This window comes from Sphingomonas sp. SP4 (genome assembly GCF_058313375.1).
Genome location: NZ_JBZFLE010000001.1, coordinates 111172 through 563065, shown reverse-complemented (window position 1 = coordinate 563065; position 451894 = coordinate 111172). Strand labels below are relative to the sequence as shown.

The window sequence follows — 451894 nt, the reverse complement described above, 5'->3', positions numbered from 1 at the left end:
AGCGCTTTCCGGTTCCACTTTCACTAGGACCTGGCCCTCTGTCACCTGTGTTCCGGCAATCGCGCTGAGCTCCGATACAGTGCCATCGAACGGAGCAGTCAGCGCATGCTCCATCTTCATTGCTTCCAGCGTGAGCAAGCGTTGCCCTTTGGCAACCTTTTCCCCCCGCGAAACCTCGACCGCGGTCACCTTCCCGGGCATCGGCGCTTCGATCTCGCCGTCATGAAGGCCATGCGACGTGCCGGTGCCGCGCGCGTCCGTCGTGAACAGGAAGGGCTGTGCGTCCTTGTACACCAAAGCGCCGCCCGCCAAGGGCATGCTGAAACCCGACGCCGCTGTGCAGCTTTCAAGATCGAGCACACGCCGCTCATGCCCAAGTTGAAGCGCGATGATGGCCTTGTCGGGCGCATTCAACCTGAAGCCGAAATTGCTCGCCCACGGATCCGCGACGCTATTCTCGCCCGCCTGGAAATAAGGGGCGAACGACTGCATCGCCGCGACCATCCACTCGTTGTCGCCAGCCTCAGGCGCGGCGGCGAGCGCATCGCCTCGGTCCGCGATCAGCGACGTCGTGACTTTGCCCGCCTGGAAGTCCGCATCGTTCAAGCACGCAAGCAGGAAGGCAGCATTCGTCTTCACCGGCCATATGCGCAGCGCGTAGAGCGAAGCGGCGAGGTTCATCATCGCCTCCGTCCGGTCATCGCCGCTCGCCACGAGCTTCGCGATCATCGGATCATAGTATGGACTGATTTCGTCGCCCTGCTCGACGCCAGTCTCGACGCGCACCACTTCGTCTGGGAACTCGGCGACCTCCAGTCGGCCGATGCTGGGCAAAAAGCCCTTCGAAGGATCCTCGGCATACAGCCGCGCTTCCATCGCCCAACCGTCGATCGAGAGCTCGTCTTGCTGCAGCGGCAGCGGCTCGCCTGAAGCGACCCGGAGCTGCCATTCGACGAGATCCTGGCCGGTAATTTCCTCGGTCACCGGGTGTTCGACCTGCAGCCGCGTGTTCATCTCCATGAACCAGATGCGGTCCGCCTTCAGGCCGTCGCTGGCGTCAGCGATGAACTCGATTGTGCCGGCGCCCTCGTAGTTGACCGCCTGCGCGGCGCATACCGCGGCGCCGCACACCGCCTCACGCGTTTCGGCGTCCATGCCCGGCGCCGGCGCTTCCTCGATCACCTTCTGGTGGCGGCGCTGGAGCGAACAGTCGCGCTCGAACAAATGCACGACGTTGCCGTGGCTGTCGCCGAACACCTGCACCTCGATGTGGCGCGGCGAGAGGATGTATTTTTCGATGAGCACGCGGTCGTCGCCGAATGCGCTTGCCGCCTCGCGCTTGGCGCTGTCGAGCGCGTCGTCGAACTGGCCGGCTTCGTCGACGCGGCGCATGCCCTTGCCGCCGCCGCCCGCGACTGCCTTGATCAGCACCGGATAGCCGATGGCGTCTGCTTCCGACTTGAGGTGCGCCGGATCCTGGTTCTCGCCGAGATAGCCGGGCGTCACGGGCACGCCAGCGTCCGCCATGAGCTTCTTCGCAGCATCCTTGAGACCCATCGCGCGGATGCTGTCCGGCTTCGGCCCGACCCAGATCAGCCCAGCATCGATCACCGCCTGCGCGAAGTCCGCATTCTCGGAGAGGAAGCCGTAGCCCGGGTGAATCGCCTCCGCGCCGGTCTCCTTCGCTGCCGCGATGATCTTGTCGCCGATCAGATAGCTCTCACGCGCGGGGCTTGGCCCGATGTGCACCGCCTCGTCCGCCATGCGCACGTGCAGAGCCTTCGCATCGGCGTCCGAGTAGACCGCGACCGTGCGAATGCCGAGGCTTCGCGCGGTGCGGATCACACGACACGCGATCTCGCCCCGATTGGCGATCAGCAACGATTTCATCAGTCCGGCAGGCAGCGTCCGCTCTCCTCTTGTTCCTTGGCCGACGCGCCGTGGGCCGCGCAGTAAATCGCCTCGAGAAGGCGCGCCAGGCTCGGCACTTCCGTCTTCCCGCCCGCGGAAACGAACGGATATTCGAGCACCATGCGCCCCGAATCCAGATAGATCGACGGAACATTCGCCTCGGGCGCGTTGGTCAGGAACAGGCGCTTGTCCTTCGCGCTCGCGTCGATCAGCGGCTTCTTGAGGTAATGTTGCTTGCAGGCCTGCGCATAAGCGGCGTCGAAGTTCTTCGCGGTGCGCTCGACGAGCTCCGTCGTGAAGATCTTAGGCATGCTTTCCGCCGCGGAGATGTGCACGGGTGGGCACTGGGCCGAAGCCGCAAGAGCGAGCGCTGTCATCACGGCCGGTAGATCTTGTAGACGAACAAGCCGAGACCGAGGCAAATCGCGGCGAGCCACATGATCCCGCGCGGCACGCTCTGCCCTGTCGCCGACGTCGGCAGATGCATGTCTTCCCAATACGCCTGACCGCTGCGGCCACGCAGCGGGAAATAGGCTTGGATGAGGCTGAGCGCTTCATCCCGTGACCAACGGTCAAAGCGCTGATCGGGCGGATGCGTCCGACGCACGGCACGGAACATCGTCGCAGTTGCGCCGTCGCGCATCTCGACGATGTAACCGCCTTCGTCGATCGCCGACTGCACGAAGTCCGCATCGCCGGATTCAAGGATGGCAAAGTCACCGTCGCCGCGTCCCCAAGTCGCGAGAGCGCTCGCGAGCTCTTCGGCACTCGTGATTGCGATCGCTTGGGCGCCGTTGAGGATTAAGTTCATGCTCACATCCGGAACACGCCGAACTGCGGCCGGTCGGGGATCGGTGCGTTCAGCGTTGCGGCGAAGGCCAGACCGAGCACGTCGCGTGTTTGCGCGGGGTCGATGATGCCGTCGTCCCACAGCCGCGCGGTCGCGTGCCACGGATTGCCCTGCGCCTCGTAATCGTCGCGGATCGGCTGCTTGAAAGCTGCGGCCTGCTCAGGCGTCCACTTGTCAGCGTCGCGGTGGACGGTCGCGAGCACGCTCGCCGCCTGCTCACCGCCCATGACGCTGATGCGCGAGTTGGGCCAGGTAAACAGGAAGCGCGGCGAGTAGGCGCGACCGGACATGCCGTAGTTGCCCGCGCCGAAGCTGCCGCCGATCAGCACGGTGATCTTGGGCACGCTCGCAGTAGCAACCGCGGTGACGAGCTTGGCGCCATGTTTGGCGATGCCTTCGGACTCGTACTTCCCACCGACCATGAAGCCGCTGATGTTCTGCAGGAACAGAAGCGGCGTGCGGCGCTGGCAGGCCAGCTCGATGAAGTGCGCCCCTTTGACGGCGCTCTCGCTGAACAACACCCCGTTATTGGCAAGGATCGCGACCGGGATGCCCCAGATGTGCGCGAACCCGCACACGAGCGTCGACCCGTATAGCGGCTTGAACTCGTGAAATTCGGAGCCGTCGACGATGCGCGCGATGATCTCGTGCACATCGTAAGGCGCGCGAACATCTTCCGGGATGATGCCGTAGAGGTCCTCGGCATCGAACAAAGGCGGACGCGGTTCGCGCAGCTCTATCGCCGCCCCCGCACCCGGCTGAAGCGTCGAGACGATGTCGCGCACGATGGTCAGCGCATGCTCGTCATTTTCGGCAAGATGGTCGACCACGCCCGACTTGCGCGCGTGCAGATCGCCGCCGCCAAGGTCCTCGGCGCTGATCTCCTCGCCCGTCGCGGCCTTCACCAATGGCGGACCGCCAAGGAAGATCGTGCCCTGGTTGCGGACGATCACGCTCTCGTCGCTCATCGCTGGAACGTAGGCGCCGCCCGCGGTGCAGCTGCCCATCACGCAGGCGATCTGCGCGATGCCCTTCGACGACATCTGCGCCTGGTTGAAGAAGATGCGGCCGAAGTGATCGCGGTCCGGAAAGACTTCCGCCTGGTGCGGCAGGTTCGCGCCGCCGCTGTCGACGAGATACACGCACGGTAGACGGTTCTGCTCGGCAATCTCCTGCGCGCGGAGATGCTTCTTCACCGTCATCGGATAGTAAGTGCCGCCTTTGACCGTCGCATCGTTGCAGACGATCATCACCTGCTGCCCAGACACGCGCCCGATGCCGGCGATCAGGCCTGCACCAGGCACCTCGCCATCATACATGTCGCACGCGGCGAGCTGGCCGATCTCGAGGAATGGTGAGCCGGGATCGAGCAGCCGCTCGACGCGGTCGCGGGGAAGCAGCTTGCCGCGCGACACGTGTCGTTCGCGGCTCTTTTCGTTCCCTCCGAGCGCCGCTTCGGCGACGTCGGCACGCAGCTTCTCTGCCAGCGAGCGGTTGTGCGCCGCCCGAGCGCGGAACTCGTCGCCGTCCGTAGCGATTTTGCTCTCGATGCGCGGCGCGCTCATGCCCCTCTGTCGTCCGTTGGTCGAAAAACCTTTTGCGGTTCGCCTAGCGGTTGCTTGAGCCATTGCAAAGCGCCGCTGTGGACGCGATGCGCTCACGCAACGATCACGAGTCTCTGGGGAGAGGTCAGTAAATGAAACGCTCCGTAATGTTCATTGTCGCCGCGTCGGCGCTCGCGCTCACTGCCTGCAACACACAGACCACGGGCGGTAACGCTAGCGCGGTCGCGGAAGGCACCGGCCTCGGCATCACCCCGGCGTGGATGGACAAGTCGGTGAAGCCGGGTGACGACTTCTTCAGCTACGCCGACGGCAGCTGGGTGAAGAACACGGAAATCCCGGCAGACCGTTCGCGCATCGGCGGTTTCTACATCGCAGACCAGGAGCGCGAGAAGAACACGCGCACACTCTTCGACGAGATCATGAAGTCGAACCCGACCAGCGGTCCGAACGCGATGATCGCGAATTACTACAATGCGTATGTAAACACCGACGCGATCGACAAGGCGGGTATCGCGCCTGCGAAGGCAGACCTCGACGCGATCAACGCAATCGCCGACAAGCGCGGGCTGAGCGCCGCGATCGGCGGCACGCTCCGTGCCGACACGGATCCGCTCAACGCGACCAATTACTCGACGGAGAATCTGTTCGGAATCTTCGTGTCGCAGGGCCTTGCGACCCCAGGCGAGCAGCTGCCCTATCTGATGCAGGGCGGCCTCGGCCTTCCGGAGCGTGACTATTACCTGTCGGGCGACGCCAAGATGGTCGACACGCGCAACAAGTACAAAGCGTACGTCCAGCAAATGCTCCAGCTGGCCGGCTATTCGGACCCGGCAGGCGCCGCGAACCGGATCCTGGATCTCGAAACCAAGATCGCGAAGGCGCACGAAACCCGCGAAGAGAGCGAGAATTTCGGAAACGGCGCGCAGGTGTGGACCCGCGCGCAGCTCGAGCAAAAGGCGCCGGGCATCGACTGGGCGGCGCTGCTCGATGCAGCGCAGCTCGGCAGCGCTCCGAAGTTCGACGCTTATCATTATGCGTCGATCCCCAAGCTCTCGGCGCTGGTTGCCTCCGAGCCGCTGCAGAACTGGAAGGACTGGCTCGCCTTCCACACGATCAACAAGCAGGCGAACGTCCTGCCCAAGCCTTTCCGCGATGCGAGCTTCGCGTTCAACGGCACCGTGCTGAGCGGCACGCCCCAGCAGCGTCCGCGCGACATGCAGGCGCTCAACGCGACCAGCAACGCGCTGCAGGACGCGGTCGGCAAGGCTTACGTCGACAAGTACTTCCCCGCCTCGTCAAAGGCCGAGATCCAGAAGATGGTCGACAACATCAAGGCCGCGTTCGCCAAGCGCGTCCAGGCGATCGACTGGATGGCGCCATCCACCAAGGCGGAGGCGCTGAAGAAGGTCCAGAACATCGTGGTCGGCATCGGCTATCCCGACACCTGGCGCGATTATGCGGGCCTGCAGATCGTCGGCGACAATGCCTACGCCAACCAGAAGAACGTCGGCCTGTACGAATACAAGCACCAGATCTCGAAGATCGGCAAGCCGATGGACCGCAAGGAATGGTGGATGCCGCCGCAGCTGGTCAACGCGGTGAACCTGCCGGTGCAGAATGCGCTGAACTTCCCGGCAGCCATCCTGGTGCGGCCGTTCTACGACCCGAACGCGGACGCCGCGTTCAACTATGGCGGCATCGGCGCGACCATCGGTCACGAGATCAGCCACAGCTTCGACAATGGCGGAGCCTTGTTCGACGCCAGCGGCGCGCTGCGCAACTGGTGGACCCCCGCGGACTTCAAGAAGTTCCAAGCCGCCGGCGACGCGCTCGCAGCTCAGTTCGATCAATATGAGGCGCTTCCGGGCCTGCATGTGAACGGCAAGCTGACGCTCAGCGAGAATATCGCCGACGTCGCCGGCCTCGCCGCAGCGTACGATGCTTACAAGGCGTCGCTGAACGGCAAGCAGGCGCCGGTGATCGACGGCTACACCGGCGACCAGCGCTTCTTCCTCGCCTACGGCCAGTCCTGGGCAGTGAAGACCCGGCCGGAAACGCTGCGCCGCATCGTGCTCACCAACGGCCACGCGCCCGAGCAATTCCGTGCACAGACGGTCCGCAACATCGACGCCTGGTACCCGGCGTTCAACGTGCAGCCGGGGCAGAAGCTGTACCTCACGCCCGAAAAGCGGGTGAAGATCTGGGGGTAAGCAACGGTGCCAAGACTAAGCGAGGGTTTGCGACGCAAACTCTCGCTTAGGCGAAGAGACGGCGAACGCCGGCCAGACGAGATCGCGCGCCCGAGTATACGTATGCAGCTTCATTGACCGGCGACTGCCCAATTCTACGCTCCGCCAACTCAAAGGGGAGGAGAGTTGGGTGGCTGGGGCTGAACGCATTGATCATTCGCGTCGGGGTATATGGCGGTGTGCGCTCGTACTGATCACGGCGCTGAGCACGACCAGCCATTCAGCTCCGGCACCGCAACGAGCGGTCACCAACGTTTGGGATCGTCCCCCAGAGGATGACATCATCTATCTCATCATGCCGGACCGCTTTGCGAACGGCGATCCAACCAACGATCGTGGCGGGCTTGCCGGGGACAGGATGCAGACCGGCTATGATCCCACGGACAAGGCCTTCTGGCACGGCGGCGATCTAAAGGGCGTACTTTCGAAGCTTGATTACATTCAGGGACTGGGCGCGAACGCCATTTGGCTCACTCCAGTTTTCGGAAACCAAATCGTGCACGGAGAGGGTAGTCGCGCGAGTGCCGGCTATCACGGCTACTGGGGCCTGAACTTCACCGACATCGATCCCCACCTCGGCACAAGGGCGGATTACAAGGCCTTGGTCGATGCGGCGCACGCGCGCGGGATCAAGGTCTACTTCGACATCGTCATCAATCACACCGGCGACATCATCAAGTACCGCGAATGCCCGAAGTCATTCTGCCCGTACGGCGGCAAGGCCGACTACCCATACACGCTGCAGGGTGGAGACAAAGCTCGGCAGATCAACCCCGGTTTTCGGGGCGACGCACCTGATGACCAGAAATCAGCCAACTTCGAGCGGCTCACCAATCTGAACTACGCGTACACGCCCTACATTCCCGCTGGAGCTGAGCACGCCAAGACGCCCGCTTGGCTCAACGATCCCAAGATGTACCACAATCGGGGTGAGTCCACCTTTCGTGGCGAGAGCTCACAGTATGGCGATTTCATCAGGCTCGACGACGTGTTTACGGAGAATCCGCGCGTACTAGCGGGGATGATCGACATCTATGGTCGTTGGATCGACGAGTTCGGCGTCGATGGATTTCGCATCGATACTGCCCGTCACGTCAATTCCGAATTTTGGCAGGCCTTCGTTCCTGCTATGCAGGCTCGGGCGCGGGCGCGAGGCATTCCCAACTTTCACATCTTCGGCGAAGTGATGGAGTTCTCGCCAGGCGAGCTGGCGCGCTTCACCCGGGTCGACAAGCTGCCGGCCGTCAACGACTTCGCTCTTCAGGGCGCCCTAGTCGAGGCGATTGCCAAGAATGGCCCCACTGACGCGATCACGAACATCTTTCGCGGTGACGTCTTGTATGAAGGTGGTGAGGCCACCGCTCGGCGATTGGCCACTCTGACCGGGAATCACGACGTCTACCGTTTCGCTCGCGCAGTCATGCTCGCTCGCCCCAATGCTTCTCTTGACGAGGTCCAAAAGCGGGTTCGACTGGCTTATGCGGTGATCCTTCTGTCGAGGGGCATTCCCACGATCTACTACGGTGACGAGCAAGGCTTCACTGGCCTGCCGGAGGTAGCAGCTCCCGTGGATCAAAACTCCCGCGAGGACATGTTCGCGACGCGCACCGCGGCGTATGCAATGGCCCGCCGGCTGGGATCATCCAATGTGACGGGCGCGGGTGATCATTTCGATATCACGCATCCGCTATACCGCGACCTCGCCCAACTCGCGCGCATACGCTCATCAGATCCGGCGCTGCGTCGTGGTGCTCAGATCTCGCGCAGCTCTGGCGATCAACCCGGGCTGCTTGCATTCTCGCGTTTGGACGGCGGTCATGAAACCCTCGCCGTATTCAACACCAGCACGAAGCCGCTCGATGCGCAGGTTGTTGTCGATCCGAGTTCCAGTCGTTGGATGAGCGTTGCAGGTGCATGCGCCCAATCCGTGGCGGCGACGGGAAGCTATCGCGTTCGGGTGCCACCGTTGGACTATTTAGTCTGCCGCTCAGTGAGCAGCCATCACAACTAACGTCCGCTTTCCCTAATTGCAGAGACCAGCCGGATTTAAGTCACTCAGCCGGTCACAAACTCGATGCCGTGCTGCCGCCCAATCTCGGGGATCTTCGCGAGATCGTCGGGCATCCTCCGAACCTGTTTACTGATCTCGTGGAAGAACTCGGAACCGTGCGCTGGCGCCGCGAAAATAAGAACGCGGGCGGGCAACTCTGATCCGCCCTTAAACCCGTGAATTGTGCCGCGAGGCAGATAGTTGAAATCACCGGGTGTCGACGTCACCGGCTCGTCATCGATTACGAAATTCACTTGGCCTTCGAGTATGTAGTAGGCCTCGTCCCAATCATGGCGATGAGGCGGCGGGCCCATCCCAAGCGGCACCTGCTCTTCGAACAGCGACCAATTGCCGTTCGTCTCGGTTGCCTCGCACAGCATCGTTAGCGGCATACCCAGAACATTGAGTGGCGCTCGTTCGCGGGCTTTGACGATTGTTGCAGCCATGACTCACCTCCTGGCGAGCCGGTGCAATACGCTCTCATCGTACGATTGACGAATTTCGAGTGTACGTGACTCAGGCCCCGATCAGCTCCCGCCCAATCAGCATGCGCCGGATCTCATTCGTCCCCGCGCCAATGTCGAGCAGCTTGGCGTCGCGATAGTAGCGCTCCACGGGCCAGTCCTTGGTGTAGCCGGCGCCGCCCAAAGCCTGAACCGCTTCATTGGCGACCTTCACGGCATTTTCTGAGGCCAGCAGGATCGCGCCCGCTGCATCGTGGCGGGTCGTCTTGCCAGCGTCGCAGGCTTTGGCGACCTGATAGACGTAGGCACGTGCCGAGTTTAGCGCGACGTACATGTCGGCGATCTTGGCCTGCATCAGCTGGAAGCTCCCGATCGGCTTGCCGAACTGCTTGCGCTCGCGGACGTAGGGCAGGACGACGTCTAGGCAGGCTTGCATGATGCCGATCTGCATTCCAGCCAGCACCGTCCGCTCGTAGTCGAGGCCGCTCATCAGCACTTCGACGCCCTTATTTTCCTCGCCGAGGATATTCTCGGGCGGGACGAAGCAGTCGTCGAACACCAGCTCAGCGGTCGGCGAGCCGCGGATGCCGAGCTTGTCGACCTTCTGGCCGATCGAGAAGCCTTCCATGTCCTTTTCGATCAGGAAGGCGGTGATGCCGCGGCTCCCCTCGCCCGTCTTCGCGTAAACGACGAGCGTGTTGGCTTCGGAACCGTTGGTGATCCAGAATTTGGTGCCGTTGAGGCGATAGCCGTTGCCGCTCTTTTCGGCCTTCAACTTCATGCCGACGACGTCGCTGCCCGCGCCAGCCTCGCTCATCGCGAGCGCACCAACATGCTCGCCGCTGATCAGCTTGGGCAGATACTTCTGCTTCTGCTCGGGGTTTGCCCAGCGACGGATCTGGTTGACGCACAGGTTCGAATGGGCGCCGTAGCTGAGGCCCACCGACGCCGACGCACGCGCAACCTCTTCCTGCGCAACGACATGCTCGAGATAGCCGAGGCCGAGACCGCCCCATTCCTCTTCCACGGTGATCCCGTGGATTCCGAGCTCGCCCATTTGCGGCCAGAGATGGCGTGGGAATTCGTCGGTTTCGTCGATCTCGGCGGCGATCGGGGCGATCTTGTCGGCGGCGAAGCGCTGCGTGCTTTCGCGGATGGTGTCGGCCATCTCGCCCAGCTGAAAGTCGAAGGGAATGTCAGACATCTCGGGACCTCTTGAGTTGGCGGTGCCGCTAGCAGAGGCGGAAGCGTTTGAACACGGCAACGGCCGTGCCTATGTGCAGCGCAACAATCCGACTCCGGAGCAAATCGATGGCCACCACCGCTGAAGATCCTACCGTCATCCTTTCGATCGCCCGCACGCCCATGGGCGCTATGCAAGGCGCTCTCGCCGAAGTGTCCGCAACGGACCTTGGCGCTACGGCGGTGAAGGCTGCAGTGGAGCGCGCCGGCGTGTCCGGCGATGACATCGACCGGATCTACATGGGCTGCGTGCTCCCCGCCGGCCTCGGCCAGGCCCCTGCCCGCCAAGCCGCGATCAAGGCAGGCCTCCCGAAGTCAGTGCAGGCGACGACCGTCAACAAGGTTTGCGGTTCCGGCATGCAGACGGTGATCATGGGCGACGAGGCGATCCGCACGGGCAACGCCGACGTGATCGTAGCGGGCGGCATGGAGTCGATGACCAACGCGCCCTACCTCCTCAAGAAGCACCGCTCGGGCGCGCGCATCGGCCACGACACGGCCTACGACCATATGTTCCTCGACGGCCTCGAGGATGCCTATGAGGAAGGCCGCGCCATGGGCAGCTTCGCCCAGTGCACCGCCGACGAATATCAGCTGACCCGTGAGTCGATGGACGAATACGCCATCGAAAGCCTCAATCGGGCCAAGGCGGCGATCGACAATGGCGGCTTCAAGGATGAAATCACGCCGGTCACGATCAAGACCCGCACCGGCGAGACGGTCGTCGACACTGACGAAGCGCCGGGCCGCGGCCGGCCGGACAAGATCCCGCAGCTGAAGCCGGCTTTCGCCAAGGAAGGCACCATCACTGCTGCCACCAGCTCCTCGATCTCCGACGGCGCTGCCGCGGTCGTCCTGACCAGCGAATCCAAGGCCAACGAGAAGGGTCTGAAGCCGGTGGCGCGCATCGTCGCGACTGCTGCCCATGCTCAGGAGCCGGCGCAGTTCACCGTCGCCCCCATCGGCGCGATCGAGAAGGTGCTCGAAAAGGCCGGCTGGAAGGCCGCCGACGTCGACCTGTGGGAAGTGAACGAGGCGTTCGCCTGTGTCGCCATGTTCGCGATGAAGGACCTCGGCATCCCGCATGAGAAGATCAACGTCCACGGCGGCGCCACCGCGCTCGGTCACCCGATCGGCGCCAGCGGCACCCGCATCATCGTCACGTTGATCAATGCGTTGAAGCAGAAGGGCGCCAAGCGCGGCGTCGCGTCGCTCTGCATCGGCGGCGGCGAGGCCACGGCGGTAGCGGTCGAACTCGTCTAACGAGTTCCACCCGAAACATCATGGTGGTAAGGGCGGCTCTCTCTAACGGGGAGATGAGCCCATGCGCTTTGCAACCTTCCTTACCGCCACCGTTGCGTTCTGTGCCTGCTCCGCCAGCGCTGTGGCGGCTCCGCCTGCTGGAACGTTCCAACTCAACGAGACTTCGTGGACCTTCACCGACAAGGACGGCACGAAAGTCATGGAGTCGATCGACTCCCACGGCAATTTCGTCGCGACGTCGGCGGCTGGGAAGCACCTCGATCACGGCACGTCGCGGATGAACGGCGACAAGGCCTGCTTCACCAGCGCGATGGATAAGAAGGGCGAGATCTGCTGGACGACCAAGCCGGTCGAGATCGGCCAGTCCATGGATACGGTGAGCGACAAGGGCGAGAAGTTGACCGTCACGCGCGTCGCCTTCGTACCGGCCGCGACGCCGAAATAAGCGCCTAAGCGCTTCGCTTTTCCAGAAAGACGGCCGACGTCAGGTGCAATTCCTGGCGAAGGACGCGCCATGGCACTCGAACCCTGCCGGTCGTCGACCTGTAGGAGTAACCGGAGGGCGTATAGGGATCGGCGCCGGCGTCGTAGGGATATGGGTCGGTCAGCACGACCCACGCCTCGCCCCTGCCCCGATAATTATCGTCGTAGCCGGTGATCAGGACCGTGTGCTGCGATTGCGCCGGATCAGCGGGACTGCCGTCAGGGGATATCCCCGCGATCACGGGATATGAATGGTCGAGGCTGCGCTTGATCCGGTCCCAACCGGGATGTTCCACATATGCGGGACTGATCGACTTCCCGGGCTTCGAACCGTCCTGGACCGAAAGTGCCTTGTAGCGATCGAGCACGCCGACGAGCTTATCCATCGACCCAAGCGACGTGATGCATTGCGAGCAATCGTCGCCACACTGCGGAAACGCAGCAGCGACGACTCCGCACTGGTAGTTCTTTCCCGGATTGATGTCGTGAAAGCCGAGCAATTCCAGCGCCATGCTTGCAGTCGCCGCCCAGCACCAGACGGGCGTTTGTTGCGTGATGAAGGCAACCTTCAGCTCGGCATGTTCGGCGACCGCTGGAGATGGCAATAGGCTGGCACTCGCTGCGGCCAGGAGCAGTAGTCGTCTACGCACCTCATACTCCACAACGCGTCCCGCCGCTTGGGCTGGATGCGTCGCGGCCTAAGTGGTTCCTTCGTTGTCCGCGCTCTGTGCTTAGATGTCGGCCAACCGACAAAGTCGACTCGGCTCTCCGGCTCTTCAAGCCGCCGAATTGTCATGTTTGCGACAGCTGGGATTCAGCTTTGGCGAGGCAAGGAGCGGGCGTTCGTCACGCCTCGTATGCGTTTCCGATTCGCAAAAAGGGAGAGGCCAAGATGAAGCCGATCACTGCCATGATCGCAGCGACGCTGGCCGGCGTCGCGACCTTCGTTACCCAGAATGACCTGTTCCCGCCGCGGCTTCATGCGGCCCCGTTCGTTGTCCCCAATACGGCCGACTGGCGGCAGCAGATGATCGACCATTATCCTGGCGGCGCGAAGGTGGATCACGTGGTTGCACGGCTGACCGAGAGGTTGGAGCTAAGCCCCGATCAGGCCCGGAAGTTCAGGCCTTTACTCGAGCATCAGCATGAGCGCGTGCTGGCGCTGCTGCTGACGGCGCCGCCATCGCTGACCCGCGACCAGTTCGTGCTGAAGCAGCACAGCATGTGGGAGAGCACTCGCAAACAATTGGATGCGATCCTGACGCCGGAACAACTCGAGCTGGTGCGGGAGCTGCCCCCGCCGCCAGGAAAGGCCTAGTTCCGTCCGACGCTGAAGCAGACGAACTGGGCGACGCTCGAAGCGCTCTGATCGGAATCGTACTTGGTCTTGCGAACGAAGTCCGTCCCGTCTTCGGAGGTCGCGATCCAATAGCCGTTGCGGGCAAAATCCTGCGAGCAGTCGGTCTGGACCCAGACTGCGTCTTCCGATCCGCAGACGGCTTGGCGCCATGCAAGCAGGGACCCGACGCCCCAGCGTGAGTCCATGTCCACGCAGTCGGTGCCGTCAGTCGTCGGGACCACTACGAAACGCACTGCCGAGGACCTCGGCGATTCCGCTGGGATCAGGCTCATGCCGACCAGGAGCGTCGCGCTGACGAGGAGACGTATCATGCTAACCTCCGCCGCGCGGAGGCTGATCATTGAGCTCTCAGGAGGAAATCAGGGCTTTCCCTGAGACTATCTCTTGCCGGCGTAGGCCTGGCACTCGAGCTCGATCAACCCGCCGAGGGCAAGCCCGCTGGCGCCGAAAGCACTCCGCGCCGGCCGCTTTCCCTCGGGAAAGTAGGTCACATAGACTCTGTTGAAGTCCGGCCAGAGCTTCATGTCGCTCAGCATTGCGGTACAGTGGAAGACGTCTTGATAGCCGAGGCCCGCGCGTTTCAGGATCGCGCCCACATTTTCCAGCGCTTGCTTGGTTTGCGCTTCGATGCCCTCGGGAAGCTTACCGTCAGCGCCGATCCCAAGCTGCCCGGACAGGTAGAGCGTGTCGCCAACGCGGACGGCGTCCGAGAAAGGCAGCGCCTGACCGTTAAGCGTCGGGCGACCGTAATGTTCGACAGCGGACGGAGGTGCGGCCTCAACACCATTGGACATGATCAGAGCTCCGGTTGCGATTGCGGCAATGACCTTCATGTGTACCCCCTGCTGAGTTAGTCGACGACTTCCCCTTCGCTGACGCCCCAGATGTCGGACGTCCGGATATAGCCGTCGCGCTTACCGAACTCGATATGGCACCAGCCGTCGTGGCACTTGCTGATGCGGCCGACGGCGCCCTGCTGGGCCTGATAGTGAACCTTCGACCCCTCGCTCGGGTCAGTTCGGACCGGCCGCGGCTCACCCTGCTTGACGATTGCCGTACGTCGGTCGCTCAGCAGGGTTACCAGCATCCAGCCCTGCGCACCGTCAGGATCCTGGATCAGCCGCCAATTCTCATATTTCTTGATCACGCGGATCGGCAGGTCGCGGCGCTGGTAGAGCCAGACTCCGGGATAGTTCTTCCCCGGCCCCGTGCGGGTCATCGCCTGACCAGACGCGATCGAAGCCCAGTAAGGCGGCTGCTTATCCTGAGCCGCTGCCGGCGCAGCGACCGAAAGAGCCAGCAACGCGAACAACGCCCCCCGAAATCGCATCAGGCGCCCGTGCGGATCCGGTCGACCAATTGCTTCACCGTCGGGATGAAGCCGTTCGAATAGAATGGGTCGCTCTTGAAGCGGAACGCAGCATGACCCGCAAACATGAGGTTCTGCTCGACGGGACCGCCGTGCGCGATGTCCTGCAGTGTCTTCTGGATGCAGAAGCTGCGGGGGTCTGCGAGGCGTCCGGTCGAGTTCTTCTCATTATCCGCCCAGGACGAGAAGGCGCACTGGCTGAGGCAGCCCATGCATTCCGCCTGATCGACGCGGATCTGCTTTTCTTCCTCCGGCGTTACGAAGATGAGCGTGTCGTCCGGCGTCTTCATCGCATTGGTGTAGCCGCGAGCATACCATTCGCGCGCATGCTGCAGGTCGCCCTTGGTCACCCAGTAATTCTTCTTGGTGCCGATGCCGACGTCGAGCTGAAAGTGGTGATCGCCGATCGAATCCTTGGTGTAGGCGATCTGCCGCTCGCTGCGCGCTTCGAGGTTGCGCAGGAACGGGTTGCGGACGGCTGAAGAATAGAAACCGGTCGGCGAGAAGCGGTGCAGCAGCACATCGCCTTCCTCGAGCGTCAGCAGCCGCGCCTTCCACTCGGGCGGGATCGGGCTTTCCTGCGTCAGCAGCGGCCGGGTGCCGAACTGGAAGACGATCTGGCCGAGTTCCGGATTGTCGATCCAATGCTCCCACTCGTCGAGACGCCATACGCCGCCCGCCATGACGATCGGGACGCTGTCGGCAATGCCCTGCTCGCGCATCGTCGCGCGAAGGGCTGCGACGCGGGGGTAAGGATCCTGCGGCGCTCGCGGGTCTTCAGCATTCGAGAGGCCGTTGTGACCGCCTGCCAGCCACGGATCTTCGTAAACAACTGCCGCTAGCCATTCGGCCGCCTTGTGATAAGCGCGCTTCCATAGCGCGCTGAAAGCGCGAGCCGAGCTGATGATCGGAAGATAGCTGACGCCATAGGAAGCTGCGATCTCGCTCAGCTTGTAGGGCATGCCTGCGCCGCAGGTGACGCCGGTCACGAGCCCCTTGGTGCGCTCGAGAACGCCATGCAGCACGCGCTGCGCGCCGCCCATTTCCCACAGGACGTTGATGTTGATCGCGCCCTTGCCGGACGCCATTTCGTATGCGCGCTGCACCTGTGCGACAGCGCCGTCGATCGCGTATTTGATCAGCTCTTCGTGACGATCGCGGCGCGTGAGCGCTTCGTAGACCTGCGGGATGATGCGGCCTTCGGCGTCATAGCTGTCGGCATTGACCGCGCTGACTGTGCCGATGCCGCCGGCCGCCGCCCAGGCGCCCGAGCTTGCGTGATTGGTCGCGCTGACGCCCTTTCCGCCTTCGATGAGCGGCCAGACCTCGCGTCCACCATAGAGAATGGGCTGCAGCCCCTTGAACAAGCTCTTTCTCCCTCAGCGCACCTGCGCTCGTTTGCGCCATATAAGGGCGCTTCGTTAGCATTGCGCGAAAAAAGTGAGCGAGGCCCCGGGTGGTTCCGAGGCCTCGCTTTCAAATGCCTGTTCGGCTTCGGTTGCTTAGCAGTAGCTGGAAGCGATCGCTCCGCCGGCAACCGCGCCAATGACGCCGCCAATCGCTGCAGCCGCACCGCGGTTTCCGCTGTTGTAGCGACGGTAGCCGTAACGGTTGGTGTAATGGTGACCGTCGCTGCCAACTGCCGCGCCAATAGCGGCACCGGCAACGCCACCTACCACTGCACCGGCAGCAGGGTTGCCGCACTGATAGCCGTTGTAGCCATAGCCGTTGTACCCGTAGCCACCGTAATAAGCCGGCGAGTAGCCGTACGCGTAGCCCGGAGCGGCGTAGCCATAGCCGTAGGCCGGGTACCCACCATAACCATAGGGAGCGTAGCCGTACGACGGATAGCCATAGCCGTACCCGCCATAACTGTAGCCCGGATAGCCGACCGAAATGACGGTGCGAGTGCGCGGGTACGAACGATACGCATAATTGCGGTACCGGTAATTGTTGTAGTTGTAGTTCCGGCCCGAATAGTTGCTGTAACGGTAGCTGCTGTAATGACGGCCGTCGCGATCGTGATTACGCGCTTCCGCAGCAGTCGGCAGGACAGCCATGCTCGCGGCGGTTGCCGCAAGCAACATCGTCTTACTGAACATCGAAAAACTCCTCGATCTCACTTCTTGACCACTCAACGACGCGTGGCCCTTGAGTTTCCGTTGCTCCTTGCAACCTGTCGAGGATGTGAATGCCTTCGTCGTTTTGCGACGAGTGCCGCTAGCAATAGCCACTCGCTGCAGCTGCGCCCGTGACAGCACCGATCGCTCCGCCGATCGCCGCACCTGCTCCGACGTTCCCGTGTCCGGCGACCGCACTGCCGATCGCCGCGCCGGCGACCCCACCTGCTACCGCACCGGCGCCCGGGTTGCCGCATTGATAGCCATAACCATAGCCGGGATAACCGTAATAACCGCCCGAATAGGCGTACCCCGGATAATAGTATCGGCCATAGCCATAGCCATATCCATAGCCGGGATAGGGATAGCCGACGTACGGATACGGGTAGCCGTACGGGTATCCGGGATATCCGACGTAACCTGGGTAACCGTAATAGCCGCCGTACGGATAGCCCGCGTAAGAGCGATAGTAGCCACCGCCGTAGTACGGATAGGCGCCGATCCCAATGAAAGTGCCGCCCCAACCGCCATACCACCTGCCACCGCCATGCGAGTGATGGCCGTGCCAACCGCCGCCTCCGCCGCCTCCGCCGCCTCCGCCGCCTCCGCCGTGCCAGCCGCCGCCACCGTGCCAACCGCCACCGCCGCCATGCCAGCCGCCTCCGCCGCCGCCGTGACGTTGTGCTTGAATGCTTGTTGAGTTGAGCAGCGCCGCGGCTGCCACTGCGATCGTGAATGCCCTCATCGGAAGACTCCTCGACCCCCTGCGCCAGCGCATGTGGGCGCGTGCGGGGACGTCTTCCATCAGTATTGTTTCGTAGGCGTTACTGCCGATCCGACAGAGAATAATCGAGACCGATGTCAACGGCTGGCGCCGATTGCGTGATCCGGCCGACTGAAATGAAGTCGACACCCGTTTCCGCAATGGCTCGAATGGTCTCGAGAGTGACGCCGCCAGAGGCCTCAAGCGGGACTCGCTTCGCCACCAGCGCGACGGCTTCCCGCAGGACGTGCGGAGGCATGTTGTCGAGGAGCAGGCGGTCCGCTCCCGCGGCGAGAGCAGGTTCGATCTGATCGACGCGATCGACCTCGACCTGAACCTGCAAGCCGGTGTTCGCGGCCTTTGCTCGACGCACTGCTTCGGCAACACCGCCGCAGACTGCAACATGATTGTCCTTGATGAGCACACCATCATCGAGACGCATGCGATGGTTCTGCGCGCCGCCCATCCGCGTGGCATATTTGTCGAGAACGCGCAGGCCAGGAAGGGTCTTGCGCGTGTCGATTAGAATGGCGCCGGTACCCGAAATAGCGTCGACATATTGCCTGGTCAGCGTGGCAATTCCCGAGAGGTGCTGAAGCGTGTTCAAGCCGGAGCGTTCGGCGGTCAGCATTGCGCGTGCATTGCCTTCCAGCCGCAGCAGCGCCGTCTGGTGCTCGACCGCGTCACCGTCGTTTGCGAGTTGCTCGATACGAACCTCGGGGTCGAGCTGGCGGAAGAAGGCGGCTGCAATCTCGAGTCCTGCGACAACCATCGACTGGCGCGCATTCATCTCGGCCGTGAAGCGCGCATCCTCTGGGATGGTGGCACGGGACGTTACGTCTCCCCCCTCGCCTAAGTCCTCAGCAAGGACTCGGGTTACAAAATCGTCGAGGTCGAAATTTTCAGGAAGTCCCATGCCGCGCGTCTAGTGCGCGTGCTGCTCGGATTTCAATATTCGCCAGTTCCCTTCCCGATATTCGTAGGGCTGCGAATCCGCAGCTTCGAACTGCTCGCCGGTCCAATTGTTGACGGTCACGGTCACGCAGGCGGGCTCGATGTCGATCGTGTTGAAACTCTGCTCTTGCTCGCGCACTCGGGTCGATGTCGCGGTGCCCGCCTGTACAACCAGCACGCCGCCCGACCGGGCTACGAGGTCTCTGGCCTCCGTCGATGCGTGATGAGCATGGCCCGCAAGCAGGAGATCGACGCCCGCCTTCTCGATCGCATCCAACGCCAGCTCATTCCGACCGACGGCGCGTTCGACTTCCTCGCCCACGGGCACGGCGTAGAGCGGGTGATGAGTCACCAGGACCCGAACCGCCTCCGAATCTGTGCGAGCAAAGGTCTCACCGATGAAGGCGACCTGTTCCTCGCTGATGCGGCCGTCCTTGAACGTCAGCGACCGCGCTGTGTTGATCCCTAGTACCGACACGCCCGGCATCTCGAAGAAAGGACAAAGCGTTTCGTCGATGAAGCGGCGATATCGCGCCAGCGGGGACAGGAAGCGGCGCAGCACGTCGTAGAGCGGCACGTCGTGATTGCCGGGAACGCCGAGCACCTCGTGTCCAGCGTCTCGCAGTCGCCCGAGGAACTCGCATGCATCCCGAAACTGTTCGGTCCGGGCGCGCTGGGTGAAATCGCCACTGACGACGACTAGGTCCGGCTTGAGCTCGTTGACGCTCTGCTCGACGCCCGCGACCAATCTGTCGTCGTGGGCGCCAAAGTGCAGGTCCGAGAGATGGACGATGCGAGCCATGGGACCTGAACGCACCTCGTACGAGACGGTTCAGCAATTGGTCGCGGCTGAGGCTCCGCTCAGAAATTCAGGAAGAGAAGCAATTTCACGTCGACGCCGAAGCCTTCCGCCCGCTTTTGCTCGATGAAGTTCGGGATTTCGTCGCGCGGAACGAGGTGGACGTTGATGTCTTCACTATCGTCGCCCCCGCCATCGCCAATCCTCCGGACGCCATGGGCACGGACCAAGTTGAAGCTTTCCGACAACATGCCCGGCGAGGCATAGAATTCTCCCAGCCGCTCCACGCGATCGGCCGTGAATCCCGTCTCCTCCTCCAGCTCCTTTACTGCCGTGGACTCGACCGTGGCGCCGGGGTCGGTGTCCCCGACCAAACCCGCGGGAAGCTCTATGCAGCGGCAATCCGGAGGCACCCGCGGCTGATCGACCAGGATTACCTTGCCCTCATATTCGGCGAGGATGACGACCGCGGTGATGTTGTTCGTGCGGCTAGCATATTCCCATTTGTCGCGTTTGAGCGCGCGCACGAACTTGCCCGCCCACATCACTTCGGGTGGCGGTAAATCGTCGAGGTTCATAGTTCGATCAGCTTGTCCGGAATCTCGTTGGTATCCCCGGCTGAACGCGGGAAATGCTCGGCCAGCACCACGCCGACCCGTTCGATGGCCGCGCATATGCCCTCGGCGGGCCGTCCCTCACGAACCTCGGCGATAAGTGCCGTCATGGCTTCACCCCAGGTGTGCGCGTCAGTCACCTTTAGGATCGCCTCGTCCGCAACGATTTCCGCACGCCGTTCCGCCATCGACAGGTAGATCAGGATGCCCGTGCGTCCGACCGTCCGCCGCTCTGCCGCCGCCTTGAAGATGGTGACGGCGCGCCGGCGAACGCGCCGTTGCTTGGTCGACCCGGGCGTCAGCGCGAGCCGGAGCGGCATGTACTTCAGGATCAAGAGCGCGACGGTGAACTTCAGCGCCGCGAAGAACATCAGCAGCGTCAGCAGTTGGCTCATCGTCGGATCGGTGTTCCACCCGCCGATCAGGAAATTGTACCACCATTCAAGCGCCGTCGGCCGCCACGCTGCCCATGCGAGCACCGCAAACAAGGGGATCAGCGCCCAGTGCAGCGCGACATCGTGATAGGGATCACTCAGCGGCGTCGCGACCGCGACGATCTCGCCATTGCTCTTGGCCTCCGCCGCAGCAATCGCAGCCGAGACCTTGTCGTGATCGGCGTCGGAGAGCTCCAGCACTACCAGCTTCCGCCTGCGCCGCCGCCGCCGAACGAGCCGCCGCCGCCGGAGAAACCGCCGCCGCCTCCCCAGCCGCCGCCACCGCCCCAGCCGGACCCGCCACCCCAGCCACTTCCGCGTGAGCCACGGCTCAGTTCGTTGAGGCCCCAGAGGACAACCCATGGACTGATCCCACCGTCACGCCGCCGGTAACGACGTCCTCGCGATCGCCGGAATACCGACAGGAGGATGAAGCCGATGATCATGAACCAGAATATGCCTGGGAGGACGTTACCGCTTGAGCGCTCACGCTGCTGCTGAGCCTGCGTGGCGGCGGTGACGTTTTTTTGCGCTTCCTCGGGTGGCAGCGTCATCTGCTTGATGATCGCGTCGGTGCCCGCTTCGATGCCGCCCCCATAATCAGGCGGGTTCTGTTTAAAATGCGGGAGGATCGCTTGACGAGTGATCAGCCCAGCCATGGCATCGGTCATGAACCCGCCGGCGCCGTAACCCGTGGCGATCCACACCTTGCGCTCGTTCGGCGCCACCAGGAGCAGCACACCATCATTGTTCTTGGCGCTTCCAAGCTTCCAGGCACGTCCGAGGCGATAGGCATAATCCTCGATCGGATAGCCTTCGAGGCTGTTGACGGTTGCGACGACGAACTGGCGTCCACTTTGCGCCTCGAGTGCCGCGGATTTGCTGCTGATGTCGGCAACCTGCTCTGGCGAGAGAAGGTGAGCCTGATCCACGACACGGCCTGTCAGCTGCGGAAACGTCTGCGCCGCAGCAGGCGCTGCCAGCGCGAAAAACGCCAGCAGCAGCGCAGCGAGGAATTGTTTCACGTCAGCTCGCGTTGAAGTTCACGCTCGGCGCAGTCTGGGCGCCTGACGCAGCTTCGAACGGAACCTTCGGCTTGGCTCCATAGAAGATCTTGGCACCAACAGCGTCGGGGAAGGTCCGGATCGTCGTGTTATAAGCCTGCACGGCAGTATTATAGTCGCGACGCGATGCATTGATCCGGTTTTCCGTCCCCTCAAGCTGGTCCTGAAGAGCCAGGAAGTTCTGGTTGGACTTGAGGTCGGGATAGGCCTCCTGAAGCCGCTGAAGCGGGATGATCGCCTGGGTCAAACGGCTCTGAGCGTCGTTGAAGGCCTTCACCTTCGCCGGATCGCTGAGGTCATCAGCGCTGAGTTGGACGCGCCCAGCATTAGCACGAGCCTCGGTCACTTCCGTGAGGACGGTCTTTTCCTGCTGCGCATAACCTTTGACCGTGTTCACGAGGTTGGGGATCAGGTCAGCGCGGCGCTGATAGTCAGCCTGAAGATTGCCCCAGGCTGCGTTGACCTTCTCTTCCTCGGTCGGAACGCTGTTAAGGCCGCATCCCGACAGAGTGATAGCCAAGGCGGGTGCCAAAATTCCAAAGCGGCGAAGTGCGGTCATTCCAGGTCCCCTCTAAACGTCGCGTGGGGCGCATAAGTAGATGCGCTACTGTTCCAGTTCAATATGCTGTCATAGGGCAGCAACACACGGCCGACAGCTGTTCACTTTCAAATGCGTGGATCAACGCTAGTGTCCCAAAGAAGACGCATCGAGAAAGGGGTCGCTCATGCTTCAGGACTTCAAAGCCTTCATTGCCAAGGGAAATGTGCTCGATCTTGCCGTGGCCGTGATCATCGGCGCAGCCTTCGCCAAGATCGCGACGAGCCTCACCGAAGACGTGATCATGCCGGTAATCGGCGCAATTTTCGGCGGTCTCGATTTCTCGAGCTACTTCACTCTGCTTGGGCCGGTGCCGGCCGGATACCACGGCAGCCTGAAGGACTATGCGGCGCTCAAGGCAGCCGGCGCGCCAGTCCTCGGCTGGGGCCAGTTCATCACCGTCGTAATCAACTTTCTGATCCTGGCCTTCATTATCTTCCTGCTGGTCCGCGCCGCCAACAAGGCGATGCGCAAGCGCGAGGAAGCGGGCGGGCCGAGCGAGGTCGAGCTGTTGACGGAGATCCGAGACGAGCTTCGGAAGCGCTAAGGTCTACTTCGGCCTGCCGCTGTAGCCGGCTTCCTTTCGAAGGGCATCGCCGTCCATCAGCACGCCGTCGCTCATGACCTGATCGACGTGGCGTAGATCGCCGATGTTCTTCTCCGGATCGCCGTCTACGAGGAGCAGGTCGGCTTCCTTCCCCACCGCGATCGACCCGGTGCGCTTATCGACCTTGACGTTGCGCGCAGGAATGATCGTCGCCGTGGCCAATGCCTCGGATGTCGTCATCCCGCCGTCGACGTAGAGCTCAAGCTCGCGAACCAGCTCCATGCCTTGCCCGTCGGTCCCGGCGACGATGGGAACGCCCGCACGGAACAGCTTGGTCACATATTCGCCCATATGGTGGACGCTCTTCACCGCATCGTCCCGGGTCATCCCCGGCAGGTAGGGGATCGAGCCTGACTTGAAGCCGCGCTCCGTCGCTGCTGGCAGCGTCCCAACATAAGGCGCATAGGCCGGAGCCACCGTCCCCGCCTTGGCGAGCAGCACACCCTCCACGACTACCAGCGTCGGGTCGAGGGTGATCTTCTTCTCGGCCATGGTCCGGATCACCGTCTTGGTCGGCTCTGCGTCCAGATCGACGTCTTTGAAGTACTTGCCCGGACCGAGCATCCGCATCGTCGTGTTCGACTTGTCGACGACTTCCTGCGGCATCGCCTGCATGGTTGCAAAATAGATGTGCGTGATTTCGTCGTAGCCGGCGTTGATCGCGTCGAGCGTACGCATCCCTGCAGGGATGTGTCCATGGACATGCAAACCGAGTTGATGTGCCAAGGCTGCGCCGGGAGCGATCCATTCCGGCTTCATCGACGTATAGAATTTCACGGCGGTCAGATTGTGGGCCTTGATCTTGCGTACCGCGGCGAGCGTGTCCTCAAGGCTCGACACCGCCAGGCTGCCCTGAGCAACCAGTGGCCCCTTCTGATCGACAATCACGGAATTGAAGCACTCCGGCGCGAGCAGCGTTCCATTCGCCCGTCGCTCGCGCTGCGAGACTTCGAGGTCGATCGGCCCGCCCGGGTTTCGGCACGACGTCACACCGAGCGCAAGTTCGTTCACCACCCCGAAGTCGTCGCCTATGTGCATGTGGCTGTCCCACAGGCCCGGAACGAGCGTCTTGCCCGTGCCGTCGATCACCCGAGCGCCCGCGGGTAATTTCGGCAGGGCGGTGCCCACCATGACGATCTTGCCGTCGGCGGTGACGACATTCTGTCCGGGCACGAAGCGCTGGTGGTCGGCGTCGTAGATTTTGACGTTCCTGAACAACACCGGCTGGCGCGCAGCCGCCGTCAGGAACTTCTTCGCCGTCGCCGGTGCGAGAGCAGCGATGGCCTTGTCCTGCGCTGCCTGAAGCTTGTCGAGATTGCCTTCGTAGCCCGCAGGCAAGAGCGCAAGCGATCCGACCGATCCGAAGAATTTGCCGTTCTCCACCCACAGCGGCTGCGGCGACTGCCCAGTGCCGCGCAGGAAGATGAGATCGACGTGCTTTGTGCCCTGCGGCCCGGCGACGTCGGCCGACGCGGCCTTCTCGAACGTTGCGTTGCCGCTCGGCAGCAGAGTCAGCCCCGCACGGCCCGCCGACAACAGCGCATCGACTTCAGCCGAGGCGGCAATGAAGGGCCCGCCCTGGGGGAGGTAATAAGCCGGCCGGCTGTAGGCTTCATCGCCTTCGTCGACCGGGCTCTTCCACGTCGCCTTGCCACCACTGATAGCGAAATTCTCGGCAGCGTCGCCGCTCGGCGTGACGCCACGCACGACGATCTCCGCCGGCATTCCGTCGGATCCGTAGCGGATCGTCTGATCCGTCTCGAAGATCAGGCCGCGCAGCAGGATCGACTCGCGCATCGCGAGCCGGCCGTCTGCCTGCTTCCAGACATATTCGTCCCCGTGCTTGCCCGCAGTCGAGACCACGACATAGTGAGCGGCGTTCGCAGGTGGGACGAGGAGCTGTTCCTTCGGCGTCGGTTCAGCGAAGGCGGCAGACGCACAGGCAGTCAGCAAAACGGCGATGATGGTGCGGCGCATGATATCCCCCTTGGATGTCGACGCACCGTGGCAACAGCATTGGCGATAGGCAATCGGCAGTTCGACCAGCCGACAGGCGTCAAAGAAATGTAATGTGGGGGAAAGTGGGGGGCTTCTGTTGCCCGGTGCCCCCCGTACCGCTGGAATCCCCTTCTGTTGCCCGGTGGGGTCCAACCGCGCTTAGCGTTGTAACGTCAGTCCGTTAGGACGTCAGTTACGCAGCAATAGCGAGCGCCTCGTTATCGTTGGCACTTGTGTGAATGAACCGTCGCGGTGGCTCAATCCGATCGGCAATCGGGCCTTTATTGCACTCGTCGATCCTATTTCGCCCCCATCAACATCCGCGAGGCTTCGCGGTTGATGGTGGAGGCGCCGGGGTACTGCCCCCCGGGTCCGAGATGCCTATTCCACCCAACAGTCTACCGACATAGCCGGTTGCCCGGCACCGTTGAGATAGGGATTTTGCTCTCGAAACTCAAGGATTGCCCTGTTATTGGCGCTGTCAGCGTAATGCTCAAATGGGGAACGTAAACACATGAAAATCCGTCTTTTTGCAGTAGCCGCAATGGCCGCCCTCGGCCTCGCGGCGTGCAACAGCAGCAATCAGGATGCGGTGAACAACGCTGAGATGAACCAGCCGGCGTCCGATCTGAACGAGCTTTCCACCGATGCAGCCAACGATGCCGCCAACAGCGAAGCGGCTGCCCTCGGTGACCAGCAAAACCAGCTGAACCAGGAAAATGCCGCCGTCGAAGAAAACGTCACCAACCCGGACGACGCGCAGGAGCAGAACGTCGACGCGATGTAAGTCGCGCCGCGTGAGATAGATGAGCCGCCTGGGCCGCGCCCAGGCGGCTTTTTCTTTGCCCTCGTGACGCCTAGGTGCCGCGCATGTCCGACGACGCCATTCCTGCATCGACCTTGATCCTTGTGCGCGACCGACCGGGCAGCGAGCCAGAGCTGCTGATGGTCGAGCGAGCGGAAGGCATGGCATTTGCTGCGGGTGCGCTTGTATTTCCGGGCGGGCGGATCGACGAGGCTGACCGCGCTCTCGCAAGCGAAATCGGCGTCGAGGCGGCTGCAATTGCGGCAATCCGCGAGACGATCGAGGAAACCGCCATCCCAGTCGGCATCGAGCCGCAGCGTGATCAGGCGACAATTTCGCAACTTCAGCACGAACTGGTCGGGGACAAACCGCTATCCGCCGCTCTGGCGGATGTCGCTTGCCGTCTAGACGCTTCGGTACTGACTCCCTTCGCGCGGTGGGTGCCGAAGTTCCACGCGGTGCGCCGCTTCGACACGCTCTTCTTCATCGCGGAAGCGCCGCGCGAGAATTGGGAACCGCGCGTGATCGAAGGAGAATGCGCCGGTGCATTCTGGCTATCGGCGGCCGAAGTCCTCGAGCGGGAGAAGCACGGTCAGGCGCGGCTAATCTTTCCGACGCGACGCACGCTGGAGCGGCTGGCCCAACACCAAAGCTACGAAGAAATCCGCGCCGACGCGCTGGCTCATCCGATCGAGCCGGTGACCCCTTGGGTCGAGGAAAAGGACGGCGAACGCTTCATTACGATCCCCTCCCATCTCGGTTTTCCGGTGACGCAGGAGCGTCTCGACGGTCTCTGGAGAGGCTGAACGCCAACCGAGTCGTAGTTTGCCCCAATAAGAAAGGGGACCCGCCGCAGCGGATCCCCCTCCCCATAGAAAGCCTTCTGGAACCTACTTGAGGTGGTTCGACAGATGCTTGTTCATCTCGAACATGCTGACGCGGTCCTTACCCCCAAAGACCTTCTTCAGCTTGTCGTCGGCAACGATTTCCCTCTTGTTCTGAGGGTTTTGCAGGTTGTTCTTGCGAATGTGATCCCACACCTTCGAAACCACCTGGCTGCGCGGCAGCGGATCGCTGCCGGTGATCTGCGCGAGATCAGCCGAAGGAGTTACCGGGCGAGCGAGTCCGCCCCCTGCTTTACGTGCGCCTTGTGCCATTCTGGCCCTCCTGTTGTTCCTGACTGAGGATAGAGCGCAAAGCAGCAGTCTTTGCAACGGTATTACAGAGAGAATTCAGCGATTTTGGCTCGTGAACGGAACGACCTTGTTCAAGGCGTCGTGACCGATGTCCGCGCGGCCGCCGTAAGCGATGCCTGAACGGGCGCACCAATCCTCGACGATCGCGACCTCGTCAGTCCCGAATTCCACGTCGTTGGGCAGTATATCGGCGACCCGCCCCAGCCTGATCCGCGCTGCTCTTCGGACATTCGCGGACGAGGTTAGGTGGAACATCGTCCGGTCCATTGCATAGAGATGCTCGCTGAGTTCCTCGATGAGCAGGTCGACGCCGGTAAAGTCGGGCTCAAGCGGCGTCCCGAGCAGGTTTGAGAGGACGGTCAGGTTGAACGCTACCGCCGGCTCCTGAATGCGAGGCTCTAGGCTGGACGCGTCGCGTCTCACGAACCAGTCGAGAGCGCGCTGCACGGCTGCTTCGCCGCCCCGACGTGCAACGTCCTGAGGCATCGGCCCCCAGGCGACCTCCAGCCCAGCCTTGTGCATCCCCGCCAGCAAGAAGCCCGCGTCGCTGTAGCCCATATATGTCTTGGAGCGAGCGGCATCGGGTAAATCAGCAAGCGCCGCCTCAGCGATGCGATTGGAGCCATATCCACCGCGCGCAAACCACAAGGCATCCACCGACGGATCGGCCATTACGTCGCGCAAAGCCGAGAGCCTCGCCTCGTCAGGTCCCGCGAAATGCCCGTCGGTCAGGAAGCTCTGCGGGTGGATCGCAAGCTCGCAGTCTCCGCGCTCCCGCACGATCGCCTGCACGGCCTCCGCCGCGTCGCGCTTCAACGTACAGCTCGGAGCGACAACCGCGATCTTCATCCTGCCCCCAATAGATGTGGCGCCGGTCGGATTGATAGTGCAGCTTCGCCTTTCTTGTGGAGGGGGAGCCATGAAGAAAAGAATTTCGATCGCGATTGCCGTCGCCGGACTCTTCGCGAGCTCCGCAGCGCCGCCCGCCGAGTACAGCGTGATCATCCGCGGTGGCACGATTTACGACGGATCCGGAGACAATCCTTACGTCGGCGATGTGGCTCTCAAAGGTGACAAGATCGTCTACGTCGGTCCGCACGCTCCGGGTCGAGCCGGGCGCGTCATCGATGCGTCAGGCAAAGCCGTCTCTCCCGGCTTCATCAACATGCTGAGCTGGGCGGTCGAAAGCCTGATCCAGGACGGACGCGGGATGAGCGACACCTATCAAGGCGTCACCCTCGAAGTGTTCGGCGAGGGTGACTCGATGGGGCCGCTGACGCCGAAGATGAAGCAGCTCGCCGTCAAGCGGCAGGGCGACATCAAATATCGGATCAAATGGACGACGCTCGGCGAGTATCTCGAATATCTGCAGCGCAAAGGCGTTACCCCCAACGTCGCGTCATTCGTCGGCGCAACCACCGTGCGCGTTCATGAGCTTGGCGAGAAGGATGTCGATCCGACGCCCGCGCAGCTGCTGCGGATGCGCGCACTAGTCAGGCAGTCAATGAAAGATGGTGCGCTGGGCGTCGGCTCGGCGCTGATCTATTCGCCAGCAACCTATGCGGAGACGCCCGAGCTAACCGCGCTCGTCAGCGAAGCCGGGAAGTGCGGCGGAATGTACATCAGCCACATGCGTTCCGAAGGGAACAAGCTCCTCGAAGCGATCGACGAGCTCGTCGCCATCAGCCGCGATTCTGGCGCACCGGCCGAAATCTATCACTTCAAACAGGCGGGTAAGCCGAACTGGAGCAAGCTCGATGCTGCGATCGCCCGGGTCGAGGCGGCTCGCGCGAAGGGCCAGCGGATCACCGCGAATATGTATACCTACACTGCGGGCGCGACGGGGCTCGATGCAGCCATGCCGCCGTGGGTCCAGTCGGGCGGCCTCGAAGCCTGGATCGAGCGCCTTAAGGACCCCGCCAACCGCCAACGCCTGCTGAAGGAAATGCGCACCCCGCGCAACGATTGGGAGAATTTGCTTCTGCTGTCGGGCAGCCCTGACAATGTGCTGCTGGTCAGCTTTAAGAACCCGAAGCTGAAGCCGCTGACCGGCAAGACGCTCGCGGAAGTCGCCAAGATGCGCCGCAAGAGCCCAGAAGAAACGGCGATGGACCTGGTGGTCGAAGACGGAAGCCGGGTCGGCACCGTCTACTTCATCATGTCCGAGGACAATCTGAAGCGCGAAGTTGCACTTCCCTGGATGAGCTTCGGATCCGATGAAGCCTCTCCAGCGCCCGAAGGCGTGTTTCTGAAATCACAATCGCATCCTCGCGCTTACGGCAATTTCGCGAGGGTCTTGGGCCATTATGTGCGCGACGAACATTCGACCACACTGCAGGACGCGGTCCGGCGCCTGACGTCTCTCCCGGCCACGAATATTGGGATCACGCAACGCGGGTGGCTTAAGCCCAGCTATTACGCCGACGTTGTGGTGTTCGATCCCGCGACGATCGCCGATCATGCGACCTTTCCGAAGCCGGACCAACTCGCGAGGGGGGTCGACGACGTGTTCGTCAATGGAGTGCAGGTTCTCCGCAACGGCAAGCATACTGGCGCGAAGCCCGGGCGAGTCGTCCGTGGTCCGGGGTGGACTGGATGGCCCGGCGGAGGTGCGTGCAAGTAAACGACGTTCCGACCCCCGGAATCGGAGAACTTCCTTAGTCCAGGCCGCCCGCGCTCAGGAGTTCGTTTATCTCGCGCAGCTCTTGCTGGAGCTGGGCGTAAACATCGCGGGTATCCGGCGTTGCGCCCGAGTAGTTGTCCTGGGCCGCGCCTTCGATCTGTGCGAGCTGTGCCATGATCTTCTCACGTGCGGCGACAAGTTGACTTCTGAGCGCTGCGTCCTGGGTCAAAGCTGCCCTCCACATAAAGTGTGCCGCACGATGATGTAGGCTGCGGCTCAGATCTGCAATGGTGAAGCCGCTTCGAAGCGGCTTCCACCGACCGCGCTGGCATTCAGCCGCGACGCATTCTAGGCCGCAACGATGATTGATTCGCCCGTCTTTTTCAGCGGTATTGGGGGGAGCGGTATGCTTCCGCTGGCGAGCATCGTGCGCGCTGGCGGTGCGCGCGTCGCCGGCTCGGACCGGTCGCTCGACGCCGGCCGCACGCCGCACAAGTTCGACTATCTGCGCTCGCTCGGAATCCAGCTGTTTCCGCAGGACGGATCGGGATTGCAGGAAGGCATGACGTTGGTCACGTCCGCGGCGGTTGAGCCAACCGTGCCGGATGTCGTCCGCGCGAAGGACCTGGGCCTACCTCATCTCACTCGCCCCGAATTCCTGGCGCAGCTGCTCAACGCCGCGCACCACAGCGTCGCCGTCGGTGGCACGAGCGGCAAGTCGACCGTCACGGGCATGATCGGGTGGATCCTGCACGCATGCCATCGCCAGCCGACCGTGATGAACGGCGCCGTGATGAAGAATTTCGTTACCCCATCCGCGCCGTTCGCGAGTGCGCTGGTGGGCGATCCGGAATTGTTCGTCAGCGAGGTTGACGAGAGCGATGGTTCGATCTCGCTCTATCGACCGGAGATCGCCGTGCTGACCAACATCAGCCTCGACCACAAGGAAATGGACGAGCTCCGTCAGTTGTTCGCCGGTTTCCTGCTTTCGTCGCGTAAGGCAATCCTCAATCTCGACGATCCCGAGACGCGTGCCTTGGCCGAAGCGGTTCCGGAAAAAGTGATCAGCTACGGGCTCGATGCGCCCAACGCGGAATATATGGGCAAGGATCTTCAGCTTCTGGAGGGCGGAGTCACCTTCGCGTTGCAGGCCGAGGGCCAGCGGCACGAGGTGCGGCTCGCGGTCCCGGGCCGCCACAACGCCTCCAACGCTTTGGCGGCGATCGCGGCGACGCGCGCGCTCGGCGTCCGCCTTGAGGACGCCGTCAGCGCGCTGGCCCGGTTCGAAGGTCTGAAGCGGCGGCTGGAAGTCGTGGGTGAGGCAAATGGCGTAACCGTCATCGACGACTTCGCGCACAATCCCGACAAGATCGAAGCGACGCTGGCCACACTTCGCGCGCACCCGGGGCGCCTGCTGATCATGTTCCAGCCGCACGGCTACGGGCCGCTCAGCAAAATGGGCGAGGAACTTGCCGAGAGCATCGCGGGCGGGATGGCCGATGGTGACCGCCTCTACCTCCCCGACCCCGTCTACCAAGGAGGGACCGTCGAGCGAACGCGCGGATCGGATTGGTTGGCGGAGCAGGTCTCTGCGCGGCAGGGTCGAGCGGAGCACATCCCGGAGCGCGCCAGAATCGGCGACGCACTCCTTGCCGAAGCGAAGCCCGGCGACCGCATCGTGATCATGGGCGCGCGCGACGACACATTGATCGATTTTGCTCAATCCTTGGTCGAGCGTCTCGCAGTCCGGAACTGATCGTGGGCTTCTTCGTCGATCGGTCATGGCGAAACCAGGGACCGTGACAGGCTGGAAGCTGCCGCAGGACGAGCGAGAGCGGCTGCTGAGCGAATTCCCGCCGAAGTACGAAAATGTCATCGCAGACCATGTGACCCTTCGCGTCGGCGCAACGCCCAAGACACCCCTGCCTCGCAAGCCTCACGCGAGGCTTGTCGGGCGCGCGGACGATGGCGAGAGCCTGGAGTGCCTGGTCGCCGAATTGGACGGCACGACCGACCGGCCGGACGGATCGACTTACCACATCACCTGGTCGCTCGGGGAAGGACGTAGCGCGCGAGAGAGCAACGACGTGCTTCGCGATCAAGGGTGGAAGCCGCTCGCCGCGCCACTGGACGTCGAGCTCGAGCCCGCGCGCTTCTGATGGACGAGCCGCGACTTTTCCTCGATGCCGACGGCGTGCTCGCGGACTTCGACCTGGGCGCGCGCCGCCTACTCGGAGCGCGGCCGAAGGAATTCATCGCTAAGCATGGGCGCGGGGCTTTCTGGAAGCGTTTGGCGAAGGACCCGAACTTCTATGGCAGCCTGCCCGAAATGGCTGACGCGCGAGTCCTGTTCGACGCAGTGAAGCATTTAAAGCCTACCATCCTGACGGGCCTTCCGATTGGCAGCTGGGCCGCGCCGCAGAAGGTCGAGTGGCGGCCGAACACTTTCCCGGGGTGCCGATCATCACCTGCATGGCACGGGACAAGCACAAGCATATGAAGCCCGGCGACGTCCTGGTCGACGATCGAGAGAAGCACCGCGCTGCTTACGAAGAAGGCGGCGTGGTGTTCATCCACCACAAGAATGCCGAGGACAGCCTCAGGCAGCTCGCGCAGATATTCCCATCAGTGAAGGCGCCGGAAAGCGCCTGAGGCCTGAGCTTACGCGGCAGCCTTCAGGTCGACTTTCTCAACCCACTCCGGCCAGAACACCGGCTCACGGCTCGACCAGCCTGGCGCAGTCGCTGCGCTCTCGCTGATCGACTGAAGCAGGACGCGGCGCCGATCGGGGTGCAAGTGCGGCAAGGCAGACGCGGAGCAGAATGCAGACGGCAGCCACGGACGCGCCGCAGCACCGATCAGGCGCTCGTACAGGAAGCGGTACGAAGCGAAATTCTGCAGGCGATCCTGACCGAGATCGAAAGCCGAGAGCGTGATCAGCATGCCGATGAAGGGCTCGATCATGTCGAGACCGCTGTCGTCCGGCACCTGGAGGCGCAGATGATCAAGCTGCTTGTAGAGGCGAGCCTGAGCGCGGATCGAAGCACCTTCGCCTTCGTCGCGGGCCCAGCATTCAATGGGATCCCGTCGCGAATATGCCACATCGAGCGACCGGCGGATGTAGCGCTGCGTAGCTTTCGGAAAGCTCGCAAACTCCTTCATCTCCGAGATCAGCATCGCGCCGCTTGCCGGCTGGCTGGTCCGCGTAATCATGAACCCGACTCCTCAGTTCCCGAGTAGGATCATGCGGTTGATTTGGTTGCGTATTGCTTAACCACAGTCCCACCCCCCGTTCATATTGAATCAGAGGGGAGTCAGTGCGTCTAGGCTAGAAATTGACCCGCAGCGTCAAAACTGTGGATTGTTGATTTGTTGCAACGGCGGTGCGTTTTTGTGACGCTGCCGTAACCTATTCGGGAAAACCAGATGACGGAACCGGCTCGTCTTTCTGCCCCGGCTGGACGGCCGCGGGCGGATCTGAGGCGTCCATGGATTCATCGCTTCCGACATCGACCTTGGCGTCGTCGTCTTCCGGGTTGCGCTTGAGCTTGCGCTCGAGTTCCGCGTCAGGGTCGGCCGACCCCACTGCCGGCGGCGGCCGATCCCGTTTAACGTCGTCGTTCACAATCGCCTCTCCGTGGCCTACCATTGCAAAGGTGAAACGAGAGGGAGGCCGTAGCGTTCCGGCGATCTTTCGACCGGACGCGGCACGGTTTCTGCCAATGGGCAGGGGGCGGTATGCGCGACGACGGTTTTGGGACATGAGGGTGACAACATGCTCATGACTCCACGACCCGCGGTGCAGACGCGTTTCCGCGACTGGCCGCTCGCAGTAAAATCAATCCTGGGTTTCTGGTTCTTCTACGCCCTGACCGTCGTTGCCAGGGCGTTTTTGGGTACCGATCCGTGGACCACACTCGAGAACAAGCTGATCGTGATCTCGATCGGCATCGTCCTCACCTTCTGCATCTATTTTGCAATTGCGTCGCTCGGCGAAGCGAGCATTCGGCGCAAGGCAGTGGTTGCGGCCGTCGCCTCGACGGTCGGTGCCATGCTCATGGCCGGGACGCTCAACATGCTCGAAGACGTGTTCCGTCAGAGCAAGGAGGAGTTCCGCTTCCAGGCGCGAGAGGGTTTTACCGTCATCGAGCAGGGCCAGCAGATCAGGATCGAGCGAACGGCTCAGGAACCGCTCGTGCTAACCTATCCAAAGCCAAACCAGCTCGATCCGATGAAGCGCCTCCGTTACGCCCTCGATGCGTCGGTCGTCTGGCTCTTCTTCTTTATCGCATGGAGCGCCTTCTACCTCGCCAATCAGGCGCAGGCTGAGGCACTGGGTGCGCAACGCCGATTGGCTGATGCGGAAAGCGCGGCACAGGCCGCTCAGGTGCGAGCGCTGCGCTACCAGGTCAACCCGCACTTCCTCTTCAACACGCTGAACTCGCTGTCGTCGCTGGTGATGACCGGCCGCACCGACCGTGCAGAGACGATGCTTCTGGCGCTATCGACCTTCTTCCGCACGAGCCTCTCACTCGATCCGAGCGCGGACGTGACGCTCGCCGAGGAGATCGACCTGCAGCGCCTGTACCTTGATATCGAAATGGCCCGCTTCCCGGATCGCCTGCACGTCGAGATCGACGTTCCTCAGGATCTGGAGCAGGCGCGGATGCCCGCCCTCCTTCTTCAGCCGATCGTCGAGAATGCGATCAAATACGGCGTGTCCAAGAGTCGCAAGGCGGTCGTCATCCGCATCGAAGCGCGGACGATGCTCGACGGGCGCATGTGTCTGGAGATCAGCAACCGCCTGAAGAATGGTGGCAAGGAAGACCTGCCCGCCGCGACGCACGAAGGTACTGGCCTCGGCCTGTCCAACGTTTGCCAGCGGCTCGAAGCGCGCTGGGGCAGCCGCGCGAGCTGCCGCTTCGGCGCAATGACCGCCGGCGGATACAAGGTTTCGCTAACAATGCCGGTGGAAACGAATGGTCGAGAATAAGCCGCTGCGAGTCCTCATTGCGGACGACGAACCGCTGGCCACCGAGCGGCTGCAGCTGCTGCTCGCAAGAGCAGAGGGTGCGCAGCTGGTCGGAGCGGCGAGCGACGGCGAATCCGCCATCAATCTGACTGAAGCCTTGAACCCGGATCTCCTGTTGCTTGACATCGCCATGCCCGGCCTGGACGGGATCGGCGTGGCGCGTGCGCTCACGGAGCAGAACCCCTCCCCCGCGGTCGTCTTCGTAACGGCCTTCGACCAGTTCGCCGTTGCTGCGTTCGAAGTCGAGGCTGTCGACTATTTGATGAAGCCCGTTGATCCGAACCGGCTTCAGCGCGCTCTCGATCGCACCCGCTCCTATCTGGAACAAAGATCGACCCAGCCCGCACCCGGCAAGCCGTCGCAATGGCTTGAAGAGTTTTGGGCTTCGGACATTTCGGGCCTCGTCCGGATCGCTTCGCGCGATGTCGACAGAGTCTCGGCCGAACGCGATTACATGAGGCTTCACGTCGGCCGGCGCAGCTGGCTGATCCATCACTCGATGGCTGCCCTGGAAGAAGGGCTGGATCCGGAGCTGTTCGTCCGGCTCCACCGCTCCGCGATCGTGCGCAAGGATTTTATCTCGGGCTTCACACGGAACCCGTCAGGGCGCTGGATCGCGCGCTTGGCGGACGGTTCCGAGCAGCCGGTCGGCCGGCTCTATTCAGATCGCGTCCGCGCAATCGCCGGACGCTAGAGAATCGAAAGGTCGTCGTGCAGAGCATCGCTCCGGCACGACGACCTTATCCATTCACCACTTCGGGGCAGTCACGGTGAGCGCCGCTCCGTAAGTTATGCCTACGGTTCCGTTGCGCGCTGCCGCCACGGCGGCATCGAAAGCGGGCTGAGCGGACGCGACGGCGCTGTTGATGCAGATCTTTCGTTCGGGATTGACGAAGGTCTCTTGCATGAATGGCCTTCCGCAGACCTCATGAGCGGCCACGCCCACCCGGCGCTGGAGCACGCTCACGTCTGTGTTGATGGCGAGATTGAGGTCTGCATAGGTCACGGTAGCACTCATGGTGCCATCGTCGTTAATCGTAGGATCGGCCATGGACGCGGTCGGAAGCAGCAGCAACGTCGCTGCGGTTGTTCCCAGTGCAAGAAGAGACTTCAGCATGGGGGTCCTCCCTTTTTCGCGGTCAAGAATTAGCCGCCGTGAGGAATGTTAGTCCCGCACGGCGGCCCTAAACGTTCACCGCCGCGGAGCGGTCATGATCAATGACGCGCCATAGGTGACTGTGACTGTACCGGTCCGAGCTGCCTGAATCGCCGCATCGATAGCCGGCTGCGCCGAGGCCACGGCCCCATTGATGCAGTTTCTCGGTGCCGTGTTGAACTGTATCGACTGGGATCGGGGCGAACCGCAAAGCGATTCAGCAGTGTAGCTGACCCGCCGATGCAGCCTGTACGCACCCTGGGGCTGGGCGAGGTTGAGGTCGCCGTACTGAACCGTTGCGCTAACCAGCTGCGCATCCTCATTATCGCTCGAGGGGCTTGCGAGGACAGCGGTCGGAATGAGCAAGATGGACGCCGCTGCAACTGCTCCGAGCGCTACAAGAGCCTTAAGCATTGCGAATCTCCCTTTAGCTGCGGCGCGAGACGCTGGGGAAGCGAGAGGGGAATGTCCCGCGCCGCACAATCAAACTGCGCTTTGCCGATGGTGAAGTCGCCCGCCGCTCGACGGGCCGGGCTCAGTTTGTCGGTGCGCCGACAAAAGCCGTTTGTGGTTCGTCGAACAGACGAACGGCGGTCATCTGGCGTTCAGCTTGATTAACAAGCTTGCAGAAAAACCCGCAGAAAATGGCTTATTTCCGCGACTCAGCCGGTTCATCGACGATGGCAGCGAGTGCAACGTCCATGTTCACGTTGCCGACGGTTCGGAAGATATCGGGGATCATCTCAACCGCGACTAACAGTCCAAGCGGAGCGATCGGAACGCCGAGCGCGAGGGCAATTGGAGCGATTGAGCTGATGAAGCTGACCTCGCCAGGAAGGCTTACGGCGCCGTAGCTCATCACCGCTCCTACGGCAGTCGCGGCGATCATCTGGCCGATGCTCGGCTCAAGTCCGAGCCAGTGAGCAACATAGAAGGCCACCGCGACGTTCATTGCGGGCCCGGTGGCGCGGAACAGCGCAACGGCAATCGGCAGGCTTACATCGGCGACTGGCGCGGACACGCCCACCTGCCGTGCAGCTGTTAACATGGCCGGCAACGACGCGAGCGACGAGCGAGTGGAGATCGCCACGGCATTCGGCGCAATCATCCCGCGCACGAACCGCCCAAGTGGAATCCGTCCTAGGAACACCGCCATCGGATAAGCGGCAAGCGTGACCAGAATCCCCACGATCGAGATCATCACGACATAGTGACCCAGACCGGTGAAGGCGGCGCCGCCAGCGGCCGACCCGACGGTGAAGGCCAATGCCAACACGCCGAGGGGCGCGACCCACAAGACCCAATTGATAAGGACGAGCAGCGCGTCCGCGACCGCCTCGAAGAAGGTAACGACCGTCTTGCGACCCGTCTCGCTGATCGACCCCAAAGCGAGCGCGAACAGCAATGAGAACACCACCAGCGGCAGCACGTCGCCGTTGGTCGCCGCAGTGAAGACGTTGTCTGGGATCACGCCTTTGAAGAAGTCCGCGATACCCGGAAGCTCACCCGAACTCTTCTGACCGACGCCCGCTAGCGCGCCTTGCAGCGCTTGGGCCGTATCTCTCGACAACGGCACTGCTCGCGTGAGCAGTGTGATAGTCACCGCGCCAAACACCGCCGACGCCGTGCAGATGATCACGATCCACAGGACCGACCTGCCAGCGATGCGCCCACCGAGTGCCGCTTCCCGGCTCTTGGCGATGCCGACGACCAGCAGCGCCACGACGAGCGGGATGACGGTCATCTTCAGGGCATTGAGCCAAAGCGTGCCGATGAACCCCGCGATGCTGAGTGCGCCCGAACGAACCTCCTCGCTCAGTTCTCCGGAGAAAGCTCCAAGAGCAATGCCGATGATGAGTGCAGCAAGCGCGTAGTAAGCGCGAAAGCCGCCGCCGGACTGACTCTCGGCTGCCTCGGCGGATTTCGTCAACGGGGCTTCTTAAACAGGTAGATGAAACGGTCGGTCTTCCCGCGAACCTTCGGATCGAACACCAGCAAGGTGTGATCGTCTGCCGGGTTGCGCAGCAAGTCGCTAGAACCGACGTAGACAAAGCCAGCGCGCTCGAAGTCCGCCTTCACGACCGCGGGATCGATGCGATGCAGCTTGTCAGCCGTCGCGCGCGTATCAGCTCCCGCGTTGGCCGCGTGGTCGATGACTCCAATGACTGCTCCAGGCTTCATGGCGGCGTACACAACCTTCAGGAAGGCAGCCGGGTCCATCTTCGGAATCTTGTACTTCTCGCTCGACCAATAAGTGTCGTGATAATTGTTGTTGAGCATCACGAAGTCGGCCGAGTTCGGCGGCAGTGAAATCGCTTCGAAGGGCGTCGAGACGATCTTCACGTTGGGGTTCTTGGCTGCGAACGCAGCGAAGCTCTTCTCCGCATCGGCGTCGTAGAATTGCTTCGGTTCCCAGACGAGGACGTGGCCCTTCGGACCCACAACCGGAGCGATGATCTCCGTCCAATATCTATTGCTGCCGAACAGATCGATGACGCTCATGCCCGGCTTAAGGCCGAGATATTTCAGCACCTCCGCAGGCTTGCGACCCTCGTCCATCTTCACATTGTCAGCGGACCGCGTCGGCGAAGCGACGGCAGCAGCGATCGTGGTCGGCGCGGCAACCGCCTGAACGGCGATCGGTGCCGTCGTAAGCGCGAGAGCAACAGCAATCGATTTCAAGGCACGCATGAGTGCACCCCCTTGGTTGGACGGAAACACATATGGTTGCCGGAACGATTGCGCCAGCGTCACTCGAACATCGTTGATCGGCGTCCGATTTTCGATCAAGGTCCGCGCTTCAATAGCCATTTACCGCGGGGGTGAGGAATGGCCACGATTGCGATGCCGCCGGCAGACCGCAAGGCGTCTGAACGCAAATTCTATTCACGCATGGCCTTGTTCCTGGTCGTGCTCGTTCTTCTAGGCTTCGGCCCGAGCTTTTATCTGCGCGGTGTGGTGCCGTCCTACCCGCGGCCGAACCCGACATTGCCGCCGGGCGTGCTCCTTCACGGAACGGTGTTCACGCTGTGGATGCTCGCGGTGGTGGCGCAGACTCAACTCATCTCCGCGAACAAGCATCAGGTCCACATGCGGCTCGGCAAGGCGACCGTGCTGCTCGCCGTGCTGATGATCCCCGTCATGTGCATCACATCGGTCTGGCAGGTCGCACGCGCCAACCAACCGCCCTTCACCGATCCGCTGACCTGGACGATCGTGCCACTCGCGGTGATCATTCCGTTCGCGATCATGGTCTGGAACGGCTGGTCCAAACGCCGCGACGTTCAGTGGCACAAAAGATCGATGATGAGCGCAGCGATCCTCGTCGTGATGGGACCGGCCGTCGGCCGCCTTCCTATCGCTCCGCCGACCATCGTCGGGTTCACGATCATCTTCCTTTTGGGCCTCGGACTTTTCATTCCGATGTTCGTGCACGATCGGAAAATGCTCGGCCACGTTCATCCGGCAACGAAGCTCGGCTTCGGGATGGCGCTGGCTTCGACGCTCATACCGCTCGCAATATTCTGGGGCCACTTGCCTTGGGCCCAAGTTGCCGCGCAATTGCCGGGAGTGGGCGGTTAGTCCTCAAGCCTCCAGGTTATGGTCTGAACCATGGACGTCTTCGCGGGCTTCCCGTCGATCCCGACAGCAGGAGTGAAACGGGCACGCTGCTTCACGATCGCGCAGCTTTGCGTATCCAGGGAGGCCATCCCGCTCGTCTGGACCACGGAGCAATCCGCGACCTTTCCGCCCTCGTCGATGAGCAGCGCGAAACTTACCCCTCCTGACTCGTTGTGATCCATCGACACACCGGGGTAGTCATCAGGTGAGAATATGCCTGCCAACGTGCCGCCGGCATTTTGCCGAAGTTTCGGGTTTTGAACTCCGCTTTGAGAGACATTCCAGACTTGCCGCAGGTTTGTGACGCAGTCGTCCAGCACTTTCATCAACTCCGGCACCGAGCTTAGCTTGAATGTTTCGTCGAGCCGATAGCCCGCAAACACTCGGATCGTCTGCGAAGCAGCTACTCTGTTGACCAGCGAACGAGGCATGTTCGTGCTGAGCGATCGCGTACGAGTTTCCTTCACTGTGCTGTAAAGCATGCTCGTCGCAATTGATGGTCCTCCATCCAGAGACAGCGACCCGAGCACTTCTCCGGGCGGCTCCTGCGTACTGACCACCTTCACAGCGAAGAGCTGGATGACGTCTCCCAGCACCGGCTCCTTGAGCACCAGGAAAAGCGGCTCTTCCTTCGTGCCATAGTTGCGGGAGGCGACGCACTGGGAGTCTGCGAAGTTCACGACCCATTTCTCGGTCGGAACTCTGACGGGCTTGCCCGCGGCATTCCCCGACGAGCACAACAGCGCGCACTCCAGCGCGAAAGCTAATCCACGATACATTCTCGCCCCTTCCCCAAGATCCGAGCGAGCAAAGACTAATCAGGCCCCGGAAGTTGTGCCAGTCCTCTCCTTGGCCATGGCAGCCACCAGCTTCAGCGCTTCGTGCGCCGACATTGCCGCCCCTTCCTGCCAAGTCGGCTGGTAGCTCAAATGTTCGCCGGCAAAGACGATCGGGCCTTCGGGCTTTAGCATCTCGAGATACCGCGCCCCTCGTGCAGGACCCCCGTCACCGGGACGAGGATCGAAGTCAGGCCAGAGCGCGCCCACGCCTTCCGAATAAGGCGTCAGGCCCCACGCCACAGTCACCGGCTTGGTAAGCAGGTGCGATCTACCGGGGTGCAGCGCCTCGATCGACTCCCGACCGATCCGCGCGCGCTCCTCATGAGAGAGCTTGGCGAATGAGTCCGGCGTGTCTTGGTGGGTCCAGCCCGCGCAGTAGGAACCCACGATGACGCCTCGGGGGGCACCATAATTGTTCGAGGGATAGATCACATTCTCATTGAGCCGATCGGTCCATGCGAGACCGCCGAAGATGAAATCGTCTTGCTCCCAAAAACGCGGCGCCTCGAAGGCCAGCTTGACGCTGTGCAGATAGGCTGGAGCACTGGCGATCGCCGCTTTCTTCGCGGGTGAGAAGTCGCTCGGGATACGGGCGAGGACTGGCAACGGAATGGTGCAGATACAAAAGTCTGCTTCCGTCATTTCATTGCCGGGGCCGTGCTCGATGCGAACGCGGTTCCCCGTTCGTCTGATCGCGCTGATCTTGCTGTTGAGCCGGACCGTCGGCTTCACCTGGTCATAGATGGCGTATGCAATGCGATCCATGCCGCCGACCGGCTGGAGCATCGTCGCCTGCATGTCCCAGATATGCTCGAACAGGTACGGCAGGACCGCGCTGCGAGAAGGAACCAGCTCCTTGAAGCTAAGTGGCGGCAACGACACCGGCGCCTGCGAATAGCCGCCGCCCTGGACCGAATAGCCAGACGATCCACCCGGAGCATATTTCCCTTTTTCGTCGAGCTGAGCGTAGGCGGCCAGGAACTGCCGGATCATCTCCAGCTCGCCCTTCGGCACTTCGTTGTCGAGCGCGTGCTGGTCGATCGCCTTGGCCAGCAGTTCACCCAACTGGCCGCGCATGTCGTTGACCATGCGGCGTTCCGGCTGGACCTTGCCGCCGAAGTCCCAGCCCGCATTCCGGTTGACGTTCACGAAGGTTTCCAGCGGCACGCCGAACCGCCGCGCGTAGCCCAAGATCACTCGATGCGTGGACGGAAGGCGTGCTGGCCCCGCGTTGAAATAGAGTCCCTGCGCAAAGTTGGCGTGCTGGTCGGGGCGGCCAATCTGCTCGATCTTGTCACCGCCGCGGATGGTCCAGGCCCGCCCTCCGATCCGATCGCGCGCTTCGAGAACCTTCACACGGTAGCCGGCACGTTGCAGCTCATAGGCCGAGACCAGTCCGGCAATGCCCGCACCGAGTATGACGACCGACCGTCCGTTGCCGCTTGCTTTTGGAAGCTCGAAATTCTCGGCGCCTGCGGGCGTGGGAAACGCGAGGCCCATCGCTTCCATCGCCATATAGGCTGCGCCCGCGCCGCCGATCGCCCCGATCTGCTCGAGTAACGTACGCCGAGTGAGTGCCATGCGAATCGCCCCCGCTGATCGCTGTCCAGCGGCAGACTGACAGCAATTCGCGGCCAAAGCGTCCAAAATTTAGCGGCCAACCCGGCATCGGCGTGGCCGTTCGCGCGTTGTCCAGGCGATCCACTTCAATTTGCGGGAGTATTTTGCATGGCTGAACACAGTGAAACGATCAGCACCCTCAACACACTCATTGCGACGACCATCGACAGCGTCACGGGCTATGAGGATTCAGCGCAGAACATCCATGATGAAAGGCTGCGCGAAATTTTCCGTAGCCGCGCCGACGAGCGCCAGAAGGTCGTGGAAGAACTGCGGGCCGAAGTCCGCCGTCTTGGCGGCGATCCTGAAGACGGCGGCTCCTTCCTGGGCAAGGCGCATCAGCGTTTCGAGGACCTGAAGGCTGCGATCACGGGCCGCGACGAAAAAGCGATCGTGAACGAGGTCGAGCGCGGCGAGGATTATCTAAAGGAGAAATGGCAGGCGGCGCTGCAAAGCGGCGATCTGAAAGGCGAAAGCCACGACCTGGTCGAGCGTTGCTATCAGTCCGTGAAATCCGGCCACGACCAGATCAGCCAGCTGAAGCATGCTTTAGAAGGCCAAGCGCACGCCTAACCTTTAGAACCACCTCGGTTCGAGGTGGGAACCGGGGCGGCTCCCAAGGCCAGCGGAGCCGCCCTTTTTTTTGATCAGTAGCCCATGAGTGCGAGCACTTCGCGGCGGCTTCGCTCGTCCTCGCGGAAGGTACCCATCATTCGGCTGGTCGTCATCAAGACCCCCGGCGTTTGAACGCCGCGAGCGGTCATACAGGCATGGCTCGCTTCGATGACCACCGCGACGCCTTTCGGCTCCAGATGCTTCCATATTGCGTCAGCGACTTGTGCTGTCAGCCGCTCCTGAACCTGCAGGCGGCGCGCGAAGCCATGGAGCACACGCGCCAGCTTGCTGATCCCGACGACCTTGTCGCCAGGCAAATAAGCGATCGCGGCTTTGCCGATGATCGGCGCAAGGTGATGTTCGCAATGCGACTGGAAGGGAATGTCCTTCAGAAGTACGATCTCGTCATAGCCGCCGACTTCCTCGAAGGTGCGCGACAAGTGGACCGCGGGGTCCTCCTCATAGCCGCGCGCATATTCCTTCCATGCGCAGGCGACGCGCCGCGGCGTGTCCAGCAACCCCTCGCGGTCGGGATCGTCGCCCGCCCAGCGGATCAGCGTACGGATCGCTTCCTTTACGTCCGCAGGAATCGCGGTCGTCGGCGTATCGTCGACCAGATCGCCGTCTTCCGGATCGCCGTGATTCATCCCTTCAGCTCCCGCGCAATGTCATCGGCGACTTCCGCCGCCTGCTCGCGAATATCGGGGACCGCGATGATTTCCCAATAGCGACCCTTGGTTAGAGGTCCGAGCGCCCACAAACGTTCCCCTCCGGCCGCGTGGCAATTGTCGTCCACTTCCAGGCCGATGCCGAGATGATCCGGCCTGACCGCGCCCTCATCGAGAAGGCTGCGAAGCAGCGGGTCCTTGGTGTGGGACATGTTGTGCAAGGGTCCCGTGCAATTGAATGCATAGTCGAAGCGCATCGCCTGCATTGAAGACGCACGGCGCCTGCGGATTTCGACTTGCAGCTCATCGCCCGTGCGGGCCGCCGAAACGATGCGGCCGGCCATGATCTCCAGCTGTCCATCGCTGATCATCCCTGCAACCGTCTGCGCGACCTGCGGCGCGATGCGGTGGCGATGGACGTCCCAATATGGCCTGACATGCCGAAGGAAACGGCGCTGCTCCTTTTCGTCAAGGCTTTGCCAGAGGGGGTGGCTGTGCGGACGCAGGCTGTCGACCGCCGCGCGCCATCCGACCTTGCCGCTTCGGCGGCGCAGCCACCGCCACAACTCGCCCAAACTTCCTCTTGGCACATCGTCCAGTTCGACCGGAGCAGGATCGAAGTCGGCGTGACCGCGCGGGATTTGCCCGCGGCGGGATAGCGCGACGATGCGTCCGCTGTGGCCGGCGGCATTGAGCGACAGCACGACGTCCACCATTGTCAGGCCAGTGCCGACCAGCAGTGCCGAGCCGCCGCTCTCGGCAAGCTCGCGGATCGCGGCCTGGGCGTCGTCACCCCACGGATTGCGGATGAATCGGTCCCCAACGTCAGCGAAGGCGCGCAGCGGCTCCGGCTCCTGATTGCCGATAGCGAGGACAAGAGCGTCCGCGGCAATATCTTCGCCATTGTCCAGTTGCACTGACCAGCGGCCGGTGCGTTTCGCTGCGGTCGCCGAGGCAGCAATCGTTTCGACTTTTCCGCTCCGAGCGGCATCGTTGAGGATTTCGCCCAGATAGCGGCCGAACAGCCGGCGCTCCGCGAAGCCGCGCCTATCTCCGCCTTCGGCTTCAAAGCGCCTGACAAAATGATCGGGCTCGCCCGCCAAGGCGCTCATGCCCTCGGCCCGGACATTGAGGAGATGGGCCGGCTCGTTTGTAGAGTACGCGACGCCCTTGCCGATCCGTCCGCTGCCCTCGATCAGAACCGACGCAACCCCGCGCTTGGCCAGCTGAGCCGCCAAAATCGTCCCCGAGGCGCCACCACCGATGATTGCGACCGGGTAGTCCCGGTCAGATTTCATAGTCGGGCCAGTTGTCCGGGTTCGACGCGCCTGCCTTCCGCTGCGCCATATGGACGTACATGCGCGTCACCGTCTTGCCGGCGGTCTGCGTAAACCACCCGGGCACTGCTGCGTGGATCAAGCATGCGCACCCGGCGCCGATCAGCTCGGCAGCAATCTTCACGGCCCCCGCGCCATGGCTCGCCCAGCTCATTCCGAGCGATTGCGGGTGCTCCGTGAAGAGCCGCTGGACCATCCCCGAACGGTCCTCTCTGTCCAACTGGTTGCTCGCCATGACCTCGTCCTCAAGGTTGGCGACCCCGACAGGATTCGAACCTGTGGCCCTCAGATTAGGAATCTGATGCTCTATCCTGCTGAGCTACGGGGTCGGCCCGGGCCACGAATAGGGGCTGAAGGCCTACCGATCAATTGACCTGGTTCGGTGGCGTGATCGGCAACGGAAGTGGCGCGACCGGCACGCCTTCTTCGACCAGCGCCTTCGCCTGCTCGAGCGTGGCGCTACCGTGGACCTGTTCCGGCTCATGATCGCCCGAGTGGATGGCTCGGGCGGTGTCGGCGAACTTGTCGCCCACCCAGCGCGACTTCTTGAGCATTTCGGCCTGCATCGCGGCCAGCTTCACAAGTGGATCGCTCGACCCCTTCCTTGGCACGCGCGGTGCCATCGGTGCCTTCGCGACGTTCGCCGATTGGCAATAAGGGCATTCGACGAGTCCGCCGGCGCGCTGCTCGTCATAGTCCGCGCCCGACCGGAACCAGGCTTCGAAAGTCTCGCCCCCATCGAGGCACTGAAGATCGTAGACGATCATAGCGTCACCGCCTCAGGGATGGGGCGGCGGTGGTTAAGCGCCGGTATGCGTGACCGCACCTCGGAAATGCGTTTGAGGTCGATGTCCGCAAAGCCGATGCCGGGCTCCTCTCCCATATCGAGCAGGACCTCGCCCCACGGATCGATCACCAGCGAATGGCCAAAGGTCTGTCGACCGTCCTGGTGCTGGCCGCTCTGGGCTGCAGCGACGACGAACAGACCCGCTTCGATGGCCCGGGCGCGGAGCAGCACATGCCAATGCGCCTTGCCGGTTGGGACGGTGAAGGCGGCCGGGACCGAAATCACGTCCGCATCGGACTCCGCCAGCCGGGCAAAAAGCATCGGAAAGCGGAGGTCATAACAGATCGTCAGGCCCAGCTTGCCGACGGGGGTGCCGTTCACGAGCACCGCGCCCTGCCCCGCTGAATAAGTGTTCGACTCGCGCCAGCTCTCACCCGTTGGGAGGTCGACGTCGAACAAGTGCATCTTGTCGTACCGCGCGCGAATTCGTCCTTCACGGTCGATCACGAAAGCGCGGTTGGCGACCTTGCCGCCTTCCGTAAGGACCGCGAGCGAACCCACGGAGACCCAGATTTGCCGGTCCTTTGCAGCCTGCTGGGTAGCCGCGAGGACAGGATCGTTCTCTTCGCGCCGCAAGCTTTTTCCCGCCCTCGCGCTGTCCCGGTCGAGAAGACCGGACATTTCCGGCGTAAACAGGATTTCCGCACCGCCATCGGCAGCTTGGCCGATCGCGTCGACAAGGGCGCGCGCGCTCTCGTCCGGGTCGATGCCCGTGTTCGACTGGAAGAGCGCGACCTTGGTCATCAGGCTGTCAGAAGTTGATCCAGCTTGCCGGCGCGATCAAGCGCCATCAGGTCGTCGCATCCGCCGACATGCGTCTCGCCGATGAAAATCTGCGGAACCGTCGTGCGTCCGCTCGCGCGCTGAACCATCAACTTCTTGGGCTCGCCGCCGAAATCGACGGCGATTTCCGTGTAGGCTACGCCTTTGGATTCGAGCAGCGCTTTCGCGCGCCAACAATATGGACAGAAAGTCTTGGTGTAGATCTCGATAGCGGGCACGAATAACTCCTTCGCACCGATACTTAGGCACTAGCGTCAACGCATCAACTGCGAAGGTTTCACCACACGCGCCCACGTGATCAGTTCGACACGCACCGCCCCAGCGCGCTGCAGCGTGCGGGCGCAGGCCTCCGCGGTGCTGCCCGTGGTCAGCACGTCGTCGATCAGGATCACGGTCTTGCCGGCAACCACGTCCTTGTCCGTCACCTTGAAAGCGCCCGCAACGGTCTTCCGTCGCTGAACCGGACTCATGCCCTTGAGGGGCGGGGTGCGCTTCAGGCGTCGAAGCGCGAACGGATGAGCCTGCAACCTCAGCCTGCGCGAAAGTTCTCGAGCCACGAGCGCCGATTGATTGAACCCCCTCTGCCACAAGCGGCTCCGGTGCAGCGGCACAGGCACCAGGATTGGGTCCGAAGAGCCATCCAATAGCGGTGCCATGTAGCGGGCCATCGTCCGTGCGACCGCAACCTTGCGTCCGTACTTCAGTCGGATCGCCAGGCTTCGGGAGAGATCGTCATAGGCGACTGCAGCCCGTGTCCGTGCGATGCGGGGGGGCGCAGCCAGACAGACACCGCAGCTCACTGCCTCGGTCGCCTCCAGCGGCAAACCGCACGTCGTGCAGCCCGTCTCTCCGAGGAAATGGATCTGCGTCCAGCAGTCAGTGCAGAAGCTGTGCACATCGGCCACAATAGTTCCGCACCCGGCGCAGCGCGGCGGAAGAGCGAAGTCCAGTACCCACCGACCAATGTTACGCAACACGGTGATCACACGGCGCTTGTCGCGTGCGCCGGGTCATCGCACAAGCACCCGCGTGTCCATCCTCTTCGATATGGAATTGCGCGCGCTTCGTCGCGATCGAGCGGCGCGCACTGGTCCGGAGCTGTTCCTGCTCGAGCGGGCTTTCGACGACTGCCTCGACCGGATCTCGCTGGTCCAGCGCACCTTCGAGCGCGCTCTACTGATCGGTTGTCCGGATCCACGCTGGCCCGAGCGCCTCAGCCGGTTCGCGCCGGATGTCGATGTTCGAGATCCGGGACTTCTGTTCGCGGGGACGGCAGGCGGTCACCAGCTGATCGAGGATGCTTGGGAGCCCGAACCTCAGGCATATGACTTGGTCGTAGCCGTTGGGACGCTCGACACGGTCAATGATCTGCCGAGAGCGCTGCTGACAATCCGCTGGGCAATGAAGCCTGAGGGCCTGCTCATCGGGGCTGTGTCCGGGGGTGAAACGCTCCCTCGCCTGCGTGCCGCGATGCGCGCAGCCGATGCGGTTACGGGCACCGCATCACCCCATGTCCATCCCCGTATCGAAGCATCCGCCTTGGCGCCGCTGCTCGGACAAGCAGGTTTCGCCAACCCGGTTGTCGACATCGATCGGGCTGCCGTCTCCTATCTATCGCTCGACAGGCTGATTATAGATTTACGTCGGATGGCGGCGACAAACGTCCTCATCCAACGATCTCGCCAGCCGCTTTCAAAGAGGGCTTATCTGGCGGCGGCCGAAAGTTTTTCCGGAGCGGCCGAGGGCGACCGGACGACGGAAATCTTTGAAAGCCTTCACTTTGCCTGCTGGTTGCCCACGGAATAGCGCACCGCAAACCAGGATTACGCGCCATTAACTCTGTTGGCGGGAAAGTTGTTAACCCTGGAGCGAGTAAACGAGGCATCGTGGACGTGGACCAGAGGAGGGTGGCGTGATCGCTATCCGAACGATGTTGCGCAAGCTGCGCGCTGACAAGCGCGGAGCGACTGCGATTGAATATGGATTGATTTGCGCGCTCATCGTCGTTGCGGCGATGGGCGGTATGTCTGCTTTGGGTGGCGGCTCAGCGTCGGGCTGGGGTAACCTCCAAAGCAATCTCGCATCACATATGTAATTGAAACGGTCGCGGCAGCTTAGGCGCGCCGCGCTCCGTAGATTACGAGCTTCACCTTCTGGCCGGGCGTCAACCGACTGCCGGCCTGAAGGCCGTTTAGCGACAAGAATCGCTCCAGCTTGAAGTCACGATAGGCCATTCGCCCCGCGAGCGATTGAACTGTGTCCCCGGGAGCGACCGTCTGCACGTGAATGACCCGCGGCCGGATTGCCGCGGCTTCTGCCGGGCTGATCTTCCGCAGCGAGTTTATCATCGGGACGAACGGGCCGACGCCATAGCCTCCCGGCGTCAGCACGACGAAATAATAGACCGTCTGAGCATCCCACTGATACGCCGCGACGCTTAGATCGATGGGCCCGGATGAGCCGTTGACGCGGGTCGTTGTCACAGAGGCGGGGAGGCCGTTGATCGTAACATGTTGTGGCGGAGCGATCGGCGTTCCCATTCGGCCGCCCGTCAGCTGCCGCATCGCGAGACTCACAGCAGTGTCGATGTTGCCGCTGAACCTGCCCCCTCGGAACTGCGCCTTACCAGCCGACCCGGAAATGGTGACTGCATCCGTCGCGTTGGACATCAAATAGCCAGTTGGGACCGTGAACTGGATCCGAAGGTCCGGGTGAGTGAAGGTCGGACCGTCGATCACGCCCTGCTGCGGATCGTCGTCGACGTACACACCCTCCAACTGACTGAGAAAGCCGTCGCGGTTCCGGACGCCTTTGCCCAGCCGGCCGGTGGATCGTGCCTCGATGAGCTCGCGCTGCATCCGGTTTTCGCTCAGGGGATGCGTGCTCGCCCATTCCGGCGTCTGGCGATTAGCTCGCCCCTGGACGCGAGCCTGAAGCGCCGTTTGCCGACTTAGCGCCGAAAGCATTTCCGAAGCGCCGACCGGGTCGTACCCCGCTGCAATCATGTAGCGCATCCCGAGCGAATCAGCCTGATACTCCTGTTCCCGCGAGAAGCTCAGGGTGTCCATCTTCGCGCGGGCCTGGATCACTTGGCCAATCCCGCCACCGAAGATCGATCCGATGATCTGGCCTAGCACACCGTAGGTGTTTTGGCGGGCATATTGCTCGCGGATGTGCGCATGGTTGGCGGCCACGTGACCCACCTCATGCCCGATCGCGAACGCGAGTTCGGACTCGTCGTCCATGAGCGTGAGAAGCTGCCGGGTAACGTAGATATAGCCTCCCGGGACCGAGAAGGCGTTTTCGACGGCCGAGTTGAGCGTTGTGAAATGAAGCGCCTGACCGGGATTGGCGACCCCCGAATAAGCACCGACGCGCCTACCCACGGAAGCTACATAGGCTGCACGCGGTCCAGCTTCGGCGCCACCGAGCGCCTGCAGCAGTTGCGAATGCTCGCGTTGCGCTTCCGCGACGTCGCGCGGGTCGAGATAACGAACTTGCTGAGCGGCGGCTGGCGCGAGCGCCAGGACGGCCGTGGCAAGCAACAGGACGCTCTTTGGCATCGGCACCCTCCGTTACACGCGCCTAATCAAGCGCGGTAATTTTGAACGGAGAATGACTAAGGCTGTTCCGAACCGCTCCGAAGCGGGTCAGCCGATGGCCAGGAACTTCGACCGGCGCTGGTTGCGTAGCTCCTTGGAACCGAGGTTCGAGCAACCGTCCAGCTCCTCGACAATTGCCCCCTTCAGCGAACCGATCGCAGCATCCGGATCGCGATGAGCGCCACCGAGCGGTTCGGGAACGATTCGGTCGATCACGCCAAGGGCCTGCTGGTCTTGAGCGGTGATCTTCATGGCCTCGGCCGCTTCAGGGGCCTTGTCGGCGGTTCGCCAGAGGATCGAAGCGCAGCCTTCGGGCGAAATGACCGAGTAAACCGCGTGCTCGAACATCAGGACGCGATTGGCCGTAGCGATCGCGACCGCGCCGCCCGAGCCGCCCTCGCCAACGATCACCGCGATCATCGGCACGCCGAGCGCCAGGCATTCTTCGGTCGAGCGGGCGATAGCTTCCGCCTGTCCCCTTTCCTCCGCCTGCACGCCGGGAAATGCGCCGGGCGTATCGACGAGCGTGACGACCGGAATGCCGAACTGGTCGGCAAGCCGCATCAGGCGGATGGCTTTGCGATAGCCCTCAGGCTTGGCCATTCCGAAATTGTGCTTCAGGCGCGAGGCTGTGTCGTCGCCCTTCTCGTGACCGATCAGCATCACGCGCCGCCCATCGATCCGCGCGAGACCGCCGATGATTGCGGGATCGTCGGCGAACGCGCGGTCTCCGGCGAGCGGCAGGAAATCGTCGGCGAGGCCTGCTACATAGTCCTTGAAGTGAGGGCGCTCCGGGTGGCGAGCGACCTGCGCTTTCTGCCAAGGTGTCAGCTTCGCGTAGGTGTCGCGAAGCAGCTTGTTTGACTTGGCCTCCAACCGGCCGATTTCGGCATCGATATCGATCGGGCCGCTATTCGCCGTTTCACGAAGCTCGGCGACGCGGGTCTCGAGCTCGGCGATCGGCTTTTCAAAATCCAGATACGTCAGCATTCGACGGCGCGCCTAGGCGGAACGGTCGCGCGTCGCAAGCGGATGGCGGCTGTTGACCAGCTCGACCAGCCGCGCGCTGTCGACGTGTGTGTAGATCTGGGTAGTCGCGATATCGGCGTGTCCAAGGAGCGACTGAAGGACGCGAAGGTCCGCTCCGCCCGAGAGCAAGTGCGTCGCAAAGGCGTGACGAAGCACGTGCGGGCTAACCCGCTCGGGTGAAATACCTGCGTCGGCCGCCATCGCGCGGACGATCTGGAATAGGCGTACTCGGCTGATGTGCGATTTCCCGCTCGGAAAGAGCCAGAGCACGCCGCCTGGAGCCATCTCCAGCCATTTCCGAACCGCAGCGTCTGCGCGCGACGAGATCGGCACCAGCCGCTCCTTGCTCCCCTTCCCTCGCAAGATCAGGAACGGCTGACCAGGGCGCATCGCTCCTCGCGGCAAGCTCACCAGCTCGCTCGCCCGGAGGCCGGATCCGTATAGAAGCTCCAGCAGCGCAAGGTTGCGGACCGCCGTGGTCTCTCCGCTCGAAGCGCGGGCCTCCGCCGCTTCGAACATTCGGCCGATTTCCACTTCGTCTAGGATTCGCGGAAGCGGGCGCTCAAGCTTGGGTCTCGGCAAAGCTTCCGATGGATCGTCCTTCCTCAAGCCGTCATCGACCAGGAAGGCATAGAAGCGCCGGAGAGCGGCTGAGCGACGAGCGACGGTGGACGGCGCCAGATCACCCCATTTGGCGCCAAGGCTCGAGAGATCGTCCACGCTTGCAAAAGAGAGTTGACCAGCGACCCCCTCGGCCGCGCGCTCGAGATCGTTTCGATAGGCGGCGAGCGTGTGGCGGGAAGCGCCAGCTTCAGCGGCCATCATGTCGAGGAACCGGTCGACGAGCGCCGTGTCCTCGGGCGTCACGTGCGGGACAGCGCCTCGGCCGCGATCATCCGCGCGGTGAAGTCCTGGCCGGTCCGCTTCAGGCCGGTGATCGCGTGATACATATGGGTCCCGGGTAATTGCCGGACGTCGGTCGTCTGGAAGCCCGTTCCAGTGAGCACCAGCACCGTGCCGGATTGTCCGCGGCCTGCCGCGGCATCGATCATCCGTGTCCAGCTAGATTGGCGGTTGAGCCCGAGGCCGTAACGGCGATTGAGCGAATTGGCCGTGTCGGCATCGATGCGGCCAAGACCTGCAAGGCCTGCGACCAGCAGGGAGCTACGCACCCGATCCTCGCTCTTGTCCCGCTTGATGAAGGCGTTGAGGCGGCCCGTTCCGACATTGGCGATATCCGGCGCAGCAAGCGCAATCATGGCCCAGGCGCGGTCGCCTTCCGCATCGTCCATCTTGTTGATGATCGGGATCCAGCGCGCCGCGGCTTCGTCATAGCCGGCGGCCAGCATGGCAGAGATAAGATCCGGCGCATCCTTTGCCCATTTCGCGTCAGGGGTGACTAGGCTCGCGGCACGCGCGGCAAGTGCCCGCGCCGCCTCCTTCTGAAGCCCGTCCTTGCCGATCGCGAGCAACTTCCGGATGGCGGCCATGCGTGTGTCGGCGTCCCTGCCCACGAACGCCTGCCGCACCTGCCATGCATCGGTTCCAGGCAAATCGCCGGGATCGGTCGAATCGTAAATGGCCGAGTAGAGATCCATCAGCGATTGCGACGAGAAAACGCCAAGGCCGGCGGCGATCATCGCCGAGCTCAGACGCTGCTGCGGCGTCAGCAAGGGTGAACGAGCCGCAAATGCTCGGAGCTGCGTCGAGCTGGCATTGATCAGCCGGTCCGGGGGAAGCATCCCGGTCCCCACCGAAAGCCCGAAGCGCCACGCCGTGAGGCTGTCGACCGGGTCCCATTCGATCGTCGCAGCCCGGCCGCTGCCCGCAGCGCCGACGACCTTCTGCGCCAGCATGAGGTCGACGCCACCAATGCGCCCGCGCCGCCTCGCGTCGTCGATCTGACCCGAGGCAGTCTCCGGCTCGCCCGCAAGCGCGGAACACATCGCCTGCACGAGCGGGCGGATGTTTGAGTCATACTGACCGATGCCCTCCTGGATCGGACAAAGCGCCGGCGGATCGCCGGTGGCCAGCGCGCTCTGCACCGCGACCTGCAACATCTTCGGCGTGAAGCGATCGGTGTCCACGCCGGCAACGAGCATCCGGGCCGCGTCCGCCTCACCCATCCGCAGTAGAAGCCACGAGCGCTCAGCAACCCAATCGACTGGATTGACGTACGCCGGTGCAGGTGTCTTCGCGAGCAACGCATCGCGGATCGCGATGTGAGCCCAGCGCGAGGCTAGCGGCGTGTTCATCCGCCGCATCAGGCTCGACAGGAACGTGCCGTTCGCGGTGCCCCAAGGGTCGGCGCCAAGCCCGATCTCTTCCGGATTGAGCTGCCCGACGCTGCGCGGATCGCGGCGTGCCCAACCGGGATATTCTACCGGAGGCGGCGGCGGTTCGAGGCTGAGGCCGCCGACCTCCTCGATCGCGCTTTCGTCCGAAGGCCCGGCGTCACTTCCCAAATCGATAGCACGGCTCGGCTCGGGAGAGCTCGTGACGACGTTGGAGGGGGCCGAGGTCGCCGGCGTGGGCGTAGTCGACGGCTGAGTCTGCGCGACCTGCTGCGCAACAGCCGGCAGCGCCAGCGCAAGCGCAGCGCCGACAAAAAGCAACGACTTAATGCGCATTGCCCTGCTGCTGAACCTCAACCTCGACCGTCTTCGTCGGCTGCTGCTTCGGAACGGTCGACAGAAAAAAGAGTGCCCCGACGATAAGGGCGAGAATGATGATCAAGACTGCAATTCGGGGCATGGCATCCGCTTGCGAAACGATTGTGTCGAGAGGGCTTTTGGCGTCCTTGAAAGCCGCTGTATAGCCCTGTGAAGAATGGATTTGGCGAAGCGTCTTGATCGTCCCGTGGTTCTCGTCGGTTTGATGGGCGTAGGGAAATCGACCGTGGGCCGCCGCCTCGCGCGGCGCCTGGGCCTGCCTTTCGTGGATAGCGATTCCGCCATTCAGGATGCGGCTGGCTACTCCCCGGCCGAGATGTTCGAGCGCTTCGGCGAGCAGGATTTCCGCGATGGCGAGCGGCGACTGGTCGCGCGTTTGATCGAGGGAGAGATCCGGGTCATCGCGACTGGGGGCGGCGCCTATGTCGATCCCCGAACGCGGCAGCTGCTGAATGAGCGGGCGATCACCGTCTGGCTCGATGCGCCGGTCGATGTGCTCACCGAACGCACGTCACGCCGCGACACCCGCGCCCAGTTGAGACAAGGCGATCCCAAGCAGACGCTGGAACGCCTCTCGGAGGAGCGACGCCCGTCCTACGAAGAAGCCCACATCCACGTGAAAAGCGGGGATGGAGCCCACCGCGAGGTGGTTGACGCTATTGTCGACGCGTTGGAGGAGCACCTGGCTCGACGCTCTTCCGCTTAGGAGGGAGAAGCGACCTTCTCTTCATCATCCGGCAGCGGGCGGTCAGGAGCGAAGATGCGGTCGGCGTCCACGCGAATGTCGCCCGTCTCCACCTGCCGCTCCAACCGTTCGCAGTCTCGCATCCGATAAGCACGGTCGACGCGATTAATCTCGGCGTCGGGGATTCCGCTCGCCTTCAGTGCTGCCCTGCCCATGGCAACTGCACCTTCGAACAGCTCACGCTCGGCGAACGTAAGGTCCAGGCCCTCAAGCTCGATCAGATGGAGCCGGTCGTAGGCGCGGACCATCACTGACGCTTGGGGGAAAGCCCTCAAGACAGCTTCGACCGCGCCACGGTTCAGCTCGCCATCGACGTTGTCATTGCAGAAGGCGATGACCTTGGCGGTCTCCGCTCCTGCCGTTCGAAGCAGATCGACCCGTACGCCATCGCCGTAATAGACCTTCGTGCCGAAGCTTTCGGACAGCTCGATCTGTGCGGGCTTCTTGTCGATGATCGTGACGCCTATCCCCTTGGCCATCATCATCTGGGCCACCGTTTGGCCGAAACGGCCATAGCCGACCACGATCGCGCTGGTCTCCGGCGACAGCTCGGGCCCATCGAGGTCGTCGCGCTTCACATCCTTCCGCTCCAGGAAGTCGATGAACTTCATCAGGAACGGCGTCGTGACCATCGAAAGCGTGACGACAGCGCTGAACAGAGAGGCCGCTTGAGGCGAGATCAGCTGCGCGGCCGTGGCCTGAGCGAAGAGCACGAAGCCGAATTCACCGGCCTGGCTCAGAAGGAGGCCGAGGCGGATGGCCAGCTTCCAGTTGCAGCCGAAAATCCGGCTGAGCGTGCTGATCAGGACCGTCTTGGTGATGATCACGCCTGCGGCCAAGCCGACGACGAGCAGCGGCCGTTGAGCGATCAAATTGAGATCGAGCAGCATCCCGACCGAGAGGAAGAACAGGCCGAGCAGGATCGAGCGGAACGGTTCGACGTCGCTTTCCAGCTCGTGGCGATAGGGGGACTCGGCCAGCACGACGCCCGCAACGAAGGCGCCCAACGCGGTCGACAGGCCGAAGTGCCTCATCAACGCAGCTGCGCCGATCACGGTGAACAGTCCCGCGACGACGAACAGCTCACGCTCGCCGAGGCGGCCGATGAAGCGGAAGAGCGGATTGAGAACCAGCCTGCCGAACAGGACCAGGCCGATGACGGCGAGCACTGTGTAAAGCGCGAGCATCCAGCCGACCGGCGCGCTTGGGTCCGGCGTGCCGCGGGACATTGCTGCGATGATCGTAATGAGCGGGACGATCGACAGGTCCTGGAAAAGCAGGACGGAGAAGGCGCGCTCGCCCTGCGGCGTGTTCAGCTCATTCTCCGAACGGAGCATCGGCAGAACCTGCGCGGTTGATGACAGGGCCAGTGGCAAGCCGATTGCGAGCGACGCCGCAGGGGAGAAGCCCGGCCCGAAGTACAGGATCGCGGCGATGGCGAACCCGCACAACGTAACCTGGGCCAGCCCAAGCCCGAATATGTCGGTGCGCAACCGCCACAACCGGCTCGGCTGAAGCTCGAGGCCGACGATGAAGAGCAGCAGCGCAATGCCGATTTCGGATACGCTCTGGATCGTTTCCGGCTCGCGGAACAGGCCTAGGACCGATGGCCCGATCAATGCGCCAGCGACGATGTAACCTAGGGTCGCACCCAGCCCGAGCCTTCGGAAGACGGTAACGAAGACGAGCGCCACGCCGAGCATGAGCGCGGCATCGCGGAGCAGGTCCTGCACCACTGCTGTCGCGCCATGATCCACCTAGGCAGCGTCCATCGCCGCTAGAAGCGCGCGGAACGGGAGGAGAATCGCGCCGTGACGCGCTGCTCGCTCCCTGGCAGGAGCCAATGCGACAATCCCCGGCCACCCCTTGGGTTCGTCGTGCTCATGAGCCAGCCAGCGGCTGAGCTCGAGCATGGCTTCCGAGACCTCATGATGATTCCGGCCGCGGCAGTGCCGTTCCACCAGCGCGGCCGACGCCTGCCCGAAGGCGCATGCGTGAACCTTCATCGACAGGCGTTCGACCCTCCGCTCCTCGTCGAGCTGGACCGCGAGGATCACCCGGCTGCCGCAAGTCGGCGCCCGCAGCTCGGCCTTGCCGTCTTCACGGTCGAGATCGTGCGGGTCGCTGAGCGATGCCGCCAGCCGCAGGATCTCGGTCGTGTAGAGCGGGTCCGTCATTCCTTACGCCATGTAGTGCCGGAAGGGCCGTCCTCCAAAACCACGCCTTCCGCCTTGAGCTCATCGCGGATTCTATCGGCGGTCGCGAAGTCGCGGTTCTTCTTGGCTGCCGTTCGCTCGGCAATGCGGGCTTCAATGGCACCGGCGTCCCCGCCGCCCTGAAACCATTCATCGGCAGAGGACTGAAGAAGGCCTAGCAGCTGTGCACTCGCCTTTAGCGCGCCGCCTTCGAGCGCCGATAGCCGCGACAGTGCCAGCGGCGTGTTCAGGTCGTCGCGCAATGCTTCCAGCACGCCCTGGTCGATCTCGCCCTCCTCTGCATCGCCGGCAGCGCGATAGAGCCGGTCGATCGTTGCTTTCGCCTGAGCGATCAGACTGTCCGTCCAAGGCAGCGGTTGACGATAATGCGCGCTCAGCAACGCGAGCCTGAGAGTCTCGCCGCGATGGCCTTGGGCCAGCAACTGCGCCGGGGTGATTATGTTGCCGAGCGACTTGGACATCTTCTCGGCGCCCATGTCGACGAAGCCGTTGTGGACCCAGAAGCGTGCGAGCGGCTGCCCGTCATGCGCGCAGCGGCTCTGCGCGATCTCATTCTCGTGATGAGGGAAAATCAGGTCGAGACCGCCGCCGTGAATGTCGATCGTCTCGCCCAGATGCGCCCGGATCATGGCCGAGCATTCGATGTGCCAACCGGGTCGCCCACGACCCCAAGGCGACTCCCAGCCAATCACGCCGTGGACGCTCGGCTTCCACAAGACGAAATCAGCCGGATCGCGCTTGTAGGGCGCAACCTCGACGCGGGCGCCCGCAATCATCGAATCCCTGTCGCGCTTGCTCAGCGCTCCGTAGTCAGGATCGCTCGGAACCGAGAAAAGCACATGCCCCTGCGCCTCATAGGCATGGCCCTGCCCGATCAGCCGCGCGATCATCGCGACCATCGGCGCGATCTCCTGCGTTGCGTGCGGCGCAATATCCGGATCGCGCACGCCCAGCGCCCGCATGTCCTCGAGGTAAAGCTGCTCGTAGCGTTCGGTGATGATCGATGGATCGACACCTTCGCTCTCGGCCGACGCGATGATCTTGTCGTCAACGTCGGTGACGTTGCGCGCATAGATCAGACTGTTCTCGCCAAACTCGTTGCGGATCAGGCGCGCGAGCGTGTCGAAGATCACCGGCGGTCGCGCATTGCCGATGTGCGCCCGGCCGTAAACCGTGGGCCCGCACACGTACATCGTGATGCGCTCGGGGTCAGCCGGAACGAACTCCCGCTTCTCGCGGGACATGGTGTCATGAAGTCGGATCATGCGGTCTGCCTAGGATGCCGCCGCGCCTCGACCCAGTCGACGATGCCGCGGCCGCTGGCGTTCAGGAGCGGGAAGGTGCGCGACTTGGTCATCCACTCGGGCCGCGCCGCCTCGGGGCCATAGACCATGTCCGTCGCTAGGTTCGCGAGCAGGAAGAACAAGGTCACGCCAAGGAGGCCCTTCAGCGCGCCGAAGCCACCTCCCAGAACCCGGTCGAACGGCCCGAGCACCATCGAGCGCCGGGTCCGCCCGCCGATCGACCTCGCGAGCAGCTTCACCAGGATGAAGCTAGGCAGAAAGAGGATCGCGAAAGCGAGCACGGCACCTGCCGCGGGGTTGAAGTGAAAGCTGTTATCGATGCCCGTCCACAACTGCGTGTGGAACAGCTTGAGCATCGCAATCGCGACGACCCAGGCGAACAGCGAGATCACTTCGTGCACGAACCCGCGCACGAAACCGACGGCAGCGCCGCCGATCAGCAGGAGGAAAACAAAGACGTCGAGCACGGTCATTACTGCGGCGCTAGCGAAGTCTTTTCGTCATTGCGAGCGGTTGGAACATGGGTCATCCATGGCCGATGGCAGCTGAACGGCCACTGTTGCTCGTCTTCGGAAGCGGCGACGATGCGGACAGGGTGAGCCAGAATGGCTTTCGGACCTATGTTAGGGGCAGCTCGGACCTGGGCCGACTCCTTCCGAACCGGGACACGCTCCATCGGGTGATCGTCACCCCGGACTCGACCCACGACTTCACCGCCTATCCAGTGATCGTGAACATGATCACCGAGGCTGAGAATAGCGCGAAGGTCCTGGCGAACCTGGAGAAGCAGCTCAACGGCACACAGGCGCGGGTGATCAACCCGCCGGCAAAGGTCATGCGCACCACACGTGACCAGGTCGCAAAGCTGCTTGACGGCATCCCAGGCCTGATCGCTCCGAGGTCGCTGAGGCTTTCAGGCGATCGGCCCGACGAGGCCTCGGAGGCGATCTCCGCCGCGGGGATCGTGCCGCCGTTCATCCTTCGTGAGGCCGGGACGCACACCGGGCAGACGGCCCATGTGCATTCGTCCATCGAGGAGGCCGTTGCGAGGCTTGAAAACGGCAAGGAATATATCGCGACCCAGTTCGTCGATTTCGTCAGCGAGGACGGCATCTATCGGAAATGCCGAGTCTTCTTCATCGGGCAGCAGGCGGTGCTGCGGCATGTCTACGCGTCTGATCACTGGAACGTGCACAGCGCCGATCGCACGCGTTTCATGGCGCCCCGTCCGGAGATCGTCGCGGCAGAACGCGCCCTTATTGGCAACCCCCGTCCCTTCAGTCCGGAAGTGCATGACGTGCTTGATGCCGTCCGAGCGCGCATGCCTCTGGACTTCTTTGGGATCGATTTCAGTATCTTGCCGAACGGCGAAGTGGTGCTGTTCGAAGCCAACGCCACGATGAGCTTCTTCCCGCTGTGGCGCGATGAAAACCCGCAGTTCCAATATATGTTGAAGTGCGTTCCGCCCGCCCAGGCCGCCTTCATGGAGCTGGTCGGTCAGCGCCACTAGTTGCCCGAGACCTGATGGTCGGCCAATGCAATTTCGAGCAGGAGGAACGACGAGTGGACGGGCCGATTCTATTCATCATCGGCAGTGGCGATGAACTGGACCGGGTCTCCAGCCGCAGCGGCCGCCTCAACGTCAGTGGATCGTCCGACCTCAACAAGCTGCTGCTGGACCGGGAGCCCTACAGCTTGCTTCACGTGGGCCGGAAGCCCGTAGCGGACCTCAAGGAAACGCAGGCGCAACTCGCGAGCTATAGGGTGCTCGTGAATCTGATCACCGAGGCGGAGAAGAACAGCCGCACCCTGGACAATCTATGCCAATTGCTTCGAGGCGCCACGCGTCCGGTGATCAATCCGCCCGAAAACGTCCTTCGCTCGACGCGGGATCAGGTCGCAGAGCGTCTTGCGGGAACGGAAGGGCTGATCGTTCCGGAGGCGGTGCGGCTTCGGGGCGGTAACTGGTCCGCTGCATTGCAGAGCCTCGCCGAATTCGGAGCGCCCATCATCCTGCGCCAGGCCGGCACGCACGGGGGCAAGATCATCGGCCGATTCGACAGAGCGGAAGACGCGGTCATGGCGCTCGAAGCCGATGATGACCATTTAGCAACGCAATTTGTCGACTTCCGAAGCGCGGACGGCCTTTATCGGAAGTATCGCATCTTCTTCATCGGCCCGCGGACGATTCTTCGTCACATGCTCGTGTCCGATCAATGGAACGTGCACGCTGCCGACCGCGCCCGCTTAATGGCCGAGCGCCCCGAGTTAATCGCGGAAGAGCGCGCCCTGTTCGAGCGCGATGGCGGCCGGCTACCCGAAGCGGTGCTGCGGACGCTCGAAGCCGTTCGGCGGAAAATGGAGCTGGACTTCTTCGGATTGGATTTCGGCCTGACCGAGGATGGGCAAGTGGTCCTGTTCGAAGGCAATGCGACGATGAGCTTCTTTCCGTATCCGGCCGATCCGAAATTCGAGTATCTGCTGCGATCGTTCGAGCCGGCGCAGCTTGCCTTCCGCGAGCTGCTCGGTCTTCCGCTCAAGGCGTACGAAGCGCCGCCATTCCTTGAAACGGCCTGAACGATGTACGACAGCTATGCCGAGATCTTCGCGGAGCGAGGCTTCTCTTACCACCGCGCGATGGCTGAGTGCCCGCGAGCCCGGGACTCTGAGTTTCATGCGGTCCTCGAGCCGCTCCGTGACCGGCCAGAGGGGTTGCTCTGCGACCTGCCGTCAGGTGGCGGCTATCTGGCGGAATTTCTTTCGCCGGAGATGAGATACATCGGGGTCGATCCGTCCGACGACTTCATCGACGCCTGCCCGCCGGGGCTCGACCGGATCCAGGCCAATGTGACCGGCGTTCCGCTCGGCGATGGGTCGTGCGATTATATCGTCAGCCTTGCCGCCCTTCACCATGAGCCCGACCTTTCGGCGGTCTTCCGCGAAATGCGGCGCCTGCTAAAGCCGGGCGGAAGAGCGGTGATCGCCGACGTCGCGGTGAATACGCGGCCGGCGGTCTTCCTCAATGGCTTCGTCGACCAGAACAATCCGATGGGCCACGAAGGCCGCTTCCTGGATGAGAATTTGAAGGGCCTGCTTGAGGGCGCGGGTTTCGCTGTGGCCGACGATCGGCTGATGGAGACGCCGTGGCAGTTCGACACGTTGGAGGCCGCTGGCGGGTTTTGCCGCAACCTTTTCTACATGCCGGGGCTCGACGAAATGGCTGTCGCCCAGGCCATGGGCAGTGAGATCGGTATCGAAGTTGTCGACGGTCGCCCGCGCGTTCAGTGGGTGCTGCGACGCATCGTGTGCGACGCGATCTAGCGTCACCTTCCGAGAATCTGCTCGACCATTTCCCGAAGATTGCCGAACTGAGCGAGCTTCAGACCTTCGCCGCCTTTGACGCCTTTCGGCACCCAGGCAGCTTCGAACCCCAGCTTGGCAGCCTCTTTCAGCCGCAGCCCGGCATGAGCGACTGGCCGGATCTCGCCTGACAGCGCAACTTCGCCGAGGATCACGCCATCACTTGGCACGGGCCGTTCGGAAAGCGCCGACACCAATGCAGCAGCAACGGCCAGGTCAGCCGCCGGATCGTTGAGACGATAACCGCCTGCCACGTTGAGATAGACCTCCGCCGTCGCGAAGCTGATCCCGCACCGTGCCTCGAGCACGGCCAGGATCATCGCAAGGCGCCCGCTGTCCCAGCCCACCGCAGCGCGCCTCGGCGTCGCACCGGTCGCCAGCCTCACCGTTAGCGCCTGAATCTCGACGAGCACCGGCCGCGATCCCTCGATCGCCGGGAAGACGCTGGTGCCGCTGACCGGTTCGCCGCGATTGGTGAGGAATAGGGCCGAGGGATTCGGAACCTCGGTCAGCCCCTGCCCTTCCATCGCGAACACGCCGATCTCGTCTGTGCCGCCGAAGCGGTTCTTCATCGCTCGCAGGATGCGATACTGGTGGCTTCGCTCACCTTCGAAGCTCAGCACCGTGTCCACCATATGCTCGAGCACGCGTGGCCCGGCGATGGTGCCGTCCTTCGTGACGTGTCCAACGAGGATCAGCGCCGTCCCGCGCTCCTTGGCGAAGCGCACAAGTTCCTGCGCGGAGGCGCGGACCTGGCTCACGGTGCCCGGAGCGCCTTCCATCAGGTCCGAGTGCATCGTCTGGATGGAGTCGATGATGAGCAGCGCCGGCGGCTCACCGTCCCCGACCGTCGTCAGGATGTCCCGAACGGAGGTCGCGGCCGCCAGCTGCACCGGAGCGCCGCCAAGGCCAAGCCGCACCGCCCGAAGCCGCACCTGCTCGGCCGACTCCTCACCAGAGACGTAAATGACCCGCCGGCCGTCGCTCGCCAGCCGTGCGGCAACCTGAAGCAACAGCGTCGACTTGCCGATGCCGGGATCGCCGCCAACCAGCATCGCCGAGCCCGCGACGATGCCGCCGCCGATGGCCCGGTCGAACTCGGCCAACCCACTCGGCAGGCGCTCCGGCAAAGCAGCCGGAGTCTCCAGACCGACAAGCTGAATCAACCTCCCGCCGCCCTGAAGATTATGCTTCGCCGCGAAAATGCTCGAGACCTCCGAGGCCTCCTGAACCAGCGTATTCCATTCCGCACAGTCGGAGCACTGTCCTTGCCACCGGCTCGAGACCGATCCGCAAGCCTGACAAACGTAACGCGATTTCACTTTGGCCATGTTGACGGCGTAACCGATCCCGTTCTGTTCTCCTAGCCCAGGAGCAGCAGCGGCAGGGCAGACCTCGGGGAAGTCGCCTGATATGGCCAGTGAATGACCAGTCTCTCCCTTGCGCCGATCGGACTACTCCTTCTGGTTGCCTGCCTCATCGCGATCGTCTCGCGGCGGCTGGGATTGCCCTATATCGTCGGTCTCGTCGTCGCGGGCTTCCTGATCGCGCTTCTGCCCAACAGCCCGTACCTGCCGCTTTCGCGTGAGCTGATCTTCAACATCTTCCTGCCGCCGCTCGTGTTTGAGGCTGCGCTGCAGCTCGACTGGCGGCGATTCCGCTACGAATTGCCGCTGACGCTCACCCTGGCATTCGTCGGTGTGGGCATCGCAGCAGCAGTGGTGGCGGCGGGAATGCATGGGATCGCGGGCTGGAGTTGGATTGGCGCAGCGCTGTTCGGAGTCCTGATCGCGGCGACAGACCCCGTTTCCGTCATCGCCTCCTTTCGGGAAATGGGTGCCCAGCCGCGCGTGTCGATGGTGGTCGAGTCCGAAAGTTTACTCAACGATGGCGTTGCCGCAGTCGGATTCGCCTTACTCTCGGCGATCGCAGCCGGAGCATCGCCGGATGCTCCCAGTGTCATTCCATCGTTCCTTTGGACCCTCGGCGGAGGCGTTCTCGTGGGCCTGGGCGTTGCCGGCGCCATTCTCTTCATCGTTGGTCGAACCGACGATCCATTGGTCGAGATCACCCTGACGACGATCGCCGCTTATGGGTCATTCCTCGTCGCAGAATATTTTCATGCTTCCGGAATCATCAGCGCGCTTGCGGCGGGCCTGATGATCGGCAGTGGCGGTACTCGCTTCCTGACTCGCGAAGGCCGAGACCGCGTGCGTGGCGCGTGGGAATTTTTCGCGTTCCTGGCCAATAGCTTCGTGTTCATCCTGATCGGAATGACCGAGGCGAACCAGCCGCTGCGGGATCTCAACGCAGTCGCCATCACCACCGCTATAGTGCTCGTGCTGGCAGGTCGCGCCGTGTCGATCTATCCTATCGCCGCTCTCTTCGGCCGGTCTCGGTGGCGGCTGCCTGCGAGCTACCAGCACACTCTATTCTGGGGCGGTCTTCGTGGCGCGCTCGCGCTGGCCCTGGCGTTGGCGGTGCCGAGTACCGTGCCCGAACGGAACGCGATCATCGTGACGGCCTTCATCGTTGTCGCCTTCTCGATCCTGGTCCAGGGCCTGACCATGCCGATGCTGATCAAGCGGCTCGGCCTGACCAAGAGAGCGCCCAGTGAGCCCGTTGCCGCCCCTGCCGCCGCCAGCTAGGCCGCCCGGGTGAGTCTCGTCCCCGAACCGCTTCGAATCCCCGGTTTCCGTTATTTCTGGTTAGCCCGCCTCGCGACGACGATCGCGCAGATGGCGATGGTCATCGTCATCGGCTGGCAGGTCTACGACATCGCCCGAGAGACGATGAGCATCCGCGAGGCGGCGTTCCGGCTCGGACTGATCGGCCTTGTCCAATTCGTGCCTTTGTTCGTGCTCACTCCAATCAGTGGCTGGACCGCCGACCGGCTCGATAGGCGGCACATTGCCCGCGCCGTCGTGTTCCTTGAGTTCCTCTGCGCAGGCACTTTGTTCGTGGCCACTTGGGGAGGTTTCATCAGCCTCCCGATTCTGTTCGGCGTTGCCGCGCTTCTCGGCGTCGCGCGTGCCTTTGCCGGACCGGCGCTAGGCGCACTGGCACCGAACCTGGTCCCCCGCGATCTACTTCCCAACGCAATCGCGCTCAGCTCGGCCGCCTGGCAAACGGGCGCGATCCTGGGACCGGCGCTCGGCGGCATCCTGTATGACGTTACGCCGCAGCTGCCCTACGGGCTGAGCGCGATCCTGTTCGCCTTCTCGGTGCTCTGCCTGTTCACCATCCCTCCGGTGGCACGCCCAGCGCTCAGGCCCGGTACGCCGTGGCAGCAGATGGTGGATGGTCTCTCCTACGTCCGCCGCAATCGCCTCGTACTTGGCGCAATCACCCTCGACCTGTTCGCCGTGCTCCTCGGTGGCGTGACTGCCATGCTTCCCGTTTACGCCCGCGACATCCTGCAGGTCGGCCCGGATGGCCTCGGACCCCTCCGAGCGGCTCCGGCAGCAGGCGCCACGCTCACGGCGATCTTCTTCTCGATCCGACCGCTCAAGACCAGCGTCGGCGTGAAGATGTTCACCGCAGTCGTGATCTTCGGGGCGGCAACGGCCATCTTCGGGCTGTCTCGCTCTTTCCCGCTCTCGCTGGCATGCCTTGCGGTTCTGGGTGCCGCGGACATGTTCTCGGTCTACATCCGGCAATCGCTGATCCAGCTTTACACACCAGACGAGATGCGGGGACGTGTCTCGGCCGTTTCGACCCTGGCCATTTCCGCCTCCAACGAGCTTGGCGAAACGCGCAGCGGCTTCAGCGCGGCCCTTCTTGGACCGGTAGTGGCCACCGTCGGCGGAGGCGTTGCAGCCATCGCCGTAACACTGCTGTGGGCAGGCATTTTCCCCGAGCTTCGGCGCGCTCGAGACTTCCAACCTCCGGAGCCTCCACCGGAGGAAGCCGACGTCGTGGCTAGCGGCGTTTAACAACCCGCTTGCAAAAAGCCTCCGCTCGCACGATTTGCGCAACGCACAATCAGAGGAGCTTCCGCACATGAAGGCCGCCACTATCCTCGAAACGATCGGCAACACCCCACATGTGCGAGTTAACCGGCTCTTCGGACCCAATGCCGAAGTGTGGATCAAGCAAGAGCGCGCCAATCCCGGCGGCTCGATCAAGGACCGTATCGCCCTGGCGATGGTCGAGGATGCGGAGCGCAGCGGTAAGCTGAAGCCCGGCGGAACGATCGTCGAGCCGACGTCAGGCAACACAGGCATTGGCCTCGCGATGGTCGCCGCCGTCAAAGGCTACAAGCTGATCCTGGTCATGCCCGACAGCATGAGCATCGAACGGCGCCGTTTGATGCTGGCTTATGGAGCCACCTTCGACCTGACCCCGCGCGAAAAGGGGATGAAGGGCTCGATCGCCCGCGCTGAGGAGATCGTCGCCCAGACCGACGGCGCCTGGATGCCTCAGCAGTTCGAGAACCCGGCGAACCTCGAAGTTCACCGCCGTACGACGGCGCAGGAAATCCTTCGCGACTTCGCTGATAGTCCGCTGGATGCAATCATCACTGGCGTTGGCACCGGCGGCCACATCACGGCCTGCGCCGAAGTGCTGAAGCCGCAATGGCCCGGCCTGAAGGTATTCGCTGTTGAGCCAACGCTTTCGCCCGTCCTTTCGGGCGGCCAGCCGGGTCCGCACCCGATCCAGGGCATCGGCGCCGGCTTCGTGCCGGCGATCATGGACACCAGCTTGCTCGACGGCGTGATCCAGGTAGATCCGAACGACGCCAAGGAAATGGCTCGCCGCGCTGCTCGCGAGGAGGGAATGCTGGTCGGAATTTCGTCAGGTGCGACACTCGCTGCGATCAAGCAGAAGCTGCCGGAGCTTGGCGAAAACGCCCGCGTCCTCGGCTTCAATTACGACACCGGCGAACGCTATCTGTCGGTTGCGGATTTCCTCCCCGAGGAAGCTTAAAGCCGCGCTAACCGCGTTCCTTTGACTTGCCGTTAACTCCGGCAGGTTTAAGTCTGCCTCACAGGCGCGTAGGCCTTCGTGTGCACGAGGGCTGCCTCCGGGGAAGACGAATGCGTAGATCGCGTTTCGCGAGAGCCATCGAAGTGAGTGAAGTGCGCGAGCGGGCCTCGGTCCGCGACGCCCTGCGCTTCGACATCACGACTCCGGAGACGAGCGACGAAGATTCGCTTTGCGAATGGCGGCTGTCGGCGATGCAGCAGGCGCCGCTGGTCCTTGGAATCACGCACCTGATCATCGGGCTGACCTGCATCCTTCTGGCATCGAGCCACAGCTATTCCAGCGTAGGCGATAATCCGATCATTCCAGGCTCGCTGGCCGTGATGCTTGACGCGGCGGCGGCAGCGCTGCTCGTCACGCGTCAGCGATTTTCTCTGGCACCAAGCACCATCTTCCGGCTGCTCTGCGCCTATCTCGCTTTGTCCGGCCTGCTGTGGACCTGGTTCGGATTTGCCGTCGCCGACGACACGTTCGTGACGCCTCTGGCCGCAGGGCCCATTGCCATGACCGCCGGGATCGCAATGAGGACGATCGTCGCGATCAACTCGCCGCCGCTAGCGATTACGAACCTTGTCGTTTCCACGATCGCCGCCATCCTGCTTGCGGGTTCGGCACTGGTTCCAGCTGGCGTCTTCGTTCTCTCGCTCGTGCTGGTCACTTACAGCATCACCGCTGCGCGGAGCTTCATCGCTACCGGGCGCAAGCGACTCCGCCTCGAAGCGCAGGCGCGCAAGGCCCAGCATTTCGTCGACGAGTTCGAGAACAGCGGGCGAGGCTGGTTTTGGGAAACCGACTCCACGAGCACTCTGTCCTACGTTTCCGGCCAGCTTGCGGAGGACTTCAAATGCGAACCTGAAGAGCTTCTTGGGAAGCGCTTCACGGACTTGCTGTCGGTCGATGCGGCAGATGGGTTCGGCGCGGTCGAGGAGCGCAAGACGCTCGGCTTTCACCTTTCGGCCCGGTTTCCGTTCTCGGACGTCGTCGTTCGGCCGGCGAGCGAAGAAGACGTCCATTGGTCGCTATCGGGCAACCCAATCTTCGACGAGCGTGGGCGTTTCCTGGGTTTCCGCGGGATCGGCACGGACCTGACCGAGCAGCGCCGGTCGGAGCAGGAGATCACCCGCCTCGCCCGCTTCGACTCGCTGACCGGTTTGCCGAACCGCGCCATGATGCGTCAGACGCTCGACGAGGCGCTGCGGAACGCTGCGCATCGGCAGAAGGGCTGCGCGCTCTTCATGATCGATCTGGATCGGTTCAAGAACGTCAACGATACGCTTGGTCACCCGGTCGGGGACGCGCTGCTTCGCCAAGTCGCGGACCGCCTGAAATCAGTCATGGGCAATCATGGCCAGGTCGGACGCCTCGGCGGCGACGAGTTCCAAGCGGTATTCCCAGGAACCGTCGACATCGGACTGCTCGAATCCATCTCGCGTACTTTGATCGAGCAAGTCTCGCGGCCCTACAGCATCGAAGGTCACAAGGTGACGATCGGTGCTTCCGTCGGCATCGTCATTGGCGATCCCGGCCGTACCAGCGCCGATGCACTCGTGCGCAACGCCGATCTCGCGCTTTACGCCGCAAAAGCCGCAGGGCGCGGCAAGCACCGGCTGTACGAGCCATCGATGCATAGCGAGGCGGCCGAGCGGCAGCTGCTCGAAAACGACCTGCGCCAGGCAATCGAGCGCGGCGAGCTCGCAGTTCATTATCAACCGATCGTCCGTGCGGCCGGCGAGGAGATATCCGGTTTTGAATCGCTCGTCCGCTGGCAGCATCCGACCCGCGGCCCGATTTCACCGGCGAAGTTCATCCCCCTGGCGGAAGAAGCGGGCCTGATTGGCAAGATCGGCGAGTGGGTCCTCCGCACAGCGCTCGAGGAAGCGGCGCACTGGCCCGATCACGTGCGCGTTGCCGTCAACCTCTCGCCGCTGCAGTTCAACGATCCTGGCGTCGTCGCGATGGTGTCGAACCACCTCCGCGAGACGCAGGTTCGTGCAGAGCGCCTAGAGCTGGAAATCACTGAGGGCGTGTTCCTTGCAGACAGCGATTCAACCGATGAGACCTTCGCAAATCTCAAAGCGCTCGGGGTTCGCCTTGCACTGGACGACTTCGGTACCGGCTACAGCTCGCTCGGCTATTTGAAGAAAGCGCCGTTCGACAAGATCAAAATCGACCAGAGCTTCGTGCGCGGCGCGGCATCGACGACCCAGCGCAACGCCGCGATTATTCGCGCGATCGTCACGCTCGCCGACACACTCGGCATGGATACATGCGCCGAAGGTGTTGAGACCCATGACGACCTTCATCTGATCCGAGAGCTCGGCGTCAGCATGGTCCAGGGCTATATCTTCGGACGTCCGTCCGAAGGCGCAAAAGCGCGGGAGCTGGCCAACCGCGTCACGGTCGAAGCCGACGGCTTCCAGTGCATTCGCGAACCGCGCCATCGTCTCATGCGCCGCGCGATAACTGCGATCGACGGCGAGCGCGTCGAGGTTCGGCTTCGCAACATCTCGTCCATGGGCGCGCTCGTGGACTGCGACATCGCCGTCTCGCCGGGGTCCGAGCTGGCGATCGACATCGTCGGCGTGGGGCCAGTCAGCGGCGTTGTGCGCTGGGCGCACGCGGGCAAGTTCGGTGTCCAATTCACCGCCGGCTTCGACTTAAGCCGCCTCGCCCCGAAGCAAGCGCCTAGCGGCCCCAAGACGGCTCCGTCCTGGCACGCCACCCAACGCCAGGTGAGCTAGAAGATCCCGGCGATCCGCCGCGTCGCCATCCGATCGCGGCCGTAGAAATCGTCGAAGTAAGTGATCGACGTCCCGCTCGGGACGGCCGTCAGATATGTGATGTAGATCGGCACCATCTCCGGCAGGTTCACCTTCTGCTCCGGCCGAGCGCCTTGCGCCTTCGGCGCGCGCCCGTTGAACAGCCAGCGAGAGAAGCGGGGCGCGTCCTCAAGGCGAACGCAGCCATTGCTCTGCAGACGAGCGGCTTCCTCGATCTTCTCCTTCTCGGGTGTGTCGTGAAGCCAGATCCCCTGCGGGTTGGGGAACATGAACTTCATGCGGCCCATCGAGTTTGCCGGCCCCGGCTTCTGGCGCAGGTGAGCCTGGACTCGGCCAGCCACGACTGCGTGCCAGTCGATCGACATCGGATTGAGGACATGCGCGTTTTCGCCGAACTGGTCGACCAGCTCATATCCTTTCTCGTTGAGATATTTGCGCCCACCGGCGACGACCTTCGGCGCAAGACGCCGCGCCGTAATGTCGGGCGGTGAGTTCCAGTAGGGATTGAGCGCAACGTAGCGGATGAACGCGTTCATCATCGGCGTCTGGGCGATCGGATCTGGACGGCCCGCGACAACACGCATCGAGTCCACGACCTGGCCGTTCTCGTACATGTAGAGCCGCGCCGCGGGCGGATTGACGATCACGTACCGCCCGTTCCCCGACGGCAGCACTCGCGCACGCTCGAGGTTCGCGGTGAGCAGGCGGCGCTCAGCCTCGTTGCGGTAGATGCGGCTCGCCAGAGCTTGGCGAAGTCGCGCGTAAATCGGGTTCATCCAGCCCATCTGGCTGACATATTCGGACAGGTTCGGCGCCTGCGCTGCTTGGGTGAGCAGGCTCATTGCCGAAGGCGGCTCCGGCTTCAATTCACGGTCGACGTAGATCACGCCGATGTTCGGATCATGCTTCTGGTCGCGTGCGTACGCCACGAAGGCGGCGCTCAGCATCGCCTCGGCGCGCTGGACGGCCGCCGGATTACCGGTCTGTGCGTCCTGCACTGCACGAGCGAGTCCCCGCACGTTGTAGCGGCGCGGGTTCAGGTTATCGGCCTGCGACGTCGCGATCAGCTGGACGAGCTGCTGAGCCGCTGCGCCCGAACGCGGCGCGAACCAGAGCGGTGCCCCGCCACGAGCACGGTAGAAAGCGGCGATTTCGCCGTCGCCAACGGATTGAGCCGCAGCTGGCGAAACGTGCGTCGCCATAGGGACCGCGATAGCAACCGCCGCCAACGCCAGACCGAGCGAAACCTTTTTCATATTGTCCTTTCGTTCGAGGACTTTGGGTCCCCCTGCCCAGACTATTCCGGGATGTGCCTGAACCTCAAGTGACGCCGGCCTGCTAAGTTCCACGAGGAAAGAGCGCCGGGGCTGGCCCGGCGCTCCTCCTCTCGTTCAACCTGTCCGCAGGTTAGCGGCGATTGATGTCTACGTTGTAGATCGCACCATTGGGGGCGACGTCACAGCGGAAGCTCAGGTCGGCGGCGTTGTTGTAGCCGTAACCCAGCGCGCCGTAGGCGCCCACGCCGTACGGGCCGTAGCCGTTCATGGCGTAGCGGCCGCTGCTGGCGAGACCGCGCACCCGGATCATGCCGTTCGAACGCGGGTTCACCTGCGTCACCGAAAGGACTCGACCAGTCGTATTGGCGCCAAGCACTGCGCCCAGGATGCCGCCAATGCTGTTGCGGTTATACAGCCGCTGCTGGACGGCAGCACTGCACTGCTGGGCGGCAGCGTTGGTATTCACCGCACCGTAGGCACGATAGCCGTACCCGTTTCCGTATCCATAGCCATTGGCGTAAGGATTGGGATTGTACCCATAAGGGTTGCCGTAATATTGGGCGGACGCCGGCGCGGCGGCCGCAAGTGCTGCCAGCCCGGCGGTCCCGGCGAATAGCTTCTTCATAAAGGTCATGGCTCTATACTCCTTTCACTCGATTGGAGCCTTTGAGCCCTAAAACGCTTGGCAAGTCTTACGGTTCAGCATTCATCGTTGTTGTAACTCGACTCGCCGCGCAATGCTGAACGCTGGATAAACAAGTGCTTCCGACGGATATCTCAACTCCTTCTTTACCGAATTGGCTTACTCCGTTTTGCATGGATCAGAGTTCTTTGAGCCAGAATCGGCGTTCATCGCGCTCACCCGTACTGCTGAGCGCCAAGGTCGAAGTGAACGGCGCCGCGTCGCCCGTGATCCTGCGCAACCTCTCTGCGGAAGGCGCTTTGGTAGAGGGCTCGTCTCTCCCGGAGGAAGGATCGACGACCGTCTTCGAGCGCAACGACCTGCGGATCAACAGCCGCGTGGTGTGGGTCGAAGGCCGCTATGCCGGCGTCGCTTTCGACCGGAAGCTCGATCGTGAAGAGTTACTCCGCCAAGTGCCGCAGCCCCGCCAAAAGTTCGAGCCGCAATATCGCCGACCTGGACTTACCTGCCGCTCGCTGAGCGAGTCCGAACGCAGGATGATCGAAATGTGGGCTACGCCCGGGGCTCTGCGCGGCGAATAAAATCAGCTTCGGCCCGCAGACGAGCGGCCCCAGGTTCCTCACCGCTGTTGCCATTCAGCCGCTTGCCCAGTTCCACCTGGGCCAGGAAATCTTCCATCATCTGCGCGACTTCGTCTTCCGGTCCCAGTCGGACGTGAGACGGTCCGTCGTACCAGCTGGCGAGTGCTTGCCCGCCGAGTGAGCTGAAAACGATGCCCTTCCAGGCTTCCCCTGTTCCGATCCGCGCCTTGTTCGCAGCGAACTCTCGCCTAACCTCCCAAACCAAGAGGATCGTCAACGCCGAGCAAAACAGGAGCACCGCTGCTCCAACCAAGCTCGCCGAGTGGAGCGCGAAGCTGAACTTCGGATCGAGGAAGAAGTAGTTCGCAACGAATATCGACGAAATCGCAACCAGAGCAGCAAGCCACGGTCTGAGCAGCACCGCCGCGAACAGAGCGAACGGAAAATAGCCCGCGAACGCATAGCCCGGCATCGAGCCCGTCACCGCGAACCGGAGGACCGTAGGCAGGACGACGGCCGCGACGGCAACCGATACAGCCCGCCAACCTTTCAAAGGTGGACCAACGAGCCACCTCGCCAAGAAGCCACGTCTTCTCACGGCAAAATCTTCCCGCCTGATGTGCTCCTACCATGCTGCCGCACGGTGCGCACCCTCGATCAAGACGGGTGAATAATTAACGGCCGCGCAGGAACTTCGCTTCGTAAATCGAAGCGACCGGCTCCTAGAGCAGCCTTAAAACACCTCCGCTGGAATCTTCATCAAGGTCTCCGCGCCCGCCTCGATCTTCTTCCGAAGTCCCGTCGACAGCGGCAGCTCGCGCTGTGCGTAAAAGCGGGCAGTGATGAGCTTGGCATCATGAAACGGCTCGTCGCCGGTGCCGCCGTCGATCGCGCGCTGCGATGCCGCCGCCATCTTGAGCCACATCCAGCCGAGGCTGACGAGACCCATCAGGTTCATATAGGCGTAAGCGCCTGCCCCGGCATTATCCGGGTCCGCCATGCCGTTCTGCGCGAGCCACATGGTCGCGGCCTGCAGATCCTGCAGCGCCGGCTCCAGCGCAGCCGCGACGCCCGCCGGATCGCCGGCCTGCTTGGCGTCGGCAATCTCGCGACCGACGACCTCGAAGAATGTCCGCACAGCGCGGCCGCCGTCCTTCGGCAACTTGCGACCGACGAGGTCCATCGCCTGAATGCCGTTGGTGCCCTCGTAGATCTGCGTGATGCGAGCATCGCGCACGAACTGCTCCATGCCATGCTCGCGGATGTAGCCGTGGCCGCCAAGCACCTGCTGCCCATAGACGGCAGCCTCGAAACCCTTGTCGGTCAGATAGCCCTTGATCACCGGCGTGATGAGCCCGAGCAGATCGTCGGCCTGCTGACGCTCCGCTTCGTCCTGCGAGCGGCGCGCAAGATCTACGAGAAGCGCGCCCCAGAGGACGAGAGCGCGACCGCCCTCATTCCAAGCGCGCGATTCCATCAGCATCCGCCGCACGTCGGGATGAACGATGATCGGATCCGCCTTGGCGTTGGGATCGCGTTCGTCCTGCTTGAGGGCGCGGCTCTGGCGGCGCTCACGAGCGTAGCTCGCCGCATTCTGGTAGGAGACCTCGCCTTGAGCTAGCCCCTGCAGGCCAACGCCAAGGCGCGCGGCGTTCATCATGATGAACATCGCCTGGAGGCCCTTCTCCGGCTCGCCGACGATCCAGCCCTTCGCGCCGTCATAGTTCATGACGCAGGTCGCGTTGCCGTGGATGCCCATCTTCTTTTCTAGCGCGCCGCAGGAGAGCGAATTGCGCTCACCGAGCGAACCGTCTTCGTTCACCAGGAACTTTGGCACGACGAACAGCGAAATGCCTTTCACATTGTCCGGCGCGCCAGCGATCTTCGCCAGGACAAGATGGATGATGTTGTCGCTTAGGTCGTGCTCGCCGGACGAGATGAATATCTTGGTGCCGGTGATCGAATAACTGCCGTCCGGGTTCGGCTCTGCGCGCGTCTTGAGAAGGCCAAGATCGGTGCCGCAATGCGGCTCCGTCAGGTTCATGGTGCCGGTCCATTTGCCGGTCGCCATATTGGGCACATACTTCTGCTTCAGCTCGTCGCTGCCCTTCACGAGCAGCGATGCGATCGCACCCGAGGTGAGGCCCTGGTACATTTCGAAGCTGTGGTTGGCTGAAAGAATGTACTCGCTGACCGCAGTGCCCACGACCTGGGGCAGCCCCTGCCCGCCATATTCCTCAGGAACCGTCAGCGTGGGCCAGCCGGCCTCGCAGAATCGCTGATAAGCTTCCTTGAAGCCCGGAGGCGTGATCACCGATCCGTCATCATTGCGCTTGCACCCAACCTCATCGCCGATGCGGTTGAGGGGCTGGAGCACCTCGGCGCAGAACTTGCCGGCTTCCTCTAGGATCGCCTCGACTAAATCGGGCGAGGCATTCGCGAAGCCTGGAAGGTTCGAATAGCGGCCAATGTCGAGAACGTCGTTGAGAACGAAAAGCGTGTCGCGCACCGGCGCGGTATAGGTGGGCATTAGCTTACCTCCGTGTCAGTATCGTCCTATTGCTCAACTGAACGTCCGTCCAGCATCTGTAAAACACTGTCGCGAACACTTAAATTGCTGGCATGAAACATGCTGCCCTCGCCGGCCTGTTGGCCGCACTAGCCCTACCCGCTTCCGCAGCGCCACACACCGAAACAGCCGTCCTCGCAGGCGGCTGCTTCTGGGGCATGGAATCGGTTTTCGAACATGTGAAGGGCGTCACCGACGTCGTGTCCGGCTACGCGGGCGGTTCGGCGAAGAACGCCAATTACGACGCCGTGAGCTCCGAGCAGACGCCCCATGCCGAGGCGGTGCGAATCACCTACGATCCGTCGCAGATCAGCTACGCGCGGCTTCTGCAGGTCTTCTTCGCGGTTGCGCACGATCCGACGCAGGTGAATCGCCAGGATCCCGACGTTGGCCCAAGCTACCGTTCCGCGATTTTCCCGCAATCGGCCTCGCAAGCAGCGCAGGCACGCGAGTTCATTGCACGGCTGAATGCCTCGCATGCTTTCAAGGCCCCGATCGCCACGAAGATCGAAAGCGGTGGCTTCTATCCTGCGGAGGCCTATCACCAGGATTTCGCGCGCAAGCACCCCTTCTACCCGTATATCGTGGTGAACGATCGGCCGAAGGTTTCTGCGCTGAAGGCCAAGTATCCCAATCTTTTCAAGGCGTAGCAGCAGCTAAGCCGTTAGGATTTCACGCCTTATTCAGGCTGGGGGCGACAAAGGGCGCCCCTCATCCTATATGACGCGCGCATCACGAAGCGCAGGCTCGGGGAACTTCACGAATGCTGACGACCAATCCGTTCGACGACGACAAGCTGCGCGAGGAGTGCGGCGTCTTCGGCATCTGGGGCGCCGACAATGCGGCCAGCTTCGTGGCTTTGGGCCTCCACGCTCTCCAGCATCGGGGCCAGGAAGCGGCGGGCATCACAACCTTCGACGGCCGTCACTTCCACTCGCATCGTGCGATGGGGCATGTCGCCGGCAACTTTGACCGCGACGACATCATCCGCAAGCTCGCGGGCCGCAGCGGCATTGGTCACGTCCGTTATTCCACGACTGGCGAGACTGCGCTGCGCAACGTCCAGCCGCTCTTTGCCGAGCTCGCTGAGGGCGGCTTCGCTGTTGCGCACAACGGCAACCTCTCCAACGCGATGAAGCTACGGCGGACGCTGAACCGCCGCGGATCGATCTTCCAGTCGACCAGCGACACGGAGGTGATCATTCACCTCGTCGCTACGTCCGACCGTTCCGGCATGCTCGACCGGCTGACCGATGCGCTGAAGCAGGTCGAAGGCGCTTATTCGCTCGTCGTCCTGACGGAGGAAGGCCTGGTCGCGTGCCGCGATCCACTGGGCATCCGTCCGCTGGTGATGGGCAAGCTCGGTGAAGCTACGATCTTCGCTTCGGAGACGGTGGCACTAGACGTGATCGGCGCAAGCTACCTTCGCGACGTCGAGCCGGGCGAGATGGTCCTCGTCAACGACAGTGGCATCCGGTCGTTCAAGCCGTTCCAGCAGCAATCGCCGCGCCCCTGCATCTTCGAGCATGTCTATTTCTCGCGCCCAGACTCGATCGCCGAGGGCATCTCGGTCTACGAAGTGCGCAAGAATATCGGTGCATGGCTTGCACGGGAGGCCCCGGTCCAAGCCGACTATGTCGTGCCGGTGCCGGACAGCGGTGTCCCGGCGGCGATCGGATACAGTCAAGAATCAGGCATCCCGTTCGAGCTCGGAATTATCCGCTCGCACTATGTGGGCCGCACTTTCATCCAGCCGAGCCAGGAAGTCCGGCACCTCGGCGTGAAGCTCAAGCACAACGCCAACAGCGCTCTGGTCGACGGCAAGAGCATCGTGCTCGTCGACGATTCCATCGTTCGCGGCACCACGTCAGTGAAGCTCGTGCAGATGATGCGAGACGCGGGTGCGCGCGAAGTTCACATGCGCATCGCCTCGCCGCCGACCAAGCACAGCTGCTTCTACGGTGTCGACACGCCCGAACGCGCCAAGCTTCTCGCGGCCCAGATGAGCGTTGAGCAGATGCGCGATTACATCAACGCTGACAGTCTCGCCTTCATCTCGATCGAGGGTCTTTATCGCGCGCTTGGCGAAGAGCGTGACGGCGTCCAGCCGCAGCGCTGCGACGCCTGCTTCACGGGTGCCTATCCGACCACGCTCACCGATTTGACCGACAAGGAACGCGCGGCCTCGCTTTCGCTGGTCGCCAGCCGCTAAACGCGGCTCCATGACCGATTCGAAACCCCTTTCCGGCAAGCTTGCGCTCGTCACCGGCGCGTCGCGCGGCATCGGCGCAGCGACCGCCGAAGCGCTGGCTGAAGCCGGTGCGCACGTGATCCTCGTCGCGCGCTCCGCCCCCGCACTTGAGGAGGTAGAGGAGCGCATCCACGCAGGCGGTGGAAGCGCGACCATCGCTCCGCTCGACCTCACCGACGGGGAGTCGATCGGGAAGCTGGCTGTGGCAGTCGCAGAACGCTGGCAAAAGCTCGACGTGCTCGTGATGAATGCGGCGATGCTGGGCTCGCTGACGCCGGTTCAGGACATCGATCCCAAGGAATATTCACGGTTGCTGAGCCTCAACCTGCTCGCCAACCAGGCACTAATTGCAGCGTTCGACCCCCTTCTGCGCCGAGGTGATCGTTCGGATATCGTTGCACTGACCTCGTCGGTTGGCGGCGAGCCGCGCGCCTTCTGGGGAGCTTATGGCTCGTCGAAGGCGGCGCTGGAAATCCTGCTCGGCGCCTATGCCGACGAAACGGCGTTCACCAACAAGATCCGCGTCCACATCGTCGATCCGGGCGCGACCCGCACCCGCATGCGCGCCCTCGCCTTCCCAGGCGAGGAGCCGGAATCGGTAAAGGCGCCGGAGGTCCCAGCGCGCACGATCGTTGAGCGGGTGATTGCCGATACGCCGACGGGCGAAAGAATTCGGGTCGAAGCCTGAGCGCCTGCACGCTCTATGGTGCAGAGCAAACTAATGCATGTTAGCTTGGTTCCGTGAACGACCAGGAAAACACGCGCCGACCACCCGGCTTCATCAAACGCGCACCTCGCATCGACTTTGCGCGGCCCGCAATCCTGGTCGATTCCGAAGGCGTGGAGCAGAATGTGACGATGCTTGATGTGTCGAGTAGCGGGTTCAAACTGCAAGTGTCCCAATTACCGACCATCGGCGACGTGGTGACTCTGCGCGTGGACAAGTCGGGGCCGGTGCAGGCGCAGATTAGGTGGGCTGTGGGCGACCAGGCTGGTGGGATCTTCCTCTCGCCGGTCGACGCTTCGCTGATGCCCTGATCAGGCCTTCACGAGCGTAACTTGGGCGACGTCGATGGCGCCGCCGCGGAAACCGCCTTCGCAATACATTAGATAGTAGCGCCAAAGCTGGTGGAACGGCTCCGCGAAGTCCTTAAGCAATCCGTTCGCGACGGCAACGTTATAGCGGTCGCGCCAGCGTCTTAGCGTCTCTGCATAGTCCAAACGGAAGCCTTCGCGGCCCTGCCACTGCAGGCCCCGATCCTTCGCGAGCGCTTCGAACCGCGGCTCGTCGAGCAGGCAGCCACCGGGGAAGATATAGGCCTGGATGAAGTCGGGATTGCGAACGTAGCCGTCGAAGATCTGGTCATCGATGCTGATGAACTGCAGCGCCGCGCGGCCGCCAGGCTTCAAGTTGCGAGCGATGCAGTCGAGGTAGGTCGGCCACCAGCGCTGGCCGACAGCCTCGACCATCTCGACCGACGCGACGGCATCGAATTGCTCGGCGGTGTCGCGATAGTCCTGAAGCCGGATTTCGATAAGATCGCTCAGTCCTTCGGCGGAGATCCGTTCTTCGGCCCAGGCCTTCTGCTCAGTGGATAGAGTCAGGCCCACGACCTTCACGCCGCGCTTGGCCGCTTCGATTGCGAGCGTGCCCCAGCCGCAACCTATCTCGAGGAGGCGTTGGCCGGGTTTGAGTTCGAGGCGGTCGAGCAATGTGTGCACCTTGCGGAGCTGCGCCGCTTCCAGGCTGTCGTCCGCACCCTCGAACCGGGCGGAGCTGTAGGTCATCGTGCGGTCGAGCCAGGCGGCGTAGAAATCGTTGCCGAGGTCATAGTGAGCCGCGATGTTTTCCCGGGCATGGTGCCGGTCGTTGTCGCGGCGTCGGTGCTTGAGGAGATTGAAGACCCTTGCAACGCCCTTGGCGCGACCCGTGTCGCCAAGGCTCCGGGCATTCGCTGTGAACAAAGCGAAAAGCGGGACCGGGTCGGGTGAGGTCCATTCGCCGTTTGCCCAGGCTCGGTACCAGCCGATCGAACCGGAGGTGACGAGACGAACCAGCGAATACCAGCTGTGCAGACGGACGATGGCTTCCGGCCCGTCGGCCTTGAAGCCGATCCGACGGCGGGTGCCATCCGGAAGTGTTACATCGAGCCCGCCGACCTCCAGCCGCTCCTCGATCTGGTCGAGGACGGCGGAGAAGCTGCGCGCGAATATGCGTCCGAGGAGGCCGCTGCCGTTGGCGAACAGCAGCCCGCCGCGCACCAGATGATCGCCGCGCGTGCTCATGCCGGCGCAGTTATGAATTCGCTTACCTGTTGTCGAGGGGGACGAGGAAAGAATGACCGCGGAAAAATCGGCGGATTCCCGCGGGAACTGAGCGCGACCGTAGTGCGCCGTAGAACCGTTGGTCGGACAGATAGAGGCGGCCATCGACCTTCACGACGATGGGCATCCGCGACCAGACAAGGAAGGAACGAACATAACGTTCGTTGCGGGCGGCGAGCTGAAGTTGCGGGTTATCGAGGCCGATCCGCTCCGCGGCGGGGTCCAGCTTCACGCCGCTCCCCGGACTGAACTGTCCGCTTCCGAAGCGATCGGCGCTGCGCCACTCGATCGTGCGCTCCCAGAAGGCGAGCGGCGGCGGTCCCGCGACGACCAGTGCAGGCTCGATGCCTCGCTTACGCAGGGCGGCTTCGGTTGCTCGCTCCGCCCACGCGCTCTCCGCCAGGTTCAGGCCGATGTAGCCGAGCATGATCATGGCCGCGATCTGCGCCGGACGTCCGGGCCGCGGAAGGTGTTTGCGCCAGCGCCACGCCGACCAGCTGACGCCGCCGATCATCAGGATCCAGTAGACCCAGTCGATGATGAAGATCGCATTGCCTGAGTACCAGCGCCAGCTCGCCGGGGCGAAGATGGCAATGGCGTAAGTGGTCAGCCAATCGAGGAATGGATGCGTGAGCACTGCCAGCAAGGCGACGACGAACAGCGGCCCTGTCCGAAAGGGCAAAGAGTTTTCTCGCCGCGGCAGGAGCCGATCGACCATCCACAATATTGCGACGATGCCGGCCGCCAGGATGGGCCAGGCGAACACCGCATGCAGCGGCCCCCGATGGAATTCGATTCCGTCGACCGGAAGGATCAACGGCGCGAAAACGTCGATGTCCGGCGCGTTCGCTCCGAGCAGGCACGCCGCCATGGCGAAGCGCGATTGGCGCTTAAGCCCCATTTGGCCGATGAGAGCACCGGCCAATGTGTGCGTGATATTGTCCAAGCTAAGCCGCGCGGATCAAAGCTTGTGCGGCTCCTTTTCGACCTGCCAGGTCTGGCCCTTCGACACGAGGGCCTGAAGGTCGGCCTTCTTGCCGGACGCGGCGGCCTTGTTCTGCTCGAGGACCGCGCTTTCGAACGTCGGCGCGGGATCTTCGTAGATAACGCCCAATGCGATCGGGAAACCCTCGTGCGGCATCAGGATCAGCATGGCAGCGAGCTGGCGGTTCCTGGGATCGTGCACGAGCACTGACGGATCGTCGCCATCGACGACCTTGAGCGCTAGCCGCTCGGCGTCGAGAGCGATGCCCTTTGCACCGCCCGCGAACAGCATCTTCTCGCCCGCCTTGAGCCACAGCTGCTTGTCCGCGGCGACCGAGCGTTCCGTGAAACCGGCGAAGACGTCGTCATTATAGACGACGCAATTCTGGTAGATCTCGACGAAGCTCGCGCCCCTGTGTGCGTGCGCGGCCTTGAGCACATCGGGCAGGTTCTTGTGGACGTCGATGCCGCGCGCAACGAAACGGCCGCCGGATCCCAGAGCGAACATGCACGGCGTCACCGGCCGGTCCACTGATCCGAACGGCGTCGAAGGAGAGCGCGTGCCGACACGGCTCGTCGGCGAATATTGCCCCTTCGTCAGCCCGTAGATCTCGTTGTTGAAGAGCAGGATCTGGCAATCGAGATTGCGGCGCAGCACGTGCATCGTGTGATTGCCGCCAATGCTGAGTGCGTCGCCGTCGCCGGTGATGATCCAGACATCGAGCTCCGGGTTGGCGAGCTTGATACCCGTAGCGAAGGCGGGTGCGCGTCCGTGGATCGTGTGAAAGCCGTAGCTCGCCATGTAATAAGGGAAGCGGCTCGAGCAGCCAATGCCGCTCACGAAGACCGTCTTCTCACGCGCGACGCCGAGATCGGGCATCGTTCGCTGGACAGCCTTCAACACCGCATAGTCGCCGCAACCGGGACACCAGCGGACCTCCTGGTCGCTGGCCCAATCCTTGGCGGTGGTGACGGGGGTCATGTCATTCATCAGTGGGGCCTCAGCCAAATTACGATAAACAATACTGCGATCAGCAGGATCAAAAGCGGCCAGACGTTGATCTGCTTCATTCGTATCTTCACCAATCTTCGCAGTGACGACGAGAATTCACTGGCGTTCTCCCGAGAGCGCCGCGTCGATCGCGGCCTCAATCTCGGCAATGCGGAACGGATGGCCGCTGACCTTCGTCAACGATTTCGCGTCGACGAGGAACTGGTCGCGCAGCACCGTTTTGAACTGGCCCATGTTCATCTCGGGCACGAGGATATGTTTGAAGCCCTTGAGTAGGACAGACATATTCTTTGGCATCGGCGAGATGTGACGAACGTGGACGTGAGCGACGTCCTGACCCTTGGCGATCGCGCGGCGAACGGCTTGGTGGATTGGGCCGAAAGTCGAGCCCCAGCCGACCACCGCTAGCTCGGCGCCTTCGCGGCCGAGGCACACATCCTGATCGGGAATCGAGTTGGCGACCCCCTGCACCTTCGCGAAGCGCGTGTCGGTCATCTCCTGGTGCGCGGCCGGCGAGTAGTCGATGTTGCCGGTGCCGGGCTGTTTCTCGATTCCGCCAATCCGGTGCTCGAGACCCGGCGTCCCGGGCTTGATCCACGGACGCGCGAGACCGTCACCGCGAGCGAACGGCATGACCGGTTCGCCTTCCGCGGGTGCGGTGTCGAAGAAGGTGACCGGGAAGGGTTCGTAGCCGCTCATGTCCGGCACGCGCCACGGCTCCGCCGCGTTCGCGATATAGCCGTCGGTGAGGAGCATGACGGGCGTCATGTACTTGGTGGCGATGCGGCATGCCTCGATCGCGCAGTCGAACGCGTCGGCGGGCGATCGTGCGGCGATGACCGGCAGCGGCGCATCGGCATTGCGGCCGTAGACAGCCTGATACAGGTCGGACTGCTCCGTCTTCGTCGGCAGGCCGGTGGACGGCCCCCCGCGCTGCGAGTTGACGACGATCAGCGGAAGCTCGGTCATGATCGCGAGGCCGAGCGCCTCCGTCTTGAGCGCGATCCCCGGACCCGACGATGAGGTAATGCCGAGCTGGCCGGCATAGCTGGCGCCGATGGCCGCGCAGATCGCCGCGATCTCGTCTTCCGCCTGAAAGGTCGTGATCCCAAACTCCTTCAGGCGCGCGAGATGGTGAAGCAGCGGGCTGGCCGGCGTGATCGGGTAGGAGCCGAAGAACATCGGCAGGTTCGCGAGCTGACAGCCGGCGACCAGTCCGAGGGCCAAAGCCTCGGCGCCGGTGACCGTGCGGTAGAGGCCCGGCTCCGCGGGCGCGGGCGCGATGTGGTGCTGCTTGAACGGCGCCCCCATCTCGACCGTCTCGCCATAAGCGTGACCGGCGTTGAGCGCGGCGATGTTCGCCTCGGCAAGCTCCGGCGCCTTGGCGAACTTCTGCTTAAGCCAGTCGACGATCGGCTGGCGGTCGCGGTCGAACATCCAGAGCGCGAGCCCCAGCGTCCACATGTTCTTGCAGCGCAAAGCTTCCTTGTTGCCGAGGCCGAACGGCTTCACGGCGTCGAGCGTCAGCTGCGAGATGTTGAAGTGGACGAGCTGCCATTTGGCGAGGCTGCCGTCTTCGAGCGGACTCTGCTCGTAGCCGGCCTTGGCGAGGTTGCGCGCGGTGAACTCGCCTTCGTCGGCAATGATCAGCCCGCCGTCGCGCAGCGCCTCGGCATTCACCTTCAGCGCCGCCGGGTTCATCGCGATCAACACGTCCGGCTGGTCGCCCGCGGTCTCGATAGCGGTGGAGCCGAAATTGATCTGGAAGGCGCTGACGCCGAATGTCGTGCCCTGCGGTGCGCGGATCTCGGCCGGGAAATCCGGGAAGGTCGCAAGGTCGTTGCCAGCGAGCGCAGTCGAAAGGGTGAATTGGCCGCCGGTCAGCTGCATGCCGTCGCCGCTGTCGCCGGCAAAGCGGACGACTACCGCTTCCTGCGGCGGATGGGCCGTGGCTTCTTTTTCGGTGAGTAGATGAGTGGCTGTCGCCACGGAACGAGTCCTTCACAAACGCGTGTTTTGGTGTTGGCCTTCTTTAGGCCCGTAATGCTGGTTCCGCCACCTTTGATCGGTTCAGGCGGCGGGACTTCTCATCAGCGCCTTGAGCAGGCAGTATCGCCCCGGGGGAGATCGCGATGATCCTGCGCCGCCTGACGGAAAACTTTCGCGCACAAAATTGGACGGCCATTTCCATCGAGTTCGTGATCGTCGTGCTCGGCGTCTTCATCGGAACGCAGGTCGCAAACTGGAACCAGGCCCGGCTCGAAAAGCAGGCGACCAACAAGATGCTGGATCAGCTGCGGCCCGAGCTCAAGAACCAACTGGATTTCTTCAACTCTGCACGGAACTACTACAAGATTACGCGCCGCTATGCCGCGCAGGCGCTCGCCGGGTGGAATGGCGATCCGCACGTCAGCGACAATCAGTTCGTCATCGCGGCTTATCAGGCGAGTCAGATCTACGGCATCGGAATCAACGCTCAGAATTGGGCGCTAACCTTCGGCGGCGCGCAGATGCGGGAAATCGACAACCCCAGGATTCGTAGCGATCTGGCGGTGATTCTGACGGCGGACTACGAGCCCGTGGGTTTCAACGCCATGGCGACGCCTTACCGCCAGCATGTCCGCCAGGTCCTTCCCGACGTGGTCCAGGATCAAATCAGGAAACGCTGCGGGGATCGGAACATCACCCGGGAAGGCGCGCAATTCTTCGTCGCTCTGCCGCCAACCTGCGACCTGCAACTCGATCCCGCGCAGGCAGCCCAGGCGGCGCGACTGCTTCGTGCGCACCCGGAACTTGTAAACGAGCTGAACTGGCACCTCGCCGCAACGGCCAATTATCTGACCAATATCGATGGGCTCGAAAGCCAGTTCGTCGCTTTGGATCGGAGCTTCGACAAGACGTCGTGAAGCTGGCGGGATAGGGCCACTTTCGCTAGTCAGCGCGGCATGAGCAAAGGCAAGAACGGGTACCGCCGAGGGGTGGGCGTGATGCTCCTGAACCGCGAGGGCAAGGTCTTCGTCGGCGCGCGGATCGATAATACGGACGAGGCCTGGCAGATGCCGCAGGGCGGGATGGACGAGGGCGAGAAGCCCTGGGCGACCGCTCTGCGTGAGTTGGAGGAAGAGACGGGAATTCCGCCGCACCTCGTGGAGCGAATTTCGAAGACCCCCGAGCGCCTGAAGTACGACTTGCCGGAGGAGCTCCAGGGGAAGTTATGGGGCGGCAAGTGGAAGGGGCAGGATCAAACCTGGTTCCTTGCGCGCTTCCTCGGTGACGACAGCGATGTGAACATCGCGACCGAGGACCCCGAGTTCCGCGAGTGGAAGTGGATCGAGCCGGCGCAGCTGCCCGAGCTGATCGTGCCGTTCAAGCGGGATCTATATCGCCAGCTGCTGCGGGAGTTCGCCGAGCATCTTTGACGCAATGTCTGCTCTCGACCCGTTGCGGACGTTGGACCAGCACCACGCGGATTAAGATGTGCGATCGGAAGATGAAATGCGGTTCTCGCTGGTAATGAGTTCAAGGCGAATGACGCGCCCGTCCTTACGGAAGAACTGGACGCGGTCGCCGGTCGCCGGAATCTCAAACAGATCGCCGCCGAGGTAGGTCAGCCCGTAGGATGGACGGCCGTCACGCTGGTAGATCAGCGTGCCGTTCTCAAGGCGGATGGCGCGTTGCCCGAAGCGGCCTGTAAAATCCGACCACGTAGGCTTCTCTTTTGCAGGATCTAGGACCCAGGTGAGTTTGTTGGCCGGGTCGAGGACGATCGTAAGCTTGCGGATCACGGGGAAGCCGACATTGATCACTGTATCGAAGAATGCGACCGCCGGGTCCTTCACGCTATAGGGCCCGATATCAACCGAACCCGCGAGATCACCTCCAAGCACATCTTGCTCGGCAAGCGCCGAGATCGCCTTTCCGACAACCTTCGGTGGCGCTTTCAACGGAAAGGATTTCACGGCATCCGCGGGAAGAGAGAGGGCGGCGTCATGGCCGGTGTCGAACACCGCATCGTAGGATTTGCCGCCGATGCGGATCTCGCCTGCCGGGATGTCTTCCTTGTAGGCATGGCCCGGCCCCGGTGGAAGGAAACCGCTGTCCTTTGCGATGATCCTGAGGCGGTTCAGTCCGGCCTCGACGACCACGTACCGGTTCCCGAAGCTATATGGGCCGAAAACACCCGCTTCGTCCCCTGAACGAGAGTCGGACAGTCGAACGATCTTGCTGTCGAGGGGCACCCCGCTGAGTCGTGCGTCGGGCATCGCTGCCGTTGGCACTTCCACCGATTTTTTGCTCGCGTCATCAACCAGGTTGAAGCGCCCCACGACCTTGAGTCCGACGAGCTTGCCCAACCCGGCATCCAGAATGTTCTCCGTCGTTCCGGTGTCGAAGACCACCGGCATCGGCGCGCTGGCGCCGATCTTCAGCATTACGAGGGGCCGGTTCGTCGCAATGTACAGCGGTACAATTTCGCTCGGCTTGGGAGCGGCCGATGCTGGCATTGCATTCGCGGCAGCGAAAATTGAAAGATAAAACCATAGTCGAAGAACCATCACCCGCTCCCCGCAATTATGATACGATTCGTACCAAACATGCAGGACTTGGACAATGGTCGCTGAGCGCGAGTTGACCGAACTCGAGGGAGCCATTCTCACTGAGATCGCACATCGCGGCGCCGATACCGCCTACAAGGTACGGCGGGCATTCCAGCTTTCCGTGAACGTGCACTGGCGAGGAAGCGCCGGAGCTGTCTCGCCCGCGATCAGACGCATGAAATCCGCGGAATTGATCGCCGCCGCGCCGCATCCCAACCGAGCGGGCCAGGTGCTCTCGCTAACGATCACCGGAAAAACTGCGCTGGAGCGGTGGGCGACCTCGATTGAAGGCGCAACCAGTCTTGGACTAGACCCCTTCAGGCTGCGCTCCGTCGCGTGGGACTTCCTCAGCCCGGCAAAGCGGCGCGCGTTATTCGCAAAGCTCTACGACGCATCCCTCGCGGATCTTGCCGCGCTTCGCGACCGTGTCGAGTCCGATCCTGTCGGCCGCCGCCAGACGGAATTGGCCATTGCAGTAATCGAAGCACGCCTCGCGTGGCTGAAAGCTCGTGGGGAAGAGGGAAATTAAACCGTGACGCTATGTCCCGCTTTCCACCCGAAGCAGACACAATGAGGTAGCTCTATTCCGGCCGCTTGAACACCGGCATCTTCACGGTGAGATGCTGCAGCACGTCCCCATCCTCGTCGCGGGTTTCGCTGCGCATGGTGACGATCGCCATATTGGGCTTCGAGCGTGACGGGACGATATCGAGGATCTCGCTGAACACCTGAAGCTGCATGCCGGGACGCGTCGGTCTGGGCCAGCTGAGCTGAAGCTCAGCGCCGATGAGGCCGTCGGCGAGCGGGACGCTCTCAACGAGCATGCGCATCGTCATGGCCGCGGTGTGCCAGCCGCTCGCGGCGAGCGTGCCGAACAGAGTGCCTGCCGCACCTTCCTCGCTCAGGTGGAAGGGCTGCGGATCGTAGTCGGCGGCGAACGCCTTGATCTGCTCCGCATCGAGCGCGTGAGGGACACTTTCGAAGCGCTGCCCGACGTGCAGATCGTCGAGGTAAAGCCGTTCCTTGTCAGGCGTCATCCGCGCCCTCCAGCGAAATGCCTACAGCGAGAAGCTGATATTGAGCGACGCGATGTTGTCCATCGTGTCCGGCCCACCGCGGACGGGCGTATATTGGTTGAGGTAGCCGAACTCGGCGGTCACTTTTTTGCCCAGCGGAGTCGAGATCGCGATTAGGTTCCGCATTCGGTCGAAACCCTCCTGCTTCTGAAAGCTCGTAGTGTTCAAGTCCCAGAAGCCCTCGTGACTGATCACAAGCGAGGTCTTACTGCCCTTCTTCAATGGCAGTCTGTATCTGACGAAGGGCCGGACGCGCCAACCCGTGCCATCGGCATTGTCCCGCCAGCGCTGCTCGAACCGGAGACGCGCGTCGATCGTGCCACGGCCAATTTTTGCAAGATCCGCGAAGGTGACCTGCTCGCGGAAGCGATGTTCCATCACCGTGAACTCGCCGCCGGAAAATTGCGGGTCGTGAACATAGCCCGCCCAAAGGCCAACCTTCTTGTTAAGCTGATATCCGAGCAGGAGGTCGTCCTCGAGGTCGTAGAGACCATTACGGTTCGCGCTGAGCCGGGACGTGAGCTCGTTCTGGAGACGCCATTTGTCCGACAGCTTCCAGTTGAACACGAGCGTGGTCCATTGCTGCGAGTCAGGGGTGACCGCGAGCGCGGGGCTTGAAAGCGGCAGCAGGGCGAGAAGAAGGAATGGAGATGCGAAACGCATCGGCTTTGCTTAGCCGCTCGTCACGAAACTGCAACGAAAGTGGGCGGCGCGGAGTCAGACCTCGAGGAGGAGTGTCTTTGGCGCAACTACGGTCCGAAGCTCTCCGCTAGCGAAAGGCTTGCGCAACACGCGAGCGCCCTCAGGGACTTCGGATTGAGCCGGCTGCCTTCCGCCCGACGTAACGACGAGTTGCACGTTCGGACGTTCCTCGGACACACGGCGGCAAAGTTCCAGGCCGGTCACCTCGCCCGGAAGCTCCGCTTCGGTGACGATCACTTCGATCTCGGGATGCTCCTGGAGCACGGCGGTGGCGTCGCTCGCATCATAAGCATGGAAGGTGTCGAAGCCCGATTCACGAAGGATATCGGAAGCGACCATGCCGACGAACGGCTGGTCTTCGACAATCAAAACAGCGGGCCGACTCGGAGGCATTGGAGGGTAACCCAAGTTAGGGTGTGGATAATCCACGGCCGTTGAACGGAGTCAATTCGGCTTTGCCGCAGTGGTGCCCCGCTTTGGCTTCTTCGCTGCTTTCACAGGTTTGGCGGGCTTTGCTGCCTTGACGGGCTTGGCGGGCTTTGGCGCCTTTGCAGGCTTCGCGGGCTTGGCCGGAACGTCGCCGGTCAGCGTGTCCACCGCGCGGCGTCCCACCTCCAGCGCCAACTGCCACATGGCATTGCCTTTTTCGGCACCTTCCTTGGCGAGCGCGCTGAGTTCGTCACCCGCCTGCTCGGCGAGCTGGCGCGCCTTGCGATTGTCCTTGATGGCTGCGGCAGTTGCGACCAGCGCGGCGGCGACGACGTCGGCTACCAGCGGGTTTTGGGCGATCGACTTCAGGCCCGCTTTAGCCTTGTTCGGCCCGTCCGACTTTCTGCCGCTCTTCTTCTTTTTCTTATCTTTGGCCACGGTCGAAGCTCCCTACAGGAAGTGGAACCCAGCTACTCCACGCGGAATTCCGTCACAAGAATGTAACCCGCGTTGTGTTTCAGTTCTGCGACATGCTGTGCTTCCGACCCGCCGTCCATTATGATTCCTACTGAGCAATGACCGACAGCCAACCTCAAGCTGCCGCTCCGATCGAGCCTGCCGTCGCTGTTGCGGCCCAAATGGCTGCGACCACGGGTCCGACGCAAAAGGACGCGGCCGAGTCCCGCTACTTCAACCGGGAGCTAAGCTGGCTCGCCTTCAACCGGCGGGTGCTGGAGGAAGCCTCCAATCCCAAGCATCCGCTGCTTGAGCGGGTACGATTCCTCTCTATCTCCGCAAACAATCTCGACGAATTCTTCATGGTCCGCGTGGCGGGCCTGAAAGCGCATCAGGCTCTCGGCGTCGAAGAACTTTCGCCCGAGGGCATGACCGTCGCTCAGCAGCTTTCGGCAATCACCGTCGAGGCGGATCGGCTAATCAACAGTCAGCACGAGGTCTGGGGCCAGTTACAGGCCGACTTCGATAAAGCCGGCATGCACGTGATCGGCTTTGAACCGCTCGAGCCGGAAGCGGAGACCTGGCTCGACCAGCACTTTCGTGAGCAAATCTTCCCGGTCCTGACCCCGCAGGCGATCGATCCCGCGCACCCCTTCCCTTTCATCCCGAACAAGGGACTGAGCCTTATCTTCGAGTTGAAGAAGGGTCGGAACAGCGTGCGCGAGCTGATCATGGCGCCGCGCACCCTGCCTCGCTTCATCCGAATTCCAGGCGAGGCTGGCCGCTATATTGCGCTGGAAACGCTGATCCGGCGCAAGACGGATTATCTGTTCCCGAAGTATCAGGTGCTGCGCGGCGGCGCGTTCCGGATCATTCGCGACAGCGACATCGAGGTTGAGGAAGAGGCCGAAGACCTGGTTCGCTTCTTCCGCACCGCCATCAAGCGGCGGCGGCGCGGGCGCGTGGTTCGCCTCGAGCTCGAGCCCGACATGCCCGACAGCCTCGTCGCGGCGGTGCAGGAAGGATTGGATGCCAAGAGCGCGATCGTCGACGAGACCCGCGGCTTCCTCGGCATGGACGACCTTGCGCAGCTGGTCGACGAGGATCGGCCGGACCTGAAGTTTCCGCCCTTCAATCCGCGCTTTCCGGAACGCATCCGAGAGCATGGCGGAGACTGCTTCGCGGCGATCAAGGAAAAGGACCTCCTGGTCCACCACCCTTACGAAAGCTTCGAGGTGGTGGTCGCGTTCATCCAGCAGGCAGCGGCGGATCCGGATGTCATTGCAATCAAGCAAACCCTTTATCGGGCCGGCAAACAGTCGGCTATTATCAAGGCCCTGATCGATGCCGCCGAAGCGGGCAAATCCGTCACAGCCGTCATCGAGCTGAAGGCTCGGTTCGACGAGGAGCAGAACCTCGCCTGGGCCAATGCCCTTGAGCGCGCCGGCGTGCAGGTCGTCTATGGTTTCATCGAGTGGAAGACCCACGCGAAGGTCTCGATGGTCATCCGGCGCGAGGAGAAGGGCTTCCGTACCTACTGCCACTTCGGGACCGGCAATTATCATCCGGTAACCGCGAAGATTTACACCGACCTCAGCTATTTCACCGCGAACCCGGTCACCGGCCGCGATGCAGCGAAGCTGTTCAACTACATCACGGGATATCTCGAGCCGCGGAACCTCAGGCAGCTCGTGATCTCGCCGCAGAACATGCGGACCGAGCTGATCAAGCTGGTCGACGCCGAGATCGCCGCAGCCAAGGCCGGCAAGCCGTCGGGTGTCTGGGCGAAGATGAACTCGCTGGTTGACCCGATCATGATCGAGAAGCTCTACGAAGCGAGCGCCGCTGGCGTGTCGATCGATCTCGTCATTCGCGGCATCTGCTGCTTGCGGCCGGGTGTCCCGGGATTATCCGAAAACATATACGTGAAGTCGATCGTCGGGCGCTTCCTGGAGCATGCGCGCATGTGGGCATTCGCCAACGGGCACGAGCTGCCGAACCCGGAGACCAAAGTCTACATCAGCTCGGCCGACTGGATGCCGCGCAACTTCGACCGGCGCATCGAATATATGCTTCCGATCGAGAACAAGACGGTGCACGCGCAGCTGCTTGACCAGGTGATGGTCGCGAACCTGATCGACAATGAGCAGAGCTGGCGCCTCAATGCTGACGGCACCTACACGCGGCTGCAGCCCAAGGCTGGGCAGGAGTTCAACCTGCACAGCTATTTCATGTCCAACCCAAGCTTGTCCGGACGCGGGCAGGCCCTAAAGAAGGGCCGGAAAGTACCCAAGCTGCGTTTCAACCGCGGCCGGTAAACAGGGATCTGGACAGGAAGGTCTGTGGCGACAGCCGACCCCGCTGCCATCATCGACATCGGGTCGAACTCGGTCCGCCTGGTCGTCTATGCCGGCCCGGCGCGGGTCCCCACTCCCATTTTCAACGAGAAGGTCCTCGCAGGCCTCGGTTCGGGCGAAGACCCGTCCGGGCCATTGCCCGCTGAACCGCGCGACAAGACGCTGGCGGCCCTCCGCCGGTTCCGGCTGCTGATCAATCATATGAAGGTGAAGCAGACGCGGGTCGTCGCGACTGCTGCCATTCGCGACGCCGAGGACGGCGAAGAGTTCGTCCGTGAAGTCGATCGCATCGGTTTCGACTGCGAGGTCCTGAGCGCGGAAGAGGAAGCGCATTTCGCGGGCGAAGGCGTGCTGTCGGGCATTCCCGAAGCGAACGGCATTGTTGGTGATCTTGGCGGCGGAAGTCTCGAGCTCGTCGACGTGGCGGACGGGCGAACCACCGGTGGAATTTCGATGCCGTTGGGCGTGCTGCGGCTCGATGCCACGCCGGATGGGGAAAGGGCTGCCCGGAAGACTCTCCGTTCTACGCTCAAGACCACCGACCTTCGGGAGCGGGCACGGGGCCGTCGCTTTTACATGGTCGGCGGATCGTGGCGCGCCCTGGCCCGGATCGACATGTTCGCGACCGATTTCCCGCTGCCGATCACCCACCAGTACCGCATGAAGCCAGCCCGGGCGCGCGAACTTCGCAAGATCGTGAAATCGATCGATCCACGTTTCGCGACGGCCGCCGCGCCGCAGCGGCTGGCGACATCGCCGGTCGCCGCGATGCTGCTCGAGCTTTTGGTCGAGGAGCTGGAGCCGTCGCAGCTGGTCGTGTCCACTTATGGGATCCGCGAAGGCCTGTTGTTCGACCGGTTGAAGCCGGCCGTTCGGCGACAAGACCCGTTGATTGAGGAGGCGCGCGACGCGGGCGGAGGGGAACATCGCTTCGGCCAGCACGGCGACTTGCTCGACGACTGGATCGCGCCGGTCTTCGACGACGAACCGGGGATGGAGCGCCTTCGCCACGCATCCTGCCTGCTGGCGGACGTGGCATGGCAAGCCAACCCTGGCTTCCGCGCGGACCGCGGCATCGAGATGGCGCTCCATGGAAACTGGGTCGCCGTGAACCCGGCCGGCCGCGTGATCATGGCGCAGGCGCTCACCGCCAACTTCGGCCGCGATCAGTTGCCGGATCCGCGGCTGGTCGAGCTCCCGAAAGAAGCGCAGCTCAAGCGGGCACATTGCTGGGGCTTGGCGATGCGTCTTGGCCAACGGCTATCGGGCGGCGTTGGATCGGTGCTGAAGCGAACTCGCCTAAGCTCCCAAAATGGCGCCATACAACTGCATGTCAGGCGCGGCGACGAGGCGCTGATCGGCGACTCCGTCGAGCGCAGGCTGGCGCGCCTTGCCGAAACTCTTGGGAAAGAGGCGGTGGTCGTCAGCGAATAGCTGGTGTGGCGTTCCAACGGCCGTGCGGCTAGGAGCCGGTCGCATGGGGGAACTGTCTTCCACTGAACGCAACATCGTCGAACGCGCTGCGGCCGAGCCCATGCTCGACCAAGTCCTCGCATGGTCGGCGGTCAACAGCGGATCGCGCAACCTTGGCGGGCTTGAGCGGATGGCCGATTTGCTGGCCGACGCTTTTTCGGCGCTTCCGGGCGTGCTCCGGCTGGAGAATCCAGCGCCTGTCGAGAGCGTTGATAACGCGGGGCGAACGCTCGACATCAAGCATGGTCGGCACCTGCATCTGAGCGTCCGGCCAACAGCGCCGGTGCAGCTGCTCTTCACCGGCCACATGGACACGGTCTTCGGTGAGGATCACGCCTTTCAGGAGACGCGCTGGCTCGAAGACGGCGTTCTCAACGGACCGGGCGTCGCCGACATGAAGGGCGGAATCGCGGTGCTGCTCGCCGCGCTGAAGGCGGTCGAAAGCAGCGGATCAGACCGCATCGGCTACGAGGTCGTCATCAACAGCGACGAGGAAGTCGGCTCGCCTGCATCGGCGCCGTTGCTCTCGCGGGCGGCCACCGGCAAGCGCGCGGCCCTGACATACGAGCCTGCCGCGCTGCCCGACGGCACGCTGGCGGGAGCGCGCCCCGGAAGCGGCAATTTCTCCATCGTTATCCATGGGCGCTCAGCCCACGCGGGGCGCAATCCCGAGGACGGGCGGAATGCAGTCATCGCGGCAGCGGACCTCGCGTTGCGGTTGGCCAAGGCGAAGGGGCCGGAGCTCAGCATCAATCCCTCGCGGATCGACGGCGGTGGCCCGACCAACGTCGTTCCTGACCTCGCAATCTTGCGCGTCAATCTGCGGCCGAGGACTCCGGAAGAGGAAGCGCGGGCGCGGCTTGTTATCGAGAACAATGTCGCTGCAATCGCTTCCGATCATGACGTGAAGGTGGAAGTTCACGGCGGCTTCGGCCGCCCGCCCAAGCCGCTTACGCCGGACGCGGAAGCCCTGTTCAATCTCGTCAAACAGGCCGGCGCGGACCTCGGCCAGCCGATCGGATGGCAGTCCACCGGCGGCGTCTGTGACGGCAACAATATCGCCGCCTGCGGCGTGCCCGTGGTCGACACGATGGGTGTGCGCGGTGGCAAGATCCACAGCATGGAGGAATTTCTGATCGTCGACAGCTTGAAGGAGCGCGCGGCATTGTCGGCGCTCACCATCCTGCGTCTGGCTTCGGAGGCCGCATGAGGTTCCGCGTAAGGCCAGCCACCGGCGAAGATTTCCGCGCGATCTATCAGATGGCCAAGCTGACTGGTGGCGGGTTCACCAACCTTCCGGCGGACCGCGGGACCTTGGTCGCGAAGCTCGCGCGCTCCGACAAATCTTTCTCGCGCACAGAGGACGATCAGGACGCCGACCTTTATGTGTTCGTGCTCGAAGATCCGAAGGCCCACAAGATCCGCGGGACCTGTCAGGTGTTCGGGCAGGTCGGTGTAGTTCAGCCCTTCTATAGCTATCATTTAAGCACGCTGACGCAGACGAGCCCCGAGCTGGGCAAGACCTTCCGCAACCAGATGCTCAGCCTGACAACCGACCTTGAAGGATCGTCGGAAGTGGGCGGCCTGTTCCTACATCCGGAGATGCGCGCGGGCGGCTGGGGCGCGCTGCTGGCGCGCAGCCGTTACCTCTTCATTCGGGAACATCGCGCGCGCTTTGGCGACCGCACGTTGGCCGAGCTTCGTGGCGTGATGGACGAGGCAGGCAACGCGCCTTTCTGGGATGCCCTCGCCGGCCGCTTCTTCGGGATGACCTTTCCTGAGGCGGACGAGTTCAATGCGGTGCACGGCACCAAATTCATCGCGGACCTGATGCCTAAGACTCCGATCTACGTCTCGCTGCTGGCCGAGACGGGGCGCGCCGTCATGGGCCAGCCGCATCCGACCGGACGCGCCGCGCTTCGCATGCTCGAACAGGAAGGCTTCGTGTTCGATCGCTACGTCGACATCTTCGATGGCGGACCGACCGTAACCGCTCGGACTGACGACATTCGGACTATCCGCGAAGCGCGCACCGAAAAGGTCTGCGCGATCGAAGATGGCGGACCGAACAAGATGATGGTGTCGGCTGGAACCTTGAAGGACTTCCGGGCTTGCTTCGCATCGGTGAAGAAGCTTGCGCGCCAAGGCGTTCAAATTGATCGCGAAGCGGCCGAACTACTCGAGGTCGAGGTAGGCGATTCGATTCAGCTGGTCGGGCGATGAGTCTTCGTGAGATCAACTTCGACGGCATCGTCGGGCCCAGCCACAATTATGCAGGCCTGAGCTTCGGCAATGTCGCGTCGATGAGCCACGCGGGAGCGGTGTCGCAGCCGCGAGCTGCGGCGCTGCAGGGTATCGACAAGATGCGCGCGAACCTCGCGCTTGGCCTCAGCCAGGGCATCTTCCTTCCAGCGCCGCGGCCGGACCGCGAATGGCTGGCGGAACTGGGCACGGACGTCGACCATGCCGAGCCGGCGCTATTCGCCGCGGCGACCTCAGCTTCTTCGATGTGGGCGGCGAATGCGGCGACGGTCTCCCCTGCCCCCGATACCGCCGACGGACGCTGTCACCTGACAGTCGCGAACCTGCGCACCATGCCCCATCGCAGCCACGAGTGGCCCTCGACCCTGGCACAGCTGGAGATCGCGTTCGCGAGCCATGCTTTCGCGGTTCACGGTCCGGTTCCGCCGGCCTTTGGCGACGAGGGTGCAGCGAACCACATGCGGCTGGCCGGCTCGCAGGGCGAACCAGGCGTCGAAGTTTTCGTCTATGGCGTCTCGGGCGGCGCCTTTCCGGCGCGCCAGCATGTCGAAGCATCCAAGGCGATTGCGCGGCTACACGGCCTCAACCCCGATCGCGTGATCTTCGCGGCACAGTCTGAAGAGGCGATTGCTGCGGGCGCCTTCCACAACGACGTAGTTGCAGTCGCCAACGAGCGCGTACTCTTCGCCCATGAGAAGGCGTTCGGCGACAAAACGGCGCTGATTGAGCGATGCGAGCAGCTGGTGCCCGGCTTCGAATATGTCGAGGTTCCGGACGCTGAGGTGCGGCTCGCGGATGCAGTGAAGTCATATCTCTTCAACGCTCAGCTCGTGACGCCGCCTGACGGACAGCCGACGCTGATCGTACCGACAGAAGCCCGCGAGACGCCTTCCGTGTGGCGCTGGATAGAACGGCACGTCTCCGGCAACGGGCCGATCCGCCGCGTTGAAGTTGTCGACGTGCGTCAATCGATGGCGAACGGCGGCGGTCCGGCCTGCCTTCGCCTGCGCGTCGTCGCAGACCCCGCAAGCGTCGATCCGCGCTTCATGGTCGACGACGGGAAGCTCGATCTGGTCGCCGACGTGATCCGTCGTCACTGGCCCGAACAGATCCATTCGGCCGAGCTCCAACAGCCCGCGCTCATCGCCGAAATCGAGCGAGCGCGGACCGCTTTGCTACAGACTCTCGATTTGGGACGATTGTCCGCTCGTTAACATTCTATTTACCATTCCCATTAAGGGGCATATGGCTCAAATCCGCCGTTGAGACGTTGCGTTCTTAACGTTTTGGGATCTGAGATGCTTCGAAAAGTCGGTCGCCTGTTCACGATCAAGACGCGCTGGGAAGCCTGGCTCGTCATCTACGCCATCGCGCTCGGCGCAGTGGAGCGCGGCCAACATTATCTGGCGGCTTATCCCGGTTTCGGCGGCTGGATGCTGGCGCTCGCCTGCACGGGCGTGGTGTTCGTTGCCGGTGGAAAGCTGCTCGACTCGGTGCGTCCGCAAGAACCGGCGATCAGCGTCGGGCCTTATGCTGCGCCCGTGCGGCGGCGGTCACCTACTGGTCGTAATCGACCCACGCTCCCGCGCTATCATCCTTCTTCAGAGTCACGCTCTTCGCACCGCATAGATTGACGCCTGCCCAGGTGACCGGCTTGCCGTCCGCGTCACCACGAATGTCGAATGCGCAGTCCTGGTTCTTAAAGGCAACCTGACCGCTGGCTCCCGGCGAACGCGCCGTGTTCAGCGGCTTCCAGTCGTTAGCGCCGGCACGGCTGATGGAGATATTGCCGACAGCGCCAGACGTGCCGTTCACCAGGTTGAAGTCAGACGCCCCCGGGCCCGCAAACGCGGGCGAGGCACAGATCACCAAAAGCGAAAGTGGGACCTTCTTCATACGTTCGGGCATATACGCCCGAACGTATTGAGCAGAAAGTAAAATCGCTGAGGCTTATGCTGCGTTGAGCTCAGCGTAATCAGGCCGACGACCACTCCAGAACACCGGCGTCGGTGCAGGACCCAGGTTTGCGGCTTCCTTCAGCGGCAAAGCCGTCGAGCAGAAGGCACACTCGGCCGACAGGCGGCCGATCAACCAATGGGTCCGGCCACAACCGGGACAGTGATTGACCTCGCCGTCGTGATAGACCGCGTGATACCCCCGCGCATTGGGATTGAACGGAGCGCGGCGGTTCTCAATCGAACTCAGCATAGTGCCTTCCTTCGAAACCATTTCAGACTGCAACGAGCGTTGAGTCGTTAGGTTTCGAGGATGATCCGTGATTAACCTGGCTGTGTCACTCTAGGGCAACTCTGCTGTTCCGGCATGATACAATGTTTGTTATGCATCCGAATCGGTCGGGGAAATAATCCACAGGGCTGTGGATATTCACCATGTCTTAAACAATTCCGCGTGATGGTCCCTTGTGGGTTGTCCAGGCGTGGAGGGGGGACCGGTGGAGTCGAACGAGCGTTATTATCGTCGCCGTGCGGTTGAGGAGCGGATGGCAGCACAACGGGCTGTGACGGAACAGGCCCGCGCGTGGCACGCCAAGCTTGCCGAAGATTTCGCTGCACGCGCTGGCACTATTACGACCGCAGTCGTAGCCTGATCGTTTCGGGGATCGAGCGCGCCTATTTGGCAGCGCCCTCCTCGATCGCATCCAACACTGCTTCGGGCGCGACCCGCCGCTTCATCTCTTCAAGTTCGTGATGTTCGGCAGCCGGGATGTTCATTCGTTCGGCGATTTCCGAGACCAGCTCCACCAGTTTAGTGATCTCCGCTTCCGCAAGCAGGCTGATCTGCACGTCTAGCTCCGCGCGCTGATCGGCCGCCGCAGCCATCCGGTTCTGCGTGATCAGGATGAAAGTTGAGAGGAAGATCGCCTCGACCGACGCTATCATGGCCAGAACCACGAACGTCGGATCCCATGGCTTGATGCCCGGCACGACGCCGAGATTGGCGAAAATCCAGCAGCCGTAGATCAAGGCATGGGCGTAGACGAAGCGCATACTCCCGCTGAATCGCGTGATCGCGGCTGCCAGCCGCTCCTGCAGACCGGCCGACGCTACCTCTTCTTCGCGGCGGCGGCGAAGCACTTCGATATTGCGCCGGAGCGACGAGTTCAGGGAATCTGGAGGCGGCGCAATTGTCGGGTTGTCACGCATACGCTCAGCAAACGAGCCGCTTCGAAGCGCCGTTCCTACAGCCGTTTGCGATGGAGAAAATGGCGCGCCCGAAAGGATTCGAACCTCTGACCCCCAGATTCGTAGTCTGGTGCTCTATCCAGCTGAGCTACGGGCGCGCTGCAATCGAAGCGGTGCTCCGACGCGGAGGCCGCGACATAGTGGGACGAACCGGCAGACGCAACCCTTCGCGATTGCGGGTTCCTCCCCTCGCTTTTAAGGCTGGGCGCATGCGTGCGATCATCGGGTCCTGTCTGACAATCCTAGTATTGAGCGCCTGCTCGACACCGGGGGGCCCCTATCCTTCCCTTCAGCCGCGCGCGGGGGAGGCCGTCGATCCTCGCGTTCCGATCAATCGGCCACTGAACGATCGGCCGGTCACGCCGGCACTTGCGAGCCGACTGTCCGAACTGGTCGCTCAGGCGCACAGCGGCGATGCTTCGTTCCAGCCGGCGCTCGATCAGGCTCAGCGCCTCGCAAATGCTGCGGGGAGTTCGCAAAGCGAAAGCTGGGTTGCAGCGCAGGTGGCGCTCACTGCAGCGATTGCCGCGCGGGGGCCTACGAGCAGCGCGCTTGCCGACATCGATGCGCTTGGCGGAACCAAGTTGCAGGCGCAGGCCGGACTGGCGCCGAACGATCTCGCGGCGATCAGGCGCGCTGGCGAAGAAGTTGGAGCGATCGATCAGCGTCAGGCCGACGCGATCAAGCTTATCCAGCAGCGCCTGGGGCTCTAGCGAGCGCGGCTGCGCGTGCCGCCGGCCATTCATCGGCATCAATGCGGTAGACCATGTTCGGATGGAGCTCCGGCCCGTAGCGCGAGTCTTCGAAGTCGAGGTCCTGGCGGCGCTTCATGCCCAGCCGATGCATCAGGCCCCAACTCGCTTCGTTCTGCATGACCGTCAGGGCAATGACGTGCGGCGCTTCGAAGCGGCCGAACGCCAAATCCAGGCTGGCGATCGCCGCTTCCTTGGCGATGCCCTTGCCCCAGGCTTCCGGGCGCAGGCGCCAGCCGATTTCGTGCTGGCCTGTCAGGTCCGTGCCGGGGCTGTTGACGCGCTTGATGCCGCAGAAGCCGAGGATGTCGCCGTTGGCGCGGTCCTCGACGATCCAGAAGGCGTGGCCATATTCGGCCTGGCAGCCGCGGACCCGATTATATGCGGCACGCCACTGCTCGGGCAGTTGCATGCCGCCGAGATGTTCCATGACCTCGGGCCGGTTCATGACCTCGTAGAAGCGGACCTCATCCTCATCGTCCCACTCACGCAGGCGCAAGCGGTCGGTCTCGGCAACGACCTTAGCCACCGAGCGCCTCCACGCCGCGGACGACTGCATCTATTGCATCGTCGACATGTTCGATGTGCGTCCGGAAGCAGAGGATCGCACAACGGAGACGATAGCCGCCGTCGATTTTGGTGCCGCTCATCATCACTCGGCCTTCTTGCTGGATGTGGACCATCAGTCGTTCGTTGAAGTCGTCGACGTCACCTTTCCTCGACAAATAGCGGAAGGCGACGACGGAGAGATCCGGGGCTGGGCCAGGATCGAAGCCGTCGATCTCGGACAGGCGCGCATGGAAGTAGCGGGCGAGCGCGAGCTTCTCGGACTGAGCGGCGCGAAACGCGGCGACTCCGGCCATCTGCAGCGGCAACCAGAGGCGCAGTGCGCGGAAGTGGCGCGTAAGCTCGGGCGAGAGGTCGGCGGGCGACGGCCCGACTTCGGACTCGCCGAGGGGACGGATGTATTCGCCGCTGGCGCTGAAAGCTTCCTGCAGCAGCCGGCCGTCGCGAACGAGCGCGGCGCCGGTGCCATAGGGCAGGAACAGAGTCTTGTGGGGATCGAGCGCGACGCTGTCGGCAAGCTCGATACCGCGAAGGAGCGACTTGCCTTCATCGCAAAGAGCGAAAAGGCCGCCATATGCACCATCGACGTGGAGCCAAGCTCCGTACTTGCGGCACAGCGCGGCGATCTCGGACAGCGGGTCGATCGCGCCGGTGTCGACCGTGCCAGCAGAAGCGATAACGATCCAAGGCTTCACGCCGTTAAGGCGATCTGCCTCTAGCGCCTGTTCAAGCGCTTCGACCGACATGCGGTAGCTGTCGTCGGTAGCGATGACCCGCTTGGGCGAACGGCCGCGGCCGGCAATGTGGAGCGCCTTGTCGACGCAATAATGAGCGAAACGCGTGACGTAGACCGCGCCGCCGCCGTCGGGGTCTCGCGCCTCACGAGCGGCGACGATGCAGGTGAGGTTTGCAATGCTTCCGCCCGAGGTCAGCGTGCCGGCAGAATCGTGCGGGAAGCCGATGACGCTCGCGAGCCACGCGACGCAGGCATTTTCGATTCGGACTGCGCCGGGGCTGGCCGAGGCAAACCCGGAATATTTGTTCGATGTCGCCGCTAGCAGGTCACCGAAAGCGGAGAATGGGACGCCCCCGCCCGGGATATAGGCCATGAAGCGAGGGCTGGTGGTCGCGAAGCCCGGTGCGTCGATGCACGCGCCTACGTAATCCAGCACCTGCTGTGGATCGCGAGCTTCCTCGGCGAACTCGGGATCGAGGCGCTGACTGAACACTTCCGACCAGGGGCGATTGCTCGGCGCCGCCTCGACCTGGTCCCAATAAGCGAGCGCGTGATCGAGAGCTTGAGTGCCCAGTTCACGGCGGCGTTCGCCGTCCGGTTCCAGGGGCGCAGCCTCATCGCGAAGGCGCCCGATCTCCGCGCGAAGCTGTTCGATCACGCGATCAGGCGCGCGGCATCCACCGCGTGATAGGTCAGGACGCCGGACGCTCCGGCGCGCTTGAACGCCACCAGGGTCTCGAGGATCAGCGCGTTGCGGTCGCCTGCCCCCGCGGCCGCTGCCGCCTCGATCATCGCATACTCCCCACTCACCTGATAGGCGAAGGTCGGGACGCCGAACGCATCCTTCACGCGGGCGATCACGTCGAGGTACGGCAGGCCTGGTTTCACCATCACGAAGTCAGCGCCTTCGGACAGGTCCAGCTCGACCTCGCGCAGCGCTTCCTCGATATTCGCGGGGTCCATTTGGTAGCCGCGCTTGTCGCCCTTCAGGCGGCCGAGCGAGCCGACCGCCTCGCGGAACGGGCCGTAGAAGGCAGACGCATATTTGGCGGCGTAGGCCATGATCGCGACATTCTGGTGCCCGGCGTCTTCGAGCGCAGCGCGGATCGCGGCGACGCGGCCGTCCATCATATCTGACGGCGCCACGATGTCCGCGCCAGCCTCGGCCTGCACCAGCGCCTGATCTACCAGGATGCTGACGGTATCGTCATTGATGACGTTGCCGAGCTCGTCGATCATGCCGTCGTGGCCGTGGCTTGTGTAGGGATCCAGAGCCACGTCGGTGAGGAGGCCAATCTCCGGCGCCGCATCCTTGATCGCCTTGATCGCTTGGCAGATCAGATTGTCGCGGTTTAGCGCCTCGCGAGCATCGTCGGTGCGAAGCTCCTCCGGCGTATTGGGGAAGAGTGCGACGCACGGGATGCCGAGCTCGGCAGCCTCGCGGGCCTTCGCCCCGAGGCGGTCGACGCTCCAGCGGCTGACGCCGGGAAGTGCACCGATCGGCTCTTCGCAATCGCGGCCGTCGCAGACGAACAGCGGCCAGATGAAGTCGGAAGCGTGAAGCCGGTGCTCGGCGAGCATCGAACGCATCCAAGCGCTCGATCGGCCGCGGCGCATGCGCAGTGCAGGAAATGATGCGGACATGGCCGCGCCTCTAGCGCCATTCGCCCGATATCGGGAACCCAAATTGCCGTAGCGCCGCTTTGGCTCACATGGGGAACGAGCGCGTCCTGCCAAAGCAGGCAATACTGATCGTCAACACCGCTAGCCGGAACGGAGCGGCGTCGTTCGAGCCCGCACGAGAGAAGCTGGTCTCAGCCGGTGTCGAATTGATCGATGCCCGCCCGGTCGATGAACCCGAAAAGCTGCCAGGCGAAGTGCAGGCCGCGATCCACCGGGCGCCGATGGTGATTGTTGGTGGCGGCGACGGAACCCTGTCGGAAACGGTCGACCATTTTCTGGGCAGCGACACGGTCTTCGCGTTGCTCCCGCTGGGGACGGCGAACAGCTTTGCGCGGACGCTCGGCATGCCCTTGGACCTGGATGGAGCGGTGGACACGATCGCGAACGGCGAGGCACGGCGCATCGATCTGGCAGCCATTGATGGCGACTATTTCCTCAACAACGCAGCGCTCGGCCTCGCGCCCGTCGTCGCGGAAACCGTGCCGCACGGACTGAAGAAGAGCCTTGGCCGGCTGGGCTACCTGCTCTGGGCCGGCTGGTCAGCGGCGAGCTTCAAGGCTTTCCGCCTGTCGATCGATGACGGAACGCGAACCCACTCGCTCTGGGCGACCGAGGCGAGGATTGCGAACGGGCGCTTCCATGGCGGGGTCGAGCTGATCGAAAGTGCCGAGCTCGAAAGCGGCGAGATCGTTGTGCAGGCGGTCCAGGGCCGTAGCGTCGCCAAGCTCGGTTGGAGCTATCTGGCGAGTGCCCTGAAGCACCCTGCCCGTCAGCGAGCCGTCCGCGAGTTAAGGGGCCAACGGATGCGGATCGACACCAGGCCGCGGATGCGAGTGTCGATCGACGGGGAGCTAGGGCCCGAGACACCGTTTGAAGCGTCGGTCGTGCCGCAAGCGATTTACGTCGCAGCCCCTAGCCGGCGGGATTGAGCGCACCGCCAGGCTCACGCGTGGCCTCGGCCTGCTCGATGCAGTCGTCATCGCAGGGCAGCTCTTCAAGACCCATGCGCGCCTTCTTCCAGCTGCCGTTGAGATAATAAGCCGAAGCTAGGGCGAGATTGGCGAGCGCGCTGATCGGGAAGCTGGTCCAGAGCGCGTCGGTGCCGAGCCAGCCGCTGGTCGCAAAAATCCAGCCGAAGCGGACGGGGACGAGGCCGATGGCGAGGATGACCAGCGGCGCCCACACCGCACCGTTGGCGCGAACGGTTCCGAACAATACCATCGTGATGCCGAACAGAACGAAGTTCCATGTCGCGAGGATATGGATGTGGCGCGCGATCGGCAGCGCTGGGCTCTCGGTGCCCATGAACAGGCCGAGCACCGGGCGGTCGGCGATGGTGAGGAGCACGACGAGCGCAGCCGTGATCAGCACCGTGTACCCAATGCCCGACCGTGTGATGGCGCTGACGCGATCCCATTTCCCGGCGCCGATGTTCTGCGCGACCATCGCGCTGACGGCAGCGCCCAGTGCCATCGCGGGCATCTGAACGTAGGTCCAAAGCTGCATCGCGACGCCAAACGCTGCGGTCGTGTCGACGCCGTGGCGGTTGACCAGCCCGACCAGCGCAAGCGCGGACATCGAGATGACGATCATCTGGATGCCCATCGGGAAGCCCTTCACGACGATGGTACGAAGGATCGGCCATCGCGGGATGAGGCACAGCAGCTCGCGGCCGCGCAGGCGGAGCGGCAGATCGCGGAAGTACATGCAGGCGAGCAAGCCGATCAGCGCCGTATAGTTGGCGATGAGCGTTGCCACCGCAGAACCGCTTATGCCGAGCTTCGGTGCGGGGCCCAATCCAAGGATGAAAACGGGGTTGAGGCCGCTGTCGAGCAGTACCGCAACGATCATGAACCAAAGGGGAGTCAGTGCGTCTCCGGACCCCCGCAGCGCCATCATCAGCAAGGTCAGGAGCAGGAGCGCCGGCATGGCCAGGAAGATCACGCGCAAATACTCGAGCGCTAGGGGTGCGGCGTCGGCCGGCGTCGCAAGCAGCTTCAGTATTCCGGGCGCGAGGAAATAGCCGACCACGGCGATTACGATCGTGATGAGTGCGAACGAGCCGCCCGCGGTGCCAAAGATCTGGCGCGCCTCGCCGATCTCGCGCTTGCCCCAGGCCTGACCAATGAGGATGGTCGAGGCCATTCCGAAGCCGAACACGAACGCGGTCAGCAGGAACATGACCATGTTCGCATTGGACGTCGCAGCGAGCGCGTCCTCGCCGAGGAAGCGGCCGACCCAGATGGCGTTGACGGTGCCGTTGAGCGACTGGAGGATGGATGAAGCGAGTGTCGGAAGCGCGAACCTCAGCAACGTCGGGCCGATACTGCCCTGCGTCAGATCGCCGCGTCTTGCCGTCCCTGCGTCCGCCACTCGTTACTCCGCTTAGCCGAGCCTCTCCAACGCGGCGCGTAGCCGTTCGGCCTCAGCGGCCTTCGCATCATGGTCGGACCGTGCCTTTTCCACGGCCTCGGGCTTGGCGCGCTCGGTGAAGTTCGAGTTGGCGAGGCGAGCGGAGAGGCTGTCGCGTTCTTTCTCGGCGGACGCTGCGGCCTTGGACAGGCGGTCGCGCTCGGACTCAATGTCGATCACGCCTTCGAGCGGCAGAGCGAATGTCGCTTCGTCGACGACGACCTGTGCCGCGCCCTTGCCTGGGAATGTCGAGAGCTGGATGGATTCAATCCGCGCAAGACGGGAGATCATCCCATAGTTGCGGTCGAGACGCCCCTCGGTCGTGCCGGAGGCGTCGGCGGCGAACAGTTGCAGCTTGGCCGAAGGAGGCACGTTCAGTTCGGTGCGGGCAGAACGAACCTCGCTGACGAGGCGGACGAGCCAGTCGAGCTCCGCCTTCGCATGCGGATCGACCTGCGCCTGCGGATCGGGCCACTTCGCGACGATCAGCTCGTAAGGCCGCTCACCCATTGCGTTCCACAGCTCTTCGGTGATGAAGGGCATGAGCGGGTGGAGCATGACGAGGATCTGGTCGAACGCCCAGGCGGCAACGCGCTTGGTCTCTTCGCCGAACGCGCCTTTGATCAGCTCGACGTACCAGTCGCAGAAGGTGCCCCAGACGAAGTGATAGATGGCGTCGGCCATCTCGTCGTAGCGCAGCTCATCGAACGCGCGGTCCAGCTTGGCGAGGGTCTCGATCACCTCGCCGATGATCCAGCGATTGACCGGAAGCTCTGCGGCGGCCGCGGCAATGCTCTCGCTCGCGCCGACGCCGTTCATCTGCAGGAAGCGCGCGGCGTTCCACAGCTTGGTCGCGAAGTTGCGGTACCCCTCGACGCGCTTCTCATCGAGCTTGATGTCTCGGCCCTGGCTTTCCATCGCCGCCAGCGTGAAGCGCAAAGCGTCGGCGCCGTACTTCTCGATCAGGCCGAGCGGATCGACGGTGTTGCCCTTCGACTTGGACATCTTCGCGCCCTGCCCATCGCGGACGAGGCCGTGGAGGTAGAGAGTCTTCCACGGCGCCTCGCCCATGAACTCGATGCCCTGCATCGCCATGCGCGCATCCCAGAAGAACAGGATGTCGAAGCCGGAGATGAGCACGTCGTTGGGGTAGTGCCGGCGGAGGTCTTCGGTCTCTTCCGGCCAGCCGAGCGTGGCGAACGGCCAGAGCGCTGACGAAAACCAGGTGTCGAGGACGTCGTCGTCCTGGCGCAGCGGCTGGTCACCGGCTTCCTTTCGAGCCTCTTCCTCCGTCTCGGCAACGAACACGTGGCCGTCCTCGGCATACCAGGCGGGGATGCGGTGGCCCCACCAGAGCTGGCGCGAGACGCACCAGGGCTGGATGTTCTCGAGCCAGTTGAACCAGGTCTTCGCCCAGGTTTCCGGCACGATCTTGATGTCGCCCTTCTTCACCGCCTGCAGCGCAGGCAGCGCGAGCTTGGCAGCATCGACGTACCATTGGTCGGTCAGCCACGGCTCGATGACGACGCCGGAGCGGTCGCCGAACGGCGTCGGGATGACGCGATCCTCGACGCGAACCAAAGCGCCTTCATCTTCGAGCTTGGCGACGACGGCCTTGCGCGCTTCCTCGCGAGTCAGGCCGAGCAGGTACTGCGGGATCAGGCCGTCCTGCGTCTGTACGACGTAGGCCTGCGCGTCGAACATGTTGAGCATGTCGGCGGGCCTGAAGCCCGCGCGCTTGCCGACCTCATAGTCGTTGAAGTCGTGGCCCGGCGTGATCTTCACCGCGCCTGACCCAAGCTCCGGATCGGCATGCTCGTCTCCGATGATCGGGATCAGACGGCCGGTGATCGGATGCTTGATCTGCTTGCCGATTAGCGCCTTGTACCGCTCGTCCTCGGGATGGACGGCAACGGCCATGTCCGCGAGCATCGTTTCGGGCCGCGTCGTCGCGACTTGGATCGCCCCAGTGTTGTCGGCGAGCGGGTAGCTCAGGTGCCAGAACTTGCCCTGCACGTCGCGTGTCTCGACTTCGAGGTCGCTGATCGCCGTCTGGAACTTCGGGTCCCAATTGACGAGGCGCTTGTCGCGATAGGCGAGGCCGCGCTTGTAGAGCTCGACGAAGACGTGGGTGACGGCCTTCGAGAAACCCTCGTCCATGGTGAAGCGCTCGTGCGCCCAGTCGCAGCTGGCACCGAGGCGACGAAGCTGGCGAGTGATCGCGCCGCCCGACTCCGCCTTCCACTCCCAGACATGCTCGAGGAACGCCTCACGGCCGATCTCGGCGCGCTTGATCCCCTGCCCTTCGAGGTTCCGCTCGACGACCATCTGCGTGGCGATGCCCGCATGGTCGGTGCCCACGACCCACAACGCATCCTTGCCGCGCATCCGCTCACGGCGGGTCAGGACGTCCTGAAGCGTATTGTCGAGCGCATGGCCGATGTGCAGCGATCCCGTGACATTGGGCGGCGGCATGACGATCGTCCATGGCGTCTCATTGGGACGGTGAGGCCGGAACAGCCCGTTCGTTTCCCAGTGCGTATACCAGCGCTCCTCAATGGCGCCGGGTTCGAAGGTCTTGGGGAGGTCAGTCATGGAGTGCGCCGCCTAGCGGGCGCGGCGCACCGGTTCAACCGCACCTACTTCGCAGGTTGACCCGTCCACTTGCCCAGCCAGCCGAAGACCTCGTCGTACCACTGCACCGAGTTCTTCGGCTTCAGCACCCAATGGTTCTCGTCCGGAAAGACCAACAGGCGTGACGGGATGTTGCGGCGCTGGAGGGCGGTGAAGGCGGCAATCCCCTGCGTGTAGGGGATACGGAAATCCTTCTCGCTGGTGATGACCAATTGCGGCGTCCGCCAGTTGGTCACGTGATTGACGGGGTTCCATTTCTCGAACTCGGCGGGGGCCTCGTAATAAGGATGGCCGCCGTGTTCCCATTCGTCGAACCACAGCTCTTCCGTTTCATAGGCCATGGCGCGGGCGTCGAAGACACCGTCGTGCTGGACGATGCACTTGAACCGGTCGGGCCAATTCCCTTCGATCCAGTTCATCATATAGCCACCGTACGAGGCGCCGAGCGCGCAGGCGTTGTCGGCCTGGAGCTGCGGGTCGTTGGCTGTCGCGTAGGCGAGACCGGCCTTCAGGTCCTCGAGCGGCTTGCCGCCCCAATCGCGATTGATGCTGTCGGTGAAAGCCTGGCCGTAGCCGGGCGAGCCATGGAAATCGACGGTGACGACGCCGTAGCCGCCGGACGCGAGCACTCGCGAATTCCAGCGGAAGGACCAGGCGTTGCCGAAGCTTGACTGCGGTCCGCCGTGGACGACGAAGGCGATCGGCAACGTGCTGTTGCGAACCGGCTTGATCTTCATGCCCCAGACCTTGTCGCCGTTCGCTCCGGCGAAGCTGTACTTGTCGAGCGTGACCGGATCGAACTCGGCGAGCATGTCGCGGTTCACGTCGGTGAGCTTGGCAACGCGGCCTCGGCGGTCGATGCGGTAGAGATCGTCGGGGGCCATGATGCTGTTCATGGTCGCGATCGCGCCGCCGTTTGCGAGGGCGTGCACGTTTCCGAAATGGCCGTCCTTGGTAAGACGAGTGACCTTGCCGCTGCGCACATCGACTCGGAACACAGGATGCTCCAGCGTGTCGTCGGCGGTGACGAGCAGGCTGCGGCCGTCCTTCGACCATTCGACGCCGTCGACCGAGCGATCCCATGCCTGAGTGAGCGGCCGTACCGTTCCCGTCGCGAGATCGCGCAGCATCAATACTTGGCGGTCGGCTTCGTAGCCTGGCCGAGCCATGGCGACGTAGACAAGCGTGCGGCCGTCCGGTGATGCTGCGGGCAGCGTGTCGGTAGCGTCGTTGGCGTCGGTCAGGTTCACCGGTGCAGCCGAGCCGTCGCTGGGTGCAGAGAAGATATCGAGGTTGGTCGAGAGAGATTCGATCCGCCCTGCTTCGCGAAGAGCAAAGAAAACGGTTCGGCCGTCGGGTGAGAAGGAAATCTCTTCGCCGCCGCCGAACGGCTTGGACGGTGTGTCGCCGACCAGCGCACCGGTCAGCGGCGCTCCTCCACCGGCCAGTTTCCCGCCCTGAACAGCGAAGCCGAACAGGCGCGATCGCACGCCCGGATCAGCCCACGTGTCCCAATGACGAATGAACAACCGATCGAAAACGCGGCCACTGCCGGTCGCGGGCTTCGGCGGAAGACCGTCGCAATTAAGGTCTGCGCAGCGCAGGTCCCGGTCTGCCCAGACGACGACGCGGTCGCCGGAAGGCGCCAGCTTGAAGCCGCCGATGTCGCCCTTGAAGTCGCTTACCCGGATCGGTGCACCACCGACGCTCATGCGGAACAGCTGATCCTGGTCGCCGACCGGCATCAGGAACCACAGGCTTCCGTCCGGGCCGAACGTGGCATCGTGCCCCTGCTCCGCGCCGGCAATCGGCTGCGGGGTCGCGCCGGCCTTGCTCAGGTCGAAAAGGTAAAGTGTGTTCGCGCGCTTGTTCTTGTCCCAATTGGTTTCGGAGACCGTGAACACCGCATAATGTCCATCGGGGGACACCTCCGGCGCGCCGAGGCGATGCAGCGACTGCATGTCCTTCGCCGTCATCGGGCGGGCTGAAACAGATGTGGCGGTTAGCGCCGCGGTAGCGGCAGCGAGCAAGAGCGCGGTTCGGATCATGACGCAGGCGTAGCAAAGCCGCGCCGGTGCGCAAGTTCTAGAGCGGGCGCCCAGTGATGCGGGTGATTTCGCGCTTCACATGCTCTTCGACCATCTGCGGCAGATGCTCGTCGAGCCATTGCTTCAGCATCGGCCGAAGCATTTCGCGGACCATCTCCTCAAGCGGATTGACCTGCGGAGCAGCAGGAACCGTGGCAGCGACCGTCTGCAGTTGCTCAAGTGCCTGGCGGCTCTGACTGGTGACGGTCTCGTCGAGCAGCGGCGGGCCGAGATCGGCGGGCGGCGCGAGGGGCTCGTCGAGCTCGAGAATGTCGACTTCGGAACTCTCTTCCTCTTCGGGAAGCACTTCCTCCTCGACCGTCTCGGCGGGACGGCCGGACGTGCGAATTTCCTTCTCCTCGGCGATCACTTTCTTGATCGACGCGAGGATGTCTTCCATCGAGGGTTCGCGACCGGGCGACTGCATTCGAAAAGCTATCGCTTATTGAGCGGGCTGAGTCACCCCTGTGGTGATGACCGGCGCCGTACCGGGGGCGACCTGCTGGGTGACGATCGGATTGGCCGGAAGCTCTTGAGGCGACACGGTACGAGTCGCTGCGGTGCGATGGCGCGGATCGCTAGCCCAGTCGAACCAGTTGCCGGCGACCCGGCGATAGTTGCCGAGCGGATCATAAAGCGGACCGCCGTCGAGACCGAGGGTCTCCGCCTGGGCTTGGCCCATTGCGTTGAGCAACTGGAAACCCGCGACATAAGCGTCGCGCTTCGCGGTCACCAAGGCGACCTGCGAATTCAGCAATTCCTGCTCGGCGTTGAGGACGTCAAGGACCGTGCGGGTACCGACGCTCTGTTCGGCCCGGGCGCCTTCCAGCGCCAGCTCGTTCGCTTGCACCGCAACGGTATTGGACTGGATGGCCTTTTGCGCCGCGTCGTACGTCGCGAACGCAGAGCGGGTGGACTGGACCACGGCCCGTTCGGTTCCGACGACCTGCTCCTGAACCTGTCCCTGTTGCGCCTGCGCCTGCCGGATGCGCGCTGCGGGAAGGCCGCCCTGGAAGATCGGAATGTTGGAGCTCAGGCCGATAGTCGTCTGAGTGCCGGTATTCGGCGTCGGCCCGTGGGTGGTGCCAAGCTCATTCGCATAAGTGGCCGACGAAACAGCTGACAAAGTCGGAAGGCGGCCGGCCCTGGCGACATTCACGTCATAGCCCGCGGCAATAGCCTGCCGGCTGATCGCGACAAGGTCAGGATTGCCGGAGAGCGCGATCCGAACCGCTTCGTCCGAGGTCGTCGGAAGCGGTGGAAGCGGTGGCGGCGGTGCCAGTTGACCGGGCGGATGACCGATGACCTGGCGGTAAGTCGCCTCGCTCGAGGTGAGCTGTCCCTGCGCTCGCGACAGGTCCGACCTACCCAATTGCAGGCGCGCCTCGGATTGAGCCACGTCGGTGCGCGTAAGGTCGCCGATCTGAAATCGGTCGCGCGTCGCCTCGAGGTTGGTGGTCAGAACCCTAACGTTGTTCTGGTTGAGTTCCACGACCGAGCGGTCGCGGATCACGTCCATGTAAGCGGCTACGGCCTGGGTAAAGACGTCGCCTTCGACAGCACTAAGCGTCGCTCGTCCGGCGAGTACCCGCGTCTCGGCAGCCCGGACCGAATTTTTGACCGCGCCTCCGGAGTAGATCGGCACGCTAAGCTGGGCGGTGGCCGAAAGGTTCTGGCTTAGGACGCCGATTTCGTAAATGCCGGAGCGGCTAAGGTCGCGGTTCAGGCCGACATTGACGCCGACTTGCGGGCGGCCCGCTGCCCTGGCGATCGCGACCTGGGCATCGGTACCCTTCAGATTTTCCCGCTGACCCGTAAGCGTTGGGTTGGTCTGGTACGCCGAGACCAGGGCCTCGCGGAGCGTATCGGCCGAGGCGGTACCCGCCATGAGTGCAGCAACCAGCGTTGCGGAAATGAGCTTACGAACCACTGGGGACCCCTAAAAGGTGAATTCTTTCGGACGGCTGAAGCCGGGGAGCACGGGCACACCCGCGTCGCCGACGGATAGATAACCGAATGCCCCACCCGCCTTGCGGCCGACGATCAGGCGCGTGATCCCGCGGTCGATCAGAGCCGCGCCGAGACGTCCGCCATCGGCGAGCTGCGCGATGATCGTATCAGGAATATATTCGACGGCACCGTCGATCAGGATCTGATCAAAGCTGCCGCCGTTGGGATCGCCACCCTCTAGCGAACCTTTCACGATGCGAATGCCGAGCTCATCTGCGCGCGCCGCAAGCTCGGAATCGCTTTCGACTGCCGTCACATCGAGGCCCATCGCCGCGAGTACGGCTGCGGAATAGCCCGTACCAGCGCCCACGACGAGCGCGCGCTGCCCGGGTTCGGGCATCATTTGGGTCAGCAACGATCCAAGCGCAGCCGGAGCCGACAGGTAGCGGCCGCCGCCGAGCGGAAGCGCGCGGTCGACGTAAGCCAACGGCCGCACATGCTCGGGCACGAACTTCTCGCGCGGGATGGAGCCCATCGCTTCGATGACGGCAGGATCGGCAACGCCCTCTGGGCGCAACTGGCTCTCGACCATGGCCAGGCGCGCGGTCTCATAATCGGGGATCGGGGTCTGGATGGTCATGTGCGTGTTATATTATGCTAATACACCTAAATTTCAAGGCTTGGCTGGACGAAGCGCAGGCGAAGCCAAGCGGCGCTCATATCGGCACGTTCGCCCCTCGCCAACCGCCCTTCATCGAAAGATGCACGGTTGTTGCTGCACTGCACCTTGGGGTTGACCCGGGCGGGACGCTCGCGGCAAAGGCGTCGCTCTCCCCCGAGGCCCGATGGCGGAGTGGTTACGCAGAGGACTGCAAATCCTTGCACGCCGGTTCGATTCCGGCTCGGGCCTCCACTTTCCCTGCGAGCGCAGGTTGAATTCGCCGACATCGCCTGACCTCACTCGTACCTGAGGGCGTGGATGGGGTTCGCCCGGGCGACCTTCACGGCGTGGCCAATCACCGTCGCGATGGCGATGCCAAGCGCGATGGCCGCAGCCATCAGGAAGGGTGTGACGCCAAGCGTGATGCGCTCGTCGAATTTGTTCAGCCAGTCTCGCATCAGCCACCAGGCAACAGGCCACGCGATGATGTTTGCGAAGATCACCGGCCGGCTGAACTGCCACACTAGCAGCTGCACGATGTCGCGGGTGCTCGCGCCGAGCACCTTGCGGATGCCGATTTCCTTCGTCCGCCGTTCGGCCGTGAATGCCGCGAGTCCGAACAGGCCGAGGCAACCGATAATGACGGTCAGCAGCGAGAAGCCGGCGAACAGCTCTCCGCGGGCGGTTTCGACTTCATATTGCTCTCTGACCAAGTCATCGGCGAAGTCGGCCTGGAAAGGCACGAGCGGTATCAGCTGGTGCCAAATGCTCTCGATCTCGCCGCGAACGGTGGCAGGTGAAACCCCCGCGTAACGCACAGCAACCTGCGAGAAAAAGGTCTTCTGCATGACATAGACCGTCGGTTGGATGGGTTCGCGGACCGACCGGAACCGAGTGTCCGCTACCACGCCGACGATGGTGCACGGGACGAGCCCGGCATCCCCAGCGGCCAGAGGGCCCCTTATCTCCTTCCCAATCGCTTCCTGCGGGGTCCAGCCGAGGCGCTTGGCCGCGGCTTCGGTGATCACGACGTTGATGCCGCGCGCGGCGAGCGCGCGTTCTGCTGCCGGGTCCACCGGGAACGGCGTCGTCGCATCGTCCTTGCCCTGCGATTCTGAGAAGAAGCGGCCAGCGAGGAGGCGCATGCCCATCGCCTCGAAAAAGCCGGACTCGATCCCGTAAACTCCGAGCGAGACGGAGCTCGGATTTCCGGGCACGAAGAAGTCGTTCATCGAATTACCGCTTGGCGACACGCCGATCTGGGTACCGGCCGCCCCCTGCACACCCGGGATTCGGCGCACGCGCTCGACGAAGGATCGCGCCTGATCGTTCGAGACGCCGCGGAATGACAGGTTGGAAACCTGCAATAGGCCTTCGCGCTGGTAGCCCGCGTCAAGCGTTTGGGCGAAGACGGTTTGGGCGTAGATGACGGCGGTGCACGCGATCAGTCCGATCGAGATCGCGAACTGGGTCACGACGAGCAGGTTTCGCAGGCGTCCGGAGCCTTCCGCGTCGGCGGCCGACTTGTTCGCCTTGAGGATCTTCGCAGGCTGGAAGCGCGACAGATAGAAAGCGGGATAAAGACCGCCGGCAATCCCAACCAGAAGCACGAGCAGGACGATAGGAAGCCAAAGCCCGTCCGAACCGAAATAGTTCAAATGGATGTCGGCCTTGAGGAACGCGTTGAAGGCGGGAAGCACGAGCTCGACCAGAGCAAGCGCAACGATCATCGCGATCACGGCGAGCAGAACCGACTCTCCCAGGAACTGCGCGATCAGCTGCTTGCGGCTGGCACCGAGAACCTTGCGCAGCGCGACTTCCCGCGCCCTCTGCGAGGCACGCGCAGTCGCAAGGTTGGTGAAGTTGATCGCGGCCATACCGAGCACCAGCATCGCGATCACCGCGAAGGTGGCGACCGTTCCACGATCATTCCCCTGCGTCATGCCGAATTCCTGGGCCTTGCCGAGATGAACGTCGGCGACATTCACCAAACGAAGGTCCATGTCGTCGCCGACATTATGCCGCTCGCCGTTGACAACCTCGTCGGGGATGTTGCGCTTTTCCCACGCAGGAAGCTGCGCATTGATCGCTGCTGCATCGGTGCCTTTGCGGAGCCTGACGAAATTCCATCCCTGCTGACTGCCCCAGCGCGAGAGCTGCTCTTGCCGATCGGCGAACTGCGTTCCGAGATCGAAGCGCGCGACCATGGCCGCCGAAATGGTGCTGTTCTTCGGAATGTCCTTGTAGACGGCCGTGACGCGGTAATCGACGTCGCCCGTGTTATCGACGATCGTCAGCGACTTGCCGATCGGGTCGGCCGTTCCAAACCGCCGGCGCGCTTCGCTTTCGCTCAACGCGACGGAGTGAGCGTCAGGTAATGCAGTGCGGAAGTTGCCCCGCACGAATGGCACTTGGAACACTTCGAAGAGGTTGCTGTCCGCCATGCGTAGCGTCTCGACCTCGGTCGGTTGGCCGTCCTGGATGACGATCGGTGAGAAGGAGCGCACCCACACGAGCTTCTCGACCTGCGGGAAGTCTTTGGCGAGGGCGCGTCCGGATACGATCGCGCTGAGCTGAAGCGCTTTCGCTTCGCCCATCCGGCTGTCCGGCGAATAAAAGGTTTGGAGCTGATAGACCTGGTCTGCGTTCGGCAGCCAGTCGTCGTAGCTCTCCTCATATTTCACGTAGAGCAGGATCAGCAGGCAGGCGGCGAGACCGATGGCCAGGCCGAAGATGTTGATGAACGCGTAGACCTTGTTCTTGGCGAGGGCGCGAAGCCCGACGGTCACATAGTTACGCCACATAGCCTGAGATCCTCTTGTATCCGATCGGTGATGCGGTTGACTTCACGCGGCGCGACGCCGTTCCTGCAGGATGCGACCGTCGAGCATGTTGACGACGCGGCTGGCGAAATCGGCGTGCACCGGCGAGTGCGTGACCATCACGATCGTCGAACCCTCCTGGTTGAGCTGACGAAGCATGCGCATGACCTCCTCGCCGTGATGGGTGTCGAGGTTGCCGGTCGGCTCGTCGGCAAGGATCAGCTTGGGCGATGCAACGAGCGCGCGGGCGACCGCGACGCGTTGCTGCTGCCCTCCTGAAAGCTGGCTCGGGCGGTGCTTCGCGCGGTGCGCGATACCAACCTTGTCCATGACTTCGTCGACGCGCCGCTTGCGCTCCGCAGCCGGGACGTCGTGATAGAGCAAAGCAAGCTCAACATTCTCGCGAACGCTGAGCTCGTCGACCAGATTGAAGCTCTGGAAGATGAAGCCGATGTTCTCCTTCCGAACATCGGCAAGCTTGCTTTCAGACAGCGGCGCGACCTCGAGGCCGTTGAAAATGTAGCTACCGGACGTCGGGCTATCGAGCATGCCAAGCATGTTGAGCAGCGTCGATTTGCCGCAGCCCGATGGACCCATGATCGCGACGAACTCGCCCTCGTCGATCGCAAGGTCGATCGCGTCGAGCGCGACCGTCTCGACGGTCTCGGTGCGGTAGCTTTTGGTGAGGCCAGTCATCGTCAACACGATTGAAGTCCTTTCTATTTGCCGGAGAAGCTCAGCTCGCTCTTGTCGAGCAGGCCGCTGTAGGATGAGGTGATCACGCGTTCGCCAGGGGACAGGCCGCTCAGGACCTCAACATAGCTGCTGTTGCGGCGGCCGAGCGTGACCGGACGCTTTGTTGCGCCGTTGCCGTCCTTGTCGACGACGAAGATCCAGTTGCCGCCTGTGTCGTTGAAGAAGGCACCAGTAGGAATGAGGAGCGCGCGCTTCGAATCGCCCAGCGTCAGCTTCGCCTGAACCGTCTGGCCGCGCTGCATCGACGCCGGCTCGCCATTGGTGAAGAGCAAATCGATCTGGAACTGTCCGTTCCGCACCTGCGGATAAACCTTCGAGACTTTGAGGTTGTAAGTCTTGCCGTCGATGTCGGCTGTCGCAGTTTGCCCCACCTGCACACGCCCGAGGTAGAATTCGTCGACGTCCGCCTGCAGCTTGTCATCGCCGGCGCTATCGATCTGGCCGATCCGTTGGCCCTGCTGCAGCGACTGGCCGAGCTGGATCTCAAAGCCGCTGAGCTGCCCCGTGACGGGCGCTCGAATGTTGAGCTGCCCAAGGCTGCTCTGCGCCACGCCCATGCTGCTGTTGAGCGAGCTTGAAGCGGCGCGAAGCTGGGCAAGCTGGCTGGTCTGCAACGACTCCGTCTGTGCGATGCTTTGCTTGAGGATTGCCAGCCGCTTCGCCTGATAGTCCAGGTCGTCCTTCGTATCGTTCAAGGCCTTCTTCGAGATGAAGCCCCGATCGGCGAGCGGCTTGTAAAGGTCGTACTGACGCCGCGCCTTGGCGAGATCGGTCTCTGCCTGGTTGAGGTCGCGAAGATTGGTGTTGCGGGTCTGGGTCAGCGCCAGCTCCTGGCTACGCATATTGTTGAGCTGCTGCTCGACCTCCGCCTGCTTTTCGAGCGTCGAGAGTTGGAGCTCGGCGTTGGACAGGACCGCGAGCAATTGCCCTTGCGTGACTTGCGCGCCGTCCTCGACAAGTTTCTTCTCCACCCGGCCACCCTCCACCGCATCCAGATAGACCGTCACGAGCGGCGTCACTCGTGCGCGGAGCGGCATGAAGTCCTCGAAGACGCCGGACTGGACGGTGCCGAACGCGAGCCGGTCACGCTCCACCGATTGCGAGTCCGCCTTAGGCGCGAAGAACCAGAAGAGGAGGACCAGGAGGAGGACGGCTGCTCCGCCGCCAGCAATTAGCAGCCGTTTGTCGATCCGGCGGCTTTCGATCACGCGGTCCATGGCCCCGCCGGAAGAGGCTTCTGATGCCTGCGGCTGACGGATTTCGACCAGGCTCATTGTCCGGCTTCGAACAGCTGGTGTCCGGATTCGGACAGCTGCACGCTCCTTTTGCCCTCTGAGCCGGATTCGAACTTGCTGAATGGTCGCGATGTCATGGCCTAATCTTTGCAAACCGCGTGCCAACCGGGCTTCAGCGAGGTTCAGGCGCTCCTCACTGTTCGTTTTCGGACAATCGCATTAGGCTGCTGGTGCATGGGCAAGCCGTTCAACCTGGCCGTCGTCGTCGATGACGACCCTGATGTCGCACTCGCGGCGAGGCTTGCTTTGCGCGATTTGTTTGATCGGATCGAGACACTGTCCTCGCCGTCCGAGCTTCTGGCCTTTATTGAAAGCGAAGGCCCCGATGCCATCCTGCTCGACCTAAATTTCGAGCGTTCCGCAACCGACGGCCGCGAAGGTCTGGACTATCTGGCACGGATCATGACCGTGGACCCAGATTCCGCAGTCGTGATCATCACGGCGCACGGTGCGGTCTCGATCGCGGTGGAAGCCATCAAGCGCGGTGCCAGCGATTTCGTCGCGAAGCCATGGAGCAACGAGCGGTTAGCATCGACCGTCCGCAGCGCCGCTGCACTTCGCCAAAGCCGGATCGAGGCGCGCCAAGAGCGCTGCCGATCTGCCGAAATCTCACAAGGGTCTGAGACGCCCTTGCTCGGGCAATCGGACGCAATGAAGCGCGTGCGCGAAGTCATCGCCCGAGCCGCGCCTACCGAAGCCAATGTGCTGATCCTCGGCGAGAACGGAACCGGCAAGGAAATCGTCGCGAGGGAGGTTCATCGGCAGTCGCGGAGATCCGAACATCCACTGGTTTCCATCGATCTCGGCGCCACGACGGAGAGCCTGTTCGAATCAGAACTGTTCGGGCACGTCAAAGGCGCATTCACTGGCGCCGCAGGCGAGCGCATCGGCAGGCTCAAGGCGGCCGACCGCAGCACGTTGTTCCTCGATGAGATCGGCAATTTGCCGCTGCATCTCCAGCCGAAGCTTCTGACTGCCCTCGAGCAACGGCAGGTCGTGCCGGTAGGATCAAACCGCAGCGTGCCGATCGACGTCCGCGTGATTGCAGCAACCAACGTTTCGCCGGATCTGCTCAGCGACGAGAAGCGCTTCCGTCAGGACCTGCTCTTTCGGCTGAACACGATCGAGATAGAGTTGCCCCCGTTGCGTGCGCGGCGCGACGATATCCCTCTACTGCTGGAGCATTATCTCGGCCTTTACAGCCGCAAGTATGACCGGCCTGACCGGCGGATCCCCGACGAGGTTCTCGAGGCCCTGATACAGCAGGAGTGGCGCGGCAATGTCCGTGCGCTCCGGCACGCGACCGAGCGCGCGGTGATCATGGCGGAAGGTGAATCCTACCGCATCGAGGACTTCCCGCTTCCGAGCCGCGCCAACGACCCGTCCGTGCCTCTCCCGAGCCAGAGCCTGAACCTGGAGCATGTCGAGAAGCAGATGATCGAACGCGCGTTGAAGACGCACCACTTCAACATCTCGCTTGCTGCCGCCGAACTCGGCCTGAGCCGCGGCGCGCTCTACCGGCGCATGGAAAAGCATGGACTTTAGGCGGAAGTTCGAATTCGGGCTCGCCTGGCGAACCCTCTTCCTCATCGGCGCGATCTGGCTCTTCGCGAAAGCGATCGAAGCACCGGATATTCGTGCGGGCCGCGTCATCGCAGGAGGCATCGCGATCGCTGCGATCGTGAGCCTGTGGAATTTCATTCGCCGGACCAATCTGACCGTGTCCCGGTTCGTCGAGTCCGTTCAGTTCCAGGATTTTTCGCAGCGCTTCTCAAGCCCTGCGGGAGGCGGATTCGACGTCCTCGGCGATACGCTCGATCGCGCTCTGAAAACGCTTCAAGCTAAACAGATGAAGCAGGCCGCGGAGGTCCGTTATCTCTCCGCGATCGTCGACGATGCTCCGAGCGCGCTGCTCACCATCGATCGTGACGGCAAGGTCGAGATGCTCAACAAGGCCGCGCGTGTGCTGTTCGCGAACCATCATCTTACGAGGGTCGCGGATCTCGAGAAGCTCGGACCGGAGCTTGCCGCCGCGGCCGCACTGCCGCCCGGCGCCCGCAAGATCACCCGCCTGATACTCGAAGGCGTTCCGCAGCGGGCGACGTTCGCTTCGGCTCAGGTTGCGCGGCTGGATGAGCCGGTCACGATCATCTCCATACTTCCCGTGCAAGGTGAGATCGGCGCTCTTGAGGTGGCGGCTCAGGCGGACCTCGTTCGTGTACTCACGCACGAAATCATGAACTCCCTCACGCCAGTGACTTCACTGGCGCGTTCCGCCGCCGATCTGGTCGAGGCGGCCGACCTCCCGCCTCCACTTGTGGATGCCAAGGTTGCGACGGCGACCGTGGCGCGCAGGGCCGAAGGGATCCTCCGGTTCGTGGAAAGCTACAGGGAATTTGCACAGTCGCCGGAGATCCGAAGGCAGAGTTTTCGAGTCGAGCCCTGGGCGGATGAGATCATGCGGTTGGCCGCAGCGAACCCTGCCCCCCGGCCGATCGACTGGCACCTTGAGATCCAGCCGGAGGGCATGAGCCTCGACGCAGATCCGGAGCTGCTTGCACAGGCTATCCTGAACTTGCTGCGAAACGCGGTGCGAGCGACGAGCGACATCGAGCGGCCAGTCATTGTCCTGTCGTTCGTTCGAGAAGCGAAAGCGCAGTGCCAAATCGAGGTCCGCGACAATGGTCCGGGCATCCCCGAAAGCCGGCGGGAAGACGTATTCCTTCCCTTCTACACCACGCACATGGGAGGAAGCGGCGTCGGGCTTAGCTTCGCCCGACAGGTCGCTCTCGCGCACGGCGGCTCGGTGGCGGCACTTGCTGCCCCCGAAGGCGGCGCCGCTATCCGATTGCTGATCTAGTCCTAGGGAAGTGACTTAAGGGGAAATACGGATGCAAGGTCGGGATTCGTCGAGACTAGGCCCGATGTCTGCACCCGAATTGGAGAGCTAACGGCCGGTCATCCCTCCCGCAGGAGAGCCCTGATGACCGGCCCGACCGATGTTCCTCGCTACGACCTTCCGATCGACAATACGTTGCACGTCGGGTTCACCACCTACGACGCCAAGGATCCGGAGACCGTCACTCCGAAAATTCCTCAGCTACGGCCGCCGGAGGGCGCCCCTAACGTTCTCGTGATTCTGATCGACGACGCGGGTTTCGGCTCGACGAGCGCGTTCGGCGGACCCTGTGCCACTCCGAATTTCGAGAAGCTTGCCGCCGGCGGGCTGAAGTATCTGCGTTTCCATACGACAGCTTTGTGCTCACCTTCGCGGCAAGCCTTGCTGACTGGCCGCAATCACCATTCTGTCGGGATGGGCTGCATCACGGAGACGGCAACCGGCCAGCCGGGCTACACGTCCGTCCTTCGCAAGACCGCGGCTCCCCTTGCCAAGACGCTCAAGTACAACGGCTACAACACGGCCCAGTTCGGGAAGTGTCACGAGGTGCCGGTCTGGGAGACGAGTCCGGTCGGCCCGTTCGACCAATGGCCCACGGGCGGCGGCGGCTTCGAATACTTCTACGGCTTCATCGGAGGCGAGGCGAACCAATGGTACCCCTCGCTCTTCGAGGGAACAGTGCCCGTGGATCCGGGCAAGACTCCCGAGCAAGGTTACAATCTCGTCGAAGACATGGCTGACAAGGCGATTGCTTGGATCGGCCAGCAGAAGATGCTCGCGCCAGACAAGCCCTTCTTCGTCTACTTCGCGCCGGGAGCCACCCACGCGCCGCACCACGTCCCGAAGGAATGGGCTGACAAGTACAAGGGCAAGTTCGATCAGGGCTGGGACAAGCTCCGCGAGGAGACCTTCGCCCGGCAGAAAAAGCTCGGCGTCATTCCGCCGGACTGCAAGCTGACAGCTCGGCACAAGGAAATTCCCGCGTGGGATGACACCGATCCAGAGATGCGCCCCGTCCTGGCGCGCGAGATGGAAGTCTACGCCGGGTTCATGGAATATACCGATCATCACGTGGGCCGGTTGATCGATAGTCTCGGAAAGCTCGGTTTGCTCGAGGATACGCTGATCTACTGCATCATCGGCGACAATGGTGCGTCAGCGGAAGGGACCCTTCAGGGCACCTTCAACGAGATGCTCAACTTCAACGGGCTCGCGGAGCTGGAGACGCCTGAATATCTGAAGAGCCGCCTCGACGAATTCGGCGGACCAAATTCCTATAATCATTATGCCGTCGGCTGGGCGCACGCGATGAACACGCCCTATCAGTGGACCAAGCAAGTCGCCTCCCACTGGGGCGGCACCCGCAACGGAACCATCGTTCACTGGCCGAAGGGGATCGTCGGCAAGGGAGAAGTGCGCAATCAGTTCCATCACGTGATCGATGTTGCGCCGACGATCCTGGAGGCTGCAGGCCTGCCTCAGCCCATATCCGTCGATGGTGTCCAACAAACGCCCATCGAGGGCGTCAGCATGCTTTATTCCTTCAACGAACCGCAGGCGGCGGAGCGCCACGAGACGCAATATTTCGAGATGTTTGGAAATCGCGGCATCTATCACAAAGGATGGACTGCCGTGACGAAGCATAAGACGCCATGGCTGCTGATTGGCGAGGTCACGCCGCCGTTCGATGACGACGTGTGGGAGTTGTACGACGGCGCGGACTGGAGTCAGGCGCGCGATCTGTCGAAGCAGAATCCCGAGAAGCTCCACGATCTGCAACGGCTGTGGCTGATCGAAGCCGTCAAGTACAACGTTCTGCCTCTGGACGACGATATCGCCAAAAAGATGGACCCGGACAGGGCAGGAAGACCGATCCTCATCAAAGGCAATACGCAGATTTTATTCAGCGGAATGGGTCGGCTCAGCGAGAACTGCGTGCTCAACATCAAGAACAAGTCTCACTCTATCACTGCGGAAATCGACGTCGGTGATGATCCGGCGAACGGCGTCATCGTGGCGCAGGGAGCAAATATCGGCGGATGGTCGCTCTATGCGAAGGATGGGAAGCTCAAATATTGCTACAATCTGGGTGGCGTGAAGCTGTTCACGGCTGAAAGCGATACGACGCTGGCGTCGGGCACAAGGCAAGTGCGCATGGAGTTCGCCTATGACGGCGGCGGCCTTGGGAAAGGCGGAACAGCAACGCTTTTCGTCGACGGCAAGAAAGTCGGCGAGACGCGGGTCGATGTCACCCAGGCAATGGTCTTTTCCGCCGATGACGGTTGCGACGTGGGGCACGATTCCGGCGCCCCCGTCAGCCCCGATTATCCGCCTGGCCAGAACGCGTTCAACGGCTCAATCAGAGGCGTCCAGCTGTCGATCGACCCGAACGCGCCGCCGGATCACCTGGTGAACGCGGAGCAGGCGCTCGCACTGGCGATGGCTCGGCAGTAGCCTGAGGCGAGATCAGCCGACTGGCTGCAATTCGTCATTCTTGGCCAGCAGCGATGTGAAGACCAAGAGCTTTTCAGTGGTGGGACGATAGATCTTGCGAAACCTGCCCGCGTCCCACCCGCAGGCGCCGCAAACACAGGTCCCGCCCTGATAGCAGGTCGGATCCAGCTCCTTCAGGCGGACGCTGAATCCGTCACCAACCGGTCGCACGGATTCGATGGTGTACAGCCTGTCGAGGTCGGGCATCGTCGTGCTCTCGCTCCGTATCGGCCTGTTATCGACGCATTCGACTAGATCGTTCGCAACAAAGTCACACATAGACTCAACACACTCTCTGTCCGCCTTCAGCGAGGATGGCGGAAACGTCTTCACAACTCTCTAAGGCGATCATCGTGCCGAACTTCGGCATGGAGCGCCATCGCTGCGTCGAATTGACCACCGCGAGAGCGCATGTCACTCGCCTCGTCATGAGCGAGAAGCCACCTGCACAACGCACCTGGGGAGGTCGGTTCGAGGCCAAGCCGGCCGAGCTGATGACCCGGATCAACGCGTCGATCCGCTTCGACAAGAAGCTGTGGCGTGAAGATATCGCAGCGTCGAAAGCACATGCAGCAATGCTGCGCGATACCGGCATCGTGAGCGAGGAAGACGCGGCGGCGATCCTCGAGGGGCTGAACCAGATTGCAGCAGAGTATAAGCGCGATGGCGTGCCGGAGCGGGCAGAGCTCGAAGATATTCACATGACCGTGGAGCATCGACTCGGTGAGCTGATCGGCGCAGCTGCCGGTCGGCTGCACACCGCGAGGTCGCGCAACGACCAGGTAGCGACAGACTTCCGGCTTTGGGTGCGCAACGCGTGCGATGAGGCGGTGGACGCGATCCGTGGGCTGCAGAGAGTGCTCGTCGAACGCGCTGACGAGCATGCCGAAACAGTGATGCCGGGGTTCACGCACCTCCAGGCCGCGCAGCCGGTGACGCTCGGCCATCATCTGATGGCTTATTACGAGATGCTGCGGCGGGATGTGTCGCGCCTTGCCGACGCGCGAGCGCGCATGAATGAAAGCCCGCTGGGAAGTGCAGCGTTGGCCGGCACCGGCTTTCCAGTGGATCGCCATGCAACCGCCGACAAGCTCGGCTTCGAGCGCGCCACCGCGAATAGCCTCGACAGCGTTTCCGACCGTGACTTCGCCCTCGATTATCTGACCGCTGCGGCCCAGTGCAGCCTGCATTTGTCGCGTCTCGCCGAAGAGCTGATCATCTGGGCGACGAGCGCGTTCGGCTTTGTGAAGCTGTCGGACGATTTCTCTACCGGTTCATCGATCATGCCGCAGAAGCGTAACCCGGACGCGGCCGAGCTGGTCCGCGGCCACAGCGGGCGGATCCTGGGCGCCATGACCTCGCTGATGGTGACGATGAAGGGCCTGCCCCTCGCTTATTCAAAGGACATGCAGGACGACAAGGAGCCCGTATTCGAGGCCTACGACCTGCTGATGCTGTCGTTGCAGGCGCTTGCAGGCATGGTGGAAACGGTGGAGTTCGTGCCCGAGCGGATGCGCGCCGCCGCGGCAGAAGGATTTTCGACTGCCACCGATCTTGCGGACTGGCTGGTGCGCGAGGCCGACGTGCCTTTCCGCGAGGCACATCACATCACCGGCCGTGCCGTGAAGACAGCCGAAGATCGCAATTGCGACCTGGCGGAACTCCCCCTGGATGCGCTGCAGGCTATCGACGACCGGATCGACCAGCGTGTCTACGACGTGCTGACCGTCGATGCGTCCGTTCGCAGCCGCACCAGCTACGGCGGCACGGCCCCTGCCCGCGTGCGCGAGCAGATCGCGGCGGCAAAGGAAGCGCTAAGCCTTTAGCCGTCGATCGCGCTGAGCAATGGTGCGGAGCCGCAGCGCGTTGAGGCGGATGAAACCCGCTGCATCGCGGTGGTCGTAGCTGCCGCTGCCTTCCTCGAACGTGACAAGTTCCTGGTCGTAAAGCGACTGCGCGCTCTCGCGGCCGATGACCGTGGCGTTACCCTTGTAGAGCTTCATCGTGACGCGGCCGCTCACGTGCTCTTGGCTCTTGTCGATCGCCGCCTGCAGCATCTCCCGCTCCGGCGCGAACCAGAAGCCATTGTAAATCAGGCTCGCATAGCGCGGCATCAGCTCGTCCTTGAGGTGCATCGCGCCGCCATCGAGCGTGATGCTCTCTATGCCACGATGCGCTGCGAGCAGGATCGTGCCTCCAGGCGTTTCGTACACACCGCGCGACTTCATGCCGACGAACCGATTTTCGACGAGGTCGAGACGGCCGATACCGTTGTCGTGACCGAGCTGATTGAGCTTGGTCAGGACCTCCGCGGGTGACAGTTTCTTGCCATTGACCGCGACGGGATCACCCTTCTCGAAATCGATGGTGACGGTCGTCGGCTGATCCGGAGCGTCTTCGGGCGAGATGGTGCGCTGGTGAACATATTCGGGCGCATCGGTGGCCGGGTCTTCGAGCACCTTTCCTTCCGACGACGAATGCAGAAGGTTCGCATCGACGGAGAACGGAGCATCGCCGCGCTTGTCTTTCGCGATCGGAATCTGATGCTTCTCGGCGAAGTCTAGCAGCGCCTCCCGACTCTGGAACTCCCATTCGCGCCATGGAGCAATCACCTTGATGTCGGGCTCAAGCGCATAATAGCCCAGCTCGAAGCGCACCTGGTCGTTGCCCTTGCCAGTCGCGCCGTGACAAACCGCGTCGGCACCAACCATGCGCGCTATCTCGATCTGGCGTTTGGCGATCAGCGGCCGGGCGATCGACGTGCCGAGCAGATAGTCGCCCTCGTACTGCGTGTTCGCGCGGAACATCGGGAAGACGAAATCGCGCACGAACTCTTCGCGCAGGTCGTCGATGAAGATGTTCTCCGGCTTCACGCCCAGCATCTCCGCCTTGCGCCGCGCCGGCTCGACTTCCTCGCCCTGGCCGAGATCGGCGGTGAAGGTCACGACCTCCGCGTCGTATTCGGTCTGCAGCCACTTGAGGATGATCGAGGTGTCGAGCCCGCCGGAGTAAGCGAGCACAACCTTCATCTTTTTCGCCATGATCAGTTTTCTTCTATGGTTGGGATGTTGAGCAGCCAGAGCATCGCGCCGCGCGCCGTATGCATCCGGTTTTCAGCCTGGCGCCAGACCGCCGAGCGCGGACCGTCGATGACGCCTGCAGTCACTTCTTCGCCGCGCCGCGCCGGCAAGCAGTGCATGAACGAAGCGTCTGGCGCCTTGGCCATGAGCGCCTCGTTGACTTGATAGGGTTCAAGCACAGCCCGACGGGCCAGAGCCTCGGCGTCCTGCCCCATTGAGACCCAGACGTCGGTGCAGACGATGTCCGCGCCAGTCACCGCTTCAACCGGATCTTCGGTTTGGATGACGCCATCGGGCGCATCTTCAAGGCCGTAACCCGATGGCGCCGCAATGGTCAGCTCGGCGCCGAGCATCACGCAGCCTTGTGCAAGGGAGCGCGCGACATTGTTGTTGCCGTCGCCGACGAAGGCGATCTTCACGCCTTCGATGCGGCCACACACCTGCTCGATCGTCTTCAGATCGGCCAGCGCCTGCAGCGGGTGATCGGTGCTCGAGAGCATATTCAGCACCGGCGCGACGTTCACTGCAGCCATCTGCTGGAGCAACGCATGATCGAACACGCGCGCGGCGATGATGCGGTGATAGCAGGCGAGCGTGCGTGTCACATCCTCGACGCTCTCGCGAGTACCGATGCCGAGCTCGTTTGCTTGCAGATAGACCGGGTGCAGGCCGAGCTGTGCTGCCGCGACCTCCATCGAGTTGCGCGTGCGGGCGCTCGGCTTTTCGAAATAGAGCGCAACACCGTTGAACGTGGCGATGACGCCGGCCTGCGAGCCCTCGTTCGAAAGCTCGAGAATCCGCTTTAGCTCGTCAGGCGACAGGTCCGTGATGGAGAGAAGATGCTTCACCAGCTCTTCTCCCGCTTGATCATCGTGCCCACGCCATGGTCGGTCAGAAGCTCGATTAGCAGCGAATGCTTCACGCGGCCGTCGATGATGTGGGCGAAGTTGACGCCTTGATCGACCGCATCGGCGCAGGCCTTCAGCTTCGGGATCATCCCCTTGCCAACGGTGTCCGATTTCAGCCGCTCGCGGAGTTCCGCGGATGTCAGCCGCGGGATAAGGCTGCGCTCGTCATTGACGTCTGCGAGCAGGCCAGGCGCTGCGGTGAGATAGACGATCTTCTCCGCATTCATCGCGACGGCGATCGCGCGCGCTGCCTCGTCGGCGTTGACGTTATAGGGCTGACCCTCTGCATTCGCGCCGACGGTCGAGATGACCGGCGTGAGGCCATCGTCAAGCAAGCGATGAATGAGCTCAGCTCGGACGTCGGTGACGTTTCCGACGAACCCTAGCGAGGGATCAGCGGGAGTCACCGTCAGCAAACCGGCATCCTCGCCGGAAACGCCGACCGCGACCGGCTCATCACCGGCCTGGCTGTTGATTGTGGCAACAAGGTCGCGGTTGATCTTTCCGACGAGCACCATGCGGACGATCTCGAGCGTCTCGGCGTCCGTCACGCGAAGCCCGTCCTTGAACTCCGGCTCCTTGCCGACGCGCCGCAGCATCGCATCGACCTGCGGACCGCCACCGTGAACGAGGACGCATCTCACGCCGACGCTTCGAAGCAGCAGCACGTCCTGCGCAAGCGCAAGGTCGGACTCGCGGTCGATTGCCGCGCCGCCGAGCTTAACGACCACCGACTTGCCCGCGAACTGACGGATGTAGGGAAGTGCCTCGACGAGGACCGTCGCAATCTCCGACGGCAGAAGAACGATCTTCATGACGTCTTGCTGTTCTCTTTGATGTAGCCGGGCCCGAGGTCGATGCCGATCATCTTGGCCGATGCCTTGCCGGCGCCGAGATGGACCTCGATCTCGACCTCGTCACCCATCATGTGCTGGGCGAGCGCGATCCCATCGTGCTCGACACCTGCGCCGCCCTTGGCGACGACGATCCCGCCGTATGCAACGCGCGAGTTGCCGACATCGAGCTCGACGCCGGCCGAGCCGGCAGCGGCCATGAGACGCCCCCAATAGGGATCGCCGCCGTACCAGCTGCACTTCACGAGATTGTTCTCGACGATGTTCTTCGCAGCGATCTTCGCTTCATTGTCGTTGGAAGCGCCTGTGACCGTCAGCCGCGCGATGCGCGTCATGCCCTCGGCGTCGCGCGCCATCTTCATCGTCAGCTCTTCGCAAGCGGCGAGCACGACGTTCGCGAACTCGTCCGGATCGGCTGGACCGCGCTTGCCGGATGCGAACAGCATTGCGGTGTCGTTGGTCGACGTCGCGCCGTCGACGTTGAGCGTATTGAAGGTCGCGTTCGATGCTTCGCGGAGAACCTTTTGCATAAGCTCGCGAGGCACATCCGCATCGGTCGTCAGGAAGGCGAGCATCGTCGCCATGTTCGGCGCGATCATGCCGCAGCCCTTGGCCATGCCGCCGAGCGTGAAGGTCGAGCCCTTGATCACCACCTGCTTGGGCGTGTGATCGGTGGTGAGGATGCCACGAGCCGCGTCGTCGCCGCCTTCCACGGACAGCTTCCTCGCGAGCTTCGGCGTAGCATTGAGGATCGGCTCCATAGGAAGCGGCGTGCCGATGATGCCGGTCGAGCAGACCAGCACGTCGGCGACATCGACGCCAAGCGTATGAGCCGCCACCGTCCCCATCGCCCGAGCATCCCGCAGGCCGTCCTTGCCGGTACCCGCGTTGGCGTTGCCGGAATTGACGACCACCGCCGACGCGCGGCCGCCATTCTTGCGCAGGAGTTCGCGGTCGAGCTCGACCGGCGGCGCTGCGAACTTGTTCTGCGTGAAGACGGCAGCGCACGGGACCGGCTGCCGGTCCTCGGTCGCCACCAGCGCCATGTCGAAACGACGCCGCTTAATGCCCGCGTGGCACCCGGACGCGACGAAGCCTTCTGCGGCGGTAACACTCATGGAAACACTCCGATTGACGTAAGCCCGGCCGTCTCATCGAGGCCGAGCATGAGATTGGCGCATTGAATCATCTGGCCGGCCGCGCCCTTTCCGAGATTGTCGATGGCGGAGAGCGCCAGCACGCGGCTGGTCCGTTCGTCGTAACGGGCCGTAAGCTGAACGCCGTTCGAGCCGCTGACCCACTTGGTCGCGGGCGGGTCCGCGGTGACATGGACGAATGGCTCTGCATCATAAGCCGCGTGAAGGGCCGCGAGCGGATCGCTCGAGCTCGTCGCGGTTCCGTAGCAGGTAGCGAGGATGCCTCGCGTCATGGGCACGAGATGGGGCGTGAACAGCACCGTCACTCCCAACGCCATTTCCATTTCCGCCGTGTGACGGTGCGATAGCAATCCGTAGGCGGAGAAACTTCCGTCCACCGTACTGAAGCCGGTGGCCTCCTTGGCCTCGCGGCCGGCGCCGCTAACGCCGGATGCCGCGTCGACAATCAGGCTGTCAGCTTCGACCAGACCAGCATCGACCAGCGGCTTGAGAGCGAGGATGGCTGCGGTCGCGTAGCAGCCTGCCGCTGCGACGGCCTTGGCATTGCAGATAGCGTCGCGGTTCAGTTCAGGGATGCCATAGACGAAGGTGTCGAGCAGTGCGGGCGCTTCGTGCGCGTGACCGTACCATTGTGTGTAGGTCTCCGCGTCGTTCAGCCGGAAGTCCGCTCCGAGATCGACAAAAGGAATGCCGCGGTCGAGAATCGTAGCCGCCAGCCTTTGGCTATGCCCGTGCGGAAGCGCCGCGAAGACAAGGTCGACGTCATCAAGGGCCGACTCATCGAATTTTTCGACGATCGCGTTGGGGTAAGCGACGGCAAGGTGCGGGTGGACGGCGCCGAGCTTCTGTCCTGCCTTGCTCTCGCCGAACAGCTTTGCGGGCGCGAACTGCGGATGCGCAGCAATGAGCCGCAGCAGCTCGCCGCCGACATAGCCTGAGGCTCCCAAGATGGCCGTCCGAATCATGAGGAGCGCGCCTATCGACGCATTTGCATATTTATGCAAGTGAATGCATAATAATGCGCATGACAGAATTGAAAGAAAGAAGGCAGCGAACGATCGCGGACCTGATCCGCTCCCAGGCGCTCGCCAGTCAGGAGGAGCTCGCGGAGAGACTCGGATCGATGGGATATGCGGTGACCCAGGCAACGATCTCGCGCGACCTCGAGCAGCTTGGCGCGGTGAAAGTGCGGCGTGACGGACAGCTTGGTTATGCGCTGCCAGAGCAAGTGCGCGAGGCCCCTTCCCCGCGATTGGCAGCGATACTGAGCGATTGGGTGCGGTCGGTCGAACCGGCGGCTAACCTCGTCGTGCTCAAGACCCCGCCAGGGTCAGCGCACCTCGTCGGTGTGGCCTTGGATCAATCGGAATTGCCGGAAATCGTCGGAACGATCTGCGGCGATGACACCATCTTCGTTGCTACGCGATCGGATGCGGATGCGGATGCGGTTGCGGCGAGGTTTCAGTCGGCGATTGGTTAGAAGTGGCGAAGCGCTCCCCACTGATCGGGCGCTAGCATCCACCACAACGATGCTCACCGCTCGTACCAGACCAGCAGTCTGCCGCCCTCGGAAAGATGTTCCCGGGCAATTATGTTTCCGCGCCTCTCCACGCTGCTGAGAAATGCCTCCTCGCAATAATCGAGGAAGATATCTTCGCGTTGTGAGAGCAAGATCTGGACCATTGGATCGGATTTTGATGGGAACTCGATCACACCAGTGGGGGCCAGCGACATGATCCAGTCCACCGCCATATCAAGTGGAACGTTCCGCCCAATAGCGATGTGATGGATGAAGGCGAGTGCAACTAAGGCATCTGCGGACGACCGTTCTGAGAAACCCTTTCGCTCGGCCTGGGCCCAGCCTTGAGACGGGCTTGGGTTTGCCGCGTCGAGCCACAATGGCAGGAAGGAATTGGAGCCGGCAAATCGCTGGTAAGCGTGTTCCAGTGCGCCGGGATCAAAATCGAAGCCGACTACTCGTCGAGCACCCGCTTCGAGTGCGGTGCGCGAATAGTCGCCGGAATTGCACCCGAGGTCGAACATTACGCCAGGCTTCGTAGCTTCGACCATTGCTCGAACAAATTGATGCTTAGCCGCCTGCTCGGCGTTCGCGTAGCTCGTGTTCTCAGCGTAATTGCCCCACACGGTCGACTTGGTCGGAAGCCTTAGTTTGTCGATGTAGTTGCGCAGGCCCTGGAGCATCCCAACGAGCGCTGTTTTCGAGAGCTTACGTTCGCTCGGCTTGCCGGCGGTAGTGCCCCTGCGGAGCGCGCGAGTTTGCAGCGCGGCATGGCTCGTGACGTGCGTCAGGATCGTCCAGGACAGGTTATCCCGCCAAGACAGCAGTGGCGACAGGTCCTCCGGCGCAATCCCTTCCAAGCTGCCACGGAACCAATGGTTCGGCTGAACGCCAAGGACCGCCCAGAATATGAGCGGGTTCAGGAATTGCATGCAGAATTGACGATGCCCGAGCCAGATATCCCCGTCGCGATATGGGATCAGGGAAAGATGATCGATGAAGATCGGCCGAGTGCCTTCAAACTGTATGTTATAGGCAGTCGCGTCCGAGAGCGTGAAGCCCTCCTCGAGAACTTCCAGATGAAGATCGAGATGATGAAGGGCCGCCTGCCGATGCAGTGAGAAGCCCCACTCGTACGGGTGGCTGATGAAGGCTAGGCGAGGATGCTCAAGCACATAAGCTGGCTTAGGCGATATAGCTGGCAGCGAGGCCGGTTCTACTTCCTCAGACGATAGCAGCAATCCACGCTCCGCCAGCCGCGAATACAAGCCGGCATCGCGTGCAGCCTTGTAGCCGGCTTCGCTCGAAGGCATCACAGCCCTCAAAATTCTACCGTCAAAAGAGTAGATGCGACCACCCGGGTCGCGAAACGAGCCGCCGTCGGCGACCGCGTCATTCATCCGCGAAGCGAAGCTATTTCGGTTTGTGGTGGAACAGCTGCTTGACCTTGGCAATGTAGTTGCGGCCAACCACCATCACCGTGGCAGTCCCGCCTATGAGCGCTTGCAAGATCATGCTGCCGGTCGCGCCGTCAAGATACGCGAAGGCCGGACTGCTCAAGGACATATAGACAGCGCCAAGAGCAACATAAGGTGCAACTGCGTGCTTCATGTGTCACCCCACCGACTCTGGAATGCAACAATTTCGTCACATACATGGTTAACCGGTTGTATAGCAATGCCTTACGCCGCACTGTCGATGCCACTGGCCGCAGAAGCAGTTAGATGGCAGGCTGAAGCACTAGTCCAACTCTAGTTTTCGCACGGCGCAGATGAGCGGGGGGTAATCGCAAAACATTTGGTGTGTTGGCGTTGCAAAGTCTGAGCCGTTCGTGCGAGTCGATCGGAGGAGTAGTGGCTGCATCGATTGATGAAGAAGGTCGCGGTATTCCCGTCGGTGCTGCTGCGGCATTAGCCTCCTTCTGCGTATATGTGGCGCTTCTAAATAACCTGCTTCGATTTCAGCAGTATCCGATCCTTCGTCCAGAGGTTCTCTACGCTGCTCTTGCCGGGATTGTCGTCGCCGCGCTTTTCGGTGGAATTTTCCAGCTCGCGTCAGGTTTGCCGAACTGGCCGCGCCGATTGCTGCAAGCGGTCATGATTGCCGCTCTGATTGCTTATGCTGTCGGGCTAATCAGCAAATTCAGCTACGCGATGGCATTGGCTGCTGGTGGGGCACCCTTGTTCCTAGTCTTCGACGCACAGATCCTACTACCCATAGCACTGATGGCATTGCTGACCCTGCTGACGGCCAGTTTCGGCGTGGGGCAGGAAACCGAAGCGCAATTCGTGCGGCACGGTGCAGAGCGTCCCAGCCGCATCGTCAGACCGCCTATCCTGCATATCATTTTGGACGAGCATATCGGCGTGGAAGGTATGCCGGAAACGGACGCAATCAATCGACACACCGGACAAGAACTTGCGGCTTTCTACCTTAAGCGACACTTCAAAGTGTTCGGCGGAGCGTACAGCCGAGATTTCAAAACAGTCCGCTCAATTCCTTACATTCTGAACCTCGGTACTACGACATTATCGAGCACCAACGACGCCAAGCAAAACGCTTACTTCAAGCTCCTGAACAAGACTGGGTATCGGGTCAACGTGATCGAGTCGGAATACATCGACTACTGCTCCGACCTCGTGGCGCGATGCACGATCTATCATTCACAGAACCTCGCGCCGATCGCCGATTCAGCATTATCCGCCTCCGACAAGACCAGATTGATCCTGCGAAAGATGGTGCCGAGCAAGGCACTCGATGCCCTCCTACAAGTGTTCCTTCGGTTGGACGGTCTAGGGATCCCAGTGCCGGTGCCGAGCATGCTGATGGATCTCAATCCCACTCCCCTGAACGGCCTCGCTGCACTCCGAATGCTTCGCAGGGATCTCGATCACATGCAGCCGGGCCAGGTATATTTCGCACACATCTTGCTGCCGCATAATCCGTACGTCCTTCGCCCCGATTGTTCCGTTTCAAAAGTCTCGGAGTGGCGGCAAGGAGGCCCTGGGCAGCCCCTGGTTGAGCGGCAGGACGCTTACGCGCGCCAAGTTTCCTGCACCATGGTCGCCGTCGGGCAGGTTCTGGATACCGTCGATCGCTCGCAAGCGGGTCGTGACGCGATCATCATTGTCCACGGAGACCATGGGTCTCGGATTTCCGATGTTGAGCCGTCGGCCAAAACCATGGGCAAGTTCGGCGACGACACGCTCGTTGCCGGGTTCTCAACATTGTTTGCTGCTCGATCCCCGGGCAGTCACGGGAGCTACGATTCACGTCATTTCGCCGCTTCGGATCTGCTGCGCGAACTGGCGATGAGCGACTTCCGTCAGACGGGATCCAATCCGGAGCCTAGTCCTGAAGTGATCTTGCTCGACGATAAGAACGTGCCGAGGCGTCTCGTGCATATGCCGAAAAAGTGGTGATGCGGAGCCGCTGCTTAACGGCTCACTTGCCTCCGTCGCGTCGGCTCTGCCGGCTTCACGGCCGAAGAAGCCTCGGCGAGGTAACCCAGGCGAGAGTGATCGGCGGCCGTCCCTACCAGCTCTTGCACGATATAAAGTGGGCGGTGCTTAACCTCGTTGTAGAGGCGGCCGATATATTCGCCCATCAGCGCGAGCACGAACATCTGCACAGCGCCTAGAACCACCACGACCAGCATCAAGGAGGTCCAACCGGCGACGTTGCGGCCCGCGAGCCAGGCGTAGGCGATATAGAGGATCAAGAGCAGCGAGCCGATCGAGAGTGCGAGGCCGGCAAGGCTCGCCAGCTTAAGCGGCGCCGACGAAAAACCAGTCAGTGCGTCCAGGGCGAAGCGTACCATCTTCTTCAGCGGATATTTGGTTTCGCCGGCGAAGCGCTCGTCCCGGTCGTAAGCGAAAGGCACCTGCTTGAACCCGATCCAAGCGACCATTCCACGGATGAATCGAGACTGCTCGGGCATGGCTAGCAAAGCATCGAGCGCCCTCCGGCTCATCAACCGGAAGTCGCCTGCGTCGAGCGGGATATCGACGTCGGTGGCGCGCGAAAGCAGTCGGTAAAAGCCGTGCGCCGTTGCACGCTTGAATGCCGTTTCCCCGCTCCTGCTCTTGCGAACGCCGTAAACCACGTCGGCCTCTTCCGAACGCATTAGGTTCACCATATCCGCGAGAAGCTCGGGCGGATCCTGAAGGTCGGCGTCGATGATCAGAATCTTATCGCCGCGGCAGAGATCGAGGCCGGCGGTCAGCGCAAGTTGGTGGCCATGGTTGCGAGAGAGGTTGACCGCAACGACGTGCGGATCCTCCGCTGCCAGTTCGCGCATCATCGGCCAACTGCGGTCACGCGAACCGTCGTTGACCAGCACGATCTCATAATCGGAGCCTACGGCCTTTCGCGCAGCACCGATCAGTCGCTCGTATAGAGCGCGCAGGCATGCTTCCTCATTGAAGCAGGGGACAACAATTGAAAGCGCGGGCATCTCGCAGTTCGATATAGTCCTTACTGGTCATTTGCCAGTGGACGAACGTCACCTTCTCCCTTTGCGCTGCCCGAGAGCGGCCGCGTTAATAACCATCCACATTGACGAGCGAAAACGTCCCAATTCGATACGGAAATTAACGATTTTGCTTCAGAATCAGTGCCATTCCTGTTAACAGCATTTTAACGCCGGCGACTCGCGGCCGGCGGGTGGGGCGACAGATCCACGGCTAGGGGCCGCGCCTGTGCGCCGCGAAAGGAGGCACTATGCGCAAGCTAGGATTGCTCGCGGCCAGTGTGTTCGCCGCTACTGCATTCACCGGAATTGCTAACGCACAGCCGATCTACCTCGATTGTGGTGGGAATCCCTGCGGGTTCTCGGGGCTGACGGATAACGTGATCATCGAGAGCGGCGGCAGCCAAGGACACATGAACAATGATCATTCCATCCTCGTCCTCTTCTCGAGCACGACGGACGACCTTGACTCACAGGGCGTTGGCCAAGCTTACTTGGTATCCCCTGGCGCCGACAATGATGTGCTGATCAACAACTTCACATTCACCATGGCGCCTGGTTATGCCTTCGATCTGGCCGATCTTAACCTGAATGATCCAGACGACAATGGTGCCCACCCGGCCGCGTCTATTTCAAACCTCATCATCACAACGGTGGGCGGAAGCAGCATTTCATTTCCCATCGACAACCTCAATGGGGTGAACAGGTTCGGAATCGACTCCAGGCTATACGGCCCGTTGGTTTCCGCCTCATTCGATTCGGACAATGGCTTCGAAGTCATGCGCCAGCTTCGACTCAGGATTACGGATGCAAACGGTAATCCTGTTCCGGAGCCGGGGACGTGGGCGATGATGTTGTTCGGCTTTAGCGCGGCAGGCATCGCAATGCGGCGCTCGCGGCGAAAAGTTCTTACGCAGCTCGCCTGATCAATTCTCAGGAGACAAGGCAGGAAATGCCGTCGCTCACGCGGCGGCATTTTCTTTTTGGCTGGCTCCAATCGCCCCTAAAATCGTGCCAAACTGGGACATTAACGAAATTAGGCACTTTTCAGAACAAACGCCGCAGGTTAACGAACATTTAATGCCAGCGAATCGGTTTCGTGGGCATCAGGGGCGACAAGGAAACGGCTTCGTACGAAGCCCGGGGGATCCGCCGCGAATTTGAGGAGGTACTTATGCGTAAGTTAGCTTTGCTCGCGGCAGCTGCATCCGCCGCACTTTCGACGGCCGCATTCGCGGCGAAACCGCCGCCACCGCCGCCCACGCCGACGCTGCATGGTTTCTGCGCCATCGGGGATATGTGCGTCGACAATGGGACGAACACGCCTACCGACGTGAATCCCCCGGTTTTCAGCTTCGCGACCAGCGGGCAGAGCGCAACCGGCAACTTGGTCATCGACATTCTTGTTCCGAACAACGTTTCGTTGCCGGCGAACTACACGATCTCCGGCGCTCTGTTGGGGGCCAACACCTTCACGGCTAATCTGTTTAGCCCGACGGCGTGGACTTCTGGCCAGCTGGATGCCTACCTCGGCATCTCTGCCAGCCCGACTAACCCGATCGGTGCATTCTTACCGGGCGCGCAGACCTACCAGCCGTCTGCTACCGGCTTCTACGTCTTCCAGGCCAACCTAGGGACTCAGACCTTGCTCGGCACGAGCGGGGTCGGCGGTGCCACGAACGATGACTTCCTGATGCAACTCGGAGAGGCCGTAGCTCAGGGAACTTATATCGTTGGCTTCTTCAATACGGCAGGCGCGACCGCCAACAGCGGCGCCATTTTGGTGACCGACCCCCCGCCTCCCGCCCTTCCTGAGCCAGGCACCTGGGCGATGATGCTGGCGGGCTTCGGCGCCACCGGCTTTGCGATCCGCCGTGCACGCCGCAAGAACGTCGTGCTCGCGCAGCTCGCCTAAGACATTACTTCTTCAAGACAGGGAAATGCCGTCGCTTATCAGCGGCGGCATTTTTCTTTTAGGCAATCACTCTTGCAAGGATGCGAGGCGAGCTAGCTCGCTCGGCCGTATTCGTCGTCCAAGCGGACGATATCGTCTTCGCCTAGATACGGCCCGCACTGCACTTCGATCAGGTGCAATGGCACCTTCCCTGGATTGGCCAACCGGTGGGCCGTCCCGGCCGGGATATAGAGCGACTCATTCTCCTGAAGCAGCTTGACCTCTTCGCCCACGGTGACCTCGGCGGTGCCATTCACCACGATCCAATGCTCGGAACGATGGTGGTGCTTCTGCAGCGATAGCTTGGCGCCGGGCTTCACGATGATCCGCTTCGTCTGAAAGCGCTCGCCGCGATCCATGGTCTGATACGTACCCCAGGGCCGATGGACCTGCGCCGGCTCGTCGGCACGCGGATGATGGCGCGCGCGCAGCTCCTCGACGACCTTTTTGACCTCTTCGGCACGATCGACTGGAGCGATGAAAGCCGCGTCCTGCGTGACGATGCACAGAATGCCGTCCAGCCCGATCGCGGCCACGGTGACATCGGCGTCGCTGCGGATCAACGAGTTGCTGACATCCAGAGCAAGGACGTCGCCTTTCAGGACATTCCCCTGTTCGTCTGGTTGAAGGAGCTCGAGAACGGCGTCCCAGCTTCCAACATCGGACCAGCCGAAATTGACCGGAACCACAAGTACATCGCTGGAATGCTCCATCACGGCATAGTCGATTGAGATGTTGTCGGCGCCTGCGAAGGCATCCGCATCGGGTCGCACGAACTGCCGGTCATTGGTCGAGTCGGCCATCGCTTTCTCGACTTCGGACGCGATCTGCGGCGCATAACGCTCAAGCTCACGAACGAATGCGCTCGGCCTGAACAGGAAAATGCCGCTGTTCCAAAAGTAAGTTCCGTCGGCAACAAACTCGGCCGCACGCTCAGCATTAGGTTTCTCGACGAAGCGCTCGACCTTGCGGACGACGTCGGCAGACGCGGCGGCCTGAATATAGCCGTAGCCAGTGTGAGCTCGCGTCGGTTGGATCCCGAAGGTCAGCAACTTCCCGTCGAGCGCCGAAGGAAGCGCAGCCTCAATAACCGCGGCGAACCCTAGCTTGTCCTCGATCAGATGATCTGAAGGCATAACCAGCAATGGATCGTCCTCGCCACGCGCAAGTGACCAGTAGGCAGCAGCGGCTATCGCGGGCGCGGTGTTGCGGGGCAGCGGCTCAAGCAGCACTGCCGCCGGTTCGACGCCTGCACTCTCAAGCTGGTCGATTACGAAGAAGCGCTGCTCCTCACCCGTGGAAATCAGCGGCGGAAGGAATTGCGCTCCCTGACATCGCTGAGCGGTTGCCTGCAGAAGCGACTGGTCGCCAACCAGCTTGTGGAACTGCTTCGGATTACCGCTTCGCGATAGCGGCCACAGACGTGTGCCGCCGCCGCCTGAGAGGATTACCGGCCGGATCATTTCAACGCGGACCGTACAGCCGAATCATGCTCCGGCTCCAGCCTTCAAGCAGCCTTCATGTTCCGGAAGTAGTCGACAGTTTTGCTGAGGCCCTCGTCCAGCAGGATTTTAGGCTCCCAGTTGAGCTTCTGCTTGGCCCGCGTGATGTCGGGCTGGCGCTGCTTTGGATCATCCGTGGGCAACGGGTGCTGGACCAACTCGGACTTGGAGCCGGTCAGTGTGATCACCTTCTCCGCAAGTTCTCGGATCGTGAATTCGTTGGGGTTGCCGATGTTGATGGGTCCCGTAACGTCCGGCCCCGACTCCATCAGCGCGATCATGCCGGCGATCAGATCGTCGACGTAGCAGAATGAACGGGTCTGAGTGCCATCGCCGTAGATGCTGATCGGTTCACCTTTGAGCGCCTGAACGATGAAGTTGGAGACGACGCGCCCGTCGGCCGGATGCATGCGCGGTCCATAGGTGTTGAAGATGCGCATGACCTTGATCGGCAGCTTGTGCTGACGGTGATAGTCAAAGAACAGGGTTTCTGCGCACCGCTTGCCCTCGTCGTAGCAGGATCGCGGACCGATCGGGTTCACGTGGCCCCAATAGTCTTCCGTCTGGGGATGGACGGATGGATCGCCGTAAACCTCGCTGGTAGAGGCCTGGAGGATCTTTACGCCGAGCCGCTTGGCGAGCCCAAGCATGTTGATAGCGCCATGGACCGAGGTCTTCGTCGTCTGCACGGGATCGTGCTGGTAGTGGATCGGCGACGCCGGACAGGCGAGATTGTAGATCTCGTCCACTTCCAGGAAGAGCGGAAACGTGACGTCGTGCCGAATAAATTCAAAGCGCGGATGATCACGCAGATGCGCGATGTTATCCTTGCTGCCGGTGAAGAGGTTGTCGACGCAAATGACCTCGCAACCCTTCTCGAGAAGGCGGTCGATTAGGTGCGACCCAAGGAAGCCGGCGCCGCCGGTGACCATCACGCGTTTGCGGGCATTATAAGTACGAGCCAAGTCGAGGCTTCCTTTTTACTCGATATCAGCACGTTGAAGTGGCGGAATTCTGTCCGGAAATCCAGCTAAGCGTTGTCTGTGCATGATTTTGACACATGCTCCACCCTCTCGAGGTCGTACGGATTGCTGCCGACTTCGCCTCACTTTAGACTTCAAAGCATGGGTCGTTTTATAAGATGGGCTTTAAGGGCCGTTCCGGCTCCTGTGCGGTCCAACGTACTGCAAGAGTCGAGCGCTTTGGTCGATGAGGATACGAAGTTCCGGGTAGGACAGCCGACGATGTTTGGCAGCCTCCGCAACCTCGCCCGTATCGGTTTCAGACCGGGGGGCATTGTCGACATTGGCGCAAATATCGGGGATTGGGCACGGGAGGCTACGAGCATTTTCCCCGGATGTCCGATCCACATGATCGAAGGGCAGGCCTCGCTAGAACCACAGCTAAGTGCCACGGGGTTTCCATATACCTTGACGTTGGTGGGGCCTGAGAATGTCGATGCTGCTCCCTTCTATTTAGCAGGAACAGGATCGTCTTTACTCGAGGAGGTAACGACATTCGAGAAGGAGCGGGTTGAGCTTCCAGTTCGAAGGCTTGATGACTTAGAGCCTATTCGCGCGCTCCCCTCCCCACTGCTCCTGAAGCTCGATGTTCAAGGCTACGAACTGCAGGTACTTGCCGGCGCATCAGAGACTCTCCGTCGAACTGAAGTACTGCTCGCTGAGGTCTCATTGCTCGAGTACAACAAGGGCTCGCCGCTCATGCATGAGGTCATCGGATGGCTCGCGGAGCGCGACTTCCTGCCCTACGATATTTGCGGTGGCCTCCGGCGCAGTTCTGACAAGGCCCTATTTCAAACCGACATGATCTTCGTGAGGCGCGACAGCGAACTGAGAGCCAAGCGCAAGTTTTGGGAACATGAATCGGACTAAAGTCGCCTCCCCGCCACTGGTAAGCATTTGCTAACCATAGCGGACCTATTTTTGCCTATGCTCGAGAAACTCGCGATCGCTGGTACGGTCGGCGCTGGCCTCGCGATTGGGCTGCTCTGGCCAACTTCACATAAACCGCTGAACGCCGCGTCCGGCGGCGCGGACGTCGCGATCGCCCGTAGTTCAGACAGTCATTATTATGCCGACGCGAAGGTGAATGGCCGACCGGTCCGATTCATGATCGACACCGGTGCGAGTGAGACTGCGCTCACCGTTGAGGATGCCCAGCAGATCGGGCTCACCGTAGATCCCGCGAAGTATGAAGTCTTGGGAGATGGCGCGTCGGGAATAGTTCGCGGGCAGCACGTTTCGCTCGACAGCATCCAGGTCAGCGGCATCCGTCAGCAGAACGCGAAAGCTGTAGTTGTCCAGGGCGCGAGTGTGTCGCTCCTCGGCCAGCCATTCCTTGAGAAGGTCGACGAGATCGTCATCCGGAATGGCGAGATGCACCTCAGGACAGACGCCAAGCTGCAAAGCTGAGGCTGTGTCCTCTCAGGACACGGGCATTTCCTGCGTTGACAGTCAGATGCGCGATTTTAACTTCGCGCAACGTCTGACTGCAGGTACGTCTGAGCCGGCAGATCGAAGCGCGTCGAGCGAGTACCGGGGGGCATAGTGCTATTTAACTCGCTCGAATTTCTCGTCTTTCTTGCGATTGTTTACGCGCTCTACCGGGTGCTGCCCTTCCGCAAGCAGAACTACATGCTGCTTGGCGCAAGCTATATTTTCTACGGCTGGTGGGATTGGCGCTTTCTCTTCCTCACCGCGTTTTCGACCACGATCGACTACTGGGTCGGCCTTACGATGCAGAACCGCCTCGGCAGGCGGGAGAAGATCGTGCCTGCGATCTTCATCGTGTGCTCCGCGATCCTCTTCCTCGGCATGCATCCTGGCGCAATCGCCCGAGCAGCCGTGGGCGATCCAACGCACGCGGCGATCATCAAGCCTATTCTACCCTGGGTGGTGCTGGGCATTCTGGCGGTGCTCGCCATGGCGGCCGGCTGGTATCATGTGGTAACGCGTCTCTCGGAGCATGGGCGGCGGAAGGCAGCTCTGCTCACCAGTGTCGTCTGTCAGCTTACGCTTCTCGGCGTCTTCAAATATTTCAACTTCTTCGCCGAAAGCGTGGTCTCAGGTCTAGATGAGTTCGGCATCCATGCCGATCCCGTTTTGATTAACGTCATCCTGCCAGTCGGCATTTCTTTCTACACATTCCAGTCGCTTAGTTACGCCATCGATATCTATCGCGGGCAGTTCGAGCCGACCGATCGGTTCTTCGATTTTGCGCTGTTCGTAGCCTATTTCCCGCAAATGGTGGCCGGGCCGATCGAGCGCGCTCGTCACCTGCTTCCCGAATTCCAGAAGCCGCGTGTCCTGACGCTCGAGCAGAGTGCCCGCGGTGTCTATTTGATCATGCTTGGCATGTTCAAAAAGGTCGCGATTGCAGACGGCGTCGCACCCTCGGTGAACCAGGTATTCGGTAGCTCCGGCGTGGTTACGTCGACCGATGTGATCGTCGGAACGCTGCTTTTCGCGGTTCAGATCTATTGCGACTTTTCCGGCTACACCGACATCGCGCGGGGTGTTTCGAAGCTCTTCGGCATAGACCTGATGCTGAACTTCAACCTGCCTTACTTCGCCAAGAGTCCGCGCGAGTTCTGGCGGCGATGGCATATCAGCCTATCCACCTGGCTCAGCGACTATTTGTACAAGACGCTGGGTGGCAACCGGGGGACTCTGGCATTCGTCTGCCGGAACCTGATGATCACAATGTTGCTGGGAGGCCTGTGGCACGGTGCTGCGTGGAACTACGTGCTCTGGGGCTTCTATCACGGGACTTTACTGTCTGTGCATCGGGTGTGGACGAGCCTTCGCGGCGAAGCCGTGCAGGGCCGCAACATTCTGATCGGGGCGGCGAAGATCGGCTTTTTCTTCCTGTTCACGCTCTATGGCTGGCTCTTGTTCAGGGCCAATTCGCTCGAGCAGGTCGTCGACTTCACCCGCCTGATCTTCAGCGGGACGGGCGGCCTCGACTTTGGCGCCTCCCTCCCCCGCCTTTCGGCCCTCGCAGGCATCCCGGTTCTGATCGTCATGGAATTCATCGAATATAACCGGGACGACCGCTTCTGGTACCGCAAGGTCCGCTTGCCGCTATTCGGCCTGCTCTGCGCAATCCTTCTGTTCCTCACCCTTATGGGGACGAGCAATGAACCAGCTCAGTTCATCTACTTCCAATTCTGAGGCCCCGCTCACGTGGCGCCGCGCAGGGCTGGTCGTCCTATGGACGCTGGTCGGCCTCGCGCTGATTGACGTTGGAGTAAACTATGCCTTCGCTTATCCCACGGATCCCAAGGTGACGAGCGTCGGACAACTCCCCGCTTATTTCGAATATGGTCGCTCGATCGAAGGCAAGCTCGACCGCATTGTCCGGCCCGATCCGAACCAGACCGCTCCGATCACTCTTGCCGGATGGTATCAGCCGTTGAAGGCCGAAACGATCGGAGGCGTGGCGGGCGGTCCGCTCGTCAGCTTCTATGGCATGTCGCATTCGGTCCGCATGGCCCAAGCGCTTGCGCGCACGACGCACGTCTATGAAAGCCGCAGCGTTGGCGCCCCAGGAGCCACCGCCAACTGGGCATTCGGTGCCTTTCTGAGGGACGGAGATCGGAAGCGAAGCAAAGTCGCAGTCCTTTCCGTAATGTCTTTGAATACGCCGATGGTCACGACAATGACCGCCATGACATGGAACTCGGCCTTTCCAATGCCCTACACCGCCGATCGATTTGAACTCGCGGCGAGCGGCTTGAAGACCGTCCCGCTGCCTTACGAATCCTTCAGCGGATTTACGCGAGCATTCTACGATCCGCGTGCCTGGGCTCAGACGCGAGCACAATTTGCGCGCCATGATGATTACTACAATAGCTTCCTGTTCCGCCGCTCAGTCTTAGACAATTCCGCGAGCGTACGGCTTGTAAGACGCGCATACGGCTTGCACTTAGAGCGGGCAGCTCGGGCGCGAGTAATGGACGATCACGGCTTCCATGCTGGAACGGAAGAAATCAGAATCCTGAACGGGATTGTTCGCGCCTTCGCCCAGCAAGCGCGCAAAGATGGAATTGTGCCCGTGATCTTCGTCATCAACAACTATGGCTACGGGACCAACCTATACGATGCATTGAAGGATACTCTTGTCGCGTGCGACATTCCCTATCTAAGCTCGCACACGATCGTTTCTCCGCGAGATCCGCGAGGTTATTTGCCCGACAGCCATTTTACGGACGCAAACGATAATCGGCTGTCGATCGCGTTAGAGGGCGTGATCAGTGCTCAACTGAGTGGCGGGGCTGACCACGAACTTCCTGCTCGTTGTCCACCTAGCGCAGTCAGCTCAGTTCACGGCTGAGAATCGACGTCGACGGCTCTTGCTCGAGGATGCTAGTGCCGGTCGTCGAATACGCCTGCGAAAAGCGGCGCGATCTTCTGAGATCCGCGAATCGAAAGGTGGTTGTGATCGAAGAACAGCGGCCGACCTTCATCGACTATCGGACATTTGTCTGCCTGACAAAGGGCGTCCGCGGGCCATATGAATGTGACCTTTTCGTTCCGTCCAAAGCTGCTGAAGAAGTCGAGAATGGCCTCGTGACGATGGAGGTAGTCGTCATCTTTGGAGAGCGCAGTCGCGGGCTCGGAGAGGCCGAATCGTTGGACAAACAAGCGATGAGGAACGTTGAATGACGGTTCCGGGACGGGACCAACGATTACAACCTGTTTCCCGGCGCTCGCAATACGATCGATCAGCGCCGTGAAACTCAGCTCCCAAAGTGGTTTGTTCTCTGCCACGGACAGAGCTTGCCCGATGCCATAACGCAGTAACGGCGGCTTGAATGGGAAATCGGCCGGATTGGCCGGCTCGCCCATGTTCCACTTCGTCCAACGAGACGAGAGAACTACCGTTCGAATATTCGGAGACGTAAGCGCGAGTTGAAGCATCTCGCGGTTATATTGCTCACAGTAGGCATAGTCGGCAGCCGCTATCTCCAAATTAAGCCCTATGGGGCAGTCGGCATCAGCCGCAAACAGGAATGATCGGCCTTTCCCTTTGGCCACGAGTTCCATGGACGTAGCAGTCACCATCGCGTGAGAGTCACCCCAGAGTAGCACGGTGGGCTCCGCGTCGGCTCCGAGACGGCATGCCTTAGCTGGAGGGACAACGCGCTCGCCCATCGTCATGCAGTTTGAGTGATGGCGCTTCTCGTCGTCAGCCACCGCCACTATCCTGGCGGCCTCCGGACTGAGACGCGCGGGGACTCCTTGTGACGCAATGATCGCCAACGACGCTGCGGCAATCACCACCATGCCCGCCGCAGCGATCAGTGCATTCCGGTTGCGGTCCGGCCCTTTGGCACGGAACGGACGTTCGATTAAGTACAGGCTGACAAAGCCGAGAGCTACCGAGGCGATGCAGAGAGACAGTGCGGCAGGTGTGTCGAGATTACCTGCGACGAGATAGGTACCGAATGCCAGAAGCGGCAGATGCCAAAGATAGATTGAATAGGATGCTTGCCCAACAGCAACCAGAGGCGCCGCAGATAGCCAGCGTCCAGCCAGAGCATCGCGGCCCGCCCAGATGACCAGCGAAGTCCCTGCTACCGGCGGGACCGCCGCCAAGCCTGGAAACGGTGTCACCTCGGTGTAGGTGAACATCGGAACCGCGATTAAGAGCAGACCAACAATGGAAAGCGGCGTCGCAAGGCGTTGAGGTTTGGGAAAGACGCCTACTGCGAGCAAGCCGCCGATCATCAGTTCCCATGCGCGGGAAGGCAATAAGTAGAACGCCGCGTTCGGTTTCCAACTGACCAACAAAACTGACACGGCCAGAGAAAGGGCCGCGATGGTCCAGAGCGCAGGCGAAAAGCTCTTTCGATATCTATGCAGCATCCAGAGCAATGGCGGGAACAAGACATAATATTGTTCCTCCACGGCAAGCGACCATGTGTGCAACAACGGTCGGATTTCGGCGGTGGTCTGGAAGTAAGAAACGGAACGCCAGAAGTAAAAGTTAGAGCCGAACACAGACATGTAAGCCGAACTCTCGGCCACGCCGGTCAATTCTCGAGGCGATAGGAATAGAAGCCCCGCAGCTAGCGTGGCTAATGTCACGATGGTGAGAGCCGGGAAGATCCTGAGTGCGCGACGGCGATAGAATTCGAGAATGGAAAAACGGCTACTCTCAATTTCGCGGGCGATGATCCCCGTAATCAGAAATCCGGAGATAACAAAGAAGACGTCGACGCCAACATAGCCGCCTGAAACGCCTGAAAATCCAGCATGGAAGAGGACTACTGGGATGACTGCGATCGCTCGCAGGCCGTCAACGTCCCCGCGATAGTGCGCGTCGGCGCGGCGCTCAACTACCCGCTCTTGAAACACGCAGCAGTGTATCTTTCCTCAGAACGAAAAGTAAACGAGAAAGCCCCCCTGGAAAACGAGGTGGAGGGCCATGTTTCGTCTCAGGACGACGCATCCTCAGCCGTTGACAGCCAGTTGGACCGTCCTAACAACGGCGAACGTTCGGAGGCGCATTTGGCTGGAATTCCAAAAGGTAAGAGCTGGCTGGATGCCATGCAGGGCTACGACGATGCTCTGAGATCCATCGTTGCGCGCTATCCTGACGCCGATATCCTCGAGCTTGGAGGAGGCCGCCGCCCTTCATTCCAGCTCTCGGACATGCCGGACAATCTGAAGAGCTATACGGTCAACGATATCAGCGAGGATGAGCTTGCGCTCGTGCCTGAGGGCTACAAGACCGCTTGCTTCGACGTCTCCGGCGACGCTTCAGGCTTCGAGGGCCGATACGATGTCGTCTTCTCGCGGTTCCTGGCGGAGCACGTGAAAGACGGGGCCGCGATGCACCGGAATATCCACAAGGTGCTGAAGCCGGGCGGGGTGGCGTTTCACCTAATTCCGACGATGTACGCCCTGCCGTTCGTGATCAATCGCATCTTGCCGGAGCGCCTCGCCGAGCAAGTGCTTCTCCTAAACCGGCGTCGCGAGATTTCGCCGAAGTTCCCGGCTTTCTATTCATGGTGTCGAGGCGATACGCCCGCTATGCGCGCGCTCTTCGATAAGATCGGATATGAGAAGGTGGATATCCGGAACTTCTTCGGTCACTTTTATTATGAATCGATCCCAATCTTGCGGAACATCGAAGCGCGCTTTGCGGAGCTCGCGTGCCGCAACGACTGGTCGTACTGTAGCTCGTACGCTTACGTGACCGCCTACAAGTAGGGGTAGGCTGCTGGTGACAGCATGCCCGGCCGCATGGGTGACGGAGCAGTCTTCTTTGCGGGCATCTTCGTGCGAGCCACGATGCCGACCAGCATCCCGGCGCAGGTCGCGAAGAGGTAGTGGAGGACTGCGTCGAAAAAGGCGAACTCATACGAGATATGAATCGCCACGATAATGACGGCTGCCAAAAGGCCGGGGATGAGCTCACCTGCTTCGTCTTGAGTAGGAAGCTTCAAATTCTTGAAGCCGAGCACGATCACTGAGCCAAAGAGTGAAAACAGGCCGATCAACCCCAAGAAGCCGAACTCGGCGGTGACCAGGTAGTAAGTGTCGTGAACAGGCGCCCGACGAGTTGTTCCGCTCCATCCCACGCCTGCCCTTCCCATGTAACCACCGACATTAGCGACCACTACATACTGGTTGGCACCGACGCCCAGCGGATGGTCGGCTATCATCATCCTAGCGGCATCTTTCATGGCGGCGCGCTGGAAATCGCTCGACGCAATGTCTTCATCTGACCTCTGCCCGGCTGCCCAAATCCCGACCGGTACCGCAACCGTGCACAAGAGCGCGATTGCTCCTGCAAACGCAAACTTGCGAGACGTTCTCCTGCGCATAAGGGAAAGGATCAACGTCAAGGCTATTCCGACCCCGAACAGTCCCATGGAAGCCCGAGATCCGCCCAAAACGACGCAGACACCACCGGCAGCAATCGCAAGCGCGAGCCACATTCTGCGGGAACTCCCCAGCATCAGCGACATGGCGGGCAGAACGATGAAATCGAGAGCAATGCCCAGGATGTTCGCGTAACCGAGCGATCCTCCCGGTCTGTCGGAGCCCTGAAGCGGGACCCAGATCGCTTCGCCGATTACTGCTGCCGCAAGCCCCGAGACGATCGCGATCGGAGCACGCGGCTCAGCGGCTGAAACTCGGGCGATCGCTAGGAAAAGGAGCGTGGTTCGCAGGAACTCCCATACGTAGAATATCGCCGCGATCGTATTGATTGCCACGATGGTCGACACGACCAGCGCAGCCCAGATGATCGCATAGCTTAGCTTTATGGAAGCCGGTACTCGTACTCCTGGCGATGCCATAAAAAGGGCGATTGAGAAGGCATCGACGAACGAAACCTCCATACCCCGGACGGGCGACGGCCAGAGCGGCCAGCCATAAGGCGCAGCCCACATCGTCGGCGCTAGGAGCAACATCGTAACTCCGAGCCAAAAGCAGACGGGGATGATGTACTTACGATTAGATCGCAGCAGCCCGATGAGGGTGGGCGTGAGAATCGCGATGCCGAGGAGATAAATCCACTTCAACTACGTTCATCCTGACTTCTAGCTCTAACGCCTGCTATCCGTTCTACGTGCCGAAACGATATTCTCACTTGATCTGTGCTACTTCGCCTCCCCATGCTGGGTCCAGCCGCATTTGAGGCGACCGGCTGCGTCGGGTCCCGCCATGATACGTTGGCCTGAAGGGGAGCAGTAAGCCGGATGTTCTTGGGCGTGCCGAAATCCATAATCATCCGATTGGGTTGGACGACCTTCGGCTATGGGGCCGTTCAAGCGATCCGACTGCTTAACAACGTCGTCTTGGCACGCCTACTCTCGCCACCGATTTTCGGCCTTATGGCGCTGGTCAATACGATACGGACCGGCGTGGAACTTTTGTCAGATCTGGGCATCCGACAGAATATCGTAAGTAGTCCTGACGGCGGTAAACCCCAGTTTTATAATACAGCGTGGACTCTGCAGGCCGTCAGGGGTCTATTTCTCGGGATAGTTTGCTTACTTGTTTCGGTACCTACAGCGCGTTTTTTTGAGCGACCCGAGCTTGCTAGCGTCCTAGCGGCCGCTTCTCTCTTCTTTGTCTTCACTGGATTTGAGTCCGCCGGGCGCTCGCTTCTTCAGAAGCAACTCAAGGTCGCTAAACTTAGTCTATTTGAGATTATAACGACGTTTATCGCCTTCGCAGCCCAAGTTGTGATCGCGCTAATCACGCCTAGCATCTGGGCACTCGTTTTGGGCGGCGTCATAGGTGCGGCCGCAAGCTTAATAGCCAGCTACCTGTTGATACCGGGGCTTCGCCATCAAATCCTGGTAGATCCCGAGAGTGCAAAGCGCTTGGTCACGTTCGGGAAGTGGGTCTTCTTTTCATCGATTATTTATTTCTTCGCGATGAATTTCGATAGGCTTTACTTCGCCAAACAGATCACATTGTCGCAGCTCGGCGTTTACGGCATCGCTCGAAGCTTGGCCGATATGGTGTCGATATTCGTGCAGCGCGCGAGCACGACCGTCCTATTTCCGACGATCGCCGCGGCCAAGCTGGCTCCGATCGATTTACGGCGAAGACTTCTGAGAGGCCGCCGGACGCTGTTATTGGCCGCAGCTATTGGAATGGGTCTGTTCGCTGGCCTCTCCGGCACGATTGTAAGGATACTTTATGATCCCCGCTACCACGACGCCGCTTCGATCCTGCCGATCCTCTGCATCGGAGTTTGGTTTGGAATTCTGACTGCCACCAACGACTCGATCCTAATGGGTCTTTCCCGGCCGGCATATCCGGCGCTTTCCAATGCGGCCAAACTGATGACTTATGTGGTCGGGGTTCCCATCGCCTTTTACTTCTATGGATTTATTGCAGCCGTCGCAGTGATTAGCGCGGGTGAACTGGTGAAATATATCGCGTTATGGATCTTAAGTCGCAAAGAGCACATGCACTTCGGGCGCGATGATCTAGTACTGACTTTGGTTTTCGCTGGCACTTTCCTGACAATCCGGGCGCTCTTCGGAGGACTAACCAACGGACTCGTTCCATTTCCTTCGATCTGACGTTGGATTAGCTTGGGGATTAACCGGACGCTTCGTACGATTCTGAGACAGGCCAATGCTTTAACCACGGTTCGAAGTGGCGGAAGTCAGGCGGGGCCGCTAGATCGGAGCAGCAGTTAGCAAGAGGGGTGTTTGAATGCCTGAGGCCATGACCGCGGCACCGGCCAGGACCCGGATCGCTGTCGCGATCTGTACCTACAAGCGGAACGACTTCCTGACGCGGCTGCTTGATGCGCTGCTGGTCTGCGCCGAGCGTGTGAAGGATCGAGCCGCCGTTGGCGTCGCGATTTGTGACGACACAGCTGAGGGCCAAGCCCGCGTAGTTGCCGATGCCTTCGCTCCAAAGTTCGAACTGGGGCTCCAGTACAAGATCTCCGGCAAACAGAACATTTCCCTGGCCCGCAACACCGTCATCGAGACCGCCATGGAAATGGGCGACTGGACGGTCATGACGGACGATGATTGCGAGCCGCCGCCAGAGTGGCTTGAGGCGCTCCTCGACCTTCAACAAAAGACGGGGGCGGACGCGGTGACGGGCAGGATCGTTCGGCGGGTTCCGGAAGGCTCGCCGCGTTGGATCACCGAACAGCCCTTCCTCGAACTAGGTCAGGAAGGCCTTCCCGATGGTACCGAAATGACGGCGGCGGCGACCTTCAACTCGATGATGCCGAGCGCCTTCCTCAAGGAACATCCGGAAATCCGCTTCAAGCCGGAACTGGGGGTCATCAGCGGCGAGGACATGGTTTTCTTCCGGACATGTCGCGAAGCGGGGCTCAAGATCCGTTTCTCGGAAAAAGGCTACGTCTACGAAAACGAGCCTGCGGATCGCGCCACCTTTGGATATCAGCTCTATGCCTACCTCTGGCACGGCAACAGCTCTTATGTGGCCAGCGTCATGACGGGCGTTCCTCGCTGGCGGATGTTCGTTCACGGTTGCGGTTCCCTGGCCCGATCGATTGCACGGCCCTTCGGACGCATCGCTCGCGGCAAATCGCCCCAACTGCGCTATACTCTTGCCCTCTCGCTGCATGCGGCCGGCAAGATGCTTGGTCCGCTGGGAGTGCGGATCGACCATAAATAGCCGATGCGGATATTGTTCGCCCTTCCTGGCCTCCACCGCGTTGGTCGCGGGGCGGAGGTGGTATTCGAGTCCGTCGCTCAGCAAATCGCTGCGCGCGGCGAACATCATGTGACGCTCGTTGGGTCAGGGCAGGCGCGAGCCGATTGCGCCTACGACTTCATCCAAGTGCCGTCCGCTTCGCGTGAGCGGTTCGAGCGTTGGCCCAAGATCCCGTTCTTAAGGCATGAGTTCATGTACGAGGAACTCACCTTCGCTGCCTCGCTGACCGCGCTCCCTGCCGTCGGCAAGGCCGACGTGACGATGACTTGCAGTTACCCGTACACGAATTGGGCCCTGCGCCGGCCGCGACTGGGCAAGCGCCCGCAGCATGTGTTCGTGACTCAGAACGGCGATTGGCCAGCGGCGGAACGCGGAGCCGAAGCACGGTTCTTCGGCTGCGACGGCCTGATCTGCACCAATCCGCTGTATTACGAGCGCAACCGCAAGAATTGGCCTTCAACGCTGATCCCCAACGGCGTCGATCCTGGCCGTTTTTATCCCGGACCCGAGCGCAAGGCCGAACTGGGCCTGCCCACCGACCGCCCTGTGATCCTGATGGTGAGCGCGCTCGAAGCCGGCAAAAGGGTTTTGGAGGCAATGCGAGCCGTCGCCGCTGTTCGCAACGCCTATCTGCTCGTCGCCGGCGACGGAGCGCTCCGCGACGAAGTTGACCGGCTCGCAGCCGACTTGCTGCCGGGGCGGTTCAGACGCGCGACCTTCACGCACGAGCAAATGCCGGACCTGTACCGGAGCGCTGACCTGTTCCTGCACACGAAGATCCGCGAATCCTTCGGCAACGTCTATGTCGAGGCACTAAGCAGCGGCACCCCGATCGTCGCTCACGATGATGAGGTGACGCGGTGGATCCTCGGCGATCACGCAACCTTGGTCGACACAACGTCGGAGGCGGCGCTCACAAGAGCGATCGCGGACACATTGGCCAAGCCGAAGGCGCCGGCCGAAGCAGCCGCATGGGCGCAGGCGCGCTACTCGTGGGACGTGATCGCCGGAAAATACGTTGATTTCTTTACGGACGTTCTGGAGAAGGCGCGTCCGTCCAGGGCTCCACAGCCTATACCGCGCACCAGTCAGGGGGCCCAGTCTTGAACGCGCCCAGCGTCGTCACCAGCACGCCAATCCGGGCCGCCATCGTCGGAACCGGCTATATCGCCGACTTCCATGCTCGCGGTATCCAGAATGCGGAAGGCGTCGAGCTCGTTGCTGTCTGCGACGCCAATGACACTGTCGCGAAGGCGTTCGCTGCCGGTTGGGGCGTCGCGGCCTACCATTCGCTCGAGACCATGCTCACCGAGCAGCGCATCGATGCCTTGCACGTGCTGGTGCCGCCCAATCTACATCACGGGCTCGCGAAGACTGCTCTGGAGGCAGGGGTCAACGTGCTCCTCGAGAAGCCGATGTGCATCTCGACCGAGCAAACAAGCGAACTGCTCGCCATCGCAACGGCTAAGGGCCTCAAAGTGGGCGTCAACCACAGCATGCTCTACGAGGGTGCGTTCCGCCGGCTGCGAGAGCAGGTCCGCAGCGGGGCGCTGGGACCGCTCGACCATGTGACATTCAACTATTTCCTGGAACTCGCCTTCATCCGATTTGGGCCGTTCAACAATTGGATGCTGCGAGAGCCCGGCAATGTGCTGCTCGAAATCGGACCGCACCCGATCTCCGGCCTCGTCGACCTCGTCGGCGTCCCTGACGAGATCGAAGTTACTGCCGACCGCGACATCGTTCTGCCGGGCGGTGCGCGGGTCTACCGGCGCTGGCGCATTCACGCTCGCGCAGGACGGATGGCCGCCGACGTGAACATGGAGCTTGGTCCCGGATTCCCGCAGCGGACGGTCGCGGTTCGCGGCCTGCTTGGAACGGCATTCGCCGACTTGGATGCGAATACTTGCACCATCGATAAGCGGACCACTGCGGCCCTAGATTTCGACCGCAATCGGCGCAGCGTTTCGACTGCATCCCAGATCCGCGATCAGGCTCGCGCCACGCTGACCGACTATATCCTTTCCAAGGCCAAGCTTCGGAAGCGCGGCAACCCGTATCAGGCATCCCTCCTCGACAGCGTCGCAAGTTTCTACGAGGGCCTGCGCTCGCCCGCTGGGCTCGATGATCGCGTGAGTGGCACCTTCGGCCGGGAGGTGATCGAGACGTGCGAGAAGATCATCGCCAAGGCGAAGCTGAAAGGCCGCGTCGAACAGGCGCCTCGTCCAGCGATCACGGGACTGAAGCCAACCGTGCTCGTTCTTGGCGGCACCGGCTTCATCGGTCGTCAGCTGATTAAGCAGCTGCTCGACAAGGGCTATTCAGTACGGGCAGCAGCCCGCGGATCGAGCCTGCAGTTGGAGGAGCTCGGTAGCGACCGTCTCGAGATCGTCCGAGCCGACATGCGTTCACCGGCTGATCTCGATCGCATTCTCGACGGCATCGAAACCGTGTTCCACCTCGCGACGTCGGACGCCAAATCGTGGCCCGAGTTCATGGAGAAGGAAGTCGAACCAGCGGGCGCTCTCGCTCGCGCATGCCTGGATCGCGGGATCAAGAGGCTGATCTACACCGGGACGATCGATTCATACTACGCGGGCGGCCGAGCTGGCACGATCACGGAATCGACGCCGCTCGATCCAAAGATCAAGCGCCGCAACAATTACGCGCGGGCAAAGGCGGCTGTCGAAGACCTGCTGACCGAAATGCACCGGAAGGAAGGCCTACCGCTGGTGATCCTTCGGCCCGGCATCGTGATCGGCCGCGGTGGCAATCCTTTCCATTGGGGTGTCGGCAAATGGTCGTCCGAAGGCGTCGTCGAGACATGGGGCGACGGCACGAACAAGCTTCCCCTGGTCCTCGTAGATGATGTCGCTGCGGGCCTCGTCCGCGCGATGGAAGTGCCGGGCATCGAAGGCCGGTCCTACAATCTGATCGACAAGCCGATGCTTTCGGCTCGCGATTATATCGCCGGCGTAGAGCGGCTTGGCGGCTTCAAGATCGACGTCCACTCGGGATCGATCGGGCGCTTCTATCTTAGCGATCTGATGAAATGGCCGATCAAACGTGCCGTCGGCCATCCGGACGGCGTGCGCGTGCCGAGCTACGCCGACTGGGAATCGCGAACGCAAAAGGCCGTGTTCGACTGCACGCGCACGCGGCAAGAGCTTGGTTGGGAGCCCATCTCCGACCCGGAGCGCATGGTCAGTGAGGGTATCGCCGGCTCAATGGCCGTCTGGCTCGCTGCGCGAGGCTGAGTGCTCGAGGCCAGTCATTCGATGGTACCGCTTCAGGTCGCCTACGTAATGACGCATTACCCGCGCGTCGCCCTCACCTACATCGCGGGCGAGGTTGACGAGGTGGAGCGGGGTGGCGGCCGGATTTTTCCGATCGTCATGAACCGGCCCGGACCGGAAGATCTGACTACCGATGAGGCGAAGGAGCGCGAGCGTAAGAGCCTCTATCTCAAAGCGTCGCCCGGCCGCATCGCCGGGGATCTATTTGCCTGCTTGATGGCGCACCCCATCAAGACGGCCAAGCTCACGCTAAAGGCGCTGAAGTCGGCTCGTTCGGACGTCGGATTGATGGTTAAGCGCTTTGGGCACCTTTGCTATGCGGCGACCGCGGCCCGCCATTGCCGGGAAAATGGGATTCGGCATCTCCACGCACAGTTCGGACTGTCACCCGCTACGATCGCTTGGTTCGCGTCCGAGATACTCAATTTCGATCCGCGCACTCGCTCCACCTGGAGCTTCACGATTCATGGTTTCCATGACTTCGTCGATGAAAACGTCGCGCGGCTAGACCTCAAGGCGGCCTCGGCCAGCTTTGTGATCTGCGTCAGCGACTTCACGAAATCGCAGCTCTGCCGCGTCAGCGATCCCCGACACTGGGACCGCTTCCACGTGGTTCGCTGCGGCATCGACTTAGCCGCCTTCCCTCAGCGCACGCCCCGGCCAATGCGCGCGGTTCCCCGCGTCGTCATCGTGGGCCGACTCTCACCGGAGAAGGGCCACGCAATCCTTCTCGAAGCCGTGCGAAAGCTTGCGGACGACGACATCGTGGTCGAGGTCGAGATCATCGGCGACGGCCCCTTCGCTGACGCCATCCGCAGTCGAGCGGAGACCCTCGGCATTGCTGAGCAGCTAATCTTCACGGGCGAGCTGTTGCCTGACGAAGTGTCTAAGCGTCTCGCGGACGCCGACATTTTCTGCATGGCGTCCTTCGCCGAAGGCCTGCCGATCTCCATCATGGAGGCGATGGCGGTGGGAGTGCCTGTCGTCAGCACTTGGATCGGCGGTATTCCGGAGCTCGCGATGAACGAAGTCACGGCCATGACTGTGCCGCCGGGCAACAGCGATGCTCTAGCGACAGCAATCAAGCGACTCACTAGCGACCCAGCTCTTTGCGAGCGGCTTACCGCCGCGGGCCGGGGAGCAGTCGAGCACATGCACTCCCGCACCACGAACGGAGCGGAGCTGACGGCGATCTATCGGTCGTTGCTCGCGAAGGTTCCTGCATGACCGACCGACCTTTTCGTACAGGCGTGATAGGTTGCGGCGCCATCGCGCACGAACATCTCGCTTATCTGGGATCGTCGCCGCGAGTTGACCTCGTCGCTGTTTGCGATGCCTCCAAGGCAACAGCATCGTTCATGCGCGAGCGCTTCCGAGCCAAGGCTTGGTTCACCGACGCGGATTCAATGCTGAAGGAAGTGCGTCCCGAGGTCGTCCATGTGCTGACCCCACCCCAAACGCATGACTCACTGGTTCGGATGAGCCTTGAGGCCGGCGCGCATGTCATCTGCGAGAAGCCGATGAGCGGCACGTCGGCCGAAACGGAGGCCTTGCTAGCTGAAGCTCGACGGCTCGGTCGAACGCTGATCGAGAGCCGCAACTTGCTGTTCAACGATGTGACGATCGCGATCGATCGCATGGTGGCCGATGGCCAACTCGGATCCGTCCGGGAAGTCGATGTGCTCCTGTCCCTGGATCTTACCGCCGGCCCGTTCGGCGATCTCAACCTTAGCGGACCAGGTGTGGCGCTCCCCGGCGGCGCGGTTCACGACTTCCTGCCGCACCTCGCTTATCTGTTCCTCCATTTCGCGGCTAACCAAGCCGACGCAGGCAAGGTCACGGGTTTCCTCGAAAACCGCAGCGGGAATCTTCGAGTTGGCTACGATCACCTCGATGCATTGATCGAGGCCGGAGATGTGCGCGGCCGACTCCGGATCGCGTCGGACGTAGCCCCGCCTGCCTTTCGGTTGATCGTGCGCGGGACGGAACGATCGGCCGAGTCAGATCTCTACAACCCTTTCCTGCGGGTCGAGGGCGGTGCGAACACCGGCAAGCGAGCACCCCTTGAGCAGATCAGTTCCGGTATGAAGCTCGCCCGGTCCGGCGTCCGGAATTTCTTGGACAAGGTCCGTCAGCATGGGACCTATCATGGAATGCCGCGCATGCTCGACGCCATCTACGGCGCCTTACAAAGCGGTGAAACGCCTCCGATCAATGAAGCTGAGATGATCGCAACAGCGCGTCTCGTAGATCGCATCGTTGGGCTTGGAAAAGCCCAATGAAGGTTCTGGTCACTGGCGCATCCGGCTTTCTTGGCCGCGAAGTTGTTCGGGCAGCCAGCGCCGCTGGCCATGATGTGCTGGCGCTTGTCAGGCCCACAGCCAACGTCGATGCACTCGACTGGCCCAACGACGTTCGCGTGCTCAGGGGCGACCTCCGGCAGGTGGGCGATTGGTCGACGCAACTTGACGGTGTGGAAGCGGTCGCTCACCTCGCTGCGGCGCCAAGTGGCGATTTGCCCACGCAGTTCTCGGGAACGGTCGTAGCGACCGAGAACTTGCTTCGATTCCTGCCAATGAGCTCGCTCCACCGCTTCGTCCACGTCAGCTCGTTCTCAGTCTACGATTACGAGTCAGTCGGATGGAGCGGCACATTGAGCGAAGCGACGCCGGTGGACCCTGTTCCCGAGAAGAGGGACGCCTACACCATCACGAAGATTGAGCAGGAGCGCCTGGTCCGGCAAGCGTGCAAGGTCGCAGGCACGCCACTCGTGGTCATCCGTCCCGGCGCGATCATTGGGCCCGGGAAAGACTGGGGCTTCGGTCGCGTAATCTCTCTCGGGCGATTCGATGTGCTCTTCTCGCCTTGGGCGAAGTTCCCGCTGACCTATGTCTCCAATTGCGCCGAAGCGATCGTCAAAGCGCTCGACGCGGACGTTAAGTCCGGCAGCATCTTCAACATCGTAGACGACCAACTACCAACCTATGGCGCCTATCACCGCATGGGCCGACAAATCCCCGGCGCGAGCGTAGGGCCTGCGATTTACGTGCCGTGGATCGGAGTCATCCTTCTTGGCGGAGCGGTGTCTCTGGTAAATCGGATGGCGTTCCGCGGCCGAGCGAAGGTTCCTGAGTTTCTGGACAGCCGGAAGCAGCGAGTCCGCTGGCGCCCGATGTCTTACAGTAATCGCGCCGCGAAACAGGATCTCGGCTGGTCACCAACCGTTCCGCTACAAGCAGCTCTGCTGAATACCATTGGCCGCGAGGGTGCCGCATGAATGTTCTCCAACGCATCTTGAGCGGCCTGAGTCGGCGCCTGGAGAAAACCAATTTGACCTTCGGACTTCGGGAAGCAGCGATCGTGTCCATCGTTGGCATCGCGATTGCCACCGCCGTCGCTTGTCATTTCGCAGCCTGATCAGCGGCCCGTCCGCAGCCACTCCTTCGGCGCGCCGCTGCGCACAAGGCCTAGGTACATCGGGATTTTCCAGAGCACGTAAAGCGGCAGCCGCAGGAGCGTCGACCCGGACGCGAAACGGCGTCCCTCCCTCGCCCAGGCCAGGACCAGCAACCCGAAGGCAAGCAGCCCGACAACGAACTGGGTGAGAAGCGGCCATGCCGCAGCCCCGAACGCGAGGCCAAGGGCGCCCGCTAGGAAGGCCATTGCGTTCAGAACGAAGAGTAAGGCCAGAGGCGGGATGCAAAGGTCGAGAGCCGCGAAGACTCCCCGCATGTCCAGACGCGCCAGGCTTCTGCCGAGCGCGCGTGGCGCTGTCTTCAGCGCCGTAGCCATAAAGCCACCTTCCCAGCGACGACGCTGAACTAGTGTGCCCGCTGCGGATGCCGATGGGCTCCAAACGGTCGCACCCTCCACTAACAATGGCGGCGCCGATCTTTCCGCGAGCTCGAGGCCAAGCGCCAGATCCTCGACAATGTTCGAGCCTCCCAGATCGGCGGTTTCGAAGATCGCCCACGGAAGCGCCATGCCGGTTCCTGTGAGGTGAGCCCTTCCCGCGAGGCGCTGCAAGGCGCGCTGCCGGATGAGGTTTTTGATCACGAAGGCGAACGTCGAGATCTGCACCATCGCGGGCGCGGACAGGTCCGGCATGAGCAGGTTCACTGCCTGGCAGGCACGGCCAGCAACGCCGGTCGCCGCAAGGGCACGAAGGCTCGTGGCGTCGATGCGGCAATCGGCATCGAGCACGATCACGACATCCGGCGGGCCGCCACGCAAATGATCGCGCGCAGCCGCGAGTGCAAAGCCTTTTCCCCGGTGTTCCGGGTCATTGCGAACGATGACATTGGCCCCCGCAGATCGAGCAGCTGCGGCGGTATTGTCCGAGCAATTGTCAGCGACGAGCATGATGTGGAAATCGTCGCCAGCCTCTCGCTTGAGGTCCGATACCGTGCGGCCGATCACGGCTCCTTCATCGTGTGCCGGTATGAGGATAGTCGCCGTCCTAGCCCCCGCTGACACTAAGGGGGACTTCAGGGTTTTGATGCCAATGGCCAGTTCCAGCGAAAAAAAAGCCGTGACTACAACCACGGGCGCAAGAACGACTGCAACGATTAGGGTTACTAAGCTCAAGGTCTGTCCGCTGCTTGGCTGTGGCATCCGATCATATGCACGGACGCTTACCCAAAAGCGAATGGTCTGATTTTGGGTCATTAGGATGGCTCAGGGCCCTCATTGACTGCTTGCAGGCCAACCGCTGCCAGTTTAGCGTATTAGAGACTTGGGAGAGGTTAGCGGTTTGATAATGCGTGGGTTCTGCCTTGCTCCTCGTTAAGACGGAGCCGCCCAGCGCGCTGCAGCGCAACGCCCGTTGGCCTCAGCTCGTATTTCTTGTCGGGCTGGCAGCAATCCTGCTGCCCACGATGTACGATGTGGCCCGGCTCACCTGGACGACGGAACAGGGTGGCCACGCGCCGATCATCGTCGCGACGGGCCTATGGCTGCTCTGGCGTGAGCTCAAAAGCACAACAGTCAAGGCTCGCCCCGGGAACATCTGGCTGGGCTCAATCGCCTTAGTCGGCCTGCTCCTGCTTTACGCGGCCGCGCGCATTACCGGCATCCTCGAGATCGAGGGCGTCGTCATGTACGCCTCGATCATTGCCGCCTTCTATCTTCTGGTGGGCGGGCCGCTCCTTCGAGCTCTCTGGTTTCCGATCGTCTATTTGGCCGTCGCCCTACCACCACCCGACACCTTGGTCAGCCTGATCACGCAGCCGCTTAAGATCGGGATTTCGGAGTCGGCCGTCTCGCTGCTTCACGCGCTGGGATATCCAATCGCCAGTTCGGGCGTCACAATCCAGATCGCGAATTATCAACTGCTGGTTGCGGCCGCCTGCGCGGGCCTGAACTCGATCATCACGCTTTCGGCGATCTGCCTCTTTTACGTCTACCTTCGCCACCGGTCGGACCTCGCGTCCTTCCTGATCGTCGGACTGCTGATTGTGCCCGTCGCCATTTTCTCGAACTTCATGCGGGTGATGATCCTTGTCCTCATCACTTATTATATGGGTGAAGCAGCAGCTCAGGGCTTCCTTCACGAGTTCGCGGGCCTGACAGTTTTCATGGTCGCCCTCCTGTCGATCATCGGCGTAGACGCTCTGTTCACGAGTCTCCGGGCTCGCCGGAAAGTCGCCATCGCATGAGCGCTGAATTCCCACCCGTCCCTACGCCGCAGCTGTCGAGGCGCGAGGTCGTTGCCGGGCTTGCAATGCTTTCCGCTGCCGGGCTCGCTGCCGCGCGCAAACCGGACATCAAGGTCGATTATTTGGGCAATCATAAGCTCGAAGACATAGTCCCAAAGCAGATCGGTCGATGGAAGTTCGAGACAACTAGCGGACTGGTGATCCCGCCGGAGGACCAGCTCTCCCTCGCGCTTTACAGCCAACTGCTGACCCGCGTGTATGATGACGGCAACGGCCCAATCATGCTGCTTATCGCCTATAGCGCCAGCCAGAACGGCTTCTTGCAGGTGCACCGTCCGGAGTTCTGTTACACGGCCGGGGGCTTCACCTTGTCCGACTTCGCGCACCACGAGGTTCAGCTAAGTTCGGAAAAAATTCTCAAAACAAACACCCTGACGGCGACGCGCGACGGCGGCGGAGAGAAGCTGCTCTACTGGGTGCGGATCGGCAACCACATCCCGTTGAGCTGGGCCAGGCAGAAGCTCGTCTTCGCCGAAGACAATCTTCGCAAACTGGTTCCCGACTCCGCCTTGATCCGCGTCTCAACGCCGCTCGGTCGTGAACGGGCCATTGAGAATATCGACGAGTTCATCCGCGAAATGGTGGCATCCATCGCGCCGCCACTCAGGCGGGTCCTGGTAGCCTGAGGCTCAGGTCCGCGGCCAGATCTTGAAGGGCCGCAGAAAATACAAAATGAAAAGGATGGTCGCGGCGATCAATGGAATCGCCAGCAGGTGCATGCCCTTGTTGCCCAGCCAGTTCGAGACTGCGCATCCTAAGCCTGCACCCAAGTAGAGCAGCAATGAATCATGCTGCGGTGCGGTCTGCTCTTCGGAAGTCGAACGCTGCACAAACAGCACGACGAGTCCCGCAAAAATGGCGACGGTGACCCAATCGTAGACGGTCTCCACTGCAGCTTCTCCCCTTCTGTTGTTTCTTTATCTGCCATGCTATGCCGATGATTGTCTAATTCTTAAGCGGGGCGTTCACGTGAAGTATGGGATTCTCGCCGCTGTTGCGGTCACCCTTTTGGTCTCGGGTTGCCAGCGTAAGCCCGAAGGTCAAACAGTCGCCGTTGTAAACGGCAAAGAGATCACCGTCCCCGACCTGAACTTCGCGCTCGATCTTGCGAAGGTTCCCGAAGGAGCCGACCGCAACAAGGCTCGCGTACAGGTCCTTCAACAATTGGTGGACCGCCGCCTCCTCGCGGAGCAGGCGAGCAAGGAAGGCATCGACAAGTCGCCTGAATATCTGAACCGCGAACGTCGCGCTGATGAGGATTTGCTCATCTCGATGCTAGCCGACCGTCGCTTGAACACGGCGCAGCTGCCCTCGGATCGCGAAATTCAGTCATTCATAGCGACGCATCCGGAGATGTTCGCCAATCGTGAGACCTGGGACCTCGACCAGATTCGCTTCAACAAGCCGACGGACGCGAGCGCCCTTGCTGCAATCAAGGATGCTAAGACAATGGATGCGCTGCTTGCAGCGCTACAGAGTCACAAGATCGCCTTCCAAAGGCAAAAGAACCGGCTCGATACGGCCATAGTGCCGCCTGAGCTCTATTCGAAGCTCAAGAGCCTGCCCCCAAGCGAGCCATTCTCGATCCAGCTCGGAAATGTGGTCGTGGTAAATGCAATCACAGGCCGAGAGCCGCACCCGATTACCGGGGATCAGGCCAAGCCCGTCGCCGTTCAGGCAATCCGCAAGGCGCAGACGGCCAAGGCACTGCAGGGAACACTCAAGTCGCTCAGGGACTCGGCCAAGATTGAATATCAGCCGGGTTATGCACCGCCGCCGCCTGCAGCAGCCAAGAAAGGCTAAGGCGGCACTTCATGACGGAGGAGGTTCGGTGAGCCTCCTCTGACACCATATTTAGAACTGCGCGAAAGCCCCTCTAGTCCTCGCGGCGCTCTCTGCCGTAACCTGAATAATAGCCGGCGGCGTAATAGTCATCGACGCCGTAGCCCTCGCTCATCAGGCCACCCTTGTACTTGTTGAGGATCACGCCGGCGAGCTTTTGAACGCCCATCAGGGCGATCACGTCCTTGACCTCTCGGGTCGTTGTTCTGCCTTCCTCGGCGACCACAATATATCCGTCCAGCCGCGCCATGGTGGTCACTGCATCGTCGTTGGCGAACACAGGCGGAAGATCGACTACGTAGAGGCTGTTGTCCGGTGCATTCCGCATTGTGCGAAGCAGCGTTTGGGCGCGTTCGCCAGCAAGCAGTTCGGCAGAACGGATGGGACCGGGCGTTGTCGGAAGGATCATCAAGCGCTCGCCCTCAAGGGCGTAAGCAGATGGGACATCTGCGCCGGGCTCGCGCTGCAGATATGAGCGGATGCTCACTTTGGGCTCGATGTTGAACAGGCCTGTCAGCGAAGCCCTGCGAAGGTCCAGGTCCACCACCGTTGTATCGAACCGAGGGTCCCTGCTGAGCGCCGCTGCCACGTTCGCAGAAATGAACGACTTGCCGACTTTCGGGGTAGCGGAAAGCACGCCGAACAGCCGCCAGCCACGCTGCGAGCGAAGCTCGTGCATCTTGGCGCGGATCATGTTGAATGGCCGGGACCGGGCATCGAGGCTGTCGAAGCCGTAGATCCCCCGTGCCTCGGCGATCGCTGAGTCCCACGGAAGAGCTTGAGCGCCCTTGAGCGTTGGCAACGTCAGAACCGGGAGTGAATTTCCTTCCACGCCCCCGTTCCCCTGATCCGTCGTTTCGTAAGACAATGGGCTACGCAAGCTCCGCCTCCGGGCGGCGAAACCAGGGCCACCGCCGCCGTTTTGGCCCACGTTCAATGATTGGAACGATTCCGACGACCGGGACACCGAGGCCCTCGATTTGGATCGGACTGCGCACCGGACGCTTGAGCAGCTCAACGATCAGCGCCAGCAAAAGGCCGAGGAAAGCGCCAGCAAGAGCTCCCCCGCCGATCACCAATGGGCGGTTTGGCCAATGCGGATGGTCAGGAAGGTTAGCAGGCTCCACAAGCGAAAGGCGCTCGGCCCGCTGTTCTCCAGCCATACGGGCGCTGTTCTGCGCCTTGAGAAGATCGTCCGAGACCTTCTTATATTGATCGCGCAACTGGGTGGCCCGACCCTCGAGCTGCGACGCCTGCTCGAGGATCGCGGGAGCGCGTGACAGCCCAGCGGCGTTCGCATTAACCCTCGCAATCGCGGCGTCGCGTTGCCCGCGTAGGATACCGATCGCCTGGTTATTCGCCGCGATCTGCTCGCGGATCACATCATTACCGGACGAAACGGGATTCTGCGCAGCTTGTGCCCGAAGCGTTTGGAGTCTTTCACGGGCCGCAATCACATCCGGATGTGAGTCGGAATATTGTGCGCGAGCTGCCGTAAGCGCCGCCTCGGCAGCCGCTACGGCTCCGTCTTTCCCGCCACCGGTGCGACTTTGCACCATGAGCTGGCGGTTCTGGTTCTCGAGATCGACGATTTGAGCGCTATAGCTTCCGGTATCAATCATCGAAGGCATCCCGCCCTGCACGAGCGAAGATCCATTCCGAGCCTTCAACGACGTAATCTCGTTCTCGATTTGCCCAATCTGGCTCGCAAGCTTTTGAGCCTGATCTTGCAGGAAGCGAACCGTCAACGTCGCTTGATCTTCGACGTCGTCACTGTCCATTCGAAGGAAGCTCTGGACATAGCTTTGGAGCACTTCTTGAGCTTTGACGGGGTCTGGATACTCAAAAGTCATGTTGATCGCGACTAGATTGCTTTGGCCCGCCGAAGTGGGAGCCTTGCCAATATCGCCTTCGAGCGCCCCAACGCTCGTGGCCTTCCGCATTTTCTCGATGACTTCCGATAGAGGCTTCGATCGGCGTTCAGACGGGTATAGATCGTATTGCTCGATCAGTGCGATCAAATCGCCCCGACTCAAAACTCGCTCTCGTATTTTCGCGATTCGCTGCTCGATCATTGCCGTAGCCGGGCTCTCGGCGACGTCCGTTGGCAGTTCTTGGGACTCGATCAGCAAGGACGCAGAGGAGCGATACAAGGTTGGCAACGCGAACGCGGCGGCCGTCGACACGATCAAAAACGCAGCGAACACCGTGAAGAAGTAATATCGACGCTGCCAAATGATCGTGGGCAGGTGATTGATCATCCACCCAATGGAGGCTTCACGCGGTTCGAAGTTATGTGATTCGATCATAATAGGTCACCGAGCCGGTAACGCACGTAGACGCTGGCGTTAAAGTCGACTTTCGGGTCTGGCCCGCTTTGGAACAGTTTACGCGCTCCGCCCTGGACACCGGCATACACGCGATTCCCGATGTGTCGATCATACCCCAGCACGCCTGAGAAATAGGTGCTCTTGAAAGACTCGCCGTCGACCGAAGACGGACTGTCATAGTGAGTTGCAGATAAACTGGCCTGAATCGTTCCCTCCGGCCCCAATCGATGGAAGTAGGCGACAGAGGCATCTGTAGCGATCGAAGAGACTCTCTGCCCGCTCAGAATCCCGCTGCTGAGACCGGTTTGGGCATTGCGCGAAATCTTTCCGCATAGGCGGCTGACGGTCGTCTCATTGCACAGGGAACCCGAGAAAGACGGAGATACCGAGCTATCATTCCCCTCTTGAGTTCTCTCCTTCAGCGCGATGACGCCAACTGACGCAGCGGCGTGAAGGCTCTCGGAGAAGCGAGTATCCAGTGTGACAGCAGGATTGATGCTGTTCGACCAATCGCCGCCGGTGAAGTCCTGTCGGGCAACACCGACGTTGACGCCCACGTGGGTGCGCTCGGAGACTAAGGACGAGTAGCCGGCGCTTCCGAAGTACGAAGTGTAATTTGCATCACTGCTTTGCCCAGGAAACCAGGAATGCTGAAGCCCGGCAGCTAGGGAGACGGTACCCCTGGCGCCCGTACGGATCGAAGCGCCAACATTCCCGCTTGCCCGATACTGCCGACCGGAAAGACCGTAGAGGTCAGGATAATCCTGCGGCGGCGGAAGCGGATCACTCGGATCGATAGGCGGCGGTTGGGTGGGATAGGAGGTCAGCCGGTTCGACAATTGACCAGCATAATCACCAGAGAAAGTCGCATTTCCGTAAAGGCCAACTGTTTCACTAACGTGCTGGCTCGTGGTGGCGCCCACGATGAAGTTTTGCCGTGAGCCATATCCGCCGCTCACATAGGTGGTGTTTTCGACATAGCCGTGGATCGACGTGCTGCCAGTCTCGCTGTTCCACTGATGTGTGCCGGACGCTGAAACGCGACCGAAGATGCTGGAGCTGGAACTATACTGCGAGTTCGGGTTAGCTGAGAAACCGAGGCTAGCTGAAAGATCCAGCCAGTCGACCGTCTTGCGCGTTTCCCCACCGGTCTGACCTGTCTTCTCGTCGGTCTGACCCTGGGGAGGAGCCACTTGAGCAGCCACTGGGCCGCTCAACAGAACGGATCCCACGAGAGATGCCAGGAAGCGAGCGCAGCCGTTCGTCACGGTACCACCATCGTGTCGCCGCTCTGCATCTCAGGAATCTCAGACGAGTTCACGTGGCTGAAATCCCCCTTGAGGGCAGCGCCGACTTCCACCGGAATTGTCCGAATTTGCGGACCCACCTTTCGAATGATCCGTATCTTGCCGACCGAGGCGAACTCAGTCGGACCGCCCGCGATGCCAATGGCCTCAAGCGCGTTCACGTATCTACCGGGAGTGAAGGTGCCAGGGCTCCTGACCTTGCCGATCACCGAGAACTGATAACCGTTGGGATTCTTGATTGTCACGGTGACCTGCGGGACCGTGTCGCGGTACTGGGGTCGAAGACCCGCCGTGATCACCCGTTCGAGGTCCGACGGGAGCAAACCGGCCGCCATCACCTGCCCGACCAGCGGAAAGCTGAACGTTCCGTCGGGCAAGACCCGAACGACCTTCTGGAGCCGTTCATCGCCCCAGACCATGATCTCCAGATCGTCACCCGGGTTAACGCGGTAGGCGGGGCCCGCATTATTCGCTGGGCGAGGCGTCTGAGCCTGCGCTGAAGCAGGGGCCCACGCCCACAGAGCGAGCGCAAAGAAAACTGCTACAAACTTCTTCATGTCGAAGGACCACCCCTCCCTGGCGTGCCGAAGCGGCACAGCCGTGCCTTCTTTACGCAGTGCACCGTTACAAACCTCTAATATTCAGTAGTATATACAAATCGTGAAGAACCGAACCTTCTTTTTCCGGCTGTGTGTGCTCGCCTTGCCACTGGGAACGGTCCCTCTGTCCGGGTGCAGTTACTGGAAAGCCTACCAGGCGAGAGCAGCTTACGCCGAGTACCAGCAAGCCCTTGGCGCCGGGGACATGATGCACGCCCGCATCGCGCTCCTCAAGCTGGTTCGGACGGATGAGGATGTAGCCGACTATTGGATCGAGTTGGGTAAGCTGCAGATTCAGCTGGGCGATTATGGCGGTGCATACGACGCATTTTCGCATGCTCACGAGCTAGACCGCAGCAACGTCCAGGTACTGGCCGCTCTGGCGCAGATCGCGCTCATGAGCCGCGACGTTGATTTGGCCGCCGGCAAGGCGAAGAACCTGGCTCTTCTCGACCCAAACAACCCTGTCGTGACGCTGATCAATGGCTACGTCTCTTTAAAGTCGGGTGACTTGGACAAAGCGGATGCTGCTGCGGACACGCTCTTAGCATCGACTCCGAACGACTCCTTCGCGCGAGCGCTCAAGGCCTCAGTCCTGGTAAAAAGGGGCAAGACCGACGAGGCCATTGCATCGCTGGAGGAGCAGCATCAGCAGGCCCCCCAAGACGTCGGCGCTATGCGGGCGCTAGCCCAACTCTACCGATCCCAAAATGATTGGCGGAACCTGGCGCGCATTCAATCGGACGCATTTCAGAACGATCCGAAGAATCCACAGACGGCGAAAGAGTATGTTGAAGCCTTGCTCCGGGCAGGCGATGTGCAGGGTGCCGCTCGAGTCTCTGGGCGCTTACTCGCGCCCTCTTCCGACGTTCGCGTCACCGACCAAATCCTGTCGCTTTGGGCTCGCTTTGCACCGAAAGGCACCAAGCTGCCAAACGGGCCCGAACTCGCGAAAGCGGCGACCCTCGATCAACGCGTTTCTTTCGCTGACTATTACAACCGGATCGGAGATCCAGGCACGGCTGCGGCACTTCTCGGCGCGAGCAAGACAGTGAATCACGTCAATGCTCGCTGGAACGCCGTGTTCGCCCAATCCCTGGCACTTCAGGGTCAGGACGGCCAAGCCAAGGCCTTGCTTGATCAGGTGCTCGCGCGCGAGCCGGATCAGGTCGAAGCCCTTCGCGCGCGCAGCAGACTGGAAGCGCAAACCGGTCAACCCAAGCAGGCAATTGTCGACGCCCAGCGGCTCGTGACGATCAACCCGAAGTCGGGTGAAGATCGTCTCCTTCTGGCACAGGGCTATCTAGCCGCCCGCAATGGCCGGGACGTACGGCGAACGCTTTGGCAGGCCTTCCAGGAACTGCCGGACGATGAACGCGTCTATGCGGCTCTAAGGAGCGTTCTCGCGACCACAGGCGATACCGAGGGGGCGCAGCGGTTGAACCAAGAAGTTGCCGACCGTCGTTTTTCGAAGCTTTCGAAAGAACTACTTTGATGAATGCGGGTGGGGAGATTGCAGTGCTGGCCGCGAAAAATGAGGCCAAGGAGGAGCAGTCGGACACTCCGATCCGCTCCCGCGCGCGATTCACCTCGAACATCGCCGGCCCAATTTTCTTCTTCGCCGACCTGATCTGCATCCTGCTCAGTGTTCCGCTGGCACTGATTGCCTACAATATCCTTCGCGGGGACAGGATCATCGAGTCCGTCCACCTGTTCGCTTTCTTCGCCGCCGCCGGCACATACTTGCTCATTCGCACTTCGCGGCACGCTTATCGGAGGACCTTAGTCAATCTGTTCGACCACGAAGCCGACGCGATCATGGACGCTCTCGCTAGCGTCCTCATCGCGTCAGCACTCGTGTGGCAGTTCGGCATGATCACCAACCTGTCTCGCGGCCTGACCGTCCTGTACCTGGTGATGTTTTCGGTCTGCCTGCTGGCCTCGCGGCCCATAGTTCGCGGGATGGTTCGCCACTTGGCAGGAACTGGCGCGATCCAACAGCGCATCGCGTTCTATGGCGCGGACCCGGAATCTCTCGCGATCATTAAGAAGGTAATCGAGGGCATTCACCTCCCACACTTGCGATACGTTGGCGTGGCCGACGACCGACCGAAAGTGAAGGAAGTCGAGGGCCTGCACCTTATCGGCGGACTGCACGAGCTGCTCGACCTCGCGCGTAAAGGCGAACTCGATCAGGTCCTCTTCTGCGTCCCCAACATGCCTCGCGCGCGCCTTCACGATATTGTCGATCAGCTAAGCAACGTCTCTGTCGATGTGGCCGTTATCCCGCCCGAGGCCATTCATCTCGCTCCAGATTATCGAGTGCATTTGCTCGGGAACCTCCCAGTCCTCACGCTCTGGGAACGACCGTTCCGCGACATGAACGGTCTTGTGAAACGCAGCGAGGACCTGCTCATCGCAGGAGCAGCAACGATCTTGCTTTCACCGCTGATGCTGCTTTCGGCCGTGCTCGTTCGCCTTTCCAGCCCCGGCCCGATCTTCTTCGTTCAGCCGAGAGTTGGCTTCAACAATGAGCTAATCAAGGTGTTGAAGTTCCGGACGATGTATGCGGATCGGGCCGATCTACGCGCCGAACAGACGACGACCGCCGATGATCCGCGAGTGACACCCATCGGGCGTGTGCTCAGGAAACTCAGCATCGACGAGCTTCCGCAGCTCCTGAACGTCCTCAAGGGGGATATGTCACTGGTCGGTCCGAGGCCCCACGCCACTCACATGAAAGTCGGCGATCGCTATTATCAGGATGCCGTTCGAGGGTATGCTGGCCGCCACCGGGTCAAGCCGGGCATCACGGGGCTTGCACAGGTGAAGGGCGTTCGCGGCGAAATCCGTACCATCGAACGCGCCAAGCGCCGCGTCGAGCTCGACACGCAATATATCGAGAACTGGTCGTTAGGGCTCGATCTATGGATCCTTGCAGCGACGTTCCGAGCGGTCGTCTGGGATAGCGATGCGTACTGAACCCAGCGAATTCCTCGGCATTAGGTTCGATCGGCTGGCGATGGATCAGGTGCTTGGTCGCTTGTCCGAAGCGACCACGGAGACGCCTTACGGCTATATCGTCACTCCGAACGTCGATCACGTCGTCCGGCTGCACGAGAGCAAGGACGCCACGCGGACCTTAAAGCCGCTCTACGAGGCCGCCGACCTCTGCTTATGCGACAGCAGAATTTTGCAGGCGCTCGGCAAAGTGCGAGGGGTTGATCTACCTGTCGTTCCGGGAAGCGAACTCACGGCGCTAATGTTCGACAAGCTTATCCAGCCTGGCGATCGGATCGCCATTGTCGGCGGCGACGCCGAGCTTCTGGCCGGACTTCGCTCACGGTACCCCCGGATCGATTTCGTCCAGCATTGCCCGCCGATGGGTTTGCGCACGAATGCTGCGGCCCGTCGAGAAGCTGCGGAGTTCATTGCCGAGAGCAGCGCTCGCTTCACCTTCATCGCGGTCGGTTCGCCCCAGCAGGAGATGATCGCGACTGAAGCGAAAGCCTTGCTCAGCGCCAAAGGGACCGCCCTGTGCGTCGGCGCTTCGCTCGACTTCCTGACCGGCAGGGAGAAGCGCGCCCCGAAGATAGCGCAGCACCTCCGGCTAGAGTGGGCGCATCGACTGCTCAGCGACCCGAAGCGGATGTGGCGCCGCTATCTCCTCGAGGGCCCCAGGATCTTCCTGCTGACTTATCGCTGGGCCGGGCATGCGCAACATGGGTCGGCCTCGAAATGAACGCCGCGAACTTCATCACGACTCCCGGCCGCTCCCGTTCGAAGTGGGTCATCCCCGCGGTTTTGGCGGTCGTCGCGATACTGTTGGTCGCGGCGGGGCTGGTGGCCAACGTCAACCGGTCTACCGACCTTACCCGTGCGCAGCAGATGCGGCGCGCTGCAGCAGCCCGTGCAGCCCAGTCCCCGGTTGCGCCGCTCAATCTCGTCCGCCCCCTTACACCGGAGGAGGCGATCAAGGCGAACGAAGAGCGCCCGTTCACGACCACACCCGACACGCCCGCCAAGCAATTCAAGCTTCGCGCGGATGAGATCAGCAAGCTTCGCGCCATCGATTGCCTGACGCAGGCGGTCTACTACGAGGCGGCGACCGAGCCGGCAGACGGGCAGCGGGCAGTAGCCCAGGTCGTTCTAAACCGGATGCGGCATCCAGGCTTCCCGAGCAGCGTCTGCGGGGTCGTCTATCAGGGGTCGGAGCTTCCGACGGGTTGCCAGTTCACCTTCACGTGCGACGGTTCGCTTGCCAGGACGCCCATCCCCGCCGTTTGGGCCCGCGCAAAGAAAATCGCCCTGGACGCACTGGCGGGACACGTGTTCGCCGCAATTGGCCACTCGACCCATTATCACGCCGATTACGTTCTGCCTTACTGGGCGGACTCGCTGACAAAGCAGATTCAGATCGGACACCACATTTTCTACCGGCTGAACGGAGGCCTGGGTACCGACCGCGCTTTCTCGCAGCGCTACGCCGGAAAGGAGCCCGACCTGCCCCCGCCCCCGTCGACTGTTGAGGTTGCTGCGGAGGCGACCGATCAGGCTCAGGCTTTGTTAAATTCGGGCTTGGCAGGCGATGCCCCGAGCCCGCTAGCTGCTGATGCTGCCGGGATTGCGGCAGCAGGAGCTCCGAAGCAGGTGCTGCTGGCCGATAACAACAAGAGTTCGCTGCTCATTGACAACGGAGCAGTGCCCCCGGCGCCAACGACGAAGCGGCGAGAAACTAAGGATTGCAATAGTCCAGTCCAGGCACGCGTGAGAGCCGCAGAACCAAATAACCTACATGCGGGTCATTCGGACGACGCTTGTTAACGACGAACCTTGCGAGTTAGCGCAACGCGGCGCGGCTGATTACCGAGGATCCCTCGCGTGCTGCTGAATTGACTCCACGTCTACGGGATGCTTTCCGATGACGAACAGAGCTGCCCGCCCTATGGGTTCAGGAGTGCCGAGAAACTCCTCCAGGACATAGTAGTTCGTCCTTCCGAAATAATCGTCCACTAAAAGCTTCGTAGTAGAACCCGCCTGATGAGCGCGGCGCGCGCTCTCGAGCGCACAGGCAACCCGATATCGCCCATCGACCAATATGAAGTCGGGGAATCGATCTTCATTGCCGCTGAACGGTGCTGTCACGTAACGGATGCCCTTCCTCGCTTTGAAGAACACTGGCATCCCCCATTCGTATGTAAGACCCATTCGTGGCACGACGACCCGAGCACAATTTGAACCGTTTAATGCCTTGCGAACGGTCTCAGCGTAAAAGCGATCACTCTCTACCGAGACCGTCGGAATCTCGAGATTGGCGGCCAATAAGGTGCTTCCGCCCGAGCCAAACTCCACATATCGGCTGGTCTTTTCCAATTGCTTTCGGAGCCACTCAGACGTCTCGTCGTCGAGATGGGGTTCGATAGGAAGATCGAAGCCTTTCAATCGCTGATAGTAGTAGAAGCGCGCTACAGCTCTTAGACGCATGTAAAGCGCCTTCAGGTCCGATGAGAGATCCATTCGCCGATCCTCGTTACTACGCTCACCGGGCACTATCATCGGCTGCAGATCAGGCATATTTCTTGATCATGTCAGCCCGGTGTTGGACTGCCCGGTCGTGCTCAAGTGTTCGCCCATTGATCGCCGCCGCCGACACAAGGTTAGCCAGGCGTTCGCGGTCTCCATCCAACTTGGCGATAAGTGACCCGAGGGCCCGCCAATCACCACACGTCACAAATTCTCCGCCGCCAGTCTCAGTTAGACCCTCTGGATATAGGGACCAGTATCCTACTAACGGTGCACCCGATGCGAGCGCCTCGACTAAGCATCTCGGCGCCTCAGCTACCTTGTGGCAGAATAAGAACATGTGGGCTTCCCGCATCGCGGCGAGGACTTCGTCTCGCGGTAGCACGCCTGGGAGATCAATCTGTAGGCCATCCGCCAAGATTTCCATCGATCGGCGTTCTGGCCCATCACCAAACCATCGTGCACGAATGTCACAACCCGAGGCCTTGATCGCTTTCACCCAGTCGAGCGCCCCTTTGCGGTCGGTCATATTGCCCGAATAGACAATCTTAAGAGGGACACCGGAGCGGATTTCGGCCAACTTCTCGCTGAGTTTTTCGACGGAAATGTGGTCCCCGGATCGTACCTGCACGTTAAGCATGGTTTGCGGATTGGGAGCAAAGTCCTTGAGCGCCTCGAAGACTTCCTTGCCCATAAGCATTGCAACAGCAGACTTCGAAAGGCATCGACGGAACTCTCGTCTCATCCATCGACGGTGAAAAATAGCTCGCAACTTTCGTGGACCAAACGGCATGCCTTTGATTTTGAATTGGATCAGATTGTCGTAATCAAGCGCGGTATCTAAGTCATATTTCCGCCCCGCCCGGATAGCTTGGCGAGCAGCTACCGTAGGCCAATCGAACGGCGCATGAGGGGCAAAGAGCAGGTAGTCGGACTCAGCTATCAATCTGCGAAGTAAGCGACGTGTCTGGAAGTAATGCCTGATGTGAGTGTCTTCCCGGTACGTATAGGGAAGCTCAACGTACCGAACTCCCGCCGGAAGTTCCTCGATCGAAACCAACCGCTGCGCAAAGCCCTCGTTTTGCTCCTTAGTGAGCGCGGGGCAAGCGAAGACTATTTCATCAAAATTACGACGGTATACCCGCAGATTGTTGAGAAAGTCTCCGTCGATTTCGAATGATCCATTGTGAGTGACCACGACCGACGGAATTACGAACAAAAGGGAATTTCCACTCATCGCTCGACTTTCCCTCGACGCGTCATCACGCATTTGTCCTCGGGGTACAAATGCCTTCGACTCTTGATCGTGACAACCAACGCTTAGCCACTTGCCCCAAACTGCGACACGCATGCTGCGGCATTGGCAATGCAAAGCGCGCTTATCAAAATTTCTAACCGACCAGTCTCGAGACGTTCACAGTTGGGATTTACCAGGTCCACCGAAAGCGATTTTCAAGAGAAATGGTGACCGTAGCGTAAAGCATCTGTTTACCCTATTTTAGGAGACACACCTCACCCTACGCAGCATCTCGGGGGCGGGGAGGAATGAATGAATCACGGTTTTATGCCCTTTAAGTTGCTTGGCTGGGGAGGCGCGATCCTCCTGGCAGCAGCTACTGTGGCGCCAGAGACAACTAGCTCGACCTGGAACGTTCTCAAGAGCTCCATGCAGACGCGCCCAAGCCTGGTGAAAAAGAAGGGCACCGGCAGCGGCACAGGTGGCACGACGACGGGTACGTCCGGCGGAACTACGACGGGCACATCCGGCGGAACGACGACAGGTACTGGCGGAACGACGACCGGCACGTCCGGCGGAACGAGCAACACGACCACTGGGACCACCGAGCTTTCGATGATCCCATCAAATTTCGACATCAATTCGGAGCTAGTAAGCGGGTCGATCCCGGGGTCTGACGGCACGACTGGGGCATTCCGCTTTATCTGCAATCCCGGCCAGCTGCTTGCCGACGACCCGATCGTCTTCCCGGGCCAACCCGGCAAGTCGCACCTTCATCAGTTCTACGGAAACACGGCCGCAAACGCGAACTCGACGTACGAATCACTTCGTACGACTGGCCAGTCCACGTGCATGTCGCCATTGAACAGATCCGCTTATTGGATGCCCGCAATGCTCGACGGGAAGGGGAACGTGGTCCGTCCTGATTACATCTCGATCTACTATAAGCGCCGACCGTCGTCGGACCCAACGGTTTCTTGCTGGGAGCCCGCCCCATCGACGCGGAAATGCGAAGGCATTGCGGCGAGCTTACCTAACGGCTTGCGCTTCATAATGGGATGGGATCCTACCGGTAAGACGAATGTGCGGACTGGTTCGGCTTGGTTTAACTGCACCGGCGCGACTGCAGTCGCAGGGCATTACGCCACGATTCCCGATGCGATGGCCAAATGTCCGGCTGGCAATAAATTCGGCGCGGTCATTCAAGCGCCTGAATGCTGGGACGGGAAAAACATCGACTCAGCCGACCACCGCAGTCACGTGGCTTATGCAGATTATTCGAACGGATACGGTTATCTTCAGTGTCCGCAAGCGCAGCCCTATGTCATTCCGACGTTCACGCTCGCCGCTTGGTATTCGGTTGAGGACGGGGACGACACGAGCAAGTGGCACTTCTCGTCTGATGAAATGGTACCGGGGCAGCCCGCAGGCTACACCTTCCACGCCGATTGGTTCGGCGCTTGGGACAACACGGTGATGGCCATGTGGATGGACAATTGCATCGAAAAGGCGCTGAACTGCTCCAGCGGCAACCTCGGCAATGGCAAGGGAATGAAGATGTTTTCGGGCTTCAGCTGGACGGCAAACCCTCGCTTGGTTCCGATACCTCAGTGAGTACCGTGAAACGAGCAGGCGCGGCGCGGAAGGCACCGTGCCTGCTCGTTTTTCTCGCGCTCAATGCTTGCGAACAGAGGCCGCCAGCACACGACCCTCAGGACTCATCAGCCGCTCAGAATGACATTGCCGAGTTGAATGAATTGATTGAGTCGACCAAGAACCTCCCATCAGCTCAACCGGGTTCGAACGAAGCGGGACCGCCGATCCACGTCGATCCGTACCCTCATTCCAAGGGCATGACCCACGGCAACATGACCGGAATGTCGAATGACGAGCATCCGGCCAACAGCACGGACGAGCACTAGGACAAGATGATGCTTGTTCCGGCGTACTTCGGGGAGCTGGCCAGGCGACTGCGTCAGCTCCTTCCCGATCAGCGAGGCAACGTGGCACTGATCGTCGCTGCGGTTTTTCCGCTGCTGATCGGGGCTGCGGGCCTCGCGATCGACGGCGTGGAGTGGATCCTGCAGAAGCGCCAGATGCAGGCGGCGGCGGACGCCGCGGCCATAGCCGGCGTTTACGGCATCATCGCCGGCCAAGACTCGACGATCGCTGTAAACGCCAGCATCAATCAAACTCATACGGTGCCGGGCAACGCCAGCATCCAGGCCGTTCAGGGACCTCCGGGCCGTGAACAAGATCCTTTCGCCGTACAGGTCCAGATTGCAGCACCCGTTCAGCTGATCTTCTCGAAGATGTTCCTGAGGAGCGCCCCAGTGGTGACTGCCGAAGCTACAGCCAGCGTCGTCCAGAACGGGAAATATTGCGCGTTCGGGCTCGGTTCCATGCGCGATGAAGCAGGGATCGTGCTCCGCCCCGCCTCGAACGTCGAGATGGATTGCGGGATCATCACCAACTCGTCCTCGCCCAACGCGCTGGACGCGGACAGCTCGTCTTCTCTCAAGGCGCTGGCGCTCCGCGCTTTCGGCAGTTTCGGTTACGGCAACGCCCGTACGGCTATCCATGATTCAGGCGTCCGCGAGAACGCGCTGGAGCAGGATGATCCTCTAGACGGTACCGATCCGCCGCTGGTCCCGAATACCGGCTGTCCGCAGATCACCATCAATCCGGACGCGCATGAGACGACCCTGGATCCCGGCTGCTACGCCAATATGAACCTCAACGGGCCGGTGCGGCTGCAGGATGGCGAATATATCCTCAACCGGGGCAATTTCATCGTCGGCCCGCATGGCCATGTCGAGTGCGATGCCTGCACCATCTTCCTGACCAGCGAGGACGCCGCGACCAACCCTGGCTCGATCGGCAAGGTCAAGATGTCGAGTGACGGTACGGTCCAGATGGGCGCGACGCGGGAGGGGCCCAATGCCGGCATCCTCATCTATCAGGACCGCCACGCTCCTCCGGATCTGCCGGGAGACGAAAACCGCGTCGGCGGCAGCAGTTTCTCGAAGATCAGCGGGCTGATCTATCTGCCGTCGCAGACCGTCTATGTTGACGGAAACTCGAGCCCGGACGTGCAATGCTCCCGCTTCGTGGCTCGCCGCCTGGTCTTCGCAGGACGGGTCTACATCGGCAAGAATTGCGATGGCCTCGACAAAGTGACCTTCGCCGCGACGGAAGTTCGGCTGATCGGTTAGCCGTTTGTGGCCAGGTGAGCGACTGCTCGCTCGACCTGAGACATCATTCGATGAATCTGACCATTGATGATGTCGAGCTCGGCAATCAGGTCCTTGGGCCGAAAACCGCCTGAAGACGCTCTACTGGCCTCAATCCTGTGCATCGCCAATGGGGCACGTATCCAGCTTCGAAACAGGATGCCGTAGCAAGAAGCTTCGGGTGGCTGGACCGTCGCATCGATCGTGCCTTCGAGCGATATCGCGTAAGCCCTTGGCGACCCGCTCGAACGTATCGGCAAGTGCACGGAGACGGCGCGTTCGGCGCCTGAATCAGGTCGAAGTTGGATGACGCGGCCCCCTAAGATCAAACCTCTGCCAACGCCCCGGCTTCGGGTCCTTAACGCGACTCGTAGCCGTTAACTACAGATTTACTCGCATCTTCTGAACGACTGTCAAGGTTCCCGGCGGCACTTCTGTCACTTGTGGAACTCCTGCCTTCCGCGCGATTTGGGGAGCGATGGCGCAATACCGGCCCGACCCGAAAATCCTGACGCTCGGCGATGAGTTTTACGACGTCGTTGAACCAGCCGAATTTCCGCTCGCGATACCTAGATTCCTCAATGATCGTTGGGCGGATCGCGTTGGACTCGAATTGGATGAGCGAGGCTGGGCCTCTCACTTCTGCCGCTTCGAGCCGTTGCCCGACAATCTCGTCGTGCCCTTGGCGCTTCGTTACCACGGCCATCAGTTCCAGGTGTACAATCCGGAGATCGGCGACGGCCGCGGCTTCCTGTTTGCTCAGCTTCGGGACGACCGCGACCGTTTGCTGGACCTCGGCACTAAGGGCTCGGGCCAGACGCCGTACAGCCGACACGCGGACGGCCGGCTGACCCTCAAGGGTGGGATCCGGGAAGTGCTCGCGACCGAGATGCTCGAGGCGCTCGGGGTCAACACGTCCAAGACCTTCGCGCTCTTCGAGACCGGAGAGGAGCTAGAGCGCGGCGACGAGCCTTCCCCCACCCGCTCGTCAGTTCTGACGCGGCTCAGTCAGGGCCATATCCGCATCGGCACGTTCCAGCGGCTCGCCTTCTTCGGGCAGGTCGAGAACATCAAAAGGCTGACGCGCTACTGCCTCGAGAACCTCTATTCAGAACCACCCGAAGCCGAAGACAAGCAGAATGCCGCGCGCCTTTTCGATCTGGTGAGCACGGCCACGGCGAAGCTTGCAGCATCTTATCTCGCTGCCGGTTTCGTGCACGGGGTGCTGAACAGCGACAACATCAACGTCACGGGCGAAAGTTTCGACTACGGCCCATGGCGCTTTACCCCCAATTGGGACCCCGGGTTCACGGCCGCCTATTTCGATCACTACGGCCTCTATGCCTTCGGACGTCAGCCAGAGGCGATCCATTGGGACCTGGCTCAGTTCGCAGGGTGTCTGTCGCTTGTCGCCGACGCCCCTCTCCTGTCGGGCACGCTCGCTGGATGGAGCAGACGTTTTGAGGAAGCGCTCGTCGGGGAATTGCTCCGCCGGCTTGGTATTTCCACCACGACGCCAGAGGAGGATCGCCCGCTCGCGGCTACGCTTATCAAGGCGCTCGCCACTCGCGAGAAGACGATCGACCGCATCTTTTTCGACTGGCGCGGCGGCCGAGACCCGGGTCCCGATATTTACCCTTCAGAACCCTTCCGTGTGTTAGCAAAGTTGCTAGAGGGTCGCGCACAGCCCCAATCGCACCCATATTGGTCCAGTTCCGGACCCTGTTCGATGCATATCGACGAAGTCGAAGCCATCTGGTCGGCAATTGCGGAACGGGATGACTGGCAGCCGTTCAACGACAAGGTTACAGCGGTAAGGTTAATGGGCGAGGCAATGGAGCAGGATGCACCGGCAAGTTGAACAAGAAGAGCGGGTCGCAACCCGCCCGCAAGTTGCCGGAACGCTCGTTTCCTACAATCCGGCGACCGACGAGGAAGTCTGGTCCGGCAAGGTGGGCGACGCCGCGGCCGAAGTCGCGACTGCGCGTGCGGCCTGGCCCGCGTGGGCTGCTCACTCCGTCGCCTATCGCGTCGAAGCTCTCCGCCGCTTTGCCAATGTCGTTCGCGGCAAGGAGGCCGAATTTGCTGAACTGATCTCCAAAGAAACGGGCAAGCCGTTCTGGGAAGCGCGCACTGAAGTCGGCGCGGTCGTCAACAAGGTCGAGATATCGATCGACGCTTATGCGGAACGAACCCCGCAGCGCAGGCTGGAAGCCGATCTGGGCAACAGGATCGCCGTCCGCCACAAGCCCCACGGCGTGCTCGCCGTCCTTGGGCCCTACAATTTCCCGGCGCACCTTCCAAATGGGCACATCGTGCCAGCGCTAATCGCGGGCAATGCCGTGGTGTTCAAGCCGTCGGAGAAGACGCCTGCCGTTGGCGAATATCTTGTGAATTGTTTCCACGAGGCGGGCATTCCCGAAGGCGTCGTACGACTTCTCATCGGCGGGCCGGAGCAGGGCCGCGCGCTGGCGGGTGAGCCCGGCATCGACGGCTTGCTTTTCACAGGCTCGGCGCGGGCCGGTCAGTCGCTGCACCGCCAGTTCGCCGAGACGCCGCAAAAGATCCTCGCGTTGGAGCTCGGCGGTAATAATCCGCTGGTTGTCTGGAACTCCAAGGATATCGAAGCAGCTGCGGTGATGGTCGTTCAATCGGCATATCTGACAGCCGGCCAGCGCTGCACCGCGGCCCGCCGCCTCATCGTTGAGGATGGGAAGGAAGGCGAGTTGCTGGCGGCCGTGTTGAAACTGGTCGACCGCCTGATCGTCGACGATCCCTTCGCCGATCCGCAGCCCTTCATGGGTCCGGTCATCGACAATAGCGCCGCCGACCTTGTCCAGGAGCAATGGCTCAACCTGATGATGAAGGGCGGCAAGCCCCTGCGGCGCCTCGATCGCCCGGTAAAGGACAAGCCCTATCTGACGCCCGCACTGATCGACGTCACCGACGTCAAGGATCGACCCGACGAGGAAATCTTTGGGCCGGTCCTGCAGATCATCCGGGTCCCGGACTTCGACGCAGCGATCGACGAGGCAAACAACACACGCTTCGGCCTTGCGGCTAGCCTGATCGGTGGAAGCCCAGAACTTTACGACAAATTCTGGGCCAATGTGCGTGCGGGAGTGATCAACCGCAACAAGCCGACCAACGGCGCTCCGTCGAACGCGCCGTTCGGTGGCGTCGGGCTGTCAGGCAATCACAGGCCGAGCGCCTTCTACGCCGCGGATTACTGCGCCTATCCGGTGACCAGCAGCGAGGCGGACCGGCCGCGCGCATCGATCGGTTCGGGTCTTCGCGACCCCAACATGCAGGAAGACTGACGCCCCGGTTCGAAACAGCCGTGGATCGAAATTTGCGGCGGCTGCGTTCAATTGGCAATGAAATCACGTTTTTGGGGCGGCAAGACCCTGTTCCTTGCCCTGTTCAGCGTTTCGCTTTCCGCCTGCGGCAATGGCCTTCCATTCGGAGGCAAGCAGGCGGACGGAACCGCGCTTCAATCGACCATTCGCGATCCACAGGCCCGCGCATTCTATGAAGCGCGGCAGTGGAAAGACGCGTGGGACAAGAAGGCTGAGAAGCAGCTCGTCGAGATCATCACCAGCGCTCCTGCCAACGGCCTCAAGCCTGACCTCTTTCTGAAGGGCGATCTGCCCAGGGACGCGGTCGAACGTGAGGCCGCGCTCACCTCGGCCGCGCTCAGGTACGCTTCTGCTCTCGTGCGCGGCTACGCCGACCCGAAGAAGATCAGCGCCGTCTACACGATTCCGCGGCCAGACACGGACGTTGCCAAAGGTCTGGCCCAAGCCCTGGACAAGGGCGATCTAGAAAGCTGGTACGCGTCACTGCCGCCACAGAGTGAGGAATATAAAGCGCTTAGCAACGCGCACCTTGAGTATCTTCGACAGGCCGCAAATGTGCGCCTTGAGCCGATCCCGGATGGAAAGCCGATCAAACCGGGTGCCCACGACTTGCGACTGCCTGCCGTTGCGGCAGCGCTTAGCGCGATGGGCTATCTAGCCAAGCAGGCTGCCCCGCCCGCCCGCTACGATCACAGGCTCGTCGGCGCCGTAAAGCGCCTGCAGACTGACTGGAGCATAAAGGCGGACGGTATCATCGGCGCGACCACGCTCGACGCATTGAACATGGGTCCCGCCGGCCTGGCGCGGCAGATTGCGATCAATATGGAACGTCTGCGGTGGCTGCAGCGTGAAGCGCCGACGACGCGTATCGACGTGAACACTGCCGCGGCGTTTCTCGATTACTGGCGTGATGGGACCCATGCGGACCGACGCAACGTGGTTGCCGGAGAGCCCGACAAGCAGACGCCGCAGTTGCAGGCGAGCTTCGGCCAACTCGTGGCTAATCCGAAATGGCGGGTGCCGGATTCCATCGCAGCCAAGGAACTGGCTACCAAGGGCTCAGGCTGGCTGCAGGCAAATCAGTTTGCGACGGAAAACGGCCGCTTCGTTCAGCAGTCCGGGCCGAAGAACTCACTCGGCTTGGTGAAGTTCGACATGGAAGATCCGCAACAGATCTACCTGCACGATACGCCGGCCAAGGCTTTGTTCGAAATGCCCGAGAGACATCGCAGTCATGGGTGCATCCGCGTTGAGAATGCGCTTGGCTTTGCGGCGCTGCTGGCGACCCAGGACAATGTGTTCGACAAGTTCCGCGATGCGCTGGCGAGCGGCGAGGAGAAATGGGTCAAGCTCAAGACGCGCATCCCCGTCCGGTTGCTCTATCACACGGCGTTCTTCGACAACGGCCGAGTGCAGTTTCGCCCAGACGTTTACGGCTGGGACGATGATGTCGCGATGGCGATTGGCCTGGTCCGCGGTGGCCCGCGCCGTGCTCTTGAGAAGCAAGCCGAGGACGTCGGGCCGTAAGGCAGATAAGTTGAGGGCGCCGGTCCCATGGCCGGCGCCCTCATCCCCCTCCCCAGGGACCGGACTGCGCGCTAGCTGCGCATCTCCGGCAAATAACGATCGTCGGCGTCGTCGCTGAACTTGGTCGTCCGTCCATCGAAGCGGACTCGGACAATGCCCGTCGAACCGTGACGCTGCTTGGCCACGATGACCTCCGCCTTGCCCGCGGCAGCCGCGTACTTCGCATTCCACTCTTCGTACTTGGCGAGCTTTTCGGTCTCGTTCGGCATCGGATAGTCCGGCTCGACGGCCTTCAGATAATAGTCCTCGCGGTAGATGAAGAGCACGATATCGGCGTCCTGCTCGATCGACCCCGATTCACGAAGGTCCGACAGCTGCGGCCTCTTGTCCTCCCGCTGCTCGACCTGACGGCTGAGCTGCGAAAGCGCGATCACCGGAACGTCGAGCTCCTTGGCGAGCTGCTTCAAGCCGCGGCTGATCTCGGAGATTTCCTGAACGCGGTTCTCGCTGCCGCCTTTACCCGAGCCCTGCAGCAGCTGGAGATAGTCGACGACGATCACGCCGATGTTCTTCTGACGCTTCAGTCGACGAGCGCGCGTGCGGAGTGCCGCAATGGTCAGGCCAGGCGTGTCGTCGATATACAACGGTAGGCTCTCAAGCTCTGCAGCTGCACGCGCGAGCTCGCGGAATTCCTGCTGCGTGATCCGCCCGGTACGCAGGTTTTCGGACGTGATTCCCGACTGCTCGGACAGGATACGGGTCGCGAGCTGATCCGCCGACATTTCGAGGCTGAACAGTGCCGCCGGCGCGCCAGCCGATTTGGACTGCTCGATGCCGTCGGCGTTGTCGCGCAGGAACCGCTGAGCAGCAGCGAACGCCATGTTCGTACCGAGCGCACTCTTGCCCATGCCCGGACGTCCGGCGACGATGATCAGGTCGGATTTGTGAAGGCCGCCGATCTTGGAGTTGAGAGCGTCCAGACCGGTAGTGAAGCCTGACAAATGGCCGCCACTGTTGAGCGCCTTTTCGGCCATCTCCAGCGCGTCCTTGGTGGCTTCGGCGAAGCTCTTCGCCTTGCCCTGCGCGCCGCCTTGTTCAGCGACCTTGTACAACTCGGTCTCGGCGCGCTCGATTTGAGAGAGGGGGGCAACGTCCTCGCTCGTGTCGAGCGCGCCTTCGACCAGGTCGCGACCTACGCCAACCAGTGCCCGGAGCAGCGCGAGATCGTAGATCTGCTGCGCGAAGTCCCGAGCGCCGATCACAGCCGCGCCCGATCCGGTCAATTGCGCCAAATATGCCGGTCCGCCAACTTCTTTTATCGACTCGTCCGAGTCGAACAGTGGACGCAATGTTACCGGATTAGCGATCCGATTCGCGTCCGTCATCCGCAGAATTGCTTCGTAAATACGCCCGTGTAACGGTTCGAAAAAGTGATCTGGACGCAACTTCAGCTGAACGTCCTCGACCAGCCGATTGTCGATCATCAACGCACCCAACAGAGCCGCTTCCGCCTCGACATTTTGAGGGAGCGACGGGGCCGGTTCGACCGGTTCAACGATACGCACTACTTCAGCCATGACGTGTCCCTACGCCTCTCATGGCCCCACGCGAAAGCGGAACGAATGTAGCACAAATCCACGTGCCTGTGGATTGATTGTGCACGAATCGCTCATCGCGCTGGAAAGAACCCTGGGTTTCCGCCGAACGCGCTCATCCACAGAAATAATCCGGTCCAAATTGAAGCCGTCGGACCGCCCCGTTAGGCACTCGTCATGGCGATTTTGTCCGACCGCTGGATTCGCGAGCAGGCGCAGGCTCACGGCATGATCGAGCCGTTCGTCGAGGCGCAGCGGCGCGAAGGCTGCATCAGCTACGGCCTCTCGTCTTACGGTTACGATGCGCGCGTCGCGGACGAGTTCAAGATCTTCACCAACGTCGACAATGCACTCGTCGACCCCAAGGATTTTGCGCACAACAGCTTCGTCGACCGGCAGACCGACGTGTGCATCATTCCGCCCAACAGCTTCGCACTTGCCCGGACCGTGGAATATTTCAGGGTGCCGCGCGACGTGCTGGTGATCTGCCTCGGCAAGTCAACCTACGCGCGCTGCGGGATCATCGTGAACGTGACGCCGCTGGAGCCGGGCTGGGAAGGCCATGTGACGCTGGAGTTCAGCAACACTACGCCGCTGCCTGCCAAGGTCTACGCGAACGAGGGTGCCTGCCAGTTCCTGTTCCTGCAGGGCAATGAGCCGTGCGAAGTCAGCTACGCAGACCGCGCCGGCAAATATATGGGACAGCAGGGCGTCACGCTGCCGAAGCTGTGACACCAGAAGACGCCAGAAAGCTCGACGCGTCCGACCCGCTGGCGTTCGCGCGTGGGCGATTTCGCCTCCCCGAAGGCGTCATTTATCTCGACGGCAATTCGCTTGGTGCGATGCCGGTGGCGGCGCCGTCTGCGCTCGCCGCAACGGCCGAGCAGCAATGGTGCACTGACCTCATCGCGAGCTGGACTAAGCACGACTGGATCGATTGGCCGACCAAGATCGCGGCAAGGCTTGCTCCGATCGTAGGTGCGAAACCTTCCGAGTTGCTCATTGCGGATTCGACGAGCGTCTGCCTGTTCAAGCTGCTCGGCGCTGCGACGCGAGCCCGGCCTGGGCGCCGCGCGGTCGTCACCGAACAGGCTAATTTTCCGACCGACCTCTATGTCGCTCAGGGCCTGTGCGAGATGGTTGGGCTCGAGCTCCGGGCAGTTCCGGCAGGTCAGGTCTCCAGTGTGATCGACCAGGATGTTGCGGTCGTCACGCTCACACACGTCGACTACCGGTCGGGCGCATTTCACGACATGGCCGACGTCAACCGCGTCGCCCGTGCCGCGGGCGCCCTCACCGTCTGGGACCTGTCGCATAGCGCGGGAGCGATCGAGCTCGACCTCAACGGTACGGGCTGCGATCTCGCTGTCGGCTGCGGCTACAAATATCTGAACGGCGGTCCGGGCGCTCCGGCGTTCATTTACGTTGCCGAGCGGCTCCAGGACGAATTGCGGTCGCCGCTACAAGGGTGGATGGGACACGCAGAGCCATTCGCTTTCGGCGACGATTATCGCCCTGCGGATGGTATCCTCCGCTTCCTGACGGGCACTCCATCGATCCTAGCCTTGGCGGCGCTGGATGCGGGCTTGGCTACGTTCGAGGGCATTTCCATGCACGACGTCGCAGCGAAATCGCGTGCGCTATCGCAGATCTTCATCGCCGAGGTCGAAGGCCGCTGTGGCAGCGAAGTTCAGCTCGCAACCCCGCGCGATGCGGCGAAGCGCGGGAGCCACGTCGTCTTCTCTCATCCCCACGGCTATGCGCTTATGCAGGCGCTGATCGAACGCGGCCCGGTGGGCGATTTCCGCGCGCCGGACCTGATGCGCTTCGGTTTCGCCCCGCTCTACAACCGCTTCGAGGAAGTGGTCCGCGCGGCCGAGATTCTCGCTGACATTCTCACGTCAGGCGAATGGGATCAGCCGCGCTTTCACGAACGCGCCAAGGTTACCTGACGCGGGCGCTCCTGCTTCCGTCGATGCTCCACGCGCCAGGGCCAGCCGCGGCGAGATAGAGGAAGACGAAGCAGAACAGGATCGCCGCATCGCCCTGGTTCACCACGGGCCAGAACCCGCGCGGAAAATGCCCCATGAAATATGCGACGGCCATCTCGCCCGCCGCGATGAAAGCAGCCAACCGCGTGAAAAGGCCGAGCGCAATCAGAATGCCGCAGACCAGTTCGATGACCGCGGCCACCAGGAGCATTGTCGGAAGCGGATCCGGCGCGCCCGGCTGACCGACGGGGAAATGGAATAGCTTGGCCGTTCCATGCTCGAGAAAGAGCAGTGCGGTGACGATGCGAAGAACGGCGAGCAGCTGCGGCTGCCAACGCGAAAGCAAAGTGAACTCCATGACGGCCCTTCCCAGTTGGATCGTTACGCCTGCTTATCGGCTCCGGAATCTGGCCGCCAGAAGGATCATGCGTGTTCCTTGGCTTTCGCGGCCTGGGCCGCATGTGCGGCGTCCTCGGCGAGCAACTGCCGCGAGCGATGGATCATCTCAACCCAATCGTGGAAGGCGTGGGCCAGGGTCGTGATCAGCCCTTCGAGAGGACCCGGCTTCAGACAACCGCTCTCGTCGAAACTGTCGTCGCTGACATGCCCGAGATAAGCCTCCGGCTGCTGCATGACCGGCATGTTGAGGAAGACGCAGGCCTGCCGGATCTGATGGTTGGCGCCGAACCCGCCAATGCTGCCCGGCGATGCCGTGACGATTGCGGCCGGCTTCTTGTCGAACACGCTCTGTCCGTAAGGCCGCGATCCAACGTCGATCGCATTCTTGAGGACGCCGGGGATGCCGCGATTATATTCGGGGCTGCAGAACAGGACGCCGTCGGCTGCGCCGACTTCCTGCCGGAAGCGCGCCCATTGTTCTGGCGGATCGCTGTCCAAATCCTGATTGTAGAGCGGGAGGTCGCCGATCTCGATCATCGAGCAGTCAAGATTGTCGTTGCGGAGACGGCAGATCGAACGTGCAACCTTTCGGTTGATGCTGCCTTCGCGAAGGCTGCCGACGATGATGGCGATCTTGTAGGGCATGGGCGATCTCCTGGGTGTCACTCCAATACGCCGGGACTGGAAAGGTTGCGCCTATCGCGACGCCAATTGCGCGAACACGGCGGCAATAACAATGCCGACAAAGACTAGCAGGAAAACGATCTTAAGTGCGCCCGCGCGGCGTTCGTTCTCGCGTTGAAGCGCCTCCCGATCGATCCAGTACCGGCCGTCCTCGGTCTTTCGCAGAATCCCCTGACCAAGCAGCATATCGACTTGCCGTTGCTGCATGTGCCCCGGCGCTTCGTACCCAACCGCGCGATCGGGATCGTAAGCACTCGCTTGTTCGAAATGCTCCTGGACCTCACGGCGAGCTCTCGCGGCGGCTGCGGCAACTACAGCTCCTGCAGATGTGGCCATGCGATCTCCTCCTCAGCGCCGTCGACTGTTGTGCCGTATGTTTGCCGGCCTGCCGCGTCTTCCAGTCGGGCGCGTACGATCGCGCCGCACCGGTGGCGCAGACCGCCCGCCATAGCTTCCCTCGGGAAGCTCAAACCGGAGCGAGCCGGAAACTGGATTGGCCTCGGCGAGACGCAGTGTTAGCCGCTGCCCGACGCGATAGGTTTCCCCTGTCTCTTCACCGACGAGCGCACGCGCCGCCTCATCGTAGCGAAAATATTCCTGGCCCAGGTCCTTGGCGAGAACGAGGCCGTCGCCGCCAAGGTCTTCGACCGTCGCGAAGAAGCCGAAGGGCTGCACGCCGGTGATCCGGCACTCAACAAGTTGCCCCACCTGATCTGCTAGATATGCGGCGACGTAGCGATCGACGGTCTCGCGCTCCGCCTCCATTGCGCGGCGCTCGAGCATCGAGATTTGCTCGCCGATCTGTTCGAACCTCTCTTCATCGCCCGGCGGCAGGCCGCCCTCGCCGAGCTTGTACGCCTTCACTAGCGAGCGGTGGACAAGGAGATCCGCATAGCGGCGGATTGGTGAAGTGAAGTGCGCATAGGTCGCCAGCGCCAGCCCGAAATGCCCCAGCCGTTCCGGCCCGTACCGAGCCTGCATCTGGGTCCTAAGCAGCTGCTCCATGATCTCCTCGCGCCCGTCCGCCTCGCCGACGCGCTCGATGATGCGGTTGAAGGTGCCCGGCTTAATCACCTGACCGAGCGAAAATTCGACGCCGAAGGTCTTCAGATAATCCTTGAGCGCAACCAGCTTTTCGCGGCTCGGCGGCTCGTGAACGCGGTACATGACCGGCGACCTCTTCGCCTCTAGCGCTCGTGCCGCGGCCACGTTGGCAGCGATCATGAAATCCTCGACCAACCGGTGCGCATCGAGCCTGTCCCGCGGTGCGATGGAGGTGATGCGGCCCTTCTCGTCGAGCATCACCCGACGCTCGGGCAGGTCCAGCTCCAGCGGATCGCGCTTCTGCCGTGCGGCGAACAATGCCCGCCAGCAGCCCCAAAGCGGCTTCAGCGCTTTTTCCACCAGCTCCTGCGGAACGGCCCCTTCGATCGCCGGCATGGAGCAGACAGGCGACGACACATCGACCTTTTCCTCCTGCGACGCGTCAATCGCCGCCTGGGCGTGCTCGTAAGCAATATTTGCCGCCACGCAAATCTTCGCTCGCGTAAAACGCCAGGTCGTTAGCGTGCCATCCTTCGCGATCTTCAGGTGGCAAGCCATGGCCGCTCGCTCCTCGCCTTCTTTCAGCGAGCAGATGTCCGCCGACAGTTCCTCGGGAAGCATGGGGACGACGCGGTCGGGGAAATAGACGCTGTTGCCTCGGGCACGTGCTTCGCGGTCCAACTCCGACCCCGGACGGACGTAGAAGCTGACGTCGGCGATCGCGACGATCGCCTTCCAGCCGCCCGGATTGTCCGGATCATCATCCGGCGCCGCCCAGATGGCGTCGTCATGATCGCGAGCATCCTCAGGGTCGATCGCGACGATTGGAAGATGCGTGAGATCCTCGCGATCGCCGAGCGGTAGCTTCGATACACGATGCGCCTCGTCGATCGCTTCCTGTGCGAACTCATGGCGCAACCCGTGCTTGTGAATAGCAATCAGGCTGAAGCTGCGCGGCGCGAAGGGATCGCCGAGCACCGCATCGACGCGAGCGCTGACCCGCGGTGGACGGCCCTGCACTTCACACAGGACGAGATCGCCCGGTTCGGCGTCCTTTAGATCGGCGATGTAAAGCTCCCGACGCTCGCGCTTGTCGACGGGCGACAGCCAGAAGCGATCACCCTCCCGCTTTACGACGCCCAGGGTCAGCTCGGCGGACCGGGCCAGCTTCTTCATCGCATGAGCGACGTAGCCCTGACCCTTCTCCTCGGTCCGCGCCAGAACCCGGTCGCCCACGCCGAGCGCGCTCCGACGCCCGCGCTCGATGACCCGGAGCCGCGGTGGCGGGGTTTCGGCATGCCACTGTTCCGGCACCGCCCACACGTTGCCGCCGTCATCGACCGCCTGGATGCGGACCACCGTCACCTTCGGCACGCCGCCCGACTTGTGGAACGCACGGCCCGGCGAGCTGTCGATCAGCCCTTCGTCAGCCATGTCCTTGAGCAGGCGCTTCAGGTCGATCTTGGCCTGGCCCGACAAGCCGAACGCCCGCGCGATCTCACGCTTGCCCGCCGGCTGTTCGGATGAAGCGATAAAGTCGAGGATCTGCTTTCGGCTCGGGAGACCTGCGGAGGACTTGCGGGGCATGGCGTTGTCCTAAACGCAAGACATTGGCGAAGCGACCCTAGCGCAGCCCGGTCCTGTCGACCGCTGCATCGATTTCGCTCACACGCGCTTTGAAGCGTGGATCGTCAACGCCTCCATAGCGCTGGACGAAGGCGGCATTCGTCAAGCTATCCTCACTCAGCGTCAGCTCTCGCGGCAGGAGTTGCTCGGCGCTGACTTTGGAGAGAGCCGCTGCAACTCGAGATGCGCTTTCCTCATTCCAAGCCGCCTGCGCCGTCCGAAAGCCGGCGCGGTCCGCAGTCAAGTCGACCATCGAGAAGCCGCTGGGGTCGCCGACGGCGAACTCCGATTTCCGAGCAAGACTGTCAGCTAATTCCTTCCACTCGCCAGCCGCCTCGCTCAGCTGCGTTCCCGCGCCGACCGCAATGGCGGCAGAGAGCGCCCAATGCTTCGGCCAGTCCTGACGGCCATAGATCGAGACGGGCAATACAGGCATCCTGCAGCGTCCAAGATCGCTGTCCGAAATCCCGGCGAAATCTCCGACTCGTTGATCAACCAGCAGCATGCCAAGCGCGAGGAAAGCGGCGCGATTGAAATCCGGTTGGCTCGCACTTCCCGGATCCATCGAAAAGGCGCGACGAACTTGCTCCGCAAAGTCCACGCTCGGCTGCTTCCGCTGCCGATTGGCCAGGCCGCAGTAGATGCGGATGACTTGGTCGCTATCGACCGACTGCGACACTGCGCCCGCCATTCGGTCGACCAGCCCTGCCCTGCCGGGAAGGCTGATCATCGCAGACACAGTCCCTTGCCTGACCGCAAAGTTCCTAACCATGAGGCCGAGAGGAGGAACCTCCACACGCCGGCTGAGAATCCAGCGCCCGACCTGGAGCGTCCAGCGGCTGAGCCACGGCGGCAAATCCCAGATCCCGACTTTCAGTCGAGTTCTCGGAAAATTGCTGCTGGGTCCTTCGGCTCTCAGGGTCACATTCAGCCAGCGGCCCAACGGAAGGTGGTGACTTGCCTGCACTATGAGCTGAGCACCCTGGATCGACAACATAAGCCGATCAGGCCGGAAGCCGTGGCTCGCCACCGCGCCCAGGCCGGTCAGCTCCCTTTGGGTCAGACGGACCGGCGCACCTGCCTTATTGCCGCGCGCGCCTCGAAGTTGGCGGTAGGCAACGCGCCCCGCACCGACATCTTGCGCCGTTGGCGCCGCACGGGGCGGCACTAGCGGCTGAGAACTCGTCACTGAAAAGAAAAGCACCAGCGCGGTCAGCGTTAACAGACCGACCGCGAGCGGGAGTGCCCTGCCCCGCTTTCCTTGCCCCCGGCGTTGCGTCAACGCAGCTGGCTATCCTTGCTCCCGCGCCGATTGATCGTGGAATGCACGACCGCCTTGTCGCGTTCGGATTGGCAGGCGATGCAGGTGCGAACGCCCGGAAGCGCCTGGCGCCTCTTCTTCGGGATCGGCTCGCCGCAATCGTCGCATTCCTGCGCGCTTTCGCCAGATGGCGTAAGCGCACGAGCGCGAAGGATCGCGTCCTTCACCGTGTCGTCAATCTGATCTTGAACCGCGCCATCGCGCGTCCAACCGCCAGCCATTTCTACTCCTTCACCGAAGCACAACGCGCGAACCGCGTCATGGGCTTCTTCTCGGGTGTAATATAGGAAGGAAATGAAGCTTTCGAAGCCGCCCCCTACCAAGCGCGAAATGGTCATTGGGTCAGCTTGGGACGGCGATGTGGTACAGGACTTGCCATTCTTTTCTCCGCTGCGAAAAGAAGCCAGCTGCGTCTCTGTAGTGGCGCACTGACGTATCAAGGGGGCAGCAATGCAAGCGGATACGACCAGCTATTGGTGGCAGTCGCGATGGGTGGCGGTTGCCCTCGCCCTTTGTGCAGCGATCCCGTTTCTACTTCCGTCATTTCCGCCGCTCATCGATCTGCCTGCTCACTACTCTGGATATTATGTGCAGGAGTGGCTGAGCCGCTCGCCTGATCTGGCGCGCTACTTCACATTCCATTGGAAATTCATCCCCAACCTGGGCGTCGAGTTGCTCTTGGTCCCCCTAACGCCGGTAGTGGGCCTACCCCTTGCAGTGAAGCTCATCGTCGCGGCGATCCCGGCGCTTGCAGTCATCGGGATGTTGTGGATCGCAAAGGAAGCGCAAGGACGCATTCCGGCCACGGCGCTGTTCGCGCTGCCCCTGGCTACTGCCTATCCGCTCCTGTTCGGCTTCGTGAATTACTGCCTGTCCGTGTCCTTCGCCCTGGTGGCGTTCGGGCTTTGGATTCACTTGTCGCAGCGGGGCAGGCCCCTACTCAGGTCGGCGTTCTTTGCGATCATCGCGCCGGCGATCATGCTCACGCACATTCTCGGTTTTGGCGTGATCGGCATCTTGGCCGGCGGGTCGACAATCGGAGCAGCTCTTTCGTGCGGCACGCAGCCGCTCAAAGCTATTCGGCAAGCCATCATCGCCTGCCTTCCGATGGCCTGGCCGCTATTGCTGCTCGCCGCATGGCAGGGCGGAGCTTCGCCGCCGTCCGGTGGGTGGCTGGATGTCAGCAAGTTGGTCGTCGGCTTCGCCACCATCTTGCGCGAGCAGATCCAGTGGTGGGACCTGCTGAGCGGGGCGATCGTGTTCGTCGTCGCCGCCCTCCCGCTGATCTTGCGTCGCCGCTTCGCCTACGAGCCGATGTTGATTGTCCCAGCGATCCTGATGTGGGTGCTGGTCCTGATCTTGCCGTTCAACGTGTTCGGGTCGGACTTCGCCAACGTCCGCCTCATCTATGTGGCGTGCGCGCTGATGATCCTGGCGGTGCGGCCAAGGTCAGAGCTCCCAACATGGGTTTCCCTTGTCGCCTTGGCTTTCATCGTGCTCCGTTTCGGCCTGACGGGCCTGCACCTAGTCCGGGCGGACGCAGCGATTCAGACTGAGCTACGCGCGCTCAATCACGTGCGGCCCGGCAGCCGCGTCGGTAGTTTCTTCGTGCTGCAGTGCGCTCGCCGTTGGGACCCGCCGCGCATGCAGCACATGGGAAGCTTCGCGACCTCACGCCGTAATGCCTTCAGCAACGACCAATTCACTCGTGGCGAGGGCCATCTTCTTGGCGTCGATTATGACGGCGGTTTCTTGATCAAGCCGATGCCACTGCCCGAAGTGATGTCTGAGCCGTGCCCAAGGTGGGCCAACAAGCCAACGCTGGCGCAGGCGCTGACCGAATTTCCATGGGATCGCATCGACTATCTTTGGTTGATCGACGCGCCGGCGGGGCAGGTTCCGAGCGATCCACGTCTGAAACTGCTCTGGCGCAACGAGCATTCCATCCTTTTCGAACTGCAAAAGTCGGGCACCCAGACGGGTGCCACACAGAGCCCGTCATGACCTTCATCCGCTCCAGGTTGGGAAGCTCCCAGTCGAGGATGCGGATTCTCATTACGGCACTTTTGATCGCAGGAGCAGGTCTGCGACTGTGGCGATTTGTCATTGCGGACCAACATAGCGCGCTGGGCGAAGCCTATTCGGTGGCTGCGTCCGTCGCGAGCGGCCATGGATTTGCGAACGCTTATCAACCCGGCCAAGGCCCCACCGCGCATGTCCTGCCTATCAGCCCGAGTATTGCAGCCGGCGTCTACCGCCTGTTCGGTATCAGCACTCCGACATCCGAGGCGATCTTGGCCTGTTGGTCGATCGGCCTCGCGCTCGGCTCCTATCTGCTGCTTTTCCGGGCTTTCGGGCGATTGGGCGTTCCTGCGCGAGTGAGGCTCGGGGCGCTCGCATTTCTCTGCCTCGTCCCCGCCTATTTTTGGCCAGAGTCTGTAGACTTCCGCATCTGGGAAGGCGGCCTCGCCACCTTCCTGGCGGGCCTGTTTCTCGACCGCCTCCTCGCGGTGAAGCAGATCACTGTTCCGACCGCGATCGGCATGGCGCTTCTCAACGCCGCCCTGCTTTTCGTGAATCCGGCGTGGGGAATCGCGGCATATCTTTGCGCAGCGATATTTTGCCTCCGCACGCTTCCGCTTCGCCGGATTCCGGGAATGGTCGCAGTTGCCGCGGCAGCTCTGGCTTTGTTCATTGTCCCTTGGGCACTTCGAAACCAGGCTGCCCTTGGTGAACCAGTCCTGCTTCGCAGCAATGCTGGCCTCGAGATGGCGTTGGCGATGCACCCCGGCGCTCTCGATGCCGCAGACCCCGGTGAAGACTTTCTCGCAAGGCAGAAGCAAATTCATCCCACGAACAGCGTTGCCGCGTTCGAAGCGATGCGTGCCGCCGGCGGAGAGGTCGTCTATTCCAGAGAACTGGGCCGACAGACCAGGGCCTGGATGACGCAGCACCCGACTGAGGGCCTTCGACTCGGGGTGCGCCACGTTCGGCAAGCCTTATTCCCCGACCCCTGGCAGTTCACCTTTCTCGGGGGTGGCAAGCTTAGCGGGGCAATTCGCGCGCGCCTCATCGACGTCGTGGCGCTCTTCGGGCTTGCGGGACTGGCCCTTGCGCTGGTTCAGCGGAGACCCAATTGGGTTTATCCGGCCGTTCTCATTCTGGTCCCGGCGGTCGAGATGAGCCCGTTCCAGCCGGTCCAACGCTACACCTACTTGTTCTATCCGCTGCTGGTCTATTCAGCGAGCTACGCCGCCGCCTTCGCGCTGGAAAAGCTCGGCTATTTGCGTCGCCACGTGAAGACCGACGAGGCAGCGTAGTTCCAGACGACGCCGACCGCAGCGCCCGCAACTCCCGCCAGCCACCATTGATAGTGCATGCTGTACACCATCGTGCCGACGCCGACGTTGCCGATCGCACCGAGCAGACAGACCAGATAGAAGCTGAAGAGCCCGCGCAAGAACTTCCAACCCTTTAGGCGGACATCGCGATAGGTGAGACTGTTGTTCAGCGAATAGTTGAAGGTCATCGCGACGAGCACGGCGACGGCCTGCGCGGCTCTGAACCCAGTCAATGCGAGAACGCCACCAAGCACTGCGAGATGTACCCCGAGGCCGAGTGCTCCGACCGCAGCGAACATAAGGAACCTGACCGGGACGATGTGCCCGAACAGCTTCTCCAGCAGGAGGATGACATATTCCTGAAGGACGCGTGAATCGAGCTTGCTCTCGCCCGCCACGCGATTCCGGAAGGTGTAGGAGACTTCCTTCACCTTGAGCGGCGCCGAGGTGGAAGCAAGCAGGTCCAGGAGGATCTTGAAGCCGATGTTGGACAAGCGCGGCAGCGCATCCATCAGAACTTCGCGGCGGATCGCGAACAAACCGCTCATCGGGTCCGAGACGTTTGTCTTCATGGCGAGCTTCGCCAGTTTCGTCGCGAACTGGCTCATGCGTTCGCGGCTCGCGTCCCAGTCGCCGGTCGAGCCTTCACCATTGTAGCGAGTGCCGACGGCCATGTCGTAGCCTTCGCGGGCCACTGCATTGAAGAGTTGCGGGAGCACCGATTCATCGTGCTGCAGGTCGGCGTCCATGACGATCAGGATGGGCGCCGCCGTAGCCATCATTCCTTCGACGACGGCAGAAGCCAGCCCGCGGCGGCCGTAGCGCTCAACCACTCGCACTCGCCGATCCGCCCGGCCAATTTCGCGAAGAAGGTCCGCAGTGCCGTCGGACGAACTGTCGTCCACGAATACAGCTTCCCAGTTGATGCCCTTCAGAACGGTGTCGAGCTTTTCCACGACGGCGCGAATGTTGCCCGCTTCGTTGAGCGTCGGCAGAATTATCGCTACCTCGAGGAGGTCACTCCTCAACGTCGGCGCCTGATCGATACTTGCTTTGCCTTCGGGACCTAGGTCCGCACTCATATCGGTCATCATCGCCCCACGCCGACGTTTGGCGCAAATTAGCCGATTATGCTGGAATGAACAGGCTTAGCCGGCACCTGAGCCAATTCGGAACAGCCGATTGCGCGATGCATCCGAGGCGCTAGGCTCCTGGCCTGCCATTCTCGAAGGGTCTATTTCATGCGTCACGTTCTGTTGTTGCTCGGTTCGAGCGTCCTGAGCTCTGCGGTTGTTGCTGCTCCCATCAGTCCGCCAGTGCTGACCGGCGCACCGAGCGCGGCCGCCATCAATGCCCGTTGCAATTCTGCGGTCGCCAAAAGCAGTTCGATGCGCAAAGCACTTGAGACGTCCAAGGGCACGCCGAGTGTCAGCACTACCCTTCTTGCCTACGATCGCCTGGTCCAGTGGCTCGGCGATGCTGCCGGGGAATCGACCTTGTACCGCGAGGTTTCGCCTAGCGCGGCGAGCCGGACAGCCGGCGAGAAGTGCGAAGTACGTATCGCCAGCGAGTTCACCAAACTGAACCTTTCGCGCCCGATTTACGAGCGGATCAAGGCGGTAAAGGCCCCGGCCGACGACGCAGCGACGCAGCTCTACCTGACGCGCGTGCTCAGCGCGTTCGAACGTTCGGGTATCGCCCTCGACGGCGCCGGCCGCGCGAAGGCGCAGGAGATTTCCGACAAGGCTTCAAAGCTCGGCACCGAGTTCGAGGCGAATATCCCGAAGGGCCAGCGGACGATCACCGCGACGGCGGCGGAACTCGACGGCCTGCCGCAGGACTTCATCGACGCTCACAAGCCGGGGGCTGAGGCCAAGATCACGCTCAAGACCGACTATACCGACTACATCCCGGTGATGACCTACGCGAAGAGCAGCGCCCTTCGCGAGCGCTTCTATCGGGAATATCAGCTGCGCGCTTATCCGCAGAACGACCCGGTCCTTCGTGACCTCATCAGTACGCGCAACGACCTCGCAACGCTGGTCGGCCGCCCGAACTATGCGACGCTCAACTTCGAAGACCGGATGCTGAACACGCCTGCCAAGGTTCAGTCGCTGCTCGACGAAATGGCGGGTGCGGCAAAGCCGGCAGCCGACCGCGACTATGCGAAGAAGCTGGCCGTGCTACAGCAGCTTCAGCCGGGCGCAACGAAGATCCAGCCCTGGGACAATGCCTATCTCGGCCAGCTCGTACAGAAGCAGTCCTACGGTTACGACCGTCAGGAGGCCCGCAAGTATTTCGCCTACGACAATGTCCGCGACGGCATCCTCAAGCTGACTGAGGACATGTTCGGCGTCCAGATCAAGCCGTGGAAGACGCCGCTCTGGACCCCGCTGGCCGAGGCCTATGAAATCTACGACCACGGCAAGCTGATCGGCCGCTTCTACTTTGATTCCCATCCGCGTGACGGCAAGTATGAGCATGCCAATGCCGTGCCGCTGCGCACCGGCGTCGCCGGGCAAGTGCCGGTTGCTGCCCTCGTCATGAATTTGCCGGCGGGCAAGGGGCTGATGGAGCATGGCGACGTGGAGACCTTCCTCCACGAATATGGCCACCTGCTGCACGGCATCTTCGGCGGCGAGAACCAGCGCTGGGCCTATCTGAGCGGGGTCGCGACGGAGTGGGACTTCGTCGAAGCGCCATCGCAGATGCTCGAAAATTGGGTTTTCGACTATGACACGCTGAAGGGCTTTGCGAAGGACGCGTCGGGCAACACAATCCCGCGCGAGCTCGTCGATAAGATGAACCGTGCCCGCTACTTCAGCATCGGCATGGACGACATGCGCCAGCTCGGCCTGTCGAACACGTCACTCCAATATTATCTCGGCCCGGCGCCTGCGGATCTTGGAGCGGCGGCACGCGCGGCGCAGGCCAAGTACGATACCCTTCCGCCGCCGCCCTTCTCCCAGTTCCAGGCGAGCTTCCCGCACCTCGCGGGCTATGGGGCGGCCTACTACACCTATCGCTGGTCGATCGTGATCGCGGACGACCTTTTCACCAAGTTCCAGACCAACGGCCTGCGCGATCGCGCAACGGCCGAGCAGTATCGCAAGCTGGTGCTGGCGCCCGGCGGCACGAAGCCGGCGGCCGACCTCGTCGCCGACTTCCTCGGTCGCCCGATCAGCATTGATGCCTACCGGGCGAAAATGGCCAAGGATCAGTAAGACATTTCGGCGCGGCGGTGGACTGCCGCCGCGCCAACTTTCTTTTGAGCGTCCGCGGGTTTAGGGGAGCCGCGACCCCTTAACAGCACTTCAGATCAGGACGCGTAACATGCTTCGCAGCATCGACCATTTCATCGGCGGTTCCAGCTTCGCTTCGGGCGAGCGCCAGGGCGACGTGTTCGACCCGAACCAGGGCCAGGTTCAGGCGAACGTCCGCTTCGGCACAGCTGCCGACCTGCAAAAGGCGGTCGACGCCGCAAAGGCTGCTCAGCCGGGCTGGGCCGCGACCAATCCGCAGCGCCGGGCCCGCGTCATGTTCAAGTTCAAGGAGCTGGTCGAAGCCAATATGGACCAGCTCGCGCACATGCTCTCGTCTGAGCATGGCAAGGTCATCGCCGACGCCAAAGGCGACGTTCAGCGCGGCCTCGAGGTCATCGAATTCTGCTGCGGCATACCGCAGGCGCTGAAGGGCGAATATACCGTCGGCGCCGGTCCAGGCATCGACGTCTATTCGATGCGCCAGCCGCTCGGCATCGGGGCCGGCATCACGCCGTTCAACTTCCCGGCGATGATCCCGATGTGGATGTTCGGCATGGCCATTGCCTGCGGCAACGCCTTCATCGTCAAGCCGAGCGAGCGCGACCCCAGCGTGCCGGTCCGTCTGGCCGAGTTGATGAAGGAAGCAGGCCTGCCCGACGGCATCCTGAACGTCGTGCACGGCGACAAGGAAATGGTCGACGCGATCCTGGACCACCCGGACATCGCTGCCGTAAGCTTCGTCGGCAGCAGCGATATCGCCCAGTACATCTACGCCCGCGGAACGGCGGTGAATAAGCGCGTGCAGGCGTTTGGCGGCGCCAAGAACCACGGCATCGTCATGCCCGACGCCGACCTCGACCAGGTCGTCAACGATTTGGCCGGCGCCGCGTTCGGCTCGGCCGGCGAGCGATGCATGGCGCTGCCGGTGGTCGTTCCGGTCGGCGAGGAGACGGCCGAAGCGCTGCGCGCAAAGCTGATCCCGGCGATCGAGGGCCTCCGCGTCGGTGTATCGACCGATCCGGACGCGCATTACGGCCCCGTCGTCACCAAGGCCCACAAGGAGCGCGTCGAGAATTACATCCAGATGGGCATCGACGAGGGCGCTGAACTCGTTGTCGACGGCCGCGGCTTCAAGCTGCAGGGCCACGAGGAGGGCTTCTTCGTCGGCCCCACCTTCTTCGATCACGTGAAGCCGAGCTTCCGCACCTACAAGGAAGAGATCTTCGGCCCCGTGCTACAGATGGTCCGCGCGAAGGATTTCGAGGAGGCCGTCCGCCTTCCCTCGGAGCATGAGTATGGCAACGGCGTCGCCATCTTCACCCGCAACGGCCACGCCGCGCGCGAATTCACGGCACGCGTGAACGTCGGCATGGTCGGCGTGAACGTTCCGATCCCGGTGCCGGTCAGCTACCACAGTTTCGGCGGCTGGAAGCGCTCGGGCTTCGGCGACATTGGCCAGTACGGCATGGAAGGCCTGCGCTTCTGGACCAAGAACAAGGTCGTGACTCAGCGCTGGCCCGACGGCGGCGCCCACGGCGAGAGCGCGTTCATCATTCCGACGATGGGGTAAACTGAACAACGGGGGCAGATATGATCTTGATGGCGCTTGCGGGGGCTGCGCTGCTTCAATGGACCGGTCCGAGAACGGTTGAATATGTCGGTCCCGGCTATTTCTGCGGTGGTGGCTACGCAGTCCACCTGACCGGGGGCGAACGTGCGCTCGTGCTGCCTCAGGGGCAGGCGCCTCAGGCGACCCGGCTCGTTCTGTCCGGCGGAGAGGTCAATATCGTCAATGGGACGAGGCCCGATGCGGGGCCTGTCGTCAAGAATTACGGTGGCACTGCCGTCATTCAGCAGAGCATCGGCGACGGCGTTGCTTACACCGTCGCAGACGAAACGAACTTCGCGCTTCGAGTCACGAGCAGCGCCTTCCGCGGCTTCAAGAATGACCGCTGGTTCTTCGCCAAGGCGAACTTCAACGACGGCGCCGACCATCAGGTGAACTGTCTCGCCGGGCGCAGCTACTAGCGTCAGAAGGGATATTGAGGTTTAAAAGGGCGTTAGGAACGCGGTTCACTGCTGCGGAGGATGTTTATGCGCGCGGCGCTCAAGCTGCTGATGGTCGCCGGTCTGATGGCGGGAGCTGCCTGTCACAAGCAGGAGAAAGCGTCCGAGCAAAACGTTTCCATCGATACCAGCGGCAACATTCCTGAAGGCGCCGACATCGAGACGCTCCCGCCCGACGAGAGCAGCGGCGATTCAGCGAACGAGCTCGAGGCGGGCGAGGACAATCCGGACGTCAATGACGTCAACGCATCCGCTAATTCCTATTAGCTACTGAAGATCGCCTCGCTAGAAGGCGCCGCCAAGGATTGCTTCGGCACGAACCTGCGGGCTAGAGCGCCCGCGCAATGACCCAATTCGACCTGACCGACGACCAGCTCCAGATCCAGGAGATGGCCCGCAAGTTCACGGCCGACGCGATCACGCCATTCGCGGCCGAGTGGGACGAGAAGCACATCTTCCCGCGCGATACGATCCGCGAGGCGGCGGAGCTGGGCTTCGGCTCGATCTACGTCTCCGAAGAAAGCGGCGGGATCGGTCTCGGCCGCCTCGAAGCCGCACTGATCATGGAAGCCATGGCCTATGGCTGCCCGTCGACCAGTGCCTTCATCTCGATCCACAATATGGCGAGCTGGATGATCGACCGCTTCGGCGGGGCCGAGGTGAAGCAAAAGTATCTGCCGTCGATGATCACGATGGAGCGGATGGGCAGCTATTGCCTGACGGAACCGTCATCAGGATCGGACGCCGCCGCGTTGAAGACCAAGGCGGTGCTCGACGGTGACCATTATGTCGTCTCGGGATCCAAGGCCTTCATTTCCGGCGGCGGCGAAAACGAGATTTACGTCACCATGGTCCGCACCGGCGAGGAAGGTCCGAAGGGCATCTCCTGCCTCGTGATCGAGAAGGACATGGACGGCGTCAGCTTCGGCGCCCAGGAGAAGAAGCTCGGCTGGCATTCGCAGCCGACTGCCCAAGTCAATTTCGACGAGGTCCGTGTGCCGGTCGCCAATCGCGTCGGCGGTGAGGGCGAAGGGTTCCGCATTGCGATGATGGGTCTCGACGGCGGCCGCCTGAATATCGGGGCCTGCTCACTCGGAGGCGCCCAGCGCTGTCTCGATGAGGCCGTCAAATATACCAAGGATCGCAAGCAGTTCGGCACGCCCATTGCCGACTTCCAGGCGACCCAGTTCACCCTGGCCGACATGGAGACGGAGCTACAGGCTGCACGCTACCTGCTCTATGTCGCCGCGGCGAAAGTCACCGCCAATGCGCCGGACAAGACGAGGTTCGCGGCCATGGCCAAGCGTCTTGCGACCGATACCGGATCCTCGGTCGTCGATCGCGCGCTGCAGCTTCATGGCGGCTACGGCTATCTCATGGACTATCCGATCGAGCGCTTCTGGCGTGACCTCCGCGTCCACTCGATCCTCGAAGGCACCAACCAGATCATGCGGGTGATCGTCAGCCGGGACATGCTGCGCCAGTGACCGACGACGTCCTGATCGGTGTCGAGAGCGGTGTCGGACGGATCCGACTCAACCGCCCCAAGGCCATTCACGCCCTCACCACCGCCATGTGCGAAGTGATGAGCGAAGCCTTGCTCAAGTGGCGCAGCGACCCCGCGGTGGAGGCGGTCCTTATCGACCATGCGGAAGGCCGCGGTTTCTGCGCGGGCGGCGACGTGGTCATGCTGGCGCGTAGCGGGAACACCGACGCGGAAGACGCCAAGCGTTTCTTCTTCGCTGAGTACCGTCTCAATCACCTTCTCTTCACCTACCCGAAGACGACCATTGCGATCATGGACGGGATCACGATGGGCGGCGGCGTCGGCATCTCCATGCCTTGCGACCTGCGCATCGCGACGGAGAACACGCGGCTTGCAATGCCGGAGACAGGTATCGGCCTGTTCCCCGACGTCGGCGGCGGCTGGTATCTGTCCCGCCTATCGGGCCGCGTCGGCCAGTTCATGGCGTTGACGGGGGCGCGGCTGGACGGCGGCGAATGCCACTACCTCCGGCTCGCCACCCATTACGTCGAACAGGCTGGCATTCCGGACCTGATCGAGCGAATCATGAAGGCGCCGTTGCGCGCACAAGGCGCGCTCGGCGCGGCGGCGTCGATTATCCCAGACGCCAAGATCGAGCAGAACCTCCCGCAGATCGCGAAGCTGTTCGCCTCTGATTGCCTGGAGGATGTGATTGCAGCGCTCGACGCTGATGAAAGCGATTGGGCGGAGAGCGAACTCGCCACGCTGAAGACCAAGAGCCCGCTGTCCTGCAAGGTATCGTTGCGGCTTCTCGCAGAGGGGGCCAAGCGCACCAGCTTCGCCGACGAGATGCGAGAAGAATATGCGCTCGCCGGGCGCGTGGTGCGTACCCACGACTTTCGTGAGGGCGTGGGTGCGCTGCTGATCGACAAGACGGGCGACCCGAAGTGGGAGCCGGCAACCCCCGAAGAAGTGACGGACGAGATGCTCGACGTGCTCTTCGAGCCGCTTCCCCCAACTGAGGCGTGGACGCCCTTCCCGGAGACCGAGAATGAGCCAGTTTAACACGATCCTCGTCGAGCAGCGCGGAGCCGTGACGCTCGTCACGCTGAACCGCCCGCAGGCCCTCAACGCGCTCAATAGCGAGATCCTGAGAGAGCTGATCGAAGCGTTCGCAGCCTATGATTCCGACCCGTCGCAACGCTGCCTCGTGCTCACGGGGTCGGAGAAAGCCTTCGCCGCTGGCGCCGACATCAAGGAGATGGAGCAGCAGCTTTTCGCCGACATGTACTCTTCCGACTTCTTCGCGGGTTGGGAAAAGGTCACGTCCACGCGCAAACCGTGGATCGCGGCGGTGTCAGGCTATGCGCTCGGCGGCGGGTGCGAAGTCGCGATGATGGCAGACTTCATTATCGCTGCGGACAGCGCGAAGTTCGGCCAGCCGGAGATCAAGCTGGGCGTGACCCCGGGCATGGGCGGTTCGCAGCGCCTTACATGGGCCGTCGGCAAGGCAAAGGCGATGGAGATGTGCCTCACGGGCCGGATGATGGACGCCGCGGAGGCTGAACGCTCCGGCCTGGTTGCGAAAGTCGTGCCTGCCGCTGACCTGCTCGACGAGGCGCTGAAGACCGCCGAGGCGATCGCAGCCATGCCGCCGCTCGCTGCGATCGCAGTGAAGGAAATGGTCAATGCCGCCTTCGAAATCCCGCTTTCGCAGGGCATCCGCTTCGAGCGCCGCCTGTTCCACGGCCTGTTCGGAACCGAGGACCAAAAGGAAGGCATGAGCGCCTTCGTCGAGAAGCGGCCGGGTAACTGGAAGGGTAAGTAATGGCGAAGATCGCTTTCATCGGGCTCGGGCACATGGGCGGCGGAATGGCGCCGAACCTCGCCAAGGCCGGGCATGAGGTCCGCGCATTCGACCTGGTACCTGACGCGGTACAGAAGGCAGCTGAAGGTGGCTGTTCCGCAGCTCCCTATGCCGGCGATGCCGTGAAGGGCGCCGACGTGGTCATCACCATGCTCCCGGCCGCGCAGCACGTGCGCGCCGTCTACGAAAATGACGTTGCGCCGAACGCTGCAAAGGGGGCGCTTCTGATCGATTGTTCGACGATCGACGTCGCCAGCGCTCGCGAGGTCGGCGAGGCGATGAAGGCGCAGGGCTTCGAATTCCTCGACGCGCCGGTGTCGGGCGGCATTGCTGCAGCAGCTTCCGGAAATCTCACCTTCATGGTCGGTGGTGGCGATGCGGAGTTCGAGAAGGCAAAGACCTTCCTCGATCCGATGGCCAAAGCCGTGATCCATGCCGGCGATCTCGGCGCGGGCCAGGCTGCGAAAATCTGCAACAACATGATACTCGGCGCGACGATGGCTGCGACCTGCGAGGCCTTTATCCTTGCGCAGAAGCTGGGGCTCGATCCGCAGGTCTTTTTCGACATTTCGTCCAAGGCGTCGGGCCAGAGCTGGTCGATGACGAGCTATGCGCCTGTGCCCGGCGTGGGGCCGGATACCCCGGCCGACCACGATTACGAGGGCGGCTTCGCGGCCGCGCTGATGCTCAAGGACCTGAAGCTGGCCGCTGATGCCGCTCGGAGCGTGGGGGCTTACACGCCGATGGGCGGCGAGGCCGAAGAACTCTATCAGCGCTTCGTCGACCGTGGTGGCGGGAACAAGGATTTCTCGGGCATCATCAAGATGATCGACGACAGCTGGAAAGTGCCCGAATAACCAAGGAGAGCTTATGCGCGTTGCTTTGATTGCCGCTGCTGCGGGGTGCGTGTTCCTGACGGGTTGCGGCGGGCCGCAGACGAGCCAAGCGAACAATAGTCAGGCGAACATCAGCAACGAAGCCCAGCCCGCGCCGACCGCAAATGCTTCCAACGGCATGGCTATGCTCGCTGCCACTCCAAGCAAGGACCAGGCGCTCAAGATCATGCACGAGCGCCATGAGGGCATGGAATCGATCGGCAAGAACGCGAAGGCGATCAAGCGCGAGTTGGACGGAAGTTCACCGAACCTCGCCACCGTGCGTGCTTCCGCCGCGACGATCGCCGACCTGGCGCAGAAATCCTCCGGCTGGTTTCCTAAAGGCACCGGTCCCGAACTCGGCAAGACCGGCGCTAAGCCTGAAATCTGGCAGAACCCGCAAGACTTTGCGTCAAAGGACGCGGGCTTCCAGAGGGCAGCTCAAGCGTTCAACGCCGCCGCCAAGGGCAATGACGTAAACGAGATCAAGGGGAAGTTCGGCGACCTCGGCGGCACCTGCAAGGCGTGCCACGACAAGTATCGCTCGGAGATGCACCACTGAGCCAAGAACCGCTAAAGCAGCCGGTCTGGGATTTGCCGGTCCGGCTGGTCCACTGGCTGCTTGCTGCGCTGATCTTCTTCAGCTGGTGGTCGATCGAGAACCACCACACCGACTGGCATATCTGGTCGGGCTGCGCGATCCTGACGCTACTGATCTTCCGCTTCCTCTGGGGCTTCGTCGGGAGTTCGACCGCAAGGTTCGGCTCGTTCGTGCGCGGACCGAAGCACGTCCTGCGCTATCTGAGAGGTGAATGGAGCGGCATCGGGCACACGCCGCTTGGTGCACTCAGCGTCATCGCACTCTTCGCTGCCTTGGCAATTCAGGTCGGGCTTGGCCTGGTGTCGCAGGACGAAGACGGCATTTACGCCGGCCCCCTTTCCCGTCTCGTCAGCTCCGACACGTCCGACAGCGCTCGCGACATCCACGAGCTGTGGTTTAACGTCATTCTCGGACTGGTCACGCTGCACATCGTAGCGATCATCTTCTATCGGTTGCGGGGAAAACGCCTCACGAAGCCGATGATCACGGGTCATGCCTTGCTGGACCCAGCCGTCCAGCCGATGCGTCCCGGTAAGTGGTGGGTTGCGGTGATCTGCCTTGCCGTTGGGATAAGCTTCACGCGGTGGGTGATTGCGGGCGCTCCGCCCTTCTGATCTTGGGTTAGTAGTAAATTCAGCCGGCGCTTGTATGCATAACCGGTAAGCGTCAGGAGCCAATGAGTTGACCGAAGCGACATTGCCGGCGGGGCGGCCGCTTCCGTTCTCGCAACTACTGCATCACATCCTGGAACAGCATGCCGGCGACCGGCTGACGCTGAGCGAGCTGTCTGCCCGGCTCCGCGATCGCGCCTGGGGCGGCCTTCTGCTCATCTTCGCCGCGATCAACCTGCTTCCGCTGCCACCGGGAGCGACTGCAGTTACTGGCGTCCCGCTGCTCATCATTACGGCGCAGATGGCGCTCGCTGTTCACCGGCCCTGGTTCCCGGAGAAGCTCGACAAGCGCGGCATCGGGACGGACCATCTGCTCAGGATCGCCAATAAGATCGCTCCTTGGGAAAGCCGCATCGAGCGCATTTTCAGGCCGCGCCTGTGCAGCCTCACTGACCATCGGGCTGCGCGCGTCATCGGCGTCATCAGTCTGATTTTGTCGATGATCCTCTGGCTTCCAATCCCTCTTGGAAACCATGCGCCTGCGCTCGCGCTAACCCTCTTTGCGTTGGCGCTCATTTACCGCGACGGCGTTCTCGCCATCCTCGGCGCCATCGCTACGATCGGCGCCATCGCCCTCCTGTCAGTCACTTACGCCGCGGCATGGTGGGCGGTCGTCCAGATGTGGCATCACTTCTTCTGACGCTCCCTTGCAGGGACGGGAGCAAAGCGCCACATCGCGCGCATGCTGATCCACACAGAGCAGACGCCTAATCCCGCGACCCGCAAGTTCCTTCCCGGGCAGCCGGTCATGGATGCGGGCACACGCGATTTCGCCGATGCCGAGTCCGCTGAAGTCTCGCCCTTAGCCCGGGCCTTGTTCGACAGCGGATTGGTGGAAGGCGTCTTCTACGGTCATGACTTCATTTCGGTGACCGCGGCGCCCGGTGTGTCCTGGACCGATCTCGAGCCGCTGGTGATCGAGACCCTGCTCGACCATTTCGTCAGCGGAGCGCCTCTGTTCGCAGCCGGCACTGCTGCCGGGATCCACATCGCCGATGACAGCGACTTCGAAGAGGATCCGGCCGATTCCGACATTATCGACCAGATCAAGGAATTGATCGAAACGCGCGTGCGCCCAGCGGTCGCGCAGGACGGCGGCGACATCGCCTATAAGGGCTATCGTGACGGCCGGCTCTTCCTGTCGATGCACGGCGCCTGCTCGGGGTGCCCGTCATCGACCGTGACGCTCAAGCGCGGCATCGAGAGCCTTATTCGTCACTACGTTCCTGAAGTGGAATCGGTCGAAGCGGTCTAACGGGGTTGCGGCTTCGCGCCGCTTGTGCCCACTATCCCATTGATGATTCTCGCGTTCGACACGTCGACCGCCGCCTGTACCGCCGCATTGTTCGACGGATCAGGAAGCTGCGTCGGACGCCGCGACGAGTTGATCGGGCGCGGCCATTCTGAGCGCCTTGTGCCAATGATCGCCGAACTGATGGGCGGCCGCTCAGCTGATCGCATTATCGTCGGCGTGGGCCCCGGAAGCTTCACCGGGATCCGCGTGGGAATCGCAGCAGCGCATGGCTTGGCGATTGGCTGGGATGCCGAGCTAGCCGGCATGTCCTCGCTCGCACTGCTGGCCGCGGGCGTTGATACGAACCAGGACGTCGCTGTGTCGGTCATCGGCGGCCACGGCGAGCTTTTCGTGCAGCAGTTCGCCTCGGGCGAGCCGACGTCGGAGCTTCGCAACCTTGTGCCGTCAGCAGCAGCCGCTGCGACCTCCGCCAATCTGGTTATCGGTTCCGGCGCTCGCCAGCTCGTCGATGCACGTGGCTGGGGCGAGGCGCGCGAAGCATGGCCGGCGGCCGCTGACGCGCTCAAACTCCCTGCGAACTTGCGCAGTCTTCCTGCGAAACCGGTTTACGCCCGCGCGCCCGACGCGAAGGCGAAGGAGGCGGCCTGATGGCCACGCCCGCGCTCGATGCTCGAGTGAACTTGCGAATCGGCAATTCGGGCGATCTCGATGATGTCATGGAAGTAATGACCACGGCCTTCGGCGACCGTTTCGGCGAGGCTTGGACGCGCTCTCAATGTGCTGGCATCCTGCCGATGAGCGGAGTTTGCTTGGTCGTAGCGCGCGACCGCGAAAGCGGGGAAGCGATCGGCTTTTCCTTGTCGCGAACCGTGGCAGACGAGTCCGAGTTGCTCCTCCTTGGAGTCACGCCCCATCGTCATCGCGAGGGCATAGGTAGGCGGCTACTTGACGACTTCATGGATCGCGCGCGCAGCCAAGGTGTGGAGCGCGTCCACCTTGAAGTTCGCGACGGTAATCCTGCCGTCGACATGTATCGCGAAGCGGGTTTCCGCCCTGTTGGGCGTAGGCGCAACTATTACCATGCGCCAGATGGAAAGCGATTCGACGCCCTGACTTTTTCTCAAGATCTCTAGTCTTAGTTTGAGACCAGCTTAACTTCGAGCAGCCGTTGCGCCGTTAAAGCGAGAAGCGTAAATGTGCGATGACGTACAGTTAACCGGCTGTACGGGGACTCTGCTCGATTTTAGGAATTCCACATGGCTGACATTGAAGGTGCCGACGACACTTTGCTGACGCTTACGGCCGACATAGTCGCGGCGCACGTCAGCAATAATAGCGTTGCGGTCAATGACTTACCGAGCCTCATTCAGAACGTACACGCCGCGCTGACGGGGATTTCGGGTACATCTTCAGCACCGGAGCCGAAGCCGGAGCCGAAGGTGTCGATCCGTTCGTCGGTGAAGCCGGATTACATCGTCTGCCTGGAGGACGGTAAGCGGCTCAAGATGCTCAAGCGGCACTTGATGACCCACTACAACATGACCCCCGACCAGTACCGGCAGAAGTGGGGACTTTCGCCCGACTATCCGATGGTCGCCCCCAACTATGCCGAACAGCGCCGTTCGCTCGCGAAGTCGATCGGCCTTGGCACGAAGCGGAAGCGGACACGCGCCGGCAAGTAATGCCGCTGACGTGCTGGACGATGTGCAGTCCCGTGCCTAACTTGGCTGCATGACCCGTCAGATCGACATCGAGGCGCTGTGCGCCGACAAGGGCCTGCGCATCACCGAGCAGCGCAAGACCATCGCGCGCGTGCTTGGGGACAGCGAAGATCATCCCGACGTCGAGACACTTCACGCCCGCGCCTCGGCCGTCGATCCGAACATCTCGATCGCAACCGTCTATCGTACGGTCCGGCTGTTCGAGGAGGCTGGCATCCTCGAGCGGCACGAGTTCGGTGACGGCCGGTCGCGTTATGAGGCTGCGTCGGAATCGCACCACGATCATCTGATCGATGTCGAGACCGGCAATGTGATCGAGTTCGTCGATGATGAGCTAGAGGCGCTGCAAAGGCGGATCGCCGAGAAGCTCGGCTTCCGCCTCGTCGACCATCGCATGGAGTTGTACGGCGTCGCCCTCGACCGCGATCGCTAAGCCGCAGCAGGCGCAGCTGAATGCGCTCGCCGCACTTCGCATCGCGGCGATCGTATTTCTGTTCGCCGTTTGCGGGCCGATCCACATCGCCACAAAGCGGCTGCTCGGAGGCTCGCCCTGGCCGCAGCGCTTTCTGGCCGCGGTCACCTGGATCCTCGGAGCGCGGGTGAGGCTCAAAGGCAGGAAGATCGGCCGTCACACCTTGCTGGTGTCAAACCATACCAGCTGGCTCGACATCCTCGTGCTCGGCGGCTCGACGGGTTGCGTATTCGTGTCCAAGCACGAGCTCGGCCATCCGCTCATCCATTGGCTCGCTGACCAGAATTCGACCGTTTACGTGAAGCGCACGCACCGCAAGGGCGCCAAGGACCAGGCATTGGCCGTGGCGCGTGGATTGGAAGGCGAGAAGCCGGTCACCGTCTTCCCGGAAGGGACCACCGGGCCTGGGACCTACCTTTTGCCCTTCCGCTCAACCCTTCTCGAGGCGGCGAACTTCGCCGCAAAGGACGTGCAGATTCGGCCCGTGGCTGTGGATTACGGTTCTGCGAGCGCGGAGGTCGGCTGGTTCGAGGAGCCCGGCAAGGACAATCTCCTGCGCATTTTGGGGCGTCGCGGCACCTTGCCCATCACGGTGCACGCCCTGCGTCCGCTCGACCGCGCGCTGGATCGAAAGCAGCTGGCGCATGCCGCGCGTGAGGCCATCGCCGAAACCCTCGACTTCAAGTCTCAGTCCCACTCGCCTATAGGCGAAGCCAAATGAATCCCAAGACATTCAAAATCAAAAGCTTCGGCTGCCAAATGAACGTTTATGACGGCGAGCGGATGGCAGAAATGCTGGCCGATCAGGGCATGTCAGCGGTCGCTGAGGCGGACGACGCGGACCTTGTCGTCCTCAACACCTGCCACATCCGCGAGAAAGCGGCGGACAAGGCCTATTCCGACGTCGGGCGCCTTAGGCGAGAAGATGGGTCGAAGCCATTGATCGCCCTCGCTGGCTGCGTTGCGCAGGCCGAGGGGGCGGAGGCAAAGCGCCGCTCACAGCTGATCGATATCGTGGTGGGGCCACAGGCCTATCACCGGCTGCCGGAGATGATCGCGCAGGCAAGCCGCGGCGCTCGTCCGGTCGACACGGACATGCCGGCGATCAGCAAGTTCGATGCCCTGCCAGCGCGCCGCCGCGCCAATCCAAGCTCATTCCTCAGCGTTCAGGAAGGCTGCGATAAATTCTGCACCTATTGCGTTGTGCCCTACACGCGTGGTGCGGAGATCTCCCGCCCTTGGAGTGACATCGTCCAGGAGGCGAATGAGCTGGTGGATGCAGGTGCTCGCGAGATCGTGCTGCTCGGCCAGAACGTGAACGCGTGGAGCGAGGGCGATCGCGGCCTGGCGGAACTGATCCGAGAGCTGGCAAAGATCGATGGTCTGGAGCGAATTCGCTACACAACGAGCCATCCGATGGACATGAACGACGCGCTCATTGCCGCGCATGGCGATGTCGAGAAGCTCATGCCCTATCTCCACCTTCCGGTGCAGTCGGGATCGAACCGGATCCTCAAGGCCATGAACCGGAGTCACACGGCCGAAACCTATCTCGCTATTCTCGAGAAGATGCGGGCTGCCCGTCCTGACATCGCTCTTTCGGGCGACTTCATCGTCGGCTTCCCGGGTGAGACGGAAGAAGATTTCGAAGCGACGCTGCAGATCGTTGACGAAGCCCGCTACGCTGCGGCTTATTCGTTCAAGTACAGCCCGCGGCCTGGCACGCCCGCCGCAAGCATGGAGGACCAGATTTCGCGCGAGGTCATGGACGAGCGCCTGCAGCGGCTGCAGGAACGGATCAACACGCACCAGCTTGCGTTCAATGCAAAGAAAGTGGGCGTGAACACGCAAGTACTCATTGAGCGCAAAGGCAGGCATCCCGGTCAGATGATCGGACGCTCGCCCTGGCTCCAGTCCGTGCACGTCGAAACATCGGCTCAGCCAGGCGAGATTGTCGATGTGACGCTCGTCGCAGGAGGTCCCAACAGCATGACCGGCGCAGTTTGTCAGAAAGAAGCCGCCTGATGGCAAGACGCGACCTGGCTGCCGTGCCTGACCGCGCCCGTCTCGAGCTCGAGTTCGAACAGCCTTACCTACTTGGCCCGCTGTTCGGCGACTACGACCGGCACCTGATCACGATCGAGAACCGGCTTGGCGTCCACATCTCAGCCCGTGGAAACCGCGTGCAAATCGAGGGCGAAGCCGACGCCGCGTCGCGCGCCCGCGACGTGCTTACCGGCCTCTACAATCGGCTTGACCAGGGTCACGACGTCGACGCCGAAGCGGTCGAAGCGGTGCTCGGCATGGCGGCCCAGCCGAACCTCGACGGCATCGTCAAAGACGAGGTGACTTCTGCCCCGCGCGTGATGATCCGCACGCGCAAGAAGACGATCGTCCCGCGATCAACGGTTCAGACCGTCTATATGGAGGCACTTGCCCGAGACGACATGATCTTCGCGCTCGGCCCGGCAGGCACCGGCAAGACCTACCTCGCGGTTGCGCAGGCTGTGTCGCAGCTGATCAGCGGCAGCGTCGACCGTTTGATCCTGTCACGTCCGGCCGTTGAAGCCGGCGAGCGATTGGGCTTCTTGCCGGGCGACATGAAGGAGAAGGTCGATCCCTATCTTCGCCCGCTCTACGACGCCCTCTACGACATGCTGCCGACCGAGCAGGTCGAGCGTCGCATCGCGTCCGGTGAAATCGAAATCGCACCCCTGGCCTTCATGCGTGGCCGTACGCTCAACGACGCCTTCATCATCCTCGACGAAGCGCAGAACACCACGCCGCTGCAGATGAAGATGTTCCTGACCCGCTTCGGCATGCGGAGCCGCATGGTCATCTGTGGCGACCCGCATCAGGTGGATCTTCCCGATCCGGGTAAGTCGGGGCTGGCGGACGCCGTGTCTAGGCTGTCGAACACCAAGGGCATTGCCGTCGTCGGCTTTACGTCGGCGGACGTCGTCCGACACCCGCTCGTCGGGCGCATCGTGGAAGCCTATGAGGGACCGGGACGATGATGCTCGAAGTCGCTGTCGAAGCTGACGAGGAATGGGACAGTAGCAACTCCTGGGAGCAGCTCGCGCAGCGCGCGGCTGAAGCGGCGATCGCGGAGAGCGCGTTCCCGGATCTCGCGACTTCCGGGCGTCCCATCGAGCTATCGGTGCGGCTGACCAGCGACGATCACGTCCGCGCGCTGAACTCCGAGTGGCGCGGCAAGGACAAGCCGACCAACGTTCTCTCCTTCCCGATGGCGGAGGAGTATGAGCTACGGGATGAAAATGTTGCCGAGCGAGAATTGTTGCTCGGCGACATCATTCTTGCGCACGGAGTTTGCGAAGGCGAAGCAGCCGAAAAAGGCGTGTCTTTCCAGGAGCATGCAGCGCACCTGATGGTCCACGGAACATTGCATCTCCTCGGGTACGACCATCACGACGATGCTGAAGCAACGGATATGGAGAACCGCGAAGTGCGCGCCCTCGCCCGCCTCGGCATCGCCAATCCGTATGAGGTAACGGCCTGATGGCTACGCGTCAGGACGACGGCGGGTCGCGCCTCTGGCGGGGCATGCGCCACCTGATCTTCGGCGATGAGTCGGAGCCGACCCTGCGCGAGGAAATCGAGGAAGCGATCGACGAGGCCGAAGAGTCTCGGCCAGTCGCAGGTGATCTCTCGCCCGCCGAACGCCAGATGCTCCGCAACCTGCTGCATTTCGGCGAGCAGACGGCGGGCGACATCTGCGTAACGCGCGGCGATATCATTGCCGTTCCGTCCAGTATCAGCTTCGAAGAGCTGGTTCGCGCATTCTCTGACGCGGGGCACAGTCGCCTGCCGGTCTACGGCGAGAGCCTCGATGATGTGATCGGCATGATCCACATCAAGGACGTCTTCATGGCGAGCGTCGACCCGAACCGCGATCGTTCGATGCAGGCGCTGATGCGCGACCCATTGTTCGTCCCCGAATCCATGGGTGTGATCGAACTGCTCGCACGGATGCGCCATCAGCGCATTCACCTCGCAATCGTCGTCGACGAATTTGGCGGCACCGAGGGGCTCGTCTCGATCGAAGACGTGGTCGAGGAGATCGTTGGCGACATCGAGGACGAGCACGACGAGGCCGAAGCCGGCATGCTCACGATGATCGACGAAGGACTGTGGGAAGCCGATGCACGCCTCGAGCTTGATGAGCTCGCGCAAGCGGTCGATCCGCGCCTGTCGTCCGATGAGGACGAGGTCGACACCGTTGGGGGTCTCGTCTTTCTTCTTGCCGGGCATATCCCGGCTCAGGGCGAATGCGTGATCCATCCCTCGGGCTGGACCATTGAAGCGCTGGATTCGGATCCACGCCGGATCATCCGCGTCCGCCTTCACGCGCCCGAGCGCGAGGTTACTGAGAGCTAGCTCTTCGCGAACAGCTTGGCGGGGTCGGCCATTGCCTTGAATTCGAGCGCATTGCCGGCTGGATCGAGGAAGAACATCGTCGCCTGTTCGCCGGGCTGGCCTGTAAAGCGAACGGTCGGCTCGATCACGAATTCCTGGCCCGCGTCCTTGAGGCGTTCCGCGAGCTTCTCCCACTCCTCCATCGGCAGCACGATGCCGAAGTGCGGGACAGGCACATCCTCTCCATCGACCGCGTTGGTGGGTTTGCGCGACGAGGGCTCCGGGACCAGATGCGCCACGATCTGATGACCGAACAGGTTGAAGTCGACCCACTCTGGTGCGCTCCGACCTTCAGGGCATCCCAGAAGCTCGCCATAGAACCGCCGAGCGGCGCCGAGATCGTCGACGGGAAATGCAAGATGAAATGGCGGAAGGCTCATCGCCTTGCCCCTGCTCGGCACAGCATGGATTGTCGAGGCTTTCGTTGGTCCGCAGTAACGGCTAGCCATCCGATCTGATGCTCTATGTGCTTTACGCCTTTGTAACAGGCGCAGTGTCTGCGTTCGGTTTTGAGCCCGTCGGCTGGTGGCCACTGCTTCCAGTAGCGTTCGGCCTGCTCTGCGAGTTAATTCACCGATCGAGGTCACTTTGGCGCGCGCTGCTCGTCGGCTACGCCTTCGGGCTGGGCCAGTTCGTGGTCGGCCTGAACTGGATTGCGACCGCCTTTACCTATCAAGCCGCCATGCCCGCTTGGCTCGGATGGGTAGCGGTCGTCCTGCTATCAATTTACCTGGCGGTGTATCCGGCGATCGCTGCCGGTCTCGCCTGGCGCTTCGGGCGGAACGACCGCGTTGCGCTCCTGCTCGTGCTCGCGGGCGCCTGGACGATCACCGAATGGCTGCGGGGCACGATGTTCACGGGCTTCCCCTGGAACCCTGCAGCGGCCGCGCTGGTACCGACGCCTCTGCTAGCAGGCGTTGCGCCCCTTCTCGGCACATACGCGATGTCCGGTCTCGTGGTGCTGTTCGGCGGGGCGGTTTGGCTCGAATATTACCGGCGCTGGCTGCCGCTTGTGACGATTTTCGGGGTGACGGCCGTTTTGTGGATCCTCCCCACGTCCGCCGTTCCACCCGATCCCCTCGCCGTCCGCAACGTCCGCGTCGTTCAGCCGAACATCGGTCAGCAAGACAAATGGCGGCCGGGCTTCGACGCAGAAGCAGCTCGCCGGCTGGCAACGCTATCAGGACCGCCAGGAGCCGATGCGCGTCTTCTCCTTTGGCCGGAGGCTGCGATTACCGACCCGGTGGAGGATGCGCGTACCGACGAGCACCAAGCGATGGCTCTGTTCCAGCGGACCCGCGCAACTTCGCTGCTCGGTCCGAATGACCTGCTGCTGACAGGAGGGATCGCGATCGCGTCGCGCGATGGCGTGAACGTCAACGGAGCGGCAAACAGTGTCTACGCTCTCGGCCCTGGCGGGCGCATCCTCGGTCGTTACGACAAGGCTCATCTGGTGCCCTACGGGGAATATCTGCCGATGCGGCCATTGCTCTCAGCAATCGGTTTGTCCCGCCTCGCTCCCGGAGACATCGACTTTACGTCTGGCCCCGGCCCGCGGACGATCTATCTCGGCGATCAGTGGGGCAAGATCGGTTTCCAGCTCTGCTATGAGATCATCTTCTCGGGCCACGTCGCGGACGAGAACAACCGTCCCTCCTTCATCTTCAATCCTTCGAACGATGCATGGTTCGGCCGTTGGGGCCCGCCGCAGCATCTCGCCCAGGCACGTCTGCGCGCCGCCGAGGAAGGTCTTCCCGTCCTCCGCGCTACGCCGACCGGGGTAAGCGCTGTCGTGGATGCTCGCGGGAGCGTCGTGAAAGAGCTCCCCTGGCGAACGGCTGGCGTGATCGACGCGGTTCTCCCGCCGCCCGCCAACGCGAAGACGCCCTTCGCGCGCCTCGGAAATCTCATTCCGATACTGCTCGGTTTCGGCTTCATCCTCGGCGGCATTGTGCTAGGCACGCGCCGCCGCTAGAGCGGTCATATAAAGCTTTCTTTATATCCCACATCGAAGGACTCGCTTTTTCCTCATGCGCAGCTCTTACCTGTTCACGTCCGAATCGGTTTCCGAAGGCCATCCGGATAAGGTCGCGGATCAGATTTCCGACGCCATCGTCGACCTCTTCCTCTCGAAGGATCCCGAGGCCCGCGTCGCCTGTGAAACCATGACAACGACCAACCGCGTCGTCCTCGCCGGCGAAATCCGTGGCCAGGGCATCATGGACCAGGACGGCAATTGGGCGCCGGGCGTGCGCGAGGAAATCGAGCAGGCGGCGCGCAGCGTCGTGAAGCGTATCGGTTACGAGCAGGAAGGCTTCCACTGGGACCGCTTCGACTTCGCCAATCACCTCCATCCGCAGTCCGCGCACATCGCACAGGGCGTGGACGCCGGTGAGAACAAGGATGAAGGCGCTGGCGACCAGGGCATTATGTTCGGCTTCGCGTGCGACGAGACGCCGGACCTGATGCCCGCGACGCTCGACTACAGCCACAAGATCCTGATGGAGATGGCCAAGGACCGCCACTCGGGCGCCGCTCCGTTCCTTGAGCCGGACGCCAAGAGCCAGGTTACCCTGCGTTTCGAAGAGGGAAAGCCCGCCAAGGCGACCGCCATCGTGGTCTCGACGCAGCACAAGCCGGGCTACGACCGCGGCGAGAAGCAGGCCGAGCTTCACGCATACGTGAAGGACGTCGTTTCCCGCGTGATGCCGCAGCAGCTGCTCGGCAACGAGACGGTCTACCACATCAACCCGACCGGCAGCTTCGAGATCGGCGGACCTGACGGCGACGCGGGCGTAACCGGCCGCAAGATCATCGTCGACACCTATGGCGGCGCAGCCCCGCACGGCGGCGGCGCTTTCTCAGGCAAGGACCCGACCAAGGTCGATCGTTCGGCAGCTTATGCGGCCCGTTATCTTGCCAAGAACATCGTGGCTGCGGGTCTTGCTCGCCGCTGCACCATCCAGCTCGCCTACGCGATCGGCGTGTCGAAGCCGCTGTCACTCTATGTCGACACGCACGGCACCGGCACCGTCGGCGACGAGCAGATCGAAGATGCGATCAACCGCATCGAGAAACTGGGTGGCCTGACCCCGCGCGGCATTCGCACACACCTCCAGCTCAACAACCCGATCTATGAGGCGACGGCGGCCTATGGCCACTTCGGTCGCAAGCCGGACGGCCAGCACTTCCCGTGGGAGCGTGTTGACCTGGTCGACGATCTTAAGGCGGCAGTCGCGGCCTAGTCTGGTCGTCAACAGCTCTTGGTCGTCGTGCTCGCCCACGCCGTGGCGACGCGTGGCGGGGAGCGGCTCCGCCGGTGTAGCTCGAACGCCATACGATGTTTCCGACGTCGTCCGCGATGAGCAAGGCGCCCGTCCTGTTGAATGTCACTCCCCTGCGCAAGCAGGGGTTTAACCTGGGCAGCACGCTTGCCGCTGACGGACGACGCGTCCAAGGCGCTGGGGTCATGACAGCGAACAAGTCCGGCGATCCGCTAACACTCAACCGCCTTTACGGCCGGTCGAGTGGACACAAGCTGCGCAAGGGCCAGCAGGAGTTGGTCGAAAAGCTACTGCCCCAAATCGAGGTCCCGGAAGAAGGGGAGATCACGCCAGAGCGCCTGTTTGGCGAGCCGCGCACCTTCCATTTTGAAATCGGCTTCGGGTCGGGCGAGCATCTCGCCGACCGCGCCGACATGCTGCCCGACCATGCCTTCATAGGCGCCGAGCCGTTCCTCAACGGGGTGGCGACCGCGCTCGGCCACATTCGCGACAAGCATCTTTCCAATGTCCGTCTGTGGCGGGGCGATGCGCTCGAAGTGCTGCGGCGGGTGCCTGATGGAGCGTTGAGCTTCCTATACCTGCTGCATCCCGACCCGTGGCCCAAGGCGCGCCACGCCAAGCGGCGCATGGTCAATGACGGACCGGTCGATCTGTTCGCCGCCAAGCTGAAGCCGGGAGGCGAGTTTCGCCTCGCGACGGACGACCCGACCTATCTCAACTGGTCGCTGATGGTCATGCAGCGCCACCAACACCAATTCGACTGGCTCGCGGAGCGGCCGAAGGACTTCCTTGAGCCATCAGGCGGATGGATCGAGACGCGCTACGGCGCCAAGTCGCGCCGTCAGGGACGGCGTCCTTATTACCTGCGTTATCGCCGGGTCTGAGCCGGTTCGAGCCGCAGCAGCCTGACTGCCCCACCCTTTCGGCCGTCCTCGAGCAAGTACACCTCACCGCGCGGCCCTTGCTCAACGTCGCGGATGCGCTGGCCCATGTCCCACTCATCCGCCTTGCTCGCCTGGTCGCCACGGATTCGTACATGGATCAGGGCCTGTCCCGATAAAGCTCCGAAGAGCGCATCGCCTTTCCACTCGGGGAAAAGGTTGCCGGAGTAGATGATTAGCCCGGCCGGACTGACCGAAGGATTCCAGAAGACCTTCGGCGCCTCATAGCCATCGCCCGGTCGGTGATCGGGGATGTCGGCGCCGTTGTAATTGCTGCCATTGGACGCATTCGGCCAGCCGTAATTCCGGCCCGGAAGGATGAGGTTGAGTTCGTCGCCGCCGCGCGGCCCCATCTCCGTTTCCCATAGGCGCCCATCAGGCGCGAAGGCGAGGCCAAGCGGATTGCGATGGCCAGTGCTCCACGTCTCTGAAGGCGTGAGGTTTGGACCCGGCCAAGTGAAGCTGCGCCCGGCCGTGTGCTTCGCCGCGTCGGTGTCTTCCGGTGGATCGGTGATCGTGACCTTGGCGGCGCCACCCCGGCCGCTCATCGGGTTTCCGGGCGCTGGCTTTCCGTCGAGTGTCAGGTGCAGGATCTTGCCCAACGGCTGGCTCGGGTCCTGCGCCGGCGTAAAGCGCTGCCGTTCACCTGAGCTCAAGAACAGAGACTTGCCGTCCGCCGCAAAGGCGACGCGTGCACCGAACTGGCCGCCCTCCCCTCCTGCGGGATCGCGCCAAAGTACGGTGAGCCCATCGAGCCGCGGACTGCCGCCGATATCGACTAGCTTGGCTCGTGCCAGGGCGAGACCGCTTCCTCCATTCTGCGAGGGCTCTGAATAGGTGAGATAGATCTGTTGATTGCCAGCGAAGCCGGGCGACGCCACGACGTCCAGCAATCCGCCCTGGCTTGAAACCACGACTTGGGGAGCACCGGAGACAGGCGTCTTGCGGCCGTTCGCCACATCAACCAGCCAAAGCTTCCCCGTCTTTTCACTGACTAACGCCATGTTGGTCAGCTTCACGCCGGAACCGGGCAGGAACGCCATCGCCCAAGGGGCATCGAACGTGGTAACTTCGGAAACCTTGAACGGGCGGCCGGAGGAATCCTGACCGGCGCTCACTGAGGGCGCCGACCCGCAGGCGGCGAGTATAAGGAAACATGCGGCCTGAGCTGTGCGTAATGTCATGGACTCCGTTCCATCCTCGTTGCGTGAACCGCAGTTCGGGCGTGGCATACTAAGATTGGCCCACCATGCGACCATGCAGCCTACTCTCGCTCGCCACTGCGGTTCCATCGCACGTTATTGAGCAATCCGAAGCGAAAGCATGCGCGCGAGAAGCGTTCGGCGGAAACAAGGCTCTGTTCGACCGACTGTCGGGCGTCTTCGACAATGCCGGCATCGCACGCCGCCACATCGTCGCTCCCCAGGACTGGTACCTGTCCAGCCATGGCTGGCACGACCGCAATGCCGTTTATCTCGAAGCGTGCGAAGGCATGTTCGTCGAGGCCGCAAGTGCGGCAATCGAAAAGGCGGGCCTCAAGCCCGAAGAGATCGATGGCATCGTCTCGGTCTCCACGACCGGGATCGCAACGCCAAGCCTTGAAGCACGGGTTGCACCGAGGGTCGGATTTCGGGCCGATGTCCGCCGCGTCCCAGTCTTCGGACTGGGCTGCGCCGGTGGGGTGAATGGGCTGGCCACCGCATCTCGGATGGCCTCTGCGGAGCCCGGATCGAACTGGCTCTTCGTGACGGTCGAGACTTGCTCGATTTCGATCCGCCTCGACAGCGACGATCCGGCCGCGGTCGTGGCAACAGCCATCTTCGGAGACGGCGCGGCAGCGGCTGTGGTGACTTCAGGCGAACACAGCCTCGCGCGGATCACCGGTTCGGCTGAGAAACTGTTTCCGGATACGCTGCGGATCATGGGCTGGGATGTCGAGGACCCGGGCCTTGCGGTGGTATTTGATCGGGCGATCCCTCCCTTCATCGAGGAGCATCTCGCAACCACTGTCGATGACATGTGCGCCCAGCTCGGGATCGAGCGAGACGACATCGATCGCTTCTGCTGCCATCCCGGCGGCGTGAAGGTGATCGATGCGATTGAAACCGCACTTCACCTCAATCAGGGCGAGCTAAACCTCGAACGCGAAGTACTCCGGGACTACGGCAACATGAGCGCGCCGACCGTGATGTTCGTGCTCGATCGTCTGCTGAAGCAGGGCATGCCCGATCAAGTCATGATGACGGCATTTGGACCGGGCTTCACCTGCGCCGGCCTGATGCTAGAAGCCGCGTGATCCTCAATCACATCATTCTCTCGGCCGTCACGCTTCAACGGTTGAGTGAGCTGTGGCTGTCGCACCGGAACACCAGACGTCTTTTGGCGCAGGGTGCACATGAGATGGGCGCGGGGCATTACCCATTGATCGTCGCCGTGCATGGGCTCTGGCTGGCGGCTCTTTGGTGGCTCGCACCGACGCAGCCCATCGATGGCTTGTGGCTCGCAATCTTCGTGTTGCTCGAAATCGCACGAATCTGGGTGCTGACGTCGTTGGGCTCACGATGGACGACGAGGGTCATCGTCCTGCCCGATGCGCCCTTGGTGAGCCGCGGACCCTACAGGTTCGTCAATCATCCCAATTACCTCGTGGTCGTTGGGGAGATCGCCGCCCTGCCGTTGGTATTCGGGCTCTGGCAGGTGGCGCTCATCTTCTCATTGCTGAACGCAATCGTCCTCGCGATCCGCATTCGCGAAGAGGATCGCGCGCTCAGCGCTTCGTCACCTCGATGAGGCGATAAAGCTCGCCCGTCGGACCGAGATTGAGCCTGCCGCTGAGATGCGTCCCGTGCCTGACGAACGTCCACGGATGTGCCTGACCCGCGCGGTCAGTGTTCGATCCGCGAAGCTCACCGCTCGTCGGATCAAGCCGAAGCTCGAGATCGCCCATATACTGCTCTTCACCCGTGACGAGCTTGTACATCGAGAATCGATAGAGACGCGGCCCTGCGCTGGTCACCCGGTAAATCACATGCTCGTCGCGACATGGTGACGGCCTCACCTGGCAAAGCGAGGTTCCTTCCCAGGTCCCTACCATCGGGTCGACGGTGGCGAAGAGAAGTGCGGCGATGATCATATCCACGACCCGGTGAGCCGCCTTCTATGCTGCCTTCCAACCACCGGTCGATGCAAGTGGCTCCGTCAGGCTTGCCGAGCCTAGTTGAAGCGCCTATATCGCAGCTCTCTCCTCGACATCGTTAGATGCCTGAGGCTGGTCCCTAACGGGGCCGGTCCGAGAGTCGTTGGGCTTACAGAAACGGAGCGTGCGTGGCCGACATTGCCGGTCTTGAGCGAATGATTGAGCCAGAGGTGAAGAGCCTCGGCTATGAACTCGTGCGCGTTGCGATGATCGGTGGCACTTCCGATCCGACGTTGCAGGTCATGGCGGAACGTCCCGACACGCGTCAGCTCGACCTTTCCGACTGCGAGAGGATCTCGCGCCGCCTCTCGGACGTGCTCGACTTGTGCGATCCGATCGAGGGCAGCTACCGTCTCGAAGTCAGCTCACCGGGGATCGACCGGCCACTGACCCGCCTCAGCGATTACAAGGACTGGGCGGGCTATGATGCCCGCCTCACGCTCACCGGCCCACACGAGGGCCGCAAGCAGTTCAGTGGAACGCTTCAGGGCACGGAGGGCGAGCAGGTCCTCATCCTGACCAAGAACGGCGAGGCCCACGCCTTGCCGTTTTCTGAAATCTCGTCGGCCAAGCTGCTCTTGACCGACAAGCTCATCAACGCCACCGCGCCGCTCAGCACTGAAGGCGCCGACACAATTCAGACTGTAGAGGAATAACAAGAATGGCCACCGCCGCACCCGCTGCCGTCAGCGCCAACAAGGCAGAGCTGATCGCGATCGCCGACGCGGTCGCGCGCGAAAAGCTGATCGACAAGGGCATCGTCATCGAGGCGATGGAGGATGCGATCCAGCGCGCCGCCCGCGCTCGCTACGGCGCCGAAAATGACATCCGCGCCAAGCTCGACCCGGACACCGGCGACCTTCGCCTGTGGCGTGTTCTCGAAGTCGTTGGGGAGGTCGAGGACCACTTCAAGCAGATCGACGAAAAGGGCGCACAGAAGCTGCAGAAGGGCGCCGCCGTCGGCGACTTCATCGTCGACCCGCTGCCGCCGATCGAGTTCGGCCGCATCGCCGCGCAGGCCGCCAAGCAGGTGATCTTCCAGAAGGTCCGCGATGCCGAGCGTGAGCGTCAGTATGAAGAATTCAAGGAGCGCGCCGGCGAGATCATCACCGGCGTCGTGAAGCGCGTCGAGTTTGGTCACGTCGTGGTCGATTTGGGCCGCGCCGAGGGCGTCATCCGCCGCGACCAGCAAATCCCGCGCGAAATGGTTCGGGTTGGAGATCGTATCCGCTCGCTGATCATGTCGGTCCGCCGCGAAGCCCGGGGTCCGCAGATCTTCCTGTCGCGCGCGCACCCGGACTTCATGAAGAAGCTGTTCGCGCAGGAAGTGCCTGAGATCTACGACGGCATCATCGAGATCAAGGCAGCCGCCCGCGACCCGGGAAGCCGCGCCAAGATCGGCGTCATCAGCCACGACAGCTCGATCGATCCGGTCGGCGCCTGCGTCGGTATGAAGGGCAGCCGTGTGCAGGCGGTCGTCCAGGAGCTCCAGGGCGAGAAGATCGACATCATTCCGTGGTCGGAAGATCGCGCGACCTTCGTCGTCAACGCGCTTCAGCCGGCGACCGTCAGCCGGGTCGTGATCGACGAGGAAGACAACCGCATCGAGGTTGTCGTTCCTGACGATCAGCTCAGCCTCGGCATCGGCCGTCGCGGCCAGAACGTCCGCCTCGCGAGCCAGCTCACCGCTTCGCAGATCGACATCCTCACGGAAGCCGACGCCAGCGAGAAGCGCCAGCGCGAGTTCGTCGAGCGCACCGAGATGTTCCAGAATGAGCTGGATGTCGACGAGACTCTGTCCCAGCTGCTCGTCGCCGAAGGCTTCACTAGCCTCGAGGAAGTCGCCTACGTGCCGGCCGAGGAAATCGCGACGATCGAGGGCCTTGACGAGGACATCGCGAGCGAGCTTCAGAGCCGCGCCAACGAAGCGCTGGACCGTCGTGAAGCCGCTGCTCGCGAAGAACGCCGCGGCCTCGGCGTCGAGGATGCTCTCGCCGAGCTTCCGCATCTCACCGAGCAGATGCTGGTCACTTTGGGCAAGGCGGGCATCAAGACGCTTGATGACTTGGCTGACCTCGCCACGGATGAGCTGATCCAGAAGAAGCGCGTCGAGCCGCGCCGCCGCGAGCCGAGCAACCGGCCTGAGGACAAGGGCGGCATCCTCGCCGAGTACGGCCTTAGCGAAGAGCAGGGCAACGAGATCATCATGGCCGCGCGCGCTCACTGGTTCGAGGACGAGACGCCGACCAACGACGTTGGGCAGGAGGACGCTGTTGCGGACGAAGCCCAATGACGATCTCGCGCTAGCAGAGACTGAGTCGCACGTCCCCGAACGGACGTGCGTCCTTTCCCGTCGCAAAGGCACGCGGGACGAGCTGATCAGGCTTGCCCTTGGTCCCGACGGCACGGTCGCGCCCGACGTTCGCGCCCGTGCGCCGGGCCGCGGTGCTTGGATTGGAGTCACTCGCGTCGAGCTCGATACCGCGAACGTGAAGGGCAAGCTCAAGGCTGCCCTTCAGCGCGCTTTCAAGACCAATGACGTGATCGTCCCGGCTGATCTGGGCGAGCGGATCGAACAGGCGCTGCGCAAGACAGCGCTCGACCGGCTCGGCATGGAGGCGCGCGCCGGCAACCTCATCAATGGCTCCGACCGGGTCGAGACCGCCGCCCGTTCTGGCAAGGTCCACATGCTGATCCATGCCGCCGATGCGGGAGACGACGGCAACCGCAATCTCGACCAGGCGTGGCGCGTCGGCGGAGGCGATCCCAAGGGGGTGATATTCCCTGAGGGACGCACTATCTTGTCGTTGGCACTGGGGCGAGAAAATGTGGTACACATCGCCCTGACCGATCCCGCCGCCGCTTCGCGTGTCCGACACGCGCTTGCCCGGTGGCGAGCTTTCACTGGCCCCGATCGAGGTCTTGAAGGTGGAGAACCCGCCTCTGGCCCCGTTTCGGCTGAAGATATTTGACGAAGGAACAGAATGGCAGACCAGACCGAAAAACCGAAGCTTGGCACCCGGCCGCCGCTGGGCCTCAAGCGCACGGTCGAGACCGGCAAGGTCAAGCAGAGCTTCAGCCACGGCCGCTCCAACACCGTGGTGGTCGAGGTCAAGAAGCGTCGCATCCTGGGCCGCCCGGGAGAAACGCCCGCGCCTGAGCCGCAGGCTGTCGAAGAGGCAGCACCTGCGCCAGCGCCCGCTCCTGTCGCTCCGCCCAAGCCGGCTGCGCCCGCGCCGCGCCGTATGTCGCAGGCCGACGAGATCGCCGCCCGCAAGGAAATGCAGGCGAAGCTTCTGCGTGAGGCCGAGGAATCCCGGCTTGCCGCGCTCGAGGAAGCGCGCCGTCGCGAGGACCGCACGAAGGTTGCGGCCAGCGAGGAAGAGCGCCGTCGGGCAGAAGAGAACCGCAAGGCCGAAGAAGCTGCGGTGGAGCAGGCACGCGTTGCTGCCGAGGAAGAAGCAAAGCGCGCCGCCGAAGAAGCCGCTGCGCCCAAGGCCGAAGAGTCGGTGCAACAGCAACAACAGCAGCAGGAAGAGCGCACGGTCGCTCGTCGGCCTGCCGGCGGCCATGCACCAGCGCCGCGCCGTCCCGAGCCCGCTCGCCCGAGCCGGGGTCGCGGCGACGACCATCGCCAGCGCGGCAAGCTGACCGTCACCCGTGCTCTCTCCGACGAGGATGAGAACCGCGCCCGCTCGCTGGCCGCGCTCCGCCGCGCCCGCGAAAAGGAAAAGCGGCACCACATGGAGACCGGCCCTGCCACCAAGCAGGTCCGCGACGTGGTCGTGCCGGAAGCGATTACCGTCCAGGAGCTCGCCAACCGCATGGCCGAGCGTGGCGCCGACTTGGTGAAGGCCCTATTCAAGATGGGTTCGCCGGTCACGCTGACGCAGACCATCGACCAGGACACGGCCGAGTTGCTCGTCACCGAGTTCGGTCACCGCATCAAGCGTGTCAGCGAGAGCGATGTCGACATCGACACCACTGCCGACGTCGATGCGCCGGAAACGCTCCAGCCGCGTCCGCCCGTTGTCACGATCATGGGCCACGTCGACCACGGCAAGACATCGCTGCTCGACGCCATTCGCGGTGCCAGCGTGCAGTCCGGCGAGGCCGGCGGCATCACGCAGCACATCGGCGCGTATCAGGTGGCCCTGCCCGACAAGTCGAAGATCACCTTCCTCGACACGCCGGGCCACGAAGCTTTCTCGGACATGCGCGCCCGCGGTGCCAACGTCACCGACATCGTCATCCTGGTGGTGGCTGCCGATGACGGCCTGCGCCCGCAGACCGTTGAGGCGATCAACCACACCAAGGCAGCCGGCGTGCCGATGATCGTTGCGATCAACAAGATCGATAAGCCTGAAGCCAAGCCGCAGCGGGTTCGCGAGGAACTGCTGCAACACGAGATCATCGTCGAAGACCTGGGCGGCGACGTCCAGGACGTCGAAGTCTCGGCGACCAAGAAGACCAACCTCGACAAGCTTCTCGAAGCGATCCAGCTGCAGGCCGAAATCCTCGAGCTCAAGGCCAACCCCGACCGCGCCGCCGAAGGCACGGTCATCGAAGCCAAGCTCGACAAGGGCCGCGGTCCGCTTGCGACCGTGCTGGTCCAGCGCGGCACGCTGCGCGTCGGCGACGTGTTCGTCGCGGGCGCATCGAGCGGCAAGGTCCGTGCACTGATCGACGATCATGGCCGTCAGGTGAAGGAAGCCGGACCGTCAATGCCGGTCGAAGTGCTCGGCCTGTCAGCCGTTCCATCGGCAGGCGATCCGTTCACAGTGGTCGAGAATGAGGCGCGTGCCCGTGAGGTCGCAGCCTATCGCCAGGGCGTGATCGACCGGAAGCGCACGACCAGCGCACCGGTCAGCCTGGAGAACATGTTCGCCAACCACGCCTCGACGGTGAAGGAAGTGCCTTTGGTCGTGAAGGCCGACGTGCAGGGCTCGGTCGAAGCGATCGTCCAGGCCCTCAATCGGCTTGGGACCGACGAGGTCCGCGTCCGCGTCCTTCATTCGGGCGTCGGTGCGATCACCGAGAGCGACGTCACTCTCGCCTCCGCGAGCGGTGCGCCGATCATCGGCTTCAACGTCCGTCCGAACGCCAAGGCGCGCGAGGTCGCCGACCGCAACAAGGTCGAGTTCCGCTACTACGACGTCATCTACCACCTCACCGACTGGGTGAAGGGTGCGATGGCTGGCGAGCTCGGGCCGGAGATCATCGAGACCATCGTCGGTCGTGCCCGCGTCCAGGAAGTCTTCCCGGCCGGCAAGAAGGACAAGGCCGCCGGCCTGCTGGTCCTCGAAGGCATCATCCGCAAGGGCCTCAACGCCCGCCTCACGCGAGAAGACGTCATCGTTTCCAAGACGACCATCTCCTCGCTGCGGCGCTTCAAGGACGATGTGGCGGAGGTCACCTCGGGTCTGGAATGCGGTGTGCTGTTGGCCGACACGAACGACATCAAGCCTGGCGACAGCCTTGAGGTGTTCGAGGTCGAGGAGCGCGCACGGACGCTTTGAGCGAGGAGCCCGACGACGAGACCATCCGAGATTGGGTTGCAGCTGGCTTAGGTTGCGCTGATCTGCCCATGGGTTGCTTGTCAGACGGCTGCTTGCATGCGGCCGGTTGCACTTGGATGCTTGTTTTCGTGGCGGTCCTGCCGTCCTTTGCGGCATGGTCGAGGTGAACTGATGTTCGGTCCTTCTACCCCCATCCTGCGCAGCTTCGACGAGAAGCAGACGAAGGCGTTCTACGTCGACTTTCTCGGCTTCGAAGTGCTGTTCGAGCATCGCTTCGAGCCGGGAATGCCGTTGTACCTGGGCCTGCTGAAAGACGAGTGCCGGCTTCATCTCTCGGAACATCACGGGGACGCAGCGCCGGGCGCCCGTCTGCGCATCCCGGTCGACGACGTGCAGGCCTTGGCCAAGTCGCTTCGCGCGAAGGAATATGGATTCGCGCGGCCGGGCGAGCCCGAGCTAATGGACTGGGGATCGTGGGAGATCACGCTCCACGATCCGAACCACAACAGGCTCACCTTTTTCACCGAGGCCGAGAAGTAATGCGCCGCCAGGAAACTTCAGAAGGCCGCTCGGTTCGCCTGCTCCGCGTCGGCGAACAGGTACGGCACATCTTGAGCGAGCTGCTGCAACGCGGCGACGTGCACGACGACGTGCTTCAATCGCACCTCGTCAGCGTCACTGAAGTGCGCATGTCTCCCGACCTGCGTCACGCCACCGTCTTCGTGAAGCCGCTGCTCGGCCAGGACGAGGAAGCGGTTCTCAAGGCACTCCGCCAGAACACCGCCTTCCTTCAGCGCGAAGTCGCCCATCGCGTCCGCATGAAATATGCGGCGAAGCTCAAGTTCATCGTCGACGAAAGCTTCGACGAAAGCACCCACATCGACCGGATCTTGCGGTCCGATAAGGTAGCGCAGGACCTCGGCGACGAATGACGCCCGCCGGGGGTCTAATGTTGCTCCTCGCCTTTCAATGGCCAGGCGACCAGAAGATCCCTCCAGTCCACTATCCCGAACTTCCGCGTCACTCAGCGACGATAACGGACTTCGTCCCCCATCAATGGAAGCTGACGCAGAAGGCTGTCGGCGATCTCAACGGCGACCGCATCCCCGACGCTGCCCTTGCCATCTGGATGGACGATCCGCGCAACCGCATCCACCCGTCGTTCGATCCGAAGACGCGTTACGACACCAATCCGATGATGCTGATCGTCGCCTTCGGAAACCAACGCGGCGGCTACGACTTGGCCGTTGCGAACCACGTCCTCATCCCCCGCCGGACCAATCCGAACCAGGATCCGCCGTTCAACGGCGTGACCATCGCCAACGGCGCGCTCCACGTGAAGATGCACGAATTTCTTGAAGCGGGCGGCTGGCGAATGGGCAGCACCAGCTTCACGTTCCGGTGGGAGGATGGCGCACTTCGGCTGATCGGCTTCGATCGTGATGCGATCATCAAGAACACCGGCGCAACCGAGGTGGTCAGCGTCAACTATCCGGCGCGGCGCATGGTGGTAAAAACCGGCACCATGGCGGGGGACGTTCCGGACACCGTCAAATCCATCACGCTGGCGAAGAAGCCGCTGCTCACGCTTGAGCAGGTCGGTGACGGCCTCATGTTCGAACCCGAGGGACTGTGATCGACTGTCTATCTCGACCAATAGTTGGCGACGGCTGTCGCGCCGAGCCCTTTCGAGAAGAGCTTCGCGAGCCGCTTAGGTCGGCGTGCGCCGAGGACAGCGAGATCTGGGCGATCTACGCCAACAACTTCGGACCCGATGGCTTCGACAAGAGCATCGACACTTACACCTCGAACCCTCGCAATCGAACCTTCGTGCTCTTCGAGGGCGACGAGATGGCTGGCATGTCGAGCTATCTCGCCATCGACGAGGGTCGCCCGGTGCTCGAGATTGGCGGCACTTACTACCGCCCCAGGTTCCGCGGAACGGGCTTCAACCGCCGAGTGAAGGACATGATGCTCGCCCGCGCGTTCGAATGCGGAATTCGCCGCGTCGAGTTCCGCGTCGATCTTCGCAACCAGCGATCGCAGGCTGCGATGAAGAAGCTAGGCGCGGTCCGCGAAGGCGTGCTCCGCGCCGATCGCATCACGTGGACCGGTCACGTCCGCAACACCGTGCTCTTCGCCATTCTGAAGGACGAGTGGCCGCTGTGACCCGCCCGCGCTAAGCAACGGCAAATGGCCAAGCTCTATTTCTACTATGCGGCGATGAATGCGGGGAAATCCACGACCCTGCTTCAGGCCGACTTCAACTATCGCGAGCGGGGCATGGAGACGATGCTTTGGACCGCCAAGCTCGACGAGCGTGCGGGCGCAGGCGTGATCGGCTCGCGCATCGCGCTTTCTGCACCGGCACATACCTATGACGAGAACGTCGACCTGTTCACCGAGATCGGCGAAGAGCTGATGAAACGCGACGTGGACTGCATCCTGGTCGATGAGGCACAGTTCCTTTCGCAGCGCCACGTGCTGCAGCTGTGCGAAGTGGCGGACCGGCTCGACATTCCTGTTCTCTGTTATGGCCTTCGCACGGATTTCCAGGCCAAGCTCTTCCCCGGATCGGCGGCGCTGCTGGCGCTCGCGGACTCTCTGATCGAGTTGAAGGCGGTCTGCGAGTGCGGGCGAAAGGCGACGATGAACCTGCGCGTCGACGAAGAAGGCAATGCGGTGGCGGCCGGAGCGCAGACGGAGATTGGCGGAAACGACCGCTACATCGCGCTCTGCCGCAAGCATTTCTTCGAGCGCCTGCGCGAAGGCGAGGCGCGGCAGCTTAGCCTGGGACTGGCACGTCGATGATGCGGTTTCTCGTGGCTACCGGACTCGCCTTCGCTCCGACGCTCGCCGGAGCAGCGCCGCTTTCAATACCGATTGGAGAGACCTGGATTTTCAGTCTCGATCATGGCCAGCCGACCAAGGCTCACAAGGCGACAGCGACCGCCAATCCGAAGCACGGCGAGATCCGGGTCTCGGTTCGTGCCGCATTTGGGACGATGATGACGATCACGAACAACAGCGCGCAGGGCTATACGTTCGACGCGCAGCTCGTTGATGCTAGCGGGAAGGCGGTTGCCGCGCGCGCCTGTACCCTCCCCCCGAACAACCAGCCGGCGCTCGAAAGCTGGCCGCAGAAGTCCGTCGCGGTGCGGATCGGCAACTTCAAGCCGGCCAAAGGCGGCAATTGCTGATCCTTGACCGCGCCTGACGCGCCCTCCACCTCTCGCTGATGGAAATTCTCTACAGTATTGCGGTCTGGCTCGTGCCGCTCGTGATCGCGATCGTGTTTCATGAAGTCGCACACGGTCTTGTCGCGAAGCGGCTCGGCGACACGACGGCCGAGCGCCAGGGTCGCCTGACTCTAAACCCGATCAAGCACGTCGATCCGTTCGGCACGGTGATCCTGCCGATGCTGCTCGCGATCACGCACGCGCCGGTCTTCGGCTGGGCCAAGCCCGTTCCAGTCAACTACGCCAACCTGCGCAACCCGCGCCGCGACATGGTGCTCGTTGCTCTTGCTGGCCCTGGCATGAACTTGCTCCTCGCGCTGCTCGGCACCGCACTGCTCACCGCGACAATTATCGTCTCTGGTGGAGCGGAAAGTGGCGGAGCGGCGATCCTCGCCGCCAACGCCCTGAACTTCGTGCTGATCAACATCTTCCTTGCGGTGTTCAACCTGCTGCCGGTGCCACCGTTCGATGGCGGCCATGTCGTGGAGGGACTGCTTCCCGGCGAAGCGGCGCTGAAGTTCCGGCAGATCGGGCGTTATTCGCTGTTGGTGCTGATGATCTTGCTCCTCGTCTTACCCGCAGTGGGGGTGAACGTCGTCGGTCATGTCGTGTCGCCGATTGTCGACTGGATCGCGCGCGGACTTTTGGCCCTGTTCGGCCTAACGTCGTGAGATGCTCAATGGCTGGATCGTCCTCGACAAGCCGTTCGGCGTAGGATCGACGCAGGCCGTCGGCGCGATCAAGCGCCTGATCCGCGTCTCCGGAGAGCAAAAGACCAAAGTGGGCCACGGCGGCACGCTCGATCCACTAGCGAGCGGTGTTCTCCCAATCGCGCTCGGTGAGGCTACGAAGCTCTGCGGGCGCATGCTCGATGCAACCAAGGCCTATGACTTCACCATCCGATTCGGCGAGGAAACGGACACGCTGGATGCTGAAGGACAGGTCATCGCAACAAGCGACGTTCTCCCAGCTCGCGAACAGGTAGAAGCAGCACTTCCACAATTCACCGGACCGATCGAGCAGATCCCGCCAGCCTACTCGGCACTGAAGATCGGCGGAAAGGCTGCCTACGCCCGCGCCCGGGCCGGCGAGAACGTCGAAATGAAACCCCGCTCCGTCACGATATTCGACCTGCACCTCGTCGAAACTACAGCCGACAGCGCGACGCTTTCCGCCACGGTCTCCAAGGGCACTTACATACGCTCACTCGCGCGCGACATCGCCCATGCGCTTGGAACCGTCGGCCATGTTTCCTATCTAAGGCGTACCCGCGCGGGGACCTTCGGGCTCGACCAAGCCGTTTCACTGGACTTTCTGGAAGAAACCGCTAAGGCGCGGCAACTCGATGGGGCGGTTGTTCCGCTGCAGGCGGCGCTGGACGACATCCCGGCCCTCCCCGTCACCCCCGACCAAGCCCAGCTGCTCCGTCATGGACAGTTGCTTGCCGGGTTCCCCGAACAGTCGGGGCTTCAGCTTGCGACTTTGGAGCTCACTCCGGTCGCTTTGGTCGAAGCAACGGCCGACGGCCTCAAGGTCGTCCGGGGGTTCAACCTATAGAGACAAGGAGTGAAACGATGTCGATTACTGCGGAGCGCAAGCAAGCGCTGATAAAGGAACATGCCCAGGGCAAGGGCGACACGGGTTCGCCGGAAGTCCAGGTTGCGATCCTCACGGAGCGCATCAACAACCTGACCCAGCACTTCAAGAGCCACGCGAAGGACAACCATTCGCGCCGCGGTCTTCTGATGCTGGTCAACCAGCGCCGCTCGCTCCTCGACTATCTGCGTCGCAAGGATGAGCAGCGTTACACCGACCTCATCGGTAAGCTCGGTCTCCGCAAGTAACTCTATCTGGAGCGGCCCCTCGGCGGGCCGCTTCGCATATGTTCAGTCCCGCAATTCGGCGGGGCGTCCATGGGGCCGTATGACGCCCCGAACCGCAGCAGGCCGGCTAGCCTGCAACAGCTGAACCGGTCGGCATCCGGCCGTCGGGACTGAAGGAACAAAGATGTTCAATATTAAGACTGTCGAAATCGAGCTCGGCGGAAAGACCCTCAAGCTCGAAACGGGCCGCGTTGCCCGCCAGGCCGACGGCGCGGTGCTCGCGACCCTCGGCGAAACTGTGGTTCTCTGTGCGGTCACTGCCGCAAAGTCGGTCAAGCCGGGCCAGGATTTCTTCCCGCTGACCGTCCACTATCAGGAAAAGTTTTCCGCTGCCGGCCGTATTCCGGGCGGCTTCTTCAAGCGCGAGCGTGGAGCGACCGAAAAGGAAACGCTCACCAGCCGCCTGATCGACCGTCCGATCCGCCCGCTGTTCCCCGAAGGCTTCTACAACGAGGTCCTCGTGATCGCGCAGGTCCTCTCCTACGACGGCGAGAACGAGCCCGACATCCTCGCGATGGTCGCCGCTTCGGCCGCCCTCACCCTCTCCGGCGTGCCCTTCATGGGCCCCATCGGCGCCGCCCGCGTCGGTTTCAGCAACGAAGGCGATTACATCCTCAACCCGACCCAGGCGCAGGTGAACGAAGGCCGCCTCGACCTGGTCGTCGCCGGCACTCGCGACGCCGTCATGATGGTCGAGTCCGAGGCCAAGGAGCTCTCCGAGGACGAGATGCTCGGCGCCGTCATGTTCGCGCATCAGTCGATGCAGCCGGTGGTCGACGCGATCATCAAGCTCGCCGAGCAGGCCGCCAAGGAGCCGTGGGAGCTCGCCCCGTCGGCCGACAAGGCCGCGATCAAGGCGAAGCTCAAGGACCTCATCGGCAGCGACATCGAGGCCGCCTACCGCCTGACCAACAAGTCAGAGCGCTCGGCCGCCCTCAACGCCGCCCGTGAAAAGGCCGCGCAGGCATTCGCCGACGCCGACCCCCAGGAGCAGCTCGTCGCCATGAAGCTCGTGAAGAGCCTCGAGGCCGACATCGTCCGCGGTGCGATCCTCAAGGAAGGCCGCCGCATCGACGGCCGCGACACCAAGACGGTCCGCCCGATCGAAGCCATCGTCGGCTTCCTTCCGCGCACGCACGGCTCGGCCCTGTTCACGCGCGGCGAGACTCAGGCGATCGTCACCACGACGCTCGGCACCAAGGAAGCGGAGCAGATGATCGACGGGTTGGAAGGCCTCTCCTACCAGCGCTTCATGCTGCACTATAACTTCCCGCCCTATTCGGTCGGCGAAGTCGGCCGCTTCGGCGCCCCCGGGCGTCGCGAAGTCGGTCACGGCAAGCTCGCATGGCGCGCGCTTCACCCGATGCTGCCGAGCATCGAGGAGTTCCCGTACACGATCCGCGTCCTGTCCGACATCACGGAGAGCAACGGCTCCTCGTCGATGGCGACGGTCTGCGGCGGTTCGCTCGCCCTCATGGACGCCGGCGTTCCGCTCAAGGCTCCGGTCGCGGGCATCGCCATGGGCCTGATCCTCGAAGGCAAGGACTTCGCGGTGATCAGCGACATCCTCGGCGACGAGGATCACCTCGGCGACATGGACTTCAAGGTCGCGGGCACTTCCGGCGGCATCACCACGATGCAGATGGACATCAAGGTCCGCGGCATCACCGAGGAGATCATGCGCACCGCCCTCGCCCAGGCGAAGGACGGCCGCGCCCACATCCTCGGCGAGATGGCGAAGGCCCTGGGTGAGACCCGTACCGAGCTCAGCGCCCACGCGCCGCGCATCGAGACGATGACCATTCCGAAGGACAAGATCCGCGAAGTGATCGGTACCGGCGGCAAGGTGATCCGCGAGATCGTCGCGAGCACCGGCGCCAAGGTCGACATTGACGACGAGGGCGTGATCAAGATCGCTTCCTCGGACGTTTCGCAGATCGAGGCCGCGCGCAACTGGATCCGCGGCATCGTCGCGGAGCCGGAAGTTGGCACGATCTACACCGGCAAGGTGGCGAGCATCGTCGACTTCGGCGCGTTCGTGACCTTCATGCCCGGCAAGGACGGCCTGGTTCACGTCTCGGAGATCAAGAACGAGCGTGTCGAGAACGTCCGCGACGTCCTCAGCGAGGGCCAGGAGGTCAAGGTCAAGCTTCTCGAGGTCGATCAGCGCGGCAAGGTCCGCCTGTCGATGCGCCTCGTCGACCAGGAAACTGGCGCCGAGCTCGAGGACACCCGCCCGCCGCGCGAACCGCGTGAAGGCGGCGACCGTGGCCCGCGTGGCGATCGTGGCGACCGCGGCCGTCATGGCCGAGGCGGCGGCGACCGCGGTGATCGCGGCCCGCGCCGTGACCGTGGCGACCGCGGTGACCGTGGTCCGCGCGGTGAAGGCCGTGGTGACCGTGGACCTCGCCGTGACCGCGAAGGCGGCGGCAACGACGAGGGCCCCGCGCCCGAGTTCGCGCCAGCCTTCCTTACGGGCGACGACGAGTAAGCATCGGGTACCAACCTGAATCGAAGGGCCTCGCGAGCGATCGCGGGGCCCTTTTTCTTGGGCACCTAATGAGTTCTCATTGCAGTTGCTTCGATGGCTACCGATAGTGGGCCGATGCGGATCGGCGCGCTCATTGACCGGCTCTTGGAACAGGCACCTTCAATCGAGGTGTTCACCTTGTGCGCAGCGCTGCTCCTGGCATGGACCGGCGCGCCTGTCTGGTTGCCTTATGCGCTCGCGACCATCGTCGGCTGCCTAGCCTTGTTGCTATTCGCCGCGCGCGTGAGGCGCCGCGAGGTCGAAGAGACGGATGACGGCGCCGCCCGGAAGAGCTGGTTCGAGCAGGAGCTCGCCGGGAAAGGCACTCCCCCGGGTTCTTACGTCCTCGGCTTCTTCGGCTTTCTGGCGATCGTCCTCACCGGCTACCAATCGCCATATGCGGCGCCGGCGTGGGCCGGCTTTGTGCTTGGCATCGTCTGGGGCATCGCCAACAGAGCCTATCCTGCGGATGAGGAAGTAGACGCTTAGGCCGTCAGACGAAGCTTTAAGTTGCAATACAGCCGTGGAACTGGGAAAATCCGGCTCGTTCTGAACACGCTGGGGTAGCGAGTGTCAGAGAAGGATGTTGAAGAGAAGGTCCGAGAGCGTTCAAGCGAGGACGGGTTTTCCTCGCATGCCCGGCCGATCTCTTCGGACCAGACATGCCCGCTTTTGAATTGATCAACGATCTTCGGCGCCGCCTGAACTCCCTGCGCAAGACCCATGACCCGGAAGCAGTCGCTCTCGCCACGGAATGTGAGTCTTTATTGGCGATCATTCGGGAGGAGCTCGAGGCGGTACCCGGCCAACGTCCTAGTGGGACGCCAGCGGCAAGTCGCAAGTCCAGCTACTGAATCGACCGTCTGCTTAGCGCGACCTGGTGCCGGATGGTTCGGATCAGTTTCCGGCAATCCTCCGCCGCGCGGATGAAACCCATCCGCATCTCTTCATTCTCAGCAATACAGGCGTGGCGCTCCAAATCCGACGTAACCCCCTCCAGCCGCTCCACATTTCGCAGCAACCGCTCCGGCCAAGACACGCCGGTTATGTGTGTGCCCTCACTGATGAGGGGAAGCACCTCAGCGCCGCGCTCGCCTCGCGCCCAGAGTATCGCGTTAGCAACGAGCTGTGTGATCAGATCGATAGCTTCGACTTCGTCTCGCGTGGGGCTACCCGGCTGGCGATGATAGATCGCGAACGTACCCAGCACTGATCCGTCTGCATGAGGTATTGGCGTCGACCAGCAGGATCTGAGGCCATACGGCAGAGCCAGATGTCGGTAGTCATCCCAAAGGGGATCGGCCGCAATGTCAGTCACGTAGACCGGCTTGCCGAGATAGGCCGCAGTGCCGCACGACCCTGCGCGCGGTCCAATCTCCGATCCGTCGATCGCCTCGCGATAGCCTTGAGGTAGATTGGGAGCCGCCCCGTGAGAGAGGCGCTTGCCATCGACGCTGAGCAACAGGATCGATGTTACGGGCTCCCCGTGACCCATTTGCTCGACAGCCAGCAAATGCCTGTCGAGCACATGCTCCAGGCTGTCACCGCGTGTGAATTCAGATGGGACCTGGCGATCGCGAAACTGCAGCGATTCGCGAAGTCCGGACGCAAACGGCATCCGCCCTCTCCTACGCTATCCCCAAAGCGGCGACTCTCCCGCGCGGCACCATAGGCTCGGTTACCGAGTGGTTCCAGCCCCTCGGTTAAGGTGAAATATCCACCGATCAGCGGGCGATAAAATCCATACATACCCTGAGGTTAGCCCTAAATCACGCTTGTTTTCGCTTGGATTACATTTTGTTTGGAACACATGCGTTACGAACACATTGTCACCCATCAATGACAACGAGATTTGCACTCAAGGCCGCGACGGACGACATCCATCGCGAGCTCGATGAGCGGCTGTCGCGCCTCGATCTCGGGAAGGCGGCCGATTACCGTCGATTCCTGAATTTCCAGGCGCGTACCGTGCCGTCAGCTGAAAGCGCATTAGCGTCTGCCGGCTTGGGGAAACTGGTTGAAGGCTGGTGCGATGCGCGGCGAGCTCCGGCGATCGAGTCTGACCTCGCGGCGCTCGGCGAATCCATGCCGCCCGCAGCGCCGCCTCCCCCGATCGCAAATACGGCTGAGCTTCTCGGCGCCGCTTACGTCCTCGAAGGGTCGCGCCTCGGCGGCCGCGTGCTGCGCCGACGAGTTGCTGAGGGACTGCCCGTCAGCTTCCTCGACGACAATGGTTCGCTAGGCCCGTGGCCCTCGCTTATTGCTGTTATTGAACGGTTTCTCTATTCGGACGCCCTGCTCGGTGAAGCCAAAGACGCCGCCCGTCGGAGTTTCGCCTGGTTTCTTCGAGTCGCGCACGAGGCCGGCATCTGATGAGTAAGTCCGCGTCCCTGCCTGCTGACGTCGATCTGACGAATTGCGACCGCGAACCAATCCACCAGCTCGGCGCAATCCAGCCCATCGGCTTCATGCTGGTGCTGACTGCCGATTGGCAGATCTCGAATGTCTCGGCGAACGTCGGCGAGTTCCTAGACGTCGGTCCGGACGGCCTCGTCGGTCGCCCTGCAGCGGAGGTCCTGAGCAAGCAGGCGATTCACACGCTGCGCAATCGCCTTGCCCTCCTTCGCGGCAAGGACGCGTTGGAGCGCGTGTTCCGCATGGAGCTCCAGGACAACGAACGGACGTTCGACGTCGCGCTGCACATGTCCGGCTCCCGCATCATTCTCGAAGCCGAGCCTAGCACCGAGCATGATTATGGCGACGCGACAGGCACCGTGCGCGGCATGGTCAGTAGGCTCGAGCAGGCGCCTGACATGGCGAGCTTTTTCAACGAAGGTGCGCGCCAAGTCCGTGCGCTGACCGGCTTCGATCGTGTCATGATCTATCGCTTTGCCGCCGACGGCTCGGGCGAAGTCGTCGCGGAAAGCGCCAAGAGCGGCATCGGTAGCTTCCTCGGCCTTCACTATCCCGCGACCGATATCCCGAAGCAGGCGCGCGAACTTTATCTCCGCAGCCTGTTGCGCGTGATCACCGACATCGACGCCGAGCCGGTACCCATCGAACCGCAGGCGGACGAATATGGAGAACCGGTCGATCTCTCGCTTTCCGTTCTACGCTCGGTCTCGCGCATCCATATCGAGTACCTGCGGAACATGGGCGTGCGCGCCTCCATGTCGATCTCGATCGTAGTCGACGGCAAGCTGTGGGGCCTCGTCGCCTGCCACCATTATTCGCCTCGTTGCCCGAGCTTCGAGCGTCGATCGGTCGCCGAACTGTTCGCGCAGATGTTCGCTATGCGAATCGAATCCCGCGAGCGTACGCAGGTCGTCGAATATGAGCGGCGCGCCCGTGACATCTCCGACCAGCTATTGGGCGCCGTCGCTTCCGATGAGACCCTGCTCAACGATCCTGACTGGCTATCGTCGATCCTGACGAGCGCCATCCCCGCGGATGGTGTCGGCGTGTGGATCAATGGCAATTACGCCTTTAGCGGCACGACTCCCACGACCGGGCAGTTCGCGCGCATCATCCAGGCGCTCAATACCACCGCAGCAGGCCGCGCCTTCGCGACTGACCAGATCAGCACGCTGGTGCCTGCGATGGCCGACCAGAAATCGCCGGTCGCCGGCCTTCTCGCTATCCCGATTTCACGCGCGCCGCGCGATTATGTGGTTCTGTTTCGCTCGGAAATCGTGCGCTCGGTCCGCTGGGCGGGCGACCCGCATAAGCCAGTCGAATATGGCCCGAACGGCCCGCGGCTGACGCCGCGCCAAAGTTTCGAGGAATGGAAGGAGACGGTTGTCGGCCGCTCCCTGCCCTTCACCTCTTCCGAGTTGCGCGTCGCGGAGACACTGCGCGCAACCCTGATCGAAGTCGTGCTCCGTCTATCGGACGAGGCCAGCGCCGAGCGCCGGGAGGCGACGAGCCGGCAAGAACTCCTGATCGCCGAGCTCAATCACCGCGTCCGCAACATCCTTTCGCTGATCCGCGGACTGATCCGTCAATCGAAGCCCGCCGACGGTACGACGATCGAAGACTTCGTTCGCGTCATCGACGGTCGCGTCCACGCGCTCGCCCGAGCTCACAACCAGATCACGGACGATCACTGGGGGCCGGCGCCGGTGAAGAACCTGCTCGAAGCGGAAGCCGCAGCCTTCCTCACGACACAGAAGGATCGACTGATCCTCAAGGGCCCGCCCGTCCTGCTCAACCCCCAGGCCTATTCGACCCTTGCCCTCGTGGTGCACGAGCTTGTTACCAACTCGGTCAAATACGGGAGCCTGTCGGTCGCGACAGGTGAAGCAATCGCCGAATGGTCGCTGCAAGAAAATGGGGACCTCGACTTCTGCTGGCGGGAGCATGGCGGGCCGGAGGTTTGGCCTCCAAACCGCAAGGGTTTCGGTACCACGATCATCGAGCACAGCGTGCCCTATGACCTCGGTGGAAAGGCCAAGGTTGATTACGCCAAGGAGGGCGTGCGCGCGGATTTCGTGATCCCCGCCAAGCACGTCGTCCCCACTTCAGAGGCCATTGGCAACAAGATCAACCTGCCTGGTGCCCCACACGTAGAGGCAGTCGATATCGGCCATCTCCTGCGCGGGAAGGACATCCTGTTGGTTGAGGACAGCCTCATCATCGCACTCGACGCAGAAGATCTCCTCGATCGCCTGGGCGCGAGCTCAGTAACGACCGAAGCCAGCGCCGTCGGCGCCATCGCGGCAATCGAGAGTACGCGGCCTGACTTCGCGATCCTGGACATCAATCTGGGCGACCACGACAGCGTGCCAATCGCCAACCGGCTGGCCGAGCTCGGCGTCCCGTACATCTTCGCTACGGGCTACGGCGAGCAAAGCTCATTGCCCGACCAGCACAAGTCGCGCCCCGTCCTGCAGAAGCCTTACACGCTCGCCTCCCTGTCGCGGCGGCTCAGCGACCTGCTCGAAGTTTCGGATTAGTCTCCGCCTGCGGGCGCGAACGACAGGTCCTGATAATCCCAACTGAAGTCCGCAGCCGGTGAGACCGGCTTCATCGTGACCCGATCGATCTTGCCGTTCGCATCCATCGAAAAGGTCACATAGGCCGGCTCAACCCAGTTCAGTGACGGGTTCGTCTTAAACGTGTCGTACTGGTAGTGCGTCAGCGGCCCGCCCATTCCCGTCGAGTGGGGGAATTCAATGGTTAGGCCCTTTCCGGACTGGCGCACTTGGATCGTTCCGTACCAAGGGTCGGTGTAGTCGCCGGCGTACCGGGCAATCGGTAGCGACGGGCCGATGGCCCCGGGCTTGGCCTCTGCGGTCTGCACCTGCTTCGCCGCAGCGGAGAGACGCGCCTGCTTGAACGCCTGGAACTTCTCCGGCCAGTTGGCTTGCGGATAGCCGAGATAATAGTCGAGAAGCTCGTCACGCAGGCCCAGAACGATCTGGCCGTCCTCACTGTTCGTGGCGATGAAGATGCCGACATTCTTCTCCGGCAGCAGGGCGATCGTTGCCTGCGATCCGATCACGGCGCCGTCATGGCCAACCACTTTCGCACCCCGATAGTCCGATACATCCCAGCCCAAAGCGTAGAGATTGAAGTTCGGGTTGGTGACTGCAAACTCCGCAGGGAACTGGCGGATCGGCGTGGGCACGACGCCCGTCCACATCTGCTTTGACTGCTCATCCGAGAAGAGCCGCCTATCGCCGCCCGGGATCTTGCCGTGAGCGAGCTGCGTCAGCAGCCAGCGGCCCATGTCGTTGGCGCTGATCGCGAGGCCACCGGCCGGTGCCGCATTCTGCGCGATCGTCGCATTTTCATCGAGCGCCGCCTGCGCACCCATCCCATGGATCGCGCCGGTGTTGCGGCTGTGCGGCCGAGCGTGGTTGGGATTGGCCTGGAACTCGGCGTCGGTGTTGGTCGAGTTCTTCATCCCGAGCGGCGCGAAGACATGGTCGTGAAGATACTTCTCCCACGTCTGCCCGCTGACTTCTTCGATGAGCTGGCCGACCGCCATGTAGAGGATGTTGTCGTAGGCGTAGCCGCTGCGGAAGCTGGTGGCCGGCTTCAGATAGCGGATGCGGTGTACCGTCTCTTTGCGGGAGAGCGTGCTGTTCGGAAGGAACAACAGGTCACCCTGGCCCAGGCCTAGTCCGCTGCGATGGACGAGCAGGTCACGGATCGTCATTTCGCGCGTGACCCAAGAATCCCACATCCGGAAATCGGGCATGTGGTCGATGACCTTGTCGTCCCACTTGATCGTGCCCGCATCGACCAAGGTCGCGAGCGCCGCGTTGGTGAAGGCTTTTCCGGTCGATCCGGTGAAAAAGATCGTATCGGCGTCGACCGGCTTGTTCGTCGTGATGTCGCGCGCACCCCATCCATGAGCGAGCGTGACCTTGCCGTTCTCGACGATCGCGATTGTCACCCCGGGCGCACCGATCTCCTTGCGGAGCTGCTCGACGCGCTGCTCAAATCCGGGAGGCGGAGCGGCGTTCGCGCTTGCCGCCGCCATGACCAAAGACAGCGCAGTAAGTGCGCGGGTGCCGAGCTTCATCTTGCGATCACTCCTGAATGGAAATTGGTTGAGGTTCGTCGGGTGTCCGGCCCCGAATACGCGACAGCTTCCATACGCCGACGGTGACGAGCGGCAGGATGAAGGTGGCCAGAAGAATGTAAGCGAGCGCGCGGTATCCGGTCGCGATCAGTGCCACGAGGCCGAACCGGCTCGCCAGGAACATACAACCCACGATCACGACCAGCGCGATCGACAAGCGGGCGCGGTGCGTTAGCGGCGTGCCTTTGCGCGCAGTCCAGGCGTGGTCGATGCGCTCGTTGATCGCGTGCACCGAGCTCGTGCCGCTCTCCAGCAATGCCGAGAAGATCATCGCCTGAAAGAGCAGGTGGAAGGCAGGAATGCCGATGCGCTGCAGCAAGAAGTCGGACGGCAGGACTGCGCTCTGCACCTCCGGATAGAAGGCAACCATCGGGATGAAAAACAGCAACGCGGGTAGCATGGTCAGCGGACCTGCGACCACACCCGCGATCACCGCATCGCGATCGCTGAGCAAGTGGCGCAGAACCGGGAGGATCACGACCGCACCGACGATATTGTATCCGAAATAGGTTAGTCCGGAGATCGCCCAGCCCGATGTTTGGGGGTTGGTTGCGAAGCCGCCCGGAATGCGGTCACCGAACTTCCACAACGCAAGGACAATGAAGAAAGCGTAGATCGCGTAGAGGTAATAAGAGACGTCACGGAAGAGCCGTTCGACGGCCTTGTTCCCGAACGCTACGATGGCCGCAATGCAAGCTGCGAGAAGGACTGTCCCCACCCACAAAGGTCCGGCAAAAACGGCATTCCCGATGGCACCCGCCGCCGCCCCGTAGACCGCGAGGATCAGCACGACGAACAGCAGATAAGCGAGTTCGAACAGGTGCCAGGCGGGACCGAGCAGCTGCTTGAAGAAGCTGCGGTAGTCGAAGGTCTGGAAGCGCCTCGCCGCGACAAAGGTCAGTGCGCAGAAGATGCTGAAGAGCAGCGTCGCGAATAAGATCGCGTAGAGCCCGCCCCACGGTCCGCGTGACAGGAAGAATTCGACCAGTTCGCGTCCCGTCGCATAGCCGCCGCCAATGACTACGGCCTTGACCCCAAGGCCGGGCAGCAACCAGCGCGTGAACCGGCTCGCCGGTTCGCTGCTCTTCGCAACGGCAGTGACCATGATCCTCCCCACCGATCATGTTAGCGAGGCGAAACGAAAAGCCAACGGCGCCTGCAACGCCATGACTTCAATCCTCCGCCGTGGTTATGTCGTCGCATGATCGGACACATCGTCCTTGCCGTCGCCATTCTTGTTGGCGTTCGCCTGACTACGCGCAGCTGGGCCGGTGGCGCTGCCGCGGCCTGCGCCTGGTTCATCTCGCGAGAAGTCACGCAAGCGGAGTACCGCTGGATCGAAACGTACGGCGGGCACCTGCGCGCCAACATGCCCTGGTGGGGCGGGCTCGATCCGCGGGTGTGGCAGCATCTCGACCCATGGATCGACTGGATCGCGCCGTCAGTGGTCGTCATCGCGATTGCGGCTGTAGCTGCACGGCGGGAGCGGGCTTTACGGCTGAAGGGCCATTGAGCGATATGGACGCGCTCGAGTCTCGCAAAGGGGTTGCACCGCGATGACAAGAAGTTTGCCCGTGTTCGCATCCGCACTGGCCCTGGTGGCGCTGGCTTCAGCGCCGGCCCATGCACAAGGCTCTCTCAAGTCCGCGCAGCTGGAACTCGCCCGTCAGGCTGACAAGCTGAAGCCCGGCGAATGGGTGTTGAAGCCCGAGATCGCGCCGAATGGTCCGGTCCTGGTCTACGTCGACCTCACTCGCCAGCGCGCGACGGTCTACCGCAATGGCGTGCGCATCGGCGTGTCGACCATCTCGTCGGGCAAGGAAGGTCACGAGACCCCGACCGGCGTTTTCACCATCCTCGAGAAAAACGTCGAGCATAGGTCCAAGACCTACAACGACGCGTCCATGCCATTTCAGCAGCGGCTAACCTGGATGGGCGTTGCGATGCACGCGGGCAACTTGCCGGGCTATCCAGCAAGCCACGGCTGCGTGCGCCTGCCGATGCAGTTCGCCAAGCGCCTGTACGATGTGACCCCGATGGGCGGCACGGTCGTGATTGCCGGCGGCACGGAGGATCCGGTTACGCGCCCGCCGGCGGGAGTTCTGGCTCCGTCCATGGCCGGCGTGACCACCGTTCCGGCAATGCCGCTGTCGCCCGATGGTCAGTTCACCTGGAATCCGGCCGCTTCGCCCAACGGTCCGGTGTCGATCATCATCTCGACCAAGGATCAGCAGGTCGTCGTGCTACGCAACGGCGTCGAGATTGGCCGAGCCCATGCCGTGGTCGCTCAACAGACCGACGAGCCTCAGGTGATGACGCTGTCAGGCGGCGACAAGCCGCAGTGGATCCAAGTCGGCGTGTCCAGCCTGACGGGCGAGCCTGCCGAGATCATCAGCACCGAACGGGTAGAGCAAATGCACCTGCCCGAAGCCTTCGTGAAGAATATGCGGGCGCTGATCGAGCCGGGGACGACGGTGCTGGTGACGCAGGCCAGCGTCGATCCGGATACGACGGGTCGTCAGACCACCGTCATGGATGCCGAAGAACCCAAGAAGTGATTGGGCTTTGCCGGCGGTGCCTTGTCTAATGGCGTCAGGACGCTCTTCGGAGCGTCTTTCTTGTCTTCCGTCCGGCAGGTGCTGGGCGGCGCATTCTCCTTCGGACCGCCACGCTTATCGATAATCGGCGCTGCTACCGAATAAAGCTGCGGCGCCCCAAGGCCCTTTTCAGGTACCGCCGGACCACAGACCAGGCCTGGATTGGCGGCAGCGACGTGAAGAAGGAGGCTGGCGAACATCGGCACAACGAGCATCCTGATTCAATCTCAGATCGCAGACGCTTCTGCGCGAGTTCTGTGACTCTTCCGAGACTCCCGCATCCGGCGGGACAAGATCGCTATGAGAGCGATTGCGCGGCCGGATAAGCGCGGCTAAGGAGCCGCTTCGCCGGTGCGGGGCTGTAGCTCAGATGGGAGAGCGCTGCAATCGCACTGCAGAGGTCAGGGGTTCGATTCCCCTCAGCTCCACCAACCGCCGGCCGCTTCCTGATCCGCTTCTGAATTCGCTTGTCCCGGCAGGGCTTCGGCCTGCCGATTTGGTGCGGCGCAGCATGGAATTCACAGGAACGGCCATAAGGCCCTGATCGTTTCTCCCCCGGCATTTAACCCGCTGGAGGACCATATGGCATATGACCGTTACGACACGCGGAACGAACCGCGTGATGAGCGTTCGCGATGGCGCGATGAAGGCCACGACCGCGGTGGACGCGACGAGCGCGGCTTCTTCGAGCGCGCCAGCGACGAAGTCTCGTCATGGTTCGGCGATTCGGACGCGGAGCGCCGTCGCCGCGAAGACCGCATGAGGGACGAGCGCGAAGGTGGCTGGAGCTCTCGCGACCAGGACCGCGATCGCGAACGTATGAGCCGCGACCGCGATTGGGGCCGTGAGCGCGACTGGGGTCGTGATCGCGATCAGACGCGTGACCGCGACTGGTACCAGACCCGCGGCACCAACGAGCGCGGCGGTTTCAGCGAGAACGACTACAACCCTTCCTGGCGTCGTGAGCTCTGGGGCAGTGGTGACCGTGATCGGGATCGGGATCGCGACCCCGGTCGCCGCTACGGCAGCGACCGCAGCCAAGGCGGCTACCGTCCGATGACGGGCGACTATAGTCGCGGCAATGACTTCGAGCAGGCGCGCGGCAGCTACGACCGCGGCGAACGCGGCTGGAGTGACTCCGACCGGTTTGAGCGTGATCGCTCACAGAGCAAGTGGGGTCGCGATCCGTATCGCGAGACCAGCCGCGCGGGCACGTCGGACTGGTCCGACCGCTCGCGGCACGAGGACCCGAACTATCACAGCTGGCGCAGCCGCCACATGAGCGAGCTCGATCGCGACTACGACGATTATCGTCGCGAGAATCAGTCGCGCTTCGAGGACGACTTTTCGGGCTGGCGCGAGCGCCGGCAGCAGAAGCGCGGCCTCCTCGGCCAGATCCGCGAGCATATGGAAGTCGTCGGAAATGACGACAAGCATGTCGGCACCGTCGACAAAGTCGCCGGCGACCGCATCATCCTGACCAAGTCCGATGCGGAGAGCGGCGGAGTCCATCACTCGCTGATGTGCTCGGATATAGACAAGGTCGAAGGCGATCGCGTGATCCTCGACTGCTCGGCCGACCAGGCGAAAAGCCGGTGGCGCGACGAAAGCCGTGGCCGGGCATTGTTCGAACGGGAGGACCAGGGCGAAATGGGCCCGCGTTCGCTCGATCGCAGCTTCTCGGGCACCTATCGCTAATCCGATAGAAAGCTGAGCCTCCACCCCAGGGAGGCTGTTCCAGACCCGGCGGTGCCGTCCCCTTCACCGCCGGGTCTTTCTTGCCTGCGTTTCGAAGCTTAAGGCCGTTTCCGGAATGGAGGAGCGACTATGGCCCGCGCCTGGCATCTGATGAGCCGTCCGCAAGGGAGGCCGACGCAAGACAATTTCGCGCTGAAGGATATCGAGCTTCCGCCGCTCGGCGATGGCGCGATCCGCGTGCGCAACCGGTGGCTATCGGTCGACCCGTACATGCGTGGGCGCATGAACGACGTGAAGAGCTACGTCCCCGCTTTCCAGGTCGGCGAGCCAATGGAAGGCGGCGCGATCGGCGAGATCGTCGAGAGCAGGGCCGAGGGCTTCGCACCGGGCGACCTGGTTCAGCATATGTCCGGCTGGCGCGACGAGGCAGTGATCCCCGCGCGTGCCGCGAACAAGCTGCCGGATCTGGGCGTGCCGTCGGAGCTATTCCTGGGCGTCCTCGGCGTAACCGGCGCGACTGCCTATTTCGGCCTCCTCGACGTTGCGCGAGCAAAGGAAGGCGACATCGTCTTCGTCTCGGCTGCCGCGGGCGCCGTCGGCTCCGTCGTCGTTCAGATCGCCAAGGCCAAGGGCATGACGGTGATCGCCTCGGCCGGCCGCCCGGAGAAGTGCGAGTTCGTACGCTTGCTCGGCGCCGACCAAGTGATCGACTATAAGGCTGTCCCGATCCTGAAGGGCCTCGCAGCGGCGGCGCCGGACGGGATCGACGTCTATTTCGACAATGTCGGCGGCGATCATCTGGACGCTGCGATGGCGCTCGCCCGCAACAACGCCCGTTTCGCGATCTGCGGCATGATCGAAGGCTATAACGACGCGACGCCGATGTGCTTCCGATTCATTCAGAGGATCATCGCAGCGCGAATTTCGCTCAAGGGCTTCATCGTCCTCGACTACATGCCGCAGATGGCCCAGTTCTACGCAGAGATGGGCCCGTGGCTTGCGAGCGGCGCCGTCCGGTCACGCGAGACGATCGTCGAGGGGCTGGAGAAGACGCCCGATGCCTTCCTGGGCTTATTCACCGGTGCGAATACCGGGAAGATGTTGGTCAAGCTCTAAAGCGACTTGCAGGCAGCCGGATCACCGGACTGATATCCGGTCCGGAGCGCGTTCATGCGCTGGGCCGACGTACCGTGCGTGAAGCTTTCAGGCACGACCGTCCCCTGAGTCTGCTTCTGAAGCGTGTCGTCTCCGATCGCTTCCGCCGCACGCATGCCCTCTTCAAGGTCGCCCTGCTCGATGATCGAGCCCTGTGCGTCCCTCGCGTTCGCGGCCCAGACACCGGCGTAACAGTCGGCCTGCAGCTCGACCTTCACCTGGATGGCGTTGCCCTCCGTCTCGCTTGAGCGAGCCTGCAAATTGTGAGCTTGGTCGAGCGTACCTTCCAGGTCCTGCACATGGTGCCCGACCTCATGAGCGATCACATAGGCCTGCGCGAAATCGCCGGGGGCGCCGAAGCGCTGCGACAGCTCATTGAAGAATTCCGGATCGAGATAGATCTTTTTGTCGTTGGGACAGTAAAACGGACCCATCGCCGCCTGCCCGTAACCGCAACCGGTTTGCGTACCGCGCGTGTATGCAACCATGGTCGTGGGCGTGTAGCGCTGACCGCTCTTGGCGAAGATCTCGCTCCAAGTCTGTTCGGTCGAACCCAGGACGCGGGTCAGGAACTGGCGCGTTTCAGGAGAAAGCTGCGACTGGCCGGACGACTGCGTCGTCGGCGCGGTCGTGGAAGGCCCAGTTGGCAAAATGCCCCCACCTCCGCCGCCGATCTGGGTCAGGACGCAATAGCCGAGCAGCAGGATGACGACGCCGACGATACCGAACCGGCTCATCACCAACGGCAACAGGCACCCGAGCGCATTGCCCCCGCCTCCGCCCAGTCCAAAACCGCCGCCCTGACCGGTACGATCTTCGAAATTGCTGCTTTCCGGTTCGCCGCCTAGCCGCATCCCGCTCTCCTTCGTCGCGATCAAATGCGCGAGCCCTGCCTGCGGTTGCAAATAGCACCTCGCCAAGCCTAGCGCGCCTCCAAAGGAGTAGTCATGATTCTCGAAGGCAAGGTCGCACTCGTTACCGGCTCAACCTCAGGCATCGGTCTCGCAATCGCCAAGGCACTCGCCGCTGAAGGCGCGAAGCTGATGATCAACGGATTCGGCGATCCGGCGGATATCGAGCGGGAGTGCCGAGAACTCGGCGCCATTCACGACGGTGCCGACCTGTCGAATGAGGCCGAGATCGAGCGCATGATGAAGCGCTGTGCAGACGAGATCGGGCCAGTGGATACCCTCGTCAACAATGCCGGGATCCAGCACGTCTCTCCAGTTGAGGACTTTCCACCCGAAAAGTGGAACGCGATCCTCGCGATCAACCTGTCTGCGGTCTTCCACACAACGCGGCTCGCCGTACCCGGCATGAAGCGGAAGGGCTGGGGCCGGATCATCAACACGGCCAGCGCGCACAGCCTCGTCGCTTCGCCGAACAAGTCCGCCTACGTCGCCGCGAAGCATGGCGTTGCGGGCTTCACCAAGACAATCGCGCTCGAGACTGCAACCAGCGGCATCACGATCAACTGCATCTCACCGGGCTACGTCTGGACCCCGCTCGTCGAGCAGCAGATTCCGGACACGATGAAGGCGCGGAACCTGACGCGCGAGCAGGTGATGAACGACGTCTTGCTCGCCGCCCAGCCCACGAAACGTTTCGTGACCCCCGAGGAAGTGGCGTCGCTGGTGCTTTACCTTTGCCGTGACGAAGCGCGCTCGATCACCGGTGCGAACCTCAGCATGGACGGGGGCTGGACGGCTGCCTAAGCTCGCGCCGATGCGAACGGCGTTCCTTCTCGCAATCCCCCTCGCGTGCTCGAGCTGCAACACGCTCCGGCCATCCGGAATGATCGCGGAGTGGACGAGTTCGTGGCGGCGAATCGCGACTGAGGACGATGAAGCGCGCTTGCGAGACTGGCGGACGACTTTCGTCAACGCGTTGGAGGCGGCCCGGAAGGCTGGCCATGGTGCCGAGATCGATCGCGAAGGGGCGCTTCTCGACCCTGATGCCGCACTTGGCGGCGCACCGCTTTCCAATGGGATGTATCGCTGCCGGGTCATCAAGCTCGGTGCAAAAGACCCGGGCCATCTGGAGTTCGCTTCTTATTCCGGCTTCCGCTGTGAGGTGAGACGGGACCATCAATTGCAGCGGCTGACCAAATTGGACGGCGACCAGCGCTATGCCGGCATCGTCTTTCCGAACGATGCGATGCGGCAGATCTTCCTCGGCACCCTGGTACTCGGCGATGAGCGTCGAGCGCTTCAATATGGTCAGGACCCATACCGAGACGTCGCAGGATATGTTGAACGCATCGGGCCGAACCGCTGGCGCCTGATCATGCCGGCTCCGCATTTCGAATCCCAAATGGACGTGATGGAGCTGGTACCCGGCCAATGAACGACGCCACTCCCTTAGCTGCCGCAATTCGCGAAGATCTGCCGCGGCTGATGGAGCTTTATCGCGACCTGCACGCCCATCCTGAGCTGTCGCTGCAGGAGGTGAGGACGCCAGCCAAGCTGGTAGCGGAGATTGGCGACCTGGGCTTCGAGGTGACGGAGAATGTCGGCGGCAACGGGGCAGTCGCGGTGCTCAAAAACGGCGCCGGACCGGTGCTCCTCATCCGTGCCGATATGGATGCGTTACCCGTGAAGGAGCAGACGGGCCTGCCCTTCGCGTCGACGGCTGTGGGCAAGCTGCCGAATGGAGTCGAAGCGCCTGTCATGCACGCCTGCGGGCACGACACGCACATGACTGCTTGGGTCGCCACAGCGCGGCGCCTTTCGGCACTGAGAAACCAATGGTCAGGAACGATCGTCATGGTCCTGCAGCCAGCCGAGGAGCTCGGCCGCGGCGCGAAAGCTATGATCGAAGACGGGCTCTACACGCGATTTCCGAAGCCCGACTTCATGCTTGCCTTCCACGATTCCGCGTCACTGCCATCGGGCGTGATCGGCGTCACGGGCGGCTATGCGACGGCCAACGTCGACAGCGTCGATATCGAAGTGCGCGGCGTCGGCGGGCATGGTGCGCATCCCCAATCGACCAAGGACCCGATCGTCCTCGGCAGCCGCATCGTCGGCGCGCTCCAGACGTTGGTGTCGCGCGAAAATGACCCGCTGGAGCCTGCGGTGGTGACCGTGGGAAGCTTCCATTCCGGCAGCAAGCACAACGTCATTCCCGAACGCGCCAGGCTTCAGCTCACTGTCCGCAGCTACTCGGCTGAGAGCCGAACGAAGCTTCTCGACGGCGTCGCCCGGATCGCACGAGGGGAAGCCATTGCAGCGGGCATCCCTGACGATCTGATGCCGATCGTGACAGTCGACGGCCGCTACACGCCGTCGACGTTCAACACTGCGAGCTTCTCCGAACATTTGATGGATTTATGGAGCACGCACTTCGGCGAGGATCGCGTCGTCGATCTGAAGCCGGTGATGACGGGCGAGGACTTCGGTCAGTTCTGGCTCGCCGACCAAAGCAAGGAATCTTGCCTTTTCTGGGTCGGTGGCGTTCGCCAGACTGAGTGGGATGAAGCGGGCGGCGACACGACCAAGCTGCCGACGCTTCACAGCCCGTTCTGGGCACCCGAAGCGGAAGCGGTCATTTCGACTGCCACGGAAGCAATGGTGGTCGCTGCTTTGGACATCCTGAAGAAGGGTTAGCCGACCAGCGCTTATCACCGCGTTCACCACTTCTTTGTAAAATTTAGCGACACCCGGCTCATGTCGGTGAATTTGACACTGCTGAGCGATCGGAAGTTGGCGTGGACGCGCTGATCACCTTCTGGAGCCACGCGCTCGCGGCGATCCTGTTCGCCTCGCTGCTGATATGGCGATTGGGCGAGCCTTCGCGTCAGCCCGGGCAGCGGCTGCTACTCGCGGCCTTTGCGCTCACGGCCTGCTGGGCATGGCTCGAAGCCGTGACGCCAGACGATCCTGTCGTCAGCTTCGCAGAAAGCGCACGCAATCTCGTTTGGGTCGGGCTGCTCTACAGCTTGTCGGTGTCGCGAGATGACGAGCGGCAGCGCGGCGTGCGCCTCGTCTACGCTGCCGTTGCCGCGGCCATCGGCATGCAAATCATCGCCGACCTGGTTGCGCTATTCACCCTCGTCCCGGCGATCGAACAGACCAGCGTCATTCTCCGGATTACGACCGCGGCCGGCGCGCTCGTCCTCGTCCACAATTTCTACGGTCAGGCCGCGCCGACCAGCCGTTCGCACATCCGCCTTGCGATGCTGGGACTAAGCTGGATCTGGATCTACGACCTCAACTACTACACCATCTCGTACATTGGAGCAGGCACCGCACTGGCGCTGTCCCAGTGGCGTGGTGTCGCAGTGGCGCTGGCGGCGCCGCTGTTCGCACTGGGCGCTCGGCGCGACGAGGCTTGGCGTTTCCGGCTTTCACGCGCAGCGACATTCCAGTCCCTCTCGCTGCTCGGCATCTGCGCTTACTTCGCTCTAATGGCGATCGTCGCGACCGCGCTTCGCGGGACCGGCGTAGATTGGTCGGCTGCGTTCATGATCGCAGTACTCGCCGTGATGACGGTCGGGGCGATGGTCTTCATCCCGAGCGCGCGTGCTCGAGGCTGGGTCAAAGTGAAGCTTGCCAAGCACCTGTTCGAGCATCGCTATGATTACCGAACCGAATGGCTGCGCTTCACCGATACCCTGGGCCATGCGGGCACCGACGCCGCCCCCTTGGGCGAGCGCATCGTCAAAGCGTTTGCGGACATCGTTGAGGCGCCCGGCGGTCTGCTCCTGGTCCACGAAGGCGGACGTTCGCTCGCGGTAGCTGCGGACTGGAATTGGCCTGCGTCGATCCCCTCCGCGGACCAGCTGGGCGACACGGGCGAGTTCTGGGATGCAATCGAACGCACCGGCCGGATCCTTGAAGTGCAGGCGCTTCGCGAGGGTTGGGCCCAAGCCGGAGACAAGCTTGTTCCCGTTCCGGCGTACATACTCGGTGAAGCTCGTGCGTGGACGCTCATCCCGCTGATCCACCTCGATCGTCTGACCGGCATCGTGCTGCTTGCCGCGCCCGAGTTCCGCCGGCCGCTGGACTGGGAAGACTTCGATCTTCTGCGCACAGCTGGACGGCAGGCTGCGAGCTCGCTCGCCGAGGCGCTCGGCCAAGAGGCGCTGTCGAATGCGCAGCGCTTCGAGGAATTCAATCGCCGCTTCGCGTTCATCCTGCACGACGTGAAAAACCTAGTGAGCCAGTTATCGTTGGTCGCCCGCAATGCCGAGCGACACGCCGACAATCCCGAATTCCGCGCGGACATGGTCGCAACGTTGCAGAGCTCGGTCGGCAAGATGAATGACCTGCTTACCCGTCTCTCGCCACGCGGCGGAGCTCGCGTGCAGCATGTTCAGGCGCAGTCGCTGCGGCCCTTTCTCACCGGCGCCGTTGCAGCCAAGCGCGGCGACCACGAGGTTCAGCTTCGCGGAGACGCGGGAGTCTCCGCCGAGGTGGACGGCCCCGCCCTAGAACAGGCTCTTGGACATCTCATCCAGAATGCGGTTGAGGCCTGTTCTGCGAGCATCCCCGTTATCGTCCGCGTCGCATCGCAAGCCGGTTCCGTAACGATCAGCATCTCCGACAAGGGCGTGGGCATGGACTCCGACTTCATCCGCAATCGCCTTTTCCAACCCTTTTCCTCGAGCAAGCCGAGCGGCTTCGGCATCGGCGCTTTCGAAGCCCGCTCGCTGATCACGGCCATGGGCGGACGCCTCGGCGTCGACAGCAGCCCGGGCAAAGGTACCACCTTCACCATCACGCTGCCGGCCGCCGAGCCGGTCACCGAACCCCTACGGAAACGCGCATGAGTAACGAAGCCGATCTTCCAGTGCTGCTCATCGTCGAGGACGACGAAGGGCTGCAGCGCCAGCTCAAATGGGCTTACGAAGGCTATCAGGTCGTCTGTGCGAGCGATCGCAAGAGCGCGGTCGAGGCCCTCCGTGCTCATGAGCCAGCGGTGGTCACGCTGGACCTTGGGCTCCCGCCCGATCCCGACGGAACACAGGAAGGCTTCGACACTCTCGAAGAGATTTTGAAGCTCAAGCCGGACACGAAGGTCATCGTCGCGAGCGGCCACGGCGCACGTGAAAGCGCGCTCAAGGCGATCGCAATGGGCGCGTACGATTTCTACAAGAAGCCGGTCGACATCGACGACCTCGGCCTGATCGTCGCCCGCGCCTTCCATCTGCACGCGATCGAGGAAGAGAACCGGAAGCTTGAGACTGGCTCCGCGAGTACGGTGCTAGGATCGATCGTGACGGCGGCGCCTGAGATGCTCAAAGTCGGCAAGACCATCGAGCGGGTGGCTTCGGCCGACGTATCCGTGATGCTGCTCGGCGCGAGTGGTACCGGCAAGGAACTGCTCGCCCGCGCGGTGCATGAGAAGAGCGGCCGCAAGGGCGAGTTCATTGCTATCAATTGCGCCGCGATCCCGGAGAACCTGCTTGAAGCGGAGCTGTTCGGCTACGAGCGCGGTGCGTTCACTGGCGCGGTCAAATCGAATGTCGGCAAGATCGAGCTCGCCCAGGGCGGTACCCTGTTCCTGGATGAGGTCGGCGACATCCCGCTGCCGCTTCAGGTGAAGTTGCTGCGATTCCTTCAGGAACGCGTGATCGAACGCATCGGCGGCCGCCAGCCGATCGCCGTCGACACCCGCATCGTCTGCGCGACGCACCAGAATCTCGAGGCAATGATCGCCGACGGGCGCTTCCGCGAAGACCTTTACTATCGTCTCGCCGAGATCGTGGTGAAAATCCCCTCGCTTGCGGAGCGCTCAGGCGACGCTGTCCTGCTGGCGCGTCATTTCGTCAATCGCTTCAGCCGCGACCTCAATCCGAGCGTCCAGTCTCTTTCACCGGATGCCGTTGCCGCGGTTGATGCCTACGGCTGGCCCGGCAACGTCCGCGAACTCGAAAACCGTATCAAGCGCGCGGTGATCATGGCGGACGGCAAGAGCATAACCGCTGCCGATCTCGATCTGTCAGGCTCGGCAGATGAAGAGCAACAGCCAATCAATCTCCGGGTGGCGCGAGAAATCGCCGACCGTAAGGCGATCCGCCAAGCGCTCAGCCGCACCGATTACAATATTTCCGGCGCCGCAAAGCTGCTCGGGATCAGCCGGCCGACGCTTTACGATCTGCTCAAGCAGTACCAGCTGGCGGCGAATTAGGCGCTAAGCGCCTCGGCCATTTCGGCAACCTCGAGCCAGCGCAACTCCGCCGCTTCGATGTCGGCGCGGTGACGGGCGATACGTTCGGTGAGTTCGGCAAAGCGCTGAGGATTGCGAGTGTAGAGATCGGGATCTGACAGTGCGTGCTCGTCCGCGGCGACCGCGGCTTCGAGGCGCTCGATTTCTCCCGGCAACCGGTCGTAATCGCGCTGATCCTTGTAGGTCAGCTTCTTGCTTGGCTGCGATGGTGTGGCGCGTTCTTCTTTTGCCGGTCGGGACTGCGCTTTCACGGGAGCACGAGCGGCCTCGTACCGCTTCCGAACCCAATCCTCGAATCCGCCGGCCACCACGTCGACCTTGCCCGAGCCGTCGAGCCCGAGCGTGATCGTAACCGTGCGGTCGAGGAAATCGCGGTCGTGGCTGACGATCAGGACCGTGCCGTCATAATCGGCGATGACTTCCTGCAGCAGGTCCAGCGTTTCGAGGTCGAGATCGTTGGTCGGCTCGTCCAGGACCAGCAGGTTGGCGTGACGAGCAAACTCACGGGCCAGCAACAGGCGCGATCGCTCACCTCCAGACAATGAGCCGATCGGCGCATCCGCAATCGCCGGATCGAACAGGAACTCCTTCAGATAGCCCTTGATGTGCTTCTTCGACCCGCGGACCTCGATCCAGTCGCCGCCGTTGGCAAGCACGTCCTTCACCCGACGCTGCGGTTCCATCAGCTTGCGCTGCTGGTCGATGACAATGCCGCTCAGTGTCTTCGCGAGTGTGACAGTGCCTCCGTCGGGCTGAAGTTCGCCGGTCAGCAGTTTGAGAAGCGTCGTCTTTCCCGCGCCGTTCGGGCCGACGATGCCGATCCGGTCACCACGCTGCACTCGCAACGTGAAGTCGCGAATGATTTGCCGGTCGCCGTAATTCTTCGACACATTTTCGGCATCGATCACTGTCTTGGAACGCACATCGTCCTTGGCCAGAGCGAGCTTCGCCGAGCCTGCCGTTCCGAGCATCGCGGCCCGCTGTGCCCGCATTTCCTGCAGCTTGGCCAGGCGTCCCTGGTTGCGACGCCGTCGTGCAGTGACACCGCGCTGAAGCCAATGCAGCTCGATCTTGAGCTTGGCGTCCAGCTTCTCGGCGGCGCGGGCTTCCTCTTCGTAGACGCGCTCGGTCCAGGCTTCGAACCCGCCGAAGCCGATCTCGGAGCGACGAAGCTGACCGCGGTCGAGCCACAAGGTGCTACGCGTCAGGCGCGTCAGGAAGGTCCGGTCGTGGCTGATCACGACGAAAGCGCCGGTGAAGCGCTTCAGCCACTCTTCCAGCCATTCGATTGCGCCAAGGTCGAGATGGTTGGTAGGCTCGTCGAGAAGGAGCACGTCGGGGTTCTGCGCCAGCGCGCGCGTGATCGCCGCCCGACGCCGCTCACCGCCGCTCGCCGTCGCGGTCGGACGGCTGAGATCGATTCCGAGCTGATCCGCAATTGCAGCGGCGTCGTGAGCTTCGGGAGCGTCCCGCCCATGCAGCACCCACTCCTGAAGCGTCTCGAACCCTTCCATTTTCGGGTCCTGCTCCAGCAGCACCACATGCGTACCAGGGACGATCGTTCGTTTGCCCTCGTCCGTATCGATCAGGCCGGCGAGGCACTTCAGCAGGGTGGTCTTGCCGGCGCCATTCCGCCCGATCAGCGCCAGCCTATCGCGCTCGCCGATGTAGAGGTCGAGGCCGCGGAACAGCCAGCCCTCGCCCTGAATCAGGCCCAAGTCTTCGTAGGTTAATATCGGCGCTGCCATGGAGCGCCCCTAGCCAAGGTCGGCGGAGGCAAAAAGCCCTGTGGCTTTCGCGCCACGTCATTAACCCTGAACAGGGCTGGTCAATGCTATTCATAGGCTATTCAATGCGCGTCGGTAGAAAGGAGCAAACGAGAGTCGAGTTAATGGCCCTTCTGCGTACCCTTCTTATTGCCGCGCTCGGCGTGGGCATGTTCAGTGCTCCGGCGCTGGCCGACCCTCCGCGCGATGCGAATCGGGCATTTCAGGGCGTTCGCCAGGGCCGTTCGATGCCGCTTCCGATGCTTGAGCGCCGCGTTCTTCCGTCCATGGGCGGCGCTGACTATCTCGGGCCCGAGATCAACGGCGACGCCTATCGCTTCAAGTTCATCCAGAACGGCCGCGTCATTTGGGTGGATGTTGATGGCCAAGGGCGCATCATCCGCCGCTCGCAAGACGGCAAGAATCGCTAATCCCTACCGGCGCCGATTGACATTTGGCCCGGCTGTCCCAGTTGTTCCGGATAAGCAACTTCTCGCCGCACGACGGGTTGACGGGAAAGATGAACAGGTCCGGGGAAATTGAATGCGTGTTTTGATCGTCGAAGACGAACCCAATCTCGGCCGCCAGCTCCGTTCGACCCTTGAGGGTGCGGGCTACGCGGTCGACCTCGCGACGGACGGCGAGGATGGCCATTACCTCGGTGCCACTGAGAATTACGACGCGGTGATCCTCGATCTCGGGCTTCCCGAGGTTGATGGCCTCACCGTGTTGGATCGCTGGCGCAAAGAGAGCCGGAAGATGCCGGTCCTAGTGCTGACCGCTCGCGATAGCTGGTCGGACAAGGTCGCAGGGCTTGATGCCGGTGCGGACGATTATCTCGCCAAGCCGTTTCAGACCGAAGAACTCATCGCTCGCCTGCGCGCGCTGATCCGCCGTTCTTCAGGCAATGCCAGCAGCGAGCTCAACGCTGGCGACATTCGGCTCGATACGCGCTCGGGCAAGGTGACCAAGAGCGGTGAGCCGGTGAAGCTCACCGCGCAGGAGTACAAGCTACTGTCCTACCTGATGCACCATAAGGGCAAGGTGGTCAGCCGCACTGAGTTGATCGAGCATATCTACGACCAGGATTTCGACCGCGATTCGAACACGATCGAGGTGTTCGTGACCCGCATTCGCAAGAAGCTTGGCCCTGACGTGATCACCACGATCCGCGGCCTGGGCTATTCGCTGGAGGAACCCGTCAGTTGAATGTCGAAAGCCCCGCGGCTCCCGCCGCGGCGGCGGATGAACGCGTCGCCCGGCGCACGCTGAGCGAAAGGCGGCGCACTGGGTCGCTGACGCGCCGCATGATCGTTGTGGCTGCGCTGTGGATCGCGACGCTGTTGCTGGCCGGCGGTTTCGCGCTGGATCGGGTCCTTACCAGATCGATCGTTGAGACATTCGACAATCAGCTAGTCATGCTTCTCAACAAGTCGCTGATCGCCGCTTCGGAGATTGATCCCGAAGGCGAGGTGCGTTTCAATCGGCCTCCCGCCGATCAGCGGTTTATCGAGCCTTATTCCGGTCTCTATTTCCAGATCAGTGGCGCGGGTGCCGACACATATGCGTCGCGTTCATTGTGGGACCGCCGCCTCCGCGTGTCCGAAGGCCATTCGGACATCAAGCCGCACCTCTACGACAGCAACGAATTCTCGACGGCCGGAAGCACCGAACCGCTGAGGATCGCCGAGCGCGACGTTCTCCTCCCCGGCTCGAACATTCGGTGGCGATTCCAGGTGGCTCAGTCGCGCGAAACTATCGACCAGCAGATCCATCGCCTTCGGTCGACCTTGACCTGGAGCTTTCTCGCACTTGGCCTGGGCTTGCTGGTCCTTGCGACGCTGCAAACGTTCTACGGACTCTGGCCGCTACGGCGTATCCGCCAGGAAGTCGCTTCGATCCGGTCCGGCGAGAAGACGCGCATCAGCCAGGATTTCCCGACCGAAATCCGGCCGATGACCGAGGAGATCAACCAGCTGCTCGCGCACAATGAAGCGCAAGCAGAGGAAGCGCGCCGCCATGCGGGCAATCTGGCTCACGCCCTCAAAACGCCGCTGACCGTCGTCACCAACGCGGCCACGGCACGTGCACCGGATCTTGCCGATACGGTCTGCCGTGAGGCCCTGGTGATGCGCAGGCAGGTCGATCATCACTTGGCTCGGGCCCGAGCGATCGGGAGACGCGCGTCAGCGCACGCAAGGGCGCGCGTATGGGAAAGCCTCGAGGCCGTGCAGCGCGCCGTCGATCGGCTCTACGAAAACGTCACCGTGGACATAGCCGGCGATCACCAGGCGCAGGTCAGAGTCGAACGGCAAGATTTGGACGAAATGCTCGGCAACTTGGTCGAGAACGCCGCGAAATACGGCGGCGGACGGGTGTTCGTGACGGTCGAGCCCAAGGGCAAGACGATCGATATCGTCATCGAGGACGATGGACCGGGCATTCCCGAAAAGGAGCGCGAGGCCATTTTCCAGCGCGGCGCGCGTTTGGATACCGACAAGCCGGGCACAGGCCTCGGTTTAGCGATCGTCCGCGACGTCGCCGAAATCTACTCAGGCCGGGTTACACTTGAGGAGAGCGAGGACCTCGGCGGCCTACTTGCGCGACTGACGCTTCCCGCCGGCTGATCACTCCGCAGCTTCGGACGTCTGTTCCGCGCAGATGTTTGCGAGCATGGCTTCCAGCGCGTTGGCTGTGAAAGGCTTGAGCAGGATCTCGACACCTTCAGGACGATCGCTGATGGTGTCCGCTTCCGCATAACCGGTGATGATCATGGCCGGAACGCCGGGGCATAGCTCACGGGCACTGCGGAGGAACTCGGTCCCTGACAAGTGCGGCATCGCATAATCGCTGATCACCACATCGTAATTGCAGTCGCCATCCTTCAGCAGCTTCAGCGCCTGAGCGCCGTCCGCGGCCTCGACCACCTCATGCCCGATATCCTCGAGTACCGCCGTGGTGGTGCTGCGAACCTCCGCATGATCGTCGACCAGTAGGATGCGCAGTTTGCGCGTCGTCTTCGCGCGCTTTTCTTCCTTTGCGGGAGCCGGGGCGGCCTGTTGCGCGTCAGGCGCGCGCGGCAGCCACAACTCGGCCGTCGTGCCCTTCCCCACTTCGCTGCGGATGCGGAACGCGCCGTTCGACTGCTTGGCGAAGCCGTAGACCATGCTGAGTCCCAGGCCGCTCCCTTTGCCCAGCTCCTTCGTCGTGAAGAACGGCTCCGTCACTCGCTCCAGCACTTCCGGCGCAATGCCCATGCCGGTGTCGCTAACCGAGAGCCGGACGTAGTCGCCAGGCGGAAGCTCCGCCCAATTGGCGCCGCACAGCGGGCGGTTTTCGGCAGTCAGCGTCACCGTGCCCCCCGCAGGCATGGCATCGCGGGCATTGATGATCAGGTTCACGAGCGCCAGCTCCAGCTGCGCCTGGTCGGCGAAGGCGTTCCAGACCTTCTTGTCGCCACGCCACTCGATATTCACCAGACCGCCAAGCGTGTGCGTGAGAAGGTCCCAGACGGCGTCCTGCAGTGAAGTCAGGTTAATCGGCTTCGGCTCGAGCTTCTGCCGGCGCGCGAAAGCCAGCAGGCGGCGCACAAGCTCGCTCCCCTGCTCGGCCGCGCGCTTGGTCATAGTGAGGATTTTGCGCTGATCTTCGGTCAGCTCGGCGCGCTTGTCGAGCAAGCCGAGGCCCCCGATCACCGCCGCGAGGAGATTATTGAAGTCGTGCGCGATGCCGCCGGTCAGCTTGCCGATCGCGTCCATCTTCTGCGCCTGGACCAGCTGGCTTTCGAGCGATCGTTGCTCGCTAATGTCGGTCAGCGTTCCAGCGAACTCGACCGGGCGCCCTTCCGCATCCTTCAGCAGTACGGCCTGATCGAGCAGGTGCTTGAACGTGCCATCAGCGCACTGCCAGCGATATTCGATCGAGGAACGGCCCGATCTCCGGCGCGCCTCGATGGCGGCAATGGTGCGGTCACGATCATCAGGGTGCAGCCGGTCGAGCCAAATGTCGGGCTCGTCCGAGATCTGGTCGAACCGGAAGCCTGTGATCGCTTCGAAGTCGCCGCTGACATAGTGAGGCTGGCGGTGCGTCGCATCGTAAGGCTCGAGGTAGAGGATCATCGGGAGCGACTGGATGATCGCTGCCTGGCGTTGCTCCGCAAGGCGAAGTTCCTGCTCCGCACGCAGCCGTTCCGCATTGGCACGCAAGGTGGCGTCGAGGAGTGCCTGCTCCTGCCGTGCCTTTCGCTCGATCTCCTTGGTCTTCGCGAACAGGTCGACGAACACAGCGATCTTGGAACGCAGCACCACCGGATCGACGGGTTTGAAGACATAATCGACCGCACCCATGGAATAACCGCGCAACAGATGCTCAGCTTCCTTGTTCACCGCCGACAGGAAGACGATCGGAATGCCTTTGGTCTGCTCGCGCTCTCGGATGATCTGGGCGGTTTCGTAACCGTCCATCCCCGGCATGTAGACGTCGAGCAGGATGACCGCGAATTCGCCCTTGAGCAGGTGCCGAAGCGCCTCCTCGCCGGACCGCGCAGTGACCACCTCACCGACGTCCTCGAGGATACTCTGGACGGCAAGCAGGTTCCGCTCGTCGTCATCGACGAGCAGGACGCGCGGCCGATGCTCCTGAGGTTCTTCGGGAACCTCCGAATCAAGATGCGACTGCACCGGCAAGTCTTCGAACTCCACTCCCACCCTTATTCCGCCGCCTCGATGATGATCGACCCATCCAGCGCCGCATCTTCGCGCGAACGAGCCACCCACACGCGCAGCAGCGCGAGCAGCAGTTCGATATCGACGGGCTTGGCAATGTAGTCTGAAGCACCCGCATCCAGGCACTTCTGACGGTCACCCTTCATCGCCTTCGCGGTGACCGCGATGAGCGGCAGGTCCGCAAGCTCAGGGCGCTTCCGGATCTCCTGCATGGTCTCGTAGCCGTCCATTTCAGGCATCATGATGTCGATCAGCGCGACGTCGACGCCGGGCGTCTGCTCCAGAATCAGAATGCCGTCCTTTCCCCTCTCCGCGTGCAAGACTTCCACATCGTGACTTTCAAGAACGCTCGTCAGCGAGAAGATGTTGCGGATGTCGTCATCGACGATGAGGACCTTGGCTCCAGCAAGCTCCGGCACATGGAGCACGGCGCGATCCGCTGGCGCCTTGGTCTTGCGGCGTGGCTTGTTCGCCTTCGCATGCTCCGCAAGCTCCTTGAACACAGCCACAAGCAGCGATCGATCGGCCGGCTTCTCCGTGATGCCGAAGGCACCCATGCCGATCACTGACGCGCCGCGGTCTGCGCCGGAAATGACGTGGATGGGAACATGGCTCGTCTGGGGATCGTGCTTCAACAGGTCCAGAAGCACAAAGCCATCGATGTCGACCAGCCCGAGATCGAGCGTGATCGCCGTCGGTTGGAGCTTGCGCGCCATCGACAGCGTGCCCGCGCCCGCCGTGGAAACCACACCCTTCAACCCGGCTTCGTGCGCCGCATCAAGCAGGATCGCCGCGAAGGTTGGATCGTCCTCGACGATCAGCACGAACGGATCCTTGCCCAATTCGTCACGGTCGTCGTTGACCTCGAAGCCGGTCGGAAGCGCGGTCGGGATGACCGCACCGCTATTGTCATAGCGGGCGGGCACGCCCGGCGTACCAATCTGGGCCGCAGCCTCGGCCTCGAACGGTATGAAGAGCGTGAAGGTCGAACCTTCACCCGGCTTCGACCGAACCTGAAGCTCGCCGCCTAGCAGGCGGGCGATCTCGCGGCTGATTGAAAGTCCGAGACCCGTACCGCCGTATTTGCGGCTCGTGGTACCGTCTGCCTGCTGGAACGCCTCGAAGATCAGCTTCTGCTTATCCTCGGGGATGCCGATGCCGGTATCCGTGACGGCAATCTCAATCGCTCGATCTGCATTGCGGAGCACCGGATGTGTTGGGCTCCAGCCCTTGTCGGCCGAGCGGACTGCCAGCGTAACGCTGCCCTTGGAGGTGAACTTAAACGCGTTCGACAGCAGGTTGAGGACAATCTGCTGCAAGCGCTTCTCGTCCGTACGGACCGTCTGCGGCAGCTTGCTGTCGAACTTGACGTTGAAGTCGAGGCTCTTGTCGGCAGCAAGCTGACGGAAGGTCCGCTCCATGTGCTGCTTGAGGTGCGCCATCGGCATCTCGCCGACTTCGATCGAGACCGTACCGGATTCGATCTTCGACAGATCGAGGATGTCGTTGATGAGGTTCAGCAGGTCCGAACCCGCCGAGTTGATCGTGCGCGCGAATTCCACCTGCTTTTCGAGCAGATTGCCCTGCGCGTTGTCTGCCAGGAGCTTGGACAGGATCAGCAGTGAGTTGAGCGGCGTCCGAAGCTCGTGCGACATGTTCGCGAGGAACTCGGACTTGTACTTGGACGTCAGCGCAAGCTGCTCAGCTTTTTCCTCGAGCGCACGGCGCGCCATTTCGATTTCGAGGTTCTTCGCTTCGACCTGCTTCTTCTCATTCTCCAGAAGCTGCGCTTTCTCCTGAAGCTCCTCGTTGGTCGCGTGAAGTTCCTGCTGTTTGCGGGTCAGTTCGGTCTGCCGCGCCTGAAGCTCCTGTGTCAGCAGCTGCGACTGCTTCAGCAGGCCTTCGGTACGCATGGTGGCCGCGATCGTGTTGAGCACGATGCCGACTGATTCCATTAGCTGGTCGAGGAAGCTCTGGTGGGTCTCGTTGAACTCGTTGAACGAGGCGAGCTCGATCACCGCCTTCACTTCGTCTTCGAAGAGCGCCGGCAGGATGTTGACGTTCGACGGCGTCGCATGGCCGAGACCTGACCCAATGCGGATGAAGTCAGGCGGGACGTCCTTGAGAAGGATCGGACGGCGATCCGCAGCCGCTTGTCCGATGAGCCCTTCGCGCAGGTGGAATTCCTGCTTCAGCGCTTCCGGCGTATCGGCGCCGTAGCTGGCGACGAGCTCCAGCTTGGTTTCGTCTTCCTCGCGCTTGGTGACGTAGAAGACGCCGTACTGGGCGTTCACCAGCGGAGCGAGCTCCGACATGATCAGGTTGGATACGGTCGCGAGATCGCGTTCGCCCTGAAGCATGCGCGAGAAGCGGGCGAGGTTGGTCTTGAGCCAATCCTGCTCCGCATTCTTGAGCGTCTGCTCCTTCAGGTTCGAGATCATCTCGTTGATCGTGTCCTTGAGGGCGGCCATTTCGCCCGACGCCTCGACGGCGATCGAGCGGGTCAAGTCGCCCTTGGTCACGGCGGTCGCCACCTCGGCGATCGAGCGCACCTGATTGGTTAGGTTTGCAGCAAGCTGGTTAACGTTATCGGTGAGGTCGCGCCACAGGCCTGCAGCGCCCGGCACCCTCGCCTGCCCGCCGAGCTTGCCTTCGATACCCACTTCGCGGGCCATGTTGGTGACCTGGTCGCCGAAGGTCGAAAGCGTATCGATCATGAAGTTGATCGTATCGGCGAGCGCGGCGATCTCGCCCTTCGCGTCCACGGTCAGCTTTCGCTTGAGGTTACCTTGCGCCACCGCAGTCACCACTTCGGCGATACCGCGCACCTGGTTGGTCAGGTTGTTACCCATCAGGTTCACGTTGTCGGTGAGGTCCTTCCAGGTACCGCCGACGCCGGGCACCTGCGCCTGGCCGCCGAGCTTACCTTCCGTACCCACTTCGCGCGCCACGCGGGTCACTTCGCTGGCGAACGCATTCAGCTGGTCCACCATGGTGTTGATCGTGTTCTTGAGCGCGAGAATTTCGCCCTTCACGTCCACGGTGATCTTCTTGGACAAGTCGCCGCGCGCCACGGCGGTGGTCACGTCGGCGATGTTGCGGACCTGACCCGTCAGGTTGGCGGCCATCAGGTTCACGTTGTCGGTGAGGTCCTTCCAGGTACCGGCGACGCCGCGCACCTGCGCCTGACCGCCCAGCTTACCTTCCGTACCGACTTCGCGCGCCACGCGGGTCACCTCGGAGGCGAACGAGTTCAGCTGATCCACCATCACGTTGATGGTGTTCTTGAGCTCGAGAATCTCGCCCTTCACGTCGACGGTGATCTTCTTCGACAAGTCGCCCGAGGCCACCGCGGTGGTCACTTCGGCGATGTTACGCACCTGGCCGGTGAGGTTCGCGGCCATAGCGTTCACGTTGTCGGTGAGGTCCTTCCACGTACCACCGACGCCCGGCACCTGCGCCTGACCGCCGAGCTTACCTTCGGTGCCGACCTCGCGCGCAACGCGGGTCACTTCGCTCGCGAAGCCGTTGAGCTGATCCACCATGGTGTTGATGGTGTTCTTCAGCTCGAGGATCTCGCCCTTCACGTCCACGGTGATCTTCTTTGAAAGGTCGCCCTTCGCCACCGCGGTGGTCACTTCCGCGATGTTGCGGACCTGTCCGGTAAGGTTGCCGGCCATCAGGTTCACGTTATCGGTCAAGTCGGCCCAGGTGCCGGCGACGCCTTCCACCTGCGCTTGGCCGCCCAGCTTGCCTTCCGTACCGACTTCGCGCGCCACGCGGGTCACTTCCGAGGCGAAGCCGTTGAGCTGGTCCACCATGGTGTTGATGGTGTTCTTTAGCTCGAGGATTTCACCCTTCACGTCGACGGTGATCTTCTTGGAAAGGTCGCCCTTCGCCACCGCGGTCGTCACTTCCGCGATGTTACGTACCTGGCCGGTGAGGTTGTCGGCCATCAGGTTCACGTTGTCGGTAAGGTCGGCCCACGTACCGCCGACGCCCGGCACCTGCGCCTGACCGCCGAGCTTACCTTCCGAGCCCACTTCACGCGCCACGCGCGTCACTTCCGACGCAAACGAGTTGAGCTGATCCACCATCGTGTTGATGGTGTCCTTCAGCTCGAGGATTTCGCCGCGGACGTCCACGGTGATCTTCTTCGACAAGTCGCCGCGCGCCACGGCCGTGGTCACATCGGCGATGTTGCGGACCTGGCCGGTGAGGTTTTCGGCCATCAGGTTCACGTTGTCGGTGAGGTCCTTCCAGGTACCGGCGACGCCTTCCACGCGCGCCTGACCGCCAAGCTTGCCCTCGGTGCCGACCTCGCGCGCCACGCGGGTCACTTCGCTCGCGAAGCCGTTGAGCTGGTCCACCATCGTGTTGATGGTGTTTTTGAGCTCGAGGATCTCGCCCTTCACGTCCACGGTGATCTTCTTCGACAAGTCGCCGCGGGCAACAGCGGTCGTCACTTCGGCAATGTTGCGCACCTGGCCGGTCAAATTCTCGGCCATCAGGTTCACGTTGTCGGTGAGGTCCTTCCAGGTACCTGCGACGCCGGGCACCTGCGCCTGGCCGCCGAGCTTACCTTCGGTGCCCACTTCGCGGGCCACGCGGGTCACTTCTGACGCGAAGCCGTTGAGCTGATCCACCATGGTATTGATGGTGTTCTTCAGCTCGAGGATTTCGCCCTTCACCTCCACGGTGATCTTCTTCGACAAGTCGCCGCGGGCAACGGCGGTCGTCACTTCGGCGATGTTGCGGACCTGACCCGTCAGGTTGGTCGCCATCGCGTTCACATTGTCCGTAAGATCCTTCCAGGTGCCGGCAACGCCCTTCACCTTGGCCTGGCCACCGAGCTTTCCTTCGGTGCCGACCTCGCGCGCCACGCGGGTAACTTCGGACGCGAAGCCGTTCAGCTGATCGACCATGGTGTTCACGACCTTGCCGATGCGCAGGAATTCACCGCGCAACGGACGTCCGTCGATCTCGACCGTCATGCTTTGTGAAAGGTCGCCCTTCGCGACCGCGCCGATGACTCGCGAAACCTCCGCGGTAGGCTGAACCATGTCGTCGATCAGGTCGTTGACGGCGCGAAGCTTGGTGTCCCACCCTCCGCTGGCGCCGCGGACGCGGGCGCGCTGGGTGATCTTACCTTCCTTGCCGACGACCTTGGAGAGCCGCTCGAACTCCTGGGTAATCGCCTCGTTCATGCCAACCACCTCATTGAAGAGGCTGGCAATCTCGCCATCGACGCCATCGGCTTCTTCCGGGAGTCGAACGCTGAAATCGCCGCGACGTAGCGCACGCAGTGCGCTGACGAGCTGACGGCGATCGATAAAGTCCCGCTGTGCCTGGATGTTCACTTAACTCTCCGTCTGGCTTACCCCCGCCCCAGGTTGCGTCCACACAGCCCCCCGGCTGCGATTCCGCCCTGTTTACCAGCAGTTACGGTTTATGCTCGCTGAAATTGCGCATCATTCTGACACCCCCCAAGCACGATTCATCGTGACAGGAGGACAACGATTACAGCTGATTACTGTTCCGCGACCAAGTTACTGATCCACGTTAGTACGGCCTAGCCATTGCTCGATAATGGCGGCAATTCGTACTCCAGACCGCCCGTCGCCGAAGGGGAACGCACGACGCGACATGTGTCCTCGCTCGGCCGGGTCCGAGAGCAGCCGCTTCGTTTCTGCCACGATCCGCTCCGGCGACGTGCCAACGAGCCGCGCGTTGCCACACTCGATTGCTTCCGGCCGCTCGGTCTTCTCGCGAAGCACGAGCAAAGGCGTTCCGATGACCGGCGCTTCCTCCTGAATGCCCCCGGAATCACTCAGCACGAGATCGCAGTCGCGGATGCGGCGGATGAGTTCGCTATGGTTGGAAGGACCGAGCAACGACACTCCAGGCTTCCCTTCAAGAGCGTTTCTCATCTCGTCCGCAACGTGGGCATTGGGATGAAGGACCACGTCGATGCGAGTGTCGCCTTGGCTACCGAGTTCCACCAGCGCGGACGCAATCGACAAGAGCCCATCACCCCAGCTTTCACGGCGATGGCAAGTGACGAGGACCCGCTTGAGTGCGCTGTCGTGCAATGTCGGTTGCGGCAGCTTCGCTTCGACCGCAAGCAAGGTGTCGATGCCCGTGTTGCCAGTGACGTGGATCTCTCCGCGCACGCCCTCTGCTCGAAGATTGGCCGCGGACGTTTCCGTGGGCGCGAACAGCAGGTCTGCGTTCGCATCGATCGCCGTGCGATACTCCTCCTCTGGCCAAGGCAGCAGCGGATCGTGCGTTCGTAGCCCCGCTTCGACGTGCGCCACTGGAACGCGGGCAGTGAATCCAGCAAGCGCTCCACCCAACGCACTCGACGTGTCACCCTGCACCACGATCAAGTGGGGTCGTTTTCGGAGCATCGGCAGCAGCGATGCGGTAACGTTGCGGACGTGCAGGTGCGGATCGGGCTGGCCGGCGCAATGCAGACGCACGGCCGTATAGCCGCCCAACCCGAACTCAATCGGATCGAGCTGCGGATGTTGGCCGGTCAGCAGCAGCGTGGGCCGGCAGCCGCGAGCTGCCAGGGCATGTGCAACCGGACTCATTTTGATGGCTTCAGGTCTGGTGCCGATCACCAGCCTGACATCGGCGAAACGCAGTACTCCCCCTCACTCGGCGCAAGGGATTTGCCTCCGTTTTCGCGCTAGTTCAACCGCTGCCTAGCGGAAATTGTCGGCGTAGGCCTGGAGCTTCAGCCGGACCGGCGGGGCGAGCACCACGTGGTACTGCAAGCGATGCTTGTCGCAATAAGCGATGGCAGCTTCCTTCGATGGGAAGGTGAGCCGAACCTGCGGGTTGGTATCGCCCGATCCGTTCCAGCCGGTCAGCGGATCCGGTCGAAGTGGCTGCTGCCGTTCAAACTCGAGCAGCCAGTGGCCGGAGTTCGCCTTGCCGGACTGCGTTGTCTTACGGTCGAGTTCGGAGATGCGTGCGATCGCCATGATCGCGCCGTGGCAAAGAGCGGCCGGCAAATCAAGCCGCGCGAAGTCCATGTCCTCTGATGCCAAAACATGTTAAAACGCCGTTCCGTCCTTTTGAAGCGAAGGAGGGGTTCATGACATCGAAGTCTCACATCCTGCTCGTTGGCGCAGCGACGTTCGCGCTCACGGCTTCCGCGGCCATTGCCCAGACTGCTACCGATCCGATCAAGAGCGCCGAGTCCGCGGCGCCACCGTCGATCTCATCCAAGGCAACGATCGTGTCGATCGACGCCAAAGGAGCGATGACGACACTGCGCAAAGGTTCCAACGGCTGGACCTGCATGCCGGATGCGCCCGATACGCCAGGCACCGACCCGATGTGCTTCGACGCGAACGCGGGCAAATGGGCCGAAGCATGGATCGGACACAAACCACCGCCGAGCGGCGCAGTCGGCGTGATGTACATGCTCGAAGGCGGCACGGATGCCAGCAACGTCGATCCTTATGCGAAGCACCCGACCTCCGCGAATGCGTGGATCAACACCGGTCCGCACATCATGGTGGTCGGATCGAAGGAGATCCTTGCAGGCTATCCCTCTGGAGCGACGCCGGACACGTCCGCTCCCTATGTGATGTGGGCAGGGACGCCCTACGCGCACTTGATGATTCCGGTGAAATAGCCGTACCGTTTGCGCATGCCCGCTGACGTCACGCCGCAGCAGCGACGAACCACGTTGGCGGGCATTGCCTTCAGTACAGTCTTCACGGTCGCGCTGTGGTGGCTGCTCCTGCGGTTCCTGCCGTGGCCGGTGGTCGAACAGTCGATGTTCGCGGCATTCGCCTGCGTCCCCATTGCGGGTTTGCTGACGCTCGTCGCCGGAGTCGAGGCAGTGGCTCACGAGCGGCTCGTCACGCCGGCCATCGATCCGCTGGCCGGCTATGAAACGCACCGGATGCGGGTGAACCAGCGATACCTGTCGAACACCGTCGAGCAGTTCATCATCTTCGCGGTCGGTCTGGTCGGCTTGTCTTTGTACGCGTCGACCAGGATCGTGGTCATCGTGACGATCGTCTGGGTGGTCATGCGCTGGGCGTTCTGGATCGGATATCACAAGAGCCCGCTTCTCCGGGGCCTCGGCGCGCCGGGCATGCTCCAGAGCATGGTCGTGCTGCTTTATGTCGCCTACCGCTTCGGAACCGACGCCTACGGCAAGTCTGCGGGAATCGTGCTTTTGATCATCTTCGCGGTCATTGAAGCGATCCTGTTCTGGGCCGTTAGCCGTCGCGAGCCGCAAGCGTGAGCGACGCCTTTTCCTACCTCTCGGTTCTCCTCTCCATCATCATCGGACTCGCCATCGCGGAGATCCTGCAGGGTTACGGAACGCTTCTGCTCTCCCGGCACGACGTGAAACTCTATGCGCCGCCAATCATCTGGTCGGTCATGTTCCTGGTTCTGGCCACGCATTTCTGGTGGGCTAGCTTCGGCCTTGCGAAGCGCGAGAGCTGGAGCTTCGCGGGGTTCAGCGCCGTGCTCGCCCAATCGATCATGCTGTTCATGGGCACGGCGCTCGTGCTTCCCAAAAGCAGGGCGACGGATGTGATCGACCTGCGGGGTCATTACTATCGGGAGCGTGTGCCCTTCTTCCTGTCCGGACTGCTGTTCATTGCACTTGGTTTCGTCAAACTCTGGCTGCTCGGCGATCCCTGGGGACCGCTCACGCTGACCTTCTTTGCATTCTTCACGACGATGACACTGATTGGACTGCTATCGGAGCGTCCTCGAGTTCACGAGATACTCGCGCTGATCATGGCCGTCGGCATTGCCGTCTTCATCACCATCATGTTCGCGCGGCTGAAATAGCTTCAGTGATTGCCTGACGCGCGCTTGGTTCGCAGCGTCGGCGGCGCCGAGGCAGGGTCGTCAGGCCACGGATGCTTGGGATAACGGCCTCGCATATCCTTTGCGACATCGCGCCAGCTTCCTGCCCAAAATCCCGGCAAATCCTTGGTGGTTTGAATCGGGCGACCGGCGGGCGACGTGATGGCGAGGATCAGCGGCACTTGCCCGTTGGCCACCGTCGGATGTTTGGCGAGGCCGAAGAGGGCCTGGGCACGAACCTCCACCGTCGGGCCGGCAACCGCCGAATAGTCGATGGGATGACTGCCGCCGGCCGGGCTCCGGAATTCAGCTGGAGCAAGCCGGTCCAACTGCCGCATTCCTTCATATCCGATAAGCTGCTCAAGCGAGCCCGCCAGCTGTCCGCCAGCGATATCGCTCAACCGCCGCTTGCCTGCGAGCAGCGGCGAGAGCCACTCGCCGGTGCGCCCGGCCAGTGTCTCATCATCGAGCGCCGAGATCGTCTCATCGAACGAATGCGCAAATGCCGAACGGTCGCGAAGCTGCTGCGCGCGATCGTCCCACGGCAGCAACTCGAGCCCATGCTCGACGACGCCCTCGACCAGGGCCTGCTCGATGGCCACGGCGTCCGGCGACGGATCAGGGCCCGAAGACAATCGAATTGTCCCAAGCCGCCTGCTTCTCGTCGGTGTTACCGATCCCGTCGCCGGATCGAAGGCGCCGTCGTGCCGCGTCTCGATCCGATCACCGAAGAGCTCCACTACCTCCTGCTCATCCAGAGCCGCGGCTGAAAGGATACGGGCTCCCGAGGCGTGGCCCGCGACTTCCGCGACGGTCAACCACTGACTGCCCGCGAGCGATGAGGCGGCGTCGAGCCGGAAGCCACGGCCGCCAACCGATTGCCATCTTTCGCCCGACGCATCCCGCCGTCGCGAGACACGGTCCGGAAATGCCAGCGCAATGGCCTTCGCAAGTTCATGGCCGCTGATCGGTTCTTGCGTGATGTCCAGCCGGCGACGCCAGCCAGCTGCCAATTTCCGCGCGGCTTCCGCTCGCGGTGATCGATCGGACTGCCACCGGCGCCAACGCAGCTCGAGATCGGGATCATTGCCGCCAAGTCCGCGCTCTGTGAGCAGCACGGCAACGTCGGCTGCAGCACCGCCGAAGCAGCGATCACGCGCGTCGAGGAGCATGTGTGCGAGACGCGGCTCGAGCGGCAGTGCTGCGATTGCGCGGCCGTGCGGAGTCACGCGACCGGCGCCGTCGATGGCGCCCAGCGTTGCAAGCCGCTTTCGGGCTTCATCGAGAGCGGCCGCTGGCGGAGCGTCGAGAAACGGCAGGCGGGCGGGGTCGGCCTCGCCCCACTGAAGGCAAGTGAGGAGCAAGCTCGACAGATCGGCTTCGAGTATCTCGGGCGGATCGTGCGCAGGCAGCGAGGCAGTAGCCGCCTCTTCCCATAGCCGGATGGCTACGCCCGGGGCTTGCCGCGCCGCGCGCCCTGCTCGCTGCGTAACGGCCGCTCGACTGGCGCGTTCGGTGACGAGCCGCGTGAGGCCGGCTCCACGGTCGTATCGCGGCCGGCGCGCGAGGCCGCTGTCAACGACGATCCGCACATCCTGAAGCGTCACGCTGGTTTCGGCGATGCTCGTCGCGAGCACGAGCTTTCTCTTGCCGGGCGGTGGCGGCGCAAGTGCCTTGCGCTGCGCTGCAGGCTCGATTGCTCCGTGCAGGCGATGCAGCTCGACATTGTCAGGCAGGCCGCCGAGCGCATCAGCAGTGCGCTCGATTTCTGCAACGCCAGGAAGGAAGGCGAGCAGCGAGCCCTTGTGCTCGGCGAGCGCAGACCTGACGGCAGACGCCATTTGCGGCTCGATCCTGGCCGCTGCCTCTCGACCAACGTATCGGATGTCGAGCGGGTAGCTTTTGCCCTCGCTGACAATCGTCGGCGGATGGTCGAGCAGCCGCTTGAAGCGTTCGACATCCAGCGTCGCTGACATCGCAACGATTCTCAGGTCTTCGCGAAGTCCGCGCGCGGCATCCAGCGCGAGCGCGAGTGCAAGGTCGTTGTCGAGGCTGCGCTCGTGAACTTCGTCGAACAGCACGGCGGCGACGCCTGATAGCTCCGGGTCGGCCTGGATGCGCGACAGGAAGACACCATGGGTCATTGCGACGATGCGCGTGTTCTTGCCGACTTTGCTGTCGAGACGCGTAGCGTAGCCGACTGTCTCACCCGGTTTCTCGCCAAGTTGAGATGCCATGAACTCGGCCGCGGCACGTGCTGCTAGCCGGCGGGGAACCAAAAGCAGGACCTCGCCCGTGCACCAACCCTGATCGAGCAGTGCCGGCGCAACTTTGGTCGTCTTGCCAGCGCCCGGCGGGGCGATGAGAAGCGCGCGATCATGCCCCTGCAGTGCGGCCAGAAGGTCCGGCAGAACGGCGTCGATCGGCAGGCTGGTCATTGTTCAGAAAGTCACAAAAGTCGAACTAGCACCCACGCGTGATGCGCCCCGCGCCGCATCCCAATCGCGCGTTGGGAACGAAGAGCCGGGTTCGGGTCACAGCGCGCCTGTCGCACAAAGGCCATCCTGTAGGACAGCCCTGCGCATCAACGAGCCGTCGTTGGGCGCCCCAGATAACGGTCGAACCAGGCAACGGTACGTTGCCGCACGTCGCTCGCGTTCTTGGGGTCGCGAATGCCGTGCCCTTCACCCGGATAGATGACGAGGCTGGTGGGCACGTTCATCGCCTTCAGGGCGTGCCAATATTCGACCGACTGCGTGGGCGGTACTTCGATGTCGCGCTCACCGACATAGATGAACGTCGGCGTCCGGGCGTTCTTGATCGTGCGGATCGCAGAGACTGCCCAATAGGCGTCCGGATCGTCGTACATCGACTTGCCAAAGAACGGGATCATCCACTGGTCGATGCCGTTGGTGCCGTAATAGCTGACCCAGTTCGACAGGCCAGCGCCGGACACGATCGCCTTGAAGCGATTGGTCTGCGTGTTCGCCCACATCGACATGAAGCCGCCATAGCTGCCGCCCATCAGGCCCAGACGATTGTCGTCGATCGGCGCGGCGCGCTCCGCCGCATCGATGCCGGCCAGGATATCCTTCAGGTCGCCGCCGCCGAAGTCGCGCATGTTGGCGCGGGTGAAGGCTTCACCCTGGCCGTAGCTGCCGCGCGGATTGGGCAGGAAGATGTAATAGCCGGCGCGGATGAGATCGGCGTTCGAACCCTGCCAGACAAAGTTCGGAACGTTCGCTGCGGCCGGTCCACCGTGAACGACGGTAACCATGGGCGCCTTCGCATTGGGAACAGCGCCGCGGGGGGCGAGCAGCCAGCCCTGAACGTTGTAGGGGCCGCTTTTCCAGGTCAGGCTTCGCGCGCTGACCAGAGGAGCCCAGGAGGCATTGTCGCGTGTGATCTGGCTTGGCGCGTTGACGGGGCCGGCGAAGATCGCCGGCGCATGCTCGAAGTCCTGGCGGACGAACGCGACGCTTTGGCCGTTGGCCGAGCGGGCGAACTTGGCATCGCCAGCGGCGATCGACGTCGGAGCAGACCAGATCGGACGCGCGGCGGTACGTGCAGGATCGATGGGAACGATGGCCATCTGGTCCCCGATCAGCGCTGACGCGGAAAGGCCCGCACGCCCCCACAGCAGCGACGTGAAGCTGCCAGGGTAGTTGGGTGTCCGGTTGGCCGGCTCACCACCGGATATTGGCACAGTGTAGACGTCGCCGCCGATCGAACCGAAGTCGCTCATCAGCCCGCCGATGAAGGCGACCGTGCGGCCATCCGGCGATACACGGGGCTGGTTCATTTGCATCTTCGGCGCGGCGATCTGCTGGACTGCGCCGGTCGCTGCATCGACGCGGTCGAGCGTCGCGATCCACCAATTATTGTCGCCATTGCCGAGCGCGGACGTAACGACGAAACCCGTGCCGTCAGGCGTCCAGTCATATTCGTAGATGTAACGATCGGCGGGCGACACCGGCTTCAGCTCTCCGCCGGTTGCGGGCACGATTGCGATGCGCTGCTCGTCGTTCTGTTCGCCGATCTCGCCGACTTGTCGAACGCCGGCCTGCGTGGCGCCTGCCTCCTTGCGTGCACCGATGGTCACGAGGAGGGCAATGCGGCGACCGTCCGCCGAGAAGCGCGGCTCCTGAGCGATGCCGGAAATCGTGGCAATGGTGGTGGGCTTGGCCGCGCCAGCGCGCATCAGGCGGGTCGTGCCCTTATCACGCATCAGGAAGATGAGGTTGCCGTCCGGGGCGAAGGTGAGGCCGGAGTAGTCGCAGGTGGCGCATGGATCGATGATCGAGACGACCGCACCGTTCGCGGCGGAACGGATGACGATGCGGCCGTGCTGCTTGCTGGTCGCGTTCGCTACGGCGTCGCTTTCGACTGCAGCAACGCGGTCGCCCGCTGGGCTTAGCGCGAGGCCTGCATATTGATGGAGCTTGGCCGCTCCGGCTGGCATCGACAGGACGGCGCCAACGGCAGCGACAAACTTCAAGCGCATGCGACGAATCTCCTCAGAAACGGGAGCGGGACTAGCATGCGGCGTGGCAGGCGCCAGTCACGCGGACCGGCCGTTTAATAAGCGCGAGCGACCGCGAACTCCGCCGCCTCGACGAGAGCGGACTTGGCCTTGCTCGCCGGGAATTTGGCCAGCGCGTCGATTGCGCGGCGGCCGTATTGGCGTGCGCGCTCGACGGTGTCGGACAATGCGCCGGTCGACTTCAGCAAGGCGATGGCGTGCGCGAGGTCATCGTCGGACACGCGTTCGCCGCCCATTGCCGCCCGCCAGAAGCTGCGGTCTTCTTCCGATCCGCGCGCGTAGGCCAGGATCACGGGCAAGGTCATCTTGCCGTCGCGGAAGTCGTCGCCGACGCCCTTTCCCATCGTGGCTGCGTCGGACGCATAATCGATGACATCGTCGGTAAGCTGGAAGGCAATGCCGAGATATTTGCCGTAGCATTCCAGCAGTTGCTCATCCTCTTCGCTCGCTTCCGCGACGACGGGTGCAACGCGGCAGGCTGCGGCAAAAAGCGCGGCGGTCTTGGCGCTGATGATGGCGAGATACTGGTCTTCGTCGGTGCCGACCTGGCGCTGAGCCGTGAGCTGGTCGACCTCCCCCTCCGCGATCACGGCGGAAGCATGGCTGAGAATGCGCAGCACCTTGAGGCTGCCGTCCTCGACCATCAGCTCAAAGGCGCGGCTGAACAGGAAATCGCCGACCAGGACGCTCGCGGGATTGCCCCAGATGAGGTTCGCGGTACGCTTGCCCCGGCGCATCCCGGAGCCGTCGACGACATCGTCGTGCAGCAGCGTCGCGGTGTGGATGAACTCGACCGCAGCGGCGAGCTTATGGTGGCGCGTACCCGGGTACCCGAGCAAGCTCGCGCTCGCGAGCGTCAGCATCGGGCGCATCCGCTTCCCGCCGCCGGCGATGAGATGTCCCGCAAGCTCCGGAATCAGCGCAACCTTGCTCTGCATCCGCTCGAGGATGACGGAGTTCACGCCGTTCATGTCATTCGCGACAAGGGCGACCATTGCGTCGAGCGAGGGCGCACGCGTCGGATTCAAGGTGTGGAGGGAGGCAGTCACGGCGCTGCCGTTAAGCCCATCCCTCCCTAGGGGCAACTAGTGTGGAACCCTAGTCCGCCTCGACCCGGGTCATCGCCAGGGCCGCCAATCCCATAACGATCGCGGCGGCGAGCATCGTCCAAATCGGCTGGTCGGGAAAGAAGGCCTTCATGATCGAGCCCATCACGGTCGCAACCAGGAGCTGCGGCACGACGATGAAGATGTTGAACAGGCCCATGTAGATGCCGAGCTTGCGCTGCGGCAGGCCGCTGGCGAGGATCGCATAGGGCATTGCGAGGATCGAAGCCCAGGCGATGCCGATGCCGATCTCTGAGATCACGAGCAGCTTGGGATCGTGGATGAGGAAGAAGCTGGCGTAGCCTGCCGCGCCGGCGAGCAGGCAGATCATGTGGGTGCGCGCTTTGCCGACTGACCTGGCAAGCCATGGCAGCAACGCTAGCGCGGCGACCGCTGCGACGCCGTTGTAGACGGCGAAGAGAACGCCCACCCAGTTGCCTGCCTCCTGATAGCCCGAGCTCGCGGCGTCAGCGGACCCGTAGAAGTTCTGTGCCACGACGGGTGTGGTGTTGATCCACATGATGAAGAGTGCCGACCAGCTGAAGAACTGCGCGACCGCGAGCCGCTTCATCACGGTCGGCATGCCGGAGAAATCGCCGACGATATGCGCAAGCATGTTTGACCGGTTGCCAGCCTTGGCCAGCTGAATCGCGACGATGGTGGCAAGGCCGTAGGCGATCAGAAGGCCGCCAAGGACATACATCTCTTTCTCGAGCTGCCATTCGAGCACGGCGAGGACGACCGACAGGCCGGCGGCGATCCAGATCAGGCTCGAACTCAGGCCGCGACTGCCGAGGGCGTTGAGCGTTTCATCGCTGTCCGGATGTTCCGAGCTTTCGCCGAACTGCGACAGTTCTTCCGGCGAATATTCCTTGGTGGTGATGACCGTCCACAGAACCGCGACGAACAGTGCGGCGCCACCGACCCAGAAACTGTAGCGGACGGTGTCGGGAATCCCGCCGCCTGCGGAAGCGTTGGAAATCCCCCAATGTTCGAGGGCGAATGGGAAGATTGAACCCAGCACCGCGCCGATCCCGATGAAGGCCGTCTGCACGGCGTAGCCGGCCGTGTGCTGGTCCTTGCGCAGCATGTCGCCGACAAATGCGCGGAACGGCTCCATTGTGATGTTGAGGCTTGCGTCTAAGGCCCACAGCAGGATCGCCGCCATCAGCAGGCTCGACGACAAGGGCATCAGGAAGAGCGACAGCGCGGCGAGGATCGCGCCCGCGACGAAATAGGGCCGACGGCGACCAAGCCGACCAAGCCACGTGCGGTCGGACATATGGCCGACGATCGGCTGAATCAGCAGCCCGGTGAGGGGCGCTGCGATCCACAGCGCTGGCAGGTCATCGAGGCTCGACCCGAGCGTCTGGAAGATGCGGCTCATGTTGGCGCTCTGGAGCGCGAAGCCGAATTGGATTCCGAAGAAGCCGAACGAGATGTTCATGAGCCGCGCGAACGACTGGCGCGGCTTCTCGATCGTCATTCGGTCCATCTATTTCCCCTCCCTTAGGCCGCCCGCGAACGCGCGCTCGCCCGATACTCCCTGGGTGTCATACCGAAGCGCTCGCGAAAGCGCGCAGAAAAATGTGCGGGGCTGGAAAAGCCCACGCCGTAAGCGATTTCCGACACGCTGGAACTGACATCGACCAGGCGTCTGGCCGCGAGGTGCAGCCGGTAGATCCGGGCATAATCGGTGAAGTTCATTCCGAACCGCTGCCGGAACCGCCGCGAGAAATAGGCCGGCGAAAGGCTACATAGGCTGGCTGCAGTTTCGAGCGTGAGCGGATCGGCGGGAGCGGTCCGCAGACGCTCCAGCGCGGGAAGCAATCGCGCGACACGTGCGGGACTTTCCGATGGCCCCGACGGAACACTTGTGGGCGCCTCGGCGGCGACGTGTAGAAGCAGTTCGACAATACGCTCGACACTGGGGCCTTTCGCGGCGTCGAGCAGCCAATCGGCCAAGACGTCAACACGCTCTCGGCTGCGATTGTCGGGTGTCGCACAGAATGGATGCTTCAATCGCGGAAGTATCCCGCGAGCAAGGGTCTCGACGACATAGGGATCGATTTGAACAAGCACCCATTCCATCGCACCGCGTTCAAGTTCGAAATCATGGTGATGCATGGACGGCACGAACACGATCGCTCCGTCCGTCAACGCGTGCCGCTGCCCATCGGCAATGAAGTCTCCGCGCACATGACGAAACAGAACCAGCTCGGCGACGTCGTGGAAATGCATGAATCGGCCGATGTCGTGCGCTTGGGGCGCGATTTGCACGCGCTCGGCAATCACCGATGTGCCGAGCGGAAGTTCTACAGGTTCGCAGATCGGGCGGAGCACCATTGAGCAAGTGAGTGATAGTTTTTGCGCATAGGCACAAGGTCCCACAACAGAACAGCTGGTCAAATGCGGGATAGTTTTTGTACCTGCGCGCTATAGCCATGTCTGCTGACCGACAGTTCCCGCCGACTTATGCTGATCGAATGGCCACGCAGTTGCACACCGCCCCGCTTGCCGCCGAACTCGAGGACCGCGGCTTCGTCCGCATCCCCGGCGTGTTCGATGCCAAGTTCATGGACTCGCTCCTGCTCCGCGCTCACGCGACCCTGTTCCGCGAGAGCGCCGAAGCGCGAGATGCCGTGAAGTCGAACGGATCGCTGATCCATCTCGCCGACAATCCCGAATATGCGGATGTGATCGGTTCGCCTGCCTTGCTCGAGTTGCTTCGCGCGTCCGGAGCGACGGACCCTCGCTTCACTGGCGGCTTCCTGATCTCGAAGCCTGGCGGCGGTCCGCCCCTGTTCTGGCATCAGGATTGGTGGGGCTGGGACGACGCGAGCGCCTATCAGCCGCGCGGTCACCAGCTCTTCGCGATGATCTATCTGACCGACACCAATGTTGAAAACGGATGCCTGCGCGTGATCCCGGGATCGCATCGGCGCGACCATCCGCTGCATCATCTGGACACGGCGCATTCGGAAGGAATGCAAGGCTTCAAGGACCCGACCAACCCGGCCTACGCGGATCATCCGGAGCAGGTGGCAATTCCAGTGAAGGCGGGCGACCTGCTGATCGGCGACGCGCGGCTGATCCACGGCGCGTTCGCTAACCAGACCCAGCTGGAACGACCGCTCCTGACCCTGTGGTTCATGCCGCACTGGAGCTCGATGCCGCCGGAGATGCGTGCCCTCGCCTATCGCGGTTTCATGCGCGGCGACGACATTCCGTCGAGTGCTGCGCACCCGCAGACGTTCCTAGATTGGCCCGAGCCTCTGAAACGACGCATCGCGCACGTGCTTCCGCCTGACGATGGCGGAGTGGCGCCGATGCGATGGAATCGCATTCCGGACTTCGCGAAGCTCGCCGCGTGACGCGGCTTCTCGGAGTCCTGATGGGGGCGCTCCTGTTCGCTCCCGGCGCCGGCGCAGCGGCCGAAGTGTCGCCCTCAATGGCTTCGGCCCCTGCGCCCGCCAAATTTCAGGACGAAGTTTTCTACCAGATCTTCACCCGCTCGATGCGCGACAGCAACGGCGATCGCGAAGGCGACCTCAAGGGCATCGAGCAGAGCCTGGACTATCTGAAGCGGCTCGGCGTCACGTCGATCCTGCTGACGCCGATCTATCCGTCGGCCTTCTACCACAATTATTTCGCGAGCGACTTCGAGGGAGTCGATCCCGAGTTCGGGACGATGGACGATTATCGCAGCCTCGTCGCCGCGATCCACGCGCGGGGGATGAAGCTCTATCTCGACCAGGAATTCCAATACGTCGCTTACGACCATCCCTGGTTCAAGTCGGCGCTCAACAATCCGCAATCGCCTTATTCAGACTTCCTGATCTTCCACGGCCCGAACAACACGAAGCTCGAGGAAGGGCCGTTCGGGATCACCATCGCCAAACGCTTCCCCGACGCCGAAACGGGAATCACGACGGTGAACATGAAGTCGCCCAAGTTTCGCGCCTGGGCGACGGACTATCTGCTGCGCTGGGTCGACCCGAACGGGGACGGCGATTTCTCCGATGGGGTCGACGGCTTTCGCCTCGATCACATGATGGACGACCTCGACAACAAGCATCTGCTGACGAACCTGTTCGACGACTTTTGGAAGCCGGTGTTCGTTCAGCTCAAGGCACGCAACCCGAGGCTGAATCTTGTCGCTGAGCAATGGGATTGGGGCGACGGCGGCGATTTCCTTCAGCGCGGCGGCGTGGATGCGGCTTTCGCCTTCCCCATCGCCAACGCGATTCGAACCTTCGACAAAGCGAAGGTCGTGGCGGCGATCGATCAGGTCGCAAAGGCGATCCCGCCGGGCCGGCATGAGCTGGTCTTCGTCGAAAACCACGACATGCCGCGCATCGCCTCCGACAAAGGGATGACGCCGGAGAAGCTGCGTACTGCGGCGACGCTGGCGATGCTGCTGCAGGGCACGCCGCTCATTTATTATGGGCAGGAACTCGGGATGCGCGGCATCCAGCGGCCGGAGTACAAGTCCGACGAGAAGGACATCGGCACGCGCGAAGCGTTCCGGTGGAGCGCAAAGGTCGAAGCGCCGGGTCAGGCGAACTGGTACAAGGGACCGAAGACGTATTGGACGGAACGTGCGGCGCGCGACGGCGACGGCGTCTCAGTCGCCGAAGAAGTGCACAATCCGAAGTCGTTGCTCAATCATTACCGGACGCTGCTGAAGTTGCGCGCCGAGCACCCTGCTTTTGCTGACGGAGCGCAAAGGGTGATCGATGCACCCGGCAATGTGCTCGTGGTGGAGCGCAGCAACGGAGGCGAACGCTTCCTAATTGTCGCCAACCTCTCAGCTGCCCCGGCGCGATATGCCGTCAGGGGACGCGATCTTCTCGCCAATCGCGACATCGGCGGGACGCTCCGGCTCCAACCTTATCAATCCACCGTTTTGCGCCTGCCGCCCCACTAGACAGGCGAGGGCCCGCCTCTAAGGTCGGCCAAAATTTTACGGGAGGGGAGCCCGGATGAGCCTTTCGACGATCGATATCATAGTCGTCATCGCCTACGCGATCGGCATCTTCAGCCTGGCGCAGTATGTGTCGCGGGAGAAGCCGGGGCACGACAAGGATACGTCGGACTACTTCCTCGCTTCCAAAAACCTGCCCTGGTGGGCGATCGGCGCATCGCTGATCGCGGCCAACATCTCGGCCGAGCAGATCGTGGGCATGTCAGGCTCCGGATATGCGATCGGCCTCGCCATTGCGTCCTACGAATGGATGGCCGCGGCGACTTTGCTGATCGTCGGCAAGTTCTTCCTGCCGATCTTCCTAAAGAACCACATCTACACCATGCCGCAGTTCCTGGAGCAACGGTTCGGGCCTTCGATCCGCACCGTGATGGCGATCTTCTGGCTCCTGCTTTACGTCTTCGTGAACCTGACCTCCATCATTTGGCTGGGCTCTCTCGCGGTTACGCAAGTCGCGGGCGTTAATCAGGATGTCGCGTTGATCGCGCTCGGCGCCTTCGCGCTGCTCTATCAGCTACGGGGCGGGCTCAAGGCCGTCGCTCTGACGGACATCGTTCAAGTGACGCTGCTCGTAATGGGGGGCTTGATCATCGCCTATCTGACTCTAACCAAGATTGGTGGGGACGCAGGCATCATCGCCGGGTTCACTGAGCTCACCCGCCGCGTTCCGGATCATTTTCAGATGATCCTCTCGCGGGACAACCCTCACTACAAAGAGCTGCCCGGCTTGGCCGTACTTATTGGTGGCATGTGGATCGCAAACATCAGCTACTGGGGTTTCAATCAGTACATCATTCAACGCGCGCTCGCTGCGAAGAGCTTGGACGAAGCTCAGCGCGGTGTGATCTTCGCCGGTTTTCTCAAACTTCTCATGCCGGTGATAATCGTGTTGCCCGGAATCGCCGCAGTCGTCTTAGCGCCAGACCTGCAGAAGCCGGATCAGGCCTATCCAACGATGATGGCAATGCTGCCCAGAGGGCTGCTTGGTCTTGTCTTCGCAGCTCTGATTGCTGCGATCATCGCGTCCACCGCCTCCAAGATCAATTCGATTGCCACGATCTTCACGCTCGACCTTTACGCGAAGTTTCGGGGCGAGCGGACGCGCGCAGAAGACGCGAAAGGGGAAAGCGTCAGCGAAGAGCGCCATCTTGTCCTCATCGGACGCATTGCAGCGGTCACAGCGATCATCATCGCCATCCTCACGGCGCGGCCGCTACTCGGAAACCTCGACCAAGCGTTTCAATACATCCAGGAATTCTCGGGCTTCGTAACACCCGGCATTACTGTCATCTTCTTGCTGGGGCTCTTCTGGAAGCGAGCGACAGAGGCCGGCGCACTCGTTGGCGCAATCGCGTCGGTGGTTATCAGCTTCATCTTCTGGTTGCCCGCTGATTGGGGTGGATCAGGCGCATTGAATGCGGTGCCCTTCATGAACCGGATGACCATCGTGTTTTTCATCTCGCTCGCGCTTGCGGTCGTGGTCTCGTTGGCTCGCCCTGCACCCGTGGAGAGCAATCGAATCACGATGGAAGGTGTGACATTCCGCACGAGCACCGGGTTCAACATCGGTGCTCTGATCATCATCGCGATCCTGGTGGCGCTCTACGCGACCTGGTGGTGATCTAGCGCCGGTACTTGTGTCGTAACCACTCGAACACGGGCAGCGCGTCGTGGTTCTTGTAGTCGAACCAGGTGGCGTTCTCCCAGTCTGAGCCTTTGCCCCAGCGCGTGCCGCAGCGAGTAGAGACCCAATAGGGCTCCCAATAAACGACGCCGATGCCGCCCGCGTCGACGGTAAGCTGGGTGAGGTCGATCATGAACTTGCGCTGGCCGTCGGCCGTAGCCGGACTGCCCGGAACGAGCGCGTCCTCGCCTAGCAGATTGGTCGCAGTGTCAGCGCCGGCGAGCGTGAACGGATAGCCGGTTTCGACCACGATGATGTCCTTGCCGTAGCGTTTCTTGGCTTCGGCGATGGTCTCTTTCAGCTGCTCGGGCGAGTATTTTGACCACTTCTTGTAATAGCTGATGCCGATCAGATCGTACCCCTTCACGCCAGCCTTCGTTGCTGCGTCGAACCACGGGAGGATGTTCTCAGGCTGGGCGACGTGCAGCATGATCCGAGGCGCGATCGAGCCGGTGCGTCCCGCCTCCTGCACCGCCAGGATCCCCGCGTTCAGCAGGCGAGCGTTGCGTTCCCAATTGATCGGTTGCCCCGGGATCTTGCCTCCAAGCAGCTCAGGATTGGTCTCGTTTCCGACCTGCACCATTTCCGGCATCGCGCGATCCGCATCGAGCTTGCGCAGCGTATCGAGCGTGTAATCGTGCAGCGCCTTGACCTGATCATCCGTGCTCAGCTTAGCCCAGGCAGCGGGCGCGATCTGCTTACCGCCGTCGGCCCAATCGTCCGAATAATGGAAATCAAGCAGGACCTGCAGCCCGGCGTTGTGTGCCCGGCGAATGGTCTTCAAAACGTCCGCATAGTCGCTGTACTTAGTCCAGGTCGCATTGTTGCAGATGCGCACGCGGACAATGTTGCCGCCTTCCTGCTTGAGCAGCTTGAACGGATCGATCTGCTTGCCGCGCAGGCGATAGACGGCACCGCAATCCTCCATCTCGTTCACGTACGAAAGGTCGCCACCGAGATAGAGACCGCCGCGCGGCGGCGGAACGGGTTGGCCTGCCTGAACGGAGGTCGCGATTGCAGCGAGCAAGGCGGGAAGAATGCGAAACTTCATAGGGCAACAATCCTTACGCGGGCTCCGACAAGTCCATCACTGGAAACTGAAACATCGACCGGCCCGCGGCCGACGCGGACGATGGCCTGGGCCAGTCCGTTGAACGCGTGGCGATCGCTGGCGACATCCGGCTCCACGCTGTTCGGGTTGCCGTTGCCAACGCCAATGACCTCGCCCTTGATGGCGGAAAAGCGCAGCAGATTGTCCGCAGTTGGGACCGGCCGTCCTCGTGAGTCCAGCACCTCGGCGTTGGCGATCACGATGTCGCCGGCTTTCGCCATTCGACGGTCGAGCCTGAGCCGGACGCTGTGCGCGGGGCCGCTCGTTTCCCGCACGTCGCGCGCGACCATTCGTCCGCGACTGTATCCGATCGCCTCCAGCTTCCCCGGCGCATAGGGCACGTTCCATTGAAGGTGCCGATTGCGTGTCATGGTCTTGCGGCCCAGAGAGCGGCCGTTCAGCCGAAGCTCGATCTCGTCGGAATTGCCGTGCGCCCAGACTTCGATCGGCTGGCCCTCCCTTCCGGCCCAGTTCCAATGGGGCAGCAGGTGCACCAACGGCTGATCGGGCCGCCACCACGCGCGATAGTAGAAGTAATTGTCCTTCGGGAAACCGCAGGTGTCGAGCACGCCGAACTGCGAGCTGATGCTCGGGAATGCCGCATAGGGCGTGGGCTCCCCCCGGTAGTCGAAGCCAGTCCAGATGAAGCCGCCGGCGATGAATGGGCGATCCGCGACGATCGTCCACCACTCCTCCGCGGTGGTCGCCCACCAGGGATGTTCGGTGTCGTAGGCTCGGACGATGTGTCGTGCAGGATCGTTCGCATATTCGCCGCGCGTCGCGACGGTGCTGCCGGTCTCCGAACCGTAGACCGGCTGCTCGCGGTGGCGCCCGTGATAGGCCTCGATCTGATTGGTGCGGTAATTGAAGCCGAGCACGTCGACGATGCGGCCGACGCCTTTGTCCCAACCTTGGTCCATCGCGAACGTTGTCGGACGCGTCGGATCCAGCCGCTTCACATGGCGCGCTAGCTCCGCGCTGATGCGCGCACCGCGTTCGGTCGCCTGATGCGGCTCCTCATTGCCAAGCGACCATAGGATCACGCTTGGATGATTGCGGTCCCGGCGGATCGTGCGCTCTAGCTGCGACAGCGATTCCTCGTCGGAGCTGTTGTAGCGCTGCTCGACGATCATCAGCATGCCCATCTCGTCGCAGGCATCGAGCAACGCGGTCGCCGGCGGATTGTGCGCGCTGCGCCAGGCGTTCGATCCCATCTCCTGCAACCGCGCCACGCGCCATCGATGCAGCGTGTCAGGAATGCCGGTACCGACGCCGGCATGGTCCTGGTGGTTGCAGGTGCCGAGCAGTTTCACGGGCCTGCCGTTGAGAAAGAAGCCGCGCTGCGCGTCGAAGCGAATGTCGCGGATGCCGAAGCGGGTTTCCGTCGTGTCGATCACTCGCCCATCACGCAGCAGATCGGAGCGGAGTGTATAAAGGTGAGGCGTTTCGATCGACCATAGCTCTGGCGCGTCGACGAATGTGGACTCGTTCGGCGCTGCGGCACCGCGGGGCTCCACATCCAACGTCGAGTCCTCACACTCCGCTACGAGCCGATTGCGTTGATCGAACACCTGCTGACGCAAGACGATCTGCGCCCGCTCGGAGCTGGAGTTCACGACCTCCGTCTCGACGAGCAATTTCGCGCGCCCGTTCTCGATCTCGCTGCGGACGAACGCACCCCATTGCCGGATGTGTACGGGGTCGGCGCGAACCAGATCGACATGCCGATAGATGCCGGCGCCTTCGTAGAACCAGCCCTCGCCGAGCGTCGCGTCGGCGCGGACGGTGATCACATTGGGGCCACCGTCGTAATCAAGGAAGTCGTCTATCTCGACGCGGAACGGTGCGTAGCCGCTCTCGTTGCGGCCGACGACATAGCCGTTCACGAACACGAGGCAGTCGCGGAACACGCCATCGAATTCGAGCCAGATGCGACGTCCCTGATCCGCCGCAGTCACCGCGATCGGCGTGCGGTACCAGCCGATGCTGTTCGCCGGATAGTCGCGGCCGATGGCTTTGAAGCCGTGCGACGCCATGGAGTCCGCGCGGTCCTTGGGCGGAGCTGATTTCGGATCGGCAAACGGCAGTGCGACAGCCCAGTCGTGCGGCACCTGCACGTCTTTCCACGCACTGTCGTCGAACTTCGGCATGGCCGCATCCGCGGCAACGCCAGCCTTGGCGAAGGTGCGTTGATCACGCCCGAACCCGAAATCCTTTTCGACATCCGCCGCATGGCCGAGGTGGAAGCGCCAATGCTTCAATCGCTCGCGCTGACGAGAATGGGCGGAAGGTTCCGATGCGGCCGAGGCTTGGATGCTCGTGTTGGCCAGGGTGAGTGCAACTGCACTGGCGCCGATCATTTCGCGGCGCGTGAATCCGTCGTTCATGCGTGGCCAACCTACGGGCGCGTTTTGCTTGCGCAAGCGGTCAGCGTGTGACGCTGGACTCCCTTATTGTAAGCCGCACCGGAAGAACGCGCCTGCTCGGGGAACCACCTTCGACCGAAGACAGGATCGCCTCGACCAGCGCTTCCGCTGCCTGTTTCGAGTCCTGGGTCACTGTGGTCAGCGGCGGGCTGGACAAGCTCGCTGCGGGGATGTCGTCGAAGCCGACGATGGCCACGTCTTGGGGAACACGACGTCCCATTGCTTGAAGCGCATGCATGACCCCAATCGCCGCCACGTCGCTCGACGCGAATACTGCATCGAACTCGGCCTGGCGGGCAACCAGCCGCTCGACGGCCAGGCGACCGGCAGCTTCGTCGGGTCCGGCATCGACCTGCAGCCGCTCATCGAGTTCGAGTCCTGCTGTCTTCAGTGCCCGGCAATAGCCCTTCCAGCGATCGAGGAATTCGGGATAGCCCGGGTCGACGGTGCCGACGAACGCGATCCGCTTGCGTCCCTCTCGGATGAGATGCGTGACCGCGTCGAAGCCGCCCTGCTCGTTGTCCGAGTAAACCGTGGCGCCAAGCTCCCCCTCACCCGCCGTGCCCCAACGAACGAAGTGAGTGCCGCGCCTGATCAGGGCTTCGAGCTTGGGCCGGTATTCGAGATAGTCTCCGTAACCGAGCAGAATGATCCCGTCGGCCTTTCGGCTGTCCTCATAGTCCACGTGCCAGTCGGACGAGAGCTGCTGGAAGGATATGAGCAGGTCGTAGCCCCGCGCCGCGCAGCACCGGACCATTGGGCCGATGAGCGACAGGTAGAAGGGGTTGATCACCGCCCCCTCCTTCGCCTCCTCGAAGAACAACAGCGCCAGCGTTTGAGACTGCCTGCGCCGGAGGCCCGAAGCGTTCTTGTCGACCTTATATTGGAGCTGTTCCGCAGCAGCCATGACTCGGGCTCGGGTCTCCTCGCTCACGGATGGGCTACCGCTCAGGGCGCGCGAGACCGTGGGCTGTGAAACCCCCGCAAGCGCTGCAATGTCAAACGAGGTCGGCCGCCTCTGTGTCATCCCGGCAACGCTACCATTCTGAATACGTATGTATAGCTGTTCCAGTACGTTTCGCTTCCGGAAGTGTGTGTCTATCCCCCGACTCGGGAGAGGGGGTTTTTCTGTAGGCCCCTGACGTTGAGTGCACCCGGCGCGCGGGAGTTCGCCGGTTTGAGGGGAACAGGAATGATCAGCATATCTACGCGTTCGCGCTTCGTGGCGGCGGCTAGCCCGCTGGCGGTTGCGATGGCACTTTCGGCAACACCGGCATGGGGCCAGGAAACTCCGGCGATTACCGGGGCGGCCAGCGCCGCGACCGCGCAGCCGGCGTCCACGGACAACACCGCCTCACCGACGGCGAAGGATGACAATCAGGGCATCGTCATCACCGGCTTCCGTGCGGCTCTGCAAAATTCCATCAACAAGAAGAAGAGAGCCGACCAGATCGTTGAATCGGTGAGCGCCGAGGATATCGGCAAGCTCCCGGACGCCTCGATCGCCGAGTCTCTTGCACGCCTTCCGGGCCTGACGTCGCAGACGCTGAACGGCCGTTCGGAGTATATCTCGATCCGCGGCTTCGGCCCCGACTTCTCGACGACGCTGCTCAACGGTCGCGAGCAGACCTCCACGGGCGACAATCGTGCGGTGGAGTACGATCAGTATCCGTCGGAAATCATCAACCAGGTGAACGTCTACAAGACGCCGCTCGCCTCCGTCGTTGGGCAGGGCATCGCCGGAACGGTCGACCTCAGGACGATCCGTCCTCTGGAATATGGCAAGAGGGTAATCTCGGTCGGCGCTCGCGCAGTCTACCCGGAGATCGGCAAGCTCAACCCGGACGCGAAGAAATACGGGTACCGGCTTAATGCGGTTTACGTCGACCAGTTTGCCGATGGCAGAGCGGGCATCTCGCTCGCCGGTGCATGGGCTGACGAGCCGTACGAGTCGAGGGAGTTCAACTCCTGGGGTTACGCCGATGCCGGCAATGGCAACGTCGTCATTGGTGGTGCGAAGCCCTACAACAGGTCGACCGAACTTAAGCGCCTGGGCCTGACGGGCACCGTCCAGTTCAAGCCGACCGAGACGATCGTGACGACCGTCGATGGCTTCTATTCCAACTTTAAGGATTCCCAGATTGCACGCGGCATCGAGATCCCGCTGCAGTGGGCCGGTTGCGACACGACCGGAAATAACTGCACAACGCTCGCCTCGCAGGGCGGCGTGCAGGACGGCGTCGTGACATCAGGAACGTTCAACAACGTCTATCCGGTGGTCCGCAACGTAGCGCAGCCGCGGAATGCGAAGCTGTACGCATTCGGATGGAACACGCGTTACGAGGGCCCGAATGGTTGGCACGGTTTCTTCGATCTCAGCTATTCGAAGACGAAGCGTAACGAGTTGATCTTCGAGACTTATGCCGGCACCGGCTATGTTTTCAGCGGCGATTACGACACGTTCGGGTTCGACACGAACCACCACGGAACGACCTTTACCCACACGATCGACTTTTCCGATCCGGACCAGATCGTGATCACCGATCCCCGCAATTGGGGCGGCCCGGGCTATTACAACAACCGAATCGTCAACGATCGCATCTGGCAGTACCAGGGACAGGTCGCGAAGGACCTGGACAGCAGCTTCCTGTCCAACGTCGTAGTCGGCGCGAACTGGACGAACCACCACAAGTCGCTGACGCCGGATGAATCCTTCGTTCGGTTCGCAGACGGCAGCCAGGCCGGCGAACTTCGAGTGCCGGATCAGTATCTGCTGGATCCTGTCAACCTGAACTGGCTCGGCCTCGGCCCCAGCCTGGCGTACGACCCGAACCAGCTGCTCCACGCCGGCATCTACAGCCTGGTTCCAAACACGGCGCTCGACGTCGCCGTGAAGCAGTATCAGATCCAGGAAAATCTCGGCACGCTCTACGGCGTCCTCAACATCCGCTCGCAGGTCGGATCGGCCGAACTGACCGGCAACGTGGGCGTCCAGGCCGTTCATACGGATCAGAGCAGCAGCGGCTTCTTTGCCAATACCGGCAACAATACGCTCGTGCCGGTCAAGAATGGCGCGAAGTATTGGGACGTGATGCCGCAGATGAACCTCTCGTTCCGCTTCCCGTCGGACTGGGTGATCCGCGTAGGCCTCGCCCGCGAAGTGATGCGTCCGCGCATCGACGACTTGCGCCAGGCGTTCCGCTATGGTGTCGCAGTCCACTCGGGCCCCAACGGCGAGAACCTGAATCAGATTGAAGGCGATGCCGGTAACCCCGAGCTGAGGCCGTTCCGCGCCAACGCGGCCGACCTCAGCTTCGAGAAATATTGGGGAAGCAAGGGCTACATTTCGGCCCAGTTCTTCTACAAATATTTCGACACGTTCGTGGTCGACCAGAACCTCCTGGGCGACACGTTCGACTTCTCGGCATTCCCGGTTCCAACGAACTTCCAGACGACGAATCCGAATCCGGGTCCGGGGGAACTTCCCTACCTTCCGCCCGCAGGCATCACGAACGGCATTCTCAAGCAGCCGTACAACGTAAGCGGCGGCAAGATGTACGGTGTGGAACTCGGTGCGACCGTTCCGTTCGGAGAGCTCGTCTCCGCGCTCGACGGCTTTGGCCTGACCGGCGGTGTCGCGTACACGAAGTCGCGGATCCACCCGTACGTCGGGGGTCCCACGACCGATCTGCCGGGCTATTCGAAGTGGGTCGCCAACGGCACCCTCTACTTCGAAAAGTGGGGCTTCAGCGCTCGCGGTAACGTCCGCTATCGCTCCGGCTATGTCGGTGAGGTTTCGGGCTTCGGCGCGAACCGCACGCTGCGCCATGCGGAAGCAGCGACCATTATCGACGCGCAGGTCGGCTATGAATTCCAGGAGAACTCGAAGCTCTACGGCCTTGCCTTCTTCCTGCAGGGCCAGAACCTGACGAACGAGCCGTTCGTGACCAACGACGGCAGCGGCAGCAACCTGCGCATCATCGATTATCAAACCTACGGTACGCGTTGGCTGCTCGGCGCTTCGTACAAGTTCGGACTGTCCAGGCCGACGCCTCCGGCTCCTCCGGCGGCCGTGCCGCCACCGCCGCCGCCCGCGACGCAAACCTGCGCAGACGGAACGGTGATCGAGGCGACGGCGACCTGCCCGCCAGCACCGCCGCCTCCGCCTCCGCCTGCGGCGCCAGAACGCGGTCTTTGATCTGAGCGGCCCCGGCGGCACTTCGGTGCCGCCGGGTGCTTGCGCTATGGAAGCTTGAGATGAGCGACATGAAGCAGCGGAGCATTGTCGTCGTTGGTGGCGGCACTGCGGGATGGATGACCGCAGCTGCGCTGTCGCGTTTCTGCCTGCCCGGCATGTCAGTTACCCTGGTCGAGTCCGACGAGATCGGAACCGTCGGCGTCGGCGAGGCCACCATCCCGTCGATCGCTCAATTCAATCAGTCGCTCGGTATCGAAGAGCCCGAATTCCTGGCGGCGACCGGCGGAACTTATAAGCTAGGCATCGCCTTCGACGGCTGGGGCAAGCCTGACGAAGCCTATGTTCATGCTTTCGGCCTTGTCGGAAGCGCCCTTGGGGTAGTTCCCTTTCACCATTATTGGCTGCGCGGCCGAAAGCTCGGGATCTCCAAGCAACTCGGCCATTACATCCTTCACACGATCGCCGTCGCTGGGAACCGCTTCGCGCACGTGCAGCGTCCCCCGGGCAGCGTCGCTCCGCCCCTGCCCTACGCCTATCATTTCGACGCCAGCCTCTATGCCAAGTTCCTGCGCGGCTTCGCTGAAAAGCGCGGCGTCGTTCGGCAGGAGGGCAAGATCGTCGCCGTCGAGCGCGACGCTCAAAATGGCGATGTCGCAGCGGTCCTTCTTGCGAATGGCACCCGTGTGGCTGGCGACCTGTTCGTCGACTGCTCCGGCTTCCGCGGACTGCTGATCGAGCAGGAACTCGAAGCCGGGTTTGAGGACTGGTCGGAATGGCTGCAGTGCGACCGCGCCGTCGCCGTGCCCTGCGCGCGGGTCGAGCCGCTCATCCCACTGACTCGCGTGATTGCTCGCACTGCTGGCTGGCAATGGCGCATCCCGCTTCAGCACCGGATCGGCAACGGACACGTTTTTTCCTCTCGCCGGATGAGTGAGGACGAAGCGACACAGATCCTTCTCTCTAATGTCGATGGTGAGCTCAAAGGCGAGCCGCGCACCATCCGCTTCACGCCGGGTATTCGACGCAAGTCCTGGATCCGCAACGTCGTCGCCATCGGCCTGTCGTCCGGATTCATCGAGCCGCTGGAATCGACCAGCATCCACGTCATTCAGACCGCGATCACGCGCTTGATCGAGCTGCTGCCCGCCGGCGAAATCAGCCAGGCGACACGAAACGATTTCAACGACCGCGCCCGCTTCGAGATGGAGCGCATTCGCGACTTCATCATCTTCCACTATCACTACAATCAGCGCGAGGGTGAGCCCTTCTGGGACGATCTTCGCAGCATGAAAGTGCCCGAGCTACTGCAGCATAAGATCGATTTGTTCGGCTCTACCGGCCGCGTGACGTCGAGCTTCGACGAGCTGTTCGACGCACGTGCATGGATCCAGGTGATGATCGGGCAGAACCTCATTCCTGAGACGTACCATCCGATCGCTGACCTGCTGCCCGAGTCGCGCCTGCGCGAGTTCCTCGACGGGCTCGAAAAAGCGCACATTGCGGAAGTGTCGCGATGGCCGGAGCACGGCGCTTTCGTCAGTAAATTTGCACCCGTAAACCGCGAGCTGGTCCCCGCCTGATGTCCATCGTAACTGCGTTAGCGCTGCTCTCCGCAGCATCCTCCTCCCCCGCCTATCGCAACCGCCTCCCGCAAGACGAAGTGATCTACTTCGTTATGCCTGACCGGTTCGAGAACGCCGATCCTTCGAACGATCGGGGGGGAGTTTCCGGCGATCGCCTGCAGACCGGTTACGATCCGACGGCGACCGGCTTCTTCCACGGCGGCGATCTGAAAGGGCTGACGAAGCAACTCGGATATATCCAAGGTTTGGGCGCCACCGCGGTCTGGCTGACGCCGGTGTTCGTCAACAAGGCCGTGCAAGGTCCGCCCGGCCAAGAGAGCGCCGGCTACCACGGATACTGGATCACGGACTTCACGCGCGTCGATCCGCACCTGGGCACCGACGCAGACTTCAAGACCTTCGTCGACGCGGCGCATGCGCGCGGCATGAAGGTCTACATGGACATCATCGTGAACCACACGGCGGACGTCATCCAGTACGCCGAGTGCAAGAACGGTCTCGACTGTCCGTACCGCAGCATCGCTGACTATCCCTACCAGCGGCGCGGCGGCGTCAAAGGAGCGCCGATCAATCCAGGCTTCGTGGGGGAGCGTGACGGAAGCGCCGCGAATTTCGCGAAATTGAAGGACCCGAACTACGCTTATACGGTCCAGGTCCCCGCAGCCGAGAAGAACATCAAAGTTCCGGCCTGGCTCAACGATCCGATCTACTACCACAACCGCGGCAACAGCACGTTCCGCGGCGAATCCAGCACGATGGGGGACTTCTCGAGCCTGGACGACGTGTTCACCGAGAATCCGCGCGTCATTCGTGGAATGATCGAGATCTACGGCGCCTGGATCGACAAATATGGCGTCGATGGATTCCGGATCGATACTGCCCAGCATGTGAACGCGGAATTCTGGCAGCAATTTGTGCCTGCCATGCTTGCACGCGCAAAGGCTCGCGGCATCCCGAATTTCCACATCTTCGGCGAAGTCGCGACATCGGAGATGGACCCCGCACACACTGCGGTGAACACGCGCGTGGATAAGCTTCCGGCGGTCCTCGACTTCTCGTTCGGGCGAGCGGTCATCGATGTTGCGTCGGGTGCTGCGGGCACCGACGAGCTGGCAAAGCTTTTCCGAGCCGATCCGCTGTACGAAGGCGGTGCCCCGGCCGCGCTGCAGCTGCCGACCTTCCTCGGCAATCACGACGCCGGCCGCTTCCCGATGTTGATGCAGATGTTCGCGCCGAAGCTGCCGAAGAACGAGTTGCTTCAGCGCGACATGCTCGGCCATGCGATGCTGCTGACGCTGCGCGGCGTCCCGACGATCTATTATGGCGACGAGCAAGGCTTCGTCGGCAAGGGAGGCGACCAGGCCGCACGGCAGGACATGTTCCCGTCGCAGGTCAAAAGTTACAACGAAGATCCGCTGTTGGGGACGAAGTCCACGACGGCCAGGTCTAACTTCAACGCCGACCATCCGATTTATCGTGAGATCGCCCATCTGGCGCGCATCCGCACGTCGCACCCCGCACTGACGCGCGGGCTCCAGATTATCCGTTATTCGCAGGACAAGCCTGGCCTGTTCGCTGTGTCGCGCTTCGACCCGTCGAGCGGACGCGAGATGCTGCTGCTGTTCAACACGTCGAGTGCGCCGGTGCGCCAGCAGGTTCGCGTCGAGACGCGCTCGCAGAATTTCGAGACGCTTGCCGGAACGTGCGCCGCGAGGGCTGACGCACCGGGTAGCGTGGTCGCCGACCTTCCGGCTCTCGGTTACGCAGTCTGCTATGCTCGCTGAGGAGTCTGCGACCGCATCTCTATCCGGGTCCGACGTGCCTTGGTGGAAAGGCGCGGTCGTCTACCAAATCTATCCGCGCAGCTTCGCGGACTCGAACGGAGACGGCGTCGGAGATCTCAAGGGCATCACCCAGAAGCTCGACTATGTCGCCGAACTAGGCGTCGATGCGATCTGGCTGTCGCCCTTCTTCACCTCGCCGATGCGCGATTTCGGTTACGACGTTGCCGATTATTGCGACGTCGATTCAGTATTCGGTGACCTTGCCGACTTCGATGCGCTCGTGGAACGCGCGCATTCGCTGAACCTCAAGGTCATCATCGACCAGGTATATTCGCATACGTCGGACCAGCATGCCTGGTTTCAGGAGAGCCGCACGGACTGCAGCAATCCGAAAGCCGATTGGTACGTGTGGGCGGATGCGAAGCCCGATGGCTCACCGCCCAACAATTGGCAGTCGGTGTTCGGTGGCCCCGCCTGGCAGTGGGACGCGCGACGCGGCCAATATTATCTGCACAACTTCCTGGTCGAGCAGCCAGACCTCAACGTCCACAATCCGGAGGTCCAGGATGCGTTGCTGAGCGCCGCGCGCTTCTGGCTTGACCGCGGTGTCGACGGCTTCCGCATCGACGCGATCAATTTTGCGATGCACGACCCCGAGCTTCGCGACAATCCGCCGGCAGCACCGGGCGGCAAGCGCACGCGCTCGTTCGATTTTCAGGCGCACATCTACAACCAGTCGCACCCGGACATCGTGAAGTTCCTGGAACGTCTTCGGCAGTTGACCGACGAGCGCGAGGGCCGCTTCACCGTCGCGGAAGTCGGCGGCGACGACCCGCTGCCTGAGATGAAGGCGTTCACCGCCGCTGGCCGACTTAACAGCGCCTACAGCTTCGACTTCCTTTATGCGGAGAAGCTCACGCCTGCGCTCGTCGCACGAGTGTCCAAAGACTGGCCGGAAGATTCAGGCTGGCCGACCTGGGCATTCGAAAACCACGACGCGCCGCGCGCTCTTTCGCGCTGGGTCGGCGATGAGCATCGTGAGGCTTTCGCCCGGATGAAGATGCTGCTCCTCTCCAGCCTCAGGGGATCGATCACGATCTGGCAGGGCGAAGAGCTTGGCCTGCCGCAAGTCGACGTGCCCTTCGAACGCCTGCAGGATCCAGAAGCGATTTCGAACTGGCCGCTGACGTTGAGCCGCGACGGTGCGCGCACGCCGATGCCGTGGACGCAGCATGCAAAGAACCTCGGCTTCTCCGAGGCCGAGCCATGGTTGCCCGTTGGCGAGGATCACGTGGAGCTAGCAGTCGACAGGCAGCAAGCTTCCAACGATTCGATGCTGCATTTCAGCCGCAAGGCCCTGCGCTTCCGGCGCCAGCATGCGGCGCTTCGACATGGCGCGATGCGAATGATCGAAGCCGGCGAGCAGAAGCTGGTGTTCGAGCGCAGCGATCGGGCCGAGCGCCTTTTGTGCACTTTCAACTTGTCTGATCGCCCGGTCCCGTTCAGCGCATCCGGGAAGGCCGTCATCAGCACTGGCCGGATCGATGGTGCGGAGCTGGGTCCGTACGCCGCAGTGATTGAGGAGATTCCATGACCCTGTTTCGTGTGCTGGCTGCACTGGTTCTGTGCTTGGTCGTCGTTCCCGCAGCGGCTCAGGATGTGGCGCAAGCGCCCAAGGGCTCGACGATCGTCGCGTCGGCTTCGTCACCGTCGGGCAATATCCACGTCGACCTCACGCTGAACGGCGAAGGCCGCATCGGATATATCGTCACGCGCCTCGGCAAGCCGGTGATCAACGAAAGCCGCTTGGGTTTCTTGCTGACCGATGCTCCTGAGATCCTGCGCGACTTCCTGGTCACGTCGAAGGCGACACGGAGCTTCGATCAGACCTGGGAGGAACCCTGGGGCGAATATCGCAACATTCGCGATCATCACAACGAGCTGACGGTCAACTTCCAGGAGAAGGACAAGCTCAAGCGCCAGATGACGGTCGTCTTCCGCATCTTCGATGATGGTGTGGGCTTCCGTTACGAGCTGCCGAAGGGGCCCAACTTCACCCACGCGAACATCGCGGACGAGCTGACCGAGTTCAACGTCGCCGAAACCGGCACCGCATGGTGGGACGACGCGCAGGAGTGGAACCGCGAGGAATATCTCTACCGCACCACGCCGGTCGAGCAGATCGGCTTCGCCCAGACGCCGCTAACGATCCGCACCGCGAGCGGCCTTCACTTGTCTTTCCACGAAGCTGCGCTGGTCGACTATTCCGGCATGGACCTGCGCCGTGTTGCGAATCGCACGCTGAAGGCGACGTTGATGCCTTCATCGACGGGCCCGAAGGTCAGCCGCGATCTTCCGTTCGCAACTCCGTGGCGCGTGATCATGATCGCGCCCGATGCGCCGGCCCTCTACAAGTCGGCACAGATCATCCTGAACCTCAACGAGCCGAACAAGATTGGCGACGTCAGCTGGTTCAAGCCGATGAAGTACGTGGGCATCTGGTGGGAAATGCACCTCGACAAATCGACCTGGAATTCCGGGCCGAAGCATGGGGCCACCACCGCGAACACAAAGCGCTACATCGATTTCGCAGCGAAGAACGGGTTCGGCGGCGTCCTCGTCGAAGGATGGAACAAGGGCTGGGACAAGGACGGCGACCATGACTGGTTCGGCTGGGGCTGGGATTTCAGTTTCACCGAGCCCTACCCCGACTTCAACATCGCCGAGGTCGTCCGCTACGGAAAGTCGAAGGGTGTCGAGCTGATCGGCCACCACGAGACGGCCGGCAACATCGCCAACTACGAAAAGCAACTCATCCCCGCGCTGGACTTCTACCAGAAGCTCGGAATTCACGCGGTGAAGACCGGCTACGTGTCGGATGCGGGTGGGATCCAGGCGCTCGGCGCCGACGGCAAAATCCATTACGAATGGCACCAGGGCCAAGTGATGGTGAACCACCACCTGAAGGTCGTGGAAGAAGCCGCCAAGCGGCAGATTGCGGTCAACCCGCATGAACCGGTGAAGGACACGGGGCTACGCCGCACGTATCCGAACTGGATCAGCCGGGAAGGCCAGCGCGGCATGGAGTATAACGCCTGGGGCGACCCCAAGAATCCGCCGGAGCATGAGGCGAACCTGGTGTTCACGCGCATGCTGTCAGGTCCGATGGACTTCACGCCCGGCATCCTCAGTCTGACGGGCAAGGGCAACACCCAGATCCTGTCGACGATGGCGAAGCAGCTGGCGCTTTACGTCGTCCTCTATTCGCCGATCGAAATGGCGGCGGACCTGCCGGAGAATTACCTCGCGAACCCGAAGCCGTTCCAGTTCATCAAGGATGTCGCGGTCGATTGGGACGACACCCGCATGCTGGCTGGCGAAGTCGGCGACTTAGTTGTGATTGCGCGGAAGCAGCGTGGGTCCACCAACTGGTTCCTCGGCGCCGTCGGCGATGAGCAGGAGCGTCACTTCGACGTTCCGCTGAGCTTCCTCGAGCCGGGCCGGAAGTATCGCGCGGAGATCTACCGCGACGGCGACGCGGCCGATTACCGCACCAACCCACGGTCGATCGTGATTGAGCAGAAGGTCGTCACGTCTGCCGACCGCATGGCCATGCGCATTGCGCCGGGCGGCGGCGCAGCGGTCCGCTTCGTCCAGCTCGGCAAATGATCCGCCGCATATTGATTGCGCTGCTGGTGCTGTTCGCGGCGCCGGCAGCGGGGGAAGCTCTGAAGCCGGTGCATGTAAGCGCGGGCACGATCGTCGATCTCGGAGTGCTCCAATCCAAGTACACCGACCCGCGCCGCGTCGTTGTGTGGTTGCCGAGCGGCTACAAGGCGACCGGACAAAAGTACGCCGTGCTTTACATGCACGACGGCCAGAATCTGTTCGACAAGGGTACGTCCGGCTACGGCATGGAGTGGGAGATCGACGAGCATCTCGACGCCCTGATTCGCGAAAAGAAGGCGCGCCCGACCATCGTCGTCGGCATCTGGAACACGCCGAAGCGGCTGCAGGAATATGTGCCTTCGAAGGCGTTCAACGGACTGCCGGCCTCGTATCGGGACAAGGTGCGCGCGCTTTACGGCGGCGGCCCGCTGTCGGACGGCTACCTCCAGTTCATCGTCCGTGAGCTGAAGCCGATGATCGACCACCGCTTCAACGTGAAGACCGATCGGGCGAACACGGCGATCATGGGATCGTCGATGGGCGCTTTGATCTCGCTCTACGCGATCGACGAATATCCGAACGTGTTTGGCGCGGCGGGTATGATGTCGACGCACTGGCCTTTGTTCATGACGCCCGATGGCAAGTCGGTGAACGACGTGGAATATGAAGTGGTGTCGTCAGCGTTCGAGCGTTACCTGGCGCCGGCTTTGCCCTCGCCCAAGACACACCGGCTCTATTTCGATCACGGCAGCGAGACGCTCGACGCGGTCTATGCGCGCTACCAGCAGCGGGTCGACGCCGTAGTGGCCAAGCGCGGATACAAGCAAGGCGTGAACTGGTTCACCCGCAATTATCCGGGCCAGAAGCATAACGAGATCAGCTGGGCCTCCCGGGTCGACGTTCCGCTACAGTTCCTGCTTCCGCCGAACTAAGCGGGCGCTGCCATCCTGCGCGCTGGTGACCCCTACGGGACTCGAACCCGTGTTTTCGCCGTGAGAGGGCGACGTCCTAGACCGCTAGACGAAGGGGCCATGCTGTCGAAGCGAGGGCGCCATATGTGGGCTGATCGCCCGCTAGTCAATCAGCCAGCTTGAGCCGGACGAAGGCCATCGCGCCGAGGGGATGATTGCCGCCGTAGAGCGGCGCCAAGCTATCGGGCACGAAGTTGAGCGCGACCTGCCCTCCCGCCCCGAGCAAAAGGCTCTTCGCGACGCGAAAGTCTCTTATGGCCCCTAGCGACGCCTTGCCGACCCGGAATGCCGGACCGTGCTCATGGAGGTCGAGAAGCTCCCGGTTCTCGGTCATTTCCGCTCGACCGTAGACCGTCCAGAGGCTGTGCTTCAGCGAAGCCTCGGCGACATAAGCATTGTCACTGTGCCCGTCGGCAGTCTTGCGGCCCCACGCCATCGCGCCGGCGAACTTCCAGCTGGGGACGAGCTCTCGGGCATAAAGCAGGCTCGCAGACCAGCGCTTCTGGTCCACGCCCGGCTCGAGCTGCTCTGGATCGACAAAATGGCCCCAGCTACCCTGCAGCGCGAGCTCGGGTGTGGGATTCCACGAAAGCCGCACAGCGGTCGAATCCAATGGGCCAGTCTCGATGTTCCAGCGATGCTGGTCCGGCTCCCGGGCGTTGAAGCGGCTCGCCTCGATCTTCACCCGATCAAGGACGAGGCCAGCGGTCACCACGCCGAAGCTGATATGCGTCGAATCCAGCCAGTGGTGGCTGATCGGCGCTTCTGGCGAATCGAGGATCGCCTCACGATGCATGAAGGCGGGAGGCCCGAACGCCGGCTCGCCGGGCAAGCCGCCGTATAGGAAGATGCTGCTCTTGTTCCCGATGTCCTGCGACACCGAGGTCGCCAGCTCCATGAAGAAATCGTGCGGATGCTGGCGGTCGATCAGACGGTCTTGGCCGTTCGCCGTTTCTCCGCTCGCAAGCAGCAGCGGATAGCCGCTCGGACCCATTAGGGGATCCGGACTCAGCGAGGCGCGGAACTGCAGCGTGCCGTTGCCGAGCGGACGCCGGGCCATTCCCATCAGCATGCCGCTGACGAACGTCTTGTCGTCGCCGCGGGGGCTCGCCTGGTGATCGAAAACGAGGTCGACGATGCCGTGTGCCATCAAGGTCCAGTCGCCGCTCATGCCCATGACGCCGATGTCTGTGGACGTGTCCGGCTGCCACGCAGTGCCCGAGGCTTCGCGGGCCATCGGATAGGCGCCGAGCGCGCCTGTCATCGACATTTCGTGCGAGGCCTGTCCATGCGCCAATTCGGGCATCGACGGGTGTGTCGAGGAATGGTCCATTTGCGAATGGTCCATGGGCATCGTCTTCGGCGCTCGTGCCTGCTGAGTGTGATTCATCGCGCCCGCGTGCTCCGGCATGGACATGCCTGGCATGGACTCAGTCTTCGGCTCGGCTGCAGGTGGCGAAGATTCAGCCTTCACGGCCTTCTTCCTGGGTACGGGCGCGTTGTTTTTCTTGGTTGCCGGCTTCTTCTTGGACTGCTCCGGCATTGGCATCGTCATGCCGGGCATGTGCTGCGCGTCGGCAGGCGCGGGAACGGTAGCCAGCGCAAGCGCACTGGCTGCTACAAACAAGGGGGCTCTCAAGGTCATTCTCCGAAGGTGAGGCGCCGCCGCTTGGACGGCGCCTCGAACTCAATACTCAGCGGGTCTCGGGACCCTTGTGCTCGGCGTGGCCTTCATGTTCCTTGGCCATGTCCTTGCAGCAGTCGCAGCACTTCATTTGGTCGTGGGACCCCTGGCCCATGGCCATGTGCTGCTCATGAGGAGCCGCGTTCGGTGCCGCTTGGGCAGCCGGAGCGGCGGCGGCGAGCGCCGCAGTCATCAAAATCATCATGATCATTCTCCTGAAAATCGAAATTGAGGTTCGATTTTCAGGCAAGCTTCGGAGGTGGCGTCGCAGTTTCAGGATGGAGTCCGGGAAGACGCTGTGGAGCGACAGTGACCACCTGATCGCTCGTCACAAGAAGTGCGTCTCCGGGAACCGGCGTGGCTGCCGGCAAAGCACCAGCGCAGGCCATGGTGCACTCCGCGATGCCGCCCTTCATGTCGCTGGAATGCCCCTCATCGGAGCAATGGCCCATCGGCATTTCGGCACCCGCAGGGTGATGCGGAGGGCCGCTTGCCGCTGCCGCCATACCGAAGGGCATGAACAGCACCGCGATCGCGAGAACGAGCTTGGCGATTACAGTCCGCACGGGCGCGCCATACAAGGTCACATCCATGCCATCCAGATAGCCATGGCGATCATCATGAGATTTTCGGTCAGTGAGATGAAACCCAGCGGCACATTGCTCGATCCGCCGACACAGGCGCATTTTAGCTCGCGTTTGTCGATGTACACGGCCTTGAAGACCGAGATTGCGCCGACCGTGCCGATGAAGAAAGCGAGCGGGACAGACAGCCAGTTGAGCGCCCCGGCTATCATCAGGACGCCAGCGAGGCCTTCCGCATAAGGGTAGATGTAGCTGTACGGCACCCACCGTCTCGCAAGCAGATCGTAATTCAGGAACATTGCGGAGAAGGTCTCGACGTTCTGCAGCTTGAGCAGCGACAACACGACCATCGAGAAGGCGATGAACCATTGGGCGGCTCGCGCCGTGAACAGCTGGCCGTCGACCGCATAGCTCATGGCGAGCGCCGTCAGTGCGGTCATTGCGAACAAGACGATTACAGGCCGATAGCTCGTTGCCTTGGGATCCGCCACGGACTTGCCCAAGTAGCGTCGGAGGTCATCGTAACCGCCGATCCGCTGACCGCCGATAAACACCTGCGGCGTCGTGGCGACGCCGTGCTGTGCCTTGAACGCGTCGGTTTCGGCACGGGTCGAGAGATAATGGTCTTCGAACTCGAACCCTGAGCGCTGAAGCAAGTCCTTTGCCTTCAAGCCCCAGGGGCAGACATGATCGGGCATCACCATTCGATACAGAATGGCCTTCTTCTCCCGTGTTGGATGGCTCGACATGTCCGACATTTCACGACTCCTGGTGAACTGGTCGGCTCTTTATGTAGGGTCCGTACCATAGTACGGGGTCAAGGGCTCAATCGTCCCTCTCGCGCTCGCTGAGGTAACGCATCAGCTCGGCCAGCGTGGATTCCATCTGGTCCTGCATCTGGCTGACGAGTTCATTCTCCCGCATGCCGACATGGTCGAGCGGTTTGGAATAGCTGTCGGAGAAAGCCTGCAGGTCCGATCGGTCGAACACGCCTTTCGCGACCAGCTTGGCGAGGATCACGAGGAGGCCATTGGTGTTGGCGATCGTGCCCGCAACCAGCGCTTCATCAACCATCGACAGGCGCTTGTCGCTGTCGCTTTCGTCTTCGTCGGCGGGAATCATCACCATCATCATGGCGGCGTCACTACGCACTAGGCAAGCGAAAGGGTCCTACTGTTCGAGGAATTCACGGACCTGGGACCACGCTTCCGCCTTCTCGGCGAAGGGTCGAGTGTTGGCCGCGCTCGATGACGGAAGGTCGATCAGCGCGACGTGCGAGGGCGGCTGGGCGATCAGCTTCCGCCCGATACCCGCCGCCGTGCTTCCGTTGAAAGCTATGGCGCGCAGGTCGGGGAAATCCCGAAGCAGGTGCTCGATCTGGTTGTGCTGGGCAGATCGGATCGACTGGTCAAGGCTGCCTGAGCGGGCCGCTGACGCGATCACGTCCCAGAGGCCGATCTTTCGTTCCGCCAGGCGCTGAAGCCGAAGATCATATTCGCGGGACTGCAATTCCTCGCCGATGGCCCCCCCAAGCAGCCGCCAGAACTGATTGGTCGGGTGGGCATAATAGCGCTGCGCCGCCAGCGAAGCGTCGCCTGGCAGACTCCCGAGGATGAAGAGCCGGGCATCAGGTTTTGCGATGGGCGGCAATCCCGCTTTGACGCTCAAGAATAAACCCCTACAGCCCGGCCCCGTGCAATCGTCCGACCTTCGCGTCGCCCTGTTTTCGGGCAACTACAATTATGTTCGGGACGGCGCCAACCAGGCGCTGAACCGCCTTGTCGAATATCTGCTCCGCCAGGGCGTGCAGGTGCGCGTCTATTCGCCGACGGTCGAAGAGCCCGCCTTCCCACCGACGGGTGACTTGGTCGATGTTCCGGCGATCCCCATTCCAGGCCGGTCGGAATATCGCCTGCCGGTCGCCGTGCCGGCCCGCGTGCGTAAGGACCTGAAGCAGTTCAACCCGAATGTCGTGCACGTCTCCAGCCCCGATCTCGTCGGACATCGTGCCGTAAGCTGGGCCCGCCGACACCGGATTGCCGCCGTCGCGTCCGTGCACACGCGCTTCGATACCTACCTTGCTTACTATCACTTGCAGGCGCTGGAGCCGCTCGCGCGCGGAATCATGCGACGCTTCTATCATCGCTGCGAGGTCGTACTCGCTCCGGCGGAATCGACTGCGATGATCCTCCGCGCGCAGCGGATGAACCGCGACATCGCGATCTGGGCGCGCGGGATCGATCGCGAGCAGTTCAATCCGGAACGGCGGGACATGGAATGGCGCCGCTCAGTCGGGATTGCCGATAATGAGATGGTGATCGCTTTCCTCGGCCGCGTGGTGATGGAGAAAGGCCTCGACGTCTTCGCCGACGCTATCCACGCCTTTGCGAACTTCGGACTAAAGCATCGCGTGTTGGTCATTGGCGAGGGCCCGGCTCGACCCTGGTTCGAAGAGCAATTGCCGCAGGGAATCTTCCTTGGCGAGCAGACCGGAAACGATCTGTCGCGTGCGCTCGCGAGCGCCGATGTATTCCTCAACCCCTCACTTACGGAAGCGTTCGGCAACGTGACACTCGAAGCGATGGCCTGCGGGCTTCCCGTTCTTGCTGCGGAGGCGACGGGGGCGACCAATCTAGTTCGCAACGGCATCACCGGCACATTGGTCGACGGGACCGATCCCGACGAATTTGCGGAGGCTCTAGCCGCTTATGTGAGCGACCCGGAGCTTCGGCGGCGTCACGGCGCGGCGGGCCTGGAGCAGGCCAAGACGATGGACTGGGATACGATCAACTCGGCCGTGATCCGCGCCTACAAGCACGCGATCGTCAAACGACAGCGTCTGGCGCGGATCACGGGCCGATAGGCTTTACTTCGTACGCTCGATCTTCTGCGCCGCTTCGTCGAGGATCGCCGCGATCTCATGCAGCAATTCGTCGTTGAGACCATCGTTTCCAACGCGATGGCGAAGCGCCGTCATTAGGTTCTTCACGGCACGGCCGATGGCCGGACCGGCCGTCGGCTCTTCGCCGGGAGCCAGGTCCTTAAGGCGAGCGAAAAGCTCCTCGACTTCTTCTTCATTCTCTTCGAGATGCGCGCGGCCCGCATCCGTGACCTGGAACGGCTTGCGCGGGCCTTCGCCGGCCGCCTCGTCGATCAGGCCCATGTCCTGCAGCAGTGTGAGCGTGGGATAGACCACGCCGGGGCTCGGTGCATATTCGCCCCCCGTCAGATCCTCGACTGCGCGAATGAGGTCGTAACCATGCCGCGGCTGATCGGCGATCAGCTTGAGCAGTACCAGCCGAAGTTCGCCGCTTTCAAACATGCGACGGCTACGTCGCCGTCCGCGCCCGCGGCCGCCCCAATCGGGACCATCCACATCGAAGCTGAATGGGCCCCAGCTTCCGTGCCAATGACGTCCGCCGCGCATCGCGAGCAGACCTTGGGGAACGCTTATTTCAATACTGCCGCGAGGACCGCAGCGGTGACGATCGTGAGTCATCGTCTTGCCTCCTTTCGATGTGTCTAAGATATATCTTAGCTACATCTGAAGCAAGCCTGCACGTGCAATTTCGCTTCTGCACCTTATTCTAGGTCAACAATGCCCGACCTGTTCGCCGACCAGGAACTCCCGACCAAGCCCCCCGAGGCGCCAGCAGCCAATGCGCCGCTGGCGGATCGGCTGCGTCCGCAATCGCTCGACGAAGTCGTGGGTCAGGAGCATTTGACCAGTCCCGAGGGCGCGATCGGTCGCATGGTCGCTGCGGGCAAGTTGGCTTCGATGATCCTTTGGGGCCCCCCGGGTACCGGAAAAACGAGCATCGCCCGTCTCCTCGCCGACGCCGTCGGCCTTCGCTTTGTCGCGATCTCTGCCGTCTTCTCCGGCGTCGCCGACCTCAAGAAGCTGTTCGCCGAAGCGCGCACCGCTGCGAATGCGGGACAGCAGACCTTGCTCTTCGTCGACGAGATCCACCGCTTCAATCGCGCGCAGCAGGATGGCTTCCTGCCCTACGTTGAGGACGGCACGGTTACTCTCGTCGGGGCAACGACCGAGAACCCAAGCTTCGAGCTGAACGCGGCGCTTCTCTCGCGCTGCCAGATTCTGATCCTGCGTCGCCTGGATCATGCTGCGTTGGAGGAGTTGATCCGGCGAGCTGAAGCGATCGTCGAGCGACCCCTGCCGCTCACGCAAGAAGCTCGAGACGCGCTGATCGCGAGTGCTGACGGCGACGGCCGCTTCCTGCTCAATCAGGTCGAGACCCTGTTTTCGATCGAGATCGATCAGCCGCTCGGTCCAGCCGAGTTGAGCGACCTGCTCCACCGCCGCGTCCCCGTCTACGACAAGGACCGGGAGGGTCATTACAACCTCATCTCCGCGCTGCACAAAAGCATCCGGGGCTCCGATCCACAGGCGGCGCTTTACTATCTCGCGCGCATGCTCGTGGCGGGTGAAGAGCCGCTCTACGTCCTTCGACGTCTCACGCGCGCGGCCGTCGAAGACATCGGCATGGCCGACCCGAATGCGCTTCTCCAATGTCTCGCGGCGAAGGAAATGTACGACTTCCTGGGCTCGCCCGAAGGCGAGATCGGCATCGCGCAGGCCTGCCTATATCTCGCGACCGCGCCTAAATCGAACGCCACCTACACCGCACAGAAGAAGGCGTGGCGGAGCGCACAGGAGACCGGCTCGCTCATGCCGCCGATGCACATCCTCAATGCACCGACGAAGCTGATGAAGAATGTCGGATACGGCAAAGGCTATGCGTACGACCACGACGCCGATGAGGGTTTTTCCGGTCAGGACTATTGGCCCGAAGGCATGGACCGCCAAAGCTTCTATGAGCCGACCGACCGCGGTTTCGAGGCTCGCGTCAGAGAGCGATTGGAATATTGGGAGCAGCGGCGCAAAGAGCTGCAACAATCGAGCGGCGACAGGGGTTAGAAGCCGCGATCAAACAGGGAGCAGACTGAATGTACGATCAGAGCGCCTATTGGCAGGCCCAGGCAATGAATTGGGGTCCCAAGGTCCTCATCGCTCTACTGATCCTCTTGGCCACATGGATCGTCGCTCGCGCCGTCCAGTGGGCCCTTCAAAAGGCGATCGACCGTACGCCCGCGCTCAAGAAACATGTCACGGGAACGCCCGACGAAACCGTTGGGCATCAGCTCGGGACCATAGCAAAGCTGATCATCTGGCTGGTCGGCATCATGGCCGCGCTGAGCTTCCTGGGGATCGCTCAGATCCTCGCACCCATCAACGAGCTGGTCACCGAGATCTTCGCCTTCCTGCCGCGGCTGATTGGCGCTGGGCTGATCTTCTTCGTCGGCCTGATCGTCGCCCGGATTGTCCGACGCCTGGTCTACACCGTGCTGGTTGCGGCCAACATCGACGGCCTGCTTGCACGGATCGGCATAGGCTCGACCGAGGGCACGGTCCGTACGGATCCGAACTCCGTGCCACCCGGCGCCTCGCCCGGCGCGACGCGCGCGAGCCTCGCCAAGGCTGCGGGTGTTCTGGTCTATGCGCTGATCATCATCCCGGTCGCGATTGCAGCGCTTCAGGTGCTCGGCATCGAAGCGATCTCCGGGCCCGCGATCACCATGCTCAACGAAATCCTCGCGGCCATTCCGCGGGTGCTCGCTGCAGCGCTATGGATCGGCATCGCCTTCGTCGCCGCTCGCTTCCTGAAGTCGATCATCGAGGCAATCCTCCCGCCGACTGGCTTCGACGACGCGATCCGCTCGACGGGGGTCCTTCCGGCCCGTTCGAGCCCGTCACGGATCGTCGCCAACATCGCCATGATCGCGATCATCCTCGCCGCGTCGATCGAGGCTGCGAAGCAACTTGGCGGCGACACGATCGCCATCTTCCTGATCCAGGTGACCGAGCTCGGCAGCAAGGTGATCTTCGGAACGCTGATCGTGGTCGCTGGCGTGTTCCTCGCCCGGATCATCTCTAACCTCGTCGGCAGCGGGACCGGCGAAGGCGGGTTCGCTCAGACGATCGTCCGCTACGCGATCATCGCCTTGTTCACTGCGATTGGCCTGACCTTCATGGGTCTTGCCGATCAGATCGTGATGCTGGCGTTCGGCCTGATCCTCGGATCGGCCGCGGTCGCGACCGCGCTGGCATTCGGCCTTGGAGGGCGTGATGCCGCGTCTCGCGTGGCGCACCATTGGGCCGATCGCATGACTGGCCCCGCGGCGCGGCCAGCGCCGCCGAAGCGCATCCGAGGTGCGCCTACTGAATCCGACGACAGCCAGCCGCCTTTGGTATGACCTGGGAGGAAGCGGTTGCTTTCGCGCTGTCGCTTCCGGATACGGAGCTGTCGACTAGCTACGGCAAGCCCGCCGTAAAGGTCGCCTCGAACGGACGCGCGTTCCTTTATCCTGGCCATGAGTCCGGCACGTCCTTCGGCGTCGGCATCGACGTCGGCACGATCGAGATGCTGAAGGAGACGGAGCCGGATACCTATTGGCAGACGCCGCATTACGAAGGCTGGCCCGCGGTGCTCGTGCGCTATGACGCGGCCGACGAGGAGCGTGTCCGAGACGTGATCCGGCGCGGTCGTGACTGGTCCGCAGCCCTTCCGAAAGCCAAGCCTCGCAAGCGCAAGTGAACCGTTTCGCCAGCTACGTCGCAATCGATTGGTCTGGCGCGAAGGGGCGCCGCCATAAGGGCATCGCCATTGCCGAAGCGCGCGGCGACGCCGCACCTCGCCTGATCCGCGCCGGCCACATCTGGTCGCGTGAAGAAGTGCTGTCTTGGCTCTTGAAGCGCGCCGCGAAGGAGCCGACGCTCTTTGGGTTCGACTTCAGCTTCGCGCCACCGATCATTGAGCATGGCGAATATCTCATCGGCGAACCCGATGTGCCGAAGACCGCCCGGGAGTTCTGGGCCTACGTCGAGGCCCGTTCGTTCGATGAGGATCTGGGGGCCGCGAGCTTTCTCGAGATCGCGCACCGGCCGCACTTTTATTTCGGCATTGCGGACGGGGTGAAGGCCGACTTCGTTCGCTTCCGCCAGTGCGATGCACGGCTGAATGCGCAAGGCGGCCGAAAGACGGCGAGCGCCTATGATGCGATCGGCGCGGCGCAAGTCGCCAAGGCAAGCTTCTCCGGCATGCGCTTCCTCCATCGCCTCGACGGCAGGGTCGCGATCTGGCCGATGGATCCATTACCGGAGCACGGAAGCGCGGTCGTGGAGATCTACACACGCATTTACCTGCGGCGGGCCGGTCTCAGCGGGGTTAAGCTGCGCAGCCGCGCCGACTTGAACCTTGCGCTGAAAGGCCTCGGCAGTCCCCCCGCCCGCCTCCGCTTCGAGCCCAACGACCATCAGACTGACGCGCTCGTGACCGCTGCTGGAATGCGTGCCCTCGCTCAGCTGGAACCGCGAGCCTTCAGGCCCCACGGCCTCACCGACGAGATCGCACGAAGCGAAGGCTGGACCTTCGGCGTGCTATGACTTCGGCTTCGGCTCGATGCGAGAGTAATAGAGGAAGAAGGCCAATCGCTCCGGCTTGCCTTGGCCCCCACCAAACTGGCCGCCTTCGTTCTTCAGCCCGAACTTCGCGAGATCGTCTGGAAGCGGCGCCACCTGCAGATCTCGAACGGCCACGTTGACCGGTGAGTTAGGGTCGTCCTGTTCGCGCTTCGAAGTCGAAGACAGGATATTCCCAGCGACTTCACAGATTGTGGTCGCGCAAGTTACCCGAAGCACGTTTCCGTCCTTGCCGATGAGCGGGATCTGCATCACGCGTTCGCGGATCTGCGCTTCGATGCGCGGCGCCCAGTTGGGATCGCGCCCCTCCTTGCGCACTTTCGCATGGAAGTCGGCGAGGTCGGGAGATCTCGGCATGGGTGCCCCGAGGAGAGGCTCAACGTCGTTCGTGGGCGCCGGGGCTTGTGTGACCAATGCTGCGGCCGTCGCGGCGATGAAGAGCAATCCGGTCATGGCGATGACTCCGCGATCATAGCGCCGCCGTTCGGCGCGTGACGCGACCGGCGTTGGCGCAGCTCCATCTTCGCTGCCCACCCCAATTTGCTCGTCACGAATTTCTTGTGCCTTGAGCAGCCTGGCGAGCTCGCGGCTGCTCCCCACACCGGTCTTGCGCCGAGCCTCGCGAAGCCGTTCGTTCACCGCCGCGACGCTTGTGTCGAGTTCGCTGGAGATGCTCTTCGCCGTATGACCTTCCGCCAAAAGGCCAAGCACTTGTCGCTCCGCCCCGTTCAGGCGGGCCAAATCTACGCTACGATCGACCTGAGCCTGGTTCACCGCACTAGCCACCACCTCTGAATGCCTTGCGGAAGCGCGAAGAGGCTAGCCCAATTTTCTTGGGCTGTTGCGGTTGATCTTACACGCCGAGGGGTGGACGCGCGGCGCAGTTTGACCCAAATGCGGCGTCGGGAGCCGGCTTAGCACAGTGGTAGTGCAGCGGTTTTGTAAACCGAAGGTCGGGGGTTCAAATCCCTCAGCCGGCACCATGATCACCTAGGTATTGTTCCCTAGTGGTCTCGCGGAATCCCCGTATTCATTTCCCGGGACGGCCCTGCCTACCATCCTCCTGAAAAGGAGCGGGCCGAATGATTGCCGGATCGTTCTCGGATTGGCTGGCAGGTCTGTCCGTTCCGGTCGTTGTGGTCGGGACGTTCGGGGTGATGCTCGGCGCTGCTGTCGCGGGGCACCGCATCTCCCACATGCAGAAGGTTCAATACCGCGGCCGGGAAGCTGCGGAGCCCGAATCATCGGTAGCCCAGGAAGGATATCTGCTCGGAGCCGTCCTTGGCCTGCTGGGCCTGCTTCTCGCCTTCACGTTCGGGATGGCGCTGAACCGGTACGAGGTTCGCCGCGACCTTGTGACCAAGGAAGCCAACGCAATCGGCACAGCCTATTTGCGGACGCAATTGCTTGATGAGCCCTATCGTGCCCTGCTCAGCAACCTGCTGGTTCAGTATACGGAGAACCGCATTGCCTTGGCCAAGGAGGGCAAAGGCGGCGGTGCTCATTTGGCCCGCAACGATCAATTGCTGACCAATATCTGGACTGTCGTGCGGGCCTCCCGCGAGTCCGCTCTCGCGCATGGCCTGACCACGACGCTGCTCGTGACCTTCAATGAAGTGATCGACCTCGACACGGAACGGAAGATCGCCTGGTCCTTGCGTGTTCCGGTCGAGGTTCTCGTGCTCCTTATCGTCTACCTTGGAGTCACAGCCTTCGTCATCGGCCATCAGGTCGACGGGCCGAGAGGAAAGAGAGCAGCGGCGCTGCTGTTTGGGATGACCTCGATCTCGATCGGAATCATCTCGGACATCAATCGTCCGATGTCCGGCCACGCACTGGAATCTCAGAAGCCGATGGAAATGCTCTTGGCTTCTCTCAAGGCCCAGCCTCCCGCGGTGTTCGACCGCTTCAACCCGGTGGGCCGATCATGAGGGGCGCCCGCGGGATCGCGCTCGGCGTGAGCCTAGTTCAGCTCGGCGCCTGCGTGCAGGGCCCGGATTACGTCAAGCCCGCCGTCGCGACGCCCGCCAAGTACCGATCCGCCCCTCAGGTCTCGAGCCTTGCCGTACCCGCCTCAAACGAGGCTTGGTGGACCGGGTTCGGCGACCCAAAGTTGAATGCGCTGGTCCAGGAGGCGCTTGCTCAAAATCGCGACCTCCGCATTGCTACGGCGCGCGTAGACGAGTTTGCGGCGATCCTCGCCGGAACGCGATCTCAAGCCTACCCGCAAATCGGTTATGATCTGAACGGGACGCGGTCCCGAGCAAGCACCGACAAGTTGCCGGACTTCATCGATCCAACCGGCACCACGTGGACCAGCCTGCTTTCGGCTAGCTGGGAGATCGACCTCTGGGGCCGCATCCGCCGAGAAACGGAAGCCGCGCGCGCTAACTTATTGGCCACCGAAGAAGCACGGCGCGGCGTCACGCTCACCCTCATCTCGTCAGTGATCATCGGTTACATCACCCTGCTCGACCTCGACGAGCAACTTCGAGTGTCCGAAGCCACGGCATCCGGCCGGAAGGAGTCCGTCGACGTATTCGAGAAGCGCCTGAAAGCCGGCTGGATATCCGAATTCGAAATGGCGCAAGTGCGCAGCGAATATGAAGCTGCGCTCGCCTCCTTGCCGCCGATCAGGCAAGCCATCGTCAGTCAGGAAAATGCGCTCTCCGTGCTGCTCGGCCGCAATCCCGGCCCGATTGCACGGGCCACACCGCAGGAGCTGGACACGTTCCACCAATTGGCCGTCCCTGCGGGACTTCCGTCGGAATTACTGACGCGGCGTCCGGACATCCTTCAAGCCGAGCAGCAATTGATCGCATCAAATGCGCTGATTGGTGCCGCCCGGGCACTCTTCTTCCCGAAGATCACGCTGACCGGCTTGTTCGGGTTCGCGAGCGGCTCGCTCGGGCATCTCTTTCGGGGGCCTTCGCGCACCTGGCAATTCACGGGAGATGTGGCTGGGCCGATCTACACCGGCGGCGGGCTCACGTCGGCAGTGAACCAGGCGGAGGCGAGACGCGAGCAATCGCTGAACAACTATGAACTCGTTATCCAGAACGCCTTCCGCGACGTGGATGACTCGCTTGCCGACGTACAGCACAGTGCTGAGCTTCGCGACGCGCTGCGAAACCGAGTGAGCACATTACAGCGCGGCGTCCAACTAGCCCGTGCACGTTACGAGAATGGCTATTCGGATTATCTTGAGGTGTTGGACACGGAGCGCAGCCTGTTCTCCGCGCAGCTGCAGCTCGCTTCTGCGCGCGGCGATTATCAGCGTGCGCTCGTCAACCTCTATCGCGCGCTTGGAGGCGACTGGACGACCGTTCCCTTGGATCCGATCAATGCCGAGCCAGTCAAGGCGAAGGGCAAATGAACGAGCAGGCCGTCGCGACTGAAATCGACGTCGGCGACGCGAAGCCTGCGCCCGCGCAAGCAAACCCGATCCGAAAAATCATCCTGGTCGCGCTCATCCTGCTGCTGGTACTCTTCGTCTACCACATTCTCTCCGACCGTTACACGCCGTACACCTCGCAGGCGCGGGTCGAAGCCTTCCTGACGCAAGTATCCCCAGAGGTGGCTGGGGACGTCCTGCAGGTCAGCGTGAAGGACAACGGCACAGTCCGTAAGGGGCAGTTGCTGTTTCGGATCGACCCCGAGCCTTACGAAGTCGCAGTCCGTTCGGCCGAGGCGAACCTGTCGGTGGCTCTGCAAGCAGCCGACGTTTCTGTGGCGGATGTGGCCGCGGCTCAGGCCAAGCTCAGGAAGCAGCGCGTGGACCTGGCCGCCAATGAGCAATTGGGCGGCATCGTTACGGGCCTCGTCGACCAGAAGGCTCTCGCCGAGACCCAAGGAATTCGGGCCCGCGCAGAGGTTGCGAAGACGCAGGCCGATGTGAAGGGTGCCCAAGCAGACCTTCAGAAAGCACTGGCCAATCTCGGCGCGCCCGGGATGAACAACCCAAAGGTGAAACAGGCGCTCGCAGCTCTCGAGCAGGCCCGCCTAGATCTACGAAATACGGAAGTGCGTGCGCCTTCGAATGGGGTTGTCACCAACCTCCGCCTTGCGACCGGACAATATGTTGCACCTGGTCAGCCGCTGCTCAGTTTCCTGGAGAGCGGACCGCGCTGGATCTCGGCTGATTTGCGGGAAAACCAGCTTGGGAATGTGAAGCCCGGCCAGAAGGTCACGATCGCTTTCGACGTTCTTCCGGGCAAGCTTTTCAAAGGGACCGTCAACAGCGTCGGTTTCGGCGTCAGCCAGGGCGATGAGGCCCCGAACGGCCAGCTTTCGACCATGCCGAAAGACCAAGGTTGGGTCCGGGATCCGCAGCGTTTCCCGGTACGGATCCTCGTTCTGCCCGAGGAGGCGAAAAAGGCGGGCATCGACGTAGGACGCAGCGGCGCTCAGGCGAACATCATTATCTACACGAGCGACAAGTCGATCATGAACCCGATCGGCCGGCTATGGATGAAGGTCGTCGCGCTGATGAGCTACCTGCAATAACCATGGCCACGGCGCTCAAGCTTCGACGCAGGGCGCTCGACCGCGCCGAGACAGCAGCTCTTCACTTCGTCCTTCGCTTCGCTTTCGGCACAACTGCAGCCTTCGTCGCTTGCGAGTTCATGGGCTGGCAGCCCTCGATCATGGCACCTGTCCTCGCAGGCGTCCTCATCGCAAACCTGCCCGTCTCGCCTCCGCTCAAGGTCGGCGTCGTGCTCATGCTGGTAATGGGGGCGTGCGCCTGGCTCGCTTTCCTGCTGACGACCTGGTTCCACCAAACGCCTTACCTCGTTTTCGGCATCGTCGGCTTCATCTTGTTCCTTGCGTTCTTCGGCCTTGCGCAGGCGAAGGGCCAGCTTCCATTGACGCTGCTTCTGGTCTGCTTTGCCGTCGTCCCGGTGGTCACCCTCACCCAGTCGGAATTTGCCGGCATTTTGCCGGGGCTATTGACCCGATCCATGATACTGGCGGTCGGCTTCACATGGGTCGCCTTCGCGATCTGGCCTCTCCCCTCGCCCAAGCCCACCGATCCGCCTGCACCGCCGCTTGCGAACCCTGTCGTTGCGGCTGCAATCGGCACCGCAATCGTGTTGCCCGTGATGCTGATCTATCTGATGTTCGGTCTGACAGACGCCATTCCGGTCCTGCTCACGACCGTCCTGCTCGTCGCGAAGATGGAGGAAGAGCGCAGTGCGGCGACCGGAATAGCCAAGTTGCTTGGCAACTTCCTGGGAGGATTTATCGCCGTCGCAGCTTACTACCTGCTGCAGGTCGCTCCTTCTCTCGTAGCTCTTGCCCTGATCACGTTCCTGATCGGGGCGGGATTTGGGCCGGTAATCGTGAAGGGCGGAGCGAAGGGAGGCAGCGCATTGCTATCCTATAACGCCACCATGGTGATCTTCGGGCTCGCTCTACTGAAAGGACCCGCAAACTCCGGCACATGGGGCGCGCGCGTGGTTCAGTTTGCAATTGCCACGACTTTCGCCGTCGGAATGATGAGCCTTCTGATGCCGCGCCTTAAGCGTCAGCCAGCTCAATCCAGCTAAGAAAAAGGGGCCCTCCCATGCTTGCACGGGAGGGCCCCAAAGCGAGGACTTACCGTCCGCCGCGCTCGCCCTTCTCCACGGGTGGTGGAGGAGGCGGTGGCGGAGGCGGTGCAGGGCAGGTCGCCGTGGCCTCGATTACCGAGCCATCCGGGCACGTCTGCGTCGCCGGAGGCGGCGGAGGCGGCGGAGGCGGCGGCGGTGGGGGCGGCGGCGGTGAGCCGAAGTTGTAGACCAGGCTCGCCAGCAAGCTCCACGTCTTGAACCGAGCGTGCGAGTCGGTGCCGATCACTGCATTCGTGGTCTGAACAACGGTCCCATCGCCTGGAACGGCTACCAGAGTCGGATTGCCAGCAAATGCGAGTGTGTCACCGCTGCTGATCCTACCCGTTTGGAAGTAGCGGCCCTTCAGGCCGATATCGATGTTGCCGCTGACCGGATAGTAGACGCCGGCGATCGCCTGCCACGCGAATTTGCCCTGGCTCTCGTTCGCGAAGTGAACGCCCGCATATCCGGCGCCGACGCCAAGGTATCCGCCAATACTGTCGTTACCCCCGAGATCGAGGAGCGCGTTGGCCATCGCCGACCAGACATGAAGATTGTTGTTGGTGCGGAAGTCATTGACCACGATCGGCCCCAAACCTGGAGCGCCCGGATCCGGTGCCACAGAGGGACGATTGAGGTCCGAATTGATCTCGGTCAGGAAGTCATCGCCGGCACGCGCGTTGACCTTCGCGGTCTTGTAGCCGAGCTCGCCTTCGAGCCGGAAGATGCCGAAGTCATATCCGGCGATCAGGTCGCCATCGAACCCCGTCTTCACGTTGAAGTTGAAGGGGTTCCTGAAGGTAAAGTCCGATGGACCTGCCGGAATGTTCGGCGGCAAGGTTCCGCCGCTGACAGGGAAGGTATCGTTGGTCGTCGTATAATCTACGAATGCCTCACCGCTAGGATTTGATGGGAAGGTGACGCCCAATTCTAGGCCCGTATACCAAGAATGGTCTTTGGCCGCCGCCGGCGTGGCGATGACGGTCGCCGCTACGGTTGCAAGCAATAATCTGCGCATGTTGGTCTCCTTGCCTAATTCACGGTTGCTCAGGCCGGCACGCGCTTCAGCGCCCCCTGAACGCTGTCAGCTCGACAAGCATCGAACCCGCTTATCTTCATGAATATCGGGAGGAATCCGGACACGATTTAATGAAGCGAAACTTGTGGCAATTCGGCCACAACTGCCTTTCCGCTAATCAAGGGTGCGGGTTTGTCCCGCAGTAGTAGTCCGCGCCGGCGAACCCTTCCTCGTGGGAAAGCCGCAAACAACCTTGACCAATGCGACCATCGCAGCCCCCGCTCCGAAACACTCGGGCGTTGCTGCAAACTCCCGTCCAATTGCCATCGGAAGCTGGGTATCGAGGGGAGGCAGAATTAACCAGATTTCGAGTTCGTTGCGCCTCGGAAATCTTCAGTAAAACTACTTAGTCACAACCATGTAACGCACGATCCTTAGGGGTTTCCGAGTGACTCTCCACAGACAATACAGTAAACGATCCACAGTCGAGTCATCTCGCCACTGAGTCGCGTTCGGGTGGCAAACAAGCGGGGGCCTGCGAGATGCGCTATCAGCGCCTGGATTACCAGGGAGTTGTTTCAGGTGGAGGGGAAAAAGTGCTTCGGCCGCCAACCCTTCCAGCACCCGAAAATGTGATCGAGGTTGTAGACGAGCTTGCCGATACTGGACCGGCTTCGCCGATGTTTCAGTGGTTCGATCAACCGGACAACCCGCACGTCGGGCACGGCCAGGTCTTGGACCAGCTGCTTCGAATTCACGAGTACGAGCGCCAGCGCCTGGGGCAGGAACTGCATGATTCCGCGGGGCAGCTTCTAGTCGCACTTCAACTGAGCGTTGCTCACCTGCGCGCGGTCGAGGCGGACTCCGCTCACGACAATCTGCTGGACGAGATCAACGATACTGTGCGGCAAATCGACCGCGAAATACGCGCCCTCGCTTTCCTTCATTACCCCATGGAATTGAGCGACCGCGGCGTATGCGCTTCGGTGCAATCACTGGTCCGCGGTTTCGAGCGCCGCACCGGTATTTCCACCAGCTTCACCTGCGTGAGCGATACGAATGATCTGAATGAGCCAACCGCGATGGCCCTACTTCGGATCTCGCAAGAGGCGCTGGTCAATGTGCACCGGCACGCTCATGCGACTTCAGCGCGCGTTACGATCAGGAAGAACAGCCATTTCGTCGACCTTGTTGTCTCCGACAACGGTGTCGGGCTGCCTGCGGAGGTTCAGAGCCATGCACGGGGGATTGGCCTTCAAGGTATGAAGCACCGCGCTGAGTCGTTGGGTGGGACGTTCCGCGCTTCCAATATGAAACGCGGAACTCGGATTCACGTAAGCCTGCCCCTGAAGACGGCCTAAGGCTGGATCAGCTGGTTGCGCACCGCATAGCGCACCAGGTCGGCAGTCGTTCTCAGCTTGAGCTTACGCATGGCGCTGGCGCGATGCGTTTCGACCGTCTTGACGCTAATGTTCAGTCGCTGAGCAATTTCCTTATTGATGCGGCCTTCAGCGACTTGCTGCACGACCTCGCGTTCGCGGTGCGTGAGGCTGCTCGCGAGTGACGCCGGCTTGCTCTCGAGAAACTGGTTGAGCAGCGCATCGGATATCGCTCCCGAAAAGTAGGAGCGGTGTATCGACAATGCGTCGAGCGCGGCGATCAAATGCTTTTCCGTGTCCGACTTCAACACGAATCCGCGAACCCCGGCGCGCAACACGTCCATGATGATCTCCTCACGGTCGTGCATCGTGTAGATGAGGATTTCGATGCGCGGGAATTCGCGCTTCAGGGCGTGGGACAAGTCGAAGCCGTTGAGTTCCGGCACCGAATAATCGAGGATTGCGATGTCGGGCCGGGTTTGTCTTGCGAGGTCCAGCGCGGAACGGCCGTCCGAGGCTTCGCCCACTACTTGGTAATAGGGCTTGGTCTCCAGAAGCTGGCGTACTCCACGACGAACCGCGTCGTGATCGTCGACAATGATGATGCGACGGATCGGGCTCGTCATAGGTTTACCAGCTCATCGTCTCCGGGCTCCGTTACGCGAACTTCACACAAAACATTTTCCCCTGTTTCTTCGCACACATACTCCGGACACGAAAGAAACATGGCGCATCGTTGCGGAGCGGAATGGCCTTTCCAATCGGGGTAAACCCGACATCCGCGCGAAACCGTAATAATTGGTCTGAGGAAACTTTTCGCGCCCGAACAAAGTGCTGCGAACATCGCTGCACATCAGGGACGTCACCCCCTCGGCATCAGGGGTTAGCCTGATGAAAGATCTGCGTGGGGGCTGGTAGGTCTATCGCTGAATTCCTGCACGTTCGCTCATGGAGAATGACGCATGAAGCTTCTCCCCAGTACGGCAATCGCGCTTGCGCTCAGCATCACCGCGGCGAGCGGTCCGGCACCCGCTCAGACGTCAAAGCCTAGCACGAGCTTCCCAAGCTCCGCGATCAAAGATCCCGTCGCAAATGAAGGCGTGGTCGAGGATGAGGCGATCGACGCGCTCAAGGAAATGAGCGCCTATTTGATGCAGGCAAAGACGCTTGGGATCGTTTCTCAGGGTAGCCTGGATGTCGTGACTGACGATGGGCAGCGAATCCAACTCGACGGCACGACCACGTACAAGGTTCGCCGTCCTGGCTTTGTCATCGATTATGTCAGCGACATGAAGAGCCGTCGATTTATCTACGACGGCAAGACCTTCACCGTTTATTCGCCCAAGCTCGGCTTCTACGCGAGCGTCCCGGCGCCGGCGACCAACCGCGAAGTGCTGGACACGATCTATAACAAGTTCGGCATCTCCCTGCCGCTCGAGGATCTGTTCCTCTGGTCAGATCCTTCGCACGCTCAGAGGCTGCAGGCCTTCAAGTCCGCCTACAAGATCGGAACAGCGACCATCGATGGCGTTGAGACGGATCACTACGCGTTCCGCGAAAACGATGTCGACTGGGAAGTCTGGGTGCAGCAGGGAGACCAACCCCTGCCTCGCAAGCTAGTCATCGTCGACCGCACCGACCCGGCTCGCCCGACCTTCATCTCGCGGCTCAGCTGGCAGATCAATCCGAGCTTCTCGGACGCGGATTTCACCTTCGTTCCTGACGCAAACGCCAAGCGCATCCAGCTGGCGACGTACAAAGGAGATTGAGATGCACGGCCGTCTCTATCGCTTTGCAGTGCTAAGCGCATTCGTTGGCCTCATGGCCTATTCGATCCAAGAAGCCGAAGCCCGCGGCGGTGGTCGCGGCGGCGGCGGTCGCGGGGGCGGCGGCGGCTTCAGCCGTGGCGGCTCCACGGGCATGAGTCGCGGCGGCGGCGGCGGGTTCAATCGTGGTGGCGGAAGCTTCAATCGCGGGGGTGGCGGAAGCTTCAATCGCGGGGGTGGCGGTTACGGGGGTTCAGGGTTTAGCCGAGGCGGCAGCTACAGCCGTCCTGGTGGAGGAGGCTACAGCAGACCCTCCACGGGTATCAACGGCGGCGGCCGTGGCAACTATGCTTCGCAACTTCCGGCGGGTGGTCGCGGAGGAAACTTCCAACGACCCGGCCAAGGCGGCGGCGGCGTACAGCGTCCGGGCCAACTTCCCAGCAGGCCCGGTCAGGGCGGCAGTGGTACGCGGTGGAATGGCGGCAACAACATCAACAACGGCAATCGGAACAACTTCAACAACAACAATTTCAACCGCAACACGAATGTGAACATCGACAACGGTTGGAACGGTTGCTGCAACGGTTGGAACGGTTGGGGCGACTATCCGCTTGGCGCGGGGATTGCCATCGGCGCAGTCGCGGGAATGACCGCGGCGGCGATCGGTTCGGCTTATTACGCGCTGCCAGCAGGCTGCAATCCATACGCCTATTACGGCTACAATTATTACAGTTGCGGCGGCGCCTGGTATCAACCGCAATATGAAGGCGACACGGTCGTCTATGTGACGGTACCGAACCCACAGACCAATCCGACCCCGCCGCCACAGTAGCGCGAGAACGCATCGGCAATGGCGACGATCAATCAAGAGCAGGGCGACCGGGACAAACCCCAAGCGCCCCGCGTCCCCGTCGCCGCGGCGATAGCCCACAACTTTCTGCCAGCTGAAGCCTCCGCGCCGTCGGACGTCCAGCGCCTTTTCGTGTTCTTCCTTCTCGGCGCGCTAATCGATCTCGTCGTGCTCGGATTGTTCGCGGATTATTCCGAGAAGGTCCACGTTGCCAACTTCACGACGATGCTTCTCGCGTCTGTCGTGCTTCAAATCCTCCTGAAACTCACGATCGTCGCTGAGCACCGCATTCTCGCGCTGTTCAAAGGCAAGACCGGCGCAGCCTGGAAGACGCTGAAGTTCTTCGTCGCGTGGCTGATCCTCTTCGGGTCCAAATTCGTATTTCTGGGAATCCTATCGATGGCGTTCGGCAAGGACCTCCACTTCGGTGGGGTTTTGCACGGATTGGTGTGGTTGATCCTGGTGGTCGTGACGATGGTGGTCGCCGAGGAACTGGTTGTCCGGCTCTATCGGAGGCTCGCGTGACGGGCCGTTGCGGCATCCATGAAAACCCGAGCCCGCTTTCAGGGGTTCTGCCTAATGAAAAGACCTGCGTTTCATATAACGCATTAACGGCCGTTGTTCGGCTTTGTCACTGCATGGGAGGCGAGCCAGGCCTCGGCCGGGCAAGCTCAACGATAAGAGGAGTAAGGATATGCCCTTGCTAAGTAAGAGCATCGCGGCCGTCGGAATGACGGTGGTGGCCGGCCTCAGCCTGACCGGATGTGCCACCGAGAGTTACGTCAACAAGCAGGTTGCAGTCGTGAACGACCGCGTCAGCCAGCTCGAAGCCCGGGTTGGCCAGGTCGATCAGACGGCGCAGGCTGCCAACAGTGCGGCGCAAGCCGCGGGCGCCGCGGCGCAACAGGCGAATGGCCGCATTGACCAGCTCACGAGCCGCGTCGATGCGATCGAGCAGCAGCTCGCGCGGAAGAAACCGCGGAACTGACGCTCACCTCGCGGAGTTCGGCGTTCGTTCCCCCGTCGGACTCCGCGTGCCCACTTTCGAAGTTAGATCAAGGTTGGACATTCAATCATGACCACTCGCGCGACGGCGGTAATGATCGCATTCGCGGCTTTTGCCATTGGAACCACGCCCGCAGGCGCACAGAGCGTTGATGTGGCGCCCGAAGCGACCACGCCGGCAGCAGACGTCCAGGCAGCAGATTTCCCCACCGGAGACGGCGCCCAGGTGACCAACTGGGTCATTGCGACGCACGACAATGGCGACCTTCCCTTCATCGTCATCGATAAGGTGGCTGCCGAGATGTTTGTATTCGACAGCAACGGGCAGCCCCTCGGTCGTGCTCCCGTGCTCGTTGGCATCGCGAAGGGCGACGATTCAACGCCGGGTGTCGGCGATCGCGAACTATCGCACATCCCGGTGTCGCAGCGGACCACGCCCGCCGGCCGCTTTCTCGCAAAGTTCGGCGCTGCCAGTGGCCACGCCAAAGGTGTCCTTTGGGTCGACTACAAGGACGCGATTTCACTCCATCCGGTCGTAACGGCCCACCCGAAAGAGCATCGGATGCAGCGGATCAATTCGGCGACCCCGGACGACAATCGCATCACCTTCGGTTGCATCAATGCCCCCGCCGCTTTCTACAAGTCCGTGGTTGAGCCGCTTTTCCGTAAGAGCGGAGGAATGGTGTACGTCTTGCCTGAAACGAAACCGCTGCATGAGGTATTCGCCGCGATGCCGGGGCAGGATCTGCCGTCCAACGTGGCCACCATTTCACAGTAAGGCTCTGAGCGAGAAAGAAGTCGGGACTTTGCCCGATATGTCCTCTCTAACAGGAGGCGTATTCGAGCCGTAAGGTCGCCGCGACCTTTCCCCCCTTGAGAGTGGCGACCTTGATCGAGGTACGCCGGCTACTTCTCTCGTTCAGGCAGGTGACCTCAGGCGAGGCTCGCAAGGGTGCGACCCCTCTTTCATGCTTGCGAGCCTCGCTTTGCTTTTCAGGCAGTGCGGCGACCGCCAGGCTTGGGCCATGAAGCCGCGACAGAGGCTGTCTCCTTCGGTGCCGAAGCTGCAGATCCATTCTCAGTGGGGACAAGCCAATGGCTGAGGTCTCGTCCGATTAGAGTGCCAAGCTTTTCGACCTCGCCTTTGAAGTGCTCGCGGATCTCGCGCTGTACGCTCAGCGGCAGGCGTTCCGCTGGGGCGGACGTTCGGTTCCAGACGAGCAGTCGCTTCCGCAATGACATCACCTTTCCGGGTGTCTTGGCCTGATCAGCCTCGTCGGTGTCGCGGCTGCGGTTGAGATATTTGTCCGCCGCCAAGTGCCTGGACATCAGGATAGGTGGTCGCTTCAGCAGGCGCTGCAACCAAGGCGAACGAACCGCCTTTCCCGGCCGTTGGCGCGCGAACTCCATGCCGGCCTGCGGCTGCAATCCGCAAAATTCCATTAGTTTGCGATATTCCCCCTCAGGGTCGGCGCTTAAGTCATCGAAGATCACCGGGTGACAGCGCTCACGCCCGACCACGTTATAGAGCCGCTCGAGATAGGTCCCGAATTTCGCAGCCTCGTCATAGCGGAGCCACCGCGGCTCCAGACAGCGCGCAGGGATCTTTCGGCCCTGCGCCCGATCGGGCACCGCGGCCCAGGCTTTCGCGAAGGTGCCGAGACTTTCATCCCCCATGAACACAAGTCGGCGATGAAGCGACGGAAGCATGGTGAGCGGATCGCGGAAGGCGATGACGAACTTTGCATTCGGCCAAAGCCGCAAGATCGGTTCCAGCTGCTCCGGTGCGTACAGGTAGGTGACCGAACAGTCGACACCGACGCGCCGACCTTCACCAGCGCTGAAGAAGCGGTCGAGATATTCACGCTCGACGCGTGACTTCAGCTCGCTGTCCGAAAGGCTTCGGAGGTCGTTTCGCGCGAAATAATGCGGTTCCTTGACCGCAGGAAAGCGGATCGCCGGGTGCGCCTTGAAGAAATGGGACAAGGTAGTCGTCCCACAACGCGGCGCACCAACGACGAACACGAACCGTTCAAAATCAGCGACGCCAACCAACCAAATCGTCCCCTGCGCGATATCCGGTCGATATCTAGAGCGTCATTGTTTCAGATGAGCCGCGCTGGTCAACACGCGGACCGTCACTTTCCGGGCGCCCTGAAGCTCTGCAGCGCTGGGCTTGTCGACGGGAATGTGCATCTCGCCCATGGCCGATGCTCCCAGGACTCGGCCCGGCAGCACCTTCCCACTCTGCTTCAGATAATTGATGACCGTCTGGGCCCGCTGGTTGCTTAGGCGCTGGTTGGCAGCCTTGTTTCCCTTGGGATCGGCATAACCAAGCACGGAGATCACATAGCCCTTCATGCCGGCGGCCTGCTCCGCAAGCTTGAGAAGCTCCTGCTTGTCCGACGGGCTGACTGCTGCGCTGCCGGACTTGAAGTAGATGTTGTGTTCCGCCCGGACGTCCCATTCGCCCATCTTCGAATAAGCGGTCCTGAGCTCTTCCTGGCCAGCCTGGATCTGCGCGGCCGTCTTGAAGTCCTTGGCCTTGTACTCGACCTGCCGCGCGACATTGCCGTTCGCCTGGATTGTCACCGGAAGGCCCGGGATCAACGCGGTCTGCGGGACGTCCTTCTTCTGACCGCCGAGGGCGCCTGAGATGGAGCGCACGCGTGCGTCCTTGGGCAAGGTAATCGTCTGGTTACCGGCCGGGGTTTTTACCGTCAGCTGACCGTCTCGGTTGGTAACGATAATTCCTTCAATCTGATGCGTCTGTGCGAGAACCGGTGCGCTGTAGAGCGCGATGGCTGCAGCGCCAGCGATCAGCATGCGATATGCCGCGTTTTTCATCCCCAATCTCCTTCGCACCCCGGTCGCCAACTCGGCGTCCGTCGATCGATTTGGGTATGCTTGACCCCGGGTACCTTCCATCAGGGGAAACCCTCGCGAGGCATCGGTAGAGCCACGCGGATTCCGCCCAGCGGAACCCCCTGCCCGTATTTACCTAGTCACTATTGGCAGCTTGCCCGCCCAAGCGCATCAATTCACAATGACTTCCGCCGGCGAGTAGGCCCGCCTTTGCATCCCTCCCCAGACCCCCGAAGGCGGGCCTACCACTTTTTCCATGGCCCACGCGCCGAGCAACTTATCCCGTTTCACCTGCGTTAAGGTCGACTGGGCATAATCCCGAATAACTGGAGACTACTCGCGCGCATCGAAGGAGTCGCGCTGACGGGTTGGAGTGAAGCGGTCGCAGATGGATAATTACAGGTCGCCTTCCGATCAGGCTCGGGGATCGGATCGGCACGATGCCGCCAGCGTGGTGGAAGCGATCCGGGCCGACTTTAGTAGTCTCGTAGAAATCTTCGAGCGGCAGCTAGCTGAGATGGACGCCCACACCCGCCCGCACATCTCGCAAGCGAAGGCGGCGGCCGAGCGCGGCTTGCAGCTCAGCAAACATCTACTGGAGGCGATTCGAGCTTCTGAGTAGCGTCCGGGCGGCCGAGGCGCTCCGCGCGTTCCCGCAGCATGTGGAGCTCTTTCGCGTAGGCCTGATTAACGAAACGCCGGAGGCTCCAGTCCGCCTCCATCTTACTTACCAGAGCTGTGAGATCCTGGGCGAGATCCGCTGCCTCGAGTTCGGCGGCGTTCGATCGACGGTCGGTCCTGCCAACGCCTTCGCGGCCAAATCGCATGAGCTATCTCCGCCTGCCATTGTACCACTGACGGCGGCCGCAGCCTACTGCGGGTAATTCCCCAACCTGACACCTCACGAACGAAGAAGCTGAGCCATATGCCCCTCAGGGTTTCCGCCGATGGACTCGCTAGGGCCTGAAGCCTGATCAGTCAGTCACGTCTTGGCAGCAGGAACCGTGCATTGACCCGCCACCTCGTCTTCGCCGTCGCATTGGCAGGCGCCATGCTGATGTCCGGAAGCGCTGCGGCGGCGGCTCCTCCCCCGACTTGGGATGGGCTGGTTCAAGTCCCGTCGAAGCGGCTTAAGCTGGTCTACCTGGCGCCAGGTGCGGATTTCCGAACCTATAGCAAGGTGATGATCGATCCGACCGAAATCGCTCTCGAGAAGGGTTGGCTCCGGGATTACAACATGTCGACCTCATCGATGTCGGGCCGAATCTCGGATTCCGAAGCTCAGAAGATGATCAGCGAGGCAATTCCCGTCGCGACGGAGATCTTCAGCAGCGCGTTCAGCAAAGGTGGGTTCACCGTCGTCACTCAGCCCGGTCCCGATGTTCTGCGGGTGCGCACCGGAGTGCTCAACATAAGGGTGAATGCTCCCGACACGAACTCCGCTGGCAGATCCTATAACTTCGCGCCGGAAGCAGGCTCGGCAACGCTCTTCATTGAGGGCCGCGATTCTCTGACGGGGGCGCTCCTTGGCCGAGCCGTCGATCAACAAGTCATTGGGGACACACCCGGCGCCTGGCGGACTTCGGTCAGTAACCGGGGCGACTTCCGCGATGCGGTCGAAAGCTGGGCCAAGATCAGCGTCAACGGCCTGAACGAACTGAAGACTCTGTCACCGATCCAAAAATAGGGTGCGACATCTAGCGAGGGACTATCCATGAACAGTCAAAGACTTGTCAGCCTTGTCGGTGCGCTCGTTTTCCTCGTCGTGGCAGCGGTCGCTCTCTATCGCTTGCTATTCTATTTCGAGATCACGATCGGCAGTCACCGCGTTGGTCAGGTCGCGACATTCTTCGTCTTCGTGGCAAGTGCTGCAATTAGCCTGATGATGTTCCGAGGCTCCGGGAAGGCTCAATACTAGATCACTGCACAGGGGTCCTCGGCGACAGGCGCACTGATGTGGGCTTCGTTCCGCCGCTGCATCAGCCGGCGCCATGAACTGGGCGGCATTCCAAACTCCGAGATGAACCACCGCGTGAACGAGCTCTGCGTCGAGTAACCCGCCAGCTCAGCAACTGATGTGATCGATTGATCCGAGCTCGCCAAATAGCGCGATACGAGGTCACGGCGGGTTTCGTTCAGAATGTCGGTGAAGGACTTGCCCTCACGGACAAGCCTCCGCTGCAACGTGCGAACCGGCACGTCGAGGCTGTTTGCCGCGCCTTCCACGTTCGCCTGACCGTTCGAGATGAGCATCGGGATTGCCGCCCGGATCCTCTCGTACATGCTGTCCGGCTGTCGAATGCCTGGCATGAGGTCGAGCAGCCTCCGGGCGTGAACGGTAAGCTCGGGATCAGAAAAGGCGTTTGGCAAGTTCAGGCTGGAAGACCGGAAGGACATCCCGTCAAAATCGCTGTCAAAGTCGAGAGAGCAGCGAAAAATACGCCTGAAGGTTGAAATGTGGCGGGGCACGGCATGCCTGAAATGGATGCAGTCCGGGTGGAAATCGCATCCCGCACCATGGACAAGAACACGATATGCAACGGTCGCCATGAGGTTCACGCCCTGCGAACTGTGGATGCCTGGGATGAGGCTCCACTCCAGCGCCGCCTCGCGATCGTCGCGCCGCAAGACAGTGTACATCAGCTCGTTGATCAGGCGACGATACTCGATGCCCGCCTTGAGGATGTCGCCGAAGGTGCTCTCATGCCGAAGCAGGACGCTGACCGGACCGAGGCTAGGGAAAGTCCGACACGATCCCAGCAGCACCGCAAAGTCGTCACGGTTCGACTGAGCAGCCGAATCCTCCAGCAAGCTCACCAGTCGAGTCCCGGGAATCCAATTCTCGGGATCGCTCAGCGAATTAGGATGCAACCCTGCGCGGCCGAGCATCACATAGGGGTCCAGCCCCACTGAGCGTGCCACCTCGCAGTAATTGGTAAGCGTTACCGCGCGAACTCGTGCCGACAATGAACCGCTCCTACCGCGCGCTGCTGCGCAGTGGTCCATGGATATGCGAGGAAAACGGGCCGCGCAGTGCGCAAGATTCCCGATGCGCTACGGTAAAGCCCTGATACCCAAAACAGGCATTCACCCTAAGGATTGGCGCAATGCGTCGATGCGCGTCAGCTTACGCGCGGCCTCTAACCGAGGGGAGTGCCATGATCGACAAATCGGCGGGCAAATCGAATGTCGGCAACCTCATCGAGGTGCTGCTGCCGCTTCTGCTCCTCGCACTGCTGATAGCACTTTGCATTCAGCTCCTGCTACCGTTCGTCGGCCTCTTGCTCTGGACCATCATTCTTGCCGTCTGCTTCTTCCCGCTCCACAAGAAGCTGATCGCTCGGGGAACCAGTAACCGTGTCTCCGCCATCCTGATCGGCACGGTGCTGGTAGCGCTCATCCTGATCCCAACGGCCATTGCCGCGATCAGCGCCGCAAGCAGCGTGCCGGGATTCATCGAAGCGCTCAAATCCGGCAAGGAGCATGTTCCCGGTCCACCGCAGACCTTGTCGGACGTACCCATCGTTGGACTGAAGCTTCACGCCGCTTGGGCTCAGGCTGCGAATGATATGCCGGGCTTCCTTCAAAAGTTCGGCCCGCAGCTGTCGACCTTCAGTAAATGGCTGCTGCACGAGGCAGGGGGGATGATTGGCGCCGTCCTCGGTCTCGTATTGGCGGTCATCCTTGCGTCGATCACGATCGCTTATGCCGACGCTACGCGGGCCTTCATCGCCTCGATCCTTGCGCGGATTACGGGCACTCGTGAACGCGGCGAGCATTACATGTCGGTCATTGGAGCGACGATCCGTTCGGTTGCGAATGGCGTCATCGGCGTCGCGTTCGTTCAGGCGCTTCTGGTAGGCGTAGGCTTCTTCGTGATAGGAATGCCTGGCGCGGGGCTGCTCTCGCTGCTCGCGATGGTACTCGGAGTCCTGCAGGTCCCGGTGGTCCTTGTGACCTTGCCCGCAATCGTTTGGGCATTCAGCACCCAGAGCATGACAGTCGCGATCATTTTCCTCATTTGGGAAATCGTCGCTGGCCTCAGCGATGCCGTGCTCAAGCCCTTACTGATCGGCCACGGCCTAGAAGTCCCGATGCCAGTCATCCTCCTCGGCGTGATCGGCGGCGTGATCGCTTATGGCTTGGTTGGGCTCTTCATCGGCGCAGTCTTGCTTGCGGTAGGCTATGTTCTCTTCCGCGAATGGCTCGATAATCCGGATCGCCGTGAGGACGCCAAGCTAAAGGTCGCGCGGACGGCTGCCGAATAGGCCGATCAGGCGCGCGACCATCACCGCCAGGAACAATTGGCCGCTGATCACTTCGAAAACTGCGACCCCGCGCGCCAGATCGCTTTTCGGCAGGATGTCGCCATACCCAAGCGTCGCCAGTGTCACGAAGCTGTAATAGACCGCGCCGGCATCATTAAGGGATGTGGGTGACGCGATACTTCCCGGCCACAGCCGCTCCATCCCCAGATAGATCTGTCCGAAGAATAGCCCAGCAAGCAAATAGGCGCTTAGCGCTGCATACATTGTCTCGCTGTGCACGTCAGAGGCGGTGATCACGAAGCGGAGCGCTCCGCCTGCAGCGAGCAATCCCGTAAGCCCTACGATCGCGACCATCAGGCCCGCATTGATCGGAATATCGTCACGTTCGGAGATCAGGCGGATTGCGAGCAGGACGATGACCCCAAAAGCGAGGGCCCACCGCGTATGCTTGGTGCTGTTCGGCATAACCGCCGCGAGTAAGCAGGCACCAAAAAGAACGCGTATTCCCTTCGCCGGGAAGCCCATGCTTTCAGCGATGGGCAGCACAATGAGCATGGCCAAGGAGGTAAAGAAAAGGATGGTGTAGCGATGCGCGCCATACGCCTGCCAAAAGCGGGTATCCCGAACCGGACGCCGAGCCTGGTCCATATCCTCCCCTTTGCCACCGATTTTGCGGCATCGGCCAAACCATCCGAACAGTCGATCAGGCCTATTCCCGATAGGCAGACGACGACCAGCGGAGCATCGGGCACCGGGGTATCACGATGCCGCACGCTGCAGTCTATGTCGCAGTGCCGGTCCTGGCTGTCGTGGCCGTAGCGACGGTCACGGTGCAGCGCTGGATGCCAAGCAACGTGCGCGCAACGCAAGCCGCTAGAGCCGATCGTGCAAAAACTTACCTCTTCCCCAACAGCCTGCCGGACAGCCTAAGCTTTCTTCCTCCACCCCCTGAAGCAAGCTCTGCTCGCATGTCTCGGGACATTACGGCTCGCGATGCAGCACTCAGGTTCAAGGGCACCGAGCGCTATCAGCAGGCCATCGCCGACTCCCATTTTTCGGACGCCTCGACGGTTGGAGCATTCGACTGCGCCTTTGGGACCGAAATCAGCCGCGAGAAAACGCCGAAGCTTTATAATCTACTGACTGCCATGCGGGTCGATGTCCGGGCTTCAGCCTACCCCGTGAAGCGCAAATATATGCGCGCACAACCTTATGTGGCTTACCACACTGCGGTCTGCTCGCCTGCGGACGAGGAGTTGCTCAAAGGAGAGGGCTCCTATCCGTCCGCGCGTGCGGCAGTCGGATGGGCGTACGCGCTTGTGTTGGCAGACCTGAACCCGTCGAAAAGCGATGCCATCCTGCAGCGTGGCCGCGACTTCGCACAAAGCAGGGTCGTCTGCGACGCGGCCTGGCAAAGCGACGTGGACGCCGCTCTGTCCCTCGCAACTGAGGATGTGCTTCGACTGAAGAAGAAGGCTGCATTTCAGGCGGATCTGGAAGCCGCTCGCGCCGAGGTTTCGGAGCAACTCCGCTTAGGAACGTCGCGCCCTACGGGTTGCGTGAAAGAGGCCCTTGCGCTCGCCGCTCGCTAAACTTCGACTTCGATCCATATCGGCCCGTGATCGCTGGTCTTTTCCCAGCCGCGAGGCGTCCGGTCGACGCCCGCAGCCTTGAGGGACTTCGCCAGAGCGGGACTCAGAAGCGCGTGATCGATGCGGATGCCCGCGTCCCGCTGGAATGAATTCCGCCAATAATGCCAGAAGGTATAGATCCGCTCGTCCGGATGGAGATGACGGATCGCGTCGGTCCATCCTTGCGCGACCAGCTCCGCATATTTCTTGCGCGCCTCGGGCGCGAACAACGCGTCCTTCGCCCAGCGTTCGGGCTTGTATACATCCTGCTCCGTCGGGATGACGTTGAAATCGCCGATCAGCACCGCTGGCAAACCGCTATCGAGCAGTTCGCGGGCATGGGCATAGAGTCGATCCATCCAGGCCAGCTTGTAGTCGAATTTGGGTCCCGGCCACGGATTGCCGTTGGGCGCGTACATGTTGCCGATCAGGATGCCGCAGATCGCCGCTTCGATGTAGCGGCTCTGCTCGAGATTGGGATCGTCCGGGAGAGCCCGCCGAGTCTCGACCGGATCGCCGACGCGGCTGAGCAACGCCACACCGTTCCAGCTCTTCTGGCCGTGCCAGATCGCCGAGTAGCCGAGCGCTTCCACCGCTTCGCGCGGGAAGGCTTCGTCGGTGCATTTGAGCTCCTGCAGCCCGACAACGTCCGGCTGGAACTCCTCGAGCCAGCGCGTCAGCACGTTCAGCCGGGAGTTGATACCATTGATATTGTAGCTCGCGATCCGCAAGCGCCGCTTCTTTGCCATCAGCCTTAGGAACTCATCGAGGCGAAAAGTGTTCTAGGCGCGTCGCTTCGGAACCACCGATTGCGGATTCCGGCGCCGATACCCGGGCTTCAGTCCCCGGATCTTGGCCCTGTTGAGTCGCAATCACTGGATCGGAAGCACGGGAGCCCCGCCAGGCATTTTCCTACGCCTGACGGGGCTCTTTTTGCGAGTCGATCCGAGTCGTTGCGAATCCCACAGGCTTATGCACCGATTCACTCACAGTTTTGTCGCATGACGGACACGAATCCGCTGGACGAACCGCAACCATGGTGTATTGTTTTCATGTGCTTCCGGAGTCGAAAGACAAACGAAGCATGGAACCCCGGCAACTTCGGTTGCCGGGGTTTACTCGTTTAAGGGCTAGAGCGCTCTCGGGTCCGCCTCGGCGAGGACCAATCGCTTTGAGCGATCAGCCAACGGGTACTTGTTCCCGTTCGCGCAGTTGAACAGCACGACGCGCTCATCGCGACCGACCAGTCCGCGCTCATTCGCCTGCCGCCATGCCGCCAGCACCGCGCCGCCTTCCGGACAGAATAAGAAACCGTCGTCGCGGGCTGCGTCTTCTACGGCTTGCAGGATCGCATCCTCGGGCACGGCGATCCCGGCTCCGCCGCTTTCGCGCACCGCTCGCAGGATCAGGAAATCGCCGACGGCCTTGGGCACCCGGATCCCCGTCGCGACAGTTGCCGCATGTTCCCATCGTTCGGCGAACTCTTCGCCATTTTCGAATGCACGCACGATCGGCGCGCAGCCCTCGGCCTGAACCGCGTACATGCGCGGCCGCTTTGAACCGATAAGTCCAAGGGCTTCGAGCTCGTCGAACGCCTTCCACATGCCGACGAGGCCAGTGCCGCCGCCGGTCGGGTAAAAGATCGCATCAGGGAGCTCCCAGCCGAGTTGTTCGGCGAGCTCCAGCCCCATCACCTTCTTGCCTTCGAGGCGGTACGGCTCCTTGAGCGTGGAACAGTCGAACCAGAGGCCTTCCGCCGCCCCCTTGCCCACGAGCGCACCGCATTCGTCGATCTGCCCGTCCGCGACATAGACGTGCGCGCCATATGCAGCCGTCTCCGTCACATTGATTTGGGGAGTCTCCGCCGGGCAGATGACGATAGTCTCCATGCCCGCTCTGGCGCCGTAGGCCGCCAGAGCCGCTCCGGCGTTGCCGTTCGTCGGCATGGCGATCCGCTCAATGCCAAACTGCTTCGCCATGGTCACGGCCATCGCAAGGCCCCGTGCCTTGAACGACCCGGTTGGTAGCCGCCCTTCGTCCTTCACGAGGAGGTTGGGGCCGCCCGTGCGCGGCAACGCCACGATGGGCGTCTCCGGCTCGCCGAGGCTGACGGGTTCGCCATCGTGGGGAAGCAGCTCGCGCCATTTCCACATACCTGGCTCGCGCGCGGCTATACTCTCGCGGGTCAGGGTCCGCTTGGCCGCGTCGAGGTCGTAGCGGACCAACAGCGGTTTTCCGGCGCGTGACAGGTTGTGAACTTGGCCGGCTTCATAGCGCTCGCCGGTCAGCGAGCATTCGAGATGCGTGACGAGGCTCATCAGCAGGTCGTGTCTTTGAGGTGCACGCACTCGATTTGGATGGTGCAGTGCTCGATATTGAAGCGGGCGTGGAGCATCCTTCGCGCAGTCTCGAGCAGACCGTCGGTCGACGCCACGTTCGGTGCCACTAAGTGTACGGTGAGAGCCGTCTCCGTCGTACTGAGGGGCCATATGTGAAGGTCGTGCACCGTCTCGACGCCTTCGATTTGAGCGAGTTCCTCCTCGACCTCCTCGGGCTCGATGCCTTCCGGCACGCCCATCAGCGACATGCCGACCGATTCCTTCAGCAGGCCGAAGCTGCCCCAGAGGATCACGATTGCCACAACCAGGCTCATCGCCGGGTCGACCCATTGCTGGTCGGTCCAAAGGATCACCAGGCCTGCCACGACCACCGCAGCCGATACGGCAGCATCGGCGGCCATGTGGATGTAGGCGGCCCGCGCATTCAAATCGTGCTCGCGGCCGCGAGCAAAGAGCATGGCAGTGACGAGGTTGCCGGCGATCGCGACCAGGGCGACCCAGATCATCGTCTGAGCCTCGGCAGGGGCAGGATGCAGCAGCCGGCGGATGGCCTCGGCGGCAATTGCTCCGACCGCGACCAGCAAGAACAGACCGTTTGTGAGCGCCGCGAGGATGGAAGCCTTCTTGAGGCCGTAGGTGAACCGGCGCGAGGGCGAGCGTTTGGCCATGACGGCGCCGGCCCAGCCAACGACCAGGCCCAGAACATCGGACAGGTTGTGACCAGCGTCGGCGATCAGCGCCATCGAATTGCCGATCAGACCATACACGAACTGTAGGATCACGATGCCCACGTTGATGGCGATGCCGAGCACGAAGGCTCGGGTGTAGTCCACCGGAGCGTGGTGATGATCGTGATCGTGATGGTGCGCGTGACCCGTCATGCGGGTGACCTAGCCGAGGCCATCGAACATCGGCAAACCTCTGTCCGTCGAAAATGAACTGCAATTCGTCCAATGTTCACCTTGCGATAATATAACATGCAGTTTAGCGCGCCTGAATTCCCTCCAAGGCGGCTCATGTACAAAGTGTTTCTATTCGCCACCGCGGCTGCGGTCGGCACGACTGCAACTCCGGCGTCGGCGCAGCAGGCCAGCGGTACCCAGATTGCACCCTCCGCCTCCGGCGCCGGTGACAATGAAGCCGATGCCAGTGCACCGCCCAGGCCGGGAGACGCGAAGGCCGCGCACCCGGACCCCGACCAAGCCATCGTCATCACGGGCGTCCGCAAGCGTGCCGAGGACGTGCTCGGTGGCGTGTCGGTTCTCAACCAAACCGAGCTGAATCGCGCGGTTCGTCCGAGCATCGGCGACACGCTCGCGCAGCTTCCCGGCGTTTCCTCGACCAGCTTCGGCCCAAAGGCTTCGGCACCTGTGCTGCGCGGTCTCCAGGGTGAGCGCATTAGGGTGCTGACGGACGGTATCGGCTCCCTCGATATGTCGTCGCTAGGCCCAGATCACGAAATCGCGATCAATCCGATTACGGCCGAGCGGATCGAAGTGCTCCGCGGGCCGGCGGCGCTCCTGTTCGGCTCCTCCGCGATCGGCGGGGTGGTCAATGTGGTCGATAATCGCATCCCCCGCACGGTTCCGACCAGTGTCGTTCGTTTCGACGGACTCGCTCTTTACGGAAGCGCGGCCAACGAACGTGGGATCAACGGCGCGATCGACGTTCCGGTGGGCGGACATTTCGTGATCCACGCGGATGGCAATTACGACAAGACGGACGACCTTGAGATTGGCGGGTACGTGCTCTCTAAGTCCCTGCGTGAGCAGGCACTCGCCAGTCCGGATCCGGACATTCGCGCACTCGCCAAGCTCAAGAACACGCTTCCCAACTCGGCCTCGCGTACGGCTGAGGGAGCGCTTGGACTTGCGTACGTTGACGGAGCGCTGAACATCGGATTCTCGGTGACGCGCCACACCTCAACTTACGAAGTGCCGATCCGTTATTCGCTGGTACCAGGAGAGCACTCCGAGCAGCCGACTCTCGACCCCCGGCAGACGCGCTTCGATTTCCGCGCGGAAGTCCCGATCAATGGCTTCTTCAGCCAAATCCGCGCGCGGGCAGGCTATTCGAAATACCATCACGACGAGCTCGACCCAGAGGGCAACATCGACACGAGCTTCTTCAGCAACGGCGGCGAAGGCCGGCTGGAGCTTGTGCAGCAGGATCATAGCGGTTGGGGCGGCACGAGCGGCTTCTCCTATCTGAACCGCGATGCGCGGATTGAGGGCGAAGAGAAGTTCCTGCCCGACAGCCGGCAGAAGCAGGCCGGACTGTTCACCCTGCAAACCTACGTCAAAGGCCGCTGGCGGTTTGAGGGCGGAGCGCGCGTGGAGTTCAGCAAGCTTAGCGCAGACGCTGATGAGCAAATCGGCACGCCGGCGCTGGCAGAGAATTTCACCTCGATTTCGGGCTCAGTCGGCGGTCAGTATGAATTTTCGCCCGGCTGGCGGGCGGGTCTGTCGGTGTCTCACACTGAACGCGCGCCTTCAGTAGATGAGCTATTCGCCGACGGGCCGCACGGCGGCAGTGAGGCCTTTGAAGTCGGTGACCCCAATCTCAGCCTCGAGAAGGGAAATGGCGTCGAATTAAGCCTGCACGGCACGAGCGGCCCGGTGCACCTGTCGGGAAGCCTATACTACACCAGCTTCTCGAACTTCATCTTCTCTGCCCCTACGGGCGAAGTGAAGGACGATTTGCCCGTCTACCAATTCTTCCAGGGCAAGGCCGACTATTATGGCTTCGAGCTACAGAGCGATGCGAAGTTCGGCCACGCGCTGGGTATAGACTGGGGTGGCGAATTCCAGGCTGATGCTGTGCATGCCACGGTGAAGAGCTTCGGACCGGCACCGCTCATCCCGCCCTTCCGCCTGATGGGGGCGCTGACCGGGAGCCGCGGAGAATTCGACGGGCGGTTCGAGCTCGAGCGAGCTTTCGCGCACGACCGGACCGCGCCGAACGAAGCCGATACACCCGGCTATACCCTGCTCAATGCTTCACTCGACTGGCACCCATTCGAGAAGAACCCAGCGCTCACGCTGACGCTCAGCGCGAACAACCTGCTGGATGTGGACGTGCGCCGCAGCACGAGCATCCTTCAGGAATATGCGCCGCTGGCAGGACGCGACATTCGGCTAACCGCGCGCGTGGGGTTCTAAGGGCTCAGCGGATCGAAGCGATCTGAGGCGTGCCAATGCGAGAGCTGCAGCGTTATCCCGCGTGAGTTGTTGACGCGCCTTCGGTGCCGGCTTGCGCGAACCGCGCCAGCTGACTACGCGGCGCCCGTCATCTGGGGAGTAGCCAGCCGGCTCGTCGAGCCGGGCGCCTGCGTCAACATACTTGGCCGAGAGGTCATGGTGCGGGCGGTGCGGAGATTTCCGTCCGGGCGAGACCAATGACACTTCGCTTCCGCTCCAGCCGGGCGGGAGGCGTGGTGTCTTGGCTGTTGCCGCCCGGCTGCGGAATTCCGATGGAAGCCTTTCTTACTTCGACCTTGCTCGTCGCGCTCGCCGAGATTGGCGACAAGACGCAATTGCTGGCGATTGTTCTTGCTACGCGGTTCAAACGGCCGCTGCCCATCATCGCCGGCATTTTTTGCGCAACGATGGCCAACCATGCGCTGGCTGCCTTCGTAGGCTCCGAAGCGGCGGCGTTCCTTCAGGCCAGCTGGTTCCGGATCTTGATCGCTTTGTCCTTCATCGCGATGGGTCTTTGGACGCTGGTTCCAGATAAGTTCGACGAGGACGAAGAGCCGAAGCGGAAGGGGAGCGCGTTCATCGTGACGCTGGTCTCGTTCTTTTTCGTCGAGATGGGTGACAAGACTCAGCTGGCCACCGTCGCACTTGGCGCCAAGTTTCACGACGTTGTCGCCGTGACCGCAGGCACGACGCTGGGGATGATGATCGCCAACGTCCCTGCGGTGCTGCTCGGCAATGAGCTCATCAAGCGAGTGCCGATGAAGCTGGTGCGGATCCTCGCCGCCCTGCTTTTCGTCGCGATCGGCTCCTGGATGCTCATCGCGATCCTCTAGCCGGACAAAAATAAAGAGAGGCGGTCCGGGAAGGGATCCGGACCGCCTCTGCTGGCCTCGTCTACTGGGGAGTTTCTGACGAGGCGCGGGGAACTCTGAACTAAATATCGATACCGGCAGCGATGGCTTCAAGCTTGCGGACCCGTTCCTTGAGATCCGCCATCTCGATCCGGCCTCCTGCCGGGGGCAATGTCCGGTCCCCTGAAGCCTGTGCCAGCTCCATCTTCTTGAACTCGAGCCAGCCGTTCCAGGCCCTGAGGCCGGCCACGCTAGCCCCGCCAAGTCCGGCGATCACGCTCGCCGACAGCACTCCAATCGTCAGCGGATCCATCACTTCTCCTCCTGCCGGAGCGCTTCGATCTCGCGCGCCAGGTCGTCATTCTGAGTGTTGATGTGATGATCGATCGCCATCAGCCGGCGGTCGGTCTCGTCCAGCTCGGTGCGCATCGCGTGCACCGTGGGCTTGCGGCGGACGGTCTCGTCCATTCGGTCGAAGTCGCTCATGCGCCTGTCTCCGGTCATCGACTTCTTCTTCTGGATCGTCAGGTAGATCCCGACGGCGGCGTAAGCGATCAGCGTAAGCTTGAAGCTGATGAAGATCGCGGCCGCGACAACGCCGATGCGAACGAAGGTCGGATCGATTCCGATCATGTTCCCGAGCGTTGAGCAGACGCCTGCAATCTTCGCGTCCCGTGTGTCGAGCGAATATGGATAAATCTTGCGGGCCATCATTCCCCTACCCTTTCTTACTGAACCCGCGCTTTGAGCGCGGCCTTCATCGCTTCGAGCTCGCGGTCGACCGCTTCGGCGGCCTTGAGCTCGTGAATTTCGTCTTCGAGGCTGCTGATCCCGAGCGCTTCAGCGCGGCCTTCAGCAAAGTCAGCGCGGCGCTCCAGCAGTTCGAACTTCGAGAACGCGTCCTGCGTCCGGCTGCCGTTCATTACCTCGCGCGCCTTGGCCCTGGTCACGGCGCTTTCGAACCGTGCCGCAATGGCGTTCTGGCGGGCGCGGGCTTCGCGGAGCTTCGCCTGAAGCTTGCCGATATCGGCTTCATATCCGCGCAGAACCTGCTCGATCTGGTCGGCCTCGGCGCGCAGGTCCTCGGCCATGTCGGCCGCCTTCTGCTTCTCAATCAGCGCCGCCTTCGCCAGGTCCTCGCGGTCCTTGGAAAGCGCCAGCTCGGCCTTGGCAGTCCAGTCATCCTGGATCTGGTCGAGCCTTCCGAGCGCCCGCCGCATCTCCTTGATGTCGGCTATCGAGCGCGCCGCCGAAGCCCGAACCTCGACCAAGGTCTCTTCCATCTCGAGGATGATCATGCGGATCATCTTCGCCGGGTCTTCGGACCGGTCGAGAAGCTCCGTCATGTTCGCCGCGAAGATGTCACGAGCGCGGCTGAACACGGGACCGCTGAACCATGCCGCGACCGGGGCAAACCGCTCGCTCTTGGGTTCGGCCTCGACCTCGATCAGGCGAGGGGTGCGGACCGGAACGTGGGCTTCAAGAACTTCGAGTTCAGGCATTGATGGTGACCTTTACAGGGTTGGCGTTCGCCTGGGCCGGACCGACCGCTGCGCCGATGGCTACTGTGCTCATGGCAAGCGCCGCGACGATGGCGACCAGCGTGCGAGTGAGTGGCGACTGCGACGACATTTCTAATCTCCCTTTTGGCGATGTCCGGTTTGCCGGATCACCGATGCGAGATACTATTCAAGGGGTGTGCCAATCCCGGAAAACTGCCAAAAATGCCTTCAGGTCAGGTTGTTTGGGAGATTTCACCAACCAAGACTTGGCGGAATTCGCCAAGCCTGTTTGGGAACATTCGCCAGCCCCGGCGCGTCGAACCGAAAAGACTTCGAACGAGGAGAATCAGCGATGTTGGGTAAGCTTGCGGGCGCGTTCCTGGGTGAGAAGATCGCCGGCCGTCATTCGGGCGCCAAGGGCGCGCTACTGGGCTTTGGTGCCGCAGCTCTGGCGCGGCGCAGTGTGCCGACGCTTGCTGCGGTCGCGCTTGGCGGATGGGCGTTCAACAAGTGGCGCGAGCGGCGTCGCGCCGACGGGTCCTATGACTCGGACGCGGCTTCTTCGCCGTCTGTTTGACCGACGTCCTCATAATAAGGCTCGACCTTGCCGTTGAGCTTCAGCGTCATCGGCCGTCCGTAGCGATCCAGGCTGCGGCCGGCCGCAACGCGAATCCAGCCCTCTGACACCGAATATTCGATGACGTTGGTCTTTTCCGAACCGTTGAACTTGATGCCGACGCCGCGGCTGAGGAGCGCCTCGTCGTAGAAGTCGCTGCGCGGATCGAGCGAGAGACGGTCGGGCGGTGTGTCGGTTTGGTTCTCAGCCATGCGCGCGCCCTACTCTCCAGCGCCTTTGCTGGTCAACGAAGCGCGCGATTCAGGGGAGGTGTAAAGTATACTTGTCATCGAGAGTTGCCGCGTGCGCGAGTCAAGACTAAGCGCTCGCCCACACATGAGTGACAAGGACCCATCACTTCGCCGCAACGCGCCGAAGCTCGCGCTGCACGTACCGGAACCGCCGTTCCGTCCGGGCGACACACCCGACTTCTCATCGCTGCAGGTTCCTGCTGCGGGAAGCGCTCCGCGCCCCGACGTCGCCGCAAAGGCAGCGGAGACGCATCCGCTAACGACGCATCTCGTCCGCGTGCTTGGCGAGGACAACAAGGCAGTCGGTCCGTGGGACCCGAAGCTGGACCCCGAAACACTGCGGAAGATGCTGCGCGACATGGTAACGGTGCGCATCTTCGACGACCGCATGTACCGCGCCCAGCGCCAGGGTAAGACCAGCTTCTACATGAAGTGCACCGGCGAGGAGGCGATCGCGATCGCTGCGCAGACAGCGCTCGACCGCGAGGACATGCACTTCCCGACCTATCGTCAGCAGGGGCTGCTCGTTGCGCGCGGCTATTCGCTGACGGAAATGATGTGCCAGATCTATTCGAACAAAGGCGACAAGCTGAAGGGTCGGCAGTTGCCGATCATGTATTCGGACAAGGCGTACGGCTTCTTCTCGATTTCCGGCAACCTCGGTACGCAGTTTCCGCAGGCCGTCGGTTGGGCGATGGGCGCAGCGATCAAGGGCGACAGCCGGATCGCGATGGGATGGATCGGCGACGGCGCAACCGCGGAAGGCGACTTCCATTCGGCGCTGACGTTTGCCGCTGTCTACAACGTTCCGGTCGTCCTCGCCGTGGTGAACAACCAGTGGGCGATCTCGAGCTTCTCCGGCATTGCCGGCGCGGAGCGCGCGACCTTTGCGCAGCGCGCGGTGGGTTATGGAATCGCGGGCCTCCGCGTCGACGGAAATGACGCGCTCGCTGTCTACGCAGCGGTAAAGTGGGCCGCGGAGCGTGCACGCACAAATTCGGGACCGACGCTCATCGAGTTCTTCACGTATCGCGCTGAAGGACACTCCACGTCCGACGACCCGTCCGGCTACCGTCCAACCAACGAGGCGAAGCTCTGGCCGCTCGGGGACCCGATCGAGCGCTTGAAGGCGCACCTGCTTGCGCTCGGCGAATGGGACGAGGAACGGCATGCGGCGATGACTGCTGACGCGGACGCTGCCGTCCGCGCTGCGCAGAAGGAAGCCGAAAAGCTCGGCATCCTTCCCGAGCAGGGCAAGGATGGCGTCGAGACCATGTTCGAAGACGTTTACGCGGACGTGCCGTGGCACATTGCCGAACAGCGTGAGCAGGCGCTGAGCGAGGGCCGCGACTGATGCCGACGATGAACATGATTCAGGCGCTGAACGACGCCCACAAGGTGACGATGCGCAACGACGACGATGTCGTCGTGTTCGGCGAGGATGCGGGCTATTTCGGCGGCGTGTTCCGCGTCACCGAAGGCCTGCAGAAAGAATTCGGCAAGACGCGCGTGTTCGACGCGCCGATCAGCGAGGGGGGCATCGTGGCCGCCGCGGTTGGTATGGCGGCCTACGGCTTGAAGCCGCTGATAGAGGTCCAGTTCGCCGACTACATCTATCCGGGTTACGACCAGATCGTCAGCGAAGTCGCGAAGATGCGCTACCGGACGGGCGGCGAATGGACGATGCCGATGGTCATCCGCACACCGTATGGGGGCGGAATCTTCGGCGGACAGACACATAGCCAGTCGCCGGAATCGCTGTTCACTCACATTGCTGGCCTGAAGGTCGTCGTTCCCTCGACGCCTTACGATGCGAAGGGGCTACTGATCGCGGCAGTAGAGGATCCTGATCCAGTGATCTTCTTCGAGCCGAAGCGCATCTACAACGGGCCGTTCGACGGTCACCACGATCGGCCGGTGAAGCCCTGGTCCAAGCATCCCGCTAGCGAAGTGCCCGAGGGGCATTACACGGTGCCGCTCGGCAAGGCTGCGATCGTTCGCGAAGGTGGAGCGGTGACCGTTCTAGCCTACGGTACGATGGTCCACGTCGCGCAAGCCGCAGTGGAAGATCAGGGCCTCGACGCCGAGGTCATCGACCTTCGCACGCTCGTGCCACTGGACATCGAGACGATCGAGAAGTCGGTGGAGAAGACGGGTCGCTGCCTGATCGCTCAGGAGGCGCCGCGCACCAGCGGCTTCGCTGCTGAGCTAGCCGCGCTCGTCCAGGAGCGCTGCTTCTATCATCTCGAAGCGCCGGTTGAGCGCGTGACCGGTTGGGACACGCCTTATCCGCACGCATATGAATGGGCCTATTTCCCGGGCCCGAAGCGCATGAAGCGCGCCCTCGAAAAAGTGATGGCTGACTGATGGCTCGATACGAATTCAAGCTGCCGGACATCGGCGAAGGCATTGCCGAGGCGGAGATCGTCGCCTGGCACGTGAAGGTCGGCGACACGATCGCCGAGGACCAGCAGATCGCCGACATGATGACCGACAAAGCGACGGTCGAAATGGAATCACCGGTCGCGGGCAAGGTGCTCGAGCTTGCCGGTGAAGTCGGTGACCAGGTGCCGATCGGCTCCGTCCTCGCGGTAATTGAAACCGAAGGCGCGGATCGCGTTGCGCAGCCGGTCGAGGACAGCAAGGAAGAGCGTCCGCTCGCCGACGGCGCGGTGGAAGCGACGCCCGAGCAGGCGAAGGAAATCCCCGTCGTCGCCATCGAAGAGCCTACGCCACCGCCGGCTGCGCCCGCCCCGCGCGTCGAACCGGAAGTTGCGAAGAAGGAGCCTTCATCGGCGCACGTCCTCGCATCTCCGGCGGTCCGCGCGCGTGCGCGTGACCTGGGCATCGACCTTGCCGAAGTGAAGACGACATCGGATCGCATCCGCCACTCGGATCTCGACGCTTACCTTCTCTACAATGGCGGGAGCGTCTCAACGCGCGGCGCCGCCGCTCCGCGCAAGGACGAGACGATCAAGGTGGTCGGCCTGCGCCGCAAGATTGCGGAGAATATGCAGGAGGCGAAGCGCCGCATCCCGCACTTCACCTTGGTCGAGGAGTTCGACGTCACCGATCTGGAGGACACGCGTGCGATGATGAATCGCGATCGCGGCTCGAACCCGAAGCTGACTTTGCTGCCTTTCCTGATCACCGCAATGGCGCGCGCGCTGCCCGAATGGCCGATGCTCAACGCCAATTACGACGACGACGCCAACGTCATTACGCGGTTCGGTGCCCTCAATCTCGGCATGGCGACGCAGACTCCGAATGGGCTGATGGTTCCCGTCATTCGCAACGCTCAGAATTTGAGCGTCTGGGACCTCGCTCGGGAGATCACCCGTCTTGCTGAAGCGGCCCGTTCCGGCAAGGCGACGCGCGAAGAGCTCAGCGGTTCAAGCATCACGCTGTCGAGCCTCGGCCCGATGGGCGGAGTCACCTCGACACCGGTCATCAACCGGCCCGAAGTCGCGATCATCGCGGTCAACAAGGTCGAAGAGAAGGTCGTCGTGATCGACGGGGAGATCGAGGTCCGCAAGCGCATGAACCTCTCGCTCAGCTGCGATCATCGCGTGGTGGACGGCTGGGACGCCGCCAGCTTCATGCAGACCCTCAAGGGCTACATCGAGAACCCGTTGAGGCTGCTCTCGGCCTAGTAGCCAAAAGTCCCGGCGCCGCATCGGAGGGGGCGAGCGGCGCCGGGACCAGATCGCGGTTTACAGCGCGATCACTTCCTCGATCTTGGCGACCGGCTCTTCGAACCGCTCGCCGACCATTTCTTCGCTCTTGGCCCAGAGCGCCTTCGCGCGCTCGGGATCGAGCGCGTAGGGACGCACGCCCTCCGACACGGCACTGATCTCGGCTTCAGTGATGTTTGTCGTAACGTGGCAATTCTCGCAGTAGCGGCCACCTACCTCGTCAACGTCGGCCACCACGCCGGCCCAAATCGAGGTGGCCGCACCCTGCGGAATCGTCTTCCACTCGAACGTCGCGATATCGAGCCCTGCCGACTTGAGCAGCCTCTCGATCTCGCCCTGGTCCATGTATCGGCCGAGCTCGGTCTGGATGCCGCCCGGATGGACTGCCACCGCTCGCACGCCGCGGTTCTTGTGACGACGGTCGAACTCGACAGCGAACAGGATATTCGCCGTCTTGGAACGGCCATAGGCGGCGAAGGGCTCGTAGGGCGTCCGCTCGAAGTTGGGGTCATCAAGGTTGACGTCCGAGAAGCGGTGCCCGGACGACGCCAGGTTCACCAGCCGCCCGCCTTCGCGGATCAGCGGGGCAATGCGATTGACCAGCACGAAGTGGCCCAGATGGTTGGTGCCGAACTGGCGCTCAAAGCCGTCAACAGTATGCTCTAGCGGCGTCGCCATCACGCCGGCGTTGGCGATCACCAGGTCGAACGGGCGGCCGTCCGCAACGATCTGGTCGGCGCCGGCGCGGACGCTCTTGAGGTTCGCAAGGTCGACTTCGACCAGATCGATCGGCCAGGCTCCGGCTTCGCGAAGCGCACGCTCCGCCTTTGCCAAGTCTCGCGCGGTGCCGACGACTTCCGCGCCGTGAGCCTTGAGCGCACGCGCCGTCTCGACTCCGAGCCCGGCAGATACGCCGGTCACAAGCGCGCGCTTGCCGGTCAGGTCGACGCCGGTGAGAACGTCTTCAGTAGTGGATTTCGCTCCGAATGCAGTCATGTCATGTCTCCTGGGGAGAGGGCAAAAAGCGGCCTCTTCGCCGCCGCTGGGGGTTGCGGACGGACGACCGAATCACTAAACTGGAGGACGCCTCCGCTTAAATACGGAGGGTTCCTCCGTTTTTCAAGAGACTTTTTTTGGCTGCCGATTCCGCCCCTGCCCGCAAGCCTCGTGCCGACGCTGAGCGTAACCGCCAGCGCCTGCTCGAAGCAGCGCGCGCAGCGTTCAGTGAAAGCGGCACATCGGTCAGCCTGGAGGAAATCGCACGATCCGCGGGCGTCGGGATTGGCACGCTCTACCGCCACTTCCCCACCCGCGACGTGTTGATCGCCGATGTCTACAGCAACGAAGCTGCCAAGCTGGGCGAAGCAGCGCGGCAGCTAGCCGACCAGCATCCGCCGCTTGAGGCATTGCGCACCTGGCTGCTCCTGTTCGTCGACTATCTTTCGACCAAGTTGATCCTGGTCGAGGCGTTCAAGTCGATGGTCGGCGATACATCTCGGCTCACTGCCGCTTCAGGCGACATGCTCAGCTCGTCGGTCACGTTGCTGATCGATCGGGCGGTTGAGAATGGCGACATTGCAGCCGGCGACATCGACCCGCTCGATCTGCTGCGCGCACTGACCGGAGTAGCCATGGCTGGCGCCGGCCCCGACTGGCACGTCGCCGCAGCGCGAATGGTCGACATTCTGATCGCCGGCCTGAAGCGCGCCTGACAATCAGGCTTTTGCGCCGCGATTCTTCCGGAGGATCGCGAAGAGGATCAGAGCGAATGCGGCAAGCCGGATGAGATAGACCGGTCCGCGCTCTTCAGTCGGAATGTTCGCTAGCGAGAGGATCGTCTGGCCGCTTCCAAGCAGCGCGAACGCCAGTGCGAAGGCGAGGAACAGGCCGTCATGCGTCCGCCGCCAGAAGTTGATGAAGAACAAGCCGCAGACGAAGAAGCCCATGGCCACTGCGCCCGACAAGAAGTCGTAGAGCGTCATCGCGTCATTCCTCCCCGACGTCCCATACGAACCCCCAGATAAGCGATACCACTGCAGCGAGGGCCAATCCCAGGCGTGCAAGGCGCAGATCGATGTCGTCCGGCCACACGACCAAGTCCAGGACCAAAACCAGATTGTTCGCGGCGAGGAAGCCGAAGCAGATGCTGCTCCACAGCAGCAGGCGGGTTCGGTTGGCGCGGTAGCTTCGTCCGAGCAACCACGCACAGGCGGCGCTGGTCAGGAAGCAAAGCACGTAGACGACAGCCGGAAAGACTTCACTCATCCGACTTCCCCCGTAACCTGAACGCATCGGCGAACGCCGTTGCACTGCTGCTGCTTGCGGCGACAATGGCACGGCGAACCTTGTTCGGGCGAGAGCGATACATCTGCTCGACGCGATCGACACATTCTTCGACGTCACGATTGACCGGCAAATAGGCAGCGCCATCGCCCTCAAGCGACGCAAGGCCAGCCGCCGCAAGTGCATCGAGCGCCTTGGTCACCACCAACTCGCTGGCGCGAAGGGTCCCCACCAGTTCTTGGGGTGCCCAAAGGCGTCGCTCGCTCTTTAGCGCGAGCAGCACTTCGAGTGCCCACACCGAGGGAAAGCTCGCTGCGATGAATCGCAGGAGATCGTCGTCGGAGCTGCTCACCGGCCCCGCATCAACGCCACGCCACCATGAACCTCGCCTAGCGGCTTGAACGCGGCGCTGACAACCCGGACCTAGGCGGCGGCTTCGATGATCAGCCTGGTGATTTCGTCTGGATGCGAAATGAGCGACAGATGGCTCGACTTCAGCTCGATGGTCTTCGCGTTCATGCGCTTCGCCATGAAGCGCTCCAGATCCGGATTGATCGTGCGATCCTCAGTCGAGACGGCATAGAAGCTAGGCTTCAACCTCCACGCCGCATTGGTCGTCTTTCCCGTGAGCAGGGCTTTGTGGAACGGCTGCTGGACCGCGTAGAGCACCCTCGCCTTCGCGGGCGGGATGTCGCCCGCGAAATCACGGAGAAACGCCTCTTCCGTTAGCCGACCTTCATCGCCGTCGTAGACGATTCCGGCCGAGGCTGGCGGCGCCGGATATTTGGCGGCGAGCGCCGTGTAATCCTCGCCAGCATCGGGCGCCCGGGCGGCAACATAGACCAGTGCTGACACATTGGGATGCACGCCTGCTTCGGTGAGGATCATGCCGGAGAAGGAATGGCCGACGAACACGGTCGGACCGTCCTGCCGGTTTAGTACTTTCGTCGCCTCTGCGACGGCGTCAGGAAGCGTCGTCAGCGGATTCTGCACGGACGTCACGTTGAAGCCCGCGGGCTGCAGGCGGCTGATCACCTCGGACCAACACGTCCCATCCGCGAATAGGCCATGGACCATGACGATGTTGCGGGCCTTTGGGCGGACGGCTTGAGCGGCGAATGAGTGCGAAGGTGCAACAGCCATAGCCGCGCCCGCCGCCAGCAGCGTGCGCCGGTCGATCAGCACACCTCGGTCAGGCAGGTGCGCCCTCTTTCACCATTTGCCGCAGTTGATCCCGAAGTTCCGGCGTGTCCTGATGCCCATGGACCCTTGCGGCGTGCTGCGCGGCGGCTTCGACCACCTCTTCCGCGTTGTCGGCCGAGATGGCGACGGTGCAACCCGACTCGCTCGGATAGTCGCGGCAATCGATATATTTGCGGTCCATATCGGCCTCCTGGCGCGATGCCGGCCTGGTGACGCAGACTGGAGGCGCGCAGCCGACGCACGCGGGACGCGGCTAGCTGCGCCCCGTGATTATTGGAGTCAACAATGAGGTCGCTCAGCTCTTTTTGCCGAGCTCGTGCCAGCTCTTCTCGTTGACCTCGACGCCATGTTTCTTGGCTGCCTTCTTGATGCGGCTCCACGCCTCGTCGCGCTCCGCGTCAGACACACCCTCGACCTGGTCGAAGCGCGCAATCGCGTTGCGCACGTGGCTGGCGTTGTTGAGCGGCTCCTTGCGCTCTTTCGGGAATGCGAACTGGTCTTCATCGAGCTTGTCGCGCTGGGCTTCGCTGAGTTCGGCCATGATTGCTCCTTTCACGCGAGTTCAACGCGCGAACAGCCGTGCCGTTCTCATTTGTAATGAAGAGCCCCGGCCTTCGCTCAGAGGGGGCATTGCGAAGGCCGGGGCTCTGGATGGCGGCGCTTAGGGAGCGAGGCAATAGAACGCCGCCAGCTGCTTAGGCCGCGAGGCGGACGGTCTCTCCGAGTGCCTGACTCAGCGAGGCTTCGCGCTGCTCGGGGCCGATCGCGAGGCCGTCGGCTACGACAAATTCCGGCTCGATACCGATGAAGTTGAAGACGCCACGCAGGTAGGTTTCCAGATGCTCGAGCGCTGCGGCGGGCGAGCCCTCATTGTAGAAACCGCCGCGAGCGAGCGCGATGATGACTCGCTTGCCAGTTGCTAGACCCTCGGGACCGTTCGCGCCGTACTGGAAAGTCTTTCCGGCAATGACGATGCGGTCGATCCAGGCCTTGAGCTGGGTGGGGAGCGTAAAGTTGTACATCGGCGCGCCGATCACGACGGTATCGGCCGCAAGGAACTCGTCGAGCACGCTGGTATCCGCGAACGCATCGAGCGTCAGATGCGGCAGCGGGTTCGCGGCCAGATCGCGATAGACAACTTCCTCGCCCCACTGGGCGGACTTCAGCTGGTCGACGATCGAGTTTGAAAGAGTCCGGCTGGCACTGTTCTCGCCATTGATGCTGGCGTCGAGATGAAGGATGGTCACTATTGCCTCCTAAGTATGGATTCGTTACCGAGGCACCCTAAATAACCACCGAAGAATCGCCCGCAAGAACGCACTTTTTTGTGTTGGACGAACAAATTTGTGCGGTGGGAACATGGAGGTGACTGAGACTATGAAAGACCCCAGCAACCCCGTCTGCCAGACCATCAGCACCCTGCTCTCTCGCATCGGCGACAAGTGGACGGTGCTCGTCGTGCAGACGCTCGGCGACGGTTCGAAGCGCTTCAACGAACTGCGGCGCGAGATCCCGAGCGTATCGCAGCGGATGCTGACGCTCACCTTGCGCAATCTGGAGCGTGATGGACTGGTCAGCCGCACTGTAACGCCGACCATCCCGCCACGCGTGGACTATGAGCTTACTGAACTGGGCAAATCTCTGCAGAAGCCGATTTGCGGGCTGGCGACCTGGGCCACCGAGAATGTCGAGCAGATCCATGCCGCGCAGGCCCGCTTCGATGCGGAGCAGGACAAAGCTGCCGCGGCATAGGATTTTCGCCGCCGTTCGAACCCGCTAGTGCGGCTTCATGTTGAAGCCTGTCACGACCGACATTGAAGCGCTGAAGATCCTCGACGAGCGGCTGCGCTGGCTGTCCGCCTGGACCATCCACTATGCCAACCACATCCGGCCCAACGGCGACGGGATCAAAGTCGGCGGCCACCAGGCATCGAGTGCGTCGATGTCGGCGATCATGGCCGCCCTCTACTTCAATGCGCTCGGGCCGAACGACCGGGTGGCAGTGAAGCCGCATGCGGGCCCGGTGCTCCACGCGATCCACTATCTGCTGGGCTCGCAGAGCCGCGAGGCGTTGGAGAATTTCCGCGGCTTCGGCGGTGCGCAAAGCTACCCCAGCCGTACCAAGGACCAGATCCCCGTCGACTTCTCGACAGGCTCGGTTGGTCTGGGTGTCGCGATCACGCTCTTCGCCAGCTTAATCCAGGACTACGTCACGGCCCATGGTTGGATGGACGAAACCGACCGCGGCCGTTTCGTTGCGCTCATGGGCGATGCGGAGCTGGACGAGGGCAACATCTATGAGGCCCTGATCGAGGGCTACAAACACGACGTCCGCAACCTCTGGTGGATTGTCGACTACAACCGCCAAAGCCTGGACGCGACGAGCGCCGACCGCATGTTCGAGCGTTTCGATGAGATTTTCCGCAGCTGCGGCTGGCGCGTTATGGAGTTGCGTTACGGCAAGAAGCTCGCGGCGGCACTCGAAAAGCATCCCAAGCTCAAAGCCTGGTTCGAGCAGCTGCCCAATGCCGATCTGTCGGCACTGCACTATCAGGGGGGCGGCGCGTGGCGCAATCGGATCACCGCCGAATTAGGCAAGGCCGCTGCGCCCCTTCTGAAGGAATATGACGACGCGGCGCTCGCCGCCTTGTTCAGCGACCTTGGCGGCCATTGCATGGAGTCGCTGGTCGAGGCGTTCGCAGCAGCGCAGGACGATGTCCCAACATTGTTCATCGCGTGGACGATCAAGGGCTACGGCCTGCCGTTCGCCGGCCACAAGGACAATCACGCCGGCCTCATGAACCCGACGCAGCTCGCCGCCTTGCGCGACGCCATGGGCGTTCGAGAAGGACATGAGTGGGAGCCGCTGGAAGGCGTCGGCGATAATGCGCGAACCGGCGTCGAGGCCGTGCTCGAGCGCGCCCGCGTCATGCGCGACAAGCGCGCGCGGAGCTTCGGCAAGGTCACCATTCCCGCGATCCCCGCACCTGCCGGAGAGGAGCAGTCGACGCAGGCCGCGTTCGGCCGCATCCTGCTCGAGCTTTCGAAGGCCGGCGGCGATCTGGCTGACCGGATCGTCACGACCTCACCCGACGTCACCGTCTCGACCAACCTCGGCGCCTTCGTGAACCAGCGCGGGCTGTTCCGGCGGAGTGACACGGTCGATGTGTTCGCTCAGGCAAAGATTGCATCTGCGCAAAAGTGGAGCGGCAACAACAAAGGCCAGCACATCGAACTTGGCATCGCCGAACACAACCTCTTCCTCATGCTAGCCGCGGCAGGCCTGTCCGGCGATCTCTTCGGTGAGCGGTTGTTCCCGATCGGCACGCTCTACGACCCCTTCATCGCGCGCGGCCTCGATGCGCTGAACTACGCTTGCTACCAGGACGCGCGCTTTCTGCTCGTCGCGACGCCGAGCGGCATCACGCTTGGTCCCGAAGGCGGTGCGCACCAGTCGATCAACCCGCCTCTCATCGCGCTCGGCCAGCCGAACCTGCGGCATTACGAGCCGGCGTTCGCAGACGAGCTAGCTGCGATGATGGAAGAAGCGTTCCGCCTCATCGACGATCCGAACGGCGAGAGCACCTATTTGCGCCTGTCCACGCGCAGCATCGAGCAGGTCGAACGTCCTGACGACGCCTGGCGAGAAGGCGCGTTGAAGGGCGCTTACTGGCTCCGCGAACCCGGCCCGAATGCGGAAGCGGCAATTGTCGCCATGGGCGCCGTGATGCCCGAAGCGATCGCCGCGTGGGAGGAGCTTAACGAAGACATTCCGGGTCTCGGCTTGCTCGCCGTCACATCGCCGGACTTGCTCCATCGCGGCTGGACCGCCGCGCAGGCAGCTCGCTGGAAGGGCGAGCGCAATCCGAGTCACATTGAGCAGTTGCTCTCAGCGCTTCCACCAACTGCCGGCCTCGTCACCCTCGTCGACGCTGCACCGGCCTCGCTTTCATGGCTAGGCGGCGTGCTCGGCCAACGCGTCGCACCGCTCGGCGTCGAGAAGTTCGGCCAGACCGGCAACCTCGCCGATCTCTACGCAGCATATCGTCTGGACGGCGCGGCGATCACCGAAGCCGTTGCCGAACTGCTGCTCGCTCAATAGGGAGCAGCGATGGCCGGGCGTTATTTCGACGAGTGGCAAGTAGGCGACAAGGTCGTCCACGAGATCACGCGCACCGTGACCGAGGCCGACAATCTCCTCATCACGACCCTCACCCACAATCCGCAGCCGCTTCACCTTGACCGGGAGGCGGCAAAGCAAACCGAGTTCGGCCACCGGCTCGTAAACTCCTGCTTCACCTTCAGCCTGATGGTGGGTGTCAGCGTCCACGACACCACGCTCGGCACGCTGGTCGCGAACCTCGGGTACGACAAGCTCGTGTTCCCCAACCCGGTCTTTATCGGCGACACGTTGCGCAGCGAGTCCGAATGCACTGCGGTCCGCGAGAGCAAGTCGCGCCCCAACGCCGGCCTAGTCACCTGGGCGCATCGCAGCTTCAACCAGCGCGGCGAACTGGTCTGCGAATGCACGCGCACGGCCCTTCTCCTGAAGAAGCCTGAATGAGCGAGCCCCGCTCCTGGCTGTTCGTCCCGGCCGACAGCGAGCGGAAGATCACCAAGGCGCTCGATAGCGACGCTGATGCGATTATCTTCGACCTAGAAGACAGCGTCGCTCCGCAGATGAAGCCAGTGGCGCGTGACGTCTTGAAGTCGCTGTTGAAGCGCTCAGGCGGTCCGCAATGGTGGGTGCGCATCAATCCGCTCACCAGCGAATTCCTGCGCGACGATCTTGAGCTGATCGGCATCGCCGATATCCACGGCATCGTTTTGCCCAAGTCCGAAAGTGGCGCGGATGTTGTTCAGTTGTCGCATCGGACTGGCAACATCCCGATTCATGCCATCGTTACCGAGACGCCAGCGAGCCTGTTCGGCCTACTCTCCTATCGCGATCCGCAATCGCCTCTCGTTGCGATGAGCTGGGGTGCGGAGGACCTTTCGGCGGCGATGGGCGCCTCTTCCAAGTACGACGCCGACGGCGAACTCAGCTTTACCTACAAGATGGCGCGCTCGCTCTGTCTTGCGGGAGCCATTGCGGCCGGCGTTCAGCCGGTTGACGGCGTGTTCGCCGACTTCCGCGATGAGGAGGGTCTGCGCGCCGAAGCGGAAGCGGCTCGGCGCGAAGGCTTTACCGGCAAGCTCGCAATCCATCCCGCGCAGGTGTCGGTCATCAATGCGGCTTTCACGCCGTCCGCAGACGACATCGCCCACGCGGAGGAAATCGTCGCCGCCTTCGAGGCACAGCCCACCGCAGGCGTGCTGTCAGTAGGCGGCAAAATGGTGGATCGGCCTCACCTTGTGCAGGCCCAGCGTGTGCTTGAACGAGCTCGATAGGAGAGACTCATGGCGACGACGATAGAACCCTCGACCACTTCGGAAACCGCGAGCGGACCGACGATCGCGAAAGGTTGGGGCACCGACGCGCCCGATCAGCCGCTTCGCCCGATGGAGTTCGAGCGGCGAGCGCTCCGGCCCAACGATGTCGCGATCCAAATCACCTACGCCGGCATCTGCCACAGCGATCTGCACACTGCCCGCAACGACTGGGAAGGCACGATCTATCCGGTGATCCCCGGCCACGAGATCGTCGGGACCGTCACCGCCGTTGGCGATGAGGTCACTCGCCACCGCGTCGGCGACACCGTTGCGGTTGGCTGCATGGTCGACAGCTGCATGGAGTGCGACCAGTGCCTGGAAGGCTGGGAAGTCTTCTGCCGCAAGGGCTGCGTCCAGACCTACAACAGCGCCGACTATCATGATCATACGATCACCAAGGGCGGCTACACCGACCATATCGTCGTGCGCGATCACTTCGTCCTGAAGGTACCGGACGGCATGGACGTCAGCCGGGTAGCGCCCCTGTTGTGCGCCGGCATCACGACCTACTCGCCGCTGCGTCAGTATAATGTTGGGCCGACCAGCAAGGTCGCGGTCGTCGGTCTCGGCGGCCTCGGCCACATGGGCGTGAAGCTGGCTGCCGCCATGGGCGCACATGTCACGATGATCACAACGACCCCGAGCAAGGGCCAGGACGCCCGCGAACTAGGCGCCCATGACGTGATCATCTCGACCGATCCTGAGCAGATGGCGGCCGCCGCAACGCGGTTCGACTTCATCCTCAATACCATTCCGGTGAGCCATGAGATCGACGGCTACTTGCAGTTGCTCGGACGCTCGGGACGGATGGTGATCGTCGGCGCGCTGATGCAGATGCCTGGGTTCAAGGGATCGAACCTCATCTGGTGGAACCGGGCCGTCGGCGGCTCTGCGATCGGCGGCATTCCGGAGACCCAGGAGATGCTCGATTTCTGCGCGGCGGAGGGCATCTATCCCGACGTCGAGCACATCGAGATGAGCCAGGTGAATGACGCCTATGAGCGGCTGTTGAAGAACGACGTGCGGTATCGCTTCGTGATCGACATGAGCCGAGGTCTATGACGGAGGCGATCTACCCGATCCCCGAGACCTTCAACGCGCGCATCGGCCCGCGCGAGCTCGAGGAGCTCAACGACCTTGCCCGGGCCGATCCGGACCGCTTCTGGCTCGACCAGGCACGCCGGCTGACGTGGAACAAGTTCCCCACCAAGGCCGGCGACTGGGCCTATGACGAAGACAATTTCCACATCGAATGGTTCGCCGACGGCCAGCTCAACGTGTCGGTGAACTGCCTCGACCGGCATCTCGCCGAGCATGGCGACCGCACCGCGATCATTTTCGAGGCGGACGAGCCGGGCCACGGCCATCGCTGGACCTACCGAGAGCTGTACGAAGAGACTTGCCGCTTTGCGAACCTGCTAAAGCAGCATGGGATCAAGCGCGGGGACCGCGTCATGATCTACATGCCGATGATCCCCGAGGCGGCGGCGGCCATGCTCGCCTGCGCGCGCATCGGCGCGGTTCATTCGGTGGTGTTCGGCGGCTTCTCGCCCGAGAGCCTCGCCGGACGGATAGCGGATTGCGACGCCTGTGCGGTCATCACTGCCGACGAGGGCGTGCGCGGCGGCAAGCGCATTTCCCTCAAGCGCAATGTCGACGAGGCTCTTCTCGAGCGCGACGTTCCCACGGTTATCGTCGTGACCCGCACCGGTGCCGAAGTGCCGATGAAAGAAGGCCGGGACATCCGTTATTCGCGAAGCGGCCTGTCGACCGAGTGCGAGCCAGAGATCATGAACGCGGAAGATCCGCTGTTCATTCTCTACACTTCCGGATCGACCGGGAAGCCGAAGGGCGTCGTTCACACGACTGGCGGCTATGCAACCTGGGCTGCGACGACCTTCGACTGGATCTTCGATTACCGCCCCAACGACGTCTTCTGGTGCACCGCCGATATCGGTTGGATCACCGGCCACACCTATGTCGTCTACGGGCCCCTGATGATGCGCGCGACGAGCGTAATGTTCGACGGGGTGCCGAATTACCCCGATTTCGGGCGCTTCTGGGAAACCGTAGACCGGCTCGGTGTCACGATCTTCTACACCGCGCCGACCGCGATCCGCGCACTCGAGCGCGAAGGGGACGAATGGGTCACGCGCCATTCGCGCAAATCTCTCCGGTTGCTCGGTACCGTTGGTGAGCCGATCAATCCTGACGCGTGGGAGTGGTACTGGCGCGTGGTCGGCGACGGCCGCTGCCCGATCGTCGACACCTGGTGGCAGACAGAAACGGGAGGCGCGATGATCTCGCCCATCCCCGGAGCGATAGAGGCCAAGCCCGGATCGGCAACCAAGCCGCTGCCGGGCATCCATGCCGAACTGGTCGACCCTGAGGGCAAGGTGCTGGAAGGCGCGATCAGCGGCAATCTGTGCCTGACGTCATCATGGCCCGGCCAGATGCGCACGGTCTGGGGCGACCACAAGCGTTTCTTCGAGACGTATTTCAGCACCTACCGCGGCAAATATTTCACCGGCGACGGCTGCCGTCGCGATGAGGACGGCTATTACTGGATTACGGGCCGCGTCGACGATGTGATCAACGTCTCCGGTCATCGCGTCGGCAGCGCCGAGGTCGAAAGTTCCCTGGTCTCGCACGCGAAGGTCGCAGAGGCGGCAGTCGTCGGATATCCGCACGATATCAAGGGTCAGGCGATTTACGCCTACGTCACGTTGAACGCCGGCGACGAAGGCAGTGACGAACTGCGCAGGGAGTTGATCCAGGAAGTGCGTCACGACATCGGCGCCCTCGCCGCTCCCGATAAAATTCATTTCACGCCGGCGTTGCCCAAGACGCGCTCGGGCAAGATCATGCGCCGGATCCTGCGCAAGATCGCGGAGGGGGAGACGTCCGGCTTTGGCGACACATCGACCTTGGCGGATCCCAGCGTCGTGGACGCGCTTCTGGCGGGACGCCAATGAAGCAGTTGGTTGCGTTCGCTGCGCTGGCTGCAGTCTCCGCTTCCGCCGAAGCGCGCAACTTCGACATGATGGCCTTCTTCACCGGCCGGACCCACGCCGACAATGTGCTGAAGACCGCGCTCCATGGCCCAACGCCGCTGATCGTGGACAGCGTCGGCGGGAAAGGAGATCGCGGCGACTTCGTGCTGATCGACACGGTGCATGAAGGCGACAAGCCGGTGCGCCAGCGCAAGTGGATCATGCGGCAGGCGGCGCCCAACCATTTCACCGGCACGCTCACCGACGCAACGACGCCGGTCGACATTGTCGTCGACGGCGACACTGCGACTGTTCGCTACACGATGAAGGGCGGCATCAAGATCGTTCAGACGATGAAGCTGCAGCCTGACGGAAGGACGCTTTCGAACTCAGTCGACGCCCGCAAGTTCGGAATGAAGTTCGGCAGCGTCACCGGAACGATCCGCAAGCTAGACTGAGGCAGCCGCTTTGCTATCCCTCCCTCTGGGGAGAGGTGACAAATGGCGTCGGTTGCAGAACATGAGAATCGCAAGCCCTGGTCGATGGCACGGGTCGTCATCGCCTCGTCGGCCGGTACGGCCTTCGAATGGTACGATTTCTTCATCTTCGGGAGCCTAGCGCCGGTCATCTCCAAGGTGTTCTTCGCGAGCCTGGAGCCAACGCCGGCACTGATCGCCGCGCTCGCGCTCTTCGCCGCCGGCTTTGCATTCCGCCCGCTCGGCGCACTCATCTTCGGCGTCGTCGGCGACAAGCTCGGCCGCAAGGGAGCATTCCTTGTCACCGTCAGCCTGATGGGCGGCGCGACCTTCCTGATCGGCTTGCTGCCGACTTATGCGCAGGTCGGTGCGCTCGGACCGGCGCTGCTCATCTTTCTGCGCATCCTTCAGGGCATCGCGCTGGGCGGGGAATATGGCGGCGCGGCGATCTACGTCGCCGAGCATGCGCCGCGGCTGAAGCGAGGCGCGTCTACTGGCTGGATCCAGTCATCTGCGTCGTTCGGCCTGCTGGCAGCGCTCATGGTCATCGTCGCAACGCGCCAGGCAGTCGGCGAGGATGCCTTCATGGCCTGGGGCTGGCGTATTCCGTTCCTGGTTTCGGCGGTCCTGCTCGCAATCTCCGTCTGGATGCGGGCCAAGCTTTCCGAAAGCCCGGAATTCGCCAGGATCCAGGAGGAAGGCGATGTGGCCCACAAGCCGCTGCGCGAAGCGTTCGGCAAATGGAAGAACCTGCGACAGGTGCTGATCGCCTTCTTCGGCATCATGTGCGCTCAGGGCGCTGTCTGGTATTTCACCTTTTTCTACCTGCAGGTGTTCCTCGAGAAGTCGCTAGGCCTGTCCGCAGAGACCAAGGACCTGCTGCTGATCGTGATGACGGTCGTCAGCGCACCGCTCTACGTCTACTTCGGCTGGCTGAGCGATCGCATTGGCCGCAAGCCGGTGATGGTCGGCGGCATGCTCCTTGCGCTCGTCCTGTATTTCCCAGGCTCGCATTGGATGGCGCGCGCCGCGAATCCCGCGCTGATAGAGGCGCAGGTAAACACGCCCGTCGTCGTCGAGACGGATCCGAAGACCTGCTCCGTCCAGTTCGATCCGCTGGGAACCGCAAAGTTCGTCAGTCCTTGCGATATCGCCAAGAGCGCCCTCGTGACGAAGGGCATCTCTTTCCAGACCAGGCCATCCTCAAGCGGCCAGACCCAGGTAATCGTTGGGACGGAGGGAATCGCGATTCCGTCGGGTGAAGGTCTGGGCGGCGCCGAACTAAAGGCGCTGAAAGCGACGACCGCGGCGACGATCGGCAAAGAGCTGGAAGCAGCAGGTTACCCGAAGGCTGCCGCTGCGGAGGATGCCAACATCACGCTCCTGATCATCGTGTTGCTCTTGTTCGTCGTGGCCGCAACCGCCGTCTACGGTCCTCAAGCAGCGGCCCTGGTCGAGATGTTTCCGACGCGCATCCGCTACACCGCCATGTCATTCCCCTATCACGTCGGCACTGGCTGGGTCGGCGGCTTCCTTCCCGTCACAAGCTTTGCGCTCGTCGCGATCACGGGGAATATCTTTGAGGGCCTGTGGTACGCCGTGATTTTCACCGGCATTTCGGTCGTCGTGTCGCTGCTGTTCCTGAAAGAAACGGCCGGCCGTCATCTCCGCGACGTCTGACCTTCAAAGGTGCTTGGCCTGTTCGAGCACCATGTCGCATGCCTGCGACTGCAGAAAGCCTGGTGCGCTTCCGATCGCGAACTGCTTGTCGCCGAGAATCTGACCTGACGCGCCAGCCACATAGTCGGGGGACGTTTTGATATCCGGCTTCTTCGTGAGGCCGTCGATAAGCAGACCCGCGCTAGTGCTGCTGACCAGGCTCTTGGACACGCAATATTGCAGCACGCCGGCCGCGTTCCCGGCGCTGATTTTCGCGACGTTCGGAAGCGCCGAGGGGATCGGCGCCGCTGTCATTTGGGCGAGTGCAAGACCTACAACCGCTCCGTTCAACATGCTCTCTCGTCCTTTCGGATCTAGAGCTAAGCTTCCGAAAGCAGCGTCGGTATCCGGAAGAGTCCCGAACGGCTCACGGAGCCCAGTGGATGTCGATCGGCTGCTCGACTTCCGCGAGCACCCTGCCGATTGGCAGCTTGGAGCTCTGCCCGTCGGCGATCGCCTGCTCGAGAACCTCGCGCTTCTTGTCGCCGGTGATCGTGATCAGGATGGTGCGTGCTGACAGGATCGACGCCCGAGTTAACGTCACCCGCGCAACCGGCGCTTCTGGTGGAAGCGGGTCTGGCATCACGCCGACCGCCCGGCGCGCCTTCGGCGCATCGAGGGCATCCTGCATGTCCGGTCCCGGGAAGATCGATGCGGTGTGCCCATCTTCGCCCATGCCGAGCCAAACGAGGTCCGGCGGCCAGGGCAGGTCCTGAAGGCGCGCATCGGCAGAATTGCCCGCGAGCTTGTAGTCGGAAATCTCAGTCGCAATCGGGATGACGCGAGCGCCCGTCGGAAGGAAGGCTCGGGCGATCTCTCGAACGTTTGAAAGATCGCTGTCCATCGGAGCGAGGCGGTCGTCGGTGGGAATGACGGTGACGCGCTTCCACGGCAGCTTCTGCGCGGTGAGCTTCTGGAAAACTGCCGGACCAGTCCGGCCTCCCGCGACCGCGATCAGCGACGCATTCCGCGCTTCGACCGCGCTATCGATGATGAATCCGACATCGCCAGCGACTGCGTCCGCGAGCTCATCCAGGGAATCATATTCCCACCATTCCGCTTCGATCATGTGATTCCTTTTTCGGCTATCGCGGCGCTCGTTGCGCGTATCCGAACCATCCTGCAACCGCTTGTCCGCTGCGATTGATCGCGGGCCGGAAGCGAAGCCGGTCATGGGCGAGGTTACACAGCGTGGAATCAATCGACGGAATGCCGGTACCTCGATCGATGGTGCATTCGCTAACGAAGCCCCGAGCATCGACGCGTAGGCGCATGAAGACGGTAGCTCCCCGGGGCCACTGGTCGAGCAGGTCACGCGGGATATCTCGGCCAGTCAGCACCGGTGTGACCAGATGCGGGGGATCCGCCACGCCTCCGTCGCCGCCGCCTCCCGGTCCATTTCCGCCAGCACCGCTTCCTGTGCCATTCCCGAAGCCGCCCGCGCCGGTGCCGGGGCCGCGGACATTCGAAGCGCCCTGAGTCGGTTGCGCCCCCTGTCTCGGCGTCTCAGCCGCCGCTATCTGCTGAACAGGCGGGGTCTCGATCTTCGGCTTGGGGGCGACGACCGGCGTCGCCTCGCTCTTGATATTCTTCGGCGCGGAACCGCCCTCTTTCTCTTTCGGCCGCCTTTGCTGGTTTTGCATGGGTGGCGGAGGTGGCGGCGGCGGCGGGATGTTCGTCACGTCGAACACGCGCATGACGGCTTGTGGATCCGTGAGATCAATCTTGCCCGACATGTGAAGCAAGGCGAACAAGAGCGCCACGTGAATTCCGACCACCGCCGCGATCGCGCTGCCTTTGTCCCGCTTATTGAGATCCGACCGGTATGCCACCCCAAGTCAACGCGGATAGCACAGCCGCGTTGCGCGCGCACAGCATGACAGGCGCCGGACACGGGGGCCACGCGTCCGGCGCGGTACGCATGATCGAACTGGGTTAGCGGGCCGAACTCGCCTTGCGCCCGCCGCCGTGACTCGCTTTTCCGCCCTTGCTCGCAATCTCGCGCTGCTTGGCTGGATCCATGGCCGCAAAGCCGCGCTTCGATCCACCGCTCTTGGTAGGCATGCTCACTCTCCCTGACTGAAAGGCCTTGTTGAAGGCGGTCGGGGAACGCGCCGTTTCGGCAGCGGTTCAGAATGCTGATCGAGGTTAGAAACGACCGTAGAAATCCACGTTATGGGCCGTCCAACATGAATTAGCTTCACGCTGCGGAACCCAGCCGCAGCAAATGAATTCTGCGTCGCGGCAGCATGCTTCTACTCAGCTGCCGAGTTCGATTGGGGGCGTAATGCGGCGAGTAAGTACCGCACTGCTAGGCCTGATTGCCGTCGTCTCATGCGCCGGCCTGGGGGCGTGTAACAAAAAGCCCCCTCAACAGCAGTACGCAGCGACGATCCTCAATCCGCCGCCCTCCGGAGACCATGCGCTTCCCCCTGCCGCAGCGGCCCCTGCCGACGACGGAAATTGGACGATGCCGGGGAAGAATTATGCGGCGACGCGCTTCTCGGCGCTAAACGAGATCACGCCCGCGAACGCGTCGAAGCTTTCGGTCGCATTCACGTTCTCGACTGCAACGACTCATGGGTACGAAGCGCCGCCGCTTGTCGTGAACGGCACGATGTACCTGATCACGCCATTCCCGAACTACCTCTATGCGCTCGACCTGACGAAGCCGGGCGCACCGACGAAATGGGTGTTCAAGCCGAAACCGGTCGCTGCATCCCAAGGCGTCGCGTGCTGCGATACCGTCAACCGCGGCGCGGTCTACGATGCCGGGAAAGTTTTCTTCAACACGCTCGACGGGCAGACGATCGCGGTCGACGCGAGCAGCGGCCAGCAGGTCTGGCGCACGCAGCTCGGCGACATCCAGAAGGGCGAGACCGTCACGATGGCGCCGCTCGTCGCCAACGGCAAAGTGCTGGTCGGGAATTCGGGCGGTGAGATGGGCGTGCGCGGCTGGATCGCGGCGCTCGACGAGGGCAGCGGAAAGCTCGCCTGGAAAGCCTACAACACCGGTCCCGACAAGGACGTCCTGATCGGATCGCGCTTCCACCCGTTCTACGCCATGGACCAGGGCAAGGACTTGGGCGTGAAAAGCTGGCCGCCCGATGCCTGGAAGATCGGGGGCGGAACCGTCTGGGGCTGGATCAGCTACGATCCTGAGACCAAGATGATCTTCTACGGCGTCGGCAATCCGGGTCCGTGGAATCCCGACCAGCGCCCCGGCGACAACAAGTGGACCACCGGAGTCTTCGCGCGCGACGTGAATACCGGCGAGGCGACCTGGTTCTACCAGACGACGCCACACGACGTTTTCGACCATGACGACATCAACGAGATTATCCTCGCCGACATCCCGTGGGCCAGCGGCCGCCGCCCGGTGATTTTCCGTCCAGCGCGCGCGGGCTTTTTCTACGTACAGGACCGCCGCACTGGTCAGGTGCTCTCGGCGACACCTTATGGCTACGTGAACGCATACAAGGGCGTTGACCTCAGGACGGGGAAGATGATCCCCAACCCCGACAAGGACCCCAAGCCAGGCCGCGTCACGCGGGACATCTGCCCGGCCGCACCGGGCCTCAAGGACTGGAACCCAGCAGCGTTCAGCCCGGTCACCGGCCTCGTCTACATCCCTCACAACAACCTTTGCATGGACTTCGGTGCAATGGAGGCGAACTACATCGCCGGGACGCCCTATGTCGGCGCAGACGTGAAGATGTACGGCGGACCGGGCGGCAATCGCGGCGCCTTCACCGCCTGGGACCCGATCAACCGCCGCAAGGTGTGGGAGATCCCTGAGGATCTGCCGGTCTGGAGTCCGGCTCTCGCGACAGCCGGAGGCCTCGTCTTCTACGGTACAATGGACGGCTGGTTCAAAGCCGTCGACGCTAGAACCGGCAAGCTAGTGTGGCAGTTCAAAGCTGGCAGCGGCATCATCGGTCAGCCGATCAGCTACCGGGGACCAGACGGTCGTCAGTATATCGCCGTGGTCGCTGGCGTCGGCGGATGGGCTGGGGCGGTTGTCGCGGGCAAAATGGATACGCGCGATCCGACTGGTGCGCTGGGCTTCGCCAATGCGACCAAGGACCTGCCGATGAAAACGACCGCGGGAGGCATGCTCTATGTCTTTGCCCTTCCGCACTAGCATTCTCATCATCGGTGCAGCCGCGATAACTTTGGCGGCCTGCGATCGCGAGGAGCGCCACAGCCGCTCGAAACCATTGGGTGAAACGGTCCCGGCCGGCGCTAGCCCCGAGACGATATGGCCCGGAACGACGACTGCGCCGCCGCCCGATCCTCGCGCAAAGCTATACGACAACAACGCGCCGGCGATCGCCGAAGGGCAGTTCCTCTACACGCGCATGAATTGTGTCGGCTGCCATTCTCACGGCGGCGGCGGCATGGGTCCCGCGCTGATGGACGATGAGTGGCGTTACGGCGGCCGCATCGACCAGATCGCAACCAGCATCGCCGTGGGCCGGCCCAACGGAATGCCTGCGTGGCGGGGCAAGCTGACAGACGACCAAATCTGGAAGCTCGCAGCCTACGTCCGCAGCCTGTCCGGCCTGCCGAGCAAGGATGCGGTTTCCAGCCGCTCGGAAAGCATGAGCGCCGGCACGCCGCAAAGCCTTACGCCGCATGGGCAGGCGAAGCCGTCAGATACGGCTGAGCAATGAAGCGCGTCGCAGCCCTTCTCCCGGCTTTGCTGCCGCTGAGCGCGTGCGATTATCAAACCTATCAGAGCATCTTCGCCGGAGCGGGTGAGGAAACGCGCCAGTTCAACATCCTCTTCGTCATTTTCCTGATCGTGTGCACGGCGATGTATCTTCTGGTGATCGGCTTCCTGATCACCGGCATTCTCCGACGCCGCCGCGCCGGCGACGCAAATGTTGTCGAAACGGGCAAGCATCACCTGTCGCATCCACTGATGCGCACCGGCCTCATCGCATGGGGGACCTTGGTCGCGATCGGCCTAGTCATTCTGGCGATCGCGAGCTTCTTCGCAGACCGGTCGATGGCGACCGCCGCCGCGCATGAGAAGCTCTCCGTCACCGTCACTGCGAACCAGTGGTGGTGGGACGTTCAGTACAACGCCGCCGACGCATCCAAGACTCTTAGAACCGCGAATGAGCTGTACCTACCGGTAGGCGTTCCCGTGCGGATCATCCTTCATTCCAACGACGTGATTCACAGCTTCTGGGTGCCGAGCCTCGCGGGGAAGCAGGACCTCATCCCCGGGCGCGAAAACGACGTCACGATCACGCCGACGAAGGTCGGCATCTATCGCGGGCAGTGCGCCGAATTCTGCGGCGTGCAGCACGCGAAAATGGCGCTGGTCGTGAACGTCGTACCTTATGCCGATTTCGTTAAGTGGTGGGGCCGGCAGTTGCGGCCCGCAGCTATGCCCAGCGCACCGCTTGCCCAGGCGGGGTACGCTTATGTCACTCAAGGGCAGTGCAGCGCCTGCCATGCGATCGGCGGGACGTCCGCAAGTGCAACCGTCGGCCCTGATCTCACCCACTTCGCCAGCCGTCGGAGCATCGCGGCGGGATCGATGCCGATGAGCACCGGCAACATCTACGGCTGGGTCGAGGATCCGCAGTCGATCAAGCCCGGCAGCCGCATGCCGACCATCGGCATGGAACCCAAGCATCTGCACGCAGTGGTCGCCTACCTCGAGACGCTCAAATGACTGAAATGCAGCGCATCGAGGAGGAAGATCGCAGGCTCGCTGCCGAGCGAAAGAAGATCGCGCGCGACGGCCCAAAGCTCACCGGTGCGAAGCTTGAGGAGCGGTTGCAACGGACCTGGGAGCGACCGCCGGGAATTCTCGGCTGGCTCGCAACCGTCGATCATAAGGAGATCGGACGCCGCTACATCGTCACGGCGCTCATATTCCTCGCACTTGGGGGCGTGCTATCCCTCCTAATGCGTCTGCAGCTCGCGCGCCCGGACAACAACATGATTAGCGCTGAGCGTTTCAACGAGCTGTTCACGATGCACGGCTCGACGATGATGTTCCTCTTCGCCGTACCGGTGATGGAAGGCGTTGCAGTCTTCATCATTCCGCTCATGCTGGGGACGCGTTCGACGGCGTTCCCCCGTCTCAACGCCTTCAGCTACTACATGTATTTGTTCGGCGGGGTGCTGCTGTGGGCGGCCTTCGCCCTCAACATCGCCCCCGACATCGGATGGTTTGCCTACACCCCCTTGTCCGGACCGGAGTTCTCGCCGGGAAAACGCGCCGACATTTGGGCACAGATGATCACGTTCACGGAAGTCAGTGCCTTGGCCGCGGCAGTGGTGCTTGTGTGCACAATTCTCAAAGCACGCGCTCCCGGTATGACGCTGGCCCGGATGCCTTTGTTCGCGTGGGCGATGCTGGTGGTCGCGCTGATGATCATCTTCGCCATGCCGTCTATCGCGCTTTGCTCAGGCATGCTGATTTCCGACCGCTTGATCGGAACCAACTTTTACAATGCATCCGAGCACGGTGATGCTCTGTTGTGGCAGCACCTCTTCTGGTTCTTCGGCCACCCGGAAGTCTACATCATCTTTCTCCCCGCGACCGGCTTCGTCAGCGTCATTACCGAGACGTTCTGCCGCCGCCCGATCTTCGCTTACCCGGTGGTGGTCCTGGCGCTCATCTCAACCGGAATCCTCGCCTTCGGACTGTGGGTCCACCACATGTTCGCGACCGGGCTGCCGCGCGTCGGCTATAGTTTCTACACCGCCGCGAGCATGACGGTTTCGATCCCCACGGCGCTGCAGATCTTCTGCTGGCTGGCGACGATGTGGGACGGCCGCCCGCGATTTCAGGTCCCGATGCTTTATGTCGTGGGCTTCATCGTCACGTTCGTTATTGGCGGCCTCACCGGCGTGATCATCGCCTCCGTGCCGCTCGATCTGCAACTGCACGACACTTACTTCATCGTCGCGCATTTCCATTACGTGCTGATCGGCGGTGCGGTGTTCCCGCTGCTGGGGATCCTCACTTACTGGTATCCGAAGATCACCGGGCGGATGATGGACGAGACGCTCGGCAAGATCGGCTTCTGGATGCTTTTCATAGGCTTCCAGGTCGCCTTCTTCCCGATGCACTTCAGCGGCCTCCTGGGGATGCCGCGGCGTGTTTACACTTACCCTGCCGGTCTCGGACTCGAACTTCCGAACTTGATCTCGACGATCGGCGCTTTCGTCGTAGCGACGGCCGTCATGCTGTTCGTCATCAACGGGATCATGTCGCTGTATCGAGGCCGGATCGCTCCGGACAACCCGTGGGACGCAGCAAGTCTCGAGTGGGCTACGCCGTCTCCTCCGGCGCCTTATAATTTTGCACACATCCCGGTTGTCGAAAGCCGCACGCCGCTTTGGGACGAGAAAGGGGAACTACCGGTCATCACCGGTCTCCGCGTTGATGAAAAAGAGACACTGCTAACCACCGTCGTCGCAGCGGCGCCCGATCTACGCGAGCCGGTACCCGAACCGAGCCTTTGGCCGTTTATCTCGTCGATCGCGGTAGGCGTCATGTTCGTCACCTCGATCTTCTCACCATGGGCAGTCCTCGTCGGCGCCGTTCCGATTGCGATCGCCTTGGCAGCTTGGTTCTGGCCGAAGGACATGGCGCGTAAGCCGGAACCGGTGATCTCATGAACCGCGCGGTCCGCTTCACCGACGATGTCGCAGATCTGCCCACTCACAAGTTCGGGCCCAGCAGCCTCACCTGGTGGGGAATCATCGGTTACATGGTGGTTGAGGGCGGGTTCTTTGCGCTCGCCTTTGCCGCTTATTTTTTCCTGATGGGCCACGAGCGGGGCTGGCCGCCCGAAGGGCGCAAGGCGCCCGACCTGCTGGCCGGCACGCTGTTCACCATCGTTATACTGCTGAGCGAGATCTGGAACACCCGCCTCAAGAAGGCGGCGCGTGAGCGGGACGTCCCCACGATTCGAAGGCTCATGCCCGTCATCATCGGTATTGGCACCGTGCTGCTGATCATCCGCGGCTTCGAGTTCAACAGTCTCAACGTCAGATGGACCGACGATGCTTACGGCTCGATCATTTGGGCGCTGCTGTTCTTGCACACCACTCACCTCGCGACCGATTGGGGTGACAGTATCGTGCTTTGGGCGCTGATGATGACGCCGCTCGGTTATGAAGGCCGCCGCCTCGTCGATACCGACGAGAACTGCCTCTATTGGCGTTACGTCTGGCTGCTGTGGATCCCGATCTATCTAATGATCTACTGGGTGCCGCGGCTGTGAGGGACGCGAGCATCCGCGACGGCTTTATGCCCTGGGCGGGCCTGGCACTCGGCACGACCGGCTTCTTCCTCGCACACCAGCTCGGTTCGGACGCCACGTTCCAGGATTGCCGCGTGGGAAGTCCGTGGATCGTGATCCTCGCAACCATTGTTGGCCTGCTCCTCGTGGGCACAGGCGCCCTTGGCTCCTGGGGCATTTATGCAAGGCATGGCGAAGGCCCCGCGCGGCGCTTGATTGCGGTCGTCTCACTGCTCGCCTGTGGCCTCTATGCCATCGGCATCATCCTGCCGTTTATCGCCTCCATGATCATCCCCAGGTGCTGGGCGTGAGGCGGGCTGCGGCCCTTGCCCTTGTACTCGTTGCGTCGCCGGCATTCGCGCATGGTGAGCATGACAGGCACATCGGCTGGACGCTCGATCCGGTACTCCTCATCCCACTCACCCTCGCCCTCGTCATCTACCTCGTCGGATGGCGGCGACTGGCAGATAGGGCCTCCACGCCGCCCCGAGCGGGCCTGTTCCTTTCCGGCTGGGCGGTGCTTAGCCTCTCGCTAGTCTCTCCACTTCATGCGGCCGGAGAGCGCAGCTTCACCATGCACATGATCGAGCACGAGTTGATCATGCTCGTTGCGACGTTTCTGCTCGCGATGTCGCGATCTGGCGGCGTGTTGGCTTGGGGCCTGCCTAAGCCGCTTCGCCGTGGGCTTGCAGGAAGCTGGAAGTCACCCCTCCAATCTGTGTGGCGCCGCCTGACGGAGCCCGTCACCGCAACGGCGATCCAGGCGGTTGTCATGTGGGGATGGCACGCCCCGTTGCTGTTTGATCGGGCGCTCGAAAGCAGCGGCTGGCATATCGCGCAGCACGCCTGTTTCTTCATTAGCTCGCTGATCTTCTGGTGGGCGATGCTGAACCCGAGGCGGGGCGGCTACGGCGTGTCCGCCGCCTGCCTCTTCGTGACATCTCTTATTGGCGGAGCGCTGGGCGCATTGATGAGCTTCTCGGCATCGCCGTGGTATTCGGATTATGCGGCTATGGGGATGAGTGGCATCGGCCTCGACCCGGTGGACGACCAGCGGCTTGCGGGTCTCATCATGTGGATTCCCGGCGGCCTCGTGCACGGAATCGCCGCGCTGGCCCTCTTCTACAAATGGCTGAGATCGTCGGAGGGAGTCCATGCGGTCACCCTCAACTAATTTCACGTTCGCAGTTCTTTCTGCCATCCTGTTCGCCGTCGCGCTGATCGGGATCATCTACAAATATGCGGAGCAGCGGACGCGCATGCGGACGCACGCCGCAGTCGCGACCGGCGGCGATCCGCTCCGGGGGGAGGCGATGTTCATTCAATACGGCTGCGGCAGCTGCCATGCGATGGAAGGCGTTCGTACCGCCACTGGGATGGTCGGTCCGCCGCTCGATGGAATCCCTTTGCGGGTGATTATCGGCGGGCACCTTTCGAACACGCCCGCGAACATGGAGAAGTGGATCCGCGATCCTCAACAGGTGTCACCAGGTACTGCTATGCCCGACCTCAATGTTGGCGAGCAGGACGCGCGAGATATGACTGCCTTCCTCTACACGCGCGCCAAATAATCAGCGCAGGCGCAACCCGATCCACAAAGTACGTGGCGTCGCCCGTTCGACGGAGCCGTCGCCGTTGATGCCGGCCATCACCGTCTTGTCGAAGAGATTCTCGCCGCGCGCGATCAGCTGAACCTTATGCCCGATCGGATATGAGGCGAACGCATCGACTGTGGTCGCCGCCTTCAGCGTACGCGTATTGAGGTCGTCCTCGAACTGGGGACCCACGTGCCGCAAAATGATCTGACCGCCCTTCCCATCCTGGTCGTAGCCGAACGACAGGGTAGCGATGAAATTGGGCGTTTGCGCGGGGCGCAATCCGTCCAGGAAGGAAGCCGCGCCGCTCGCGTCCATCCGAGCGTGCGTCCAGCTGGCGCCCGCCTGCGCCAACCAAGGCCCACGGGTCCACGATGCCGTCGCTTCGATACCGTGCACCTCAACTGCATCTACGTTCTGCCGCTGACGATAGGTTCCGCCCGCGGCGACAAAGCCCACCCCCGGGAACGTCCCCGGTCCCTGCCCCAGCGTCACATTGGCAATCGCGTCGCGCAGCCGGTTCACAAATCCCGTAAGCGCCAGCCGCACCGGGCCGCGAGAATAATCTGCGCCAGCCTCTACGCCTGCGAGCTTTTCGGGCTCCAGATCGGCATTCGCAGCTGTCGCGTCCAATCCCGCACGAAAGGGCCTGAACAGCTCGTTGAGCGTCGGCATTCGCCATCCGAGATAAGCAGCGCTCCTTAAACTCACGCCGCCGCCAAGCTTCAGCTCCGCTCCTCCCCTGGCAGTGGGCAGCCAGCCGTCCCGCCGTGGGTATTTGTCGTGGCGCAGGACCTGCTCGGTCGCGATGAGCGCCTCGAACAGATGACCGTCGTTGATCTGCCAACGATCGACCCGAGCTCCGCCGGTCAGCAATAGCTGCCCGAGCTGCGCAGTTACCTCGCTGAAGACGCCAGCTGTCCACGCGTCTCCCCCCGCCAACCGGCGGCGCATCGGGTTGCCGGCGACATAATTGTACAGTTCGCGCGACTCTCCCGTGGTGCGCCGCCCGTCTGCGCCCAAGCGTAGCTCGATGTGGTCAGGCATCGGTGGGCGCAACTCGAAACCGCCACCTATTCCGTAAGACGGCACGGAATATTGCAGTGATACTCTCGTCGCCGTGACCCGGCCGGGGCTTACATTGGCAAAACTGCTCAACAGATTCCGCCACTGCCAGTAACCAAGCGCAGTCCATTGCCACTTGCCTCGCCCGACCAGGCGGACGGAAGCGTCAGCACCGTTGGTGCGATTGACCGTGAAGTCCAATCCTCGAGTTCGCCAATCGTGAAAACCGTCGGCACTCGCCTGCAGCTCGATCTCGCTTGCGATCGGCGCCACCCAGCGCGCGCGACTGTCCCAACCGTGGTAGCTGGCTGGCTCATCGGCAGGTCCGCGAGTGTCCTCAGTGATTGGAATGAACCCATCACCCCGCTCGCCACGGCCCGAGATACTCAGCAATCCGCCGCCGGCACGAATGCCCGCACCCGCACGCACTTCAAGCGAGTCCCGTATACCGGCGTCCACTTCGCCCGATCCGCCCGTAGCTTCATTGCTTGTCATCTCGATCGTGCCGGCAAGCGCACCGGGTCCGTTCGCAACGCTTCCGCCGCCGCGCACCACACGAATCTGCGCAAAGTCCGCTGGATCATAGGCAGGCCAGTTCACCCATCCGCCGAAGGGGTCGGTCTGGGGAACGCCGTCCACGACCACTAGCGCCCGGCTGGAGGCATTTCCTCCAAGCGCCCGAAGCGTGACGCCCTGGCTCGTGGGGTGACCACTGTGCGAGTCCGAACGACGAAAAAGCTGAACCCCAGGAACATCCTTGAGCAGTTGGTCCATCGAGTGGGTCGGAGACTGTTCGATATCGCGCCGGGTTACCGTCTCAACCGCGTAGACGCGGTCCGCCTTTGGCTCGGGTAATGCTTTGCCGGTGATGACGATCGCGGGCGGCGCGGGCGGAAGCGCCTGGGCCACCGAATCCACCCTAAAGGATGTCGTAGAGAGTCGCGCCGATCGTCAGCAGGCTACTCACTGCGACGGCCAAGAGCGCCCAGGGCGCCCACCACGGCCAGGACAATCTCTGCGGATCAGCGCTCTTTGCCATGCGGTCAAAAGCCCTGCCGGAGGCCGCTTGTTTTGTCGAGGAAAATTCCCGTTTCGAAACAGCTGTTAAGCGCCCAGAAACTAAACGGGGTTAAAGTAGGGTTGCCGACAAGTTGTTAAATTGCTCTAAACTCTGTCATTCTTGCCGGGCGCGACTCGGTTCATCTCAACGGGGAAGGGGCACCCCGGTGGCATTTGTTTGGGGCAGCAAACGCGGTTGTGACCGCTCGATAAGGAGGGCCGCACAGCGGCTCCTCATGACGTCGATTTTGATTTCGGTTGCATCCGGCAGCTCGGCGCAGGTCGTGCGGCCGCCGACGCGTGAGCAAGTCACTAGACCGACGGAACCTACACCGCAGGGTCGTCCGCGCCTCGAGGTGGAAGGCGGCGTTGAACGCGCTCCCTGCGCCCTCGACGGGCCTGAATATCAGAACATTCGCTTTACGGTCCGAGGTGCGGAGTTCGAAGGGCTTCAGGGCCTTCCGGTCGCTGAACTCAACGCCGCTTACGCGCCCTATGTCGGGACGGAACAACCGATCTCGGTCGTGTGCGAGATCCGCGACCGAGCCGCCACCATCCTTCGCAATGCTGGCTACGTCGCCGCCGTTCAGGTGCCGGAACAGAAGATCGACAATGGAATCGTGCACTTCCGCGTTCTGATGGCGCATCTCACCCGGGTGCGCGTGCGCGGCCAGGCGACCGGGGCCGAAAAGGCGATCGCCGGTTATCTCAATCAACTCACGAAAGAGCCGGTCTTCAACCGAAACGACGCTGAGCGCTACCTGCTGCTGGCGAGTGACATCCCGGGCTACACTGTTCGTCTGACTCTCCGGCCAGCCGGAACTGCCCCGGGAGACGTGATCGGCGATGTGACGGTGCAGCACCTGCCCGGCTACCTCGATTTCAACGTCGAGAATGGAGGTTCAAGAGAGCTTGGTCGCTGGGGTGGCCTGCTTCGCGGTCAGCTATACGGCCTGACGGGTCTCGGTGATCGCACGACCCTCGCGTTGTACTCCACGCCAGACTTCCATGAACAAAGGACGGTTCAAGTCGGTCACGACTTTCGGGTCGGTCCCGAGGGCCTCACCATTGGGGGTGCATTCACTTATTCCTGGGCCAACCCGACCGTCCCCGATGTGGATGTCCCATCTACAACGCTCCTCGCCTCGTTCGAGGTCGGCTACCCGTTCATTCGCAAGCAGTCGGCGACCCTGCGAGGCGCTGCCGGCTTCGAATATATCAATCAGGACGTTGAGCTCGATCATATCGACCTCACGAAGGACCGGCTGCGCGTTGGCTACATCCAGTTCACGGGCGATGCGATCAGCAACGACTTCAGCAATCCCGGCTACTCGCTGGCCGAGCCCAAATGGCACCTGTCGGGCTTCGTCCAGCTGCGTCAGGGCCTCAACATTTTCGGTGCCACCAAGTCGTGCAATGGCTTGAGCTGCCTCGATCCCGGCCACGTCCCGCCCAGCAGGATCGAAGGCGATCCAACTGCGACCGTGCTCCGCGGCACAGTCCTGAGCGAATTCCGTCCTGTGCCCCGTTTCACGGCGGCACTCGGGGTTCAGGCGCAATATGCATGGAACCCGCTGCTGAGCTTCGAAGAGTTTGCGGCCGGCAATTACACCGTGGGCCGCGGCTACGATCCTGGCGCCCTGCTCGGCGACCGTGGCTGGGGCACGCAGGCAGAGCTCCGCTACGGCAGCCGCGTACCAGCCAGCGCCAAGAAGCCCGCCATCGAAGGCTATGCCTTCTGGGACCACGCTAGCGTCCACAACCTGGACCAGTTGTTCGACATCGAAGGAAGCGATCACCTCAATTCCGTCGGTGCGGGTGCACGCGTCAATTTCGACCGCTTCGCGCTCGATGCTGCGCTCGCGGTTCCGCTCACGCGCATTGGCATCGAAAACCGGCGTCCTCCGACGCGCTTCCTAGTCTCGCTGACGACCAGGCTCTGGCCATGGAGCTTCCAATGACCAAGACTAACGTTCTCGCAGATCGCCGCACCCGCAAGACCCTGTTGATGTCCTGCGCTTCCATTGCGCTCGCCGCAGCAGCGCTCGCGCCGCAGGAAGCACATGCCCAGTCACTCGGGGCCTTCCGCGGCAATATCACGGGAACGGTCGGCACCGTCTCACGGACACCGACCAGCAACACGACCGAGACCATCAAGATCGGATCGCCCACTGCCACGATTAACTGGTCGCCCACAGGCCAGCAGCAGGGCGGAGGAGCGCTGGACTTCCTGCCGAACGGAAACACTGCGACCTTCACGAGCACTGTCGGCGTCGCTGACTACACGGTCCTCAATCGCATTGTACCCAACACGGGACAGGCGATTGCCCTAAACGGACACGTTGTTTCGACTCTTCAGGGCACGAATGCGACCGGCGGGAAGGTCTGGTTCTATAGTCCTGGCGGAATCGTGATCGGTGCATCGGCAGTGTTTGATGTCGGCAGCCTGCTGCTCACCACCAACGACGTGACCAACTTCGGAACCACTGCGAACGGCTTCACTGCATCGTTCAGCGGTGCGGCCGGATCGACTTCGAAGATCCAGGTCCAGAACGGCGCGCAGATCAATGCGCTGCAGCAGAATAGCTACGTCGCTTTGGTAGCGCCACGAGTCGAGCAAGGCGGCAAGGTCCGCGTGAATGGCACCGCGGCCTACGTTGCCGGCGAACAGCTCAGCATGACGATGAACCAGGGGCTCTTCGACATTCAGGTCGATGTCGGCACGACTGATTCCAACGGCGTCGTCCATACCGGCGAGACGAGCGGCCCCGCGAATGCGGCCGCGGCCGACAACCACATGATCTACATGGTCGCAGTTCCGAAGAACCAGGCGCTGACCATGCTGCTTGGCGGGACCGTTGGCTTCGACGACGCGAGCTCCGCTAGCGTGACGAACGGGGAAATCTTCCTGTCCTCAGGCTGGGGCGTCCAGGATTCCGACGGAAGCCATCATTATTACACCTCTACGCCCGGCCTGAGTGCTAACCTCGACATCGGTCCGGGGAACTATACGTCAGACGTCACTGCTATCGGGCAGGGAGCACTGACGGCGTTTGCCGATGCCGGCGACATCACTTTCGGCGGCAATTTGACGCTGAACAGCTGGTCGGGCGTCGGCCCCATCGACGTCGCCATCGGTGCAAGCAACGAACACCAACTGAGCGTCGCGGGCGACCTCAACCTGCTTAGCTCGAGCCCGAACTATGGCTATGGATCGAGTTCGGTCGTCGCTTCCAGCGGCGGAACCGTGAACATTGGCGGCTCGGCAAATCTCTATTCCTGGAACGGCTCTTCGGGCGGAAGTTCGAGCTTCGTGGCCGATGGCGGATCGATCACCGTCGGAGGAGCCGCACATCTTTACGCGGCGGGCGAATCCGACGGCGCAGCGACGGGCGACAGCTTGGGTGCGGACGGCTACGGCGGCGACGTTACGGTCAGTGCGATCGATGGCGGCAGCATCACGACTGGCGACATGTTCCTCGATGCGTACGGGATTGGCCAGGCGGCGACCGGAACCGGCAGCGGCGGTAACGGTCAGGGCGGCACGATCTACGTAGAAGCCGATTATGGCGGCTCGATCCATGTGAACGGCTCTCTGAGCGCGAATGCCAGCGGCCAGGGCGGCAATGCACCGGGCCAGGCTGGAAGCGGCTACGGCGGGGGTGCGGCCCTCTATCTTTACGGCGGGTCGCTTACCACCACTGGCGACCTCACGATCTACGCGAACGGCCTTGGCGGCGACGGACTGACCGCGGGCGACGGCCATGGCGGATACACGACGGCCTATCTCACCGGCACCGTTGGTGACGCCGGAACCTATGCGGCCGGGCTGACGATCGGCGGCGACCTCAGCATGCAGGCGTCAGGCACGGGCGGCAACGGCCTCAACAATGTCGAAGGTACCGGTGGTACCGGCGGTAGCGGATACGGCGGGTACGCCAATTTCTATGCCGACCTGGACGTCGATCCTGAAGCCACCGCGATCCTGTCGTTCGGCAATGCCGAAGTGTTCGCCAATGGTACGGGCGGCAACGGCGGCAACGGGATCATCGGCGGCGATGGTGGCCATGGCTACGCCAACGAGGCCGGCTATGACGGCGTGACCAGCTTCGATCTCTTTGGCGGCAGCATGACCACGGGCGACTTGCTGGTGTACTCAACGGCTCGCGGCGGCAATGGCGGCTCCGGTTCGAACGGCGCAGGCGGCCATGGCGGCGACGCGCAGGGCGGCTATTCCAGCATCCTTGTCGGCGGAACGCTGACCGCTGATAGCGTCCTGTCCTACGACCGGGCGATCGCCGGAAACGGTGGCACCGGCACGAGCCAGGGTGACGGCGGTTATGCAGACGGTGGTTACGCCTCGGTCGACGTGATGGAAGGCGGTCACCTGACGGGCAGCGTCGACATGTCCACCGCCGCAATCGGCGGCGCGGGCAATACCGGCGGGGACGCCAACGGCGGCTACAGCTGGCTGGATGTCGAAGGCACGTTGACGGGCGGAACGGTCTCGGTCGACAGCAGCGCAACGGGGGGAGCCGGTGTTGCTCAGGGCGGGCAGGCCTGGGGCGGATCGACCGATTTCGACGTCTACGGCGGCACGGCGACATTCACCAACGCGCTGCTCCACTCAGGCGCAATCGGGGGCAACGCCTCGGCGGGCGCGGCGGGCTATGCGCATGGTGGCAGCACGTCCATTCAAGCCGGGTATGGCGCATCGATCACGGGCGGCGACCTGACTGCTACGGCGAACGGGACCGGCGGCAATGGATCGAGTGCGGGCGGCGGCGAAGCCGGGGACATATCGCTCGACGCCTACGGCTATGGGTCCGAAAGTCCGACGAGCATATCCCTGGCCGACGTCGCGCTGAACGCGATCGGAACGCTCGGCACAGGAGCCCCTGCCGCCGCAACCAACGGCGGCTTCGGCTACATCGAAGTCTCCGCGAGCGGCGCATCCGTTAGCGCGGACTCGCTGACCGCGAGCGCCAACGGCAGCACGTTCGGCGGAGGTATCTACCTCTCTGCCGATTCCAATGGCAGCCTTTCCTTCGGGTCGGTCAACGCGACCGCAAACAGCAGTGACCTCGGCGGTGCCGTCATCGTCGAGTCCGCAAGCGGCAGCACGATCGATCTTGGCGATGCCGAGCTCCACGCCAACGGGGGCATGAACGGGTACATCGGCTTGCTTGCGGGCGATTACAGCGGCGGCGGCGAAGGCGATCAGACGCCCCATGCGGCGGCACTCCCGGCTGGCGGCGGCATCTCGGCAACCGACCTCACGCTCGACACGACCGGCGTCATTTATGCGATCCTGAGCGGCGGGGCGGATATCTCCGCTTCGGGCACCCTGCAGGGCAATGCCGGCCAGTACATCAACCTGTTCGATGACGGCACCGGCGGCGCCATTCGTGCTCACCGCATCGATCTCACGTCCACGACGATCGATTCCAACGCGCGGCTGATCGGAGACTCCATCAAGCTGACGACAGCCGGCTATATGAACCTCGGGGACGTGACGGCATCCACGGATGCGACGTTCAATGCTGGCAGTCTGGCGAGCTTCAACGGGATCGTCGACTCCCCTGACATCACGGTGACTTCCGGCGATATCGACATTGCAGATGGAGCATCGCTGGGCGTCTGGGGCCATACGAACAACGTCACGCTGAACGCTCTCGATAGTGGACAGCCCGTCATCATCGGCGACGGCGGTCCCGAAAGCGGTGAAGGCCAATATGTTCTCAACGAAGACGGGGACATCGCGACCAGAAACCTTACGATCAATGCGCAGGGCGGCCGTGACGTAGAGATCTACAACGTCGGCCTGGACGGCAGCGGGACGGCAGGCGGTGGGGCGAGAACCATCACGCTCAACACCGACGGTTCTGTGTTCGTGAATGGCCTCGTCGACTTCACTGGCGTCGGCGCTGACGACGCGCTGAACATCAACGCGGGCCATGCGATCGAAGTGAATACGGACACCGGCGGCATCCGGCTGACCGATTCCGACGGAAATATCTCGGGCAACCTTGGGCTGAGTGCCGATAACATTTGGGTTGGCAGCGGTTCCCTCCTCGGGCTCCTGGAAGGCAATCCCAACTTCGACGGCCGAGACGGTGCGCTCGGCGCGAATTCTGGAACCGCCAATCAGGACGGCTTCATCCGCGCCGGAACGATCTCAGCGAGCGTCGTCAACAGCTTCCTCGTACAGAATAGTGGTACGACCGACCTGTTCGCAGGCATCGATACCGGGCCCGGCGGCTTGTCGGTCGTCAGCGCTGGTAACACGCTGGCGACCCTCATCATCTACGGTCGGCAGACAACCGGCGACGGTACCATCATCACGAACCAGGACTTCCTCGGCCGGGTTCTGCTCTCCGGGGCCGGCTTCACTGAAGACTCTGCGGTCAACGGCTGTCGCATCGGTGAAGGTTGCGGCGGCGGCCCCGTTCAGAACCCATTCGCCATCAACAGCTCGACGATCCTCGGGCCTCTCGGCGAGGACGACAACGATAAGGACAAAGACAAAGAGGACGGCGAGGAGAGCGATGACGGATCGGCTTCCGACCCGAACATGCGCCTGATCAACACCACGCCTATCAACCTCGACAAGCAGATCGACGATCCTGTGACGAGCGGCGGCGACATCGTGATCGGGATCAACTGACGCTTAGGGAATTGGAGGACATGATGGGCAGAACAGCCATCGCCATAGCGGCCGCGGTCTCCACCCTTGGGCTGACCGTCCCCGCTTCAGCGGTACCCCTTAGCGTTCGGGATACATTCCGGATCGGCAACTCGGGCACCATCTTTTGCTCGGCGCAGACGTCGGCAACCGATCCCATGCTCAAGAGCATGTTCGATTCCGGCTACGCTGTGACCTGTCGCGATGCGGCATTGCCCGTTGGCAAATTGTACAAGCTCGAAGCATCTGCGGATGCTCAGGCGCGCCTCGCGGCAAGCCGCGCAGGACAGAGCGGCTGCAGCGCTCCATCGTCTGCCAACGTCGCCGACCTCGGCCGTGTTGAGATGATCGACTGCAAGCTCAAGGACGCCGACGTCGGTTACCGCGTCTACACGTACCGCAAGGGCAAGACGCTCTACGTGGCGGAAGGCCTCGCTGGGTATGACAGCGTCCTTCAACTCGGCTTGCGCAGCATTATCGCCGATCGGCCGGTGAACGGAGAGATCGCTATCGCCACCACCGGCGCCGGCGATCCCGCTGCCTTCGCCCGCGTTCAGGCGGGAACCCTCGATGCTGGCAGGGCGCTCGCAGAAGCCTATCGGCGCAACAATGCTGGAAGCTACGCCGAGGCAGCCGAGTTCTTTGCTGCCGTGGGTGGTTCAGGCGACGCGCCGCTGAGCCATTCCGAAGCGCTGGCCAACGAAGCGCTCCAGAAGTCCAATCTTGGCCGGTACGCGGAAGCCGACGCGCTTTTCGCACGCGCAGCCGAGCAGGTCGGATCGGACCCGCTGGTTGCCCGCCGTCTGCGCAACTATCGCGCAATGCACCTGCTCAACCAGGGCAATTCCAAGGACGCAATCGCGGAGCTCGACAAGCCGCTCCCAACCGGGGCGGAAGGTAACGGCGGCGATGGCAAGGGACTCCAGATCGACGCTACGGCGGCCACGCGCCTCAACGCCGACTCTAGGCTCGGCCAGCAACTGGGCGAGCAGTCCGACGAGCTTCTCCCCGCGGAAAAGCTGCAGATCCTCGACGCTCAGGCGCTCCAGCTGCGCGGCTCTGCCTTGCGGATAGGGGGAGACCCCAAGGCGGCTGCGGAAGCACTCCGCAGTGCCGACGCAAAAGTCGCTGCCGTGCGGAGCGGCAAGGTCGCGTCCATCGTATGGATGCGCGCGCAGATAGCAGGCGATCTCGCTTCGATCGCCGAAGAACAGAAAAACAATGCCGAGGCGGACCGCCTGTACCGCGAAGGTGTGGCAATGCTTGAGGCGAACTATCCCGGCTCAGTTGCCGTATTGAACGCCAAGGCGCGCCTCGCCGGTTACCTCGCGCGGAGCGGCCAGTCCGCGGCTGCTGAAGCCATGTTCCGCGACATCGTCCATTCGCAGGCGGACACGGGCAATCTATCGCCATCCTTCGCGCATATGCTTCAGCCTTATGTCGACGTGCTGCTGAAGAAGGGCAACGATCCGGCGGCAACTGCGGAAATCTTCGCTGCCACCCAGCTGATGGTGCGCCCCGGCCTCGCGCAGACGCAGGCGATCCTTGCTCGGGAGCTGACCGGTGGAACGGACGAAGCATCGCGGCTTTTCCGCCAGTCGGTTACGTTAACCCGCCAAGCCGAGCGCGACCGTGTGGAGCTCGCTCGCATCGAGGATTTGGCCAAGCCAACGGCCGCCGATCTGGGCCGGGCACGCATCCTTCGCGCGTCGCTCGATCAGACGCAGAAGCAGCAGCTCACGACGCAGGCTGCCCTTGGCAGCTTCCCCCGCTATCGCGCGGTCTCAAGCGAGGTCATCTCGCTTCCCGATCTGCAGAAATCGCTACGTGCGGGCGAGGCTTATTATCGCATGACGATCGTTGGCGATCGCACCTATGCGGTGCTCGTCACCCCGACGACGGCAAAAGCGGCAGCGCTTGAAACCACCGGCGCCCAGCTGGGCGAACAGGTAGATGCGCTGCGGGACACGATTTCTGCGGAAGAGAACGGCAAGCGTGTCACCTACGCTTTCGACGTCGGCCTATCGCACCAGATCTACAATGAGCTGTTCGGGCCGTTCGCAGCGCAGATCGCAGGCGCCAAGCACCTGATCTTCGAACCGGACGGACCGATGCTCCGGCTTCCGGCGAACCTGCTGGTCATGGATCAGGCTTCGGTTGACGCCTATAAGCAGCGTGCCGCTGCCGGCGGTGACGCCGAGTTCGATTTCCGCGGCATCCGCTGGCTCGGCCGCGACCGCGACATCAGCACATCGGTCAGCCCGCGCTCCTTCGCGCAACTGCGCAGTGCCCCGGCATCCGCGGCAACGCGGCCGTATCTCGGCCTCGGCCAGAACACGCCACCGGCGTCCGCTGCTGCGCAGCTGGTCCCGGCCACCGCCGACCGTGACTGCATCCTGCCGTTGTCCTCATGGGCCAACCCCATCTCGGCTCATGAGCTTCAGGTTGCGGCGAACATCGTTTCCACCGCGAACGGACAGGGCGCGCAGATCATCACGGGCGACAACTTCACGGATACCGGACTCGAAGCGCGCGGCGATCTCGATCAGTATCGGATCATTCACTTCGCGACCCACGGCGTGGTCACGGCGCGCGCGCCCAAATGCGCGGCTCAGCCTGCCCTCCTGACCAGCTTCGGGGGCACCGGCTCGGACGGCCTCCTGACGTTCCGTGAGATCTTCGACCTGCACCTCGATGCCGACCTCGTGATCCTGTCCGCTTGCGACACCGCCGGAAAGGCAAGCGCCGCGGCTACCCAACAGGCTGGCCTGGTGACCGGCGGCGACGTCGCGCTCGACGGGCTTGTTCGTGCGTTCGTCGGCGCAGGCGGCCGCCTCGTCCTCGCAAGCCACTGGCCTGTCCCGGACGACTTCAACGCCACGCAGCGCCTGATCACCGGCATTTTCTCGGCACCGCCGGGAACTCCGACGGTCACAGCGCTCCGCATGTCCCAAAGGCAGCTGATGGACGACGTGAACACGTCGCACCCCTTCTACTGGTCCGCCTTCGCGGCCGTCGGCGATGGAGAAATACCGGTGATCCGCTCGACGCAACGGATTGCGTCGGCCGCCAAGCCCTAAGGGGTTAGCGAGACTCCTGAGGTCGCGGAGCGGGATCGCCGCAGCGGCACGTCGTCACGCGCATGGCGCGACGCTTCACCGGGGGTGCGTCCTGATGCGTGGTCGGTGCCGCGGGGACGACTTCATCCGCAGATGCGAGGACAATCGGCGCCGGATGAGCAGCTGATGCCTGCTGCTGGGCAGGAGCCTTGGGCGGCTCAGCGACCGCACCGACGGTGAACGTCAGCGCACTTACCGAAGCAATCAGCGACCGGAAAAGCAATGCCGTCTCCCTCACGAACTTGCGAGAGGGTAGGCCGAACACGGTTTCGAATTGGTTGTTGAGAATGATTAATGCCGCCGCCCAAAACGCCCCGCGCGCACAATATCACTGATTTTTCATTTGAAAACAGATACTTAGTTAATGTCGGATTCACGACAGATTGTTTGACATTTTGTTAACAAGAGAGCACATTCCCGCGCCTTGACTAGGCGCAAGGGGGCAACCATGGCCACGTCACTTACCAACAAGAATCGCATGTATCTCACGACCGCGGGCGTGCTGCTGGTCGGTGTAGCTGCGTATGGGCTCGGCCGGATCTATCCGCCGCTGGGACCGAGTGCTGGTACCGTCGCTCCGGCCGACCGCTACGTTTCGGCGCAGGTCGGTGAAGGCGATGTGACGCTTGGCGACACCTCGGTGCCCGAGCTGATGCAGACCGATGCCTTCCAGGTGATGGTCAAGGATCCGAATTTCCGCCAGCTTGCCGGTGATCCGGGCTTTGCGGCGCTCGCGTCGAACCCGGCAGCCATGTCGGCAATCGCTGCCAATCCGGCCGCATTTGCCGCGCTGGCGAAGGACCCATCGGCTTTCCACCAGCTGGTTCAGTCAGCCTCGGCAGTTTCGGCTGCATCGCAAGCGACAGCTGCTCAGGCAGCAGCGCTCAGCGCGATGGCACAAAACACCGCTGGTTTCTCCAAGCTCGCAGCTGACCAGCAGCTCTTCTCGGCCCTGTCGAACAACGCTGCCGGCTTTGCGGCGTTGGCTAAATATCCAGGTGCCTTCGCGGCGATGTCGGCCAATGCTGCACAGTTCGCGAAATATGCGAACAACTTTGCGGCGTTCAAAGATGCGGCGCTGAAGGGCAGCGATCCTGCAATGGCCGCCGACAAGGCAGCCTTTGCGGCGCTCGCCAACGACGCGAAAGCAATGCACGCACTCGGAGCCAATCCGGGCGCGTTCTCGGCTCTGGCAGGCAATGCCGGCGCATTTCGTGCGTTGAGCGCCAACGGCGGCCAGTTCGCGTCAGCCGGCAAGGCAATCGAAGCGATGGCTCAGAACCAGGGTGCGTTCGCAGCCTTGTCGAAGAACGGCAGCTCGCTGCAAAGCGCGATGTCGGCGGCCGCAGCTCTGTCGTCGCACATGGGTGCTGCCCATGCAACGAATGACGCGGCCATCTCTGCGGTGGCGCTGAACGCTAAGGCCCTTTCCAGCCTTTCGTCGCAGCCGGCGGCGCTGTCGGCGATGGCAGGCAACCCGTCAGCCTTCGCAGCACTGTCGAACCATCCGGCGGCGTTCGCGGCGATGTCGGCCAATGCGGCGCAATTCGCCAAGTACGCGACCAACTTTGCAGCGTTCAAGGATGCCGCGCTGAAGGGTAGCGACCCCGCAATGGGCGCGAACAAGGCGGCATTTGCGGCTCTCGCGAGCGATGCAAATGCGATGCAGGCGCTCGGCGCCAACCCGGCTGCTTTCTCCGCTTTGGCCAATAACGCCAGCGCATTCCGTGCGCTGACGGCCAACAATGCGTCGCTCAAGGACAGCGCGCTGGCGGCAAGCATGATGGCGAAGAACCAGGCATCGTTTGCCAGCTTCGCCAAGAACGGCGCCGCACTGGCTCAGGCGGCCATGGCGGCGCAGCAGTTCAACTCGGCCGCTGCCGCTGCGTCGCTTGCGTCCCAGGGCAGGATGAGCGCGCAGATGATGTCGGCGATGCAGTCGAACCCTGGCGCGTTCGCAGCGATGACAGCCAATCCCGGCGCGTTCGCTGCGCTCGCCAAGAACGATGCAGCCCTTGCGGCCTTGTCGCGCAACTCCTCGGCCTTCGCGGCCTTGTCGAGCAACGCGAACTTCAGGCAGCTGGCCTCCAGTCCGTCGTTCGCTGCAGCGTTGCAGAACGGCAGCTTTGCAAAGGCGATGGCGGCTGACCTGAGGTAGTAAAGCCGCCCAGCGGCTGAGGGGGGACATTGAGGGGAAAGCGGCGGCCGGGCTCGGCCGGTTCCAGCCTAGTCGCCGCGCTCCTCCTCGGCAGCGCTTCCGCTGCGATAGCACAGCAGGCGCCTCCCGCACCGCAGCCGCAACCCAACACGACTACTGTTCTGGAACGAGTTCCCGGGGGACCGCTGCCGCCGGATCGAAAGGAAGCCGGGAAGGAAGAAAAGACAGAACATGTCCCGCCCGACGCGTCCGGCATTGACCTGACGACGCTCGAGACGAAGGATCTGGACCTGCTCTATTTCGATCCGGTCCAGACCTACCTTACGCCCTACATCGCGCGGTCGTTCGAGAACGCGCTCGTCTTCCACAAGAAAATGTTCGACTGGAAGCCTTGGGAGCGCACGACGATGCTCCTCAAGGACTTCAGCGATTATGCGAATGCCGGCGCGCGAGCCTCACCCAACAACGCGATCCTGATCGACGTCGCGCCTCTGTCCATTTCGATGGAGACGTTCACGCCCGGAGAGCGCTTCTTCACGATCGAGAATCATGAGCTCGCGCACGTTGCGACGATGGACGTGTGGAACAAGCGCGATGCCGGCTGGCGCCGCTTCTTCCACGGCAAGCCGATGCCGATCCCGGAGCATCCCGAAAGCATCTTCTACAACTTCCTCTCGACCCCCCGCGTGAACACGCCGCGCTGGTATCTGGAAGGAAGCGCGGTCTTCTTCGAGACCTGGATGTCGGGCGGTCTGGGCCGCGCTCAGGGCGGTTATGACGAAATGGTCTGGCGGGCCAGGGTCAGGGATAATGAGAAATTCTATTCGCCGCTGGGCTTGGAATCGGAAGGCATCGCCGTCGACTTCCAGGTAGGCGTCAACGACTATCTCTACGGTACGCGCTTCTTCTCTTATCTCGCGCTGAAGTACGGTCCCGAGAAGGCTGTCGAGTGGCTACGCCGCGGCGAAGGCAGCAAGCCGTTCTACGCTGATCAGTTCAAGCATGTGTTCGGCCTCAAGCTGAACAAGGCATGGAATGACTGGATCGCGTTCGAGCACGACTACCAAAAGGCCAACCTCGCAAGGCTCGCGCAATATCCGCTGACGCAGACGACGCCCCTTGCCCCGCACGGCCTGGGCTCGATGTCCCGCGGATTTGTCGATCATAAGACCAACAGCCTGATCGCTGCGTTCCGCTACCCAGGCGTGATTGGCTTCATCGGCCGCATGAACTTAGCGACCGGGAAGCTGACCAAGCTCCAGGAAATCAAGGGCATGATGCTCTACAAGGTGACCAGCGTCGCCTTCGATGAGCAGGCGCGGACCGCTTACTATACCGAGGACAATTACGCGTTCCGCGATGTGCTGGCGGTGAATGTCGACACGGGTCAGCGGCGCATGCTCCTGAAGGACGCGCGCGTCGGCGATCTCGTGGTCAATCCGGTCGACAGGTCGATCTGGGGCATCCGCCACGAGAACGGCCTCGCGACGATCGTCCGCATCCCGCCGCCCTACGCCGGTTTCAACCAGGTTCACACGTTCAAGTACGGCCAGGTGCCGTTCGACCTGGACATCTCCCCCGATGGAAAGCTGCTGTCCGCCTCGTTCGGTGAGATCAACGGAACGCAGACGGTGCGCGTCTGGAAGCTTGACGAGCTATCGACCGATACCGACCCCGTAGAGGTCGCACGCCTCGCCCTTCCGCCCTCGACGCCCGAGGGCTTCGTCTTCGCCCCCGACGGAAAGACGATGTACGGCACGTCCTACTACACGGGTGTCTCGAACATCTTCCGCTTTGATACCGGCAGCCAGAAGTTCGATGCTGTCAGCAATGCCTCGACTGGATTCTTCCGTCCGATCCCGCAGGCGGACGGATCGCTGATCGCCTACGAATATAGCGGCAAGGGTCTTCAGCCCGTACGCCTCGAGCCAACTGTCGAAGAAGATCTGGGGACAGTGGAATTCCTCGGCACCAAGGTCGTCAAATCGCGCCCAGAGCTCAAGAACTGGGGCGTCGGATCCCCCTCGAAGATCGACCTCGATGCGATGGTCACCGCTCGCGGCAAATATCGCGGCGCGCAGCGCATGCGGCTCGCCGCGATGTACCCGATCATCGAGGGTTATAAGGGCGCCATCTCACCGGGATATTTCTTCCACTGGGAAGACCCGCTCCAATTCAACCAAGTCAACCTCAGCCTCAGCGTTACCCCCTTCGGGCAGTTGGAGGACAAGGACCGCTTCCACGCGCGCATCCAGTACAAGACGCTGAACTGGGACCTGCAATATAAGCACAACGGCGCGGACTTTTACGACATCTTCGGCCCTGTCGAGCGCAGCCGCCGCGGCGACTCCTTCATCGTCAAGTATGACAAGACCGGCATCTACGACCCGCCGCGTCAGCTGGACTGGTTCGGATCGGCCGCGGCTTATTTCGGGCTGGAGAAGCTGCCGGGGGCGCAGAACATCCCGAGCCCAGGGAATATAGGCTCGTTCGAAGTGGGCGTACGCTACACCAACACCCGCAAGGCGCTCGGCGGCGTCGACCATGAAAAGGGCATTGCATGGCGCCTGCTGAGCGATCTGGATTGGGACATGAACGGCGGCCACGCCTTCCCGAAGATCTACGGCGGCATCGACTATGGCGTGCCGCTACCGATGCCCAACAGTTCCGCCTGGGTTTATGCGAGCGGCGGGCTTGGCTGGGGCGAGCGTCTTAACCCGCTGGCGGCCTATTATTTCGGAGCATTCCGCAACAACTATGTCGATGAGCGGCCCGAGAAGCGGTACCGCGAGATGGAGAGCTTCCCAGGCTTCGAGATCGACGAAATCGCAGCGCGCAACTTCGCCAAGGTCACTGGCGAGATCAACTTGCCGCCGGTGAGGTTTGCCGAGGTCGGGACGCCCGTCTTCTTTCTTAGCCACCTGCGCCCCGCGGTGTTCGCGGGAGCACTGCTGACCGAAGCCCCGGAGGGCGGCTCACATCACTACTATAACCTCGGCGCTCAGCTCGACTTGAACTTTACGATCGCACTCCGGTTGCCGATGGTTTTCTCCGTCGGCGCCGCGGGCGGTTGGGCCGACGGGCACTACAGAAAGACGGAACTGCTCGCTTCGCTGAAGATCATGTAGACTGATGCCGATGTTGCTGACCCAGTTTGCACATTGGGGCGTCGCCCTCCTCCCAGTACTGGCCTTGCTCACCATTTTCGTGTGGCTCGATGCGTTCAAGCTGACGAGCCTTCAGGAGGTCCTGTTCCTCCTGCTGCTAGGCGGCGTCGGTGCGCTTGCCGCCTGGCCGGTCGCTGGCCGGTTCCTCGACACGTTGCCGATCGGCTTCAACAATTACAGCCGCTACGTCGCGCCCTGGATCGAGGAGGGCATCAAGGCGCTGATCATGATCGGCCTCTTCCGGTTCAACCGGATCGGCTACAAGCTCGACGCGGTCATCTCGGGCTTCGCGATCGGCGCCGGCTTCTCGGTCATCGAGAACATCATCTACCTGATCCGCTTCCCCGACTACGACGCCGGCACTTGGCTTGTCCGGGGCTTCGGTACGGCGATCATGCACGGAACGACCCTCGCCCTTCTTGCCGCAATCGCGCACGAATTTGCCGAGCGCGAGACACGGGAGTCAGCGGGCGAGTTCGACTTCCATCTTTGGTGGTTCCTGCCCGGCTATTTGCTCGCCGTGGTGCTCCACATGGCCTTCAACCATTTCCCGGACCGTCCGCTGATCGCCATGCTGGGTGCTTTGATCATAGCACCTGTCGCTCTGATCGGGATTTTCAGTTTCGGGACGACCGAAGCGCAGGAGTGGCTCAAGGAAGAATATGCGGCTCACAAGCTGCAGCTGGAGGCGCTCCGTTCAGGCCGTTGGCCCGAAGGCGCATCGGGTCAAAGAATCGCGGCCTTGGCCGAGCGAGTGGATTCCGAAACGGCGAAGCGGCTTCGGCGCTACTGGGAAGTTCAGGCCTGGCTGGTCGTCGAAGCAGAAGAAACGTTGATCGAAGAATCCGAGGGCGACGCTGAGTTCGATCCCCACCAAATTCGGGCAGCATTTCATGAGCTCGATGGCCTCAAGCGAGCGATCGGACGAAGTACATTTGCCGCCTTCAGCGCTCTCCTGCCCTTCAGCCGCAACGACCAGTGGGAGGTCTCGGAGCTGAGGCAACGCGTCGGTCACTGATCGAAATCAGAACCCTTAAGTATTTATAGCAGCTTGCGAATCTGTCGCCCGGCAGTCATCACAGTCTACCCCTACGCGGGTATGAACCCGCCAGCAGTTGCGTCCCACAAACTCGAAAAAGGAGTGGGCGATGGAATGGGAAACGCCGTTCGACCGACTGGTTGCGGAAGCGCACCAGCATGGCGAACGCCGGGTCCGTACCGGGCGCTGGTGGTCGACCACCAAGCCGACCGAAGAAGAAGCCAACGAGCAGCGGCAGGAGATGCCGCCGATGCCAAATCCGATCCGCTGAGGGACTGGCTTTACCCCCAGACTAGCCAGTCGAACTGACCGGCTCCGCCATCGATTGCGCTTGAAATCACCGAACTGTGGTCAGTGGAATCTGGCGGAGAGGGTGGGATTCGAACCCACGGTACGGTTGCCCGTACGCCGCATTTCGAGTGCGGTGCTTTCGACCACTCAGCCACCTCTCCGCGGGGTGTCTCACTGTCCGGCAAGGCTGCCGGATCCGGTCGGACGCGGCGCTCTAGCAGTGAGCATCGGGGTTGCCTAGATAGTATGGCATGACCCCTTTTGAACCTTTCGAGCGTTCCAGCGGCGTGGGACAGAAAATCGACATCCCCTCCGCCCGGTTCGGCATTGGCGACGTGGTGCGCCACAAGATCTTCGACTTTCGCGGCGTTGTCTTCGACGTCGACCCATTCTTCAACAATAGCGAGGAATGGTATGAATCGATTCCGGAGGCGCTCCGTCCGTCAAAGGACCAGCCCTTCTATCACCTGATGGCCGAGAATGCGGAGACGACCTACGTCGCCTACGTCAGTCAGCAGAACCTGATCGTCGACGAAACCGACGAACCGGTGGATCACCCCGGAATCGCGACGCTGTTCGATGGAATGGAAGACGGCCGCTATCACCTTCGGCCCGAGCACCGGCACTGAATGGACTGACGGCGCGGACCGAAATCCGCGCCGTCCCCCTGTTAACTTCTCACGCGTTTAGCTTGGCTCGCATCCGAGACTGAAACTCTGCCTCTGGCAAGTCATTGTCATCGGCCTTTGCAAATCTGCATCGGGCTGTTGCAATGCAGCAACAAGCCTTGGACGAGCAGCCTTATGGTTGACACTCGCAGCACCCTGCCATAGGCGCCTCCACTTCCCGCGCGGGCCCCGGCTTAGCGCCCACATTCGCGTGGGACCGAAATTCTATTGGAAAGAAAAGCCAATGTTCGCAGTCGTGCGCACGGGCGGTAAGCAATATCGCGTCGCCCCCGGAGACAAGATCGTCGTTGAGAAGCTCGACGGCAACGCGGGTGACCGCATCACACTCGGCGACATCCTGCTCGCCGGTGAGGGTTCGAGCCTCCAGTCGACCGACGGCCTGACCGTCGCGGCGGAGATCGTGGCCCAGGCCAAGGCCGATAAGGTGACGGTGTTCAAGAAGCGGCGCCGCCACAATTATCGCCGCAAGAAGGGCCATCGCCAGCAGCACACGATCCTGAAGATCGTGGCGATCGGCGATCAGAAGGAAGCCAAGAAGGCTGCGCCGAAGGCCGAGGCTGCGCCGAAGGCGGACAAGCCCGCTCCTGCCAAGTCGGAAGAAACGAAGGTTCAGGAAGACGCGCAGAAGAAGGGTGACGTTGCTGGCACCCCGACCCCGAACCCCGCTCCCAACAATGAGGAAGCGGCGGGCGCGGCCAAGCCTGCGAAGAAGGCGGCTCCGGCCAAGGCCAAGGAGTCGACAGAAAATGCTGCACCTGCTAAGGCCGCAGCCAAGAAGGCCCCTAAGGCCAAGTAATCAGACATTTACAGATTCAGGGCAGTAGTTCGTCATGGCACATAAAAAAGCAGGCGGTTCCTCCAGGAACGGACGCGACAGCGAAAGCAAGCGCCTCGGCGTGAAGCTGTTCGGCGGCCAGGCTGCGCGCGCCGGCAATATCATCGTTCGTCAACGTGGCACCAAGTGGCACCCAGGCAACAACGTGGGCATCGGCAAGGATCATACCTTGTTTGCGCTTACGGACGGCTGTGTCGCGTTCCGCGACGGCAAGCTTGGTCGCAAATACGTCCACGTAATGCCGATTACGGAAACCACAGCATAGGAACGGTCATAAAGGGACCGTTCCCAGAAGGGGCGGCCCGGACGAGATCTTAAAAAGATCGAGACCAAAAAGGGAGAAGGGGAGCCCCGGAAGGGGTCTCCCCTTTTTCTTTGCCTTCTCCCGAAACTGTCATCGGGCGCCGCTAGGCGCTCGTGTCGAGGAGAAGAGTGATGTTCGCGAGAACGCCAAGACTGCTGCTGAGGCCGGGTTTCCCGGAGGACGCGCCTGCGCTTGCCTCTGCGATTGCCGACGAAGCGATCGTACGCAACCTGGCGACGGCCCCGTGGCCCTACCGCATGCGCGATGCAGAGGCGTTTCTCGCATGTCCGCGGGACCCGATCCTGCCGTCCTTTCTGATTTTCGAGCGGACTGATGGCGCGCCCCAGCTCGTTGGTTGCTGCGGCCTCGGCCGGCGGCCGTCCGGCTCGGTGGAAATGGGCTATTGGATCGCACGGTCCCACTGGGGGCGCGGCTTCGCGACCGAAGCCTGCGAGGCGCTCATCTCGATAGCGCGCGCGCTCGGCCTTCCGAGTCTGGAAGGTTCGCACTTCCTGGATAACCCAGGAAGCGCGCGCGTGCTCGAGAAGCTGGGCTTTGAACCGCTCGGCATCGTCGCCCCGCGCATGAGCTGCGCCCGCGGCGAGGAAGCGCCTGCGAGGCTGATGCGGCTTGAGCTGCTGACCGCGCGCGGCGTCGCTGAGGATGAAGACGAGGCGCTGGCCGCGTAGGAATAGCCCCTCCCCCTAAATGGGGGAGGGAGCGAGCTTAAGCCGCTCGCCTGACCTTGCGCTTTGGCTCCGGCTCTGCCGGCGCGCTCGCCGCATGGGTAGCAAGCAAATGCCGGTCGTCCTCATTCCAAGGGTGAAAACCGGGGAGGAAAAACTTCACCCAGGCGCCTGCGATTTTCCGGAACATGCCGGGTCGCACCCACAAATAGGTCAGCAGCAGCCACCACGCCCGGAGTCCCGTCACGCCGTCCTGGCGCATCAGCTCGAGCGCGCCCGCCGTGCGGTCGACCAGGAAGTTGCGGGTGACAAGCAGCATCACCTTAGCCTTGACCTTCCAGCGCTTGAACCGCGGCCAGTTGCGCGTGGCGTAAAGCCAGGTGTCGTAAGCGACGCCCTTGTGTTCGATCTCTTCTGCAGCATGCCAGCGCCAGAGGTCCGCCGTCGCCTGCTCTGCACCTTCAAGGTGCTTCGAATTCGCCAGCAGCTGATGCGCAAGGATGGCCGTAAAATGCTCCAGCGCCATGGTCGCTGCGACGTTGACGATCGGCGGCCGGTCCTTGGTGATCGCCAGCCGCTCGCCGACGCGTTCCTCAAGCTTGGAAAGGTCGTAGCCCGAACTCTCGGCGCGCTTGTTGAACGCATCATGCTCCCGGCTGTGGATCGCTTCCTGCGTGGTGAAAGCCTTGATCTCTTCGGCGAGCTTGGGCGGAGCGCCTTCCCGGAACGCCCGCACGCTCTCCACGAAATAGGCTTCACCCTTCGGGAAAGTCGTCGATAGCGCATTGTAAATAGCGGTCGCTTCCACGCGCCCGCCGTGCCACAACCTGGGCGTGGCCGTTTCGCGGCCGAACCTGCGGTCGCGTGGCGTAATGCTAAGATCCGCCGGAGTCGGTCCGTATAGTGCGGTCATGAGGGGAAAATAGTCGAACTTACATCAGTGTCAATAAGACGTCGTCGCCTTAGCCCGGAAGAAAGCCGATCCGCCGCGCTCGACGCTGCGCGCGAGTTGCTGTTGGCCGAAGGTCCGTCGGCGGTGACGCTGAAGGCCGTGGCGGGGAAGATCGGCCGAACCCACGCTAACCTCCTCCATCATTTTGGATCCGCTGCGGGCCTCCAGGCCGAGCTTGCCAAATCGATCGCGGATGCCGTCACCGCGAGCATCGCGGATGCCGTTGAAAAAGCGCGCGCGGGAGAGACCGATGCCCGCGTCGTCATCGACCAGACGTTCGACGCTTTCGGCCGAGAAGGCGCAGGCGCACTCGCCGCGTGGATGATCCTCACCGGCAATCGCGACGCCCTGAACCCGATCCTCGACTCCATTCGCGGCCTGGTCGCGCAGCTCAGCATCGGTCACGAAGACCATCAGGTCGCAGAATCGACGCTGGCCCTCTGCCTCAGCGCATTGGGCGACGCACTGCTCGGGCCGCCTTTTGCCGACGCTCTGGGACTCGACCACGACACCGCGCGCCGCCTCGCCGCGGATCGCCTACGCGCCCGGCTCGACCTTTATCGCCATCCGGCGGGAGCCAACGATCCGGACTAGCACGGCGTCCAAGGGGGGACTGAAAGGCTCTCTCCTCGCCATCACCGAGGACATCGGTCCCGGTGTCGTAACCGGCGCAGCCGACGACGATCCCAGCGGCATCGCGACCTATTCCCAGGCCGGCGCGCAGTTCGGCTACGGGCTCCTCTGGACGATGCTCCTCACCTACCCGCTGATGGCAGCGGTGCAGCTCGTCAGCGCCCATGTCGGTCGCGTGACGGGATCTGGTCTCGCGAAGAATATGTGCGGTGCGTTCCCGCACTGGATCGTTTCGCTGCTCGTCACGATTCTGCTGGTCGCGAATATCTTCAACATCGGCGCGGACCTCAGCGCGATGGCGGCCGCAACCGAGATGGTCGCGGGCGGGAACAGCCACGTCTACGTGATCCTCTTCGGAATCGTCTGCGTCGTGCTGCAGCTGTTCGTGCCCTATCGCCAATATTCCGAAGCATTGAAGTGGCTGACGCTAAGCCTACTGGCCTATGTCGCCGTGGTCTTCCTGGTGCACATCAACTGGTCTCAGGCGGTGCGCGGGATGATCTGGCCGCGCGAATTCAGCACAGCAGCCTTGCTCACGATCGTGGCTGTTCTTGGCACAACCATCAGCCCCTACCTCTTCTTCTGGCAGAGCTCGCAGGAAGCGGAAGAGATCGCGACTACCGGCCAGCATCCGCTCAAGCAGGCGCCCTTGGCAGTCTCGCGACAATATCGCCGCATTCGGATCGACACGCTCGTCGGAATGGCTCTCTCTAACCTAATTGCGCTAGCCATCATGCTCGCAACGGCGGCTACGCTGCATTCCCAAGGGACCGTGACTATCGGCTCGGCAGCCCAGGCCGCGGAGGCGCTCGAGCCGGTAGCAGGGCGGTTCGCCTTCCTGCTGTTCGCGCTGGGCATTATCGGCACGGGCCTTCTCGCAGTGCCTGTCCTGGCGGGATCCGCGGCATTCGCAGTTGGCGAAACGCACGGCTGGAAGTCAGGGCTTGAGTACAAGCCGCTCGAAGCCGCGCGCTTTTACGCGATCATCGTCGCCGCAACCTTCATCGGCGTCGCCCTGGACTGGTCCAATCTCAATCCGATCAAGGCTCTGTTCTGGAGCGCGGTCCTGAACGGTGTCTCGGCTGTGCCGATCATGGCGGCGATGATGATGGTGGCGTCGAGCCGAAGGATCATGGGTCACCTACACGAAAAGCGGGGCTTGCTGACCTTCGGCTGGGGAGCGACTGCAGTGATGGCGGTCGCATCTGCTGCGATGCTGGCCACCAGCTTCACCGGCTGAAGTCTTACAAAACAGCAATATCCGGCACCTTAACGTTGCACAGGCGTTACGGCGGCATGCGTAAGTTCTTCAACCTTTGCGCCACAAAGATCTCGACAGCTGCAGGGCAGCCGTTGACGTTTATCGGCGCGAGCGCGCTCATTGTGATCTGGGCGATTACCGGACCCATGTTCGGCTATTCGGATACGTGGCAGCTGGTCATCAACACCGGCACCACCATCGTCACGTTCCTGATGGTGTTCCTGATCCAGAACAGCCAGAATCGCGACGGCGCCGCCATGCAGGCCAAGCTCGACGAGTTGCTGCGGGCCGTCGACAAGGCGCGCGAGCAGTTCATCGGCATCGAGCATCTGACCGACCAGCAAATCGAATTGATCCGCAACGCACTGGAGCGCCACGCCAAGCAACTTAAGGAAGAAGGAAAACAGGCGACCGCTGAAGATACCGTCGATCGGCTGCTTAACCGAATGGCCGGCCCCGGATCTTAATGGTTGGGCTCGGTCGGAATGCGATGATCGACTGAAAGTTGCTGGTCCGCCTCATCGATGGCGCGCAGCAATTCACTGAAAGAGGGCGCATCCTCCACCGGCCAGACCCGATCGAACGTCGGTCCGAGAATATTCAAGTCATGGCGCGTCAGCAGTCCGACTGCGACGATCCTGTCTTGCGGCGGCATGATTCCAGATTCCTGACATATGTTAAGTTAAACGCCTGCAAGCTTTTGAAGTGCCAAGCGTTTCGGATCAGCATCGGTTCAGCAACGCATTCGTAGCGAGAAAGACACAGCGCGTTCGCTGGAAACCGAGTTCTCGCACCCCAATCTTTGCAACACATGCCTGTACCCGTCCCAGAATGGCAGACGCTCGCGATCTATGCCGTCGCCGCCGCTGTCCTCATCATGCTGCTGCAGCGGATCCCCGTCGTCGGCCGCCTGATCCGCTTCGCGATCTCAGCGGGCCTGCTTGCCTTCCTGATCTTCATCCTCCTTCAGCAAGCCCCCTACTCTCCTGAGCTTGCACGCCTGACCGGCAAGCTCGGCCTCGACGACCAGAAGGTCGAGGGCAAGGAACTGCGCGTCCGAATGTCGCAAGACGGCCATTTCTGGGTCGTGGCCTCGATCAACGGCGTGAAGCGGCGGATGCTCATCGACAGCGGAGCAACCATAACCGCCATCTCCCAGCAGACCGCGCGCGAAGCCGAAGTCGACACGGGCACCGGCCTCACCCCCGTGATCCTTCGCACCGCCAATGGCGCGACCCAGGCGCAAACCGGCGCAGTCAAGGAAGTACGCGTCGGAAACATCGTAGCCCGCAACCTGCGTGTAGTGACGGCACCGGGCCTGGGCCAGCTCGACGTTCTCGGAATGAACTTCCTGTCGAAGCTACAGTCATGGCGCGTGGAGGACGGTACACTGATCCTGGTCCCGCATCATCCGCAGGTGGTCGCCAAAAGTTGACACTACGCCCGCGCAGGGCAAGGCTCGTTCCATGGTCTTCGCCTCTACAAACGCGGACAGAAAGGCCCAAAGCGTCTCGGTCGGCATGGCCGCAGAAGCATTGCGCTCGGGCAATGTCGTGCAAGCTCGCCAGATGCTTAGTGACCGGATCGCGCAATATCCCCACGATGCCGATGCCTTGCAATTGCTGGCCGAAGTCGCCCGGGTTCAGAATTCGATCGAGGAAGCGACATTGCTTTTGCGGCGCTCGGTCGCGGCCGATCCGACGCCCGACCGGCGCATGGCGCTGATCCAGCACCTGCAGCGCAACGGCGGTCACGCGCTTGCACTTGAGGAGATGGAGCAACTGCCTGCGGCAGTCCGCAACAGTTTCGAGGTTCGCTGCGCAGAGGCGACATTGCTCAGCGTTCTCGGAATGCACGAGCGCCAGGTCCGCCTCCTGCAGGCGATGGTGCGCGAAAAGCCCTTGGAGGCGGAGCTGTGGGTGACGCTTGGCAACGCCTTGAAGACTGTCGGCCGAACGGGTGAGGCGGTGAAGGCATTGCAGCGCGCGATCAGGTTGCAGCCGCAGCGCGGCAATCCCTGGTGGACGCTCGCCAACTTCAAGTCGTTCAAATTCGCCCTGCGCGACATCACGCAAATGCGAAACGCGCTTCGCGGCAGGTTGATGGCGGCAGATGCGCAGAACATCCACTTCGCACTCGGCAAAGCGCTCGAAGATCGCGGAGAGTATGAGCAGAGCTTCCGCCATTACGCGGCGGGGAACCGTATCCGAGCGGTCGAACTCAGCCCAGACCATGTCAGCGTTACGCACGCGGTCGATCAAGCAATCGCTGCCTACACCCCCGAATTCTTTGAGCGAAACAAGGACGCCGGTTTTCCGCAAGAAGGGCCGATATTCGTGCTTGGCTTGCACCGCTCAGGTTCAACGCTCATCGAGCAAATCCTTGCCAGTCATCCATTGGTCGAGGGTACGGCCGAACTCAAGGTTATGAAGTCTATCAGCGAGCGGCTCGCCCGTCTGAGCAAGGTCAGCGCTGCGGAAGCCATTGCCGCCTTGAAGCCGAACGAAATTCGAGCCGTTGGTGAAGAATACATCAATGGCACGCGTGCCTTCCGGCACACCGATCGCCCGTTCTTCGTCGATAAGTTGCCCGGAAACTGGATGCATCTGGCGCTGATCCGGGCCGCCCTTCCCAACGCACGCATCATCGATGCCCGCCGCCACCCGATGGCCTGCGGCTTTTCGAATTTCAAACAGAACTATGCCTCGGGGGCGGGCTTTTCCTACGACCTCGAGACGATTGGCACGTTCTACTACGATTACTGGCGGTACATGCGACACTTCGACGCGATGCAGCCGGGCATCGTCTGTCGGATGATCAATGAACGGCTGATCGAAGATCCGGAAGCGGAGGTCCGCCGGATGCTCGACCACCTCGGGCTCCCGTTCGAGCAATCATGCATGGAATTTCACAAAACCGAGCGCGCCATTCGCACCCCGAGTGCAGAGCAGGTACGTCGCCCAATCAACCGCGAAGGCGTCGATTACTGGCGCCACTATGAGCCTTGGCTCGATCCGTTGAAGCAGTCGCTCGGCCCGGCTCTGAACGACTGGGCGAACTAGCAGTTACAACTCAGACTTGAGAGCAAAAGAAAGGGGCGAGACGGTCTCCCGCCTCGCCCCAATTTTGACTAACGTCGGCTATTATTCGCCGCGCTCACCCTTCTCCACCGGAGGCGGCGGAGGCGGTGGCGGAGGCGGTGCCGGGCAGGTCGCCGTGGCCTCGATCACCGAGCCATCCGGGCACGTCTGCGTCGCCGGAGGCGGCGGAGGCGGCGGAGGCGGAGGTGGTGGCGGAGGCGGTGGCGGCGCGAAGTTGTAGATCAGGCTCGCCTGAAGGCTGTTGCTGACGAACTTCGCCCTGGCACGGAGGAAGCCCCCCTCGCCGTCGTCGAAGGAACGGCTGAGGCTACCCGCGTTGAAGTAACGGTAGCGCAAGCCGATATCGATCTGCGGCGAAACCGGATACCGCACCTCGGCGAGCAGCTGCCATGCGAACTTGCTCTTGCTCAGGCTGCCGCCGAAGCTGTCGAAGTAATAGTCACCATCGCACGCCGCACAGGTCGTGTTGAAGTTGAAGCTATACTTTGTCTTCGACCAGCCGACACCGCCGCCAAGCGAGAAATTGACCGAGTCAGCGTTCCCGAAGTCGATGAGGCCGTTGACCATCGCAGAAAAATTGCTGGTGTGGCCGTCAATATCGAGTGTTGCGATCGTCGGATCGCCGAACGAACGGTTTTTCGCCTTTGCGTGCTTGTAAGCGAGCTCGCCCTCGAGCCGGAACATACCAAAATCGTAGCCGCCACGAGCATCTATGTCGTAGCCGAGCTTGTTCCGATTGCTGAGGCCGATCCTACAGGTGTTAAAGTAATAGTCGAAGTAGTCGTCGCAATAGTAGCTGTCACTAACGTCAAGATTAGCTTTGTTGTTGCTCCACATGACGCCCGCATCGATGCCGATGTAGCCGCTGTGATCGCGCGCCGCTGCAGGCGTCGCAATGGCGGCTGCTGCAGCAGCCGCGAGGAGATATTTCCGCACGGTCATTCCCCTGTCTGTTACGCCGGGCTGCCCCGGACGCCGTGCGATACCACGCATTCTTAACCCCGGTAAAGTTTCCCGCCCCGGGACAGGTGACGAATTCTGTGCGAAGTCGCCTTTTGGACACAGCCATCCCAGGGAACATACGGGGCAAAGGTTCCCCTCTACGCCCAACTCGCCTAACTCCGCGACGAAATGCATTTCCTCGACCAAGCCAAAATCTTCGTACGCTCAGGTGCGGGCGGCCCTGGCGCCGTCAGCTTCCGGCGTGAAAAGTTCATCGAATATGGCGGTCCTGACGGCGGCGACGGCGGCAAGGGCGGCGACATCGTCTTCGAAGCAGTGCCGGGCCTCAATACGCTGATCGACTTTCGCTACACCCAGCATTTCCGCGCACCCCGCGGAAAGGGGGGCGCTGGATCCAATATGACCGGTGCGGGCGGCGACGATCTCGTCATCAAGGTTCCAGTAGGCACGCAGATCCTCGCCGACGACGAAGACCGCACCCTGATTGCCGACCTGACCAAGGAGGGCGAGCGCGTCACCCTGCTTCAGGGCGGAATGGGCGGGCGCGGCAACGCCAGCTACAAAACCTCCACCAACCGCGCTCCACGCCAGCACCAGCCAGGGATCGAAGGCGAGGAAATGTGGCTCTGGCTAAGGCTGAAGCTGCTCGCCGACGTCGGGCTGGTCGGCCTTCCGAACGCCGGCAAATCCACCTTCCTGAACTCCGTCACCAATGCCTCGGCGAAGGTCGGCGATTATCCGTTCACGACACTCCGTCCGCAGCTCGGCGTCGTGCGCCACAAGGGTCGTGAATTCGTAATTGCCGACATTCCGGGACTGATCGAGGGCGCGGCCGAAGGGGCAGGCATCGGCGATCGCTTCCTCGGTCACATCGAGCGGACGCGCGTGCTTTTGCACCTGATCCCTGCCGACGCCGAAGACCCGCTCGAAGCATATCGCGTCGTTCGAGGCGAGCTCGACGAATATGGCGCCGGCCTGACCGACAAGCACGAGATCATCGCCCTCAGCAAATCCGACCTGCTCGACGACAAGGAGCGGTCGAAGTTGATCAGGAAGCTCGAAAAAGCGAGCGGCGCCACCGTGTTCCCGATCTCCGCTCCGCTCCACGAGGGCGTCGAGCGCCTGCTCGACCGGATCGTCGAGACGCTCGGAACGGCGAAGGAGATCGAAGAAGAAGACACCGCCGCGGAGCGTAGCTGGTCGCCCCTATGAGGATCGGCGTTACCGGCGGCACGGGCTTCGTCGGCTCGCACCTGATCGACGTCGCTCTCGCCGCCGGCCACGAGATCAAAGCCCTGACCCGTCGGGATCAGGCGCCGCGCGAAGGTGTCGAGTGGGTCCCCGGAAGCCTAGAAGACCGTGACTCCCTTCATCAGCTGGTGATCGACGCCGACGCCGTCATTCACGTTGCCGGCGTCATCAGTGCGCCCAATGCTTACGGCTTCGAGCACGGCAATGTGACCGGCACGCTGGCGATGCTTGCGGCCGCTACGGCCGGCGGCGTGCAGCGCTTCATCCACGTCTCGTCGCTCGCCGCGCGCGAACCCAGGCTCTCACTCTACGGCGCTTCAAAGGCACGCGCCGAGGACCTCGTCCGCTCGTCAGGTCTCGAATGGTCGATCGTCCGCCCACCCGCCGTCTATGGCCCCGGCGACGAAGAGACGCTCGAGCTGTTCCGCATGGCCAAGCTGGGCCTGATGCTGATGCCGCCGCGCGGCCACGTCTCGATAGTCCACGCGGACGACCTCGCGCGCCTGCTGATTGCGCTCGCGGAGCCCGGCGCGCCGCTGGGCATGCTCCTCGAGGCCGATGACGGAAAGCCCGGCGGATGGACACATCGCCAGTTCGCGAAGGCACTTGGCCGGGCCGTCGGCACAGTCCCGGCGATCGTCTCGACGCCAGGCATGTTCCTCCGCCTCGCCGCACGTGCAGACCAGCTCTTCCGCGGCCCCAAGGCCAAGCTCACGGTCGACCGCGCCGCCTACTTCTCGCACCGCAATTGGGTCGTCGAGCCGAAGCTGAAGCCGCCAGCCGGCCTGTGGGAAGCTGAGATCGAAACCGAGCAGGGACTGAAGGAAACCGCGGCCTGGTACCGAGAGAAAGGCTGGTTGTAACTTAAGCGGCAGCCACTCTTCGCTATGAGGAGATGTCGGAGGAACGGCTGATGATTCCGGTCGTCGTCATTCTTGGCTTCGTAAGCCTCGCAATTGCGGTCGCGTGGCTCCTGGGACCGGTTCAGATCATGGTCGGGATCCATCGCGCCGCACATCGGATCGCACCGAACCGGCCGGTGCATTGGGATAGAGGCCCGGCGACTCCGCCTCCGGGAGAGCGCCCTCCGAACATCGTCCTTATCGTCGCCGACGACCTCGGCATGAACGACCTCACCATCGGTGGTCCGGGCACAGGTGTTGCCGGTGGTCTCGTGCCTACGCCGAACATCAACTCCATCGCGCACGAGGGCGCTGACTTCACCGTCGCATACGCCGGCAACGCGACCTGCTCTCCGTCGCGCGCCGCGCTTCTGACCGGCCGCTATCCGCAGCGCTTCGGTTTCGAATTCACAGCAGTTCCTGGGCAGCTAGCCAAATATGTGCCGCGGGCATCGCCGAAGGACCGCCCCTTTCCGACGATCTATCACGCCGAGCTTCAGTCCCAGGTACCGCGGATGGCCGACATGGGCGTGCCCCCCAGCGAGATCATGATCCCGGAACTGCTCAAGGGCCGCGGTTATCACACCATCCATCTCGGCAAATGGCACCTGGGCGAAGCTCGCGGAATGCGACCTGAGGACCAGGGCTTCGACGAAAGCCTCGGCTTCATGTCTGGCGCCAGCAAATATTCTGGGGACACGGTTGGCGCGAAGCTTCCCGGCGACCCTCTCGACCGCTTGCTCTGGCTGGCGCTGACCGACGCGGTCCAGTTCAACGGAAGCAAGCCGTTCCACGCCGGCAAGTATATGACCGATTACCTCAGCGAGCAGGCGGCTGCGGCGATCGAAGCCAACCGCAATCGGCCGTTCTTCCTCTACCTCGCCTACAACGCGCCCCACACGCCCTTTCAGGCGACGCGGGAGGACTATGATGCACTTCCTGAGATCAAGGACGAACGCACTCGCGTCTACGGGGCAATGATCCGGGCGCTAGACCGCGGCGTCGGCGAAGTGATGGCGGCGCTGAAGGCGCAAGGAGTCGACGACAACACGATCGTCATCTTCACCAATGACAATGGCGGCGCTTGGTACGCCGGTCTCACGCACATCAACAAACCCTATCGCGGCTGGAAGGGTACCTTTTTCGAAGGCGGCATTCGCGTTCCCTTCTTCATGCTGTGGCCGAAGGAGATTGCGGCGGGGCAGCAGTCGTCGGAGCCTATCCAGTTCATCGACGTTCTTCCGACGCTCGCCGCTGCCGCCGGCGCCCCGCTGCCGGAGGACCGCAAGATCGACGGGATCAATCTTCTATTCCTCGTGAACGGCGCCCCTCAGTCTCAAGGCCGAGCCCTTTTCTGGCGATCTGGCGGCTACGAAGCCGTCCGCGACGGGGATTGGAAGCTGCAGGTCTCCCAGAACCCGCCGCGCATCTGGCTGTTCGATCTCGCGGCGGACCCAACCGAGCGGAACGATCTTTCCGCCGTGCGGCCCGACGTTGTCGACCGCCTGCGCACCAAGCTCGCCGACCACAGCCGCGAACTCGCGAAACCTTTGTGGCCGGCGCTGCTCGAAGAACCCATTCGCATCGATTTCCCCGCCGATGCCCCCTGGATGCCCGATCAGGAATTCGTCTACTGGCCGAACTAACATTCGCCTCGCGGCTGAACCTACTACGTGACGAGGTGGGTGACGTTTAGGCCCGGCGCTGTGATTCCCCGTTCAGCCGGCGCCCCAGTTCCTCCTGCGCGAGGAAGTCCTTCATCATCTCGGACACTTTGCGCTGGGAACCGAGAAGGACTGGAGTTCCCTGCCCGTACCAGCTCGCCCAGACTTCACCCTTTTCCAGGCTGAAGACGATCCCGCCGGACGATTCATCCGCGCCGCGCGCCTGGAGTGCCCGCATCGCGCGCCGAATGAGGAGAGCAACTCCGATCATCACGGCCGACGATCCGAGGAACATCATCGCTGACGAAATGAAGCAGGGCAGCCCAAAGTGATGATTACCAGTGAACAGTCCGCCCATGATTGCGACGCAAGCCAATGCGACCGCCGCGGCTTCCCACCAGGCCAAGAGGATAGCACAGGCCAGAACGAACGGCAGATAGGGCGTGAACTCGCACCCCGTGATGACGCCGTTGAACGAGAAGCGAATGACAGTCGGAATCCAAATGGCAAAAAGGGCGCACATCAGCGACGCCCAACCCTTCACCGGCGGGGCCTGCAGCCACCGAATCCAATCGGCACGGAACATTCAAATCTCCCAGGCCTGGCCCGGATTCCAACTTTCCGAGCAGATCCGACCAGACCCCCGGGCGCATCACTAATCCGAAATTTGTGAAGAAATCATCCGAAATTCTCACTAGCCGCGCCAGCGCCGTATTCCGGCCCCATATCGTTGCGAAGCGGGTTTCATCGCACTAACGAACGCCGCCATGTCCGACCGCCAGCAAATCTACGCCAAAACCCTCGAGCTGATCGAACCCTTCAACAAGAAGGGCGTCGCGATCAGCGAGGCGACCCGTTTCGCCCAGGACCTCGAATGGGACAGCCTCACGGTGCTCGATTTCGTCGCCAACATCGAGGACGAGTTCGACGTGATCATCAGCATGAACATGCAGGCCGAGATCGAGACGGTCGGCCAGCTCGTGGACGCGCTCCTGAGGCTGACGGCAGTCAAGTGACGGATCTCTTCTCCAAGTTCGACCCGCTGATCGAGCAGCGCGCGGCGCTTCTAGAAACCGGCGTCACCGACCCGTTCAACCTGGTCATGGAGCGGGTCGAGAGCCCGACCGTCGCCATTTGCAACGGCAGGCGGACCATCCTGCTCGGCACCTACAATTACATGGGCATGACCTTCGATCCGGACGTGGTCGCGGCAGGCCACAAGGCGATCGACGAATTCGGCTCCGGCACCACTGGGAGCCGCGTCCTCAACGGCACCTACGTCGGCCACAAGGCGGTCGAGCAGGCGCTGAAGGACTTCTACGCCATGGACCATGCCATGGTCTTCTCGACCGGCTACCAGGCGAACCTTGGGATCATCTCCACGATCGCCGGCAAGGATGACTACATCATCCTCGACATCGACAGCCATGCGTCGATCTACGACGGCTGCGCGATGGGCAATGCCCAGATTGTCCCCTTTCGCCACAACGACATCGAAGCGCTGGAAAAGCGGCTGAAGCGGGTCCCGGAAGGCGCGGGCAAGCTGGTCGTGCTGGAAGGCGTCTACTCGATGCTCGGCGACGTCGCCCCGCTCAGGGAGATGATCGCCGTTTCCAAGGCGAACGGCGCCATGGTCCTGGTCGACGAGGCCCACTCGATGGGGTTCATCGGCGAGCATGGTCGCGGCGTCGCCGAAGCACAGGGCGTAATCGACGATGTCGACTTCATCATCGGCACCTTCTCCAAGTCGGTCGGCACGGTGGGCGGCTTCTGCGTCTCCAATCATCCGAAGTTCGAAATCCTGCGGCTGGTTTGCCGCCCTTACGTCTTCACTGCTTCGCTGCCGCCCTCGGTCGTCGCGACTGCTGCGACCTCGATCCGCAAACTGATGAACAGCGCCGACAAGCGCGCTCACCTCTGGGAGAATTCGAAGCGCCTCCATGCGGGCCTTCGCCAGCTCGGCTTCAAGCTAGGCACCGACGAACCGCAATCGGCGATCATCGCCGTGATCATGCCGGATCTGGAAACCGGCGCGGCCATGTGGGAAGCGCTTCTCAACGAGGGTCTTTACGTCAATCTGGCGCGTCCTCCGGCCACCCCCGCGGGCATGACTTTGCTTCGTTGCTCGCTCTGTGCGCTGCACAGCGAGGAGCAGGTCGGGGAAATCCTGGAGATGTTCGCTGCGGCAGGCCGTGCAACAGGCTGCATCAGCTGAACAAAATGAGTGGAACCTTTGGGTTTCCCCTAAAGGTTAACGCCGCTAGACTGCATTCATGATCGGGGCTGGGGACGAAGAAGAAGTCCGTTTCGACTGGCGTCGCGGCGGCGCTGCAGTCATGGGCCTGCTTGCGGCCCTGGTCCTCGTGGGCATGATCTTCCTCGTGAAGTTCGCGAACGACGCGCGCGAGAAGTCTCTCGATGCGGAGCGTCACTCGTACGAGGTGTCCCTCGTCGTTCGAAACCTCAGCGCCAACGTCTCAAGGGCCGAAGCCGCACTCGCCCGCTTCGTCCTCGACGAGGATGTGAAGGGCAGCGGCAATATCTACGCGAGCGACTGGCAGCTCGCGGGATATCAGATCAACCAGCTGTCGGATCTCATGCGCACGAACCCGGAGCAGCTGCGCCGCGTCGCGGAGCTCCGGCAGCTCTACAACAAGCGCGGTGCCGAGCTTTCCCTCGCGGCGCAGGCGGCGCTCGCCAAGCAAGGCGACGCGGGCATCAGCTATTTCTACCAGGCCGCGACCAAGGGCACCGGTCAGGAACTCGACAACAAGCTCGAAGAGATCATCCGCGCGGAGCGTCAAACCCTTCGCGACCGTATTCAACAAAGCCAGTTCTTCAGCGAGCAGGCGAGCAGGCGAAGCGACTATCTGAACTGGCTCGGCATTCTCGTGGGAATCGGCGCGATTGCACTTGGAGTCATCGCGGTCCAGGCGCTCCGCCAATTCGCTGCTGCTCGCCGACAAGTCGAAAACGAAGCGGAGCGCGCCGAGGTTCTCGAAAATGCCGTGCGCGAGCGCACCAACGAACTGTGGGAAGCGAACCAGGCGCTGAAGCAGGAAGCGCGCGAACGCGAGGCCGCCGAGGCTCAGCTCCGCCAGGTCCAGAAGATGGAGGCTGTCGGCCAGCTCACCGGCGGTATCGCGCACGACTTCAACAACATGCTCGCTGTGGTCGTCGGTGGGATCGATCTCGCTCTACGGCGTCTCAACGGCCCGCGGCGTGAGGTGATGATGCACCTCAACAATGCGATGGAAGGCGCCACCCGCGCCGCCGCGCTAACCCGCCGGCTTCTGTCCTTCGCCCGCTCTGAACCGCTGCTGCCGGAACGCGTCGACAGCAACGAACTCATCGGGGGAATGTCGGATCTCCTCGACCGCACCCTCGGCGAGCAGGTCCGTATCGAGGTCGATCTCGCGCCCGACACATGGCCGACCTACGTCGACCCCCACCAGCTTGAGAACGCCATCCTCAACCTTGCGGTCAACGGCCGTGACGCCATGGATGGCCGAGGCCTGATGCGCATTTCGACTGAGAACGTGAAGCTGGCCGCAAACGAAGTCGGGGACATTCAGGCCGGCGACTATGTGAAGATCAGCGTGACAGATACGGGCTGCGGTATGGCGCCGGACGTGCTGGAACGCGCCTTCGAGCCCTTCTTCACCACCAAGCCCGTCGGCAAGGGAACGGGCCTGGGCCTCAGCCAGATTTTCGGCTTCGCCCACCAATCGGGTGGCGAGGTCGGCATCGAAAGCCAGCTCGGCCGCGGTACAACCGTGTCGATCTTCCTCCCGCGCACCGAGGTTGCTGCCCCTGTTCGGCTGCACCCGACTGCGCAACGCGCCGAACGGGATGTTCACGTTCCCGGTGCACGCATCCTGCTCGTCGAGGACGATCCGCGGGTTCGCACTGCCACGGTCGATGCTCTTGAGGACCTCGATTACGAGCCAGTCGCCTGCGACAGTGGGGCGGAAGCGATCCGCTTGTTCCAGGAGAACATCTTCGATCTCGTCATTACCGACGTGATCATGCCGGAGATGACCGGGCCGGAGCTCATCCGCTATCTGAAGCTCAATTCACCGCGCGACTTCGCGGTGCTGTTCGTGACCGGATATGTCGGCGAGGGTGAAAGCGACGATCTGCGCGGTCACGAGCTCCTGCGTAAGCCGTTCACCGTCGGCGCACTCGCAACAGCAGTTTCCGCTGCCCTGGCTCGCGCGACTAGCGTACCGCCCCGGAGCGGATCAGCCGCGGCAAGAGGCTGACTGCCGCTAGCAGCGGGTGCTTCTGCTGCCACGGCTTCAGTTGGATGTCGGTGCCCGCGTGGCGATTGATCTTCCAGGCAATATAGTCAGCGCCGCCCGCAAAGGTCGCGCTAGCCTTGGCCAGGCGCAGTACCGACAGGGCTTTCCCCTCGATCCGCCGCCACCGCCAGCTCGCCTTGGGTTTCCGATCGATCGCTGCAGCGGCGGGTTCGGTAAAACGAACGTACCGCTGTCGGTCGGCATCGACGACTGAGACACTGCGGCCCTTTCGCTCCGCCCGCAGCTCGGCAGAATAGGTCAGCACGAATGCACGCCGCCACCAGTCGAGCGGTTTCTCACGCTCTTTCCGGCCGGCTGCAGCAAGCAAGGTCGGCGCGGCGCGGCTTACGGCATCTATGGCCCGCTCGCGCGCCCGATCGTCCGCTGCCCAGACCAATCGGGAAGGCTGGGCGAACCGCGCCCACACGGAGACGCTGCTCGTCTCAGGTCCATTGAGTCGATAGAAGTCGCCCTCGCTCAGCACCGCATATTTGGCAGCGAGGCCGTCCTTTTCGAAATAGAAGACGTTGGGCGGGATCAATCGGTTCACCGCGGCAAGCCAGGTCTTCCCGTAAGTCGACCGATAGTCGGATACGATCAGATAGAAGTCGAGCATCAGCCCTTCGAGCTTCTTCTCACGCAGGCACGATCCGTAGAACATCACTGCGCGCGAGGCGGGACCGTATTTGTCCGCGATTGCACGTCCCAATGCACTCACCCGCGGATCGACGGGCAGGCTCAGCTCTTCAGCAACAAGATCGCGTAACTCAGGCATAGATCGTCAGAACTTGGAGGCGCTGATCAGGAGCTGCAATCCAGGGCTTTCCTGACCGGGCCGGCTTACGCCGCGAGCTTCACGAACGACAAAGGCTGCGCCGGCCGGAGATAGATCGGCCGCCCGCGCTCGGCATGAAAGGTCTCGCCGTCCAGGATCACACTGGAGCGATCGCCCTCGATCGTGATTTCATCGGCCTGTTGGTAGTGGACGCCTGGAATGTGCGTCCGGCCGAGCTTGCCCGCAATGCTCACGGCCAGCCCACGGATCAGCGACATCGGCTTTTCCTCAATCGCGAGAAGCTTCAGCGCACCCTCGCCCTTCGGCCCGACATCGCTAGACAGCAACAGCTTCTCCAGCGTGGTAACCGCGAGCAGCGAGAAACGCCCGCTGATCGTGTCCTGGTCGCGCTTCAGCGAGACATTCAGCGGCTGCGGGTCGGGCGGGAGGAAGTTTGCCTTCACCTTCAGGAACAGCTTTGCCAGCAGCGCGAACGCCGTGATCCCGTGGGCAATGCCGTTCGGAAGCCCGAGCGGATAAATGCGCTCGCGGCAGTAAAGCATCGTGTCCGCGAGGCCGGCTCCACCCAGGAACATGCCGATGACGGGCTTGCCCAAGCCTTCCTCGCCATGACGCAGCGCGATCAGCTCTCGCGCCACCGTATAGGGTGCGAGGTCGTCGGTCCGAGCCAATTCGATCAGCTTCTCCAGCGCCTCGATCGGATCGCCGCGAGCACCCAGGTCGAGCGCGATGAGATTGGTCTTGCCGCTCGGCAGCACCGCCACCGGGGGCGGCTCGTCGCCGAAATAGCCGCCGTTATAGATTTCCGTCAACGCGGCCTGGACGGTCCCGTCACCGCCATTGATGGCAAGCACCTTCGGCCGGATGCGCGCAATAACCTCGATAGCTTCGCCGATCTGCGACGCTTCTTCGACCTCGTAGTGGAAGAGGTCTGGATGGTCCGAGCAATATTCGCGGATCCGCGGCAGCTGCGCGAGGTTGCCGGTCGATTTCGGATTGGAAAGCAACGCGATACGCGGGCGGCGAGGTCCGGTGCCCGGCGCAGGCAAAACGCACACCGGTCCTTCCGCAAGGCTGGTTTCCGTCGATGGAGGCGATTTCAACATGAATTCACGGGACCAGTTGCTATAGAGACCACAGGCGGAGACGCCCCCGGCATGCCGGGGATACATCCGTCCGGTGTGCAATCTGTGCCGCCTTTGCGGCCAAATCATGGTGTACGGACGCTAAATTGCGGCAGCTGGGACTGATCGACCGCTATCTTGCGAAGTCCATCGCTATTCCGCTGCTTGGATCATTGATCCTCGCAGCGATGCTGCTTGTGCTCGATAAGATGCTGCGGCTCTTCCAGTACGTCGTCGACGCCGGGGGCCCGGTGAGCGTCGTCTGGCGGATGCTGGCCAACCTGCTTCCCGAATATTTGTCGCTCGGCATCCCGATCGGCCTGATGCTCGGCATCCTGCTCGCCTTCCGGAAGCTGGCCTTGTCGTCGGAGTTGGATGCCATGCGCGGCGTGGGCCTCGGCTACTCGCGGCTCTTGCGCGTCCCCTACATGTTTGCCGTGCCGCTGATGCTGCTCAACTTGTTCATCGTCGGCTATCTCGAACCCTACACTCATTATCGCTACGAAGGGCTTCGCTTCGATCTGAATTCCGGTGCGCTCGGCGCAGCCATCAAGGTCGGGGAGTTCAACCGCCTGGGCAAGCACATCACCTTGCGGATCGACAGCAGCGAAAAGAAGGGCACGCAGCTCCACGGCATCTTCGTGCAGATGGACGACCCATCCGGAATGAGCGTCGCTGCGACCGCCGACCACGGCAAGTTCCTGTCGACCGACGACCCCAACGAAATCCAGTTCCGCCTGGAAAACGGCCGGCTCGTTCAGGACTCACCCAAGTTCACGACGCCGCGAACGCTCGCTTTCAACACCTACACCTTGCCGATCAGCCTGCCCGCGATCGACAAGTTCCGCAGCCGCGGAGGGACCGTCTCAGATGAGCTCTACCTCCATGAGCTCTGGCGGATCGGCTACGGCGGCCATGCGCCCGACCGCCACCAGATGCTCGAAGCGCGCGCCGCCTTTCACTTCCGCATCGTCGAGGTGCTGATGATGCTGATGCTCCCGCTGCTGGCTGTGTCACTTGCGGTGCCGCCCAAGCGGAGCTCGTCGGCGCTCGGCATCTTCCTCTCGATCCTTATCGTCGTGGCCTATCACAAGGTGAATCAATATGCGGAGAGCGCTGCCACGACGGGCAGGATGAACGAGATCGTGGCCCTGTGGACGCCGCTGGTCCTGCTCTCGGCGTTGATCATCTGGATGTACCACATCCTTGCCGACAAGCCGGGCGGCCAGCCGATCGGCGCGCTCGAATGGTTCTTCTCGCGCCTCGTCAAGCGCATCCGTTCGCTCATGCCGAAAGCCCGTGAAGCGTGATCAACCTGAAGTTCTTCCCGTCTCGCCAGCTCGCCTTTTACATGACGCGCTTGTTCATCACGCGCACGCTGGCCGTGCTCGTCGCGCTCGTGCTGGTGCTGATGACGCTCGACCTGCTCGGCGAGTCGGGCAAGATCCTGGCCGTTCCCGGCAATGGCGACGCCGAGCTGTGGAAGTACGTTTCGTTACGCCTGCCGCTCCTGATCTCGCGCTTTCTGCCATTCTCCGTTCTGCTCGGAACGCTGATCGCCTTTGTGGGCCTCAACCAGCACAGCGAGGTCGTGGCCATGAAGGCGGCCGGCCTTTCCGCGCACCAGATCCTCGCGCCGTTGATCGTCGCGAGCATGGGCGTCGCGGTACTGCTGTTCGCCTTCAACGAGTTTGTCGTGGTCAATTCCGCGCGTGTCGTGAACGCATGGTCCGACAACGACTACAAGCCGATCCCGCCCGCCAGCGGGGTCTTCGGTAACGTCTGGGTACTGAAGGACGAGGACTTCATCCGCGCACAGACGGTCAGCGGCCGATTGCCCAACCTGACCGCGCAGAATGTCACTATTTACGACCGGAAAGGCATCGCCCTTCAGAGGGTGATCAGCGCGAAGAAGGCGGTCCCGCAACCGCAGTCCAACGACTGGATGCTTCACGACGTGCGCATCTACGACGCCAATATGAACGTCGTCCGGCACGTTCCTCAGATGGCGGGAATGGCAGGCGTCACGCCGGAAGCGCTAACGCTCTCGAGGGTCGATCCGACGGAACTCGACTATTGGACGCTCAAACGCCGCATCGCCGAACTTGAGGCTGCGGGACGCCCCGCCGACGAAGCACGCGCAGGGCTCGCCCACAAGATCTCGAGCCCGCTCTCGACAGTCCTTATGCCCTTGCTCGCGGCCGTGGCCGCCTTCGGGCTCGCGCGCTCCGGCCAGGTGCTTGTCCGCGCCTGCATCGGCATGGCTCTAGGCTTCGCCTATTTCGTTGCGGACAACTTCAGCCTCGCGATGGGCAACGCGGGCGCCTATCCGCCATTCATCGCCGCCTGGGCCCCGTTCCTGCTGTTCCTGCTGATCGGAGAGACCGTCCTGATTCAAACGGAAGAATGAGGCATCTTCCATTGGATTAGGCGACATTTGCCCAGCATATGTTATGGTCCGCGATTGTGCAGGAAATTAACGAGGGGATTGCCGATGCCCCAGTATGTGATCGAGAGGGAAATGCCTGGCGCGGGGGATCTTAGCCCCGAGGATCTCAAGATGGCGTCGCAGACGTCATGCTCGGTGATCAAGGACCTCGGGCCAGAGATCCAATGGGTGCAAAGCTACGTCACCGACAACAAGATCTACTGCCTCTATCGAGCTCCCAATGAGGAGATGATCCGGGAGCACGCCCAACGCGGCGGCTTCCCAGCCAACAAGATCTCGCAGGTGCGCAGCACGATCGACCCGACGACCGCGGAATAAAGGCCCGCGAGGGGCATGTCGCACGTCTTCGTCTCTTACGCGCGCTCCGACGAGAAAGTGGCGTGCGCGATTGCAGATGGACTGCGCGAAGCGGGCTACGAAGTCTGGCGGGATGACGAGCTTCCCGCCCATCGATCCTACGCTGAAGTCATCGAGGAGCGGATCAAGGGCGCCTCGGCGGTGGTGGTTCTATGGTCCGCTGAAGCCGCCAAGTCGCAATGGGTCCGAGCGGAGGCCGACAGCGCGCGCTCCGCTCTGACGCTCGTCCAGGTCACGATAGACGGCAATATCCCGCCCCTGCCCTTCAACCAGATCCAGTGTGCGGACCTCAAGGGTTGGGAAGGCGATCGGAATTCGGCCGGCTGGAAGAAGCTGCTGGCAAGCGTCACCGAGCTGGCCGGGGCTGTCGAGAAGTCGCAAAAAGGGCGAGCGTCCTCAAGTACCCTGTCCATCTGCGTCCTGCCCTTCCAAAACATGAGCGGCGATGCAGAGCAGGAATATTTCAGCGACGGCATCAGCGAGGACATCACGACCGACCTGTCCAAGGTCTCGGCACTGGAGGTCATCGCCCGCAACACCGCCTTCACTTTCAAGGGCCGCTCAGTGAACGTCTGCGACGTCGCGAAGGAGTTGGGAGTGACCCACGTCCTGGAAGGCAGCGTCCGTAAGGTCGGCGACCGCGTCCGCATCACCGCTCAGCTGATCGGCGGGGCGACCGGCGGTCACGTCTGGGCTGACCGCTACGACCGCGACCTCACCGACATCTTCACGATCCAGGACGAGATTTCTGAAGCGATCGTTCGGGCATTGAAGCTTAAGCTGCTGCCCGAAGAAAAGAAGGCGATCGAGAAGCGCGGCACCAGCAATCCTGAGGCCTACAATCTTTACCTGCTCGCGCGGCAGTATTGGATAACGGGAAACCACGGCGATGCGCGCCGCGAAGAACGCGTCATGCGCATCTGCGGCAAAGCGGTGGAGCTCGATCCTTATTACGCCCAAGCCTGGGCCTTGCTCGCGATGGCGCAATCGAGCCTGCGATACGGCTATGGGCAGTCGATTGACGACGGTTACGCGGCTGCCCACGCCGCACTGGCTATCGACCCGGCCATCGCTGAAGCGCACCTGCCGATGGTAAAGCGCCTGCAAGCCCGGCGGAAGTTCGATGAGGCGGCAAGGGCAATGGAAACCGCCGTTCGCCTTGGTCCCGACTCTTGGGAGGTGAACAAGGAAGCAGGTCGCTACTATCTGATTCAGCGGGATGTCCCGACTGCGACCCGGCATTTCGAGAAGGCCGTGGAGCTGGTCGAAACCGACTTTCACGCCTGGGCCATCCTATCGACCTGCTACTTGTCGCTGGGAGAGCGTGCGAAGCTCCGCGCCGCCGCCAAGATGATGGTGTCCGAAGCGCAACGGGCGGTGCAGCAGGATCCCAGCAATGGTGCTGCGCTCGGCATCCTGGCCGGTGGCTACGCCTTGCTCGGCGAGGAGCAGCGCACTCGCGAGTGGATCGACCGGGCGATGCTGATCGACCCCGATAACCTGAACATGCGGTACAATTTCGCCTGCGTGCTCGCGGGTCACCTCGGCGACAAGGATGGCGCGATCAAGATGCTCAAGAGCACGCTGCCTCTCGCCGGCGAATATCAGGTCCGGATCGCCGAAACCGATACGGACTTCGACTGCCTTCGCGACGATCCACGCTTCATCGAATTGATTGCCGCCGCGAGGAAGCGGCTCAAGATGGATCATCCGAGCGACCAACCGGCGCCGGCCGAAGCGAAGAACTAGGCCTCCGACCCCGCTTTATCGCGAAACGCAGCTTCGCCCGCATCGGATACCTCAACCCACTTCTGGTCGGGGGCAGCACCTTCGACATAGCTGTCGTGCCAGTTCCACCACTTATAGGCCGGCGTTTGCGGATAGCCTGCGGGGGAGTCCTCCCACACCTCTTGCCGCCCCAGCGGCGTCAGATCGAGATAGCTCCAGACTGTGCCCATCGCCTCGTCACCGCGATTGTTGATGAAATAAGTGCGGAAGATTCGATCGCCGTCGCGGATGAAGACGTTGTGACCATGCCATTCGTCGACCCCGAAATCCGCATCGAAGCTGTCGGTGATCGTATACCAGGGCATGTCCCAACCCATGCGCTCCTTGAGCCGCGCAATGTCGGCCTGAGGCGCGCGCGAGACATAGGCCAGCGTCGTGTCACGGGCGTTGAGATGCGCGAGGTTGCTGACCTGGTCGGCCCCGAGCGAGCAGCCGCGGCACGCGTGATCCGGCCAGCCGTAAACGCCAGGTTCGAAGAATGCGCGATAGACGATCATCTGACGTCGGCCTTCGAACAGGTCGAGCAGGCTAACCAGTCCCTTCGGTCCCTCGAACACATAGTCTTTCTCGACCGCCATCCAGGGCATGCGACGACGCTCGGCCGCCAATGCGTCGCGCGCCTTGGTGAACGCCTTCTCCCGCGCGAGCATGTTCTGCCAGGCCGCGTCCCATGCATCGGGCGTTACGACAGGCGGGTGTGACTTGGGCAGTTCCTCACGTGCCGCAATCGGATGATCGTTCATCACATTCTTCCTTCGCTCTGCTCCGCCTCACAGCCATGACGAGTGCAGCCAACGTTCCGCTTCCCGCCCCTCCGCCGGCCAGGATCCAGTCGAGGGTGGAGAGGCACAGGGGGCACATGCGTCAGCTTTCCAATGCCTTGCGGACGTCGTCGCGCGACTGAGCATGGAGGGCCCAGAAGTTGCGGACGGACCTTCCGGCCAAACGCTCCTGAAGGACCGTGAGGTGGGAGTTCCAGCCGCTGCCGAAATCCTGCGCCCCAACCGGACTGACGATGCCGCTGTGCGTTACGACGATCCGCGTCTTCCCAGCCTCGGGAAATAGCTCGAAGGTGACAGTGCCATTCGTGCCGCTCTGGAATGTCGTCTCGAGCAATCGCGGCGGTTCGAACCGGATGACCTGTTCCTTCCAGGTCGCGCCTTTGGAGGCGGCATAGCTTTCCGGATACGGGACGTCCTCCTCCGACAAATTATCGTGGTCGACCAGCAGGTCGAACTCGCCGCCGGCTGTCGCGTCGCTGCCGCCCATGAACCATTGCGCCCTGAGCTCCGCCTCGGTGAGATACCGCCATACGGTCTCGACGGGCGCGTCGAGCAGCCGCTCCAGCCGGATCGTGTCCGGCGCGGTTTTCTCGACGGGCACGCGGATTTGTGTCGCAGCTTCAGGCATTGGGTTTCTCCTTCTTGAGATTTTGCGCGTCGGCCTCGACGAGCGCCTGCAGGCGATCGAGCCGGACGTTCCAGAATTTCTCCCACTGACGGATCCAGCGCTCCGCTTCTGCCAGCGGTTCGGCCTTCAAACTGCACAGGTGCGTGCGCCCCGCTTTGCGGCGCGACAACAGCCCGGCGTCCTCCAACACTTTCACATGCTTGGACGCACCGGCGAAGCTCATGTCGAACGGCTCGGCAAGCTCGCCGATCGACTTTTCTCCAAGCGCGAGGCTCGCGAGCATTCCGCGGCGCGTCGGGTCACCGAGCGCATGAAAGACCGTGTCGAGCTGGGGCGAATCGAATTCAACCATGTGGTTGAATATGCGACTCGCCTCCTACATTGTCAACCAATCAGTTGAATGTCAGTGCGCCAGCTCCGCCGCGTCCTCGCGCAGCAGCTCCTCGAACAAGGAGCGATAGCCGATGAAGGCCGCACGCAGATCTTCCGTGTTGGCACGGCCCTGCCGATGCCTCAGCGCGATCTCGTGCGCCGCGCGATAATTGGACACGATGCCGGGATGCTCGACGGAGATGTCGGCCGCACGCTGTTCGAAATCCTCGACCGGATAGCCACGCGCCTTCATCACTTCGGCAACCAGGCCGTCCGCCAGAGCGATCGCTTTCTCAGGGTCGTCGACGAAGCTCGCCTGCACGTCCTGCCAGTCGTCCATGAACGCATGCCGCTCCTGCGGGGGCAGCCGGCGGATATCGAGCTTTTCGATCCGTTTCTCGCGCTGGAGGAGCGCGGACTCAGCCTTGGCGCGACTTCCCGATTCCTCCACCTGACGCTCATATTCCGGACCGAAATGCTCGTGCAGGCGCTGACTTTCGCGCCGTCTCATCATCACGAATCCGACCAGAGCGGCCGCCAACAGAACAACCACGATTGCAGCAATAATCCGAGGGTCCATCACAACCTCCCCAGGCACATCGCCTGTATGAAGGTCCAAACGCCCCGAAGCTGCTGCTGATCCAAGACTAGCGCCGGTGCGAGCGCTTTAGAGGCTCAGCGAAACCGTACTGAGACTCCCGCGTAAACTTCTACGGCAGCGGTCTCGTGATTCAGGCCGAAGTTCGCGCCGGCATCGAGCTGCAAATCGTTGTTCACCGTATAGGCGATCGCCGCGTCGGCCGACTTTTGAGCGGTGGTGCCTGAGGGATCCCAATCCCACTGACCCCACAATTCCGCTGACACGACCAGCTTCTTCGTAAGCGGCATTCCGACGTTCGCTACTTGCACCATGGCGACATGCCTTCCTCGCCCGTCCGAATCGGCAAGCAAGTCGATTTCTGGATCCACGGAGAGAGTCACGCCGCCTTTCGTGAGTTGCCTGCTCGTCAGCAGCAGCACGCCGCCTTCCACTTTGCCGCTGCCGAAGTGGCGGTTCGCCGTGGGGAAGCTCACGTACGGCTCTATGCCCACGAGGATCGGCGCGTCGTCGGAGGTCAGTTTGTACTTCAGGCGAACATTGGTGTCGCCGATCCCGCTCGAGCTATGATGGCTCCCTCCGCCGCTTTCGCGCAGGATCTGGAGCGCAGTCACGCCCAGTTCGATGTCGGCTCGATCGCTAATCCCGTACTTGATCAGCGTCGGAGCGATGACGAACAAGTCGGAGCTCACGCCGCCGCTCCGATCATGCGACCAGCCGATGCCCGTCTCCACCTGCCATCGTCCCTCCGGCACGGTGCACTCGCCGGTAGATTTGCTCGGCCGGTCAGGACAGATCGGGTCCTCGGCCAGCGCCGCTGCCGGCCAGAGCAATCCGCATATCGCAAGGGCGACGTGTCTCGCTGCCATTTCAGTTTATTGCGATAGAGCAATCCATCCGTCGAGAGGCGTCGGACCGGCTCTTACGGGGCCCGCGCTTATCCACACAGCTTCTTTACGCGGGCCCAAATGGCGATGGATTCATTAACCACGCGCGACTAGGACCGCTTCATGTCCCGCCAGCCGCGCCCGCTGACGATGATCGCGCTTGCCTGCGCGCTCTTCCTGCGCGCGTACGTGCCGACGGGGTGGATGCCGGCCCCCAACGGCGAGGCGTTTGCGATCGAGCCTTGCGCCGCTGCGGCGCCTGCGCCGATGGCGATGCACGGGCAGGGGTCGCATCACGATTCCTCACACAAGGACCAGCACGACGGCGACTGCTCGTTCGCGCCGCTAAGTGCGGGGCTCGCTGCCAATCATCACGCACCGTCCTTCGTCGGGCCGTCGCTCGCTGCGGCAGCTCTGCCCGATCACGTTGGGGCACCCTTCTTCGCGACGGGGCCGCCAGCGCCACCACCCCCAGCGACAGGACCTCCAGCAATCGCCTGATCCCAGTTCGACCTTTTGAACTCGTCAGGTGATTAGACATGCCCGCACTAGAAGCGCCGCAGCTCGCGCAACCGCCCGCCATTGTCGTGGTCGGCACTCGCGAAGCTGCGGAGAAGACCCCGAATACCAAGGAATCCATCGACGCCGCGAGGCTCCGCGAGACCGTCAACGTCCGTAACACCGAAGACGCGCTGCGCTATTTCCCGAGCCTGCTCGTCCGCAAGCGCCACGTAGGCGACACGCAGGCGCCGCTCGCCACGCGCACCTCAGGCGTCGGCGCCAGCGCGCGCAGCCTGATCTATTCTGACGGCGTTCTCCTGTCGGCGCTGATCGGCAATAACAACAGCTTCGCTTCACCCCGCTGGGGAATGGTATCGCCCGAAGAGATCAGCCGCGTCGACGTGCTCTACGGGCCTTTCTCCGCTGCTTACCCCGGCAACAGCATCGGCGCCGTCGTCAACATAACGACACGCATGCCCGAGAAGCTCGAAGCATCGGCGACGGCAGCAACGAACCTGCAGTCGTTCGACCAATATGGCACGCACGGCACCTACCCGGCCTACCAGCTCGCCGCTACCGTCGGCGACAAAATGGGCGCGTTCTCCTGGTTCCTGTCCGCCAATCACGTCGACAGCCGCAGCCAGCCGCTCGCCTACGTGACGGTCGCGCAGCCGTCTGGAACGTCTACGACGGGAACGCCAGTCACCGGCGCATTCGACGAGCTCAGCCGCACCGGACAACCGATCTTCGTTATCGGCGCCGGCGGCTTCGAGCATCAGCGCCAGGACAATCTGAAGGCCAAGTTGGCGCTCGATCTTCCGAACGACATGAAGCTCACTTGGCGCACCGGTCTGTTCCTCAACAACACCAACTCGCGCGCGCAGACTTATCTGGAGGATGCCAACGGCAACGACGTTTACGCCGGCCCGGTGAACATCGAGAGTCGCCGCGTCACGATCCCCGCGAGCGCCTTTTCCAACCAGGTCTATCATTTCGACGAGCGGCACTGGATGAACGCCGCGTCGCTGGAGCAGAACACCGACAGCTTCTTCTGGTCGGTGATCGGATCGGTTTACAATTATGCCAAGGACGATCAGCGCATCCCGTCGACTGCGCTGCCGACAGCAAAGGACGGCGGCCTCGGCTCGATCGTTCGCCTGGCGGGCACCGGGTGGCGCACGCTGGATCTGCACGGGTTCACAAAGACCATACGGGGCCACGAACTCCACGCCGGTGCGCACTATGACGGGTTCACGCTCAAGAGTCGCCGTTTCGCCACCGACGACTGGATCGACGGCGCTCCAGGCGCACTTACCCAGGAATCGCGCGGCAACACCCGGAATTTCGCATTGTGGGCAGAAGACCATTGGATGTTCGCGCCAAAGCTCATGCTGACGTTGGGCGCACGCTACGAATGGTGGAAAGCATACAACGGTCGCAATTTCAGTGCGGTGCCGCCGCTCGACGTCGACCAGCCGAACCGGACCGCGCAGGGCCTCTCCCCCAAGGCGTCAATCCGCTGGCAGCCGCTGCGCCGCTGGAGCGTAACGCTGTCGGGCGCCCGAGCCCTTCGCTTTCCGACCGTGAGCGAGCTCTATCAGGCGATCACCACCGGTCCGACGATCACCGTGCCCAATCCAGACCTCAATCCAGAAAAGGCCAATTCCGCCGAACTCGCGGTCGAGAGGACCTTTAGCGAGGGCAGCATCCGCCTCTCGCTCTTCCACGAGACCATCAGGGACGCGCTCATCTCGCAGTCGGCGCCGCTCAAGGGCTCGACGCAGTTGTTCAACTACGTCCAGAATATCGACAAGGTCCGTACCAACGGCCTCGAATTGGCCCTTGAAAAGCGCAACCTCGTACCACGCTTCGATCTCTCGGGTAGCCTGACCTTTGCAGACCCGAAGATCGTGCCCGACCCGATCTTCCCCGCAGCAGAAGGCAAGATGATCCCGCAGGTCCCCAAACGGAAAGCGACGATCGTTGCGACGTGGCGGCCGACCGACGACCTCTTACTGACCGGCGCAGCGCGCTACTCCAGCCGCATGTACGGTACGATCGACAATAGCGATGTGGTCGGACACACCTATCAGGGCTTCGAAAGCTTCACCGTCGCGGACGCTCGCGCCGTCTATCGCTTCTCGCCGAAGTGGAGCGTCGCGGCGGGCGTCGAGAATATCTTCGACAAGCGCTATTTCCTCTTCCACCCCTTCCCCGGCCGCACCTTCACGGCCGAGCTGAACTGGCACCTGTGAGGACAGCCATGCGATCCATTTTCATCGCCGCATCCATTGCGTTGGTTCCCGTGAGCGCGTTCGCGCACGTCACCATCTGGCCGAAAGAGAGCGCCGCCAAGGCGCACGAGAAATATGTCGTCCGCGTGCCCAACGAGAAGCAGTCCGAAACCGTGGCGGTGGAGGTACGCTTCCCCGCAACCCTGCGCATCACCTCATTCGAGCAGAAGCCCGGCTGGATGACCGAGCCTCAGCGCAACGCGTCCGGCAACGCGGTCGGGGTGCGCTGGACCGGTCGACTCCCGCCGCAGCAGTTCGCCGAATTCGGGCTGCTCGCCGTGAACCCGGGAACGCCAGGCGACCTGAGTTGGACCGCGGTCCAAACCTTCGCCGACGGCACCAAGATCGAATGGTCCGGCCCCGCCGGCTCAAAGACGCCCGGCCCGCAAGTGACGATCAAACCAGCTGACTGAGTGGAATACCCCACTCCGCCTGCGACATCCGCCGCCGACCGTGGTAAATTGGGCCATGGCCTTCACTGCGGCCGATCTGCAGATGGTCGACGACCATATCATTCAGGGCGAACGCCACGTCACCCGGCAGGAAGAGCTTGTTCGATGGCTCCGTGAGCGCGGACTTCCAACCATGGAGGCCGAAAGCCTGCTTGATGATTTCAAGGCAACATTGATTCAGCACCGTGCCCATCGAGACATGATGCTGCGAGACGTTGCGTCGGGCTGACGGCTATCAGCCGTAGGAACGTATTGTCGACCGCATTCGCTTGAAGGCCGAGGAGGCTCATGGCGAAAAAGGATATCGTGGTGATCGGTGGCTCCAGCGGGAGCCACACTGCGCTGCGTCAGATCATGGACGATCTGCCCGCGGACTTCCCGGGGAGCATCTTCATCGCGACCCACGTCCCATCCCACAGCGAGGGTTACCTGACCGAATCTCTTGAGAAGACCAGCCGGATTCCCGTCGTGACCGCCGTCGACGGCCAGCCGATCGAGCGTGGCCGCGCCTACGTCGCAGTTCCCGACCACCACCTGCTCGTCGTCGATGGCACGGTGAGGCTCGGCAATGGACCCCGCGAGAATATGACGAGGCCGGCGATAGATCCGTTATTCCGTTCCGCCGCGCTTTCTTACGGCACCCGTACGGTCGGCGTGATCCTCAGCGGCCTGTTGAACGATGGGGCATCGGGCCTCAGCGCCATTAAGTCGTGCGGCGGTACGGCGGTCGTTCAGAACCCCCTGGACGCAGATTCGGATGAGATGCCGCTCGCGGCCCTTGAGACCTGCGACGCCGATTATGTCGCGCCCACCGCTGACTTGGCGAGGACCATCGCGGAGATCGTCCGGCAGGACGCGGACGAAATCATTCCGTGCCCGGACAATGTGCAGCTCGAAGTCGAAATCGCCGCAGGCGGCGCCGTTGGAGCCAGGGTGATCCGCCAAATCGCGGACCCAAGCGCGCTCAGCTGTCCCGACTGCCACGGCGTTCTTTCGGAAATCCGTGGCGAAGCGCCGCTTCGCTACCGCTGCCAGATCGGGCACGCGATGACTGCCGAGGTGGTCGCTGCCCGCACGTTGGAAGTTGATGAAGCCATGCGCGTGGCCCTCCGCGTCATGGAGGAGCGGGTAACGCTGGTCACACGCATGGCCGAGGATGCCCGCCGCGCCGGCCGGAGCACAGTCGCGGAACTGTATGAATCCCGCGCAGTGGAGTATAGTCGCTATGCGACGGTGCTGAGAGAGGCGGCGGTCGCCTCCCTCCGGGATCGCCCACCGGCTGATGAGGAGTCCTGAGGCTCTTCTGCGAGTCCTCGCGAGCCGCTACACGACGGTGTCTCAGTTAGGTTGATCTCGTGGCGGACAAGAACGGCAAGCAAAAGACATCGAGGGGCGCCGGCTCCACGAAGGCAGGTGGCGAGCCGCTGGCCGTCGTGGGCATCGGGGTGTGCGCCGCTTCGCTGCGGTCCCTGCTCACCTTGTTCGACGAACTGTCCGACGACCTGAGAGCCGCTTATGTCGTCGCGGTCCGCCAGCAGGACGGGCTGAGCGTCAACGCGGTGGTCGACGCGCTTTCAGACCAGACGTCACTCCCCGTTCGAACTGCGAAGAACGGCGACCGGCTGGAACCCGAAACGATCCTCGTGGGCGGCGGAAGCGAGCTCATCACGATCGTCGACGGCGTCGTGGCGATCCGCCCAACCGATGAACCCGTGGGGCATCGCGGCACGGTCGACAGCATGCTCATCTCGCTTGCCGAACACGCCCAGGACCGCGCCGTCGCTGTGATCCTCAATGGCCTCGGAAGCGATGGCACCGCCGGCGTCATGGCCACGAAGCAGTTCGGCGGCCTTTCCATCGCCGAATCGCTCAATGGCGATGCAGATTCCACTGAGCAAGGCGCGGCAAGTCCTGCCGGGATCGTCGACCTGCTCCTGCCGATCGATCAAATCCATGCGCAGATCGGCCTCTACGTTCGCGGACTTCAAACGATGGGCGAGCCGTTAGAGGGCGAGATCTCAGACCACGTCGCGGACGTCCTAAGCTCGATCGCCAGCACGCTTCGGAGCGTCACCGGCAACGACTTTCACGGTTACAAGCGCAACACCTTCCTGCGCCGCGTACAGCGCCGGATGCAGGTCACGCAAACGCCGAGCATCGACGATTATGCTGCGCACCTGCGCAAGGACCGCGACGAGGTTCATCACCTTTTCCAGGACCTTTTGATCGGCGTCACGCAATTCTTCCGCGATCCGAAAGAGTTCGACGCGCTCGAGAAGGAAATTCCGCGCCTCTTCGAAGGCAAGGGACCTTCCGATCATTTCCGCGTCTGGGTGCTCGGCTGCGCGACCGGCGAAGAGGCTTATTCGATCGCTATCCTGCTCGCCGAGCATCTGCAGCAGATCGACAATGGGCCGACCATCCAGATCTTCGCCACCGACCTGGATGCCCGCGCGCTCGGCGCAGCGCGCGCTGGCCGCTACTCGAATGCAATCGCCGAGCACGTCTCGCCGGAGCGGCTGACGCGCTGGTTCGTGCGCGAAGGCGACACTTATTGCGTGGTCAAGGAACTGCGCGAGATGTGCATTTTCTCGCCGCACAATCTGATCAAGGATGCGCCCTTCTCCCGCATCGATCTTTTATCGTGCCGCAACCTGCTCATCTACCTCAACACCGAGCTTCAGAACCGCGTCATCCCGATCTTCCATTTCTCGCTGAAGCCGGGCGGCGTCCTCTTCCTTGGCGCCTCGGAAAACGTGTCGCGGCATCAGAAGCTGTTCGCTCCGGTCGACCGCAAGAACCGCGTCTTCCGCCGGCTCGAAACGCCGACCAAGATCCTACCCGAGTTCCCGCTTTCCGCGCGATCGAGGATGCGCGACGTCCCGCCCGAGCGCCCCGTTCCGATTGTCAGGCCGACGAGCCTCGCCGCCTCGATTGGCCGCCGTGCGGATCAGGTCGCTGAGCGCTTCGCGCCTGCCTACGTCATCATCGATACGCAGAACGAGGTGCTTCATTTCTCCGGACGCACCGGGCGGTACCTGGAGCCCGCGGCGGGCGCCGCAAACCTCAACATCCTGAACCTCGTCCATCGCGACCTGAGGCTCGATCTTCGCGCGGCACTGCACCAGGCTTCGGAGGATCGGATCCGCACCGAGCACCTGCGGATTCCAATCAAGGACAACGGCCGCTCGACGCTCGTGAACCTGATCGTCGAGCCTTTGGTCGAAGGAAACGACCTCACCGCGCTGGTCGTACTGTTCCAGGATGCGGGTCCGGTCCCGGAAACGCCTGCAATCGACGGGCGAAGCGGCGCGTCGGACGAGCACGTCGACCGCCTCGAAGACGAGCTTCGGCTGACCAAGGAGCGGCTGCAGGCGACGATCGAGGAGCTCGAATCCACCAACGAGGAATTGAAGAGCTCGAACGAGGAATATCAGTCGATCAATGAAGAGCTTCAGTCCTCGAACGAGGAGCTGGAAACCTCGAAGGAAGAGCTGCAGTCGGTCAACGAAGAGCTGCAGACCGTAAACGCCGAACTCGACCATCGCGTTCGCGATCTCGGACGCGCCAACAGCGATCTGCGGAACCTGCTCGAATCCACCCAGATCGCGACGATTTTCCTCGACAACGACCTGCGCGTCCGCAGCTTTACGCCGGCGGCAACGGAAATCTTCCACCTCCTCGAAACGGACGTCGGCCGCCCGATCGATCATCTCGGCGCGCGCGTGTCCTACGGCGAGCTGAGCGAAGACGTGCGGAAGGTGCTAACCAAACTCGGCACGGTGGAACGCGAAGTCACGTCACGCGAGGGCAATCACTATATCGCCCGCGTTCACCCGTATCGCAGCGTCGATAATTTCATCGCCGGTGCGGTCCTCACCTTCCTCGACGTCACGAGCACCGTCCGCGCAGAAGCTGCCTTGCGCGAGAGCGAAGGGCGGCTGCGCGTCCTTCTCGCCGAGCTGCAGCATCGGGTTCGGAACACCCTGGCGCTGGTCAAATCCATCACTGCGCGCACGGCGGATTCGAGCACCACGGTCGAAGAGATGGCATCCCATCTTGCCGGCCGTCTCGACGCCTTCGCGCGCGTCCAGTCCGCGGTTACGCGCAACCCCGACGCAGGCGTGGAGCTCAAGGGCCTCGTCGCGGACGAATTACTCGCCCATGCCGCTCACGAAGGCGACCAGCTGACGATGGAAGGCCCCGACGTCGCGCTGAAGCCCAAGGCCGCGGAATCGATCAGCCTCGCACTGCACGAGCTCACGACCAACGCAGTCAAGCATGGCGCCCTCACCAATGGCGGCGGCGGCAGGATCCGGGTCGGCTGGAAGCTCAACGGAGACGGCAGCGCACTTCACTTCGAATGGGCCGAGCATGGGCTCGACGGCAAGGGGCCGCCAAAGCCGGCGCGTGAGGGATTCGGGATGGAACTTCTGACCCGCATCCTACCCTATGATCTCGACGCCAAGACCAAGGTCCAGTTCGAGCCCGAGGGGCTGCGCTTCCTGATGGAATTGCCCCTCGAACACATCGTCAACCCGCCGCCATCGAAGCGGAAGTGATCACCGCCGAGCCAGTTTGATCCTGGCCGGCGCTGCCGCTTGATCTTTCCTGAAATGCGCAACCGCGAGTTGCACCTGACTCAAGCCATCAGCCACCGCAGCATTGAAGCAGCTAAGGTTCACATAGCCGCCCTGCGGACTAGCCGTGTTGTCGATCCGGCATAGCCGATCGGCCGCCGAGCGAACGCGCCGTTCCAGGCGATCGCGGCCCGCCGCAGAGTTCAGGTCCAGGTCTGCGTAAGTGACGAACTGAGTTTCAGGCACCTCGGGTGAAGCCGCTCCAAGAGCCGCCGCAACTGCGAGCGAAACAGCAACCATGACAATCTCCCTTTTTCGATGAGCCCATTCCGGGTTCACGCGGGAGCTGCCGCTTCAAGCGACGCAGAGGCGATGGCTGAGACCTGATTTTTTCCTGAATTCCGATGGCAGGCGCTTCGCAACCGCTGATTTGCTAATATGCAGGACGCATGGACGCCGCTGTCGAAAGACCGACGCAAACGATCGATCTCACCGCCGAGGCGCCGTTCAGCGTCGGCGGCGCGAATGTCGATCCTTTGTCGCGCGAAGCACAGTTCGAAGTGGGCTCCGAACGGCTCCAGCCGCAGAACCTCAAGGTCCTGATTGCCCTTGTTCGAAGCAAGGGCTCGGTCGTCACGCGCGAGCAGTTGGTCGACCTCTGCTGGGACGGCCGCTTCGTCGGCGACGATGTCATCAACCGGGCCATTTCAACGCTCCGCCAATTCGCAGAACGCGCAGGCGGCTTCACCATCGAGACCGTCCCGCGCGCGGGCTACAAGCTCGTCGAAACGAACCCGGTGAAGGAGCATTCAAACTGGCGCCGCGGGGCCATTACCGTGGTCGCGCTAGTGTTTCTCGCCGCGCTCGCGCTCTGGTTCATCCAAGCGCGAAAGGCCAATCCGGTGGCCGAGCGCGCGCCGACGATCGTCCTCGTCCCGTTCAACGCAGTGTCGACCGACCCAGCCACTCGCGAACTGGCCACGGCAATCCACGACTCTATCGCTCACACACTCTCGCAAACCCAATTCCACGTGCGGCTCGCAAGCAGCGATTCACCTGGCGCAATCGCCGACGCAGACTTCGTCATCTCCGGCGACATCAGCAACACGCCGGGCAAGATCATCGCGATGCTGCGCATGGAAGAAACGGCGCACCACACGATCGTCTATTCGCAACGCTTCGAGGCGCCACCTGCGAATTCAGCCGCGCTGATCGATCAGATCGGCGGACAGGTAGCGGGCTCCATCGGCTGGACGGTTCCGCTCCTGATGCTGGATCCTGAGCATCGCCTCGACCCGGCGATCACGTCCGAGCTGTTTCGCAAATCGGAGATGAAGGGGGTCAACAGCCTCAGCATGTACGAAGCCGGACGCCGGCTCGTGAAGATGGAGCCGGACTCGGCCCTGGCCCAGATGCAGCTGGCGTTCGGGGTGGGCTTTGCTCTTCCCGATCTCCCGCGGGACCAGCGGCAGGCCGCCGTGGCGGCAGGGCGGATTGCTGGTCAGAAAGCGCGTGAGCTCGCCCCTCATTTCGGCGAGCCGTTCATCACCTGGTGCATCCTCCACAGCCCAGCCCGCATCGCGGAATGCGAGGACAATCTGCGCGCGGGAATGCGCGCCGACCCGGAATCGCCGTTCGTCGACTTCTATCTCGCGAACAAGCTGATGGACGCCGGACGCTTCAACGACGCGCTCGCTCTCGCGGGGCAGTCGCTGGCCCACGATCAGTTCCAGCCGGAGAAGATCTCGCTCATGCTCCGGATGCTCGACGCGGCGGGAAATGCTCCCAACGCCGACGAATATTACCGACAGATCATTCGCTGGTGGCCGGACTATACGAACATCATGTGGTCGCGCGCCTCGGGAATGATCGACCGCGGGGACTATGCGGCGATCGAGCGGCTGGAGAAGCAAGCAGGTGAGAAAAGCCGACCTCTATATTATGAGCCGCTTGCCCCAGCTGCTGAGGCCGCGAGGACGAAGTCGCTGAGCGCTGCAAGGAAGGCCTGCCCGCTCCCTGGCACGGACTCCCTGAAGACGATCTTCTGCATCAACGTGCTTGCCGAAGTCGGCGATCTGGACGGCGCGTTCGCCCTCGCCGATCGTCTCTATCCGCGGCGCGTTGGCCGCACCCCCGCCGAAGAAGAACGGATCTGGCTGGAGAAGCCGTTCGTCAACGGAACCGAATATATCACCGGCCCGGGCGCCGCCGCCTTGCGCCGCGACCCGCGCTACCTCGCGCTTGCCGAACGCACCGGCCTGCTCGCCTATTGGCGCACCGGCCGCCTTCCCGACTTCTGCGGTGGAGCGAAGCCGGAGCCGGTCTGCGCTTCAATCAGAGGCTGAGGCCGAACCGCTAGTTTTTCGCTCCCTGTGGCTTAGTCGCTCCGGGCCGCGCGACCGCATACATCTCCTTGGCGATCTGCTTCGTGAGGGCGTCGGGATCTCCGTTCGCCTCGTAGAGGTTGAAGTGGGTCTTGCCCGGCAGAAACCGCACGTCCGTCTTAGCGCCGAGGCTCTGCAGAACCGCCTGGAGCTTCTGGGCCGCCCCCTCCAGATGGAAAGTATCGGCCGTGCCCACGATGACGTGGACCTTGCCGTCGAGCTCTCCACGAAGCGCAGGCCAATTGCTCTGCAGGCGATAAGCGATGTCGTAATTGTCGCGCCAATAGGCAGCGACCGCCGGATCCACCGCGCCCGTCGCACGATTGAACATCTGCATCGGACGCCCGTCAGGACCTTTGGGAGAGAAGACCCAGTCGAATGAGGCCATCTGCCCGCCGACCGGCCCAAGGACCTGCTCCAGTTTCGCGAAGTCCCGGAAGTCGCCGACGTCCTTGCCGTCCATCCGGACGAGCGGGATCGGCTTGCCGCTCGCATCCACATAAACGTTTGCGCCCGGCCGATAGAGGTCAGCCCCGGTGAAATCGTGAAAATCGCTCGGGTCCGGGGATGTCGACCATGTCCCGCCGAAGATCGCCGGATAGCGCGTCTGGACCCACAAAGTCGCCCACCCGCCGGAGGAATGGCCCGTCAGGAACCGTCCCGAAGGCTTCGCGTCCATGCGGTAGTTTCGCTCCAGCCACGGGATCAACTCGGTCGTGAGCGCCTCGCCCCACGGCCCGTTGTTCACGGAATCCGCGAACTCATGAGTTCCCGTCGGAGAGCTTTCGTCGAGCGCGACCCAAATCATCGGCGGGATCTGGCCATCAGCCATAAGCTTGGCGCGGGAAGCTGCAGTCCACCGCGCGGACACGGCGTCGCCCCCATATCCATGCGTTTGATAAACGGTTGGCCAGCGCTTCGAACCACCGGCGCTATAGTCTGGCGGAAGCGCGATCGAGCCGCGCATGTGGACCGGCCGCCCCCAGAAGGCGCTCAACTTGGGGCTGACGAAATCGATCGGCACCGTCTTGGACAGATAAGGCGCGATGGATTTCATCTGCGCATTGCGGGGCGTGTACGGATCGGAGGCTGGAACCGTCTTGGTCAGGACGATCGGAGCCACTGGCCCCGGAAGCGAAATGTCGGTGACCTTCGAAACAAGATCGCCGGCGCCGCGACCCGTGTAGTTATAGTTGTGATTGACGTCGAGCACGGCCTGGACGTGGTACTTGCCGGGCGGCAGCTTCGACCAGGGACCGGGAACTGCGTCGGTCTCCGTATCGACCGTCGCGACTTGTCCGTCGGAGAGCGCCAGGACTTCGCGCGCCGCAACTGCGGTTGGCGTGCCGGCGAATGGATTGGCATCGACCGAGTCCGGCAGCTTCCCACCGGGCTTCGCGGGTATGGCGAAGATGATAAGGCGCCCTGAGACCGGCGTTGGCGACTGAACGCCAAGCTGCACCGGAATCTGGACCCGCGCCGGCGGCGCGGCCGCTGTCAGCAACAGCAAGGAAATCGCTAGCAACGATCGCATCAAACCCCCCGGAATTCAGACGTCGCAAGGTCTGTCGCACGTCGGACCGCTCCGCAAGCTCTCCGACGTGGCCATGCCGTTAGCGCTAACGGCGCGACCAACACCTAAACTGCTGTAAGGCAAAGACTATTTGACTTACGTGCAATCCTGAAGTCTGATCGGGACCGGAAGTGGTCTGTTCGCGTGGTGCTGCTGGAGCTGACCTCGCCGCTTCCGGAAGCTCTGGCGACAGGGGCGACAAACCATGATTGAAGATGATTCGCCGTTCGACGGCGACGCAGTCCCGGGCGCACTGGAGGCATCCGACGATGCCCAAAACGAAAGCCCGAAGAAACCGCTGAGTGCAGCAGATGCCGTCAACTGGCTCCGCTATCTCGCGAAGTGCAAGCAACGGCTGGCTCAAGTCTCGTCCGGGGAGAAGGAAAGCGCGCTAACCTTCCAAGCTCATGTGATGCGGGAGGCCGCGCGCCACATCGAGGATCTCAGTCAAGGCTGAGCGGTCAGTTCTCCTCGGACAGCTGGAGGATCGTGCCCAATTCCTCGACGTCGAGATCCCGCTCGAGGTTATGCAGCACCTCATCCTCGATCAGTCCGGCGCGGTGGATGCGAAGGAGCTTGGCGCGACCGGCAGCGATCGACGCAAGCACGAGATCGAAGTGCGGCCGCATTGTCTGGAGCGCCCGCTCCGAGTCTTCGGCGTACCGCTCCGTGCCCACCAGCCGACGGCGTGTTTGCTCAAGCAGCTGCGGATGGATCAGCGTACCGTCCTCGGAATAGGCGCGCGCTTCCACGACAGCGTACCTGGCCCGCGCCACCTCGGCCTCGCATTCGCCCAAATCCATCTTCGCCGGGGGCTCCTTGTCCTCCGGAGCGACGTGGCGGATGAGCCACCCAAGGCTCGTCCCCTGCGCGACCACGGTCGCGAATATCACCGCAAACGCGCACACCAGCATGAGGTCGCGCGACGGCATTGACGGCGGAAGGCTGAGCGCCACCGCAAGCGTCACCACCCCGCGCATTCCTGCCCAGCTAAGGACGGTCGCCTGCCGGAGGCCTAGCGGACGAGCGCGCTTCACACCGGCGGCTCGCAACAGCCCGAGCAGCGTATCGCTGCCGAAGATCCACGCGAAACGCGCAAGCACGACCGCGACGACGACGCCGAGAACGGGCGCAAGCATGCTCGACGTCACCGCTCCGATTCCTCCGACGCGGTCTAGGACTCCGCGAAGCGAGAAGCCGATCAGGATGAACACCAAGGCTTCGAGCAGGAACACCATCGTGTGCCAGAAGGCAGTCCCGCGAAGCCTGACGCTAGCCGGGAAGATCTGGTGCTGGAACCAGCCGAGGATGAGCCCGGCGGTAACCGTCGCGATGACGCCCGAAACATGCACGGTTTCACCGGCGATGTAAGCCAGCCACGAGATCAGCGTCGACACGACGATGATGAGCGTCTCGTCTTTGAGCTTCCGGACGGCGAGCATCCAGACGGCGCCAACCGCCGCGCCGACCACGAGGCCGCCGAGCGCCAGCACGAGGAAACTTTGGACCGCCGCCCCCGCGTTGAACATGCTGCTCAAGGTCGCGACGACTGCGAACCGGAAAAGCACCAGACCGGTCGCATCATTGAGCAGGCTCTCGCCTTCCAGCAGCGCGAGCAGGCGGCGCGGCAGAGCCACGTTTTGCAGGATGGCTCTCGCCGACACCGCATCGGGCGGCGATACGATCGCGCCAAGAGCGAAGCAGGCGGCCCACGGCAGCGTCGGCACTAGCCAATGAACCGTGAGCCCGACCACGAAGGTGGTGAAGACAACCGCGCCGACGGCCAGTGAGAGGATGCCGGGCAAATGCTTCCGGAACCGCCCGAAAGCAGTGAAATACGCACCATCCATCAAAAGCGGCGGCAGGAAGAGAACGAGGACCAGGTCGGGGTTGAGTTCGACCGGCGGCAAGCCAGGAACGAAGGCCAGGAATCCGCCGCCGACAAGCAGCGCCGTTGCAGTCGGCAGCTTCAGTTTCAGCGCCAGCCAGCGTAGCAGCACGACCAGCGCCAGCAGCGTGAGGATCAGCTCGAATGTGGCGACACCGCTCATGGACGATGCCACCCTTTGGGCGAAGAAGCGAAGATCATCGGGAAACAGCCTAAGGCGTTGGCGAATGTCGGCAAGAACACACTGCCGTGGCTTGTGTTGCAGTGTGGCAAATCCACAGGAAAAATTATCTTAACCATGATTTAGACGCTTGCGTCTGAAAACGATTAAGGCACAATAGATAGTAGCGCGAGAGGGGGTGCTCTCAACACTTTGTGTTCGGCGCCGGAAACACTATATTCCGGTGGTGGGCAAACTCGTCCCCGGTTTCCACAGGGGCGAGGAGTGAAAAAGCCCCGTCAGACGCCAAAAAAGGCTAGGGTGTCAGTCATGGCTCCGAGTCGAACAATACAGGAACAAACAGCCTCCGTTGAGGCTGACGAAGGACGGGGAAACGCGATGGATTTTTCAACCGGCTCAGAAGTACAGAGCGACGACGTTTCGACCACCGTTTCCAGCTCGAAGCGCGTCGATGCGCCCAAGTTCGACGTAAAGACCGACAACAGCCGCGATGCGCTGCTGACCGAGTTCGGCAAGGACACGCTGAACGACCGCTACCTCCTTCCAGGCGAGACCTATCAGGATCTCTTCGCGCGCGTTGCCGCCGCTTACTCCGACGACGCCGAGCATGCGCAGCGCGTCTATGACTACATCTCAAAGCTGTGGTTCATGCCGGCGACTCCGGTGCTGTCGAACGGCGGCACGGGCCGCGGCCTTCCGATCAGCTGCTATCTCAACAGCGTCGACGACAGCCTCCAGGCGATCACCGAGATCTGGAACGAGAACGTCTGGCTCGCGTCGAAGGGCGGCGGCATCGGCACCTATTGGGGCCGGGTGCGCGGCATCGGCGAACCGGTCGGCCTCAACGGCAAGACCAGCGGCATCATCCCCTTCGTCCGCGTGATGGACAGCTTGACGCTGGCGATTAGCCAGGGCTCGCTGCGCCGCGGATCGGCTGCCTGCTACCTCGACATCAACCACCCGGAGATCGAGGAATTCCTAGAGATCCGTAAGCCATCCGGTGACTTCAACCGAAAGGCGCTCAACCTGCACCACGGCGTGCTGGTCACAGACGAGTTCATGCAGGCGGTTCGCGACGGCTCAGAGTTCGACCTCAAGTCGCCGAAGGACGGAAGCGTTCGCGGCAAGGTCGATGCCCGTTCGCTCTTCCAGAAGCTGGTCGAAACGCGCCTCGCGACGGGCGAGCCGTACATCATCTTCATCGATGCCGTGAACAGGACGATGCCCAAGCATCATCGCGATCTCGGCCTCAAGGTCACGACCTCGAACCTTTGCTCGGAAATCACACTGCCGACCGGTCGCGACCATCTCGGCGCTGACCGCACGGCCGTCTGCTGCCTCAGCTCGCTTAACCTCGAAACGTGGGATGAGTGGAACAAGGACAAGCAGTTCATCGAGGACATCATGCGCTTCCTCGACAATGTGCTGAGCGATTACATTGCGCGCGCGCCTGACGAAATGGCGCGGGCTAAGTACTCAGCCGAGCGCGAGCGTTCAGTCGGCCTCGGCGTCATGGGCTTCCACTCCTTCCTGCAGCAGCGCGGGCTCTCGTTCGAAGGCGCGATGGCGAAGAGTTGGAACCTCAAGATGTTCAAGCACATCCGCGCGCAGGTCGATCAGGCGTCGATGATGCTGGCGAAAGAGCGCGGGCCCTGTCCCGACGCCGCCGACATGGGCGTGATGGAGCGCTTCAGCTGCAAGATGGCGATCGCGCCGACCGCGTCGATCTCGATCATCGCCGGCGGCACGTCGGCCTGCATCGAGCCGATTCCGGCCAACATCTACACGCACAAGACGCTGTCGGGCTCGTTCTCGATCAAGAATCCGTACCTGGAGAAGATGCTCAAGGAGAAGTCGAAGGACAGCACGACCGTCTGGAATTCGATCCTCGAGAACGGCGGATCTGTGCAGCACCTCGACTTCCTGACGCAGGAAGAAAAGGACGTGTTCAAGACCAGCTTCGAGATCGACCAGCGCTGGCTGCTCGAGCTTGCGGCCGACCGCACGCCGTTCATCGATCAGGCGCAGTCGCTGAACCTCTTCATCCCGGCGGACGTCGACAAGTGGGACCTGATGATGCTCCACTTCCGCGCGTGGGAGCTGGGCATCAAGTCGCTCTACTATCTCCGCTCCAAGTCCGTGCAGCGCGCCGGCTTCGCGGGCGGCGTCGAGGCCGACAACACGCCCGAGCTCAAGGAAATCCAGCTCGCGTCCAGCACTGACTATGACGAGTGTCTGGCATGTCAGTGAAGCGCGCGCTCTCTATCAAGAACGTCGCCAGGGGTGCCGGTGCGGTCGTGCTCGGCATCATCGCGCTCGACGTGATGGCGACCGTCGTGACCCTCGCGTTGGGAGCGCAGTGGCTGCGGCGATGACCACCGGCCGCACCCTCGAGCTCGTCGTAGCGATTGCGATCCTAATCGCGAGCGTCTGGCTGTATCGCGCCAATCGCAAGGCGGATCAGGGCTACGGCAGCCAGGGTGCGGTGCTGCTCCTGGTGATCGGCGTCCTCGTCCTGATCCACGCACTCGGCCTGATGCATTACCGTCCGAGCCAGTCGGAGCTCGAAGCGTTCGGAGGCCAGGCGGAATGACGGCGTTCGTCCTCCTCGGGATCGTGGCCGCAATCGCAGGCGTCATTCTGCTCGTCACAGCGATCCGCCACCAGGCCGAGCAACGTCCGCGCTATGCCGCGATGCTGATCGGCGGGATGATGATGACGGCGTTCGGGATCGTCATCGCGGGCTTCGCGATCGTCTACCAGCGGACGGCTCCGCTCGACCTGAATTCGGGGGCGGTGCAATGACCGCTTGCCAAACAGCTTCAACTCCGCTTGATATTGCGAAACATTCGCAATTGGGAGTTGCTCGTGCGCAAGTGGCATCGCTGGCTCGCCGTCTCGTTCGGCGTCTTCCTGCTCTGGATCTCGGTCACCGGGGTGCTCAGCCAGATTGGAAGCCTGGTGAACCAGGGCGGCCTGACCCGCAGCGAAGCGCGCGCGGCACCGGCGCCGGCCGCGATGCCAGACGGCTTCAAATGCCCCGAGACCATGACCTGCCGGCCCAAGCCGAAGCCGGGCGCATGGAACGTCGGCCTGCTCCATCACCTGCACTCGGGCGAAACGTTCGGGCCGGTGGGCACGATCATCTCGATCCTGTCCGGCCTGGCGCTCGTCTTCTTCAGCTTCTCCGGCCTGTGGCTCTACATCCAGATGTGGCGCGGCCGGCTGGCGCGCGTCGAGCAGGGCAAGACGGTCCGCGGCGGCAAGTTCTTCTGGTAAAGCGAGCTGCGGCGGCGAGCATCGCCGTCGCGCTTAGCGCCTGCACCGCAACGCAGCAGGCGGACGCCGTCGCTCCGCAGGGCCCGGGCTTCCTGCTCGGCCTGTGGCACGGCTTCATCTTCCCCGTCGCCTGGGTCGTGTCGCTCTTCATGCCGAGCGTCGCGATCTACGCCGTGCCGAACAACGGCGGCTGGTACGACTTCGGCTATTTCCTCGGCATCGTCGTCTTCGGCGTCGGCGCCAAGCAGAGCAGCGAGCGCGTCGTCTACCGCGACCGCGGCGGCCCCATCATCGACGCCAGCGCGCGGAGGATCGACTGATGATTCCCGCCCCTGCAAGCACCATATTCGAACACCAAGGAGCCTGAGTCATGTCCCTCCTATCCGCGTCCAAGTCCTACAAGCCCTTCGAATACCCCTGGGCGTTCGAATACTGGAAGCGCCAGCAGCAGATCCACTGGATGCCGGAGGAAGTGCCGCTCGGCGAGGATTGCCGCGACTGGGCGCAGAAGCTCGACCAGACCGAGCGCAACCTGCTGACGCAGATCTTCCGCTTCTTCACCCAGGCCGACGTCGAGGTGCAGGATTGCTACCACGACAAATACGGCCGCGTGTTCAAGCCGACCGAGATCAAGATGATGCTGACTGCCTTCTCCAACATGGAGACGGTGCACATCGCGGCTTACTCGCACCTGCTCGACACGATCGGCATGCCGGAGAGCGAGTATAGCGCCTTCCTCCAGTACAAGGAGATGAAGGACAAGCACGATTACCTCAGCACCTTCGGCGTCGACACGGACGAGGACATCGCCAAGACGCTCGCCATGTTCGGCGGCTTCACCGAGGGGCTGCAGCTCTTCGCCAGCTTCGCGATGCTGATGAACTTCCCGCGCTTCAACAAGATGAAGGGCATGGGCCAGATCGTCAGCTGGTCGGTCCGCGACGAGAGCCTTCACTGCGAAGGCATCATCAAGCTGTTCCACACCTTCGTGAAGGAACGCGACTGCCTGACCAAGTCGGTGAAGGACGACATCCTCGACGTCTGCCAGAAGACGGTGCGGCTGGAGGACGCGTTCATCGACCTCGCGTTCGAGCAGGGGCCGGTCAACGGCATGACGCCGAAGGAGATCAAGAAGTACATCCGCTACATCGCGGACTGGCGCCTGGGCCAGCTCGGCTTCGCGCCGATCTACATGGTCGACGAGCACCCGCTCCCCTGGCTCGCTCCTTTGCTCAACGGCGTCGAGCACGCCAACTTCTTCGAGACCCGCGCGACGGAATATTCAAAGGGCGCCACGCGAGGGAACTGGAACGAGGTCTGGGACAATTTCGACCGCCGCATGAAGGCCAAGGCGGACGCGGCTGCCAACGACGGAGCCGGTGCGTCCGGCGACGGGCCGGACATGTTCGAGGCGTCGGGGGTGGCTGCGGAGTAGGCGTCACCTACAATGTTCGACAAGTTGGACGCGTATAACCTCGTTGCGAACTTAGTTCCCGGCGCAGCATTGACGTACGCGCTCCACTACTCGGACTTTCCGACGCCTCCCCCAACAGAGCTCGGCGCTTTCTTACTTGTTTCATTTGTGGCGGGTGTGACGGCCAACCGACTGGGTTCATTAATCCTCGACCCGCTCTTGCGCAGATCGAAATTCCTGCGCCCAAAGGACTATCGATCTTTCCTCATGCGCGAGAAGGGAGACCCAAAGCTGGATGCGTTAGTCGCCAATTCCGGTCTCTACCGGACCTTCTTCGTCGCAGGATTGATATACCTGATCGCGGTCGCAGCTTCGCCCCTCGTAACAAAGATGGGCGCTCAATTCCTTTTCACGGCATTCGTCGTTGCGGGGATGGCAGTCTTCCTCTTCGCGCTAAAAAAGGAGGACGGCTACATCCATTCACGAATCGAAGCTGACCAACCAGACGAGTGACTGCTCGATAGGCTCACACACGCTACGGACTACGAGGCGATTGCAAACTTGACGCTGACAACACGCTGAGCGGCGGTAGGCTTTCCATCCGGCCCAATCGCCGGGTCGAACTTCCCGTTGGACAGAGCGTGCTCGCAGGTGGACTTATCGAGCGTTCTCGAGCCACTGCTGACGAGGACGTCGCAGGACCGCACATTGCCTTGGACATCGACGCTTAGCCGCGCGACGACGCGTCCTTGCTCGTTGTTCTGAAGAGCACTCTTCGGATAGTCATTGTAGCCGATAAGAGGATTGTCCTCGATGTCGGTCGGCGGCTTGCGCAGCGCATCGAAGGTTTTTGCATCCACCCCCCAATCGGTCAGCTTCTGATCAATGCAGGCGCGAAGGGCGCTCATCGCCTTCTCCGTACCAGCAACCGGAATGGAGATCGTCTTGCCCCTCGCGGTCACCTTGATTGCGGTGGCGCCAGTGAATGCGGCCGGAAATTCGTGCCGAAGCTCGCTCAGCAGCAGCACTCGCGGGCTGGCCCCCTCGAAGATCCCGGCTTTCGCCTGGAACACCTGTCCTGAGGGGGCAACCGAAACGTCGGCCTTGTCACCCAGATCGGGGAGCAACCTGGCGGGTCCGACCAGGTAGATGTCCGGATCAGGATCGCCAGGGGTCATCCAAAACGACAGGCCAATCGTGGCGGCCGAACCGGTGGTGATGGTGCAATGCGAATCTTGAAAGTCGAGGTTCCAATAGATCTTCGGCGCAGGTGCGGCCGTCTGGGCGTCAACCTGCGCTGGCAATGAAATCGTAGCCAAAACCAAGGCCGTACGCGAACCCCGCATCATGATCCCCCGAATTCCAACGAAGCGAACGTACATTCGGCAATGAAGGAAGCAATCCCACCGGTGTGAGGGTGACAGCCGAATGCGCGAACTCCAAGGCGTCGGCTCGTTATTGGTGTTGGATCAGACCGCTGCGGTCTGAACCGGCAGCGCCGAACGCCTCAGCGCAAAGCCGATCGCGCCGAAGCCGATGAGCATGGTCGCCCAGGTCGCTGGCTCAGGGACCGCGGGCGTCGTCGGCGCGGTGCTGATCGACACATTGTCGACGCCCAGGTTTAAGAAGTTCACATTATCCACTTCGGCAAAGCGGATCTGATAGCTCTGACCCGGTGTGATCAGGCTGAAGATGTCCGCTGTATAGGTAAGAAACGGGTTGGGCTTGGGCCCCAAATCCGCCCCTATGAACAACGTCAAAAGGACATCGCTGGCTGCCGTGCTGAACGGGTCTGCCCCCGCTGTAAGCAGGTCCACCCGCGCATGCTGGTTCAGGGAGGGCGTGGAAAAATCCAGTCCTGCCGTCGGGCTGACGTAGGTGTTCTCGGCGTAATTGTTCGCGAACATCTGGAAGGAGAGCGTGAGCGACGTCGTTCCGACCGGCACCGTGAACAATTGCGTCAGTGCATATGAGCCCGGCCCCTGCGCATCCGTCACCGAATAATAGGACCCTCCAGCAACGTTGGCCGCAGTTGCCAGGCCGTTCTCCGGTGTCGTCGATCCGGGAGCGTCGATGTAAAGCGATCCAGCCGAACCAAGCTGCGCCGTCGTGACCCAGCCCGCGTAGGTGCCGGTTTCGAAATTGCCGTTGGTCAGTAATTCCTGTGCAAAAGCCGGCGAGGTCGAGATGAAGCCGATCAGCAAGGCCGCTGCTGTACGCATGGGAAGGCTCCCTTCATGCAGACCCGTCTTTCATTAACTTATTGTTTAACTCGGAGCAATCGTCGGACCTAGGCAGCACTCGTATATTGCCAGACATCAGCTTCGTGTTACCGTCCTCTTCAGGGGGGCTGTCATGCGTAAGAGATTGCTTCTAGCCGCCGCACTCGCACTACTCGCCGGTCCCGCGAGCGCCCAAGCATGGATCGGCGGGGTGGTCGGCAACATGATGGGCCAGGGCGTCGGGAAGTGGTGCTACGACGGCTCCGCGAAGCTCAACGCCAAATATTTCGCAGGGCAGGTCCGCTACATCGACCAGGCCATGGACAAATATCTTGGCCTCGCCCGCACCGGCGCCAGCCTCGACAAGATGTTCACCGGCACGCGTGACCATCGCATCATGTTCATCGACGGCGCGCGGGTCGAACCGACCACCACGCGCGATCCCTGGGCGGCGCAGGTCGCGAGGCTTGATCCGGTCGGGCTGGTCCAGTCCAACGACACCCAGAACTTCCACGGCCAGTGGCGCGCGGTCGCGAGCAACGGCGCCACGCTCGGCACCTACGACGTCCTGATGCGCGCCGGCGTCGGCGGCTATCACATCCGCCAGCTGAACCTGATCTCCTCAAGCTCGACGACCCAGCCGAGCGCCCTCACCCCCTTCTGCAACCTGCCCGGCGACATCGAAAAATGGCAGGAAGCGCAGGCGAAACGCGCGGCGGAAAAGGCGGCCCGGTAATCGACGGCGTCGCGCTCTAAGTATTCGGCGCCTCAAGGCCGAAGTAACTGTAACCCGCAGCCACCGCCAATCCCAGCCAGGCCTGGGCATAACTAGTCAGCGCCGGGACTTTATCCGGAAATTGCAACTCTCCAACAAAGAAGGCCCAGACACCAACCCCAATCCATGCAATGACATAGATTGTGCTCAGCCAAGCGACCCACTTGTCGCCCGGAGAAGCATCCTTCGAGAAAAGGAGTTCCAGCGTCTCTCCCTTTTTGGTGATTGCGAGTTTCGCAATGACAAGAGCGGACACAAGTCCACCTACTGTCGTGAGCGTTCGCGCGACACCCGGATTGAGTTCAGGCAGGCTTACGCCCTCGTCTGGCACGATCAGAGCAAGATCAATCGCATCCCAGAGGGCATACACGTAAAGGCACAACAAGACATATGCGATGATGGACCCAAAAAGTACTCTGGGACTAATGCCGTCCATTGCCCTTCTCCCCTTATTCTGCCTCCATACATGTCTAGAGCTCGCGAAGTATTCTTCCTCTTCGACCAAGCGACTATACTGCTGTTTGCACTTTTAAACCATGCAGCTGTGCGACATTGCTTTGCTGGCGGAACCCCCACCCCACCTCATCGATTCAGCGGCGGAGAGAGGAGAACATCCATGCCACGCGAACTGATCGATACGGGTACGGACAAGCGCTACGTGCGCCGCGACGAGGAAGGCCGCTTCAAGGAATCGGACGACGTCGGCCGCAGCCTGGCAGCGGACCGCCGTCAGCATGCAAAGACCAAGTCGAAGAAAGGCGAAGGCGACCGGGGCGACCGCTAGGTTCCCCCGGCTCCCACACTCCAGCGCACAGCGGCGTCCGCTGACCGGTCGGTTAGCGCGCATTGCTGTTCCATGTTAAGAGCGCCCCCGCCGAATCGATCTCGATGCAAGGAGTTCAGTCCATGCGTCAGCTCATCGGCATCCTGTGCAGCGCCGCATTTCTCGCCGCCGCTGCGTGCAGCAAATCACCCCAGAACCAATCGTCTGAAGCAATGAATGCGACCGGGAATGTGGTTACACCAGCCACCGGCTATTACACGGTCAAGGCCGACGACATCTCGTCCGCCGACGCAAAGATCACGGCGCTTCAAGGCACGTTCGAGATGCTGAACGCAACGGCGGCAACCGGGATTCAGTCGAGCGGCGCGGGGGGCGCCTGCCTCGTCTTCACTGCGAAGGACCTCGGCTTCACGACGATGGAAAAACAGAAATGCACGACCAATAGGCAGTGCTCGAAGCTTCCAACGTCATCCGACAAATACCAGGGGATCTATGCGCCCGATCCGGCCCATCCGCTTCATTTCGAGAATCGCTACGGCTACTGCGACACTCAGAACAACCAGTGCTGGTCGAAGCCGATTGACGTCCCCGCCACGGCTTCGGCTCCGGAGCCGCCGGAGGTTCCGGTTTGCAACCGCCCCATCATGATGACAGCTGGAACGGTGAATGGCCTGCCGAAGACTCCGCCAAGTCCCGGGCCTGGCGCGGCGCCGATCAATGTCAGCAAATGGGTCAAGCAAGGGGCGAAGGCCCGTGTGGTCGCGTGCCTCAACGGCCCCAAGCCGTGGTCGGGCAAGCCGCCCTGCGCTGAACTCGTCAGCGCTAATCGCATCGAGGTGATGGGCAACTCTACGCCCCTGCACAAGTAGCGCTTTCCTACACGCACCTATTTGGTTCACGCATTGCGACTCATAACGTGAGGAGCAGGTACATGGCGCGACGTGCGAAGAAGGAAATGACGCTCGAAGACTACGATGCATGGTCGAAGGCGACGGACAAGATCGCGAAGGTGGCGGAGACGGCGGACGAGGGCGGCGGGCCAAGCCTGTCGCTCGTGCCCGTGCAGGAGCAGAATGATGCCTGGCCCACCGACTTGCTTCCCGCCGCTGCCGATGCCGATCAACCTCCGGCCGAATCCACGCCCTTCGACGGCATCCCGCTTGAATCGAGCAAGCGGCGCCTCGCGGGCTGGAGCGCGGAGCGGCAGCGGCTGTTCCTGACCGTGCTCGCGGAAACCGGCTCGGTCCATCTCGCCGCCAGTTCCGCGCGCCTGTCCGCCCGCTCGGCTTATCTGCTGCGCACCCGCTCGCCCGCCTTCGCCGCCGCCTGGAACGCGGCACAGCAGCTCGCTGTCGGCCGCCTCTCGGCCATCGCCTTCGACCGTGCGCTCAATGGACGCGTCGAGCAGATCTATCGCGAAGGCGAATTGATCGCGGAGAAGCGCATGCCCAGCGACCGCCTCCTCACCTGGCTGCTCGCCCGCCTCGACCCAAAGCGTTTCGCTCTGCCATGGGAGCAGCGCGGCGATATGGACCCGCAGGCGGACGCAGTCGCCGCCTTTCCGAGCATGCTCGAAGCGGTCACGGATGCAGTGTCGTAATCGCCGTCGTCACTGCGAAGTTAAGTGAAGATACGGACACACGGCGGTCCGCAGACCATGGGCGGCACCACGCCACCCACTCAGCAAATGAGTCAGGGCGTCCCGGGCAGGAACGGCCCGGGACGCCGCTCGTTCTCTCGGCAGCGGGAAGGGCTGGTCAGTGAAGGAGTAACTGATGCAGCGCGTAACATTGCTGGTCAGCAGAATGATAGAAGCACTAAGAGGCAAGACCTTCCCCAGGCTGGTTACCGCACCTAACGGCACCGTCCGCTGGCAAGGCTGCAGCGGCCGAACCTTCAGGCGCCGCGACGAAGCTATTTAGTTCTGGTCGATCCTAGACGATCGATCCGATCGTCTCTCCGTCGCGCAGCACGTCGCAGATCGGGCAGTCGGCGCTGTCCTCCGCCTGCTGCACCGCATCCCGGTCGGACCTCGCCAGGATATGCTTCTTCTTGATCACCGCGCCGCCGGCCTTGGCCAGCTTGTTGACCCGATACAGCTTCATCTGCCCGCCCCTTGTAGAGGAAGCATGCTGGATCAAAGTGTCTCCGCCTGCAAGCGAACATCCGCAACCGCGGGAAGGTTCAGCCGCAATAATCGGGCTTGTCGGCGCTCGGCTGTCGTGCCGCTTCCGCAGCGATCATCGTCTTCGCGACGTCCTGCCCATTGACCTGCACGCTGCGAACGGTTCGCCCCAGCTGGTCGGTGAACGGCTTGCCGACCGTCACTTGGCCGCTGTTGAGAAGGCTGGCGAGCCGCATTGCGGCATCGATCCCCCGGTTCCGCTCGTCCTCGCATTGAGCGTCCTGGATCCGCGGCGCCATCATGCCGGCGATCTCGAGCTTCTCGCCCTCAACGCGCGCCGTATCGGCGTCGAACACGCAATTTTGGCCGCCGTTATAGCATTGGCCGAACTGCCTATCCTGAGCGTCGGCCTTGGGATCGTGGTAGAACAAGGTCGCCCAACTGATCCCCACCGCGGCGACGGCGAGGGCGAGGGCAAGCAAGGTGATCCCCGCAACGCCGCCCCACATCTGCCGCTCCCGCGACTGATATTCGGCCTTTCGGACCTGGCGCTCGTCTACCGCCAGCTTCAGGACCGGCTCACGCCGAATCCGCGAAGGCTTAGCAGCGCCGCTCGCCGGTGAAGGTTTCCAATGCTTGCTCACACCGCTCAGGATAAAGGCGCATCGTTAGCATCTCGTTAGTTTCAGCGGTCTTGCAAGCGATTGGGAGCGCGCTACCGGTTGCGACCATGGCCGATTTAACGCCCGTCATCGAAACGATGGAGAACCGCTGGATGCGCGCCTGGGTCAACCGCGACCCGAAGGCGATGAAGGCGATCACCGCGAGCAACTTCATCCTGCTGACCGGGTCGAAACCGCCGGCGATCCTCGACCGGCCGAGCTGGCTCGAGGCGATCGCCAAGCGCTACGACTGCACGTCATACCGCTTCGCAGACATCTACGTTCGCGATCTCGGCTCCGTCGCCTTTTTCACCGCGCAGCTCGAGCTCAAGGCGACGATGGATGGGAAGGACTGGTCGGGCAGCGTCTGGGTTGCCGACCTGTGGCGCAAGGGAAAAGTGCGTCGCAGCTGGAAGCTCGTCCAGCGCATCGTTTCTCGGAGCGACGACCGTCCCGAGCTGCCCAAGGCGATCAGGTCACTGCAACTGTGGAAGTAAGCCGAAGCGGCGTTACTTCAGCGGAAGCGTCGCCACCGTCTTGGTGCCGCACATCACAACCGCAGTCTTAGCCGCCGAGCTGTCAGGGATCGTGGCAGTGACGTCCCACCAGCCGTCTGCCTTCGCATAGCCGGTCGTGTTGGGAGACATGTTGAGCCAGATCGTCGCCTTGTCGCCTTCGACCTCGCCCTGCATCAGGCTGCCGCTGTAGGCCGCGTCCGCAAGGTATGCCTTGCCCTTGATTGTGACATTGCCGCTCTTGTCGCGGGAGGCCGACCAACCCTTCGTATTCGCGTCCTTGTAGAAGCAGTAGGTCGGATGCTTCGGCTTCTCCGCGGCCGCGGTGTTCGTGGCCACATTTGCTGCGGCATTCTCGCCTCCGCTTGACGAATTGCACCCCGCGAGCGCCGCCAACATGGCGACCCCAGCGAGGCTCACAAATGTCCTCATAGTCCCCTCCCCGAATTCGAAGCGCGGAGCTTACATTCGCAGTCGGCCGAGACAATGGTACAAAGCGGCCCTCCAGACACAGGGGGCGCTCATGTCGAAGAAGACGCGAACGGTGCTTGCGATCGTCCTGGTCGAGCTGCTGCTCGCCGGCATCTGGTTCTATCTCGCCAGGCTTGGGGCTGCCCATCCGGAGCGCGTCACGCCTGACTTCCAGCGGACGCTGGGATCGACCATGGGCACCGTGATGGGTGCTTTCCTTGGTCTGGGGCTTATACTGTTCCTGATGGCCGCGAAGCGCGACCGGCAGAGCTAAGCCTTAGGCCCTCCGGCGAGAGCGGGCTTTCGCGAACAACTCCGCCTCATTCTTGCGGCGAACCCGTTCCGTGACTTCCGGCGTATGGTCAGCGCCCGCGGCGTTGCACCTGCCGTGGGTCAGGCAAAGATTGTCGAACTCGCTCGTCCCGCCGTTCACCGCGTGAAGCACATGCTCGACCTTGGGACCAAGGTCGGCACCGGGGGTCAGGTCGAACCTCATCGGCCGCCGGCAGCGCGAGCAATTGTCGCCGTCGCGCTGGCGGAGTGCCTGCAGACGCTTCTGTTCCTCCTGCTCCCGCTTGAACTTCCACGGGTTCACATATCGGGCAATCATCGAGCTGCTCATGCACTGAACAATAACCGACGACCGTCACCAAAGGATTAGCGGCGGACGCATTTCGGCAAATTCACTCACCTGGGTTAACCGGCTGCAACTCCAGCGGAAATCCGTCGTTCGGCGCTACATCGCTATGAATATTCAATCGCCTGGAACACTCCTGCCCCATACAAGCGACCGGATCTCGGTCCTTCTCAGCGCAGCATTCTCCGTGCTGCCCGCGCTGCCTCCAGACATGGAACGGCACCTAACCAAAATTGCATGGCGACGCCGCAACCGCCGCCACGTTCGTTAACCTGGTTAAGCGTCATGATCGCGCTGATGCGCCACGTGAGCCGAATGGCTAAACGCAATACCTTCGCATTCATCCTCGTCGCGCTGATGTTCGTCGTGTTTGGTTATTGCTTCTGGATCAACGCCGCCCACTGAGGCGGTGAAGATCAGGTTTACCTTTCCGCAATCCCCGCGTGGCAATTCATGCCGATGCGCGCGATCATATTCCTGTTTGCGGCCGTCATGCTCGGCCTTGGCGGCGGCTATGCCTGGTCGAAGATGTCGAAGCCTTCGGCCGCGGACAAGATCAACGCCGCGAAGACAGTTGCTGCAAAGCCGGGGCAGTCGTCTGCCGAAGTCGAGCAAAGCGAATATTATGCGAGCTGTGCCGATGCCGAGAAGGCGGGCAAGGCCCCGCTATACGCTGGCCAGCCGGGTTACCGGTCGGAGCTGGATCCTGACGGCACCGGCTTGGCCTGCCCGCCGACTGGAAGCGGCGCCTGATCGGTTGCTGACGTCACCGTTCCCGTCGCAGCTTTCGCCTGTTCCGCTTTGGCTTTGGCCTTCGCCCTCGCTTCGGCTTCCTTCGCCTCTCGCGCCTTCTTGGCTTCGACGTAGAGCTGGTATTCGCTCTGCTGAGGGTCAGTGACGAACATGCTGCCGATCTCCTGACCCTTTGACAGCCGCTCAGCCATTTCCGCCAAGGTAGCGGCGGCCGCGATCAGGTTGATCATCGGAGCGTCCATGCAAGGCGCGGGTCCGACAACCGTGCAGCTATTATCCTTCATATTGTTCGGCGGTTTCGGGCGGCCAGCCAATTGCCGCCGCTTCGCCTTCTTGGCGGCCAGGACATCAGGATCGATGCGATAGCCTTGCGGCTTGGGTGCGCAGACGACGATCTCCCGCGTTTCCGCGCCGGTCGAAGGCGGCGGGCACGCTTCGGCCGCCTTCACATTGGCCGCCGCCGCAGGCTTTGGCTCGGGAGGTGCAGCAGGGCCGTAGGCGTGCTGCGGATCGCTATTAGCGGCCGCCGCTTGAGCAAGGAAGGCGATCGCGATCGGCAACACAGTGGCCATGGATCAGTCCGTGCGTCTCTTCAGCTTGCCGGGCAATGAACGGGGATTCTGCGCCGAGTCCCATTTCGCGACATACTCGGGATAAGCCCGCGCTTGTCCCTGTGGTTAAATTTTGGTTAATGCAACACTGACCCGCTCCCAGGCGTCCTTCAGCAAGGGGCGGAAGATGAAAGGAGTAAGCGACATGACGAGAATGTTGCTTGCCGCAGCAGCGTCCATCGCGGTCGCCCTCTCGGCCGGTGGAGCACAGGCACAGCAGTGGAGCGGCTCAGATCACCATAGACGCGATGGCGGGTTCGTCGGCTCCGGCTTCGACGGATGCCGAGTTTCCCGAGGCGGCTTCGACGGTCGCCATGACGGTGGGGGCCACGACGGCCATGGACGTGGCGATCGAGGCGGACGTAGCTTCTGCTCAACCGACGTCGTGATGGATTGGTATGGCGGCGAATGGGCGCTGTGGAACAATCGCAGCTGGGAGCCGACCAGCTACAACGACTGGTGGCACGAGAATCCAGCTCGCGCCTACCCGGCCTGGATGCGCCGAAATCAGGATTGCGCCCGCAAGTGGTACAGCGGAGACGTGCTTACCTGCTGATCAAGCCTTGCGCTTGTGAAAGTCCTTTTGCGCTTCCTGGAACCAGCCTCGAGCGGCGACGCCTTGCTCCGGCTGGACCTGATGAAGCTGCGCGTGCTGCGGGTGCGCCCCCGGCCACGCGACAACCATGATCCCCACGGCGAGGATCGCTAGCGCGCCGATCAGGGCAATGAACGGGATCGTGCTCAGAAGCAGTCGCGGCGCTTCGGGTTGGGTACGAGGGGGCCGTGGCTCACGCGAGCGGCGCGCCGTCCTGCGACGCGCCATCACGCCCAGATAGTCGTCTGCCCGAGTCCATCTTTGCGGCTCGGGTGGCGCCAATTCGCCCTTGTTCTTCATCGCGTTAAAAGTGCGCCTCGACCAATCCGAATGCAACTCGATTCACGCGGCTCAAAAGCCGCACGGGCTCACTCGCCGATCGGTTGGCCGCTTTCTTCCTGCTCGAACAGATCGGCGGCAACATCGCCATTCGCGCTTAGCCGGACGCGATCGCCTTCGACATCCGCGACGAGACCGCGAGGAACGTAATGGTGGTGTTCCTCATGACCGATACCACTGTCCGCACGGATCAGTTTGATCCGATCGCCCTCGACGCGATCGACGGTCCCGAGGTGGACGCCGTCCGCGCCGATGACTTCCATATGTTCGCGAATGTCTTCGAAGCCGCTCATAGGATTCATTCCTCCTTCTGCTCTGCACCTCAACGCGTCGCTCGCGACATTGGATGCATGCCGCCCGCCGCGCGCTTACGCCTGTTTGCCGCACGAGTCATCGGGGGCAGTAGCTTGTGACGCCCTGAAGGCGCGCCTAAGTCGCCTGAATGTCTGACGTTCGCACCACCACGCTTCCCAATGCTGCGGCAGTTCCGGAAGCGCCGCCCTCCCCGACTCACGTCGCAATAAGGCGCGAGGATTATCGGCCGCCCGACTGGCTGGTGCCGGAGATCCGCCTTGATTTCGATCTGGATCTTGGTCGGACCCGGGTCCGCGCTACGCTGAGCGTCGAACGCAACGGCGAGCATGACCGTGCTCTGCGGCTCGACGGGGATGGTCTGACGCTCATATCGGTCAAGGTCGACGGATCGGAAGCGCCGCATCGCATCGAGGATGGCCAGCTGATCGTCGAGCTGACTGGCGATCGCGCCACGGTCGAGACCGAGGTCGAGATCAGCCCGACAGCGAACACCAAGCTGATGGGCCTCTATGCGTCGAACGGCATGCTCTGCACCCAGTGCGAAGCCGAAGGGTTCCGCCGCATTACATTCTTCCCCGACCGGCCTGACGTTCTCTCCAAATATACCGTGCGGATGGAAGGCGACGCGCGCGCTTTCCCAATCCTGCTGTCGAACGGCAACCGTATCGCTCATGGCGAAGCCGCGAACGGCCGGCACTGGGCCGAATATCAGGATCCGTTCCCCAAACCCTGCTATCTGTTCGCCCTGGTCGCCGGCGACCTGAAGGCCAACCGCGACAGCTTCACGACGATGAGTGGGCGCAACGTCGACCTGTTCATCTGGGTTCGCGAGGCCGACCTGCCGAAGACAGCGCACGCCATGGCAAGCCTCCAGCAGTCGATGGCTTGGGACGAGAAGGTCTACGGCCGCGAGTATGACCTCGACCTGTTCAACATCGTTGCCGTCAGCGACTTCAACATGGGCGCAATGGAGAACAAGAGCCTCAACATCTTCAACTCCGCTTACGTGCTCGCCGATCAGGAGACGGCGACCGACGCCGACTTCGACAACATCGCCCGCGTCGTCGCTCACGAATATTTCCACAATTGGTCCGGCGACCGGGTCACTTGCCGCGACTGGTTCCAGCTGAGCCTCAAGGAAGGCTTCACGGTCTTCCGCGACCAGAGCTTCGGCGCGGACATCGGCAGCCCAGCGGTGAAGCGCATCGAGGATGTTCGCGTGCTCCGCGCCGCGCAATTCCCGGAGGATGCGGGGCCGCTCGCGCACCCTGTCCGCCCGGACAGCTATATCGAGATCTCGAACTTCTACACCGCGACGGTCTACAACAAGGGCGCCGAACTGATCCGGATGATGGCCACCGTGCTCGGACCCGAGAAGTTCCGCTCGGGCACCGACCTCTACTTCGAACGCCACGACGGCGAGGCTGCCACCTGCGACGATTTCGTCAAGGCGCTGGAGGATGCCAGCGACGTCGACCTTTCGGCGTTCAAGATTTGGTACAGCCAGCCCGGCACACCTTGCGTGAAGGCACGGCTCGAGCATGATCCCGCAGCCAAGAAAGCGACCCTGCACCTCGAGCAGAGCGTCGCGCCGACTCCTGGACAGCCGGACAAAAAGCCGATGCCGATCCCGCTCAAGACGGCGCTCATCGGCGGAGGAAGCGGAGCCGAAGTGGTGCCTGAGCAGCTGATTGTCTTCGATCAGCCGCACCAGAGCATCTTGTTCGACGATGTCGCGGAGCAGCCGCTCCTGTCCATCAACCGCGGCTTCTCGGCGCCGATCACCGTGAAAGCGGAGCGCGGCGCCGACGAGCTGGAACGGCTCGCGCAGTCGGACACCGATCCGTTCGCCCGCTACGAGGCGATCCAGGAGCTGATGATGCGCGCGCTCACGGCGGGCGCGAGCGGCGAGCCAATGGACAATGACGCCGTGGTCCGCGCGGTTGCGGCGACGCTCCAGTCGAACTCGCTCGACCCGGCGTTCAAGGCAGAAGCGATCCTGCTGCCTAGCGAAACGTTGATTGCCGAACGGATGGATGTCGTCGACCCGGACGCCATTCACGAAGCGCGCGAGCGGCTGCGGCGGGAGCTCGGTTCCCAGCTATCGAACGAGTTGCTTGCCGCTCACCGGCTCGGCGGGGGAAGCGGGGGCGATCTGTCGCCGGCGGCCAAAGGGATTCGGCGGTTGCGCACCGTCGCGCTTGGCCTCCTCGCCACGGCCGATCCGCAGCAAACCGCGGCGCTGGCCAAGAAGCAATTCGATGCAGCGGACAATATGACGGACCGCCAAGGCGCGCTCAGCATCCTCGTGTCGCTCGACGCACCGGAAAGAGAGTCGGCGCTCAACGCCTTCTACGTGCGCTTCCATGACGATGCCCTGGTGCTCGACAAGTGGTTTGCGCTTCAGGCGGCAGCCCAGCGCGAAAACACGGTCGATGAGGTGCTTCGGCTTGCCCAGCACCCCGACTTCAACATGGCGAACCCCAACCGCCTGCGCTCACTGGCAGGCATGTTCGGCGGCAACCACTGGGCGTTCCATCGCGCGGACGGGCGCGGTTACGCCTTTCTCGCCGACATGATCCTGACTGCCGACAAGCTCAATCCGCAGATAGCGGCGCGTCTGGTGCCGGCGTTCGGCCGCTGGCGGCGGTTCGAACCGAAGCGAGCGGAGCTGATGCGCCAAGCGTTGGAGCGGATCGTCGCAACGCCTGGTCTGTCGAAGGACGTTTTCGAGCAGGCTTCGAAAAGCCTGGCCTAGACGGTCACCCGCCGATCCACTGCGCGACTTGCTGAGCCACCTGGTTGGCGGCTCGATTGAGCGCCGGGCCGACCGTCGCGGCAGTACCGTCAGCGGGCGCAGTCGCAGTGAAGCGGCGCGTCTCGACGCGGTTGCCGCCGGTCGCGGCAAGCGCGCCTTCATATTGGACGACGACCTGGCCAGTCGCCGCATCGTAACCGAAGCGCTGCAGAACCCCGCTAACGGTCAGTCCGGGATCGAGCGACACTTGCCGGGGATCGAGAACCACACGGTTCGTCGTGCGCCGCACCGTTTCCGACACCAGATCCGCGAAGAGCCGATCGGGAGTGTCGGCAAGCGTCAGGTTGGAGACATATTGGACGTCGACTTGGTTGACCTGCACCGGCACGCGCACCGTGTGGAGCTCGCGCGAGACCACCGGCGCCATGATGGTGACGGCCTTCGCGGGATCCGACGCGCGAGCGGTCTGCGCAGGCTCACCGATCTCGGGCGTCAGCGTCACCAGCGTGTTTGGCGGCTTTCCACCGCCGAGCAGGCCCGAGCAGGCAGTCAAGCTGATCGCCAGCGCGATCGGTGCAATCCGGAGCATCAGCTTCATCAATGTTTCCTCGGCTTATAGTCGGGCAGCTTCTCGGGCCCGAGCGCGCCGCCAATCCCCTGTTGGTTCACTCGGTCGGAAACGGCCTTCAGCGAAGTCGTCAGCTCACGCATGTCGCGGATCAGCCGGTCCGCCTGAGGCAGCGTCGACTTGGTGAAGTTCTGCACGCCCGGACGCGCATCGGTGAGCATCAGGTTCAGATTGTCGGTCGCCTGCTGGACCGACGCAATCGCCTTGCGCAGATCCGCGGCGGCGGGCTGTCCCTGCTCGACAACAAGGCGATTTGCATTGCTCGTCAGAAGCCCAGCATTCTTCGCCGCGATACTGGCCTGACGCACCGCTTCGCGCGTTTCGGCGATGGTCGCGCTGAGTTCAGGCGCGCGCTGCGCCACCGTCTTGGTCGTAACGTCGATATTCTCGAGAATATCGGCAATGGCGTCCTGGTTCTTGTCGCTCAGCAGTTCGGTGAGACGCTCGGTCAAAGTTTGGATGCGGGCGATCAGCTCCGGCGCGCTGTTGAGCAAGGCGCTCAGTCCGCTCGAGCTTGCCGGAATGACCGGGCAGCCCTGGGGCCCGACCTGCTCGATCGGCGGACGGCCGCGCTGGGCACCGTTCAGTTGGATCTCGTTCGCACCGGCGAGACTGATGCTGTGAATTTCCGCCGAGGTGCCCTGCAAGACCGGCGTCTGCTGATCGACCTCAATGCGTACCCAAACGAACTCGGGGCGGTTCGGCAGCAGGGAGATGCGCGTCACCTGACCGACGGGAACGCCGGAGAAGCTGACGTTGGAACCCTTGTTGATGCCACCGACCGCCGGGAAATAGATGTCGTAGCATTTCGTGGTTTTGTTCGAGAGGCCCGCGAGCCAGACGATGAACAGCAGCACGCCGGCGAGCAGGGCCACCGTGACGGCTCCAACCATCACATAGTTCGACCGGGTCTCCACTAGGCCACGACCCCTTTCTCATAACTCTGAGCCGCAGTTCGCCCCCGAGGCCCGTTAAAATATTCTTGTATCCAAGGATGATCCAAAGCCAATAGTTCGGGGATCGTCCCTACAGCAATCACCTTCTTGTCCGCGAGCACGGCAACGCGGTCGCAGATGGCGTGCAGCGTATCGAGATCGTGCGTGATCAGGAATACCGTGAGATTGAGGCGCTCCTGCAAGCTGAGGATCAGCTGATCGAAGGCAGCTGCCGAGATCGGATCGAGACCCGCTGTCGGCTCGTCGAGGAACAAAAGCTCCGGATCCAGAGCCAGGGCGCGGGCTAGGCCAGCACGCTTCACCATGCCTCCCGATAGCTCCGACGGATATTTCGGACCGGCGTCCGGCGGGAGCCCTCCCATCGCGATCTTGTAGGACGCAATCTCATCGAGCAGCGGCGGCTGAATGGCCGGGAAATATTCGCGCAGCGGGACTTCTACGTTCTCGGCAACGGTCAGCGTCGAAAAAAGCGCTCCATTTTGGAAGAGAATCCCCCAGCGACGACGAATGTTTTTCGCTTCGTCCTCAGTCCGGTCGACCATGTCCTCGCCGAGCACTTCGATTTCGCCCGCGTCCGGCGTCTGCAGGCCGATGATCGATCGAAGGAGCACGGATTTGCCGGTACCGGACCCTCCAACCACTCCGAGAATTTCACCGCGGCAGACGGTGAGATCCAGCCCATCATGGATGACCTGCTCGCCAAACGAATTGCGCAGGCCTTTGACGGTGATGATGGGGTCACAATCTTTCGGCGCTGCCATCAGACCCAGCCGATCGAGCTGAAGAACACCGCGAAGACGGCGTCGAGGACGATGACCATGAATATCGACTGGACGACTGCGGTCGTAGTCCGCGTGCCCACTTCCTCGCTGTTGCCCTGAACGAGCATGCCCTGGAAACAGCCAGCCAGCGCGATGATGAAGCCGAATACAGGCGCCTTGATCAGCCCGACCCAAAGGTCGGTCAGTGGAGTCACCTCGTTGAGGCGCTGGATGTAGGTAATCGGCGGAATCCCGATCGAGAACCAGACGAAGACACCGCCGCCGATCAGCGCCGTCAACATCGCCCAGAAGGAAAGCAACGGCATCATCACGATGGCCGCAATCATCCGTGGGATGACGAGCGCTTCGATTGGCGAAACGCCGATCGTCCGCATCGCATCGATCTCTTCGGTGATCTTCATCGTGCCGATTTGGGCAGCGAATGCCGAGCCGGAACGGCCTGCAACCATGATGGCGGTCATCAGCGTTCCTAATTCGCGCACGGTGATGCGGCCAATCAGGTTGATCGTGTAGACCTCGGCGCCGAACTGGGCGAGCTGAACCGAGCCCTGCTGCGCGATGACGATGCCGATGAGGAAGCTCATCAGCCCGATAATGCCCAGCGCGCGCACGCCGACCACGTCGAAGCGCTGGACGACCGCGTTGACCCGAAACTTGCGCGACGGCCGGCGAATGACGTTGGCGAACCCGATCAGGGTTGCGCCGAAAAATCCAAGAAGTCCGACCAGGGTCTGGCCCGTCTCGGCAACCCACTGGCCAAGTTCGCCGATCGCGCGGGTAAAGCCGCCGCCTTCCTCCGGATGGACCTTGGTTGGCTTATCGAATTCGGCGACCTCCTTCAGGAGGCTGACCTCATCATGGCTTGCGCCGATCACCTTTGCGCCGCGGTCGCGAACGGTCCGGTAGATGATCCAGGCACCGACCGTGTCCATGCGATAGATTTCGGACAGGTCGATCGTAATCGGGTCCGGAAGCGCATCGAGCTCGCGCTGCGTGGTGGCGGCGCGCGTGATCGTGATGGCACCGGCTACCCGGTACACCGATCCGTGCGGATGCTCTTCCTCTTGGTTGTTAAGATCGACCATGCGCTCGGGTTTAGTGCTCGAAATGAATGACGGGAGCAAGTCGGGCTGACGCTGGAGGCCTTCCCTGCCCGGGACAGCGCCGTTATCGCGCTCCTCCAATGGCCAGCGATACGCCTCTTCTGTTCGTTCCCGTAGGCACCAATCCCGCGCGCCCTTTCGGCATGGAGGCCCGCGACCGGGCCTGCCGCCTTGCGACAAATGCGGGGTTTGAATGTGTTGAGGCGGTTGCGCCTGGCCGCGCAGCGCTCGTCGCCAGCCTGGCCTACTCGTGGGACCCGGCATGGCTTCGGGCGATGGCCAATCGGCCGCGCGCGGTACTGATCAGCGGCGGCAAGCCGGTAATTGCGCATGTGCCTGAGGACGAGGACGCGTCGCCCATCATTGCCAAGCTCCAGTCCGGAGGAGCGATCGAGGGCTACGAGGTCCTCGATGCTGAGACCGCGCAACTGAACTACGCCGAGCTTCGGAAGCGCGAGCGGCCATTCGTAATGCCGCTCGATCCGACTGATCCGGAGCCCGTCGAGCGCGCGGCCTATGATGCCGCCTACAAAGGCGTAACCGACCTCCTGACGCTATACCTCTGGCGCAAGCCTGCCTTCTACCTGACGCGATGGGCAGCACGGGCCGGTATCTCCCCGAACTTCGTCACCCTCGTTGGCGGCATCCTTTGCCTGCTCGCATTCTGGCTCTTCTGGCGCGGGGAATATTGGTGGGGCGTGTTGTCGGGCTTCATCTTTATGGTCCTCGACACCGTCGACGGGAAGCTGGCGCGGGTGACCGGCGCTTCGTCCAAATGGGGCGAAGTGTTCGACCACGGCATCGACCTGATTCACCCGCCATTCTGGTGGTGGGCGTGGCTACACGGCCTCGCTGCGTACGGCCGCCCGCTTGCACCGCTCACGGCCACGATCGTGCTGTGGTCGATCATCATCGGCTATGTCGCGCAGCGGATCATCGAAGGTCTGTTTATCAAGCGCTTCAGCGGCATGCACATTCACGTATGGAAGAAGATCGACAGTCAGTTCCGTTTGATCACCGCACGTCGCAACCCGAACATGGTGATCCTCGTCGCTTCCTTGCTGTTCCGCCGCCCGGACGTCGGCCTGGTGCTGGTCGCGTGGTGGACGATCATCAGCCTGTTCTTCCACGCCGTTCGGCTCGCGCAGGCCAATGAGGTCGTCGCGCGCGGCGGCAAGATCACGTCCTGGCTAGAAGCGTGAAATATACGGCGGTCGTCCTCGCCGGGTCGCGGCCAGGGCGCGACGCATTCGCGGAGAGCTTCGGTACCGACCTCAAGTCGCTGATTCCGGTCGGCGGAGAGCCGATGGTGGCGCGGCCAGTGAAGACCTTGCTTGCTGCCGAGGACATCGGCGACATTATCGTCCTCAGCCAGGCGCCGGAGCGCATTGCCGCGGTGCTTCCCAACGATCCGCGTATCCGGATGCGCAAGTCCGAAGCGACGATCGCGACGACGATGCTGGAGCTATGCTTCGATAAGCAAACCGAATGGCCGCTGCTCGTGACAACCGCCGACCACGCGTTGCTTGATGTCGAGACGGTCGACGAATTCTGCGCCTATGCGGAGGGCGACATTGCGATCGCCGTGGTCGAGCAGCGGACCTTGATGAATCGCTTCCCCGGGGCGAAGCGCACCTGGCTCAAGTTCCGCAGCGGCGCCTATACGGGGGCGAACCTGTTTGCGCTGCGCACGCCCAAAGCTGCTGCGGCAATCGAGCTCTGGCGGTCGGTCGAAAGCGAACGAAAGAAGGGCTGGCGCGTCGTTTCGATTCTGGGCCCGTTCGTGCTGATCGGCACTCTTCTCCGGCTGCTCAGCATCGACGATGCGTTGCGGCACGTTGGCCGCAAGCTTGGGCTGAACATCACCGCCGTGCGGCTCAGCGACCCGCTGGCGGGTATCGATGTCGACAAGGCTGCGGACCACGAGCTCGCCGAGGCCATCCTGTCGGGTCGTGCATGAGCGACCTCGCCGTCTACGATATGGACCGTACCGTTACGAAGCGGGCGACCTACACGCCATTCCTGCTACATTGCGCGATGCGCCGTGCGCCCTGGCGCTTGATCTTCCTGCCGCTGGTCGTGCTGTCGATGCTGGCCTATGTCGCGCGGCTGATCGACCGGGCGAAGCTCAAGGAGATCAATCATCACCTGCTGCTTGGCGGACAGATTCACCCGCGAGACCTGCAGCCGCTGGTCGAAACTTTCGCCGAAAATCAGGTAAGAACGAACATCCGCCCGGGCGCACGAGAAGCGATCGCTCGCGATAAGGCGGAGGGACGGCGTGTCGTCCTCGCGACGGCATCCTATCGCCTCTACGCGGATGCGATCGCGTCGCGATTGGGCTTCGACGACGTAATCGGCACGGGATCGATCATCGGCCTCGACGAGCGTGTCCATGCGAAAATCGCGGGCGAGAATTGCTACGGCCCGGCCAAGCTCCGCATGATCGACGATTGGGTCGAACAATCGGGCCTGAAAGGCGTGCACGGTCACGTCCGCTTCTATTCGGACCACGTTTCGGACCAGCCGGCATTCGAATGGTCGGACGAGCCCGTCGCCGTGAACCCGCACACCAAGCTGCGCCACCTCGCCGAGCAGCGCGGCTGGGCGATCGAGGATTGGGGCTAGACCGCGTTCAGGGCGTTCGCGAAGTCGGCAATCAGGTCGTCCGCGTCTTCCACGCCGATCGAAATCCGAACGAGGTTCGGCGTGATGTCGAGCTGCGCCTTGCGCTCGTCCGGGACCGACAAATGCGTCATCGCCGCTGGGGCGCTGGCCAGCGTCTCCGTGCCGCCGAGGCTGACCGCTAGGTTGGCGATCTGGAGCGCGTCGAGGAAGGCGAACGCCTCTTTCTCTCCGCCCTTGAGGTAGAGCGAGAAAGTCGAACCGGCACCCTGGCAGTGTCTGCGGTAGATGTCGGCCTGGCGTGAGCCCTCGTCGAGGAAGCCGAGGTAGCCGATCTTCTCGACTTTCGGGTGGCTGCGCAGGAATTCGCAGACCTTGGCCGCGTTCTCACCGGCGCGTGTCATGCGCAGCTCCAGCGTCTCCAGGCTGCGGAGCAGCATCCAAGCCGTATTGGGGTCGGTGATCGTGCCGATCGTGTTCCGGAGCATCCGGATCTGGTTGATCAACGTCTTGTCGCCCACGACCGCACCGGCGACGAGGTCGCTGTGGCCGCCGACATATTTAGTCAGGCTGTAGACCGACAGGTCCGCGCCATTGCTGAGCGGCTTCGCCCACAGCGGGCCAAGGAAAGTGTTGTCGATCGCGATCGGCGGCTTCTCGCCCTCGCCGAACGCCGCATCGCGCGCCGCAGCAACTGCCTCGACGTCCACGAGCTGGTTGGTCGGATTTGCTGGGCTTTCGAGGTAGATGAGGCTGACGCGCCCCTTCTCCTTGCCCTTGGCGATGGCCGCGTCGATTTCCTCGCGCGTCGCGCCAGAGGGGAAATCGACCCACGACACGCCGAACTGGCCGAGGATCTTGGCGATCAGCGTCTCGGTTGCCGCGTAGAGCGGACCGGAATGTACCACGCAGTCGCCGGGACGGACGAAGGCCAGCAGCAGGGTCGCGATCGCCGACATGCCGCTCGAGAAAGCGAGCGCGTCATCGGCGCCTTCCCAAACGGCCAGGCGGTCCTCCAGGATCTCCTGGTTGGGGCCGTTGAAGCGCGAATAGATAAGGCCCTCGGCCCCGCCTGGGCGCTTGCCGGTGACGCCTTCGAAAAAGCGCTTACCCGCCGCCGCATTCTCGAACACGAAAGTCGAGGTGAGGAAGATCGGCGGCTTCAGCGAGCCCTCGCTAAGTTCCGGATCGAAGCCGTAGCCGAGCATGAGGGATTGGGCCTTCAGCTTGTGGTTGCCGATGCTCGTGGGCGATGGCTTCGGCGGGCGATGCTGGGTCGGGGCGCCGCTGATTTCGTCTTCGGTAGGCAAGGCATGTTCTCCTTGGGCGCGGTCGCTAGGCCCCGCGCGTTGAACCGGTCAAGCTGAAGTTCCGGGGAGGCCGATAAGGCTGACTTGTCGCCCATAATCGGCTTCTCCGCGGTGCGTGGCCCGGCGGTAGCTGAAGAAACGGCCGGGATCGGCATAAGTGTCGAGGTTCAGCAGCTCGACCTGTTCGATGCCTGCAGAGCGGAGGCGGTGGCCGACATAGCCGGAAAGATCGAAGTGCGGCTTCCCGGAAGGGCCATCGACAAAAAAGCGCTGATTCCCCGCCCCCGCTTCGATGAAGCGATCGCGGAAGCCTTGGTCCACTTCATATGATGGCTGCGCGATGCAGGGCCCGACGGCCGCCCGGATTCGCTCGCGCCTTGCTCCGAGCTTCTCCATCGCTTCGATGGTCGCGTCCGTGACGCCACCAATGGCTCCGCGCCAACCCGCATGGGCCGCGCCGACGACTCCGGCTTCGGCGTCGGCAAAGAGTACCGGCGCACAATCCGCCGTCAGGATGCCGAGTAGAATTCCTGTGCGATCCGTGACCATCGCGTCTGCCTGCGGCCTCTGATCCTGTGGCCATGGCTGCTCGACGTAGACTGCATCGGGGGAGTGGACCTGGTGGACGGTCGCAAGCTCCGCTCCGGGCAAGACCGCGTCCACGGCCCGCCGGCGGTTCTCAGCGATTGCTTGCCGATCGTCTCCGCTGCCGTAACCGACGTTCAGGCCGCCGAGTTCTCCCACCGACACTCCGCCGCTGCGGCCGAGGAAGCCATGCGGGACGCCGCTCAGGCAGAGTGCGCGAATGACCTCGACGCCGCTCACAGCACCTTTCTCATAATGATATCTTCATCGGCCTGGTTGCCGACCATGAAGTCGTAGCGGCCGATCGCGATGAAGCCGTAGCGCTCATAGAAGCGCTTCGCCCGATGATTGTCGGTGTAAACGGTCAGGTAGAGCTCGTGCGCGCCGCGCCTTTGCGCCTCCTCAAACGCCCAATCCATCAGCTCGGTAGCAATGCCACTGCCGTGATGATCTTTGAGCAGATAGAGTTGGCGCAGTTCCATCGCGGGCGCATCCGGTTCAATCGGCAAGGTCGACGGGCCGAGCTTCACATAACCGGCCGGCTCCCCGTCCGCTTCCGCGATACGAAACGCGTAAGCAGGATCCTCGATCTCTTCCCGCCACGCTTCAGGCGTGAACTTGCCCAGGAAGGCCTCGAGGTCTTCACCAGAATAGAGATGCGCAAAGGTGTCGCAAAAGCTGTCGCGGAAAACACGATCGATGGCCGGAATGTCGGCTGCCGAGCCGGTGCGATACGTGACGGTCATTCGAATCCTGCGGGTTCTGGCCATTCGGGCGAATGAATGGCGACGACCTTGAACAGCTCACCCATCTGCTCGCCGCCCGTGAGCCGCTCAATAGCAGTTTGAACGTCGGCCGCACGGTCGGGATTGGCGCGGGACAGCGCCTGAGCCCGCGATTCTATGCCCAGCCGGATCAGCCAGTCGCCTTGGTTGGCTAAAGTTGTGACGGAAGCGCCAGCTCCGCGCGCCGCTCTTTCGACGACTTCGAAGTCGACGTGGGAGGTCAGATCCTGCTCGCCTGGATCGGCAAGCACCGGCGTGAAGCGATGGTCGCGCAGGGCCTGCAAAGTATCGCCGCGCCCGCTCCTTGCGTGGCCGTAGTCGATGAACAGGGCGACGCCGCCATTCTTCACCACCTGGCGGGAGATCGTCCGCACGACTTCCTCGCGGATGGGCGAGAGCTCGATAATGTCTCCGTCGCGATCGAAGGCCAGTCCGCCGGCCAGCGTCGTCACACGCCGCTCCGTCCCATGGACGAATTGTTGAATCGGCAGCGCGTCGAGAAATTCATTGGCGACGAGCAGCAGTGGCCTCTCGGGAAGCTCGTCGATCGATTCATGCTCGTGAGCGTCCGGCACGGCTTCCTTCTGGGCGGAGCGCAGGACCGGACTCGTCTCGACCAGGTGAACCTCTCCGGAAAAGCCCGCGCCGCGCATCACCCGAATCGCATCGGCAGCCAATGTGCCCCGCCCGGGGCCAAGCTCCGCATATGCAGCCCCCACTGGCCGTCCTGCCCGCGCCCAGCAATCCGCCAGCGCCGCGCCAACCATTTCGCCGAACATTTGGCTGATTTCCGGCGCGGTGGTGAAATCGCCTTCCGTGCCGAACGGGTCGCGGGTTGTGTAGTAATAAGCGTTGCAAGCTTCCATGAAGGTCTCGACCGTGATCGGACCTTCCGCCTGAATCCGGTCGCGCAGCGCCCGTTCGAGCGGCGTCACGCGACCGAAGCGGTCCCTGCCGTGGACTCGACGCGAACCCTGCGCCTCTTGGCGGTCAACATCAGATAGAGACCGCCCAGGATCATCGGCAGCGACAGCCACTGGCCCATGTGGAGTCCGGCGTTCTGGAACATCGTCCCTGCGAATTGGGCGTCGGGCTCGCGAATGAATTCGAGGCCAAAGCGGAAGATGCCGTAGAAGAAGACGAACGCGCCAACGAGCTTGCCCGGCTCGTATCGCGCCTGAGTCTTCCAGAACATCCACCAAAGGATGCCGAACAACACGAGACCTTCGAGGACGGCTTCATAGAGCTGGCTCGGGTGGCGCGGCGGACCGAGCACCGACTGGCCGAACGCGTTCACTTCCTGAAAGCGGATCGCCCACGGAACGCTCGTCTGAGCGCCCCACAGCTCCTGATTAACAAAGTTGGCGAGGCGGCCAAAGCCAAGTCCAAACGGTACGCAACAGGCGACGTAATCGTGGATGCGAAGCCAGGAGAGCTTCTGCTTCCAGGCGAAATAGAAAATGCCGAGCGAGGTGCCGATGACGCCGCCATGGAAGGACATGCCGCCGTCCCACAGCTTGAAGATCTCGATCGGGTGCCGGAGATATTCGCCCAAGTTATAGAAGAGCACATAGCCAAGGCGACCGCCCAGGATGATTCCAAGGGCGGCGTAGAAGACCAGGTCGTCGGCATGGCGGCGGGCCAAGGGCGCGCCGGGCTGCTTCAACAGCTTCAGCAAGTACCAATAGCCGATGAAAATCCCGGCGAGGTACGCAAGGCTGTACCACCTGAGGTCGAACGGCCCGATGTGCAGAGCCACCGGCGAGAGGCCGAGATCGCTGAACTTCGTGAACCCGGAGTAATCGTCGGCTTGCAAGGACTTCCCCATCAATGGACAGCGCCTCATAAGGCGGGTGACGGCAAAGGCAAAGGAGAGCGGTCCGCAAATGCCGAGTGAGCTCGACCTGAAGTTCGACGAGACCCTGGCGGCGGTGGTGGGCCCAGGAGGGCGCATCGTCCTTGGCGAGGATGGACAGGGCAACGCCATCGTCACCAATTTCCCGGCAACGATCGGCGATCTCTTCCGCACCTTCTGCGCCTTGAATGCCGAGGCGGAAGCCGTCGTGGCGGGCGAGGAGCGGCTGACGTTCGCCGATCTGGACCGGATTTCCGAGCGGGTTGCTCGAGCGCTCGTCGCAAGAGGGATCGCCAAAGGCGACCGCATTGCCATCGCCATGCGCAACTGCCCGGCCTGGATCGTGACCTACATGGGCATCGTAAAGGCCGGCGCGATCGCGACATTGCTCAACGGCTGGTGGGAACCGCTCGAAATGGAGCATGCGGTCCAACTGAGCGAACCCAAGCTGATCATCGCCGATCCATCGCGTGCGAAGCGCATCGCTGCACGCTGCGATGAGAGCAAGCTGCTGTGCCTGCCGATCGAGCTGCCTGTTGAACAGGCGGTGGCCGAACTGCTCGCGGCTGGAGATGCGGACCTTCCGGAGATTGGGCCGGAAGACGATGCGACCATTCTCTTCACTTCAGGTTCGACAGGTGAGTCGAAGGGCGCGCTGTCGACCCATCGTGCCGTCACGACTGCGACCTACGCATATTCGACCGGCCTAATCGTCCTGCTCGGAATCCTGACAAAAGAGGGCCGCCCGCCCGCGTCTCAGCCGTGTACTTTGCTCAGCGTCCCCTTATTCCATGTGACAGGCGAAGTGCCGGTGATGATCAACAGCTTCGTCGTCGGCCGCTGCATGGTGATCATGCCCAAATGGGATGCCGGCGAGGCGCTGCGGCTGATCGAAAAAGAGAAGATCACCTATTTCGTCGGCGTACCGACGATGAGCCTCGAGCTCATGAACCACCCTGACCGTCACAACTACGATCTGTCGTCGCTGACCGACATCACGGCGGGCGGAGCGCCGCGGCCGGTAACTCACGTGGAGCGGCTCAAAACCGAATTCCCGCATGCTCAACCGGCGCTCGGCTACGGGCTCACCGAAACCAACGCGGCGGGCTGCGCAAATTATTGGGGCAATTATGCCGCAAAGCCCGCTTCTACGGGTCGGGCGCAGAAGCCCTTCATGGATGTCGCGATCCTTGGAGCCGGCGACAGTCACCTGGCAGCTGGCGAAGTCGGCGAGATCGGCATCAAGGGTGCTGCCAACATCAGCTGCTATTTCCGCAATCCGGAAGCGACCAAGACGCTGTTCACGGCCGACGGCTATGTCCGCACCGGCGACGTCGGCTATCTCGACGAAGACGGCTATCTGTTCATCGTCGACCGCAAGAAAGAGATCATCATCCGCGGCGGAGAGAATATCTCGGCCGCCGAGGTGGAGGCGGAATGCTACGCCTGCCCCGAGGTGGATGAAGTCGCCGTGTTCGGCGCCCACGACGACCGGCTCGGCGAAGTGCCCGTCGCAGTGATTCATTCGAAGAATGGCTTGTCGGAAGAGGGCTTGCGCTCTTTCCTCGAGGAGCGGCTCGCGAAGTTCAAAATCCCTGCCCGGTTCGTGTTCAGCGCGGAGCCGCTGCCGCGCCTCGGAACGGGCAAGATCGATCGTCGCGCTCTGAAGGCTCAGTACGCGAATTGAATATTGATCGACGGACATTGCTGATTGGCGGCGGGGTCGGAGTGGGTCTGATCGTGGGCTACGCTTTGTGGCCGCGCGGGCTGCACAGCGATCTATCCACAAGTCGCGGCGAGCAAGCGTTCGGCAATTTCATCAAGATCTCCCGTGACGGGCGCATCACAGTCGCCGTTCCGCAGGTCGAAACCGGCCAGGGGGTTTGGACAGCACTGCCGCAAATCGTCGCCGACGAGCTCGGCGCAGCGTGGGAGGCCATTGCGGTTGAGCCTGCACCGCTGACTTCCGCCTACGCCAACCCACTCGCCAAGTACGAGGGCTGGCCGAAGGACATCCGGATCACCGCGGGTTCGACGTCCATTCGCGCATTCGAGCAGCCGATGCGCGAAGCAGCTGCGGTGGCACGCGAGATGCTGATCGGTACCGCCGCGGATCGCTGGAACATCACGCCCGAGGAGTGCGACACGGCGGACGGATTCGTGATGAACCGTGGCCGAACCTTCACCTTTGGAGAGCTTGCTGAGGAAGCAGCGAGCCGCTCCGCGCCGCACAAGCCGCAACTTCACCAATCCGCGAAGTCCCGACTGATGGGCCAGCCGCTCCAGCGCCTCGACGCTCCGGCAAAGGTCGACGGAAGCCTCCGCTTTGCCGGCGACGTGCGCCTGCCGGGAATGCTGTTCGCCTCCGTGCGCATGGCTCCTCCGGGCGGGAAGTTGAGAGACTTTTCAACGGAGGCGATCAAGGGCGCTCCCGGCGTTCGCCATGTCGCACGGCGGGACAGCTGGGTCGCGGTGGTGGGGGATAGCTGGTGGGCCGCCGAGCGCGCGATCAAGGCCGCGGATCCCGTTTTCTCGGGGACGCGCGGTGGTGCCGACATGCGGGCCCTGTTCGAGGAAGCGCTCAACAATGTCGAGGCGAACGAATGGCTCAGCCGGGGCGATTATGACGCCACCGTCCGCGGTTCACGCCCTTTGGCGGCGACCTACTATGTTGCGCCCTCACAGCATCTCGGGCTGGAGCCGGTAACTGCAACCGCAAGGGTCGCGAACGGCTCGGTCGAGGTCTGGGCGGCGACGCAGGCTCCCGGCTTCGGTAAGGCGTTCGCGGGTGATGCGGCGCTATATCCCCTGCCGGTCGGCGAACCTGCGGGACGCGCACTCGAACCGGACGCAGCGCCCATCGTTGTCGAACTTGCAACCGAGTTGAAGCGGCCCGTGCAGGTCACTCTTTCGCAGAGCGCGAGCCAGAACCACGATCGTGTCGCGCCTGGCGCACTGGCCCGCATGACAGCGTTACCCGCGGCCGGCGGCCTGACCGCGGCGTGGCAGATGCGGGTTGCAACCGCCGATGGACTTGGCTCGGCGCTCCGGCGGCTAGCTGGCGAGTCTTCGTCGGGAAAGCTGGAGGGTTCGGCACTCGACGGCGCAGCGCCGCCCTACGCAATTCCCAACGTCCGCATTGACGCGATCAATGCCGCCTTGCCCTTCGCACCGGGTTACATGCGCGGATCGCCGCAGCGTGAGCTGACCTTCTTCACCGAAAGCTTCATCGACGAGTTGGCGCGCGCAGCAGGCATGGAACCGCTCGCCTTCCGGATGTCGATGCTCGGCAGCGACGCACGGCTGGCCCGCTGCTTCCAGGGTGCGGCGCGACTGGCGCAATGGGACGGCGGCGGGCCGGGAAGCACGATGGGAATCGCGGGCTGCTCTGCCTACGGTTCGCACATCGGACTCGTTGCCAATGCGAGCATCGGCGACGACCAGCGCGTGAAAGTTCATCGTCTGGTCGCAGCGGTCGATTGTGGGCGCGTCGTCAACGTCGGACTCGTCAAACAGCAGATCGAAGCCGGGCTGGTCTGGGCAATCGCTCAAGCGAACGTTGCCTCGCCCGAATGGGTCGCAGGCATGCCGCGAGCGCGCCCGCTCGGCAGTATCGGTCTCCCGCGCATCGCCGACACGCCGCAAATCGTTGTCGAAGTCATTCCGAGCAGCGAGGTGGCGGGCGGCATCAGCGGGCTCGGCACAACGGTTCTTGCGCCTGCCGTGGCCAACGCAATTTTCGCCGGCACGGGCAAGCGCATGCGTTCACTACCTTTCGATCCGATGGGGGCCGCGTGAATCAGCCCTCGAATCATCCGCCGATTCCCGAACACAAAATCGGCCTGCTGCTCATCAATCTCGGCACGCCGGACGCGCCGGAAGCACGCGCCGTGCGTCGTTACCTCGCGGAATTTCTCAGCGACCCGCGGGTCATTGAAATCCCGGCGATTGCATGGAAGCCGATCTTGCACGGGATCATCCTGCGAACGCGCCCGCGTCGTTCGGCCGAAGCTTACAACCAAGTATGGACGAACGAAGGTTCTCCGCTGCGCGTCATTGCGCATCGCCAGGCAGATGCGTTGCGTCATCGACTGCCGAGTGTGAGCGTGCATTACGCGATGCGTTACGGTCATCCCGGCATCGCCGCGGCACTCGACAATATGGTTCGCGAAGGCTGCACGCGAATTCTCACTGCCCCGCTCTATCCGCAATATTGCGCAGCAACGACCGCGACCGCGAACGATGCAATATTCGCGGCTCTGGCCCGGATGCGCTGGCAACCGGCACTGCGTACATTGCCGCCGTACCATGATGATCCGCTCTACATCGAAGCACTGCGCGCGAATCTGACGCGGCAAATCGAAGCGCTCGATTTCGAACCCGAACGATTGCTGCTCAGCTTTCACGGAATGCCGAAGCGAACGCTCGAACTTGGCGACCCCTATCATTGCCAGTGCCGGAAGACTGCGCGCCTGCTTTCGGAAGTGCTGGGACGCGGTGTCGATGTTTCATTTCAATCGCGCTTTGGCCGCGCGAAATGGCTGGAACCGGCCACGGATGAGACGCTCGCGTCTTATGCTGCAAGCGGCATCAAGCGCA

The 451894-nt window shown here is 62.4% G+C and carries 444 protein-coding genes, 7 tRNA genes, 1 other RNA gene and 1 riboswitch (2 of these 453 running past the window's edge); of the genes, 251 read left to right on the top strand and 201 right to left on the bottom strand.

The window, feature by feature from the left end; translation table 11 throughout:
- The 4 genes from AC4GYV_RS02845 to AC4GYV_RS02830 all read right to left on the bottom strand — a co-directional run.
- Positions 1 to 1893, bottom strand: partial view of an acetyl/propionyl/methylcrotonyl-CoA carboxylase subunit alpha gene (locus AC4GYV_RS02845; protein ID WP_491100373.1) — the 5' portion only. It extends 24 nt beyond the left edge of the window; the window shows 1893 of its 1917 coding nt (coding positions 1-1893); it begins with the start codon at positions 1891 to 1893; the stop codon falls past the left edge of the window.
- Complete coding sequence (locus tag AC4GYV_RS02840) at positions 1890 to 2222, bottom strand: hypothetical protein (protein ID WP_491099148.1); 333 nt, start codon at positions 2220 to 2222, stop codon at positions 1890 to 1892. The genes AC4GYV_RS02845 and AC4GYV_RS02840 overlap by 4 nt, the downstream gene beginning before the upstream one ends.
- Positions 2223 to 2287: 65 nt before the next feature.
- Entirely contained in the window at positions 2288 to 2722 is a 435-nt protein-coding gene (locus AC4GYV_RS02835) for a hypothetical protein (RefSeq protein ID WP_491099147.1), read from the bottom strand.
- A 2-nt stretch (positions 2723 to 2724) separates the two neighbouring features.
- Positions 2725 to 4326, bottom strand: coding sequence for a carboxyl transferase domain-containing protein (locus AC4GYV_RS02830; protein ID WP_491099146.1), 1602 nt, complete (start codon positions 4324 to 4326; stop codon positions 2725 to 2727).
- 131 nt (positions 4327 to 4457) lie between these two features.
- Here AC4GYV_RS02830 and AC4GYV_RS02825 point away from each other — a divergent pair, with 131 nt between their 5' ends.
- Positions 4458 to 6536 carry a M13 family metallopeptidase gene (locus AC4GYV_RS02825; RefSeq protein ID WP_491099145.1) on the top strand — a complete coding sequence of 693 codons (2079 nt, stop codon included), beginning with the start codon at positions 4458 to 4460 and terminating at the stop codon, positions 6534 to 6536.
- A gap of 208 nt (positions 6537 to 6744) precedes the next feature.
- Positions 6745 to 8586 (top strand): alpha-amylase family glycosyl hydrolase, encoded by a 1842-nt coding sequence (locus AC4GYV_RS02820; RefSeq protein ID WP_491100372.1) that lies wholly within the window; start codon positions 6745 to 6747, stop codon positions 8584 to 8586.
- Between the two features lie 44 nt (positions 8587 to 8630).
- Here the strand turns inward: AC4GYV_RS02820 and AC4GYV_RS02815 are convergent, their stop codons facing one another.
- Positions 8631 to 9071: a cupin domain-containing protein gene (locus AC4GYV_RS02815; RefSeq protein WP_491099144.1), complete on the bottom strand. Its 441-nt coding sequence runs from the start codon at positions 9069 to 9071 to the stop codon at positions 8631 to 8633.
- Between the two features lie 70 nt (positions 9072 to 9141).
- The gene (locus AC4GYV_RS02810; protein WP_491099143.1) at positions 9142 to 10293 is read right to left on the bottom strand and encodes an isovaleryl-CoA dehydrogenase; all 1152 of its coding nucleotides are present in this window, start codon (positions 10291 to 10293) and stop codon (positions 9142 to 9144) included.
- Here AC4GYV_RS02810 and AC4GYV_RS02805 point away from each other — a divergent pair.
- The 3 genes from AC4GYV_RS02805 (at position 10283) to AC4GYV_RS02795 (ending at position 12039) form a co-directional block, all read left to right on the top strand.
- The gene (locus AC4GYV_RS02805) at positions 10283 to 10417 is read left to right on the top strand and encodes a hypothetical protein (protein WP_491099142.1); all 135 of its coding nucleotides are present in this window, start codon (positions 10283 to 10285) and stop codon (positions 10415 to 10417) included. The two genes, AC4GYV_RS02810 and AC4GYV_RS02805, sit on opposite strands and share 11 nt — an antisense overlap.
- On the top strand, positions 10401 to 11594 hold the full coding sequence (locus AC4GYV_RS02800) for a thiolase family protein (protein WP_491099141.1): 1194 nt from the start codon (positions 10401 to 10403) through the stop codon (positions 11592 to 11594). Before AC4GYV_RS02805 ends, AC4GYV_RS02800 begins: the two co-directional genes overlap by 17 nt.
- Before the next feature lie 61 nt (positions 11595 to 11655).
- Positions 11656 to 12039, top strand: coding sequence for a hypothetical protein (locus tag AC4GYV_RS02795; RefSeq protein WP_491099140.1), 384 nt, complete (start codon positions 11656 to 11658; stop codon positions 12037 to 12039).
- Positions 12040 to 12043: 4 nt separating this feature from the next.
- Here AC4GYV_RS02795 and AC4GYV_RS02790 read toward each other — a convergent pair whose 3' ends face one another.
- Positions 12044 to 12727, bottom strand: coding sequence for a C39 family peptidase (locus AC4GYV_RS02790; RefSeq protein ID WP_491099139.1), 684 nt, complete (start codon positions 12725 to 12727; stop codon positions 12044 to 12046).
- 242 nt (positions 12728 to 12969) lie between these two features.
- On the opposite strand from AC4GYV_RS02790, the gene AC4GYV_RS02785 reads away from it, so the two are divergent.
- The gene (locus AC4GYV_RS02785; protein ID WP_491099138.1) at positions 12970 to 13395 is read left to right on the top strand and encodes a hypothetical protein; all 426 of its coding nucleotides are present in this window, start codon (positions 12970 to 12972) and stop codon (positions 13393 to 13395) included.
- Here AC4GYV_RS02785 and AC4GYV_RS02780 read toward each other — a convergent pair.
- The 12 genes from AC4GYV_RS02780 to AC4GYV_RS02725 form a co-directional block, all read right to left on the bottom strand.
- Positions 13392 to 13748: a hypothetical protein gene (locus AC4GYV_RS02780; RefSeq protein ID WP_491099137.1), complete on the bottom strand. Its 357-nt coding sequence runs from the start codon at positions 13746 to 13748 to the stop codon at positions 13392 to 13394. The two genes, AC4GYV_RS02785 and AC4GYV_RS02780, sit on opposite strands and share 4 nt — an antisense overlap.
- 66 nt (positions 13749 to 13814) lie before the next feature.
- Positions 13815 to 14270 (bottom strand): RidA family protein, encoded by a 456-nt coding sequence (locus AC4GYV_RS02775; RefSeq protein WP_491099136.1) that lies wholly within the window; start codon positions 14268 to 14270, stop codon positions 13815 to 13817.
- A gap of 17 nt (positions 14271 to 14287) precedes the next feature.
- Positions 14288 to 14767 (bottom strand): SH3 domain-containing protein, encoded by a 480-nt coding sequence (locus tag AC4GYV_RS02770; protein ID WP_491099135.1) that lies wholly within the window; start codon positions 14765 to 14767, stop codon positions 14288 to 14290.
- Positions 14767 to 16173: an NAD(P)H-dependent flavin oxidoreductase gene (locus AC4GYV_RS02765; RefSeq protein ID WP_491099134.1), complete on the bottom strand. Its 1407-nt coding sequence runs from the start codon at positions 16171 to 16173 to the stop codon at positions 14767 to 14769. The genes AC4GYV_RS02770 and AC4GYV_RS02765 overlap by 1 nt, the downstream gene beginning before the upstream one ends.
- 135 nt (positions 16174 to 16308) lie before the next feature.
- A complete protein-coding gene (locus AC4GYV_RS02760; protein WP_491099133.1) occupies positions 16309 to 16908 on the bottom strand; it encodes a hypothetical protein in 600 nt (199 codons plus the stop codon).
- 118 nt (positions 16909 to 17026) lie between these two features.
- Positions 17027 to 17671, bottom strand: a complete 645-nt coding sequence (locus tag AC4GYV_RS02755; protein WP_491099132.1) for a hypothetical protein — start codon at positions 17669 to 17671, stop codon at positions 17027 to 17029.
- A gap of 79 nt (positions 17672 to 17750) precedes the next feature.
- Positions 17751 to 18605, bottom strand: a complete 855-nt coding sequence (gene nadC / locus AC4GYV_RS02750; RefSeq protein ID WP_491099131.1) for a carboxylating nicotinate-nucleotide diphosphorylase — start codon at positions 18603 to 18605, stop codon at positions 17751 to 17753.
- A gap of 9 nt (positions 18606 to 18614) precedes the next feature.
- Complete coding sequence (locus AC4GYV_RS02745) at positions 18615 to 19445, bottom strand: metallophosphoesterase family protein (protein ID WP_491099130.1); 831 nt, start codon at positions 19443 to 19445, stop codon at positions 18615 to 18617.
- Positions 19446 to 19504: 59 nt separating this feature from the next.
- A complete protein-coding gene (locus tag AC4GYV_RS02740) occupies positions 19505 to 20020 on the bottom strand; it encodes an NUDIX hydrolase (RefSeq protein ID WP_491099129.1) in 516 nt (171 codons plus the stop codon).
- Positions 20017 to 20691, bottom strand: coding sequence for a TPM domain-containing protein (locus AC4GYV_RS02735; RefSeq protein ID WP_491099128.1), 675 nt, complete (start codon positions 20689 to 20691; stop codon positions 20017 to 20019). The genes AC4GYV_RS02740 and AC4GYV_RS02735 overlap by 4 nt, the downstream gene beginning before the upstream one ends.
- The gene (locus AC4GYV_RS02730) at positions 20691 to 21515 is read right to left on the bottom strand and encodes a TPM domain-containing protein (protein ID WP_491099127.1); all 825 of its coding nucleotides are present in this window, start codon (positions 21513 to 21515) and stop codon (positions 20691 to 20693) included. Before AC4GYV_RS02730 ends, AC4GYV_RS02735 begins: the two co-directional genes overlap by 1 nt.
- A 1-nt stretch (position 21516) precedes the next feature.
- Positions 21517 to 22113 carry a LemA family protein gene (locus AC4GYV_RS02725; protein ID WP_491099126.1) on the bottom strand — a complete coding sequence of 199 codons (597 nt, stop codon included), beginning with the start codon at positions 22111 to 22113 and terminating at the stop codon, positions 21517 to 21519.
- Positions 22114 to 22279: 166 nt separating this feature from the next.
- Between AC4GYV_RS02725 and mscL the strand changes: the two genes are divergently transcribed.
- Positions 22280 to 22699 (top strand): large conductance mechanosensitive channel protein MscL, encoded by a 420-nt coding sequence (gene mscL, locus AC4GYV_RS02720; protein ID WP_491099125.1) that lies wholly within the window; start codon positions 22280 to 22282, stop codon positions 22697 to 22699.
- 3 nt (positions 22700 to 22702) lie between these two features.
- Here the strand turns inward: mscL and AC4GYV_RS02715 are convergent, their stop codons facing one another.
- Positions 22703 to 24736: an amidohydrolase family protein gene (locus AC4GYV_RS02715; protein WP_491099124.1), complete on the bottom strand. Its 2034-nt coding sequence runs from the start codon at positions 24734 to 24736 to the stop codon at positions 22703 to 22705.
- Between the two features lie 142 nt (positions 24737 to 24878).
- Positions 24879 to 25219: a transfer-messenger RNA gene (gene ssrA, locus AC4GYV_RS02710) on the bottom strand.
- Between the two features lie 52 nt (positions 25220 to 25271).
- On the opposite strand from ssrA, the gene AC4GYV_RS02705 reads away from it, so the two are divergent.
- Positions 25272 to 25544 (top strand): hypothetical protein, encoded by a 273-nt coding sequence (locus AC4GYV_RS02705; protein WP_491099123.1) that lies wholly within the window; start codon positions 25272 to 25274, stop codon positions 25542 to 25544.
- An 83-nt stretch (positions 25545 to 25627) separates the two neighbouring features.
- A complete protein-coding gene (locus AC4GYV_RS02700) occupies positions 25628 to 26368 on the top strand; it encodes an NUDIX hydrolase (protein ID WP_491099122.1) in 741 nt (246 codons plus the stop codon).
- A gap of 84 nt (positions 26369 to 26452) precedes the next feature.
- On the opposite strand, the gene AC4GYV_RS02695 is transcribed toward AC4GYV_RS02700, so the two are convergent.
- Both AC4GYV_RS02695 and AC4GYV_RS02690 read right to left on the bottom strand, forming a co-directional pair.
- Positions 26453 to 26719, bottom strand: coding sequence for an SWIB/MDM2 domain-containing protein (locus tag AC4GYV_RS02695; protein WP_491099121.1), 267 nt, complete (start codon positions 26717 to 26719; stop codon positions 26453 to 26455).
- A 75-nt stretch (positions 26720 to 26794) separates the two neighbouring features.
- On the bottom strand, positions 26795 to 27607 hold the full coding sequence (locus AC4GYV_RS02690; RefSeq protein ID WP_491099120.1) for an LD-carboxypeptidase: 813 nt from the start codon (positions 27605 to 27607) through the stop codon (positions 26795 to 26797).
- Positions 27608 to 27677: 70 nt separating this feature from the next.
- Between AC4GYV_RS02690 and AC4GYV_RS02685 the strand changes: the two genes are divergently transcribed.
- Positions 27678 to 29381: an N-acyl-D-amino-acid deacylase family protein gene (locus tag AC4GYV_RS02685; protein WP_491099119.1), complete on the top strand. Its 1704-nt coding sequence runs from the start codon at positions 27678 to 27680 to the stop codon at positions 29379 to 29381.
- A gap of 34 nt (positions 29382 to 29415) precedes the next feature.
- Here AC4GYV_RS02685 and AC4GYV_RS02680 read toward each other — a convergent pair whose 3' ends face one another.
- Positions 29416 to 29610 carry a hypothetical protein gene (locus AC4GYV_RS02680; protein WP_491099118.1) on the bottom strand — a complete coding sequence of 65 codons (195 nt, stop codon included), beginning with the start codon at positions 29608 to 29610 and terminating at the stop codon, positions 29416 to 29418.
- Between the two features lie 132 nt (positions 29611 to 29742).
- On the opposite strand from AC4GYV_RS02680, the gene AC4GYV_RS02675 reads away from it, so the two are divergent.
- The 4 genes from AC4GYV_RS02675 to AC4GYV_RS02660 are packed head-to-tail and all read left to right on the top strand — an operon-like array spanning position 29743 to position 32033.
- Positions 29743 to 31137, top strand: a complete 1395-nt coding sequence (locus AC4GYV_RS02675; protein ID WP_491099117.1) for a UDP-N-acetylmuramate--L-alanine ligase — start codon at positions 29743 to 29745, stop codon at positions 31135 to 31137.
- A gap of 25 nt (positions 31138 to 31162) precedes the next feature.
- On the top strand, positions 31163 to 31540 hold the full coding sequence (locus AC4GYV_RS02670; protein WP_491099116.1) for a hypothetical protein: 378 nt from the start codon (positions 31163 to 31165) through the stop codon (positions 31538 to 31540).
- Positions 31540 to 31881 (top strand): hypothetical protein, encoded by a 342-nt coding sequence (locus AC4GYV_RS02665; RefSeq protein WP_491099115.1) that lies wholly within the window; start codon positions 31540 to 31542, stop codon positions 31879 to 31881. The genes AC4GYV_RS02670 and AC4GYV_RS02665 overlap by 1 nt, the downstream gene beginning before the upstream one ends.
- Positions 31878 to 32033, top strand: a complete 156-nt coding sequence (locus tag AC4GYV_RS02660) for a hypothetical protein (protein ID WP_491099114.1) — start codon at positions 31878 to 31880, stop codon at positions 32031 to 32033. Before AC4GYV_RS02665 ends, AC4GYV_RS02660 begins: the two co-directional genes overlap by 4 nt.
- 9 nt (positions 32034 to 32042) lie before the next feature.
- Here the strand turns inward: AC4GYV_RS02660 and AC4GYV_RS02655 are convergent, their stop codons facing one another.
- Together AC4GYV_RS02655 and AC4GYV_RS02650 are read right to left on the bottom strand one after the other, a co-directional pair.
- Positions 32043 to 32594, bottom strand: coding sequence for a hypothetical protein (locus tag AC4GYV_RS02655; RefSeq protein WP_491099113.1), 552 nt, complete (start codon positions 32592 to 32594; stop codon positions 32043 to 32045).
- A 196-nt stretch (positions 32595 to 32790) separates the two neighbouring features.
- Positions 32791 to 33006, bottom strand: a complete 216-nt coding sequence (locus AC4GYV_RS02650; protein WP_491099112.1) for a hypothetical protein — start codon at positions 33004 to 33006, stop codon at positions 32791 to 32793.
- A gap of 156 nt (positions 33007 to 33162) precedes the next feature.
- Between AC4GYV_RS02650 and AC4GYV_RS02645 the strand changes: the two genes are divergently transcribed.
- A complete protein-coding gene (locus tag AC4GYV_RS02645; RefSeq protein ID WP_491099111.1) occupies positions 33163 to 34374 on the top strand; it encodes a sensor histidine kinase in 1212 nt (403 codons plus the stop codon).
- Positions 34361 to 35107, top strand: coding sequence for a LytR/AlgR family response regulator transcription factor (locus tag AC4GYV_RS02640; RefSeq protein WP_491099110.1), 747 nt, complete (start codon positions 34361 to 34363; stop codon positions 35105 to 35107). Before AC4GYV_RS02645 ends, AC4GYV_RS02640 begins: the two co-directional genes overlap by 14 nt.
- Before the next feature lie 54 nt (positions 35108 to 35161).
- On the opposite strand, the gene AC4GYV_RS02635 is transcribed toward AC4GYV_RS02640, so the two are convergent.
- The 4 genes from AC4GYV_RS02635 to AC4GYV_RS02620 form a co-directional block, all read right to left on the bottom strand.
- Positions 35162 to 35530 (bottom strand): UrcA family protein, encoded by a 369-nt coding sequence (locus AC4GYV_RS02635; protein ID WP_491099109.1) that lies wholly within the window; start codon positions 35528 to 35530, stop codon positions 35162 to 35164.
- A 75-nt stretch (positions 35531 to 35605) separates the two neighbouring features.
- Positions 35606 to 35983 (bottom strand): UrcA family protein, encoded by a 378-nt coding sequence (locus tag AC4GYV_RS02630; RefSeq protein ID WP_491099108.1) that lies wholly within the window; start codon positions 35981 to 35983, stop codon positions 35606 to 35608.
- A gap of 235 nt (positions 35984 to 36218) precedes the next feature.
- Positions 36219 to 37499 carry a dicarboxylate/amino acid:cation symporter gene (locus AC4GYV_RS02625; protein ID WP_491099107.1) on the bottom strand — a complete coding sequence of 427 codons (1281 nt, stop codon included), beginning with the start codon at positions 37497 to 37499 and terminating at the stop codon, positions 36219 to 36221.
- On the bottom strand, positions 37496 to 38380 hold the full coding sequence (locus AC4GYV_RS02620; protein ID WP_491099106.1) for a class I SAM-dependent methyltransferase: 885 nt from the start codon (positions 38378 to 38380) through the stop codon (positions 37496 to 37498). Before AC4GYV_RS02620 ends, AC4GYV_RS02625 begins: the two co-directional genes overlap by 4 nt.
- 18 nt (positions 38381 to 38398) lie before the next feature.
- Here AC4GYV_RS02620 and AC4GYV_RS02615 point away from each other — a divergent pair, with 18 nt between their 5' ends.
- Complete coding sequence (locus AC4GYV_RS02615; RefSeq protein WP_491099105.1) at positions 38399 to 39151, top strand: hypothetical protein; 753 nt, start codon at positions 38399 to 38401, stop codon at positions 39149 to 39151.
- Here the strand turns inward: AC4GYV_RS02615 and AC4GYV_RS02610 are convergent.
- Complete coding sequence (locus tag AC4GYV_RS02610; RefSeq protein ID WP_491099104.1) at positions 39148 to 39969, bottom strand: energy transducer TonB; 822 nt, start codon at positions 39967 to 39969, stop codon at positions 39148 to 39150. The genes AC4GYV_RS02615 and AC4GYV_RS02610 overlap by 4 nt on opposite strands.
- 39 nt (positions 39970 to 40008) lie before the next feature.
- The gene (locus AC4GYV_RS02605; RefSeq protein WP_491099103.1) at positions 40009 to 41610 is read right to left on the bottom strand and encodes a flavin monoamine oxidase family protein; all 1602 of its coding nucleotides are present in this window, start codon (positions 41608 to 41610) and stop codon (positions 40009 to 40011) included.
- A 147-nt stretch (positions 41611 to 41757) separates the two neighbouring features.
- Between AC4GYV_RS02605 and AC4GYV_RS02600 the strand changes: the two genes are divergently transcribed.
- Complete coding sequence (locus AC4GYV_RS02600; protein WP_491099102.1) at positions 41758 to 42222, top strand: PA2169 family four-helix-bundle protein; 465 nt, start codon at positions 41758 to 41760, stop codon at positions 42220 to 42222.
- A gap of 74 nt (positions 42223 to 42296) precedes the next feature.
- On the opposite strand, the gene folE is transcribed toward AC4GYV_RS02600, so the two are convergent.
- The 8 genes from folE to AC4GYV_RS02560 form a co-directional block, all read right to left on the bottom strand.
- Entirely contained in the window at positions 42297 to 42911 is a 615-nt protein-coding gene (folE, locus tag AC4GYV_RS02595) for a GTP cyclohydrolase I FolE (RefSeq protein ID WP_491099101.1), read from the bottom strand.
- Positions 42908 to 44230 carry an FAD/NAD(P)-binding protein gene (locus AC4GYV_RS02590; RefSeq protein ID WP_491099100.1) on the bottom strand — a complete coding sequence of 441 codons (1323 nt, stop codon included), beginning with the start codon at positions 44228 to 44230 and terminating at the stop codon, positions 42908 to 42910. Before AC4GYV_RS02590 ends, folE begins: the two co-directional genes overlap by 4 nt.
- Positions 44220 to 44504 carry a DUF6356 family protein gene (locus AC4GYV_RS02585; protein ID WP_491099099.1) on the bottom strand — a complete coding sequence of 95 codons (285 nt, stop codon included), beginning with the start codon at positions 44502 to 44504 and terminating at the stop codon, positions 44220 to 44222. The genes AC4GYV_RS02590 and AC4GYV_RS02585 overlap by 11 nt, the downstream gene beginning before the upstream one ends.
- Before the next feature lie 17 nt (positions 44505 to 44521).
- Positions 44522 to 44598, bottom strand: a tRNA-Arg gene (locus AC4GYV_RS02580).
- A 36-nt stretch (positions 44599 to 44634) separates the two neighbouring features.
- On the bottom strand, positions 44635 to 45036 hold the full coding sequence (locus AC4GYV_RS02575; RefSeq protein WP_491099098.1) for a DUF1178 family protein: 402 nt from the start codon (positions 45034 to 45036) through the stop codon (positions 44635 to 44637).
- On the bottom strand, positions 45033 to 45860 hold the full coding sequence (locus AC4GYV_RS02570; protein WP_491099097.1) for a carbon-nitrogen hydrolase family protein: 828 nt from the start codon (positions 45858 to 45860) through the stop codon (positions 45033 to 45035). The genes AC4GYV_RS02575 and AC4GYV_RS02570 overlap by 4 nt, the downstream gene beginning before the upstream one ends.
- Positions 45860 to 46117, bottom strand: coding sequence for a glutaredoxin 3 (gene grxC, locus AC4GYV_RS02565; RefSeq protein ID WP_491099096.1), 258 nt, complete (start codon positions 46115 to 46117; stop codon positions 45860 to 45862). Before grxC ends, AC4GYV_RS02570 begins: the two co-directional genes overlap by 1 nt.
- Positions 46118 to 46153: 36 nt before the next feature.
- Positions 46154 to 46876 (bottom strand): ComF family protein, encoded by a 723-nt coding sequence (locus tag AC4GYV_RS02560; RefSeq protein ID WP_491100371.1) that lies wholly within the window; start codon positions 46874 to 46876, stop codon positions 46154 to 46156.
- 52 nt (positions 46877 to 46928) lie between these two features.
- Between AC4GYV_RS02560 and AC4GYV_RS02555 the strand changes: the two genes are divergently transcribed.
- Together AC4GYV_RS02555 and AC4GYV_RS02550 are read left to right on the top strand one after the other, a co-directional pair.
- Positions 46929 to 47705 (top strand): methyltransferase domain-containing protein, encoded by a 777-nt coding sequence (locus AC4GYV_RS02555; RefSeq protein ID WP_491099095.1) that lies wholly within the window; start codon positions 46929 to 46931, stop codon positions 47703 to 47705.
- A gap of 124 nt (positions 47706 to 47829) precedes the next feature.
- Positions 47830 to 47994 carry a Flp family type IVb pilin gene (locus AC4GYV_RS02550; RefSeq protein WP_491100370.1) on the top strand — a complete coding sequence of 55 codons (165 nt, stop codon included), beginning with the start codon at positions 47830 to 47832 and terminating at the stop codon, positions 47992 to 47994.
- A gap of 19 nt (positions 47995 to 48013) precedes the next feature.
- Here AC4GYV_RS02550 and AC4GYV_RS02545 read toward each other — a convergent pair whose 3' ends face one another.
- The 5 genes from AC4GYV_RS02545 to AC4GYV_RS02525 form a co-directional block, all read right to left on the bottom strand.
- Positions 48014 to 49462 carry a M48 family metalloprotease gene (locus AC4GYV_RS02545; protein WP_491099094.1) on the bottom strand — a complete coding sequence of 483 codons (1449 nt, stop codon included), beginning with the start codon at positions 49460 to 49462 and terminating at the stop codon, positions 48014 to 48016.
- Positions 49463 to 49549: 87 nt separating this feature from the next.
- Positions 49550 to 50491: an acetyl-CoA carboxylase carboxyltransferase subunit alpha gene (locus AC4GYV_RS02540; RefSeq protein WP_491099093.1), complete on the bottom strand. Its 942-nt coding sequence runs from the start codon at positions 50489 to 50491 to the stop codon at positions 49550 to 49552.
- A gap of 12 nt (positions 50492 to 50503) precedes the next feature.
- Positions 50504 to 51355, bottom strand: a complete 852-nt coding sequence (locus tag AC4GYV_RS02535; RefSeq protein WP_491100369.1) for a tyrosine-type recombinase/integrase — start codon at positions 51353 to 51355, stop codon at positions 50504 to 50506.
- Positions 51356 to 51393: 38 nt separating this feature from the next.
- On the bottom strand, positions 51394 to 53160 hold the full coding sequence (locus AC4GYV_RS02530; RefSeq protein ID WP_491099092.1) for a hypothetical protein: 1767 nt from the start codon (positions 53158 to 53160) through the stop codon (positions 51394 to 51396).
- The gene (locus tag AC4GYV_RS02525; RefSeq protein ID WP_491099091.1) at positions 53150 to 53284 is read right to left on the bottom strand and encodes a hypothetical protein; all 135 of its coding nucleotides are present in this window, start codon (positions 53282 to 53284) and stop codon (positions 53150 to 53152) included. Before AC4GYV_RS02525 ends, AC4GYV_RS02530 begins: the two co-directional genes overlap by 11 nt.
- 75 nt (positions 53285 to 53359) lie before the next feature.
- On the opposite strand from AC4GYV_RS02525, the gene AC4GYV_RS02520 reads away from it, so the two are divergent.
- Positions 53360 to 53908, top strand: a complete 549-nt coding sequence (locus AC4GYV_RS02520; protein ID WP_491099090.1) for a shikimate kinase — start codon at positions 53360 to 53362, stop codon at positions 53906 to 53908.
- Here the strand turns inward: AC4GYV_RS02520 and AC4GYV_RS02515 are convergent.
- The 4 genes from AC4GYV_RS02515 to AC4GYV_RS02500 are packed head-to-tail and all read right to left on the bottom strand — an operon-like array spanning position 53905 to position 57940.
- The gene (locus AC4GYV_RS02515; protein ID WP_491100368.1) at positions 53905 to 55650 is read right to left on the bottom strand and encodes a monovalent cation:proton antiporter-2 (CPA2) family protein; all 1746 of its coding nucleotides are present in this window, start codon (positions 55648 to 55650) and stop codon (positions 53905 to 53907) included. The genes AC4GYV_RS02520 and AC4GYV_RS02515 overlap by 4 nt on opposite strands.
- Before the next feature lie 54 nt (positions 55651 to 55704).
- On the bottom strand, positions 55705 to 56124 hold the full coding sequence (locus tag AC4GYV_RS02510) for an iron-sulfur cluster assembly scaffold protein (protein WP_491099089.1): 420 nt from the start codon (positions 56122 to 56124) through the stop codon (positions 55705 to 55707).
- Positions 56121 to 57428, bottom strand: a complete 1308-nt coding sequence (gene cysS, locus AC4GYV_RS02505; protein ID WP_491099088.1) for a cysteine--tRNA ligase — start codon at positions 57426 to 57428, stop codon at positions 56121 to 56123. The genes AC4GYV_RS02510 and cysS overlap by 4 nt, the downstream gene beginning before the upstream one ends.
- Positions 57425 to 57940 carry a CvpA family protein gene (locus AC4GYV_RS02500; RefSeq protein WP_491099087.1) on the bottom strand — a complete coding sequence of 172 codons (516 nt, stop codon included), beginning with the start codon at positions 57938 to 57940 and terminating at the stop codon, positions 57425 to 57427. The genes cysS and AC4GYV_RS02500 overlap by 4 nt, the downstream gene beginning before the upstream one ends.
- A 65-nt stretch (positions 57941 to 58005) precedes the next feature.
- Here AC4GYV_RS02500 and AC4GYV_RS02495 point away from each other — a divergent pair, with 65 nt between their 5' ends.
- From AC4GYV_RS02495 to AC4GYV_RS02485, 3 genes are read left to right on the top strand one after another with little or no spacing between them, the layout of a single operon-like run.
- Positions 58006 to 58977 carry an ATP-grasp domain-containing protein gene (locus AC4GYV_RS02495; protein ID WP_491099086.1) on the top strand — a complete coding sequence of 324 codons (972 nt, stop codon included), beginning with the start codon at positions 58006 to 58008 and terminating at the stop codon, positions 58975 to 58977.
- Positions 58978 to 59030: 53 nt separating this feature from the next.
- Positions 59031 to 60044 (top strand): ATP-grasp domain-containing protein, encoded by a 1014-nt coding sequence (locus AC4GYV_RS02490; RefSeq protein ID WP_491099085.1) that lies wholly within the window; start codon positions 59031 to 59033, stop codon positions 60042 to 60044.
- A 3-nt stretch (positions 60045 to 60047) separates the two neighbouring features.
- Positions 60048 to 60788, top strand: coding sequence for a class I SAM-dependent methyltransferase (locus AC4GYV_RS02485; protein WP_491099084.1), 741 nt, complete (start codon positions 60048 to 60050; stop codon positions 60786 to 60788).
- Between the two features lie 2 nt (positions 60789 to 60790).
- Here the strand turns inward: AC4GYV_RS02485 and radA are convergent, their stop codons facing one another.
- Positions 60791 to 62158 (bottom strand): DNA repair protein RadA, encoded by a 1368-nt coding sequence (gene radA / locus AC4GYV_RS02480; RefSeq protein WP_491099083.1) that lies wholly within the window; start codon positions 62156 to 62158, stop codon positions 60791 to 60793.
- 93 nt (positions 62159 to 62251) lie between these two features.
- Between radA and AC4GYV_RS02475 the strand changes: the two genes are divergently transcribed.
- From AC4GYV_RS02475 to AC4GYV_RS02460, 4 genes are all read left to right on the top strand, one after another.
- Entirely contained in the window at positions 62252 to 63475 is a 1224-nt protein-coding gene (locus AC4GYV_RS02475; RefSeq protein WP_491099082.1) for a cation:proton antiporter, read from the top strand.
- Between the two features lie 9 nt (positions 63476 to 63484).
- Positions 63485 to 64762, top strand: coding sequence for an MFS transporter (locus AC4GYV_RS02470; protein WP_491099081.1), 1278 nt, complete (start codon positions 63485 to 63487; stop codon positions 64760 to 64762).
- 67 nt (positions 64763 to 64829) lie between these two features.
- Positions 64830 to 65756 (top strand): cysteine synthase A, encoded by a 927-nt coding sequence (cysK, locus tag AC4GYV_RS02465; RefSeq protein WP_491099080.1) that lies wholly within the window; start codon positions 64830 to 64832, stop codon positions 65754 to 65756.
- A 110-nt stretch (positions 65757 to 65866) separates the two neighbouring features.
- A complete protein-coding gene (locus tag AC4GYV_RS02460; RefSeq protein WP_491099079.1) occupies positions 65867 to 68554 on the top strand; it encodes a putative bifunctional diguanylate cyclase/phosphodiesterase in 2688 nt (895 codons plus the stop codon).
- On the opposite strand, the gene AC4GYV_RS02455 is transcribed toward AC4GYV_RS02460, so the two are convergent.
- Complete coding sequence (locus AC4GYV_RS02455; protein ID WP_491099078.1) at positions 68551 to 69849, bottom strand: L,D-transpeptidase scaffold domain-containing protein; 1299 nt, start codon at positions 69847 to 69849, stop codon at positions 68551 to 68553. The genes AC4GYV_RS02460 and AC4GYV_RS02455 overlap by 4 nt on opposite strands.
- 151 nt (positions 69850 to 70000) lie before the next feature.
- Complete coding sequence (locus tag AC4GYV_RS02450; protein ID WP_491099077.1) at positions 70001 to 70504, bottom strand: hypothetical protein; 504 nt, start codon at positions 70502 to 70504, stop codon at positions 70001 to 70003.
- A gap of 182 nt (positions 70505 to 70686) precedes the next feature.
- Here AC4GYV_RS02450 and AC4GYV_RS02445 point away from each other — a divergent pair, with 182 nt between their 5' ends.
- A complete protein-coding gene (locus tag AC4GYV_RS02445) occupies positions 70687 to 71094 on the top strand; it encodes a PilZ domain-containing protein (protein ID WP_491099076.1) in 408 nt (135 codons plus the stop codon).
- Here the strand turns inward: AC4GYV_RS02445 and AC4GYV_RS02440 are convergent.
- Both AC4GYV_RS02440 and AC4GYV_RS02435 read right to left on the bottom strand, forming a co-directional pair.
- Complete coding sequence (locus AC4GYV_RS02440) at positions 71066 to 71647, bottom strand: DUF4118 domain-containing protein (RefSeq protein WP_491099075.1); 582 nt, start codon at positions 71645 to 71647, stop codon at positions 71066 to 71068. The two genes, AC4GYV_RS02445 and AC4GYV_RS02440, sit on opposite strands and share 29 nt — an antisense overlap.
- A 180-nt stretch (positions 71648 to 71827) precedes the next feature.
- Positions 71828 to 73624, bottom strand: a complete 1797-nt coding sequence (locus AC4GYV_RS02435) for an acyl-CoA dehydrogenase C-terminal domain-containing protein (RefSeq protein WP_491099074.1) — start codon at positions 73622 to 73624, stop codon at positions 71828 to 71830.
- 92 nt (positions 73625 to 73716) lie between these two features.
- Between AC4GYV_RS02435 and msrA the strand changes: the two genes are divergently transcribed.
- From msrA to AC4GYV_RS02415, 4 genes are all read left to right on the top strand, one after another.
- Positions 73717 to 74313, top strand: coding sequence for a peptide-methionine (S)-S-oxide reductase MsrA (gene msrA, locus AC4GYV_RS02430; protein ID WP_491099073.1), 597 nt, complete (start codon positions 73717 to 73719; stop codon positions 74311 to 74313).
- 113 nt (positions 74314 to 74426) lie between these two features.
- Entirely contained in the window at positions 74427 to 75875 is a 1449-nt protein-coding gene (gene purF, locus AC4GYV_RS02425; protein WP_491099072.1) for an amidophosphoribosyltransferase, read from the top strand.
- A gap of 10 nt (positions 75876 to 75885) precedes the next feature.
- The gene (locus tag AC4GYV_RS02420; protein WP_491099071.1) at positions 75886 to 76602 is read left to right on the top strand and encodes an SDR family NAD(P)-dependent oxidoreductase; all 717 of its coding nucleotides are present in this window, start codon (positions 75886 to 75888) and stop codon (positions 76600 to 76602) included.
- A gap of 53 nt (positions 76603 to 76655) precedes the next feature.
- Entirely contained in the window at positions 76656 to 76952 is a 297-nt protein-coding gene (locus AC4GYV_RS02415) for a PilZ domain-containing protein (protein WP_491099070.1), read from the top strand.
- Here AC4GYV_RS02415 and AC4GYV_RS02410 read toward each other — a convergent pair whose 3' ends face one another.
- The 4 genes from AC4GYV_RS02410 to AC4GYV_RS02395 form a co-directional block, all read right to left on the bottom strand.
- Positions 76953 to 78200, bottom strand: coding sequence for a class I SAM-dependent methyltransferase (locus tag AC4GYV_RS02410; RefSeq protein ID WP_491099069.1), 1248 nt, complete (start codon positions 78198 to 78200; stop codon positions 76953 to 76955).
- A gap of 22 nt (positions 78201 to 78222) precedes the next feature.
- Positions 78223 to 79185, bottom strand: a complete 963-nt coding sequence (locus tag AC4GYV_RS02405) for a metal-dependent hydrolase (protein WP_491099068.1) — start codon at positions 79183 to 79185, stop codon at positions 78223 to 78225.
- A gap of 15 nt (positions 79186 to 79200) precedes the next feature.
- Positions 79201 to 80214 carry a 2-oxoacid:ferredoxin oxidoreductase subunit beta gene (locus AC4GYV_RS02400; RefSeq protein ID WP_491099067.1) on the bottom strand — a complete coding sequence of 338 codons (1014 nt, stop codon included), beginning with the start codon at positions 80212 to 80214 and terminating at the stop codon, positions 79201 to 79203.
- 117 nt (positions 80215 to 80331) lie between these two features.
- On the bottom strand, positions 80332 to 82224 hold the full coding sequence (locus AC4GYV_RS02395) for a 2-oxoacid:acceptor oxidoreductase subunit alpha (protein ID WP_491099066.1): 1893 nt from the start codon (positions 82222 to 82224) through the stop codon (positions 80332 to 80334).
- Between the two features lie 143 nt (positions 82225 to 82367).
- Here AC4GYV_RS02395 and AC4GYV_RS02390 point away from each other — a divergent pair, with 143 nt between their 5' ends.
- Both AC4GYV_RS02390 and AC4GYV_RS02385 read left to right on the top strand, forming a co-directional pair.
- Positions 82368 to 83141, top strand: coding sequence for a hypothetical protein (locus AC4GYV_RS02390; RefSeq protein ID WP_491099065.1), 774 nt, complete (start codon positions 82368 to 82370; stop codon positions 83139 to 83141).
- A gap of 39 nt (positions 83142 to 83180) precedes the next feature.
- A complete protein-coding gene (locus tag AC4GYV_RS02385; RefSeq protein WP_491099064.1) occupies positions 83181 to 83654 on the top strand; it encodes an RNA pyrophosphohydrolase in 474 nt (157 codons plus the stop codon).
- A gap of 51 nt (positions 83655 to 83705) precedes the next feature.
- On the opposite strand, the gene AC4GYV_RS02380 is transcribed toward AC4GYV_RS02385, so the two are convergent.
- Positions 83706 to 84665: a hypothetical protein gene (locus AC4GYV_RS02380; protein ID WP_491099063.1), complete on the bottom strand. Its 960-nt coding sequence runs from the start codon at positions 84663 to 84665 to the stop codon at positions 83706 to 83708.
- Between the two features lie 178 nt (positions 84666 to 84843).
- Here AC4GYV_RS02380 and AC4GYV_RS02375 point away from each other — a divergent pair, with 178 nt between their 5' ends.
- A complete protein-coding gene (locus tag AC4GYV_RS02375; protein WP_491099062.1) occupies positions 84844 to 85359 on the top strand; it encodes a hypothetical protein in 516 nt (171 codons plus the stop codon).
- A 52-nt stretch (positions 85360 to 85411) separates the two neighbouring features.
- Here the strand turns inward: AC4GYV_RS02375 and AC4GYV_RS02370 are convergent, their stop codons facing one another.
- From AC4GYV_RS02370 to AC4GYV_RS02355, 4 genes are read right to left on the bottom strand one after another with little or no spacing between them, the layout of a single operon-like run.
- Positions 85412 to 85867, bottom strand: coding sequence for a MaoC family dehydratase (locus AC4GYV_RS02370; protein WP_491099061.1), 456 nt, complete (start codon positions 85865 to 85867; stop codon positions 85412 to 85414).
- Positions 85868 to 85888: 21 nt separating this feature from the next.
- Positions 85889 to 86569: a DUF2490 domain-containing protein gene (locus tag AC4GYV_RS02365; protein WP_491099060.1), complete on the bottom strand. Its 681-nt coding sequence runs from the start codon at positions 86567 to 86569 to the stop codon at positions 85889 to 85891.
- A 54-nt stretch (positions 86570 to 86623) separates the two neighbouring features.
- Complete coding sequence (locus AC4GYV_RS02360) at positions 86624 to 87001, bottom strand: response regulator (RefSeq protein ID WP_491099059.1); 378 nt, start codon at positions 86999 to 87001, stop codon at positions 86624 to 86626.
- A 51-nt stretch (positions 87002 to 87052) separates the two neighbouring features.
- Positions 87053 to 87475, bottom strand: a complete 423-nt coding sequence (locus AC4GYV_RS02355; RefSeq protein ID WP_491099058.1) for a hypothetical protein — start codon at positions 87473 to 87475, stop codon at positions 87053 to 87055.
- A 200-nt stretch (positions 87476 to 87675) separates the two neighbouring features.
- On the opposite strand from AC4GYV_RS02355, the gene AC4GYV_RS02350 reads away from it, so the two are divergent.
- The 6 genes from AC4GYV_RS02350 (at position 87676) to AC4GYV_RS02325 (ending at position 95219) form a co-directional block, all read left to right on the top strand.
- Positions 87676 to 89811, top strand: a complete 2136-nt coding sequence (locus AC4GYV_RS02350; RefSeq protein ID WP_491100367.1) for an RNA degradosome polyphosphate kinase — start codon at positions 87676 to 87678, stop codon at positions 89809 to 89811.
- A gap of 24 nt (positions 89812 to 89835) precedes the next feature.
- Positions 89836 to 91284, top strand: a complete 1449-nt coding sequence (locus AC4GYV_RS02345) for a Ppx/GppA phosphatase family protein (RefSeq protein ID WP_491099057.1) — start codon at positions 89836 to 89838, stop codon at positions 91282 to 91284.
- A gap of 43 nt (positions 91285 to 91327) precedes the next feature.
- Complete coding sequence (locus tag AC4GYV_RS02340) at positions 91328 to 92533, top strand: hydrolase (protein WP_491099056.1); 1206 nt, start codon at positions 91328 to 91330, stop codon at positions 92531 to 92533.
- Complete coding sequence (locus AC4GYV_RS02335; RefSeq protein ID WP_491099055.1) at positions 92530 to 93546, top strand: arginine N-succinyltransferase; 1017 nt, start codon at positions 92530 to 92532, stop codon at positions 93544 to 93546. The genes AC4GYV_RS02340 and AC4GYV_RS02335 overlap by 4 nt, the downstream gene beginning before the upstream one ends.
- Entirely contained in the window at positions 93543 to 94799 is a 1257-nt protein-coding gene (locus AC4GYV_RS02330; protein WP_491099054.1) for an N-succinylarginine dihydrolase, read from the top strand. The genes AC4GYV_RS02335 and AC4GYV_RS02330 overlap by 4 nt, the downstream gene beginning before the upstream one ends.
- Positions 94800 to 94883: 84 nt before the next feature.
- On the top strand, positions 94884 to 95219 hold the full coding sequence (locus AC4GYV_RS02325; RefSeq protein WP_491099053.1) for a hypothetical protein: 336 nt from the start codon (positions 94884 to 94886) through the stop codon (positions 95217 to 95219).
- Here AC4GYV_RS02325 and AC4GYV_RS02320 read toward each other — a convergent pair.
- Positions 95143 to 95481 carry a hypothetical protein gene (locus AC4GYV_RS02320; protein WP_491099052.1) on the bottom strand — a complete coding sequence of 113 codons (339 nt, stop codon included), beginning with the start codon at positions 95479 to 95481 and terminating at the stop codon, positions 95143 to 95145. The two genes, AC4GYV_RS02325 and AC4GYV_RS02320, sit on opposite strands and share 77 nt — an antisense overlap.
- A 54-nt stretch (positions 95482 to 95535) precedes the next feature.
- A complete protein-coding gene (locus AC4GYV_RS02315) occupies positions 95536 to 95793 on the bottom strand; it encodes a hypothetical protein (protein ID WP_491099051.1) in 258 nt (85 codons plus the stop codon).
- A gap of 244 nt (positions 95794 to 96037) precedes the next feature.
- Between AC4GYV_RS02315 and AC4GYV_RS02310 the strand changes: the two genes are divergently transcribed.
- A complete protein-coding gene (locus tag AC4GYV_RS02310) occupies positions 96038 to 96193 on the top strand; it encodes a hypothetical protein (RefSeq protein ID WP_491099050.1) in 156 nt (51 codons plus the stop codon).
- A 22-nt stretch (positions 96194 to 96215) separates the two neighbouring features.
- On the opposite strand, the gene AC4GYV_RS02305 is transcribed toward AC4GYV_RS02310, so the two are convergent.
- On the bottom strand, positions 96216 to 96749 hold the full coding sequence (locus AC4GYV_RS02305; protein ID WP_491099049.1) for a DUF1003 domain-containing protein: 534 nt from the start codon (positions 96747 to 96749) through the stop codon (positions 96216 to 96218).
- 60 nt (positions 96750 to 96809) lie between these two features.
- Positions 96810 to 96886 (bottom strand) — tRNA-Arg (locus tag AC4GYV_RS02300).
- 111 nt (positions 96887 to 96997) lie between these two features.
- Between AC4GYV_RS02300 and AC4GYV_RS02295 the strand changes: the two genes are divergently transcribed.
- The gene (locus AC4GYV_RS02295) at positions 96998 to 97501 is read left to right on the top strand and encodes a hypothetical protein (protein ID WP_491099048.1); all 504 of its coding nucleotides are present in this window, start codon (positions 96998 to 97000) and stop codon (positions 97499 to 97501) included.
- On the opposite strand, the gene AC4GYV_RS02290 is transcribed toward AC4GYV_RS02295, so the two are convergent.
- From AC4GYV_RS02290 to hemB, 3 genes are read right to left on the bottom strand one after another with little or no spacing between them, the layout of a single operon-like run.
- Complete coding sequence (locus tag AC4GYV_RS02290; protein WP_491099047.1) at positions 97476 to 98069, bottom strand: GNAT family N-acetyltransferase; 594 nt, start codon at positions 98067 to 98069, stop codon at positions 97476 to 97478. The two genes, AC4GYV_RS02295 and AC4GYV_RS02290, sit on opposite strands and share 26 nt — an antisense overlap.
- A complete protein-coding gene (locus tag AC4GYV_RS02285) occupies positions 98062 to 99501 on the bottom strand; it encodes a pyridoxal phosphate-dependent decarboxylase family protein (RefSeq protein ID WP_491099046.1) in 1440 nt (479 codons plus the stop codon). Before AC4GYV_RS02285 ends, AC4GYV_RS02290 begins: the two co-directional genes overlap by 8 nt.
- Positions 99498 to 100487 carry a porphobilinogen synthase gene (gene hemB / locus AC4GYV_RS02280; protein WP_491099045.1) on the bottom strand — a complete coding sequence of 330 codons (990 nt, stop codon included), beginning with the start codon at positions 100485 to 100487 and terminating at the stop codon, positions 99498 to 99500. Before hemB ends, AC4GYV_RS02285 begins: the two co-directional genes overlap by 4 nt.
- A gap of 68 nt (positions 100488 to 100555) precedes the next feature.
- Here hemB and AC4GYV_RS02275 point away from each other — a divergent pair, with 68 nt between their 5' ends.
- Complete coding sequence (locus AC4GYV_RS02275; protein ID WP_491099044.1) at positions 100556 to 101455, top strand: diacylglycerol/lipid kinase family protein; 900 nt, start codon at positions 100556 to 100558, stop codon at positions 101453 to 101455.
- Here the strand turns inward: AC4GYV_RS02275 and AC4GYV_RS02270 are convergent.
- From AC4GYV_RS02270 to AC4GYV_RS02245, 6 genes are read right to left on the bottom strand one after another with little or no spacing between them, the layout of a single operon-like run.
- Positions 101439 to 102899, bottom strand: coding sequence for an MATE family efflux transporter (locus AC4GYV_RS02270; RefSeq protein ID WP_491099043.1), 1461 nt, complete (start codon positions 102897 to 102899; stop codon positions 101439 to 101441). The genes AC4GYV_RS02275 and AC4GYV_RS02270 overlap by 17 nt on opposite strands.
- 12 nt (positions 102900 to 102911) lie before the next feature.
- Positions 102912 to 105533, bottom strand: coding sequence for a valine--tRNA ligase (locus AC4GYV_RS02265; RefSeq protein ID WP_491099042.1), 2622 nt, complete (start codon positions 105531 to 105533; stop codon positions 102912 to 102914).
- A 44-nt stretch (positions 105534 to 105577) separates the two neighbouring features.
- A complete protein-coding gene (locus AC4GYV_RS02260) occupies positions 105578 to 107620 on the bottom strand; it encodes a dipeptidyl-peptidase 5 (RefSeq protein ID WP_491099041.1) in 2043 nt (680 codons plus the stop codon).
- A 37-nt stretch (positions 107621 to 107657) separates the two neighbouring features.
- Positions 107658 to 108059, bottom strand: coding sequence for a DUF2497 domain-containing protein (locus AC4GYV_RS02255; protein WP_491099040.1), 402 nt, complete (start codon positions 108057 to 108059; stop codon positions 107658 to 107660).
- Between the two features lie 42 nt (positions 108060 to 108101).
- Positions 108102 to 109589: a TolC family outer membrane protein gene (locus tag AC4GYV_RS02250; RefSeq protein WP_491099039.1), complete on the bottom strand. Its 1488-nt coding sequence runs from the start codon at positions 109587 to 109589 to the stop codon at positions 108102 to 108104.
- 9 nt (positions 109590 to 109598) lie between these two features.
- On the bottom strand, positions 109599 to 110249 hold the full coding sequence (locus AC4GYV_RS02245) for a protein-L-isoaspartate O-methyltransferase family protein (RefSeq protein ID WP_491099038.1): 651 nt from the start codon (positions 110247 to 110249) through the stop codon (positions 109599 to 109601).
- A gap of 199 nt (positions 110250 to 110448) precedes the next feature.
- On the opposite strand from AC4GYV_RS02245, the gene AC4GYV_RS02240 reads away from it, so the two are divergent.
- Positions 110449 to 110522, top strand: a tRNA-Cys gene (locus AC4GYV_RS02240).
- A gap of 44 nt (positions 110523 to 110566) precedes the next feature.
- On the opposite strand, the gene AC4GYV_RS02235 is transcribed toward AC4GYV_RS02240, so the two are convergent.
- From AC4GYV_RS02235 to AC4GYV_RS02225, 3 genes are read right to left on the bottom strand one after another with little or no spacing between them, the layout of a single operon-like run.
- Positions 110567 to 113074, bottom strand: coding sequence for an ABC transporter permease (locus AC4GYV_RS02235; RefSeq protein ID WP_491099037.1), 2508 nt, complete (start codon positions 113072 to 113074; stop codon positions 110567 to 110569).
- Between the two features lie 42 nt (positions 113075 to 113116).
- Positions 113117 to 113788, bottom strand: coding sequence for an ABC transporter ATP-binding protein (locus AC4GYV_RS02230; RefSeq protein WP_491100366.1), 672 nt, complete (start codon positions 113786 to 113788; stop codon positions 113117 to 113119).
- A 23-nt stretch (positions 113789 to 113811) separates the two neighbouring features.
- A complete protein-coding gene (locus AC4GYV_RS02225; protein ID WP_491099036.1) occupies positions 113812 to 115122 on the bottom strand; it encodes an efflux RND transporter periplasmic adaptor subunit in 1311 nt (436 codons plus the stop codon).
- 195 nt (positions 115123 to 115317) lie between these two features.
- Between AC4GYV_RS02225 and AC4GYV_RS02220 the strand changes: the two genes are divergently transcribed.
- The 3 genes from AC4GYV_RS02220 (at position 115318) to AC4GYV_RS02210 (ending at position 120496) form a co-directional block, all read left to right on the top strand.
- Complete coding sequence (locus tag AC4GYV_RS02220; protein ID WP_491099035.1) at positions 115318 to 116688, top strand: sigma-54-dependent transcriptional regulator; 1371 nt, start codon at positions 115318 to 115320, stop codon at positions 116686 to 116688.
- Complete coding sequence (locus AC4GYV_RS02215; protein ID WP_491099034.1) at positions 116678 to 118003, top strand: sensor histidine kinase; 1326 nt, start codon at positions 116678 to 116680, stop codon at positions 118001 to 118003. The genes AC4GYV_RS02220 and AC4GYV_RS02215 overlap by 11 nt, the downstream gene beginning before the upstream one ends.
- Positions 118004 to 118126: 123 nt before the next feature.
- A complete protein-coding gene (locus tag AC4GYV_RS02210) occupies positions 118127 to 120496 on the top strand; it encodes an arylsulfatase (RefSeq protein ID WP_491099033.1) in 2370 nt (789 codons plus the stop codon).
- Between the two features lie 12 nt (positions 120497 to 120508).
- On the opposite strand, the gene AC4GYV_RS02205 is transcribed toward AC4GYV_RS02210, so the two are convergent.
- Positions 120509 to 120742 carry a hypothetical protein gene (locus tag AC4GYV_RS02205; RefSeq protein ID WP_491099032.1) on the bottom strand — a complete coding sequence of 78 codons (234 nt, stop codon included), beginning with the start codon at positions 120740 to 120742 and terminating at the stop codon, positions 120509 to 120511.
- 221 nt (positions 120743 to 120963) lie between these two features.
- Here AC4GYV_RS02205 and argH point away from each other — a divergent pair, with 221 nt between their 5' ends.
- The gene (gene argH, locus AC4GYV_RS02200; RefSeq protein ID WP_491100365.1) at positions 120964 to 122361 is read left to right on the top strand and encodes an argininosuccinate lyase; all 1398 of its coding nucleotides are present in this window, start codon (positions 120964 to 120966) and stop codon (positions 122359 to 122361) included.
- Here the strand turns inward: argH and AC4GYV_RS02195 are convergent.
- From AC4GYV_RS02195 to argC, 5 genes are read right to left on the bottom strand one after another with little or no spacing between them, the layout of a single operon-like run.
- Positions 122350 to 123576 (bottom strand): argininosuccinate synthase, encoded by a 1227-nt coding sequence (locus AC4GYV_RS02195; protein WP_491099031.1) that lies wholly within the window; start codon positions 123574 to 123576, stop codon positions 122350 to 122352. The genes argH and AC4GYV_RS02195 overlap by 12 nt on opposite strands.
- A 2-nt stretch (positions 123577 to 123578) precedes the next feature.
- The gene (gene argF / locus AC4GYV_RS02190; RefSeq protein ID WP_491099030.1) at positions 123579 to 124463 is read right to left on the bottom strand and encodes an ornithine carbamoyltransferase; all 885 of its coding nucleotides are present in this window, start codon (positions 124461 to 124463) and stop codon (positions 123579 to 123581) included.
- Positions 124460 to 125338: an acetylglutamate kinase gene (argB, locus tag AC4GYV_RS02185; protein ID WP_491099029.1), complete on the bottom strand. Its 879-nt coding sequence runs from the start codon at positions 125336 to 125338 to the stop codon at positions 124460 to 124462. The genes argF and argB overlap by 4 nt, the downstream gene beginning before the upstream one ends.
- On the bottom strand, positions 125335 to 126495 hold the full coding sequence (argJ, locus tag AC4GYV_RS02180) for a bifunctional glutamate N-acetyltransferase/amino-acid acetyltransferase ArgJ (protein WP_491099028.1): 1161 nt from the start codon (positions 126493 to 126495) through the stop codon (positions 125335 to 125337). Before argJ ends, argB begins: the two co-directional genes overlap by 4 nt.
- Positions 126492 to 127499 (bottom strand): N-acetyl-gamma-glutamyl-phosphate reductase, encoded by a 1008-nt coding sequence (gene argC, locus AC4GYV_RS02175; RefSeq protein ID WP_491099027.1) that lies wholly within the window; start codon positions 127497 to 127499, stop codon positions 126492 to 126494. The genes argJ and argC overlap by 4 nt, the downstream gene beginning before the upstream one ends.
- Before the next feature lie 59 nt (positions 127500 to 127558).
- Between argC and argR the strand changes: the two genes are divergently transcribed.
- The gene (argR, locus tag AC4GYV_RS02170) at positions 127559 to 128014 is read left to right on the top strand and encodes an arginine repressor (protein ID WP_491099026.1); all 456 of its coding nucleotides are present in this window, start codon (positions 127559 to 127561) and stop codon (positions 128012 to 128014) included.
- Between the two features lie 53 nt (positions 128015 to 128067).
- On the opposite strand, the gene AC4GYV_RS02165 is transcribed toward argR, so the two are convergent.
- Complete coding sequence (locus AC4GYV_RS02165; protein WP_491099025.1) at positions 128068 to 129366, bottom strand: class I SAM-dependent methyltransferase; 1299 nt, start codon at positions 129364 to 129366, stop codon at positions 128068 to 128070.
- Positions 129367 to 129466: 100 nt separating this feature from the next.
- Positions 129467 to 129664 (bottom strand): hypothetical protein, encoded by a 198-nt coding sequence (locus AC4GYV_RS02160; protein WP_491099024.1) that lies wholly within the window; start codon positions 129662 to 129664, stop codon positions 129467 to 129469.
- Positions 129665 to 129855: 191 nt separating this feature from the next.
- Between AC4GYV_RS02160 and AC4GYV_RS02155 the strand changes: the two genes are divergently transcribed.
- Positions 129856 to 131475, top strand: a complete 1620-nt coding sequence (locus AC4GYV_RS02155) for a hypothetical protein (RefSeq protein ID WP_491099023.1) — start codon at positions 129856 to 129858, stop codon at positions 131473 to 131475.
- Positions 131476 to 131489: 14 nt separating this feature from the next.
- On the opposite strand, the gene AC4GYV_RS02150 is transcribed toward AC4GYV_RS02155, so the two are convergent.
- Positions 131490 to 132509 (bottom strand): glycosyltransferase family 2 protein, encoded by a 1020-nt coding sequence (locus AC4GYV_RS02150; protein ID WP_491099022.1) that lies wholly within the window; start codon positions 132507 to 132509, stop codon positions 131490 to 131492.
- Between the two features lie 281 nt (positions 132510 to 132790).
- On the opposite strand from AC4GYV_RS02150, the gene AC4GYV_RS02145 reads away from it, so the two are divergent.
- Positions 132791 to 133450: a PEPxxWA-CTERM sorting domain-containing protein gene (locus tag AC4GYV_RS02145; protein WP_491099021.1), complete on the top strand. Its 660-nt coding sequence runs from the start codon at positions 132791 to 132793 to the stop codon at positions 133448 to 133450.
- 248 nt (positions 133451 to 133698) lie between these two features.
- Positions 133699 to 134439 (top strand): PEPxxWA-CTERM sorting domain-containing protein, encoded by a 741-nt coding sequence (locus AC4GYV_RS02140; protein ID WP_491099020.1) that lies wholly within the window; start codon positions 133699 to 133701, stop codon positions 134437 to 134439.
- A 92-nt stretch (positions 134440 to 134531) separates the two neighbouring features.
- On the opposite strand, the gene AC4GYV_RS02135 is transcribed toward AC4GYV_RS02140, so the two are convergent.
- Both AC4GYV_RS02135 and AC4GYV_RS02130 read right to left on the bottom strand, forming a co-directional pair.
- Positions 134532 to 135941, bottom strand: coding sequence for a mannose-1-phosphate guanylyltransferase/mannose-6-phosphate isomerase (locus AC4GYV_RS02135; RefSeq protein ID WP_491099019.1), 1410 nt, complete (start codon positions 135939 to 135941; stop codon positions 134532 to 134534).
- Between the two features lie 44 nt (positions 135942 to 135985).
- The gene (locus AC4GYV_RS02130) at positions 135986 to 136912 is read right to left on the bottom strand and encodes a UDP-glucuronic acid decarboxylase family protein (RefSeq protein ID WP_491100364.1); all 927 of its coding nucleotides are present in this window, start codon (positions 136910 to 136912) and stop codon (positions 135986 to 135988) included.
- Between the two features lie 192 nt (positions 136913 to 137104).
- Here AC4GYV_RS02130 and AC4GYV_RS02125 point away from each other — a divergent pair, with 192 nt between their 5' ends.
- The 4 genes from AC4GYV_RS02125 to AC4GYV_RS02110 all read left to right on the top strand — a co-directional run bounded on the left by AC4GYV_RS02125 (position 137105) and on the right by AC4GYV_RS02110 (position 141335).
- Positions 137105 to 137872 carry an FkbM family methyltransferase gene (locus AC4GYV_RS02125; protein WP_491100363.1) on the top strand — a complete coding sequence of 256 codons (768 nt, stop codon included), beginning with the start codon at positions 137105 to 137107 and terminating at the stop codon, positions 137870 to 137872.
- Positions 137873 to 137929: 57 nt separating this feature from the next.
- Complete coding sequence (locus tag AC4GYV_RS02120; protein ID WP_491099018.1) at positions 137930 to 138412, top strand: retropepsin-like aspartic protease family protein; 483 nt, start codon at positions 137930 to 137932, stop codon at positions 138410 to 138412.
- 135 nt (positions 138413 to 138547) lie between these two features.
- Positions 138548 to 140173 carry an MBOAT family O-acyltransferase gene (locus tag AC4GYV_RS02115; protein ID WP_491099017.1) on the top strand — a complete coding sequence of 542 codons (1626 nt, stop codon included), beginning with the start codon at positions 138548 to 138550 and terminating at the stop codon, positions 140171 to 140173.
- Positions 140139 to 141335 (top strand): hypothetical protein, encoded by a 1197-nt coding sequence (locus AC4GYV_RS02110; RefSeq protein WP_491099016.1) that lies wholly within the window; start codon positions 140139 to 140141, stop codon positions 141333 to 141335. The genes AC4GYV_RS02115 and AC4GYV_RS02110 overlap by 35 nt, the downstream gene beginning before the upstream one ends.
- Positions 141336 to 141367: 32 nt before the next feature.
- Here the strand turns inward: AC4GYV_RS02110 and AC4GYV_RS02105 are convergent, their stop codons facing one another.
- A complete protein-coding gene (locus AC4GYV_RS02105; protein WP_491099015.1) occupies positions 141368 to 143362 on the bottom strand; it encodes an acyltransferase family protein in 1995 nt (664 codons plus the stop codon).
- Positions 143363 to 143515: 153 nt separating this feature from the next.
- Here AC4GYV_RS02105 and AC4GYV_RS02100 point away from each other — a divergent pair, with 153 nt between their 5' ends.
- Positions 143516 to 144220: a class I SAM-dependent methyltransferase gene (locus tag AC4GYV_RS02100; RefSeq protein WP_491099014.1), complete on the top strand. Its 705-nt coding sequence runs from the start codon at positions 143516 to 143518 to the stop codon at positions 144218 to 144220.
- On the opposite strand, the gene AC4GYV_RS02095 is transcribed toward AC4GYV_RS02100, so the two are convergent.
- On the bottom strand, positions 144211 to 145539 hold the full coding sequence (locus tag AC4GYV_RS02095; protein WP_491099013.1) for an O-antigen ligase family protein: 1329 nt from the start codon (positions 145537 to 145539) through the stop codon (positions 144211 to 144213). The genes AC4GYV_RS02100 and AC4GYV_RS02095 overlap by 10 nt on opposite strands.
- A 177-nt stretch (positions 145540 to 145716) precedes the next feature.
- On the opposite strand from AC4GYV_RS02095, the gene AC4GYV_RS02090 reads away from it, so the two are divergent.
- From AC4GYV_RS02090 to AC4GYV_RS02060, 7 genes are all read left to right on the top strand, one after another.
- The gene (locus AC4GYV_RS02090; protein ID WP_491099012.1) at positions 145717 to 147057 is read left to right on the top strand and encodes an oligosaccharide flippase family protein; all 1341 of its coding nucleotides are present in this window, start codon (positions 145717 to 145719) and stop codon (positions 147055 to 147057) included.
- Positions 147058 to 147193: 136 nt separating this feature from the next.
- A complete protein-coding gene (locus AC4GYV_RS02085; RefSeq protein ID WP_491099011.1) occupies positions 147194 to 148138 on the top strand; it encodes a glycosyltransferase in 945 nt (314 codons plus the stop codon).
- Positions 148139 to 148141: 3 nt separating this feature from the next.
- On the top strand, positions 148142 to 149284 hold the full coding sequence (locus AC4GYV_RS02080; RefSeq protein ID WP_491099010.1) for a glycosyltransferase family 4 protein: 1143 nt from the start codon (positions 148142 to 148144) through the stop codon (positions 149282 to 149284).
- The gene (locus AC4GYV_RS02075; RefSeq protein WP_491099009.1) at positions 149281 to 151434 is read left to right on the top strand and encodes an NAD-dependent epimerase/dehydratase family protein; all 2154 of its coding nucleotides are present in this window, start codon (positions 149281 to 149283) and stop codon (positions 151432 to 151434) included. Before AC4GYV_RS02080 ends, AC4GYV_RS02075 begins: the two co-directional genes overlap by 4 nt.
- A gap of 21 nt (positions 151435 to 151455) precedes the next feature.
- Positions 151456 to 152700 carry a glycosyltransferase family 4 protein gene (locus tag AC4GYV_RS02070; RefSeq protein WP_491099008.1) on the top strand — a complete coding sequence of 415 codons (1245 nt, stop codon included), beginning with the start codon at positions 151456 to 151458 and terminating at the stop codon, positions 152698 to 152700.
- Positions 152697 to 153755 (top strand): Gfo/Idh/MocA family protein, encoded by a 1059-nt coding sequence (locus AC4GYV_RS02065; protein WP_491099007.1) that lies wholly within the window; start codon positions 152697 to 152699, stop codon positions 153753 to 153755. Before AC4GYV_RS02070 ends, AC4GYV_RS02065 begins: the two co-directional genes overlap by 4 nt.
- Positions 153752 to 154750 carry an NAD-dependent epimerase/dehydratase family protein gene (locus tag AC4GYV_RS02060; protein WP_491099006.1) on the top strand — a complete coding sequence of 333 codons (999 nt, stop codon included), beginning with the start codon at positions 153752 to 153754 and terminating at the stop codon, positions 154748 to 154750. Before AC4GYV_RS02065 ends, AC4GYV_RS02060 begins: the two co-directional genes overlap by 4 nt.
- Before the next feature lie 140 nt (positions 154751 to 154890).
- Here the strand turns inward: AC4GYV_RS02060 and AC4GYV_RS02055 are convergent, their stop codons facing one another.
- On the bottom strand, positions 154891 to 156087 hold the full coding sequence (locus AC4GYV_RS02055) for a glycosyltransferase family 2 protein (protein WP_491099005.1): 1197 nt from the start codon (positions 156085 to 156087) through the stop codon (positions 154891 to 154893).
- A gap of 149 nt (positions 156088 to 156236) precedes the next feature.
- Between AC4GYV_RS02055 and xrtV the strand changes: the two genes are divergently transcribed.
- Positions 156237 to 157130: an exosortase V gene (gene xrtV / locus AC4GYV_RS02050; RefSeq protein WP_491099004.1), complete on the top strand. Its 894-nt coding sequence runs from the start codon at positions 156237 to 156239 to the stop codon at positions 157128 to 157130.
- On the top strand, positions 157127 to 157816 hold the full coding sequence (gene epsI / locus AC4GYV_RS02045; protein WP_491099003.1) for an exosortase-associated protein EpsI, V-type: 690 nt from the start codon (positions 157127 to 157129) through the stop codon (positions 157814 to 157816). The genes xrtV and epsI overlap by 4 nt, the downstream gene beginning before the upstream one ends.
- Before the next feature lie 3 nt (positions 157817 to 157819).
- Here the strand turns inward: epsI and AC4GYV_RS02040 are convergent, their stop codons facing one another.
- Entirely contained in the window at positions 157820 to 158080 is a 261-nt protein-coding gene (locus tag AC4GYV_RS02040) for an XrtV sorting system accessory protein (protein WP_491099002.1), read from the bottom strand.
- A gap of 79 nt (positions 158081 to 158159) precedes the next feature.
- Here AC4GYV_RS02040 and AC4GYV_RS02035 point away from each other — a divergent pair, with 79 nt between their 5' ends.
- Positions 158160 to 158993, top strand: a complete 834-nt coding sequence (locus tag AC4GYV_RS02035; RefSeq protein WP_491099001.1) for an EpsD family peptidyl-prolyl cis-trans isomerase — start codon at positions 158160 to 158162, stop codon at positions 158991 to 158993.
- Positions 158994 to 159066: 73 nt separating this feature from the next.
- Here the strand turns inward: AC4GYV_RS02035 and AC4GYV_RS02030 are convergent, their stop codons facing one another.
- The 4 genes from AC4GYV_RS02030 to AC4GYV_RS02015 are packed head-to-tail and all read right to left on the bottom strand — an operon-like array spanning position 159067 to position 163226.
- On the bottom strand, positions 159067 to 159864 hold the full coding sequence (locus tag AC4GYV_RS02030) for a CpsD/CapB family tyrosine-protein kinase (protein ID WP_491099000.1): 798 nt from the start codon (positions 159862 to 159864) through the stop codon (positions 159067 to 159069).
- Between the two features lie 40 nt (positions 159865 to 159904).
- Entirely contained in the window at positions 159905 to 161341 is a 1437-nt protein-coding gene (locus tag AC4GYV_RS02025; protein ID WP_491098999.1) for a GumC family protein, read from the bottom strand.
- Entirely contained in the window at positions 161338 to 162567 is a 1230-nt protein-coding gene (locus tag AC4GYV_RS02020; protein WP_491098998.1) for a hypothetical protein, read from the bottom strand. The genes AC4GYV_RS02025 and AC4GYV_RS02020 overlap by 4 nt, the downstream gene beginning before the upstream one ends.
- A 59-nt stretch (positions 162568 to 162626) precedes the next feature.
- Positions 162627 to 163226 (bottom strand): polysaccharide biosynthesis/export family protein, encoded by a 600-nt coding sequence (locus AC4GYV_RS02015; protein WP_491098997.1) that lies wholly within the window; start codon positions 163224 to 163226, stop codon positions 162627 to 162629.
- Between the two features lie 103 nt (positions 163227 to 163329).
- Here AC4GYV_RS02015 and AC4GYV_RS02010 point away from each other — a divergent pair, with 103 nt between their 5' ends.
- Genes AC4GYV_RS02010 through AC4GYV_RS01995 form a run of 4 tightly spaced genes read left to right on the top strand, consistent with a single transcriptional unit; the run spans position 163330 to position 168092 of the window.
- Positions 163330 to 164763 (top strand): tetratricopeptide repeat protein, encoded by a 1434-nt coding sequence (locus AC4GYV_RS02010; RefSeq protein ID WP_491098996.1) that lies wholly within the window; start codon positions 163330 to 163332, stop codon positions 164761 to 164763.
- On the top strand, positions 164763 to 166250 hold the full coding sequence (locus tag AC4GYV_RS02005; RefSeq protein ID WP_491098995.1) for an exopolysaccharide biosynthesis polyprenyl glycosylphosphotransferase: 1488 nt from the start codon (positions 164763 to 164765) through the stop codon (positions 166248 to 166250). The genes AC4GYV_RS02010 and AC4GYV_RS02005 overlap by 1 nt, the downstream gene beginning before the upstream one ends.
- Positions 166240 to 167010, top strand: a complete 771-nt coding sequence (locus AC4GYV_RS02000; protein WP_491098994.1) for a WecB/TagA/CpsF family glycosyltransferase — start codon at positions 166240 to 166242, stop codon at positions 167008 to 167010. Before AC4GYV_RS02005 ends, AC4GYV_RS02000 begins: the two co-directional genes overlap by 11 nt.
- Positions 167007 to 168092, top strand: a complete 1086-nt coding sequence (locus tag AC4GYV_RS01995) for a cell wall hydrolase (protein ID WP_491098993.1) — start codon at positions 167007 to 167009, stop codon at positions 168090 to 168092. The genes AC4GYV_RS02000 and AC4GYV_RS01995 overlap by 4 nt, the downstream gene beginning before the upstream one ends.
- Before the next feature lie 39 nt (positions 168093 to 168131).
- On the opposite strand, the gene AC4GYV_RS01990 is transcribed toward AC4GYV_RS01995, so the two are convergent.
- Together AC4GYV_RS01990 and AC4GYV_RS01985 are read right to left on the bottom strand one after the other, a co-directional pair.
- Positions 168132 to 168785: a hypothetical protein gene (locus AC4GYV_RS01990; RefSeq protein WP_491098992.1), complete on the bottom strand. Its 654-nt coding sequence runs from the start codon at positions 168783 to 168785 to the stop codon at positions 168132 to 168134.
- A 49-nt stretch (positions 168786 to 168834) separates the two neighbouring features.
- Entirely contained in the window at positions 168835 to 170061 is a 1227-nt protein-coding gene (locus AC4GYV_RS01985) for a glycosyltransferase (protein ID WP_491098991.1), read from the bottom strand.
- A gap of 279 nt (positions 170062 to 170340) precedes the next feature.
- On the opposite strand from AC4GYV_RS01985, the gene AC4GYV_RS01980 reads away from it, so the two are divergent.
- From AC4GYV_RS01980 to AC4GYV_RS01955, 6 genes are all read left to right on the top strand, one after another.
- Entirely contained in the window at positions 170341 to 171642 is a 1302-nt protein-coding gene (locus AC4GYV_RS01980; protein WP_491098990.1) for a DUF1996 domain-containing protein, read from the top strand.
- A 143-nt stretch (positions 171643 to 171785) separates the two neighbouring features.
- Positions 171786 to 171950, top strand: coding sequence for a hypothetical protein (locus AC4GYV_RS01975; RefSeq protein WP_491098989.1), 165 nt, complete (start codon positions 171786 to 171788; stop codon positions 171948 to 171950).
- A 9-nt stretch (positions 171951 to 171959) separates the two neighbouring features.
- Positions 171960 to 173243, top strand: a complete 1284-nt coding sequence (locus AC4GYV_RS01970; protein ID WP_491098988.1) for a pilus assembly protein TadG-related protein — start codon at positions 171960 to 171962, stop codon at positions 173241 to 173243.
- 496 nt (positions 173244 to 173739) lie between these two features.
- The gene (locus AC4GYV_RS01965) at positions 173740 to 175122 is read left to right on the top strand and encodes a protein adenylyltransferase SelO family protein (RefSeq protein ID WP_491098987.1); all 1383 of its coding nucleotides are present in this window, start codon (positions 173740 to 173742) and stop codon (positions 175120 to 175122) included.
- On the top strand, positions 175106 to 176581 hold the full coding sequence (gene astD / locus AC4GYV_RS01960) for a succinylglutamate-semialdehyde dehydrogenase (RefSeq protein WP_491098986.1): 1476 nt from the start codon (positions 175106 to 175108) through the stop codon (positions 176579 to 176581). The genes AC4GYV_RS01965 and astD overlap by 17 nt, the downstream gene beginning before the upstream one ends.
- Positions 176582 to 176638: 57 nt before the next feature.
- Positions 176639 to 178147: a L,D-transpeptidase family protein gene (locus tag AC4GYV_RS01955; RefSeq protein WP_491098985.1), complete on the top strand. Its 1509-nt coding sequence runs from the start codon at positions 176639 to 176641 to the stop codon at positions 178145 to 178147.
- A 71-nt stretch (positions 178148 to 178218) separates the two neighbouring features.
- Here the strand turns inward: AC4GYV_RS01955 and AC4GYV_RS01950 are convergent, their stop codons facing one another.
- Positions 178219 to 179724 carry a replicative DNA helicase gene (locus AC4GYV_RS01950; protein WP_491098984.1) on the bottom strand — a complete coding sequence of 502 codons (1506 nt, stop codon included), beginning with the start codon at positions 179722 to 179724 and terminating at the stop codon, positions 178219 to 178221.
- A gap of 195 nt (positions 179725 to 179919) precedes the next feature.
- Here AC4GYV_RS01950 and dcd point away from each other — a divergent pair, with 195 nt between their 5' ends.
- Positions 179920 to 180474 (top strand): dCTP deaminase, encoded by a 555-nt coding sequence (dcd, locus tag AC4GYV_RS01945; RefSeq protein WP_491098983.1) that lies wholly within the window; start codon positions 179920 to 179922, stop codon positions 180472 to 180474.
- Positions 180471 to 181694, top strand: a complete 1224-nt coding sequence (gene kynU / locus AC4GYV_RS01940) for a kynureninase (protein WP_491098982.1) — start codon at positions 180471 to 180473, stop codon at positions 181692 to 181694. Before dcd ends, kynU begins: the two co-directional genes overlap by 4 nt.
- Here kynU and AC4GYV_RS01935 read toward each other — a convergent pair.
- The 6 genes from AC4GYV_RS01935 to AC4GYV_RS01910 form a co-directional block, all read right to left on the bottom strand.
- Positions 181687 to 182091: a DoxX family protein gene (locus tag AC4GYV_RS01935; RefSeq protein ID WP_491098981.1), complete on the bottom strand. Its 405-nt coding sequence runs from the start codon at positions 182089 to 182091 to the stop codon at positions 181687 to 181689. The genes kynU and AC4GYV_RS01935 overlap by 8 nt on opposite strands.
- 65 nt (positions 182092 to 182156) lie before the next feature.
- The gene (locus AC4GYV_RS01930) at positions 182157 to 182777 is read right to left on the bottom strand and encodes an NADPH-dependent FMN reductase (RefSeq protein ID WP_491098980.1); all 621 of its coding nucleotides are present in this window, start codon (positions 182775 to 182777) and stop codon (positions 182157 to 182159) included.
- Between the two features lie 51 nt (positions 182778 to 182828).
- Positions 182829 to 183152 carry a hypothetical protein gene (locus AC4GYV_RS01925; protein ID WP_491098979.1) on the bottom strand — a complete coding sequence of 108 codons (324 nt, stop codon included), beginning with the start codon at positions 183150 to 183152 and terminating at the stop codon, positions 182829 to 182831.
- A gap of 12 nt (positions 183153 to 183164) precedes the next feature.
- Positions 183165 to 185447, bottom strand: coding sequence for a ribonuclease R (gene rnr, locus AC4GYV_RS01920; RefSeq protein ID WP_491098978.1), 2283 nt, complete (start codon positions 185445 to 185447; stop codon positions 183165 to 183167).
- Positions 185448 to 185484: 37 nt separating this feature from the next.
- Complete coding sequence (locus AC4GYV_RS01915) at positions 185485 to 186225, bottom strand: hypothetical protein (RefSeq protein ID WP_491098977.1); 741 nt, start codon at positions 186223 to 186225, stop codon at positions 185485 to 185487.
- Between the two features lie 539 nt (positions 186226 to 186764).
- Entirely contained in the window at positions 186765 to 187028 is a 264-nt protein-coding gene (locus AC4GYV_RS01910; protein WP_491098976.1) for a DksA/TraR family C4-type zinc finger protein, read from the bottom strand.
- 229 nt (positions 187029 to 187257) lie between these two features.
- Here AC4GYV_RS01910 and AC4GYV_RS01905 point away from each other — a divergent pair, with 229 nt between their 5' ends.
- Positions 187258 to 188811, top strand: coding sequence for a hypothetical protein (locus AC4GYV_RS01905; RefSeq protein ID WP_491098975.1), 1554 nt, complete (start codon positions 187258 to 187260; stop codon positions 188809 to 188811).
- A 140-nt stretch (positions 188812 to 188951) separates the two neighbouring features.
- On the top strand, positions 188952 to 190127 hold the full coding sequence (locus AC4GYV_RS01900; protein WP_491098974.1) for a hypothetical protein: 1176 nt from the start codon (positions 188952 to 188954) through the stop codon (positions 190125 to 190127).
- On the opposite strand, the gene AC4GYV_RS01895 is transcribed toward AC4GYV_RS01900, so the two are convergent.
- Entirely contained in the window at positions 190088 to 191230 is a 1143-nt protein-coding gene (locus tag AC4GYV_RS01895; RefSeq protein WP_491098973.1) for a glycosyltransferase, read from the bottom strand. The two genes, AC4GYV_RS01900 and AC4GYV_RS01895, sit on opposite strands and share 40 nt — an antisense overlap.
- Positions 191231 to 191389: 159 nt before the next feature.
- Between AC4GYV_RS01895 and AC4GYV_RS01890 the strand changes: the two genes are divergently transcribed.
- The 21 genes from AC4GYV_RS01890 to AC4GYV_RS01790 all read left to right on the top strand — a co-directional run bounded on the left by AC4GYV_RS01890 (position 191390) and on the right by AC4GYV_RS01790 (position 208824).
- Positions 191390 to 193372 carry a M3 family metallopeptidase gene (locus AC4GYV_RS01890; protein ID WP_491098972.1) on the top strand — a complete coding sequence of 661 codons (1983 nt, stop codon included), beginning with the start codon at positions 191390 to 191392 and terminating at the stop codon, positions 193370 to 193372.
- 109 nt (positions 193373 to 193481) lie between these two features.
- Positions 193482 to 194981 (top strand): CoA-acylating methylmalonate-semialdehyde dehydrogenase, encoded by a 1500-nt coding sequence (locus AC4GYV_RS01885; protein ID WP_491098971.1) that lies wholly within the window; start codon positions 193482 to 193484, stop codon positions 194979 to 194981.
- 20 nt (positions 194982 to 195001) lie between these two features.
- The gene (locus tag AC4GYV_RS01880; RefSeq protein WP_491098970.1) at positions 195002 to 195439 is read left to right on the top strand and encodes a hypothetical protein; all 438 of its coding nucleotides are present in this window, start codon (positions 195002 to 195004) and stop codon (positions 195437 to 195439) included.
- A gap of 66 nt (positions 195440 to 195505) precedes the next feature.
- Positions 195506 to 195745 carry a hypothetical protein gene (locus AC4GYV_RS01875; RefSeq protein ID WP_491098969.1) on the top strand — a complete coding sequence of 80 codons (240 nt, stop codon included), beginning with the start codon at positions 195506 to 195508 and terminating at the stop codon, positions 195743 to 195745.
- Between the two features lie 77 nt (positions 195746 to 195822).
- Positions 195823 to 196965: an acyl-CoA dehydrogenase family protein gene (locus tag AC4GYV_RS01870; RefSeq protein WP_491098968.1), complete on the top strand. Its 1143-nt coding sequence runs from the start codon at positions 195823 to 195825 to the stop codon at positions 196963 to 196965.
- Complete coding sequence (locus AC4GYV_RS01865) at positions 196962 to 198029, top strand: enoyl-CoA hydratase/isomerase family protein (RefSeq protein ID WP_491098967.1); 1068 nt, start codon at positions 196962 to 196964, stop codon at positions 198027 to 198029. Before AC4GYV_RS01870 ends, AC4GYV_RS01865 begins: the two co-directional genes overlap by 4 nt.
- Positions 198016 to 198792, top strand: a complete 777-nt coding sequence (locus tag AC4GYV_RS01860) for an enoyl-CoA hydratase (RefSeq protein WP_491098966.1) — start codon at positions 198016 to 198018, stop codon at positions 198790 to 198792. Before AC4GYV_RS01865 ends, AC4GYV_RS01860 begins: the two co-directional genes overlap by 14 nt.
- Positions 198792 to 199688, top strand: a complete 897-nt coding sequence (gene mmsB / locus AC4GYV_RS01855) for a 3-hydroxyisobutyrate dehydrogenase (RefSeq protein ID WP_491098965.1) — start codon at positions 198792 to 198794, stop codon at positions 199686 to 199688. The genes AC4GYV_RS01860 and mmsB overlap by 1 nt, the downstream gene beginning before the upstream one ends.
- Before the next feature lie 13 nt (positions 199689 to 199701).
- On the top strand, positions 199702 to 200268 hold the full coding sequence (locus AC4GYV_RS01850; protein ID WP_491098964.1) for a c-type cytochrome: 567 nt from the start codon (positions 199702 to 199704) through the stop codon (positions 200266 to 200268).
- Positions 200232 to 200921, top strand: coding sequence for a cytochrome b/b6 domain-containing protein (locus tag AC4GYV_RS01845; RefSeq protein WP_491098963.1), 690 nt, complete (start codon positions 200232 to 200234; stop codon positions 200919 to 200921). The genes AC4GYV_RS01850 and AC4GYV_RS01845 overlap by 37 nt, the downstream gene beginning before the upstream one ends.
- Positions 200922 to 200988: 67 nt before the next feature.
- Positions 200989 to 201618, top strand: a complete 630-nt coding sequence (locus AC4GYV_RS01840; protein WP_491098962.1) for an exopolysaccharide biosynthesis protein — start codon at positions 200989 to 200991, stop codon at positions 201616 to 201618.
- Between the two features lie 42 nt (positions 201619 to 201660).
- Entirely contained in the window at positions 201661 to 202233 is a 573-nt protein-coding gene (locus tag AC4GYV_RS01835; RefSeq protein WP_491098961.1) for a NifU family protein, read from the top strand.
- A 42-nt stretch (positions 202234 to 202275) separates the two neighbouring features.
- Entirely contained in the window at positions 202276 to 202881 is a 606-nt protein-coding gene (gene tsaB / locus AC4GYV_RS01830; RefSeq protein WP_491098960.1) for a tRNA (adenosine(37)-N6)-threonylcarbamoyltransferase complex dimerization subunit type 1 TsaB, read from the top strand.
- Entirely contained in the window at positions 202881 to 203366 is a 486-nt protein-coding gene (locus tag AC4GYV_RS01825) for a GNAT family N-acetyltransferase (RefSeq protein ID WP_491098959.1), read from the top strand. The genes tsaB and AC4GYV_RS01825 overlap by 1 nt, the downstream gene beginning before the upstream one ends.
- 123 nt (positions 203367 to 203489) lie before the next feature.
- Positions 203490 to 203915, top strand: coding sequence for a Ros/MucR family transcriptional regulator (locus AC4GYV_RS01820; protein WP_491098958.1), 426 nt, complete (start codon positions 203490 to 203492; stop codon positions 203913 to 203915).
- Between the two features lie 49 nt (positions 203916 to 203964).
- Positions 203965 to 204387 carry a Fur family transcriptional regulator gene (locus AC4GYV_RS01815; RefSeq protein WP_491098957.1) on the top strand — a complete coding sequence of 141 codons (423 nt, stop codon included), beginning with the start codon at positions 203965 to 203967 and terminating at the stop codon, positions 204385 to 204387.
- A 166-nt stretch (positions 204388 to 204553) separates the two neighbouring features.
- Positions 204554 to 205147 carry a lysophospholipid acyltransferase family protein gene (locus AC4GYV_RS01810; protein ID WP_491098956.1) on the top strand — a complete coding sequence of 198 codons (594 nt, stop codon included), beginning with the start codon at positions 204554 to 204556 and terminating at the stop codon, positions 205145 to 205147.
- Positions 205144 to 206451, top strand: a complete 1308-nt coding sequence (gene miaB / locus AC4GYV_RS01805; RefSeq protein ID WP_491098955.1) for a tRNA (N6-isopentenyl adenosine(37)-C2)-methylthiotransferase MiaB — start codon at positions 205144 to 205146, stop codon at positions 206449 to 206451. Before AC4GYV_RS01810 ends, miaB begins: the two co-directional genes overlap by 4 nt.
- Positions 206451 to 207443, top strand: a complete 993-nt coding sequence (locus AC4GYV_RS01800; protein ID WP_491098954.1) for a PhoH family protein — start codon at positions 206451 to 206453, stop codon at positions 207441 to 207443. Before miaB ends, AC4GYV_RS01800 begins: the two co-directional genes overlap by 1 nt.
- Positions 207443 to 207946: an rRNA maturation RNase YbeY gene (gene ybeY / locus AC4GYV_RS01795; protein WP_491100362.1), complete on the top strand. Its 504-nt coding sequence runs from the start codon at positions 207443 to 207445 to the stop codon at positions 207944 to 207946. Before AC4GYV_RS01800 ends, ybeY begins: the two co-directional genes overlap by 1 nt.
- The gene (locus AC4GYV_RS01790; RefSeq protein ID WP_491098953.1) at positions 207946 to 208824 is read left to right on the top strand and encodes a hemolysin family protein; all 879 of its coding nucleotides are present in this window, start codon (positions 207946 to 207948) and stop codon (positions 208822 to 208824) included. Before ybeY ends, AC4GYV_RS01790 begins: the two co-directional genes overlap by 1 nt.
- Here AC4GYV_RS01790 and AC4GYV_RS01785 read toward each other — a convergent pair.
- Positions 208821 to 209243 carry a VOC family protein gene (locus tag AC4GYV_RS01785; RefSeq protein WP_491098952.1) on the bottom strand — a complete coding sequence of 141 codons (423 nt, stop codon included), beginning with the start codon at positions 209241 to 209243 and terminating at the stop codon, positions 208821 to 208823. The genes AC4GYV_RS01790 and AC4GYV_RS01785 overlap by 4 nt on opposite strands.
- Positions 209244 to 209320: 77 nt before the next feature.
- On the opposite strand from AC4GYV_RS01785, the gene lnt reads away from it, so the two are divergent.
- From lnt to trmB, 3 genes are all read left to right on the top strand, one after another.
- Positions 209321 to 210838, top strand: coding sequence for an apolipoprotein N-acyltransferase (gene lnt, locus AC4GYV_RS01780; protein ID WP_491098951.1), 1518 nt, complete (start codon positions 209321 to 209323; stop codon positions 210836 to 210838).
- Between the two features lie 55 nt (positions 210839 to 210893).
- The gene (gene metK / locus AC4GYV_RS01775) at positions 210894 to 212108 is read left to right on the top strand and encodes a methionine adenosyltransferase (RefSeq protein ID WP_491098950.1); all 1215 of its coding nucleotides are present in this window, start codon (positions 210894 to 210896) and stop codon (positions 212106 to 212108) included.
- A gap of 224 nt (positions 212109 to 212332) precedes the next feature.
- Entirely contained in the window at positions 212333 to 213031 is a 699-nt protein-coding gene (trmB, locus tag AC4GYV_RS01770) for a tRNA (guanosine(46)-N7)-methyltransferase TrmB (protein ID WP_491100361.1), read from the top strand.
- Here the strand turns inward: trmB and AC4GYV_RS01765 are convergent.
- Complete coding sequence (locus tag AC4GYV_RS01765; protein WP_491098949.1) at positions 213016 to 214206, bottom strand: PQQ-dependent sugar dehydrogenase; 1191 nt, start codon at positions 214204 to 214206, stop codon at positions 213016 to 213018. The genes trmB and AC4GYV_RS01765 overlap by 16 nt on opposite strands.
- 131 nt (positions 214207 to 214337) lie before the next feature.
- Here AC4GYV_RS01765 and AC4GYV_RS01760 point away from each other — a divergent pair, with 131 nt between their 5' ends.
- Both AC4GYV_RS01760 and AC4GYV_RS01755 read left to right on the top strand, forming a co-directional pair.
- Positions 214338 to 215384, top strand: a complete 1047-nt coding sequence (locus AC4GYV_RS01760; protein WP_491098948.1) for a type III polyketide synthase — start codon at positions 214338 to 214340, stop codon at positions 215382 to 215384.
- Positions 215381 to 215878 (top strand): isoprenylcysteine carboxyl methyltransferase family protein, encoded by a 498-nt coding sequence (locus tag AC4GYV_RS01755; RefSeq protein WP_491098947.1) that lies wholly within the window; start codon positions 215381 to 215383, stop codon positions 215876 to 215878. The genes AC4GYV_RS01760 and AC4GYV_RS01755 overlap by 4 nt, the downstream gene beginning before the upstream one ends.
- Here AC4GYV_RS01755 and AC4GYV_RS01750 read toward each other — a convergent pair.
- A complete protein-coding gene (locus tag AC4GYV_RS01750) occupies positions 215856 to 216227 on the bottom strand; it encodes a hypothetical protein (protein ID WP_491098946.1) in 372 nt (123 codons plus the stop codon). The two genes, AC4GYV_RS01755 and AC4GYV_RS01750, sit on opposite strands and share 23 nt — an antisense overlap.
- Positions 216228 to 216412: 185 nt before the next feature.
- On the opposite strand from AC4GYV_RS01750, the gene rimP reads away from it, so the two are divergent.
- The 15 genes from rimP to AC4GYV_RS01675 all read left to right on the top strand — a co-directional run bounded on the left by rimP (position 216413) and on the right by AC4GYV_RS01675 (position 229944).
- Positions 216413 to 216940, top strand: a complete 528-nt coding sequence (rimP, locus tag AC4GYV_RS01745; RefSeq protein ID WP_491098945.1) for a ribosome maturation protein RimP — start codon at positions 216413 to 216415, stop codon at positions 216938 to 216940.
- A 5-nt stretch (positions 216941 to 216945) separates the two neighbouring features.
- Positions 216946 to 218577: a transcription termination factor NusA gene (gene nusA / locus AC4GYV_RS01740; protein WP_491098944.1), complete on the top strand. Its 1632-nt coding sequence runs from the start codon at positions 216946 to 216948 to the stop codon at positions 218575 to 218577.
- On the top strand, positions 218558 to 219256 hold the full coding sequence (locus AC4GYV_RS01735) for a DUF448 domain-containing protein (protein ID WP_491098943.1): 699 nt from the start codon (positions 218558 to 218560) through the stop codon (positions 219254 to 219256). The genes nusA and AC4GYV_RS01735 overlap by 20 nt, the downstream gene beginning before the upstream one ends.
- Positions 219257 to 219268: 12 nt before the next feature.
- Positions 219269 to 221803 (top strand): translation initiation factor IF-2, encoded by a 2535-nt coding sequence (gene infB / locus AC4GYV_RS01730; protein WP_491098942.1) that lies wholly within the window; start codon positions 219269 to 219271, stop codon positions 221801 to 221803.
- Between the two features lie 171 nt (positions 221804 to 221974).
- Entirely contained in the window at positions 221975 to 222343 is a 369-nt protein-coding gene (locus AC4GYV_RS01725; protein WP_491098941.1) for a glyoxalase superfamily protein, read from the top strand.
- Positions 222343 to 222735 (top strand): 30S ribosome-binding factor RbfA, encoded by a 393-nt coding sequence (gene rbfA, locus AC4GYV_RS01720; RefSeq protein WP_491098940.1) that lies wholly within the window; start codon positions 222343 to 222345, stop codon positions 222733 to 222735. Before AC4GYV_RS01725 ends, rbfA begins: the two co-directional genes overlap by 1 nt.
- Positions 222732 to 223439 (top strand): hypothetical protein, encoded by a 708-nt coding sequence (locus AC4GYV_RS01715; RefSeq protein ID WP_491098939.1) that lies wholly within the window; start codon positions 222732 to 222734, stop codon positions 223437 to 223439. Before rbfA ends, AC4GYV_RS01715 begins: the two co-directional genes overlap by 4 nt.
- Complete coding sequence (locus AC4GYV_RS01710; protein WP_491098938.1) at positions 223436 to 223972, top strand: GNAT family N-acetyltransferase; 537 nt, start codon at positions 223436 to 223438, stop codon at positions 223970 to 223972. Before AC4GYV_RS01715 ends, AC4GYV_RS01710 begins: the two co-directional genes overlap by 4 nt.
- Before the next feature lie 24 nt (positions 223973 to 223996).
- Complete coding sequence (locus AC4GYV_RS01705) at positions 223997 to 224614, top strand: thymidine kinase (protein WP_491098937.1); 618 nt, start codon at positions 223997 to 223999, stop codon at positions 224612 to 224614.
- Complete coding sequence (locus AC4GYV_RS01700) at positions 224614 to 225003, top strand: hypothetical protein (protein ID WP_491098936.1); 390 nt, start codon at positions 224614 to 224616, stop codon at positions 225001 to 225003. Before AC4GYV_RS01705 ends, AC4GYV_RS01700 begins: the two co-directional genes overlap by 1 nt.
- A 38-nt stretch (positions 225004 to 225041) precedes the next feature.
- The gene (locus tag AC4GYV_RS01695) at positions 225042 to 225713 is read left to right on the top strand and encodes a site-2 protease family protein (protein ID WP_491098935.1); all 672 of its coding nucleotides are present in this window, start codon (positions 225042 to 225044) and stop codon (positions 225711 to 225713) included.
- A gap of 1 nt (position 225714) precedes the next feature.
- Complete coding sequence (gene truB / locus AC4GYV_RS01690; protein WP_491098934.1) at positions 225715 to 226599, top strand: tRNA pseudouridine(55) synthase TruB; 885 nt, start codon at positions 225715 to 225717, stop codon at positions 226597 to 226599.
- A gap of 17 nt (positions 226600 to 226616) precedes the next feature.
- Entirely contained in the window at positions 226617 to 226886 is a 270-nt protein-coding gene (gene rpsO, locus AC4GYV_RS01685) for a 30S ribosomal protein S15 (RefSeq protein ID WP_491098933.1), read from the top strand.
- Positions 226887 to 227049: 163 nt separating this feature from the next.
- A complete protein-coding gene (pnp, locus tag AC4GYV_RS01680) occupies positions 227050 to 229416 on the top strand; it encodes a polyribonucleotide nucleotidyltransferase (RefSeq protein WP_491098932.1) in 2367 nt (788 codons plus the stop codon).
- A gap of 93 nt (positions 229417 to 229509) precedes the next feature.
- Complete coding sequence (locus AC4GYV_RS01675) at positions 229510 to 229944, top strand: hypothetical protein (protein WP_491098931.1); 435 nt, start codon at positions 229510 to 229512, stop codon at positions 229942 to 229944.
- A gap of 358 nt (positions 229945 to 230302) precedes the next feature.
- Here the strand turns inward: AC4GYV_RS01675 and AC4GYV_RS01670 are convergent, their stop codons facing one another.
- Entirely contained in the window at positions 230303 to 231073 is a 771-nt protein-coding gene (locus AC4GYV_RS01670; RefSeq protein WP_491098930.1) for a GAF domain-containing protein, read from the bottom strand.
- A 221-nt stretch (positions 231074 to 231294) separates the two neighbouring features.
- Here AC4GYV_RS01670 and AC4GYV_RS01665 point away from each other — a divergent pair, with 221 nt between their 5' ends.
- Together AC4GYV_RS01665 and AC4GYV_RS01660 are read left to right on the top strand one after the other, a co-directional pair.
- Positions 231295 to 231828, top strand: a complete 534-nt coding sequence (locus tag AC4GYV_RS01665; protein ID WP_491098929.1) for a biliverdin-producing heme oxygenase — start codon at positions 231295 to 231297, stop codon at positions 231826 to 231828.
- Complete coding sequence (locus AC4GYV_RS01660) at positions 231828 to 234410, top strand: HWE histidine kinase domain-containing protein (protein ID WP_491098928.1); 2583 nt, start codon at positions 231828 to 231830, stop codon at positions 234408 to 234410. Before AC4GYV_RS01665 ends, AC4GYV_RS01660 begins: the two co-directional genes overlap by 1 nt.
- On the opposite strand, the gene AC4GYV_RS01655 is transcribed toward AC4GYV_RS01660, so the two are convergent.
- Both AC4GYV_RS01655 and AC4GYV_RS01650 read right to left on the bottom strand, forming a co-directional pair.
- On the bottom strand, positions 234407 to 235987 hold the full coding sequence (locus AC4GYV_RS01655) for a serine hydrolase (protein ID WP_491098927.1): 1581 nt from the start codon (positions 235985 to 235987) through the stop codon (positions 234407 to 234409). The two genes, AC4GYV_RS01660 and AC4GYV_RS01655, sit on opposite strands and share 4 nt — an antisense overlap.
- A 7-nt stretch (positions 235988 to 235994) precedes the next feature.
- Entirely contained in the window at positions 235995 to 237152 is a 1158-nt protein-coding gene (locus AC4GYV_RS01650) for a YkvI family membrane protein (protein WP_491098926.1), read from the bottom strand.
- 96 nt (positions 237153 to 237248) lie between these two features.
- Here AC4GYV_RS01650 and AC4GYV_RS01645 point away from each other — a divergent pair, with 96 nt between their 5' ends.
- Positions 237249 to 237560 (top strand): hypothetical protein, encoded by a 312-nt coding sequence (locus AC4GYV_RS01645; RefSeq protein WP_491098925.1) that lies wholly within the window; start codon positions 237249 to 237251, stop codon positions 237558 to 237560.
- Between the two features lie 43 nt (positions 237561 to 237603).
- Complete coding sequence (locus AC4GYV_RS01640; RefSeq protein ID WP_491098924.1) at positions 237604 to 238605, top strand: L,D-transpeptidase; 1002 nt, start codon at positions 237604 to 237606, stop codon at positions 238603 to 238605.
- Here AC4GYV_RS01640 and AC4GYV_RS01635 read toward each other — a convergent pair.
- On the bottom strand, positions 238566 to 238859 hold the full coding sequence (locus tag AC4GYV_RS01635; RefSeq protein ID WP_491098923.1) for a hypothetical protein: 294 nt from the start codon (positions 238857 to 238859) through the stop codon (positions 238566 to 238568). The genes AC4GYV_RS01640 and AC4GYV_RS01635 overlap by 40 nt on opposite strands.
- Positions 238860 to 238999: 140 nt before the next feature.
- On the opposite strand from AC4GYV_RS01635, the gene AC4GYV_RS01630 reads away from it, so the two are divergent.
- The 3 genes from AC4GYV_RS01630 (at position 239000) to AC4GYV_RS01620 (ending at position 241458) form a co-directional block, all read left to right on the top strand.
- Positions 239000 to 239075, top strand: a tRNA-Ala gene (locus AC4GYV_RS01630).
- A 151-nt stretch (positions 239076 to 239226) separates the two neighbouring features.
- Positions 239227 to 240342: a DUF2171 domain-containing protein gene (locus tag AC4GYV_RS01625; RefSeq protein WP_491098922.1), complete on the top strand. Its 1116-nt coding sequence runs from the start codon at positions 239227 to 239229 to the stop codon at positions 240340 to 240342.
- A 129-nt stretch (positions 240343 to 240471) separates the two neighbouring features.
- Entirely contained in the window at positions 240472 to 241458 is a 987-nt protein-coding gene (locus AC4GYV_RS01620) for an NADP-dependent oxidoreductase (protein WP_491098921.1), read from the top strand.
- Here the strand turns inward: AC4GYV_RS01620 and ypfJ are convergent.
- Positions 241455 to 242351, bottom strand: coding sequence for a KPN_02809 family neutral zinc metallopeptidase (ypfJ, locus tag AC4GYV_RS01615; RefSeq protein WP_491100360.1), 897 nt, complete (start codon positions 242349 to 242351; stop codon positions 241455 to 241457). The two genes, AC4GYV_RS01620 and ypfJ, sit on opposite strands and share 4 nt — an antisense overlap.
- Positions 242352 to 242444: 93 nt before the next feature.
- Here ypfJ and AC4GYV_RS01610 point away from each other — a divergent pair, with 93 nt between their 5' ends.
- The 5 genes from AC4GYV_RS01610 to prsR all read left to right on the top strand — a co-directional run bounded on the left by AC4GYV_RS01610 (position 242445) and on the right by prsR (position 248631).
- The gene (locus AC4GYV_RS01610) at positions 242445 to 243212 is read left to right on the top strand and encodes a 3-hydroxybutyrate dehydrogenase (protein WP_491098920.1); all 768 of its coding nucleotides are present in this window, start codon (positions 242445 to 242447) and stop codon (positions 243210 to 243212) included.
- Positions 243213 to 243291: 79 nt separating this feature from the next.
- Positions 243292 to 243843: a DUF4893 domain-containing protein gene (locus AC4GYV_RS01605; protein WP_491098919.1), complete on the top strand. Its 552-nt coding sequence runs from the start codon at positions 243292 to 243294 to the stop codon at positions 243841 to 243843.
- A complete protein-coding gene (locus AC4GYV_RS01600) occupies positions 243840 to 245105 on the top strand; it encodes an amidohydrolase (protein ID WP_491098918.1) in 1266 nt (421 codons plus the stop codon). Before AC4GYV_RS01605 ends, AC4GYV_RS01600 begins: the two co-directional genes overlap by 4 nt.
- 101 nt (positions 245106 to 245206) lie before the next feature.
- Positions 245207 to 247270 (top strand): XrtA/PEP-CTERM system histidine kinase PrsK, encoded by a 2064-nt coding sequence (gene prsK / locus AC4GYV_RS01595; protein WP_491098917.1) that lies wholly within the window; start codon positions 245207 to 245209, stop codon positions 247268 to 247270.
- A complete protein-coding gene (gene prsR, locus AC4GYV_RS01590; protein WP_491098916.1) occupies positions 247267 to 248631 on the top strand; it encodes a PEP-CTERM-box response regulator transcription factor in 1365 nt (454 codons plus the stop codon). The genes prsK and prsR overlap by 4 nt, the downstream gene beginning before the upstream one ends.
- On the opposite strand, the gene AC4GYV_RS01585 is transcribed toward prsR, so the two are convergent.
- Positions 248628 to 250418: an ABC-F family ATP-binding cassette domain-containing protein gene (locus AC4GYV_RS01585; protein WP_491098915.1), complete on the bottom strand. Its 1791-nt coding sequence runs from the start codon at positions 250416 to 250418 to the stop codon at positions 248628 to 248630. The two genes, prsR and AC4GYV_RS01585, sit on opposite strands and share 4 nt — an antisense overlap.
- 143 nt (positions 250419 to 250561) lie before the next feature.
- Between AC4GYV_RS01585 and AC4GYV_RS01580 the strand changes: the two genes are divergently transcribed.
- The 3 genes from AC4GYV_RS01580 to AC4GYV_RS01570 all read left to right on the top strand — a co-directional run bounded on the left by AC4GYV_RS01580 (position 250562) and on the right by AC4GYV_RS01570 (position 253063).
- Positions 250562 to 250867, top strand: coding sequence for a hypothetical protein (locus AC4GYV_RS01580; protein ID WP_491098914.1), 306 nt, complete (start codon positions 250562 to 250564; stop codon positions 250865 to 250867).
- 112 nt (positions 250868 to 250979) lie between these two features.
- On the top strand, positions 250980 to 251645 hold the full coding sequence (locus tag AC4GYV_RS01575; RefSeq protein ID WP_491098913.1) for a response regulator transcription factor: 666 nt from the start codon (positions 250980 to 250982) through the stop codon (positions 251643 to 251645).
- 98 nt (positions 251646 to 251743) lie between these two features.
- Positions 251744 to 253063, top strand: coding sequence for a sensor histidine kinase (locus tag AC4GYV_RS01570; protein ID WP_491100359.1), 1320 nt, complete (start codon positions 251744 to 251746; stop codon positions 253061 to 253063).
- On the opposite strand, the gene AC4GYV_RS01565 is transcribed toward AC4GYV_RS01570, so the two are convergent.
- The 4 genes from AC4GYV_RS01565 to AC4GYV_RS01550 form a co-directional block, all read right to left on the bottom strand.
- Positions 253064 to 255136: a response regulator gene (locus tag AC4GYV_RS01565; protein ID WP_491098912.1), complete on the bottom strand. Its 2073-nt coding sequence runs from the start codon at positions 255134 to 255136 to the stop codon at positions 253064 to 253066.
- A gap of 8 nt (positions 255137 to 255144) precedes the next feature.
- The gene (locus AC4GYV_RS01560; RefSeq protein WP_491098911.1) at positions 255145 to 260520 is read right to left on the bottom strand and encodes a HAMP domain-containing protein; all 5376 of its coding nucleotides are present in this window, start codon (positions 260518 to 260520) and stop codon (positions 255145 to 255147) included.
- A 189-nt stretch (positions 260521 to 260709) separates the two neighbouring features.
- Positions 260710 to 261786: a non-hydrolyzing UDP-N-acetylglucosamine 2-epimerase gene (wecB, locus tag AC4GYV_RS01555; RefSeq protein ID WP_491098910.1), complete on the bottom strand. Its 1077-nt coding sequence runs from the start codon at positions 261784 to 261786 to the stop codon at positions 260710 to 260712.
- 84 nt (positions 261787 to 261870) lie between these two features.
- Entirely contained in the window at positions 261871 to 262203 is a 333-nt protein-coding gene (locus tag AC4GYV_RS01550; protein WP_491098909.1) for an ETC complex I subunit, read from the bottom strand.
- Positions 262204 to 262265: 62 nt separating this feature from the next.
- Between AC4GYV_RS01550 and AC4GYV_RS01545 the strand changes: the two genes are divergently transcribed.
- From AC4GYV_RS01545 to AC4GYV_RS01535, 3 genes are read left to right on the top strand one after another with little or no spacing between them, the layout of a single operon-like run.
- Positions 262266 to 262811: a hypothetical protein gene (locus tag AC4GYV_RS01545; protein WP_491098908.1), complete on the top strand. Its 546-nt coding sequence runs from the start codon at positions 262266 to 262268 to the stop codon at positions 262809 to 262811.
- Positions 262812 to 262826: 15 nt separating this feature from the next.
- Entirely contained in the window at positions 262827 to 263432 is a 606-nt protein-coding gene (locus AC4GYV_RS01540; RefSeq protein WP_491098907.1) for an MAPEG family protein, read from the top strand.
- Entirely contained in the window at positions 263429 to 263992 is a 564-nt protein-coding gene (locus tag AC4GYV_RS01535; protein WP_491098906.1) for a hypothetical protein, read from the top strand. Before AC4GYV_RS01540 ends, AC4GYV_RS01535 begins: the two co-directional genes overlap by 4 nt.
- Before the next feature lie 2 nt (positions 263993 to 263994).
- Here AC4GYV_RS01535 and hrpB read toward each other — a convergent pair whose 3' ends face one another.
- The 5 genes from hrpB to AC4GYV_RS01510 form a co-directional block, all read right to left on the bottom strand.
- Positions 263995 to 266448, bottom strand: a complete 2454-nt coding sequence (hrpB, locus tag AC4GYV_RS01530; RefSeq protein ID WP_491098905.1) for an ATP-dependent helicase HrpB — start codon at positions 266446 to 266448, stop codon at positions 263995 to 263997.
- A 146-nt stretch (positions 266449 to 266594) separates the two neighbouring features.
- Positions 266595 to 268514 (bottom strand): S9 family peptidase, encoded by a 1920-nt coding sequence (locus AC4GYV_RS01525; RefSeq protein ID WP_491098904.1) that lies wholly within the window; start codon positions 268512 to 268514, stop codon positions 266595 to 266597.
- Between the two features lie 74 nt (positions 268515 to 268588).
- A complete protein-coding gene (locus tag AC4GYV_RS01520; protein WP_491100358.1) occupies positions 268589 to 269548 on the bottom strand; it encodes a polyprenyl synthetase family protein in 960 nt (319 codons plus the stop codon).
- Between the two features lie 103 nt (positions 269549 to 269651).
- The gene (locus tag AC4GYV_RS01515) at positions 269652 to 271154 is read right to left on the bottom strand and encodes an MFS transporter (protein WP_491098903.1); all 1503 of its coding nucleotides are present in this window, start codon (positions 271152 to 271154) and stop codon (positions 269652 to 269654) included.
- A gap of 14 nt (positions 271155 to 271168) precedes the next feature.
- Entirely contained in the window at positions 271169 to 272005 is an 837-nt protein-coding gene (locus AC4GYV_RS01510) for a helix-turn-helix transcriptional regulator (RefSeq protein WP_491098902.1), read from the bottom strand.
- Positions 272006 to 272103: 98 nt separating this feature from the next.
- Here AC4GYV_RS01510 and AC4GYV_RS01505 point away from each other — a divergent pair, with 98 nt between their 5' ends.
- From AC4GYV_RS01505 to AC4GYV_RS01495, 3 genes are read left to right on the top strand one after another with little or no spacing between them, the layout of a single operon-like run.
- Positions 272104 to 273033, top strand: a complete 930-nt coding sequence (locus AC4GYV_RS01505; RefSeq protein ID WP_491098901.1) for a phytanoyl-CoA dioxygenase family protein — start codon at positions 272104 to 272106, stop codon at positions 273031 to 273033.
- The gene (locus AC4GYV_RS01500; protein WP_491098900.1) at positions 272994 to 274589 is read left to right on the top strand and encodes an alpha-amylase family glycosyl hydrolase; all 1596 of its coding nucleotides are present in this window, start codon (positions 272994 to 272996) and stop codon (positions 274587 to 274589) included. The genes AC4GYV_RS01505 and AC4GYV_RS01500 overlap by 40 nt, the downstream gene beginning before the upstream one ends.
- Positions 274590 to 274644: 55 nt before the next feature.
- Positions 274645 to 276267 (top strand): sodium/sugar symporter, encoded by a 1623-nt coding sequence (locus tag AC4GYV_RS01495; RefSeq protein ID WP_491098899.1) that lies wholly within the window; start codon positions 274645 to 274647, stop codon positions 276265 to 276267.
- A 1-nt stretch (position 276268) separates the two neighbouring features.
- Here the strand turns inward: AC4GYV_RS01495 and AC4GYV_RS01490 are convergent, their stop codons facing one another.
- Genes AC4GYV_RS01490 through AC4GYV_RS01480 form a run of 3 tightly spaced genes read right to left on the bottom strand, consistent with a single transcriptional unit; the run spans position 276269 to position 280894 of the window.
- Positions 276269 to 277381 (bottom strand): glycoside hydrolase family 53 protein, encoded by a 1113-nt coding sequence (locus AC4GYV_RS01490; RefSeq protein ID WP_491098898.1) that lies wholly within the window; start codon positions 277379 to 277381, stop codon positions 276269 to 276271.
- A complete protein-coding gene (galA, locus tag AC4GYV_RS01485; RefSeq protein WP_491098897.1) occupies positions 277378 to 279828 on the bottom strand; it encodes a beta-galactosidase GalA in 2451 nt (816 codons plus the stop codon). The genes AC4GYV_RS01490 and galA overlap by 4 nt, the downstream gene beginning before the upstream one ends.
- 40 nt (positions 279829 to 279868) lie before the next feature.
- On the bottom strand, positions 279869 to 280894 hold the full coding sequence (locus AC4GYV_RS01480) for a LacI family DNA-binding transcriptional regulator (protein ID WP_491098896.1): 1026 nt from the start codon (positions 280892 to 280894) through the stop codon (positions 279869 to 279871).
- 165 nt (positions 280895 to 281059) lie between these two features.
- Between AC4GYV_RS01480 and AC4GYV_RS01475 the strand changes: the two genes are divergently transcribed.
- The 6 genes from AC4GYV_RS01475 to AC4GYV_RS01450 are packed head-to-tail and all read left to right on the top strand — an operon-like array spanning position 281060 to position 292033.
- A complete protein-coding gene (locus AC4GYV_RS01475) occupies positions 281060 to 284065 on the top strand; it encodes a TonB-dependent receptor (RefSeq protein WP_491098895.1) in 3006 nt (1001 codons plus the stop codon).
- Positions 284066 to 284124: 59 nt separating this feature from the next.
- A complete protein-coding gene (locus AC4GYV_RS01470; protein WP_491098894.1) occupies positions 284125 to 285645 on the top strand; it encodes a tryptophan halogenase family protein in 1521 nt (506 codons plus the stop codon).
- Positions 285645 to 287432: an alpha-amylase family glycosyl hydrolase gene (locus AC4GYV_RS01465; protein ID WP_491098893.1), complete on the top strand. Its 1788-nt coding sequence runs from the start codon at positions 285645 to 285647 to the stop codon at positions 287430 to 287432. Before AC4GYV_RS01470 ends, AC4GYV_RS01465 begins: the two co-directional genes overlap by 1 nt.
- The gene (locus AC4GYV_RS01460) at positions 287422 to 289026 is read left to right on the top strand and encodes an alpha-glucosidase (RefSeq protein WP_491098892.1); all 1605 of its coding nucleotides are present in this window, start codon (positions 287422 to 287424) and stop codon (positions 289024 to 289026) included. Before AC4GYV_RS01465 ends, AC4GYV_RS01460 begins: the two co-directional genes overlap by 11 nt.
- Complete coding sequence (locus AC4GYV_RS01455; protein ID WP_491098891.1) at positions 289023 to 291101, top strand: glycoside hydrolase family 97 protein; 2079 nt, start codon at positions 289023 to 289025, stop codon at positions 291099 to 291101. Before AC4GYV_RS01460 ends, AC4GYV_RS01455 begins: the two co-directional genes overlap by 4 nt.
- On the top strand, positions 291098 to 292033 hold the full coding sequence (locus tag AC4GYV_RS01450) for an alpha/beta hydrolase (RefSeq protein ID WP_491098890.1): 936 nt from the start codon (positions 291098 to 291100) through the stop codon (positions 292031 to 292033). Before AC4GYV_RS01455 ends, AC4GYV_RS01450 begins: the two co-directional genes overlap by 4 nt.
- 23 nt (positions 292034 to 292056) lie before the next feature.
- On the opposite strand, the gene AC4GYV_RS01445 is transcribed toward AC4GYV_RS01450, so the two are convergent.
- From AC4GYV_RS01445 to AC4GYV_RS01415, 7 genes are all read right to left on the bottom strand, one after another.
- Positions 292057 to 292132, bottom strand: a tRNA-Glu gene (locus AC4GYV_RS01445).
- A gap of 46 nt (positions 292133 to 292178) precedes the next feature.
- On the bottom strand, positions 292179 to 293717 hold the full coding sequence (locus AC4GYV_RS01440; protein ID WP_491098889.1) for a hypothetical protein: 1539 nt from the start codon (positions 293715 to 293717) through the stop codon (positions 292179 to 292181).
- 49 nt (positions 293718 to 293766) lie between these two features.
- Positions 293767 to 293961 (bottom strand): hypothetical protein, encoded by a 195-nt coding sequence (locus tag AC4GYV_RS01435; RefSeq protein WP_491098888.1) that lies wholly within the window; start codon positions 293959 to 293961, stop codon positions 293767 to 293769.
- A gap of 37 nt (positions 293962 to 293998) precedes the next feature.
- Positions 293999 to 294322 (bottom strand): hypothetical protein, encoded by a 324-nt coding sequence (locus tag AC4GYV_RS01430; RefSeq protein WP_491098887.1) that lies wholly within the window; start codon positions 294320 to 294322, stop codon positions 293999 to 294001.
- A gap of 17 nt (positions 294323 to 294339) precedes the next feature.
- Positions 294340 to 295089, bottom strand: a complete 750-nt coding sequence (locus AC4GYV_RS01425) for a MauE/DoxX family redox-associated membrane protein (RefSeq protein ID WP_491100357.1) — start codon at positions 295087 to 295089, stop codon at positions 294340 to 294342.
- Between the two features lie 76 nt (positions 295090 to 295165).
- Positions 295166 to 295492, bottom strand: coding sequence for a hypothetical protein (locus AC4GYV_RS01420; protein WP_491098886.1), 327 nt, complete (start codon positions 295490 to 295492; stop codon positions 295166 to 295168).
- Between the two features lie 18 nt (positions 295493 to 295510).
- Positions 295511 to 296008, bottom strand: a complete 498-nt coding sequence (locus tag AC4GYV_RS01415; protein WP_491098885.1) for a DNA-deoxyinosine glycosylase — start codon at positions 296006 to 296008, stop codon at positions 295511 to 295513.
- Positions 296009 to 296033: 25 nt separating this feature from the next.
- Here AC4GYV_RS01415 and AC4GYV_RS01410 point away from each other — a divergent pair, with 25 nt between their 5' ends.
- A complete protein-coding gene (locus tag AC4GYV_RS01410) occupies positions 296034 to 297203 on the top strand; it encodes a glycosyltransferase family 4 protein (protein ID WP_491098884.1) in 1170 nt (389 codons plus the stop codon).
- A 3-nt stretch (positions 297204 to 297206) separates the two neighbouring features.
- Here AC4GYV_RS01410 and AC4GYV_RS01405 read toward each other — a convergent pair whose 3' ends face one another.
- Positions 297207 to 297839, bottom strand: coding sequence for a PadR family transcriptional regulator (locus tag AC4GYV_RS01405; RefSeq protein WP_491098883.1), 633 nt, complete (start codon positions 297837 to 297839; stop codon positions 297207 to 297209).
- Between the two features lie 99 nt (positions 297840 to 297938).
- On the opposite strand from AC4GYV_RS01405, the gene AC4GYV_RS01400 reads away from it, so the two are divergent.
- Genes AC4GYV_RS01400 through AC4GYV_RS01385 form a run of 4 tightly spaced genes read left to right on the top strand, consistent with a single transcriptional unit; the run spans position 297939 to position 301805 of the window.
- A complete protein-coding gene (locus tag AC4GYV_RS01400) occupies positions 297939 to 299279 on the top strand; it encodes a replication-associated recombination protein A (protein ID WP_491098882.1) in 1341 nt (446 codons plus the stop codon).
- A gap of 29 nt (positions 299280 to 299308) precedes the next feature.
- Positions 299309 to 300616 carry a mechanosensitive ion channel gene (locus AC4GYV_RS01395; protein ID WP_491098881.1) on the top strand — a complete coding sequence of 436 codons (1308 nt, stop codon included), beginning with the start codon at positions 299309 to 299311 and terminating at the stop codon, positions 300614 to 300616.
- A complete protein-coding gene (locus tag AC4GYV_RS01390) occupies positions 300613 to 300957 on the top strand; it encodes an MmcQ/YjbR family DNA-binding protein (RefSeq protein WP_491098880.1) in 345 nt (114 codons plus the stop codon). The genes AC4GYV_RS01395 and AC4GYV_RS01390 overlap by 4 nt, the downstream gene beginning before the upstream one ends.
- Positions 300954 to 301805, top strand: coding sequence for a hypothetical protein (locus tag AC4GYV_RS01385; protein ID WP_491098879.1), 852 nt, complete (start codon positions 300954 to 300956; stop codon positions 301803 to 301805). Before AC4GYV_RS01390 ends, AC4GYV_RS01385 begins: the two co-directional genes overlap by 4 nt.
- Here AC4GYV_RS01385 and AC4GYV_RS01380 read toward each other — a convergent pair.
- Positions 301800 to 302627 carry a helix-turn-helix domain-containing protein gene (locus tag AC4GYV_RS01380; RefSeq protein ID WP_491098878.1) on the bottom strand — a complete coding sequence of 276 codons (828 nt, stop codon included), beginning with the start codon at positions 302625 to 302627 and terminating at the stop codon, positions 301800 to 301802. The genes AC4GYV_RS01385 and AC4GYV_RS01380 overlap by 6 nt on opposite strands.
- Positions 302628 to 302749: 122 nt before the next feature.
- Here AC4GYV_RS01380 and AC4GYV_RS01375 point away from each other — a divergent pair.
- The 5 genes from AC4GYV_RS01375 (at position 302750) to AC4GYV_RS01355 (ending at position 307390) form a co-directional block, all read left to right on the top strand.
- Positions 302750 to 302824: transfer RNA gene (locus AC4GYV_RS01375), tRNA-Thr, on the top strand.
- Positions 302825 to 302923: 99 nt separating this feature from the next.
- Complete coding sequence (locus AC4GYV_RS01370; protein WP_491098877.1) at positions 302924 to 303772, top strand: bestrophin-like domain; 849 nt, start codon at positions 302924 to 302926, stop codon at positions 303770 to 303772.
- Positions 303769 to 305217, top strand: coding sequence for an efflux transporter outer membrane subunit (locus AC4GYV_RS01365; RefSeq protein ID WP_491098876.1), 1449 nt, complete (start codon positions 303769 to 303771; stop codon positions 305215 to 305217). The genes AC4GYV_RS01370 and AC4GYV_RS01365 overlap by 4 nt, the downstream gene beginning before the upstream one ends.
- A complete protein-coding gene (locus tag AC4GYV_RS01360) occupies positions 305214 to 306347 on the top strand; it encodes an HlyD family secretion protein (RefSeq protein WP_491098875.1) in 1134 nt (377 codons plus the stop codon). The genes AC4GYV_RS01365 and AC4GYV_RS01360 overlap by 4 nt, the downstream gene beginning before the upstream one ends.
- A gap of 2 nt (positions 306348 to 306349) precedes the next feature.
- Positions 306350 to 307390 (top strand): DUF2955 domain-containing protein, encoded by a 1041-nt coding sequence (locus tag AC4GYV_RS01355; protein WP_491098874.1) that lies wholly within the window; start codon positions 306350 to 306352, stop codon positions 307388 to 307390.
- Between the two features lie 49 nt (positions 307391 to 307439).
- On the opposite strand, the gene AC4GYV_RS01350 is transcribed toward AC4GYV_RS01355, so the two are convergent.
- Positions 307440 to 308450 carry an outer membrane protein gene (locus AC4GYV_RS01350; protein WP_491098873.1) on the bottom strand — a complete coding sequence of 337 codons (1011 nt, stop codon included), beginning with the start codon at positions 308448 to 308450 and terminating at the stop codon, positions 307440 to 307442.
- Between the two features lie 596 nt (positions 308451 to 309046).
- Here AC4GYV_RS01350 and AC4GYV_RS01345 point away from each other — a divergent pair.
- Positions 309047 to 309811, top strand: coding sequence for a sensor histidine kinase (locus AC4GYV_RS01345; RefSeq protein WP_491098872.1), 765 nt, complete (start codon positions 309047 to 309049; stop codon positions 309809 to 309811).
- Here AC4GYV_RS01345 and AC4GYV_RS01340 read toward each other — a convergent pair.
- Positions 309808 to 310455, bottom strand: coding sequence for a response regulator (locus tag AC4GYV_RS01340; protein WP_491098871.1), 648 nt, complete (start codon positions 310453 to 310455; stop codon positions 309808 to 309810). The genes AC4GYV_RS01345 and AC4GYV_RS01340 overlap by 4 nt on opposite strands.
- A 336-nt stretch (positions 310456 to 310791) precedes the next feature.
- Here AC4GYV_RS01340 and AC4GYV_RS01335 point away from each other — a divergent pair, with 336 nt between their 5' ends.
- The 5 genes from AC4GYV_RS01335 to AC4GYV_RS01315 all read left to right on the top strand — a co-directional run bounded on the left by AC4GYV_RS01335 (position 310792) and on the right by AC4GYV_RS01315 (position 314228).
- The gene (locus AC4GYV_RS01335; protein WP_491098870.1) at positions 310792 to 311598 is read left to right on the top strand and encodes a DUF2092 domain-containing protein; all 807 of its coding nucleotides are present in this window, start codon (positions 310792 to 310794) and stop codon (positions 311596 to 311598) included.
- A 1-nt stretch (position 311599) separates the two neighbouring features.
- A complete protein-coding gene (locus AC4GYV_RS01330) occupies positions 311600 to 312427 on the top strand; it encodes a hypothetical protein (RefSeq protein ID WP_491098869.1) in 828 nt (275 codons plus the stop codon).
- Positions 312428 to 312445: 18 nt separating this feature from the next.
- Positions 312446 to 312970, top strand: coding sequence for a hypothetical protein (locus tag AC4GYV_RS01325; RefSeq protein WP_491098868.1), 525 nt, complete (start codon positions 312446 to 312448; stop codon positions 312968 to 312970).
- Between the two features lie 169 nt (positions 312971 to 313139).
- On the top strand, positions 313140 to 313433 hold the full coding sequence (locus tag AC4GYV_RS01320; RefSeq protein ID WP_491098867.1) for a hypothetical protein: 294 nt from the start codon (positions 313140 to 313142) through the stop codon (positions 313431 to 313433).
- Between the two features lie 87 nt (positions 313434 to 313520).
- Positions 313521 to 314228, top strand: coding sequence for a hypothetical protein (locus AC4GYV_RS01315; protein ID WP_491098866.1), 708 nt, complete (start codon positions 313521 to 313523; stop codon positions 314226 to 314228).
- Positions 314229 to 314443: 215 nt separating this feature from the next.
- Here the strand turns inward: AC4GYV_RS01315 and AC4GYV_RS01310 are convergent, their stop codons facing one another.
- The 3 genes from AC4GYV_RS01310 to AC4GYV_RS01300 form a co-directional block, all read right to left on the bottom strand.
- Positions 314444 to 315475 (bottom strand): sulfotransferase family protein, encoded by a 1032-nt coding sequence (locus AC4GYV_RS01310; protein ID WP_491098865.1) that lies wholly within the window; start codon positions 315473 to 315475, stop codon positions 314444 to 314446.
- Positions 315476 to 315547: 72 nt separating this feature from the next.
- Positions 315548 to 316297 carry an OmpA family protein gene (locus AC4GYV_RS01305; RefSeq protein ID WP_491098864.1) on the bottom strand — a complete coding sequence of 250 codons (750 nt, stop codon included), beginning with the start codon at positions 316295 to 316297 and terminating at the stop codon, positions 315548 to 315550.
- Positions 316298 to 316896: 599 nt separating this feature from the next.
- Positions 316897 to 317142: a hypothetical protein gene (locus AC4GYV_RS01300; protein WP_491098863.1), complete on the bottom strand. Its 246-nt coding sequence runs from the start codon at positions 317140 to 317142 to the stop codon at positions 316897 to 316899.
- 182 nt (positions 317143 to 317324) lie between these two features.
- Here AC4GYV_RS01300 and AC4GYV_RS01295 point away from each other — a divergent pair, with 182 nt between their 5' ends.
- The gene (locus tag AC4GYV_RS01295; protein WP_491098862.1) at positions 317325 to 318002 is read left to right on the top strand and encodes a DUF3313 family protein; all 678 of its coding nucleotides are present in this window, start codon (positions 317325 to 317327) and stop codon (positions 318000 to 318002) included.
- A gap of 27 nt (positions 318003 to 318029) precedes the next feature.
- On the top strand, positions 318030 to 318233 hold the full coding sequence (locus AC4GYV_RS01290) for a hypothetical protein (protein WP_491098861.1): 204 nt from the start codon (positions 318030 to 318032) through the stop codon (positions 318231 to 318233).
- On the opposite strand, the gene AC4GYV_RS01285 is transcribed toward AC4GYV_RS01290, so the two are convergent.
- The gene (locus AC4GYV_RS01285) at positions 318230 to 319321 is read right to left on the bottom strand and encodes an AraC family transcriptional regulator (protein WP_491098860.1); all 1092 of its coding nucleotides are present in this window, start codon (positions 319319 to 319321) and stop codon (positions 318230 to 318232) included. The genes AC4GYV_RS01290 and AC4GYV_RS01285 overlap by 4 nt on opposite strands.
- 152 nt (positions 319322 to 319473) lie before the next feature.
- On the opposite strand from AC4GYV_RS01285, the gene AC4GYV_RS01280 reads away from it, so the two are divergent.
- Positions 319474 to 320583 (top strand): AI-2E family transporter, encoded by a 1110-nt coding sequence (locus tag AC4GYV_RS01280; RefSeq protein ID WP_491098859.1) that lies wholly within the window; start codon positions 319474 to 319476, stop codon positions 320581 to 320583.
- Here AC4GYV_RS01280 and AC4GYV_RS01275 read toward each other — a convergent pair.
- Entirely contained in the window at positions 320554 to 321231 is a 678-nt protein-coding gene (locus tag AC4GYV_RS01275; protein WP_491098858.1) for an ion channel, read from the bottom strand. The two genes, AC4GYV_RS01280 and AC4GYV_RS01275, sit on opposite strands and share 30 nt — an antisense overlap.
- 116 nt (positions 321232 to 321347) lie before the next feature.
- On the opposite strand from AC4GYV_RS01275, the gene AC4GYV_RS01270 reads away from it, so the two are divergent.
- Complete coding sequence (locus AC4GYV_RS01270; RefSeq protein WP_491098857.1) at positions 321348 to 322175, top strand: acid phosphatase; 828 nt, start codon at positions 321348 to 321350, stop codon at positions 322173 to 322175.
- Here the strand turns inward: AC4GYV_RS01270 and xth are convergent.
- The 3 genes from xth to AC4GYV_RS01255 form a co-directional block, all read right to left on the bottom strand.
- Positions 322172 to 322945, bottom strand: a complete 774-nt coding sequence (xth, locus tag AC4GYV_RS01265) for an exodeoxyribonuclease III (RefSeq protein ID WP_491100356.1) — start codon at positions 322943 to 322945, stop codon at positions 322172 to 322174. The two genes, AC4GYV_RS01270 and xth, sit on opposite strands and share 4 nt — an antisense overlap.
- Positions 322946 to 323344: 399 nt before the next feature.
- Complete coding sequence (locus AC4GYV_RS01260) at positions 323345 to 324532, bottom strand: threonine synthase (RefSeq protein WP_491098856.1); 1188 nt, start codon at positions 324530 to 324532, stop codon at positions 323345 to 323347.
- Positions 324532 to 325434, bottom strand: coding sequence for a cation diffusion facilitator family transporter (locus AC4GYV_RS01255; protein WP_491098855.1), 903 nt, complete (start codon positions 325432 to 325434; stop codon positions 324532 to 324534). Before AC4GYV_RS01255 ends, AC4GYV_RS01260 begins: the two co-directional genes overlap by 1 nt.
- Before the next feature lie 135 nt (positions 325435 to 325569).
- Between AC4GYV_RS01255 and AC4GYV_RS01250 the strand changes: the two genes are divergently transcribed.
- Together AC4GYV_RS01250 and AC4GYV_RS01245 are read left to right on the top strand one after the other, a co-directional pair.
- Positions 325570 to 327714 carry a TonB-dependent receptor gene (locus tag AC4GYV_RS01250; protein ID WP_491098854.1) on the top strand — a complete coding sequence of 715 codons (2145 nt, stop codon included), beginning with the start codon at positions 325570 to 325572 and terminating at the stop codon, positions 327712 to 327714.
- A 120-nt stretch (positions 327715 to 327834) separates the two neighbouring features.
- A riboswitch (yybP-ykoY riboswitch) is annotated at positions 327835 to 328022 on the top strand.
- A gap of 3 nt (positions 328023 to 328025) precedes the next feature.
- Entirely contained in the window at positions 328026 to 328586 is a 561-nt protein-coding gene (locus AC4GYV_RS01245) for a TMEM165/GDT1 family protein (RefSeq protein ID WP_491100355.1), read from the top strand.
- A 100-nt stretch (positions 328587 to 328686) separates the two neighbouring features.
- On the opposite strand, the gene AC4GYV_RS01240 is transcribed toward AC4GYV_RS01245, so the two are convergent.
- From AC4GYV_RS01240 to AC4GYV_RS01225, 4 genes are read right to left on the bottom strand one after another with little or no spacing between them, the layout of a single operon-like run.
- Positions 328687 to 328920 carry a hypothetical protein gene (locus tag AC4GYV_RS01240; protein ID WP_491098853.1) on the bottom strand — a complete coding sequence of 78 codons (234 nt, stop codon included), beginning with the start codon at positions 328918 to 328920 and terminating at the stop codon, positions 328687 to 328689.
- Positions 328917 to 329315 carry a PspC domain-containing protein gene (locus AC4GYV_RS01235; protein ID WP_491098851.1) on the bottom strand — a complete coding sequence of 133 codons (399 nt, stop codon included), beginning with the start codon at positions 329313 to 329315 and terminating at the stop codon, positions 328917 to 328919. Before AC4GYV_RS01235 ends, AC4GYV_RS01240 begins: the two co-directional genes overlap by 4 nt.
- Before the next feature lie 17 nt (positions 329316 to 329332).
- Positions 329333 to 330106, bottom strand: a complete 774-nt coding sequence (locus tag AC4GYV_RS01230; protein WP_491098850.1) for a PspA/IM30 family protein — start codon at positions 330104 to 330106, stop codon at positions 329333 to 329335.
- Entirely contained in the window at positions 330099 to 330236 is a 138-nt protein-coding gene (locus AC4GYV_RS01225; RefSeq protein WP_491098849.1) for a hypothetical protein, read from the bottom strand. The genes AC4GYV_RS01230 and AC4GYV_RS01225 overlap by 8 nt, the downstream gene beginning before the upstream one ends.
- A gap of 222 nt (positions 330237 to 330458) precedes the next feature.
- Between AC4GYV_RS01225 and AC4GYV_RS01220 the strand changes: the two genes are divergently transcribed.
- Positions 330459 to 330683: a hypothetical protein gene (locus tag AC4GYV_RS01220; RefSeq protein WP_491098847.1), complete on the top strand. Its 225-nt coding sequence runs from the start codon at positions 330459 to 330461 to the stop codon at positions 330681 to 330683.
- Here AC4GYV_RS01220 and AC4GYV_RS01215 read toward each other — a convergent pair.
- Positions 330647 to 330934, bottom strand: coding sequence for a DUF3297 family protein (locus AC4GYV_RS01215; RefSeq protein WP_491098845.1), 288 nt, complete (start codon positions 330932 to 330934; stop codon positions 330647 to 330649). The two genes, AC4GYV_RS01220 and AC4GYV_RS01215, sit on opposite strands and share 37 nt — an antisense overlap.
- Positions 330935 to 331058: 124 nt before the next feature.
- On the opposite strand from AC4GYV_RS01215, the gene AC4GYV_RS01210 reads away from it, so the two are divergent.
- The 3 genes from AC4GYV_RS01210 to AC4GYV_RS01200 are packed head-to-tail and all read left to right on the top strand — an operon-like array spanning position 331059 to position 334626.
- A complete protein-coding gene (locus tag AC4GYV_RS01210) occupies positions 331059 to 332327 on the top strand; it encodes a 3-methyl-2-oxobutanoate dehydrogenase (2-methylpropanoyl-transferring) subunit alpha (protein WP_491098843.1) in 1269 nt (422 codons plus the stop codon).
- Positions 332328 to 332335: 8 nt separating this feature from the next.
- On the top strand, positions 332336 to 333340 hold the full coding sequence (locus tag AC4GYV_RS01205; protein WP_491100354.1) for an alpha-ketoacid dehydrogenase subunit beta: 1005 nt from the start codon (positions 332336 to 332338) through the stop codon (positions 333338 to 333340).
- Complete coding sequence (locus AC4GYV_RS01200) at positions 333340 to 334626, top strand: dihydrolipoamide acetyltransferase family protein (RefSeq protein ID WP_491098842.1); 1287 nt, start codon at positions 333340 to 333342, stop codon at positions 334624 to 334626. Before AC4GYV_RS01205 ends, AC4GYV_RS01200 begins: the two co-directional genes overlap by 1 nt.
- A 60-nt stretch (positions 334627 to 334686) precedes the next feature.
- Here AC4GYV_RS01200 and AC4GYV_RS01195 read toward each other — a convergent pair whose 3' ends face one another.
- On the bottom strand, positions 334687 to 335664 hold the full coding sequence (locus AC4GYV_RS01195) for an SDR family NAD(P)-dependent oxidoreductase (RefSeq protein ID WP_491098841.1): 978 nt from the start codon (positions 335662 to 335664) through the stop codon (positions 334687 to 334689).
- A 137-nt stretch (positions 335665 to 335801) separates the two neighbouring features.
- On the opposite strand from AC4GYV_RS01195, the gene AC4GYV_RS01190 reads away from it, so the two are divergent.
- Positions 335802 to 336380, top strand: coding sequence for a TetR/AcrR family transcriptional regulator (locus AC4GYV_RS01190; protein WP_491098840.1), 579 nt, complete (start codon positions 335802 to 335804; stop codon positions 336378 to 336380).
- A 3-nt stretch (positions 336381 to 336383) separates the two neighbouring features.
- Here AC4GYV_RS01190 and AC4GYV_RS01185 read toward each other — a convergent pair whose 3' ends face one another.
- From AC4GYV_RS01185 to AC4GYV_RS01155, 7 genes are all read right to left on the bottom strand, one after another.
- On the bottom strand, positions 336384 to 336650 hold the full coding sequence (locus AC4GYV_RS01185) for a DUF5985 family protein (protein ID WP_491098839.1): 267 nt from the start codon (positions 336648 to 336650) through the stop codon (positions 336384 to 336386).
- Positions 336651 to 336654: 4 nt separating this feature from the next.
- On the bottom strand, positions 336655 to 336933 hold the full coding sequence (locus AC4GYV_RS01180; RefSeq protein WP_491098838.1) for a DUF5985 family protein: 279 nt from the start codon (positions 336931 to 336933) through the stop codon (positions 336655 to 336657).
- Positions 336926 to 337303 carry a hypothetical protein gene (locus AC4GYV_RS01175; protein ID WP_491098837.1) on the bottom strand — a complete coding sequence of 126 codons (378 nt, stop codon included), beginning with the start codon at positions 337301 to 337303 and terminating at the stop codon, positions 336926 to 336928. The genes AC4GYV_RS01180 and AC4GYV_RS01175 overlap by 8 nt, the downstream gene beginning before the upstream one ends.
- A 71-nt stretch (positions 337304 to 337374) precedes the next feature.
- Positions 337375 to 338136, bottom strand: a complete 762-nt coding sequence (locus AC4GYV_RS01170) for an alpha/beta fold hydrolase (RefSeq protein ID WP_491098836.1) — start codon at positions 338134 to 338136, stop codon at positions 337375 to 337377.
- Positions 338137 to 338143: 7 nt separating this feature from the next.
- Positions 338144 to 338335, bottom strand: coding sequence for a DUF1059 domain-containing protein (locus AC4GYV_RS01165; RefSeq protein WP_491098835.1), 192 nt, complete (start codon positions 338333 to 338335; stop codon positions 338144 to 338146).
- A 114-nt stretch (positions 338336 to 338449) separates the two neighbouring features.
- Complete coding sequence (locus AC4GYV_RS01160; RefSeq protein WP_491098834.1) at positions 338450 to 338695, bottom strand: DUF6582 domain-containing protein; 246 nt, start codon at positions 338693 to 338695, stop codon at positions 338450 to 338452.
- 154 nt (positions 338696 to 338849) lie between these two features.
- On the bottom strand, positions 338850 to 339401 hold the full coding sequence (locus AC4GYV_RS01155) for an FMN-dependent NADH-azoreductase (protein WP_491098833.1): 552 nt from the start codon (positions 339399 to 339401) through the stop codon (positions 338850 to 338852).
- A 130-nt stretch (positions 339402 to 339531) separates the two neighbouring features.
- Between AC4GYV_RS01155 and AC4GYV_RS01150 the strand changes: the two genes are divergently transcribed.
- The 8 genes from AC4GYV_RS01150 to AC4GYV_RS01115 are packed head-to-tail and all read left to right on the top strand — an operon-like array spanning position 339532 to position 348736.
- Positions 339532 to 339906, top strand: a complete 375-nt coding sequence (locus AC4GYV_RS01150; protein WP_491098831.1) for a winged helix-turn-helix transcriptional regulator — start codon at positions 339532 to 339534, stop codon at positions 339904 to 339906.
- 37 nt (positions 339907 to 339943) lie between these two features.
- Complete coding sequence (locus AC4GYV_RS01145) at positions 339944 to 342256, top strand: thiamine pyrophosphate-binding protein (RefSeq protein ID WP_491098829.1); 2313 nt, start codon at positions 339944 to 339946, stop codon at positions 342254 to 342256.
- Between the two features lie 9 nt (positions 342257 to 342265).
- Entirely contained in the window at positions 342266 to 342718 is a 453-nt protein-coding gene (locus AC4GYV_RS01140; RefSeq protein WP_491098828.1) for a MaoC family dehydratase, read from the top strand.
- The gene (locus tag AC4GYV_RS01135) at positions 342715 to 343545 is read left to right on the top strand and encodes an HpcH/HpaI aldolase/citrate lyase family protein (protein WP_491098826.1); all 831 of its coding nucleotides are present in this window, start codon (positions 342715 to 342717) and stop codon (positions 343543 to 343545) included. Before AC4GYV_RS01140 ends, AC4GYV_RS01135 begins: the two co-directional genes overlap by 4 nt.
- 9 nt (positions 343546 to 343554) lie before the next feature.
- Positions 343555 to 344649: an NAD(P)-dependent alcohol dehydrogenase gene (locus AC4GYV_RS01130; RefSeq protein WP_491098825.1), complete on the top strand. Its 1095-nt coding sequence runs from the start codon at positions 343555 to 343557 to the stop codon at positions 344647 to 344649.
- Entirely contained in the window at positions 344646 to 346562 is a 1917-nt protein-coding gene (acs, locus tag AC4GYV_RS01125) for an acetate--CoA ligase (RefSeq protein ID WP_491098824.1), read from the top strand. The genes AC4GYV_RS01130 and acs overlap by 4 nt, the downstream gene beginning before the upstream one ends.
- Positions 346559 to 347038 carry a DUF3833 family protein gene (locus AC4GYV_RS01120; protein WP_491098823.1) on the top strand — a complete coding sequence of 160 codons (480 nt, stop codon included), beginning with the start codon at positions 346559 to 346561 and terminating at the stop codon, positions 347036 to 347038. Before acs ends, AC4GYV_RS01120 begins: the two co-directional genes overlap by 4 nt.
- Before the next feature lie 42 nt (positions 347039 to 347080).
- The gene (locus AC4GYV_RS01115; RefSeq protein WP_491098822.1) at positions 347081 to 348736 is read left to right on the top strand and encodes an MFS transporter; all 1656 of its coding nucleotides are present in this window, start codon (positions 347081 to 347083) and stop codon (positions 348734 to 348736) included.
- Positions 348737 to 348739: 3 nt separating this feature from the next.
- Here the strand turns inward: AC4GYV_RS01115 and AC4GYV_RS01110 are convergent, their stop codons facing one another.
- The 4 genes from AC4GYV_RS01110 to AC4GYV_RS01095 form a co-directional block, all read right to left on the bottom strand.
- Positions 348740 to 349030, bottom strand: coding sequence for a DUF2501 domain-containing protein (locus tag AC4GYV_RS01110; protein ID WP_491098821.1), 291 nt, complete (start codon positions 349028 to 349030; stop codon positions 348740 to 348742).
- Between the two features lie 112 nt (positions 349031 to 349142).
- The gene (gene pgl / locus AC4GYV_RS01105) at positions 349143 to 349844 is read right to left on the bottom strand and encodes a 6-phosphogluconolactonase (RefSeq protein WP_491098820.1); all 702 of its coding nucleotides are present in this window, start codon (positions 349842 to 349844) and stop codon (positions 349143 to 349145) included.
- Positions 349845 to 349860: 16 nt separating this feature from the next.
- Entirely contained in the window at positions 349861 to 350607 is a 747-nt protein-coding gene (locus tag AC4GYV_RS01100) for an energy transducer TonB (protein WP_491098819.1), read from the bottom strand.
- A 103-nt stretch (positions 350608 to 350710) separates the two neighbouring features.
- Complete coding sequence (locus tag AC4GYV_RS01095) at positions 350711 to 350839, bottom strand: KGG domain-containing protein (protein ID WP_491098818.1); 129 nt, start codon at positions 350837 to 350839, stop codon at positions 350711 to 350713.
- A 223-nt stretch (positions 350840 to 351062) separates the two neighbouring features.
- Here AC4GYV_RS01095 and AC4GYV_RS01090 point away from each other — a divergent pair, with 223 nt between their 5' ends.
- The 8 genes from AC4GYV_RS01090 to AC4GYV_RS01055 are packed head-to-tail and all read left to right on the top strand — an operon-like array spanning position 351063 to position 358625.
- Complete coding sequence (locus AC4GYV_RS01090; protein WP_491098817.1) at positions 351063 to 352919, top strand: PQQ-dependent dehydrogenase, methanol/ethanol family; 1857 nt, start codon at positions 351063 to 351065, stop codon at positions 352917 to 352919.
- On the top strand, positions 352897 to 353451 hold the full coding sequence (locus AC4GYV_RS01085) for a c-type cytochrome (RefSeq protein WP_491098816.1): 555 nt from the start codon (positions 352897 to 352899) through the stop codon (positions 353449 to 353451). The genes AC4GYV_RS01090 and AC4GYV_RS01085 overlap by 23 nt, the downstream gene beginning before the upstream one ends.
- Positions 353448 to 354467 carry a cytochrome c oxidase subunit II gene (coxB, locus tag AC4GYV_RS01080; protein WP_491098815.1) on the top strand — a complete coding sequence of 340 codons (1020 nt, stop codon included), beginning with the start codon at positions 353448 to 353450 and terminating at the stop codon, positions 354465 to 354467. Before AC4GYV_RS01085 ends, coxB begins: the two co-directional genes overlap by 4 nt.
- Positions 354464 to 356428 carry a cytochrome c oxidase subunit I gene (gene ctaD / locus AC4GYV_RS01075; RefSeq protein WP_491098813.1) on the top strand — a complete coding sequence of 655 codons (1965 nt, stop codon included), beginning with the start codon at positions 354464 to 354466 and terminating at the stop codon, positions 356426 to 356428. Before coxB ends, ctaD begins: the two co-directional genes overlap by 4 nt.
- Positions 356425 to 357036 carry a cytochrome c oxidase subunit 3 gene (locus AC4GYV_RS01070; RefSeq protein WP_491098812.1) on the top strand — a complete coding sequence of 204 codons (612 nt, stop codon included), beginning with the start codon at positions 356425 to 356427 and terminating at the stop codon, positions 357034 to 357036. Before ctaD ends, AC4GYV_RS01070 begins: the two co-directional genes overlap by 4 nt.
- On the top strand, positions 357033 to 357365 hold the full coding sequence (locus AC4GYV_RS01065; RefSeq protein ID WP_491098811.1) for a hypothetical protein: 333 nt from the start codon (positions 357033 to 357035) through the stop codon (positions 357363 to 357365). Before AC4GYV_RS01070 ends, AC4GYV_RS01065 begins: the two co-directional genes overlap by 4 nt.
- Positions 357362 to 358228 (top strand): cytochrome c oxidase assembly protein, encoded by an 867-nt coding sequence (locus AC4GYV_RS01060; RefSeq protein WP_491098810.1) that lies wholly within the window; start codon positions 357362 to 357364, stop codon positions 358226 to 358228. Before AC4GYV_RS01065 ends, AC4GYV_RS01060 begins: the two co-directional genes overlap by 4 nt.
- Entirely contained in the window at positions 358209 to 358625 is a 417-nt protein-coding gene (locus AC4GYV_RS01055; RefSeq protein WP_491098809.1) for a c-type cytochrome, read from the top strand. The genes AC4GYV_RS01060 and AC4GYV_RS01055 overlap by 20 nt, the downstream gene beginning before the upstream one ends.
- Here AC4GYV_RS01055 and AC4GYV_RS01050 read toward each other — a convergent pair whose 3' ends face one another.
- A complete protein-coding gene (locus AC4GYV_RS01050; protein ID WP_491098807.1) occupies positions 358626 to 360623 on the bottom strand; it encodes a TonB-dependent receptor in 1998 nt (665 codons plus the stop codon).
- A gap of 386 nt (positions 360624 to 361009) precedes the next feature.
- On the opposite strand from AC4GYV_RS01050, the gene AC4GYV_RS01045 reads away from it, so the two are divergent.
- From AC4GYV_RS01045 to AC4GYV_RS01035, 3 genes are read left to right on the top strand one after another with little or no spacing between them, the layout of a single operon-like run.
- Positions 361010 to 362734, top strand: coding sequence for a ShlB/FhaC/HecB family hemolysin secretion/activation protein (locus AC4GYV_RS01045; protein WP_491098806.1), 1725 nt, complete (start codon positions 361010 to 361012; stop codon positions 362732 to 362734).
- Positions 362731 to 367440 (top strand): beta strand repeat-containing protein, encoded by a 4710-nt coding sequence (locus AC4GYV_RS01040; RefSeq protein WP_491098805.1) that lies wholly within the window; start codon positions 362731 to 362733, stop codon positions 367438 to 367440. The genes AC4GYV_RS01045 and AC4GYV_RS01040 overlap by 4 nt, the downstream gene beginning before the upstream one ends.
- A 23-nt stretch (positions 367441 to 367463) precedes the next feature.
- Positions 367464 to 370538, top strand: coding sequence for a CHAT domain-containing protein (locus tag AC4GYV_RS01035; protein WP_491098804.1), 3075 nt, complete (start codon positions 367464 to 367466; stop codon positions 370536 to 370538).
- A 4-nt stretch (positions 370539 to 370542) separates the two neighbouring features.
- Here the strand turns inward: AC4GYV_RS01035 and AC4GYV_RS01030 are convergent, their stop codons facing one another.
- The gene (locus AC4GYV_RS01030) at positions 370543 to 370815 is read right to left on the bottom strand and encodes a hypothetical protein (RefSeq protein ID WP_491098803.1); all 273 of its coding nucleotides are present in this window, start codon (positions 370813 to 370815) and stop codon (positions 370543 to 370545) included.
- Between the two features lie 210 nt (positions 370816 to 371025).
- On the opposite strand from AC4GYV_RS01030, the gene AC4GYV_RS01025 reads away from it, so the two are divergent.
- The 4 genes from AC4GYV_RS01025 (at position 371026) to AC4GYV_RS01010 (ending at position 377212) form a co-directional block, all read left to right on the top strand.
- The gene (locus AC4GYV_RS01025; RefSeq protein WP_491098802.1) at positions 371026 to 372735 is read left to right on the top strand and encodes a hypothetical protein; all 1710 of its coding nucleotides are present in this window, start codon (positions 371026 to 371028) and stop codon (positions 372733 to 372735) included.
- 29 nt (positions 372736 to 372764) lie between these two features.
- A complete protein-coding gene (locus tag AC4GYV_RS01020) occupies positions 372765 to 375863 on the top strand; it encodes a YncE family protein (RefSeq protein WP_491098801.1) in 3099 nt (1032 codons plus the stop codon).
- A 64-nt stretch (positions 375864 to 375927) separates the two neighbouring features.
- Positions 375928 to 376920 carry a PrsW family glutamic-type intramembrane protease gene (locus AC4GYV_RS01015; RefSeq protein WP_491098800.1) on the top strand — a complete coding sequence of 331 codons (993 nt, stop codon included), beginning with the start codon at positions 375928 to 375930 and terminating at the stop codon, positions 376918 to 376920.
- A gap of 130 nt (positions 376921 to 377050) precedes the next feature.
- The gene (locus AC4GYV_RS01010; RefSeq protein WP_491098799.1) at positions 377051 to 377212 is read left to right on the top strand and encodes a hypothetical protein; all 162 of its coding nucleotides are present in this window, start codon (positions 377051 to 377053) and stop codon (positions 377210 to 377212) included.
- Positions 377213 to 377303: 91 nt separating this feature from the next.
- Here AC4GYV_RS01010 and AC4GYV_RS01005 read toward each other — a convergent pair.
- A tRNA-Ser gene (locus AC4GYV_RS01005) sits at positions 377304 to 377393 on the bottom strand.
- A 126-nt stretch (positions 377394 to 377519) separates the two neighbouring features.
- Here AC4GYV_RS01005 and hspQ point away from each other — a divergent pair.
- The 4 genes from hspQ to AC4GYV_RS00985 all read left to right on the top strand — a co-directional run bounded on the left by hspQ (position 377520) and on the right by AC4GYV_RS00985 (position 379749).
- Positions 377520 to 377861, top strand: a complete 342-nt coding sequence (gene hspQ, locus AC4GYV_RS01000) for a heat shock protein HspQ (RefSeq protein ID WP_491098797.1) — start codon at positions 377520 to 377522, stop codon at positions 377859 to 377861.
- A 283-nt stretch (positions 377862 to 378144) separates the two neighbouring features.
- Positions 378145 to 378717: a 50S ribosomal protein L21 gene (rplU, locus tag AC4GYV_RS00995; protein ID WP_491098795.1), complete on the top strand. Its 573-nt coding sequence runs from the start codon at positions 378145 to 378147 to the stop codon at positions 378715 to 378717.
- A 34-nt stretch (positions 378718 to 378751) separates the two neighbouring features.
- Complete coding sequence (gene rpmA, locus AC4GYV_RS00990; protein ID WP_491098794.1) at positions 378752 to 379021, top strand: 50S ribosomal protein L27; 270 nt, start codon at positions 378752 to 378754, stop codon at positions 379019 to 379021.
- 170 nt (positions 379022 to 379191) lie between these two features.
- Positions 379192 to 379749, top strand: a complete 558-nt coding sequence (locus AC4GYV_RS00985; protein WP_491098793.1) for a GNAT family N-acetyltransferase — start codon at positions 379192 to 379194, stop codon at positions 379747 to 379749.
- A 37-nt stretch (positions 379750 to 379786) separates the two neighbouring features.
- Here the strand turns inward: AC4GYV_RS00985 and AC4GYV_RS00980 are convergent, their stop codons facing one another.
- Positions 379787 to 380659, bottom strand: coding sequence for a metal-dependent hydrolase (locus tag AC4GYV_RS00980; protein ID WP_491098792.1), 873 nt, complete (start codon positions 380657 to 380659; stop codon positions 379787 to 379789).
- Positions 380660 to 380686: 27 nt separating this feature from the next.
- Between AC4GYV_RS00980 and AC4GYV_RS00975 the strand changes: the two genes are divergently transcribed.
- Genes AC4GYV_RS00975 through AC4GYV_RS00965 form a run of 3 tightly spaced genes read left to right on the top strand, consistent with a single transcriptional unit; the run spans position 380687 to position 383059 of the window.
- Positions 380687 to 381292, top strand: coding sequence for a TetR family transcriptional regulator (locus AC4GYV_RS00975; RefSeq protein ID WP_491098791.1), 606 nt, complete (start codon positions 380687 to 380689; stop codon positions 381290 to 381292).
- Entirely contained in the window at positions 381180 to 382571 is a 1392-nt protein-coding gene (locus AC4GYV_RS00970) for an NRAMP family divalent metal transporter (protein ID WP_491098790.1), read from the top strand. The genes AC4GYV_RS00975 and AC4GYV_RS00970 overlap by 113 nt, the downstream gene beginning before the upstream one ends.
- 56 nt (positions 382572 to 382627) lie before the next feature.
- Complete coding sequence (locus tag AC4GYV_RS00965) at positions 382628 to 383059, top strand: low affinity iron permease family protein (protein ID WP_491098789.1); 432 nt, start codon at positions 382628 to 382630, stop codon at positions 383057 to 383059.
- Here AC4GYV_RS00965 and AC4GYV_RS00960 read toward each other — a convergent pair.
- Complete coding sequence (locus AC4GYV_RS00960) at positions 383056 to 383247, bottom strand: hypothetical protein (protein ID WP_491098788.1); 192 nt, start codon at positions 383245 to 383247, stop codon at positions 383056 to 383058. The two genes, AC4GYV_RS00965 and AC4GYV_RS00960, sit on opposite strands and share 4 nt — an antisense overlap.
- 156 nt (positions 383248 to 383403) lie before the next feature.
- Here AC4GYV_RS00960 and AC4GYV_RS00955 point away from each other — a divergent pair, with 156 nt between their 5' ends.
- Both AC4GYV_RS00955 and AC4GYV_RS00950 read left to right on the top strand, forming a co-directional pair.
- Positions 383404 to 384027 carry a retropepsin-like aspartic protease family protein gene (locus AC4GYV_RS00955; protein ID WP_491098787.1) on the top strand — a complete coding sequence of 208 codons (624 nt, stop codon included), beginning with the start codon at positions 383404 to 383406 and terminating at the stop codon, positions 384025 to 384027.
- A gap of 31 nt (positions 384028 to 384058) precedes the next feature.
- Positions 384059 to 385654, top strand: a complete 1596-nt coding sequence (locus tag AC4GYV_RS00950) for a sulfotransferase family protein (protein WP_491098786.1) — start codon at positions 384059 to 384061, stop codon at positions 385652 to 385654.
- Positions 385655 to 385735: 81 nt separating this feature from the next.
- On the opposite strand, the gene AC4GYV_RS00945 is transcribed toward AC4GYV_RS00950, so the two are convergent.
- On the bottom strand, positions 385736 to 386629 hold the full coding sequence (locus AC4GYV_RS00945) for an outer membrane protein (protein WP_491098785.1): 894 nt from the start codon (positions 386627 to 386629) through the stop codon (positions 385736 to 385738).
- A 195-nt stretch (positions 386630 to 386824) separates the two neighbouring features.
- Between AC4GYV_RS00945 and obgE the strand changes: the two genes are divergently transcribed.
- From obgE to AC4GYV_RS00930, 3 genes are read left to right on the top strand one after another with little or no spacing between them, the layout of a single operon-like run.
- The gene (gene obgE, locus AC4GYV_RS00940; RefSeq protein ID WP_491098784.1) at positions 386825 to 387868 is read left to right on the top strand and encodes a GTPase ObgE; all 1044 of its coding nucleotides are present in this window, start codon (positions 386825 to 386827) and stop codon (positions 387866 to 387868) included.
- Positions 387865 to 388770 carry an NAD-dependent epimerase/dehydratase family protein gene (locus AC4GYV_RS00935; RefSeq protein WP_491098783.1) on the top strand — a complete coding sequence of 302 codons (906 nt, stop codon included), beginning with the start codon at positions 387865 to 387867 and terminating at the stop codon, positions 388768 to 388770. The genes obgE and AC4GYV_RS00935 overlap by 4 nt, the downstream gene beginning before the upstream one ends.
- Positions 388771 to 388820: 50 nt before the next feature.
- The gene (locus AC4GYV_RS00930) at positions 388821 to 390455 is read left to right on the top strand and encodes a sulfatase-like hydrolase/transferase (protein WP_491098782.1); all 1635 of its coding nucleotides are present in this window, start codon (positions 388821 to 388823) and stop codon (positions 390453 to 390455) included.
- 46 nt (positions 390456 to 390501) lie between these two features.
- Here the strand turns inward: AC4GYV_RS00930 and AC4GYV_RS00925 are convergent, their stop codons facing one another.
- Positions 390502 to 391059: a hypothetical protein gene (locus AC4GYV_RS00925; protein WP_491098781.1), complete on the bottom strand. Its 558-nt coding sequence runs from the start codon at positions 391057 to 391059 to the stop codon at positions 390502 to 390504.
- Between the two features lie 181 nt (positions 391060 to 391240).
- Here AC4GYV_RS00925 and AC4GYV_RS00920 point away from each other — a divergent pair, with 181 nt between their 5' ends.
- The 3 genes from AC4GYV_RS00920 to AC4GYV_RS00910 are packed head-to-tail and all read left to right on the top strand — an operon-like array spanning position 391241 to position 394738.
- Entirely contained in the window at positions 391241 to 391489 is a 249-nt protein-coding gene (locus AC4GYV_RS00920) for an acyl carrier protein (protein WP_491098779.1), read from the top strand.
- The gene (spt, locus tag AC4GYV_RS00915) at positions 391486 to 392688 is read left to right on the top strand and encodes a serine palmitoyltransferase (protein WP_491098778.1); all 1203 of its coding nucleotides are present in this window, start codon (positions 391486 to 391488) and stop codon (positions 392686 to 392688) included. The genes AC4GYV_RS00920 and spt overlap by 4 nt, the downstream gene beginning before the upstream one ends.
- 58 nt (positions 392689 to 392746) lie before the next feature.
- Complete coding sequence (locus AC4GYV_RS00910) at positions 392747 to 394738, top strand: ATP-binding protein (protein ID WP_491098777.1); 1992 nt, start codon at positions 392747 to 392749, stop codon at positions 394736 to 394738.
- Here AC4GYV_RS00910 and AC4GYV_RS00905 read toward each other — a convergent pair.
- Together AC4GYV_RS00905 and AC4GYV_RS00900 are read right to left on the bottom strand one after the other, a co-directional pair.
- Positions 394695 to 395552, bottom strand: coding sequence for a hypothetical protein (locus AC4GYV_RS00905; protein WP_491098776.1), 858 nt, complete (start codon positions 395550 to 395552; stop codon positions 394695 to 394697). The genes AC4GYV_RS00910 and AC4GYV_RS00905 overlap by 44 nt on opposite strands.
- 65 nt (positions 395553 to 395617) lie before the next feature.
- Positions 395618 to 396631 (bottom strand): diacylglycerol/lipid kinase family protein, encoded by a 1014-nt coding sequence (locus tag AC4GYV_RS00900; protein ID WP_491098775.1) that lies wholly within the window; start codon positions 396629 to 396631, stop codon positions 395618 to 395620.
- Positions 396632 to 396804: 173 nt separating this feature from the next.
- Between AC4GYV_RS00900 and lptF the strand changes: the two genes are divergently transcribed.
- The 4 genes from lptF to AC4GYV_RS00880 all read left to right on the top strand — a co-directional run bounded on the left by lptF (position 396805) and on the right by AC4GYV_RS00880 (position 401252).
- On the top strand, positions 396805 to 398007 hold the full coding sequence (lptF, locus tag AC4GYV_RS00895) for an LPS export ABC transporter permease LptF (protein WP_491098774.1): 1203 nt from the start codon (positions 396805 to 396807) through the stop codon (positions 398005 to 398007).
- Positions 398007 to 399107 (top strand): LPS export ABC transporter permease LptG, encoded by a 1101-nt coding sequence (gene lptG / locus AC4GYV_RS00890; RefSeq protein WP_491100353.1) that lies wholly within the window; start codon positions 398007 to 398009, stop codon positions 399105 to 399107. The genes lptF and lptG overlap by 1 nt, the downstream gene beginning before the upstream one ends.
- Before the next feature lie 84 nt (positions 399108 to 399191).
- Positions 399192 to 399464: a DUF4242 domain-containing protein gene (locus AC4GYV_RS00885; protein ID WP_491098773.1), complete on the top strand. Its 273-nt coding sequence runs from the start codon at positions 399192 to 399194 to the stop codon at positions 399462 to 399464.
- A 15-nt stretch (positions 399465 to 399479) separates the two neighbouring features.
- Entirely contained in the window at positions 399480 to 401252 is a 1773-nt protein-coding gene (locus AC4GYV_RS00880) for a TIR domain-containing protein (RefSeq protein WP_491098772.1), read from the top strand.
- On the opposite strand, the gene AC4GYV_RS00875 is transcribed toward AC4GYV_RS00880, so the two are convergent.
- The 5 genes from AC4GYV_RS00875 to AC4GYV_RS00855 form a co-directional block, all read right to left on the bottom strand.
- Positions 401249 to 402034, bottom strand: coding sequence for a DUF899 domain-containing protein (locus AC4GYV_RS00875; protein WP_491098771.1), 786 nt, complete (start codon positions 402032 to 402034; stop codon positions 401249 to 401251). The two genes, AC4GYV_RS00880 and AC4GYV_RS00875, sit on opposite strands and share 4 nt — an antisense overlap.
- A gap of 121 nt (positions 402035 to 402155) precedes the next feature.
- A complete protein-coding gene (locus AC4GYV_RS00870) occupies positions 402156 to 402701 on the bottom strand; it encodes an SRPBCC family protein (RefSeq protein WP_491098770.1) in 546 nt (181 codons plus the stop codon).
- On the bottom strand, positions 402694 to 403053 hold the full coding sequence (locus AC4GYV_RS00865) for an ArsR/SmtB family transcription factor (RefSeq protein WP_491098769.1): 360 nt from the start codon (positions 403051 to 403053) through the stop codon (positions 402694 to 402696). The genes AC4GYV_RS00870 and AC4GYV_RS00865 overlap by 8 nt, the downstream gene beginning before the upstream one ends.
- A 51-nt stretch (positions 403054 to 403104) precedes the next feature.
- Positions 403105 to 403653: a hypothetical protein gene (locus tag AC4GYV_RS00860; RefSeq protein WP_491098768.1), complete on the bottom strand. Its 549-nt coding sequence runs from the start codon at positions 403651 to 403653 to the stop codon at positions 403105 to 403107.
- A 95-nt stretch (positions 403654 to 403748) separates the two neighbouring features.
- Positions 403749 to 404540, bottom strand: a complete 792-nt coding sequence (locus tag AC4GYV_RS00855) for a transporter (RefSeq protein ID WP_491098766.1) — start codon at positions 404538 to 404540, stop codon at positions 403749 to 403751.
- Between the two features lie 141 nt (positions 404541 to 404681).
- Between AC4GYV_RS00855 and AC4GYV_RS00850 the strand changes: the two genes are divergently transcribed.
- The 6 genes from AC4GYV_RS00850 to AC4GYV_RS00825 are packed head-to-tail and all read left to right on the top strand — an operon-like array spanning position 404682 to position 412367.
- Entirely contained in the window at positions 404682 to 405059 is a 378-nt protein-coding gene (locus AC4GYV_RS00850; RefSeq protein WP_491098765.1) for a hypothetical protein, read from the top strand.
- A 38-nt stretch (positions 405060 to 405097) separates the two neighbouring features.
- The gene (locus AC4GYV_RS00845; protein ID WP_491098764.1) at positions 405098 to 407314 is read left to right on the top strand and encodes a TonB-dependent receptor; all 2217 of its coding nucleotides are present in this window, start codon (positions 405098 to 405100) and stop codon (positions 407312 to 407314) included.
- Between the two features lie 8 nt (positions 407315 to 407322).
- Positions 407323 to 407766 carry a DUF1775 domain-containing protein gene (locus AC4GYV_RS00840; RefSeq protein WP_491098763.1) on the top strand — a complete coding sequence of 148 codons (444 nt, stop codon included), beginning with the start codon at positions 407323 to 407325 and terminating at the stop codon, positions 407764 to 407766.
- Positions 407767 to 407821: 55 nt separating this feature from the next.
- Complete coding sequence (locus tag AC4GYV_RS00835) at positions 407822 to 408034, top strand: hypothetical protein (protein ID WP_491098762.1); 213 nt, start codon at positions 407822 to 407824, stop codon at positions 408032 to 408034.
- Between the two features lie 59 nt (positions 408035 to 408093).
- The gene (locus AC4GYV_RS00830) at positions 408094 to 409101 is read left to right on the top strand and encodes a chemotaxis protein CheB (protein ID WP_491098761.1); all 1008 of its coding nucleotides are present in this window, start codon (positions 408094 to 408096) and stop codon (positions 409099 to 409101) included.
- Positions 409102 to 409160: 59 nt separating this feature from the next.
- On the top strand, positions 409161 to 412367 hold the full coding sequence (locus AC4GYV_RS00825) for a CheR family methyltransferase (RefSeq protein WP_491098760.1): 3207 nt from the start codon (positions 409161 to 409163) through the stop codon (positions 412365 to 412367).
- On the opposite strand, the gene AC4GYV_RS00820 is transcribed toward AC4GYV_RS00825, so the two are convergent.
- On the bottom strand, positions 412368 to 412685 hold the full coding sequence (locus AC4GYV_RS00820; RefSeq protein WP_491098759.1) for a UrcA family protein: 318 nt from the start codon (positions 412683 to 412685) through the stop codon (positions 412368 to 412370). It abuts the gene before it with no gap.
- Between the two features lie 149 nt (positions 412686 to 412834).
- Here AC4GYV_RS00820 and AC4GYV_RS00815 point away from each other — a divergent pair, with 149 nt between their 5' ends.
- A complete protein-coding gene (locus AC4GYV_RS00815; protein ID WP_491098758.1) occupies positions 412835 to 414730 on the top strand; it encodes a winged helix-turn-helix domain-containing protein in 1896 nt (631 codons plus the stop codon).
- A 10-nt stretch (positions 414731 to 414740) separates the two neighbouring features.
- On the opposite strand, the gene AC4GYV_RS00810 is transcribed toward AC4GYV_RS00815, so the two are convergent.
- The gene (locus AC4GYV_RS00810; protein WP_491098757.1) at positions 414741 to 416303 is read right to left on the bottom strand and encodes an alpha/beta hydrolase; all 1563 of its coding nucleotides are present in this window, start codon (positions 416301 to 416303) and stop codon (positions 414741 to 414743) included.
- Between the two features lie 244 nt (positions 416304 to 416547).
- Between AC4GYV_RS00810 and AC4GYV_RS00805 the strand changes: the two genes are divergently transcribed.
- Positions 416548 to 416799: a hypothetical protein gene (locus AC4GYV_RS00805; RefSeq protein ID WP_491098756.1), complete on the top strand. Its 252-nt coding sequence runs from the start codon at positions 416548 to 416550 to the stop codon at positions 416797 to 416799.
- A gap of 4 nt (positions 416800 to 416803) precedes the next feature.
- On the opposite strand, the gene AC4GYV_RS00800 is transcribed toward AC4GYV_RS00805, so the two are convergent.
- Complete coding sequence (locus tag AC4GYV_RS00800; protein WP_491098755.1) at positions 416804 to 418393, bottom strand: Na+/H+ antiporter; 1590 nt, start codon at positions 418391 to 418393, stop codon at positions 416804 to 416806.
- 396 nt (positions 418394 to 418789) lie between these two features.
- Between AC4GYV_RS00800 and AC4GYV_RS00795 the strand changes: the two genes are divergently transcribed.
- From AC4GYV_RS00795 to AC4GYV_RS00760, 8 genes are read left to right on the top strand one after another with little or no spacing between them, the layout of a single operon-like run.
- Positions 418790 to 420661, top strand: coding sequence for a ribonucleoside-diphosphate reductase subunit alpha (locus AC4GYV_RS00795; protein ID WP_491098754.1), 1872 nt, complete (start codon positions 418790 to 418792; stop codon positions 420659 to 420661).
- The gene (locus tag AC4GYV_RS00790; protein ID WP_491098753.1) at positions 420652 to 420786 is read left to right on the top strand and encodes a hypothetical protein; all 135 of its coding nucleotides are present in this window, start codon (positions 420652 to 420654) and stop codon (positions 420784 to 420786) included. The genes AC4GYV_RS00795 and AC4GYV_RS00790 overlap by 10 nt, the downstream gene beginning before the upstream one ends.
- Entirely contained in the window at positions 420771 to 421004 is a 234-nt protein-coding gene (locus tag AC4GYV_RS00785; RefSeq protein WP_491098752.1) for a hypothetical protein, read from the top strand. The genes AC4GYV_RS00790 and AC4GYV_RS00785 overlap by 16 nt, the downstream gene beginning before the upstream one ends.
- Positions 421001 to 421216, top strand: a complete 216-nt coding sequence (locus AC4GYV_RS00780) for a hypothetical protein (RefSeq protein WP_491098751.1) — start codon at positions 421001 to 421003, stop codon at positions 421214 to 421216. The genes AC4GYV_RS00785 and AC4GYV_RS00780 overlap by 4 nt, the downstream gene beginning before the upstream one ends.
- 27 nt (positions 421217 to 421243) lie before the next feature.
- The gene (locus AC4GYV_RS00775; RefSeq protein WP_491098750.1) at positions 421244 to 421690 is read left to right on the top strand and encodes a PepSY domain-containing protein; all 447 of its coding nucleotides are present in this window, start codon (positions 421244 to 421246) and stop codon (positions 421688 to 421690) included.
- Positions 421624 to 422010 carry a hypothetical protein gene (locus AC4GYV_RS00770; RefSeq protein WP_491098749.1) on the top strand — a complete coding sequence of 129 codons (387 nt, stop codon included), beginning with the start codon at positions 421624 to 421626 and terminating at the stop codon, positions 422008 to 422010. The genes AC4GYV_RS00775 and AC4GYV_RS00770 overlap by 67 nt, the downstream gene beginning before the upstream one ends.
- A gap of 50 nt (positions 422011 to 422060) precedes the next feature.
- The gene (locus AC4GYV_RS00765; RefSeq protein WP_491098748.1) at positions 422061 to 423125 is read left to right on the top strand and encodes a ribonucleotide-diphosphate reductase subunit beta; all 1065 of its coding nucleotides are present in this window, start codon (positions 422061 to 422063) and stop codon (positions 423123 to 423125) included.
- Positions 423126 to 423137: 12 nt separating this feature from the next.
- Positions 423138 to 423617, top strand: a complete 480-nt coding sequence (locus AC4GYV_RS00760; RefSeq protein ID WP_491098747.1) for a hypothetical protein — start codon at positions 423138 to 423140, stop codon at positions 423615 to 423617.
- 29 nt (positions 423618 to 423646) lie between these two features.
- On the opposite strand, the gene AC4GYV_RS00755 is transcribed toward AC4GYV_RS00760, so the two are convergent.
- Positions 423647 to 424408 carry an energy transducer TonB gene (locus AC4GYV_RS00755; protein ID WP_491098746.1) on the bottom strand — a complete coding sequence of 254 codons (762 nt, stop codon included), beginning with the start codon at positions 424406 to 424408 and terminating at the stop codon, positions 423647 to 423649.
- A gap of 165 nt (positions 424409 to 424573) precedes the next feature.
- Positions 424574 to 425326, bottom strand: coding sequence for a PEPxxWA-CTERM sorting domain-containing protein (locus AC4GYV_RS00750; protein WP_491098745.1), 753 nt, complete (start codon positions 425324 to 425326; stop codon positions 424574 to 424576).
- Between the two features lie 133 nt (positions 425327 to 425459).
- Between AC4GYV_RS00750 and AC4GYV_RS00745 the strand changes: the two genes are divergently transcribed.
- Complete coding sequence (locus AC4GYV_RS00745) at positions 425460 to 426062, top strand: hypothetical protein (protein ID WP_491098744.1); 603 nt, start codon at positions 425460 to 425462, stop codon at positions 426060 to 426062.
- A 16-nt stretch (positions 426063 to 426078) separates the two neighbouring features.
- Here AC4GYV_RS00745 and AC4GYV_RS00740 read toward each other — a convergent pair whose 3' ends face one another.
- Positions 426079 to 426537, bottom strand: a complete 459-nt coding sequence (locus AC4GYV_RS00740; RefSeq protein ID WP_491098743.1) for a hypothetical protein — start codon at positions 426535 to 426537, stop codon at positions 426079 to 426081.
- A 180-nt stretch (positions 426538 to 426717) separates the two neighbouring features.
- On the opposite strand from AC4GYV_RS00740, the gene AC4GYV_RS00735 reads away from it, so the two are divergent.
- The 3 genes from AC4GYV_RS00735 to AC4GYV_RS00725 all read left to right on the top strand — a co-directional run bounded on the left by AC4GYV_RS00735 (position 426718) and on the right by AC4GYV_RS00725 (position 428485).
- Entirely contained in the window at positions 426718 to 426885 is a 168-nt protein-coding gene (locus AC4GYV_RS00735) for a hypothetical protein (RefSeq protein WP_491098742.1), read from the top strand.
- A gap of 122 nt (positions 426886 to 427007) precedes the next feature.
- Positions 427008 to 427754 (top strand): hypothetical protein, encoded by a 747-nt coding sequence (locus AC4GYV_RS00730; protein WP_491098741.1) that lies wholly within the window; start codon positions 427008 to 427010, stop codon positions 427752 to 427754.
- A gap of 62 nt (positions 427755 to 427816) precedes the next feature.
- Positions 427817 to 428485, top strand: a complete 669-nt coding sequence (locus AC4GYV_RS00725; protein WP_491098740.1) for a hypothetical protein — start codon at positions 427817 to 427819, stop codon at positions 428483 to 428485.
- 334 nt (positions 428486 to 428819) lie between these two features.
- On the opposite strand, the gene AC4GYV_RS00720 is transcribed toward AC4GYV_RS00725, so the two are convergent.
- Together AC4GYV_RS00720 and AC4GYV_RS00715 are read right to left on the bottom strand one after the other, a co-directional pair.
- Positions 428820 to 428990 carry a hypothetical protein gene (locus tag AC4GYV_RS00720; protein WP_491098739.1) on the bottom strand — a complete coding sequence of 57 codons (171 nt, stop codon included), beginning with the start codon at positions 428988 to 428990 and terminating at the stop codon, positions 428820 to 428822.
- A 79-nt stretch (positions 428991 to 429069) separates the two neighbouring features.
- Positions 429070 to 429654, bottom strand: coding sequence for a thermonuclease family protein (locus AC4GYV_RS00715; protein ID WP_491098738.1), 585 nt, complete (start codon positions 429652 to 429654; stop codon positions 429070 to 429072).
- Positions 429655 to 429740: 86 nt separating this feature from the next.
- Between AC4GYV_RS00715 and AC4GYV_RS00710 the strand changes: the two genes are divergently transcribed.
- Entirely contained in the window at positions 429741 to 430169 is a 429-nt protein-coding gene (locus AC4GYV_RS00710; protein ID WP_491098737.1) for a nuclear transport factor 2 family protein, read from the top strand.
- Positions 430170 to 430181: 12 nt separating this feature from the next.
- Here the strand turns inward: AC4GYV_RS00710 and AC4GYV_RS00705 are convergent, their stop codons facing one another.
- Positions 430182 to 430619: a hypothetical protein gene (locus tag AC4GYV_RS00705; RefSeq protein WP_491098736.1), complete on the bottom strand. Its 438-nt coding sequence runs from the start codon at positions 430617 to 430619 to the stop codon at positions 430182 to 430184.
- A 91-nt stretch (positions 430620 to 430710) separates the two neighbouring features.
- Here AC4GYV_RS00705 and AC4GYV_RS00700 point away from each other — a divergent pair, with 91 nt between their 5' ends.
- A complete protein-coding gene (locus AC4GYV_RS00700) occupies positions 430711 to 430932 on the top strand; it encodes a hypothetical protein (protein ID WP_491098735.1) in 222 nt (73 codons plus the stop codon).
- A gap of 3 nt (positions 430933 to 430935) precedes the next feature.
- Here the strand turns inward: AC4GYV_RS00700 and AC4GYV_RS00695 are convergent, their stop codons facing one another.
- A complete protein-coding gene (locus AC4GYV_RS00695; RefSeq protein ID WP_491098734.1) occupies positions 430936 to 431268 on the bottom strand; it encodes an HNH endonuclease in 333 nt (110 codons plus the stop codon).
- A 486-nt stretch (positions 431269 to 431754) separates the two neighbouring features.
- On the opposite strand from AC4GYV_RS00695, the gene AC4GYV_RS00690 reads away from it, so the two are divergent.
- Positions 431755 to 432048, top strand: coding sequence for an excalibur calcium-binding domain-containing protein (locus tag AC4GYV_RS00690; RefSeq protein ID WP_491098733.1), 294 nt, complete (start codon positions 431755 to 431757; stop codon positions 432046 to 432048).
- On the opposite strand, the gene AC4GYV_RS00685 is transcribed toward AC4GYV_RS00690, so the two are convergent.
- Positions 431982 to 432620, bottom strand: coding sequence for a hypothetical protein (locus AC4GYV_RS00685; protein WP_491098732.1), 639 nt, complete (start codon positions 432618 to 432620; stop codon positions 431982 to 431984). The two genes, AC4GYV_RS00690 and AC4GYV_RS00685, sit on opposite strands and share 67 nt — an antisense overlap.
- Positions 432621 to 432804: 184 nt before the next feature.
- Between AC4GYV_RS00685 and AC4GYV_RS00680 the strand changes: the two genes are divergently transcribed.
- Entirely contained in the window at positions 432805 to 433215 is a 411-nt protein-coding gene (locus tag AC4GYV_RS00680; RefSeq protein ID WP_491098731.1) for a hypothetical protein, read from the top strand.
- On the opposite strand, the gene AC4GYV_RS00675 is transcribed toward AC4GYV_RS00680, so the two are convergent.
- On the bottom strand, positions 433216 to 433554 hold the full coding sequence (locus tag AC4GYV_RS00675) for a hypothetical protein (protein WP_491098730.1): 339 nt from the start codon (positions 433552 to 433554) through the stop codon (positions 433216 to 433218). It lies immediately after the preceding gene.
- Positions 433555 to 433622: 68 nt separating this feature from the next.
- A complete protein-coding gene (locus tag AC4GYV_RS00670) occupies positions 433623 to 433886 on the bottom strand; it encodes a DUF2171 domain-containing protein (protein ID WP_491098729.1) in 264 nt (87 codons plus the stop codon).
- 149 nt (positions 433887 to 434035) lie between these two features.
- Between AC4GYV_RS00670 and pepN the strand changes: the two genes are divergently transcribed.
- On the top strand, positions 434036 to 436666 hold the full coding sequence (gene pepN / locus AC4GYV_RS00665) for an aminopeptidase N (RefSeq protein ID WP_491098728.1): 2631 nt from the start codon (positions 434036 to 434038) through the stop codon (positions 436664 to 436666).
- A gap of 4 nt (positions 436667 to 436670) precedes the next feature.
- Here pepN and AC4GYV_RS00660 read toward each other — a convergent pair whose 3' ends face one another.
- Genes AC4GYV_RS00660 through AC4GYV_RS00645 form a run of 4 tightly spaced genes read right to left on the bottom strand, consistent with a single transcriptional unit; the run spans position 436671 to position 440117 of the window.
- A complete protein-coding gene (locus AC4GYV_RS00660; protein ID WP_491098727.1) occupies positions 436671 to 437264 on the bottom strand; it encodes an ABC-type transport auxiliary lipoprotein family protein in 594 nt (197 codons plus the stop codon).
- Positions 437264 to 438211, bottom strand: a complete 948-nt coding sequence (locus tag AC4GYV_RS00655; RefSeq protein ID WP_491098726.1) for an MlaD family protein — start codon at positions 438209 to 438211, stop codon at positions 437264 to 437266. Before AC4GYV_RS00655 ends, AC4GYV_RS00660 begins: the two co-directional genes overlap by 1 nt.
- Positions 438211 to 439011 (bottom strand): ABC transporter ATP-binding protein, encoded by an 801-nt coding sequence (locus tag AC4GYV_RS00650; protein WP_491098725.1) that lies wholly within the window; start codon positions 439009 to 439011, stop codon positions 438211 to 438213. Before AC4GYV_RS00650 ends, AC4GYV_RS00655 begins: the two co-directional genes overlap by 1 nt.
- Positions 439011 to 440117: an MlaE family lipid ABC transporter permease subunit gene (locus AC4GYV_RS00645; RefSeq protein WP_491098724.1), complete on the bottom strand. Its 1107-nt coding sequence runs from the start codon at positions 440115 to 440117 to the stop codon at positions 439011 to 439013. The genes AC4GYV_RS00650 and AC4GYV_RS00645 overlap by 1 nt, the downstream gene beginning before the upstream one ends.
- 98 nt (positions 440118 to 440215) lie before the next feature.
- On the opposite strand from AC4GYV_RS00645, the gene AC4GYV_RS00640 reads away from it, so the two are divergent.
- The 3 genes from AC4GYV_RS00640 to AC4GYV_RS00630 are packed head-to-tail and all read left to right on the top strand — an operon-like array spanning position 440216 to position 442763.
- The gene (locus AC4GYV_RS00640) at positions 440216 to 441337 is read left to right on the top strand and encodes a CDP-alcohol phosphatidyltransferase family protein (RefSeq protein ID WP_491098723.1); all 1122 of its coding nucleotides are present in this window, start codon (positions 440216 to 440218) and stop codon (positions 441335 to 441337) included.
- Positions 441334 to 442095, top strand: a complete 762-nt coding sequence (locus AC4GYV_RS00635; RefSeq protein WP_491098722.1) for a nucleotidyltransferase family protein — start codon at positions 441334 to 441336, stop codon at positions 442093 to 442095. Before AC4GYV_RS00640 ends, AC4GYV_RS00635 begins: the two co-directional genes overlap by 4 nt.
- On the top strand, positions 442092 to 442763 hold the full coding sequence (locus AC4GYV_RS00630; protein ID WP_491098721.1) for an HAD family hydrolase: 672 nt from the start codon (positions 442092 to 442094) through the stop codon (positions 442761 to 442763). The genes AC4GYV_RS00635 and AC4GYV_RS00630 overlap by 4 nt, the downstream gene beginning before the upstream one ends.
- Here AC4GYV_RS00630 and AC4GYV_RS00625 read toward each other — a convergent pair.
- Genes AC4GYV_RS00625 through lgt form a run of 5 tightly spaced genes read right to left on the bottom strand, consistent with a single transcriptional unit; the run spans position 442760 to position 447268 of the window.
- Positions 442760 to 444070, bottom strand: coding sequence for a cystathionine gamma-synthase family protein (locus tag AC4GYV_RS00625; RefSeq protein ID WP_491098720.1), 1311 nt, complete (start codon positions 444068 to 444070; stop codon positions 442760 to 442762). The two genes, AC4GYV_RS00630 and AC4GYV_RS00625, sit on opposite strands and share 4 nt — an antisense overlap.
- A 48-nt stretch (positions 444071 to 444118) precedes the next feature.
- Positions 444119 to 444895, bottom strand: coding sequence for a peptidoglycan editing factor PgeF (gene pgeF, locus AC4GYV_RS00620; RefSeq protein WP_491098719.1), 777 nt, complete (start codon positions 444893 to 444895; stop codon positions 444119 to 444121).
- A complete protein-coding gene (locus AC4GYV_RS00615; protein WP_491098718.1) occupies positions 444892 to 445401 on the bottom strand; it encodes a GNAT family N-acetyltransferase in 510 nt (169 codons plus the stop codon). The genes pgeF and AC4GYV_RS00615 overlap by 4 nt, the downstream gene beginning before the upstream one ends.
- Positions 445398 to 446375 (bottom strand): class I SAM-dependent methyltransferase, encoded by a 978-nt coding sequence (locus AC4GYV_RS00610; protein WP_491098717.1) that lies wholly within the window; start codon positions 446373 to 446375, stop codon positions 445398 to 445400. Before AC4GYV_RS00610 ends, AC4GYV_RS00615 begins: the two co-directional genes overlap by 4 nt.
- The gene (gene lgt, locus AC4GYV_RS00605; protein ID WP_491098716.1) at positions 446372 to 447268 is read right to left on the bottom strand and encodes a prolipoprotein diacylglyceryl transferase; all 897 of its coding nucleotides are present in this window, start codon (positions 447266 to 447268) and stop codon (positions 446372 to 446374) included. Before lgt ends, AC4GYV_RS00610 begins: the two co-directional genes overlap by 4 nt.
- A 58-nt stretch (positions 447269 to 447326) precedes the next feature.
- On the opposite strand from lgt, the gene AC4GYV_RS00600 reads away from it, so the two are divergent.
- The 3 genes in view from AC4GYV_RS00600 to hemH are tightly spaced (each overlapping or abutting the next) and all read left to right on the top strand, a layout consistent with a single transcriptional unit that may run on beyond the window.
- A complete protein-coding gene (locus AC4GYV_RS00600; RefSeq protein ID WP_491098715.1) occupies positions 447327 to 448982 on the top strand; it encodes a class I adenylate-forming enzyme family protein in 1656 nt (551 codons plus the stop codon).
- Complete coding sequence (locus tag AC4GYV_RS00595; protein WP_491098714.1) at positions 448979 to 451093, top strand: molybdopterin cofactor-binding domain-containing protein; 2115 nt, start codon at positions 448979 to 448981, stop codon at positions 451091 to 451093. The genes AC4GYV_RS00600 and AC4GYV_RS00595 overlap by 4 nt, the downstream gene beginning before the upstream one ends.
- A protein-coding gene (hemH, locus tag AC4GYV_RS00590) for a ferrochelatase (RefSeq protein WP_491098713.1) crosses the window boundary here: on the top strand, positions 451090 to 451894 show its 5' portion. It continues 200 nt past the right edge of the window; the window shows 805 of its 1005 coding nt (coding positions 1-805); its start codon is at positions 451090 to 451092; its stop codon lies beyond the right edge, outside the window. Before AC4GYV_RS00595 ends, hemH begins: the two co-directional genes overlap by 4 nt.

Bases quoted from the DNA above. Each gene is read 5' to 3' on its own strand.
- AC4GYV_RS02840 (WP_491099148.1), bottom strand. From the start codon at position 2,222: ATGCCTAAGATCTTCACGACGGAGCTCGTCGAGCGCACCGCGAAGAAC.
- AC4GYV_RS02835 (WP_491099147.1), bottom strand. From the start codon at position 2,722: ATGAACTTAATCCTCAACGGCGCCCAAGCGATCGCAATCACGAGTGCC.
- AC4GYV_RS02830 (WP_491099146.1), bottom strand. From the start codon at position 4,326: ATGAGCGCGCCGCGCATCGAGAGCAAAATCGCTACGGACGGCGACGAG.
- AC4GYV_RS02825 (WP_491099145.1), top strand. From the start codon at position 4,458: ATGAAACGCTCCGTAATGTTCATTGTCGCCGCGTCGGCGCTCGCGCTC.
- AC4GYV_RS02815 (WP_491099144.1), bottom strand. From the start codon at position 9,071: ATGGCTGCAACAATCGTCAAAGCCCGCGAACGAGCGCCACTCAATGTT.
- AC4GYV_RS02805 (WP_491099142.1), top strand. From the start codon at position 10,283: ATGTCAGACATCTCGGGACCTCTTGAGTTGGCGGTGCCGCTAGCAGAG.
- AC4GYV_RS02810 (WP_491099143.1), bottom strand. From the start codon at position 10,293: ATGTCTGACATTCCCTTCGACTTTCAGCTGGGCGAGATGGCCGACACC.
- AC4GYV_RS02800 (WP_491099141.1), top strand. From the start codon at position 10,401: ATGGCCACCACCGCTGAAGATCCTACCGTCATCCTTTCGATCGCCCGC.
- AC4GYV_RS02795 (WP_491099140.1), top strand. From the start codon at position 11,656: ATGCGCTTTGCAACCTTCCTTACCGCCACCGTTGCGTTCTGTGCCTGC.
- AC4GYV_RS02785 (WP_491099138.1), top strand. From the start codon at position 12,970: ATGAAGCCGATCACTGCCATGATCGCAGCGACGCTGGCCGGCGTCGCG.
- AC4GYV_RS02780 (WP_491099137.1), bottom strand. From the start codon at position 13,748: ATGATACGTCTCCTCGTCAGCGCGACGCTCCTGGTCGGCATGAGCCTG.
- AC4GYV_RS02775 (WP_491099136.1), bottom strand. From the start codon at position 14,270: ATGAAGGTCATTGCCGCAATCGCAACCGGAGCTCTGATCATGTCCAAT.
- AC4GYV_RS02770 (WP_491099135.1), bottom strand. From the start codon at position 14,767: ATGCGATTTCGGGGGGCGTTGTTCGCGTTGCTGGCTCTTTCGGTCGCT.
- AC4GYV_RS02760 (WP_491099133.1), bottom strand. From the start codon at position 16,908: ATGTTCAGTAAGACGATGTTGCTTGCGGCAACCGCCGCGAGCATGGCT.
- AC4GYV_RS02755 (WP_491099132.1), bottom strand. From the start codon at position 17,671: ATGAGGGCATTCACGATCGCAGTGGCAGCCGCGGCGCTGCTCAACTCA.
- nadC (WP_491099131.1), bottom strand. From the start codon at position 18,605: ATGGGACTTCCTGAAAATTTCGACCTCGACGATTTTGTAACCCGAGTC.
- AC4GYV_RS02745 (WP_491099130.1), bottom strand. From the start codon at position 19,445: ATGGCTCGCATCGTCCATCTCTCGGACCTGCACTTTGGCGCCCACGAC.
- AC4GYV_RS02740 (WP_491099129.1), bottom strand. From the start codon at position 20,020: ATGAACCTCGACGATTTACCGCCACCCGAAGTGATGTGGGCGGGCAAG.
- AC4GYV_RS02725 (WP_491099126.1), bottom strand. From the start codon at position 22,113: ATGACCGCACTTCGCCGCTTTGGAATTTTGGCACCCGCCTTGGCTATC.
- mscL (WP_491099125.1), top strand. From the start codon at position 22,280: ATGCTTCAGGACTTCAAAGCCTTCATTGCCAAGGGAAATGTGCTCGAT.
- AC4GYV_RS02715 (WP_491099124.1), bottom strand. From the start codon at position 24,736: ATGCGCCGCACCATCATCGCCGTTTTGCTGACTGCCTGTGCGTCTGCC.
- AC4GYV_RS02705 (WP_491099123.1), top strand. From the start codon at position 25,272: ATGAAAATCCGTCTTTTTGCAGTAGCCGCAATGGCCGCCCTCGGCCTC.
- AC4GYV_RS02700 (WP_491099122.1), top strand. From the start codon at position 25,628: ATGTCCGACGACGCCATTCCTGCATCGACCTTGATCCTTGTGCGCGAC.
- AC4GYV_RS02695 (WP_491099121.1), bottom strand. From the start codon at position 26,719: ATGGCACAAGGCGCACGTAAAGCAGGGGGCGGACTCGCTCGCCCGGTA.
- AC4GYV_RS02690 (WP_491099120.1), bottom strand. From the start codon at position 27,607: ATGAAGATCGCGGTTGTCGCTCCGAGCTGTACGTTGAAGCGCGACGCG.
- AC4GYV_RS02685 (WP_491099119.1), top strand. From the start codon at position 27,678: ATGAAGAAAAGAATTTCGATCGCGATTGCCGTCGCCGGACTCTTCGCG.
- AC4GYV_RS02675 (WP_491099117.1), top strand. From the start codon at position 29,743: ATGATTGATTCGCCCGTCTTTTTCAGCGGTATTGGGGGGAGCGGTATG.
- AC4GYV_RS02670 (WP_491099116.1), top strand. From the start codon at position 31,163: ATGGCGAAACCAGGGACCGTGACAGGCTGGAAGCTGCCGCAGGACGAG.
- AC4GYV_RS02665 (WP_491099115.1), top strand. From the start codon at position 31,540: ATGGACGAGCCGCGACTTTTCCTCGATGCCGACGGCGTGCTCGCGGAC.
- AC4GYV_RS02660 (WP_491099114.1), top strand. From the start codon at position 31,878: ATGAAGCCCGGCGACGTCCTGGTCGACGATCGAGAGAAGCACCGCGCT.
- AC4GYV_RS02655 (WP_491099113.1), bottom strand. From the start codon at position 32,594: ATGATTACGCGGACCAGCCAGCCGGCAAGCGGCGCGATGCTGATCTCG.
- AC4GYV_RS02645 (WP_491099111.1), top strand. From the start codon at position 33,163: ATGACTCCACGACCCGCGGTGCAGACGCGTTTCCGCGACTGGCCGCTC.
- AC4GYV_RS02640 (WP_491099110.1), top strand. From the start codon at position 34,361: ATGGTCGAGAATAAGCCGCTGCGAGTCCTCATTGCGGACGACGAACCG.
- AC4GYV_RS02635 (WP_491099109.1), bottom strand. From the start codon at position 35,530: ATGCTGAAGTCTCTTCTTGCACTGGGAACAACCGCAGCGACGTTGCTG.
- AC4GYV_RS02630 (WP_491099108.1), bottom strand. From the start codon at position 35,983: ATGCTTAAGGCTCTTGTAGCGCTCGGAGCAGTTGCAGCGGCGTCCATC.
- AC4GYV_RS02620 (WP_491099106.1), bottom strand. From the start codon at position 38,380: ATGGCTATTGAAGCGCGGACCTTGATCGAAAATCGGACGCCGATCAAC.
- AC4GYV_RS02615 (WP_491099105.1), top strand. From the start codon at position 38,399: ATGGCCACGATTGCGATGCCGCCGGCAGACCGCAAGGCGTCTGAACGC.
- AC4GYV_RS02610 (WP_491099104.1), bottom strand. From the start codon at position 39,969: ATGTATCGTGGATTAGCTTTCGCGCTGGAGTGCGCGCTGTTGTGCTCG.
- AC4GYV_RS02605 (WP_491099103.1), bottom strand. From the start codon at position 41,610: ATGGCACTCACTCGGCGTACGTTACTCGAGCAGATCGGGGCGATCGGC.
- AC4GYV_RS02600 (WP_491099102.1), top strand. From the start codon at position 41,758: ATGGCTGAACACAGTGAAACGATCAGCACCCTCAACACACTCATTGCG.
- folE (WP_491099101.1), bottom strand. From the start codon at position 42,911: ATGAATCACGGCGATCCGGAAGACGGCGATCTGGTCGACGATACGCCG.
- AC4GYV_RS02590 (WP_491099100.1), bottom strand. From the start codon at position 44,230: ATGAAATCTGACCGGGACTACCCGGTCGCAATCATCGGTGGTGGCGCC.
- AC4GYV_RS02585 (WP_491099099.1), bottom strand. From the start codon at position 44,504: ATGGCGAGCAACCAGTTGGACAGAGAGGACCGTTCGGGGATGGTCCAG.
- AC4GYV_RS02575 (WP_491099098.1), bottom strand. From the start codon at position 45,036: ATGATCGTCTACGATCTTCAGTGCCTCGATGGGGGCGAGACTTTCGAA.
- AC4GYV_RS02570 (WP_491099097.1), bottom strand. From the start codon at position 45,860: ATGACCAAGGTCGCGCTCTTCCAGTCGAACACGGGCATCGACCCGGAC.
- AC4GYV_RS02550 (WP_491100370.1), top strand. From the start codon at position 47,830: ATGTTGCGCAAGCTGCGCGCTGACAAGCGCGGAGCGACTGCGATTGAA.
- AC4GYV_RS02545 (WP_491099094.1), bottom strand. From the start codon at position 49,462: ATGCCAAAGAGCGTCCTGTTGCTTGCCACGGCCGTCCTGGCGCTCGCG.
- AC4GYV_RS02540 (WP_491099093.1), bottom strand. From the start codon at position 50,491: ATGCTGACGTATCTGGATTTTGAAAAGCCGATCGCCGAGCTCGAGACC.
- AC4GYV_RS02535 (WP_491100369.1), bottom strand. From the start codon at position 51,355: ATGATGGCCGCTGAAGCTGGCGCTTCCCGCCACACGCTCGCCGCCTAT.
- AC4GYV_RS02530 (WP_491099092.1), bottom strand. From the start codon at position 53,160: ATGCGCATTAAGTCGTTGCTTTTTGTCGGCGCTGCGCTTGCGCTGGCG.
- AC4GYV_RS02525 (WP_491099091.1), bottom strand. From the start codon at position 53,284: ATGCCCCGAATTGCAGTCTTGATCATCATTCTCGCCCTTATCGTCGGG.
- AC4GYV_RS02520 (WP_491099090.1), top strand. From the start codon at position 53,360: ATGGATTTGGCGAAGCGTCTTGATCGTCCCGTGGTTCTCGTCGGTTTG.
- AC4GYV_RS02515 (WP_491100368.1), bottom strand. From the start codon at position 55,650: ATGCTCGGCGTGGCGCTCGTCTTCGTTACCGTCTTCCGAAGGCTCGGG.
- AC4GYV_RS02510 (WP_491099089.1), bottom strand. From the start codon at position 56,124: ATGACGGACCCGCTCTACACGACCGAGATCCTGCGGCTGGCGGCATCG.
- cysS (WP_491099088.1), bottom strand. From the start codon at position 57,428: ATGATCCGACTTCATGACACCATGTCCCGCGAGAAGCGGGAGTTCGTT.
- AC4GYV_RS02500 (WP_491099087.1), bottom strand. From the start codon at position 57,940: ATGACCGTGCTCGACGTCTTTGTTTTCCTCCTGCTGATCGGCGGCGCT.
- AC4GYV_RS02495 (WP_491099086.1), top strand. From the start codon at position 58,006: ATGGCAGCTGAACGGCCACTGTTGCTCGTCTTCGGAAGCGGCGACGAT.
- AC4GYV_RS02485 (WP_491099084.1), top strand. From the start codon at position 60,048: ATGTACGACAGCTATGCCGAGATCTTCGCGGAGCGAGGCTTCTCTTAC.
- radA (WP_491099083.1), bottom strand. From the start codon at position 62,158: ATGGCCAAAGTGAAATCGCGTTACGTTTGTCAGGCTTGCGGATCGGTC.
- AC4GYV_RS02475 (WP_491099082.1), top strand. From the start codon at position 62,252: ATGACCAGTCTCTCCCTTGCGCCGATCGGACTACTCCTTCTGGTTGCC.
- cysK (WP_491099080.1), top strand. From the start codon at position 64,830: ATGAAGGCCGCCACTATCCTCGAAACGATCGGCAACACCCCACATGTG.
- AC4GYV_RS02460 (WP_491099079.1), top strand. From the start codon at position 65,867: ATGCGTAGATCGCGTTTCGCGAGAGCCATCGAAGTGAGTGAAGTGCGC.
- AC4GYV_RS02455 (WP_491099078.1), bottom strand. From the start codon at position 69,849: ATGAAAAAGGTTTCGCTCGGTCTGGCGTTGGCGGCGGTTGCTATCGCG.
- AC4GYV_RS02450 (WP_491099077.1), bottom strand. From the start codon at position 70,504: ATGACCTTTATGAAGAAGCTATTCGCCGGGACCGCCGGGCTGGCAGCA.
- AC4GYV_RS02445 (WP_491099076.1), top strand. From the start codon at position 70,687: ATGGATCAGAGTTCTTTGAGCCAGAATCGGCGTTCATCGCGCTCACCC.
- AC4GYV_RS02435 (WP_491099074.1), bottom strand. From the start codon at position 73,624: ATGCCCACCTATACCGCGCCGGTGCGCGACACGCTTTTCGTTCTCAAC.
- msrA (WP_491099073.1), top strand. From the start codon at position 73,717: ATGAAACATGCTGCCCTCGCCGGCCTGTTGGCCGCACTAGCCCTACCC.
- purF (WP_491099072.1), top strand. From the start codon at position 74,427: ATGCTGACGACCAATCCGTTCGACGACGACAAGCTGCGCGAGGAGTGC.
- AC4GYV_RS02420 (WP_491099071.1), top strand. From the start codon at position 75,886: ATGACCGATTCGAAACCCCTTTCCGGCAAGCTTGCGCTCGTCACCGGC.
- AC4GYV_RS02410 (WP_491099069.1), bottom strand. From the start codon at position 78,200: ATGAGCACGCGCGGCGATCATCTGGTGCGCGGCGGGCTGCTGTTCGCC.
- AC4GYV_RS02400 (WP_491099067.1), bottom strand. From the start codon at position 80,214: ATGAATGACATGACCCCCGTCACCACCGCCAAGGATTGGGCCAGCGAC.
- AC4GYV_RS02390 (WP_491099065.1), top strand. From the start codon at position 82,368: ATGATCCTGCGCCGCCTGACGGAAAACTTTCGCGCACAAAATTGGACG.
- AC4GYV_RS02385 (WP_491099064.1), top strand. From the start codon at position 83,181: ATGAGCAAAGGCAAGAACGGGTACCGCCGAGGGGTGGGCGTGATGCTC.
- AC4GYV_RS02380 (WP_491099063.1), bottom strand. From the start codon at position 84,665: ATGCTGAAGATCGGCGCCAGCGCGCCGATGCCGGTGGTCTTCGACACC.
- AC4GYV_RS02375 (WP_491099062.1), top strand. From the start codon at position 84,844: ATGGTCGCTGAGCGCGAGTTGACCGAACTCGAGGGAGCCATTCTCACT.
- AC4GYV_RS02370 (WP_491099061.1), bottom strand. From the start codon at position 85,867: ATGACGCCTGACAAGGAACGGCTTTACCTCGACGATCTGCACGTCGGG.
- AC4GYV_RS02365 (WP_491099060.1), bottom strand. From the start codon at position 86,569: ATGCGTTTCGCATCTCCATTCCTTCTTCTCGCCCTGCTGCCGCTTTCA.
- AC4GYV_RS02360 (WP_491099059.1), bottom strand. From the start codon at position 87,001: ATGCCTCCGAGTCGGCCCGCTGTTTTGATTGTCGAAGACCAGCCGTTC.
- AC4GYV_RS02350 (WP_491100367.1), top strand. From the start codon at position 87,676: ATGGCTGCGACCACGGGTCCGACGCAAAAGGACGCGGCCGAGTCCCGC.
- AC4GYV_RS02340 (WP_491099056.1), top strand. From the start codon at position 91,328: ATGGGGGAACTGTCTTCCACTGAACGCAACATCGTCGAACGCGCTGCG.
- AC4GYV_RS02335 (WP_491099055.1), top strand. From the start codon at position 92,530: ATGAGGTTCCGCGTAAGGCCAGCCACCGGCGAAGATTTCCGCGCGATC.
- AC4GYV_RS02330 (WP_491099054.1), top strand. From the start codon at position 93,543: ATGAGTCTTCGTGAGATCAACTTCGACGGCATCGTCGGGCCCAGCCAC.
- AC4GYV_RS02325 (WP_491099053.1), top strand. From the start codon at position 94,884: ATGCTTCGAAAAGTCGGTCGCCTGTTCACGATCAAGACGCGCTGGGAA.
- AC4GYV_RS02320 (WP_491099052.1), bottom strand. From the start codon at position 95,481: ATGAAGAAGGTCCCACTTTCGCTTTTGGTGATCTGTGCCTCGCCCGCG.
- AC4GYV_RS02315 (WP_491099051.1), bottom strand. From the start codon at position 95,793: ATGCTGAGTTCGATTGAGAACCGCCGCGCTCCGTTCAATCCCAATGCG.
- AC4GYV_RS02305 (WP_491099049.1), bottom strand. From the start codon at position 96,749: ATGCGTGACAACCCGACAATTGCGCCGCCTCCAGATTCCCTGAACTCG.
- AC4GYV_RS02295 (WP_491099048.1), top strand. From the start codon at position 96,998: ATGCGTGCGATCATCGGGTCCTGTCTGACAATCCTAGTATTGAGCGCC.
- hemB (WP_491099045.1), bottom strand. From the start codon at position 100,487: ATGTCCGCATCATTTCCTGCACTGCGCATGCGCCGCGGCCGATCGAGC.
- AC4GYV_RS02275 (WP_491099044.1), top strand. From the start codon at position 100,556: ATGGGGAACGAGCGCGTCCTGCCAAAGCAGGCAATACTGATCGTCAAC.
- AC4GYV_RS02265 (WP_491099042.1), bottom strand. From the start codon at position 105,533: ATGACTGACCTCCCCAAGACCTTCGAACCCGGCGCCATTGAGGAGCGC.
- AC4GYV_RS02260 (WP_491099041.1), bottom strand. From the start codon at position 107,620: ATGATCCGAACCGCGCTCTTGCTCGCTGCCGCTACCGCGGCGCTAACC.
- AC4GYV_RS02255 (WP_491099040.1), bottom strand. From the start codon at position 108,059: ATGGAAGACATCCTCGCGTCGATCAAGAAAGTGATCGCCGAGGAGAAG.
- AC4GYV_RS02245 (WP_491099038.1), bottom strand. From the start codon at position 110,249: ATGACCATCCAGACCCCGATCCCCGATTATGAGACCGCGCGCCTGGCC.
- AC4GYV_RS02235 (WP_491099037.1), bottom strand. From the start codon at position 113,074: ATGTGGCGTAACTATGTGACCGTCGGGCTTCGCGCCCTCGCCAAGAAC.
- AC4GYV_RS02230 (WP_491100366.1), bottom strand. From the start codon at position 113,788: ATGACTGGCCTCACCAAAAGCTACCGCACCGAGACCGTCGAGACGGTC.
- AC4GYV_RS02225 (WP_491099036.1), bottom strand. From the start codon at position 115,122: ATGAGCCTGGTCGAAATCCGTCAGCCGCAGGCATCAGAAGCCTCTTCC.
- AC4GYV_RS02220 (WP_491099035.1), top strand. From the start codon at position 115,318: ATGGGCAAGCCGTTCAACCTGGCCGTCGTCGTCGATGACGACCCTGAT.
- AC4GYV_RS02215 (WP_491099034.1), top strand. From the start codon at position 116,678: ATGGACTTTAGGCGGAAGTTCGAATTCGGGCTCGCCTGGCGAACCCTC.
- AC4GYV_RS02210 (WP_491099033.1), top strand. From the start codon at position 118,127: ATGACCGGCCCGACCGATGTTCCTCGCTACGACCTTCCGATCGACAAT.
- AC4GYV_RS02205 (WP_491099032.1), bottom strand. From the start codon at position 120,742: ATGCCCGACCTCGACAGGCTGTACACCATCGAATCCGTGCGACCGGTT.
- argH (WP_491100365.1), top strand. From the start codon at position 120,964: ATGAGCGAGAAGCCACCTGCACAACGCACCTGGGGAGGTCGGTTCGAG.
- AC4GYV_RS02195 (WP_491099031.1), bottom strand. From the start codon at position 123,576: ATGGCGAAAAAGATGAAGGTTGTGCTCGCTTACTCCGGCGGGCTCGAC.
- argB (WP_491099029.1), bottom strand. From the start codon at position 125,338: ATGAAGATCGTTCTTCTGCCGTCGGAGATTGCGACGGTCCTCGTCGAG.
- argJ (WP_491099028.1), bottom strand. From the start codon at position 126,495: ATGAGTGTTACCGCCGCAGAAGGCTTCGTCGCGTCCGGGTGCCACGCG.
- argC (WP_491099027.1), bottom strand. From the start codon at position 127,499: ATGATTCGGACGGCCATCTTGGGAGCCTCAGGCTATGTCGGCGGCGAG.
- argR (WP_491099026.1), top strand. From the start codon at position 127,559: ATGACAGAATTGAAAGAAAGAAGGCAGCGAACGATCGCGGACCTGATC.
- AC4GYV_RS02165 (WP_491099025.1), bottom strand. From the start codon at position 129,366: ATGCCTTCGAGCGAAGCCGGCTACAAGGCTGCACGCGATGCCGGCTTG.
- AC4GYV_RS02160 (WP_491099024.1), bottom strand. From the start codon at position 129,664: ATGAAGCACGCAGTTGCACCTTATGTTGCTCTTGGCGCTGTCTATATG.
- AC4GYV_RS02150 (WP_491099022.1), bottom strand. From the start codon at position 132,509: ATGCCCGCGCTTTCAATTGTTGTCCCCTGCTTCAATGAGGAAGCATGC.
- AC4GYV_RS02140 (WP_491099020.1), top strand. From the start codon at position 133,699: ATGCGTAAGTTAGCTTTGCTCGCGGCAGCTGCATCCGCCGCACTTTCG.
- AC4GYV_RS02135 (WP_491099019.1), bottom strand. From the start codon at position 135,941: ATGATCCGGCCGGTAATCCTCTCAGGCGGCGGCGGCACACGTCTGTGG.
- AC4GYV_RS02130 (WP_491100364.1), bottom strand. From the start codon at position 136,912: ATGGTCACCGGCGGCGCCGGCTTCCTTGGGTCGCACCTAATCGACCGC.
- AC4GYV_RS02125 (WP_491100363.1), top strand. From the start codon at position 137,105: ATGGGTCGTTTTATAAGATGGGCTTTAAGGGCCGTTCCGGCTCCTGTG.
- AC4GYV_RS02120 (WP_491099018.1), top strand. From the start codon at position 137,930: ATGCTCGAGAAACTCGCGATCGCTGGTACGGTCGGCGCTGGCCTCGCG.
- AC4GYV_RS02110 (WP_491099016.1), top strand. From the start codon at position 140,139: ATGAACCAGCTCAGTTCATCTACTTCCAATTCTGAGGCCCCGCTCACG.
- AC4GYV_RS02090 (WP_491099012.1), top strand. From the start codon at position 145,717: ATGTTCTTGGGCGTGCCGAAATCCATAATCATCCGATTGGGTTGGACG.
- AC4GYV_RS02085 (WP_491099011.1), top strand. From the start codon at position 147,194: ATGCCTGAGGCCATGACCGCGGCACCGGCCAGGACCCGGATCGCTGTC.
- AC4GYV_RS02080 (WP_491099010.1), top strand. From the start codon at position 148,142: ATGCGGATATTGTTCGCCCTTCCTGGCCTCCACCGCGTTGGTCGCGGG.
- AC4GYV_RS02070 (WP_491099008.1), top strand. From the start codon at position 151,456: ATGGTACCGCTTCAGGTCGCCTACGTAATGACGCATTACCCGCGCGTC.
- AC4GYV_RS02065 (WP_491099007.1), top strand. From the start codon at position 152,697: ATGACCGACCGACCTTTTCGTACAGGCGTGATAGGTTGCGGCGCCATC.
- AC4GYV_RS02060 (WP_491099006.1), top strand. From the start codon at position 153,752: ATGAAGGTTCTGGTCACTGGCGCATCCGGCTTTCTTGGCCGCGAAGTT.
- AC4GYV_RS02055 (WP_491099005.1), bottom strand. From the start codon at position 156,087: ATGCCACAGCCAAGCAGCGGACAGACCTTGAGCTTAGTAACCCTAATC.
- epsI (WP_491099003.1), top strand. From the start codon at position 157,127: ATGAGCGCTGAATTCCCACCCGTCCCTACGCCGCAGCTGTCGAGGCGC.
- AC4GYV_RS02025 (WP_491098999.1), bottom strand. From the start codon at position 161,341: ATGATCGAATCACATAACTTCGAACCGCGTGAAGCCTCCATTGGGTGG.
- AC4GYV_RS02015 (WP_491098997.1), bottom strand. From the start codon at position 163,226: ATGAAGAAGTTTGTAGCAGTTTTCTTTGCGCTCGCTCTGTGGGCGTGG.
- AC4GYV_RS02005 (WP_491098995.1), top strand. From the start codon at position 164,763: ATGAATGCGGGTGGGGAGATTGCAGTGCTGGCCGCGAAAAATGAGGCC.
- AC4GYV_RS02000 (WP_491098994.1), top strand. From the start codon at position 166,240: ATGCGTACTGAACCCAGCGAATTCCTCGGCATTAGGTTCGATCGGCTG.
- AC4GYV_RS01995 (WP_491098993.1), top strand. From the start codon at position 167,007: ATGAACGCCGCGAACTTCATCACGACTCCCGGCCGCTCCCGTTCGAAG.
- AC4GYV_RS01990 (WP_491098992.1), bottom strand. From the start codon at position 168,785: ATGGATCTCTCATCGGACCTGAAGGCGCTTTACATGCGTCTAAGAGCT.
- AC4GYV_RS01985 (WP_491098991.1), bottom strand. From the start codon at position 170,061: ATGCGTGATGACGCGTCGAGGGAAAGTCGAGCGATGAGTGGAAATTCC.
- AC4GYV_RS01980 (WP_491098990.1), top strand. From the start codon at position 170,341: ATGAATCACGGTTTTATGCCCTTTAAGTTGCTTGGCTGGGGAGGCGCG.
- AC4GYV_RS01970 (WP_491098988.1), top strand. From the start codon at position 171,960: ATGCTTGTTCCGGCGTACTTCGGGGAGCTGGCCAGGCGACTGCGTCAG.
- AC4GYV_RS01965 (WP_491098987.1), top strand. From the start codon at position 173,740: ATGGCGCAATACCGGCCCGACCCGAAAATCCTGACGCTCGGCGATGAG.
- astD (WP_491098986.1), top strand. From the start codon at position 175,106: ATGCACCGGCAAGTTGAACAAGAAGAGCGGGTCGCAACCCGCCCGCAA.
- AC4GYV_RS01955 (WP_491098985.1), top strand. From the start codon at position 176,639: ATGAAATCACGTTTTTGGGGCGGCAAGACCCTGTTCCTTGCCCTGTTC.
- AC4GYV_RS01950 (WP_491098984.1), bottom strand. From the start codon at position 179,724: ATGGCTGAAGTAGTGCGTATCGTTGAACCGGTCGAACCGGCCCCGTCG.
- dcd (WP_491098983.1), top strand. From the start codon at position 179,920: ATGGCGATTTTGTCCGACCGCTGGATTCGCGAGCAGGCGCAGGCTCAC.
- AC4GYV_RS01935 (WP_491098981.1), bottom strand. From the start codon at position 182,091: ATGGAGTTCACTTTGCTTTCGCGTTGGCAGCCGCAGCTGCTCGCCGTT.
- AC4GYV_RS01930 (WP_491098980.1), bottom strand. From the start codon at position 182,777: ATGCCCTACAAGATCGCCATCATCGTCGGCAGCCTTCGCGAAGGCAGC.
- AC4GYV_RS01925 (WP_491098979.1), bottom strand. From the start codon at position 183,152: ATGGCCACATCTGCAGGAGCTGTAGTTGCCGCAGCCGCCGCGAGAGCT.
- rnr (WP_491098978.1), bottom strand. From the start codon at position 185,447: ATGCCCCGCAAGTCCTCCGCAGGTCTCCCGAGCCGAAAGCAGATCCTC.
- AC4GYV_RS01910 (WP_491098976.1), bottom strand. From the start codon at position 187,028: ATGGCTGGCGGTTGGACGCGCGATGGCGCGGTTCAAGATCAGATTGAC.
- AC4GYV_RS01905 (WP_491098975.1), top strand. From the start codon at position 187,258: ATGCAAGCGGATACGACCAGCTATTGGTGGCAGTCGCGATGGGTGGCG.
- AC4GYV_RS01895 (WP_491098973.1), bottom strand. From the start codon at position 191,230: ATGAGTGCGGACCTAGGTCCCGAAGGCAAAGCAAGTATCGATCAGGCG.
- AC4GYV_RS01890 (WP_491098972.1), top strand. From the start codon at position 191,390: ATGCGTCACGTTCTGTTGTTGCTCGGTTCGAGCGTCCTGAGCTCTGCG.
- AC4GYV_RS01885 (WP_491098971.1), top strand. From the start codon at position 193,482: ATGCTTCGCAGCATCGACCATTTCATCGGCGGTTCCAGCTTCGCTTCG.
- AC4GYV_RS01880 (WP_491098970.1), top strand. From the start codon at position 195,002: ATGATCTTGATGGCGCTTGCGGGGGCTGCGCTGCTTCAATGGACCGGT.
- AC4GYV_RS01875 (WP_491098969.1), top strand. From the start codon at position 195,506: ATGCGCGCGGCGCTCAAGCTGCTGATGGTCGCCGGTCTGATGGCGGGA.
- AC4GYV_RS01870 (WP_491098968.1), top strand. From the start codon at position 195,823: ATGACCCAATTCGACCTGACCGACGACCAGCTCCAGATCCAGGAGATG.
- AC4GYV_RS01860 (WP_491098966.1), top strand. From the start codon at position 198,016: ATGAGCCAGTTTAACACGATCCTCGTCGAGCAGCGCGGAGCCGTGACG.
- mmsB (WP_491098965.1), top strand. From the start codon at position 198,792: ATGGCGAAGATCGCTTTCATCGGGCTCGGGCACATGGGCGGCGGAATG.
- AC4GYV_RS01850 (WP_491098964.1), top strand. From the start codon at position 199,702: ATGCGCGTTGCTTTGATTGCCGCTGCTGCGGGGTGCGTGTTCCTGACG.
- AC4GYV_RS01835 (WP_491098961.1), top strand. From the start codon at position 201,661: ATGCTGATCCACACAGAGCAGACGCCTAATCCCGCGACCCGCAAGTTC.
- tsaB (WP_491098960.1), top strand. From the start codon at position 202,276: ATGATTCTCGCGTTCGACACGTCGACCGCCGCCTGTACCGCCGCATTG.
- AC4GYV_RS01825 (WP_491098959.1), top strand. From the start codon at position 202,881: ATGGCCACGCCCGCGCTCGATGCTCGAGTGAACTTGCGAATCGGCAAT.
- AC4GYV_RS01820 (WP_491098958.1), top strand. From the start codon at position 203,490: ATGGCTGACATTGAAGGTGCCGACGACACTTTGCTGACGCTTACGGCC.
- AC4GYV_RS01815 (WP_491098957.1), top strand. From the start codon at position 203,965: ATGACCCGTCAGATCGACATCGAGGCGCTGTGCGCCGACAAGGGCCTG.
- miaB (WP_491098955.1), top strand. From the start codon at position 205,144: ATGAATCCCAAGACATTCAAAATCAAAAGCTTCGGCTGCCAAATGAAC.
- AC4GYV_RS01800 (WP_491098954.1), top strand. From the start codon at position 206,451: ATGGCAAGACGCGACCTGGCTGCCGTGCCTGACCGCGCCCGTCTCGAG.
- ybeY (WP_491100362.1), top strand. From the start codon at position 207,443: ATGCTCGAAGTCGCTGTCGAAGCTGACGAGGAATGGGACAGTAGCAAC.
- AC4GYV_RS01790 (WP_491098953.1), top strand. From the start codon at position 207,946: ATGGCTACGCGTCAGGACGACGGCGGGTCGCGCCTCTGGCGGGGCATG.
- AC4GYV_RS01785 (WP_491098952.1), bottom strand. From the start codon at position 209,243: ATGAGCCTTCCGCCATTTCATCTTGCATTTCCCGTCGACGATCTCGGC.
- lnt (WP_491098951.1), top strand. From the start codon at position 209,321: ATGCTCTATGTGCTTTACGCCTTTGTAACAGGCGCAGTGTCTGCGTTC.
- metK (WP_491098950.1), top strand. From the start codon at position 210,894: ATGCGCAGCTCTTACCTGTTCACGTCCGAATCGGTTTCCGAAGGCCAT.
- trmB (WP_491100361.1), top strand. From the start codon at position 212,333: ATGACAGCGAACAAGTCCGGCGATCCGCTAACACTCAACCGCCTTTAC.
- AC4GYV_RS01760 (WP_491098948.1), top strand. From the start codon at position 214,338: ATGCGACCATGCAGCCTACTCTCGCTCGCCACTGCGGTTCCATCGCAC.
- nusA (WP_491098944.1), top strand. From the start codon at position 216,946: ATGGCCACCGCCGCACCCGCTGCCGTCAGCGCCAACAAGGCAGAGCTG.
- infB (WP_491098942.1), top strand. From the start codon at position 219,269: ATGGCAGACCAGACCGAAAAACCGAAGCTTGGCACCCGGCCGCCGCTG.
- AC4GYV_RS01725 (WP_491098941.1), top strand. From the start codon at position 221,975: ATGTTCGGTCCTTCTACCCCCATCCTGCGCAGCTTCGACGAGAAGCAG.
- rbfA (WP_491098940.1), top strand. From the start codon at position 222,343: ATGCGCCGCCAGGAAACTTCAGAAGGCCGCTCGGTTCGCCTGCTCCGC.
- AC4GYV_RS01715 (WP_491098939.1), top strand. From the start codon at position 222,732: ATGACGCCCGCCGGGGGTCTAATGTTGCTCCTCGCCTTTCAATGGCCA.
- AC4GYV_RS01705 (WP_491098937.1), top strand. From the start codon at position 223,997: ATGGCCAAGCTCTATTTCTACTATGCGGCGATGAATGCGGGGAAATCC.
- AC4GYV_RS01700 (WP_491098936.1), top strand. From the start codon at position 224,614: ATGCGGTTTCTCGTGGCTACCGGACTCGCCTTCGCTCCGACGCTCGCC.
- AC4GYV_RS01695 (WP_491098935.1), top strand. From the start codon at position 225,042: ATGGAAATTCTCTACAGTATTGCGGTCTGGCTCGTGCCGCTCGTGATC.
- truB (WP_491098934.1), top strand. From the start codon at position 225,715: ATGCTCAATGGCTGGATCGTCCTCGACAAGCCGTTCGGCGTAGGATCG.
- rpsO (WP_491098933.1), top strand. From the start codon at position 226,617: ATGTCGATTACTGCGGAGCGCAAGCAAGCGCTGATAAAGGAACATGCC.
- pnp (WP_491098932.1), top strand. From the start codon at position 227,050: ATGTTCAATATTAAGACTGTCGAAATCGAGCTCGGCGGAAAGACCCTC.
- AC4GYV_RS01675 (WP_491098931.1), top strand. From the start codon at position 229,510: ATGGCTACCGATAGTGGGCCGATGCGGATCGGCGCGCTCATTGACCGG.
- AC4GYV_RS01670 (WP_491098930.1), bottom strand. From the start codon at position 231,073: ATGCCGTTTGCGTCCGGACTTCGCGAATCGCTGCAGTTTCGCGATCGC.
- AC4GYV_RS01665 (WP_491098929.1), top strand. From the start codon at position 231,295: ATGACAACGAGATTTGCACTCAAGGCCGCGACGGACGACATCCATCGC.
- AC4GYV_RS01660 (WP_491098928.1), top strand. From the start codon at position 231,828: ATGAGTAAGTCCGCGTCCCTGCCTGCTGACGTCGATCTGACGAATTGC.
- AC4GYV_RS01655 (WP_491098927.1), bottom strand. From the start codon at position 235,987: ATGAAGCTCGGCACCCGCGCACTTACTGCGCTGTCTTTGGTCATGGCG.
- AC4GYV_RS01650 (WP_491098926.1), bottom strand. From the start codon at position 237,152: ATGGTCACTGCCGTTGCGAAGAGCAGCGAACCGGCGAGCCGGTTCACG.
- AC4GYV_RS01645 (WP_491098925.1), top strand. From the start codon at position 237,249: ATGATCGGACACATCGTCCTTGCCGTCGCCATTCTTGTTGGCGTTCGC.
- AC4GYV_RS01640 (WP_491098924.1), top strand. From the start codon at position 237,604: ATGACAAGAAGTTTGCCCGTGTTCGCATCCGCACTGGCCCTGGTGGCG.
- AC4GYV_RS01635 (WP_491098923.1), bottom strand. From the start codon at position 238,859: ATGCTCGTTGTGCCGATGTTCGCCAGCCTCCTTCTTCACGTCGCTGCC.
- AC4GYV_RS01625 (WP_491098922.1), top strand. From the start codon at position 239,227: ATGGCATATGACCGTTACGACACGCGGAACGAACCGCGTGATGAGCGT.
- AC4GYV_RS01620 (WP_491098921.1), top strand. From the start codon at position 240,472: ATGGCCCGCGCCTGGCATCTGATGAGCCGTCCGCAAGGGAGGCCGACG.
- ypfJ (WP_491100360.1), bottom strand. From the start codon at position 242,351: ATGCGGCTAGGCGGCGAACCGGAAAGCAGCAATTTCGAAGATCGTACC.
- AC4GYV_RS01610 (WP_491098920.1), top strand. From the start codon at position 242,445: ATGATTCTCGAAGGCAAGGTCGCACTCGTTACCGGCTCAACCTCAGGC.
- AC4GYV_RS01605 (WP_491098919.1), top strand. From the start codon at position 243,292: ATGATCGCGGAGTGGACGAGTTCGTGGCGGCGAATCGCGACTGAGGAC.
- AC4GYV_RS01600 (WP_491098918.1), top strand. From the start codon at position 243,840: ATGAACGACGCCACTCCCTTAGCTGCCGCAATTCGCGAAGATCTGCCG.
- prsR (WP_491098916.1), top strand. From the start codon at position 247,267: ATGAGTAACGAAGCCGATCTTCCAGTGCTGCTCATCGTCGAGGACGAC.
- AC4GYV_RS01585 (WP_491098915.1), bottom strand. From the start codon at position 250,418: ATGGCAGCGCCGATATTAACCTACGAAGACTTGGGCCTGATTCAGGGC.
- AC4GYV_RS01580 (WP_491098914.1), top strand. From the start codon at position 250,562: ATGGCCCTTCTGCGTACCCTTCTTATTGCCGCGCTCGGCGTGGGCATG.
- AC4GYV_RS01575 (WP_491098913.1), top strand. From the start codon at position 250,980: ATGCGTGTTTTGATCGTCGAAGACGAACCCAATCTCGGCCGCCAGCTC.
- AC4GYV_RS01570 (WP_491100359.1), top strand. From the start codon at position 251,744: ATGATCGTTGTGGCTGCGCTGTGGATCGCGACGCTGTTGCTGGCCGGC.
- AC4GYV_RS01550 (WP_491098909.1), bottom strand. From the start codon at position 262,203: ATGGACTTCGCGCGGCTTGATTTGCCGGCCGCTCTTTGCCACGGCGCG.
- AC4GYV_RS01545 (WP_491098908.1), top strand. From the start codon at position 262,266: ATGACATCGAAGTCTCACATCCTGCTCGTTGGCGCAGCGACGTTCGCG.
- AC4GYV_RS01540 (WP_491098907.1), top strand. From the start codon at position 262,827: ATGCCCGCTGACGTCACGCCGCAGCAGCGACGAACCACGTTGGCGGGC.
- hrpB (WP_491098905.1), bottom strand. From the start codon at position 266,448: ATGACCAGCCTGCCGATCGACGCCGTTCTGCCGGACCTTCTGGCCGCA.
- AC4GYV_RS01525 (WP_491098904.1), bottom strand. From the start codon at position 268,514: ATGCGCTTGAAGTTTGTCGCTGCCGTTGGCGCCGTCCTGTCGATGCCA.
- AC4GYV_RS01520 (WP_491100358.1), bottom strand. From the start codon at position 269,548: ATGGTCGCCCTTGTCGCGAATGACATGAACGGCGTGAACTCCGTCATC.
- AC4GYV_RS01515 (WP_491098903.1), bottom strand. From the start codon at position 271,154: ATGGACCGAATGACGATCGAGAAGCCGCGCCAGTCGTTCGCGCGGCTC.
- AC4GYV_RS01510 (WP_491098902.1), bottom strand. From the start codon at position 272,005: ATGGTGCTCCGCCCGATCTGCGAACCTGTAGAACTTCCGCTCGGCACA.
- AC4GYV_RS01505 (WP_491098901.1), top strand. From the start codon at position 272,104: ATGTCTGCTGACCGACAGTTCCCGCCGACTTATGCTGATCGAATGGCC.
- AC4GYV_RS01500 (WP_491098900.1), top strand. From the start codon at position 272,994: ATGGAATCGCATTCCGGACTTCGCGAAGCTCGCCGCGTGACGCGGCTT.
- AC4GYV_RS01495 (WP_491098899.1), top strand. From the start codon at position 274,645: ATGAGCCTTTCGACGATCGATATCATAGTCGTCATCGCCTACGCGATC.
- AC4GYV_RS01490 (WP_491098898.1), bottom strand. From the start codon at position 277,381: ATGAAGTTTCGCATTCTTCCCGCCTTGCTCGCTGCAATCGCGACCTCC.
- galA (WP_491098897.1), bottom strand. From the start codon at position 279,828: ATGAACGACGGATTCACGCGCCGCGAAATGATCGGCGCCAGTGCAGTT.
- AC4GYV_RS01480 (WP_491098896.1), bottom strand. From the start codon at position 280,894: ATGACACAGAGGCGGCCGACCTCGTTTGACATTGCAGCGCTTGCGGGG.
- AC4GYV_RS01475 (WP_491098895.1), top strand. From the start codon at position 281,060: ATGATCAGCATATCTACGCGTTCGCGCTTCGTGGCGGCGGCTAGCCCG.
- AC4GYV_RS01470 (WP_491098894.1), top strand. From the start codon at position 284,125: ATGAGCGACATGAAGCAGCGGAGCATTGTCGTCGTTGGTGGCGGCACT.
- AC4GYV_RS01465 (WP_491098893.1), top strand. From the start codon at position 285,645: ATGTCCATCGTAACTGCGTTAGCGCTGCTCTCCGCAGCATCCTCCTCC.
- AC4GYV_RS01460 (WP_491098892.1), top strand. From the start codon at position 287,422: ATGCTCGCTGAGGAGTCTGCGACCGCATCTCTATCCGGGTCCGACGTG.
- AC4GYV_RS01455 (WP_491098891.1), top strand. From the start codon at position 289,023: ATGACCCTGTTTCGTGTGCTGGCTGCACTGGTTCTGTGCTTGGTCGTC.
- AC4GYV_RS01450 (WP_491098890.1), top strand. From the start codon at position 291,098: ATGATCCGCCGCATATTGATTGCGCTGCTGGTGCTGTTCGCGGCGCCG.
- AC4GYV_RS01440 (WP_491098889.1), bottom strand. From the start codon at position 293,717: ATGACCTTGAGAGCCCCCTTGTTTGTAGCAGCCAGTGCGCTTGCGCTG.
- AC4GYV_RS01435 (WP_491098888.1), bottom strand. From the start codon at position 293,961: ATGATGATTTTGATGACTGCGGCGCTCGCCGCCGCCGCTCCGGCTGCC.
- AC4GYV_RS01425 (WP_491100357.1), bottom strand. From the start codon at position 295,089: ATGTCGAGCCATCCAACACGGGAGAAGAAGGCCATTCTGTATCGAATG.
- AC4GYV_RS01405 (WP_491098883.1), bottom strand. From the start codon at position 297,839: ATGACTCACGATCGTCACCGCTGCGGTCCTCGCGGCAGTATTGAAATA.
- AC4GYV_RS01400 (WP_491098882.1), top strand. From the start codon at position 297,939: ATGCCCGACCTGTTCGCCGACCAGGAACTCCCGACCAAGCCCCCCGAG.
- AC4GYV_RS01395 (WP_491098881.1), top strand. From the start codon at position 299,309: ATGTACGATCAGAGCGCCTATTGGCAGGCCCAGGCAATGAATTGGGGT.
- AC4GYV_RS01390 (WP_491098880.1), top strand. From the start codon at position 300,613: ATGACCTGGGAGGAAGCGGTTGCTTTCGCGCTGTCGCTTCCGGATACG.
- AC4GYV_RS01370 (WP_491098877.1), top strand. From the start codon at position 302,924: ATGATTGCCGGATCGTTCTCGGATTGGCTGGCAGGTCTGTCCGTTCCG.
- AC4GYV_RS01365 (WP_491098876.1), top strand. From the start codon at position 303,769: ATGAGGGGCGCCCGCGGGATCGCGCTCGGCGTGAGCCTAGTTCAGCTC.
- AC4GYV_RS01360 (WP_491098875.1), top strand. From the start codon at position 305,214: ATGAACGAGCAGGCCGTCGCGACTGAAATCGACGTCGGCGACGCGAAG.
- AC4GYV_RS01355 (WP_491098874.1), top strand. From the start codon at position 306,350: ATGGCCACGGCGCTCAAGCTTCGACGCAGGGCGCTCGACCGCGCCGAG.
- AC4GYV_RS01350 (WP_491098873.1), bottom strand. From the start codon at position 308,450: ATGCGCAGATTATTGCTTGCAACCGTAGCGGCGACCGTCATCGCCACG.
- AC4GYV_RS01340 (WP_491098871.1), bottom strand. From the start codon at position 310,455: ATGACGAGCCCGATCCGTCGCATCATCATTGTCGACGATCACGACGCG.
- AC4GYV_RS01335 (WP_491098870.1), top strand. From the start codon at position 310,792: ATGAAGCTTCTCCCCAGTACGGCAATCGCGCTTGCGCTCAGCATCACC.
- AC4GYV_RS01330 (WP_491098869.1), top strand. From the start codon at position 311,600: ATGCACGGCCGTCTCTATCGCTTTGCAGTGCTAAGCGCATTCGTTGGC.
- AC4GYV_RS01325 (WP_491098868.1), top strand. From the start codon at position 312,446: ATGGCGACGATCAATCAAGAGCAGGGCGACCGGGACAAACCCCAAGCG.
- AC4GYV_RS01320 (WP_491098867.1), top strand. From the start codon at position 313,140: ATGCCCTTGCTAAGTAAGAGCATCGCGGCCGTCGGAATGACGGTGGTG.
- AC4GYV_RS01315 (WP_491098866.1), top strand. From the start codon at position 313,521: ATGACCACTCGCGCGACGGCGGTAATGATCGCATTCGCGGCTTTTGCC.
- AC4GYV_RS01305 (WP_491098864.1), bottom strand. From the start codon at position 316,297: ATGAAAAACGCGGCATATCGCATGCTGATCGCTGGCGCTGCAGCCATC.
- AC4GYV_RS01300 (WP_491098863.1), bottom strand. From the start codon at position 317,142: ATGCGATTTGGCCGCGAAGGCGTTGGCAGGACCGACCGTCGATCGAAC.
- AC4GYV_RS01290 (WP_491098861.1), top strand. From the start codon at position 318,030: ATGAACAGTCAAAGACTTGTCAGCCTTGTCGGTGCGCTCGTTTTCCTC.
- AC4GYV_RS01285 (WP_491098860.1), bottom strand. From the start codon at position 319,321: ATGGACCACTGCGCAGCAGCGCGCGGTAGGAGCGGTTCATTGTCGGCA.
- AC4GYV_RS01280 (WP_491098859.1), top strand. From the start codon at position 319,474: ATGATCGACAAATCGGCGGGCAAATCGAATGTCGGCAACCTCATCGAG.
- AC4GYV_RS01275 (WP_491098858.1), bottom strand. From the start codon at position 321,231: ATGGACCAGGCTCGGCGTCCGGTTCGGGATACCCGCTTTTGGCAGGCG.
- AC4GYV_RS01270 (WP_491098857.1), top strand. From the start codon at position 321,348: ATGCCGCACGCTGCAGTCTATGTCGCAGTGCCGGTCCTGGCTGTCGTG.
- AC4GYV_RS01260 (WP_491098856.1), bottom strand. From the start codon at position 324,532: ATGAGCCTCGTCACGCATCTCGAATGCTCGCTGACCGGCGAGCGCTAT.
- AC4GYV_RS01255 (WP_491098855.1), bottom strand. From the start codon at position 325,434: ATGACGGGTCACGCGCACCATCACGATCACGATCATCACCACGCTCCG.
- AC4GYV_RS01250 (WP_491098854.1), top strand. From the start codon at position 325,570: ATGTACAAAGTGTTTCTATTCGCCACCGCGGCTGCGGTCGGCACGACT.
- AC4GYV_RS01245 (WP_491100355.1), top strand. From the start codon at position 328,026: ATGGAAGCCTTTCTTACTTCGACCTTGCTCGTCGCGCTCGCCGAGATT.
- AC4GYV_RS01235 (WP_491098851.1), bottom strand. From the start codon at position 329,315: ATGGCCCGCAAGATTTATCCATATTCGCTCGACACACGGGACGCGAAG.
- AC4GYV_RS01230 (WP_491098850.1), bottom strand. From the start codon at position 330,106: ATGCCTGAACTCGAAGTTCTTGAAGCCCACGTTCCGGTCCGCACCCCT.
- AC4GYV_RS01225 (WP_491098849.1), bottom strand. From the start codon at position 330,236: ATGTCGTCGCAGTCGCCACTCACTCGCACGCTGGTCGCCATCGTCGCG.
- AC4GYV_RS01220 (WP_491098847.1), top strand. From the start codon at position 330,459: ATGTTGGGTAAGCTTGCGGGCGCGTTCCTGGGTGAGAAGATCGCCGGC.
- AC4GYV_RS01215 (WP_491098845.1), bottom strand. From the start codon at position 330,934: ATGGCTGAGAACCAAACCGACACACCGCCCGACCGTCTCTCGCTCGAT.
- AC4GYV_RS01210 (WP_491098843.1), top strand. From the start codon at position 331,059: ATGAGTGACAAGGACCCATCACTTCGCCGCAACGCGCCGAAGCTCGCG.
- AC4GYV_RS01205 (WP_491100354.1), top strand. From the start codon at position 332,336: ATGAACATGATTCAGGCGCTGAACGACGCCCACAAGGTGACGATGCGC.
- AC4GYV_RS01200 (WP_491098842.1), top strand. From the start codon at position 333,340: ATGGCTCGATACGAATTCAAGCTGCCGGACATCGGCGAAGGCATTGCC.
- AC4GYV_RS01195 (WP_491098841.1), bottom strand. From the start codon at position 335,664: ATGACTGCATTCGGAGCGAAATCCACTACTGAAGACGTTCTCACCGGC.
- AC4GYV_RS01185 (WP_491098839.1), bottom strand. From the start codon at position 336,650: ATGACGCTCTACGACTTCTTGTCGGGCGCAGTGGCCATGGGCTTCTTC.
- AC4GYV_RS01180 (WP_491098838.1), bottom strand. From the start codon at position 336,933: ATGAGTGAAGTCTTTCCGGCTGTCGTCTACGTGCTTTGCTTCCTGACC.
- AC4GYV_RS01165 (WP_491098835.1), bottom strand. From the start codon at position 338,335: ATGGACCGCAAATATATCGATTGCCGCGACTATCCGAGCGAGTCGGGT.
- AC4GYV_RS01160 (WP_491098834.1), bottom strand. From the start codon at position 338,695: ATGGCCGAACTCAGCGAAGCCCAGCGCGACAAGCTCGATGAAGACCAG.
- AC4GYV_RS01150 (WP_491098831.1), top strand. From the start codon at position 339,532: ATGAAAGACCCCAGCAACCCCGTCTGCCAGACCATCAGCACCCTGCTC.
- AC4GYV_RS01145 (WP_491098829.1), top strand. From the start codon at position 339,944: ATGTTGAAGCCTGTCACGACCGACATTGAAGCGCTGAAGATCCTCGAC.
- AC4GYV_RS01140 (WP_491098828.1), top strand. From the start codon at position 342,266: ATGGCCGGGCGTTATTTCGACGAGTGGCAAGTAGGCGACAAGGTCGTC.
- AC4GYV_RS01135 (WP_491098826.1), top strand. From the start codon at position 342,715: ATGAGCGAGCCCCGCTCCTGGCTGTTCGTCCCGGCCGACAGCGAGCGG.
- AC4GYV_RS01130 (WP_491098825.1), top strand. From the start codon at position 343,555: ATGGCGACGACGATAGAACCCTCGACCACTTCGGAAACCGCGAGCGGA.
- acs (WP_491098824.1), top strand. From the start codon at position 344,646: ATGACGGAGGCGATCTACCCGATCCCCGAGACCTTCAACGCGCGCATC.
- AC4GYV_RS01120 (WP_491098823.1), top strand. From the start codon at position 346,559: ATGAAGCAGTTGGTTGCGTTCGCTGCGCTGGCTGCAGTCTCCGCTTCC.
- AC4GYV_RS01115 (WP_491098822.1), top strand. From the start codon at position 347,081: ATGGCGTCGGTTGCAGAACATGAGAATCGCAAGCCCTGGTCGATGGCA.
- AC4GYV_RS01110 (WP_491098821.1), bottom strand. From the start codon at position 349,030: ATGACAGCGGCGCCGATCCCCTCGGCGCTTCCGAACGTCGCGAAAATC.
- pgl (WP_491098820.1), bottom strand. From the start codon at position 349,844: ATGATCGAAGCGGAATGGTGGGAATATGATTCCCTGGATGAGCTCGCG.
- AC4GYV_RS01095 (WP_491098818.1), bottom strand. From the start codon at position 350,839: ATGCCTACCAAGAGCGGTGGATCGAAGCGCGGCTTTGCGGCCATGGAT.
- AC4GYV_RS01090 (WP_491098817.1), top strand. From the start codon at position 351,063: ATGCGGCGAGTAAGTACCGCACTGCTAGGCCTGATTGCCGTCGTCTCA.
- AC4GYV_RS01085 (WP_491098816.1), top strand. From the start codon at position 352,897: ATGTCTTTGCCCTTCCGCACTAGCATTCTCATCATCGGTGCAGCCGCG.
- coxB (WP_491098815.1), top strand. From the start codon at position 353,448: ATGAAGCGCGTCGCAGCCCTTCTCCCGGCTTTGCTGCCGCTGAGCGCG.
- ctaD (WP_491098813.1), top strand. From the start codon at position 354,464: ATGACTGAAATGCAGCGCATCGAGGAGGAAGATCGCAGGCTCGCTGCC.
- AC4GYV_RS01070 (WP_491098812.1), top strand. From the start codon at position 356,425: ATGAACCGCGCGGTCCGCTTCACCGACGATGTCGCAGATCTGCCCACT.
- AC4GYV_RS01055 (WP_491098809.1), top strand. From the start codon at position 358,209: ATGCGGTCACCCTCAACTAATTTCACGTTCGCAGTTCTTTCTGCCATC.
- AC4GYV_RS01045 (WP_491098806.1), top strand. From the start codon at position 361,010: ATGACGTCGATTTTGATTTCGGTTGCATCCGGCAGCTCGGCGCAGGTC.
- AC4GYV_RS01040 (WP_491098805.1), top strand. From the start codon at position 362,731: ATGACCAAGACTAACGTTCTCGCAGATCGCCGCACCCGCAAGACCCTG.
- AC4GYV_RS01035 (WP_491098804.1), top strand. From the start codon at position 367,464: ATGGGCAGAACAGCCATCGCCATAGCGGCCGCGGTCTCCACCCTTGGG.
- AC4GYV_RS01025 (WP_491098802.1), top strand. From the start codon at position 371,026: ATGGCCACGTCACTTACCAACAAGAATCGCATGTATCTCACGACCGCG.
- AC4GYV_RS01010 (WP_491098799.1), top strand. From the start codon at position 377,051: ATGGAATGGGAAACGCCGTTCGACCGACTGGTTGCGGAAGCGCACCAG.
- rplU (WP_491098795.1), top strand. From the start codon at position 378,145: ATGTTCGCAGTCGTGCGCACGGGCGGTAAGCAATATCGCGTCGCCCCC.
- rpmA (WP_491098794.1), top strand. From the start codon at position 378,752: ATGGCACATAAAAAAGCAGGCGGTTCCTCCAGGAACGGACGCGACAGC.
- AC4GYV_RS00985 (WP_491098793.1), top strand. From the start codon at position 379,192: ATGTTCGCGAGAACGCCAAGACTGCTGCTGAGGCCGGGTTTCCCGGAG.
- AC4GYV_RS00980 (WP_491098792.1), bottom strand. From the start codon at position 380,659: ATGACCGCACTATACGGACCGACTCCGGCGGATCTTAGCATTACGCCA.
- AC4GYV_RS00965 (WP_491098789.1), top strand. From the start codon at position 382,628: ATGCGTAAGTTCTTCAACCTTTGCGCCACAAAGATCTCGACAGCTGCA.
- AC4GYV_RS00960 (WP_491098788.1), bottom strand. From the start codon at position 383,247: ATGCCGCCGCAAGACAGGATCGTCGCAGTCGGACTGCTGACGCGCCAT.
- AC4GYV_RS00955 (WP_491098787.1), top strand. From the start codon at position 383,404: ATGCCTGTACCCGTCCCAGAATGGCAGACGCTCGCGATCTATGCCGTC.
- AC4GYV_RS00950 (WP_491098786.1), top strand. From the start codon at position 384,059: ATGGTCTTCGCCTCTACAAACGCGGACAGAAAGGCCCAAAGCGTCTCG.
- obgE (WP_491098784.1), top strand. From the start codon at position 386,825: ATGCATTTCCTCGACCAAGCCAAAATCTTCGTACGCTCAGGTGCGGGC.
- AC4GYV_RS00935 (WP_491098783.1), top strand. From the start codon at position 387,865: ATGAGGATCGGCGTTACCGGCGGCACGGGCTTCGTCGGCTCGCACCTG.
- AC4GYV_RS00930 (WP_491098782.1), top strand. From the start codon at position 388,821: ATGATTCCGGTCGTCGTCATTCTTGGCTTCGTAAGCCTCGCAATTGCG.
- AC4GYV_RS00925 (WP_491098781.1), bottom strand. From the start codon at position 391,059: ATGTTCCGTGCCGATTGGATTCGGTGGCTGCAGGCCCCGCCGGTGAAG.
- AC4GYV_RS00920 (WP_491098779.1), top strand. From the start codon at position 391,241: ATGTCCGACCGCCAGCAAATCTACGCCAAAACCCTCGAGCTGATCGAA.
- AC4GYV_RS00910 (WP_491098777.1), top strand. From the start codon at position 392,747: ATGATCGGGGCTGGGGACGAAGAAGAAGTCCGTTTCGACTGGCGTCGC.
- AC4GYV_RS00905 (WP_491098776.1), bottom strand. From the start codon at position 395,552: ATGCCTGAGTTACGCGATCTTGTTGCTGAAGAGCTGAGCCTGCCCGTC.
- AC4GYV_RS00885 (WP_491098773.1), top strand. From the start codon at position 399,192: ATGCCCCAGTATGTGATCGAGAGGGAAATGCCTGGCGCGGGGGATCTT.
- AC4GYV_RS00880 (WP_491098772.1), top strand. From the start codon at position 399,480: ATGTCGCACGTCTTCGTCTCTTACGCGCGCTCCGACGAGAAAGTGGCG.
- AC4GYV_RS00875 (WP_491098771.1), bottom strand. From the start codon at position 402,034: ATGAACGATCATCCGATTGCGGCACGTGAGGAACTGCCCAAGTCACAC.
- AC4GYV_RS00870 (WP_491098770.1), bottom strand. From the start codon at position 402,701: ATGCCTGAAGCTGCGACACAAATCCGCGTGCCCGTCGAGAAAACCGCG.
- AC4GYV_RS00865 (WP_491098769.1), bottom strand. From the start codon at position 403,053: ATGGTTGAATTCGATTCGCCCCAGCTCGACACGGTCTTTCATGCGCTC.
- AC4GYV_RS00860 (WP_491098768.1), bottom strand. From the start codon at position 403,653: ATGGACCCTCGGATTATTGCTGCAATCGTGGTTGTTCTGTTGGCGGCC.
- AC4GYV_RS00855 (WP_491098766.1), bottom strand. From the start codon at position 404,540: ATGGCAGCGAGACACGTCGCCCTTGCGATATGCGGATTGCTCTGGCCG.
- AC4GYV_RS00850 (WP_491098765.1), top strand. From the start codon at position 404,682: ATGTCCCGCCAGCCGCGCCCGCTGACGATGATCGCGCTTGCCTGCGCG.
- AC4GYV_RS00845 (WP_491098764.1), top strand. From the start codon at position 405,098: ATGCCCGCACTAGAAGCGCCGCAGCTCGCGCAACCGCCCGCCATTGTC.
- AC4GYV_RS00840 (WP_491098763.1), top strand. From the start codon at position 407,323: ATGCGATCCATTTTCATCGCCGCATCCATTGCGTTGGTTCCCGTGAGC.
- AC4GYV_RS00835 (WP_491098762.1), top strand. From the start codon at position 407,822: ATGGCCTTCACTGCGGCCGATCTGCAGATGGTCGACGACCATATCATT.
- AC4GYV_RS00830 (WP_491098761.1), top strand. From the start codon at position 408,094: ATGGCGAAAAAGGATATCGTGGTGATCGGTGGCTCCAGCGGGAGCCAC.
- AC4GYV_RS00820 (WP_491098759.1), bottom strand. From the start codon at position 412,685: ATGGTTGCTGTTTCGCTCGCAGTTGCGGCGGCTCTTGGAGCGGCTTCA.
- AC4GYV_RS00815 (WP_491098758.1), top strand. From the start codon at position 412,835: ATGGACGCCGCTGTCGAAAGACCGACGCAAACGATCGATCTCACCGCC.
- AC4GYV_RS00810 (WP_491098757.1), bottom strand. From the start codon at position 416,303: ATGCGATCGTTGCTAGCGATTTCCTTGCTGTTGCTGACAGCGGCCGCG.
- AC4GYV_RS00805 (WP_491098756.1), top strand. From the start codon at position 416,548: ATGATTGAAGATGATTCGCCGTTCGACGGCGACGCAGTCCCGGGCGCA.
- AC4GYV_RS00800 (WP_491098755.1), bottom strand. From the start codon at position 418,393: ATGAGCGGTGTCGCCACATTCGAGCTGATCCTCACGCTGCTGGCGCTG.
- AC4GYV_RS00795 (WP_491098754.1), top strand. From the start codon at position 418,790: ATGGATTTTTCAACCGGCTCAGAAGTACAGAGCGACGACGTTTCGACC.
- AC4GYV_RS00790 (WP_491098753.1), top strand. From the start codon at position 420,652: ATGTCAGTGAAGCGCGCGCTCTCTATCAAGAACGTCGCCAGGGGTGCC.
- AC4GYV_RS00780 (WP_491098751.1), top strand. From the start codon at position 421,001: ATGACGGCGTTCGTCCTCCTCGGGATCGTGGCCGCAATCGCAGGCGTC.
- AC4GYV_RS00765 (WP_491098748.1), top strand. From the start codon at position 422,061: ATGTCCCTCCTATCCGCGTCCAAGTCCTACAAGCCCTTCGAATACCCC.
- AC4GYV_RS00760 (WP_491098747.1), top strand. From the start codon at position 423,138: ATGTTCGACAAGTTGGACGCGTATAACCTCGTTGCGAACTTAGTTCCC.
- AC4GYV_RS00750 (WP_491098745.1), bottom strand. From the start codon at position 425,326: ATGCGTACAGCAGCGGCCTTGCTGATCGGCTTCATCTCGACCTCGCCG.
- AC4GYV_RS00745 (WP_491098744.1), top strand. From the start codon at position 425,460: ATGCGTAAGAGATTGCTTCTAGCCGCCGCACTCGCACTACTCGCCGGT.
- AC4GYV_RS00740 (WP_491098743.1), bottom strand. From the start codon at position 426,537: ATGGACGGCATTAGTCCCAGAGTACTTTTTGGGTCCATCATCGCATAT.
- AC4GYV_RS00735 (WP_491098742.1), top strand. From the start codon at position 426,718: ATGCCACGCGAACTGATCGATACGGGTACGGACAAGCGCTACGTGCGC.
- AC4GYV_RS00730 (WP_491098741.1), top strand. From the start codon at position 427,008: ATGCGTCAGCTCATCGGCATCCTGTGCAGCGCCGCATTTCTCGCCGCC.
- AC4GYV_RS00725 (WP_491098740.1), top strand. From the start codon at position 427,817: ATGGCGCGACGTGCGAAGAAGGAAATGACGCTCGAAGACTACGATGCA.
- AC4GYV_RS00720 (WP_491098739.1), bottom strand. From the start codon at position 428,990: ATGAAGCTGTATCGGGTCAACAAGCTGGCCAAGGCCGGCGGCGCGGTG.
- AC4GYV_RS00710 (WP_491098737.1), top strand. From the start codon at position 429,741: ATGGCCGATTTAACGCCCGTCATCGAAACGATGGAGAACCGCTGGATG.
- AC4GYV_RS00705 (WP_491098736.1), bottom strand. From the start codon at position 430,619: ATGAGGACATTTGTGAGCCTCGCTGGGGTCGCCATGTTGGCGGCGCTC.
- AC4GYV_RS00700 (WP_491098735.1), top strand. From the start codon at position 430,711: ATGTCGAAGAAGACGCGAACGGTGCTTGCGATCGTCCTGGTCGAGCTG.
- AC4GYV_RS00695 (WP_491098734.1), bottom strand. From the start codon at position 431,268: ATGATTGCCCGATATGTGAACCCGTGGAAGTTCAAGCGGGAGCAGGAG.
- AC4GYV_RS00690 (WP_491098733.1), top strand. From the start codon at position 431,755: ATGCGCGCGATCATATTCCTGTTTGCGGCCGTCATGCTCGGCCTTGGC.
- AC4GYV_RS00685 (WP_491098732.1), bottom strand. From the start codon at position 432,620: ATGGCCACTGTGTTGCCGATCGCGATCGCCTTCCTTGCTCAAGCGGCG.
- AC4GYV_RS00680 (WP_491098731.1), top strand. From the start codon at position 432,805: ATGACGAGAATGTTGCTTGCCGCAGCAGCGTCCATCGCGGTCGCCCTC.
- AC4GYV_RS00675 (WP_491098730.1), bottom strand. From the start codon at position 433,554: ATGAAGAACAAGGGCGAATTGGCGCCACCCGAGCCGCAAAGATGGACT.
- AC4GYV_RS00670 (WP_491098729.1), bottom strand. From the start codon at position 433,886: ATGAGCGGCTTCGAAGACATTCGCGAACATATGGAAGTCATCGGCGCG.
- pepN (WP_491098728.1), top strand. From the start codon at position 434,036: ATGTCTGACGTTCGCACCACCACGCTTCCCAATGCTGCGGCAGTTCCG.
- AC4GYV_RS00660 (WP_491098727.1), bottom strand. From the start codon at position 437,264: ATGAAGCTGATGCTCCGGATTGCACCGATCGCGCTGGCGATCAGCTTG.
- AC4GYV_RS00650 (WP_491098725.1), bottom strand. From the start codon at position 439,011: ATGGCAGCGCCGAAAGATTGTGACCCCATCATCACCGTCAAAGGCCTG.
- AC4GYV_RS00645 (WP_491098724.1), bottom strand. From the start codon at position 440,117: ATGGTCGATCTTAACAACCAAGAGGAAGAGCATCCGCACGGATCGGTG.
- AC4GYV_RS00640 (WP_491098723.1), top strand. From the start codon at position 440,216: ATGGCCAGCGATACGCCTCTTCTGTTCGTTCCCGTAGGCACCAATCCC.
- AC4GYV_RS00630 (WP_491098721.1), top strand. From the start codon at position 442,092: ATGAGCGACCTCGCCGTCTACGATATGGACCGTACCGTTACGAAGCGG.
- AC4GYV_RS00615 (WP_491098718.1), bottom strand. From the start codon at position 445,401: ATGACCGTCACGTATCGCACCGGCTCGGCAGCCGACATTCCGGCCATC.
- lgt (WP_491098716.1), bottom strand. From the start codon at position 447,268: ATGGGGAAGTCCTTGCAAGCCGACGATTACTCCGGGTTCACGAAGTTC.
- AC4GYV_RS00600 (WP_491098715.1), top strand. From the start codon at position 447,327: ATGCCGAGTGAGCTCGACCTGAAGTTCGACGAGACCCTGGCGGCGGTG.